At 58.7% G+C, this 461,373-nt stretch carries 371 protein-coding genes and 33 pseudogenes (2 of these 404 only partly in view); 242 read left to right on the top strand and 162 right to left on the bottom strand.

The genetic code is table 11. The annotated features are described in order from the left end of the window. The 6 genes from ACKWRH_RS05875 to ACKWRH_RS05900 all read left to right on the top strand — a co-directional run. On the top strand, positions 1–1,346 hold the 3' portion of the coding sequence (locus ACKWRH_RS05875) for a conjugal transfer protein TraG (protein WP_445219690.1). 661 nt of this gene lie to the left of the window's left edge; the window shows 1,346 of its 2,007 coding nt (coding positions 662–2,007); its start codon lies off the left edge, out of view; the stop codon is at positions 1,344–1,346. 10 nt (positions 1,347–1,356) lie between these two features. Continuing rightward, positions 1,357–1,794: a CopG family transcriptional regulator gene (locus ACKWRH_RS05880; protein ID WP_445219691.1), complete on the top strand. Its 438-nt coding sequence runs from the start codon at positions 1,357–1,359 to the stop codon at positions 1,792–1,794. A gap of 244 nt (positions 1,795–2,038) precedes the next feature. Then, positions 2,039–2,548, top strand: a complete 510-nt coding sequence (locus tag ACKWRH_RS05885; protein WP_445219692.1) for a hypothetical protein — start codon at positions 2,039–2,041, stop codon at positions 2,546–2,548. Between the two features lie 435 nt (positions 2,549–2,983). Continuing rightward, the gene (locus tag ACKWRH_RS05890) at positions 2,984–3,283 is read left to right on the top strand and encodes a hypothetical protein (RefSeq protein WP_445219693.1); all 300 of its coding nucleotides are present in this window, start codon (positions 2,984–2,986) and stop codon (positions 3,281–3,283) included. 722 nt (positions 3,284–4,005) lie between these two features. Beyond that, positions 4,006–12,387, top strand: a complete 8,382-nt coding sequence (locus ACKWRH_RS05895; protein ID WP_445219694.1) for a shikimate kinase — start codon at positions 4,006–4,008, stop codon at positions 12,385–12,387. A gap of 817 nt (positions 12,388–13,204) precedes the next feature. Further along, a complete protein-coding gene (locus ACKWRH_RS05900) occupies positions 13,205–14,002 on the top strand; it encodes a glycosyl hydrolase (RefSeq protein WP_445219695.1) in 798 nt (265 codons plus the stop codon). 310 nt (positions 14,003–14,312) lie between these two features. Here ACKWRH_RS05900 and ACKWRH_RS05905 read toward each other — a convergent pair whose 3' ends face one another. Then, positions 14,313–15,218, bottom strand: a complete 906-nt coding sequence (locus ACKWRH_RS05905) for an SPASM domain-containing protein (RefSeq protein WP_445219696.1) — start codon at positions 15,216–15,218, stop codon at positions 14,313–14,315. Positions 15,219–16,028: 810 nt separating this feature from the next. Here ACKWRH_RS05905 and ACKWRH_RS05910 point away from each other — a divergent pair. Further along, a complete protein-coding gene (locus ACKWRH_RS05910; protein WP_445219697.1) occupies positions 16,029–16,883 on the top strand; it encodes a YopT-type cysteine protease domain-containing protein in 855 nt (284 codons plus the stop codon). A gap of 803 nt (positions 16,884–17,686) precedes the next feature. Here the strand turns inward: ACKWRH_RS05910 and ACKWRH_RS05915 are convergent. Both ACKWRH_RS05915 and ACKWRH_RS05920 read right to left on the bottom strand, forming a co-directional pair. Then, positions 17,687–17,872, bottom strand: a complete 186-nt coding sequence (locus ACKWRH_RS05915; RefSeq protein ID WP_445219698.1) for a hypothetical protein — start codon at positions 17,870–17,872, stop codon at positions 17,687–17,689. A 100-nt stretch (positions 17,873–17,972) separates the two neighbouring features. Further along, on the bottom strand, positions 17,973–19,865 hold the full coding sequence (locus tag ACKWRH_RS05920; RefSeq protein WP_445219699.1) for an HrpF/NolX family T3SS translocon protein: 1,893 nt from the start codon (positions 19,863–19,865) through the stop codon (positions 17,973–17,975). A 643-nt stretch (positions 19,866–20,508) separates the two neighbouring features. Here ACKWRH_RS05920 and ACKWRH_RS05925 point away from each other — a divergent pair. The 10 genes and pseudogenes from ACKWRH_RS05925 (at position 20,509) to ACKWRH_RS05970 (ending at position 37,778) form a co-directional block, all read left to right on the top strand. Beyond that, positions 20,509–20,694 (top strand): hypothetical protein, encoded by a 186-nt coding sequence (locus ACKWRH_RS05925; RefSeq protein WP_445219700.1) that lies wholly within the window; start codon positions 20,509–20,511, stop codon positions 20,692–20,694. Between the two features lie 70 nt (positions 20,695–20,764). Continuing rightward, positions 20,765–21,052 (top strand): hypothetical protein, encoded by a 288-nt coding sequence (locus ACKWRH_RS05930; RefSeq protein ID WP_445219701.1) that lies wholly within the window; start codon positions 20,765–20,767, stop codon positions 21,050–21,052. A gap of 120 nt (positions 21,053–21,172) precedes the next feature. Continuing rightward, positions 21,173–22,063 carry a SctD/MshK family protein gene (locus ACKWRH_RS05935; RefSeq protein ID WP_445219702.1) on the top strand — a complete coding sequence of 297 codons (891 nt, stop codon included), beginning with the start codon at positions 21,173–21,175 and terminating at the stop codon, positions 22,061–22,063. 33 nt (positions 22,064–22,096) lie between these two features. Continuing rightward, a complete protein-coding gene (locus ACKWRH_RS05940; protein WP_445219703.1) occupies positions 22,097–22,636 on the top strand; it encodes a hypothetical protein in 540 nt (179 codons plus the stop codon). Between the two features lie 2 nt (positions 22,637–22,638). Continuing rightward, on the top strand, positions 22,639–23,082 hold the full coding sequence (locus ACKWRH_RS05945; RefSeq protein ID WP_445219704.1) for a tetratricopeptide repeat protein: 444 nt from the start codon (positions 22,639–22,641) through the stop codon (positions 23,080–23,082). Beyond that, a complete protein-coding gene (sctV, locus tag ACKWRH_RS05950; RefSeq protein ID WP_445219705.1) occupies positions 23,063–25,186 on the top strand; it encodes a type III secretion system export apparatus subunit SctV in 2,124 nt (707 codons plus the stop codon). The genes ACKWRH_RS05945 and sctV overlap by 20 nt, the downstream gene beginning before the upstream one ends. Before the next feature lie 1,791 nt (positions 25,187–26,977). Next, a pseudogene (locus ACKWRH_RS05955) lies at positions 26,978–27,571 on the top strand (inner membrane-spanning protein YciB); the annotation flags it as partial. A gap of 283 nt (positions 27,572–27,854) precedes the next feature. Beyond that, a complete protein-coding gene (locus ACKWRH_RS05960) occupies positions 27,855–28,139 on the top strand; it encodes a hypothetical protein (RefSeq protein ID WP_445219706.1) in 285 nt (94 codons plus the stop codon). A 440-nt stretch (positions 28,140–28,579) separates the two neighbouring features. Next, positions 28,580–35,131 (top strand): XopAD/skwp family type III secretion system effector, encoded by a 6,552-nt coding sequence (gene xopAD, locus ACKWRH_RS05965; RefSeq protein WP_445219707.1) that lies wholly within the window; start codon positions 28,580–28,582, stop codon positions 35,129–35,131. A 697-nt stretch (positions 35,132–35,828) separates the two neighbouring features. Further along, a complete protein-coding gene (locus ACKWRH_RS05970; protein WP_445219708.1) occupies positions 35,829–37,778 on the top strand; it encodes an NEL-type E3 ubiquitin ligase domain-containing protein in 1,950 nt (649 codons plus the stop codon). 242 nt (positions 37,779–38,020) lie between these two features. Here ACKWRH_RS05970 and ACKWRH_RS05975 read toward each other — a convergent pair whose 3' ends face one another. The 4 genes from ACKWRH_RS05975 to ACKWRH_RS05990 all read right to left on the bottom strand — a co-directional run bounded on the left by ACKWRH_RS05975 (position 38,021) and on the right by ACKWRH_RS05990 (position 41,551). Further along, the gene (locus tag ACKWRH_RS05975) at positions 38,021–38,188 is read right to left on the bottom strand and encodes a hypothetical protein (RefSeq protein WP_445219709.1); all 168 of its coding nucleotides are present in this window, start codon (positions 38,186–38,188) and stop codon (positions 38,021–38,023) included. Positions 38,189–38,470: 282 nt separating this feature from the next. Then, complete coding sequence (locus ACKWRH_RS05980; RefSeq protein WP_445222645.1) at positions 38,471–38,716, bottom strand: hypothetical protein; 246 nt, start codon at positions 38,714–38,716, stop codon at positions 38,471–38,473. Beyond that, entirely contained in the window at positions 38,676–38,972 is a 297-nt protein-coding gene (locus ACKWRH_RS05985) for a transposase (RefSeq protein ID WP_445219710.1), read from the bottom strand. The genes ACKWRH_RS05980 and ACKWRH_RS05985 overlap by 41 nt, the downstream gene beginning before the upstream one ends. A 128-nt stretch (positions 38,973–39,100) precedes the next feature. Beyond that, positions 39,101–41,551 (bottom strand): NEL-type E3 ubiquitin ligase domain-containing protein, encoded by a 2,451-nt coding sequence (locus ACKWRH_RS05990; protein WP_445219711.1) that lies wholly within the window; start codon positions 41,549–41,551, stop codon positions 39,101–39,103. A gap of 595 nt (positions 41,552–42,146) precedes the next feature. Here ACKWRH_RS05990 and ACKWRH_RS05995 point away from each other — a divergent pair. After that, positions 42,147–42,971, top strand: coding sequence for an Effector protein NopP (locus ACKWRH_RS05995; protein ID WP_445219712.1), 825 nt, complete (start codon positions 42,147–42,149; stop codon positions 42,969–42,971). A 904-nt stretch (positions 42,972–43,875) separates the two neighbouring features. Here the strand turns inward: ACKWRH_RS05995 and ACKWRH_RS06000 are convergent. Further along, positions 43,876–44,568: a secretin N-terminal domain-containing protein gene (locus tag ACKWRH_RS06000; RefSeq protein ID WP_445219713.1), complete on the bottom strand. Its 693-nt coding sequence runs from the start codon at positions 44,566–44,568 to the stop codon at positions 43,876–43,878. A 188-nt stretch (positions 44,569–44,756) separates the two neighbouring features. Here ACKWRH_RS06000 and ACKWRH_RS06005 point away from each other — a divergent pair, with 188 nt between their 5' ends. Genes ACKWRH_RS06005 through ACKWRH_RS06055 form a run of 11 tightly spaced genes read left to right on the top strand, consistent with a single transcriptional unit; the run spans position 44,757 to position 53,159 of the window. Further along, a complete protein-coding gene (locus ACKWRH_RS06005; protein ID WP_445219714.1) occupies positions 44,757–45,239 on the top strand; it encodes a nodulation protein NolB in 483 nt (160 codons plus the stop codon). 9 nt (positions 45,240–45,248) lie between these two features. Next, on the top strand, positions 45,249–46,115 hold the full coding sequence (sctJ, locus tag ACKWRH_RS06010; RefSeq protein WP_445219715.1) for a type III secretion system inner membrane ring lipoprotein SctJ: 867 nt from the start codon (positions 45,249–45,251) through the stop codon (positions 46,113–46,115). Between the two features lie 13 nt (positions 46,116–46,128). Continuing rightward, complete coding sequence (locus tag ACKWRH_RS06015; protein WP_445219716.1) at positions 46,129–46,761, top strand: nodulation protein NolU; 633 nt, start codon at positions 46,129–46,131, stop codon at positions 46,759–46,761. Continuing rightward, positions 46,758–47,381 (top strand): type III secretion system stator protein SctL, encoded by a 624-nt coding sequence (sctL, locus tag ACKWRH_RS06020; RefSeq protein ID WP_445219717.1) that lies wholly within the window; start codon positions 46,758–46,760, stop codon positions 47,379–47,381. The genes ACKWRH_RS06015 and sctL overlap by 4 nt, the downstream gene beginning before the upstream one ends. After that, the gene (sctN, locus tag ACKWRH_RS06025) at positions 47,381–48,736 is read left to right on the top strand and encodes a type III secretion system ATPase SctN (RefSeq protein ID WP_445219718.1); all 1,356 of its coding nucleotides are present in this window, start codon (positions 47,381–47,383) and stop codon (positions 48,734–48,736) included. The genes sctL and sctN overlap by 1 nt, the downstream gene beginning before the upstream one ends. Then, a complete protein-coding gene (locus ACKWRH_RS06030) occupies positions 48,712–49,245 on the top strand; it encodes a hypothetical protein (protein WP_445219719.1) in 534 nt (177 codons plus the stop codon). The genes sctN and ACKWRH_RS06030 overlap by 25 nt, the downstream gene beginning before the upstream one ends. A gap of 26 nt (positions 49,246–49,271) precedes the next feature. Further along, on the top strand, positions 49,272–50,354 hold the full coding sequence (sctQ, locus tag ACKWRH_RS06035) for a type III secretion system cytoplasmic ring protein SctQ (protein ID WP_445222327.1): 1,083 nt from the start codon (positions 49,272–49,274) through the stop codon (positions 50,352–50,354). Beyond that, positions 50,347–51,006: a type III secretion system export apparatus subunit SctR gene (gene sctR / locus ACKWRH_RS06040; protein ID WP_445219720.1), complete on the top strand. Its 660-nt coding sequence runs from the start codon at positions 50,347–50,349 to the stop codon at positions 51,004–51,006. The genes sctQ and sctR overlap by 8 nt, the downstream gene beginning before the upstream one ends. 9 nt (positions 51,007–51,015) lie before the next feature. Next, positions 51,016–51,291, top strand: coding sequence for an EscS/YscS/HrcS family type III secretion system export apparatus protein (locus ACKWRH_RS06045; protein WP_445219721.1), 276 nt, complete (start codon positions 51,016–51,018; stop codon positions 51,289–51,291). Positions 51,292–51,303: 12 nt separating this feature from the next. Further along, complete coding sequence (gene sctT, locus ACKWRH_RS06050; RefSeq protein ID WP_445219722.1) at positions 51,304–52,125, top strand: type III secretion system export apparatus subunit SctT; 822 nt, start codon at positions 51,304–51,306, stop codon at positions 52,123–52,125. Continuing rightward, entirely contained in the window at positions 52,122–53,159 is a 1,038-nt protein-coding gene (locus tag ACKWRH_RS06055) for an EscU/YscU/HrcU family type III secretion system export apparatus switch protein (RefSeq protein ID WP_445219723.1), read from the top strand. The genes sctT and ACKWRH_RS06055 overlap by 4 nt, the downstream gene beginning before the upstream one ends. Before the next feature lie 45 nt (positions 53,160–53,204). Here ACKWRH_RS06055 and ACKWRH_RS06060 read toward each other — a convergent pair whose 3' ends face one another. The 5 genes from ACKWRH_RS06060 to ACKWRH_RS06080 all read right to left on the bottom strand — a co-directional run bounded on the left by ACKWRH_RS06060 (position 53,205) and on the right by ACKWRH_RS06080 (position 60,441). Next, positions 53,205–53,867 carry a CpaD family pilus assembly lipoprotein gene (locus ACKWRH_RS06060; protein ID WP_445219724.1) on the bottom strand — a complete coding sequence of 221 codons (663 nt, stop codon included), beginning with the start codon at positions 53,865–53,867 and terminating at the stop codon, positions 53,205–53,207. A 10-nt stretch (positions 53,868–53,877) separates the two neighbouring features. After that, the gene (locus ACKWRH_RS06065) at positions 53,878–55,392 is read right to left on the bottom strand and encodes a type II and III secretion system protein family protein (protein ID WP_445219725.1); all 1,515 of its coding nucleotides are present in this window, start codon (positions 55,390–55,392) and stop codon (positions 53,878–53,880) included. Then, complete coding sequence (locus ACKWRH_RS06070) at positions 55,371–56,060, bottom strand: response regulator (protein WP_445219726.1); 690 nt, start codon at positions 56,058–56,060, stop codon at positions 55,371–55,373. The genes ACKWRH_RS06065 and ACKWRH_RS06070 overlap by 22 nt, the downstream gene beginning before the upstream one ends. Positions 56,061–57,863: 1,803 nt before the next feature. Next, positions 57,864–58,226 (bottom strand): GNAT family N-acetyltransferase, encoded by a 363-nt coding sequence (locus tag ACKWRH_RS06075; protein ID WP_445219727.1) that lies wholly within the window; start codon positions 58,224–58,226, stop codon positions 57,864–57,866. Positions 58,227–58,836: 610 nt separating this feature from the next. Then, positions 58,837–60,441 (bottom strand): hypothetical protein, encoded by a 1,605-nt coding sequence (locus ACKWRH_RS06080; protein ID WP_445219728.1) that lies wholly within the window; start codon positions 60,439–60,441, stop codon positions 58,837–58,839. Between the two features lie 1,239 nt (positions 60,442–61,680). Between ACKWRH_RS06080 and ACKWRH_RS06085 the strand changes: the two genes are divergently transcribed. Further along, positions 61,681–61,893 (top strand): hypothetical protein, encoded by a 213-nt coding sequence (locus tag ACKWRH_RS06085; protein WP_445222646.1) that lies wholly within the window; start codon positions 61,681–61,683, stop codon positions 61,891–61,893. Here ACKWRH_RS06085 and ACKWRH_RS06090 read toward each other — a convergent pair. Continuing rightward, positions 61,812–62,159 (bottom strand): annotated as a pseudogene (locus ACKWRH_RS06090) (IS5/IS1182 family transposase); the annotation flags it as partial. The gene ACKWRH_RS06085 and the pseudogene ACKWRH_RS06090 sit on opposite strands and share 82 nt — an antisense overlap. A 170-nt stretch (positions 62,160–62,329) precedes the next feature. On the opposite strand from ACKWRH_RS06090, the gene ACKWRH_RS06095 reads away from it, so the two are divergent. After that, entirely contained in the window at positions 62,330–62,536 is a 207-nt protein-coding gene (locus tag ACKWRH_RS06095; RefSeq protein WP_445219729.1) for a tyrosine-type recombinase/integrase, read from the top strand. 368 nt (positions 62,537–62,904) lie between these two features. Here the strand turns inward: ACKWRH_RS06095 and ACKWRH_RS06100 are convergent, their stop codons facing one another. Both ACKWRH_RS06100 and ACKWRH_RS06105 read right to left on the bottom strand, forming a co-directional pair. Further along, positions 62,905–63,093, bottom strand: coding sequence for a hypothetical protein (locus tag ACKWRH_RS06100; RefSeq protein ID WP_445219730.1), 189 nt, complete (start codon positions 63,091–63,093; stop codon positions 62,905–62,907). Positions 63,094–63,476: 383 nt separating this feature from the next. Further along, complete coding sequence (locus ACKWRH_RS06105) at positions 63,477–63,962, bottom strand: hypothetical protein (RefSeq protein WP_445219731.1); 486 nt, start codon at positions 63,960–63,962, stop codon at positions 63,477–63,479. Between the two features lie 113 nt (positions 63,963–64,075). Here ACKWRH_RS06105 and ACKWRH_RS06110 point away from each other — a divergent pair, with 113 nt between their 5' ends. After that, complete coding sequence (locus ACKWRH_RS06110; protein ID WP_445219732.1) at positions 64,076–64,906, top strand: nodulate formation efficiency C protein; 831 nt, start codon at positions 64,076–64,078, stop codon at positions 64,904–64,906. Between the two features lie 1,412 nt (positions 64,907–66,318). On the opposite strand, the gene ACKWRH_RS06115 is transcribed toward ACKWRH_RS06110, so the two are convergent. Beyond that, positions 66,319–66,486, bottom strand: coding sequence for a hypothetical protein (locus ACKWRH_RS06115; protein WP_445219733.1), 168 nt, complete (start codon positions 66,484–66,486; stop codon positions 66,319–66,321). On the opposite strand from ACKWRH_RS06115, the gene ACKWRH_RS06120 reads away from it, so the two are divergent. Then, positions 66,466–66,699, top strand: coding sequence for a hypothetical protein (locus ACKWRH_RS06120; protein ID WP_445222647.1), 234 nt, complete (start codon positions 66,466–66,468; stop codon positions 66,697–66,699). The genes ACKWRH_RS06115 and ACKWRH_RS06120 overlap by 21 nt on opposite strands. A 1,237-nt stretch (positions 66,700–67,936) precedes the next feature. Here the strand turns inward: ACKWRH_RS06120 and ACKWRH_RS06125 are convergent. From ACKWRH_RS06125 to ACKWRH_RS06140, 4 genes are all read right to left on the bottom strand, one after another. Continuing rightward, the gene (locus tag ACKWRH_RS06125; protein ID WP_445219734.1) at positions 67,937–68,197 is read right to left on the bottom strand and encodes a hypothetical protein; all 261 of its coding nucleotides are present in this window, start codon (positions 68,195–68,197) and stop codon (positions 67,937–67,939) included. A 277-nt stretch (positions 68,198–68,474) separates the two neighbouring features. After that, positions 68,475–69,611, bottom strand: a complete 1,137-nt coding sequence (locus ACKWRH_RS06130) for an MFS transporter (RefSeq protein WP_445219735.1) — start codon at positions 69,609–69,611, stop codon at positions 68,475–68,477. 291 nt (positions 69,612–69,902) lie between these two features. After that, positions 69,903–70,400 carry an amino acid permease gene (locus ACKWRH_RS06135; protein ID WP_445219736.1) on the bottom strand — a complete coding sequence of 166 codons (498 nt, stop codon included), beginning with the start codon at positions 70,398–70,400 and terminating at the stop codon, positions 69,903–69,905. Between the two features lie 1,849 nt (positions 70,401–72,249). Next, positions 72,250–73,482, bottom strand: coding sequence for an MFS transporter (locus ACKWRH_RS06140; RefSeq protein ID WP_445219737.1), 1,233 nt, complete (start codon positions 73,480–73,482; stop codon positions 72,250–72,252). Positions 73,483–74,625: 1,143 nt separating this feature from the next. On the opposite strand from ACKWRH_RS06140, the gene ACKWRH_RS06145 reads away from it, so the two are divergent. Beyond that, positions 74,626–74,790: a hypothetical protein gene (locus ACKWRH_RS06145; RefSeq protein WP_445219738.1), complete on the top strand. Its 165-nt coding sequence runs from the start codon at positions 74,626–74,628 to the stop codon at positions 74,788–74,790. Between the two features lie 1,851 nt (positions 74,791–76,641). Then, positions 76,642–78,222, top strand: a complete 1,581-nt coding sequence (locus tag ACKWRH_RS06150; protein ID WP_445219739.1) for a S10 family peptidase — start codon at positions 76,642–76,644, stop codon at positions 78,220–78,222. 561 nt (positions 78,223–78,783) lie between these two features. Here the strand turns inward: ACKWRH_RS06150 and ACKWRH_RS06155 are convergent. The 3 genes from ACKWRH_RS06155 to cysD form a co-directional block, all read right to left on the bottom strand. After that, on the bottom strand, positions 78,784–80,175 hold the full coding sequence (locus tag ACKWRH_RS06155) for an FAD/NAD(P)-binding protein (RefSeq protein ID WP_445219740.1): 1,392 nt from the start codon (positions 80,173–80,175) through the stop codon (positions 78,784–78,786). A gap of 564 nt (positions 80,176–80,739) precedes the next feature. Continuing rightward, a complete protein-coding gene (gene cysN / locus ACKWRH_RS06160; protein WP_445222328.1) occupies positions 80,740–82,623 on the bottom strand; it encodes a sulfate adenylyltransferase subunit CysN in 1,884 nt (627 codons plus the stop codon). A gap of 5 nt (positions 82,624–82,628) precedes the next feature. Beyond that, positions 82,629–83,564, bottom strand: coding sequence for a sulfate adenylyltransferase subunit CysD (gene cysD, locus ACKWRH_RS06165; RefSeq protein ID WP_445219741.1), 936 nt, complete (start codon positions 83,562–83,564; stop codon positions 82,629–82,631). Positions 83,565–85,108: 1,544 nt separating this feature from the next. Here cysD and ACKWRH_RS06170 point away from each other — a divergent pair. Further along, positions 85,109–86,911 carry an ABC transporter ATP-binding protein gene (locus ACKWRH_RS06170; protein ID WP_445219742.1) on the top strand — a complete coding sequence of 601 codons (1,803 nt, stop codon included), beginning with the start codon at positions 85,109–85,111 and terminating at the stop codon, positions 86,909–86,911. Between the two features lie 215 nt (positions 86,912–87,126). Then, a complete protein-coding gene (locus tag ACKWRH_RS06175; RefSeq protein WP_445219743.1) occupies positions 87,127–87,639 on the top strand; it encodes a hypothetical protein in 513 nt (170 codons plus the stop codon). Between the two features lie 138 nt (positions 87,640–87,777). On the opposite strand, the pseudogene ACKWRH_RS06180 reads toward ACKWRH_RS06175, so the two are convergent. Next, positions 87,778–87,903 (bottom strand): annotated as a pseudogene (locus tag ACKWRH_RS06180) (IS3 family transposase); the annotation flags it as partial. Next, positions 87,896–88,333, bottom strand: a pseudogene (locus ACKWRH_RS06185) (recombinase family protein); the annotation flags it as partial. The pseudogenes ACKWRH_RS06185 and ACKWRH_RS06180, both read right to left, overlap by 8 nt. Before the next feature lie 226 nt (positions 88,334–88,559). Between ACKWRH_RS06185 and ACKWRH_RS06190 the strand changes: the two are divergent. The 4 genes from ACKWRH_RS06190 to ACKWRH_RS06205 all read left to right on the top strand — a co-directional run bounded on the left by ACKWRH_RS06190 (position 88,560) and on the right by ACKWRH_RS06205 (position 91,129). Next, the gene (locus tag ACKWRH_RS06190) at positions 88,560–88,862 is read left to right on the top strand and encodes a hypothetical protein (protein WP_445219744.1); all 303 of its coding nucleotides are present in this window, start codon (positions 88,560–88,562) and stop codon (positions 88,860–88,862) included. Then, positions 88,859–89,293: a type II toxin-antitoxin system VapC family toxin gene (locus tag ACKWRH_RS06195; RefSeq protein ID WP_445219745.1), complete on the top strand. Its 435-nt coding sequence runs from the start codon at positions 88,859–88,861 to the stop codon at positions 89,291–89,293. Before ACKWRH_RS06190 ends, ACKWRH_RS06195 begins: the two co-directional genes overlap by 4 nt. A 408-nt stretch (positions 89,294–89,701) precedes the next feature. Beyond that, positions 89,702–90,649: a toll/interleukin-1 receptor domain-containing protein gene (locus tag ACKWRH_RS06200; RefSeq protein ID WP_445219746.1), complete on the top strand. Its 948-nt coding sequence runs from the start codon at positions 89,702–89,704 to the stop codon at positions 90,647–90,649. 3 nt (positions 90,650–90,652) lie between these two features. After that, a complete protein-coding gene (locus ACKWRH_RS06205; protein ID WP_445219747.1) occupies positions 90,653–91,129 on the top strand; it encodes a hypothetical protein in 477 nt (158 codons plus the stop codon). 734 nt (positions 91,130–91,863) lie between these two features. Here ACKWRH_RS06205 and ACKWRH_RS06210 read toward each other — a convergent pair. Further along, complete coding sequence (locus tag ACKWRH_RS06210; RefSeq protein ID WP_445219748.1) at positions 91,864–92,400, bottom strand: Lrp/AsnC family transcriptional regulator; 537 nt, start codon at positions 92,398–92,400, stop codon at positions 91,864–91,866. A gap of 169 nt (positions 92,401–92,569) precedes the next feature. Here ACKWRH_RS06210 and ACKWRH_RS06215 point away from each other — a divergent pair, with 169 nt between their 5' ends. Next, on the top strand, positions 92,570–93,436 hold the full coding sequence (locus tag ACKWRH_RS06215) for a DMT family transporter (RefSeq protein WP_445219749.1): 867 nt from the start codon (positions 92,570–92,572) through the stop codon (positions 93,434–93,436). Between the two features lie 349 nt (positions 93,437–93,785). Here the strand turns inward: ACKWRH_RS06215 and ACKWRH_RS06220 are convergent. From ACKWRH_RS06220 to ACKWRH_RS06245, 6 genes and pseudogenes are all read right to left on the bottom strand, one after another. After that, positions 93,786–94,295 (bottom strand): annotated as a pseudogene (locus ACKWRH_RS06220) (transposase); the annotation flags it as partial. A 204-nt stretch (positions 94,296–94,499) separates the two neighbouring features. Then, positions 94,500–95,075 carry a hypothetical protein gene (locus tag ACKWRH_RS06225; protein ID WP_445219750.1) on the bottom strand — a complete coding sequence of 192 codons (576 nt, stop codon included), beginning with the start codon at positions 95,073–95,075 and terminating at the stop codon, positions 94,500–94,502. A gap of 205 nt (positions 95,076–95,280) precedes the next feature. Next, complete coding sequence (locus tag ACKWRH_RS06230) at positions 95,281–95,646, bottom strand: hypothetical protein (RefSeq protein WP_445219751.1); 366 nt, start codon at positions 95,644–95,646, stop codon at positions 95,281–95,283. Positions 95,647–95,656: 10 nt separating this feature from the next. Continuing rightward, complete coding sequence (locus ACKWRH_RS06235; RefSeq protein WP_445219752.1) at positions 95,657–96,601, bottom strand: hypothetical protein; 945 nt, start codon at positions 96,599–96,601, stop codon at positions 95,657–95,659. 107 nt (positions 96,602–96,708) lie between these two features. Continuing rightward, entirely contained in the window at positions 96,709–97,818 is a 1,110-nt protein-coding gene (locus ACKWRH_RS06240; RefSeq protein WP_445219753.1) for an IS630 family transposase, read from the bottom strand. Positions 97,819–98,407: 589 nt separating this feature from the next. Further along, positions 98,408–99,559, bottom strand: coding sequence for a trans-sulfuration enzyme family protein (locus ACKWRH_RS06245; protein ID WP_445222329.1), 1,152 nt, complete (start codon positions 99,557–99,559; stop codon positions 98,408–98,410). A 280-nt stretch (positions 99,560–99,839) separates the two neighbouring features. On the opposite strand from ACKWRH_RS06245, the gene ACKWRH_RS06250 reads away from it, so the two are divergent. Both ACKWRH_RS06250 and ACKWRH_RS06255 read left to right on the top strand, forming a co-directional pair. Then, positions 99,840–100,199, top strand: coding sequence for a 2Fe-2S iron-sulfur cluster-binding protein (locus ACKWRH_RS06250; protein ID WP_445219754.1), 360 nt, complete (start codon positions 99,840–99,842; stop codon positions 100,197–100,199). 114 nt (positions 100,200–100,313) lie between these two features. Then, a complete protein-coding gene (locus ACKWRH_RS06255; protein WP_445219755.1) occupies positions 100,314–100,847 on the top strand; it encodes a helix-turn-helix domain-containing protein in 534 nt (177 codons plus the stop codon). 5 nt (positions 100,848–100,852) lie between these two features. Here ACKWRH_RS06255 and ACKWRH_RS06260 read toward each other — a convergent pair. From ACKWRH_RS06260 to ACKWRH_RS06310, 11 genes and pseudogenes are all read right to left on the bottom strand, one after another. Then, positions 100,853–101,478: pseudogene (locus ACKWRH_RS06260) on the bottom strand (LysE family translocator). Between the two features lie 84 nt (positions 101,479–101,562). Further along, positions 101,563–102,261, bottom strand: a complete 699-nt coding sequence (locus ACKWRH_RS06265) for a helix-turn-helix transcriptional regulator (RefSeq protein ID WP_445219756.1) — start codon at positions 102,259–102,261, stop codon at positions 101,563–101,565. Between the two features lie 92 nt (positions 102,262–102,353). Beyond that, positions 102,354–103,691: an epoxide hydrolase family protein gene (locus tag ACKWRH_RS06270; protein ID WP_445219757.1), complete on the bottom strand. Its 1,338-nt coding sequence runs from the start codon at positions 103,689–103,691 to the stop codon at positions 102,354–102,356. A 174-nt stretch (positions 103,692–103,865) separates the two neighbouring features. After that, complete coding sequence (locus ACKWRH_RS06275) at positions 103,866–104,405, bottom strand: L-2-amino-thiazoline-4-carboxylic acid hydrolase (RefSeq protein WP_445219758.1); 540 nt, start codon at positions 104,403–104,405, stop codon at positions 103,866–103,868. 42 nt (positions 104,406–104,447) lie between these two features. Beyond that, positions 104,448–105,482 carry a HoxN/HupN/NixA family nickel/cobalt transporter gene (locus ACKWRH_RS06280; protein ID WP_445219759.1) on the bottom strand — a complete coding sequence of 345 codons (1,035 nt, stop codon included), beginning with the start codon at positions 105,480–105,482 and terminating at the stop codon, positions 104,448–104,450. Between the two features lie 43 nt (positions 105,483–105,525). Continuing rightward, entirely contained in the window at positions 105,526–106,590 is a 1,065-nt protein-coding gene (locus ACKWRH_RS06285; RefSeq protein WP_445219760.1) for a GlxA family transcriptional regulator, read from the bottom strand. 307 nt (positions 106,591–106,897) lie between these two features. After that, positions 106,898–107,899 (bottom strand): GlxA family transcriptional regulator, encoded by a 1,002-nt coding sequence (locus tag ACKWRH_RS06290; protein WP_445219761.1) that lies wholly within the window; start codon positions 107,897–107,899, stop codon positions 106,898–106,900. Positions 107,900–108,101: 202 nt separating this feature from the next. Continuing rightward, positions 108,102–108,416 carry a nitrile hydratase accessory protein gene (locus tag ACKWRH_RS06295; RefSeq protein WP_445219762.1) on the bottom strand — a complete coding sequence of 105 codons (315 nt, stop codon included), beginning with the start codon at positions 108,414–108,416 and terminating at the stop codon, positions 108,102–108,104. Between the two features lie 7 nt (positions 108,417–108,423). Beyond that, the gene (gene nthA, locus ACKWRH_RS06300; RefSeq protein WP_445219763.1) at positions 108,424–109,044 is read right to left on the bottom strand and encodes a nitrile hydratase subunit alpha; all 621 of its coding nucleotides are present in this window, start codon (positions 109,042–109,044) and stop codon (positions 108,424–108,426) included. A 9-nt stretch (positions 109,045–109,053) separates the two neighbouring features. Further along, positions 109,054–109,776 carry a nitrile hydratase subunit beta gene (gene nthB / locus ACKWRH_RS06305; RefSeq protein WP_445219764.1) on the bottom strand — a complete coding sequence of 241 codons (723 nt, stop codon included), beginning with the start codon at positions 109,774–109,776 and terminating at the stop codon, positions 109,054–109,056. Between the two features lie 131 nt (positions 109,777–109,907). Continuing rightward, complete coding sequence (locus ACKWRH_RS06310; protein ID WP_445219765.1) at positions 109,908–110,906, bottom strand: CobW family GTP-binding protein; 999 nt, start codon at positions 110,904–110,906, stop codon at positions 109,908–109,910. Positions 110,907–111,107: 201 nt separating this feature from the next. Here ACKWRH_RS06310 and ACKWRH_RS06315 point away from each other — a divergent pair, with 201 nt between their 5' ends. Together ACKWRH_RS06315 and ACKWRH_RS06320 are read left to right on the top strand one after the other, a co-directional pair. Then, positions 111,108–112,790 carry a methyl-accepting chemotaxis protein gene (locus ACKWRH_RS06315; RefSeq protein ID WP_445219766.1) on the top strand — a complete coding sequence of 561 codons (1,683 nt, stop codon included), beginning with the start codon at positions 111,108–111,110 and terminating at the stop codon, positions 112,788–112,790. Positions 112,791–112,821: 31 nt separating this feature from the next. Further along, a complete protein-coding gene (locus ACKWRH_RS06320; protein WP_445219767.1) occupies positions 112,822–113,214 on the top strand; it encodes a hypothetical protein in 393 nt (130 codons plus the stop codon). A gap of 81 nt (positions 113,215–113,295) precedes the next feature. Here ACKWRH_RS06320 and ACKWRH_RS06325 read toward each other — a convergent pair whose 3' ends face one another. Next, positions 113,296–114,645: a sigma-54 interaction domain-containing protein gene (locus tag ACKWRH_RS06325; protein ID WP_445219768.1), complete on the bottom strand. Its 1,350-nt coding sequence runs from the start codon at positions 114,643–114,645 to the stop codon at positions 113,296–113,298. Between the two features lie 282 nt (positions 114,646–114,927). Between ACKWRH_RS06325 and ACKWRH_RS06330 the strand changes: the two genes are divergently transcribed. Both ACKWRH_RS06330 and ACKWRH_RS06335 read left to right on the top strand, forming a co-directional pair. After that, entirely contained in the window at positions 114,928–115,701 is a 774-nt protein-coding gene (locus tag ACKWRH_RS06330) for an alpha/beta fold hydrolase (RefSeq protein WP_445219769.1), read from the top strand. Positions 115,702–115,715: 14 nt separating this feature from the next. Next, positions 115,716–117,338 carry an MFS transporter gene (locus ACKWRH_RS06335; RefSeq protein ID WP_445219770.1) on the top strand — a complete coding sequence of 541 codons (1,623 nt, stop codon included), beginning with the start codon at positions 115,716–115,718 and terminating at the stop codon, positions 117,336–117,338. 614 nt (positions 117,339–117,952) lie between these two features. On the opposite strand, the gene ACKWRH_RS06340 is transcribed toward ACKWRH_RS06335, so the two are convergent. After that, positions 117,953–119,656, bottom strand: a complete 1,704-nt coding sequence (locus tag ACKWRH_RS06340; RefSeq protein WP_445219771.1) for a carbon-nitrogen hydrolase family protein — start codon at positions 119,654–119,656, stop codon at positions 117,953–117,955. Between the two features lie 349 nt (positions 119,657–120,005). On the opposite strand from ACKWRH_RS06340, the gene ACKWRH_RS06345 reads away from it, so the two are divergent. After that, positions 120,006–120,662, top strand: coding sequence for a HEAT repeat domain-containing protein (locus ACKWRH_RS06345; protein ID WP_445219772.1), 657 nt, complete (start codon positions 120,006–120,008; stop codon positions 120,660–120,662). 1 nt (position 120,663) lies between these two features. Here the strand turns inward: ACKWRH_RS06345 and ACKWRH_RS06350 are convergent. Beyond that, positions 120,664–121,020, bottom strand: a pseudogene (locus ACKWRH_RS06350) (Crp/Fnr family transcriptional regulator); the annotation flags it as partial. An 872-nt stretch (positions 121,021–121,892) separates the two neighbouring features. Between ACKWRH_RS06350 and ACKWRH_RS06355 the strand changes: the two are divergent. The 10 genes and pseudogenes from ACKWRH_RS06355 to ACKWRH_RS06400 form a co-directional block, all read left to right on the top strand. Then, on the top strand, positions 121,893–123,095 hold the full coding sequence (locus ACKWRH_RS06355) for a cytochrome P450 (protein ID WP_445219773.1): 1,203 nt from the start codon (positions 121,893–121,895) through the stop codon (positions 123,093–123,095). Between the two features lie 95 nt (positions 123,096–123,190). After that, complete coding sequence (locus ACKWRH_RS06360) at positions 123,191–124,480, top strand: cytochrome P450 (RefSeq protein ID WP_445219774.1); 1,290 nt, start codon at positions 123,191–123,193, stop codon at positions 124,478–124,480. Position 124,481: 1 nt separating this feature from the next. Beyond that, on the top strand, positions 124,482–124,790 hold the full coding sequence (locus tag ACKWRH_RS06365; RefSeq protein ID WP_445219775.1) for a ferredoxin: 309 nt from the start codon (positions 124,482–124,484) through the stop codon (positions 124,788–124,790). Next, positions 124,777–125,622: an SDR family oxidoreductase gene (locus tag ACKWRH_RS06370; protein ID WP_445219776.1), complete on the top strand. Its 846-nt coding sequence runs from the start codon at positions 124,777–124,779 to the stop codon at positions 125,620–125,622. The genes ACKWRH_RS06365 and ACKWRH_RS06370 overlap by 14 nt, the downstream gene beginning before the upstream one ends. After that, positions 125,622–126,965, top strand: a complete 1,344-nt coding sequence (locus ACKWRH_RS06375; RefSeq protein WP_445219777.1) for a cytochrome P450 — start codon at positions 125,622–125,624, stop codon at positions 126,963–126,965. The genes ACKWRH_RS06370 and ACKWRH_RS06375 overlap by 1 nt, the downstream gene beginning before the upstream one ends. Positions 126,966–127,061: 96 nt before the next feature. Next, positions 127,062–128,069 (top strand): polyprenyl synthetase family protein, encoded by a 1,008-nt coding sequence (locus tag ACKWRH_RS06380; RefSeq protein ID WP_445219778.1) that lies wholly within the window; start codon positions 127,062–127,064, stop codon positions 128,067–128,069. A gap of 295 nt (positions 128,070–128,364) precedes the next feature. Beyond that, positions 128,365–129,915, top strand: coding sequence for a hypothetical protein (locus ACKWRH_RS06385; RefSeq protein WP_445219779.1), 1,551 nt, complete (start codon positions 128,365–128,367; stop codon positions 129,913–129,915). After that, positions 129,912–130,814, top strand: coding sequence for a terpene synthase family protein (locus ACKWRH_RS06390; RefSeq protein ID WP_445219780.1), 903 nt, complete (start codon positions 129,912–129,914; stop codon positions 130,812–130,814). Before ACKWRH_RS06385 ends, ACKWRH_RS06390 begins: the two co-directional genes overlap by 4 nt. An 85-nt stretch (positions 130,815–130,899) precedes the next feature. Then, a pseudogene (gene fni, locus ACKWRH_RS06395) lies at positions 130,900–131,939 on the top strand (type 2 isopentenyl-diphosphate Delta-isomerase). Between the two features lies 1 nt (position 131,940). Continuing rightward, a pseudogene (locus tag ACKWRH_RS06400) lies at positions 131,941–132,080 on the top strand (transposase); the annotation flags it as partial. Positions 132,081–132,165: 85 nt separating this feature from the next. Here ACKWRH_RS06400 and ACKWRH_RS06405 read toward each other — a convergent pair. From ACKWRH_RS06405 to ACKWRH_RS06440, 8 genes and pseudogenes are all read right to left on the bottom strand, one after another. Further along, a pseudogene (locus ACKWRH_RS06405) lies at positions 132,166–132,350 on the bottom strand (IS1595 family transposase); the annotation flags it as partial. 2 nt (positions 132,351–132,352) lie between these two features. After that, complete coding sequence (locus tag ACKWRH_RS06410) at positions 132,353–132,514, bottom strand: hypothetical protein (protein ID WP_445219781.1); 162 nt, start codon at positions 132,512–132,514, stop codon at positions 132,353–132,355. A gap of 73 nt (positions 132,515–132,587) precedes the next feature. Beyond that, positions 132,588–132,788 carry a WGR domain-containing protein gene (locus ACKWRH_RS06415; RefSeq protein WP_445219782.1) on the bottom strand — a complete coding sequence of 67 codons (201 nt, stop codon included), beginning with the start codon at positions 132,786–132,788 and terminating at the stop codon, positions 132,588–132,590. Positions 132,789–132,957: 169 nt separating this feature from the next. Further along, positions 132,958–133,164, bottom strand: a pseudogene (locus ACKWRH_RS06420) (ACT domain-containing protein); the annotation flags it as partial. A gap of 45 nt (positions 133,165–133,209) precedes the next feature. Next, on the bottom strand, positions 133,210–133,743 hold the full coding sequence (locus tag ACKWRH_RS06425; protein ID WP_445219783.1) for a sarcosine oxidase subunit gamma family protein: 534 nt from the start codon (positions 133,741–133,743) through the stop codon (positions 133,210–133,212). 4 nt (positions 133,744–133,747) lie between these two features. Next, a complete protein-coding gene (locus ACKWRH_RS06430; protein WP_445219784.1) occupies positions 133,748–136,717 on the bottom strand; it encodes a sarcosine oxidase subunit alpha family protein in 2,970 nt (989 codons plus the stop codon). Continuing rightward, entirely contained in the window at positions 136,714–136,986 is a 273-nt protein-coding gene (locus ACKWRH_RS06435) for a sarcosine oxidase subunit delta (RefSeq protein WP_445219785.1), read from the bottom strand. The genes ACKWRH_RS06430 and ACKWRH_RS06435 overlap by 4 nt, the downstream gene beginning before the upstream one ends. 24 nt (positions 136,987–137,010) lie before the next feature. After that, positions 137,011–138,261 carry a sarcosine oxidase subunit beta family protein gene (locus ACKWRH_RS06440; protein ID WP_445219786.1) on the bottom strand — a complete coding sequence of 417 codons (1,251 nt, stop codon included), beginning with the start codon at positions 138,259–138,261 and terminating at the stop codon, positions 137,011–137,013. Positions 138,262–138,675: 414 nt separating this feature from the next. On the opposite strand from ACKWRH_RS06440, the pseudogene ACKWRH_RS06445 reads away from it, so the two are divergent. Further along, a pseudogene (locus tag ACKWRH_RS06445) lies at positions 138,676–139,009 on the top strand (D-alanine--D-alanine ligase family protein); the annotation flags it as partial. 56 nt (positions 139,010–139,065) lie between these two features. Here the strand turns inward: ACKWRH_RS06445 and ACKWRH_RS06450 are convergent. From ACKWRH_RS06450 to ACKWRH_RS06460, 3 genes and pseudogenes are all read right to left on the bottom strand, one after another. Next, a pseudogene (locus ACKWRH_RS06450) lies at positions 139,066–139,137 on the bottom strand (hypothetical protein); the annotation flags it as partial. A gap of 526 nt (positions 139,138–139,663) precedes the next feature. Next, entirely contained in the window at positions 139,664–139,948 is a 285-nt protein-coding gene (locus ACKWRH_RS06455) for a DUF3892 domain-containing protein (protein WP_445219787.1), read from the bottom strand. 950 nt (positions 139,949–140,898) lie between these two features. Next, positions 140,899–142,044, bottom strand: a pseudogene (locus ACKWRH_RS06460) (ISL3 family transposase); the annotation flags it as partial. 121 nt (positions 142,045–142,165) lie between these two features. Here ACKWRH_RS06460 and ACKWRH_RS06465 point away from each other — a divergent pair. The 5 genes and pseudogenes from ACKWRH_RS06465 to ACKWRH_RS06485 all read left to right on the top strand — a co-directional run. Next, positions 142,166–142,246: pseudogene (locus ACKWRH_RS06465) on the top strand (thiaminase II); the annotation flags it as partial. A 385-nt stretch (positions 142,247–142,631) separates the two neighbouring features. Beyond that, complete coding sequence (locus ACKWRH_RS06470) at positions 142,632–143,048, top strand: DUF6088 family protein (RefSeq protein ID WP_445219788.1); 417 nt, start codon at positions 142,632–142,634, stop codon at positions 143,046–143,048. 133 nt (positions 143,049–143,181) lie between these two features. Continuing rightward, positions 143,182–144,090, top strand: a complete 909-nt coding sequence (locus tag ACKWRH_RS06475; protein ID WP_445219789.1) for a nucleotidyl transferase AbiEii/AbiGii toxin family protein — start codon at positions 143,182–143,184, stop codon at positions 144,088–144,090. 176 nt (positions 144,091–144,266) lie between these two features. Then, a complete protein-coding gene (locus ACKWRH_RS06480) occupies positions 144,267–144,551 on the top strand; it encodes a hypothetical protein (protein ID WP_445219790.1) in 285 nt (94 codons plus the stop codon). A gap of 172 nt (positions 144,552–144,723) precedes the next feature. Further along, positions 144,724–144,927 carry a cold-shock protein gene (locus ACKWRH_RS06485; protein WP_445219791.1) on the top strand — a complete coding sequence of 68 codons (204 nt, stop codon included), beginning with the start codon at positions 144,724–144,726 and terminating at the stop codon, positions 144,925–144,927. A gap of 379 nt (positions 144,928–145,306) precedes the next feature. Here ACKWRH_RS06485 and ACKWRH_RS06490 read toward each other — a convergent pair whose 3' ends face one another. The 5 genes from ACKWRH_RS06490 to ACKWRH_RS06510 all read right to left on the bottom strand — a co-directional run bounded on the left by ACKWRH_RS06490 (position 145,307) and on the right by ACKWRH_RS06510 (position 149,432). Then, the gene (locus tag ACKWRH_RS06490) at positions 145,307–145,693 is read right to left on the bottom strand and encodes a hypothetical protein (RefSeq protein WP_445219792.1); all 387 of its coding nucleotides are present in this window, start codon (positions 145,691–145,693) and stop codon (positions 145,307–145,309) included. 1,001 nt (positions 145,694–146,694) lie between these two features. Then, positions 146,695–147,030, bottom strand: a complete 336-nt coding sequence (locus ACKWRH_RS06495; RefSeq protein ID WP_445219793.1) for a hypothetical protein — start codon at positions 147,028–147,030, stop codon at positions 146,695–146,697. A gap of 269 nt (positions 147,031–147,299) precedes the next feature. After that, on the bottom strand, positions 147,300–148,166 hold the full coding sequence (locus tag ACKWRH_RS06500) for a hypothetical protein (RefSeq protein WP_445219794.1): 867 nt from the start codon (positions 148,164–148,166) through the stop codon (positions 147,300–147,302). A gap of 57 nt (positions 148,167–148,223) precedes the next feature. Continuing rightward, positions 148,224–148,607, bottom strand: a complete 384-nt coding sequence (locus ACKWRH_RS06505) for a hypothetical protein (protein WP_445219795.1) — start codon at positions 148,605–148,607, stop codon at positions 148,224–148,226. A gap of 543 nt (positions 148,608–149,150) precedes the next feature. Then, a complete protein-coding gene (locus ACKWRH_RS06510) occupies positions 149,151–149,432 on the bottom strand; it encodes a LexA family protein (protein WP_445219796.1) in 282 nt (93 codons plus the stop codon). A gap of 38 nt (positions 149,433–149,470) precedes the next feature. Here ACKWRH_RS06510 and ACKWRH_RS06515 point away from each other — a divergent pair. Next, positions 149,471–150,585: pseudogene (locus ACKWRH_RS06515) on the top strand (IS630 family transposase); the annotation flags it as partial. 1,135 nt (positions 150,586–151,720) lie between these two features. On the opposite strand, the gene ACKWRH_RS06520 reads toward ACKWRH_RS06515, so the two are convergent. After that, positions 151,721–152,497: a bestrophin-like domain gene (locus ACKWRH_RS06520; RefSeq protein ID WP_445219797.1), complete on the bottom strand. Its 777-nt coding sequence runs from the start codon at positions 152,495–152,497 to the stop codon at positions 151,721–151,723. Between the two features lie 337 nt (positions 152,498–152,834). Then, positions 152,835–152,960: a hypothetical protein gene (locus ACKWRH_RS06525; protein WP_445219798.1), complete on the bottom strand. Its 126-nt coding sequence runs from the start codon at positions 152,958–152,960 to the stop codon at positions 152,835–152,837. A 57-nt stretch (positions 152,961–153,017) separates the two neighbouring features. On the opposite strand from ACKWRH_RS06525, the pseudogene ACKWRH_RS06530 reads away from it, so the two are divergent. The 13 genes and pseudogenes from ACKWRH_RS06530 to ACKWRH_RS06590 all read left to right on the top strand — a co-directional run. Next, positions 153,018–153,142, top strand: a pseudogene (locus ACKWRH_RS06530) (IS66 family transposase zinc-finger binding domain-containing protein); the annotation flags it as partial. Between the two features lie 299 nt (positions 153,143–153,441). Beyond that, positions 153,442–154,095: a hypothetical protein gene (locus ACKWRH_RS06535; RefSeq protein ID WP_445219799.1), complete on the top strand. Its 654-nt coding sequence runs from the start codon at positions 153,442–153,444 to the stop codon at positions 154,093–154,095. A gap of 103 nt (positions 154,096–154,198) precedes the next feature. Further along, entirely contained in the window at positions 154,199–155,503 is a 1,305-nt protein-coding gene (locus tag ACKWRH_RS06540; protein ID WP_445219800.1) for an MFS transporter, read from the top strand. Between the two features lie 206 nt (positions 155,504–155,709). After that, positions 155,710–156,678, top strand: coding sequence for a P-type conjugative transfer ATPase TrbB (gene trbB, locus ACKWRH_RS06545; protein WP_445219801.1), 969 nt, complete (start codon positions 155,710–155,712; stop codon positions 156,676–156,678). Next, a complete protein-coding gene (locus ACKWRH_RS06550) occupies positions 156,675–157,001 on the top strand; it encodes a TrbC/VirB2 family protein (protein ID WP_445219802.1) in 327 nt (108 codons plus the stop codon). The genes trbB and ACKWRH_RS06550 overlap by 4 nt, the downstream gene beginning before the upstream one ends. After that, entirely contained in the window at positions 157,001–157,261 is a 261-nt protein-coding gene (locus ACKWRH_RS06555; protein WP_283037870.1) for a VirB3 family type IV secretion system protein, read from the top strand. Before ACKWRH_RS06550 ends, ACKWRH_RS06555 begins: the two co-directional genes overlap by 1 nt. An 8-nt stretch (positions 157,262–157,269) precedes the next feature. Then, complete coding sequence (trbE, locus tag ACKWRH_RS06560; RefSeq protein ID WP_445219803.1) at positions 157,270–159,708, top strand: conjugal transfer protein TrbE; 2,439 nt, start codon at positions 157,270–157,272, stop codon at positions 159,706–159,708. Continuing rightward, a complete protein-coding gene (trbJ, locus tag ACKWRH_RS06565) occupies positions 159,708–160,442 on the top strand; it encodes a P-type conjugative transfer protein TrbJ (protein ID WP_445219804.1) in 735 nt (244 codons plus the stop codon). The genes trbE and trbJ overlap by 1 nt, the downstream gene beginning before the upstream one ends. Before the next feature lie 41 nt (positions 160,443–160,483). Then, positions 160,484–160,819, top strand: a complete 336-nt coding sequence (trbK-alt, locus tag ACKWRH_RS06570; protein WP_445219805.1) for a putative entry exclusion protein TrbK-alt — start codon at positions 160,484–160,486, stop codon at positions 160,817–160,819. A gap of 3 nt (positions 160,820–160,822) precedes the next feature. Next, a complete protein-coding gene (gene trbL, locus ACKWRH_RS06575; protein ID WP_445219806.1) occupies positions 160,823–162,064 on the top strand; it encodes a P-type conjugative transfer protein TrbL in 1,242 nt (413 codons plus the stop codon). Positions 162,065–162,144: 80 nt separating this feature from the next. Then, on the top strand, positions 162,145–162,828 hold the full coding sequence (trbF, locus tag ACKWRH_RS06580) for a conjugal transfer protein TrbF (RefSeq protein WP_445219807.1): 684 nt from the start codon (positions 162,145–162,147) through the stop codon (positions 162,826–162,828). Continuing rightward, positions 162,828–163,802 carry a P-type conjugative transfer protein TrbG gene (trbG, locus tag ACKWRH_RS06585; protein ID WP_445219808.1) on the top strand — a complete coding sequence of 325 codons (975 nt, stop codon included), beginning with the start codon at positions 162,828–162,830 and terminating at the stop codon, positions 163,800–163,802. The genes trbF and trbG overlap by 1 nt, the downstream gene beginning before the upstream one ends. Before the next feature lie 59 nt (positions 163,803–163,861). After that, positions 163,862–164,533, top strand: a pseudogene (locus tag ACKWRH_RS06590) (TrbI/VirB10 family protein); the annotation flags it as partial. A 17-nt stretch (positions 164,534–164,550) separates the two neighbouring features. On the opposite strand, the pseudogene ACKWRH_RS06595 reads toward ACKWRH_RS06590, so the two are convergent. Then, positions 164,551–164,748: pseudogene (locus ACKWRH_RS06595) on the bottom strand (isocitrate lyase/phosphoenolpyruvate mutase family protein); the annotation flags it as partial. An 88-nt stretch (positions 164,749–164,836) separates the two neighbouring features. After that, complete coding sequence (locus ACKWRH_RS06600; RefSeq protein WP_445219809.1) at positions 164,837–165,196, bottom strand: isocitrate lyase/phosphoenolpyruvate mutase family protein; 360 nt, start codon at positions 165,194–165,196, stop codon at positions 164,837–164,839. 1,312 nt (positions 165,197–166,508) lie between these two features. Here ACKWRH_RS06600 and ACKWRH_RS06605 point away from each other — a divergent pair. Continuing rightward, a complete protein-coding gene (locus tag ACKWRH_RS06605) occupies positions 166,509–167,258 on the top strand; it encodes an autoinducer binding domain-containing protein (RefSeq protein ID WP_445219810.1) in 750 nt (249 codons plus the stop codon). Positions 167,259–167,655: 397 nt separating this feature from the next. Here ACKWRH_RS06605 and ACKWRH_RS06610 read toward each other — a convergent pair whose 3' ends face one another. Next, complete coding sequence (locus ACKWRH_RS06610) at positions 167,656–168,396, bottom strand: outer membrane protein (protein WP_445219811.1); 741 nt, start codon at positions 168,394–168,396, stop codon at positions 167,656–167,658. Between the two features lie 616 nt (positions 168,397–169,012). Here ACKWRH_RS06610 and ACKWRH_RS06615 point away from each other — a divergent pair. After that, positions 169,013–169,627, top strand: a complete 615-nt coding sequence (locus ACKWRH_RS06615) for a 50S ribosomal protein L11 methyltransferase (protein WP_445219812.1) — start codon at positions 169,013–169,015, stop codon at positions 169,625–169,627. Positions 169,628–169,700: 73 nt separating this feature from the next. On the opposite strand, the gene mddA is transcribed toward ACKWRH_RS06615, so the two are convergent. Continuing rightward, a complete protein-coding gene (gene mddA / locus ACKWRH_RS06620; protein WP_445219813.1) occupies positions 169,701–170,555 on the bottom strand; it encodes a methanethiol S-methyltransferase in 855 nt (284 codons plus the stop codon). Positions 170,556–171,305: 750 nt separating this feature from the next. Between mddA and ACKWRH_RS06625 the strand changes: the two are divergent. Beyond that, positions 171,306–172,060: pseudogene (locus ACKWRH_RS06625) on the top strand (prolyl oligopeptidase family serine peptidase); the annotation flags it as partial. 637 nt (positions 172,061–172,697) lie between these two features. On the opposite strand, the gene ACKWRH_RS06630 reads toward ACKWRH_RS06625, so the two are convergent. From ACKWRH_RS06630 to ACKWRH_RS06680, 11 genes are all read right to left on the bottom strand, one after another. Continuing rightward, the gene (locus tag ACKWRH_RS06630; protein ID WP_445219814.1) at positions 172,698–172,979 is read right to left on the bottom strand and encodes a hypothetical protein; all 282 of its coding nucleotides are present in this window, start codon (positions 172,977–172,979) and stop codon (positions 172,698–172,700) included. A gap of 308 nt (positions 172,980–173,287) precedes the next feature. Then, positions 173,288–174,469, bottom strand: coding sequence for an aminotransferase-like domain-containing protein (locus ACKWRH_RS06635; RefSeq protein WP_445219815.1), 1,182 nt, complete (start codon positions 174,467–174,469; stop codon positions 173,288–173,290). 11 nt (positions 174,470–174,480) lie between these two features. Continuing rightward, a complete protein-coding gene (locus ACKWRH_RS06640; RefSeq protein WP_445219816.1) occupies positions 174,481–176,067 on the bottom strand; it encodes a class I tRNA ligase family protein in 1,587 nt (528 codons plus the stop codon). 1 nt (position 176,068) lies between these two features. Next, on the bottom strand, positions 176,069–176,398 hold the full coding sequence (locus ACKWRH_RS06645) for a cupin domain-containing protein (RefSeq protein ID WP_445219817.1): 330 nt from the start codon (positions 176,396–176,398) through the stop codon (positions 176,069–176,071). A 24-nt stretch (positions 176,399–176,422) separates the two neighbouring features. Then, positions 176,423–177,202 carry a phytanoyl-CoA dioxygenase family protein gene (locus ACKWRH_RS06650; RefSeq protein WP_445219818.1) on the bottom strand — a complete coding sequence of 260 codons (780 nt, stop codon included), beginning with the start codon at positions 177,200–177,202 and terminating at the stop codon, positions 176,423–176,425. Between the two features lie 21 nt (positions 177,203–177,223). Next, positions 177,224–178,321 carry an MFS transporter gene (locus ACKWRH_RS06655; RefSeq protein WP_445219819.1) on the bottom strand — a complete coding sequence of 366 codons (1,098 nt, stop codon included), beginning with the start codon at positions 178,319–178,321 and terminating at the stop codon, positions 177,224–177,226. A 146-nt stretch (positions 178,322–178,467) separates the two neighbouring features. Further along, positions 178,468–179,790 carry a lysine N(6)-hydroxylase/L-ornithine N(5)-oxygenase family protein gene (locus ACKWRH_RS06660; protein ID WP_445219820.1) on the bottom strand — a complete coding sequence of 441 codons (1,323 nt, stop codon included), beginning with the start codon at positions 179,788–179,790 and terminating at the stop codon, positions 178,468–178,470. Positions 179,791–180,194: 404 nt separating this feature from the next. Continuing rightward, complete coding sequence (locus tag ACKWRH_RS06665) at positions 180,195–180,779, bottom strand: anthranilate synthase component II (protein ID WP_445219821.1); 585 nt, start codon at positions 180,777–180,779, stop codon at positions 180,195–180,197. Then, positions 180,776–182,170 carry an aminodeoxychorismate synthase component I gene (gene pabB / locus ACKWRH_RS06670; RefSeq protein WP_445219822.1) on the bottom strand — a complete coding sequence of 465 codons (1,395 nt, stop codon included), beginning with the start codon at positions 182,168–182,170 and terminating at the stop codon, positions 180,776–180,778. Before pabB ends, ACKWRH_RS06665 begins: the two co-directional genes overlap by 4 nt. 106 nt (positions 182,171–182,276) lie before the next feature. Further along, entirely contained in the window at positions 182,277–182,612 is a 336-nt protein-coding gene (locus tag ACKWRH_RS06675; RefSeq protein ID WP_445219823.1) for a Dabb family protein, read from the bottom strand. Between the two features lie 154 nt (positions 182,613–182,766). Continuing rightward, positions 182,767–183,399, bottom strand: coding sequence for a GntR family transcriptional regulator (locus ACKWRH_RS06680; RefSeq protein WP_445219824.1), 633 nt, complete (start codon positions 183,397–183,399; stop codon positions 182,767–182,769). 160 nt (positions 183,400–183,559) lie between these two features. Here ACKWRH_RS06680 and bioB point away from each other — a divergent pair, with 160 nt between their 5' ends. From bioB to ACKWRH_RS06755, 15 genes are all read left to right on the top strand, one after another. After that, on the top strand, positions 183,560–184,510 hold the full coding sequence (gene bioB, locus ACKWRH_RS06685) for a biotin synthase BioB (RefSeq protein WP_445222330.1): 951 nt from the start codon (positions 183,560–183,562) through the stop codon (positions 184,508–184,510). 53 nt (positions 184,511–184,563) lie between these two features. After that, complete coding sequence (gene panD, locus ACKWRH_RS06690; RefSeq protein ID WP_445219825.1) at positions 184,564–184,917, top strand: aspartate 1-decarboxylase; 354 nt, start codon at positions 184,564–184,566, stop codon at positions 184,915–184,917. A gap of 80 nt (positions 184,918–184,997) precedes the next feature. After that, a complete protein-coding gene (locus ACKWRH_RS06695) occupies positions 184,998–186,152 on the top strand; it encodes an 8-amino-7-oxononanoate synthase (protein ID WP_445219826.1) in 1,155 nt (384 codons plus the stop codon). After that, positions 186,149–186,793 (top strand): dethiobiotin synthase, encoded by a 645-nt coding sequence (gene bioD / locus ACKWRH_RS06700; protein WP_445219827.1) that lies wholly within the window; start codon positions 186,149–186,151, stop codon positions 186,791–186,793. The genes ACKWRH_RS06695 and bioD overlap by 4 nt, the downstream gene beginning before the upstream one ends. Beyond that, positions 186,780–188,063 carry an adenosylmethionine--8-amino-7-oxononanoate transaminase gene (locus tag ACKWRH_RS06705; protein ID WP_445219828.1) on the top strand — a complete coding sequence of 428 codons (1,284 nt, stop codon included), beginning with the start codon at positions 186,780–186,782 and terminating at the stop codon, positions 188,061–188,063. Before bioD ends, ACKWRH_RS06705 begins: the two co-directional genes overlap by 14 nt. 1,273 nt (positions 188,064–189,336) lie before the next feature. Beyond that, positions 189,337–189,939, top strand: a complete 603-nt coding sequence (locus ACKWRH_RS06710) for a hypothetical protein (RefSeq protein WP_445219829.1) — start codon at positions 189,337–189,339, stop codon at positions 189,937–189,939. A gap of 50 nt (positions 189,940–189,989) precedes the next feature. After that, a complete protein-coding gene (locus ACKWRH_RS06715) occupies positions 189,990–190,196 on the top strand; it encodes a hypothetical protein (protein WP_445219830.1) in 207 nt (68 codons plus the stop codon). 21 nt (positions 190,197–190,217) lie between these two features. After that, a complete protein-coding gene (locus tag ACKWRH_RS06720; protein WP_445219831.1) occupies positions 190,218–190,874 on the top strand; it encodes a hypothetical protein in 657 nt (218 codons plus the stop codon). A gap of 322 nt (positions 190,875–191,196) precedes the next feature. After that, entirely contained in the window at positions 191,197–193,272 is a 2,076-nt protein-coding gene (locus ACKWRH_RS06725) for a methyl-accepting chemotaxis protein (protein WP_445219832.1), read from the top strand. Positions 193,273–193,984: 712 nt separating this feature from the next. After that, positions 193,985–194,128, top strand: coding sequence for a DUF6527 family protein (locus ACKWRH_RS06730; RefSeq protein WP_445219833.1), 144 nt, complete (start codon positions 193,985–193,987; stop codon positions 194,126–194,128). An 809-nt stretch (positions 194,129–194,937) separates the two neighbouring features. Further along, a complete protein-coding gene (panB, locus tag ACKWRH_RS06735; RefSeq protein ID WP_445219834.1) occupies positions 194,938–195,810 on the top strand; it encodes a 3-methyl-2-oxobutanoate hydroxymethyltransferase in 873 nt (290 codons plus the stop codon). Positions 195,811–195,822: 12 nt separating this feature from the next. Continuing rightward, entirely contained in the window at positions 195,823–196,671 is an 849-nt protein-coding gene (gene panC, locus ACKWRH_RS06740) for a pantoate--beta-alanine ligase (RefSeq protein ID WP_445219835.1), read from the top strand. A gap of 277 nt (positions 196,672–196,948) precedes the next feature. Further along, complete coding sequence (locus ACKWRH_RS06745; protein WP_445219836.1) at positions 196,949–197,293, top strand: hypothetical protein; 345 nt, start codon at positions 196,949–196,951, stop codon at positions 197,291–197,293. A gap of 1,230 nt (positions 197,294–198,523) precedes the next feature. After that, positions 198,524–199,459, top strand: a complete 936-nt coding sequence (locus ACKWRH_RS06750; RefSeq protein ID WP_445219837.1) for a S1/P1 nuclease — start codon at positions 198,524–198,526, stop codon at positions 199,457–199,459. 458 nt (positions 199,460–199,917) lie between these two features. Next, positions 199,918–200,121 (top strand): hypothetical protein, encoded by a 204-nt coding sequence (locus tag ACKWRH_RS06755; protein ID WP_445219838.1) that lies wholly within the window; start codon positions 199,918–199,920, stop codon positions 200,119–200,121. A gap of 486 nt (positions 200,122–200,607) precedes the next feature. Here the strand turns inward: ACKWRH_RS06755 and ACKWRH_RS06760 are convergent, their stop codons facing one another. Then, on the bottom strand, positions 200,608–200,769 hold the full coding sequence (locus ACKWRH_RS06760; RefSeq protein WP_445219839.1) for a hypothetical protein: 162 nt from the start codon (positions 200,767–200,769) through the stop codon (positions 200,608–200,610). A gap of 246 nt (positions 200,770–201,015) precedes the next feature. Continuing rightward, positions 201,016–202,056: a cytochrome-c peroxidase gene (locus ACKWRH_RS06765; protein WP_445219840.1), complete on the bottom strand. Its 1,041-nt coding sequence runs from the start codon at positions 202,054–202,056 to the stop codon at positions 201,016–201,018. A gap of 875 nt (positions 202,057–202,931) precedes the next feature. Between ACKWRH_RS06765 and ACKWRH_RS06770 the strand changes: the two genes are divergently transcribed. Beyond that, the gene (locus ACKWRH_RS06770; RefSeq protein WP_445219841.1) at positions 202,932–203,636 is read left to right on the top strand and encodes a lytic polysaccharide monooxygenase; all 705 of its coding nucleotides are present in this window, start codon (positions 202,932–202,934) and stop codon (positions 203,634–203,636) included. Between the two features lie 282 nt (positions 203,637–203,918). Continuing rightward, positions 203,919–204,126, top strand: a pseudogene (locus ACKWRH_RS06775) (hypothetical protein); the annotation flags it as partial. Positions 204,127–204,621: 495 nt separating this feature from the next. Here the strand turns inward: ACKWRH_RS06775 and ACKWRH_RS06780 are convergent. Beyond that, positions 204,622–205,530 carry a LysR family transcriptional regulator gene (locus tag ACKWRH_RS06780; RefSeq protein WP_445219842.1) on the bottom strand — a complete coding sequence of 303 codons (909 nt, stop codon included), beginning with the start codon at positions 205,528–205,530 and terminating at the stop codon, positions 204,622–204,624. Between the two features lie 1,151 nt (positions 205,531–206,681). On the opposite strand from ACKWRH_RS06780, the gene ACKWRH_RS06785 reads away from it, so the two are divergent. Both ACKWRH_RS06785 and ACKWRH_RS06790 read left to right on the top strand, forming a co-directional pair. Then, complete coding sequence (locus tag ACKWRH_RS06785) at positions 206,682–207,710, top strand: SDH family Clp fold serine proteinase (RefSeq protein ID WP_445219843.1); 1,029 nt, start codon at positions 206,682–206,684, stop codon at positions 207,708–207,710. A 1,240-nt stretch (positions 207,711–208,950) separates the two neighbouring features. After that, a complete protein-coding gene (locus ACKWRH_RS06790) occupies positions 208,951–209,112 on the top strand; it encodes a hypothetical protein (protein WP_445219844.1) in 162 nt (53 codons plus the stop codon). Positions 209,113–209,174: 62 nt separating this feature from the next. Here the strand turns inward: ACKWRH_RS06790 and ACKWRH_RS06795 are convergent, their stop codons facing one another. Next, entirely contained in the window at positions 209,175–210,713 is a 1,539-nt protein-coding gene (locus ACKWRH_RS06795) for an anti-phage dCTP deaminase (protein WP_445219845.1), read from the bottom strand. Between the two features lie 809 nt (positions 210,714–211,522). Here ACKWRH_RS06795 and ACKWRH_RS06800 point away from each other — a divergent pair. From ACKWRH_RS06800 to ACKWRH_RS06810, 3 genes are all read left to right on the top strand, one after another. Then, positions 211,523–211,657: a hypothetical protein gene (locus ACKWRH_RS06800; protein ID WP_445219846.1), complete on the top strand. Its 135-nt coding sequence runs from the start codon at positions 211,523–211,525 to the stop codon at positions 211,655–211,657. A gap of 243 nt (positions 211,658–211,900) precedes the next feature. Beyond that, complete coding sequence (locus ACKWRH_RS06805) at positions 211,901–213,115, top strand: AAA family ATPase (protein ID WP_445219847.1); 1,215 nt, start codon at positions 211,901–211,903, stop codon at positions 213,113–213,115. A 437-nt stretch (positions 213,116–213,552) separates the two neighbouring features. Then, positions 213,553–213,942, top strand: a complete 390-nt coding sequence (locus ACKWRH_RS06810) for a hypothetical protein (protein ID WP_445219848.1) — start codon at positions 213,553–213,555, stop codon at positions 213,940–213,942. A gap of 307 nt (positions 213,943–214,249) precedes the next feature. On the opposite strand, the gene ACKWRH_RS06815 is transcribed toward ACKWRH_RS06810, so the two are convergent. Continuing rightward, positions 214,250–214,588: a hypothetical protein gene (locus ACKWRH_RS06815; RefSeq protein ID WP_445219849.1), complete on the bottom strand. Its 339-nt coding sequence runs from the start codon at positions 214,586–214,588 to the stop codon at positions 214,250–214,252. Positions 214,589–214,629: 41 nt separating this feature from the next. On the opposite strand from ACKWRH_RS06815, the gene ACKWRH_RS06820 reads away from it, so the two are divergent. Beyond that, positions 214,630–215,265, top strand: a complete 636-nt coding sequence (locus tag ACKWRH_RS06820) for a hypothetical protein (protein WP_445219850.1) — start codon at positions 214,630–214,632, stop codon at positions 215,263–215,265. Positions 215,266–216,149: 884 nt separating this feature from the next. On the opposite strand, the gene ACKWRH_RS06825 is transcribed toward ACKWRH_RS06820, so the two are convergent. The 7 genes from ACKWRH_RS06825 to ACKWRH_RS06855 all read right to left on the bottom strand — a co-directional run bounded on the left by ACKWRH_RS06825 (position 216,150) and on the right by ACKWRH_RS06855 (position 222,044). Beyond that, entirely contained in the window at positions 216,150–216,434 is a 285-nt protein-coding gene (locus ACKWRH_RS06825; protein WP_445217588.1) for a DUF3892 domain-containing protein, read from the bottom strand. A 408-nt stretch (positions 216,435–216,842) separates the two neighbouring features. Continuing rightward, the gene (locus tag ACKWRH_RS06830) at positions 216,843–217,205 is read right to left on the bottom strand and encodes a hypothetical protein (protein ID WP_445219851.1); all 363 of its coding nucleotides are present in this window, start codon (positions 217,203–217,205) and stop codon (positions 216,843–216,845) included. Further along, positions 217,162–217,956: a hypothetical protein gene (locus ACKWRH_RS06835; RefSeq protein WP_445219852.1), complete on the bottom strand. Its 795-nt coding sequence runs from the start codon at positions 217,954–217,956 to the stop codon at positions 217,162–217,164. The genes ACKWRH_RS06830 and ACKWRH_RS06835 overlap by 44 nt, the downstream gene beginning before the upstream one ends. A 343-nt stretch (positions 217,957–218,299) precedes the next feature. Next, on the bottom strand, positions 218,300–219,325 hold the full coding sequence (locus ACKWRH_RS06840; RefSeq protein WP_445219853.1) for an IS110 family transposase: 1,026 nt from the start codon (positions 219,323–219,325) through the stop codon (positions 218,300–218,302). A 178-nt stretch (positions 219,326–219,503) separates the two neighbouring features. Next, positions 219,504–219,791, bottom strand: coding sequence for a hypothetical protein (locus ACKWRH_RS06845; protein ID WP_445219854.1), 288 nt, complete (start codon positions 219,789–219,791; stop codon positions 219,504–219,506). 309 nt (positions 219,792–220,100) lie between these two features. After that, positions 220,101–221,123, bottom strand: a complete 1,023-nt coding sequence (locus ACKWRH_RS06850) for a DUF4209 domain-containing protein (RefSeq protein WP_445219855.1) — start codon at positions 221,121–221,123, stop codon at positions 220,101–220,103. Positions 221,124–221,168: 45 nt separating this feature from the next. Beyond that, positions 221,169–222,044, bottom strand: a complete 876-nt coding sequence (locus ACKWRH_RS06855; protein ID WP_445219856.1) for a DUF7380 domain-containing protein — start codon at positions 222,042–222,044, stop codon at positions 221,169–221,171. Here ACKWRH_RS06855 and ACKWRH_RS06860 point away from each other — a divergent pair. From ACKWRH_RS06860 to ACKWRH_RS06870, 3 genes are all read left to right on the top strand, one after another. Next, complete coding sequence (locus tag ACKWRH_RS06860) at positions 222,043–222,360, top strand: LA2681 family HEPN domain-containing protein (RefSeq protein ID WP_445219857.1); 318 nt, start codon at positions 222,043–222,045, stop codon at positions 222,358–222,360. The two genes, ACKWRH_RS06855 and ACKWRH_RS06860, sit on opposite strands and share 2 nt — an antisense overlap. 199 nt (positions 222,361–222,559) lie before the next feature. Next, the gene (locus ACKWRH_RS06865) at positions 222,560–223,378 is read left to right on the top strand and encodes a hypothetical protein (RefSeq protein ID WP_445219858.1); all 819 of its coding nucleotides are present in this window, start codon (positions 222,560–222,562) and stop codon (positions 223,376–223,378) included. After that, complete coding sequence (locus tag ACKWRH_RS06870; protein ID WP_445219859.1) at positions 223,371–224,486, top strand: hypothetical protein; 1,116 nt, start codon at positions 223,371–223,373, stop codon at positions 224,484–224,486. The genes ACKWRH_RS06865 and ACKWRH_RS06870 overlap by 8 nt, the downstream gene beginning before the upstream one ends. On the opposite strand, the gene ACKWRH_RS06875 is transcribed toward ACKWRH_RS06870, so the two are convergent. From ACKWRH_RS06875 to ACKWRH_RS06890, 4 genes are all read right to left on the bottom strand, one after another. After that, positions 224,475–225,065, bottom strand: coding sequence for a UPF0489 family protein (locus ACKWRH_RS06875; RefSeq protein ID WP_445219860.1), 591 nt, complete (start codon positions 225,063–225,065; stop codon positions 224,475–224,477). The genes ACKWRH_RS06870 and ACKWRH_RS06875 overlap by 12 nt on opposite strands. Before the next feature lie 107 nt (positions 225,066–225,172). Continuing rightward, positions 225,173–226,126: a hypothetical protein gene (locus tag ACKWRH_RS06880; protein ID WP_445219861.1), complete on the bottom strand. Its 954-nt coding sequence runs from the start codon at positions 226,124–226,126 to the stop codon at positions 225,173–225,175. A 636-nt stretch (positions 226,127–226,762) separates the two neighbouring features. Next, on the bottom strand, positions 226,763–227,800 hold the full coding sequence (locus ACKWRH_RS06885; protein WP_445216676.1) for an IS110 family transposase: 1,038 nt from the start codon (positions 227,798–227,800) through the stop codon (positions 226,763–226,765). A 182-nt stretch (positions 227,801–227,982) separates the two neighbouring features. Beyond that, positions 227,983–229,110, bottom strand: coding sequence for a hypothetical protein (locus tag ACKWRH_RS06890; protein WP_445219862.1), 1,128 nt, complete (start codon positions 229,108–229,110; stop codon positions 227,983–227,985). A 349-nt stretch (positions 229,111–229,459) separates the two neighbouring features. Between ACKWRH_RS06890 and ACKWRH_RS06895 the strand changes: the two genes are divergently transcribed. Further along, positions 229,460–229,882, top strand: a complete 423-nt coding sequence (locus ACKWRH_RS06895) for a ParB/Srx family N-terminal domain-containing protein (RefSeq protein WP_445219863.1) — start codon at positions 229,460–229,462, stop codon at positions 229,880–229,882. Here ACKWRH_RS06895 and ACKWRH_RS06900 read toward each other — a convergent pair. Further along, positions 229,807–230,538: a metallophosphoesterase gene (locus tag ACKWRH_RS06900; RefSeq protein WP_445219864.1), complete on the bottom strand. Its 732-nt coding sequence runs from the start codon at positions 230,536–230,538 to the stop codon at positions 229,807–229,809. The two genes, ACKWRH_RS06895 and ACKWRH_RS06900, sit on opposite strands and share 76 nt — an antisense overlap. An 86-nt stretch (positions 230,539–230,624) precedes the next feature. Continuing rightward, a complete protein-coding gene (locus ACKWRH_RS06905) occupies positions 230,625–231,170 on the bottom strand; it encodes a hypothetical protein (protein WP_445219865.1) in 546 nt (181 codons plus the stop codon). Positions 231,171–231,363: 193 nt separating this feature from the next. Here ACKWRH_RS06905 and ACKWRH_RS06910 point away from each other — a divergent pair, with 193 nt between their 5' ends. The 11 genes from ACKWRH_RS06910 (at position 231,364) to ACKWRH_RS06960 (ending at position 245,119) form a co-directional block, all read left to right on the top strand. Then, positions 231,364–231,564 (top strand): hypothetical protein, encoded by a 201-nt coding sequence (locus ACKWRH_RS06910; protein WP_445219866.1) that lies wholly within the window; start codon positions 231,364–231,366, stop codon positions 231,562–231,564. 68 nt (positions 231,565–231,632) lie between these two features. Next, positions 231,633–233,048 carry a Wadjet anti-phage system protein JetA family protein gene (locus ACKWRH_RS06915; protein ID WP_445219867.1) on the top strand — a complete coding sequence of 472 codons (1,416 nt, stop codon included), beginning with the start codon at positions 231,633–231,635 and terminating at the stop codon, positions 233,046–233,048. Continuing rightward, positions 233,038–233,238, top strand: a complete 201-nt coding sequence (locus ACKWRH_RS06920; RefSeq protein ID WP_445219868.1) for a hypothetical protein — start codon at positions 233,038–233,040, stop codon at positions 233,236–233,238. The genes ACKWRH_RS06915 and ACKWRH_RS06920 overlap by 11 nt, the downstream gene beginning before the upstream one ends. Next, positions 233,225–233,590 (top strand): DUF4194 domain-containing protein, encoded by a 366-nt coding sequence (locus ACKWRH_RS06925; RefSeq protein ID WP_445219869.1) that lies wholly within the window; start codon positions 233,225–233,227, stop codon positions 233,588–233,590. The genes ACKWRH_RS06920 and ACKWRH_RS06925 overlap by 14 nt, the downstream gene beginning before the upstream one ends. Further along, the gene (locus tag ACKWRH_RS06930) at positions 233,587–237,087 is read left to right on the top strand and encodes an SbcC/MukB-like Walker B domain-containing protein (RefSeq protein ID WP_445219870.1); all 3,501 of its coding nucleotides are present in this window, start codon (positions 233,587–233,589) and stop codon (positions 237,085–237,087) included. Before ACKWRH_RS06925 ends, ACKWRH_RS06930 begins: the two co-directional genes overlap by 4 nt. Beyond that, complete coding sequence (locus tag ACKWRH_RS06935; protein ID WP_445219871.1) at positions 237,084–238,283, top strand: Wadjet anti-phage system protein JetD domain-containing protein; 1,200 nt, start codon at positions 237,084–237,086, stop codon at positions 238,281–238,283. Before ACKWRH_RS06930 ends, ACKWRH_RS06935 begins: the two co-directional genes overlap by 4 nt. 129 nt (positions 238,284–238,412) lie before the next feature. Next, on the top strand, positions 238,413–239,051 hold the full coding sequence (locus tag ACKWRH_RS06940) for a hypothetical protein (protein WP_445219872.1): 639 nt from the start codon (positions 238,413–238,415) through the stop codon (positions 239,049–239,051). Beyond that, a complete protein-coding gene (locus ACKWRH_RS06945) occupies positions 239,044–240,399 on the top strand; it encodes a hypothetical protein (protein WP_445219873.1) in 1,356 nt (451 codons plus the stop codon). Before ACKWRH_RS06940 ends, ACKWRH_RS06945 begins: the two co-directional genes overlap by 8 nt. Beyond that, positions 240,353–240,997 (top strand): hypothetical protein, encoded by a 645-nt coding sequence (locus ACKWRH_RS06950; RefSeq protein WP_445219874.1) that lies wholly within the window; start codon positions 240,353–240,355, stop codon positions 240,995–240,997. Before ACKWRH_RS06945 ends, ACKWRH_RS06950 begins: the two co-directional genes overlap by 47 nt. Before the next feature lie 25 nt (positions 240,998–241,022). After that, complete coding sequence (locus ACKWRH_RS06955; RefSeq protein ID WP_445219875.1) at positions 241,023–243,011, top strand: hypothetical protein; 1,989 nt, start codon at positions 241,023–241,025, stop codon at positions 243,009–243,011. Between the two features lie 809 nt (positions 243,012–243,820). Beyond that, complete coding sequence (locus ACKWRH_RS06960) at positions 243,821–245,119, top strand: DUF5623 domain-containing protein (RefSeq protein ID WP_445219876.1); 1,299 nt, start codon at positions 243,821–243,823, stop codon at positions 245,117–245,119. 155 nt (positions 245,120–245,274) lie between these two features. On the opposite strand, the gene ACKWRH_RS06965 is transcribed toward ACKWRH_RS06960, so the two are convergent. Next, the gene (locus tag ACKWRH_RS06965; protein WP_445219877.1) at positions 245,275–246,462 is read right to left on the bottom strand and encodes a hypothetical protein; all 1,188 of its coding nucleotides are present in this window, start codon (positions 246,460–246,462) and stop codon (positions 245,275–245,277) included. Between the two features lie 4 nt (positions 246,463–246,466). Further along, complete coding sequence (locus ACKWRH_RS06970) at positions 246,467–249,439, bottom strand: TrlF family AAA-like ATPase (RefSeq protein WP_445222331.1); 2,973 nt, start codon at positions 249,437–249,439, stop codon at positions 246,467–246,469. Positions 249,440–249,605: 166 nt separating this feature from the next. On the opposite strand from ACKWRH_RS06970, the gene ACKWRH_RS06975 reads away from it, so the two are divergent. The 3 genes from ACKWRH_RS06975 to ACKWRH_RS06985 are packed head-to-tail and all read left to right on the top strand — an operon-like array spanning position 249,606 to position 252,060. After that, positions 249,606–250,253, top strand: coding sequence for a type IV toxin-antitoxin system AbiEi family antitoxin domain-containing protein (locus ACKWRH_RS06975; protein WP_445219878.1), 648 nt, complete (start codon positions 249,606–249,608; stop codon positions 250,251–250,253). Further along, a complete protein-coding gene (locus ACKWRH_RS06980) occupies positions 250,246–251,112 on the top strand; it encodes a nucleotidyl transferase AbiEii/AbiGii toxin family protein (RefSeq protein ID WP_445219879.1) in 867 nt (288 codons plus the stop codon). The genes ACKWRH_RS06975 and ACKWRH_RS06980 overlap by 8 nt, the downstream gene beginning before the upstream one ends. 33 nt (positions 251,113–251,145) lie before the next feature. Beyond that, positions 251,146–252,060 carry a DUF2726 domain-containing protein gene (locus ACKWRH_RS06985; RefSeq protein WP_445219880.1) on the top strand — a complete coding sequence of 305 codons (915 nt, stop codon included), beginning with the start codon at positions 251,146–251,148 and terminating at the stop codon, positions 252,058–252,060. Between the two features lie 385 nt (positions 252,061–252,445). Here ACKWRH_RS06985 and ACKWRH_RS06990 read toward each other — a convergent pair whose 3' ends face one another. Continuing rightward, positions 252,446–253,492: a hypothetical protein gene (locus tag ACKWRH_RS06990; RefSeq protein ID WP_445219881.1), complete on the bottom strand. Its 1,047-nt coding sequence runs from the start codon at positions 253,490–253,492 to the stop codon at positions 252,446–252,448. 337 nt (positions 253,493–253,829) lie between these two features. Continuing rightward, the gene (locus ACKWRH_RS06995; protein ID WP_445219882.1) at positions 253,830–253,952 is read right to left on the bottom strand and encodes a hypothetical protein; all 123 of its coding nucleotides are present in this window, start codon (positions 253,950–253,952) and stop codon (positions 253,830–253,832) included. A 119-nt stretch (positions 253,953–254,071) separates the two neighbouring features. Here ACKWRH_RS06995 and ACKWRH_RS07000 point away from each other — a divergent pair, with 119 nt between their 5' ends. After that, complete coding sequence (locus ACKWRH_RS07000) at positions 254,072–256,357, top strand: nSTAND3 domain-containing NTPase (RefSeq protein WP_445219883.1); 2,286 nt, start codon at positions 254,072–254,074, stop codon at positions 256,355–256,357. Between the two features lie 87 nt (positions 256,358–256,444). Here ACKWRH_RS07000 and ACKWRH_RS07005 read toward each other — a convergent pair whose 3' ends face one another. Then, a complete protein-coding gene (locus ACKWRH_RS07005) occupies positions 256,445–256,804 on the bottom strand; it encodes a hypothetical protein (RefSeq protein ID WP_445219884.1) in 360 nt (119 codons plus the stop codon). 325 nt (positions 256,805–257,129) lie between these two features. Between ACKWRH_RS07005 and rpmD the strand changes: the two genes are divergently transcribed. The 8 genes from rpmD to ACKWRH_RS07045 all read left to right on the top strand — a co-directional run bounded on the left by rpmD (position 257,130) and on the right by ACKWRH_RS07045 (position 262,890). Then, positions 257,130–257,879 (top strand): 50S ribosomal protein L30, encoded by a 750-nt coding sequence (rpmD, locus tag ACKWRH_RS07010; protein WP_445219885.1) that lies wholly within the window; start codon positions 257,130–257,132, stop codon positions 257,877–257,879. Positions 257,880–258,069: 190 nt separating this feature from the next. After that, positions 258,070–258,594: a hypothetical protein gene (locus ACKWRH_RS07015; RefSeq protein WP_445219886.1), complete on the top strand. Its 525-nt coding sequence runs from the start codon at positions 258,070–258,072 to the stop codon at positions 258,592–258,594. Between the two features lie 82 nt (positions 258,595–258,676). Further along, on the top strand, positions 258,677–259,003 hold the full coding sequence (locus ACKWRH_RS07020) for a DUF4145 domain-containing protein (protein ID WP_445219887.1): 327 nt from the start codon (positions 258,677–258,679) through the stop codon (positions 259,001–259,003). Between the two features lie 43 nt (positions 259,004–259,046). Continuing rightward, positions 259,047–259,715 (top strand): integrase core domain-containing protein, encoded by a 669-nt coding sequence (locus ACKWRH_RS07025; protein WP_445219888.1) that lies wholly within the window; start codon positions 259,047–259,049, stop codon positions 259,713–259,715. 119 nt (positions 259,716–259,834) lie between these two features. Next, positions 259,835–260,056, top strand: a complete 222-nt coding sequence (locus tag ACKWRH_RS07030) for a 3'-5' exonuclease (protein WP_445219889.1) — start codon at positions 259,835–259,837, stop codon at positions 260,054–260,056. 324 nt (positions 260,057–260,380) lie between these two features. Next, positions 260,381–260,722: an XRE family transcriptional regulator gene (locus tag ACKWRH_RS07035; RefSeq protein ID WP_445219890.1), complete on the top strand. Its 342-nt coding sequence runs from the start codon at positions 260,381–260,383 to the stop codon at positions 260,720–260,722. Further along, complete coding sequence (locus ACKWRH_RS07040; RefSeq protein WP_445219891.1) at positions 260,712–262,004, top strand: type II toxin-antitoxin system HipA family toxin; 1,293 nt, start codon at positions 260,712–260,714, stop codon at positions 262,002–262,004. The genes ACKWRH_RS07035 and ACKWRH_RS07040 overlap by 11 nt, the downstream gene beginning before the upstream one ends. A 148-nt stretch (positions 262,005–262,152) precedes the next feature. Further along, on the top strand, positions 262,153–262,890 hold the full coding sequence (locus tag ACKWRH_RS07045; protein WP_445219892.1) for a hypothetical protein: 738 nt from the start codon (positions 262,153–262,155) through the stop codon (positions 262,888–262,890). Positions 262,891–263,910: 1,020 nt separating this feature from the next. Here ACKWRH_RS07045 and ACKWRH_RS07050 read toward each other — a convergent pair. After that, a complete protein-coding gene (locus tag ACKWRH_RS07050; protein ID WP_445219893.1) occupies positions 263,911–264,105 on the bottom strand; it encodes a hypothetical protein in 195 nt (64 codons plus the stop codon). Between the two features lie 746 nt (positions 264,106–264,851). Here ACKWRH_RS07050 and ACKWRH_RS07055 point away from each other — a divergent pair. The 4 genes from ACKWRH_RS07055 (at position 264,852) to ACKWRH_RS07070 (ending at position 275,013) form a co-directional block, all read left to right on the top strand. Continuing rightward, complete coding sequence (locus ACKWRH_RS07055; protein WP_445219894.1) at positions 264,852–267,323, top strand: putative bifunctional diguanylate cyclase/phosphodiesterase; 2,472 nt, start codon at positions 264,852–264,854, stop codon at positions 267,321–267,323. Between the two features lie 680 nt (positions 267,324–268,003). Then, positions 268,004–271,204, top strand: a complete 3,201-nt coding sequence (locus ACKWRH_RS07060; protein ID WP_445219895.1) for a hypothetical protein — start codon at positions 268,004–268,006, stop codon at positions 271,202–271,204. Between the two features lie 40 nt (positions 271,205–271,244). Continuing rightward, positions 271,245–272,684, top strand: coding sequence for a hypothetical protein (locus ACKWRH_RS07065; protein ID WP_445219896.1), 1,440 nt, complete (start codon positions 271,245–271,247; stop codon positions 272,682–272,684). Positions 272,685–272,757: 73 nt separating this feature from the next. Further along, the gene (locus tag ACKWRH_RS07070) at positions 272,758–275,013 is read left to right on the top strand and encodes a di-heme-cytochrome C peroxidase (RefSeq protein WP_445219897.1); all 2,256 of its coding nucleotides are present in this window, start codon (positions 272,758–272,760) and stop codon (positions 275,011–275,013) included. Positions 275,014–275,217: 204 nt separating this feature from the next. On the opposite strand, the gene ACKWRH_RS07075 is transcribed toward ACKWRH_RS07070, so the two are convergent. Continuing rightward, complete coding sequence (locus ACKWRH_RS07075; RefSeq protein ID WP_445222648.1) at positions 275,218–275,703, bottom strand: hypothetical protein; 486 nt, start codon at positions 275,701–275,703, stop codon at positions 275,218–275,220. On the opposite strand from ACKWRH_RS07075, the pseudogene ACKWRH_RS07080 reads away from it, so the two are divergent. Continuing rightward, positions 275,625–276,234: pseudogene (locus ACKWRH_RS07080) on the top strand (transposase); the annotation flags it as partial. The gene ACKWRH_RS07075 and the pseudogene ACKWRH_RS07080 sit on opposite strands and share 79 nt — an antisense overlap. Before the next feature lie 451 nt (positions 276,235–276,685). On the opposite strand, the pseudogene ACKWRH_RS07085 reads toward ACKWRH_RS07080, so the two are convergent. After that, positions 276,686–277,048, bottom strand: a pseudogene (locus ACKWRH_RS07085) (LLM class flavin-dependent oxidoreductase); the annotation flags it as partial. Positions 277,049–278,251: 1,203 nt separating this feature from the next. Here ACKWRH_RS07085 and sfnG point away from each other — a divergent pair. The 3 genes from sfnG to ACKWRH_RS07100 all read left to right on the top strand — a co-directional run bounded on the left by sfnG (position 278,252) and on the right by ACKWRH_RS07100 (position 281,896). Next, positions 278,252–279,358: a dimethylsulfone monooxygenase SfnG gene (gene sfnG / locus ACKWRH_RS07090; protein ID WP_445222332.1), complete on the top strand. Its 1,107-nt coding sequence runs from the start codon at positions 278,252–278,254 to the stop codon at positions 279,356–279,358. A 567-nt stretch (positions 279,359–279,925) separates the two neighbouring features. After that, entirely contained in the window at positions 279,926–280,255 is a 330-nt protein-coding gene (locus ACKWRH_RS07095) for a hypothetical protein (protein WP_445219898.1), read from the top strand. A 342-nt stretch (positions 280,256–280,597) separates the two neighbouring features. Then, positions 280,598–281,896 (top strand): 50S ribosomal protein L11 methyltransferase, encoded by a 1,299-nt coding sequence (locus tag ACKWRH_RS07100; protein ID WP_445219899.1) that lies wholly within the window; start codon positions 280,598–280,600, stop codon positions 281,894–281,896. A gap of 143 nt (positions 281,897–282,039) precedes the next feature. Here ACKWRH_RS07100 and ACKWRH_RS07105 read toward each other — a convergent pair whose 3' ends face one another. From ACKWRH_RS07105 to ACKWRH_RS07115, 3 genes are all read right to left on the bottom strand, one after another. After that, positions 282,040–282,321: a hypothetical protein gene (locus tag ACKWRH_RS07105; RefSeq protein WP_445219900.1), complete on the bottom strand. Its 282-nt coding sequence runs from the start codon at positions 282,319–282,321 to the stop codon at positions 282,040–282,042. 1,066 nt (positions 282,322–283,387) lie between these two features. Beyond that, the gene (locus ACKWRH_RS07110) at positions 283,388–284,254 is read right to left on the bottom strand and encodes a xanthine dehydrogenase (protein ID WP_445219901.1); all 867 of its coding nucleotides are present in this window, start codon (positions 284,252–284,254) and stop codon (positions 283,388–283,390) included. Between the two features lie 154 nt (positions 284,255–284,408). After that, the gene (locus ACKWRH_RS07115; RefSeq protein ID WP_445219902.1) at positions 284,409–284,762 is read right to left on the bottom strand and encodes a hypothetical protein; all 354 of its coding nucleotides are present in this window, start codon (positions 284,760–284,762) and stop codon (positions 284,409–284,411) included. Between the two features lie 703 nt (positions 284,763–285,465). Here ACKWRH_RS07115 and ACKWRH_RS07120 point away from each other — a divergent pair. The 4 genes from ACKWRH_RS07120 (at position 285,466) to ACKWRH_RS07135 (ending at position 289,943) form a co-directional block, all read left to right on the top strand. Then, entirely contained in the window at positions 285,466–285,792 is a 327-nt protein-coding gene (locus ACKWRH_RS07120) for a PilZ domain-containing protein (RefSeq protein WP_445219903.1), read from the top strand. Positions 285,793–286,815: 1,023 nt separating this feature from the next. Continuing rightward, positions 286,816–288,012, top strand: coding sequence for an acyl-CoA dehydrogenase family protein (locus ACKWRH_RS07125; protein ID WP_445219904.1), 1,197 nt, complete (start codon positions 286,816–286,818; stop codon positions 288,010–288,012). 1,072 nt (positions 288,013–289,084) lie between these two features. Beyond that, on the top strand, positions 289,085–289,264 hold the full coding sequence (locus ACKWRH_RS07130) for a hypothetical protein (RefSeq protein ID WP_445219905.1): 180 nt from the start codon (positions 289,085–289,087) through the stop codon (positions 289,262–289,264). A gap of 61 nt (positions 289,265–289,325) precedes the next feature. Continuing rightward, the gene (locus ACKWRH_RS07135; RefSeq protein WP_445219906.1) at positions 289,326–289,943 is read left to right on the top strand and encodes an RICIN domain-containing protein; all 618 of its coding nucleotides are present in this window, start codon (positions 289,326–289,328) and stop codon (positions 289,941–289,943) included. 263 nt (positions 289,944–290,206) lie between these two features. On the opposite strand, the gene ACKWRH_RS07140 is transcribed toward ACKWRH_RS07135, so the two are convergent. Then, complete coding sequence (locus ACKWRH_RS07140) at positions 290,207–290,374, bottom strand: hypothetical protein (protein WP_445219907.1); 168 nt, start codon at positions 290,372–290,374, stop codon at positions 290,207–290,209. 577 nt (positions 290,375–290,951) lie between these two features. Here ACKWRH_RS07140 and ACKWRH_RS07145 point away from each other — a divergent pair. Then, a complete protein-coding gene (locus tag ACKWRH_RS07145) occupies positions 290,952–291,158 on the top strand; it encodes a cold-shock protein (protein WP_445222333.1) in 207 nt (68 codons plus the stop codon). 595 nt (positions 291,159–291,753) lie between these two features. Further along, positions 291,754–292,896: a hypothetical protein gene (locus ACKWRH_RS07150; RefSeq protein WP_445219908.1), complete on the top strand. Its 1,143-nt coding sequence runs from the start codon at positions 291,754–291,756 to the stop codon at positions 292,894–292,896. 401 nt (positions 292,897–293,297) lie between these two features. Here the strand turns inward: ACKWRH_RS07150 and ACKWRH_RS07155 are convergent, their stop codons facing one another. The 8 genes from ACKWRH_RS07155 to ACKWRH_RS07190 all read right to left on the bottom strand — a co-directional run bounded on the left by ACKWRH_RS07155 (position 293,298) and on the right by ACKWRH_RS07190 (position 303,147). Next, positions 293,298–293,780: a MarR family winged helix-turn-helix transcriptional regulator gene (locus ACKWRH_RS07155; protein WP_445219909.1), complete on the bottom strand. Its 483-nt coding sequence runs from the start codon at positions 293,778–293,780 to the stop codon at positions 293,298–293,300. Between the two features lie 1,069 nt (positions 293,781–294,849). After that, positions 294,850–295,842: a GDP-L-fucose synthase gene (fcl, locus tag ACKWRH_RS07160; protein ID WP_445219910.1), complete on the bottom strand. Its 993-nt coding sequence runs from the start codon at positions 295,840–295,842 to the stop codon at positions 294,850–294,852. Further along, on the bottom strand, positions 295,823–296,908 hold the full coding sequence (gmd, locus tag ACKWRH_RS07165; protein ID WP_445219911.1) for a GDP-mannose 4,6-dehydratase: 1,086 nt from the start codon (positions 296,906–296,908) through the stop codon (positions 295,823–295,825). The genes fcl and gmd overlap by 20 nt, the downstream gene beginning before the upstream one ends. 187 nt (positions 296,909–297,095) lie before the next feature. Further along, positions 297,096–297,749 (bottom strand): FkbM family methyltransferase, encoded by a 654-nt coding sequence (locus tag ACKWRH_RS07170; protein ID WP_445219912.1) that lies wholly within the window; start codon positions 297,747–297,749, stop codon positions 297,096–297,098. A 252-nt stretch (positions 297,750–298,001) separates the two neighbouring features. Then, the gene (locus ACKWRH_RS07175) at positions 298,002–298,433 is read right to left on the bottom strand and encodes a response regulator (protein WP_445219913.1); all 432 of its coding nucleotides are present in this window, start codon (positions 298,431–298,433) and stop codon (positions 298,002–298,004) included. 642 nt (positions 298,434–299,075) lie between these two features. Then, positions 299,076–299,492 carry a DUF7694 domain-containing protein gene (locus ACKWRH_RS07180; RefSeq protein ID WP_445219914.1) on the bottom strand — a complete coding sequence of 139 codons (417 nt, stop codon included), beginning with the start codon at positions 299,490–299,492 and terminating at the stop codon, positions 299,076–299,078. Between the two features lie 1,504 nt (positions 299,493–300,996). Further along, complete coding sequence (locus tag ACKWRH_RS07185; protein WP_445219915.1) at positions 300,997–302,244, bottom strand: dicarboxylate/amino acid:cation symporter; 1,248 nt, start codon at positions 302,242–302,244, stop codon at positions 300,997–300,999. Positions 302,245–302,292: 48 nt separating this feature from the next. Then, complete coding sequence (locus tag ACKWRH_RS07190) at positions 302,293–303,147, bottom strand: electron transfer flavoprotein subunit beta/FixA family protein (protein ID WP_445219916.1); 855 nt, start codon at positions 303,145–303,147, stop codon at positions 302,293–302,295. Between the two features lie 1,338 nt (positions 303,148–304,485). Between ACKWRH_RS07190 and ACKWRH_RS07195 the strand changes: the two genes are divergently transcribed. Continuing rightward, positions 304,486–304,683: a hypothetical protein gene (locus ACKWRH_RS07195; protein WP_445219917.1), complete on the top strand. Its 198-nt coding sequence runs from the start codon at positions 304,486–304,488 to the stop codon at positions 304,681–304,683. 373 nt (positions 304,684–305,056) lie between these two features. Here the strand turns inward: ACKWRH_RS07195 and ACKWRH_RS07200 are convergent. The 4 genes and pseudogenes from ACKWRH_RS07200 to ACKWRH_RS07215 all read right to left on the bottom strand — a co-directional run. Further along, positions 305,057–305,353 (bottom strand): annotated as a pseudogene (locus ACKWRH_RS07200) (hypothetical protein); the annotation flags it as partial. Positions 305,354–305,380: 27 nt separating this feature from the next. Further along, positions 305,381–305,581 carry a hypothetical protein gene (locus ACKWRH_RS07205; protein WP_445219918.1) on the bottom strand — a complete coding sequence of 67 codons (201 nt, stop codon included), beginning with the start codon at positions 305,579–305,581 and terminating at the stop codon, positions 305,381–305,383. 1,126 nt (positions 305,582–306,707) lie between these two features. Continuing rightward, a complete protein-coding gene (locus tag ACKWRH_RS07210; protein ID WP_445219919.1) occupies positions 306,708–307,139 on the bottom strand; it encodes an H-NS histone family protein in 432 nt (143 codons plus the stop codon). 340 nt (positions 307,140–307,479) lie between these two features. After that, on the bottom strand, positions 307,480–307,809 hold the full coding sequence (locus ACKWRH_RS07215) for a hypothetical protein (RefSeq protein WP_445219920.1): 330 nt from the start codon (positions 307,807–307,809) through the stop codon (positions 307,480–307,482). Between the two features lie 1,504 nt (positions 307,810–309,313). Here ACKWRH_RS07215 and trpD point away from each other — a divergent pair. From trpD to ACKWRH_RS07235, 4 genes are all read left to right on the top strand, one after another. Then, positions 309,314–310,327, top strand: coding sequence for an anthranilate phosphoribosyltransferase (trpD, locus tag ACKWRH_RS07220; protein ID WP_445219921.1), 1,014 nt, complete (start codon positions 309,314–309,316; stop codon positions 310,325–310,327). A 5-nt stretch (positions 310,328–310,332) separates the two neighbouring features. Further along, complete coding sequence (trpC, locus tag ACKWRH_RS07225) at positions 310,333–311,160, top strand: indole-3-glycerol phosphate synthase TrpC (RefSeq protein WP_445219922.1); 828 nt, start codon at positions 310,333–310,335, stop codon at positions 311,158–311,160. Between the two features lie 805 nt (positions 311,161–311,965). After that, the gene (locus ACKWRH_RS07230) at positions 311,966–312,466 is read left to right on the top strand and encodes a flavin reductase family protein (protein ID WP_445219923.1); all 501 of its coding nucleotides are present in this window, start codon (positions 311,966–311,968) and stop codon (positions 312,464–312,466) included. Positions 312,467–312,534: 68 nt separating this feature from the next. After that, positions 312,535–312,834, top strand: coding sequence for a hypothetical protein (locus ACKWRH_RS07235; RefSeq protein WP_445219924.1), 300 nt, complete (start codon positions 312,535–312,537; stop codon positions 312,832–312,834). Positions 312,835–313,766: 932 nt separating this feature from the next. Here the strand turns inward: ACKWRH_RS07235 and ACKWRH_RS07240 are convergent. Further along, positions 313,767–314,801: an LLM class flavin-dependent oxidoreductase gene (locus tag ACKWRH_RS07240; protein ID WP_445219925.1), complete on the bottom strand. Its 1,035-nt coding sequence runs from the start codon at positions 314,799–314,801 to the stop codon at positions 313,767–313,769. Positions 314,802–314,836: 35 nt separating this feature from the next. Beyond that, positions 314,837–315,928 carry a pyridoxal phosphate-dependent aminotransferase gene (locus ACKWRH_RS07245; RefSeq protein WP_445219926.1) on the bottom strand — a complete coding sequence of 364 codons (1,092 nt, stop codon included), beginning with the start codon at positions 315,926–315,928 and terminating at the stop codon, positions 314,837–314,839. Positions 315,929–316,784: 856 nt separating this feature from the next. Here ACKWRH_RS07245 and metC point away from each other — a divergent pair. Next, complete coding sequence (metC, locus tag ACKWRH_RS07250; protein ID WP_445219927.1) at positions 316,785–318,029, top strand: cystathionine beta-lyase; 1,245 nt, start codon at positions 316,785–316,787, stop codon at positions 318,027–318,029. A 269-nt stretch (positions 318,030–318,298) separates the two neighbouring features. Here metC and ACKWRH_RS07255 read toward each other — a convergent pair. Next, positions 318,299–318,702, bottom strand: a pseudogene (locus ACKWRH_RS07255) (LysR family transcriptional regulator); the annotation flags it as partial. Between the two features lie 932 nt (positions 318,703–319,634). On the opposite strand from ACKWRH_RS07255, the gene ACKWRH_RS07260 reads away from it, so the two are divergent. The 3 genes from ACKWRH_RS07260 to ACKWRH_RS07270 all read left to right on the top strand — a co-directional run bounded on the left by ACKWRH_RS07260 (position 319,635) and on the right by ACKWRH_RS07270 (position 321,782). Further along, positions 319,635–319,853, top strand: a complete 219-nt coding sequence (locus tag ACKWRH_RS07260) for a hypothetical protein (RefSeq protein ID WP_445219928.1) — start codon at positions 319,635–319,637, stop codon at positions 319,851–319,853. A 220-nt stretch (positions 319,854–320,073) separates the two neighbouring features. Continuing rightward, positions 320,074–320,532 (top strand): MerR family transcriptional regulator, encoded by a 459-nt coding sequence (locus ACKWRH_RS07265; RefSeq protein WP_445219929.1) that lies wholly within the window; start codon positions 320,074–320,076, stop codon positions 320,530–320,532. 140 nt (positions 320,533–320,672) lie between these two features. Beyond that, a complete protein-coding gene (locus ACKWRH_RS07270; protein WP_445219930.1) occupies positions 320,673–321,782 on the top strand; it encodes a branched-chain amino acid ABC transporter substrate-binding protein in 1,110 nt (369 codons plus the stop codon). 125 nt (positions 321,783–321,907) lie between these two features. Here ACKWRH_RS07270 and ACKWRH_RS07275 read toward each other — a convergent pair whose 3' ends face one another. Beyond that, complete coding sequence (locus ACKWRH_RS07275) at positions 321,908–322,897, bottom strand: LysR family transcriptional regulator (protein WP_445219931.1); 990 nt, start codon at positions 322,895–322,897, stop codon at positions 321,908–321,910. 966 nt (positions 322,898–323,863) lie between these two features. Here ACKWRH_RS07275 and ACKWRH_RS07280 point away from each other — a divergent pair. The 10 genes from ACKWRH_RS07280 to nifA all read left to right on the top strand — a co-directional run bounded on the left by ACKWRH_RS07280 (position 323,864) and on the right by nifA (position 337,350). Further along, the gene (locus ACKWRH_RS07280) at positions 323,864–324,457 is read left to right on the top strand and encodes a NodA family N-acyltransferase (protein WP_445219932.1); all 594 of its coding nucleotides are present in this window, start codon (positions 323,864–323,866) and stop codon (positions 324,455–324,457) included. 32 nt (positions 324,458–324,489) lie between these two features. Then, positions 324,490–325,113, top strand: coding sequence for a chitooligosaccharide deacetylase NodB (gene nodB, locus ACKWRH_RS07285; RefSeq protein WP_445222334.1), 624 nt, complete (start codon positions 324,490–324,492; stop codon positions 325,111–325,113). 14 nt (positions 325,114–325,127) lie between these two features. Continuing rightward, positions 325,128–326,492, top strand: coding sequence for a chitooligosaccharide synthase NodC (gene nodC / locus ACKWRH_RS07290; protein ID WP_445219933.1), 1,365 nt, complete (start codon positions 325,128–325,130; stop codon positions 326,490–326,492). A 16-nt stretch (positions 326,493–326,508) separates the two neighbouring features. After that, a complete protein-coding gene (gene nodS, locus ACKWRH_RS07295) occupies positions 326,509–327,138 on the top strand; it encodes a nodulation methyltransferase NodS (protein ID WP_445219934.1) in 630 nt (209 codons plus the stop codon). Positions 327,139–327,150: 12 nt separating this feature from the next. Continuing rightward, on the top strand, positions 327,151–328,857 hold the full coding sequence (gene nodU / locus ACKWRH_RS07300) for a nodulation protein NodU (RefSeq protein ID WP_445219935.1): 1,707 nt from the start codon (positions 327,151–327,153) through the stop codon (positions 328,855–328,857). Between the two features lie 9 nt (positions 328,858–328,866). After that, positions 328,867–329,781 carry a nodulation factor ABC transporter ATP-binding protein NodI gene (nodI, locus tag ACKWRH_RS07305; protein ID WP_445219936.1) on the top strand — a complete coding sequence of 305 codons (915 nt, stop codon included), beginning with the start codon at positions 328,867–328,869 and terminating at the stop codon, positions 329,779–329,781. Then, entirely contained in the window at positions 329,781–330,569 is a 789-nt protein-coding gene (locus ACKWRH_RS07310; RefSeq protein ID WP_445222335.1) for an ABC transporter permease, read from the top strand. Before nodI ends, ACKWRH_RS07310 begins: the two co-directional genes overlap by 1 nt. 164 nt (positions 330,570–330,733) lie before the next feature. Then, positions 330,734–332,782, top strand: a complete 2,049-nt coding sequence (locus tag ACKWRH_RS07315) for a carbamoyltransferase family protein (RefSeq protein ID WP_445219937.1) — start codon at positions 330,734–330,736, stop codon at positions 332,780–332,782. A 232-nt stretch (positions 332,783–333,014) separates the two neighbouring features. Then, positions 333,015–334,004: a nodulation protein NodZ gene (locus tag ACKWRH_RS07320; protein ID WP_445219938.1), complete on the top strand. Its 990-nt coding sequence runs from the start codon at positions 333,015–333,017 to the stop codon at positions 334,002–334,004. Positions 334,005–335,667: 1,663 nt separating this feature from the next. Next, the gene (gene nifA / locus ACKWRH_RS07325; RefSeq protein WP_445222336.1) at positions 335,668–337,350 is read left to right on the top strand and encodes a nif-specific transcriptional activator NifA; all 1,683 of its coding nucleotides are present in this window, start codon (positions 335,668–335,670) and stop codon (positions 337,348–337,350) included. Positions 337,351–338,176: 826 nt separating this feature from the next. Here the strand turns inward: nifA and ACKWRH_RS07330 are convergent. The 5 genes from ACKWRH_RS07330 to ACKWRH_RS07350 form a co-directional block, all read right to left on the bottom strand. Beyond that, entirely contained in the window at positions 338,177–338,422 is a 246-nt protein-coding gene (locus tag ACKWRH_RS07330; protein WP_445219939.1) for a hypothetical protein, read from the bottom strand. Between the two features lie 434 nt (positions 338,423–338,856). After that, positions 338,857–339,759 (bottom strand): transglycosylase domain-containing protein, encoded by a 903-nt coding sequence (locus tag ACKWRH_RS07335; protein ID WP_445219940.1) that lies wholly within the window; start codon positions 339,757–339,759, stop codon positions 338,857–338,859. A gap of 1,132 nt (positions 339,760–340,891) precedes the next feature. Continuing rightward, a complete protein-coding gene (locus ACKWRH_RS07340; RefSeq protein WP_445222337.1) occupies positions 340,892–342,430 on the bottom strand; it encodes a class I adenylate-forming enzyme family protein in 1,539 nt (512 codons plus the stop codon). Between the two features lie 372 nt (positions 342,431–342,802). Next, entirely contained in the window at positions 342,803–343,474 is a 672-nt protein-coding gene (locus tag ACKWRH_RS07345; RefSeq protein ID WP_445222338.1) for a hypothetical protein, read from the bottom strand. 33 nt (positions 343,475–343,507) lie between these two features. Continuing rightward, positions 343,508–344,257: a hypothetical protein gene (locus tag ACKWRH_RS07350; protein WP_445219941.1), complete on the bottom strand. Its 750-nt coding sequence runs from the start codon at positions 344,255–344,257 to the stop codon at positions 343,508–343,510. A gap of 415 nt (positions 344,258–344,672) precedes the next feature. Between ACKWRH_RS07350 and ACKWRH_RS07355 the strand changes: the two genes are divergently transcribed. Continuing rightward, positions 344,673–344,966: a hypothetical protein gene (locus ACKWRH_RS07355; RefSeq protein WP_445219942.1), complete on the top strand. Its 294-nt coding sequence runs from the start codon at positions 344,673–344,675 to the stop codon at positions 344,964–344,966. Between the two features lie 246 nt (positions 344,967–345,212). On the opposite strand, the gene ACKWRH_RS07360 is transcribed toward ACKWRH_RS07355, so the two are convergent. The 3 genes from ACKWRH_RS07360 to ACKWRH_RS07370 are packed head-to-tail and all read right to left on the bottom strand — an operon-like array spanning position 345,213 to position 348,802. After that, entirely contained in the window at positions 345,213–346,820 is a 1,608-nt protein-coding gene (locus ACKWRH_RS07360; protein ID WP_445219943.1) for an acyl-CoA carboxylase subunit beta, read from the bottom strand. Position 346,821: 1 nt separating this feature from the next. Then, positions 346,822–347,325, bottom strand: coding sequence for an acetyl-CoA carboxylase biotin carboxyl carrier protein subunit (locus ACKWRH_RS07365; RefSeq protein WP_445219944.1), 504 nt, complete (start codon positions 347,323–347,325; stop codon positions 346,822–346,824). A 1-nt stretch (position 347,326) separates the two neighbouring features. Further along, positions 347,327–348,802, bottom strand: a complete 1,476-nt coding sequence (locus tag ACKWRH_RS07370) for an acetyl-CoA carboxylase biotin carboxylase subunit (protein ID WP_445219945.1) — start codon at positions 348,800–348,802, stop codon at positions 347,327–347,329. Positions 348,803–350,730: 1,928 nt separating this feature from the next. On the opposite strand from ACKWRH_RS07370, the gene ACKWRH_RS07375 reads away from it, so the two are divergent. Beyond that, a protein-coding gene (locus ACKWRH_RS07375; protein ID WP_445219946.1) for an IS630 family transposase occupies positions 350,731–351,670 on the top strand; the annotation gives its coding sequence in 2 pieces (ribosomal slippage) (positions 350,731–351,066 and positions 351,068–351,670; 939 coding nt in all). A gap of 154 nt (positions 351,671–351,824) precedes the next feature. Here ACKWRH_RS07375 and ACKWRH_RS07380 read toward each other — a convergent pair. Both ACKWRH_RS07380 and ACKWRH_RS07385 read right to left on the bottom strand, forming a co-directional pair. Continuing rightward, the gene (locus ACKWRH_RS07380) at positions 351,825–352,466 is read right to left on the bottom strand and encodes a hypothetical protein (protein WP_445219947.1); all 642 of its coding nucleotides are present in this window, start codon (positions 352,464–352,466) and stop codon (positions 351,825–351,827) included. A 788-nt stretch (positions 352,467–353,254) separates the two neighbouring features. Then, a pseudogene (locus ACKWRH_RS07385) lies at positions 353,255–353,755 on the bottom strand (nodulation factor fucose acetyltransferase NolL); the annotation flags it as partial. Between the two features lie 1,105 nt (positions 353,756–354,860). On the opposite strand from ACKWRH_RS07385, the gene ACKWRH_RS07390 reads away from it, so the two are divergent. Next, complete coding sequence (locus ACKWRH_RS07390; RefSeq protein WP_445219948.1) at positions 354,861–357,941, top strand: multidrug efflux RND transporter permease subunit; 3,081 nt, start codon at positions 354,861–354,863, stop codon at positions 357,939–357,941. A gap of 1,009 nt (positions 357,942–358,950) precedes the next feature. On the opposite strand, the pseudogene ACKWRH_RS07395 reads toward ACKWRH_RS07390, so the two are convergent. Then, positions 358,951–359,064: pseudogene (locus ACKWRH_RS07395) on the bottom strand (IS5/IS1182 family transposase); the annotation flags it as partial. Positions 359,065–359,171: 107 nt separating this feature from the next. Between ACKWRH_RS07395 and ACKWRH_RS07400 the strand changes: the two are divergent. The 3 genes and pseudogenes from ACKWRH_RS07400 to ACKWRH_RS07410 all read left to right on the top strand — a co-directional run bounded on the left by ACKWRH_RS07400 (position 359,172) and on the right by ACKWRH_RS07410 (position 364,822). Then, a pseudogene (locus ACKWRH_RS07400) lies at positions 359,172–359,804 on the top strand (FMN-binding negative transcriptional regulator). 1,595 nt (positions 359,805–361,399) lie between these two features. Beyond that, a complete protein-coding gene (gene glmS / locus ACKWRH_RS07405) occupies positions 361,400–363,226 on the top strand; it encodes a glutamine--fructose-6-phosphate transaminase (isomerizing) (protein ID WP_445219949.1) in 1,827 nt (608 codons plus the stop codon). A gap of 282 nt (positions 363,227–363,508) precedes the next feature. Then, a complete protein-coding gene (locus tag ACKWRH_RS07410; protein ID WP_445219950.1) occupies positions 363,509–364,822 on the top strand; it encodes a glycoside hydrolase family 28 protein in 1,314 nt (437 codons plus the stop codon). Positions 364,823–365,060: 238 nt separating this feature from the next. Here ACKWRH_RS07410 and ACKWRH_RS07415 read toward each other — a convergent pair whose 3' ends face one another. Continuing rightward, entirely contained in the window at positions 365,061–366,047 is a 987-nt protein-coding gene (locus ACKWRH_RS07415) for a pectinesterase family protein (RefSeq protein WP_445219951.1), read from the bottom strand. Positions 366,048–366,670: 623 nt separating this feature from the next. Here ACKWRH_RS07415 and ACKWRH_RS07420 point away from each other — a divergent pair. The 5 genes from ACKWRH_RS07420 to ACKWRH_RS07440 all read left to right on the top strand — a co-directional run bounded on the left by ACKWRH_RS07420 (position 366,671) and on the right by ACKWRH_RS07440 (position 371,966). After that, positions 366,671–367,984 (top strand): LLM class flavin-dependent oxidoreductase, encoded by a 1,314-nt coding sequence (locus tag ACKWRH_RS07420; RefSeq protein ID WP_445219952.1) that lies wholly within the window; start codon positions 366,671–366,673, stop codon positions 367,982–367,984. A gap of 96 nt (positions 367,985–368,080) precedes the next feature. After that, positions 368,081–368,437, top strand: a complete 357-nt coding sequence (gene queD / locus ACKWRH_RS07425; RefSeq protein WP_445219953.1) for a 6-carboxytetrahydropterin synthase QueD — start codon at positions 368,081–368,083, stop codon at positions 368,435–368,437. A gap of 574 nt (positions 368,438–369,011) precedes the next feature. After that, positions 369,012–369,206, top strand: a complete 195-nt coding sequence (locus ACKWRH_RS07430) for a hypothetical protein (protein ID WP_445219954.1) — start codon at positions 369,012–369,014, stop codon at positions 369,204–369,206. Between the two features lie 1,204 nt (positions 369,207–370,410). Beyond that, positions 370,411–371,250, top strand: coding sequence for an SDR family NAD(P)-dependent oxidoreductase (locus ACKWRH_RS07435; protein ID WP_445222339.1), 840 nt, complete (start codon positions 370,411–370,413; stop codon positions 371,248–371,250). Between the two features lie 521 nt (positions 371,251–371,771). Then, positions 371,772–371,966 carry a 4Fe-4S binding protein gene (locus tag ACKWRH_RS07440; protein ID WP_445219955.1) on the top strand — a complete coding sequence of 65 codons (195 nt, stop codon included), beginning with the start codon at positions 371,772–371,774 and terminating at the stop codon, positions 371,964–371,966. A 422-nt stretch (positions 371,967–372,388) separates the two neighbouring features. Here the strand turns inward: ACKWRH_RS07440 and ACKWRH_RS07445 are convergent, their stop codons facing one another. Continuing rightward, positions 372,389–372,826 carry a response regulator gene (locus ACKWRH_RS07445; protein WP_445219956.1) on the bottom strand — a complete coding sequence of 146 codons (438 nt, stop codon included), beginning with the start codon at positions 372,824–372,826 and terminating at the stop codon, positions 372,389–372,391. Between the two features lie 379 nt (positions 372,827–373,205). On the opposite strand from ACKWRH_RS07445, the gene nifH (ACKWRH_RS07450) reads away from it, so the two are divergent. The 9 genes from nifH (ACKWRH_RS07450) (at position 373,206) to fdxB (ending at position 381,922) form a co-directional block, all read left to right on the top strand. After that, positions 373,206–374,096, top strand: coding sequence for a nitrogenase iron protein (gene nifH / locus ACKWRH_RS07450; protein WP_445219957.1), 891 nt, complete (start codon positions 373,206–373,208; stop codon positions 374,094–374,096). A 77-nt stretch (positions 374,097–374,173) separates the two neighbouring features. Continuing rightward, complete coding sequence (nifD, locus tag ACKWRH_RS07455; protein WP_445219958.1) at positions 374,174–375,676, top strand: nitrogenase molybdenum-iron protein alpha chain; 1,503 nt, start codon at positions 374,174–374,176, stop codon at positions 375,674–375,676. A 47-nt stretch (positions 375,677–375,723) separates the two neighbouring features. Further along, on the top strand, positions 375,724–377,283 hold the full coding sequence (gene nifK / locus ACKWRH_RS07460) for a nitrogenase molybdenum-iron protein subunit beta (RefSeq protein WP_445222340.1): 1,560 nt from the start codon (positions 375,724–375,726) through the stop codon (positions 377,281–377,283). 118 nt (positions 377,284–377,401) lie between these two features. Next, positions 377,402–379,066, top strand: coding sequence for a nitrogenase iron-molybdenum cofactor biosynthesis protein NifE (gene nifE, locus ACKWRH_RS07465; RefSeq protein ID WP_445219959.1), 1,665 nt, complete (start codon positions 377,402–377,404; stop codon positions 379,064–379,066). A 39-nt stretch (positions 379,067–379,105) separates the two neighbouring features. After that, positions 379,106–380,488, top strand: coding sequence for a nitrogenase iron-molybdenum cofactor biosynthesis protein NifN (nifN, locus tag ACKWRH_RS07470; protein ID WP_445219960.1), 1,383 nt, complete (start codon positions 379,106–379,108; stop codon positions 380,486–380,488). A 21-nt stretch (positions 380,489–380,509) separates the two neighbouring features. Next, complete coding sequence (gene nifX, locus ACKWRH_RS07475; RefSeq protein WP_445219961.1) at positions 380,510–380,905, top strand: nitrogen fixation protein NifX; 396 nt, start codon at positions 380,510–380,512, stop codon at positions 380,903–380,905. 11 nt (positions 380,906–380,916) lie between these two features. After that, positions 380,917–381,387: a NifX-associated nitrogen fixation protein gene (locus ACKWRH_RS07480; protein ID WP_445219962.1), complete on the top strand. Its 471-nt coding sequence runs from the start codon at positions 380,917–380,919 to the stop codon at positions 381,385–381,387. Positions 381,388–381,395: 8 nt separating this feature from the next. Further along, positions 381,396–381,605 (top strand): CCE_0567 family metalloprotein, encoded by a 210-nt coding sequence (locus ACKWRH_RS07485; protein WP_445219963.1) that lies wholly within the window; start codon positions 381,396–381,398, stop codon positions 381,603–381,605. A gap of 2 nt (positions 381,606–381,607) precedes the next feature. Then, entirely contained in the window at positions 381,608–381,922 is a 315-nt protein-coding gene (gene fdxB / locus ACKWRH_RS07490) for a ferredoxin III, nif-specific (protein WP_445219964.1), read from the top strand. 228 nt (positions 381,923–382,150) lie between these two features. On the opposite strand, the gene ACKWRH_RS07495 is transcribed toward fdxB, so the two are convergent. Together ACKWRH_RS07495 and ACKWRH_RS07500 are read right to left on the bottom strand one after the other, a co-directional pair. Continuing rightward, positions 382,151–382,465: a hypothetical protein gene (locus ACKWRH_RS07495; protein WP_445219965.1), complete on the bottom strand. Its 315-nt coding sequence runs from the start codon at positions 382,463–382,465 to the stop codon at positions 382,151–382,153. A 303-nt stretch (positions 382,466–382,768) separates the two neighbouring features. Continuing rightward, entirely contained in the window at positions 382,769–383,359 is a 591-nt protein-coding gene (locus ACKWRH_RS07500; RefSeq protein ID WP_445222341.1) for a hypothetical protein, read from the bottom strand. A gap of 332 nt (positions 383,360–383,691) precedes the next feature. Between ACKWRH_RS07500 and ACKWRH_RS07505 the strand changes: the two genes are divergently transcribed. From ACKWRH_RS07505 to ACKWRH_RS07640, 28 genes and pseudogenes are all read left to right on the top strand, one after another. Next, positions 383,692–384,012 (top strand): HesB/IscA family protein, encoded by a 321-nt coding sequence (locus tag ACKWRH_RS07505; protein ID WP_445219966.1) that lies wholly within the window; start codon positions 383,692–383,694, stop codon positions 384,010–384,012. Positions 384,013–384,053: 41 nt separating this feature from the next. After that, complete coding sequence (locus tag ACKWRH_RS07510) at positions 384,054–384,347, top strand: NifU family protein (RefSeq protein WP_445219967.1); 294 nt, start codon at positions 384,054–384,056, stop codon at positions 384,345–384,347. Positions 384,348–384,359: 12 nt separating this feature from the next. Next, positions 384,360–385,580 carry a cysteine desulfurase NifS gene (nifS, locus tag ACKWRH_RS07515; RefSeq protein WP_445219968.1) on the top strand — a complete coding sequence of 407 codons (1,221 nt, stop codon included), beginning with the start codon at positions 384,360–384,362 and terminating at the stop codon, positions 385,578–385,580. Then, a complete protein-coding gene (nifT, locus tag ACKWRH_RS07520) occupies positions 385,552–385,776 on the top strand; it encodes a putative nitrogen fixation protein NifT (protein ID WP_445219969.1) in 225 nt (74 codons plus the stop codon). Before nifS ends, nifT begins: the two co-directional genes overlap by 29 nt. A 49-nt stretch (positions 385,777–385,825) precedes the next feature. Next, complete coding sequence (locus ACKWRH_RS07525; RefSeq protein WP_445222342.1) at positions 385,826–386,638, top strand: SIR2 family NAD-dependent protein deacylase; 813 nt, start codon at positions 385,826–385,828, stop codon at positions 386,636–386,638. Positions 386,639–386,957: 319 nt separating this feature from the next. Beyond that, a complete protein-coding gene (nifB, locus tag ACKWRH_RS07530; RefSeq protein ID WP_445219970.1) occupies positions 386,958–388,514 on the top strand; it encodes a nitrogenase cofactor biosynthesis protein NifB in 1,557 nt (518 codons plus the stop codon). 15 nt (positions 388,515–388,529) lie between these two features. Continuing rightward, complete coding sequence (locus ACKWRH_RS07535; protein ID WP_445219971.1) at positions 388,530–388,754, top strand: 4Fe-4S binding protein; 225 nt, start codon at positions 388,530–388,532, stop codon at positions 388,752–388,754. Between the two features lie 343 nt (positions 388,755–389,097). Continuing rightward, on the top strand, positions 389,098–389,628 hold the full coding sequence (locus ACKWRH_RS07540) for a tetratricopeptide repeat protein (protein WP_445219972.1): 531 nt from the start codon (positions 389,098–389,100) through the stop codon (positions 389,626–389,628). Then, positions 389,621–390,388 (top strand): 4Fe4S-binding leucine-rich repeat protein, encoded by a 768-nt coding sequence (locus ACKWRH_RS07545; protein ID WP_445219973.1) that lies wholly within the window; start codon positions 389,621–389,623, stop codon positions 390,386–390,388. The genes ACKWRH_RS07540 and ACKWRH_RS07545 overlap by 8 nt, the downstream gene beginning before the upstream one ends. Continuing rightward, a complete protein-coding gene (locus tag ACKWRH_RS07550; RefSeq protein ID WP_445219974.1) occupies positions 390,385–390,705 on the top strand; it encodes a nitrogen fixation protein NifZ in 321 nt (106 codons plus the stop codon). The genes ACKWRH_RS07545 and ACKWRH_RS07550 overlap by 4 nt, the downstream gene beginning before the upstream one ends. Beyond that, positions 390,702–390,896, top strand: a complete 195-nt coding sequence (locus tag ACKWRH_RS07555) for a nitrogen fixation protein NifZ (RefSeq protein WP_445219975.1) — start codon at positions 390,702–390,704, stop codon at positions 390,894–390,896. Before ACKWRH_RS07550 ends, ACKWRH_RS07555 begins: the two co-directional genes overlap by 4 nt. 16 nt (positions 390,897–390,912) lie before the next feature. After that, the gene (locus ACKWRH_RS07560) at positions 390,913–391,266 is read left to right on the top strand and encodes a DUF3024 domain-containing protein (RefSeq protein WP_445219976.1); all 354 of its coding nucleotides are present in this window, start codon (positions 390,913–390,915) and stop codon (positions 391,264–391,266) included. A gap of 11 nt (positions 391,267–391,277) precedes the next feature. Continuing rightward, positions 391,278–391,547 (top strand): hypothetical protein, encoded by a 270-nt coding sequence (locus tag ACKWRH_RS07565; RefSeq protein ID WP_445219977.1) that lies wholly within the window; start codon positions 391,278–391,280, stop codon positions 391,545–391,547. 60 nt (positions 391,548–391,607) lie between these two features. Then, positions 391,608–392,744, top strand: coding sequence for a DegT/DnrJ/EryC1/StrS family aminotransferase (locus ACKWRH_RS07570; protein ID WP_445219978.1), 1,137 nt, complete (start codon positions 391,608–391,610; stop codon positions 392,742–392,744). Positions 392,745–393,367: 623 nt separating this feature from the next. After that, a complete protein-coding gene (locus tag ACKWRH_RS07575; RefSeq protein ID WP_445219979.1) occupies positions 393,368–393,595 on the top strand; it encodes a BolA/IbaG family iron-sulfur metabolism protein in 228 nt (75 codons plus the stop codon). Between the two features lie 226 nt (positions 393,596–393,821). Then, positions 393,822–394,160, top strand: a complete 339-nt coding sequence (locus tag ACKWRH_RS07580) for a (2Fe-2S) ferredoxin domain-containing protein (RefSeq protein ID WP_445219980.1) — start codon at positions 393,822–393,824, stop codon at positions 394,158–394,160. A gap of 333 nt (positions 394,161–394,493) precedes the next feature. Continuing rightward, a complete protein-coding gene (gene nifH, locus ACKWRH_RS07585; RefSeq protein ID WP_445219981.1) occupies positions 394,494–395,384 on the top strand; it encodes a nitrogenase iron protein in 891 nt (296 codons plus the stop codon). A gap of 101 nt (positions 395,385–395,485) precedes the next feature. Then, positions 395,486–396,178, top strand: coding sequence for a nitrogen fixation protein NifQ (locus ACKWRH_RS07590; RefSeq protein ID WP_445222343.1), 693 nt, complete (start codon positions 395,486–395,488; stop codon positions 396,176–396,178). Between the two features lie 12 nt (positions 396,179–396,190). Then, a complete protein-coding gene (gene irrA, locus ACKWRH_RS07595) occupies positions 396,191–396,685 on the top strand; it encodes an iron response transcriptional regulator IrrA (protein ID WP_445219982.1) in 495 nt (164 codons plus the stop codon). Positions 396,686–396,824: 139 nt separating this feature from the next. After that, positions 396,825–398,003 carry a homocitrate synthase gene (nifV, locus tag ACKWRH_RS07600; RefSeq protein ID WP_445222344.1) on the top strand — a complete coding sequence of 393 codons (1,179 nt, stop codon included), beginning with the start codon at positions 396,825–396,827 and terminating at the stop codon, positions 398,001–398,003. Positions 398,004–398,140: 137 nt separating this feature from the next. Further along, positions 398,141–398,470, top strand: a complete 330-nt coding sequence (nifW, locus tag ACKWRH_RS07605) for a nitrogenase stabilizing/protective protein NifW (protein WP_445219983.1) — start codon at positions 398,141–398,143, stop codon at positions 398,468–398,470. Positions 398,471–398,725: 255 nt separating this feature from the next. Beyond that, positions 398,726–398,809, top strand: a pseudogene (locus ACKWRH_RS07610) (nitrogen fixation protein FixA); the annotation flags it as partial. A gap of 232 nt (positions 398,810–399,041) precedes the next feature. Continuing rightward, the gene (locus ACKWRH_RS07615; protein WP_445219984.1) at positions 399,042–400,169 is read left to right on the top strand and encodes an electron transfer flavoprotein subunit alpha/FixB family protein; all 1,128 of its coding nucleotides are present in this window, start codon (positions 399,042–399,044) and stop codon (positions 400,167–400,169) included. Then, positions 400,166–401,473, top strand: a complete 1,308-nt coding sequence (locus ACKWRH_RS07620) for an FAD-dependent monooxygenase (protein WP_445219985.1) — start codon at positions 400,166–400,168, stop codon at positions 401,471–401,473. The genes ACKWRH_RS07615 and ACKWRH_RS07620 overlap by 4 nt, the downstream gene beginning before the upstream one ends. 38 nt (positions 401,474–401,511) lie before the next feature. Then, complete coding sequence (locus ACKWRH_RS07625) at positions 401,512–401,808, top strand: ferredoxin family protein (protein ID WP_445219986.1); 297 nt, start codon at positions 401,512–401,514, stop codon at positions 401,806–401,808. A gap of 180 nt (positions 401,809–401,988) precedes the next feature. Further along, positions 401,989–402,801, top strand: a complete 813-nt coding sequence (locus ACKWRH_RS07630; protein ID WP_445219987.1) for a class I SAM-dependent methyltransferase — start codon at positions 401,989–401,991, stop codon at positions 402,799–402,801. Between the two features lie 196 nt (positions 402,802–402,997). After that, complete coding sequence (locus ACKWRH_RS07635) at positions 402,998–403,195, top strand: hypothetical protein (RefSeq protein ID WP_445219988.1); 198 nt, start codon at positions 402,998–403,000, stop codon at positions 403,193–403,195. Between the two features lie 986 nt (positions 403,196–404,181). Beyond that, positions 404,182–404,667, top strand: a complete 486-nt coding sequence (locus ACKWRH_RS07640) for a hypothetical protein (RefSeq protein WP_445219989.1) — start codon at positions 404,182–404,184, stop codon at positions 404,665–404,667. Between the two features lie 209 nt (positions 404,668–404,876). On the opposite strand, the gene ACKWRH_RS07645 is transcribed toward ACKWRH_RS07640, so the two are convergent. Further along, entirely contained in the window at positions 404,877–405,227 is a 351-nt protein-coding gene (locus ACKWRH_RS07645; protein WP_445219990.1) for a hypothetical protein, read from the bottom strand. Between the two features lie 363 nt (positions 405,228–405,590). Here ACKWRH_RS07645 and ACKWRH_RS07650 point away from each other — a divergent pair, with 363 nt between their 5' ends. From ACKWRH_RS07650 to ACKWRH_RS07735, 18 genes and pseudogenes are all read left to right on the top strand, one after another. Further along, entirely contained in the window at positions 405,591–406,916 is a 1,326-nt protein-coding gene (locus ACKWRH_RS07650; protein ID WP_445219991.1) for a DUF3422 family protein, read from the top strand. Positions 406,917–407,934: 1,018 nt separating this feature from the next. Beyond that, positions 407,935–409,026, top strand: coding sequence for a hydrogenase small subunit (locus tag ACKWRH_RS07655; protein ID WP_445219992.1), 1,092 nt, complete (start codon positions 407,935–407,937; stop codon positions 409,024–409,026). 22 nt (positions 409,027–409,048) lie between these two features. Next, positions 409,049–410,839, top strand: a complete 1,791-nt coding sequence (locus ACKWRH_RS07660; RefSeq protein ID WP_445219993.1) for a nickel-dependent hydrogenase large subunit — start codon at positions 409,049–409,051, stop codon at positions 410,837–410,839. 14 nt (positions 410,840–410,853) lie between these two features. Next, positions 410,854–411,594 (top strand): annotated as a pseudogene (gene cybH, locus ACKWRH_RS07665) (Ni/Fe-hydrogenase, b-type cytochrome subunit); the annotation flags it as partial. A gap of 18 nt (positions 411,595–411,612) precedes the next feature. Next, on the top strand, positions 411,613–412,197 hold the full coding sequence (locus ACKWRH_RS07670; protein ID WP_445222345.1) for a HyaD/HybD family hydrogenase maturation endopeptidase: 585 nt from the start codon (positions 411,613–411,615) through the stop codon (positions 412,195–412,197). Positions 412,198–412,227: 30 nt separating this feature from the next. Then, positions 412,228–412,515 (top strand): annotated as a pseudogene (locus ACKWRH_RS07675) (HypC/HybG/HupF family hydrogenase formation chaperone); the annotation flags it as partial. Between the two features lie 201 nt (positions 412,516–412,716). After that, positions 412,717–413,160, top strand: coding sequence for a hydrogenase accessory protein (locus ACKWRH_RS07680; protein ID WP_445219994.1), 444 nt, complete (start codon positions 412,717–412,719; stop codon positions 413,158–413,160). Beyond that, complete coding sequence (locus ACKWRH_RS07685; protein ID WP_445219995.1) at positions 413,157–414,008, top strand: hydrogenase expression/formation C-terminal domain-containing protein; 852 nt, start codon at positions 413,157–413,159, stop codon at positions 414,006–414,008. The genes ACKWRH_RS07680 and ACKWRH_RS07685 overlap by 4 nt, the downstream gene beginning before the upstream one ends. Next, positions 414,005–414,214 (top strand): rubredoxin, encoded by a 210-nt coding sequence (locus tag ACKWRH_RS07690; protein WP_445219996.1) that lies wholly within the window; start codon positions 414,005–414,007, stop codon positions 414,212–414,214. Before ACKWRH_RS07685 ends, ACKWRH_RS07690 begins: the two co-directional genes overlap by 4 nt. Next, on the top strand, positions 414,211–414,564 hold the full coding sequence (locus ACKWRH_RS07695; protein WP_445219997.1) for a hypothetical protein: 354 nt from the start codon (positions 414,211–414,213) through the stop codon (positions 414,562–414,564). The genes ACKWRH_RS07690 and ACKWRH_RS07695 overlap by 4 nt, the downstream gene beginning before the upstream one ends. After that, the gene (locus tag ACKWRH_RS07700) at positions 414,561–415,637 is read left to right on the top strand and encodes a hypothetical protein (protein ID WP_445219998.1); all 1,077 of its coding nucleotides are present in this window, start codon (positions 414,561–414,563) and stop codon (positions 415,635–415,637) included. Before ACKWRH_RS07695 ends, ACKWRH_RS07700 begins: the two co-directional genes overlap by 4 nt. Next, positions 415,630–415,971: a hydrogenase maturation nickel metallochaperone HypA gene (hypA, locus tag ACKWRH_RS07705; protein ID WP_445219999.1), complete on the top strand. Its 342-nt coding sequence runs from the start codon at positions 415,630–415,632 to the stop codon at positions 415,969–415,971. Before ACKWRH_RS07700 ends, hypA begins: the two co-directional genes overlap by 8 nt. Further along, complete coding sequence (gene hypB, locus ACKWRH_RS07710; RefSeq protein ID WP_445220000.1) at positions 415,971–416,870, top strand: hydrogenase nickel incorporation protein HypB; 900 nt, start codon at positions 415,971–415,973, stop codon at positions 416,868–416,870. Before hypA ends, hypB begins: the two co-directional genes overlap by 1 nt. After that, complete coding sequence (gene hypF, locus ACKWRH_RS07715; protein WP_445220001.1) at positions 416,867–419,125, top strand: carbamoyltransferase HypF; 2,259 nt, start codon at positions 416,867–416,869, stop codon at positions 419,123–419,125. The genes hypB and hypF overlap by 4 nt, the downstream gene beginning before the upstream one ends. Then, positions 419,125–419,361 (top strand): HypC/HybG/HupF family hydrogenase formation chaperone, encoded by a 237-nt coding sequence (locus tag ACKWRH_RS07720; RefSeq protein WP_445220002.1) that lies wholly within the window; start codon positions 419,125–419,127, stop codon positions 419,359–419,361. The genes hypF and ACKWRH_RS07720 overlap by 1 nt, the downstream gene beginning before the upstream one ends. Further along, positions 419,358–420,500, top strand: coding sequence for a hydrogenase formation protein HypD (gene hypD / locus ACKWRH_RS07725; RefSeq protein ID WP_445220003.1), 1,143 nt, complete (start codon positions 419,358–419,360; stop codon positions 420,498–420,500). Before ACKWRH_RS07720 ends, hypD begins: the two co-directional genes overlap by 4 nt. Beyond that, positions 420,497–421,537, top strand: a complete 1,041-nt coding sequence (gene hypE, locus ACKWRH_RS07730) for a hydrogenase expression/formation protein HypE (protein ID WP_445220004.1) — start codon at positions 420,497–420,499, stop codon at positions 421,535–421,537. Before hypD ends, hypE begins: the two co-directional genes overlap by 4 nt. Before the next feature lie 796 nt (positions 421,538–422,333). Beyond that, a pseudogene (locus tag ACKWRH_RS07735) lies at positions 422,334–422,495 on the top strand (DUF3551 domain-containing protein); the annotation flags it as partial. A gap of 343 nt (positions 422,496–422,838) precedes the next feature. On the opposite strand, the gene ACKWRH_RS07740 reads toward ACKWRH_RS07735, so the two are convergent. Together ACKWRH_RS07740 and ACKWRH_RS07745 are read right to left on the bottom strand one after the other, a co-directional pair. Further along, positions 422,839–423,468, bottom strand: a complete 630-nt coding sequence (locus ACKWRH_RS07740) for a GNAT family N-acetyltransferase (protein WP_445220005.1) — start codon at positions 423,466–423,468, stop codon at positions 422,839–422,841. Then, positions 423,462–423,917 carry a hypothetical protein gene (locus ACKWRH_RS07745; protein WP_445220006.1) on the bottom strand — a complete coding sequence of 152 codons (456 nt, stop codon included), beginning with the start codon at positions 423,915–423,917 and terminating at the stop codon, positions 423,462–423,464. Before ACKWRH_RS07745 ends, ACKWRH_RS07740 begins: the two co-directional genes overlap by 7 nt. 642 nt (positions 423,918–424,559) lie before the next feature. Between ACKWRH_RS07745 and ACKWRH_RS07750 the strand changes: the two genes are divergently transcribed. Next, positions 424,560–424,796 carry a hypothetical protein gene (locus ACKWRH_RS07750; protein WP_445220007.1) on the top strand — a complete coding sequence of 79 codons (237 nt, stop codon included), beginning with the start codon at positions 424,560–424,562 and terminating at the stop codon, positions 424,794–424,796. A gap of 625 nt (positions 424,797–425,421) precedes the next feature. Here the strand turns inward: ACKWRH_RS07750 and ACKWRH_RS07755 are convergent. The 11 genes from ACKWRH_RS07755 to ACKWRH_RS07805 form a co-directional block, all read right to left on the bottom strand. Next, positions 425,422–426,075: a hypothetical protein gene (locus tag ACKWRH_RS07755; RefSeq protein ID WP_445220008.1), complete on the bottom strand. Its 654-nt coding sequence runs from the start codon at positions 426,073–426,075 to the stop codon at positions 425,422–425,424. A gap of 366 nt (positions 426,076–426,441) precedes the next feature. Next, positions 426,442–427,638: a hypothetical protein gene (locus ACKWRH_RS07760; protein ID WP_445220009.1), complete on the bottom strand. Its 1,197-nt coding sequence runs from the start codon at positions 427,636–427,638 to the stop codon at positions 426,442–426,444. Positions 427,639–428,013: 375 nt separating this feature from the next. Next, entirely contained in the window at positions 428,014–428,664 is a 651-nt protein-coding gene (locus tag ACKWRH_RS07765; protein ID WP_445222346.1) for a chloramphenicol acetyltransferase, read from the bottom strand. A gap of 139 nt (positions 428,665–428,803) precedes the next feature. Then, complete coding sequence (locus ACKWRH_RS07770; RefSeq protein WP_445220010.1) at positions 428,804–429,493, bottom strand: ABC transporter ATP-binding protein; 690 nt, start codon at positions 429,491–429,493, stop codon at positions 428,804–428,806. Next, positions 429,486–430,226 (bottom strand): ATP-binding cassette domain-containing protein, encoded by a 741-nt coding sequence (locus ACKWRH_RS07775; RefSeq protein ID WP_445220011.1) that lies wholly within the window; start codon positions 430,224–430,226, stop codon positions 429,486–429,488. The genes ACKWRH_RS07770 and ACKWRH_RS07775 overlap by 8 nt, the downstream gene beginning before the upstream one ends. After that, entirely contained in the window at positions 430,223–431,242 is a 1,020-nt protein-coding gene (locus ACKWRH_RS07780) for a branched-chain amino acid ABC transporter permease (protein ID WP_445220012.1), read from the bottom strand. Before ACKWRH_RS07780 ends, ACKWRH_RS07775 begins: the two co-directional genes overlap by 4 nt. Position 431,243: 1 nt before the next feature. Next, complete coding sequence (locus ACKWRH_RS07785; protein WP_445220013.1) at positions 431,244–432,107, bottom strand: branched-chain amino acid ABC transporter permease; 864 nt, start codon at positions 432,105–432,107, stop codon at positions 431,244–431,246. An 88-nt stretch (positions 432,108–432,195) separates the two neighbouring features. Then, on the bottom strand, positions 432,196–433,467 hold the full coding sequence (locus ACKWRH_RS07790; RefSeq protein ID WP_445220014.1) for an urea ABC transporter substrate-binding protein: 1,272 nt from the start codon (positions 433,465–433,467) through the stop codon (positions 432,196–432,198). Between the two features lie 86 nt (positions 433,468–433,553). After that, positions 433,554–434,687: an ABC transporter substrate-binding protein gene (locus ACKWRH_RS07795; RefSeq protein ID WP_445222347.1), complete on the bottom strand. Its 1,134-nt coding sequence runs from the start codon at positions 434,685–434,687 to the stop codon at positions 433,554–433,556. Between the two features lie 226 nt (positions 434,688–434,913). After that, positions 434,914–435,750, bottom strand: coding sequence for a phosphodiesterase (locus ACKWRH_RS07800; RefSeq protein ID WP_445220015.1), 837 nt, complete (start codon positions 435,748–435,750; stop codon positions 434,914–434,916). A gap of 28 nt (positions 435,751–435,778) precedes the next feature. After that, on the bottom strand, positions 435,779–436,951 hold the full coding sequence (locus ACKWRH_RS07805) for a cobalamin-independent methionine synthase II family protein (RefSeq protein ID WP_445220016.1): 1,173 nt from the start codon (positions 436,949–436,951) through the stop codon (positions 435,779–435,781). 896 nt (positions 436,952–437,847) lie between these two features. Between ACKWRH_RS07805 and ACKWRH_RS07810 the strand changes: the two genes are divergently transcribed. Beyond that, complete coding sequence (locus ACKWRH_RS07810; RefSeq protein WP_445220017.1) at positions 437,848–438,813, top strand: LysR family transcriptional regulator; 966 nt, start codon at positions 437,848–437,850, stop codon at positions 438,811–438,813. Between the two features lie 690 nt (positions 438,814–439,503). Beyond that, the gene (locus ACKWRH_RS07815; protein ID WP_445222348.1) at positions 439,504–439,713 is read left to right on the top strand and encodes a hypothetical protein; all 210 of its coding nucleotides are present in this window, start codon (positions 439,504–439,506) and stop codon (positions 439,711–439,713) included. 869 nt (positions 439,714–440,582) lie between these two features. Here the strand turns inward: ACKWRH_RS07815 and phnY are convergent. From phnY to ACKWRH_RS07830, 3 genes are all read right to left on the bottom strand, one after another. Continuing rightward, positions 440,583–442,025 (bottom strand): phosphonoacetaldehyde dehydrogenase, encoded by a 1,443-nt coding sequence (gene phnY / locus ACKWRH_RS07820; RefSeq protein WP_445220018.1) that lies wholly within the window; start codon positions 442,023–442,025, stop codon positions 440,583–440,585. Between the two features lie 172 nt (positions 442,026–442,197). Next, entirely contained in the window at positions 442,198–443,346 is a 1,149-nt protein-coding gene (gene aepY, locus ACKWRH_RS07825; RefSeq protein ID WP_445220019.1) for a phosphonopyruvate decarboxylase, read from the bottom strand. Positions 443,347–443,418: 72 nt separating this feature from the next. After that, positions 443,419–444,495, bottom strand: a complete 1,077-nt coding sequence (locus tag ACKWRH_RS07830; protein ID WP_445220020.1) for a methyltransferase — start codon at positions 444,493–444,495, stop codon at positions 443,419–443,421. Between the two features lie 652 nt (positions 444,496–445,147). Here ACKWRH_RS07830 and ACKWRH_RS07835 point away from each other — a divergent pair. After that, positions 445,148–446,788, top strand: a complete 1,641-nt coding sequence (locus ACKWRH_RS07835) for a flavin-containing monooxygenase (RefSeq protein WP_445220021.1) — start codon at positions 445,148–445,150, stop codon at positions 446,786–446,788. Between the two features lie 84 nt (positions 446,789–446,872). Then, positions 446,873–449,290: a CoA transferase gene (locus ACKWRH_RS07840; RefSeq protein ID WP_445220022.1), complete on the top strand. Its 2,418-nt coding sequence runs from the start codon at positions 446,873–446,875 to the stop codon at positions 449,288–449,290. 754 nt (positions 449,291–450,044) lie between these two features. Here the strand turns inward: ACKWRH_RS07840 and ACKWRH_RS07845 are convergent. Then, on the bottom strand, positions 450,045–450,497 hold the full coding sequence (locus tag ACKWRH_RS07845; protein WP_445220023.1) for a hypothetical protein: 453 nt from the start codon (positions 450,495–450,497) through the stop codon (positions 450,045–450,047). Positions 450,498–451,247: 750 nt separating this feature from the next. Next, complete coding sequence (locus ACKWRH_RS07850; protein WP_445220024.1) at positions 451,248–451,667, bottom strand: hypothetical protein; 420 nt, start codon at positions 451,665–451,667, stop codon at positions 451,248–451,250. A gap of 769 nt (positions 451,668–452,436) precedes the next feature. Between ACKWRH_RS07850 and ACKWRH_RS07855 the strand changes: the two genes are divergently transcribed. From ACKWRH_RS07855 to tnpC, 6 genes and pseudogenes are all read left to right on the top strand, one after another. After that, positions 452,437–453,357: a 3-hydroxyacyl-CoA dehydrogenase gene (locus tag ACKWRH_RS07855; protein WP_445220025.1), complete on the top strand. Its 921-nt coding sequence runs from the start codon at positions 452,437–452,439 to the stop codon at positions 453,355–453,357. Positions 453,358–453,863: 506 nt separating this feature from the next. After that, a complete protein-coding gene (locus ACKWRH_RS07860) occupies positions 453,864–454,757 on the top strand; it encodes a 3-keto-5-aminohexanoate cleavage protein (protein ID WP_445220026.1) in 894 nt (297 codons plus the stop codon). 232 nt (positions 454,758–454,989) lie between these two features. Further along, positions 454,990–456,306 carry an MFS transporter gene (locus tag ACKWRH_RS07865; RefSeq protein WP_445220027.1) on the top strand — a complete coding sequence of 439 codons (1,317 nt, stop codon included), beginning with the start codon at positions 454,990–454,992 and terminating at the stop codon, positions 456,304–456,306. A gap of 816 nt (positions 456,307–457,122) precedes the next feature. After that, positions 457,123–457,458, top strand: a complete 336-nt coding sequence (tnpA, locus tag ACKWRH_RS07870; protein WP_445220028.1) for an IS66-like element accessory protein TnpA — start codon at positions 457,123–457,125, stop codon at positions 457,456–457,458. Then, positions 457,455–457,811, top strand: coding sequence for an IS66 family insertion sequence element accessory protein TnpB (gene tnpB / locus ACKWRH_RS07875; protein ID WP_445220029.1), 357 nt, complete (start codon positions 457,455–457,457; stop codon positions 457,809–457,811). Before tnpA ends, tnpB begins: the two co-directional genes overlap by 4 nt. Before the next feature lie 69 nt (positions 457,812–457,880). Further along, positions 457,881–459,413: pseudogene (tnpC, locus tag ACKWRH_RS07880) on the top strand (IS66 family transposase). Between the two features lie 9 nt (positions 459,414–459,422). Here the strand turns inward: tnpC and ACKWRH_RS07885 are convergent. Continuing rightward, positions 459,423–459,899, bottom strand: coding sequence for an avidin/streptavidin family protein (locus tag ACKWRH_RS07885; RefSeq protein WP_445220030.1), 477 nt, complete (start codon positions 459,897–459,899; stop codon positions 459,423–459,425). A 308-nt stretch (positions 459,900–460,207) separates the two neighbouring features. Further along, a protein-coding gene (gene metE / locus ACKWRH_RS07890; RefSeq protein ID WP_445220031.1) for a 5-methyltetrahydropteroyltriglutamate--homocysteine S-methyltransferase crosses the window boundary here: on the bottom strand, positions 460,208–461,373 show its 3' portion. The gene runs 1,162 nt beyond the window's last position; only the last 1,166 of its 2,328 coding nucleotides appear in the window; its start codon lies off the right edge, out of view — the gene reads right to left on this strand; its stop codon occupies positions 460,208–460,210.

Below are 461,373 nucleotides of genomic sequence, written 5' to 3' on the forward strand. Positions count from 1 at the left end.
GGGAGGTTCGGGATGTCCAGAACATCGCGGACGTCCTGGTGGATCCTGAAGGAGCACTGGAACGACGCAATCACTGGGAAAAGACGAGCCACTCGCTGCTGGTCGGCGGCATCCTGCACGTGCTTTACGCCGAGGCTGACAAAACATTGGCGGGCGTCGCCAACTTCCTTTCGGATCCCAAGCGTCCCATCGAGGCGACGCTCCGCGCGATGATGACAACGCCGCATCTCGGCGATGTCGGTCCGCATCCCGTCATTGCGTCCGCAGCGCGCGAGCTCCTGAACAAGAGCGAAAACGAGCGCTCCGGGGTGCTTTCGACCGCGATGTCCTTCCTCGGGCTCTACCGAGATCCGGTAGTGGCGCGCGTCACGCGCTGCAGTGATTGGCGTATTCGCGATCTCGTGGAGGCGAGGCGACCAACGACCCTCTATCTAGTCGTGCCGCCCTCGGATATCAGCCGGACCAAGCCGTTGGTACGATTGATCCTCAACCAGATCGGACGGCGCCTCACAGAAGATCTCCACGCCAAGGCACGCCGGCATCGTGTGCTGCTGATGCTTGACGAGTTCCCTGCTTTGGGCCGGCTCGACTTTTTCGAGTCGGCGCTCGCTTTCATGGCGGGTTACGGCCTCAAGAGCTTCTTGATCGCCCAATCTCTTAATCAGGTCGAAAAGGCCTACGGGCCGAACAACTCCATTCTCGACAATTGCCATGTTCGGGTCGCGTTCGCAACGAATGACGAGCGAACTGCAAGACGGGTCTCGGAAGCCCTCGGAATGGCGACCGAGCTGCGCGCCATGAAAAATTATGCCGGTCATAGGTTAAGCCCTTGGCTGGGGCATCTGATGGTGTCCAGGCAAGAGACGGCGCGCCCCCTGCTGACGGCCGGTGAGGTCATGCAGTTGTCATCAGACGACGAATTGGTGTTGGTCTCGGGCTCTCCGCCGATCCGAGCCAAGAAGGCACGCTATTACGAAGATCCTCGATTGTGTGAGCGGGTACTCCCGCCAGCTCGGCCCGGTAACAGAGAAGAGGGCATCCAATCGCCTCACGACGATTGGACCAGGCTGCCTTTGCCTGGTGCCTCGGGGACCAAACATGAACTGTCCACAGAGCAGGAGCACAGTGCGTCCAGCGGCGATCCCGCGAATGGTGGCATTCGTCGCGAACCGGCGCTTGGCGAGCATGAAGAGGTAGAAATAGACCGCAGCGAGGAAAGGGCAGAGTTCGAGTTTTCCGATGAAGAAGGTGACGACAAGGTCCAGCGCGCCCTCGTTCTTCGCGGACAGTCGTCAAGTCTTGCGCGCCAGGCCGCAATGGATCCTGGCGACGGTCTCGATCTCTGAGCTGAGGGCCATGCGGACCAAGCACACGTTTCGTCTGCCCCCGGACATAGCCGTTCAGCTTGCTGACTATGCCAGTCGCAAGCGAGTGGCTCAGGCGCTTATTGTGGAGACGGCGCTATCCACGTTCTTGTCGCCAGACAATTCGGAGCGAATGGAGGCCGCGCTCAGCCGGCGTTTGGATCGGCTGACCCGCCAGCTCGAACGGCTCGAACGCCACGTAACGATTTCGAACGAAGCGCTAGCCCTGTTCGTCCGCTTCTGGCTCACGGCGACTCCGCCTTTGCCGGATACGGCGCAGCCAGCAGCCAAGGCGAAAGGACGCGAGCGCTATGATTCGTTTGTCGAAGCATTGGGCCGACGTCTGGCGAAGGGGCAGAGTCTGGCGAAGGAGGTTAGCTCGGATGTAGAGCCGCGCGGCGAAGGACCGGAGAATCCCAACCCGGCCTAAACCCGCCGATACATTCTTTCTACGCCTTCGTTGATCCCCATGGAACAATTTCTTGAGCTGCCCTCCAGCAGCATCAAACTTTCATTCCAGCTAGTACTCGCGTGCCTCTCGGTCGCCTCAAGTCTGAAAGATGCCGATGTCAGTGTGAGGAGCAACCATCCGAACAATGCATCGATGGGCTTGAATCGGTCGTAGCGTCAAGTTGTACATCACTACCAACGGCATATCGGCGAAGCATAGGCAGATGAAACGGCCCTCTCTCACTACCGTATTATGTTCCATTTTCGGTTTGCTCGGGCTGAATGGGATTGCGCTGGCCGACTCAACGCGGCGCTACGATTGCACCATAGATGGAACCGATCGAGAGCCGATAGGCGATCGGAATGGGCACATCGTTGTCAGCCTTCAATACAACTGTCGCGTCGCCGATGGGCCGTTGAAGGACGCGGGAATTACGGGGCTGTCGGTCAGCGAGTGGGACAGTGAGAAAGGAAAGTACTTGGCTTCTCTTGACGTTCATCGCGCGCTCGGCGGATTTGCGGTTGGTCAGCTCATGGAGGGGATCGGCGCCTCTGTCATGGAGAACAACAGGGCTGCTGGCATCGCAGCTTCCGGCAAGACGGTGTTCAAGTTCGCATCCGGCTCGTTGGCGGCTCTCTCAGGAAAGACCGTGAAATTCACGACCAAGCTCGTCGATTCTCGTCGATTCGAGATGGAGTTCACGGATTGGCCTGAAACTGCCCAACCGAAGTGACTCTGGGCCGCTGCATCCATCACCTCATTTTCGTCCTGATCGCTTGGCTCTCTAAAGCCGGTCGAGCCGCGTTGTCAGTCCAGTCATGGCGACTCGAACGTCCAACACTTTGATGACCTCGCGACAGGATTGTCCTATTCAGAAAGCGACCGATGACATCGAGCTGGGCTACCAGGTGCGCTTCTTGGGAACCTTGAGTGTGTTTCTCGAAAGCATCGCTGGTCTTATCGTGCCCAAGGATCATGCAATTGAATCCTTCGCGTGTTCGGCAGTAGCTGATCCGGCGATCCCATTCAGTCAGTTTAGACAGTTTGAGCGGTCGAGCCGGCACGCGGCTATCGCGTTCTGGCCCGCGGCAGTTCCCGCTAGATTGGAGATGGATTATGAGGCGCATTGACGAGCGCGGGAAGCTACCCATATCGGAGTTTGACGCCCATGAAGGTCGAGGCGCTGATGGTTCTCGCGCTGGATCGGCTTGTGCTTCTGGTGAAGAGGGCGGATCATTCGGTTCTATCGTGGAGCGGATGCGCGCTGAATCCCAGGATACAGACGCTTCATCATCCTCTCGCATCCCACACGGCGCCGCCGGCGGGTTTGCCGGTCCTCCCGTCGGCGCGCATCGACTCTTTGGGGCTGCGCTGCAGGGCGCAATTGGTGGGCGCCGTCGTCGTTTCCGCTCCTTGCCGGAATCGGGCTCGCTGCATTCTGATGGGGATCTGCGCCGCGATGGTCTAGATGCTGAAAGCTCGCAAACAGGTTCGCTCCCGTCGCGCAGGGGGGGCGGACCAGAAGGGGGATGCGTCCACGATGCGCCGACGCAGACTGTCCAGAGCTCAGGCTTGCAGCGACCTAATAGACCTTACAGTGGTGGACCAAGTCCGGACGCAGGCTCCTTGCGTTCGGCTGGTGAGGAGCCCTGGCGCGTTGATCGAGCGGCTGAAAGCTCGGACGCGGGCACACTGCCGCTGGATACGCAATCCGCATCGGAGCGGAGTGGCCGACCAGGAAGGTTGCGCGTCTCCGATATACCTGCGCTGCCATTCCAGCGTGAAGTTTCGGAACGACCCTATCGTACTGATGGTGGTGCGGCCAATCGGGAAACGAGCATGTCGCGTCCTGATGGCGGTCGGTGGCGTGCCCACCGAACGGCTGAGAGCTCGCAAAGAGGCGTGCTTCCGCCGAATACGCAATCCGTATCCGATCGGGGTGGCAGGCCAGCAAGGTGGCGCATCGACGATGTCCCCGCTCAGCCAATCGAACCTGAAAGCTCCGAACGAGCCTATCGAGCCTATAGTAAGACTGCCAATCGGGAACTTGACCTGTCGCGTTCGGATAGTGACCGGTGGCGCGCCGATCGAGCAGCCGAACGCTCGCACAGAGGCGGGCTGACACCGTACGGCCAATCCGTCTCTGACCTAAGTGATGGACTTGGAAGGCCACGTATCGACAATGCAGCCGTGCAGAACGTCCAAGGTGCAGTATCGCAAAGGCATTCTAGACGTTCAGATGAACTAAATGCCGCTTTAAGGGAAATCGCCAGCGCTCGCGACATCGGCAATTTCTCCCGTGCTGTGGTGCGGTACAACAAGCAGCTGCGGGGGCATGATCTTTCAGAGTTTCTGCAAGGCGCGGCCGACCGTTTCGATGCTCGATTTGTAGCGCAGTTAGAAGAGCAGTTGGAAGAAAATATCCGGTCGTCATGGGGATACGCCACGACGTGCAACGCGGTGAGCCGGGAAACCGGAGGTGAGGCCGGCACAAAAGCTTGCCGGGCCTTAGCGGTTCGGGTGTCGCAGCTTGACAAGACACGTATGAAGCAAATCCAGCCCGGCGCCCTTTCCCTCTTCGCATCATCGTTTGGTCGGCATTCCGGGGCAGCGGAATGCCGCGATGGAATCATCAGCATCGCCGAAGTTTGTCGCGATGAACGCTGGGCATTACAGGATCCGCAAAATCAAAGTCTGGCGTTGTTGGTCAACGGCTTCAGTAAATGGCCGGCAGAGGAGATCTGCGGCCAAGCCACAGCGGCGATCGCCCGAGAAATTTGCGGCTCCTCCCTGTCTGAACTTATTCCGCAGAACCTCGCAAACTTGGTGAACGGCTTCAGTAAGTGGCCGGAAAAGGAGGACTGCTCCCGAGCCGCAGGTTTGCTTGCTGGCGAACTCCACCGCCGCGCAGCTCGCAGTGACAGACTATTCGATTTTACTTCGCAGGGGCTAGCCAACCTGGTGAACGGGTTCGGTAAGTGGCCGGGAGACCGCTGCGGCCAGGCCATTGTCGCGATCGCCAAGGCGATCGTCGCGCGCGCCGACCAGCTCCGTGATTTTACTCCACAGGGGCTGGCCAACCTTGTGAATGGTTTCAGCAAGTGGCCGAAAGAGGGCTACGCCCGCCGAGCCACAGCCGTGATCGGCGACGAGGTGTTTCGCCGCGCCAAACACGACGGGCTCCGTGGTTCTGTCTCGCAGGACCTGGCGAATCTCGTGAACGGATTCAGCAAGTGGCCAAACGAGGCCGGATGCAGCAAGGCGACTTTCGAAATTGCCGCCGAACTCTGCCGCCGCGTCGCTCGCGACGCCTCGCTCTCTGATTTTTGTCCGCAACACCTGGCGAACCTGGTGAACGGCTTTAGCAAGTGGCCGGAGGAGGCGAATCCTGCTCGTGCTGCAGATTTCATCGGCGCCCTACTCTGTCGTCGCGCCACCCACGACGACGGGCTTGCCGGTTTTACTGCGCAGCACCTAGCGAACCTGGTGAACGGGTTCGTCAAATGGCCGAATGAGACGGGCTGCAACGAAGCTACAGTGGCAATCGCCGGCGAGATCCTTCGCGCCGACGTGAACCGGCTCTCGAGCCTTGCTCCGCAGCTCCTGGCCAACCTGGTCAACGGTTTTGGTAACAGGCCCGAAGAGGCAACCTGTCGTCGAGCCACGATCAAAATCGCGGGTGAGATCCTTTCCCGCGCGGCCCGTGACGGTCAGTTCCCTGCGTTTGCTCCGCAAGGGCTGGCAATCCTGGTAAACGGATTCAGCAAGTGGCCGGAACAGTGTCGCGATATTACAGTCGCGATCGCCAACGAGATTCTCGAGCGCCACGAAGAGCTTCCTGCTTTTGATCCACAGGGACTTTCGAATTTGGTCGACGGTTTCAGCAACTGGCCGAAAGAGGCGGGATGTCGCGACGTCACAGTCGCGATCGCCAACGAGATCACCGCACGCGACGAGGGGCTCTCTCATTTTGACCTGCAGGGACTGGCGAGCCTGGTACACGGATTCAGCAAGTGGCCGGAGGGCTCTGGCTTGGCCACAACCGCGATCGCCAAGGAGGTCATCGCACGCGCCGATCAGCTTCCTCATTTTACGCCACCGGAAGTGACGAGCCTGTTCAATGGGTTCAGCAAGTGGCCGGACGCGGAGGACTGTCTCAAAGCCGCAGACTTGATCGCGACCGAACTCTGCCGCCGCGCCGGCTCCGATGACAAGCTGCCTGATTTTACTCCGCAACATTTGGCACGCCTGACGAATGCTTTCGGCAAATGCCCACAGGAGAGAGAGCTGGGCTACCGCCAAGCCGCGGTCGCAATCGCCGATGCGCTCCTTGGCCGTACGAATGAACTCTCGGTACTTGGTCATTGGCACTTGGCGGCACTGGTGAATGGCTTCGGCAGGTGGCCGGAAGAAGGCACCTGTCTGCAAGCCACTGGTTTGATCGCAGCAGAACTCTGCCGACGCGCCGTCAGCGACGGCGGACTCCCTAGTTTTGCTCCGCAAGCACTGACGAAACTGTTAAATGGGTTCAGCAAGCGGCCACAAGAGGATGCCTGTCTGCAAGCTGCAGGTTTGATCGCCGCGGAACTTTGCCACCGCGCCGTCAGCGACGGCGGGCTTCCTGATTTTACCCCGCAGGACTTAGCGAACCTGGTGAACGGTTTCAGCAAGTGGCCGGAAGAGGCGGGCACGCGCCAAGCCATAGTTGCCACCGCAAGTGAGCTGGTCCGCCGCGGCGCCACCGAACTCCTTCATTTCAATGACCAGCAGTTGGCAATGCTGATGAATGGTTTCAGCAAATGGCCCACAGCGGAGGACTGCCTGCAATCTGCACGCTTGATCGCTGCCGAACTCTCCCGCCGCGCCGCGCGGCTTCCCGAGTTTACCGAGCAGGGGCTGGCGATCCTGGTGAACGGTTTCAGCAAGTGGCCGGAAGACGAGGCCTCTTGCCAGCGCACAATCGCGATCGCGGATGAGATCTGTCGCCGGGCCAACGCCAACCACCTCTCTGTTTTTACTAGTCAGGGATTGGCAAACCTAGTCAACGGCTTCAGCAAGTGGCCGGAGCGGCCGAGCATGCGCCTCGCGACAATCGCGATCGCCGATGAAGTTGATCGCCGCGCCACCGATCAACTCTCTGATTTTACCCAGCAGGAGCTGGCGAACCTGGTGAGCGGTTTCAGCAAGTGGCCGGTGGACACGTGCCGAGCCACAATCGCGATCGCCAGTGAAGTTCTTCGGCGCCAACCGTCTGATTTTGCGCGCCAGGAGCTGGCGAGCTTGGTGAACGGTTTCAGCAAGTGGCCGGAAGAGGAGGCCGTTCTTCGGGGCACCATCGCGATCGCCAGTGAAGTCCTTCGGCGCCAACCGTCTGATTTTGCGCCCCAGGAGCTGGCGAGCTTGGTGAACGGTTTCAGCAAGTGGCCGGAAGTGGCGTCCTGTCGCCAAGGCACAATCGCAATCGCGAATGAGGTCCGTGGTCGGGCTGACCGCCTCTCTGTCTTTACCAGCCAGGGATTGGCAAACCTTGTGAACGGATTCAGCAAGTGGCCGGCGGAGACGCGCCAAGCCACAATCGCGATCGCCGGTGAAATCTTCCGCCGTGGCGATCAGCTCTCTGCCTTTACTCAACAGGAGCTTGCGAATCTGATGAACGGTTTCAGCAAGTGGCCGGAAGAGAAGAGCACTCGTCAAGCTACGTTTGCGATCGCAGGTGAGGTCTGTAACCGCGCCGATCAACTCTCTAATTTTAGTGGCCGGCATCTGGCTAACTTGGCGACAGGGTTTAGCAAGTGGCCGGAGGACGACCATGCGCGACAAGCCACAGTCGCGATCGCCCGCGACGTCCGTGACGGCGACCGGCTCTCTCACTTGAACAGCCAGGAGCTAGCGAGCCTGGTGAACGGCTTCAGCAAGTGGCCGGAAGATGCAGACACGCGCCAAACCATAGACTTGATCGCGGGTGAGGTCTGTCGCCGCCAACTTTCCGATCTCACGCCGCAGCAGTTGGCAAGCCTGGTGAACGGCTTCAGCAAGTGCCTGGAAGAAACGGCGTGCCACCGGGCTGTCGTGGACATCGCGCGCGGACTCGGCCGGGGAAGTCAACGATTCGGTGCTTTCACGACGCCTCAGATCAGCATGGTCGCCAATGCCCTGGGGCGAAGTGTCACGAGGGGGGAGGACGAGGGAGAGATCATAGAGACCGCTCTGCTAAAGGATCGCTTACACCAGTTGGCCCATCACTTAGTCTATGCCAATGATCGGCTGGAGCACAGCGACGTTCCGAGCATCGCCATCATTTTCAAGGCCTTGGCGAAGGCCCAGCTGTTTGAGGACCTTGGTTTACTCGCGCCGACCGGGTTAGATCGGCTCAACCAATTGCAGCGTCTCCCTGGTTTTGTCGACGAGAATAATCTCGAAACCATGGGCAGTCTCTGTGTCGCTCTGTTGCCGTTGGCGCGCAGCCCACACCTGCGCTGGCACCGCAGACAGGCGCTCTACTTGCTGAACGACGTCCAACCCGTCGTGGAGCAAAAGATCGAAGCACATTTCAACGCGAGCAAGGCCAAGCAAACCCGTGGACCATTCTCGAGTCGCGCTCCCGCCCTTTCGATCTATCAGGTGCTCAAGGCTCGCGCGGTCTTGGCGAACCTGTTCAAGCGACCGGATGTCGAGGGCAAGAAGCCCGACTTGCAGATGAGGCAGCAAGAGCTGAAGCGCGGGACCAGGAAGATCCTCGCCAGCGCGCGCGACCTCATCCAAGGCGATCTTTCCAACATGAGCTGGAACCTGATCGCGCAGATCGAGGCGGAGGGACCGGTCGATACGCTGGACGCCTTTATGGCACAGGATGCGGCGAGGATTCAGGCGCAACATCCTGCCTCCGTCTTCGACATGCATGAGGTGTTGCGAGCCATGGACCACGATCCCAGCCCGCCACAGGGTGAGGCTGGCCTGACGAAGCTGCCGGTGGTCGATATGCAGGGGCGGCGAGTGGCTACGGAGCCCGAGACACGCTATTCCATTTTCCATCGCCTGACCTCGGGGAAGGTGCCGGTGGTCGCGGTGCAGCTGCCGGGAAAGCCGAGCGCTTTCATGCTCGCGCGTACGCTCACCGTTGATGGTGTACCTTACCGCATGGATCTGTTCGGCGGCAGCAAGTTAAAGGCACCAAAACGGACCGTGATGGAAACCGCGGCCCGTGCTCCAGGCGAACCGGCAGCAGTGTCTTCGGGTGGGAAGTTGCTGGCCATTCCCTATGCCGAAACCGCTCCGGGCACGTCATTCGAGAAGCTAGCGCGCGCCTGGGCGCCGTTCAAAGAGGCCTATTGGTACACTCAGCGCAGGGGGTTTGCGGCGCCGCCGGCAATCAAGGATCTCGGTCCTCACGACTACGCGCTGGAGGGCGCCTTTAAGCTGTTGCTGGCGCCGGACCGCCCCGCAAACGAGGCGCATCCCTTCAAACTGACTGGGCCAGAAGGCCCGATTGCGCTGCGACCGCATGACGGCTGTGGTTTCATCAAGGCATCGCTGGCCGAGCGTATGCTAGCCGTTCGCCGGGCGGGCCTGCAGGAAGGCCCCGATCGGATGCCGGCCTTTGGTGAGGGAAGAAGATCGTCCGTGCCTGCCTCGGCGCTGCAACATTATCCGCGCAGTCAACGGGTGGCGAACGAGGCGCGCGAGAAGACCAAGACCTGGCTTGAGAGCCGAGGAGGGGAAAGCCTGATAGGCGAGCAACTGTTTCGCACGGTGACGGCGGGCCACATCGATGCTCCCGGTGCGGTTGCGGTCCCGTCCAGTGATGATTGCCTTCATGTGCCGAAGCGCAAGAGCGAGACGCTGACGGGAACGGGGGGCGTGCTGATCGGGCGATCTCCCTATGATAACCCCAACCTGCGCCCGCTCGCCGCCGAACGAGTCAAGTCGGCAGCTGTTGGGGATGCGACTGCGGCATTCCTCGATAGATGCGTGGCCATGCAATACAGTTTCAGTGTCGCCCAGAAGTCGCGGGAGGAACTGGCGGTCGACGATCCGAGCTTTTTTGCCAAAGGCATTCTGATCGTGGTGCCGGATGAGATGTGGCCGGCCAGTTACGCGGACCATGAGCTTGTGATGTCGTCCGAGGACGTTAAGTGTCATTCGAGCTGGACCGAGCGCAAGGACCGCGCAAAAGCTGACACGTCAGTCGACTGCGTCGGCATCTTGCAGGCGACCGAGATGTTCGCTCCGGGGTCGTTGGTTGCCGTCCCGACTGGCGAGCAGAAAAAGCTGGACGGCGACTTCGACGGGGATACCGTCGTCATCATCGGCGACCGGCCGCAGCTTTATGAGCATGTTCGCCAGTTCGATGAAAAGGAGCAGGCTCGCGGAGTTCGCTCGCTCAAGCCGCCAAAGTCGCATACCCCAGCGATCGAGGGCAACAATTACCAATTCAGTCGTGCCAGCCAGATCCTCGCGGCGACGCGGGATGCTTTGGAAATTTTCAGTGGCCTGCAGCGGAGCTTTCTGGCGCAGTCCCATCAAGCACGACGCTGGTTTGCCGAACGCGCCGTGTTTGGAACTTACGAGGGCGTTCACCACGAGCTACGGCGCGACATCCGCCAGCTATTGAACCAGGAACAGGTGGGTGGCCAGGATATCGAGGACACGCTGGACAGAGCGAGGCTCGACATCAAGGTTGCATACCATCCGGTCGCCCAAGAAATTGCCGAATTGCTCGTCACCGACCTCGAGGCGTGGGCAGCAAGCACGGATGAGCAGGTGCTGCCCGAAACAGTCGCAAGCGTGAGCGACACCAAGCTGTCGGTGAGCCCAGCGGTTTCAGAGCTTTTCCCAAATCTGGCGGAGGCCTATCCGGCAGCTACTCACCCACGCGACCGTATCCGGGTCCTGCTCGACAACTATCCTGCGCGCATCGATCCGCGCCCGGATGGGTACATTGCGGACGACCTCGTGCAAAGCGCAAGCAACCTCCTGAGCCTCGGCATCAAGGTCGGAACAGACGCCTTCAAATCCGATACTGGCGTCCAGATTTTCATGAAGAAAAGCCAAGGACTTCAGCGGCTCCTGCAACAGACGCCGGGTCTGAAGTCTGTGCCCTACGTCAAGAGCATGGCAGCGACCCTCAATCATGGAAGGTTCAATGTCGACACGACCGTAGAGGATCTGAAGGACAATCCCACATTGGCGGCTTCGATCATGGAGGCCTCGATCAGCCTCGCTGCAGAGAAGGGGCTTCTGCCTAGCCCCTTTGGCCGGCAGCCTTCCGAGGATTCCGCCGTCACGGTGATGCTGACCCGCGAGCAGGCTTTACAGCACGCCCAAATTGAGGTTGCCCGCGCCGCAGCTGAAGAGAAGCAGATCACTGCGGTGGCACTGCAAATTGCCGAGAACCTCCGGCAAACGGACATCCAGGTGAATATGCCCCATCACCAGAGTCGGCTCAGAACGGAAAGCTCTCTCAGGGACCAGCTCATGGAAATGAATGACGCCTCCCAAGGCGCCTCACAGCTGGTCAACGACGCCGTACGTCATATCTTCGAAATCCCCGACAAGGATTTTGCAAGCGCTTTCCGGAAAGTCATGCTGGCGTTTGAAGAGAAAGGCTACGGCGAAATCAGCACTACCAACTGGTTCAGGACGAACGATCCGACCTTTGTTGGCATCAAGTCTGTGTTCGCCACGCCGGATGGCTACCGCTTCGCGGCGGAGTTCCATACGCCAGGCAGCTACAAGGCGAAAATTGCCAATCACGACAGGTATAAGGAGCTCCAGCGCCGCAAGAGAAGCGATGCACCGGATCTTCGCAGGATCGAGGATGTGACGCAGCGCGTGCGCGATGTCTGCAAAGAAGTTGCGATTCCGGACGGTGTCAAAAACATCCCCCACTGGGGAATTGAAGGGCGGAGGGCAGCTGGCGTCGGCGCGGCTTTTGGGTTGCGATCAGGGGAACAGTCAAGGACGACCGACCGATCTCCGATTGAAAAGGAGGTTGTCGAAGCTCTCGACGTGCGTCCCATCGTGCTCGTCGGCATGCCCGGTTCCGGCAAATCCACCGTCGGCCCATATCTTGCGCGACGACTGGGACTGCCCTTCATCGATTCCGACAAAAAAATCGAGACGATGACAGGCATGTCAATTCCAGATATTTTTGCGACCAAGGGCGAGCAGCATTTCAGGGACCTCGAGGCGAGGTTGATCGCACAGTTTCTTGAGCGAGGGCCGATGGTGTTCGCAACCGGCGGCGGCGCGTTCATGCGTGAAGAGACGCGGCGCTGCATCGGCGAGAAGGCGGTCTCGATGTGGCTCAATACTGACGAAGGCGAGATCAGGAAACGCCTCAGTCGTGACACCACCCGCCCGTTGTTGCAAACCGCGAACCGGGAGGACAGGATCACACAGCTGATCCGCGAGCGCGCGCCATTTTATCAACTTGCCGATCTTACGATCGTCCCCCGCCAAAAGCGTGAGAACAAGAAGGCGGATGAATGTGTTGCCGCGTTGCATGCCCACCTTTGCGGCGAGGGGGAGGCAGGCCGGACGCCGACCAATATCATGGAGGCGACGCTGTGACCTTGCCGACCACGCACAAGCCTTCCATGGTCGTTGATGTCGCGCTGAGCGAGCGTGCCGATGAGTGCGGGGCGACTGAGCGCTTCGCAAACCGAAAAGCATGAGTGTCAGCCGATGCTCTATGTCATGAATGTTCCTCGCCCGTGTGGCTACCGTTGAAATCACCAGGGCGGAATATGATGCAGGTTAAGCCCGCAAGAGCGGTCATCAACGAGCTGATCGCCGTCGACTAAGAACTACGGCGCGGTAATGGAAAGCTATGTCGTACTTGAGGAGACCATCCACAATCCCGGCGTCAGGCCGCTCGCGTTTGAGACACGCGGGTACGAGGAGATGGCCGGCCCCGCCGAGCCTGGTTAGTAGCCGCCGCGCATCTAACCTGCTCTCATCAACTCGTTTCTATCACGATGCGTTGGCGCAACAACGCGACGCGACTGCTCGACGAAAGCCCGCAATCCAGCCGCTCATTGACTTGAAGCGGGACAGTCCACACCATCCGATGCCTTGTCGTCAAACGCAGACGAACGACGCGCAACACATAGCCCCGGCCATTCGTGGTCTCACATTGTGGCATAACGCGACCTCCAAAAGGCTGCGACATCAGAGCCGTGGTGAACCCAAACACAACGGCCGATCTTAGCACGTCCCGGTTGATGATCCCTCGACACCCGTCAGCTTCTCGAAAGCCAATCTTCGTAGCATTCGAACCTCGTCGTTAGGTGTCGATGCCGCTTATGACTGAGCCGGTCACCAATCAGGAGTACCCGCCGGGCGGATCGGCAAGAGGCTTTGTTTTCATAAGAGCACGGAGAGTATTATGGATTCCAATCGGATCAACGGTGCGATCTTGCCAGGGTCCCAAATGGGGTACCTCTGGACACAGGAGGATCATAATCTATTTAGCCAGGCTGTGAATGAAGCCCGGTCATCGTCTGCCGCGTCTGTATCGACAAAGGCTCCGATTTGGAGTTCGAGCGCTCAATACGGGCACTTCTCACGCGATGGTTACTCCTGGAACAACGATGTATGGGGCGCGGGCGCTGGGCCTCAATCGATTTCGGTGCGTGATATCAACCAGTGGGGCGTGTGGTCGAATCAGCCCAATACTCATGGCATCAAGAGCTATCCGCACGAGGCTATCAATATCGGGAAACCGCTCAGTTCAATAGACACTCTTAGCTCGAGTTTCAATCAGAGTGTTCCTACGAGCGGCGCTTGGGACGTCGCCTACGACATCTGGGACAGCTCAAACCAGCAGGAGATAATGCTCTGGACAAACTACACCGGGAATTCGGACGGTAGCGGCAACGTAAAGCCCATTTCGTATCATTATGCCCCTTCCGGGGCGGCGATTCCGGTCTACCGCAATATCGATGCAGGCGGGGCGACTTGGAACGTGTTTGAAGGCTTCAATGGTCACAAGGTCATCTCACTCCTGCGCACTTCGAAGACCAATAGCGGGACCGTGGACATCAAGAATATCCTGCAGTGGATCAAATCGACGGGCTACTTCGGCGACATAAACGTCGGCAGCGTCCAATACGGGGTCGAGATCACCTCGTCTCCAGGGGGAATGAACTTCAATTTCAACGACTGGACCGTCACCTCAAAGTGAGGATTGCAGGCCGCCGGCGGCACGACGGTGCGGAAGATCCAGGGCCACCGGCGGAGCCTGCCCATGCTCAGCGTGCGGAAAGTCCGTGGGCATGCCGAATGCATGCGCCTTCGGCCAGCCTCTGGACCAGTTCGAGGTGCAAGTGCAGGGTCAAAATCTTTCGCAATCGACAAGTCGTGACCAATTGTCTAACGAATTTGAACCACAGCGGCTGACATGCGCGAGCAGGAGGCTAGCCGAGCCGACCCGGCAAGAGATAGCAAGCGACCAGTGCCATTGTTCGGACAGGCCATGATGCACCAGTCGCAGATCAGCACGCCGACGCCATTGGTTTGGCGGATTCACACATCCGGCAAAGCAGAAAACCGTCCCTTCCATTCATGCGATCAACAATTTCGCCAAAGATTGGCCCTTGGAAGAGATCTTCATATCTGTCGCAGAGAAGATTGCCTAAGACGTGGCGTCGCTCAAGATCCATGCAGCAGAGAGTGACGTCGCCATTTGGGAGAAGAAGATTGCGAGACTGCCGTTCGTCTGCACATGACAGTGCTCCGGCAATTGGCGGTTGTGTCTCGGTGTTGTGAGGATCGCCCTTTATATCTCTGTCGCTCATCGGACGCGAGCGAATCAGCGCTTTCTCCGGGATTATCTCGACAAGATCTGGATGAACCTCCCCCACCACTGTGAATAGCATCGATGAAATGTCTGCGTCGATCAGTTGGCGCATCAGATCGACATACTTGCTCCTGACAAGGCGGCTATTCATGTACGTGCCGTCATCAAAAACATGAACTAAGAAAACTCGGAAACGCAGCGCTTGCAGTCGTTGTAGATCCCTTCCGTTCATTCCTGTAAGTGTCGTCGAGATCCGGATGCCATGGCCTAATGCGTAGGCATGCTCAACCATGTCGGTGCAAGCCGGATTTAGCCAGGGCTCGGAGTATCCGGAAAAGCTGATGTCGACAGCTGCCGGTACGCGGGCCAAGCATCTCTTGAAATCTTCGAGACGAAGATGCTTTGCATGAGACACGGCTCGTTGCCGAACGGCGAGCTTGTCCTGCGGACAATAGGTGCATCCGACGACGCAGCCTGTGGTCGTCGTTACTTCCAAGACCCTGCCGTCAAGGGGTACAGAACGCGAGTCATCTAAATTCATCGGGTGTGAATTACTCATTTTCAGGTCTTCCCAGTTCCCCGGAACAAAAGCGCCTTCCAAGGGAGGATCGCCGACTCGCGTCCTCATCATAGCTTACGCAAAGATGATGGCGCGATCGCGTCGGTCGCACGCGCGAGCCCCCACTCTGTCGTGATCACAGCGCTAGACGGCACATCCTGTTCGAGGATACTTAGCTCGCCCGCGTGAGGATGCGACAATGGCGCCGCCGACGTAGCCGCGACCACCAGCGCGATGTTTTCGTATGTCTGGATGACAAAAGTGACACAGCCGTGACCCAAACCGCGGCCGCATGGAGGCTGTTGACGCGCCTGGAGCCAAAGTGACGGCGGGATTGCGTCGATGAGGCATCATCGAGATGATCCAATATCACCGTACGTACGATTCAAGCTGTCTCGAAGAGGAAGCGCTCGATCGAACCGCACCTTGGTCGGCTCGAAAACGATCAACTGACCCGGCGAGCCTCTTCACATCTGCTTGACTGCAGCCTGAGCAGGGTGTGCAGAACGCGACGACCTACAGGTGCCAGATCTCATGAAGCAATCTTTCAGGGCGCCGCAATATACACTCGGTCCTGCAACGTCAGGTACTGCGCCGAATTTTGTGGTTTCCACGAGCTCGCTCGCAAAAAAAAGCAGTTCGGGCGGTCCAAATCGGCAGCACTAGCGCAGTGCTTTGAAGCAACGCGGCGGCGCGATCGCCTGACTGCCTACTGCCGGACGCAAAGCCCGAGGGATCGCCTTCGAGGGGGCGGCCGATCACCGCGGGCTACGCGCCCCCTAGAAAATATCCCGTTCCATCATCAGTGGCTCATCCGCGCGATCCAGCCAAGCCGTCGATCCGAGGCATTCGGTGGACAGCGACGAATTTCTGCAAGTACTTGGAGGTATGTCGTCCGGCTGGGTGCCGCGACCCGATGCGGGTTTATCTCCGGCGCCATCGCGGCCCTGCTCCGTGCTTTCCCAACCTCAGATGCTGGAGCTCGAAAAGCCTTCACTCGCCGGAACCAAGCAAAATCTTCCGCTCCGGAGAAAGCTGCCGCCAGGCGAGTTGCCTCCTAAATTGGGGTGCTGCGCCAGCACGCCGCATGCTTTCGATCCAAACGACCCCAGTACGTCTTCTCCAGCGAGGCCGAGCACCTCCCTGTTTCAATACAGGACGGCCGAATTGCGTGATGCAAATGTGAATGGGATCTGCGTTGGGCTGGTTGCGGAGTGGCTCGCCAATCTCAACCGCAGTCCGTCATCCCGAATGAATGCGCTAACACCCGGATCGCAAATGCACCATTCGGCGGCTGCGCGGCAGCAGCAGTATCAAAATCGCAAAGATCAGCTGCGAAGCGAGGGAGCAGGAGCTTCTGAGGCAGACCTTGATGCACAAAACACGATATTGCGTGAAGCAGGCTTGGCACCCTCCGGACGAGAGAAGGTATACAGGTTCGGCGAGCCTTCGAGCGTCTCGCGCATGCTGGGGAAAATCAGCGAGGACGGATCGACATATTTGCTTAGTTTGTATTTCGTCGAAGGTGGTGCGCACACAGTTGCGACCTCAACGTCGGATGGAAGAATCACGCTCTTCGATCCGAACTTTGGAGAATTTACCGTTCAATCATCGCAAGGGGATGAGTTGTTTCAAAGCCTCTCCAATCGTTACAGGAACCCCAACGGGCAGCATTTGTCGACAGTCACCACGCAAAAGATGTACTGAGCGATACAGATATTTCCAGGACGAACGCGCAAGCTCGCGGGTCCAGCACGGGTGCGTCCCGCTTTCTTGCGCAGCTGACTATGCGCGTCAGATCGGGCTGGCCTGCGAATATGAGCCGAGCAGCATCATCGTTGTGACGCGGCTTCGCGTTGGGACGTATCGGCAAATGCGCGATCGTGTTGTTGGAAATCGGGCGCTACCGGCGAGATGCGTACCGGCCGCCTCCGCTCAGTTGACGGTGAAGCCGTGGCTGAGCTGATGACGAACGCACTCGCTCACCCATAGCCTTTAGAAGCTCGACTGATACTTCTTTGTCGAGAAGCTGAGTGGCGCAGTCAGATATATCTGCTGGCTACGCCGTACAGGCCTTGTCCCGAAACGATTCAGAACCAATGGAGACGGCGCTGGATTGCGGTTGCAGCGACTGAGGCGGCTGAATGGCTCGAGCCCACGGTCTATCCAGCGAGCCGTGGATGCTGCTCGCGCAGTTTCGGTCTGTCCTACATGGCGCGACGAGCTCCGGGGGAGGCCGGCGGGCGCAAAGAGGCAGCTTTTATGCTTGAGTCCGCGGCGGGCGCAGAGTGCGCCGAGGCCAACTAGGGCGAAAGTCCGCGCTTTACTTCCTCGATATCGGCTTTTCTTTCGCCACAGATGCCGCTTTCAGAGGCCTCGAACAGCAGTGGGACTGTCCTCCTGTTCCCCAAACCACAGCTGGCCAATTGCCATCATGTGTGAGCGCGCTCGCATTGCGCTCAGTCCGATTTCATCCGAACCTTACGTGATGGGCGTGATTTTGCATCGATTTACTCGAGCATGCCATTTGTACTGTCGCGCAAGGAGAAGAAGCCAATGGCAAGCTCACCCTCGCGCCTTGGGTGCCGGTACATAGAAGCGTGACACCAGGTGCTTTGGCTGCGCATCGAGTTGCGGCGCGCGTTCCTGTGCCGCGGCTTGCCAAGCGACGACTTCGCGGTGGTGACGTAGCTCATGCGGAGGTTCTCGACGCCGTGCATCGAACGAAGCGGGGGGGGCGCCTCCGTCCCCGAAATGGTAGATGCCAATCCGCATGTTGCCAGCGCAACTGGCGCTTCAGGCAACGTTCTGAAACGACGGGGTCGCAGGTACCTGGCTCGGAACACCTGCGGCTTGCATGGGCCCGGTCTCAAGGCGCGCCTTCAGATCGTCCAAATAGTTCTCGGCATAGGATTGCGCCTCCGAGACCGTCAGGTCGAGCCCCTTCGTCGAAGCCTCTTCCAGAACCTTCTTTGCGAGGCCTTCGCGGAGCGCCAATTTGACCTCGGGCCCACCGACACAGCCAATGGCCTGCGCGGCAAGATTGAGGCCAGCTTCTTCCAGCGCCTGCTTCATATTGCCCCCGCTAATCGCCGTGTGCAGAAGGTTCGCAGCTTGGGACTCAAGCTCGAGCCCCATCGAAATGACGTCGGTCAATTCGCCCAGACCCGGAATGAAGCCAAGCACGCCTACCGCCGTGGCAGTCCAGTCAAGCACCTTCGAGCCTACTTTGGCTACGTCATCGAGCGCATGCATGAGGGCCCCGCCGTTCTTCTTGGCGGACTTGATATCGGGCTGGTCGGCTACACCCATCATCATGTCCGCTACGGCCGACTGCTCGGCAGCGGTTTTCGGAACGTGGGTTTTCGTCTGCTGAACGGTGTGATTCGCAGCCGACATGTTGCTGTAGAAGTGCGTGAAATCGTTGTTACTGATGTTGCCGGAATCGACCGTGTGTCCGCCGCCGAGGTCGAAGAACTTGTTATGGGTCTTGTATCCTGTAATTGAATTGTTGAGCAAACCGAACAACACGGGATCAGAGAGCAACTGCGACGCCGCCTGCCGTATCTTTGGGTCAAGACCCTCATCATAGACCATGCTCGCCAACTTGCCCCGGGTGAGCACGCCTCCCCCAAAGAAAGCGCCTTGATTATCGTTGATCGTGCCGAGCGTACTTATCTCCGCTTTCGTGAGATTCATCGACGACGAGGCGATTTGCAGGAAATCTTCCTTGTGGACCTTGTCGATCGCACCACCGTACAACTGCTTCCAAGCGTCCGGATGGTCGAGGAAGTATTGAGCCGCCGCGACCACCTGGGGCGGACACTTGCCGGTTTTGGCGCCGCCGTCGACGATCCCCTTGAAATCGTCCAGGCTCAAATTCTTGGGCAAGTTGTCGGAATACTTGTAGAGCTCGCGCAATGCATCATTCAAGGTCATGACCGATGGCTGTCCATTCCCGGTGCCGTCGGATGGAATATAGTTCTGCTCGTAGCTGTGCGCCTGCTGCTCCTGGAATTTAGCAACCTGCGAGTGGCTGGCGGAGAACTCTGACAGATCGTTGGCCTTGATCTTGCCGCCGCAGCGGCCGTCGCCTTGTGAGCCAATCGCGTAGAAGAGCTCTGGATCGCGCTGCAGTCCGTCGATCGCCTCCTTCAGATCCGGTGGCGTCGACGGATCGTTGACCTTGTCTGCCAGCGAATCCCAGCTGAGTGGGCATTGGTCCTTGTGCCGGTTCAACACTGCCACAATCTGCAACTCTGCATTGGTCAGCGTGCCGCCGTTCCACGTGATCCTCGAGCTTGGCACCGGAGCGCTCGGAAGATCTGGTGGTGGAGCAGGTGCAGCCGTCGCCGACGCGTCGACGGAAGAGGATTCGACCGGGGAGGAATCGCTCGAGGAAGAAAAAAGCGGATCCTTCTCCATCGCTTCGATCGCCACCTTTACATTCGCTGGCAGCTGGTCCCGCGTATCCTGCGACATCTTTAGCTCTGGCTGCAGCGGATCGGGGGGCGAGGAGGGAGCATCGAATTTCTCATCCCGCGAGCAGACGGACATCATTGCCTCGAACGTCGAAGCGTCGCCTGGCCGAATCTGCGCGGATGGCCCCAACGCTGACGAAGCGCCCCTAACAAGCCCAAACTGAGCTGGATCTGTACCGGCGGGTCGCGAAAAGTTATTGAGCTGCATTGAGTTCATTTCCCTTGCGGTCAATAGGTGGCATCGGCGATCGGAAGATTGTCGCTTGTTAGAGTGGCGAGCTTTCGAAAAGCTGACGAGTTGCAGAAGGGGGCGGTTAGCAAATCGCGGTCGTCTTAATTTGTCCACTGAGGGGCGTCCGCAGCTCATGAATGTCATCTTCGGCTCAGCGCATGCGCAGGCACGACGCTGTCCTGATGGGATTGGAAGAGTAGGCCCTTCATGTCGTCCATCGTGAATGGATATCGTCGAAAAGCAACGAAACAACATCACTATCGATTCCGCGGTGGCATTTCCGGCAGCGCGAGGTTTTGCCTCTGCCTCGCCGTCACACGATCGAGCGTCCGATCCGGGAGGGCGATGAGGTGTGGTGGGCCAGCGCCGTTATCTGGCGCTGTCGGAGATGTTGTAGAGTTTAGTTCGCGGTCGAGAAACTCGCGCGGTGGCAGCCGTCGGCATGTACCGCGTACCCGCCCTCTCAACCCCGGCGGTGACATTGACTGATATTGAGGCTGTCGCCGGAAATCGTCCTCCGACTCGTCAGCTTCTCGACAGCTACTCCCGTTAGCGTAAGCAACGTGGATCGCTCGCGGTGATGCCACCTTTCTGATGGAACTTAACTGAGAGGCACCAGATGGCCGGCGCAATCGAAACCGTGGTTCATACCAATTCTGATAGTGACAGCGCGCAGTCTGCAGCTGATCGTCAAAAGTTAGAAGCGGCTTTTGGCTCGGTTCTTTGCATGGCCGCGATGCAGTCGATGGATCGAAACATCACAAACTTTCGCGAAGCTGCGGCTGAAATAGAAGAGGATACCTGACGCCGGATTCTTCGACGTCAGGGGAGTGTCGCCATTCGTGGCGGCAAATTCAAGCAGAAGGTGAAACGATATGCCGAAAACAGCTGGTCCCAGCTCTTCTGGTGGTAGCCACGACTACGACGATAGCAAGGTTGATAAAAAGCCCGCGGGTTCCGGTGGTGGTACCACGGTGTCTACCACCGCATCAGGGGCTGGGTCTGTGGTTGATCAGGTTGGTGGTGCGGCGACCTTCGAGGCGCTCATCGCGCAGTTGAAAACTGTTAACCAGGAGGCCATGGCGCAGGACATACGGTTGCGCGCGTTGTCGACTGAGCTCTCGTCTGAGAGGAAGGCGGCCAGCGAGCGCGTCAACGGCTAGTGCTGAAAGGCGGGGCGAATCCTCGCTCCACGTTTCCCATCGTGGCGTGAGCAGTGCGGCCAAGGAATGAGTCGTGCTGCAGTCGCCCTGCCTTGCTCCTCTTGGTTTGGGGGATTGTCAGTGAATGAGGCCGCCTCCTTCCATTTCGAGGTGCTATCGGGGCTTTATGCCGGGCTAAGCGGGAAGGCGGCTGTCGGAGCGAGTCTTATCGGGCGTGGCCTCGATGCAGATATGGTCTTCGTCGAACAAGGGCTCGAGCCACATCACCTTCGTGTCACTCCCGTTGGCAATTCAATCGAGATTGAGGCTCTTGCAGCCGTAAGCATCCCAGAGGGCGAAAGGGATATTGCCCCAGGTGAACGGGTTGTTGTTTCTCTTCCCGCCGTCGTTCGCGCGGGCGCGATGTCTATTCGCTGGTCGATGCAAAACGCAGTTGAGGCTCGTTCGATCAGCCTATCGCGTGCTTCGATCTCAGTGCTCTCCGTCGTTCTGCTCAGCTTTCTTGGTGTAGGCAGTCTCTCGGCCTTTTTCTTCAAAGCCGGAGGAAGTGCACCGAGCGCCGTTGCGCGGCCTGCCGCCAAGCTTGCACCCAAGCTGGACATCAACCGGCGTGATGATCGGCGAGCTCAAGCCGCAGCCGAAGTGCTTAAACAGGACATTGATAAGGCCGGCCTGCTCGATATCAGGGTTGGTTCTGGGCCTGGTTTTGTTAGCGCCGAGGGAACGATCGCGCCTGCAACGGTTGCGAAATGGCGAGAGCTCCAGCAACGGTTCGATGGTCATACAAACGGCGTGGTGACGCTGGTGAACGGAGTGGTGGTCAAGGAGGAGAAGCAGCCGACGTCAATCGCCGTCGAAGCTGTTTGGCGCGGATCTCAGCCTTATCTGCTGATCGGTGGGCAGAAGTATTTCGTCGGCGCACTCTTGGCCGACGGATGGACGGTCAGCCAAATCGAGGAGGGGCGCGTGTTGCTAAGCCGCAATGGCCGTTTTGCTGCCATCCCCTATTAGACTTTCCGGCCCGAAGGAAGATAAGGAAGCGTCATGTCAAAGCTGTCCCACTACGATGTCGGGCCTGGCGCTGCTTCGCAGCGACTCAACGAGGACCATCATGCACCGGCCATCGAGCCGGCCATTCGCCAACCCAATAAGGTTGAGGTCGACGGTGCCCGTGAAAGTGGTGAGAGGGAGCGGGCGTCGATCTGGCGCGAGATAAGCGCGTCGCATATGCCGTTGGATGCTGCGATCGAAGCCGCATCGGAGGCCAAAGGCATTAATGCAGTCGGGCGTGTCAGTCTCAACGAGATGCGCGCTCGCATTTATGGGATAGAGCCATCCGCTGTGGTGGCATCGCTCGACGGGCGCGATTTCGCGCACGATCTGCTCTCCTTCGTCACGCCAAAGCTACGCCATCCGGACATGCTGCGGGCAGATCGGTACGGCATTCTTCTCGAACGTCTCGCCCATAAGCTGGCGGCCGCGCCTGCGGATTCGGCGGCGCGCGAAGGTATCGTCGTTCTACAGCAGGGACTGCAGTGGCTAGCGCTGCTCCGGCAGAACCGAAACAGCTTAATCGAAGCCTAGCAATGTCCAACTCCGATGGAGCGCAACGGACGGCAGACGTTTCCAAATCCGATAACGTCTCGCTGAGTTCCGGGCAGGAGCGCGATTTACTCTGTGTACTTTCCTATCTGCATCTCGCGTGTGGGCAGAGCGCACAATGCGTGGCTCTCTTGCGGCTTATCGTCCGCAACAACTCTCAAGATGTCGATCTGCTGCGGATTTTCGCCTACGCCCTCATCTCGGAAGGCCTCGGCGACGAGGCATTGCCAATCCTGGATAGACTGGACACACTTGATGACGGACCTTCTTCGTGCATCTCTTTGATGCTGTTGCGTAGCCATGCCCTGCGGCGGGCCGGCCTCTTAGACGAGGCGCGCGTGGCTTTTAAAAACTACGTTTCGTTGCGCGACCGCACTGGCCCTATCAACCAGCGATCGGAAGGTCCCCATGGCCAACATCCTGCGTAACATCATTGCGCGGGCCTCGGCCAGCTCCGATTTGATGGTTGCGTTAATGCTGCTTCTGACGGTCAGCATGATGATCATGCCGATCCCGATAGTGGCGATCGATACACTTATCGGCTTCAATATGGGCTTCGCCATACTGCTGCTGATGGTTGCCCTCTATATTAGCACTCCGCTTGATTTCTCGTCCTTGCCGGGCGTCATTCTGATTTCGACGGTATTCCGTCTGGCACTCACCATCTCAACGACGCGGCTGATCTTGGCTGAAGGGGATGCCGGCAGCATCATTCACACCTTCGGTGAGTTCGTAATATCGGGAAATATCGTCGTCGGAATTGTCATTTTTTTAGTCGTGACCATGGTGCAGTTCATCGTCGTCGCCAAGGGCGCTGAGCGCGTGGCGGAGGTGGCGGCGCGCTTCACGCTCGATGCTCTGCCAGGCAAGCAGATGGGAATCGATGCGGAGTTGCGCAATGGCCATATCGATCAGAACGAAGCCCGCAGCCGGCGCGCTACACTGGAAAAAGAAAGCCAGCTTTATGGGGCCATGGATGGCGCCATGAAATTCGTGAAGGGCGATGCCATCGCAGGATTGGTGGTTATCTGCATCAACATGCTGGGCGGGATGACGATCGGCCTGCTTTCCAAGGGCATGTCTTTCGAGGCGGCGCTGCAACAATATACTCTGCTGACGATAGGTGATGCGTTAATTTCACAGATTCCCTCGCTGCTGCTCTCAATTACAGCTGGGACGATCATCACTCGTGTAAATGGGGTTGCAAGGCTCAATCTTGGTACCGACATCGTTAACCAACTCACGGCCAATCCGCACGCGTTGCGGCTGTCAGCCTGCGTCTTGGTTGTAATGGGGGCCATTCCGGGATTCCCGCTCCCTGTCTTTCTCGTGTTGGCCGCAGTCTTTGCGGCAGCAAGTTTTGCCGACAGTGTGGTCCAAAGCGGCAAGAAAAGCGCTGATGTTTCTCGCCCCCCTCCCGAACAGTCTAGCAAGCAAACCGTGCCTGCCGGGGCGCTTCCCGTCGCGTTGTTCCTTGCGCCCAGTCTGACACGGGCGCTCGACAAAGAGGAATTGCAACAGCACATTGCACGCGTTTCGGGACTTGTCTCAGCTGATCTGGGCATCACGATTCCGCGCATCCCCATCGAGGTGGACGAGCGCTTGCCAGAGCTGCAATTCAGGGTGGATGTCGAGGGCGTGCCGGTCGATCAGGATCTCATCGATCCAACGCAGCTCGCACTCCACGACGATCCAGCCAACATTGAATTGAGCGGCATCCCGTTTCGGCTTGACCCGGAGACAGACCAAATCTGGATTGAACAGAGCAATGCACCGGCCCTCAAAGCAGCGGGCATCGGGCATCACCGTCCTGTTGAAATTCTGGCCTTGCGCGTCCATTCTGCGTTGGCCCGCTATGCACAGTGCTTGGTTGGCATCCAGGAGACGCGCCAATTGCTGGCGCGGATGGAAACGGAATATTCCGATCTGGTGAAGGAGGTATTACGTACGACGCCGATTCCTAAGGTAGCCGACGTCTTGCGGCGCCTCCTGGAGGAGGGTATTCCGATTCGGAACACGCGACTGGTCTTGGAAGCACTTGCCGAATGGGGAGGACGTGAACAGAACGGCGTCTTGCTCACGGAATATGTTCGCTCCGCTCTGAGACGGCAGATCTGCCACCGGTATGCCAACGCTCACCGTGTCGTGCCGGTCTTTATCATCGAACGTCAAACAGAGGATATCGTGCGTAGCGGGGTGCGCGACACTGCCAAAGGACCCTACCTGGTTTTGACGGACGGGCAAAGCGAAGTGCTGCTGTCAAAAATGCGTCAGATCCAGTCGAACCTGGTTCGGGAGCAGATCCAGCCGGTTATCCTCACTTCGATGGATGTACGACGCTTTGTCCGAGGTTTCCTCACCCGCAATGGGATCGATCTTGCTGTTCTATCCTATCAGGACCTGGCCTCGGATTTCACGGTCCAGCCTGTTGGATCCATCACACTCGCAGCTGCAAAGGGCAAGGCTCCGTCGGAGGAACTTGAAAACGTGCTCGTTGCAGCCGATTCACAAGCGCAGCAGAGGACCGTATGAATTCACGTCAAAAAGCAGTGCGGCGGCGCTTGGTTTCATTTTGCAAGCTCTCGTGCTCGGCTCTCTTTGCCATTCTAGGACTCTGCGGCTGCGCTAACTGGAACACTCCCGCTCTTCAAATGCAGGAGACGCCGTCCCCCAATTTGCTTGGCGCCAAAGATATCGATCCAGCTATGCGCGAACGCATTGAATGCGCGATCGGGCGGAATGCGGACCAGGAGCTTTGTGCGACGCGCTGAGGCAGAAAAGGGCGGAAGATCAATGCAGCAGATCGGGCCTTGCGCGTCGATGCGAGAGCGCCTCGCACTGAGGTGCTCGTCAACGTCGACCCGGACCTACGACCTGTACGCGCTGAAGACAAATGCGTTATCCTCAACAACGTGGCCCGCTTTGTGAGCCGCAACCGCATTGCGAATAATCGCGTTAGCGCGAGGGATCCCAATCTCGCGTGACTAAATCACGGTGTTCGCAGTGCTTGGTGCGAACGACGTATGGCGAATGATATCGTGCAACGACTGTTACCTAAGGCAGGATGCGTTCGCGAAAGCCTTAGGGTGTTGGCCAAGGCCCAGTTGGTTGACGCTACGCGCAGGCAAGCCTCCTCGTGGATCGGAGAAAAGAGCTAGAACCAGGGCCGTAAGGCTCCACGCATGCAAAGGTGTCGAGCAACGCTTATTCGACCAATGGCGTACCCGGGACATGCGCCAATGTTTTTCGATCGTAAGGCTACGAGCCGTTTCACGCTAACGGTGCCGCCCGAGGCAATTTCCTGGACGCGAGCTCTCCCCACGACCAGCGTCGGAAATTCCACCATCTCAAGCGGAAATGCCCGCTTTCAATTGGAAAGCGGCAGCCAAGCATCAATTCACCGAAGATCACCTTCATCTGTTCGATGTGATCAAGGGTATCCGAACCCAAAATCCTCATGTTTGTACGTTGACGCAATTCCGCGCAGTGTGATCACCTCTAATCTTTCCCGATTTCTTTTATCATGCTGAACTGGTCGAAAATCTGTTTGGACTTGATGCTCGAGATATCGATCGGCATCGAAATGCCCGCCAACTGGACTGAGCGTTTTCTTTCCATTCTGATCTCGATGTGGATGGCATTGTCCTCCCCGTGATGCTCGACGGCTCTGTTGTAGACGTAGAGATTGCGATAGGCCCTCTAACTCATTCCGTGCTGCGTGACGCGGACAAGGAGCAGCTCGTGCTCTAACCTGCCGACCTAAGAAAAGAACCGTTTGCCGACAGCAGCGCCGTATGCACAAGGCCGGCTTCTTCCCCTTCCAAATACTGTGCACCGCAGTTCGAAGCACGAGCGCGTGACTGACGAGTTGCGCGACATCCGACCTGGCAAACTGTCTACTGCCGTCCGCAAGCTGCCCCGGCAGCGCTGAAATCCCTCCATCTCGTCCAATAAGCGTCGGACCTTTCAGTCTTGGTTTTCGGTCCGAAGGGTTCGTGCCGCGTGACTCAATCCCAATCAACGCCGAGTTCGTGCCAATCAGTCGAGGCACGGATGCCTGCCGCCGGTCCACGGAGATCGTACGATCGGTTCCAGTACAATCGACGTCGCTGGCCAACCGCAATCCGAGGTGCGTGGCAACGCGGGCAAGCTCGCGAGATCAGTTTTGCCGCCTTGAGCGCAGCAGGCAGCGCGCCGAACCGAGGCGGCGGCTACCGCAAGCATGCCATGAGAGAATCGCCTTCGAAGGGGCTTGAAGCGCACGCTGCGTCAAATTGTACATTCTAGTTAGGGCTTTCCGAGTGAGCAAAAAAGGGTCGAGCGATGGTAATCAGCGCAGGTGATGGACAAGATCAACCGCATACGATGCTTGACGTCGCCACCGAGCTCGGTCCGCTGATCATCTTCCATTGCGTGAACGCGAAATTCCGCCTGTTCGCGGCCACCGCTGCATTCATGCTCACGACCGTCTTGTCAGGGATCACATCCCTCGTGGTGAAGGGCAACATGTCGATCACATCGCTGATCACCAGCGTCAGCGTGTTGGTGTTCGGCACGCTGACGCTGGCGTTGCATGAGGATACGTTCATCAAGGTCGAGGCAAGCATCGTCAGCGGACTGCTTTCGACGTTTCTTGGTGGCGCACTTTTGTTCGGCCGCTTCTTCATCGTGGAGACATTGAATCGCATCTTCAATCTGACCCCGCAGGGCTGGCGTATCCTTACCTGTCGCTGGGCGATGTTCTTCGCAGGTATGACGATCTTGAACGAGGTCATCTGGCGAACCGAGTCCACGGATGCCTGGGTGACCTTTAGGACGTTCGGCGTGACGATGTTGAGCCTGCTCTTCGGTTTCATTCTGATGCCGCTGGCCAAGCGCTACGATGCCGCGGCCGTGTCGCGTTCCGCCCAGTCATCTTTGGTCAATGCCCTCCAGCAACTGCCCGAGCCGGAATTCAAGATAGATGTCGAGGGCAGGCCGATAGAATCTGGGTCGAATGACCGATGCGGTGAACGTTGAAATCGAGCGGCATTCCGTTTCGGCATATCCAGAGACTGATCGGATCCGGATCGAGCAAAGGGATGCGCCGGCCTCTAAAGCCGCAAGCAATCGGCATCACCTTCAGGGCAAGTTCTAGGCTTGCGGGTCAGTTCGGCGTTGTCCCGTCATGAACAGCCCTTCGCAGAAATGAGGCGCGTCAATGCTTGCAATTCGCGACAGCGTTGCTGGCGACTGGACCGGTGCGGCACCGGTGCGGATATCGAGGATCCCGAGATCGAACGAGGTGACGATGACGATGATGACGCACTCGCAGCATCTCCCGGTCGGCTACGCCGAGACAAAGCGCAGGTTGGAAGGCACTGGCGTCATGGAAGACGACTCCCAGACGTCGCCGAGCGCACACCCGGCGGAGAACGAAAGCGATGTCGTCCAAACCGAGCCGATCTTAGCGATCATCGGCGTAGTATGTTCCTTCATGGTCTAGGTCTCGATGGTGAACTTCTAAGTATCACTTAAGTACACCAGCAATAGGCGTGAATTGCGGGTTGCATACCCTGTTCTCGAGCGAGGGAGAAGAGCGTGGAGTCTAATCGAGGTGGCTTTTTTCCGGACCATACAGATTGGAGCAGATGGTACACGGAGCAGCAGGCAACGGAGCGCTCCGCGAACGCGCATGCTGAACAATCGAACTTTGAAGAGCAGCTGAGTGGGTTGCGAGTCAGTTCCTCTGATGCTGCCCCCGCAGACGCAAATTCGCCTGATGCGCGCCCCGCAGGGCGGCATCGAAGTATCCGGCGCACTGACGTCGGCGGCTCGATGCGGATGCCGCCACAGTCCGACCTGCAGGAAAATTGGGGCCAGCGGTCAAGCGTAGATGTTCCTCGCGCTTACCGTGGCTCGGCTGCCAGGCCCTCGCAGCCTGACTTGCGCGGCGGGCTGTTCGGCAGTGCACGCTACACCGCGCCATCAGAAGCGCCCCCTGCGGCGCTGACGAAGGATAGCAAAAGCCGTGGACTGTTTTCGCGTGTTAAGTCAAAGCTCGGCAAAGCTTTCGGGACGAGTCGTCGCGGAAAGTCGTCCGCCGGCTCGGCGCTCGATATTGTCTCTTCGGAATTTCACATCGATTTCGTCAAGCACGACCGTGGCGAGGCGGAAGAGAGCCTTGAAGAACCCAGGAAAACTGCGCGCCGCATGTTCGCGGCGGAACGGGAGGTCACCACGCATGAGCCCGTTCGTCAAGACAGCACCGTGTCCCGCATGTCGTCGGGTACGCGAACAGCCACGGAAGACGACGCGCCAACCACAGAACAGCTGACGGGATGCGAGCGCGGTTTGCGCCGTCACGAGATCGAGCAACTCCGTCAGCTGCGTCGGTATCAACGGGAGCAACTGCGCCTTGCTGCACAACCGGACCTTCCGCAGGACCATCACGTACGGCATCCTCAAGCGTGCATAGAGATGGCCCGCGATAACGTGTTGGCAGACCGCAATGGGTACGGCTGGGCGCTGCCATTTCTCGATGGTGGGGCGACGCCAGAGAAAAACGCGGGTTGGCTTGACAGGTACTTCCAGATGCTGAGCCGCTCCACAACTTCACCACAAAGCGATCAGTATCGACCGGATCTGGAACGTTGCACGGATTTGGCCGCGCACTACTTGGTCAAGACCGACTGGTTCGTAGATGCCCCGCTGCAACACCTCGTGCACCTGGGCAGCCAGCTTAGCAAGCGCCCGCGGAGAGCCGCGTGCATGGAGGCCGTCGCCTGGATCGCCGGCGAGGTGTTGGAACAAGACAGCCTGCCGGAGCTGAGTGGCAAGAACTTGGCATTGCTTGCGAACGCGTTCTCGAAGAACATCCGTAGCGATCGCTGCGAGCAAGCCACGGCTCGCCTGGGGCGCGTGCTGCTGCGTGAGCGGTTGGACCGTGACCTAACGGCACAAGGGGTCAGCCTCGTGCTCAACGCGATGAGCAAGTGGTCTGACAATCCAGATTGCCACCGCGCTGTCGAGCATCTCGCCGAGCGAATCGCACACGATACAGACTTGACCTGGGAGATGCAGAGGCAAGCGGTTGCAAACTCGCTCAACGCACTGAGCAAGTGGCCCGACAGTCTCGCCTGTCAGAGCGCCTGTGAGGGTCTAGCTGAACGCATCGCAAACGATGCGGGCCTGGTGCGCGACATGGACCAACAGAACGTCACCAACTCGCTCAACGCGCTCAGCAAGTGGCCCGACAGCCCTGCTTGCCGAATTGCCGGCGAGCACTTGGGCGAACGGATCGCGAGCGACGATACGTTGTTGCAGGAGATGAACGTCGAAGCGGTTGCCAGCGCGTTCAACGCCCTGAGCAAGTGGCCGGATAGTCCCGTCTTCCAACTGACTTCCAGTTTTATGGGCGAGCGAATCGCCAATGATGCGTCCCTGCTCGAGGACATGGACGAGCGACATCTTGCCAACTTGCTCAACGCCCTGAGCAAGTTGCCCGCGAACCGTTCGTGCAGGAAGGCAGGTAAGCGCCTGGCCGAACGGATCACCCGAGACGGCGCGTTGCTTCAGGAGATGAACGCGCGAGATGTCGCCCAGTCACTCAACGCGTTGAGCAAGTGGCCCGGCAGCCGGATCTGCCGGGACGCAGCCCAATGCCTGGCCAAGCGAATCTCAGGTGAGGCGTCTTTGGTCGATGATATGGACGCACAACATGTCGCCAACATGCTTAACGCGTTGAGCAAGTGGCCCAGCAACGAAGTCTGCCTGGATGCAACCGGACGTTTGGCCGAACGTGTCGTGAGCCAGGACACGTTGGTGCAGGACATGAAGGCGCAAGAGGTTGCCATATCGCTCAACGCACTGAGCGGGTCGCCCGATGCGCCGGATTGGCGCTGGGCGTCGATTGCGCTGGCTGATCGGGCGGGTGGGATTGACCTTCCTTGGCGCGATTTCAGCATGGCCGCGCTTGCGCAGGTCAGCAACGCCTTGTCGCAGCTGTCCCACTCGGCAGTGGATGCGGACGACGGGGCGGAGGTTCAAGCGCTGGTGCGCGCGAAGCTTCAGGGGCTGGCCGCGCACCTCGACCTGCATCGGGATCACTTCGAGACGGCGCAGGCCCAGGACATCGCCATGATCTTCAAGGCGATGGTCATTGAACAACTGCAACGCGACATGCGGCCGCTCGCCGGGCCGGCCTTGAACAGGGTGGCAGACCTGTGCCGCGGTACGCAGTTGCGCGAGACGGACCTCGAATCTCTGGGCAACCTGTGCCTGGGCCTGCTGCCCCTGGCCCGCAGCCAGGAACTCTTGCGCCATCACCGCCAGGCACTGTCCGTTTTCAATGAGATGCAGCCGATCGTCGCGCGCAAGATCGATCACTTTCTGCAGGGACAGCAAGCCGATGACGCAACCACTGTTGCGAGCGCTGCGTCCGCCGACGATCAGCACGCCACACGCCGGCCGGCACTGACGTTCTATCAAGTGCTCAAGGCCTACGCCGCAGTGAGCAGGCAGTGGAAGCCGCGCAATGTCGAGGGGCAGCGCTCGGCCGTGCGAGCTCGCCGTGAGCAACTGACCGCCTGGGTCACGGAGACGCTCGAGCGCACACGCGAGGCCATCGATTCAGACCTCGGGCAGACGAGCTGGAACCTAATCGCGCAGATCGAAGCCGGCGACGAAGTGCTGAATGCGCTTGACCTGCACATGCTTGCGCACTTCGAGCGGCTTACGCAAATTCACGCCCCCTCCGAGTTCAGGGTGCAGGACGTGCACGCAAGCATGCGAACGCGACCCGGCCGCCCCCGACCGCTGGACCCTGGCACCGGCGAGACCAAGCACGTCGTGGTGGACATGCAAGGGAAGATGCTGAAGAGCAACGTGGACGACGAGGGCAAGCAGTACTCCCTGTTCGCGCGTCTGACCGGTTTGCCCCTGGTGGAGGTGCAGCTGCCTGGTTCGCTGTCCGCGTTCATGCTGACGCGCACCTTCAATTTCCTGAACGAGCCGTGGCGCTTCGATCTGTTCGGCGGCGGCCGCTTGAGCCGAGGGGGCCGGCGAGGGGCGGTCGATATCCTGTCTGGAGGCACGGGGGCGCCGTCGATGCTACCGGCGGTTCGCTATGCCGACACGGCCCCCGGCAGCGCTCTGATGCAGCTTGCCGCAAAGCTCGCGCCGCAGCGCGAGGACTGGTCGCGCATGCAGCGCGCGCTGCTGGAGACGGTGCCGGGCGACCACGTGGTCGAGGGCACGCTGCGCATGAGCTTTATCGACGATGTGCCAGGCCCTCAGCACCCGTTCAAGCTGGCCGGACCCGGCGGCCAGTACATCGCCCTGTGCCCCAACGACGGCTGCGGCTTCCTCAAGTTCGAGGTGGCCATGCGCATTCCCGCGGTCCGCGAGCACTACGAGGCATGGGTGGCAATGCGCAAAGGCCATGTCAGCGAAGAGCAACGCAGGCTCGTAGCCGAAGAGAGCGAGCTCAAGAGGCTGGCGCCGCAGGCACTGCAGCACTTCCCCTACGACGAGGAAGCTATCGCGGAAGCACATCAAGCAATGCAACTCCGCCTACACAACCTGGCCCGGCAGCAAGGAACATCCGCCGCCGGACAGCCGGGCCTCGGCATCGCTTCGATGATGCTCTATGACCTGACCGTCAGCGGCGGCTATACAGGGCAGCAGATACGTGCGGTGCCGTCCGCCGACGACAAGGTGCATCTGCCACGCCAGCGCAGCGCCGCCTTCGACCGTGCAGGCGGCCCGATTCTGCTCGGCAAGCCGCCGTACGATAAGGAAAATCTGCTGCCGGTGCCCGAGGGCCGGGTCGCGACCACAGCGACGGGGGATGCAACAGCTGAATTCCTGTCGAGGTGCTTTGCCATCCAGTACAGCTACACCGGCTTCAACGACGACTCGGGGGAAGATGCCGAGATGTTGCACAGCAAGGGCATGCTCATCATCCCACCCAAAGGCTGCTGGTCGACCGTGCACGAGAGCATGGACCTGGTGTGCTCGAAGGAGGACATGAAGACCTTGTCGCGTTGGATCGACAGGCGCGACCGCGCCGCCACCCCGAGCGACATGCTCAGCACCGGCAGCCTGCGCGTCAAGGAGATCGTGCAGCCCGGTCGGCTGGGAGCGTTGCCGATCGATGAACTGCGCAAGCGCAACATGGATTGCGACGGCGATGATGCCTTCGTGTATGCGGGCTACCCGAAGCTGGCTATGCATATCGGGCGCGTGATGGACGAGCGCGCAGCGCGGCGCGGCCAGCCTCGTTCCTTCAAGCCGCCGAAGACGGCCACGCCGGCGTTCGCCCCTGAGAGCGGGAACTACCAGCCGGGGCGCGCGGCCGAAATCCTGGCCGAGCAGCGCGGGCGCAGGCTCATGGGCTCGGCCAGCACCCTGGCAACGCGCTTCCTGTCGCAGCCCGGCGAACTGCGCGAGGCGATGGCGCACAGCATGATGTTCGGCACGTATGACGGCGTCGAACGGTCGCTGCGAAACGGCCTGAGCGCCGCTCTCGAGAGTGCACAGCCCGACCCGCAGGCGCTGTATCAATTGGCGGCGCAGGCGTACCAGGCGATCGGCCGCGCGCACATGCCCGAGGCACGCGAGGCGGCCATGCTGCTGTATGGGGAGGCCTTGCGACATTACCAGGCCTCGGGGCTGCCGATGGCATCGGGGCCTGCCGAGGTTTCCGCAGCGTTGGCCCAGCGATTCCCGGACTTGGCAGAAGCCTACACCCAGGCTCTCGACGCCCCGGCACGCATCCGCGCCATCCTGGACAATTACCCGGTGTGCCGGCTGTCGCACGAGCAGTTCCCCGATGGACAGCCCGGGCTGATCCCGGGTGAGCCGGAGCTGACGATGCGCAACCTCTTCACCATCGCGATCAAGGTCGGCACCGACGCGCTAAAGTCTGACACCGGCACGGCGTTATTCTCCAAGGTGATCGAGGCATGCGAACACCAGGAAACCAGGTTCCCTGATCGTGTACGCAATGTGCCTCACGGCAAGGAGACGGCGCGTTCGATGCGCCTCAACCGCTTCGATCCCGACCAGGTCAAGTCCGTGTTGCAACGCATGCCAACGATGGCTGCAGGCGTCATGCATAACGCCGTGCAATTGCTTGAGCAGGCAGGCATGCTGGCACCGCCGACAGCACCTGCTGAACGGGTTGGCAAAGCACCTCGAGCACAAGTCGCGCAAGCCGCAGAAGCGTTATTCGAACGCGCGCTAAAGATGGATCGCGAGATCACGCCGATGCTGCGACAAGTCGTGTCCACCTTCGGGGCCGATCTCGCCGGCCTGAAACACCGGCAGAAATCAAAGGGCTCGCTGCGCTCAAAACTCAATTCACTGACGGCAGCCAGGAACAAGACCCTCGAAGAGGCAGTAGCCGCTGTCAACGATGCCCTGCGCTACAGCGTGGTGCTTGCGCCGCATGACTTCACCGAAGGGTGCCGCCGTATCCTCGCGACGCTGGACCAGCTGGGGCATGCCAGGACGGCGCTAACCAACCACTTCAACAAGAGGAACGAAGCGTTCAGCGCGGTGAGCGTCACCCTGCGCAGCCCGGCTGGTGAACCGTGGGAGATCCAGTTCCACACGGTCGAGACTTTTGAGCTGAAGGAGCGCTATCACGATGTTTACAAGCGCGCTCAGGAGATGCTCCTGCAGGGCGCACCGCTCGCGCAACGACGCAAGGTCACGCACGAGGCTTGGCTGGCCTTCCGCAACATCTCGATACCGCCTGGATGTGACGAAATCGATGATTGGCAGGAGCACAGCTACGCACGTGGCGCTGAATCGTGGGACGCGCCTGGTTACCAAGCCAGCGACACGCGACCGGCCGGCGCGCAGGGCTGGGGTGGCTCCAGCCATGCCGAAAGCGTGGGACCATCAGAGATGCCCATCGGTTTTGGGGAGAGTCATTTTGACGAAAGCGATCCGTGGCAGCACGCCAGCACTTCCGGCTACGACGGGCAAAGCGCCGTCGGATTCGGCGCACCGTCCGCGGCACATCATCAGGTGCCGGCACAGGCACTCGGGGGTGCGTCGCTGCCTGACTTGCCTGTCGGGCCGTTGAGGTACTCGCTCCAAAGGCTTTTGGGGCAATTCAATGCTGACGTGGGACAAGCCAGTGGCCAAGGACTGAATTGCCTGCTGGACACGGTTCTTCAATTTGCCCACAACACGAGGCGTCAGGACTACGAAACGCCGCAGACGCAGCAACTTCGGCAACAGGCTCGGTCGTTGCGGGACAGCCTGGTTCAAGTCGGCGCGGTCGATCCACATGGCGACATCGACCTTTACAGCGCTGCGGGCGTCGGCGTCTTGCTGGCGAACCATTTTGGCCTGCGCATTCAAGCCATTGAGGCAGCAGAGAATGGCAGGCTGACCGTGCATCCTGTCCTGGGTCAGGAAGGTCGGCTGGTGCACATTCTGCACACGCCGGGGCATTTCCAGCCGCTGTGGCCTCGGCACTAAAAAATGAATTGCCCAAGCGTCGCCGTCGCTTCCTCATAGCAAGGTGTGAGCGACGGGGTGATCTTGGTCCAGAGCAGGATGAGATCAGGTCGAGTGGAGGGCAACCGAGGCTCACCTCTCCCTTGGGAGAGGTCGGCGCGTAGCGCCGGGTGAGGGTTACGGCCTCTCGTGCGCGCGGAGGGTGCCCACCCGATTTGCTGCGCAAATCGACCCTTCCCCACGGGGCCCATGGCGGAGAGGTGAAGCGCGTCCGTGGTCGACCCGATTCGATCCGCGAGTACGATGCGGATTTTCGGCCGACGAACGGCATTGAATGCTGCCAGGTACGTTGCGCAAGTGAATGAATGCGGCCCCATTGGTGGGCCGCCGGGCACAGGGCGTATCGTTCTGCGACTCGTCAGCTTAGCGACAGCTGAGCCTCCTAGCGTGAGACGTCTCTGTCTGGACTGCGAGATCCGGCTTGATCTGCGGAGGAGAATGCGATGGTCCCCTTCAAAAATTGGACAACTCAAATTTCGTGCGGACGATCTGACCGCGAGCGAATGAGGCATCGTGTTCGGCGGCCCTGGGATGGCAATCGCGGTCCTTAAAACCTGCTTTATCATTCCTCGGTAGTCACCACCCGTAGCACCGGCCATCAACATCGAGACCTGCCGGTCCGGCGCCACTTCCTTCATATGTGTCGGCGAAGGACATTATGAATACAGGACAGACCCAGCGAAGCTCTGGTATTACTTCCGAAACTTCCGAACGAGGACACCGGCAAGGCTGCCTGTGCGGTCTCACCCAGGCCGCAGCACAGTGGGTCGAAGCCTTGAGGCAGGCGGCCGCCGGCCCTGCCTCGGCGCAACGCCAGCTGGAGGGCTGGGTCGCCGAAGCGGGACAGGGCGAACAGGAGGATCGGCGAGAGGCAGTAAGCCGAATGAGAGCTTGGCAGGGGGCGGGTGATGTCGACGTGCCGCTCAATCTGGTATCTCTGGCGCTGACCACCTTGCCGAATGGCCTGCCGCCAGGGATGCAGGGGCTTGGTATCAGCCATAATCGGCTGAGCAGCTTGTCTATCGACCTGCTGACCGACCTCCGCTGGCTCGATACCAGCAACAACTTGCTGACGAGCTTGCCCGACGCTCTTCCGGCCGGGCTTCAGAATCTCAATGCCAGCAGCAATCGGCTGACCGGCCTGCCTGCCGGCTTCCCGGCAAGGCTCCGTCGGCTCAACCTCAGAGACAATCGGTTGACCAGTCTGCCCGATACCTTGCCGGCATCGCTTCAGCAGCTCGACGCCAGCGGCAACCAACTGGCCAGCCTGCCCGACACCCTCCCAGCATCGCTTCAGCAGCTCGACGCCAGCGGCAACCAACTGACTAGCCTGCCCAGTACCCTCCCAGCAGCGCTTCTGCAACTCGATGCCAGCGATAACCAATTGACTAACCTGCCCGATACCCTCCCGACCGGCCTCGAGCGGCTCAATGTTGGCAGGAACCGTCTGGCTAGTCTGCCCGAGACCCTCCCGGTAGGAGTGGAGGAGCTCGGCCTTGTCGGCAACCAGCTGACGAGCCTGCCTGAGACTTTGCTGACGCAGCTCGGCTCTGACTGCCGCGTTCATCTGGTAAATAATCCGCTGCCGGAGCGAGTGCGGACGAACTTGGCGTCAATCGTGAATAGCCAAGGCTATGGCGGACCGCAGATCTTCTTCTCGATGAGCGACGGGGAGGCGCAAGATCAAGCGCGGCCTCTGTGCGAGGCGGTCGCGGCTTGGCTCGGCGACGAGCCGGAGACAGTAGCTGCTTGGCGAGCCTTCGCAGAGGAGCCGGGTGCCAAAGAATACGCTCGCTTCCTCGACAGGCTACTGGCCACGGTGAACTATGGCAATCGCGAGTTCCGCCTGGCGGTGGCAGACGATCTGCGGCAGGCGGCGATCAGGCCGGGATTGTGCGCCCAGTACTTCCAGTCGGCCGTTGGAGCAAGCGCGAGCTGCCAGGATCGCATCACTTTGGCTTGGAACGGCATGCAGACCGCACGGTTGAACGCTGATGTCGAGGAAGGAGCCTACGACAATCGGCTTGGTGATCTCGTCGAGCAGGGCCGCGTCCTATTCCGCCTGGACGCGCTCGAGCAGATCGCCCGGGAGAAGGTCAGCTCGCTCCGGTTGGTCGACGAGATCGAGGTCTATCTCGCATATCAAGTCAAACTGCGCGACCGGCTGGACCTGAAGCACATCGCCCCGAACATGCGTTTCTTCTGCGCCTCCTATGTCACGGAACACGACCTTGCCACCGCCGAGACCGCCGTGCGAAACAAGGAAGCTGCGGTGTTCGCCGACTATCTGGCAACGAGCTGGCAACCTTGGGAGACGGTGCTGCGCCGCATCGCACCCGAAGCTCATGCAGAAATGCAGGATCGGCTCGTCAATGCGATGGGTGAGGAGTTCGAGAGCCGCCTGACGGAACGGCTCGCCGATCTTCATCTGAACGGTGACGCCGACGCCGCGCGGCAGCTCGGAGCCGAGATCCGCGACGAGATCGCCCGCGAGATCAAGGGCGCGCTGACGCGCCAAGTGCTCGGGGACCACGGCCTCACGCTCCGGCCGGCCGCGCCAGCGCAGGCCGCGAGGCCGGACGGGCCGGTCGGCGCGGACGGACCGTAGCGGTCGATGTTCGAAAGAACGCACTCGGCTCTCGTTGTGTTGACATCCGCTTGTCGATGAATCTCTGTTGAGCCGTATCGTGACGCCCCGACGAAGCGCCGGCGCGGCTGACGACATGAGTGTTCACCGATGCCAATGTCATTGACGGCGACGAACAGCGGCTCTTGCGCATATTTGGTGCAGATCTCCACTGCGCCCCATTGGGGACGATTGTGCATTTTCTGGTGGTTGCCAGTAGCTGTTTATCCTGAACGGCCGTACATCTGGCGCTTGAGCGTCTTGAGGCGGTTGATCTGTTCTTCGACGGGGACAGTAGGGTTGGGTGATGGCTGCCGAACGGCCGCGATGTCGCGGCCGATGCCATCTTTTACGAACGAGGCTAGTTCGCTGCGCGCAGCATTTCGATCCATTGCTCGAGATTCGTATCATCATGCCCCCGTATCAAGGCAGCGAGACGTCGAGCGAACTCCCGGCGTTGGAAAGCTCGAGCGCAAGCTCATGAAGATGGTGAAGGAAACGCTCGGTCGGCTCATCGAGCGATCAAGGCCTCCTTGCTCAGGAGTCGTGCACAGCTCCGGCACGAGGGCGGTCGCCACCGTACATTTGGTGCAGTCGTCGATGAGCGTTGCATGTGGGCAGCAGTCCATCGGTTGATACTCGTTGGGCTGCCTTCAAAACCACGGAGGTTGATTTCAGTCCACGATCAACGGCCCGCGGCGTTCACCTTCCTCCCAGCGCTGTTGCAGATAATCTCTAAAAAGGATCAACGAGGACGGATTCGTGGGGGTGCCGTCTATGTGCTCAGGCTCACCAGCCGCAGCAAGCCGGCGCTCGGCCGTCCTCACGCTCATGCCGATCCGCGGCGCTCGCGCAGCTGATCCAGCTTTGAGGAAGGTTCTATCGATGCTGCTTGGTTGATCTTCGACAATTTTCGGCAAGCGCGGTCCTTCCAGCGCTGCCGACCGCCTTGCGATGACGGCCAACAGCCAAATGCAGCGCTTCACCCAGATTTTGGAGAAGATGAGAACGGTCGGCGACCTGCGTGGCCTCGGGAGCACCACGACGGGCATCCTCAGAATAACTGCCGGCACGATCGCGCGCGATCACTTCGATGCCTGGATGGCGTTCCAGCCAGGAGGCGGCCGCATTGGCATTTCGATTTGGCAAAAGATCGATAACGCGCTTGCGCTCCAAATCACAAATGATAGTGCCGTAGCGTTCCGGCCGAGCGCGCTACCGACGCGCCGGCGTCCGAAGCTACAATGACGCGGCGAGGACTGAGTGGAAACAGGTTTGACAGCCCTCGCAATTGGGTGGCCGTCTCACACCTCAAGCCCGTGGTCCGCGAGCACCTGACGCGTGAGCGCGCCCGTGATCTCGCGGGCGATCTCGTCGCGGATCTGGGCTCCGAACTGCCGCTCGGCATCGCTGTTTCCGATCAGGTCGTGATCGGCGAGCCGTTGCTGGAGGCGGCTGTCGAACTCCTCGTCCATCGCCTCGACGAGTTGATCCTGCATCTGTGCATAAGCTTCGGGGGCGATCCGGCTTACGACCGTTTCCCAGGGTTGCCACCGGGTTGCCAGATAGTCGGCAAACCCCGTCGCCTCCTCGTGGCGCACCCGTGTCTCGGCCGTGCTGAGGTCGTGGCCTGTAACCCAGGAGACCCCGAAGAAGCGCATGTCCGGGGCGATGTGCCGTAGCTCCAACTGCTCGCGCAGCTTGACCTGATAGGCGAGATAGACCTCGATCTCGTCGACAAAGCGGAGCGAGTTGACCTTCTCCCGGGCGATCTGCTCGAGCGCGTCCAGGCGGAATAGGACGCGGCCCTGCTCGACGAGATCACCAAGCCGATTGTCATAGGCGCCATCCTCGACGTCAGTATTCAGGCGTGCGGTCTGCATGCTGTTCCAAGTCAAAGTGATGCGATCCTCGCAGCTCTCGCTCGCCCCGAAGGCCAGCTGAAAGTACTGCTCGCGCAATTGCGGTCTGATCGCTGCCTGTTGCAGATCCTCGATCACGGCTTGCCGGAACTGGGGATTGCCATAATTCACGGTGTCCCGCAGCCTGTCGAGGAAGCTTGCGTATTCCGGGGCACCCGCCTCGTCGGCGAAGTTCTGCCAGGCGGCCAATGACTCGGGCGCCTCCTCGAGCCAGTCTGCCACCACTTCGGGCAGCGGCCGCGCTTGATTCACCGCCGCTCCCACGCCCATTGAGAAGAAGACCCGAGGGCCGACATAGCTTGGCGCATTCAGGGCTGTCGCCAGATTCGTCAGAACCCTCTCGGGCAGCGGATTATCCTCAAGATAAACCATACACCCAAAACCTAACTGCGTTAGCAAAGTCTCCGGCAGGCTGGCCAGCCGGTTGTCGCGCGCCTCGAGCGCCTGGAGCTCGGCTGGGAGGGCCTCAGGCAAGCTTGTCAGCCTGTTGCGGCTGGCATGAAGCCTCTGGAGCTCAGCCGGGAGTGTTTCGGGCAGGCTAGCCAGCCGGTTGTCGCGGACGAAGAGCAACTGGAGCTCGGCGGGAAGGCTCTCAGGCAGGCTTGTCAGCCGGTTGCCGTCGGCTTCGAGCTCTTGGAGTTCAGGCGGGAGGGTGTTGGGCAAACTAGTCAGGCGGTTGCCGCCGACGGCAAGTAACTGAAGTCCTGCCGGGAGCGTCTCAGGCAGGTTGGTCAGCCGATTGCCGCGGACATCGAGGTCCTGGAGCTCGGCCGGCAGGGTTTCTGGTAGGCTGGTCAGGTGGTTGCCGACGACGGCAAGTGTTTGAAGTCCCTCCGGAAGTGTTACGGGGAGGCCGGTCAGCTGGTTGCCGCCGATGGTAAGTGACTGAAGTGCCGCAGGCAAGGTGTCAGGCAGGCTGGTCAGGCGATTGTTGCCAACCTCGAGCGTCCGGAGTTCGTCCGGAAGGGCGTCGGGCAGGTGCATCAACTCGTTGTCGCTGACGTTGAGCGACCGGAGATCGGGCGGGAAAGCGGCGGGCAAGGTCGTCAGGCGCAAGTATTGCAGCTCCAGACGCGCATAGACGTCGCCGGCCTCTCCCCAGGCTTTGATTCGTCTTACCGCCTCTTGCCGATCCTCGCCTTCTATCTGCTCCTCCTCGCCAGCCCAACTGTTCAGGATCTGGTCAAGCTGCGATCGCCAGAGCACGGCATCTTCAACGTTCGTCGGATTGCTGACAGAGCCGGCGGCGGAGGCCCGCCCGTCGCTCCAGGCTTCGACCCACTGCGCCGTTGCCGGGGTGAGCCGGTGTCCTTCTTGTGAAGGATTGCCATCGCCCGACAGAGGCTGTCGGTCGAGGCTCCATGCCCCGAGATTGTGCTCCCAAGAAGTTGTGGGGGTCTTTGGCCACTCATCATCGTCCTCCGCCCACGAAACCTCCTCCTGATCGACAGTATGCCCCGGCAAGTGGACAGCCGAATCCATGCCGTGCCAATAGTCCGTCAGCCTGAAACTGCCGGCTGGCAATTGGCCACCGCGATTCGCGGCCGCAAAAACCACATGTTGATTACCCGGTTGCTCAGACCCGACGGGCGGATTCGAGGGCAACTGCGAGGTGCCTTCCCCGATGTGGTCTAACCAGCCCGTACCACTGTTCGACACACCATAAGGATCGCCGCGACGATTTGGATTGCGGGGCGGGCGCTCGCGCAGGTGCAACTCGTTCAGGTGCTGCTGAAACCCCGCTTGGTCCACTTGGGGCTGTCGCAGTTCCTCTGGTTCTGTCCTGCCGAAATCCGGGGACTCGAATGCGTTGAGATTGTTCAACGGATTCATCCCATTCTCCTTTGACAGATCCGAACGGCTAACGGCAGACCCCGATCGGCATGCTCTCGCTAAGCGGCGTAGCTTTCGAGAAGCTGACGAATCAGATGTCCTCTGAGTCTCCGCCGGACGGTTATCACCTAACTGCTCGCGCTGCAGCTCGACATACCTGGGCCGAACCGTGGCGCTTCGAGAAACCGATTTCGTAGCCTCAAGGACGTCAGCGCTTGTGCGCGCCGGCAAATTCATGTTGGAAAAGTGCAATGCAGTTGCCTGTGACGTCCACTGACGTAAGGTCGTAAATTCGCCTCTGCCTGCCCATCCTCCGACACGGCTTCCCTAGCGAAATTCTCCGTTCCGGCGCGATCTCGTTGGAGATCGGCCAATGCTCACGGCGCGAGAACCAAGACGGTGCGCACGGCCGAAGGTAGAAATCTCGTCACGCAAGCCGCTTGTGTCGACCTGGTTGAATGTCCGCCACGTAGAGGTTGATGTAGATGCCAACCCGCGCGTCAGCTTAACGTCAGCTGGGGCGACTATGAATGTCCGCCCATCTGAGCAGCCTCAATGGGCTGCTAAGCAACTTCATCGACACGAGGCAAATTGCATGTATGGTCGAATCAGTGGCTCACCCAGCCAATCCAGCAACGCGAGCCAGGCTGACGAGGCGAGATATTCGGCAGATAGCCACAACTTCGCGCAGGCCCTTGAAAACATGCATTTGGGGCAGAACTCACGCGCTGGTTCGTCTTCACCACAAACATATTCCATGGTTGACCGACCTCCTGTCGTGGAGATCTCAAAGCGCTCGTTTGCTGAACAAGCAAAGGCTTACCATGGTGATGAGATCAAGCATATTGCGGCGAACCCACAAGAGTACTCGCCTCGCATATCCGATAAGGCCATGCTCACAAAAAAGGTCGCCAAGAAATACGGCACCACGCAATTCGATACCGAGAACGCGCGTTATTTCAGCTATCAGCTAGGCAACAAAAGTGTCGGACTTCTAAGAACAGAAGGCGGATTTGCGATGCGTGACGTGTTCGAAGGAGACCAGTGGCGGAAATCGTTCCCGGGCCGAACCAAAGTCACATCCACCGTAGATCTTCAGATAACTCATCCCCTTGTCGATAACGCAGGCGATATCCTGCTGGAACATCAACTTCGGCTCGACGGCGATCAAGCGCTGCTCCATTCTCGTCCTGCTAATCCAGAAGCGAGAATCCGCTCGCTCGCGTTGGGCTTTATAGATGTAGATGAGGACAACATGGTGCTTGATCCCACCCAGCATCGCGGCAAATGGGAAAAGAATCGTGATGGTGAATGGCAGCGTGCGGACAAACCGGTACGATATTTATCCCAAGCTGAGGTCAGTGACAGCGAGAGCGAAACAGCGCGCGTCCAGTCCGAGGATGACTATGACTTTATGTAAAATCGTTGAGGATTTCTGGCAGACGAGTCGCGATGGGAGCGGACCGTCAAACTTGTCGGTTGCTCGTTCAAGGCGGCTTGCTCAACCGCCGGTGGACGGTATCGGTGTTATTAGGCGTTCGGTTGCCGTCGCGCAGTTTTTGCCCACATGGCGAGGAGGCATGAGCCTCTTTTCTGCAGACAAGATCAGGTAGCTCTTCCGCTTGAGCAGAATGTGCAGGCGCCGATAGACAAATCGGCGCCTGCGCGATCATCCTTATGTGTTCGCGCGGGCATCATCCGGGCCGAGCGTGCCGCATCTGTCAGTGCAGCAATCGGCCGCCTTTCGTTCGTTCCTCGTCGCCGGGGATTGCCCTTCCGCTATCACGCGGCTTTGGAGGCTTGAGTGTGGTCGGCACAGGGAGATGTTGGTCGGGCCCGCTGTTCCGGTGATGTGTGACGATCCTCATCGGGAATAGCTGATTTGCCGATGAGAAAAATCGCAACTGCATGTCCTGCTTCACCTCTTGGATTGTGAGTGATCGCTCAAGGCCTGTTCATGCGACGCGTAGGGGGCGCCCGTACGCCAACGGCATGATGTGACAGACGATGAGGCGATTGAAGGTCGATCCTAACAATCTCTTGGCTTGGAGCAAATTCGGCTGAAGCAACCCGCGCCGCCGGTGCAACAGCATTTCAGCCCGGACGGATGGTACCGAACGGTGACCTCCATCCCGATTCTGGAATGACAAGGTGACGCAGCAGCAATCCTCGTGCTTCTGGAGCCGATTTACTGAGGCGCACGACTTGCCATGCTTGGCCGGCGTCTGACCGGACGATCGGTCCAGGCTCACTGCACAAGCCCCTTCACTGGCTCATTGAGGAATGCGGCTAGCAGGGTATTCGACAATAAGCTCGTCTCAATATCACCTTGACGACGCCTGCGCGGGCAAGGGGCCGTCCTGGCGTGGACTGTCTGAAGGATAAGGGCCTTCAGTTCGTCCATCCCGAACAATCGTCGCTGACGAACCGCGAAACAACATCAGCACGGTCTCCCGCGACGGCATCTCCACTGAGCGTGGTCGCGCCTGCGCCTCCGCCACAAGACCATTGAGCGTCTGTTCCACGAGCGCGATGAAGCGTGGTGGACCGGACGCAAGGACGAGGCCGTTTCCCGGCGCCGGTCTTATTATATAGCGCTCGTCGGAAATGTTGAGCGTATCGAGGGTCGACTTGAGTGCGTCGAAGCTAATTGAAGTTAGGACAAGCAGACGAGTTTGCGCTTCCTTTGCGGTAGACACGTAAAGCACGAGCCCATCGTAATACCATTGAAGATTGTAGAGCTGAGTGAGATGGTCGAGGAACTCGCGCGGCGGTAGATCCGGCATGTGCCCGCGAATCCGTCCCTTCACCTCTGCGCTAATGGTGACTCTGATACTGAGGTTGTTGCCGAATTCCTGCAGCGCGGCAGAAATCTCCTGATCCAGAACCGTATACCGATAAGGGGGCGAGGGCAGCGACAGGGGAGCGCCCAGCGCCAAGTGGATTCCGCTGCAAACGAGAACGCCGACACACAGAACTCCGTCCAAAACGTGCCGTATTATGGATCGAATGAGCATTCATGGTTCTCTTTGACTTAAACCAACGGAGTAACGTTGCGTAAACGTGAACGCGAAACGTGATCTTTAGATGACGACGCGCGGGCGAACTCGTCAGCTTGTCGTCAGCTGGCCTCGCTAGGCCATTGAGCCGGTAATGGACTCGAACGGCTGGTCGCATCACATCTCGAAGAGAGCGAGGTCTTTCCATGATGATGTTAGGCGCTGCGCCGATCTCTCGCAATCTAACCGAATGCCTGTCCAAGACCTGGTCGGCAACAGCGGTCGACGAGCAGGCCCAGTTTGAGCAGAGTCTTTTGCAAGCGGCTTCGGTTCAAAACGGTGCGCCTCCAGTGACAGAAGTGGCGCCCGTTCCGCCGACATCAGAGGTGTGGCGTGCAACAACGCCGGCGAGCCCGCTGGGTGATCGCATCCTCCAGAATCTTTCCGCGATGTGCCGGGTCAACGCAGTTCCGAAGGGTGCGCAGCCTGCGCCGGCGTCGGAGCCCCTTTTGCTGCAACCGGGCGCAGCGGGAACACGTGAGCCGGCCGCCTCCCATGGCGCAGGTGATTTCGAGGCGATGATGACGAATCTGAAGGATGTTTCTGACGGCGTCATCCAGGTTACGCTGATTTCAAATGGTGTCGGCAGCCTCAGTTCATCTCTGAACAAGCTGATATCGGCAGGCTGAGTGGGGCGAATGATTGGTTCAATCCGCCGCGTAAGCGGCAAGGCGCGTCCGCCCAGCAAGCGGCTCCACGTTGTGGCCCTGCTGCCGCTCCTGCTTCCTCTTATTGGTTGCAAAGCCGATCTCTACACAAAGGTTCAGGAGCGTGAGGCGAACGAGATGCTTGCGGTCCTCCTCAAGAACGGTGTCGATGCGGTCCGCGTTGCTGCTAAGGACGGAACCAGCACGATTCAGGTCGAGCAAAACCAGATTGCCGCCTCGATCGACCTGCTGAATGGCGAAGGTTTGCCGCGCCACGCTTTCAAGAGTCTCGGCGAAGTGTTCAACGCGACAGGTCTGATTGCTTCGCCGACCGAGGAGCGCGCCCGTTATGTCTATGCGCTGAGCGAAGAATTGTCGCGCACGATTAGTGATATCGATGGTGTTCTCTCAGCGCGCGTCCATGTTGTTCTGCCTAAGAACGAGCTGTTGCGGCGCGACACCACGCCATCTTCGGCGTCTGTTTTTATCCGGCACGATGCTAAGGCAGATCTTGCAATCTTGCTGCCGCAGATCAAAATGCTCGTCGCCAACAGCATCGAGGGCCTATCCTACGACAAAGTGGCTGTGGTCTTTGTGTCAGTCGAGCGGCCTGCACTGGAGCAGCGGCCGGCGCCTGCAGCTGGTTTCGCCCAAACCTCTGGTGTCATTTCAACGCCATTGCTTGCGGTCGGCGTGGGTCTCGGCGGATCGGTATTCGGCGTGCTATCCTACGTATTGCTGAGCGCTCGTCTGCGGCAGCGTAAAAAATCATCTCACAAAGTGGCCACGGTTGCGGGGCGTTCGGGCGCTTCCGCTATCGAGGCCGTGCGCAAAGCGCTCAACTCCAATGCGGCGTAGTGTGGTGTCGGACATGGTGAGACCGGATCCCTCCGCCGAGCGGCATCGTCCGCTCAACTTTCCCTCTATCGGTGTTCGTGAGCTTGCTGCCTCGATTCATCCGACCCGCCTTGCCGCACGACTTGATGCTAATCTCTCGGCTGCGACGTTGGTACGACTGCAGAAGAGTCCGAGGCTGCAGATCAGACTGCCAAGCTTGCTGCTTGACCATGAAATGGACTCAAAACGAAATGACTTCGGGCCAGACCTTCTCCACGGACGTGATCCGAAGAGGGCTGCTCTGCTCGCCGGCGGTATCTGGCATGCCCGTTCGCTGACAAGGCTGATTTCAAAGCACGATGTCGCTGTTCTGATCGGGCGCATCGGAATCGAAGTGCAGGCTTTCGGGATCCGACATGCAGCGCACGCGGTTTCAACCAGCGTTATTGCCGACCCACAACAGCTTGCGCAAGAGATTGAAGATCATGGACATGGCTGTCTCGGCGCTTGGCTCGACGAAGCGTCAGCATTTGATCGCCGCCGCGTGCTTCTACGCTTAGCTATCGGAACGGCAGCGGACAATCCTGCGGCTGAACACCGCGATGCCGCGGGCCGATTGTTTTCCCTGGTGTTGCCCCAACTGGCGACGGAGGCCCCAGCGGCATGACGGCCGACGACTCCGCGCCGCCCGTCGCTCCGCATATCCGCCCGGTTGGGCGAATAGTAGCGGCGAAGGATCTCCAGATCTGGCAGACCGCCGTCGAGGCGCGAGACGTGGCCGAGCGGCATCTGCAGCGGGTTCGCGCCTGGGCGCGCAGAGCTTACCAGAAGGAACGAGCGCGCGGCCATGCCGAGGGGGTGAGGGCCGGCGCCGAGGAAATGGCACAACTGGTTGCGCAGACTGCCTCGGAAGTGGCACGACAAAAAGCCGTTCTGGAGCAGGAATTGTCAGCTCTCGTGATGGAGATCGTAACTGATCTATTGGGCGCGTTCGACCCCGGCGAGATGTTGGTGAGGACGGTTCGTCACACGATTTTGCAGAAATATGGTGGGGCGGAACTTTCTCTTCATGTGTCTCCCATGGATGCTGATGAGCTTACGCGCGAACTTGCCGCGTATGACGGACGGCAGGGCCGGCCGGCGGTCCGAATCGTTCCCGATCCGGTGCTGTCGGCACACGAATGCGTGCTTTGGAGCGAATTCGGCAATATCAATCTCGGGCTTGACGCACAGCTCCGCGCCCTGCGTCTTGGCTTTGGGATAGCACCTGAGGCAGGCGAACAGTGATGGCGGGGGGACCAAGCCGTCGCGGTCCTGAGGGAGAGGGAACTCTGCCCGCAGCGTTGGCGCGTCTTCGATCTACAGCAAGGCATGTGGACACGCGTGCCGTACACGGACGGATTACCCGGGCGATCGGCACGCTCATCCATGCGGTCTTGCCGGATGCTCGCATTGGAGAGCTTTGTGTCCTTGAGGATCCGCGCACCGGATGGTCACTTGAGGCCGAGGTGATCGGTCTGTTGCAGGATGGCGTGTTGCTGTCGCCGATCGGTGACCTGCAAGGCATGTCCAGCCGCGCGAAAGTCGTTGCTACCGGACGAATGCATGAAGTGCCGGTCGGACCCGATTTGCTTGGTCGGGTGATCGACAGCTTCGGCCGCCCGCTCGATGGCAAGGGCGTCGTCAAAGCCACGGAAACCCGACCGCTGCGTGGCAAAGCGCCAAACCCGATGACAAGACGCATCATCGAGCGGCCCCTGCCACTCGGCGTTCGCGCCTTGGATGGTCTTCTGACTTGCGGCGAGGGGCAGCGGATCGGCATTTATGGAGAGCCTGGTGGTGGCAAGTCGACGTTACTGTCGCAGATCGTAAAAGGCGCGGTCGCTGACGTGACCGTGGTTGCGCTGATAGGCGAGCGCGGACGCGAAGTGCGTGAATTCATCGAGCGTCACCTTGGACAGACGGCCCTTTGCCGCACGATCGTCGTCGTTGAGACCTCCGATCGCTCAGCGATGGAGCGGGCGCAATGTGCTTATACGGCAACCGCACTCGCCGAATATTTTCGCGAACAAGGCCTGCGCGTCGTTCTGATGATGGATTCACTAACGCGATTTAGCCGCGCGATGCGCGAGATCGGTCTTGCTGCCGGCGAGCCACCGACCCGCCGGGGCTTTCCTCCCTCTGTCTTTGCCATGCTGCCAGGTTTGCTGGAGCGCGCTGGCATGGGCGAGCGCGGCTCAATCACGGCCTTCTATACCGTGCTTGTTGAAGGTGAGGGCACGGGCGATCCGATCGCCGAGGAAACGCGCGGCATTCTCGATGGTCATATCGTTCTTTCACGCTCTCTCGCGGCACGGGGGCATTTCCCCGCCATCGACGTGCTGTCGAGCCGTAGCCGCGTTATGGATGCCGTCGCATCTGCGCCGCATCGCCAGGCAGCATCCTTCTTCCGTGATCTGCTCTCCCGCCATGCAGAGGCGGAATTTTTGATCAAGGTCGGCGAATACAAGCAAGGCAGCGATCCGCTGACGGATCAAGCTATCGCATCGATCGATGATCTGCGCGAGTTCTTGCGCCAGAGTGAAGGCGATGCGTCCACCTTTGAGGAAACCGTTACATGGATTTGCCGTCTGACCGCATGAGCTGCATTCACGCTTCGAGATTGCGACACGTGAAGGATATGCGTGAGCGTAGTGCTCGTCGTGAGTTATCCAATATGGAAGCCAAACGCCGTATCGCGACCTCGGCCGCGGAGCACGCAGGGCGGGAACTTGCAATTGCCGAGCAGCATCACGCACAGGCCGAGGCCGAGGTTTATCAACAGTTGACATCATTCGGTACCTTGTCCGTCGTTGAACTCGATCGTTGCCAGCTCACCCTTGAGAGGCTTGCTAATGAGATCACGTCAAAACGCTTGAGGCTTGAGGACGCGCGCATCGCCCAAAAGCAGGCCGAGACCGCGGCAGCCGAGAGCCGTACGCACTTGGCCAAACGTTCCGCCGCAACCCATAAATGGCGGCAGATCGAGATCGACGTCCGGCGTGCGGCCGATACCCATTCGGAAGTGACGGCTGAGCTAGAGGCCGATGATGAAGTCTTGCTGCGCTATCGGAGGGGGTTGCCCATGATGGTCGCGGACGGCTCAATTTGATGACCGTTAGTCCTGATGCGATGCAAATGCGCTGTCCTGTCCAACCGCCTCCAGCAAGTCATGCGGACGACGCCAGGTACGAGCTGTCTCTCGTTCTGACCCATACTCTCGTCTCGTGGCTCAATAGAATCGCACGGCCCCGCACGTCTGTGCGCATTAATCTTGGTGATAAGCCGCTATCGGTGCGGCTGGAACGACTTGTGTGGCAGGAAGAGCCTTCACCTATCTCGATGCTCGACTGCGTTTGGGGCGTCGAAGATGATGCGATCGTCTTGTCGATACCACATGCGCTTGCCGAGGCGGTGATCTCGACAGTCCAGAGTGGCCTCGCTTTATTTTCCGAGCCAAGTCGTTCGCTGGTACTCGAACTTGCACTCGAGCCGTTGCTCGCTCGTCTGGAGTCTGAGACACAGCAGAGACTGCAACTTCTCCATGTCGGAAAGGCCGAGACGAAGGGGCCCTATATCGAATTCGACATCATCTACGGTCCCGTCAGGGGCAAAGGCCGCCTGTTTCTTTTCTCGCCTCTTGCTGGACCGATGCCGCCGGCGTTCCACGCCTTAGGCGAGCTGCTCGGCCAGTTGCCGCGAGAGATGCGCAAGCTTTCCACAGACCTCCCTGTCATAGTTGCAGGAGAAATCGGCGCGCTCCGCGCTTCAGCCTCGCTACTTCGCAAGACGCGTGCAGGCGACGCTTTGTTGCCGGAGGTCATGCCATTCGCCCGTGGCCAGATCATCCTCACTGCGGGCCGGTTATGGACCGCGGCAGATGTCACCGGCAACCGCCTGACCCTGCGCGGACCGTTTCATTCGCGACCGCGCCCTCTGGAGTTTGCGTATATGACGACACAACCCGGTTCACAGCAGCCGCCCTCGGAAGCCGATCTCAACGACATCGAGATCTCGCTTGTCTTCGAATGCGGCCGCTGGCCGATCACGCTCGGAGCATTGAGAAGCATCGGCGAAGGACATGTGTTCGAACTTGGTCGTCCGATCGACGGCCCAGTCGATATTCTTGCAAACGGCGTCCGTATCGGGCGTGGTGACATTGTACGTATTGGGGACGAGCTCGGCATTAGACTCCGCGGCGGGTTAGCCGGCCATGACTGACATTCAACCAGCGATCCTGGCGCTTCTTGCGATCACGGCCGGGCTCGGCTTGTTGGTCTTCGCGGTCGTCACGACCACGGCCTTCATAAAGGTATCCGTCGTTCTCTTCCTCGTTCGCAACGCACTTGGAACCCAATCGATACCACCGAACATCGTTCTATACGGCGCAGCATTGATCCTCACCGCCTTCACGAGCGCGCCCATCTTCGAGCAGAGCTACAACAAAGTCGCCGATCTGCAGCTCCGCTATCAAACGCTTGAGGATTTTGTAACCGCTGCGAAAGAGGGCAAAGAGCCGCTGCGAGGCTATCTCAAGAAGTTCACCAATGAAGAACAGCGAGGCTTTTTCCTGTCCTCGACTGAACGTGTCTGGCCAGAGGAGATGCGCGGTAGAGCCACAGCCGATGATTTTGTCATTCTCGTCCCATCTTTTCTAATCTCTGAACTCAAGCGTGCGTTCGAAATCGGGTTTCTACTCTATCTTCCCTTTATCACTATCGATCTGATCGTAACGACCATTCTAATGGCCCTCGGCATGTCAATGGTGTCTCCGACAGTGATATCTGTTCCTTTCAAGCTCTTTCTATTCGTAGCCATTGATGGCTGGTCACGTCTCATGCACGGGCTTGTGCTGAGCTATGCAACGCCTTGAGGTTGAAACATGGATGAGACCACTATTCTCACTCATATGGCCCGATCGCTGGTGCTTTTCATGATCTGGGTTCTGCCGCCGCTCATTGCAGCAGCGGTCGCCGAAACCATTGTCGGCATCCTTCAGGCGGTAACGCAGATCCAGGACCAGACATTGCCACTCACTGTGAAGCTGCTTGTCATTGTTGGAATTATCGGTCTGTTTTCTCCGGTCCTGAGCGCCCCGCTCATCGAACAAGCCAAGCAGATTTTCACTGATTTTCCCGCGCTCACGACGGGCTACTAGCCGCTCGTCGCCATGAATGATTTGTCAACCGCCGAAACTCAAGGTCTGATCCAGGCGGCCATCGAACTTGTTGTTGCCGCCGGGCTTGGTGCGGCCCGCCCCGCGGGCATTATGCTGGTGCTTCCGGTATTCACGCGTGCGCAGATCGGCGGCCTCATCCGCGGCTGCCTAGCCGTTGCGTTCGAACTTCCATACTTGACACAAATGGCCGATGGCCTGCAGGCGCTGGATCCGGACACACGTCTGTTCAAAATCGCGCTACTCGGTTTTAAGGAGGTCTGTGTCGGCCTTATGATCGGCGCCCTGCTCAGCATTCCACTCTGGAGCCTTCAGGCCGTCGGCGAGCTTATCGATTCCCAACGGGGCATCAGCAGCGTGGTCACCCCAAGCGACCCCGCGACGCGCAGCCAGGCTTCGGCGACCGGACTGTTTATCGGCATCACCGCGATCACGATCTTCGTCGTATCGGGAGGCCTGCAAACCATGATCAGCGGGCTTTACGGCAGCTATCTGATCTGGCCGGCTTATCAGCTTGGACCCACGCTGAGCATGCAAGGAACAATAGAGTTGTGGGGCGTGCTCGACAGCATCATTCGTACCACGATCCTGGTCTCTGGGCCTGTGGTGGCTTTCCTGTTGCTGGTCGACATATCAGCGCTCTTGCTCGAGCGGTTTGCGCCGCAATTCAGTCCGAAGGATCTGTCCTTAACGATCAAGAATATCGGATTTGCGATCGTTATGGTGACGTATACGGTCTATCTCATCGAATACATGCAATCGGAAATTATGCAGTCGAGCCGCGAGCTGGAGAGGCTCGAAAGGCAACTGAAATGAGCGACACGAGCGAAGAGAAAACGCTTGCCCCCAGTGAGAAGAAGCTAAGCGATGCGCGCAAGAAGGGGGTGGTTCCGCACAGCACCGATCTCGTCAGAGCCGTCAGCGCTTGCGTCGGTCTCGGCTATCTTGGGCTGGAAGTGAGTTCCATCCAGGGCAAGTGCCGCGAAGCACTCATGCTAACTGACAAGCTGCTGGAGCTGCCGTTCAATATTGCGGTCGATCTGGCGCTCGGCATCTTGCCCGAACTTGCTCTTAGAATTGTTGGCCCGCTGCTCGCGAGTATCGTTACCTGCGTCATTCTGACCGCGGTCCTGGCCAATGGTGGATTAGTGTTCTCCACGGAGCCGTTGACGCCGAAATTCGAGAACATCGATCCCATCAAAGGGTTGCAGCGCATTGCTTCCCTACGTTCACTCGTCGAGCTCGGCAAGACCTTGGTCAAGGTCGTCTGCCTCGGCGCGATCTTTCTCCTCGTCGTTGTCGGCACATGGAAGACGCTGGTCTATCTGCCGATTTGCGGCATAGGCTGCTTCGACTTCGTGTTCATCGAGGTGAAACTGTTGATCGGGATTGCAAGTGGCGCGTTTATGATCGGCGGATTGATCGATCTCCTCGTCCAGCGCTGGTTGTTTTTACGCGGCATGCGCATGACTGCAAGCGAGATGAAGCGAGAGCTCAAGGAGCAGCAAGGCAATCCGGAGCTGAAACGTGAACACCGACGTCTTCGTCGGGAGCAGGCGAACGAGGCTCCGCAAGGCGTAGGTCGCGCAACATTGATCTTGACTGGGCGCGAGATGCTGGTCGGAGTACGGTACGTTCGCGGCGAAACCGGCGTGCCGGTCCTGGTTTGTCGCGGCGAGGGTGAAGCGGCTTCACGGCTCTTTGATGAAGCGCGGGGCCTTCGTCTCAGTATCGTCGATGATCACGTCCTGGTCCGCGAACTAATCCGCAATGCCAAGCTTGGTAACCCCATTCCTAATCCGTATTTCGAGTCTGTCGCAAAAGCGCTCCTTGCCACCGGCCAAGTCTAGATCGTGTTGCGAATTGCATCGCATGTTGGGTGAAGAATCCTGTCGCTATCGAGACGACTGTCCGGTCTGGGTGCCAGCTGACGTGGGATCTGATGACACTTTGCTATTAGCTGTGCCCAAATTGCTGTTATTGCCCGTCCCGAAGGTTTTGTATGTGGCAACGGGAATGGCCGCACGATTGCCATCACTCGGCATCACGGCCTGATTGTCCAGCAAGTCGTGAGGATCGTTGACCATGACGGCCAGGTTGTTGCGGATCGAGCAGCCAAGCGTCGGGTCGAAGGAATTGTCGTTCACTGAAGGGCCGACGATCGAAATCGACGGACAGACGGGAGGGTGTGCCTCATACGTCATCGCCTCGATTCGCGCGGCAGAGCCATTGCGCTTATCGATGAATGGGCCGTACAGGCGGATGTTGTGAGGATCGACGCCCATTGCGCGGGCCTCAACTGCTATCTGCGTTCCGAGCCGAGGTGAGCCGGTGATATCAAGATGGAGCGCGTCACGCCGACCGAGACTGGTGCTCGCTATGAAATACCGCAGCCGCTGCCGTTCGGCCCCTCGAAGGCTCTGTAACAGTAAGACGTTCTTCTCCTGTTGAACCAAAGTCGCTTGCGCACTCGGCTCGAGGTAGGTTGGGGCGGCGCTTGTGCAGCCACCTAGACCGACCGTCAGAGCGACCAGGGGGCGCACGATTCGTGATCTCATTGATCGGTCCTTATTCGGTGATGTGGCCGGCACCCTTTGCCGGGCCTGGTGCGCTCGTCGGGGGAGCACCGCGACCAGGCGGGCGAGTTGCCAACGTGTTCGTCAGACTGCGCGCGAGGTCTGAGGGCGGTGCGATGCGGTCAGTCGGTGCACTCATCTGCTTCGTGTTCGATCTTGGCCGCACGACATAAGGCGTGACGATAATCACGAGTTCCGTCTCCTCCTGTTGAAATGAGGATGAGCGAAACAGCGCACCAAGAATCGGCACGTCGCCGAGCCAAGGGAAGGTCTTGATCTCAGTGCTGAAATTACGCCGGATGAGGCCACCGATCGCAAAGCTTTGACCGCTGGCGAGCTCGACGACCGTGTTGGCACGCCGGGTGGAGAGAGCCGGCACGGTGATGCCGTTGATGGTGACAGCACCTTGTGACGATAGTTCGCTGACTTCAGGCTTCACGCGGATATTGATCTGATTGTTACTGAGAACGGTCGGTACGAACTCCAGGCTGACACCGAAGTGGCGGAACTCGACGGAGATCTGCCGATTGTCCTGTAAGACCGGAATGGGAAATTCGCCGCCAGCCAGGAAGCTCGCGGATTCGCCGGACATTGCGGTGAGGTTCGGTTCAGCAAGTACCGAAGCGAGGCGCTCGCGAGCCAGTGCATCGAGTACAGCGCTGACGTTGACATTGCCAGTATTGACCCCGATCGTTGCCGTACCGCCACCCTGCGCCGCGCCGGTTCCACCACCACTGCCACTGACCAAGCCGAGGGTGAACGGGCCGGCCTGACCGGAAGCAGAGAGGTTGACGCCAAGCTCCTTCATGGCGCTCCGAGAGACCTCCGCCACGCGCACGCTCAGATTGACCTGCAATGAACCAGCCACCTGGATCTTGTTGACGACAAGCGCACCAGACCCAAGAAACTGCTCAGTCACTTTCACCGCGCTGTCAACGATCTCCGCATTGGGCGCCGTACCGCTAAGGATGGCGCCGCGCGGGGTATAGCTGACTTGGATCGGATAGTCGCCGATCTGGGCTTTCAGCGTGGCACGCAGATCCTCGATCGGCTGTGTGACGACAACACGCAGTTCAGCGAGAGCCTCCCCGTTGTCGTTCAGTGCGAACAAGCTGGTCCGTCCCGATTTTTTACCGAAAACGAAGATGGTCTTGTTCGACGGCGCCTGATAGTCCGCGATCGCGGGATCGGCGACAAAGATGCTCGCAGCTGGCGCGGGCAGATGAATTGTCTTACCGAGCGAAGAGGAAAGGGTCAGCGTCCCGCTAATGCCAGGAGCCGTACGCGGCGGCCCCCCTCCATCATCCCGCTTGATCTGAGCTACCGCAGTCAGCGGGGACAGCAGAACGACCACGCACAAAAGATGCGAAAGACAAGGAAGAAATGCGGACGAAAGGGCGTTGGCAGCGATCGATCCTCGATTGACGCCAGCATGCTTATCAAGAACGATGTTCAAGACAGTCTTTTCTTTCAAGTTCGATTGACTTACGCGGCCGGCGCTGCGCATTTCAATTCAAGTCCGTAGCCGATCCCGCGCGCGGTCTTGATCCGTAGCGTCGCACCAGCCTGACTCAAATGACCGCGTAAACGATAGATTCCGACCTCAAGAGCATTGGTCGAGACCTCATTGTCAAATGCATAGAGGCCATCCTCCAATGATGCGCGCGCCACCGTGCGGCCTGCGCGGCTGAGCAGATGTTCGAGAATGCACACCTCGCGGCGCGCGATCTTCAGCTGCCGACCGTTAACCGACGCTTGCCGACCGATCGGATCGAATCTTAAATTGCCAAAAGTAACGACCGGGGCCGTCATTTGCGTTGATCGGCGCAGAGTGGCGCGCATCCGCGCGATGAGTTCATCAGTAGACACGGGCTTGGGCAGAAAGTCGTCCGCCCCGCCGTTGAAAACCGCGATCCGCCTACCGAGCTCATTAAAGCTACTCATTGTCACAGCAGGCATCGAATGTCCGTTGCGTCTCAACTGTTTCAGCCAATCCAAGCCGTCTCCATCCGGTAGAACCAACTCAAGCAGTAGAATGTCATAGCTGGCGCAACAAAAAGCGGCGGCCGCTTCATCCAGGTTGCACGCTAAGTCAACGGCGAAACCGCAATCCAAGAGTGCTTCGTGTATAACGCGCGCTGGGTCCGTCTCATGATCAACCAGTAGCGTTCGCATTTCACCACCTCTTATCAAGTCATGCCAAAACACCCAGCGCGTCACGTTCGAACATGACCCCGAGCGAAATTGAACAGGCCGGCCTGGGTGTAAGCGTTGGCAGCCGGAATAGACGAAGAAGAGCGGTATTGGCCAATCGCATATTTGATCCGATCCATTGTCAGCTCGACCCGCATTTTCGACTGCCTCATGTGGCTCGCATGCATCTTGGTGACGTCCAATCTGGTCTTGCCACAGGGGCATAGGCGGCAATCAATCAAATGCATCGACGGGCCTGGCTGTCCCTCGCTCATCACCGCGACAATTTGGGCAGTTGTTACCAATCGAGAGGTCAATATGATTGCGAGAACACATGAATTTCTGAAATCGATTGTTTGGATGAGATGCATTCACATGGCGGATCGGTGACAATGCGGTTCCGTATTCCGGACCTAAATCTCATCATTGCGATCGATGCTCCGATGACGAGCGCAGTCGCACGGCCGCAAGTTTGATGGCTGACCAGCGCTGATAAGCGATTTGCATCGCGGCACCCCCAATTTGCAAAGCCTCACACGGTCGGCAGGCGTTCCGTGCTGGAGCTGCCAACTCCCGCATTCGGCCACTCGAACCCCGTCCGTGAGCGGTTGGCACCTGCTAATCAAAGTCTCGATCGCTAGACGATCTGTCGTCCGTCTGCAGGCCGCTATTTTGCCCAGTCTTTATCGTGCTTCTGCCCAATATCTCTCGCTGCGAAGGACAGAGCCCTCGATAGGTGCCGAACGCCGGCCAGACATTAAGTCACGTCCGATACTCTTCTAACGGTGCATCCGTTGGTTGCGCCGAACCATTGGCAAGCCCATCCCGCATTGGCGTTGTGGCGCATGCGGATTAGTCGGCCTAGTCGCCTGCATTGCAGCGATTCTAACGAACGGCCGCGAAACGATCGGATATCGAACTTCGATTGCGCTGCTTTCCCCCTTGGGAACGACGATGTGAGGAGAGCGGACCCCGGTGCCGAACCACTCCTCCTGTTGCGGCTACAAGTGGGGCGGAACTGACACGCCGTCAGGGGTACAATAGACCACACTAGCAACAGGGGGGCGGGCGGAGCTGTCGAGCAGCGCGACGGAGTCGAGCGAGGGGAGCTTGGGGGATGAGACATTCTGTCTGTCATGAAGTTTTTGACGCGATCGGAGACCGCCGTCGTTTCTGGAAAACGCACAGCACGTGTCTTGAATCGTACAATCTGACGCTATGTACGATTCAAGTCCCTTCGAGCGCTCGTGACTTATAGTTGATTAGCTGGTCTTGGACTGGCCGTGCAGGAGCCCGCGAGAGCATGGCTATTCGAAAAGCCCCTTCAAGCCAAAGGAGCCATCCCTTGCGATGCTCGGCATCACTTTTGCCTCTCATCTCGATCGAAGACAGCCGGTGGTCGTGATGTGGAACCGCTTCACCACGCTGTGGCAAACTCACCAACGGCGTCAATCTCGACGCGCTCGCTCGAGGCTTTTGCAATCGCAAATCCGGTGACCGCCATCCGCGCGGCGCGACGCAATTGGTGAACCTCGTGTGTTGGTAGCGACGCGGGGGCTTCCTTACGCCGTCAGCCTGTGTCAGTTCGCTTGCGTTATTGACGTTTGCCTGACCCGAGCGCTTGGGCGTTTACTTAGGCGCCTACGCAATCGGTGAACTCCTGACAGCGTTCACCCCTGAGGAATGCGCGAACGACCTCGAAAATTCAGGCTATCGAACCTAATGCCATCACCCTTGAGGCTGACGCCAAGCCCGGTTGATGCTCAGATACAGGGTACGGAGATGTCATGTTAATTCAAGAACCATATACCTTGCCCGACGATCGTAGCTTGTGAGCTTCTGGTTCAGATCCGCGTCATCCAGCGCTCGGAAACTGTGCCTCTCCCAAAATTTGATTGAATTGTTGACAGCCACCAGTGAGAGGTTGCGAAACCGGGCTTTCTTCGCGCGTCTGATCAGTTTGAGCACAACCTCGGAAGCCGCACCATTGCTGCGCGCCTCCGGTAGCAACGCAATTTCCTGAATATAGCAGGTTGACGCAGGCTCGGGTACGGCGCCCAATAACACATTCTGCGCGGGAGGCTTCCTGAAGTGCCAAGGATGGCTGACGACGTAGCCGGCCAGGCCGTCCCGCGCGCGCTCAAGCATGATACATCCATCAGCGTACAGCTCCAGCCGTTCCGAGAAGACCGCTTCATCCTCAGGGTAGTTCAGGTGGATGCGATCTGCGATGGCCGTACTCCAGGAAGATCGTCGGGCTCCATTCCTCGCCACGGCATGCAAAAAGTACTTTTAAATGAATTTCCTAGCTATGCAGACAACCTCTAGCACCGAATTCTTATCTAGGACAGAAAGCGGATCCGCCGCTAAGCTGCTCAAACTCTTTGCCTTAGACGATTTGCATCGCAGAGAGTCCCGAGCCAGGCCCCAGCTTTGCCCCATCTGGGGCGGGTCGAAACCGGCGCATTCGCCAGCGCTTGCTTGCAGAGAGCTCAAGCAGGCTCTCCAATCCTTGTTCACACGTGAGAGGTTCGTGAGATCCAAGTGTGAGCCTTGGTGAACACTCATGCACATCCGGCACTCTCGGCTATCCTACTCGGTGGTAGTCAAAGCTCCAGGCAATCTGGCAAGCCAACGCCGAGCAGGCAATCGCGACGAAATGGAGGCTATCGGCTTCCCCTTTCGACAAATTCACGCGGGCTGACCCTGCAAAGGCTTTCAAGGCAGCAGGATATGCCCATAAGTAACTGGACTTCCTCTAGCGTGGGATGTTGGCCTCGCAGTTATAATGCTGTCCGTAAAGGCCCATTTTCGTGCAAGCCTCCTTCAGCACTTCCTTCGGAGTCGCCCAGTTCGGTTTCCATTGATCACGATCGAAGCGGACGTTTTTGTATAAATCCCACATGATGATCCCTGACCGAGAGTGCTTGATTGTCTCATCGATGATCTTCGTCAAATCATCTCTGGTCAGTGGCAGATTCCCGCTTGCTGGTTGTCCGACTTCAAAGCCGATCGTGATCGGTGGCGCGATCAGGAGTTTGCGGGGTTGAATCGACGCTCGAGCGCCGGTTCTCGATCCTGAGACTTTTGCGTGAAAGTTTGCAAACTTCGAATTTGCCGGCAGTCCGCTGCCATTTTTGAGCCAACCAGCGGACTGAGCGTAGTAATAATTTACCTGTCCTACGAGATCACATGGAATGTGACTCTCGGGACGAGTGCGCTCGCAGTCTAGTTCGCCAAGATCGTATGCCATGATGCCGACATGGCTTAACTTGTCGATCTCCGCCTTGTGGAGCAGAGCGGTGTTGTAGATCAGGCCATAAAGATTACCACCCCGCCATACACCTCCGTAAATGCCTGAGTTCGGAGCGATCGTCTCCCAATTGGCCGACATATTGGGGATCCCACCGTTGGCAGGGGCAGCAACGCTGAGCTTCAACGACTGATTTATGCTTTTGATCGCGTTGTCCAGTGATTTCAGAATTGCAGCGAACTTCTCGACCGTCCGCGGCATAGCGCGTGGAAGCTTGTCGCTGTCAGGATTGAGTTTCAAGGTGTCGCCAAATACGTCTGCTCCGATGCCAAGCTCCATCAAGGCCTTGTCATCTAACATCTCCGCTTTCATCGCATCATTGGTTGGTGCGGGGGGCGTGATCTCGTCGGGAGTCAACGTCCAAAGCTTAGCGTTGATGTCGGCGTGCCAGATCTCTTCATAATCGACGTCGATGCCCATAACCCCAAGATCATTTGCGAGCGCAACAATGTTCTTGTACGCGCTGTCCGCGTCGCTTCCTATGATGCTGCTTTCAAAGTCAGGACGAGGTATTTCGGTCGAAGGGTTCGGAAAGGTATCATAAAGTTCATCCTGGGGGCCGCATGAATTTTTCTTTCCTGCCGTCGCATCGTAGATCTTGGGATGACAACTGAAGTTCCATCCGCCGACTGCTATATAGGTTTCCACGCCATGGGCTTTTAGATCGGCAACGACCCTTTTCAGAGTCTGGAAATCGACCTTCGGATCTCTGGTCTCCGTAGAGACAGACTTGGTTGAGCCTTTGTCACTGGTACAGGTATTGCCAAAAAGTCCCGTGCAGGTCAGATCGTTCGACGTGTATTTGGTCAAACTGGGCTGCACGAAGGACAGCACGAGGCTGTTGAAGTTTGTCTGCTCGTGCTCGATCTTCGCGCTGAGCTCCTTGAGATTTTCCAGGCTTGCGTAATAGTCCGGCGTGCCCTTCTCGGCTCCGGGGCCAGTCAGGTAATATGCCGAAATTGCGGGCGCTGCCAGCCCATCCCCTGCAAGGCAAGATGCAAGTGTGGTCGACAACAGAGCCAGGCGCAATGTTGTGCTGCCGCTCATCATTTTGTTCCCTTTTGACAAGATCAGCGCCGTCCTGCTTTCGGGCGTTGAAACTCGTCGTTAATCGCGAGCTTCTGCATTTGTTCAGCTTCGGCAGAGGAATGTTCGACGCAACCGTTGGCGAGGAAAATGCTCACTCGAAAGGCTCGCTTGGCGCTCGTGGTGGTCGAGATGCTGGTCGAGTACGAGTGTGTTGCTTTGGATGCTGCAGTCCGCTGGGATGCTATCACAGTTCGGTCGATAGTGGCGATCCTATAGCGCAATCGCAGGCCGCAACGACCTTGCATCGTGGCTAAGCGCCTGGGCGCGTTCCGATCGCAGAGGCGCTGACGATGATGGAGGATCCCTGACGAGCCGCCCGCGCCAAAAGCCGCTAGGGACTTGAATCGGTCGTTGCGTCAAGTTGTACGCATCAAACGGAGGATATCCCACGAAGGCGTAGGCGGATGAAGACATCCTTTCTCGCGATCCTACTATGTTCTGCTTTGGGTTTGCTCGGGCTGAGCGGGGGAGCGCTCCCGGACACGATCCGGCGCTATGACTGCTCGACAGAGGGGGTTGATCGAGAGCCAATAGGTGATCGAGATGAGCACGTCATTATCAGTGTTCAATATAGCTGTCACGTGGCCAACGGGCCATTGAGAGATGCCGCGATTACGGCCATTTCGGTCAGTGAGTTGGATAGTGAGAAATGGACGTCTTTAGCCTCTCTCGATATTCGATCGTGCGATCGACGGACTTGCGGTTGGACAGCTCCTGGAGGCGGTCGCATTCCTTGTCATGCGGGATGACAGACCTCTTGGCATGGCAGCATCCGGTAAGGTGGTCTTTAAGTTTGCATCCGGCTCATTGGCGGCTCTGTCAGGAAGGACCGTCAACTTTACGACCTAGCCGGCTGGATTTGGTCGGTTCGAGATGGAGTTCACAGATTGGCCTGAAGCCGCTCAACCGAAGTGAGTCGGTCGCGCTGGCCGGTTACTTTCTGGAGTCGTCCAAACGCGTGGATCATGTGGAATCGCGACTCGATCGTCTCTTTTATTGTCGACGGTGGGAATCTGGGCAACGTTTTTGATGACCGTGCGGCAGAATTATCGCGTCCTAGAAAAGGACAACCCATCAAGCTAGGATGCATCGCTAAGCGCGGTAGTCGCGCTGCATGTCCACCCTTCGAGGTGGCGCGGATCGGAGACCGGCCAAATGTCATGGGGGCGGCTCCGTTGCGTCGCCGCTCACAAGGCTACCATGATCGTCGATGTCGCGCTGAGCGGTCGTGCCGAACGGTCGCTTGGCCTCGACGGCGCACACCAGTTATCCATTTCGACGACGCGCCAGCGGCCGGCAAAGGCCTTTGGCAAAGCTGGGCACCTCGGCGATCAGCCCGCCTCCGCTGTCAGCTTGGACAGCCTCACCAGATTGTCGGCGGCGGCAGCGAAGGTAAAAGCTTATGCGACGTGATCACGGCCACGGAAGCTGGTCTTCTTTTGCCCTGTGATCGTCTTGATCCAGCCGAATGCCTCCTCGATGCGCTTGCGGATGCGCTGGCTGACGGCATAGCCGGCCGTGCCGAGTCCGTCGATCACAGAACTGCGGCCACTGCTGTTCTGTGCAACATGCAGCGTCAACGTGGATAAAGTCTTCTGCATCGTAGACTTTGTTGGCGCCAAGTGTGATCGTTGTCGGCCGGCGGCACGAGGCTCAATCATGTGCAGCGCGGCCACCCGTCACTTCAGCGCCTCGAGCCGGCAACTGAGTTTCCGGCAACGCCGATGTTCGGCAACTTCAGGAGCCGATTGACGCCCCACATCTACACCGACAACGAGATCCTAGACTTGCTCGCAGCCGCCAGCGCCCTAAATCCACAGGGTGAGTACGATCAGCCACATTCGAGACCTTGATCGGATTGATCGCTGCGACCGGGCTGCGCATTTCGGAGGCGATTAAGCTGCGCTGCCGCGATGTCGATGTCATGGCTTGCCGTGCAACGGCGCGCATGACCAAATTCTTCAAGTCTCACTACGTTCCGTTTTATGAGTTGCAGCTTGCGCTCGAAGTGACGATCTCGATTGTGGCCAGGAAGTGCTTCACCTTGCAGATGTAGACATTCAGGACAGCGCGGGCGGTGGCATTCTCGGATTCAATTACCGCGGACTGGGAATTCTCCGGCGCGAACGGATCGTCATCCAGCCTTTCTGCTTGACCGGGGGGACATTGGCGGTGTCCTCCCAAAGGTCCAATCCCGCGATTGGGCGAATTGAAGGCGGCATCATCTGCGCGGCAATCAACCTCGAACCTCCGGCGCGGAGACCACGGCGATGCCGAGAGCATTATCAACGCCACCGACCTCGATCAAGTCCCTCGAATGCGCCAGCCAAACTCGGTGACAGCTGATGTTACCGGGGACTAAGTCCTAACGGTCCCATGCACAGCAAAGCTTGGTGGAAACGCCTCACGTTCGAATCACCAATCTCATTTGGTGGCTCCTGCTCCGGTGCGGTCGATGACCCAGGCCACCATATAGCCTTTGGCCTGCTCCGCCTGCACGTGCCGGAGGGCCTCAGAGTAGGTTAGTAAGGGCTCCTGCGCCGGGTAGACGGCGCGGTTGGTCGGGGTGACGAAGTGGTGGCAACACACGCGATAGTCTTTGGCCTCGAACATCGGAACCTCCTCTCGTCTGAAGTTACGCGGCCATACGCTCGCGCTTTCAAGCACTGCCCTACCACAGAGAATGCGACCTTTAGAAGGCCGCGCGCTTCTTCAACACCCTCCATCGTCCGGGGGGCCCAATCCCTGGCTTTATGATCAGGTGGGATCGGCAGCGGGTGCTCGCTTATGCCGAGCGCAAGGGTTGGCAAGCGGCTTAGAAGCAAATCACCGCTCGCGCCCAGTCAGCCAGTCAGCCACCAGCACATTCCCGCGATCCCAGCCACCGCCATCACCGCACGCACCTCGGCATTCGTCGCCGAGCCTGCCAGCAGCCCCACAAACCCCACGATCAGTAGTCCCGCGCGCGCAAGCCGCAACCGACTCGACTGGGAGTTCTAACAGTTTGGACTTCTGGCGGGGGGCATGCGCAGGCAGAGGTCGACATGAAACGTAACGGCCAAGTCCATGCTCAAGAACTGCTCTTGCGAGTACAGATTGGTCAGATTGGTGATCACCCACCAGCGATCGACGTTGGTGCAAACGTCCCAAACGACATGCTGATGGTTCAACACGTTTTCGGCATAGGGCTGTTGCAAGAACTCGACGGTCTGGTCGAGCGCCAGCCAGTTCATGTAGTCGATGATGGCCTGCTTCTCGTCAGGCGTAGACTGCATCATGATGAGCAATCCGGGGTTGATTGTCCCTGCATAGCAAGCGCCGGACGCGGCGATCATGCTAAGGACTTTGTGGGGGCAATCCGGCGCGGGTACGCGGGACAGCCCAGTTCGCGCATATTTCGCGGCGGCGTTTTCGGCCTTTGGTTTCTCACAAAAAGAAGTGGCTTTCCCGAGCCGTAAATGGCCCGCCGAACGGGCCTTCACTCCAGACGCCCGGCGGCATGGTCACCAACCAATTCTGACAGGTGCGTCGCGGGTCTCTTCGGAGATACGATACGACTTGGACCGGCTGCGTGGGGTACGCGAGGTAAGAGAAAATGACTGAAAGGCGCGTACCGTGGTTCGGCATCGCTCTCGGGCTTTGTCTCGGTCTTGGTCTATGGCTGGTTTTGCCCGGTGGGCTCGCCGGTAAGGATGGTGGTGTCCGTACGGACGACGACGCGCTCATCGACAAGGTTAAATCAACTTGGCGAGCGCAGGATGGCGAAACGGCGGAGCAAATCTTCACCAAGGTCTCGATGGTAGCCCACTTCGTTCCCAGGGGATGGGCGCCTGGGCCAAGGACCGACACTGGCGAGCTCGTTGTCTTTTCATGGGCCAAACGCCGATCTGATGAAGGAAAGGACGAGTATACGGTCACATGGGAAGTTGCACCCGATGGCACAGTGAAACTTGTGGCTCCATATGCAAAGCCGATGGAACTAGGCTGGCAGGCGTTCGCACTTTCGCTTGTTGCTGACGAGGCAACAAACAAGGAAAGGGGCGTGAACCGTCGCTTTCTGCATGATCCCGCTAGCTTTAACTTCGTGATGACCGCGCAAGGCAAGCTGGGCGATCTTCTGCGGCTACATCGCTGCACTATCGGTGAGCCGGTCGGAGTGCACTACTCGCCGAAGGTAGACGAGCAGCAAACCGCGAACGGCACCCTGTGGCGCGTGAAGCTCTCGGTCGACTGCAATATTGCCGGACCTGGTTATCTGCACCGTGACGGAGTCATCATTTTCGAGAAGCGCGAAGAGCAGGATTGGGAGCCACGATCCCTCTTTGCCACGCTTATCGCCGCGTATGCACCCGGTTCTTGGTTTGAACTTGCAGACCCGAAAGACCAGGAAACATTCGAGAAGGGCCGAAAAACATTGGCCAAATGAAAGCAGTAAACAAGCGCGAGCCGCGGGCCGTCAATCATGGACGGCGAAGACGAACAGGTTGACGATAGGCTGATACGTGCTATCGCGAGGCTGATACGTGCTATCGCGCGCGCAGAGACCCGGGCGCGAGAGCGTGTCATCCGTTTGCTAGACGTTCGTCAGAAATGCTCCTCCAGGCCCGATACGATCCGCTTCCCGTGTCCGAATGGAGCAGGTGGTGAAAAAATCTTGTAGAGGCCGAGCACTTCCAGCGGCAACAAGGACGTGCCTAACGCCGCGACAACCTAACGCCGCGACAAGAGCCGGCGTCAGTGTCGCTTGCGCCTGTGTTGCGCTGATCATGCCGGGGATCGAAACTGGACACTTGATGTTCTCCGTTGCTTCGTACCCGACGCCCACCCCTGCCACGGCTTCCTTACAATGGGTCGCTGGACCGATGCGGGGCAGCAGATCGCTCTTTCACACGTCAAACTACTGCCCACCACCGAAATCAGCAGCGACGTGACTCGACGCTTTTGTGACGGTCCATGAAGCGCTGTCCCTGCCACGCGCCGCTAACTTCAGTGGCCAGCTTTACCGTTTCAAATAGCAAAAGCTGATCACCGCGTTACCCGATGGGTGCATGTCCACCAGGAAGCCCTCACAGCTGGGAAATCCTGCAGGTACCGACCAGGATTGGTCGGCTAACTAATCCAATGCCGACGTCTAAGATAGTGACCTCAGCCTTCCGCGCAAACACAAGCGGCCGATGGCTCTGCCACCGCGGACGCCGACAAAAGAAAAGGATGCAAATGTCCCATGCTTGAGGCTCGGCGCCGGACCATCCGGCGCAACCCTCGATATGAGCTTGCCGCCCGTCACCTCAGAGGGGAACATAGGATCTACGTCGATAGGCCGTGGAAGCTGGGCTCTGAATAAAGCCGATCCAATTCTGCGTGAGTGAGAGTGCCGATTGTGCCGTAAACCCGCCCGTTCTGATCGGCCACCAACGTCGCACGGTCTGAAACTTCAGCGCAGAACCGAGACGTTGGCCCGCGTCACTCGCTCTGCGATCGTGAGAGTCTGGCCTTTCCAGTTCTTGACAAGCCAACGATCCCTGGCGGGCCTTGGATGGCACTGATCCAAACGCGTCTGTCGTGTTTGCGATAAGAATGTCTGTCCACGTGATCAATGTGCGCGAGCACGCCAAATGCATACGCCTTCGGCCAACCTCTCAGCGGCGCCAGCGTCTCGCAGAGCAAAAATGTTTCGCAGATCACGAATGTCGTGACCGATTGCCTAATGAACCTGTGCTACAGTAGTTGAGCGAACCACCAAGGTCATGCGGATCGGCTCGGCAGGATAGAGCTGAACGGTGCGCGTCCAAGTTTCGACGGTACTCTTGAATTAGCGCCGGGCAGCTTTTCTCAAAATCAGCATGCCGGCGCTATTGGCTGGGCGAATTCACATATCCTGCAAAGCAGAAACCCCTCCTTTCCGTTCATGCGATCGACAACCTCGCAAAAAGTCGACCCTTCGAAGAGATCCTTATATCTGTCGCGGAGAAGGTTGCCTAAAACGTGCCGTCGCTCAAAATCCATGCCGCAGAGAGTAACGTCGCCATTTGGGAGAAGAACATTGCGATGCTGTCGTTCGTCAAGACAGGTCAGCACTCCGGCGATTGGCTGTGGTGCTTCAACGATCTTGGGGTCGACGCTTCCACACCTGCTGCTCAAGAGACGAGAGCGAACCAGCGCTTCGTCGGGGATTATCTCGACAAGTTCGGGGTGGACCTCCCCCAGAATTATGAATAATCAACGATGAGATATCTGCGTCGACCAGTTGACGCATCAAATCGACATACTTGCACCTGACGAGGCGACTATTCATGTACGTGCCGTCGTCAAAAACATGTACCAGGAAAACGCGGAATTCCAGCGCTTGCAGGCGTCGTAGATCCCGCCCGTTCATTCCTGCGAGCGTCGTGAAAATCCGGATGCCATGGCCAGATGCGTAGGCATGCTCAACCATTTCGGTACAATCCGGATTGAGCCAGAGCTCCGAGTACCCGGCAAAGCTGATATCGACAGCCGCTGGTACGCGCGCCAGGCATCTCTTGAAATCTTCGAGACAAAGATGCTTTGCGCGAGATACGGCTCTTTGTCGGGCGGCGAACTTGTCCTGCGGACAATAAGAATACCCGACAAGCGGGTGTGAATTATCCATCTTCACGTTTCTCCCAAACGTCTGGACATGGAGATCCCCGACCGAGGACCGCGAAACTTGCGTCCTTAATGAGGGCTTACTCATGCATGTTGATCGAATGATTGGGCGATAACGGGTGACACGGCAGAGCCGAAACGCAGTCAAATCGAGGCTGTGGCCGCAGTTTCCTCCGCTGCATTCCAACTGAAATCCAAGGGCGGATTTACTGAGGTAAGCGTGCCGGTCCGGGGCCAACTCCTTCTCGAGGTTTTGGCCAGTTGGGCAGCCGCGGCGCAAAATCGACTCCCGAGTACACCGGCATCGGTCATTGTCCTCTCACCGTTGCAATAGACATCGGTCATGGGCAAGTCGACGGTCCATCAACGGGCTGTCAACGCGGGCCCTAAGAAACGTCACGAACAAAGGTTAGGCCAAGTCCATGGGGTCAAGTGTCCATGGGGGCAAGTTCATGCGATTGAGATCGTACAATGTACCGTTGCGTGCGATTCAAGCTCTCTGGAAAAGAAGCGGGTTGGACGAGTAGCTCAATCTATCAAACCCGGCTGCTTTGCCGTTGAGGTAGCGCTCGAGAACGACGAGGGGACCTCCGCTCTCGCAGCGTCACCAGCGGCATGCACTCGGTCCAACCAGTCACGACGTCGACCATCGTCACCGTTTGAACAAACGAGCCAGCTACAGATTCTCGAAGAGGAGTCGATCAATCGTGCTACGCTGGCGCCGAGCACAAGTGCTTGGTCAGCCTCGTCGAGCTTGAGCCGGCCATGCCGCTTCAGCGAAGGCAGCGACGTTTGTCGCAGATCCGATCCGAGGCCTCCCATAGCGCCACTAGCGCATCCCTGATAGAGGCACCATCGGTCGGCCTTCGCGGCCGCCGGGCCTCCGGCGAAATTGCGACATGGCCGGCTTCCGTTCCGCGTGCTTGCGATGCCAGCCCGTTACCGCGCAAAGCTCGTCGCGCATGCCTCCCTTGTCTGCCCACCCCGCCGATCGATAGCGCTCTGCCACCACCGCCGCCGTGAGCTCGCGCCGCGCACCTATGCTGATCCGCATCGGCGACACCGAGCCGATCTCGGTATCGTCGCCCACTCCTGACGGTCAGTTCTCCGGTAACGGGCAATGCGCTCCCTAAGCCGGGGATCGGCCTCCAAGATATTGCAGGCTGAGCGCGAGGCTTACCTCAAGCTAGTGCCCGGGAGGGGTATTCGTGCTGCCGTTCGGGATATCTGAGTGTGAAGCACGCGGATGCGGCAAGCCGCAATTGAAGTGGCCTTAATCTCATAACAGAACTGAGAAACGCGCGAGGCGCCGCTCGGCTGTGCCACCATCTAGCCGAGCTGCTCGTGGGCACGCCGCCCCGTCAACCTCACCGTGCTTCCATGGTCACGCTGCGCGCCGACAGAGTGACCAGACACATGAGTGCCGCTAACATCGCAAACGCGCTTGACAATCCTGCGAGGTTGGCGAGGAAGCCGACGACCCCGGGTCCAACGAGGATTCCGGCATAGCCAACCGTGGTGATCGCCGCAACCGCAAGGCCGGCAGGCATGACCTTCTGGGTGCCGGCCCTCCGGAAGAGAACTGGCACCAGGTTCGATGCACCGAGTCCAATGAGCAGAAAGCCGGCCATGGCGAAGGGTGCCCCTGGCGCGGCCAGCAAAAGCGCGAAACCCGCGACAGCCAGTAGACTGCCGAACACAAGTGTAGCGCGGTCGCCCACACGCGCCACGACGGAATCGCCCCCGAGACGCCCGACGGTCATGGTGATAGAGAATAGCATGTAGCCGAGTCCGCCCTGCGCTTTCGGGACAAGGCCACGGTCCACGAGCAGCAAGGCACTCCAATCAAGCATGGCTCCTTCAATGAGGAAGATGATCGCCGCTAATGCCGCGAGCAGCACCACGACGGTGTGCGGCATGACGAATAGTGCCCTTTGCTGCGCCTGCTCTCTTTGGGGCAATCGCGACCAGGTCAGCATCATGACGCTCACCATGACAGTGGAGCAGATCAGGGTTGATGAAAAGGCACCAACATCCAACCAGAGCAGTACGGTCATCGCGGCGGAGCCGGCAAAACCGCCGATGCTAAACTGCGCGTGAAAGCCGGACATCAACGGACGCTTCGCTGCACGTTCCACTTCGACCGCACAGATATTGGCAGCGACATCGATTGCGCCGAGCGAGGCGCCGAAGGCGACCAGCGCGACCCCGAGCGCCGAAGCCGTACCGGCAATCACGAGCCAAGGCAGGATGAGTGCAAGGCCGAACCCACCGATCAGGATGACCGGCTTACTGCCGTAGCGCGCGCTCAACAAGCCGGTCAAAAGCATCGCGACAACCGAGCCCATACCGAGGCAGAGCAGCAGAAAACCTAGAACGCCGTCATCGACGGCCAGTCGCTCCTTCGCGAACGGCACCAGCGGCCCCCAGGCCGCCATGCCGAAGCCTGCGACAAAGAATGCAAGGCGCGTCGCGAGCCGGGTGGCCGGCCGATCGGCAGACATCGTTTGGAATCTCCGGAGGAAATAGTTCGCGAGCGTAACGCTCTGGTACTTTGCACCGCGTGCCAAGCTGTGCATCTACAATGTACGGCGATCGAAACGAAAGAGTCCACCCGCTAAGAATGAGGAGTTTCCAAGTCACTCCACATCGGCTCTTGGTTTCTCCATTTTTGTTACGCGCAAGGCTCGATCGTGTCCACCGGCCCGTGGCTTCGGCCGTGATCGGCCTTGGATCTGCTTATCAGGCCGTGGCTCTGACCTCGCTGGATGTCACTGCCGGTGCGACCATAGAACCTATAGATCAGCAAGCCGATCACGTTTCAGACTCCGAAGCAAATGAGCGTCGTCTCTGGCCAGGCTGAACAACAGGTAATCGCAGCCAATGATCGTCAGAGTGCGCAGGCAACGAAGGGCTTCGATCATCGGAATAGGCGCGGCAGTTCGGGCAAGGGGGTGCAAGATCATCAGGCAAGCCACGACGGCAATGAACGCGACCAGCGTGTTAGCATTGGCGAGTTCGGCAATCTCCTCGAGGGAGAAAATACCTGCGAGAAGCGCGATGGTCAGCCCGGTCAGCAGGGTTACGCCGGTCAGCGTTTCAGTGCCCGGAGTTATCTTCGCGAGGCTCCGCGGAAGGAGACCATCGCGGGCCATGACGAAGAAGAGGCGGCTCTGGCCGTTACTACCCACGAGAATGCCCGACGGCAGAGCGATCACGGCAGCCAAAGCGATCAGGTGCCCCGCAGTCAAATGGCTGAGCTGGCGCAGCACGAGAGCGACGCGCAAACTCAAGAGTTGCCCCCAGCAAACGTCCGCTCGGGGCGTTGCACTGGCTCCAGGTCAAAGGTCAGTGACTCTGCGCCCGGAAGCGCTTCGTACCATATGCCATGATGGAAATGAGCACCTTACGCAATGGAAGTCTAAGCTCCAGGCAGCATGGTCTTGAGGGGTCTGCGATGTCGCGTGGCCCTCGCGAACCGCGCCCTGTCGTGCGTGCGACCTCATAGAAGCCGTGATTGCGGCGCGCTCTTGCAGCCGCCGAAACCGGGGCCAAAAACGAGGAGTAAGCGTGTGAGCGTCGCCATGCGCCTCGGCGACGCTGAGCCGCGATGGCTTTGTAACGACGGCGATGATCGTTATCGCGGCCCGTTGAGCTGGCCACATCTTATTGCTCTCGGCAGCGACGCGATCGTCGGCACCGGACCTTAAGCTGTGCCAGCATCCCGCCAGGAAACTTGGCCGCGATGTCGACTTGCAGCAGCGAATCTCGGTCTTCGCGGTGGTAGCGTCGGCGCCATCATGAAACCTGGTATGGTGCCATCGATGTTGGAACCAATCAGGCCGACACCTTCTTGCATCGCGTGCACCGTCGGACGAAAGAAGCCATGCGCATACCCTGCAAAAACTGCAGTCGCGGTGGGCTCGTCGGCTTTCAGAGGTGCGCCTCTTCGGCTTCAAGCGTTGCGATGCAGTCGCTCGACGATTCCGGCGAGACAGGAGGGAACACTAATCCGTTGAACACAAATCGTTCCTTGCCGACGAACGAATATCGGATCTAAGCATCATGCCTCGAATTCGCATCGAATTGCGGGTTCCGATGCGCGCAAAAGCCTCCATGGATCGAAGTTGTTGATAGAAGCAAGGACGGCGTTCTCGTGATTCGGCTGAGTGCAGCCCAATTTGAGGCGCTCATTTCGCCCGACCGGCCGTTTTGATCTGCTTCGGCACCAGGCGTGCAGCAAGGGCGGCAACCGAGTTACTTGCGTTAATCTGCAATCAAGCTCGTTCAGGATAGTCCCCATTGGCGCGAGAAGCTGATTTTTTTTGACGAGCGAAGCGACGAAAAAAATTACAAAGTGGGCGAGCGGCCTCCCTGACCGCGGGATGCGTTGGCGCCCATTCTGGCTGCTCCGGAACGGTGATCTCGGCGAGGGGCACCCACGCTCGTTCGAGCGTCACCGGATCGCGCAGCTGGGCGACTGTCTCGGTGCGGATGTCCAGCCACTCGAACGAGCGACCATGGACGGTGACAAGCTGAGCAGGCCGGAGAGTGGCGAAATGATCTTGACGGAAAATCCTTATCACTCGACAGACTCGACTCGGATGTTGTCGAGCGAGTTCAAGATGATTTTGCCAAACTGTTCGACTACAAAAAGTGGGGGCTTGACAGTCACAGGCCGGTGACCGCAAGAGGTCAGTCCTATAGAAACGTTTCCGTGCTAGCAAAGAAATGCTGAGGGACGGAACGTCCCGCCAAACTGACTGTGACGGCTTCTTCGTTTAGTCGGTGTCATTTGGACGGCAATCTTGGCTCTGACGCAGCTTTGTGTGCAGCTCTGATTATCCCGCGGGTACATCTGACGTCTGACGAGCTTGATGGGTGTGATCTGATCTTCAGCCTCTGTCCATTCGCGTGGGGCGAAGTGATTGCTGCGCTTCGCCACCCGGCGGACGTGCTCGACATGCCCACGAGAAAGTGCGCCGCAGCTCGCGACGCGACATGCCGTCCTCAACGGCGGCCACCACCCGCTTGGACCGAATGTGATGTCCGTTATGCCTGCCGGCTTCCTTCGCCGGCAGCAAGCTTGGATCAGGACCGGCCTGATCTGGGAATTCCAACCGCTGCTGATCGGAATCCACTCTACGGCGTGCGCCCGAGCATCAGTCTCTCGCCAGGCGCCGCGGTGTCCGATTGACGGAGCAATGCCGCGGCGAGCAAGGCTGAGAGAGCATAGCCGAGGCCCGGCAATATCAGCGTGACGCCGTAGCCTAACCTCGCCGCAATAAACCCACTCGCCGCAAAGCCCAGCAATGCGAACGCCGACATCGCCGCGGTCAGGAACGTGACGTCTGTTCCCGCGTTGCCCGGCCGGGCGAGCCCGAGAAACCAGTTCGTGAATGTGACATGCTGGACTGCGAGTGCTGCGAACACGATCCCAACGCTCGCGACGGCGCTCACGCGAGCGCCAACATAGCGATCGATAATCGCAAGCGCTCCAAAACCGATCGCCAGGACCGCGCAGCCCAAGATCAGGCCTCGCTGCGGCGCCATTCGCGCGAGAATCGCGCTGGTCAGCGGTGCGACGATCGTATAGGTCAATACGTTCGAGAGCGCTCCAATCCATCCGATGTCTGCCGCGGCAAAGCCGAGATCAACGAGCCGCAACTGCACCGTTGCGAACGCTACAGCGATTCCGAGAACGCCAGGCGCGATCAATGCGGCCGTGGTCCACAGGCTATTGTTGCGTAAGATCGCGAAGATAGACAGGCGCTGCGGCGAGCGCGATCGGTCCTTGCAAAGGAGCGGTTCAGGAATCGCGAACACCCATCCAGCGAAAACGGCTAGCAGCAGGGCTAAGGCCAGCAAAGCCGGACACCAACCGACAATCTCGATCAATTGCAGACAGACCGCGCCGCCGATCACGTGGCCGACGACCCGGCCCCAACCCAGCAGCGCGGCGCCGAGCGGCCGCTCACTGGAATCGAGGGCTTCCGCCATGTAGCCCAACGTTGCGATGCGCTGAGTCGCGGCAATGGTCGCGAGTGCGAGAGAAACAACAAAGATCGCGACGAGATTTGTCTTCGGGTTCAAAAATGCCATCGTTCCCAGCACAGTGGTACTGGCGATTTGGGTCCACAGGATCCATGAACGCCTCAGCCCGAGACGATTGAGGCTCCATCGATCCACGACCGGCGCCCAAAGGAAGTTAATGGTGAAGGCAAAGAGTAACGTGCTATACAAGCCGACAAATTCCAGGCTGGCGCCGTTGCCTCGAAGGATCACCGGAATGGCCGAACAAATGAACGCGATTGCCAGATACTGCTGACTAGCCAACGCAACCATCGCGATATGTGGCAAGTAACGACGTCCCATCAGCCTCTTCCTCCGCAAGAGAAGTTTCGCGTGTGCCTCGAGGGCACCGTTTGCATGCAACAGATCGTTCCGGCGCAGCCGCGCCTCAACGCGGGATATGCAACTTTAGAGAATGTCGAGAAGCGCTGAGGTCCGGAAACAGCTCGTCCGTTTCGATCGTTTGTTCGAGATCACCTCGCAACGTCTTCCGTTTGCGCCCCGATTTGCCGTCGTGCCTCAAAGAAGCAGGCTTGTCCGGTCCCGATTCCTCGCGCGATATCATAGTTGCGCACTCAAATTGAGGAGCGGGCATACGTTCTCCCCTCGGCCGCGTGCAGGCCCTAGCGTTGGACGCTGCGATCACTGAACGAGCCTCCGTGCCGACCGATTGGCCGCAACATCGTTGTTCGTCCCCTGCGCCGCAGGGCTCGATCGGAAATCGATCGTTCCGGGGGTGAGGTCCGGGCGGCAGTTGCTACTTCGGTTCAGGTCGGACTCAAGGGATGCACACTGCGCCTGACCGTCATCTTGTCGAGCAAAGTGACCTGCCGGAAGGTCGCCGCCATATTGGCAAACACAGTTTGCTGAAGGGCGTCCGGCCGTAACCATTGCCGATCCACTCGCCAATATATCTTCTGACCTGCTCCACAGAGTGCACGGCAGTTTTACTGCTGGTCCAAAGCCCGCCGAACTGTTTGCGAAGCTTGCGAGGGGCGCGTTCACTGTGGCTGCGCAAGAACGAACTCCAGATCTCATCAACGCTCCGCTGCGCTTTTCCCGGTTTCCAGCCGAGCACCGTGAAGCTGGCGTCGGCGACGGCGCTACGGATGAAGCAAGCGGCGTGCCGCCTGAAAAATGGGGGTTCTCTAGCTAGCTCGCAATTGGGTGTGCGCGTCGAATAGAGGATCTTCTGTCTCAAACCCGACAATCGTGTTGTTAGCGTTCGACGGTACACGCTACAGCGAACCACAGTTCAGAGGTAGAACGCTGGGAACTGGGGACGCGCACTCAGGGTGCCGCCGCTGATAGGCGCATGTCGCGCAGGCGAATGACCTCATCTGATTGTTCGTGCGTTGCCTTAGCGTGTAGTCATGCATTGCTGATCGATTTGCGAGGTCTGTTGCCTTAGCCGACGTGGTTAGCACTGTCGCCCTTGACCATGAAATGATGAAGGCCTTCTTTCCCGAGCCGACGATTGCAAAAGCTCTGATGGCGGGATTGACGTGGAAGACGCACAGTCCATACCGCCTTGAAGCCGATGTCCCACACCTTGAAGCCAAGCAAGTAGCGATCAGATGGCAGCAATGCTTCGACGCCCTCGACGGTTGAGCACACATGGCTCATCCCGAGCGTGCCGGTAGGAAAGCCCTTTGTCAGTCGCCCGACTTGAACGGCTCGGGCGCGAGCTCGGGGCCTGCAAACACGTCGAGCCGATTGCCGGCGGGACGCTGAATGAGATCAGTGCCCCGACATGGCGTTTGTCAGCGAGCGCAGGTGATCCACGTTGATGGCGGCGTTTTTCGAGGCGACCGGCGAGGGCGGGGATCGCCGCTCTGCGCGATTTCCCAACTCATTACCGCGAGCCCGGCGTCGCTGCTGCCGTCGACAATCGGTCGATCTTCTATGCGGAAGGCGCACACGGCGCCGCGGTGGTGGACCTGCTGCATCGCTCCGTTGCTTCAGCTGCGACGACTTGAGCTTGATATAACGAGCTGGCAAATTCAAGTCCTGATCACCAACCGATCGCCTCTTACAGGTACGGACAGTGTTTGAATCAGCCGGCGACGCTCAAGAGCATGGTGCTTCTCTTACGATTTCGCGTTCACGGGCTGCCTTAAGCTCGCGTTCGCAGAACCATCATGCCTACGTCGAGCATGAACCTACATAACGGGCGAAGCTGGGAGAAATAGCCTCACCTCGCCTACAAATCGCGGAGGTTTCGCCTTTCTTTCCGCAAGTGGAGCCGAACACAAGAAGTGTCGACCGCCTGATCACCTCGTTTACGCAGAATCCAGCACAGCTGGTTGCCGTTGCCGGCAGAAACTTCCCTTTTCCGTCCTGTGCAGAGATTTCCAGAACTGGCTCTATTTCACATGGATTGGAATGGACTACATGGATTCGACCACCCCGGCCAACGGACGAGAGTCTTCTCTGCCTAAGGCGAACAGGAAATTGCCACAAAGCGATTTGGCGTCGGCACTTGATGGGTATGCCTCGCAGAGACCGGCGAAAAAGACTTGCGTGTGCAGTGCGGTCGCGTATTATTGCAGTGCGGTGGCGTCTCGCGCTTCCGCAGCCCTCCTTGGGCGTTTCCTCCCTAGACTTGGGCCGCTTGTCATTCAAGCGGCCCTTTTTTCTTGCCCACCGGTCCGAGCATTTGGCTCGCGTATGCCAGATCGGGTTTCGCGTTTGATACGGAACGATATAGACCGCGATCAAGGATTGAACGCCAAGGATGCCCGAGTTTCGCATGCTCTGAGCGGCCTCCTGTACCTTCTGGGCTGCATTATGTTTTGGGTACGCAGCTTTTTTGGATTCCGTAGGGATCCAATGTGGAGTGACACGCCAATCGTCTGGGACACAGGAATTGCTGCCCGTCAGCAACACGGTAAGCGCAACCGAGCTCCTTACCCCGCTCACTTCGAAGATCATCCGGCGGGAGCGATCCAGGCAGGTTTCCAATCTGCCTCCTGAGCAGGCATCAAGCCGGGATAACAACACAATGCGCGGTCGCGAGTGCGTCGTTCGTCTGAACGCGCGTTCCCGGCGGCTCCTCGTATGCAGCGCAAAGTTCTCAACATGCATCTCGGTCGTGAGCACACCTAGCGCATTGAGTTTGTTCACCTTGCCGCTTGCCGCCGGTCACTCGCTCCAGGTTTGCGCCAGAAGCCAGCGCCCAAGGGGCTATGAGGGCATCCTCGAACCGCGTCAGTGCGGCGAGATTCATGTTGTTTCGATGCAACGCGCGCGCCAGAAGCTCGTAAGCCATCCATTTGGATGTGCTCGTCGGCCTGCAGGCACCGCCCCCTGCGTTGGCGCTACTACCGACAGGCGTGAGGAATACTACCGGACTTAGTAGCTTTGTTGTTCCTCGACTGTCAGTTAAGCGAGTATTGGCAGATAGCCTCGTGCACTCAAAGTGTGGCCGGGACGAAGTGCGGCCGGGACGGGAGAGACTCTATGCAGTTCGATTTAACCGCGCTGCGCCGCATTTCTCTTGCGCTGGCTCTGTTTGCCTGCGGCGTGATGGGGAGCGCCCGCGCCGATGATCCGCCGCAGCGTCCTGAGGCGACGGCGCCGGCCGGCCTGAAGGGCAGCGGGCGGGGCGGCAACGCGCAAGACTCGCAGCAAAATCCTTCGGAGACGGCCGAGCAGCATCGCCTGCCGCCGGACTCCACCACCCGGCAGACGCTCGAGCTGTCCGGGCGGACGCTCGCCTTCGCCGCGACTGCAGGCTCCATCCGCCTGTTCGACGACAAGGGCGAGCCGCAGGCCGAGATCGCCTACACCTCCTATCAGCTCGACGGCACCGACCGCGCCACGCGCCCGGTCACGTTCTTCTTCAACGGAGGGCCGGGCGCATCGTCGGCCTGGCTGCAGCTCGGTAATGCCGGTCCCTGGCGACTGCCGATCAACGCCGACGAGGTCACGCCATCAGCCTCCCCAGAGGTGAAGCCCAACGCGGAGACCTGGCTCGATTTCACCGACCTCGTCTTCATCGATCCGGTGGGGACCGGCTATAGCCGCTTCATCGCGACCGGCGAAGATCTCCGCAGGCGGTTCTATTCCGTGGACGGCGATGTCAGCGCGCTGGCGCTGGTGATCCGCCGCTGGCTCGAGAAGCACGACCGACTGCTGTCGCCAAAATATATCGCGGGCGAAAGCTATGGCGGCATTCGCGGGCCGAAGGTCGTGCGCCAGTTGCAGACGCAGCAGGGTGTCGGCGTCAATGGCCTGATCATGATCTCGCCGCTGTTCGACTTCCGCGAGTCCACCGGCACCAGCCTTCTGCAATACGTCGCAACGCTGCCGAGTTATGTCGCGACCGTGCGCGAAGCCAAGGGTCCGGTGAAGCGGACCGATCTCGCTGACGTCGAAGCTTACGCGCGCGGCGAGTTCTTGACCGACCTCGTCAAAGGCGAGGCGGACAGGGAGGCGGCCATGCGTCTGTCCGACAAGGTCGCCACGCTGACCGGCATCGACCAGGCGGTGAGCCGCAGGCTCGCGGGCCGCTTTGACGTCAACGAATTCCGCCGCGAGCTCGACCGCAAGAACGGGAAGGTGACCGGCCGCTACGATGCCTCCGTGCGCGGCTTCGATCCCTATCCGGATTCCAGCAGCTCTCGCTTCGGCGATCCCTCGGGCGACACACTTCAGGCACCGCTGACCAGTGCCGCTGTCGATCTCCTCACGCGCAAGCTGAACTGGCGGCCGGACGGCTCGTATGAGGTGCTGAGCGGTGCGATCAGGTGGGCCTGGGATTTCGGCCACGGCATCCACCCCCCGCAGTCGGTGTCGGAGCTGCGCCAGATCCTCGCAACGGACGCGAAGATGACGGTGCTGGTCGGGCATGGCCTGTTCGACCTCGCCACGCCCTATTTCGGTTCGCAGATCGTGCTCGACCAGTTGCCTGCCTTCGCCTCGGCGCCGCGGGTCAAACTTGTGGTCTTTCCGGGCGGCCACATGTTCTACTCGCGCAACGCCGCGCGCCAGGCTTTTCGCGCGGAGGTCGAGGCGATGATGAAGTCGGCGTCGAACTAAGTCATAGCAGGCCCGCGAGCGCGTAGTATGTCAGTGTTTCCTAGCGCGAGATCTCAACTGAAATCCCAGCCTCCGCTACGTTTCCGAGCTTTCCGGCTACGACCGATCTTGGTCGAGGCCAGGCTACGCCTACTTTTCGCGCGGCCTACTTGGCCGGCTTCATTGGCGCCGTCACCGACGCGCAAATAGGCGGCTTGGCAGTGGCCCATCCCGGGTGGCCGCGTCAGCGGCCTGGTTCTCGCCCATCTGAGCGCCTCTTCGTAGAAGCGCTGATACTGGGGATCCGATCGAACGCACTGAGCGTCTTGTCGTTCTCGGCGCGGCCAAGCCAACGCGCGCGGCCCATCGATTTCCTCGAGCCAAAGGGGAGGATCGTCCACCTCCGTCACAGTCGGCAGCGTGTGGGCCAGTGCCACGGACATCAAACAGATCATGGATGGCGACCATTCTATTTGACACTATGGACCTGAAAGCAGATGGCAATTTGGGCTGCCATTCTAAGCAGAATGAGTTTTGACTAGCCGCACTATGGATCGATCGGTGCAGAAGCAAGCTTGCCGTTCAGAGGCGTTCATGGTGCAGTTTGGGCTGATGCTCGCTTGCAGTGTCGGCGAGGAGGACCGCGAGTGCCGCACATTGGTTGCGAATATCGGGTATCGCCATGATCTCCCAAAAGGCCGCGCGCGTGAGCGGACCCACGGCGAACAGGCAGCGCGAAGCCGCGCCATCGCGGCTGATGATCGCGCAATTGCGATCTGTCTCAATGCCGATGCAGAGCGGGTCGACGCGGGCGAGACCCCGGTCGAACAAACTAAGCACTGCTGGATTGAGCGTAGCGCGCGGATCTTTGACGATGCCGGTGCAATCGACGACGGCGCCGACTTGTATGTCGAGAGGATTGGCGTCGCCCCGCCGGCGGTACGTGACTCTGGCTCCGGACTTGTTGGGCTCGATGCTGATCACCTTTGCAGCCATCAGGGTGAGCTGACCTCTGTCAAGCGCCTGAGTGATGCGTGCTTCGACTTCCGGAGCCATCCGGTGCCGATGTACATCCCACCAGGCGCGCGCGTGCTCGAGAAAGCGGCGTTTCGATGCCCGGGGAAGCTCATGCCACAGCCGCTGAGTATAGGGTCGAAGGCCATCGATGACACTGCGCCAGTCGCCCCCTTGAGCCGCATTTCGGTCTATACGATCGCGAAGCCAGCGTACCAGCTTGCTAATGCTGGCGCCGAAAGGAACGTCCGTCTCCTCAATTCGCAAAGCATCGATGTGGCGGTGGGGTTTTGCGCGCAGGCCGCGCCGTGACATCGCGATGATCGGCCCGCGATGGCCGTCACGCATCAACGACAGGACGTAGTCGACCATAGTGAGCCCCGTGCCCAGGATCAGTACGGTTGCATCGGTGTCGATGGGAGCAGCCGACGGTGGAGCCCAAGGATTCGCATGAGCCGGGCGGTTAGCTCTCGGATCATGTCCCGTTGCGAGAACGACGGTCTCGGCCACTAGCGATCGGCCATCATCCAGCCTGACCGACACGCAGGCTGGCTTCTCATTGATATCGACGCAGGTACCTTGCAGGATTGAGAGACGACGTGCGTCCGTCGGGGCAGATATCTGCTGCTCAAGCAAGCTCGCGATGTAGTCACCATAGATGCGTCGTGGCACGAAACAATAGGGATCGGGACGCAGCGGTGCATCTGCACCGCGCGAGCTCAGCCAGCGCCAAAAGTGGTCTGGTTGGTCGGGCAGCGCGCTCATATTTGAGGCGCGTACGTTGAGCAAGTGTTCGGGGTTACCTGTATGATATGCGATACCGCGCCCGATTTCGGGACGCTGCTCGATCAGCGTGACGCGTAGATCGCTGGTCGGCCGATGCAGCAATTGATAGGTGAGCATGACACCGCTGGCGCCGCCGCCAATGATGATCACGTGCCGCCTACTGGAACTCGTCATGCTATTACTCTACCGATCAAGAGCCGGCGCCATTGTGCGGCCGAGACGCTGTTTTCCGAAATCCCATCATAACTGGCATCGCTGACGGTGTTGCGAGGCGCGCGGGCGTTGCGCGCTGCTCAAATCGCGTATTTGACTCTTAGCATGGAGAATAGATGCAAGCCACGCCGCCAAATAGGAAATTGTCTTGCAATTGTCATGCTGTCCGTGCTGCAGATGGTTCAGTTACTGAGGTCATTTCCGCATCGTTGAGTCATCCGACCAAGACGCAAAAGCCAAGAAGATTATGGATATGGTCACATTGAACTCCCTTTTGAGGTTCTCCCGAAGAGATAGCAGGTCCTCGGCTTAGTCGAGAAAGAAAGTCGGCGGCTGGCGTAACTTTGAAATGATTGACGCGCAGTGATCCCTTTCGTGGCGAAGTAGTTGTCGAAGCAAGCTCGGGGAGAAAAATTCATTTCGTTTGAAATCATATGGTCTAGGACTTGTTTCGGTTTCTCGAAGGGGTCGCGCGGCCAGTTCTGGACCTTCAGGCCAGCGCATTGCGGAGCCCTTCGGCCTAGACTAGGTCAGCGCGATGATCCCTCGTTCCGCCAGGCAATTTAGCACCGTGTCAGCCAACCGCTCTGGTAGCTGACCTAGGGTCTTCAAGTGGATCTCCGGCGCACTTGGCGCTTCGTACGGCGCATCGATGCCTGTAAAGTTCGTGATTTTGCCGGACGTTGCCTTGGAATAGAGGCTCTTTGGGTCACGCCGAATGCATTCATCTATCGGCGTATCTACGAAGACCTCGACGAACTCTCGATCGCCCGCGAGCTTGCGCACCATGTCTCGGTCGGCCTTGTAGGGTGAGATGAACGAGCAGATGACGATCAGGCCGCTGTCGAGCATTAATTTGGCCACTTCACCAGCACGTCGGATGTTCTCGACGCGATCTGCTTCAGTAAAGCCTAGATCGCAATTGAGGCCGTGACGGAGGTTGTCGCCGTCCAGCAGCGTCGTATGATGCGACATCGCGTACAGCTTTTGATCGACGATATTAGCAATCGTCGACTTGCCGGCGCCGGAAAGCCCGGTGAACCAGATGATGCACGGCTTCTGATGCTTGAGCGCAGAACGCTCCTGCTTGCCAATCGATAGTGGCTGCCAGACGGTGTTGGTCGCCCGCCGGAGCGGAAAATCGATCATTCCCGCTCCAACGGTACGGTTGGTATAGCGGTCAATCACGATAAAGGATCCCGTGCGCCGGTTGACGTGGTACGGATCGAAGCTCGCAGGCGCGACAGTCGCCACGTTGCAACGGCCGATCTCATTGAGACCCAAAGTGGTCGCCGTGAGACGATCGCGTTTGTTGACGTCAATCTTGTACTTGATGCACGTGACTCTGCCGGACGCAATCGTTTGCGTGCCAATCCGAAATGTATAAGAACGGCCCGGCACCATTGGCTCTTCGTCCATCCAGATCAGATGAGCGGCAAACTGGTCCGCGACCTCAGGACGCTGCGTGGGGCTTGCAAGGACGTCGCCGCGACTGACATCGATCTCTTCTTCGAGGGTAACCGTCACCGCGTCGCCCGCTTCGGCAACCGCAAGATCGCCATCGTGGGTCACAATCCGCTTCACGCGCGAGCCGCGCCCCGAATTTGCCACGATGATTTCATCGCCAACCGCGATGCTTCCTGAGGCAATCGTGCCCGCATACCCTCGGAAATCCAGATTGGGCCGGTTCACCCACTGTACCGGAAAGCGGAAGGGCAGCTCAGTCGTTTTGGATTGTATGTCGATAGTCTCGAGGTAATCCAGCAGGGACTGACCGTGATACCAATCAGTATTGCCGGATAGGTAGATGATGTTGTCGCCGTACCTGGCGGAGATTGGGAATGGGACGATTGACTTGAAGCCGAGCCCCGAAGCAAAGGCGACATAGTCGCGAACGATGCCGTCGAAGACATCTTTACGGTAGTCAACGAGGTCAATTTTGTTAACGGCCACGAGGACATGTCGGATCCCCAATAGCGAGCAGATGAACGAGTGGCGTTTGGTTTGCTCTAGAACCCCTTTGCGCGCATCGATCAGGATGATGGCGAGCTGCGCGTTGGAGGCGCCAGTCGCCATATTGCGAGTATATTGTTCATGACCCGGCGTGTCGGCGACCATGAACGACCGGCGCGGCGTGGTGAAGAACCGATAGGCGACGTCGATGGTAATGCCTTGTTCGCGTTCAGCCTCGAGACCGTCGACCAGCAGAGCAAAATCGATGTCCTCGCCCGTCGTGCCGTGCTTGGCGCTGTCGCGCGCGAGCGCCAGTAGCTGGTCCTCATAGATCATCTTGCTGTCGTGCAGGAGCCGCCCAATCAGCGTCGATTTACCGTCGTCGACCGAGCCACAGGTGATGAATCGCAATTGATCTTTGCTGACGGCCTCGCCGAGATAGCGCACGGGGTCCATATCCATCAAAAGTATCCTTCCCGCTTCTTTTTCTCCATCGAAGATGCTTCATCGGTGTCGATGAGGCGCCCTTGGCGTTCCGACACCCTCGCAACCTGCATTTCGGCGACGATATCTTCGATGGTGGTAGCCTCCGACTCAATGGCGCCGCTCAGGGGATAGCATCCGAGGGTGCGAAAGCGGATCGTACGCATCTCGGGGGTCTCGTTTGGCCGCAGTGGAAGCCGCTCGTCGTCCATCATGATCAGGCTGCCGTTCCGATGCACCACAGGTCTCCTCTTCGCAAAGTAGAGAGGAATAACGGAGATTTTCTCGAACATGATGTATTCCCAGATGTCGAGCTCGGTCCAATTCGACATCGCGAACACCCTCATCGTCTCGCCCTGTCGGATGCGGGTATTGAACAGGTTCCAGAGTTCGGGCCGTTGGTTGCGCGGATCCCAGACATGTCTCGCCGAGCGGAACGAGAAAATGCGCTCCTTGGCGCGGCTTTTCTCTTCGTCCCGCCGTGCGCCGCCGAATGCCGCATCGAATCCGTACAGGTCGAGCGCCTGCTTGAGCGCGTCGGTTTTCATGACCTGCGTGTGCAGCGCGGAGCCGGAGTCGATGGGATTAATGCCGCGGGCGATACCTTCCTTGTTAACATGGACGATCAGATCGGCTCCGATGCGCTTGGCCGCCTCGTCGCGAAAGGTGATCATCTCGCGGAATTTCCAAGTCGTATCGATGTGCATCAGCGGGAAGGGCAGCTTCGCCGGATAGAATGCCTTCGCCGCAAGGTGCAGCATGACAGTGGAATCCTTGCCGATTGAATAGAGCATCACCGGCTTTTTGAACTCGGCGACAACCTCGCGCATGATTTCGATCGACTCGGCCTCGAGCCTGCGCAAATGTCGAGGCAGGGTATGCGTTTTGAGTCCGGACATGTCCTGCGTGTTCATTTCGAACGTCCTCGAAAAATGCCCTCGCGACGAAGCTGCTGTTGCGGTATTCACGCGATACCTCAGGGCTGACTATGAGATCAGTGATCGCTCAGCCCCGGTGCGAGAAGGATCGCGTGGCCCGCCGCCGTATTTCATCCATGGATGGTCCCAAGCGGGGATCGACGTCGGCTTTACCGGCGCCACGGGCACTGAATTCTCGGGACGAGCCCGCGGGCTGTAGGTCGGAAGTTGACTGACGGTCAATACATACCTTGGTTGCGGCCTCAACATCTCGCTCGCTCACCATGGCGCAAAAGCCGTTGTAGGCGGGGCTCGTCGCAGCGCAATCGGTCCGTCTTGCTGAAGGGGAGGGCATGATCACCACGCGCTTTTCGAGCTTGCGGGCGTCCTTGCCACCAATATGGAGCTGGTGCAGAGCCGGCAAAGCCGTGCCTACAACCGGATCGTGGCGTTCATGATGACGCACTCCTGTAGCTTTGCCGACGGGAAACCTACCATGTTGCTTAATGGCCGGCACTTTTCCTACCCGGCAGCACGTGAGTTGGTGAAATCGATTTTTTGGATGGAATACATTCACATCCCGGATAGTGACGACGCGCTTTTGAGGTCTGGGTCTCAATCTCCTAGTCGCACTGGATTCTGATGACCGAACGCCGTTTCGCGGCGGCAGCTCTGGCGGCTGGCGAGCGATGATTTACGTGATCGGCACCGCGGCGTCTTCCTACAAAGGCTCACCTGGCCGGCAGACGTCTGGTGCTGGACTGGCAAATCCACGTGATGACTGGCCCCGTTACTGGGACCGGTCGGCTCCTGGAAATCAAAATCTTTCGCCGTGTGAGCGATCTGTTCTCAGCTCTGCCGACCGCTAAGTTGCCCGATCTCCTCGCGCTGGAGTCCGATCTCTATCCCGCGCAACAACGCCCGGTGAGAGTTGAATTTTTATCCCCATCGACGCAGCCTTTGCCCAACCGGCTGCTGTCCCGACTGTGCGTGGCGCCCCTGTCAACTACTAGCCCTAGCAATTGATTGAGATGCCAGACACTGGCACTGCATGAGCGCCCTCGTGTCTTCGAGATCCAACATAAATCTGGCCACGCTGCACCTAATGGGTGCCCTGTCTTAGCGCCGTGTAATCATGAAATGCGATCATTATCTCTTGCTGGAACATCATGATGGACCATCATCGTGCTCGCCGATCGCTCACATGCACGGAAGTCTCATGAAGCAAACGGGACGTAGTTCCTTGCGAGGCCTGCTCTGCGGCAACTGTGATCTTTCGAAGGAGAGTTCTTCCTCGAACAGGATGCTGTGATGAGCGAATTGCTAATGATGAATGAGGGGAGGCGTTCCCCCTCGCAAGAGATTGTCACGCTTCCGCGGAAAGCTATCGAGCCAGGTCCGAGCGGCTTAGAGCGTTGGCATCGAGTGCTTCGCTTGGCCAAGGAATGTCGACCGAATGCCGTCGCTCGATCGCGCCTTTGCGACACGGGGTTCAATTCGGATGGAGCCGATTTCCATCCTGCGCGAGGCCGGGTTGCGGCATGACCGACCTACCTGACAAACGTCCTATCGCAATCCGCGTGGTGCTTCCGTTCGTTTTCCGCCACTGGCTGCTCCAGCCCTACCGCGCTGCCCTTGTGCTGGCGGGCTTCCTCGGCGCAACGGCGGCAGACCTGTTCATGCCGGTCTACTCCGGCCATCTCGTCGACGCATTGACGACAGGCCCTTACAATCAGGCGGCGCGACATGCGGCGCTGGCCGCCTTCGGCGGCATCGTCGCGCTCGGCCTGGTTTCGATGATCCTGCGCCTCATAGGTCTGCAGGCATTCGTTCCGTTCACGCTCAAGACGATGTCGGATGTGGCACGCGAGTCGTTCATGCGCGTCCAGCGGTTCTCAACCGATTGGCACGCCAACTCTTTCGCCGGTTCGAGCGTACGGAAGGTCACGCGCGGCATGTGGGCCCTCGACTTGCTCAACACTACCATCCTGATGTCCCTGTTGCCGTCGCTGACGGTACTGGTCGGTTCCATGATCCTGCTTGGACTGCATTGGTCTGCGCTGGGTGGCGTGATCGCGATTGGTACGGCAATTTATGTCGCGGTGACGATGACATTTTCGATCCGCTATATCGCGCCTGCCGCACGCGTCTCTAACGCCTGGGACACCAAGATCGGCGGCACGCTGGCCGATGCACTAACTTGCAATGCGGTGGTAAAATCTTTCGGCGCGGAAGCGCGCGAGGATGCTCGGCTTGCCCGCACCATCAACCGCTGGCGAAGGCGGCTGCGGCGAACCTGGCTGCGCTACAACTACGCCGCCATGTGCCAGCTCTCGCTCCAGTTGTGCCTACGGGCGTCGGTGATCGGCGGCGCGGTGCTGCTGTGGATGGCGGGGCTCGCCTCGCCGGGCGACGTCACCTATGTGCTGACCAGCTACTACGTTATCCACGCGTATCTGCGCGAGGTCGGCATATATATCAACAACCTCCAGCGCTCGGTCGATGACATGGAGGAGCTGGTCGCAATCCATGACGAGCCGATCGGGATTGCCGACGTGCCAGATGCAAGGCCGATCGCTATTGACGGCGGTGAGATCGTATTTGACGACGTCACTTTCCAGTATGGCGGTGGCGGGGCGCCGCTCTATGACAAGCTATCGGTTGACATAAGCGCCGGCGAGCGGGTTGGTCTGGTGGGCCGCTCCGGTTCCGGCAAAACGACCTTCGTCAAGCTCGTTCAGCGGCTATATGACGTTTCGGGCGGCCGCATTCTGATCGACGGTCAAGACATTGCCCTAGCCGCGCAGCAATCGCTCCGCAGCCAGATAGCGGTCGTGCAGCAGGAGCCGGTCCTGTTCCACCGCTCGCTCGCCGAGAACATCGCCTATGGCAGGCCCGGAGCCGGTATGGGGGCGATCGAGCGAGCGGCGCGGCTTGCCCATGCGCATGAGTTCATCCTGCGGCTGCGTAGGGGGTACGGCACGCTGGTCGGTGAGCGCGGCGTTAAGCTATCAGGCGGTGAGCGTCAGCGCATTGCGCTCGCGCGCGCGTTTCTAGCGGATGCGCCGGTGCTGATCCTGGACGAGGCAACCTCGAGTCTCGACTCGGAATCGGAAGCCCTCATCCAAGAAGCGATGGAGCGGTTGATGAAGGGCCGCACCTCGATTGTGATCGCACATCGGCTGTCGACGGTGCGCAGCCTCGACCGGATCCTGGTGTTTGATGGCGGCGTCATCGCCGAGCAGGGCACGCATGCTGCCCTGACCAAGCGGCCCGGCGGAATCTATCGGCGGCTGCTTGAGAGCCAAGCGACCGACTTCGGCCGGGTCTCTGCGGCAGGCTAGCGAGTAGGGATGGCAGTCGAGACGTTGGTCGTTGAACCGGGGCGCGAATTGAAGGTTCAGCCGAAGGGGAGGCAGAGGCGGGAGAGGCTCAATGCGGCAAAAGCTTAAACAGAGTCAGTCTGCCAAGCAAGGCGAGGGTCTTAGGACGAGGCCCTATCGCCGATCAATCTTAAAACCCTAAGAAGGAGCACAAGGAGTGGAGTGTCATCGCCAACATGAAGTTGGACAGGGATCAAGATCGCGAACTGGTGAGTAACAGCTCACAACCTCACCGTTCCGTCGTCGGGCTCAGAGGCGTGCCGAGGCAGCTTGATGCAGAGGTCGACACCTTGCTTTCAGGAATGCCGGTTAGCGACACAAAGCAGTGGCCGAGGCAACATCTAAAGAGACGGCAACAAGCAGCCGGTTGGCTGCACGTGAGTGGCTTCGATGCCTATCATCAGCGCGCCGGGCGTCCGGCTCTTCTGCGAATTACCACTTGCGTCGCTGAAAGCGCAGATAGAGGTAGTCTGCCAGCGTGGGTGGAAATTGCTCAAAGTGGGCATTCTACGCCGAAATTCAGCGTCGATATCCCAACCATTGCATTAATCAATATCAACAAGTGGCTATTGTGCAGCGGCAAGCGGATGCGTGTTGTTTTCGAGGCAAGCGCGTTTCTAGGCGTAAGCGTGAGAACGGCGCTGTGGCGTCCGAACCCTGAAAGCCGCGGCTGCAATCGGCCCAAGTAGGTTGGGCAAGACGCTGATGCGCCATGTGCTGAATTCGTTCGTCGTATTATTCCTCCCGCGACGAACATTCACTGGCCGCCCCACATCTGGGGCGGCCTTTTTTCTTCCGCGGCTGAAGCCTTCGATCGGCCGGGCCGCGTGGCCGTAGCGAACGCGTGCATGACAGATTTCCTTGATCCGATGTTCGAGGACAGCCTGGCCGGAGCGACGCGCTTTGTAATGGTAGGTCGATCTGTCGAACTCGAGGGCTTCGCAAGCCTTGCGGTCCGGGCACACCTTCGCGGTTTAGCTCAAAAGCAATTGTGCGCGAGGACTTACCGGCAAGGTAGTCTGCGAAGATGCGGCGAACGATAGCCGCTTCGGCCTCGTTGATCGTGCGGTCACCTTGGATCAGCTCGCCATTAGAGGCGAACTGTTTGACGACGTCATAACCGAAGCAGAGCCCGCCGCCGGACTTCCCGTCTTCGATGCGGCCGCGCAAGCCTCGCCGTGTCTTATCGGCCAGGTCCTTCAGGAACAGGGCGTTCATCGTGTCCTTCAGCCCGACGTGGAGATGTGTGATGTCTACTTCCGAGAGGGTGACGATCCGTACCCCGGCGAAATCCATGCGCTTAAAGAGCCCGGCAATATCCTCCTGATCGCGGCTGAGGCGGTCCATCGCCTCGGCAAGCGCCGCCACAAATTTTCCGCGCATAACGCGCTGATCCGAGATGAGAGGCGCAGCAGATCGGGATGTCGCAAAGCCGAGCGCACAGAAAACATTTCCGTGACGGGTGTCCAGACCGCCATTTGCTCGATCGCGACATCGCACACAGCTCCGCCCTATCTTCATCTCTGCCGCTATCGGGGGCACAAGAGCCGCTGCCTTGCAGCGAACTGAAGATTCGGCTATATATCCAGATATACCATGGAGGAGATCAATGAGCAAGAGCGCACAGAAAAGGGCGATTGAAAATTACCGATCCCGGCTGACGAAGCGTGGCATTGTGCGGTTCGAACTCCAAGCCCTCGAGACCGATCGCGACCTCATCAGAGTGCTTGCGCGCAAGCTGAGCGAGGAAGGGCCGGAAGCTGGTGATCTCCGGCGCACGGTTCAACAGGCCGTTTCTGGCGTCCCCCCGAAGCCCGGTGGCATCTTGAACGCATTGCGTCGCTCGCCGCTCGTCGGCGCCGATCTCGACCTGACGCGCCCGCGCGAAGAAGGGCGCAAGGTCGATCTGTGACGCGCTATCTTCTCGACACCAACATCATCAGTAACGTCGTCAAGCCGCAGCCGTCTGAGTCGCTACTGGCTTGGATGGCAGCACGGCGAGATGAGGATCTTTTCATCGCATCACTTACGGTCGCGGCAATCCGGCGCGGCATCCTTGAAAAGCCACGCGGGAAGAAGCGGGATGCTCTCGATGCATGGTTCTCCGGCCCGGAGGGGCCTCAGGCCTTGTTCGCGGGTCGGATTCTGGCATTCGACGAGAAGGCCGGGCTTATCTGGGCGCGCCTGATGGCGGAGGGCAAAGTCGTCGGACAGCCGCGCAGCGGGCTCGACATGATAATCGCAGCCGTTGCCGGAGCTAACGAATGTACTGTCGTAACGGATAACGAGAGGGATTTCGCCGGAGCTCGGATCATAAATCCGATGCGCGGAGGCGCGCCGTGAGCGGCATCCGGTCCATCGACCTGCGCCTCATGACGACCTTGTCCGAGGTCCTGGCTTCGTGCTGGATTTTTCCGACGCCAGCTTCTCTTGCCTCCGAACTGAAGGGTCAACATCGACGATCCCAAATACGCGGCGCACGGCGGCTCCAAGGGCAAACGCCTGCGCTACTTCCTCCAGAGCTGCGATGACGCCACCGCGGTCCGCAAGCGCCGCCGCCACGCCATTCTGCCCCGCCCGGCCCGCGCTGCCGTATCGGCAAAAGCGATTCCAATACTCGGTGACGGCCTAATGCCAGGTCAGCAAAAGGCCATGTGTGAACAAGTGCATTTATCGCGCGACGGCCTTTTATTCAGCTCAAAACTCCTGATATTAGCTGACGACAAGAGGCCGCGGTTGCGGGAGGCTCATTTGGCAAGCGTATTCTTCTCGTACTCCCATGCGGACGAGGTCTTGCGTGACCAGCTCGAGAAGCAGCTTTCGCTGCTCAAGCGTCAAGGCGTTATTCAGGTCTGGCATGATCGCCGCATCGGCGCCGGGCAGGAATTCGCCGCGGTGATTGACCGGCATATCGAAACAGACGATATCATCCTGCTACTTGTGAGCGCCGACTTCCTTGCCTCGGATTATTGCTACGACATCGAAATGACGCGGGCCATGGAGCGTCACGAGGCTGGGGACGCCATCGTCATGCCCGTTATCCTTCGCGCTTGCGATTGGCACGGCGCTCCCTTTGGAAAGCTGAATGCCACACCACCGGACGGCAAGCCGATCACGCAGTATCCCGACCGAGACCAGGCTCTGCTTGAGGTCGCGAAGTCCGTTCGCGCAGCAGCAAATCGCCTCAAGACGGCGGCCGTCCGCCGCGAGGCTGTACAGAGTCTTGCACGGTCGACTTCGCCAGCGACCAGAGCATCGAGCCCCCGGTCCAGCAATCTGCGGCTCGCCAAGGACTTCACCGACCGCGATCGGGACCAGTTCAAGCACGAGAGCTTCGAGTATATAGCTAAATTCTTCAAGAACTCGCTTCAGGAGCTGGAGCGCCGCAATCTGGGCATAGAAACCGACTTCCGCCGCATCGACGCAAGCCGATTCACGGCCGCGGTCTACAAGAGCGGCCGAGCGATCTCCCGCTGCACCGTGTTCATTGGGGGCATCGGCGCAGACGGCATCGCCTATCTCGCGAGCGAGAGCACGGAGAGTAACGCGATGAACGAATCGCTTTCGGTTCGAAACGACGAGCACGATCTCTATCTCAAGAGTCTCGGAATGCAGCGGGGCAGCGGAACCCATCTGTCCCAAGAAGGGGCCGCCGAATACTACTGGTCCATGTTGATTGAACGCTTGCAAGGAAGCTGACCGATGCTTTCACCGAATGAATTCAGCGTTGGGCATATCGGGGCGGCAGCCAGCCTGACTTTGGTCCTTCCGGCCGATCGGTACGATCACCTGCTTCTGGTGACGACGGCACACGACGAGCCCACAGCGATATTCCTGGACGATCGGCATCAATTCGAAGCGTTCGGCTGTCAGGGCAACATACATTACAAGGGCATTCTCGTTCCCAACGTTCGAATCGAGGTCGACGAAACGAGCGTGTTTGATGTGTCACGGAACTGGGCCGAACTCGGTACTGTCGTCCGTAAGGACGATGGACTTTTCATCTCGACGGGAACGGATCGGTTCGGCGGCAATCAACTGATTGCCCTCCAAAGAAACCTTGTTGCCTGCGACGCCAACGCGGCAATCGGGTTCACTCGCTGGCAAATCGTGATCGGAGAGGGACCCTGTAAACGAACGCTGAGAATCATCGATCACGAGAAGAAGACGACGAATTGAATTCCCCGCAGGCCGCCCCATTGTGGCCGGTCGGGTGGAGCAATCACTTCGATCGAATGTGCTCTTCGTTCGCCAGGCCGGGTCGGACTGCAGCGCGCTGTGGAGTTTTCCCGAGATTGTGGACCAGCCAATGGTTTGGTCGAGCAATAGACGCAAGTCCGGTAGATTCATCCCGTTATCAGCTGCTGTGTAGTACCGACTGTACTCCTGCAGAAATTCCGGATCCGTTGAACCAACGGCTCGTCAAATGTCAGGAGGCCGACAGGAATGGGAATAGTTCGAAATCGTGCCGGGCGACATCCTGCCCTTTTTAGCGCTAGCCGGTCGCGGCGAGGTTCGTCGCCAAGTAGGCTGATGCCTTCCAGATCGTCAGTTACGATCGCGGCCCGCTCTCATTGTGTGGGAATGGGCTGATCTTGAGATCGACGAATGCCGTCCCTTCTGCGGATGTCTGTGCAGCATGCATGTTCAGGAAGCCTCGCAGATGTACTACCGCATGCGCTGCGACACGCTGGCCGATTTTTTCAGTGCTCGATCCGCACGACGAATATCCGCAAGATTGAGATATTGAGCTCTTTTGCGATGAACTGACAGGCGGAAACGGCCCAAGGACGGAAATACGCCAATCCTGACATCCTGAAGTCCGGCATTACGCCTTTGAGGGAAAAGCCTTGTATGGGGAATTCCTTGTCAAGGCCGACGAGCGAGCGTGACGTCGCCGTCCTGCCACGCGCTCAGGCGGTATCAATCGGGAGTTCCATCGTAGCCTTGTTGACCGTCAGGACGATCTCGCTCGTGTAGGATCGGATACCGGGAGCGATCCGCAACATACGGCGCGCAAATTCCTGATAGTGGGCAACATCCCGGCTGCGAACCAGCAGGATGTAGTCGATATCGCCGGCCACCAGCATGCACTGCGTCACGCGCGGCGAAGCTGCCATCTGAGCTTCAAACGCTTGCATGACCTCATCGGTCGGGGCGTCGAGCTTGAGGCGCACAACGGTCAGCAGCGGATAACTCATAGCCTCCGGCGACAGGATCGCTGCGGTGCGCTCTATGACGCCCGCCTCCCGAAGGCGGCGCACGCGCTTCAGGCACGCCGGGGGCGACAAGCCGATTTCCTCGGCCAGGATTTGGTTCGCAAGCAGGCCGTCCCGCTGCAAAGCCCGCAGAATGCGCCGGTCTATGGCGTCAAGCGTGTGAGCATCACCCGCAACTGGCTTTCCATTTCGAAAGCTATAATCGGCTTTTATCGTTCCAGATTTCTTCATCTTGTGATCATAGCCCGATTGCCCCTCAAAAACATGCTCTGAAAGAAATTACGCGGAAGCCGAATTGAGCTAGCATAACCCTATGAAAGAAGATGTCCTTCGGTTCGGGCAGCCCCAGCTCGCTCGTCTCTCGCCGCGCGGTGGCGCTTCCGTGCGTAGTCTCACGGCGATGCTGCTCCTGGCCGTCATGTGGGGCCTGTCGATCCCGGTGACGAAGCTCGGCCTTGAGACGCTGCCCCCGCTGACGCTGACCGCGATGCGGTTCGCCGTTGCCGTGCCGCTGCTGTTCCTCTTCGCGGTGGGCAAGCAGCGGCTCTCTTGGCGGGCGTTCCCGCGCGCCGCCGCGCTTGGCATCTTGGGCATTGGCGTGGGTCAGGTCGCCCAGGCGTTCGGGATTCAAGGTACGGCGGCCTCGGTCGGCACCATCATCTCGGCGACCATTCCGGTATTTGTCGTGGTCTTTGCAGCGCTCCGCCTCAAGCAGCCGGTCACAGGCCGGCAGCAACTCGGGTTGCTCGCGGCGTTTGCTGGCATCGCGCTAGTTGCCTTCGGACACGGACAGGGCGAAGTGCTCCGATCCAGTGTGAGCGGCGTAGCTTGGATGCTGCTCTCCGCGGTCGCCATTGCTTTCTACTACGTCTGGAGCGTCGAACTCACCCGCGACTACGGCACTGCCGCTGTGGCGGCGTGGAGCACGCTGTTCGGCTTCGTCGCGCTATTGCCGTGGGCAGGATGGGAGGCATGGCACAATCCCGTCCACGTCACCGCTCAAGGAACGGGCGTCGCAGCCTACCTTGGGGTCATGGTCAGCGTCGCGGGTCTGTTCCTGTGGCTGCATATCCTTCGTACTGTTCCGGCTCCGGTCGCCGCGAGTGTCCAGTACCTTCAACCGGTCTTCGGCATCGCGGCCGCGTCTGCGATGTTCGGCGATCAGTTGGGAGCGCTTTTCGCTGCCGGTGTCGTTCTGATCCTGGGCGGTCTCGCCTTGGCCGTGGCCACCCGGCGGAAAGCCGAGGAAGCCGTGCCGCATGAATAAGTGCAAGCGTCCAAGGCGGATCGACTCCTTACTCTCTTTAAGGCCCACTCAAAGCGAACCGCTGGGCGCCGGCTGAACATCGACAATAGATCCTGATCCGAGGAGAGCCCGCAGTCGGGCGCGAGAAATCGCACCGCAACCTTGTATTCGGCTAGGTCCGCAGGGGACCTGGACCATGAAGCAGCCATTCGCTTCGAGTGCGAGGCTCCGAGGCGGCGGGCACATTCTTCCCTCGGCGTTGAAGCCATGGCGTTCCGCGTGTCACCGCCATCTCGGATCGTGATCGGCAACCGCCGCACTTGCGGCGGTTGCCTAAGCTCTTCGATCTACGCTGCTGAACCCTCCTTCCTGCGGTCCGCAGGATCACACCCTCCGGGACGGAGCCGATGGTCACCAGCCGCCAACAGTCGATCAGCAGCTTGCGAGCAAGGGCGGCGATCATCGTCTTTCGCCGTGCTGGAACCGCCGCCTCGGTCCGGCAGCGGTACCATCGCGCAAGCGCGCTTCCCTTCTGAAACATCAGAAACCGCCAGGCCAATTGGATCAATCCACGGCGGACCCGGGCATTGCCAGACTTGGCCAGCCCCTTCTCTCGTCGCCTGGCGCCACTCTGATCCGGTGAGCCCGTTAGCCGGGCATAGCGTGCCACAGCGCGCCGATCCCGGAGCGGGCGCGACAGGATCTCCTGAACGAGCATATCCGCGGTCTCCAGGCCCACGCCGACGACGCGCGCCAGCAGCAAAACCATGGCGTTCGCGCGAGATTGCGGTGCCTGCTCCAGACCGGTTCGTCTGTCCCGCTCGATGGCTTCAATCTGTTCTCGCACGACGGCAAGGCGACGTTGACGACGTTCTTCAGCGGACCCATGATTTCTTTAAGTTTGGGGCTCTTCATCTCGTTCTCGGACAGACGCGCAACGACGAGATGATGATCGCCAATGAGTTCAGGGATCGGGGCGGCTTCTCGCTCGACGGCTTCGGTCCGGTCCTCGGCTTCCCGCTGCCTTCGGCGGCCTTCCTCCTCCTTGAGCTGGAGCCGTAACGCGGCCTTGGCCGCGGTGATGCTATGCTCGGCCATGCGGTGCCCGACCAGGGAGGCGTTTTGTTGCAGCAGAGAACTTCTTCGGCAGAAAATGCGTGCAGGCCGGCAGCGCGGCCCAGCCATAGGTGAACCGTTCGAGATCGCAGCGAACCTTCTGTTCGACACGCAGCGAATTCACCTGAAAGGCCTTGGCCAGCTCCTTGGCGACCCTGCGATGCTGCTGGAAGTGTTCGTCATCACGCGGCGTCGGCAAGCTTACGAGCCGGACGCTATCAGCAAGGCTCCTGAAAGCCGGCTCATTCTGAGCGGCAGCGCTGTTATTGAGCTCAGCGGCGAGCGCGAATGCCGCCTCCAACGACCTGCTGGTGGCCCATGCGACATTGTGGGGCAGTCCCGGGCAAAGCTCGTTGATTTCCGCGATAAGCCGTTCCTCAACGTGATCGGCGCCGTCGACGGCGAGCAGGGCATAGCGCAGAAGCCTGGGCAGACCCTTGAGGCGGTCGTCCCAATCGGCCGAATCTGAAGCCGCGCCGGTCGAGACCGCATCCTCGGCTGTCGGCAGGTCGAGGTCGTCGCTGTCGTCGCTGGTTGCGCTCATGCTCCGGCCTCCGCGCTGTGGTTGGCTGAGCCCACCACCACGCTCTCTTGCGGGCCGGAGTTTTGGCGGGCGCGGCCCGCGTCCTCGCAAGAATAGCTGGCGACGCGCATGCACCACGAAGTCGACAACTTGGTTGCGAATGGATGGTCAAGTTCTACGCGGCGAAGGAGGTTCGCGACGACCATGGTGGCTGTCGCGTCGCCCGTCACCGCAGCAGCGCGGTCATGACGATGTCGACGGTCAGCGTCATCTCGTCGATGGGCAGCAGCGAGAGTGCCACGCCGACCGCCGCGGCCGCATCACCGCTGAGTGCAGCGGCAAACTGGTCGTGGCGGTCCATCACGCGGATGGTATCGAGCGTGTCGATAATCAGCAGGTGCTCCGCATCGCGGATGAGATTGGAGGGCAGGGTCCGCCACCACGCTAGAGGCGGGAAATCCTGAGGAGTGAAAGGCCACGCTAATGTGGCCGCCCTGGAGATATTCTGGGCCGCATCTGCCACATCGCCGGTCTGGACGGCGAGGCCGTGATGTCGGCGCTTGCATGCCGGCATTTCCGTCTTCTTCGACATAATTGATCCCTCAGCCAGCGATCAAAATCGGTTCGGGGTAGCGGGGATTGATCCACTTACCGCTGCTGACGTGCGCCCCCGTTACGACCTTCGCCGCGATGGCGGCCGAGGGGAACAAGACGGCCACGCGGAGGCGCAGACGGTCCTGGATACCGGGGATGTCGGCCAGCGCGTCGGCAGCGGCGAGTTCGGCACGACGGGTGCGGAGGATCGGGTTGACGCTCGCGTTCACGACGCTACGTACCTCCGACCCGGCCGCAACGACGAAGCCCTCGCGCACTGTGTAGCCTCGGGCCCAGAGGTCGCAATAGTCGAGCTCGAGTTCATTGCCCAGCCGGGGCAAGTCCGTCACGTCGATCTTCATCGGCCCGGTGTCCTCAGGCCCGATCGCCATGTCGGTGTCAGTCGTTTCCACCCTGCGGCGCTGGCTTGCGAAGTTGCTGCGGAGCACGCGGCACCCGGCGTCGAACAGCAGTCGCTCGCCATGCTCGACAAATTGATCGAGCGACGCACGCTTGTGACTGGGGAGCTCCAGCACCTGCGGGTTCGTGCCCTTCATGATGTCGACCAGGCCGGCCTGCTCGGCGATTTGCGTCAGACGGTGCTGCAGGTAGATGGCCGCCGTCTTGTCGAACCAGGCGCGCTGATAGCCGGAGATGACGTAAACTTCGCGGGCGAAGGCCTTCGAATGATCTCCGAAATGCTCGGAGAGCCTGCGGCCAGCGTTGCCGGTCTCCCCGACATAGGCCATCGCATGATCCGCAAGGATGTAGCAGGCCGGCACAGTGGCGAGCGCGAATGAGATGTCTTTCACCATCGCGAACGGGAACGCCGAGACGGTGAGGCGACCGACGTCGTCGTGGACCTCCCGAAAGCCGGCGATGCCGCCCATCGGGCGGTGAATGTTGCTGGTGCAGGCGGGCTGCACGGACGGGTTGTTGTTGAAGAAGGACATGGTCTCTCTCTAGTTGAGAGATCACGAGGCCAACGTCATTGGACTAGATCGGGCCTTCGGGGCGTCGCGCCCTCATGGCGGGTCATCGCAATGCTAGTCACGTGAATCTAAAGTTCGCCACATAAAGTCTGCTGGGCTTTGTGGCAGAAGCGTTTGACGGAAGCCAAAATCTGGTCTGCCGACTTAGTCCATTTGAAGGGCTTCGGGTTTTTGTTGTGCAGGTCGATGAAGGTACGGATGTCGGCCTCGAGCTGCCCGACGGAGGTGTGAACACCTCGCTGGATCTGCTTTCTGGTGAGTTCAGCAAACCAGCGCTCGACCTGATTGATCCATGACGCGGAAGTCGGCGTGAAGTGGACATGATAATGCGGGCGACGGGCGAGCCACGCTTTGATCCTGGGTGTTTTGTGGGTGGCGTAATTGTCCATGACGATATGGATATCTAGGCCTTCAGGAACTTGAGCATCGATCTCTTTTAAAAACTTCAAGAACTCGACGGCTCGGTGGCGCTTGTAGCATTTGCCGATGACGAACCCCGAGGCGACATCGAGCGCGGCAAACAGCGTGGACGTACCATGGCGCACATAGCTGTGCGTGCGCCGTTCCGGCACGCCGGGCATCATCGGCAAGACCGGCTGCTCGCGATCGAGCGCCTGAATCTGGCTTTTCTCATCGATGCTGAGGACGAGCGCACGGTTCGGTGGGGATAGATAAAGGCCGACGATATCGCGCACCTTGTCGACGAACAGCGGATCGCTCGACAGCTTGAATGTCTGGCTACGGTGCGGCTGCAGGCCGAATGCCGCCCACATTCGGCGGATCGTGGTGTGGGAAAAGCCAGTTTCCGCAGCCATCGAACGGATCGACCAGTGCGTCGCATCGGTGGGCGTCGTACGCAATGTCCGCTCGATTACCTCGGCAACCTGATCGTCGTTGATGGTTCGAGGACGGCCAGAGCGGGCCTCGTCAAGCAGGCCATCACAGCGATCGTTCAAAAACCGGCGACGCCACTTGCCAACGGTATGTTCGAGGAGGCCGAGTTCAGCAGCCACAGACTTGCTTGGCAATCCATCTGCGCATCGCAGGATCGCGCGGCATCGCTCAGATAGCGACCGGGCAACACGATGACGACGAACTTGCCTCTCCAAGTACGTCCGCTCTTGCGCACTCAGCACTAACGGCGCGATCGGCCGGCCTCGCTCACCTGCATTCGCCACTCGTACTCTCCTCTGTAGAGATTCGAGCTATCAACTAATGTGACGAACTTGCGTTCCAGATGACTAGGTGTTCGGCATCATCGGCTTTTCGATATGCTAGCTCCGGCCGAGGTAGGTGTACTGCCTCAGTTGACACGGTAGGAACTGGTGACGAGAGCGATCGGTCCATGTGGCGCAACTGCGTCACACGACGTCAGGACTCGCGATCAGGTCTAGCCGATGAAAAACAGGGTGAGGGGGCAGGTCGTGTCAGTCTCGCCCACCGGATTGACGGTGGGCATACAGCTGACGTCGGTCACGTGCGACCGGGCCTGAAACGCCAGAGAGGGCGGGGGCAGAGACGCCGGCGCTATAGTCGAGGTTAGCCATGATCGATTCCTTACAATCGGTTGTGGTCAGGCTGTCGTTTGGTGTTCCACCACCGGGCGGCAGCCGCTTCGCTTCCTAAATATGCTCATGTGTGCGCCGAGATACCAGTCTCGCCGCGATTGAATGGTTAATGCAGTATCGGTATAGCGCATCGCGCGCCTATAGGCGCTAGGGCCCCTGCTCAAGCGCGCGATCAGGTCACAAATGGCGTCGCGCGCAACTACAGCCGATTGAGCGATTGAGACAGGTCGTGAAGCAGATCCGCTTCGTCTTCGAGCCCGACCGAAAGCCGGATCAAGTCCTCACCGACACCCATCACCAGATGGGCGTCCGGACGGATAGCCTTGCGCGCGCGGGTGATGCTCGCTGGATGCATGATTGGCGATTCCGCATCGCCAAGGCTGACGCCGAGGCTGATCAGGCGCAGATTGTCGAGCAGGCGGCGCGCGGCCTGGAAGCCTCCTCGCAATCCGAATGACAGCATGCCCGACCCGTTCGACATCTGCCGTCTCGCGACCGGGTATCGGGGATGTGAGGGAAGGAACGGATAGTTCACCCACGCGACCGCCGGATGGGTCTCAAGCATGCGAGCGATCGCGATGGCGTTGGAGCCATGCCGCATCATGCGCAGATGTAGCGTCTTCAGCCCTCTCAGGATCAGCGCGGATGCCATCGGCGACAGGACGGCGCCCGTGACGAAGCGCACGCCCTGGGAGTGGATTGTCGCGATCAACTCAGCCGGTCCGACCAGAGCGCCGCCGAGCACGTCGCCATGACCGTTGATGTACTTCGTGAGTGAATGCAGAACGATATCGGCTCCGTGCTCCAGCGGGCGCTGTAGCGCCGGTGATGCAAACGAGCTGTCGACGACGACCAGCAGGCCCGCCGCGCGGGCGCGCGCGCCAATGGCGGCGATATCCAGCACGTCGCCTGTTGGGTTGATCGGCGTCTCGAAATAGACCGCGCGGCTGCGCGAGGTGATTGCCGCATCGAGATTTACCGGGTCGCTCAGGTCGACCGGGACGACCTTGATGCCGAAGCGGGGCAAGCCGCCTTCCATCATCGCGACTGTGTTGGAGTACAGGGCCTGATGCACGATCAACTCGTCGCCCTGCGACAGCAGCGACAAGGTCAGCGCGCCGACGGCGGCCATTCCCGAGGCGACCACCAAGCCAGCGTCGCCGCCTTCGAGATTGGCAAGCCGCTCTTGCAGGATCTCCGTGGTCGGATTGTGCTCTCGGCCGTATAGCTTCCCGCCCTGCGCCGCGGTCTCGTCCTGAGCCGCCACGCTTTCGAAGGCATAGGTCGAGGTGAAGTAGACGGGGGGCGCCACCGCGCCGTGGTGATCCGCTGGGTCGTAGGCGTGATGGATTGCCCGGGTCGAGAAGCCGGGACGTCGATGCTATTCGCGAGTGAAGGGCCTGCGGCCACTGATGAAGGACGCATTCAACGGCTCCAAATCGTGAGGGGGCATGCCAACTGGCGGGACCCCAATCAATCCTCCTCGACGAAGGCATCCTCGCGGGACTTGCGGAAAGAGGGCAGGAGCACGAGGAGCAGGGCGAGCAGAGCGATGGTCAAAGCCGGTCATTGCCGAGATCGTGAGAGATCATTCCGAGTCCGGCTTCGCGGCGTGCTGCGGGCCGGTACCGATGATCGACGCTTTCGAGGCGGCCGTTGCGTCCTGGCTGGACGATCGCAAACATGTCGAGCTGTTCACGCCGCCGAAGCGGGTCGTCCAACATGACGTGCCGCCCTATGAGCTGGTGCTGAAGGCCAGCAAGACGTCGGCGATCGTCACGCCGGAGGTCGGCCTGCTTGGGACGTTGGAGGCGATGGGCGTCGACGTGCCCGTTTCCTGCGGTGGCGGCATCTGCGGCGCCTGCAGGACGCGATGGATCGAGGGACCGCCGATCCACAGGGACCGTGTGCTCTCTCCGGCAGAACGGCAGAACGAACTCATCGTCTGCGTTGGCGATTGCGCTGGTCCGAAACTGGTGCTGGATCTCTGATTCGGACGGCGGTCAACGGGATCGCGAGCCGTTCTCACTGTTGATCGGCCTTGGAATTTTACACAGACTGGCGTCCGAGCATATAAGCATGCCCAATTAGGCGACCAGATCGAAATGACATTGAATCTGAAATTCCTGCGTGTCCAGAGCGGGATGACCCTCGAGCAATTGGCATCCGATTCCTGCCTGACCAGAAGCTATCTCTCCAAGCTCGAGCGAGGTCTGCCCTCGCCGTCGATCGGGTCGGCGCTCAAGATCGCCGAGGCGCTCGGCACCACGCTGGACCGCCTGTACGGGCAGAACAACGACAAGGATCTAGTCGCGGTCGTACGGGCCAGAAACGGAAAGCCGGGCGAGCCGGATACCTATCTGTCACTGGTGGCGGGGCTCGCTCCTGAAAGGCTGATGCGAGCATTCATTGTCCGGCCGGGTCGGACCGCCCAGCGCGGTCGCATCATGAGCCATCACGAAGGCGAGGAAATCCTGTTCATCCTGACCGGAAAGATCGAGTTACACATCGGAAAGCGCAAGGAAGTCCTCAGTCCCGGCGATTGCGTGCAGTTCGAATCCACCATACCGCACAAGCTCACCGCGATGACGTCAGAGCCGGCGTCAGCACTGGTCGTGATTGCTGCCAAAGGCGATTGATGGCATCAGCCTGTGCGGCGTGCAAAGAGCAGGGTCACGCCGAGCCCGCACATGACAGCGCCTGATGCTTGCCGTGTCCTTCTAATGAATGACGGTCGCTTGGCAAAACCATCCTTCGCCCGCGCGGCCCAGTAGGTCACAATCAGGTCCACGCTCGTATTGAGCGCAACCGAGATGAGGCCGAGCGCGATGAACTGCACGGCGACATTCGCGGATGGGTCGACGAACTGCGGAATGAACGCGAGAAAGAACGCGGCCGTCTTCGGATTGAGCGCCTCGACGACGATGCCTTCGCGAAAGCCCGGCGCGCGCCGGTCGTCTGCACCTCGGCAGGTTCGACTATGCGCGCTTCACGCCATGTCTTGATTCCGAGCCAAATGAGGTAAAAGGCGCCAGCTATCTTCAATGCCGTGAATGCCTCGGCGCTGGCCATGATAAGTGCTGATATTCCGACGGCGCCCCCGATAACGTGTACGAGGCCGCCGAGACCAAGACCGACGCTTGACGCCAGGCCTTCCGCTCTTCCACCTGCAAGCGTTCGCGCTACGATGTAGAAAATGCCGGGCCCCGGCGTGATTGCCACGACTATCGCTGCCGCAAGGAATACAAGGAACGTTTGAAGGCTGAGCATCATTTACCGAAGGGCGTACATTGTCTGGGTTCGAACCTTGGGCGGGATCGAGCACAACCGCCTCCGCTCTCCGATTCTATCGGCTCAAGAACGATTGTCCACATCTTTGCTTGCGACCTGCGCGCGCCACCGTTTGACTAAGTCCCGCCGGCGACCCGGATAGCGATCGGCCTGGAGCTCTACCCGCTCCATTCGATCAACACGGAATACTCGAAAATCCTGACGTAGCTCGCACCAAGCCGCGGCAAATCGCTGAGATTCTATGAATCCGAGCGAGATCGGCCAAATTACGCGTTCCGTCGCAGCGCCGTGAAAGTCGCGATAAGCTAGAAGGACTTTGCACTGCTGGCGCATACTCCGCCGCAGCACAGCTGGATCGACCGACGTGGGCGGCGTTGGTTTTGGGGAGACATGAAAGGGGCCATCGTGAAGATGACGGCGTAAGTCGGGCGGCAGTACCGCGTCAATTTTGGCGAGCGCGTTCTGGGCAGCGCCAGCGAGGCTATCGTCTGTTTGTCCGCGAACCCATTGAGCGCCGAGGGCTAAGGCATGAATCTCTTCTTCCGAGAACATCAAAGGGGGCAGCAAAAAGCCGGGCTTCAAAACATAACCGACGCTTGACTCTCCATCGATGTCCGCGCCTATGGAGCGTAGCGTGGAAATATCCCGACGAATGGTCCGCAGAGACACTCCGGCTTCACGAGCAAGTTCTACCCCCGCGACCGGTTGCCGGTGACTGCGCAGAATCTGCATAAGGTCGAACAGGCGATGGCTCTTGGACATGCAAGCCCATATCGTGACTAATGCCAGTTGTGGAAACCAAGTCTCAGTGAGATCGACGGGGGGCTGTTGAGGAGGCTCGCCGCTCATCCAATCTACGGATCTGACGGCAACCCAGTTCCACCAAGCACTCGATCGGCAAATGTGCGAATGTCATGGACGAACTGTTCGGGTTCTTCCCAAGCACCAAAGTGGCCGCCACTGGCCGCTTCACTCCAGTGAACAATGTTGAACCAGCGCTCACCCCACGAACGCGGCGCGGGTAGAATATCCTTAGGGAATACAGTGACGCCAACCGGCACTGTTCCTCTCGCGGGTGGGATACGCCCCTCAGGATCGGAGAAGCTTTCGGTATAAAGTCTCATCGAAGACCCAATCGTACCGGTCGCCCAATACAGGGTTAGGTTCGCGCAAAGGGCGTCGAGCCCATAGCGCTGCTCAACGTCGCCGTCGCTCCAGCTTCGATATTTCTCGATGATCCATGCGGCGAGGCCAGCCGGACTGTCATTGAGCCCGTAGCTCAGCGTCTGCGGCTTGGTGCCTTGAATCAGGGCATATGCTCCTTCGGCGAACTGCCAGCCTTGCGCTTCACCGAAGTAGGCCTGCTCTTCGGGCGTCGGATACTTCGGATGCGGGTAGTTCCAATAGACATTGCTCAAGTGCATGCCCAGGAGCCGATCGGGATGATGGCGCCTAATCCGGTCAACAACCAGGGAGCCCCAGTCGCTACCGTGCGCCACGAAACGCTCATAGCCGAGATCGCTCATAAGCGTGACGAACAGCGCTGAGATACGAGTACCGTTCATGCCGGGCTTGGTTGGCCGATCGGAGAAGCCGTAGCCCGGCAGCGCGGGCGCGACCACGTGGAAGCCGGCTGAGGTCAGGCGCGGAATAACGTGGAGATACTCGAAAATGGAGCTCGGCCAGCCGTTGACGAGGAGCAGTGGCACCGCGTCAGGTTTCTCCGAACGAACATGCACTAGATGGAGACCGGCGCCGTCGACCACTGCCCGAAACTGTGGCAAGGCGTTGAGTTGGAGCTCGGCCTCCCGCCAGTTGAAGCGCTCCGCCCAGTACTCGCAAAAGCGCTGAAGGAAGCTGAGCTCGGTGCCCTGGCGCCAATCCTGCCCCTCGAGCTGGTCGGGCCACCGCGTGCGTCTGAGACGCGAGCGCAGATCGTCTATAACCCCGTCAGCAATGTTCGCATGAAATGATTGCATGAGTAGCCTCTTGTCGTCTCGATTCGTCGTGGTCATAGTCATGCCAGTCATCATGTTTTCGCGTGATCGACGAAGATGATGAGGGTATAGCCCAGCGCCGGGACAGATCTTGTCACCATGCTGAAGCTCCGATATGCGCAGCGAAACGACCATATGCACGAATTTGATCAGTTGCCAGAAGATGACGGTTGCGGCGATACAGGTGGCAGACATGTATGTGTGGTCGCATTGGTCGTAGCGAGTATGGACGCGGCACCAGTCCTCGAGCCTACCGAGTATGTTTTCGATCTTGGGGCGCTGGCGAAAGGAGGAGCAAATTGCTCATGGCAGTGTTTACGCGCCGCCAATGGATCAACCCCGAATGGCCATCACAGCGCCTAAAGGAGTCTAGCTCTCCCTTGAGGGATCGCTCTTCTCCTCCAGGCGATAGCGGAAATCGCAATGATCGGCGCCTCCCATGATCGTCTGCGTGCGCGTCAGTTTGAGCCGGGAATCGTAGCCCTCGCAGAAGGCGCCGTCCCGGTTGCGCGACAGAAGATGGCCGATAGCGCCGAGGCCCATTTCACGATAGGTCTCGGCGTAGCGGCAGCGACGAACGTTGAAATCGAATTGATCGTCAGTAGCCGTCAAGACCTCGACCGTCAGCGCGTCGTCCTTGGTCCATAGTGCTTGGATGTCCTGAAACGTCCGCATGCTGGTGCCGTCCGGCGCTTGCGCGGCGAAATGCTCGCCGCTCTCGATGGCCGCGCGCCGGATCGCCGTCTCGATCACGGCTTTTGCCTGTTCCTCGCCGAAGCGTTCGCGCATTTCGGCAAAGATCGGGGCGATAATTCCGGCCTCGATACGCCGCCGCTCCAGAATTCCGATCTCGCTCTCCAGCGGAGAACCGGACGGCTTGGTGTCGATCGCTTCGATGTGATTGGCCAAAATAGTCTCCATTTCAGTCGCTGGCCGCCACCAAACGGATCGTCATGATGACGTCTGATCGACGGGCAGCTCGTCGTAGCGTCCGAAGTGATACAGCAGCGCAGAGCAAATCCAACTTGCGATGAAGATGGTCACAATGATGTATCCGAGGTCGTCCATATGGGCGTTCAGGCTGCGGATGGCGCTCCATACACCCTCGTCCAGCCCAAGCTTCTCGCTCAACAGTCCGAGCACCTCGAGTCCGCCGATGAAGATTGCGATAATGACAGATACGAACGTCAATGTCAGGTTGTACCAGAGCTTGCGGATCGGCTTGACGAAGGCCCAGCCATAAGCACCCGTCATCAACATGCTGTCCGCGGTGTCCATCAGGGTCATTCCTGCTGCGAAGAGCAGTGGAAACAGCAAGATCGTCCAGAACGATGTCCCCTGCGCCGCCTGGGTGGCAGATATCCCAAACAGGCCGATCTCGGTAGCAGTATCAAAGCCGAGGCCGAACATGAACCCGACCGGGAACATGTGCCACGATCTCGTAACAATGTTGAACAGAGGCCGAAACAGCCGGCTCAGTGGCCCCTGTATCGACAGCAGCGGGTCGATCTGCTCGCTCGTGACGGCCTCGCCGCGGTAGACGCGCAGGAATGCCGCCCACACCGATTTTAGAATGAAGTAGTTGGCCAGCCCGATCGCCAACAGGAAGAAGGCCGACACCAGGGTACGGATCAAGTTGAAGTTCCCGAAGGCGCTGATGTCGATCGACAACGCGGTCCCGGAAATCGCGATCGACGCCAGCATGACGATGCTCGAATGACCGAGAGCGAAGTAAAAGCCTACCAGGGACGCGGGCTTCTGCTCCTGCATCAGTTTTCGAACGACATTGTCGATGGCGGCAATGTGGTCCGGATCGAACGCGTGGCGCAGGCCGAAGACATAGGCGAGGAGTGCCGTTCCGAGCAGCTCGGGCCGTCCAGAAAGTGCCTGCAATGTCCATGTCCAGATGGCGACGTTTGCAGCGAGGATGAGGGTGAGCGTAATCAGGTTGTTCGTCGTCTGCCGAGGCCTTGGATGGCTCACCATAGATGCTGCACCGAGTCTTCCATGCTCCATAGCGTTTACTGGATCAGTCGGCTTCCTGCAAATTCGTGTACTCGGAGCGGGTCGTCGGATGTTCTGCGTTATGTCTGTATTCCGCCGGCGGCGCCTGGAACGCACGAACGAATGCGCGGCGCATGTTTGCCGGGCTGCCGAATCCGACTCGGTGGGAAATTTGCTGAATCGAGAGCGCCGTTGTCTCCAGAAGGATGCGGGCGGCTTCGACCCTGATACTTTCGATGAAACGGGCCGGAGTCGTCATCATCTCGTACATGAACGCACGGCTGAAGTTACGAGAGCTCATCGCGGCGCGTTTGGCGAGCGCATCGACCGAAAGGTCTGCGTCGAGATTCGTCAGCGCCCAATCCATGACGTGACTGATCTGGCTATTTCGGATCGATTGCGCCTTGAGAAATTCGCTGATCTGCGGCTGGTTGCCCGGCCGCCGCAGAAAGATGACCAGCATCCTGGCGACATCGAGAAATGTCGCCCGGCCACAGTCGTTCTCGATGAGATAGAGGCACAAGTCGATGCCGGCCATTCCGCCGACCGCGGTGTAATAAGAGCCGTCACGAACAAAAAGCCGGTCCGGCTCGACGTGAACTTTCGGAAACATCGCCAAGAACCGCCCGGTGTCGTCGCGATGCGTCGCGACGCGTCGCCGGTCGAGCAAGCCGGCGGACGCGAGGACGAACGTTCCTGTGCAGGTCGCGCAAATCCGGCGCGCCGACGGCGCACTTCGGACAACCCAATCGATCAGTGGCTCATTATCCTCAGTCGTCTGAAGTTCGTGACTGCCGGCGACCAGGATCGTGTCGTAGGAGTTATCAAGCTCGGGTCCGATGACCTTGTCGGGAAGCATGCGCACACCGGAGGAGCCCACGATGGGCCCCGATCTCGTGGCGATCAGATCGACCTTGTAGCAAACTGGCGTCGTCGATGATCGGCTCGCTTCGTTGAACGCGTCGATCGGCCCCATGAAGTCGATCGCGTTGGCGCCGTTGACGACAACGATTCCGACCCGAATGATTTGCGCGGGTGCCCCGTGATCATCTGTGGATGGCCCGAGGGCTGGAGGTCCAAAGTGCGTCATCGATTCTGCCGCGGATAGTCGGTGATCGAGGCGTGTCGCGGACAAACTCCGTCACCCCCAGCTCGGCCTCCGCCGGATTGCGGGCTCGCCAGCTCTCGACCAGGCAAGTTGCAGGGTTACAAATGTAATGGAATTGGCCTCGCGGGGGCGGCCAATCTCACGTCGACATCGGCCATTTGCGCCCGAAAGACCGCCGTCTGCAGGGCGATGTCGCGTAAGAGCCCGTAGGTTTGCGGAGGGCAAGTGTCATTACTGCCGGAGGAGGCTGCGGGGCCCTTCTGACGATCAGCAGAAATGCATCTGTTCGCTACGAGCGGCCGCCGGCGGGATAGGGCGCGGTGATGTGGCTCGTGCCCGCCCACGCACTGCGAAATCTCAGGCGGTACTCGCCCGGGCCGATGCCGAGGTTGCGGATGAACGCCCGTCTCATGCCGTCGGCATTGCCGAAGCCGCATCGTATCGCGATTTGTTGCAACGACTTTGCGCTATCTTCGAGAAGCAAGCGCGCTGCGTCCAACCTGGCCGCGTCCACGAATTCGGTGGGCGTCATGTTCATCTCCTGGCGGAACACGCGCGTAAAATTCCGGACGCTCATTCCGGCTTGCTCGGCCAGATTGTCGACCGAGAGCGGGGCGGTGAGATTGTCGAGAACGTATTGCTGAACCTGCTGAATCCTGCTCTTGCCCGACATTTGCGCGGCGAGGTGCGCGCTGAACTGCGACTGCCCGCCGGGGCGCTTCAGGAACATGACCATATAGCGCGCGACGATCAGCGCCAGCTCGCGTCCGTAATCTTCCTCGACGAGGGCGAGCGCGAGGTCCATCCCGGCTGTGACACCGGCCGTCGTGCAAAGATTGCCGTCCCTGATGAATATCTGATCGGAATCCACGTCGAGGTCAGGATACTCATTCCGCAAGCGCGTGGCGCATTCCCAATGCGTCGTCACGCGTTTGCCTTCGAGCAGGCCCGCCGCCGCGAGCAGGAAGACGCCGGTGCAGACAGAGCCGAGGCGCCGCACCGTGCCGGCCCTGCGCCGCAGCCATTGAACCATGGCGGGATCGACCGCCGCAAATGACGGGTCGCCGCCGACCAGGAGCGTGTCGATCGGTTCGTCGGGATCGAAGATATGACGATCAGCCACGAACCGCAGTCCGCCCGTTCCTCGCACCGGATCAGCCGACCCGGCGATCACCTGCACGGTGTAAGCGTTCGGATCTCCAAGCCGCTTGGCCGCCTCCCAGAACACCTCGGCCGGGCCCACAATGTCGAGAGACTGAACCCCTGGTGGAGCAAGCAAGGCGATGCGCATCAACAATCCTCAATCGAGATCAATTGTTATGCAACTTTCATTCCCGTTGTTCGCCGCGAATGCGTCAGTTTCGGCCAAACTTGCGCGATATTCGGACAACCATGCTGCAGCAATTAAGACTTGAGCCGTTCGGCACTTATAGCACACGGGGGAGGCGCCGAACCTGAGCGTCGCGATGTGCACTGCGACACGTGCTCGCTTATCAGGATGCCGCGGCGCCTTGGTTGCCGAGTCCGGACCTTTCGACCATTGTCTCAAGCACTGTGAGCCAGATCTCGTAATAGTCCCAGCTCGGATCGGACTTGTCGTGAGTGGCTTCCCACGCGGCGATCGTGGCTATCAGTTCCGAACGGAAGTCGTCCCATTCGAACACCCCCTGCTTGGAGAGGGCCAATGCCATGCCAAAAGCCTGACGCTGCCAAGGCGCGCCGAAGCAGAGGCTTCCGTTGTCCTTGGGCGGCATGTCGGATTGCCCCAACATGCTGCCCAAGGCGAAATGCTCGAAATTCGTCTGCATGGACGGCTCAAGTTCCGGGCGGTTTGACGACGGCGACGCCCATCATCGATTCCGGAGTGACGAGTGATGCCAGCTGCTCTTCGCTGAAGCCGTCAGTGCCCGCGGGCCGCTCAGGAACGACGAACCAGCGAATCTGGGCGCTGCTGTCCCAGGTTTTGATTTCTTTGCTCGGGTCGATATCAAGGCCGAACTCGCTGAGTACCTTGCGTGGCTCTCTCGCCGCGCGCGCGCGGAAGGATGGATCCTTGTACCAATAGGGGGGCAGACCAAGTATCGGCCAAGGGTAGCACGAACAAAGCGTGCAGATGATGAGATTATGCACCTCGGGCGTGTTGATCGCCGCTTTCATGTGCTCGCCTTCAGCACCGGCGCCCTTGGTAACGAAATTCATCTTCTCGACAGCGGCCATGGTGTCTTCGGCGAGAAGCGTCTTGAAGTCCGGATCGATCCACGCTTTGGCAACGAGTTTGGCGCCGTTGAACGGCCCCATCTCGGTGGCGAAGATCGCCATGATCTTGTCGACGGTCTCGTTGGTGATGACGCCCTTCTCAATGAGGAGGGCCTCCAGCGCGCGTGCACGCGCCGCATTCGCCGCTTCACGGTCCTTCGAATGCTCGAATCGCTCCATCTCGGTTCCTCAGGATGCAGTCGTGGGCTCGAGATAGGCCTCGAACAAGTCCGCGTAGAAAGTAAAGTTCGTCTCGGTATTGCCGGGCCAAAGATCCTCGGGATCGAACTTGACGCAGTACACCGTCATTGCCTGCCCGATTCCGTCGGGTCCGGTGTCGCAAAGGTAGGTGTAAGCGTCGGGGTAGACGCTATCGACGATGCCGACTTTGTTTCGGAGATGACCGGGTAAGCGGGTATGTTCGACCGATTTCGGATCGGCGACCTTGACCGTGTCTCCGGCGGCGAAACGGGGCGAGGCTGTGCGATCGCGTTTCGGATCGTCTCCGATTAGCAGATACTTCCGTACGCGAGCATCGACCTTGGCGTCGCCACCTTCAGGCATCGCGGGAGACGACGACAGGAAGGCTTTGGTGCGCGCGTCGAGCTCTGCCTGGGTGATGTACCCCTTGGCGACGAAGTATCCGGAGATGCCGCCGAGCCACTTTTCATAATAGCGGAACTTGAAGTAGTCGAACGGGTTCATCGACTCTGCGCCTTTGCGCAGGTCTGCCCATGTCCACACGGTATTGAACGTACTGGGCGTCGCTTCGAGGTCGAGTTGCGGGCTCAGCGCCATCATCGCCGTGTGGATCCCGAAGATGCGCTCCTCCCAGGCCTCGACGAACACACGTGTTTCGAGAGTGAGCGGATCGAGGCCTTCCAGGCCTCCGAGATAGTGTTGTAGCTTCATGCTGGAAACCGCTTTTCCTCAGGGTGAGCATGCCGCCGCCGGAGGCGGCCAGTAACGACGGATTTTTCGAATCCGGCCACGCCTCCGGTCAGCATGGAAGCGCACTTGGCGAGCCGGACTACCGATCCGTGTCAGGCAACGAGACTTGCGTCCTTCTCGGTCAGTTCGGCAATCTCGCCGCGAATTTGAGCCGCATCGAGACCTCTTCCAATAAAGACGATCGCGCTGACGCGAGGCTCGTTGGCGGTCCATGCGCGCCCTGGCCGTCCGTCGAGCGTCATGTGGACGCCGTGAAAGACCCAACGGCGCGCTTCGCTTGCCAGGGACAGAATGCCTTTACAGCGCAGGAGGCCTTCACCGTTCTTTTGGACGAAAGCGTTCAGCCAGCGAAAGAAACGAGGTCCGTCCAGGGGCCGATCCTCGCGGACTTCCACGCTGATTACGGATTGATCGTGCTCGTGCTCGAGGTCGGAGAGCAGTAGCGGCTCGATGGCCAGACAGTTCTTCAGATCGAAAGCCCGGACGTCGATGATCGAGGTGACGTTCACCCGGCCCTCGATCGGGGTCACCACGCGAACCATTGGATTGATGGACCGGATGACCGCTTCCGTCTTGGCGAGGGCGCCATCTTCAGCCAGATCCAGCTTGCTGATGACCGCGATGTCGGCAAAGGCGATCTGCTCGGCCGCGACGTTCTCGCCGGAGCTCTGGTCGGCAAGCCATCGATCGATGTGGGTGGCGTCCACCACCGTCACGACCGCATCGAGCGTGGTCGTAGCCGATAGGGCCTCGTCAACAATGAAGCTCTGAATGACGGGGGCGGGGTCGGCCAGGCCCGTGGTCTCGATGAGAATCCGGCGAATGCGCCTTGGCCCGGATAGAAGCCTGGTGATCGTTGTAACCAGATCCGTGCGGACCGTGCAGCAGATGCAGCCATTGTTGATCTGGAGAATTTCCTCGTCAACGCCAACGACCAGTTCGGCATCAATGCTGATGGCCCCAAACTCGTTGACGATGACAGCGGAGTCAGCCATCAGCCCGCTCTCGAGGAGCTGATTTAGCAGCGTCGTCTTGCCCGATCCCAGAAAGCCGGTCAGTACAGTAACTGGAATTTTTTGCGATGCCGTCATCGACCCCTGCGCTTCTTTGCACGACTACTCCGCCGGGGAGGCTAGTTTTGCGATGCGGGACGCCGCAACTTCCGTGAGCGTGCAAATCCTGCCAAACAGCATCAACATCGTGCACGGGCTGCGCAAATGCCTCGATACTTAAGCATCTAGTAAGACGGTGGATCCAAGGCTGTCGATCATATTTCTGGTCGTGAGAGCCCCATGTCCTTTCGTGGTTTGAAAGCCAAGTTTCTTCTCATCATTGCTGTCGCGCTCGCAGGCATGATCGCTCTGGTACCAATCGCGCTGTACAATATCCGCGCCCAGATGATGACGGATCGACAAGCCAAGATACAGCAGATGGTCGATGTCGGGCACGGGATCCTGGCGCACTATTACAAGCTCGAAACTGACGGAAAGCTCGGTCGGGAGCAAGCCCAGGCGGCGGCGCTCGTTGAGATCAAGGGGCTGCGCTACGACAAGGTCGAGTTCTTCTGGATCAACGACATGGTCCCGCACATGATCATGAGTCCAGCCAAGCCGGAGCTCGATGGCAAACCGGTAGGGGATTTCAAGGATCCGTCCGGCAAATACCTGTTTCGGAGCTTTGTCGACATCGTCCAGAAGCAGGGAGGCGGATTCTACGGATACCTCTGGCCGAAAATGGGCTCCGATCAACCGGTCTCAAAATTGTCTTTCGTCAAAGGATTTGCGCCTTGGGGCTGGATTATCGGGACTGGTATCTATCTCGACGATGTCGACGTGATCTTTCGACAGACGGCCTGGACTTTCGCGTGGATTTGCCTTGGTGTCGTCGTTCTGGTGCTCGCCATTTCCTTGACGATTAGTAGCGCCGTGACGCGGTCGCTTATCACGATCACCTCTCTTACCGAGAAACTTGCTTCGGGCGAAGACGATTTCGAAGTACCGTACACGACCCGTCGCGACGAGGTCGGAAGTCTCGCCCGGGCCTTACGTGTCTTCAAGGAAAATGCGACCGCCGTGCGCAAGATGCACAGCGACCAACAGGAGCTTAAGCAGAGGGCCGATGAGGATAAGCGCAAGACGATGATCGAGCTCGCCGGCAAGTTCCAGGCGAGCGTCGAAACCGTCGTGCGTGAGGTTTTCGACGAAGCGAATGAAATGCAGAAGGCCGCCGAGAGCATGTCGGCGAGCGCCGATCAGGCCAACGGACGGGCAAACTCGGTTGCGGAGGCGTGTCGCGAGGCCTCCGGGAACGTGCAAATGGTCGCCTCGGCGGCCAGCCAATTGTCAGCTTCGATCAACGAGATCAGCCATCGCGTGACCCAGGCGGCTCAGGTTGCCGACAAGGCGGCGAGCGACGGACAGCGTGCGAATGCGACCGTTCAAGGGCTCGCAACAGCGGCTTCAAAAATCGGCGAAGTCGTTGGCCTCATCAACCAGGTTGCCGCGCAGACGAATCTGCTTGCGCTGAACGCCACGATCGAGGCGGCGCGTGCCGGCGAGGCGGGGAGAGGCTTTACCGTCGTCGCTGCAGAGGTAAAGTCGCTCGCGACGCAGACCGCCAAGGCGACCGACGAGATTGGTGCGCAGATTTCGTCGATCCAGGCCGAGACGGCCTCCGTGGTCGGTAATATTCAAAGCATTCTGGCGACCATAACCGAAGTCAACGAGATATCGTCTTCAATCGCCTCAGCAGTCGAGGAGCAGGGCGTCGCAACGCAAGCCATCGCACAAAGCGTGCGAGACGCCGCATCCGGCACGAACCGGGTTTCGCAGAACATCTCCGACGTGAGTACCGCCACGTCAGAAACGGGCGAGGTGGCCGGCACCGTGCTGGGGTCGAGCGCGCGCCTGACCGGTAAGCTGCGGCTGCTGCAAGACGAAGTCAGCAGCTTCGTTGCAAGTGTCAGGGCGGCATAGGTCTGCATAGAGCAGAGAAGGTGCGGCGCCAGTGGATAAAAGTTCAGAGTCTATTTCGTTGTGCGTGCAGATGCCTTCTGACAGCGCGCTCTCGCCGGATGATTTTAGGACCCATTTTGGACCAGCGATCATCGAGTTGCTGCTGACGACGGAGCGGGCTGCACATCTCATCGCCGCTATTTGCAAGGAGATGCCCGACACGACCGAAAAGAAAAAGCTTGTCAATCAGCGGTGTAAGCTTGTTCCTCAGGCGATATATTTGCGACGGCTACTCAGAGACGCGGGGGTGATTGCAAGCCAGCCAACGCAGTTGACTGTTGTCGACATGTTGCAGAGCGATGCACCGACCTTCAACCGATATCCAGCGCCTTGGATAGCTCGCAAACGAGGCACAGGGGACATGGCTATTATCACGTCGCGCTGACGGATTTGTGGGGCACGGCCGAGGCGCGTTCAGGCGAAGGCCGGCTTTGGGCTTGGCAGGCGCGCAGATCTGGGCTCGCGGCTACTGGCTTTGTTCTCCCAAGAGTCGGTAGAGATGTGCGCGGCTGATGCCCAGTAGCTCGGCTGCGCGGCGTTTGTTGCCTCCGGATCGCTGCAGGGCAGCTCGAATTTCCGTGGCGGTCTGCGACTGGATGCGCTGCTTGAGTGGTTGCGGCACGAGGTCCACATCCGGCGCTTTTATTGGACTAGCGGTGAGTGTCATCAGCCGGCCCGTTACGAGGAACCGGGTGAGCACGTTCTCCAGTTCTCGGACGTTGCCTGGCCATCTGTGCGCAACAAGCGACGTCATCTCTTTTCGGCTCAGATCTCTCGGTACTGCGTCCAGCCGGGCTGCGATCCGCAGCAGCAATTGTCGGGCGAGAAATTCGATGTCATCGCGATCGCGAAGGGAAGGGACGTCAACAGGCAGTACGCTGAGGCGGTAATAGAGGTCCTGTCTGAAGCGGCCTGTGCGAGCCAGTTCCGGAAGTGAGTGGTTGGTCGCGCAAACCACGCGGGCCTTGACGGCGATCGGGGTCGTGCCGCCGACGCGCACGATCTCGTTTGTTTGGAGAACGCGCAGCAGGCTCCCCTGCAGGTGCAGCGGCATATCTCCGATCTCGTCGAGGAATAGGGTGCCGCCGGAAGCCAGCTCGAATTTCCCGAGCTTTCCACGACTACGCGCGCCGGTGAACGCGCCGCCTTCGTAACCGAACAACTCAGCTTCGATCAGTTCGCCTGGAATCGAAGCGCAATTGATCCAAACGAACGGCCCTTCGGATCTGCTAGAACTCGCGTGGATGGCATGAGCGGCCAATTCCTTGCCGGAACCGGTCTCGCCCGAGATCAGCACGGGGAGATCGTGTCCGGCGACTACCTCGAGCGAGTCGCGGTAAACATCCATGAACTCGCCTTGGCCAACGATGTCGCTCATGCTGAATCGGGAGCGCCAAGGCTTGTTGCCCTGGGGCATCTCCAACTCGGCTTGTGTAGCCCGTCGGAAGGTCCTCTTCAGGGCGCCGAGATCCGAGAACAGGGCCAGGCCGACCGCGCCGATGATCTGGCCGTCCTGGAGCACGGGAACCTGTCGCGTGATGAGCTGGTGGCCACGCACCTTCAACGGATACCCAACATGGCTTCCTTGCCCGCGGGCGACGAGATGAAGCTTGGTCTGTGGCCCCACCACGTCGGTGATGTGTCGCCCGACGAAGTCGTCCGCTGGACCTCCGAGGAGCCTGCAGTATGGCTGGTTGATCAAGACAATCGTGCCGGACGTATCAACCGCGACGAGGCAGTCCGAGACGTGATCGAGAACAAGCCTCAGGAAGCCTGCCTCTTCCGACGATCCAGCAATCCACTGCGAAAGGACCATGGCGCAGTTCCAACTCTTGAGGTGTCACTGTAATGCGACAAGTGTGTCACGTAACTGATACACTAACTCCACCATCCATCGGCGTCAAACCACGGGGTCTTTCCCGACCACCGGGATTTGGGTCGCTCTGTCATTGGGTTAGGCGGCGTCGCGCGGCGAGAAACTGAAGTGGCACGCCGCTTGCGAACCTCTCGTTAGGAAACCAAAATCGGGAGGAGCGGAATGACACCCATTAGAACCATCACAATCGGGGACACGGTCGTTCAGGTGTCGGGAGAGGGGATGCCGCTGGTGTTCGTGCACGGCTTCACGACCACGGCGGAGTTCTGGCGCGAGCAGGTCGAGGCGTTCTCTGCCCGTCACCAGATGGTCCGCATCAATCTGCCCGGTCACGGCCGCTCACCACGTCCCGAAGATCGGAGCTATACGATCGAGGCCTTCGTCGAAGACGTGCTTAAAGTTTATCGCGCGTTGGCAATCGACTCGGCAGTCCTCGTAGGACTTTCGATGGGCGGCACCGTGGCGCAGAGCTTCACGCTGTCCTACCCCGAGCGTGTAAAGGCGCTGGTGCTCGTCGGAGCCACGCCGCACGGACTGGGCGCCGACGTCAACGTCGACAACGTGCTCAAAGCCATCGATGATCTGGGCGTGGTCGCGGCAAGCCAGAAAGTCATCGAGCGATCCTTCGGTTCTGCTGCACGCCCTGCGCTCATCGACTTCGCCAAGAACGAGGTCGCGCAGACGCCAGCCTTCGTGGCCCGTCAGGCGATCGCCTCGCTCAATGCGTCGGATAGCCGCGCAAGGCTTGGCGAGATCCGCGTGCCGACGCTGGTCGTCGTCGGTGAAGAGGACATCATCACTCCGCCAAGCGAGTCGGTAGCTTTGGCCAGCAACATTCCCAACAGCGCGCTTTTTTACGTGTCAACAGCAGGGCATTTTCCAATGCTCGAGCGGCCGGATACGTTCAATCGCTTGTTGGGGGATTTCCTGGCGCGGCAGGGCCTGTCGCCGCCACGCCTTGCGGAAGCAACGTCTCAATTGAATCAAAACGTTTGACGCGGGAGCACAAGATGTCAGTTCACGCCATTGAATCGGAAACCCGTCTCGCTTCCCAACATCTGGATCGCGACACCAAACGCATCATCTTCGCGGCTGCCCTCGGCACCGTGTTCGAATGGTACGACTTCTTCATCTACGGCTCATTGGCCGCATTCTTCAGTACGCTCTTTTTCCCAAAGGGAAATGAAACAGCGGCATTGCTCGCCGCCTTGGCGACATTCGGAGCGGGCTTCGTCCTTCGCCCGTTTGGCGCTGTCGTCTTCGGGCGGCTCGGTGATCTCGTCGGGCGCAAGAAAACGTTTCTCGTTACCATGCTGGTGATGGGCCTCGCCACCGCGGCGGTCGGGCTGCTGCCGACCTTCGAGATGTTTGGCTGGTGGGCACCGACCATCCTGGTCGGCCTGCGCCTGCTGCAAGGTCTCGCGGTTGGCGGCGAGTTCGGAGGCGCCGTGACATATGTTGCGGAGCACTCCGAAGCAGATCGGAGAGGTTTCACGACAAGCTGGATCCAGATCACGGCGACGCTGGGACTGTTCCTCTCGCTTGTCGTGATCCTTTTGTGTCGTTCTTCGATGTCAGCGGAGAGTTTCGCGAGCTGGGGGTGGCGCGTACCGTTCATCGGATCGATCGCCCTTCTGGTCCTCTCCCTTTACATCCGCCTCAAGCTGCACGAATCGCCGGTGTTCCAGCAGATGAAGGCTGAAGGAAAGGGCTCGAAGAATCCGGTCGCCGATACGTTCGGTGACCGCCGCAATCTGCGTCTGGTGCTCGTTGCAATCTTCGGCGTCGTGGCTGGTCAGGCCGTGATCTGGTACACGGGGCATTTCTACAGCCTGTATTTCATGACGACCGTGCTGAAGATGAGCCTCGAACAGGCGAACTTCTATCTGCTCGTCGCACTGGCTCTTGGTACGCCGTTCTTTCTGTTGTTCGGCTGGCTATCCGACAAGATTGGTCGCAAGCCGATCGTCGTTGCGGGATGCGCCTTGTCGGCGCTGTTGATCAACCCTCTCTTTCAGGGGCTGGCAACTTACGGCAATCCGGCGCTCGCGGAGTTCCGCTCGAAAACAGCTGTGGTGATACACGCAAACGATTGTACCGAAGACCAGTCGATGTTCGGTCAACTCTTCAGCCCCCAAGCGACGAAAGAGTGCACCCGCGTGAAGTCGTTCCTGACCGCGCGCGCCGTTCCTTACATCGTGAAGGCCGATGCGGCAGCTCTCACCGTCCAGATCGACGATGAGGCGGCCGTACCCTTCGATGAGGCCAAGGTCCTCAAGATGCTCACCGAGAGGGGCCTGCCGGCATTGAAGGCGCTGGCGGAGCCCAACGGTCCCATGGTCATCGCAGTGCTCTTCGCCCTCGTGTTTCTGGCGACGATGGTTTATGGCCCGCTCGGAGCTCTTCTGGTCGAACTGTTCCCGGTGCGCATCAGATACAGCGGCGTCTCTGTGGCGCTGCAACTCGGCAACGGCTGGATCGGTGGATTTGCACCGTTCGTCGCAACCGCAGTCGTCATCGCAACTGGCAACATCTTCGGTGGGCTCTGGTACACCATCGCGTTCGCAGCTTCGACGGCGATCATCGGAGCTCTGCTGCTGCCGGAAACCCGCGGTCGCGACATCAATAGCTGATCGCGCGAGCCTTTTGGGAGCCGGCGAGATCGACATATCGCGCTCGTCGGTTCTCAAGCCTTGGGTTGGTGGCGCTGGGCTTCCGACACGGGCCGGGCCGCAGATCAGCTGGCAGACCGGCTCGTCTGCTCAATCTCGTTAGACTGGGATGGCCGCTGCTGGCTTCTGCCGTTGGATTGTGGAAGGCGCAATCGCGCCTTCGCGGTGACGAAAAATGCAATCACTCAGGCCAAGCATGCGGCTTCTTAACGCTGGAAGGCGGCGAGCTGATTTGTTACGTCGATCAGAAACGAGCTCCAAGCTGACATGATCGGGGCTATGTCCGGATCGGACAACGGAGACCCGTTATGGATGTGCCTCCCGCCTTCAGGAATGATGAAATCGCAAATATCCGATCGACCATCCGCTCGATTGCCAAGCCTCGTCACGGCCACGACCGAAGGACTATTCGCCACACCACTGCCGCTCTTCCTCGATGAGACCGCAGGGGAGTAAGGGGTGCTGTACGCTCTCCGTTCGATTGAATGGTTGATGGAGGATGGCCCGCCATGGGCTCAACGTTGCGAACGTAGCGCCGCGGCCGGGTGACCCGCCGCCATCGTCGCTGCGTTCGGCTAATCCGCGGCGATGTTCTTAATGCCATGTGGCTCGACGAGCGCGCCGTAGGTCAAGGGCTGACGCTTGGCGAACATATGAACGTTCGCCATCATATGCTTCTGACGCGCATGGGCGATCTCGATGACCTCCAGGACGACCTTGTGCATATCCGGATAGCACGGAACCGCGACATCAACGTCCCATACCGGAAACTGGGCGGGCAATGCCACCATGCTGCCGCCGCCGAATGGCGCATCGACGCGGTTGGCGAGGACGACAGCGCATCGATTATCCACTGCGCGGGGCACGGCCAGCAACGTCCGCTCTTTGCGATCTTGCAAGCGAGATGGCCACAGGATCACATCGGCGCCGTTGGTTCCGAGGCAACGGGCCGTTTCGGGAAACATCCCGTCATATCCCATCATGATGCCGATGCGCCCGAACTGCGTTTCAATGACGGGGTAGTCCGAACCAGGAGTCGCCCAGGCACGTTCATCCGCAAAAAGGTGGACCTTTCGGTAGGACATCAGCACGTTGCCGTGCGGTCCGATCAGGCAGGACGTCGAATAGAGCTTTCCACTCTCCTCTTCGACGTTCGGCACGAGGATTGCGCATTCTTCCGACTTGCAGAGTTCGCCGAACGTCTCCAGAAGCTGGCCGTTTATCGCGGCCAGCCGCTTCGCCTCGGCCGGGTCGATCCTCCAATTCGGCGATGCGAAATATTCTGGCAGCACCATCAGTTGGACACCGAACCTTGCAGCATGCCCGACTTGCTCCACTACGCGATCGAGGGTCGTGGGCTGAGATTCCGATACATGGCTCTGGATCGCAGCCATGTTGAACGTCATTTCGCCCGGAACAATAGGCCGCTTGCTGACTTCGGCGACTTTGGTGTCTGTGTACGCAGCCGTCAGAATCTTATAGGTTTCGGGCCGGCGGTCTGCGAACTTGTCCGCACCGAGAGTCATGACTTTGTTGTCAGCGAGCGTCGGGTCGATATCGCCGATGGCCATGCCGTGTGTGTCCCAGGCGACCTTAGCGCGCAGATTGCCGCTGGGGTCGACAATCATGCTTCCGCCCGGATAGTAGATCGACCGCTCCTGTCCTGCCTTCGTAGCGGCACATATCCAGACGCCATTCTCGAAAGCGCGAGCAGGACGCCACATTTCAGCCTGATCGATCAGGAAGAAGTTGGCCATGTCGATGATCACCTGTGCCCCACTTAGGGCCGTGCAGCGCGGGATTTCTGGGATACGGCCATCGAAGCAGATCATGAGCCCGACGCGGCCGAGCTCAGTCTCGACGACCGGGAAACCGCGCTCGCCAAACGCGAACCAGTTCTGGTCGTGCGTCGTCAGGAATTGCTTGTGATAGTGGAGCACAAGCTCTCCTTGTCTGTCGAGCAGAATCCCGGTGTTGAACACCTTTTCCGCTTTCGGATCCCATTCCGTGATGCCGCTGGCGACGAACATATCGTTCTCGCGCGCGAGTTTCGCAAGGCCGCTGACAAAGCGCCCGCTGATTGGCTCCGCGACCTTTCGAGCGTGCGAGATTGAATCGTAAAGATATCCGGCGTTCATGCATTCGGGAAAGACGATGAGACGTACGCCCTGAAGGGCAGCCTGTTTCACATAGTGCTCGCAGATTTTAAGATTCGCCTCGACGTTTCCGACTTCGGCGAGCGTCTGCACGGAGGCAGCGCGATATAAATAGGACTTCATGGGATGCTCCGTTAGCCGCGAGAGCGACTTTTGATGAGACGGCGTATGCGATTGCTGACTGGACGCCGCTGCTTCTCAGAGCAGTTTGCGTGCCGAAGTTCGCCTCGTGTCCCCTCGCGGACTCATTTTGGCAGGATTTGAAGTAGCGATGGGCGGATCAGTCGATCCGGTCCTTTAAGGACACATCGAGAGGCAGCGGAATCGATCCAAGGTCGGCAGCGTACAAATTCGGCAAATAGGCGGTCGCCACCCGCCTCGATGTCGGAGGTACCGCTCAACGACCTGCTCATCGAGATCGACCAGCTTATGGCGACGGCCCGCGATCCAATTCAGGAGCCCGCCAACTACGTTGAGGCAACGCCAGGCGCTGCTGCCGCTCGTGGGACATCGCTCGGCGTTCGTGCGGGCTGCGATCTTCCGGGCCCTTAAGGCTCTGCAGGTCGGTGCAGCGCTTGGGCCGGCGGTCGCCGCGCTCGGCGACAATGAGGCGGCGGTGCGCGTTCAGGCGGTCAGCGTGATCGGCCATCTCAAGCTGATCGAGACATTGCCGTCACTGATAGGCGCCACCAGGGACGAGAGTGCGGATGTCAGGCTCGCCGCGGTCAACGCGTTGTCGTTCGCGAGGAACGAAACGGCGTGCCAGGCCGGGGCCGACGCCCTGCGGGATCCGGATTGGCGGGTGAGGGAAGCCGCGAGCGAAGCGATGGGGTGGATCGGTCAGATCGCGGCGGCAAAAGCGCTGGTTGGTGCGCTCGATGATGGCTATTGGCAGGTTCGGCAAAAGGCGCTGCAAAGCCTGGGAAAACTGAGGATCCGTGATGCGGTCGGCTCGATCATCCCCTTTCTCGATGACGCGCTTCCCTCGCTGCGCAAGGACGCTGCTGCGGCGCTCGGCGAGATCGCCGATCCTTGCGCCCGGGACGCGCTCGCTGCGCTGGCGCGCGACGAGGATCCTGACGTTCGCAAGACAGTCAACTGGGCGCTCGAACGGCTCGGGGCCGGCTGAATCAATCCCTGAATAAGATCTGCTCGAGCAGATCGACTCGCCTGATGCGGATGATACTGCCGTCGATCGCGATAATGCGCTTGGCCTCGAAGCGCTTCAGCATCATCGTGACCCATTGCCGCGTGGAGCCGACCATCGCTGCGATCTGATCGTGGGTGACCTTGCGGTTGATGATGACCGTATCGCCGTCGGGAATGCCGTAAAGCTGCGACAGATTCAGGAGATACTGCGCCAGCCGTTCGATCACCGAGCGGGTTCCCAGCATCTGGGCCATGGACGAATAGCATTTGCCCTTGGCGATTAGCCCATCGATCAGTGCAAGCGCGAAGGCCGGCATTTCGACCCGAAGCTTTTGCAATGTTCAAACGCGCGCGCGTGGCGCTTGATGTCGGCATATGATAGCTACCGCCGACATCGGAGTGGTTTCCGGCGAACCACACCTGCTGCAGCCAATCCGGATGCTTGAAATATCGCGCAAGGGCTGCCCCGCACATTCAGCGCGACGGCAGGCCTTTGTCGGGCACTTGCTGCGCCGGTTGTCGGCATTGAGACTCAATGCCAGAAACCTGACAACTACGCGCCGCTACGAAGTGCCTGCTGAGCCTGCGAATTCACTTCGGCACGCGATTTGCTCTGTTCACGGCATCATCACCAATCGCGGTGCGACGGTCTTCGGGACGGACAGGGCGCGCGTCGCTGTTCGCGTCTGGTCCGTTCCGACGGTTTGCTGTGGCAATGACTTGCCGCTCGGTTGTGGACCGAGAAAATGCAGGGAAGTGTTGGATGCGATCTAGAGTTCTTCTTTTGGGAGCCACCACAATTGCGCTCGTCGCGAGCGGTGCAACCAAAGCGGCAGAACTTGCCCGGAGTGAAACTGCCACCGGCGGTGTGGGACTAGTCCGGAGGCTATGTTGGCGGACACGTCGGCGGCGGGCACGGTCGAACCTCCTTCACCAATCCCTACGGTCAGTCGATCTAGGGCGATGCCGACAGGTTCGATGTCACCCGGCGGCACAACCCGCACCTGTCGTTCGGCCAGGGGCCGCATTTCTGCCTGGGCGCTGCGCTGGCGCGCCGGGAGTTGCGATGCGCCTTCCCCGCGCTGTTCGTGCGGCTGGAGGATCTCGCGCTGACCATCGCCGCGGAGGACGTCGTCTACCTGCCGTCTTACGTCATTCGCTGCCCGCAGCGCCTGCCGGTCACCTTCCGCTTAGAGAGTGAAGTGCCACCATGTCCGAACAACCCTTGCCGACGCTGCCGATGTGGCGCGTCGATCACATCGAGCCCTCGCCTGAGATGTTGGCGCTACGCGCCAACGGTCCGATCCACCGCGTGCGCTTCCCGTCCGGGCACGAAGGCTGGTGGGTGACAGGCTACGATGAGGCCAAGGCGGTGCTGTCCGACGCGGCTTTCCGGCCCGCGGGAATGCCGCCGGTGGCATTCACCCCGGATTCGGTGATTCTCGGTTCGCCGGGATGGCTGGTCTCGCACGAGGGGGGCGAGCATTCCCGGTTACGCGCGATCGTGGCGCCGGCCTTCAGCAACGCCAGGGTGAAGCTGCTTGCGCAGCAGGTCGAGGCGATCGCCGCGCAGTTGTTCGACACGCTGGCGGCCCAGCCGCAGCCCGCCGACCTGCGGCGCCACCTCTCCTTTCCGCTTCCGGCCATGGTCATCAGCGCGCTGATGGGCGTGCTCTACGAGGATCACGCGTTTTTCGCCGGGCTGTCCGACGAGGTGATGACGCACCAGCATGAAGGCGGCCCGCGCAGCGCGTCGCGCCTGGCCTGGGGAGAACTGCGCGCCTACATTCGCGGCAAAATGCGGGACAAGCGCCAGGATCCGGGCGACAACCTGCTGACGGATCTGCTCGCGGCGGTCGACCAGGGCAAGGCGACCGAGGAAGAGGCGATCGGCCTGGCGGCGGGCATGCTGGTGGCGGGGCACGAGAGCACCGTCGCGCAGATCGAATTCGGCCTGCTGGCCATGTTCCGCCATCCGCAACAGCGCGAGCGCCTGGTCGGCGATCCATCGCTGGTGGACAAGGCGGTGGATGAAATCCTGCGCATGTACCCGCCGGGCGCGGGCTGGGACGGCATCATGCGCTACCCGAGGACCGAGGTGACCGTCTCGGGCGTCCATATTCCCGCGGAGAGCAAGGTGCTGGTCGGCCTGCCGGCGACGTCGTTCGATCCGCGCCATTTCGACGACCCGGAGATCTTCGACATCGGACGCGACGAAAACCCGCACCTGGCGTTCTCCTACGGGCCGCACTACTGCATCGGCTTGGCGCTGGCCAGGCTGGAGCTCAAGGTGGTGTTCGGTTCGATCTTCCAGCGTTTTCCCGCGCTGCGCCTGGCCGTGGCGCCGGATGAACTGAAGTTGCGCAAGGAGATCATCACTGGTGGGTTCGAGGAGCTCCCGGTGCTCTGGTGATGCGCGGACGCCGCCGGGGATTCCGATCTTCTCCGCAGTTTTGCCGGCGGGCCTGGCGCGCGCCAATCAGATCAGCCAGCCAACAGGTAACCAAGATGGACGTGCAAGAAACCACGCCAGCATACCGGGACGCCTTCGCCGAACTGGCGTCGCCATCGTGCATCCACGATCCGTACCCGTTCATGCGGTGGTTGCGCGAGCACGATCCGGTGCATCGCGCGGCGTCGGGCCTCTTTCTGTTGAGCCGCCACGCCGACATCTACTGGGCGCTCCAGGCCACGGGCGATGCGTTTCGAGGGCCGGCGCCGGGCGAACTGGCGCGATATTTCCCGCGTGCGGCGACCAGCCTGTCGCTCAATCTGCTGGCGTCTACGCTAGCGATGAAGGACCCACCGACGCATACGCGCCTGCGCCGGCTGATCTCGCGCGATTTCACCATACGCCAGATCGACAACCTGCGGCCGAGCATCGCGCGCATCGTCGCAGCGCGCCTGGACGGCATGGCGCCCGCGCTGGAGAGCGGGGAGGCGGTGGACCTGCATCGGGAATTCGCGCTGGCCTTGCCCATGCTGGTCTTCGCCGAACTGTTCGGCATGCCCCAGGACGACATGTTCGAGCTCGCCGCCGGCATCGGCGCCATTCTGGAAGGCCTGAGCCGGCACGCCAGCGATCCCCAGCTCGCCGCGGCGGACGCGGCCAGCGCCAGGGTGCAGGCCTACTTCGGCGACCTCATACAGCGCAAGCGCACCGATCCCCGCCACGACATCGTGTCGATGCTAGTCGGCGCACATGACGACGATGCCGACACGCTGTCGGATGCGGAGTTGATCAGCATGCTGTGGGGCATGCTGCTCGGCGGCTTCGCCACCACTGCTGCGACCATCGACCATGCGGTCCTGGCGATGCTGGCGTATCCCGATCAGCGGCACTGGCTGCAGGGAGACGCTATGGGGGTAAAAGCATTCGTCGAAGAAGTCCTGCGCTGCGACGCGCCCGCCATGTTCAGCTCTATTCCGCGAATCGCGCAGCGCGACATCGAACTGGGCGGCGTGGTGATCCCGAAGAATGCAGACGTGCGCGTGCTGATCGCGGCCGGCAATCGCGACCCCGACGCCTTCGCCGATCCAGACCGCTTCGATCCCGCACGGTTCTACGGCACCAGTCCTGGCATGTCGACGGACGGGAAGATCATGCTGAGCTTCGGGCACGGCATCCACTTCTGCCTCGGTGCGCAACTGGCCCGGGTGCAGTTGGCCGAGAGCCTGCCGCGGATCGAGACGCGCTTCCCCACGCTTGCGTTGGCCGAGCAGCCGACCCGGGAGCCCTCGGCGTTCCTTAGGACATTCCGCGCGCTGCCGGTGCAGCTGCATGGGCAAGGGGGCTGAGATGCGCGTCGTGGTCGACCCGGATCTGTGCGGAACCACCGGGCAGTGCGTGCTGACGCTGCCGGGCACCTTTCGCCAGCGCGAGCCGGACGGCGTGGCCGAAGTGTGCGTGGCGACGCTCCCGCAAGGGCTGCACGCCGCCGTGCGGCGCGCGGCCAGTCAGTGCCCTGTCGCCGCCATTCGGGTCATTGAGAGCGACGCCGGCGATGACGAGCGCGCCAGCGCCGACCCTGCGCCTTCTCCGGCAGAAACCGAACGGCATGCCGGGAAAGGCCAGCGCAACCCAGGAGGACACGATGGGAAGGTTTGAAGGCAAGGTGGCTGTGGTGACCGGCGCCGGCGCCGGCATCGGCAAGGCATGCGCCCTCGCCATCGCGCGCGGGGGCGGCAAAGTGGTGGTGGCCGACATTGACGGCCCAGCGGCAACCGCCTGCACCGCTCAGATCGCGGCCGAAGCGGGCCACGCGCTGGCGCTGACCATGGACATCGCCGATGCGCAGGCGGTGGCAGCGCTGTTCGAGGCGGCGGAGCGGCACTTCGGCGGGGTCGACCTGCTGGTGAACAACGCGAGCGCCATGCATCTGACCCCGCGCGACCGCGCGATCCTCGACCTCGACCTGGCGGTCTGGGATCAGACCATGGCGACCAATCTGCGCGGCACGTTGCTCTGCTGCCGGCAGGCCATCCCACGGATCATCGCCCGCGGCGGTGGCGCGATCGTCAACATGTCCTCGTGCCAGGGGCTCAGCGGTGACACCGGGCTGACGTCCTACGCCGCGTCGAAGGCCGCGATGAACATGCTGTCGGCCTCGCTCGCCACCCAGTACGGTCACGCGCAGATCCGCTGCAACGCGGTTGCGCCGGGTCTTATCATGACCGAACGTCTCCTCGCCAAGCTGGACCAGCGCATGCAACGGCATCTGCGCCGGCACCAGCTCCTGCCGCACGTCGGCCGCCCCGAGGACGTGGCCGCGCTGGTGGCTTTCCTGCTCTCCGACGATGCTGCGTTCATCACCGGCCAGGTCGTTTGCATCGACGGCGGAATGCTGGCGCATGTGCCGACGTACGCCGAGGGTGGCAACAGCCGCGCCGCGCGGAATGCCGGTGACAACGCCGAAGCGGCCGCGGCGCCGCGCTGCTGATGGACATGCTGCTCAACCCGCTGAACCGTCGGCACCGACTGCGGTACGACATCCCGATCATGCCCGGCGCCTTTCCCCTGGTCGGGCATCTTCCCGCCATCGTCTACGACCTGCCGCGCCTGCTGAGGCGCGCGGAACGGACGCTGGGCAGCCATTTCTGGCTGGACTTCGGCCGTGCGGGACACCTGATGACCTGCCTGGATCCGGATGCGCTCGCATTGCTCCGGCACAAGGACGTGTCCTCGACAGTGATCAAAGAGATCGCGCCCGAAATCCTTGGCGGAACCTTGGTCACTTTGGACGGTAACGCGCACCGGCAGGCGCGCGATGGGATAAAGGCGGCGTTCCTGCCCAGGGGGCTAACCGAGGCCGGCATTGGCGAGCTGTTCGAGCCCGTCATCCGCGCTCGGGTGCAGGCGTGGCGCGACCGCGGAAACGTGACCATCCTGCCCGAAACTGGCGACCTGATGCTCAAGCTCACCTTCAGTCTCATGGGCATCCCAGCCCAAGACCTGCCCGAGTGGCATCGCAAGTACCGGCAACTGCTGCAGCTGATCGTCGCGCCCCCGGTCGACCTGCCCGGAACGCCCTTGCGGCGCGGCCGCGCCGCTCGCGACTGGATCGACGCGCAGTCGCGCCAGTTCATCCGCGACGCGCGCGCGCATGCCGCGCGCACCGGGTTGATCAACGACATGGTGAGCGCCTTCGATCGCAGCGAAGACGCGCTCTCCGATGACGTCCTGGTTGCCAACGTCCGCTTGTTGCTGCTTGCCGGTCACGAGACCACCGCCTCGACGATGGCCTGGATGGTGATCGAGCTGGCGCGGCAGCCTGAGCTGTGGGAGGCCCTCGTCGAGGAGGCGCGACGCGTGGGCGCGGTGCCGACCCGGCACGCGGACTTGGCGCAGTGTCCGGTCGCCGAGGCGCTGTTCCGCGAGACGCTGCGTATGCATCCGGCGTCCTCGCTCTTACCGCGTCGAGCGACGCAGGAATTACAACTCGGCCAGCGGCGCATTCCCGCGGGCACCAGACTGGGCATCCCGCTGCTGCATTTCTCGACCTCGGCGCTGCTGCACGAGGCGCCTGATCAGTTCCGCCTGGCGCGGTGGCTGCAACGCAAGGGGCCGATCCGGCCGGTGGACATGCTGCAGTTCGGCAGCGGCCCACACGTCTGCATCGGCTACCACTTGGTATGGCTGGAATTGGTGCAGTTCAGCATCGCCTTGGCGCTGACCATGCACAAGGCCGGGGTGCGGCCGCGGTTGCTGAGCGGCGTCGAAAAAGGCCGCCGCTATTACCCGACAGCACAGCCCTCCATGAAAATCCGCATCGGATTCTCATGAGCTAGCATCGCATACGCCTGCTGGCGTGACAGCAACGCCGGCAACATTGCGGCGGCCCACCGTTAGCCGCGGCCATCTCCTGTCACGTACAAGGACATGAACAACATGCAGGCTGTTTCCACGCTACACGACGATCAAACTGGCCTTTCCCCGCTTGGCGGATCGGGCGCGCAGGCGGGCGGCGCATCCGGGAGGCTGTTGCCGGAGATCTGGATGCAGGATGGCGCGAAGCGGGTCGAACAGGCGCTGGCGCGTCTTCTGTGGGCCGAAGACGATGGTGAGACCGAGCTCATGGCGGCGATGCGCTACGCCACCTTGCATGGCGGGAAGCGCACCCGCGCCTTGCTCTGTCTGGCTGCCGGCGCGCTGGCCGACACGCCGGCGCACATGCTCGACGGCGTCGGCGCCGCCATCGAGATGATGCACGCCTGTACCCTGGTCCATGACGATCTCCCCGCGATGGACAACGACGTGCTTCGCCGCGGCCTTCCGACCGTGCACGTCAAGTTCGGCGAAGCCACAGCGATCTTGGTCGGCGATGCGCTGCAGGCGCACGCCTTCCTGACCCTGGCGAGCCTGGATGCGCGGGGCGACAATCGTATCGCGCTCGTGCGCGAACTGGCGCAGGCGGTGTCCACCGAGGGTGCCGCAGGCGGGCAGGCCATGGATTTGTCGCTGGTTGGAAAGCACGTCGAGCTGGACAGGATCTTGGCGGTGCACCGGATGAAGAGCGGAGCGCTAGTCCGCGCGTCCGTTCGCATGGGCGCGTTATGCGCCATCGCGGAGGATGGTGCGCACGCTGAGCTGTACTCTGCGCTCGATCGCTACAGCGCCTGTTTCGGCCTGGCCTTGCAGGTGGTCGACGACATTTTAGACGTGACAGCGGATAAAGCGACGTTGGGCAAGACCCCCGGCAAGGACGCGGCGGCGCAGAAGCTGACCTGCGCTTCGATCATGGGGCTGCAGGGAGCGCGCCAGTTCGTGCTGGATCTGTTGCGCGACGCCGGGGAGGCCATCGCCCCGCTGGGGCCGCGAGCGGAACGGTTGGCGCAGATCCTGCAGCGGGCCAAGGCCTATCTGTTCAAGCACGCGCCATGCGCATGAGCGCGCCCGTCTTTGATGGAGTCGCCCCTGTTTCGCTGCGATCGGCCGGCGGCAGCGGTGCGTGCTGCGCTGTGTCCAAGTCCGCGGCGAAGATTGCAGCGGTTGCCTGGCACGGCCGCGGTGCGCTGCGCGCAAGTCTATGCGCCGGAGCGACGACAGCATCGGCGCGCGTCACCGCGCCGGAGCAAGGCGGCCGTCCGGCGCTACCCACGCGGCTAGCCGCAACCAGCCTGCGGCGAGGCGCGCGGCGTCCGCGCGATCCTGCTTCGTCACCTCTGCAAAAGGAACATCCCGCGTGAACGCGCTGTCCGAACAGATCCTTTCCGAATTGCGCCGCATGCTGGGCGAGATGGGCGATGGCGGCAGCGTCGGTCCGTCTGTCTACGACACGGCGCGCGCTCTGCAGTTCCACGGCAACGTCACCGGTCGGCAGGACGCATACGCCTGGCTCATCGCGCAGCAACAGGCCGATGGCGGATGGGGAAGCGCAGACTTCCCGCTGTTCCGCCATGCGCCCACGTGGGCAGCGTTGCTGGCATTGCAGCGTGCCGGTCCTTTTCCCGGCGCTGCCGACGCAGTGCAGGCTGCAACCCGGTTCCTCCAATGCCAGCCCGATCCCTACGCCCATGCGGTTCCGGAAGACGCGCCGATCGGCGCGGAGCTGATCCTGCCCCAGCTTTGCGGCGAGGCTGCATCCTTGCTGGGCGGTGTGGCGTTTCCGCGACACCCGGCGCTGTTGCCGTTACGGCAAGCGTGCATGGTCAAGCTGGGGGCGGTGGCGACGTTGCCGAGCGGCCATCCGTTACTGCACTCCTGGGAAGCTTGGGGAACGTCGCCGACCACCGCATGCCCGGATGACGACGGCAGCATTGGCATCAGTCCGGCGGCCACCGCCGCGTGGCGTGCGCAGGCCGTGACACAGGGGAGTACGCCGCAGGTCGGGCGCGCCGAGGCGTATCTGCAGGCGGCTTCGCGGGCGACGCGCAGCGGCATCGAAGGTGTCGTTCCCAACGTCTGGCCGATCAATGTGTTCGAGCCATGCTGGTCGTTGTACACCCTGCATCTGGCCGGGCTGTTCGCGCATCCCGCGCTCGCCGAGGCGGTGCGCGTGATCGTCGCGCAGCTCGATGCCCGCCTGAGCGTGCGCGGTTTGGGTCCGGCCGTGCAGTTTGCGGCTGATGCGGACGACACCGCCGTAGCGTTGTGCGTCCTGTGCCTTGCAGGCCGCGCCCCGACGGTCAATGCGTTGCGCCATTTCGAAATCGGCGAGTTGTTCGTCACCTTCCCCGGCGAGCGCAATGCCTCGGTGTCGACCAACATCCATGCTCTGCATGCGTTGCGACTGTTGGGAAAGCCCGCCGCCAGCACCAGCGCCTACGTCGAGGCCAATCGCAACCCCCACGGTCTATGGGGCAACGAAAAATGGCACGTTTCGTGGCTGTATCCCACCGCGCATGCGGTCGCTGCGCTGGCGCAAGGCAAGCCCCAATGGCGCGACGAGCGCGCGCTGGCGGCGCTGCTGCAGGCGCAGCGCGACGACGGCGGCTGGGGCGCCGGTCGCGCGTCCACATTCGAGGAAACCACCTACGCGCTGTTCGCGTTGCACGTGATGGACGGGAGCGAAGAGCAGTCAGGGCGCCGGCGCATCGCGCAGGCGGTGGCGCGTGCGCTGGAGTGGATGCTCGCCCGCCATGCGGCGCATGCATTGCCGCAGACGCCGCTGTGGATCGGCAAGGAACTATATTGCCCCACCCGGGTCGTGCGCGTGGCCGAACTCGCCGGGTTGTGGCTGGCGCTTCGTTGGGGGCGGCGCGTCCTGGTCGAGGGAGCAGGAGCGGCGCCATGATCCAGACCGAACGCGCGCTGCAGCAGGTGCTGGAGTGGGGGCGTTCCCTGACCGGGTTCGCCGACGAACATGCCGTCGAAGCCGTCAGGGGCGGCCAGTACATCCTGCAGCGCATCTACCGGAGCCTGCGCGACACCAGCGCCCGCACCGGCCGCGATCCGCAGGACGAAACGCTGATCGTGGCGTTCTATCGCGAACTGGCGCTGCTGTTCTGGCTCGATGATTGCAACGACCTTGGCCTGATCGCGCCGGAGCAGCTCGCCGCGGTGGAGCGGGCGCTGGGGCAGGGCGTGCCGTGCGCGCTCCCCGGATTCGAGGGCTGCGCTGTGCTGCGCGCTTCGCTGGCCGCGCTCGCCTACGATCGTCGCGACTATGCTCAGCTTCTCGACGATACCCGGTGCTACTGCGCGGCGCTGCGCGCCGGACACGCGCAGGCTGCAGGGGCAGAACGCTGGTCCTACGCCGAGTACCTGCACAACGGCATCGATTCGATCGCCTACGCGAACGTGTTCTGTTGCCTGTCGTTGCTGTGGGGGCTGGACATGGCGACCTTGCGCGCGCGTCCGGCGTTTCGCCAGGTCCTGCGGCTCATCTCCACGATAGGGCGCCTGCAGAACGATCTGCATGGACGCGACAAGGACAGGTCGGCCGGCGAGGCCGACAACGCGGCGATCCTGCTGCTGCAGCGCTATCCGGCTATGCCTGTGGTGGAGTTCCTCAACGACGAGCTGGCCGGCCATACGCGCATGCTGCACCGGGTGATGGCGGAAGAACGCTTTCCCGCGCCGTGGGGACCGTTGATCGAGGCCATGGCGGCCATCCTCGCGCAGTACTACCAGACCTCGACCAGCCGCTACCGCAGCGACGCTGCGGTAGGAGGCCAGCGTGCGCCGGCCTGAACGCGCGGGAGGCGGCGGCGTGCGCGCGCTGCCGTCGGTCCGATCCGACGCAACGCCGTCGCCCGATGCGACGGATGGAGCGAGCATGAGCGACACCGCCCTGAGCCGGCGCAAGGACGACCATCTGATTGGATCGGCGAATGGCGCCGGCCACGGTCGCCGTCGGCTGGGAGTACATCCGGTTCGAACACTGCGCATTGCCCGAGTTGGACCTGACGCAGATCGACCTGCGCGCCTCGCTGATCGGCAGGACCATGCGCGCGCCGCTGCTCTGATCAGCTCCATGACCGGCGGCATGCCACGCGCCGAGGGCCATCAACCGGCATCTGAGCGAGGCAGCGCAAGCCTTGGGGATCGCCATGTGCGTCGGTTCGCAGCGCGTGAGCCTGCAATCCCGCAACTCTCAGGGGCTGACGCGCGCGCTGCGCCGCCTGGCCCCAGACAATTCCCTTGCTGGCCAATATCGGCGCCGCGCAACTGCGCGAGGCCGACGGCCTGGACCTGGCGCGCCGGGCGGTGGATGCGCTGGAGGCCGATGGACTCATCGTCCATCTCAATCCGCTGCAGGAAGCGGTACAGCCGGAGGGCGATCGCGACTGGCGCGGCGTCCTGGCGCAGATCGCTCGCGCCGCGCGCAGCGTGGGCGTGGCGATCGTGGAAGTGGGGTCGGGCCTGTCCCCCTCGGTGGCCTGTGCGCTCGTCGAGGCGGGCGTGGCGGTGATCGATGTCGCCGGCGCCGGCGGCACCAGTTGGGCCGCGGTGGAGGGCGAGAGCGCCCGCGATGTCGCCAACCGTGCAGTGGCGATGGCGTTGGCCGATTGGGGGATCCCGACCCCGGCCAGCGTGCAGGCGGTACGTCGGGCGCTGCCAACGGTGAAGTTGATCGCATCGGGCGGGATCCGCGACGGCGTCGACGTGGGCAAGGCCATCCGCCTGGGCGCGGACATCGCCGGGCAGGCTGCCGGCGTGCTACGCGCGGCGACGGTGTCCACCGAGGCGGTTGTCGCGCATTTCGAGATCGTCATCCGCCAGTTGGCCGTCGCCTGCTTCTGCACCGGCTCGGCTGATCTGGCGGCGTTGCGTCAGGCGCGCTTGTTGCCCTCGGCGCATCTGCCCGCCGGTTGATGTGCGGCTGGCGGGAATGGAGGAGAAGATTCTGGCGCTGTATGGCGGGGCATGACCACGCGCGACATCGAGTCGGCACTGGTGGATCTGTACGGGGTGGAGATCTCGCACACGCTGATCGCGCAGGTTCCCGGGGCGCTTCATTGCACAGCAGGCAGCCCACGTCGACAAGACCGGTGCCTAGGCCCAGCGAGCAAAGCGCGGCGCTAGCCGTGATAGATCTCGCTCAGTTAGTTTGACGGTACGTCAGACGCTTGCCAGCTGCGCCTCTGATGGCAAGGTCCGCACGTTCCCCGTCCTCGATGCCGAGCGCAACGCGGTTTCCGTAGCGGAAGTCAATTCTGAAAGGTAACGGTGAAAGCGCTTCTCAGCGCAGTGCTGATAGACGCCCTTCATGCCGCTCTGTAGTAGCCTTACACCGTGTTGGTGGTGATCGTGGTCATCTCGACAACGGGCTTGCCGCGGACGTGCAGGAGATCGCGGTGGTAGAGCGTCTGCAGACCGAGGAACTGGAACTGGAGCTCGCGTTCGGGGTTCTGGGCCGCGGCGATCCGGTCCAGATCGAACCGGACCAACTCCGAATCGAGCAGTTCGGTCGCGATGCCGGTCTTGAGGTAGGCCGGAAATCCCCGGAAAACTGACGAAACCTCAGACTTTCTCCTCAGCTGAGGCGTATCCGCGCCTGCACTTGGCGCTCTCCAGCCGTCCGAATGCTTCGCCAGCTTCGGCGCTGTCGTCGAAGGTTTGGATCATCACCTGGTCGCTCGTGCCAATTCGGCCCCAGTTGCGGATCAGCGAGATCCCGCCGAATAAAGTCGGCTGGATCGAAAGCAGGTAAAATCGCCGCATGTTGCGGGTGGCGTCGATGCGGCGAAGGCAAAGCGGCCTTTTGCTTGGGGTTCAGCATGCGTGGATTCTCGCTTCCTGCGGAAGTGAGGTCCAATGCTTTCTTTGAATCGATCAGGGCTGAACGATTCATTCTCTTCGTACATCGGCTGCACCACGGATGCCGCGATCCGGCATGCTTAACGCCTTCTTCAGAGATGAAGCTGACCCGCATGAAAAACATATCGGTGTCGCAATCGTCGAACTGCGAGCTAGCAACGATGTTGCAACCATTCTCCGCCAAGTAAGTCGAAATCGCGGCTACAATTCCGCGTGTCGACTTGCATTTCACAGTCAAGACAAGGTTGCTCTTCGTATCTACTCCTGCAAAAGACTTCAGCAAGCTGGTTGTGAAAGCGGCCAGCGTTTGTCCTTCGATTTGAACTCAGCGAAATTCCGCGCTCAGGTCGGCGAGCTCATCCCAAAGGCTTTCCGCAAATCCTCGCAGCACCACCAGCTCGAATCCGTCTTCCGAGACACGGGTGATGTGCGCCGCGATGTGGCCGATCAGCGTCGTCGTCGCATGGGCGACCGGGAAGGCGTTCAAAGCAAGATCTACGGCGGTCCCCTTGGCCAAGACCGACGTTGCTTTTGCGCCGGCGATGGCTATTCGAATGCGGCCGTGGCTCTGGTCGACGACATCAGCATACGGCTTCAGCTTTTGCACGATGTCGGCAAGAGCGGCTGGCGACAACTGCTCGTCGCCGACGACGAACCATTGGCCGGGTGACACACGCCTTTTTGCAAGCGCGTCGCATCTGAACACAGCAGAGATGATACGCGAAACATCACCATCTGCACTTGGAGAAAGCAGATGCAGCACATGGCCTTCGGGAAGAGCACTGACGGTTACGCCAGTCGAGATCAGGGGGGCTTTGCCGGCGAGCGCAGCGCGGTGTTCGATCGCGAATGCGGACATCGGGTCAGCCCTTCAGCTTTTCGTTGACGGGATCGACGAACGTCGGATGGCAGAGGTGTGCGGTGGTGTATTCGTTGCCCAAACCGTTCCATACCATCACTTCCTCGCCATGGCGTGAGGAGCCGCGCCTGACGAGCGCCAGGCCAATGATTGATCCGACATGCGGTGAATAGCAGCTGGAGCTTACATAGCCCTGGTCGTTCTCGAGCGTTGCCGCCGCACCCTTTTCCAGAATGTGCGCGCCGCTGCGGAACGACGTGCTGGGGTCGAGCGGCACAATGCCGACGAGTTGATGTCGGTTCGGATCGTTGAGTCCCTCGCGTTCGAGCAACCGCTTGCCAATGAAGTTCGCCTTCGTGACCGAAGCCATCTTTCCGAAGCCGAGATCGACCGGCACAACCGTGCCGTTGATCTCGTTATGGGTGACGTGGCCCTTCTCAATGCGTAGCACCGACTGGGTCTCGACCCCGTATGCGCAGATTCCATGCGCCTTGCCGGCTTCCATCAGCGCATCAGCCACTGCCTCGCCGTAGCCAGCGGGAACGGCCAGTTCGTAGGCGAGCTCGCCGGAGAAGGAAATGCGCAAAAGCCGGCCCGAAAGCTTGCCGCCAAACAGCGAGACTTCCTTAGCGGCCAGGAAGGGGAACGCTTCGTTGGAAAGATCCTCATCGACTATCTTTTGCAGGATCAGGCGCGATTTCGGCCCAGCGATTGCCATCTGCGCCCACTGATCGGTCACCGAGGCAAGTCGCACATCAAGCTCCGGCCACAGGGCCTGAGAGCAGAATTCCAGGTGGTTGATGACCCCTGCCGCGTAAGCGGTGGTAGTCGTCATGAAGAAGCGGTCGTCCTCGAGGCGGCTGGCGGTGCCGTCGTCGTAGATGATGCCGTCTTCGCGCAGCATCAAACCGTAGCGGGCCTTGCCGACGGGCAGTTTCTTGAAGGCGTTGCAATAAACGCGATCAAGGAATTCCGCGGCGCCCTTTCCGGTAATCTCGATCTTGCCAAGCATCGAGACATCGCAAAGGCCGGCATTGATCCGGACGTTCTTCACCTCGCGGTCGACGCTTTCGCGCCAGTTCTTTTCGTCGGCGAGTGGAAACCAGGCAGAACGATACCATAGGCCCGTCTCCACAAAGGTCGCGCCGTTCTTCACCGCCCAGTCGTGCAGCGGGGACTTGCGCACTGGCTGGAAGTGCTTGCCGTGCGAGGTGCCGGCGAGTGCGCCGAAGGAAACCGGGGTGTAGAAGGGGCGGAAGGTCGTGGTGCCGACCTCGCCGGGCGAAACGCCGCGTGCCTCGGCCAGAAGTCCGATGGCGTTGACGTTGGACAATTTGCCCTGGTCCGTCGCCATACCGTTGGTAGTATAGCGCTTGGCGAGTTCGACGTGGCCATAGCCTTCACGAACCACAAGACCAATGTCCTTGCGGTGAACGTCGTTCTGGAAATCGACGAAGGCCCTGCCCTTGACGCCGGGAATGGTCCAGAGCGGCGTGGTCGGGGGCGCGACGATATCGCCCTCGACGAGGCCGAAGGCGCTTTCCTCTGCCTTTATCTCCAGCTTGCGCAACAGTGCCGCCGCCTTTGCTGCACCGGCCTTCAGGCAGGCGGCGAGGCCGCTCGCCGTCGCGGCCGCTCCGGCCAGCGAAAGTCCCTTGTGATCCTCCGCTGCCACGAAGGCGGCATCGGGATCTGACCATTGCGGCCTGCCGCCACGGTGGTAGGCGAGCTGGATGACCGGGCCGAAACCGCCGGACATCGCGAGGGCATCAACCGAAAGCTTTTCTGTCCGTCCATCCTTGAAGACAGTGATCGCGGAAAGCGCCTTGCCGCCTTCGGCATCGGATACGACGCCACCACGTATCATGCGGGCTGAACCCTGATACACGCCTGCTGCTGCGCCTGTCGGTCGGCTGTCGATGATAGCAGCAAGCCGCACGCCCGCCTTTTCGAGGTCGCGAGCCAGCGCATAGCCGCTGTCATTGGTGGTGAAGATCGCTACCGACCTGCCGGGTGCAACACCGTAGCGGTTGAGATAGGCGCGCATGGCGCCCGCCATCATCACGCCAGGAATGTCATTGCCGCCGAAGACGAGTGGTCGCTCCTCCGCGCCGGTGGCGAGAATGGCTTGCTTTGCCACAACGCGCCAGAGCCGCTCGACCGGCACCGCGGCGCGCGGATCGGAAACGTGCTTCTGGACTCGCTCGACGGCGCCAAAGACGTTGCTGTCATACCAGCCAAAGGCCGTGGTGCGCGAGAGGAGCTGTACATTGGGAAGGCTTCCGAGCTCCGCAACCGCTCGGCCGGCAAATTCGACTGCGGACGCGCCGCCGATCGTCGCGGTTTCGGAAAGAAGTCCACCGCCGAGCATCGCATTCTCGTCGACGAGGATGACGCGAGCGCCCGCACGGCCGGCAGTCAGTGCAGCGGCAACGCCCGTGGCGCCGCCGCCTACAATCAGCAGGTCGCAGTGAGCCCAGCACTTTTCATAGCGGTCAGGATCGGATTCGTAGGTGGCCTTACCGAGACCGGCTGCCCGGCGGATGAAGGGCTCATAGAGCTTTTCCCAAAGGCCGGCCGGCCACATAAAAGTCTTGTAGTAGAAGCCGGCGGAAAGGAAGGGTGACAACAGACCGTTCAGCGAGCCGATATCGAAATCCAGCGAGGGCCAGCGGTTCTGACTCTCCGCCACGAGACCCTCATAGAGCTCCTGCATCGTGGCCCGGGTATTCGGTTCCGTTCGTCCGCCGTGGCCAATCGTCATCAGCGCGTTCGGCTCGGAGGCGCCGGCTGATAGCACGCCGCGCGGCCGGTGATACTTGAAGGAACGGCCCATCAGCATCTGGCCATTGGCGAGCAGGGCCGAAGCAAGGCTGTCGCCTTCAAAACCGGTCATACGCTTGCCGTCGAAAGCGAAAGACAAGGGCTTCGAGCGATCGATCAGACCGCCCTTGTCAAGCCGATAGGACGTCATTGCGCCGTCTCCTTACGAGCAGCGGTGTCGCGCGCGCCTTCAATCTCATGCGTCGCGGTGTCGCGCGTCACCACCAGCCAGCGGCGGCAACCGGAAGTGTGGTGCCAATGTTCGTCGTACCGGCCCCGCGGATTGTCACGTAGATAAACATAGTCGAACCAAACTTCCCGACCGGCGTCTGCAGCGGGACGAGCGAGTGCCGCGCCCTTCACAGTGAATTCTTCCTTGGGTCTCAGACCGCAATGTGGGCAGGGGATGAGGCTCGCCATTTCGGTGTCCTTGCTTTCCCGAAATCAGTGCAAATTCGGTTGGGCGCCCTGGCCATTCTCGTCGACGAGATAACCGCGCTCGAACCGGTCGAGACGCATTTCGCGCGTCACGGCATGCGGTTCGTTTCTGGCGATGAGGTGGGCGAAGCAGAAGCCGGAGCCGGGTGTCGCTTTGAAACCGCCGTAGCACCAGCCGGCATTGAGGTAGAGATTGTCGATATGGGTACGGTCGATGATCGGCGTACCGTCCATGCTCATGTCCATGATGCCGCCCCACGAACGCAGCACGCGGACTCGCGAGAGAGAGGGGATCATCGCTTTGCCGGCTTCGATGACGTGTTCGACGCTGGCGAGATTGCCGCGCTGGGCATACGAGTTGTAACCGTCGATGTCGCCACCGAAGACGAGGCCGCCCTTATCGGACTGAGAGACGTAGAAATGGCCGGCGCCGAAGGTGACGACGCAATCGATGAAGGGCTTCAGGCCTTCCGACACGAAGGCCTGGAGCACGTGGCTTTCGATCGGCAGTTTCATGTCCGCCATCGCGGCCACTTGGGAGGAATTGCCGGCCACGGCAACGGCGAGTTTGCCGCAGCCGATAAGTCCCTTGGAAGTCTCGACGCCGGTCACCCTGCCATTTTCGCGGCGGATGCCGGTCACCTCGCATTCCTGAATAATGTCGACACCCATTGCGTCGGCGCCGCGGGCATAGCCCCACGCGACGCCGTCATGGCGCACCGTGCCGCCACGTCGCTGAATAAGGCCGCCCTGAACCGGGAAACGAGCGTTGTCGAAGTCGAGGAAGGGAAGCATCTTCCTTACCTGCGTCCGGTCCAGCAGGTCTGCATCGACGCCGTTCAGCCGCATGGCATTGCCACGCCGCGTGCAGGCGTCGCGCTGGGCATCGGAATGGAAGAGGTTCAACACGCCGCGCTGCGAGACCATGGCGTTGAAGTTGAAGTCCTGCTCCAGCCCTTCCCACAGTTGCATGGAAAGCTCGTAGAACGGGTTATTGCCGGGCAGCAGGTAATTCGAGCGAATGATCGTCGTGTTGCGGCCGACATTGCCCGAACCGACGTAACTCTTTTCCAGGACCGCGACGTCGCGGATTCCGAATTCCTTGGCGAGATAGTAGGCGGTCGCGAGACCGTGCCCGCCACCTCCGACGATGATCACGTCATAGTGCGGTTTGGGTTTCGGCTCGCGCCATGCAGGCCTCCATGCCGTGTTGCCGCGAAGGCCATTCAGGAAAATGGAGAAGGCTGAGTAGCGCATGGTGTATTTTCCACCTCGTTCCGAGAGACATAGTCATCCGACGAAGGGACGCAAGCCAGCATGACCTCATGCTCTATTAAGGGCAAATAATCCGGCCCTCGCGAGTCCCGGAGCATCGTCTGTTCTCAGTCGTCCAGCTTCCCTGCTCGTGCGCCCGGCCGAGAATGCCGAGAACGGCGGCGGGCGCGGCTCGTCTTGGTTATGACCATGGCGGCTCTGCACGTCGGGCCTCAGTGCTGCCGCGACCGCTAAGTTGACGTTGGCTGCGCAGCAAGACCAGACTCACGAGCACTGCGCACGACAACAGCAACGCAAGTTCCAACAGCGCACCGCTACCGAACCAGCAACTCGGCCAAAACAGGAGGCAAGGCGGCGGAGATCAAATCGCGTGGCAGCGCGATTTGCGGCAATAGGATAGTAACTGCACTACAGGACGGCGGTCACGAAACGCTGCTATGCGAAGGCAATAAGGGACTGCTCGCCACGCTCGAGCGGTTTATGCCACCGGATCCGCAAGGCCGCCCCTCCGGATTTGTCTTCAATTTGGCGAACGGGATTCAGGGCGAGTGCCGGTTGTCTCATGTTCCGTCCATGCTCGAGTCGGCTGGAGTGCCCTACACCGGTGCGGGACCGCTCGGGAATGGGCTTGCGTCGGACAAGGTGATCACCAAAACGCTGATGCGCGATCGAGGCGTGCCGACACCGAACTTTCGCGTGATGCGTTGCGGCAATGAGAGTGGGGGCGACTCTGAGTACATTCATGAGCTGCGGCAGTTCGTCGATCGAGCAGTTGCGCAGCCATTTGCCGAGGCTCGTGACGCGGGGATCATTCTCCCGGGCCTGTACGATTACGGGGCCATCATCGGCTGCTCGCATGCTAATCGCCGTTGTCCCTCGTCTTGTGTCCCTTCAAAGCCTCTGCTGACCACGTGGTTTTTAGCGAGCTCGCGCGAATACGTCGGAGCGTGGCGGTCGCCGCTGCTGCGCCGCTGTGCCGAGGGGGCCTCGGCCATCGCCTGCTTGCGGGGGTCTTACAAAACCCGACGCAGCAGCCTACTGCGGGTCCTCCGAGGACGCGTTCGACGCATGGGTCAGGAAGGGTATAATCATCCCCGTGAGGGCGCACTACAGATTCCGGTCCAACGGGAACGTCAGCGGCCTTAACGTTGCAGCGGCTTTGTCGAAGGAAATAAGCACCCCTATCGTCCTTCACCACCGTGCAGCCTATCACTTGCATGACCGCATCCGCAGCGAGCGCGGGCCGCGTCGAACAGAATATAAAGGCTGCGCCACAGAGCGACGTAAGCCGCTTCCGCTTTAAGAAGGCTTGCCTGTACTTCAAGGAAGCCAGCTTTCTTTTGAACGACTGCTCCCGGGCACGATTAGCTGAGCTGACGCGATTTCACGGACAGTTAGCGAGCAGAAGAAGATTGTTGGGTTGAATGTCGTCCGCCGCCGTCTTGATGTACTTGTGCCCCTCGTGCGTGGCCCACACCACATCAACCCTGCGGCCGTTTTCTTCGACATAGAACTCCCATTCGTCGCTCTCGATATCTTTGATAGCCTGATCGATGGATCGCTTCCACGGCGTCCCGTCGGGGTTGGCTCCCCCAACATGGGTGATTCTTTCGTGAGGGTTCTTGATGTCCGTCTTGTTGACGCAGCGAATGCGTGCGCGTTTAGCCATTCTAGTCTCTCCGAAATCTGCAAGTCCTGAAGGACCAGCATAGACCAATGGTTGGATTAAGCGGCCACCAATCCAGGTAGGTGCCTTGCAGTCTTTCTCCGCTATACAACTTGGCGCGCCCCGCGGATTGCGCACCACCCCAAGCACCGGAGAGCCGAGGTGGTCAGCCTTGCTAATCCAAGGGCGAAGGCTGGCCACCGAATTTTTGCGGCGCGTGGTGGGACAGCGCTTTCAAGCGGGCCACTAAGCGAGCGCCGAGTCATCGCCGCTGACTTCGCTGGCAGCGCGGGCGTGGTAGGGACAGCGTCGGGTTCTCACTACCAATGGCGCCGAGTCACCTCCGCGCTGCCTCCTGTCTGCGCGTGCCACAGAGCGGAGCAACTACTAAGCCGAATTTTGTCGTCTCGTACGATCTGACGGAGACCAGACCGAAGCCTCGACCACAAGAGCTGTCTCACGCACGATGAGCGAAAAGCATTCGGTCCACCCCGTTGCGACATCTACCATTGCTACCGTCTGAATGAACGCACCGGACACGGACGTGCCGCCATGCGCAGCCAGATCCGCTTCGCAGTAACCCGACGGAGGTGGTTCCAGTCATTGAACGTGCACACCGGGACCTGCCGCGTACGGCACTGAAAAAGCCGGCCCGTCGTCGGCGCGCTCCGACTACCACGATCGTTACGTCGGTCCGAAGGCGATCGATCGTCGCTGCGCTCACCTCAAACCAGCAGCCGCTCCTTCTCGAGCCGACCGCCCGTTCGATTACGCGCGGCCAGCTCTGATGTGACCTCGCGCTTTGCGCGCATCCTGATCTTCCCTGCCATAGCTGCCACCGAACTGATTCGGCGGTTCCGCCCCAGACACGACAGGGATGTCGTACGGTAAGATTTTTAGTGAGGCAATGCGGGTCAAATTTGGGCTCTGACGCAGTTTTGGTGCAACTGGGTTTATTCTGCGCCGATTAGTCTGGCTTGAAGCAGATCGATTTTGCCACGGCCGTACATTTGGCGTCTGACGAGCTTGAGGCGCGTGATCTGACCCTCAGTCTGTCCGTTGGACCAGGGCGAGGTGATCGCCGCCCGAACCGCCCCTTCATCGTTCGTTACGCCGCGGGCGAACGATGCAACAAGACTGGCGCGAGCGCGCTCGATCCATGGGACGAGGCCCGCCTCGGTCTTGCGTCGGATCATCAGGTGGAATTCGGCGATGATCTCGCGTGCCTCGACCAGGGGTGGCACGCCAGCTTCTACCGCAGCGACGGTCACCGTCTCTGCCTTCGATAGCGTATCCCGTCCGACGGTCATGAGACGAGCGATCGTTCTGGCCGATGGAATCCGATGAAGGGTTTCGACATCAGTCTTTTCGGCCCGCCGTCTACGAGTCGTCCATTCGCCGACAACACGAAGGGAGCCTCGGAAGCCGCGCGCCCGTAGGCGGCGCCAAAGTTCAGCGCCGTTTCGGCAACCGGCTGCCCATTGGTCGTCGAGCCATGGCAGGTGCTCATCGAGAGAGCTCTCCCGGGTCCGGAAGACATCATGGCGTTCGCCGCGGATCACCTGTCGCACCAGCTTCCTGCTGTGACCGGTCTGGCGCACGATCTGCTTGATCGGCGTTCCGCCTTTCGACAGGCCCAAGATGGTCGCGTTGGCCTCCTCGCGGCGGAGATAGCCCTCATATTGGAGACGCTCCGCCGCTGTTAGCAGCTTGGGATCGATCGTCGTCGCTCCGATTGCGCTGCGGATCTGGCGCATCGATTTTCGGACGGCATCGAGGAAGGCCCGACTGGCGTTCTCCATCAGATGCCAACGATCTGCGACCTGTACCGCGTGCGGCAGGGCCCTTGCTGCGGCTTCGCCATATCCTCCACCGCGGTCACGGGCGACGATCGCGATCGTGGGATGAGCAGCGAGCCAGGCTTGGGCGGTCGCGGGCTCACGGTCCGGCAGCAGGGTGACCACCCGGCGCCTTTCCAGGTTGCAGATGATGCTGGCGTATCGGTGATTGCGCCGCCAGGCCCCATCATCAATGCCGATAACCCTGAGCGGGTCAGCTGGCGGACGGCTACGGCGGCGAACCACGCGAAGGAGCGTATCTCAGTCGCGTCGCACTTGGCCGCCGTAATGGCAGCACACGAGTTCTTTAGCGGCGGCGCTTAGGCGGACAGGCGGTCATGGAGAAGAACCGGTCCGGCCTCGAAGCGGCGATAGACCGACTTATGCACGTGCTTACGCGCTCTCGGTCTACAGGTCGCCCAAGCTTGCCGACATGCGTGAAGCTGCGGCCGGCCTCTCGGCCAAGCGAAGGGCTTTGCGCTTCGCACGAGATGAAACCAGTACTGGTTTCACATCTCGCTACCCTGCTGGTTCACGATTTTAAAGATAAGCAAGTGCGCGATGAATTGCAGGCGTGATGGGCATGAGCAAGAAGCCGCGGACTTACGCGGTGAAGAGCGCAGCAACCCGGAATCTGGACCAAGATCGGCATTGGGCAGTCCGCCTAGGGCGCTTTCCGCGGCAGGACGAGTCAGCCCGGCCGGGAACCCGAACAGGAGGCAAGACGATACCTTGCCAACTAGTGTATTGATATTACATAAATTTATGATTTCATTGTTATTTTCATTGATAATTGTCGGGTTTATGCGTATATTGAATGTCGGGTTTTTGCGGGAACGGAGGCCGCGATGCCAAAGCACCAGACTTTGATTGAAAAGATCGAGCGTAAGATCGACCGTAAGAAGCAAGATACCGCCTTTTTGCCGCGCGAGTTCATGACGCTTGGCGGCGAAGATCAGGTCTTGCGCGCGCTGCGTACCCTTGTCGACAAGGGGCGCTTGGTGCGGCTTGGCTACGGTGTCTATGGTCGCGCCGTGCCGTCGCGGCTCACAGGCCGACCAGTGCTGATGAGCCCTGACGGTTTTGTGGGGGTTGCGCGCGAAGCGCTCGACAAGCTCGGCGTGAAATGGGAGCCAACCGAAGCCGAAAGGGCCTATAATGAGGGCCGCTCGACCCAGATCCCCGTCAATCCTGTCGTCAGGGTGAAGGGTCGCTTTTCACGGCATCTGCGCTACGGCAATACGGAGCTGGTTCTTGAAAAATAAGCCAACCCTTGAAGAGCTGCTTGAAGTGCAGGAGTACTTCAAGCTGCCGAGTCCCGGGTTGGTCGAAAAGGACTGGTACGTCGCCCGGGCGCTGGCCGCGATTGCGGGCATCGACACGGGCGAGTTTCGCCTCGTGTTCGGTGGCGGCACGGCGCTCAGCCGCGCCTACAAGCTCACCAAGCGCATGTCGGAAGATGTCGATCTGAAGATCGTTCATCCCGGTCATCCCTCGCGCGGGGCCTTGCGCAAGCTGCGCGGCACGATTACCGACGCGCTGCTTGCGGCGGGCTTCGTGTTCGATCCTGAAAACGAAGAGCATCGCAAGTCGATGTATGATGGGACGTACACCCGATACATGCTGCCCTATACGCCGTTGGCGCAAGGCAAGGGGTTGCGTCCCGGCGTGATGATTGAGACCGCGGTCAACCCGCTGCGGCGCGACACGGTTGACAAGCCGATCAGTTCCTTCGTGGCCGAGGCCTATGGCCGCGCGCCCGAGGTCGCCAGTTTTCCTTGCTCCTCGGTGCTTGAAACGGCGGCTGAAAAACTCGTTGCCTTGACGTGGCGTGCGGGCTCGGAGCTTGCGGGCGTGCGCAAGGAGCGCGATCCGACCTTGGTGCGGCACATCGACGACCTGCATCAAATCCGTAGTGCGTATGATCCGGCGGAGGTCGCCGCCTTGGCGCTCGATGTGATGAAAGCTGATGCCGCCGAGCGCGGTGACCGCTTTCCGGCGTGGGGCAAAGACCCGCTCGGGGAAACCTTGCGCGCGATCGATGGCATTCCCAAGGACAAGGTCTTCGTGGACGGTTTCGCGGACTTCCAGCGCGACATGGTCTATGGCGACAAGCCGGATTTCGACACGGCGATGGGTTCGGTCAACGTCTTGCGCGACCATCTCAAGAAGCTGCCGACGCGACATCCCAAGCCGTGCCCTTCACACGACCGACGATCCTTGCTGCCGTGGAATTTCTTGGCACAAAATCGGGTCAAGCCCATTTCAACAACGTGGTGCTCAGGCTCGGCCTTGAAAACGACATAGCCGCTGATCTCGGTCTTGCTGTCGCGAAGAAGGCGAACGCGCTGGGCCGCATCGTGGCGCAACCGCGTTGATGTTTCCGGTTTTTCGACAGACACAACGGCGTCTACACGACCGCTACGGGCGGACGCCAAGCGAACGGGAGCGCAGAAAACCAATGCAGTTGGATCGTTGGATTGGTGGAAGATGGATTTTCCGCGAATTACACGGGGCGGGCCATAACGCCTGCGTCGGCCGGTGGTATTGTCGGTTTGGGCATTGGAATTAATGCAGTTTCGCTTACGGTTTCGGTGCCTATGGCTACTTCCGCCGCGATTGCGATAACCTACGGCATGGTGCCGAGTTATCACGGCCAGCCGAATCTCGGTTTGAATTTTGTGGCTGCTATGGAGTTCACCGGGGGAGTCACGAGCACGTTTAACAGTGCAGGCAACAACACCGTGTCGATAAAGACGCGAATGTGAGCCGCTTTAGTTGGTCGCGTAGATGTTGTGACCACAAATCAACACGTTCGGTTGGATCGATCGCCGTGGCAGTGATACCTAAGCCGGCACGTGCATCACGCGCGCTGCGATCAGCCTTTCTTTTGTCGAGATTCAAGGTCTAGTTTTGGTGTTCAAAGAATGGAGAAGTTAAGTGGCTATGGGGACAGTGAAATGGTTCAACCCGACGAAGGGGTATGGGTTCATTCAACCGGATTCGGGCGGGAAGGACATCTTTGTTCACATCTCGGCAGTTGAGAAAGCTGGCTTCACCTCGCTCGCAGAGGGAGCCAAAGTCAGCTTCGACGTCGTGAACAATCGCGGGAAAGACTCGGCGGAAAATCTACGAATCGGTTGATACAGCGCCCTAGCCAAAGCCTACGCGCCCTTAGCGCAAGGGAGACCTGAGAGAATGCGGGGGTGCAAAACCCCCGTCGATCTAGCCGTGAAACCCCACTAGAAATCGAATAGCGAAAAAGGCGCCCGCCGCCACAATCACGGTAGCGCTAATCGCATACAATACCCTCAGGCTATTGTTCATGGTGTCTCTGCCACGTCCAGCGTAGTCATCGCTCGGCCTCTTGGTGGCTTCCTCGCTCAGGCTGAAGCACTTTTAGGCGGTGACAACTGCGGGTGGCAACCTACCTGGGCTTGTAGGCCGATGGGTGAGGGCCGCAGCTATGCGACGTTACTACTTCCCGATCTTCCACAGCGGAAAGACGCAGGCAGCTCGTTCTCTACGGGTCCTCGATTGAGCCGTATGTTTTTATGATGTGCGTCGACGTAAGCGAGTAATCTTGCGTTCTAGCTTCGGCTATGTCGGCAAGTCGACTATCGGAAGGAAGCGTAAAGCGAGATCTGATGTTGAAGTGAGGGTAGTACCCACGAATTCGGTGGTGCAGTTCAGCAGCGACTTCAACGTCGGCTGATGCAATGCGCCTGCCGCCCCATACTGTAATGAAGCGCGCTAAAGGATGTGTTCGCTTCAACTTGCTTTTGGTCGTTATTTGCGCGTCAAGCCATTGATAGGCGATCCGGACGCAATCATCATGTTCGTGAACAACGTTTGCGTCTTGATATCTGACGCGCCTTTTGGCGTCCGCAATTTCGTTGGCGGTGAGCATGGTTGAAAGCTCCTCCAACATGTTTAGCCGCGAGTGCCATTGCTGGTAATCAGCTTGTGATATTAGGCCAGTCAGAGGTGATCTGATCCACTAGGAGATCTAGTAGTTGCGGTGTCAAAAATGGAAATACAAATGCGGTGCAATGGACTCTGCAAGATACTGACGCCGTAATGAGTTCCCGCTAACGTTGAATGCCCCCAAAAGATCGGCACGCGGTGGCCCCTGGAACTAGGCACCGCGTGCCGCTGAGGCTCGCTCTGTGCGCCGGCAACCCCCACCGCCGGATAAGAGGTTGCCTTTTTACGAGCTTCAGTTTTTCCCGTATGCCGTGTCGACCTGACGAGAAACTGACGACTCCAATGGAGGGCGATATCATTTGTCAATCCGCGCAGGCGCGGCCGGAGAGGGTGAGCCGGTCAGCGATTGGACGGCGTGGCGGCGAGCGGTGAGGGGCAAGCGGGGTGGTGGAGGTGAGGGGATAGTGGGATGTCGTCTGCATCAATGAAAGCTAACCAAGAACCGGATAGCAAAGAACGCCCCTGCGACTACGGCCACAGTGACGACTAGCGCAAAAGCGATCTTGAGGCTTTCGTTCAAAAAATTAACTCCTAATCGGCCGCACGATCGGCGCAGCGCCAGCCTAGTCCACGACGGTTGGATTCGGCGCCCACCAATCTATGTAGGTGCGGTGCAGTCCTTTTCCCTGATACAACTTCGCGGCTCCCGGGGCCTACCGTCACCGCGGGAGCGCGGTGGTCAGCCTTTGCTGTCAGGGCGGTCAAGGCTGGCCACTGAAGTTAGCGGCGCGTGATAGGGACAGCGCCTCTCCGGTGTGGGGGCGTCGAGTCACGTTGTTGCTAATTTCAATAGCAGCGCGGACGCGGTAGGGACAGCGTCGGCTCTCGTATCTCCGACTGGCGCCGAGTCACGTCCGCGCTGTTTTCTTACCTGATTGTCACCGTGTAACGGACTAGCGTCGGTGCGTGCGCTACGTCGAGCCGTCAACTTTGTGGCGTGGCGCCTTTGTCCAGCGCGTCCGCTAGCATCCTCAGAAACGGTTGATGCCAATCATATTCATCCGACAGCAGCCAGGCCGGTAGGCCAGCGACGTAGCGACTCAGAGCGATGACGCCCGCAAGCGTTGTGGGTTTGGAGTGGATGAGCACGTCTGCGTACTCCTCGAGAGCCAGCCTCGTTCTCTCGCTGATTGCGTCGGCGGCATCAAATTCAGGTCCTTCGACAAGTTTTGCGGATATGGATACAGCGGCATCGTGTTGCGCGGAAAGCCCGCGGTGATGCTCAATCACCTCAAAGATCGAATCTAATTCAGTCGCCATGGGGCGCATTTGCACCAGGCCACATGAGATCGACACTTGCCGATCCTGGTAGGTGCGGTGGAGACCATTGGTCGATACAGCTTGAGGGGCATGCTCGTAGACTTGCACTCCGCGCGGCATGTGCTTGGCAGTGCGAGCGCGACAGGGACAGCGTTCGGCTACGCGGATTCCGTCGACGCCGAGTCGCGCTCGCGCTGCTTCCGCCGTGCCCTTCCGCACGATCAACGCAGCTTCCAATTATCTCAATCGCTCTATAGTTCGATTGTTGTTTAGAACCGATAGCCGACAGCGAGGTTTGCAGCTGGATTATAATAGATTTGGCCGAATGGCACTGAAGCGTTCGGTATGTGTACAACTAGCTCAACCTCCGCGCGCAGGAAAACAGCACCGAAGTTTCGCTCAACGCCAGTTGCTACCGTTGCGATCGGATTGAAGCCACCGATCACGGTAGTCGTGATAGCCCCCTTGTTTTGAATGCTCCCGCAGGAGGTGAGGTAGCTATCTAATCCTCCGCCATTCGGTACCGAGGTGACGACGGGATTCACGCAAGTTGAGTTCTTATCGTAAACGGTGGTCCTCTTGCTGTATTCAACACCAGCGCCCACCCGACCATAAACAAGCCAATCATCAAAGGTCAGGCCGCCCCTAAACGACAGGTCGGCCGAAAACGGTCGGGCCACACGTTCTGTGTACTTGGTTTCTTGAGAAAGCAGCGTGTCTCCTACGATTGAATACCCGCTGGTGCAGCCCCAACAACTCCCGATCCATCTTGGCAGGGCGCTGCTATACACCGATGTGTACCCACCCTTGTCGTCGCCGAAATTGTATTGACCTCGCGCCTCGACGCCAAACAGAATGCCGTTGGCAACGGCGTTGTACCCGACAACTCCGCCAGCCTTACCGCCCCTGATTGCGTCCGGTGCGGTGAACGGTGTCTTTGAGGGATACCAGGGGGCGTACGGGGGCGGATCCGCGTATTGAGTCTGACCATTCGAAAAATCATAACCGGCCGTCAGTGCAGCGTAGACACCCGCAAACTTTAACGGCGCGGAAGATTCTGTTCCAGCGTTCGCAGATACAACGGCACTCGCAGCCGCGAGCAAAACCGCGGCGCCTAGCGCAAATGCGTTCTTCATGAAATGGCTCCTCAGACCCAAGGCGCTACCATAGGGCGAGTTGACGTGAGCATGCAACTAGTCTTTGGTTTGGCCCAACATGGCGAGCCAGGCCGCTTCGCCCTCGGGCGTGATTTTCCAGACTGCGAAATAGTCCGATTTCGATTCTCCAACTTGCTTTAAGAACCCGCGTGCCTTCAGCCTTCTCGGAGCCTCGTGGCCAGCGCCATTGATGCAAGACGGCAAGGGGGCGTCCTTAGCTAGATAAAACAAGGCCAGATATTTTCGTTCGCTTGGCCACACGCGCTCGGTCCGTATTTCTGCGTCCCTCTCCTCCATCGTTTGGCGCTTGAGCGGCGGCGTTTCCACCTCCTCGTCATCAAACTGCGTATTGGATGGCACAACCCGAATGCGTGGATTCCGCATAACGTGGTTGCTATGATCAACGCGGGAGTTGTCCATGGAAATGCTGTGCCAACCATAGAAGAATGTAACTACAGCCGGCCAAAAACGACCGCCCATTAGGTGTATGATCGGCGGGAATTTATACTTGGCTTCCCCGATTTGAACCTATCGATCGATGGCCTCGTAGTCGCAGTTGCCCCCTAAAGTCAGAGTAGCGCGTGTTCAGATATCAGGCAGCGCAACGACTATGATCGTGCGACGAATGCCCATTTTCGGTCGGATAAGCCCCGTGGTGCGACCAGTCAGTCATTGATTGTTCTTAACCCGTAGCTGACTCTTAATCCGTGGGTCCCAGGTTCGAGCCCTGGTGCGCCCACCAAAGGAAAATCTTTGGTTTCCAATCGCTTCGCCAGATGTCTGTTGAGAACAAAACGAGTCTCGTGCGACGCTTTTAGGATCGGACGTCGCACGGCTGGATTACCGGGCGACTTTCCTTTGTTTCTGCATCCTCATGTATCTTCACCCCATTCGATACAGCGCGCAGATCCGATGGTAAAGGTCGATGACGTCTTCGTCGTAGAATAGGATGCTAGTGGTTCATCACAGTGATTTTGACGTTTTGATACCGAGCCATTCGAGGATCGGCAAGCTTTCCGGCGGCACGAGGATTTCGATGCTTCTGGGGACGCGGGGTTGACGTCGGATGAAGCCGTTTCGTTCGAGGGTGACGATCATCTGGTGGACCGAAGGCGGGCTGACGCGGAAGTGGCGCTGGATGTCGGCTTCGGCGGGTGGACGTCCGAACATGTGGGCGTAGGTGTGGATGAAGGCCAGGTAATAACCCTGCTTCTCGGTGAGGCGCGCGCCTGATTTTTGACTCATCGTTGGATTCGTCCCGGCCTCCGACAAGGAGGCAAAGCATGAATGTACGTTATCGGGTCGAATTGAGCCAAGCCGAGCGCGACGAACTGACGGCGATGCTTGGCGGCGGCAAGCACGCCGCCCGCAAGCTTAAGCGGGCGCAGATTTTGCTGGCGGCCGATGGAGGCTGCCGCGACGAGTAGATTGCCCGGACCGTGAGTGTCAGCCCCTCCACCGTCGGCCGGAGCAGGCGCCGCTTCGTGGAAGGCAATCTGGAGCGGGGTTGAGCGAGGAGCCGCGTCCGGGCGCTGAGCGCAAGCTGACCGGCAAGGAGGAAGCCCTGCTGGTGGCGACCGCATGCGCCAAGCCGCCCGATGGCTGCAAACGCTGGACGCTGACGCTGCTGGCCGACACGATGGTCAAGCTCACCGATCACAACAGCCTGTCGGGCGAGACCGTGCGTCGCCGGCTGGCCGAGAACGACCTCAAGCCGTGGCGCAGGGACATGTGGTGCATTCCCCATGTCGACGGCGAATACGTTGCCCGCATGGAGGACGTGCTCGACCTCTACGCCGAGACGCAGAATCCCGCCCGGCCGCTGGTCTGCTTCGACGAGACCCCCATCCAGCTGATCGGCGAGGTGCGTCAGCCGGTCCCGGCCCAACCGGGACAGCGCGAGCGCTACGATTACGAGTATCGCCGCAACGGCACCGCCAATCTCTTCGTCACCTTCGATCCACATCGGGGTTGGCGCAACATCAAGGTCACCGACCGCCGCGCCGCCGTGGACTACGCCCACTGCATGCGTGATCTCGTCGACGTCCATTATTCCGACGCCGCCTGCATCCGTGTCGTGCAGGACAATTTGTCGATCCACAAGCCTGGGGCGCTCTATGAGGCCTTCGCGCCCGCCGAGGCCCGGCGCATCCTGCGCCGCCTCGAATTCCACTTCACCCCGAAGCACGCTAGTTGGCTCAATATGGTCGAGTGCGAGATCAGCGTGCTACAGCGCCAGTGTCTCGGCAGCCGCATCGACGATCCCAAAAGGCTCCGAAACGAGATCGCAGCATGGCAAAAGAGGCGGAATAAAACCCGAGCCCGCATCAAATGGATCTTCACAACAGACACCGCACCAAACTCGGCCGCGCCTATCCAACCACCACCAAAGAGTCAAAAACACTGTGATGAACCACTAGTCGCCGTCGTCCAATCGTCCTTGTATCCAATTGTCCAGCGCCTATCAATTCGTAAAGCTTGGTGCGACCTAGTCCGGTTGCTTTGCATGCATCGTCGATCGTACAGGTCAACCGCTCAGCAAACGGAATTTTTGCTCGGCGTGATTGGTTTGAAAGGGGGGACCCTTCTCGGTTTGTTCAACCTGGTCCGAATCTCGATGCATAGACTTCACCTCTCAAGCTCAACCGGATGAGAGTTGCTTATGCAGGTGAAAACCGTCAATGCGAACACCTGAGCGCTGCCGCGTATTGTAGCGCATACTAACGAGGACTAGAAAGCCGCCGGCGTTCTGTTTCGGCGCGAACTTTCTTTGACCCTCGCTGATGCGATCGCGAGCCTAGCTTGCGTCTCAGAGGAGGCTAATTATGTAGAACACCAGCTTAGTTCTGGCTTTCGCTTTTGGAAGCAAAAATGCTCCTCGCGTGCTGCTCTTTTCTGGAGATGTGCAGGTCAGAAACTGGGAATCTCTTGGCAACGATATGTTTGGCCGAGTGGCTCCTACCATACGCGATTGTGCGAGGACCAGTTCGTAATGGAGCATGCACCGATGACTTATCCAGCGGCAGATTACACTGTTTGAATATGATGACGGGTTTAATAACATCGTGTTCACGTCTTCCATTATTGAAGGCATCAAGCGCAAAACTCTAGTTTTGGATAGTCCAAATCTCGCTGCAAAAAAACTCCGAGACTCTAAATGAAAACTCAGTGGCAGGTCAGTGCGTCAGACGCACGATCGAGCATGAATTACCGCTTGAGATCGACTATTTGCCCCGGCATGACGAAGCGCGCCACAAGATCAATGGGAATTGTCGAGATGCAGGACCGCCTCGCCGATGGTCGTCTGCTGTTCATCCGCCAGAACAAGGGAGCGCTCTCCAAAAGCGCAGGGAGCGTGAATTCGAGGCCTTAAGGACGACGAAGTCGAAGCCATTGAGGCCATCGTGCGCGAGATATTCGATGGCTTTGAGGAAACCGCCGTTGACGACGATCGTCGGCAGCAATAGTGACCGTTCAATCGCTTAGAGCCTTGTTCACAAGCGAAGCGTAAACCGCAAGAAACTGATGCATCCTCATTCCGCTGCGATTTTGGCGACTTCTGCCAGCGGTCCCGGTTCCACTCGGATATCACCGGAAAAAGGACGCTCTTGCAGACCAATGAGTCCCAGCGCCATCACGACGGCGATTGAGAACACGCTTAGCGCCGCAATTTGCGCACCGGCCTTCTTCAGGTGCACCAACCCGATTGATATCTGTGTCACCACGCCAAGGATCAGGACGAGAATCCATTTGGCATCGATCGTGCGGTCCGAGGCCAACGCGAGCCGTTCGGAGCGCGCGCTGCCCGCTCCGACTGCGGCATTTAGCAAGGCCGTCTGCACCGCAGCGCCCGCTGCTTGACCGATCCGAGGATGGCTCACTTCCCGCAGCAAGGCGTCATAGGCGGACTCAACCGAATGGGCCTTCTGGTCCTGCGCCATCGCCGGCCACTCGTCATCCACGAGGGCGGCGACGTATTTCGCAAGCACCAGGCGGAGGCTGCCCATATCCGAGACGGACGCGTTACTAACAGCATAGATGTTACGCAGTTCCGCCGCCTCTGACTGCACCGCGCGGGCCGCTTGACGGTTGCGATCGGTTATATCATTGGCCAAGAATCCGGTCAGGAACGCAAACAACACTCCGACTGTCCCGAAAAACGGAGCGACCACGCCTTCTACGCGACGCACCGGCACAACCGTTGCAGGGCTGAAACTCGCGATCACAATGGCGGCGCCAGTCGTTGCGTAAAGGGCGATGAGGACCGCGAACAATTCAAATGCAGGAAAGTCCAACCAAGCTTTGATCAATTGGGTAGGCGATCCTCTATTGCTTGGCGGCGAATCCGATCAGAAACATATGAGCATTGAGCCGCCGAATAATATATTGCGAGCGAAGGCACAACCAAGAGGCCGCGACAGAATGGCTCAGGGATTGGGGTCACTCGCTTTAGGATCATTATTCTCTCAGAATTGTTCCATGGCTTTTGCATGGCCAACTCTGGGCAGGCCAGATCACCTCGCTAAGGCACCTAGCTAGTGGTGCGGGACGTCAGCAATTCTTGACGCCGTTGCACAGGATTTCAACAGACGGACGCCCCACGAAATCGCTGTGAAAACCTGGCCAGGCTCAGCACAAACGCGAGGATTAGTCAGGTTCGATCTCGAGGTGAAACCAGTCGGTTGGCGCAGGCGTGGCACCAGCAAAGTGACCGAACCTCGCCGGCGTCGTCACGACACGCAGGAGCGCGAACGGCTTGGTATGGATCAGCATGAAAGCCATCCAAAAGCTGCGGTCCGGCGGACATCGAGCACAAGACCTGTCCCTTGTGAGGAAAGAATCGAGCGGCTGGACCTGGTCCCGGCGCGTTCCGGATCCTTGTTACCCGGCGTCCCAAATACGCCTGCCGATCCTGCGATGGTGGCATCATGCAAGCCGAAAGCACGCGAGCGTTGCGATGCATTCGTCAAACCTTCGGTCGGCAGCTCGCGTACAGCAGACTTTGAGAGGACGTTAACCTAAACGCGGCGGCGGAGCGAAGAGCCGGGCGACTCATCCTACCCCACGAACTCGCCGTTCCTTTCTTTGGCCACGCCAGACTACGCTTTCGATTCTCCGGCGATTGAAAGCAGCAGCCTTCCTGCCTTTTGTGTCGTCCCATCATCGGTGGGGCAATCACTGTCATTTCGAACCGATTTCGCTGCGCTCATCCATGGGCGCGCTAGACCTTTTCGGTATCCGGGAGGAGCCGGGCATGAGCTTCGACACAGCGCTCGACGAGACGAACGAGCCAAATTTAGAACAAGCCGATGCGATTTCGGGGACGGGGCAGCAAAACCCTGCCGTAACGAGAAAGGTCAGCGTCCAGCTTTCCGAACAGATTTTCCGCCGTCTCGAAGTTGCAACAGGGCGGCCCGGAGTTGGCAAGAGCAGGGTCGTGGAGGCCGCTCTTGAACGCTTCCTTGATCCAGCGCCGCCGATTGAAGGTCTGATTCATGAGGCGCTTGATCGGATCACCAGGCAACTTGAACGTCTGGACAGCGACGTCCGCATGATCGCCGAGACGGTTGCGCTGCAGGCCCGTTATCACCTCACCGTCACACCTCTGATGCCGCAATCACAGCAGCGTGAAGCGTGTGCGCTCGGCCAAGAGCGATTCAAGGCGCTGGCCGAACAGGTCGACCGTCGCGTGCGCGCGAACCGGCCCTTACTGCGAGAGACGATCGACCAAATCAATGCTTCGAATGCCGACGGTTATGCGGCTGACGATGTTTCGCGGGTTTCTGCGGAATCTGCCCAGAAAAGCGCTGCGGCCACCATTCTAGACGCAACTACCGACATGAGCGCTGCCGCCGAGGAGGGCGGCAGCAACCGCAACTTTCACAATCTGCCAAACGCGTTCTGCTAAATCGGCCGGTGACTGCGCGATTGGCGCGCAAAAAGCAGCGAAGGGCCTATCCAATCTCAATCCTTCGCAATCGTACGATAGGCGCCGAATCTCAACTTGGCGCTTGATCGGCTGTGTCTTTCTTCCGTTCGTCGCCGGCTATTACCTTTCCTATCTGTTTCGGACCATCAACACGTTAATCTCGGGACAGCTCGCAGGTGAGCTGGGTCTCGATGCTGCCAACCTTGGCCTGCTGACGTCGGTCTATTTCCTCGTGTTCGCAGGCGTCCAGATTCCGATCGGAGCACTACTGGATCGTTTCGGGCCACGTCGGGTCCAGAGCGTGCTCCTAATGATTGCCGGCGGCGGGGCGGCTCTATTTGGAGCGTCCACAGGATTTCTGGAGCTTCTGGTCGCGCGTGCGATGATCGGCATCGGTGTCTCGGCTGCAGCCATGGCCGGGCTGAAGGCCATTGTCACCTGGTTTCCAAGAGAACGTATTGCCCTGGTCAATGGCTACATGATGATGCTCGGCGCACTAGGTGCGGTGGCTGCAACAACGCCAGCCCAATGGCTGTTGGAATATACGGGCTGGCGCGGGCTGTTTGAGCTCTTGGCCCTTGCGACCTTTGCGTCGGCTCTCCTGATCTTTTGGGCGGTTCCTGAGGCCGCGCGACCAAAGGTGACCCAGCCGACCGTCCTAAAGCTAAGTGTGATCTACACAGATCGACGGTTCTGGCGACTCGCGCCGCTTTCGGCAAGCTGTATTGGGGCGGCTTGGTCCCTGCAGGCCTTGTGGGCAGCACCTTGGATGATGGAGGTAGAAGGGCTCAACCGCGAATCCTCGATCACGCATCTCTTCATCATGGCACTCGGGATCAGCGGCGGCGCGTTGCTACTTGGTACGTTGGCTGATCGGCTACGCCGACGTGGGATAGGGCCGGAAGTTCTGTTCGCGGCAGTGACAGCGCTGTTTGTAGGGGCCGAGCTTGCATTGATCCTGCGAACGCCATTGCCATCGCTATTGCCATGGCTCGTTATCTCCATTGTCGGTGCAGCGACGGTCCTCAGCTATGCGATCGTAGCGGAATATTTCCCGAGCGAGCTCACCGGGAGAGCAAATGCCGGTTTGAACGTTCTTCATTTCGGGTGGTGTTTCGTCGTCCAATACGGGACCGGACTCATCCTTGACCAATGGTCCGTTCAGGATGGTCACTATCCGACCATTGCCTACCAGGTTGCGTTCGCATCCGCCGTTGGGGTGCAGATTCTGGCGCTAGGCTGGTTTACGATCCCATGGCTTGGTATTTTGGGCAGACGGCTCGCCAAATTCTTTCTCCGCGATCCCGAAACAAGTGGAAGCGCCGTTGAAGTATCCGTGACGTCAGCAGAAGCTGACGTACTCGAGCCTGAAGACGAGGAATGGTAGCGCAAGCCGTGTTGGGCAATTCCACTCCCTGGCCTGATCCGGGAGAGCATCAACAACTCGGCGCGTCCCAAGTATTCTGGTTCGATCTTTCTTTTCCTACGCCAGCCTACGATTGCAGCACTGCGCTCGTTGCGCCAATGAAGGCCCTGCTTTTCTAATCATACCCATCTGAGGCCGCGTGGAGTGCCTCAGCTCTTGGGACATCAATGACAATCCAGTCGTTTCAGCCGGAGGTGATCTCGCGCGGAGCACGGATGCTGCGCACTGCGCTCGGCCCCGCGATCACGTGCTTTCTGGAAGATCCCTCGATTGTTGAGGTGATGCTCAACCCGGACGGTCGGCTGTGGATCGATCGGCTGTCGAGTGGCCTGACCGAGACCGGTGAAAGCCTATCCGCCTCTGACGGAGAACGGATCATTCGCCTGGTCGCCCACCATGTCGGTGCCGAGGTTCATGCGGGCGCGCCACGTGTTTCGGCCGAGCTACCGGAGACCGGGGAGCGATTCGAAGGTCTGCTACCGCCCGTCGTTGCTGCCCCGGCATTCGCGATCCGCAAGCCGGCCGTAGCTGTATTCTCTCTGGACGACTATGTCGCCGCCGGAACCATGACCATGGAGCAGGCCGGGGCTCTTCGAACGGCCGTCGCCGCTCGCCATAACATCCTGGTTGCGGGCGGCACCTCGACCGGAAAAACCACTCTGACAAATGCGCTTCTTGCTGAGGTCGCCAAGACGTCCGACCGTGTAGTTCTCATTGAAGATACAAGAGAACTTCAATGCAAGGCGCCAAATCTCGTTGCCTTGCGCACCCGGGACGGCGTGGTCTCGCTGTCCGATCTAGTTCGCTCCTCGCTGCGCCTTCGGCCCGATCGTATTCCGATCGGCGAGGTGCGTGGGGCCGAAGCTCTTGATCTCCTCAAGGCCTGGGGGACAGGCCACCCCGGCGGCATCGGGACCATTCATGCCGGCACCGCTCTTGGTGCGTTGCGCCGGCTTGAGCAGCTCATCCAGGAGGCTGTGGTCACGGTTCCGCGCGCACTTATTGCCGAAACGATCAACGTCATTGCTGTGCTTGTTGGCCGCGGCGCCGATCGCCGCCTTGCCGAGCTTGCGCGCGTCTCGGGGCTCGGTCCCTCCGGCGACTACTGCCTTTCAGCAATAGGAGATCAACCATGAGTTCTCGAGTGCCTCGCAACGCGAGGGTCATTGCGATCGCGGCCTTTGCCCTCGCGTCAACCAGCGCGCTTCCTGCCTGGGCTGCTGGCTCGAACATGCCGTGGGAGCAGCCGCTCAACCAGATCCTGCAATCGGTTGAGGGACCCGTCGCCAAGATCCTCGCGGTCATCATCATCATCGTGACCGGATTGTCGCTGGCATTTGGAGATACCTCGGGCGGATTTCGGCGGCTGGTTCAGATCGTGTTCGGTCTGTCGATCGCCTTTGCCGCCTCTAGCTTCTTCCTGTCGTTCTTCTCCTTTGGCGGCGGAGTGGTGATTTGATGGATGAAGTTCCAGGGTTTGTCGCGCCGGTCCATCGGGCCTTGACGGAGCCGATTTTAATGGGTGGTGCGCCGCGTTCAGTTGCAATCCTGAACGGCACCCTGGCGGCGGCGCTTGGACTGGGCTTGCGGCTCTGGATCGCAGGTCTCCTGCTCTGGTTCATCGGCCATATGGCCGCCGTCTGGGCCGCCAAGCGCGATCCCGATTTCGTCGAAGTCGTACGCCGTCACGTTCGCATTCCCGGCCACCTCAATACGTGAATTGTCCCATGATGAATCTCGCTGAATATCAGGCCTCAAACACGCGACTTGCCGATTTCTTGCCCTGGGCCGCGCTCGTTGACGAGGGGGTGGTCCTCAACAAGGATGGCTCTTTCCAACGGACGGCGAGGTTTCGGGGGCCTGATCTCGATAGCGCAGTGCCGGCCGAACTTGTCGCAGTTGCCAGCCGGATAAACAATGCGCTGCGCCGTCTCGGATCCGGCTGGGCCATCTTCGTCGAGGCGCAGCGCCATGCCGCAGGCGCCTATCCTCCAAATACTTTTCCCGACGTGGCATCCGCCCTGGTCGACGCCGAGCGAAAGGCCCAATTCGAAGAGGAGGGCGCTCACTACGAGTCGAGCTACTATCTGACTTTCCTCTATCTGCCGCCAGCTGAGGGCGCAGCGGTCGCAGAACGGCTGCTCTATGAAGGCGGCCAGCGGACGGTTGGCGAAGATTCGCGCCAAATGCTGAACGGCTTTCTCGATCGCACAAATCGCGTCCTCCAGCTCGTAGAAGCGTTCATGCCGGAATGCGGCTGGCTCGACGACGAGGCGACCCTCACTTACCTGCATTCCACCATCTCGACCAAGCGGCATCGGGTCCGGGTGCCTGAGATTCCCATGTATCTTGATGCCTTGCTCGCCGATCAGTCGCTGAGCGGCGGGCTCGAGCCGACGCTGGGTCCAGCCCACATCCGCGTTCTGACCGTGGTTGGGTTTCCAACCGCGACCACGCCCGGAATCCTCGATGATCTCAACCGATTGGCATTTCCGTATCGCTGGTCAACCCGGGCCATCATGCTCGACAAGGCCGACGCGACAAAGCTTCTCACGAGGATCCGGCGTCAGTGGTTTGCCAAGCGCAAGTCGATCGCGGCGATCCTAAAAGAGGTGATGACCAACGAGGCCTCGGCGCTTCTTGATACCGACGCGAACAATAAGGCCGTCGATGCCGATGCGGCCCTCCAGGAATTGGGCTCGGATCAGATCGGAGAAGCCTTTGTCACCGCGACCGTCACGGTCTGGGACAGCAATCCGCGCGTTGCGGACGAAAAGCTGCGTTTGGTGGAAAAGGTCATCCAAGGCCGCGACTTCACCTGCATGATCGAAACCGTCAATGCAGTTGAGGCATGGCTCGGCAGCCTGCCCGGGCACGTCTATGCCAACGTCCGCCAGCCGCCGATCTCGACCCTGAATCTGGCTCATATGATCCCGCTATCGGCCGTATGGGCCGGGGAGGTGAGGGACCCTCACTTCAAGGCGCCACCTCTATTCTTTGGCAAGACAGAGGGGGCGACGCCCTTCCGGTTCTCCCTGCATGTCGGCGATGTCGGGCACACTCTTATTATAGGGCCGACCGGCGCCGGAAAGTCCGTTCTCCTGGCCCTGATGGCCTTGCAGTTCCGCCGCTACCCCGGCGCACAGATCTTTGCCTTTGACTTTGGCGCCTCGATCCGAGCCGCGGCCATCGCAATGGGCGGCGACTGGCATGATCTTGGCGGAGCGGTCGCCGGAGAATCATCCGACTTTGTTGCACTGCAGCCGCTCGCCAAGATCGACGAAGTCTCCGAACGGGGCTGGGCGGCCGAATGGATTGCCTCGATTCTGTCCCGCGAGCGGCTCGAGGTCACGCCTGAGGTCAGAGAGCACATTTGGTCGGCGCTCACTTCGCTAGCTTCGGCGCCCGCCATTGAGCGAACCCTTACAGGGCTATCGGTGCTTCTTCAGTCCAATAACCTGAAGCGCGCGCTGCAGCCTTATTGCTTGGGGGGGCCATACGACCGCTTGCTCGATGCAGAAAGCGAGCACCTCGGCGGCTCTTCCGTCCAGGTGTTTGAGACCGACGGGTTGATCGGGACCGCGGCCGCTCCGGCCGTCCTTTCCTACTTGTTCCACAGGATCGAAGGGCGCTTTGATGGCCGACCGACGCTCCTCATCATTGATGAGGGCTGGCTCGCGCTCGATGATGCCCATTTTGCTGGGCAACTCCGGGAATGGCTGAAAACGCTTCGCAAGAAGAACGCCTCAGTCGTGTTTGCAACCCAGTCGCTTGCGGATATCGACGGTTCGGCCATTGCGCCGGCGATCATCGAAAGCTGCCCGACCCGGATCCTGTTGCCCAACGACCGCGCCATCGAGCCGCAGATCACGGCGATTTACCGGCGCTTTGGGCTCAACGATCGACAGATCGAAATCCTGGCACGCGCAACACCGAAGCGTGACTATTACTGCCAGTCCCGTCGCGGCAATCGCCTGTTCGAGCTCGGCCTCGGCGAAGTCGCGCTCGCTTTTACAGCCAGCTCATCGAAAGCCGACCAGGCCTTGATTGACCGGGTCCTGGCCGAGCACGGCCGTGAGAATTTCGTGACGGGTTGGCTCAAGGCGCGCGAGCTCGCTTGGGCGTGCGAACTTGTTCCGCAACTTGCAAAGGCAGGGAGCCTCTAATGCGACGTTTAACTCAGCTCGTAGCAGCGGGCTTGATTGCTGCTGCCGTTCTCCAGGTGCCACGACAGGCCACGGCACAGTGGATCGTGTTCGATCCCAACAACTACGCGCAGAACGTGCTGACTGCAGCCCGCGAATTGCAGCAGATCAATAATCAGATCACATCATTACAAAACCAGGCGCTGATGCTGATCAACCAGGCCAAAAATCTGGCCAGCCTGCCGTATTCGTCGCTACAGCAGCTCGAGCAGTCGATCCAGCGCACCCAGCAGTTGCTCGGCCAGGCGCAGCGCATCGCCTATGACGTCCAGCAGATTGATCGTGCGTTCTCATCGACCTACGCACCGGCTTCTGCGAGCCAGCCGGCCCAGGCGCTGATCGCGAATGCGCAAACACGCTGGCAGAATGCTGTTGCTGGCTTTCAGGACGCCATGCGGGTGCAGGCGACTGTGGTCGGCAATCTCGACACCAACCGCGCCCAAATGTCAGCCCTCGTCAGTGCGAGCCAGGGCGCTACCGGTGCGCTGCAGGCGAGCCAAGCCGGCAATCAGCTGCTTGCGCTTCAAAACCAGCAGCTCGCGGATCTCACGGCGGCAATTGCTGCGCAGGGGCGTGCTCAGACTTTGGAGCAGGCGGAGCGCGCGGCCGCCCAGGATCAGGGCAGGGAGCAGCTGAGGCGTTTCCTCAGCCAGGGTCAGGGCTACCAGTCCACAACAGTGCAGATGTTCCACTAATGTCGAAGAACAGACTCGAACGCCTCCCGATGGTGTTGGCCGTGACGCTTGCGGTCCTGGTCGTTGCGGCTTGCGCGATCCGGCTGCGCGGCGATCAGGATCAGGCGCAGTCCGCAGCGTCGATTGCACAATCATCGTCCGACCCGACTGCCGCAAAGCTCGAGCAATGCCGGACCGTCCAATACGAGCAGAAAGATGCTCTGCTTGCCTGCCGAAAGCTCTGGGCCGAGAAGCGCCGTGAGTTCTTAGGCTTTAGCCGCGGATCCTCGGAGGCTCGTATTAGCGAAACTAATCCAGACGCATCATCGCCTTTGCGCGGCAAGGATGAGAGCCGTCTGCCGTCCGGCTATCCCTCCCTTCCCAACAATGACGAGTGAACGATGGGCGGTACTGGCGTCATCGACCAATTCCTGGAGACCTTTACCCGTTACATCGACTCCGGATTCGGGCTGGTCGGGGGCGAAGTCGGATATGTCGCGACCACGTTAGCTGCGATCGACATTACGCTCGCCGGCCTGTTCTGGTCCTGGGGTGCAGACGAGGAGATCATCGTCCGACTTGTCAAAAAAACGATGTTTGTCGGTGTCTTCGCGTACCTCATCGGCAATTGGAATAGCTTGGCTCGGATCGTGTTCGAGAGCTTCGCAGGCCTCGGACTGAAGGCGTCCGGGACCGGCCTTTCCTCGGCGGAGTTTTTCAGGCCAGGAAAGATCGCTCAGGTTGGTCTTGATGCCGGGCGGCCGATCCTTGAATCGATCTCGGGCCTGATGGGCTATGTCAGCTTCTTCGAAAACTTCGTTCAAATCACGGTCCTGCTGTTCGCCTGGATCGTGGTGCTGCTCGCCTTCTTCATCCTGGCGATTCAGCTGTTCGTCACCCTCATCGAGTTCAAGCTGACAACGCTTGCCGGCTTTGTGCTGATCCCCTTTGGGCTGTTTGGGAAAACGGCGTTTGCCGCCGAGCGGGTGCTCGGCAACGTCATCTCTTCCGGAGTCAAGGTCCTGGTGCTCGCGGTCATCGTCGGCATCGGATCGACGCTATTTGCGCAGTTCACAGCCGGCTTCGGCGGCAATCAGCCAACGGTCGAGGACGCGATGGCGCTGGTCCTTGCAGCATTGTCGCTGCTTGGTCTCGGAATCTTTGGACCCGGTATCGCCAATGGCATCGTTTCCGGCGGTCCACAGCTTGGCGCTGGTGCTGCGGCAGGCACCGGCCTTGCCGCAGGAGGAGTGATTGCTGCCAGTGCCGGACTTGCGGCAGCCGGCGTTGGCCTAGCCAGCGGCGCGATCGGCACTGCGGCAAGAGGCGCGACGGCTGTCGCGAGCGGAACTTCTAATGCGTTTCGGGCAGGAGGAATGTCCGGTGTTGCGGAAGCCGGCGCCTCTGCTGCGGCAAGTCCTTTGCGCTCCCTCGCTGCTCGCCTTGGCGGTGGCGGAGCCGCGGCTCGCGATGCGAGTACGGGAGGTGCTTCAGCCACGGGATCTGAGAGTGTGCCTGCCTGGGCGCGCCGCGCAAAGCGCGCACAAGCGATCCACCAGGGCGCAACAGCCGCGACAAATGCGGTTCGTGCCGGCGATCACGGAAGCGGTGGCGCATCGGTTGATCTCAAGGAGGAAGACTAAAGGCGACGAAAGCCTTTTCCATCCTTACCGGCCGGCAGCACCCCACGCGACAGACGCTACGCTTTAAGGAGACGACGACCATGTTCAAACGATCGGCCGTCCACTATGGCCGCACGTCCGAGCCGGTCACACCGTATCAGAGGGCAGCCCAGGTCTGGGACGACCGGATCGGCTCGGCGCGTGTGCAGGCCAAGAATTGGCGCCTGATGGCATTTGGATGTCTGTTCTTGTGCGCGGGATTTGCGGGTGCTCTCGTTTGGCAGTCGGCGCAGGGAACGGTCACACCCTGGGTCGTCGAAGTTGATCATCTGGGCGAGGCAAGAACCACAGCTCCAGCAAATGCCGCGTACGAGGCGAGCGATCCGCAAATTGCCTTCCATCTCGCGCGCTTTATCGAGCATGTGCGCGGCCTTCCGCTGGACGCCATCGTCCTGCGCCAGGATTGGCTGCGTGCATATGACTTCACCACCGACCGGGGTGCTACCGCGCTTAACGACTATGCCCGCAACAACGATCCCTTCGCCAAGATCGGAAAAACGCAAGTCGCCGTCGAGGTCTCGAGCGTCATTCGGGCCTCCGTGGACAGCTTCCGTTTGACCTGGACCGAGCGTCATTACGAGAACGGGCAGCTCGCAGCCACCGAGCGGTGGAGCGCGATCCTCACGATCGTCCTTGAACCGCCCCGCGATATCGAACGGCTGCGCAAGAACCCTCTTGGCATTTACGTCAACGCCATTAACTGGTCGAAGGAGTTCGGATCGTGATGCCCCAGATTCTCGAGCCGACCTTCCAAATATTCCGACAAGGCGCGGCGTCCGCACTCCTGATCGGTGTATGTATTCTTGGTGGATGCACCACATTCAAGCCGCCGCAGATCAGCTACGATGACGAGATTCCGCCATCTCCCGATCTGCCGGCGTCGGCCGAAGACCGTCCAAAACCGCTTCACGTTCCACCCGCCTGGACGGCGGCGCGCGGCGGCAAGAAGCTTGAGGCCAAGGAGCCGGTCGAGCGGATCGAAAATGCCAATGACGCTGCGCGCGTCGAGCCTCGCAAGGCCGGGTATTTCAATGCGGTGCAGGTATTTCCCTATAGCCCCGGCGCGCTTTACCAGATCTACGCGGCGCCCGGACAGATCACCGATATCGCCCTCGAGCCTGGGGAGCAACTGATCGGCTCGGGACCCGTCGCCGCAGGCGACACCGTGCGCTGGGTCGTAGCCGATACCGAGAGCGGCAGCAGTGATGCGCGACGCGTCCACATCATGGTCAAGCCGACGCGCGCGGCGATCACGACCAATCTCGTCGTCAACACCGACCGCCGCACCTATCTGATTGAGCTCCGCTCCCGAGAAAAGCCCTACATGCCTTCGGTTGCCTGGTTTTATCCCAAACCTCGAACCGCTCCTGGTCAAACGGCGCCTGCCACGCCGTACATTCCGGATCCGGCCGAGCGCCGTTATCGTTATAAGATTGGGGGAGATAGTCCACCCTGGCGCCCGGTCAACGCCTATGACGACGGGCGTAAGGTCTACATCGAATTCTCGGCAGGGATCACACAGGGCGAGATGCCGCCATTGTTCGTCAGCGGACCCGACGGCAAGGCCGAGATCGTCAACTACCGCGTCTACGGCAATGTCCTCATCGTCGATCGGCTGTTTGCGGCGGCCGAATTGCGGCTCGGCGGTGAAGGCCAGCAGAAAGTCCGTGTCGTAAGAAGCGACGGGAGGCCGCTGTGAGCAATACGAGCGGAGATCCCGGCGGGCGTGACCCGGCCCGAGCAGATGCACCCGCGGACATTGCGCAATCCTTGCGGCTGCGACCAGAACGGCCGCGCGTGATGCGTCTCTCCCGTAAGGCCTTGGCTGCCGCCACCGGTGTGGCTCTGGCCATTGTCTCCGCTGCAGTCTTGTGGGCGCTGCAGAGACCTGAAAAGCGCACCCCCGCGGCAGAGGAGCTCTATTCGACTGACCACCACACCATTGCGGATGAACTTTCGACCCTGCCCAAAGATTATGCCGGAATACCCCGTGATGTACCAAGGCTCGGACCGCCGTTGCCCGGCGATCTGGGGCGACCGATCCTCGCAGCCCAAGCCCAAACGCAATCCGGCTCGCTGGTAGCCGACGCTGAACAGCAGCGCGTCAATCAGGAAACAGAGGCGGCGCGGACCAGTAAGGTATTCGCCTCGACCAATGTTCGCCAATTGGCGGCAACAACACCAACCAGTGAGACGTCTGCGAACGCGACGACGACTTCCGATGAAGCATTTGCGCAGAATGGGCAGGATCGCAAGCTTGCGTTCGTCAACGCGGCGGTAGATCGGCGGACCACGAGCCCTGATCGCCTGGTTAGGCCAGTATCGCCGTTCGTAGTCCAGGCAGGAACGATCATTCCGGCTGCTCTCATTACCGGAATCCGGTCTGATTTGCCCGGCCAGATCACTGTGGAGATGCGTGTATCACGATACGCAGAAACGGTGTTCTTGTACTTCGTTGGAACGATCACGACGGGCAGTCGATTCTGCCATGCACTCGCAAACGTAAGGATCTCGTCGGCGGTGCTCTTTCGCGAGTGAATGAGAATCGCGTCCGTTCCCGCCTCGGCGCAAGCATGAGTGCGCGAGACTGCTTCGTCCATGCTATGTCTAGCGATTAGCGCCTCGATCCGGGCCACCCGGATCATGTCTTGTGCAATGGTATCCTTCCCGCCCGAAGCCGGCCGGAGAATTCATTGACCTCGGCGAGGAGATGCCGTTCGCCTACAAACGAGTTCATCTTCGAAAAACAACTGTCTTGCAACACCAAGCCAGCAGCTCCACGCTAACGGAACTTGCGCGCAAGCAGGCGCGCGGCAGTTTGCTCGAATCCACGGTGCGCTCGACTACGTCGACGAGTTGGGTGCATGAAGCCTCATTGGCATCGCGGTAGACCAGAGCGGAGGCAATTGACAGGCTAGAGGCCCACAGACCTTTGAAACCCGCGCGCTCGGCGATCGCTTCCGAAAGCCCATCATGAGCTTCCATGAGAAAAGAAAGGTCGTCGTTGGAGCAAACCTGGGCGCGTAGCATTTCCGCAGGCGGCGAGCTTGCCAATCGATCGCGACCGGTTCCGCGAACAGATCTATCTTGCATGCGGATTTCCCTGATCCGCGCGACAGTGGTTGAAGAATGGTTGCCTTGTCTCCGCCATCTCCACCAATGGCTATGCTTGGTAGTTGACTGGAGGGCACAGCGTTGAATGTCGACAAACGAAAATGGGTTAACAAATTGCTGCTCATCGCTGATCGCGAAGGAATACACCCGCAGAAGTAAATTGGCGTGCGTACATCGTCCGGAACAAATCAGTAAAGATTTTCGATCGGCGCAGCAGCCGTCCCGCCTCACACGACCAGCCCTTGCATGGAATGCGGCGACGGAGGCCTGCTTCTCTATTGCTTCCGGTTCAACGAATGTCGTGGCTGGTGCAATCGCTGTCACGTGTCCGACTTATGTCGTAAGTCATTGGATCCCGATGGTACTCGGCGATGATCCGTAGTTTCTCCAAGTCATTGTCTTCACAGGCTAATTGTTGTGAGCTCGGCGAATGGTACGCCACTTGCTGTGCTCAACGCAGGACACTCGGAAAGTTCTTGGAGAAGTGCATGTACAGTGTCATCTGCAACAAGCGGGTTCCCGAGTCCGCGCAAGTGTGCGTGCAACCGCCCAATGCCAGCGAGCGCCGGAACATCGGCGATCACCAACCGCTGCGGCGGGGGCGTTCTGAAAGGGGCGGCTGTGGATCTGCGAGAGAAATTCCACCGCGAGATCGCAGGCCCTATATACGCTGCAGACGCCTGCTCGCCGACGGCGCTGACGGTCGAATCCGAGCCCGTTGTGCTCTTCAGCGATCGCGTTTTCGCCGACGTCCGCTCACTGCCGACCAGCTGTGCGCTGGCGATCGCGAGCCGCAGGAAGCAGCTGGCGATAAAGCTTGGCCGCCGATCATGCCCAAGCTGACGTTACGCAGATGGAGCCCGGCATCACCAAGCCGATCGGAGCGCTGCGGGTCACATGCCTACTTCAGATCGAGGCTCTGGAGTCCGACGCACGCGCGATCGACCGACCGGCTGACATTTGACAGGCGGACTGGGCCGACCGGCGAGCCGAATCAGTTAAGACTATTGAACGCGCGGGCACTTTCCGCGCGCTCCATCGGGGCGACCTTGTGAGCGCCGATGTGGAGCCCGGCATTGATACTGGCAAAATTCGCGCCGACCTTACGGCTTCGCCTATATCGCAATTGTCTGCAGCTCTTAGCTGCGCTGATGGCCGTCTTTGGTCCGCTGCTACCGCCGCATTCGTGCGATCGTATTGGGAGGTCGGGAGTGCAGCCAGCCTCCGTCTGAAGCAAGCTCAATCGAAGGCGCATTACCGGCCTTGTGGGCCGGATCGCGTGGAGCGTCAAATGAATCTATTCAGCTTCATCGAATGTGCCAATCAAACGCAGTCTCTCAAAGCGTTGTTTGATCTGCTTGTGACCTGTGCGAGCGAAGAGGGCTTCACTGAGGTCACTTACGGAGCACTCACCTTCGTGGAGCCGCTTCGTCTACCGGGGTGCCCACCGCCTCTGGTAGCCATGAAGGCTCCGCCCGACTGGTGCCAGCGCTATTTGGAACGCAGGTACTACGCGGTCGATCCGGTGGTCCGCCGAACGCCGATGTATGCGGAGCCGTTTCTATGGGACCAGCTCGCCAAAGAATATCAGCTCCAGGAGTGTGAGCAACGCGTACTCGAGGAGGCCAGACAGGCAGGCCTGAAGCATGGCATCAGCGTGCCCTTGTTTGGACCGGCAGGGCGGCTATCCGTGATATCATTCGCGTCCTGTTTTGATGATGCCGATCCTGAAGGTCATGTGATGCGTCTCAACTCGCTGGCTTGGCACTTCCATGTTGCATTCGCGGAGATCGCGAAGCCCTCGAACAGTGCCTGCGATAGCAAAGTGACCCTATCAGAGCGCGAAAAGGATTGCCTGCGCTGGGTGGCGGAGGGAAAATCGTCCTGGGAAATTGGGAAGATATTGAATGTCAGCGAGAATACGGTGAACTTTCATCTTAAAAATGCAATACGAAAACTTGGCACGGCGAACCGGACCCATGGCATCGCCAAGGCGATTCGTCTTTGTCTTATTTCGGCGCCAATGCCGATGGTCGCCTAGCCGGTCGCGTCCGTTCGCAGGACTTCGCCACGCGCCTGGTGATCTAATAATACTAGGGAAGGAGCGAACGCGCCGAAATAGCCGCAAATGGCTGCACTCCTGCCACGTATCGCTGCGTACATCTACTTGGGGTGACGACTGTTACTCAGTGGCGCTGCTAGTCAATCGGTCGTTACCAGCTGCCGGTAGGACACCCAACGCGTTCGCCAAGATCAACTAGCGTAAGACGTATTTTGAACGGCCTTCTGCGCATTTTTACGCAAAGTATCGACTGCGGCCATGTGAAGAATGGTCTTTGCAGATGGCACGTTGTGTGACGTTGCGCCCAATTGATTAGCGCAGGAAAGAGCCCCGGCCAGGGCCGGGACTCTCGATCGCCGCTTGAAGGGGGAGATCGTTATTTGAAAACTACGGGCCAGCCAAACTTGTAATTGAGCCGCGCGGTCACGAGGTCAAAATCCTGGCGGATGCGATCGTTCCCAAACGTGCCACCACCGGCGCCGGTGAAGTTCACATCGCTAGTCGGCATGAACACATGGTCGTACTCCAGGCCAGCTGACCAGTTCGGCGTCAAGTTCACCTCAAATCCGGCACCAACGACGCCGCCCCAACGTGTCGTGTCCGCGCTTCCAAGCTGCGTGCCTGAAGCAACGGAGTTGACCTGATAGCTGCTGCCCACGATCGCGGTGCCTCCTTTGGCGTAAAGCAGTACGTTGCTGACGGCATACCCGATCTGGCCAGTGACTAGGCCGAACGCGTCTATCCTCGAGTGATTGCTGTTGGTAGGAAAGGCAATGCTGACATTCGAGCCGTTGAAATCGGCCCAGTTGCCCTGGCCTTCGACGCCAAGCACCGTCTGGCCGATCTGCCAGCGATAGCCGATCTGCCCACCGACCGTGCCGCCGCTTGCGTCGTGGGAGCCCTCAGGGTTTGTGCCTGCGAAATCCCAGGAGTTGTGGCTCGAACCCCATCCCCCATTGACGCCTGCATAGAAGCCGCTCCAGTCGTAGAACGCGACCGCGACTGGTGGGGGAGGCGCCTTGGTGTAGACGGGCTGTGCAGCGAGATCCGCGGCGAATGCGGGCGCCGCAGCGCTGAGTGCGAAAATGCTCGCAGTCGTAAGCAACAAGTTCTTCATTTCGAGCTTCATTTCCTTTAGTGGCCCCCGGCCGCGCGGGTCATAGCAGCGCCAACGCGAATTGCTGTAACTGTTGCGCAACATTCACTTCGAAAGAATCTGCTTGAATCTGACGTTGCGTAAAGTTGTACGTTTGAATGTCAGCAAAAGCTCTCGCATCGAGACCGAAGAGAGGCGCGCGCGTCTATGTCGCAATAGAGTAGGTGGCTCTAGATCAAAGCTCGCTGATAAAGGAAGGCGACTTTTTTGCATCCTGTTGTCGATCGCGTTAGCAACGTGGAGCGGTGGACTGAATGCATTGCATTTGGACGCGCAAGGAGAATAGACGCAGGTTACAAGCTGTCGTGCCTATCCGCGAGCGAACTAGCGCGCGAGCATAGCCAGGCGATGATGGCAATTGTCCGCGGAGAGCGGGACGCCATCTTTCGGGCTTCTAGCGCGCCGAGACTGCCGGAGCGCTGAAGCTATTCGCAATGCCTTGGTCTGCTACGCGGGCGGTCCCGATGGTCTGCGGTGTCGGTATTCAAAGATGGAGGTACAAGATGATTGCGTCGGCGAGCGCATCGGAACGATGCCAAATGACGGATGTAGACGCGATGCTAGCCGAGCTGCGACTATGCGGACTCCCGCACGATGTGGAGGTAATCGGCATGCCCCTACATGTCCTGCCTGGATTGTTGTCACCGCGCTTAAGTCACGGTTCAGACGCCTTGATGTCGAAGTGGCACATCAAACTGGCGCGACAATCGTTGATCTCGGATGCGGATCAGGTGTGCTAGGGCTTGCTGCGCTCCGAGCCGGCGCGGGACGCCTGGTGGCTCTCGACATAAATCCGCAAGCCGTTCTCACGACGCAGATAAACATCGAGCGGCTAGGTTACTCGGACAAGGCCGACGTGCGCCATAGCGACACTTATTCTGCGTTGCGATCCGGAGAGAAATTCGATGTCATTCTCTTTGCTGCCCCCTATTGGAATCGCGAAGCAAGGGACGACCTGGAGCGCTCCTGCTTCGATCAAGGTCATCAAGTCATGGCAGCAGCTGTGGCGGGCGCGCACCTCCGGTTAAACGACAAGGGCGTAATGTATGTGCGTTTTTCTGACCAGGGAGATGTTGGGCGCGTTCTCAACTTGATTGCTGAGAGTAAGCTGCGAATTAAAGATATGCATATTTTCCGACCAATGAGCCCAGCGGGCCACGTCCGGATCGTTTGGGAACTCACGGTGCGATGACGGCCTTGCCGAGGAGCGCTGCGCCTTCGGAGAGTTCGGATACGGCGCAGCCCGCGATGGACGTTGCGCCGTTTCACAGGTCCCTCCGGGGCCATGAGCCTGGCCGTGCGCCTTTCCGGCAGCGACTTCTCATTTTCGACCCTGATTCTGTTATCCTCGATTCGGGCCAAGGGATGAGCATGCAGGCTTGTCTCTTGTATTGGCCGTACTGGTCCCCGAACAGCTGGAGGAGGTCCCGCTCTTCGAAGAAGATCCCGACAAAGATGTAGGTGGTGGTCACGGCTGCAAACAACAAATGCCCCATCGTCATGAGGGGCGTGGCCCAAAACGCGATGATGAAGCCGAGATAGAGGGGATGTCGCACAAACTTGTAGTACAGGGGAGTCCGGAATTGCGGCTTCGGCAGGCCGCGGCCCGTGAGATTGGCGGTGACTTGCCGCAGTCCGAACAATTCGAAATGATCGATCAAAAACGTACTGGTGAACACCAGCGCCCAGCCAGTGAATGCTAACGTCCCAATCATAACTGACACATCGGGGTCCGTGACTTGCCAAGCGATTGCCGGTATGGGACGCCACTGCCAGAACAGCAATACCAGGCAAATGCTCGCCGTTAGCACATAGGTACTCCGTTCTACGCAGTTCGGCACATATCGCGCCCACCAATTCTTGAAGCGTTTGCGCGCTATACCGCTATGTTGGATGGCAAACAGAGCCATTAAAATTGTGTTTACGGCGAGCGCTTCGGCAACCGATGTGCCCGGGCCCGTGTCAATCGTTTTCGGCACGAGGAGGCCGCTTACGAAGCCGACAGCATAAAGGATTGTGAACAGGAAAGCCATGTAGGCGAGCAATCCGTAGAGAAACGCGACCAATCGCAAAAATCGAATGTGTGAGGCTGTTTTGCTCGTGGAGTTTATCTGGAACATGGATCGACTCCGCTTGAGGCAAGGGTTTGCCCACCAGTGGGGCGTTGAAGAACCCACAAAATCACGCGATCAAAGTCCCGCGGCCGTCCACATATGCCGAGGTGCAGCCGGTAGCCCGCTGCACCGAAAACGCTCGCTGATACTATTCCTAGAAACGAGTTGCCGACCGTGAACACAAAGCTGAACACAGCGGACAATGGGGGAGCCTGGCCCGACTAGGCGCAGAGCGAGGTAACAATCGAGCGGATCTCATTGAGACTCCTGCGCAGTCCGGGCAGCGAGCAGCCTTGGCTGCGGGCCTTCGGTCCTCTTCCCAGCAAAGAACGTACCGATCGCGGTGCGTCCTTGCTTGACGAAAGAGCGCGCTACTGGCGCGACATTGGCCACCATGCTGACGATTGTGGGATTTCTGACGTCGCCGTAGTCACCAGACACTGTTGGCACAACGGGCATTCTCGCTGCATTTCACCGCATCGATGGGCGAGAGTGTATGAAGCGCGTATTTCTGCGCCTGCAGCCAAACGTTACGCCGGATGCACGTAGAAGCTTCAACTCGCGTGAAGGGTGAATGGGCGCCAACGGTACTTGGCGACGCGACGATGCTGCTTAACAGCCGCCAGATAATCGCAGTCGCGATGAGCGTTGTGGTCGGCGCCAATAGCGGCGCCCTACGCAAAGTTGTCGTCCCTGGATACTGATCTTTCGGAAGCCGATAAGCTCTGGATGATGTTCACACGGAGGCTCCCCGGCGGCGTGAGCATTGCTTATGTGCAGGCCGGCCCGAAATTGGAGACCGGCGAGGCCCCCATCCATATGGGCGGCTATGGCGGATTCGGCATCTCGGTGAAGCCGTACTACAATTCCGCGCTCGGCAAGTTGCGGCTCGAGCGCGGCGGCACCACAATGCGGGTGCATTTGCGCGGCTGGGGCGAATTCGGCTCGCGCTGGCATGATGCCGGGCGGCTGGGCGGCAAGCGGCTTTCGCATGATGATTTTGCGGCGGTGGCCGCCGACATCGTCCGTCGCGGGATGACCCAAGCCAAACATCGCGGCGCAGGGCGGATCGAACGGCGGCATTCTCGTCAGCAATATGCCGACGCGGTACCCTGAGCGTTCGGCGTGCTGTTCTGCACCATCCCGCTGATTGACATGCGTCGATACACTAAGCTGCTGGCGGGCGCGAGCTGGACTGCGGAATTTGGCGATCCTGACAAGCCCGCAGAATGGGAATGGCTCAAGACCTATTCGGTATATCATATTGCCAGACCCGGGCAAAGCTACCGCCGATCCTGATCGGCACGATGCGCCGGGACGATCGCGTCCATCTCGGACACGCCCGCAAGATAGTCTGCTAAGCTCGAGGGGTTGGGCTATGAAGCTTACCTCTACGAGCCGGCCGCCGCCGGCCGCGGCTATGGCAGGGATCGCAGGGAGCATGCCAGCTTTCAGGTGCTGGGCTTCCATTTCCTGAAAGTAAGATCGGCTGGCCGGACGAGACGGCTTAAGCGAGCGAGCGTCGCCCCTATGATCTCGCAAACATCAGCCTGAAATTGCTGACTGGGAGTCCAAGGCGACCTGGTCAGCGCGAGGTCGGAACCGAGCGCCAGCTTCTTGAGATCCGTACTTTGCGAACGCTCGTTCGGCCCTTGCACGCTCGTTCTGGCTTGCGTTCGCCCAGAACCGATGTGGAAAGCCCCAAATTTCTGCTTAGCAGAGGTCATTCGTGTGGCCCAACCACCTCATTACCTTCTCTTCAATTAACGGTGTCGTCCATGAGTTTGGAAGGGACATCTTATGGCCTCAGACGCCTTTGCGCATGCAACCCACGCATGCTTGGCAATTTCACTTTATCCCTGCTAGATGTGGGCACAGAATGGCAACGGAGTTGTTATGGCTAAGTCGGTGACCAAGAGGACTGCACGTCGCGAGTACACGAAGACAGACGTGAAGGAACTGCGCGCACACTCGAAGGCGAAGACGCCCGTTACAAGAATCGCAAAGCTTACAAAGCGAACTATCGGATCGCTACGTCAGAAGGCGCGAAAGTTGGGCCTTCCGCTCGGACACCGACGCTAGTCAGCGCGCCGCGATGTAAGCGGCGCGTGAAAGCACCCGAGATCGAGTACATCAGCAAGCAGAAGCTCATCTGACTTCGGCTTCTGCACTCATCGCCACCATCCAGCCGTCGAGCCAGTGGGTCAGTTCGTGCTGCACGCAAGGCAGCGCGATCTGGATGACGGCTGCACACTCGGCGGCATCACCGATAGCCGTGACCTGCCGGCCGCATGATCGAGCGCGCCCGTGTCGACGAGAGCTATTCATCGGACGCGCCACTTGATCTTCCGAAGCGCTGGTCTTCGGCGTGTCAAACCTCAGTCGCCACAATCGGGGCTGTAGATTGGTCGCATGAAAGCCGATTTCCATCTGGTCGCGGCAATCTCGAGCGCCACGGGCCTGGTTCGGCCAATGTGATTTTCACTGCGATCGGACACGGGCCCGACCTCGTCCTCGCTCAGCTGGAGTTGCTGTTGCCACCTGGCGCTGAACGCTTTGCTCGGTAGGTCGCTGCCGCGCTCATAATGGAGACGATCGTTGCCAGACGTTTGGAGTCATCCCTACCGCGAGGGAGGCAATTTTAGACCCATTGGCTACGCATATTGATAGACACTACGTCTCGAACTCGCATATCTATTGAACGAGCGCATCACGGCGAGACAGAAAATGGGGGTATCTCACAGTTCGAATCGGCCATGTTCAGCGAGCCTTCGTATCGATGCCGCGTACAGCTTGGCATGCAGCTTATCCAGTCTCGCTAGTCCCTCCTCAATTACATTCATCGGGAGATAGCTAAAGCACAGGCGTACATGCTGGCCACTTCGTGGGCCATAATGACGGCCGTGCACAAGGTGCACGTCGTGCTCGCAGCGCGCAGCCTCAATGAAAGTTTCAGCCTCAATTCCAGGGGCGAGCCGTATCCAAAACGAGAAGCCACCGCTTGGAAGGAGATACTCTGGTTCGCAAAATCGGCTACCCTGCAGGAGCCTGTGCATGGTGTCCCGCTTGGCACGATAGTGCCAGCGTAAACGCGCAATGTGCGTATCAAGTGCGTCCGACTGCAGCAACGATAACACGATATTGCTGACAACAGGGCTGACGCCGCCGTCGCATTTGAGGTGCGCCAGTTGGTTGATGACATCCGAATCTGCAAGCACCCAGCCTACCCGTAACCCCGGTCCGGCGACCTTGGAGATGCTGTGGATGTTAATGACGTTGCCGCCCGGCGGGAGCCAGTCAACGACCCTGTCGTAAGGCAGCTCCGCATAGACGAGATCCTGGATCAACATCACGCCATACTGGGCCAGCATTGCTGCGACCCGGGCCATATGGGAGCGCGACATCCGGCGTCCGGTCGGGTTATGAAATGCTGGCGTCGTGTAGAAAAATTTCACGCGGGCATTACTGCGCAAGGTCGACTCGAGCTCGTTCAGATCGACGCCATCGACGCTCATTCCAAGCTGGAGGATAGTTGCCCCCGTGATCGCACAGATGCGCAGTGCACCCAAGTAGGACGGGTCCTCGGTCAGGACGACATCGCCCGGATCGAGACAGGCATCGGCAATCAATTGCAGAGCCTGTGAAGCACCTCCGGTAAGGATAATCTGGTCATGCTGCACATTATAGCGTTGTGCGAGCTTTGTTCGCAGCTTGGGCAAACCCACCGCATCCGTATATTGAAGCAGATCGGCGGTGGCGACGCCGGTATTTTGACTTAATGCGTCCGGCCAGGCCAGCTCTGAGAACATCGCCGGATCGGGGAGCCCATACCCAAAATTAATGGCGTGCTTCGCACTTGAATAGTTGAAGGGCGCAAAGCTCTCGGCCAGAGAGCTGCGCGTCGAGACGGGCGGCTTCATGTTTTTTCCGTTCACATCCCGCTATTTTGCTGAGCTGATTGCGAGCGAAAACGCTCGTTGTACGCTGCGATGAAATCCGTGGGTACCGCAGCACTGAGGGGTGCAAAGTCTATCTTTGGTGGCAGGCCAGCTTTTGCAGCAGGTTTGCCGAAAGATGGCTGCCATGCTGCACCGAAGAAATGACGGCCATATCGGATCGCTAGCTCGGGTATCACAGGATACAGCAGGCTCAGGAACAGCGAAATCTCCATGGCGTTCCACATGCCGCTGTTGTCACGCGCAAAATCGGCTACCTCGAAGTACCTATCGACAACATCAAGCCCATCCCAAAACCGGAGTTCCTCGATGGCATCCGCGTAACGCTGAGCGAGGATGCGCAGACGAGATCGGAGACGCCTGCTGTCCAATATACGTGCGTTGTTGGCAAGCTGGCGCAAAGCATCTTCCCAGAGCCGAAGGTGTGATGCCGCCGTGATCAGCTTGTCAACATCGAACTCGTTTTCGTCTTTGCCGAATGGCTGTGCAATTCGAGCGAGCGCGTAACGAAGTATATTGGGGTCTACCTCGCGCGCCACTTCGTCGGTCCAAAGCGCATGGTCGCGACTGGTCGAAAACTTTTCGCCCTCGAGCTTGTAGAAGTCCTGGATCGAGTGGTTCGTGGGAATTGGATAGCCACGCGCGAACAAGGCCCCGGTTACACCTACCGTGTAGTAGAAGCGGTTGTCCTGGCCCATGAAAAACATAAGCCGGGTGCTGGGGTCTTGCATGGTTGATTCTGCGTCCCGAAAATCATTGGCGCATTGTTCACGAATTCCAGTGTCGAAGCACCACAAGCCTTCAAACCACGTGAGCAGGGTCTGGCCGAACAAACGTTCGGGCTCTAGTAGCTCGACACCATGACTGAAGTGGCGCGACATAGGCAAACCCTGCATATCGCTGGCCAGCCAAGCTCGCGCCTTGTCCCCAATGGGCTCGGGCCAGGCGCTTTGTCCAATAGCTGTATCCAGCGCCTGGGCAAGGCGAGGGGTATCGAACACGGCCTGCTCAATGGGCCTCAGTACAAGATCGTGGCCACACGTGGTATGTCGGGCGTTGCATAATGTGTCGTGCCGAATTGCCAGGCCACAGTTCTCACACAAGTTACTGTCGGTAGGTGAATTGCATGCCGGACAATTGCCGGCTGCCAGCGAGTCCGCGACAAATTGATCGCAATGCTCGCAATAGAGTTGAACACCGCTGCGGACTTCGACGTAACCGGCCTCCTGCAGCTCGCCGAAAATCGCCAGCGCGTTATCTTTGTGTATCTCACTGGACGTGCGAACGAAAACATCAGGCGTGATGTGCATCGCACGCAGGCACTGCAGGATTTCGTCAATGTGTTCTTGCGCGACCTCGCTAACGGGTTGACCGAGTTTTCGCGCTTTTACAAGCGTATACGTGCCATGCTCATCTGCGCCCGTAATGTAGTGCGCGCGATGACCGGCCATGCGCTGAAAGCGAACGAAGATGTCAGCGAGCAAGTATACGCCGCCGACGTGACCGAGATGTAATTTGCCGTTAGGGCAGGGTGGGGCTGGACATACGAAATAGGTTCGCATGTCAATCCCACCAGATAGAGAGGAATTTCAGAGTGTTCTCCTGGCTGAGATTGCGGATAGCATGCGTCTGGTGCGGGTGCATGTAGAATAAAGTCATGTCCTTCACTGACCGTGTCTGACCGCCAGCTTCGAATTCTCCCTCACCGGAGATCAGCACCCACAATTCGTGCTCGTGGTGCGCGTGCAGATCGACCGCGCCACCGGGCGTCACCTCAACGACCGAGGCGCCGAATTCGGGGCTGAGATCATCCGGCAAATGCTCCAGCAAGCGACAAACCAGCGCGCCATATTCGGTTCGCATGAGGGAGCGATCGATCTGCTTCGTGTACACGTCGTCTTTCCTTAAGAGCTGCGATCACTCGCGATAAAAGATGCCGTTGGGCGTTTTTAGATCTTGGAGATCAGCTAGCTTGCCCTCTGGCGGGTTGTAGGCGCGCTTCATACGGTTATATTCGGCACGATCAGGACCGCCGGTGGATGCCCGCTGGAACACCAAATAAAGCGTGCGGCGAGAGCGATCGCTCTTGTTCGGCAGTGAGTAGTGGGGCGCGTAGTCGTCGAAAATAAAGACGTCGCCAGCCTTCCACGGCACTGGCTCCCACTCAAAGCTCTCGGCCACTTCCGGGTTGATGACGCCGCCGGCATCCAGGGGAAAAACTCCCTCCTTATGGCGCCCCGGCGTGAAGAACAGGCCTCCATTGTCGGGAGCTGCATCGTCGACAGCAATCGCTGCTATGGCATGCACCATTCGCTCCGGGAGCTTGTGGGGGATATGATATATGTCCTGATGGGGACGGTACCCGCCGCTATCAGGATACTTGAAGATCAGCAGCTCCTTCAGCATCCGCGTGTCTTCATCGAGTAACTTCTCAACCGCAGTTCTAATGCGACCGTCGGCCAGGAGTGTCTGACGTAGAGCGTCATGGTAGTCCAAGAAGTTCTCGACCTTTGAGATAATCTTGCGATCATCGGTGGTCTTCTCAAACCACATCATCCATTTGTCGATGCTTATCTCCCAGCGCGCGACGTCCTCCACGAAATCAGAGATCCTGTCGCGCGTAGGTGCATCAAAGAAGCCTTCAATCCGAAGGTATCCATCCTGATGCCATTTCGCCTTTTGTGCGTCGGTCAGCATTTTGCGAGCTCCTTTCTCATGTTACAGAGGGCCAGTTGATGCCTTTGGTCGGAGTGCGGTGGCGAGCACCCCGTTAAAGGCGGTCGCACCCAATAGCGTGAGCAACATCGCTTCAAGGCCAAATTCGCGGATCAACTGCCCTCCGACGAATGGAAAAGCGAACAATCCGAGAAAGTAGGCTAGGGTGAAGATCTGTGAGGTAACTGGTACGGAGACTCCGCGCTCGCCAGCGAGATTGACGGCCATCCCGTTAAGGGTGGAATAGCTGAGCCCGTAGCCTGTGGCGAAGATTGCGGCGGTCAGCATATAGAGCAGAGTGTCGCCAGGATTGACAATGAACAACGCCAATGAGGCGCCGGTCGCGATAAAGAGCGTCAGCGCAAGCCGGTGTACGGGCAGGCGGTCCAGCATATGGGCGACAGAGAAGCGAAGCGCCACGCTGGTAACGGTGAATACCAGGAAGAAGAGGTCGGGATTGAGGTGACGTGCCTCTGCATAGGCGCTCTGATACGTCGATAGCCCCGAGAAAATGCAGGCCGCAACCGCGATCATGACGATCGGTGCGGCCGTCGCGTGTCGAAGCAGGGCGAGGGTCGTTGCCAACGTGATCTCGATGTGAGGCATAGGCACCGAGGGGATGTTTAGCATGGCTCGTCGTGCCACCCCGACGCAGATGGCCGCGATTAAACAGGCCATCGCGAACAGTGCGTACATGATCGCCATTGAGCCTGTGTAGTCTGTCAGAAAGTGGCCGAGCGGAGCTGCCAAGCCGAGCCCGGCCATCTGTGCGCCAGACAAGATCGTCAGATGTTGGATACGGGCCATGGGCCGTAGATGGCGGATGATCTGCAGCGGCGACAGGATGAACAGTACTGACCACCCCACACCGACGAGCATGCCGCCTGCATAGGCTATTCGCGGGTCGAACACTGCGGCGGCAAAGGCTGCCATGGCCAGTGCCATCACGACCGAGGCGGCAGCCATCGTCGGCATGATGCCAATACGCTGAGCTAGGCGACCTGCCAGGCAGCAACACACGATGGTCGCAACCATTCCACTGGAGATAATGGAGCCCGCGACGTCACGCTCCATACCGAGAATTTCCATATATTCCGGCAATGTGAAGCTCGTGCCATAGGCTGCAGCAATGACACTAGATGCGAGCAAAAATGGCCCGGAGGCGCGGTAGGGTAGTCTGCATGAGAGGCGGTCTGCAGCTCCAGGGGGCACATCCACGATACGCAAGATGGAGGATCGTGCCCCGCTCATGTGATCGCGCTCATGTTTTCTGCCGGTGTCATTGCATCCGATGCAGTATTCAGCTCTGCAGCGTCTGGACTCTCGAGACCGTCGAGGAGTTGCCCAGAATGATCCAGATAGAACGCCCGCCCGAGGAGGCTGTTGATAATGAGGCTGTTGCGGTACGCCACGAGTGATAGGTTTGCGCTCTGTAATCCGTGCTGCAAACGGCTTTGATTCTGCAAATAGACCGGCCCTGGCATTTGCTGGGTGAAGCTGACCGCGTAGTCAGGGCCGAGCACGGGCAGGTCATCCTCCATGTGCGCGCTGCTTAGGAGCGAGCGCAGAAAGGGGGGAGTTCGCGGCTGAAAGCCCGTGGCAAGCACGATGCGATCAACGATGATGCTGTGATGCTGCCGCCCGGTGAGACCGGTCAGATCTACGTGCCAGCACTTGTTGTGAGGCGTGATGTGCTTCACGACGACACTGGAGAGCAAATGGAAGCTGTCAGATGGTGCACCTTCCACGCCTCGTTCATACAAGATGTCGTAGAGGCGATTGCATAATTCCGTAGAAATGCCATCGCTTGTCAGTTTTTCGCGTTCGATGATGGCCCGGCGGTGCTGAAGCGGCAGCGCATGAAAGCGCCGGCTATAGCCGGGCATGTAGGCCTCGTTGACGAAGCTGGTATCGTCCATCGCAAAGAGGTTTGAGCGCGAAGTGACCCAGGTAATCCGGGGGGCATCGGGGCGATTGAGCATGTGCTCGACAATCTCCGCGCCGCTCTGACCGCCCCCCACGACGAGCACATGCTCCTCTGTCCGGGGAGAAGCCCGGTCAAGATAGTCGGCCGCATGGTAGAGTGTGTCGCAAATGAGGGGCTTGGCGCACCGGGGCATTTTTGGCTCAACGCCAACTGCTATCACCACGGCCCGCGCCAGGTACGTGGTTGTGCTTGTACTGACGCGATAGGCGTCCCTGAAGGGGGCGATATCGACCACTTCTTCATTGAAGCGGAGTGTTCCGAGTTGTCGTGCGACCCACTCGTAATAGTCGGTGAACTCCCGCCGCGACGTCGAGGCGTTGCGTTTGTTGATGAAACTGTAGAGCCGCCCGTTCTGCGCGAGGTAATTCAGGAAGGAATAGGGACTGGTGGGGTTGACCAAGGTCACGCAATCCTTGAATGGCGAGACTTGCAGGCGGCTGTTCGGTAGCGCCAGCCCCGGATGCCAGCAAAATACCCCGCGCTTCTCCAGGAATAGTGCGCGTAGGGGGGTAGGTTCAATCAGCGCTGCCAGGCTGAGATTGAACGGACCGATCCCGACGCCAATGACATCCAGCGTATCCACGAAGCTCTCTCTCAGCCTTGTGTAAGCTCGTCCTCGCTTGAGGAAGGCGATCAGTTGCTCCGTGTGAAAGCCTACAATCTGACACCGCGTCAGATACAAGATGTTTTATCGCTCACTGAACCGGATGCTTTGAGCAGGGTGCGTCTCCTCGGCACCCGTACAACGCGCTTCTCTCGCGGAGCAGATTTCATGGACGGCGAAGAGATCGGGGCAGCGTAAAGCGCTGCCCGACATCGGTTTTCTTGGTCGTGTCCTTCAGCGGACGTAAACGACCGCCGCGTCTGTTGAAAGCGTGCTCTATGGGCTGCTGGCGGAAACAGATGGCCGAGAATGCGATACGTCTTGAAGTGTTCGGGATGCCGCCGCCTGATTGCAGCGAAGGCGTCCGGTATGAAAGCCTATCCTCACGCTCGAAAACTTTTTGCGAGCCGCAAAAAATTTCTGAGCAGAGCGTCTCCCTGCTGGGTTAGTATCGATTCGGGATGGAACTGCACGCCAAACGTGGGTTGATCGCGATGCGCAAGGGCCATGATCTCACCCTCGTCCGAACGCGCCGTTACCATAAGATGCGGCGCGTGTGACTGATTGATCTCAACAACAAGAGAATGGTAGCGCCCCACGCAAAGAGGAGAAGGGAGACCTTCGAATAGCCCTATCCCGTCATGCGTAACGTATGAGGACCGCCCGTGCATGGGACGATGCGCCCGTGCCACGCGTCCGCCAAAAACACTCCCGACGCACTGGTGTCCAAGGCAAATGCCTAAAATCGGGACACGACCTGAAAGTTCGCAAATGATCGAAGTAGATATTCCGGCCTCTGTTGGGGAGCAGGGACCGGGGGAGATGACCACGGCGCGCGGTTTGAGGCGTACAATATCACTGACGCTGATCTCATCATTCCGGATCACTTCCGTTGCTTCACTGAGCCGGCGGAAGTAGCGGGCAATGTTGAAGACGAAGGAGTCGTAGTTGTCGATGATGACAATCAAGCGTCACCGCAAGAATTGGCGCGAAATGCGTCAAACATTCGCTGTGCTTTGGCCAGAGTCTCTTCGTATTCGGCCGCTGGATCCGACATCGCGGTTATGCCGCCACCTGCGTGAAACATAGCCAAGCCGTCGTCGATTGTGACAGTGCGGATCGCAATATTGGTATCCATGTGCCCGTTGAAGGCGATGAAGCCGATCGCCCCGCAATAGACCTCTCGTGCTACCCGCTCGATTTCCGTAATAATTTCCATCGATTTCACCTTCGGCGCCCCGGTAATGGAGCCGCCTGGAAAGCAGGCGCGAAGAAGGGTGACGGCGTCTTGGCCCCTTTCAAGTTCACCGGTTACGACCGACACCAGGTGGTGCACCGAGGCGTAGGATTCCAGATTGCACAGCGCAGGGACGTCGACTGAATGGGGAGTGCAAACACGTGACAGATCACTCCTCAGGAGGTCGACAATCATGATGTTCTCGGCACGATCTTTGTCAGATGTGACTAGGACTTGCGCGCGACGCTGATCTTCCCCGGAATCAGCCGAGCGCGCGATCGTACCTTTGATGGGGCGCGTTTCGACCCGTCGTCCGTCTAGCTTGAGGAAGCGCTCCGGCGAGCTGGATGCAATGGCGAGATTGCCGTAACTCAAGAGCGCCGCAAACGGTGCGGGGTTCATTGACCGCAGTTGGCAGTAGAAGGCAAGTGGATCAAATGAGGTCGGTAGCTGGGCGCTAAAGCGCTGCGCAATGTTGGTTTGAAAGACGTCTCCAGCCAGAATCAGCTCGATGACGCGCTGTACCGCCGCAATGTAGCCCGCGCGGTTGAAGTTCGAATGCCATGGTCCGACTGCGCTGTAGGCGTCATTCCGCGGCGAATTTGGACTGGCAAGAAGTGCTGCAAACTCATCGGCTCGATGGCGTGCACGAGTGGCTCGGCGCGCGGGATCCTGTTCCGGCCAGCCTGTTGAGACGATCCAGCATCTCTCGCTGTGGTGATCGAAGCTGACGACCACGTCATAGAAATGCAGGATGGATTGAGGCAGGCGGTGTCCGAAGGCTGCCGGAACTGGCAATCGCTCCAATGTCCTGTTCAGGTCGTAACCAAAGAATCCGGCCGCTCCGCCCTGAAATGGCGGGAGATCGGGGCGATGCTCTTGCGGATAGTTAGCGAGCAGGGTGCGAAGGACGTCCCATGGATCGCCGTCAAGACCCCGTCCGTTCCAACTCGCCCGTCCATCGGCGACTATATAGGTGCTGAACGGTTCGCAGGTCAGATATGAGTAGCGCCCAAGTGGCTCGCGGTTTGCTGCGCTGTCAAGAAATGTGAGATGGGGGCGGCGGGCGAGGCGCCGCATTGCCGTGACAGGGGCAATCCATTGCAGTTCGTGGGCGTGCATTTGCTACCAGTCACCGGCAAGTGGTGTTGGCGCGCTGCGATTGCAGCCTGCCAAACGAGAGCGACCTTCGATCGTAACTCGCAAACTCGTGAGGCCTGCGTTCAACTTAGCCATCGCCCATATTCGCAGTGCGGCGGGTGAGGAATCGTACATCCGTCGATACATTGTAGTCTGCTGCGAACCTCAGCTCGCGCAGTGGACGTACCCGCTTGATCGATTCCTGGTAAAGATCATGCGCTTTGTAAGCTGCAAGTTCCGCCTCGTTCTCGAACTCACCATAGACAACGACGTCGATCTCGTTGCCAAGCTGGTCACTCTTGCGGTTGCGAGCAACCTCGAGCCTGCGTGCATGCGGGATTGTCGTGAGAACGGATAGGCCCTCGATTATGCGGTCGATGTGAGCCTGATCTTTGGCAGTGAATAGGACAATGTGGCGAATCATGGATGGCCCTAGGAGTGTTATCAGAGACGGGGCGCATAAGTAATTTGGGATCGAGCGCTGTGCAACGCTTGCCTGCTGCATCTCTGATTGATGTTCGATGTTTGAGCTGTTGCGCCTTGCCGTCTGCAACTGACTTGCCAGAGCCTTTTTTTCGTCAGGGCGTCGGAAGGGCCAGGCGCTCGATGGTTTGAATGTGACGCGCGAGGAGATTACAGGCTTGGTCAAGGTTGCGCGCTCGTAGCGCCTGCAAAATCAGGCGGTGATCCTGGTTGGATCGTGGACGCCATCCGGCCGTCCGTGCCATCGCGAACACCAGCCGAGAGTTTGCAAGCTGTAGTTCGTCGAGGCTGGCAAGCAAACGCGGCATCGCACAGGGGGAAACCAGGGCATAGTGGAAGGCCCGGTTGGCCATCTCGAAATCCTCGATGGTCTGGGCATTGTCTCCTTCAATGAGGGCAAGTTCGATGCGTGCGAGGTGGACGGATGAGAGCTTTGGAGCTGCATTGCGCAGCGCGACCACTTCGAGCGCTGCGCGCATCTCAGCGATCTCCTTCACCGAATTCGTGTCAAGCGGGGCGACCCGCACGCCGCGACGCGGCGCACTCACGACAAGATGCTGAGCCTCCAATTGTCGAAAAGCCTCGCGCACCGGGACGTGACTTGATCTGAACTCCCGCGCGACGTGATCCTGCCGGAGTGGCCAGTCTGGCTGCAGTGCGCCGTTGATAATGCGCTCACCAATCGATTCGGCGATTCGTCCAGCAGTCGTTCTGTTCTCGCTCATCATAGATTATCTATCGGAATAGTGGGTGCGCCGCGATAACGCATCGATTAGCATCGATCCGATGTCGATGACGATAGATAATTCGCGCGATTATCTATGATTTGCGGATTTGAGGCCTATGGATGCTGTTGTGAAAGGTGATCGAAGCGGAAGTTGCGAGATCATGCAGGACGGCGGGAAATGGAAACGTGCCGAGGCCGAAGCGCTCTATGGTCTGCCGTTTGCGGAGCTGATGTTTCGAGCGCAAAGCGTTCACCGCGACAACTTCGATCCAAACCACGTCGAAACAGCTAGCCTGCTCAGCGTCAAGACGGGTGGCTGCCCGGAAGACTGCGGCTACTGCGCGCAGAGCGCGCACTATGAGACGGGGGTGAAAGCAACCCGCCTGATGGATTGCACCGATGTGGTCGCCACTGCGCAGCGGGCCAAGGAAGCAGGCGCGACCCGTTTCTGCATGGCCGCGGCCTGGCGCAGTCCGAAAGACCGCGACCTCGATCGGGTCTGCGAGATGGTCAGCGCCGTCAAGAATCTTGGCTTGGAAACCTGCGTCACGCTCGGCATGCTGACGCCAAAACAGGCGGCGTTGCTTTCCGAGGCGGGGCTCGACTTCTACAATCACAACATTGACACTTCACCTGATTTCTACGGCAGGATCATCACTACACGGACGTTGCAGGATCGCATGGATACCCTTGAACACGTGCGCGAAGCCGGTATCAAGATCTGCTGCGGGGGCATTGTCGGCATGGGCGAGCGCGTTGAGGATCGGCTTGACATGCTCATCCTGCTCGCCAATCTCCCAAAGCCTCCGGAAAGCGTGCCGATCAATCTTTGGAACGAGGTCGAGGGGGTTCCTGTCATTGACACCGCTGAGGCTCCCGATCCAATCGCGCTGGTGCGTCTGATCGCTACCGCCCGGATCATGATGCCGAAGAGCGTGGTGCGGTTGTCCGCCGGACGCCATGATATGACCGACGAATTGCACGCGCTGTGCTTTTTGGCCGGTGCGAACTCGATTTTCATCGGGGACGTGTTGCTCACGACCAAAAATCCGAAAACCGAGCGCGACGCCAAGTTGCTGACCAAGCTCGGCATCACATCCGCCCTTGCCTAAACCAACGGGGCGGCGAGCGCGCTTTGTGCAGACCTCTAGGAATTAGGTGAGAAATGCAAATTACCTTGCTGAAAGGCAAAATCCACCGCGCCACAGTGACTGAAGCCGATCTGCACTATGAAGGCTCGATTTCAATCGATCGTGCACTACTGGACGCGGCAGGGTTCCTGGTCAACGAACGGGTCGAAATTCACAACGTCGAAACCGGCGCGCGCTTCGCCACGTTTGTTACCGAAGCGCCCCGCGGCTCGGGAACCATAGACTTGAATGGTGCGGCTGCGCGACTGGCTTTACCCGGAGACAAAATTTGCATCCTTGCCTACGCCTTACTTGATGAGGCGGAAGCCAAAACGTTCAGGCCCCGTATTGTGTTAGTCGATCGCGAAAATCGCGTTTTGCCGGTTTGATAGTCAAGAGGCCGAGCCGAAGCCGTTTTTCTTCGCGCACGTCAGAATTTTGCGCAATTTCAATGTCCTCAGGGTGCAGAATGAATTCAATCCATACGGGAAAAGTCGCAAGATATACCTCCGCGTTGAACGTCCTGAAAGAAGGCCATCGGTTGCGCAGCCTCAATTCGCGTGCAGGAATCGATTTCACGTCGAACGACTATCTGGCGCTCGCGAGCGCGCCGCGCATGAAGAAGGCTGTCTTGGCAGCGATAGAGGCCGGCACACCGATCGGGGCCGGCGGGTCGCGGCTCCTGCGCGGCAATTGCGAGGAACACGAAAGGCTGGAAGCTGAAGCTGCCAGGTTCTTTGGGGCCGAGACAGCGCTCTTCTTTGGCGGCGGTTATGTCGCAAATTTTGCGGTCCTGACGACGGTGCCGCAGAAAGGCGATCTGCTCGTTCTCGATAATCTGGTGCACGCGAGCATCCATGAAGGCGCGCGAGCAGGCCGCGCTGACTTTCGGATGAGCGCGCATAACGATCCGGGGGCGGTCGAAAGTACGATTCGTGAGTGGCGCGCAAATGGCGGAGTGGGTCGCATCTGGATCGTGGCCGAAAGTCTCTACAGCATGGACGGCGATTTTGCGCCGCTCGAAGAGCTGGTTGCGCTCGCCGACCGGTATGATGCGTTCCTGATGGTGGATGAGGCGCATGCTACGGGCGTCTACGGTGAGCAGGGACGGGGGCTGACCGCTCCTTATGAGGGGAGAGAAAATCTCCTGGTCCTTCATACTTGCGGCAAGGCGCTGGGTGCCGCGGGTGGGCTCGTCACTGCGTCCGGCGTGCTGCGAGACTTCATGGTCAATCGTTGCCGTCCGTTCATCTTCGCCACCGCACCGTCGCCGTTGCTGGCTGTCGCCGTGCGGGAGGCGATTCTGATCCTGCAGCAGGAACCCGAACGTCAGCAAAATCTGGCCAAGCTGGTCGCGTTCGCGCATCGGCAGATGAGAGAGCGTGGTTGGAAAAGTCCATCGGCTTCACAGATCGTGCCATACATCGTGGGTGACAATGCGCGTGCGATGCGGCTCGCCTCTGCACTTCAGGCTCGCGGCTTCGACATTCGCGCAATCCGCCCCCCAACTGTGCCGGCGGGCACGGCCCGTTTGCGGGTTTCACTGACGCTCAACGTCGTCGAAGATGACGTGCGCGCAATGCTCGATGCCTTGGTCGAGGAGACGGAAGGTGTACCTCGATGAGTTCAGGGATCGTGGTGACGGGCACAGATACCGGAATCGGGAAGACGGTGTTTGCCGCGGGGCTTTCGAACCTCCTCGGCGCGATTTATTGGAAGCCAATTCAGGCCGGCCTCGATGGAGAGACTGATACCGAGACCGTCGCTCGTCTTGGCCATCTCTCACCCGATCGGATCGTGCCGGAGTGCTACCGCCTTCGGACGCCAGCCTCGCCTCACTATTCTGCCGAGCTTGACGGAGTTCGCCTCGAAGCAGCTTCGCTCGATGTGCCAGATACCGGTCGGCAGCCATTGGTTATCGAGGGCGCCGGCGGAGTAATGGTGCCGCTGAGTAGCGACACGCTATACATTGATGTGTTCGAGCGCTGGCGGCTTCCAGTCGTGCTTTGCGCGAGCACAGCGCTTGGTACCATCAATCACTCACTGCTGTCGATAGAGGCTCTCCGAAAGCGTGACATCCCCATTCTCGGGATGGCCTTCATTGGCGAAAGTAATGCCGAGACACAGACGGTCATTCGCGAAATGGGGCGGGTGCGTTGGCTGGGGCGATTGCCCTGGCTCTCTCCCCTCACGGCGGAGACGCTGCAGGCCGCGTTCAAGACCTCATTTCGTGCAGATAGTTTCCAGTTGTATGCCAAAGAATAACTCTCCGATCTGGCATCCCTTCACGCAACACGCTCTTCAAGACGAGATGACGAGGGTTGTTCGGGGCAATGGGGCCTATCTCCACACCGCGGATGGTCGCCGTATCATCGATGCAATATCATCCTGGTGGGTGGTGACGCATGGTCATTGTCATCCACATATTGTGCGCGCGATTCAGCAGCAGGCAGGCAAGCTCAACCAGATCATCTTTGCTGGCCAGACCCACGATCCGGCTGAGGAAGTTGCGGCGCAGCTCCTGAAATTTGCGCCCCGCGGGCTCGAGCATGTTTTCTTCTCCGACAGCGGCTCAGCCAGCGTGGAAGTTGCGCTAAAAATGGCGCTCGGCTATTGGCATAATATCGGCAGGCAGCGAATACGCATTGTCGTGATGCAGCATTCCTATCATGGCGACACGGTAGGCGCGATGTCGGTTGGTGCTAGGAGCGTGTTCAACGCAGCGTACGAGCCCTTATTATTCGACGTGACCTCTGTCCCTTTCCCCGCAACAGGTCGAGAGCAGGACACGCTTGACGCCCTCGAATCTGCATGTCGAAACGAAATGCCGGCAGCCTTCATTGTGGAGCCTCTAATATTGGGGGCCGGCGGAATGCTGATGTATCCAGCCTGGGTGCTCACAGAGATGAAGCGGATTTGCGAAGCGTCGGATGTCCTGTTCATTGCCGACGAGGTCATGACAGGCTGGGGCCGCACGGGAACACTCTTCGCGTGCGAGCAGGCCAACGTCACACCCGATATCGTCTGTTATTCCAAGGGAATTACAGGAGGAGCGCTTCCCCTCGCGGTAACGCTCTGTCGCGCGGATATTTTCGATGCCCACTATTCAAAAGATCGGACGCGCACGCTCTTTCATTCAAGTTCATATACCGCAAATCCCGTGGCCTGTGCGGCTGCAAGGGCCAATCTGGATCTCTGGCAAGATCCCGAAACTCACGAACGCATGGCGGCGATTGCCGCGATGCAAGAACAGGCCATTGAGCCGTTCCGGGCCGATGCGCGCTTCACAAACGTTCGTCAAACTGGCACGATTACAGCACTCGATCTGAAGACGAGCGATGCGGGTTATCTGGCAGACATAGGTCCGAAGCTTCACGCCTTCTTCAGGAATCGCAATCTTCTGCTGCGGCCGCTCGGCAATACGATCTACGTGATGCCGCCGTATTGTGCGACAGCGGCAGACTTTGATGAAATCTATGCCGGCATCTGGGATGCCGCCGATGCGCTGGCAGGAAGGGACGCTTTGCGTGCATAGATGCCGCGAGCGCAAGTTTATTAACTGTTCCGATGATAGGGCGAGTATCGCGATCGCCCGCCGCGGTGAGCTGTGACCATCGCCATGCCCAGCTTCCGGTACGACACGCTGCTGCGATCGACGTTAAGCTGAAACGCTTCCTGCAACTCGTCCGTCCGGATGCTCTCGGATGGCCGTGATGTCGCCGCGCGCCAGCGCTGCTGTCGAAGTAGCGAGCAGATATTCCAGCGTCTCAGCGCGCTTAGTGACCTACCGGCCCGACAGAGCCGCCTGCCCCCACAGCGAACGGCGTCTGGACTTGGAGGCCCGCTTCTCTGATCTGTTGTGCGACGCTCTGAACCACAGGCTCCGAACCTGTGCCCTCGCGGCGCACTTCCTCATCTTCAGCCAGTAGCGGGCGTAGTGGCTCTCGGCCATGCGCTTGATCTGGGCGTCGGTGAGTGCCGGGAGGACGGGGCGTGCCGAAAGCAGGGGCTCGGCCGCCGCGATGGTCCGGTCGAAGTCGGCAAGAACGTGCGTTGCTACTATATTGGCCGCCCTGGCGTTCTTTGTGCCTAACGATCGCTTGAGGAATGCCTGCCTCTCGCGGTCTGAGTTTAGCACGCGGGCAACGGCCCCCTTGCAGGCGCTCGGGCACCTTCTGCTGAGCGTAGTACGTCCCGTGCCTATCCTTGATCAAATCAGCCCCATCAGCGCGCATCAAATACTGCGTCCAAGTGCTACCACCCGAGCGCAGCCAAAGCCATGGTTTGCGTAAAGTTTTTGATCTATCAGCGCTTCTAGAGCCGCTGGCGAGTGCAGCCGCAGCGCATTGAAAAAGCGGAAGTGTTTGCCGCCCGATTGAGCCGCTGTGTAGAGCATCACGGCGGGGAGCGCCCTGATGCACGGAGAACGCAGTGGGTTTCTTTGGGAGACCTCACAACTAAGGCTTGAAACTGCACCGGCACTTCAGCATACGGAGAGCATTCATGAGAAGGGGCGGGGGCCACCATGGCGAAGAAGGCTAAGAAAGCCGCGAAGGTTAAGAAGGCAAAGAAAGCGCTCCGTGTTCCTGCAAGGTCCACCGACTGGATGAAGCCACCGCGTAGAAAGGTTGCAAAGAAGAGATGACAAAGGAACGCAGTTCCGATCAGGGACAGTCTCGGCCAACACCACGACCTCAAGAAGACCGTCCGCGTCCGGCACAAGACGGCTGGACCCGAAAGGACTCAGGCCCGGGCAACAACACCCGAACCACGGACTGGAATAAGCCTCCCCGTAAGGACGACAATGAGTGAGCGACTGGTCGGAAGACGGGTACTATGACGTTTGCTTCGCGGTTGAGCGTTGCCGCCGCTATCACGCGAAGATGCAGTCTTTCTACGATTGGTGTTACAATCTCACGAGGGCTGCCACTGCGCTGACGGGGACCGCGAGCTTCTTTGTGCTCTTGGCGCAAGGTACGGAGATCGCGAAATACCTTACCGCCATCGTTGCCACGGCAGCCGCCTTGGACTCGGTCTTCCGGTTCAACAGGAAGGCACGGGCACATGAGGCGTTGACGCGCAGGTTCACCGACCTGAGTTCAAAGATTGCAGGCTGGGAACCGAATCCGAACAACCTCAAGAAGGCCCGAACGGAACGCCTTCGGATTGAGAAGGATGAGCCCCCAGTCCGAAGACTTGTCGACCTCCAAGCCCAAAACGAAGAGGCGAGAAGTCGAGATGTACCGAGTGAGCACATGGTGCCTTTGACTTGGTCGCAGCGCACCTTCGGGTATGTCTGCACGTTCGGCATGAAGAGGCTTGAAGAGTGGCAGGCTCAGAGGACCGCCACTATGCAAGTTGAGGTGCAGGCCGTGGTGGTGAGTGAGTCTGTTTCAGGAATATCAGAGTAGGTTTGCAGGCGCACACTGCGGACTGATTCCGCGATGAGGAGGGCGGTCGCATGGGACTTAGGGATGCATTCGTAAACGTGCTCGCGATGAAGGAGAGAGGCGCCCCACTCGTCGAAATCTACGACTACGTGCGCATCACGTCGGAAGAGTTTGGTGGTGGAACGTGGGAAGGCGACGAGAACGGCTTCGAGGTCCGCCTCATCGCCACAGGTGCTGCGATCAGCTTCAACGGTACCGACTATTCCTATCGGGTGTGAGCTGGCTAGGGAGCCATGGGGATGGCCGCTGATGGTACAGGCACGATTACGGCATGGGCGGTATTTAGTGCGATAGGTGGCTCGCTCACTGGGGCGGTGGTCGGTGGCACGATTAATTATTTTCTGCAACGTGCATCAAGAGCAGAAGCGAAAAAGCAAAGAGATGATGACCGATTGGAGGTCAGGCGTGTGCTGGCCTATTCGCTTCTCTTCAAGCTGATACGCGTAATTTCTGACTTGGAGACACTGCGCAAGGTGGCAGCAGAGTCCATAAGCGAGGCCAAAGCTTCTGGCCTAAACGGGGCACTTTGGCAGATGGTGCTTCCTGTTGCTAATCTGCCGGAGGCCGTCAACTTCACAGCCGAAGAGATGGGGTTAGTTCTTTCCTTGGATGACCAGACATTCAATCAGATTGCGGCGCTCGACAAACTCCACGAAAGTACGATTGCACTGTTTGATTCATATCGGCAGCAGCGTGAGGCGGTGACGGCGAAGTTCGGTGCGTCTATGCAAGGCAATATCGGCACAACGTACATGACTAGGGAAGATGCCGAATGGCTCGCACCTCGTACCACTGTACTCAACGGTCTGGTCACGGCAATCGGCGCGCGTGAACACGTGGACTACCCTTGCGGGCTACAGGCGCAGGGCGGTCCCTCTAAGCCTATGAAAGCTTAGAGTTTTCAGCTCTTCAATGGGTTGGTTTGCCGCTGGCGCTCCTAGCGACGGAGTGAATCCTGCGCAACTGCGTCAAAGATCGCTCAATTTATGCGCTAGCTGCCACCTGCGGCGCGAATCTGCAGCTAGACGACGTGATATGCCGATCTGCTAATCGTTCTTTGGACAGTCGACGATCGGTCAAATTGGCGAAGCGAACACGCTGAGCCTGACGATGCGAAAGACAAAGAACGAAGAGCAACTGCCCGGCCGCTTTCGTCACGGGACGACGTCGATTCGGTCTCTTCGTTAGCCTTGTTTAACAAACCCAACAGAGGTGCGAATGGTCGGCATCTCCCCGAGCTTACGTTTCGAGCGTGCTGATCAGCAACTCACCGAGAATGATCACGGATTGATTGGCAATTTGATGCCCGCCTCAATGACTGCAATACGGCTCGTATTGCCAATTCTTCGTCGACTTCGGCCAAGCCTACGAACCAAGATTGCCATGCTTGGAATCGTGGGCGTGCTCGTCACAGGGGCGACTTGCATCGTGGGGCTCAACTATGTTGCGCAGGTGCAGCGTGAGGCAGACCAGAGTATCCATCTTCGCGCTCACCTGGCGGCACTTTCTGAAGCGTTTCTTGAATCGCAGCAGATTGCGCTGGAGTTTCTCCGCAAGCACGACGAAGCGTTGATCGCGCGGCACGCCCAAGGCATCAGGAAGAAGCTGGCCGACCTCGATCAGATCGAGAAGTACGTTGCCTCCTTGCCGGAGGGCGATCCCCTGAAAGACATATCGTTCCTGCGCGCCGGAATCGGCCTTTATTCGACTCGTTTCAACAACATCGTGTCAGCCCAGCGCGTGCTCGGCTTCGCCGAGAATGATGGCCTCCAAGGCAGGCTGCGCGACGCGGTGCATCAGGCCGAATTCCGGCTTGCGCAGTTCAATCAGCCGCCGCTAACCGTGTTGATGCTGATGATGCGACGGCACGAAAAGGATTTCATCCTGTGGCGCGAGGAGAAGTATGGCGATGAGCTGGACAAGCGGGTCGCCGAGTTCGAGACCACGCTTGCTGCCTCTGAGTTGGCGCCGGCCGTCAGGACGGAACTGAAGTCACTTATTCAGTCCTACCGGTCGAGCTTCGTGGCCTTTCTGGTTGCGCAACAGGCATTGGATGACCAGGTTGATGATCTCGGGCAGATCTACGGCCGGAATCGTCCTCTCCTGTTGCAAGCGATCGCGGCAGCTGATGCCAGCGCTGCCGCTGCGCAAGAGCGCGCATCCCGCATTCGACAGATGCTGGGCTGGGGAATTGGGCTTGCTACTCTCGTAATCGGCATCGTTGCCGTCTTTGTCGGGCAGGGCATGGCCCGGCTGACCACCCGAATGACAGCAGCGATGCGCCAACTCGCGGCTGGGCAATTCGAGGTGACCCTGCCCGGACTTGGCCGTTCGGACGAGATCGGTGAAATGGCGCAGGCCATGGAATCGTTCAAGCTTAAATCAAGAGAGAAGGCGCAAGCCGAGCTTGCAGCGAATCTGGAACAGGATCGCCTGGCGGGGATACGACGGAAAGCGGAGCTGGAGCAGCTCGCTAGGACGTTTGAGGATGCGGTGAGCGGCGTCATCGACACACTGTCATCCGCCTCTACTGAGCTGGAGGCTTCCGCTCGCAGCCTGACGGACACGGCGCACAATACACAGGAAGTCTCTGACAAGGTCGCCTGCGCCTCAGAGGCAGCGTCAGGCAATGTTCAGGTTGTCTCTGCACGTACCGCGGAAATGATGGCCTCTGCTATGGAGGTCGGACGCCAGGCCGAGCAATCTGTAGAAATCGCTAAGGGCGCCGTGCGTCAGGCGGAAGAAACCGACCAAAGGATAAAGCACCTGTCGGCAGCTGCACTAAAGGTTGGTGGCGTGGTTGAGCTGATCGCCACAATTGCCAGGCAAACAAACCTTTTGGCTCTTAACGCAACAATCGAGGCTGCGCGCGCGGGCAAGGCCGGCAGCGGCTTTGCCGTCGTGGCGCACGAGGTAAAGTCGCTGGCAACACAAACAGCCAAGGCGACCTCGGAAATTGCAGAGCAAGTCGCAGATATCCAAGCAGCCACGGAGGAGTCGGTCGGTGCCATCACGGAGATCGGCAGCAGTATCGGCAGGATCTCGCAAATCGCATCGACGATTGCTGCTGCGATCGAAGCGCAGTGTACGGCAACCAATGATATCGCGCAGAATATCCAACATGCTGCAGAAATGTCGACGCAGGTCGCCAGCAACATCCGACAGGTCGCAGGGAGCGCCTCGAGCACGGGGGCGTCATCTTCGCAGGTGCTGACCTCTGCAAATGCACCGGCCAAAAGCAGCCATCGTCTCAAACTGGAGGTCGATGGCTTTCTCGTTGGGGTCAGGTCGTGATCATTTGAAACTCCTGCAGAGCTATTTGACGGTATGATTATTTTCTCTCACAGGGGATTTCAGAATGCCCCGATCCCCATCCCACTTTTCTGAAGCAAGCAGCGGCGCAGGGCTGGAAACTGTGGATCCTTGGCTCGAACAACGTGCGGTATCGGCTGCCGAACACAACGTTGGTCGGCATATTTGACAGTTTGGCCGTTGCCGAGGCTAGGCTCGAAGCGGCCCGGTTGGCAACAGAGAACGAAATGGGCGGCACCGTCACGACGAGCAAATGGATTGTTGCGGAATACGGACCCACTCGGTTCAATTCTGACGAGCGGCAGAGCGCGTAAGACTCTCGCTCGCCTGTATGGGACACGAAATCAACCGACCAGTGCCTACGAGATGACGCGCATGAATCTCTCCGAGGACGAAATGGAGGTTGTTGCCGAGGGCGATTCCTGCCCGGTGATGGCAAGCTTCTCGGTTCGGGCGATGCCTCCCCTCTCTTGGGCTTGCCAGAGCTCAGCGAATTACCATCTGGCCAAAATGTGGGGTTTCTGGCTTTGGCTGCTCACGTGGATCGGCTTGCGAACCCGAACATTTCGCACGATGCGCGTCGCCGACATTCCGGAAACGCTTGAGGGCGGAAAAAGTCTATGTCGCCGGCGAAGATGGTTATGCCTGGTCAGCCGCTATGCTTTGTCCTGGCGGCTGCGGCAAGATCTTGGAGATGAACCTGCTGCCGGACGCACTGCCCTGCTGGAAGAACAGCGAGTCACCTGCTGGTCTGGCGACTCTTCATCACTCTTTGTGGTTGAAGGCCGGCTGCGGGTGCCACTTCCTTTTGCAGAATGGCAAGGTGCGGTGGGTCTAAGGCTGCTTTCACGAAACACTATCCGCGAGGGCTCGATAACCGCATGCGGGACCAGAACGGTGATATCCGCAAAAAACGGTCCGACACCCTCGTGCGGACCTTGCGCGACGAATACGGCGACGGGGTTGCACAGGGCTAGCCTCGCTCCTTGAAGTCGTCGAAGGATCAAAAGTCATTCGTACCTGGCGCGTAGATAGTCGCCGTGCAGACGTGCAGCTTCCTGGCTTGAGATATAGCCCGCCCGTCGCAACGCGAGCAAAAGTAATGCCGGCTCATCGAGCGTAACGTCATCGCCAATAAGACGCGTGTAGCGCGACGATCTGGGAGAGAGGTCGCATTGCCTCGCCGGGAGCAAGATTAATGAGGCAACCGATCACACTCGGGAGCATCGATATGTGAGGCAATACGCACTCTCACTTTGATTGCCGCGCCGCAGACGCGTGACGTGACTTCCAAACACGTCAGACGCGGTCTGATGTTGCGTCACGCGGTAGCGTTCGGCTAATTCACGAATTTCCAAGGCAGCGGTGTTTTTAGAGACCTGACTCATTCCCTCAATGTAATAGTTTGATCGTAAAGAATAAACATATGCTGAGATAAAATATTTAGAATCAATGGGTTGGCTGATGGAGGTCTATGAGAGACGGTCAGCCCCGATCCGGTGAGAGAAGAAACACACCAGCGCCGCGGCCGCGGGCGGCGTAGGCGGAGACGTAGTTGTCTTTTTTATCACCATTGACAATTTTCTATCGCCTTCCCTACGAAGCGACTTTAGGGATGCGGGTCAGTTGACGGATCGGAGACTTAAGATGAGCCACATTTCGGAACCGCCTGTTGAACGCGTGACCATTCCAGTGCTGCAGCGGTGGAAAGGGGAGAGGCGGCGTGCCGTAATGACCACTGCTTACGATGCAGTGACGGCACGCATCGCCGACCCCATCGTCGACATCATCCTTGTCGGGGATAGCGTTGGCAATGTCTGCCTCGGATTTGATAACACGTTGCCGGTCAGCATGGCGATGCTCAACCATCACCTTGAAGCTGTGGCGCGCACAAAGCCTCATGCCTTGCTTGTAGCCGATATGCCCTTTCTTAGCTTTCACCTCAGTCCCGAGGAGACGATCCGCAACGCCGGAGGATTCCTGCAGCGTGGCGCCGACGCCGTGAAACTCGAGGGTGGAGCCAAGCGCGCCGAAATCGTGCGCGCCCTCGTCGATTGCGAGATTCCAGTGATGGGCCACCTCGGCCTGACGCCGCAGAGCGTCAACGTTATGGGCGGTTTCAAAGTGCAGGGTCGGAACGCCGATGATGCCTTACGTCTGCTCGACGACGCCCAATGTCTGCAAGAGGCCGGATGTTTCGCTCTCGTCCTGGAAGGTATCCCGGCAGAGCTCGCCACCCGAGTGACTGAGACCCTGACAATACCGACGATTGGAATCGGGGCTGGCCCCAGTTGTTCGGGCCAGGTACTTGTGTTCCACGACGTGCTTGGCCTGACTGAAAGCCATCGGCCAAAATTCGTCCGCACCTATGTCGAGGGTTTTCGCCTGTTGCAGGAGGCGCTGTCACGTTGGGCCGCAGATGTCCGCGATGGAGCATTCCCGACAGCACAAGAATCCTATCGGCTTCCCCAGGCCTTGAGCGATGCAATCGCAAACTGGGCGCCTTCCAATCCAACCTGAGATAAGCTCAATATGCAAACAATTACGACGGTCGCCGAGCTTCGTGCCACTCTCGCAAAAGCTCGTGACAAGCGTGTCGGCTTTGTCCCGACGATGGGTTACCTGCACGACGGCCATATGGCATTGGTCGAGGGGAGCCGTGCGCAATGTGACGTCACGGTCTTAAGTATATTCGTCAACCCCACTCAGTTCGGGCCAAACGAAGATCTCAGCACCTATCCGCGTGCCTTTCTGCGGGACCAGAAGCTGTGCCGTGATCCCGGCGTAACCATTGTTTTTGCTCCGGATGCACAAGAGGTCTATCCCGCTCAATTCGAGACCTTCATCGAACCTGGCGAATTCGCAAAACCCTTGTGCGGGGCTTTCAGACCTGGACACTTTCGTGGTGTCGCCACCGTCGTCTGCAAGCTGTTCAACATTGTGCAGCCGGATATCGCATTTTTCGGTCAGAAGGATTTCCAGCAATGCGCGGTCGTGCGGCGCATGGCCATTGATCTCAATCTTCCTGTCGAGATCGCTACAGTGCCCACGGTGCGGGAGCCGGACATGCTTGCCATGAGCAGCCGCAATCGCTATCTCAATACAGAAGAACGTCGGCGGGCTCTTGCGATCAGTCGCGGTCTGCTCGCGGCAGAGGCCGAATTTCGCTCAGGCGAGCGCGAATGCGAGAAGCTTATCGCGATCGCCAGGCGGCATTTGAATGAAGTCGACCGGCTGCAGTACCTCGAACTCGTCGATGTCGACACGCTTGAGCCGGCATCAAATCCCTTGAGCCATCCTGCTGCTCTGTGCGCCGCGGCCTACGTCGGCTCGACGCGGCTGATCGATAACGTCATCCTTAAGCCGCAAGTGAGTGCGTAGTACGAGCGATCGGGCTCGACTGACGATATCGGAGCTCAAGCGCTCTGGGCGGCAAAAAGGCGCGACCACGACGCGCGCAATGCCCTCTGCTGAGCATGAGGGCGAGTGCCCACAACATCAAGCAAAGGTGAAACAGGCGGCCAAATTGAGGCGCGGCCATACTGTTTTCTGCCCGTTCGATGGTGTGGGCCAACTTTGCAAGCAGACGATGAACGGCTGAAGGTCCTCCACCTCACGCTTTCCAATCGGGCCGGTCCCGTCGTGCGTAGGTCTTGCGATGATCCTTTTGCCGTCGGCAATGTCGCTTTTTCGTACCCTGTTTTCGGTCGGACCACATTTGATCCGCCGTGTTGTCCGCATTCCTGAGGAACGCAACGCGCCTCAGCTTCGCCAAGGCAGCCACGAAGGCGACGTCTCAGCCGGCCCGCGATGGACCATGCTGATCGAACCGTTCGAGAAGGGAATCGATCGCCGCCCTTTGACAGGCGAAGGCGGCGCTAACTCCACGCCACTGCTGCTGGATGCATCCTCTCGATCGATTTTGTTAAAATCCGTCGAAAATTGGAGATTGAGCGCAGGATTTGGGCTCGTGTGCGCTATCAATTGCACTAATCGAGATTGAATTACACGTATAGTCAGTAATCTCGGCGAGGCCCTCCAAAGGGTGGTTGCTTCGTCAAATCGGTGCACATCAAACGCCTACACGCCCGGTGTCCGTAAAGGCCGGAGGCTTGGCGCTGGCCGAAGTCGCGCGTGCCGCGGCTGCTGTGCCGAGGAAAATGCCGGGGAGGGACAATCCACCTAACGCCGACAGGAGGCGAGAATGCGTAATGGCTTCCATAATTCGGAGCATGGTTCAGCAAGGTGCTGTGCGATCTGCGGCGGAAGGTTCGGTCTGATTCGCTACTACTGCTGGCGAACGGCTCTTTGTTCCAAGAAATGCGTCGATCGTTTTAGGGGGCGGCGAGAGGCCGATCAAAAATGGCTTAGCTGGTTGCGAGCGGCCTAGCTCCGGGCATCGAGTGCCACATGGACGGTGCGAGGCGGCGTTCTTTTATCCGGACGCCTCCCGAGTTGTGAGGCCGGGCCATAGGCATGTTATCGCGAGACGATCCTTAAATTCCCTTCGAGATTGGCCCGGACTCAGCAAGCGATCTGCGGTTGGCTCGAGATCGGCGCCACCTCGAATCCAGGGATCGCTGATAAGATCTCAGGCCGGATGGAGAACGGGCCACGCTATGAAATTCATCCTCGTGAATCACAGGACCCCGCACGGCGTCGGAAGCTGCACCGCATGTTCGCGGTCGTTGGGTCCTGGTTACGTGCGCGATGTGGTAACGCGGAGAGGATATTGCGACTACAATTGCTATCGATGCGGTCACTTAACAGACATCGCCTTCCATTACCGTACAACGTGCGCCTTCCTTAGGCACGATACAAAGGATCTCATTCCTGTTGGGTTCGCGGCCTTGACGACGGCCGCTTCATTCTGGCTCCACGTCGGAGTGGCCACCATTTCATGGATCAATATGGTGGCGTGTCCTGCCAACCCGTCTAAGTCTGAAAGACCTCCGTCCGCTTAAACTCGGAAGAGTCGTGTCGACCGCTTCACTGCGGTGGTGAGTGCACAGTTGAACTGGTTGGGAGCTTGCGTGATGGCAAGGACGGCGACCAGGCGGCAAGTCGTCGATGGCGATGCGTTCCTTGGCTGATTTGAGCTTGCTTCGCATCGCAGGTGACGTCTTGCGGCGCTCGCATCTTCTTCTTTTCGAAGACGCAAGATGCGTGTATAAGACATAAGTCACAATGTACGCGAGTTCTTTTCTATTTTCCGTTTCAGTAAGGATTTTTCATGAGGACACGTTTGTGGATCGCGCTGGGCTGTACCGTGCTCTTTGGGGCGCCCGCCAAGGCGTGGAACAACTTCGGACATATGGAGGCAGCTGCGCTAGCCTGGAGCCAGCTGACACCCGCCGCCAAGCAGGAAGCCACGCGCCTTCTCAAGCTCAATCCTCAATACGATGGCTGGATCCAAGGCGTGCCGGCGAGCCGGCGTGACCAAGTCGCGTTCGTCAAGGCGGCGACGTGGCCGGACCAGATCAAATCGCTCAGCGACTACCACAGCGATGGCGAGAAAAACGGCGATGTTGCGCCGCAGACGCCGGAAGTGTCGCAGAACATTGGCTATGCCGATCACTTTCGCCACAAGTACTGGCACTTCATTGACGAACCGTTCTCGACAGATGGCACCTCATTGCAACGACCGCAATCGCCCAACGCGCAGACTCAAGTCGCCGTTTTCAAGAAGACGCTTGCGGACAAGACGGCATCGGACGACGTGCGCTCATACGATCTTTCCTGGCTGCTGCATCGCATCGGTGACCTGCACCAACCGCTGCACGCGACCTCTCGCTTTACGCACGCCGAGCAGGATGGCGACGCGGGCGGGAACGACGTGAAGATCAGTTGCACCAAATGTGGAAGCGCCAGAGAGCTCCACGCGTTCTGGGATGGGTTGTTAGGGCCGACCGGCGCGCCACCGCAGGATGCGATCGACGCCGCGGCGGATCTTCGTACGGTGGACAGCGGTTCGACTGATGAGAGCGACTGGATCCAGGAGAACTTCGAGATCGCCAAGAAGTCAGTGTATGCACCGCCGATCCGCGGCGGCAACGGCCCCTACAAACTCACCCAGGCTTATCAGTCGAGGGCCCACAGGATCGCCAACCAGCGGATTGCGCTCGCCGGCGCCAGGATCGCGGCAATCCTCAACGACGCATTCAAATGAGCGTCCGTCTGGGTGCTCATCATAGCTCGTTGTGTAATGGTCCGGCATGAACATTGCAGCTATTCGTTTTCACGGCAGCTTGCCGGATCTTTTGAGCGGGAACGTGCATGCCAGGACGATCGCGTCTTTCCATTGAGGCGTATGACAGCGCCTTCGAAAAAAGTCGCGAATGATACGGTGGCGCGTTTCCTGCCATTTGGTAGCGGCTCTCGCATTGGTTGCTCGCGCTGTGCGGGGCCGCCGCTTCTGGAGGCGGCAGCCCTTTGCCGCGAAGGCTCCGCCTACGCGAAACATCGGCATTCCCGCGACCGCGGCCAGAATGGGCGCGGTTAATATACGGCGACAAGAAGCTTTGCTCGTTAGTCTTACCGATCAAGGTTTTTGCTATCCGATGCTGCACGCTGTGGTGTGATCCGATATATCTACCAATTCAGGGCAATTATTCATTTGAGAGATCGATGTCGCATTCAGTTGAGTTGATCGTCAATGGCTATGTCAGACTAAACGATCGTGACGCGCTGCAGGCCCTTCTTGCGCATCGGCGGGAGCTGCTGAGGCAACTAAAGAGCGTCACCGGCGTCGACCCAAGGCAAGCCGTTGCGCAAGTAAGCCAAGAAATCGCAGTCATCGAAGCTGGACTTGCAACGATCGCGCCAGAGTGACGCGGGCCGGCCGTTCAGTGGAGGCGAGCAACTTGGTATTGTCTGCGCCGCACCATGGCCCCCACGCCCATGCGAGCTACAGCGACGACTAGCGCGAGCAAGGTGATCAAGAGGCAGGCGTAGAAAAACGGCGGAAAGTAGCTTGCGCAATCAACGTTCAAAACGAAGCGCCGCGCGGAGTATATTGGCGCGACGACTTCGCCTTGGATGGACCCGGACGGGGCAATTTCCGGTACGTGGAGTGTAGCCGCCCTGCAGCACGGCCGCAATCATGCCCTTGCATTAAGCTTGATGTCGTCGCTGCAAGTTAATTCTGGAGCCGCCCATGGCGGTCGACGTGGGTTGAGCGCGATGTCAGCGAGGATGAAGAACATATCGCCGGTTGGATAAGGCGCTTGCGATGATGAGACGCGGCGGAGACGAGCCAGACTTTGCTGAAAGGCAGAAGTTCCATATTCAAGATCGCGCTGGGCTTTGGTCGCGTTCTCACTCGCTCGTCCGATTAGGTCGATCGAGAAAGTCAAGCGCAGTGTTTATCTGCTCGAGCTGATGCTCGATCTTCTCGCGCTGCTCAACGTCTATGGTCAAATCAAGTTGCTCGATGAGCTTTTGCTTTCGAGCGAGAAGATTTCTGATGACCGTCGTCATCTGACCTCCGTTGCAGGTCCCAATTAATCGCGGGATGCGGCCGGTTCTTCACCTTAATGCATGCCTCTGCCAGCCGTGATAGGACGGCTCCGATGCTTAGAGACAACCACTTCGATGGCCCACACGGCACTCGGGCGCGCGGCCGCGGCAACACGCAGAAGCAGCGCCGCATCTAGACTGCAAAGAGGATCGGCCTGATGCATAGTTAGTTTGATTGTGCGTGGCCCCGTTTGGGAAAGAATGACATTATCTGCCTGAAGAGGGTGGTGGCGTCTGATTTGTGCGCGTTGGCAGTATCGGATATTCGATCCTGGGTAGACGCCCGTTCAGTGATTTAAGAAATGCAACAATATCGTCGTTCTCCTTCTCGCTGAGCTTGGTGCCGAGCTGGACTTCGCTCATAATTCCTACGGCTTCCTTGAGAGTCCAAACCTGACCCGAATGGAAGTAGGGAGCCCGCAAGGCAACGTTGCGCAAGGGGGCGACGCGGAACACGTATTCGTCGCTGGGGGCCTTGGTGACTGCGAATCGTCCCTTGTCGGCCGCAGGAAGCAGTTTGATGTCGGGCTTTCCTATCACACCAAACGGGAAATAGTCCTGTCCGCCAATATTGAGGCCGTTATGACAGGAGGCGCATCCTTTGTTCATGAACAGCTTCAATCCCGCCTTTTGCTGATCATCCAGAGCGTTGGCATCACCATTCAGGTACTGGTCGAACGGAGCCGCCGGTGTAGTGAGAGTGGCTTCAAACGCCTCGATCGCTTTCGCAAAATTGTCGAAGGTGACCGGCGGTGTATCATGCGGGAACGCTTGCTTGAACTTTCCGATATAATCTTCCATCGAGTTCAACGTGCTCGTCACGCGATCCGGGGTCGCATTCATTTCGGCGCTCGCCTGAACGGGTCCCTTGGCTTGGGCCTTGAGGTCCGGCGCGCGTCCGTCCCAGAACTGCGCGACATTAAACACTGAATTGTAGACGGTTGGCGCCCGACGAGCCCCCTTTTGCCAGGCGTGACCAATGGAGGTTGGACCGGCGTCGACGCCGCCGGTGCCAAGATTGTGGCACGTATTGCAGCTAATGACCCCACTCGCCGACAGGCGTGGGTCGAAAAACAGCATCTTGCCGAGCTCGGCTTTCTCGACGGTGACAGGATTGTCCTTAACCGCAGGGATAGCAAAGGGAATTGGTTTGAAAATTTTTCCAGCGGCCATCATCAATTCGTCATTCGCAATAGCATGGGATGAGACGAGCACTAGTACGGTAGCAATGGACACCTTGCGCATCATATGAGACTTCCAGTTCGTTCGACGCCACCACCGAACAACGTTGCGTCGGAGGGCGCTCACTAGATGGTCGCCTGCAGCCATGCAGAAACTGAGCCAACCCTCGCGACTGAATCGCTGCAGTGTTTCCCTTTCGATGTCGGCTTGGCGACACATTGGCAGCAAGCCGACACTGGTACGCTCAGCATGGCGCGAAGCCTGTCGTTTTGCCTATCTTCGAGAAGGCTTCAGGCGCTTCTCTAAGCGGCACGTCGATTGCAAGAGTAGTGGACATCGCAGGCACTTGCCGCGCGTGTTCAGATGCAGCTTGCTCCATTGGATCCCAATCGATGTAACGGACGCCGTACCATTGATGTGGTCCCGCCAATTGAAACGCCACCGAGTCCGTCGCCGGCGCTGTCGCTCCCAACAAGTAGCTTTGGTCTACCGCGTTTGGTTTGGAGAACGGCGGATACGTCTGTGACATCGAGATGGTGGCGCGCTCTTGAGCGCCGCGCACCATGACATGCAGGTGACTTTCTACATCCGATGGCACGCCTACCCGCAAGCTGAACCTTGAGGCAAGCGTGAAGGAGAGCAGAGGTTCTCGTGTCTCAAGCGAAGTTACTTGAAGTAATCAACCCATCACCGCCGTCGAACGCAATTGGCCAGCCTGCGCGTCGTCACCCGAAAAACCTCAAGGTACCGGAGCGCTGCGTGCGGCTCACCAGACGCTCCCGCAATCGCGATGTGGACGCCGAAGGAGCAGCAGGGGCGGCGAGCGCCGCCGGCGCCCCGCTGTTCCGCAACCCTGCGCGGCTGAGTTGCCTAACGGCGTACACCTGCCTCGATTTCGCAGCCTTTCGTCAACTGGCTATTCGATCATTGCGAGGAGAACCATGAGGTATGTATTTCGACACCGGTCCAGCGCGCTTATCAGCGCCGCGGCATCGCTGTTCGCTGTTGCGAGCGCGCACGCGCAAGGTCGTCTTACCGAGCCAGCCTCGCGCGTCGTGCTGTGTGTCGAGCACAGGAACAAAGACTGTACAATTGATTTGTGGAGGGCAAACTCGATGGAGAGCGGCAAGTTCTTCCCCGCCATGAAGGGAGGGTTGTTAGACCCGATCGCGCCGACCGATGTGCAGAACGCGGCGCCACCAGAGGACGGCCGCATCGCCGGCAGCAGCGTGCGCGGGAACGTTCCTTTGCTCGATGAGCAGACGCCGACGCGCTGGGAAAAGGTTCGATTACGCTCCGGCGCGAAGCAGAAGTTCAGGTGGGAACACAGTTTGGCTCGCATGACACGGCGTTGGAACTATTTCATCACGCGGATAAACTGGAATCCGTCTTCTCCGCTCACGCGCGCGCAGTTCGAAGTAAAGCCATTCTGCACGATTCAGAATCCCGGCCAGCCGTTTTGGGATCCGAATGCCAACCTTATGCCCCAAGAGCCTATCGTCCACATGTGTGAGCTGCCAAGGCGCACCGGCTACCACGTTATTTTGGCGGTGTGGGAAGTCGCCAATAGCCCGATGGCGTTCTATCAAATCGTTGACGCGACGTTCGAGGAAAGGAGATCGTCGAGCGCAAGTGGCTCCGAGTAAAGGGCGCCAGACGGCACTTGGCCGACCTGCACAGATCCACTACAGCTAATTAGCCGATTTTTGCGAAGGAAACGCCGAAAGAAGCTAATTGATTTCGACTTCGACGGCGCTGGTTATAGCCGGGCCTTGATGTGGAATGTCAGCGCCTTGTCCTTGTTCGTTTTTGTGCGCCTCTCCCATCACATCAGGACTGCCTCGCGCCAATTGGATGGTCGATCGTATTCAACCTAACTAGAGATTTGCCGCGCGACGAGGAAAGGTCGCCGCGCGGCGCGCTTCACGCAGGCGCTAAACCATTTTCAGCAGGTCAGCGCCGCAACAATTGCTGGCGCGGCGATGCCGGGCGTCGCAAAGGGCGATGCGCTCGCGAGGTTCGTCACCATGTTCTGTTCGCGTTGATCATCATCAATCTTTCGCTATCAGCGCTGTTCGACAGCTTTCTTGATCCCGTCGTCAGTCTGTATCGGTACCGATGTCGCTCGCCGGCGCACCGACATCACCATCCGGCGCCCAAGGGCGACACCGAGCCCGTGCTCTATCCGACCCCACATGATCCAGCCCGGTCGGGAATACGCTGCAGGCGCAGGCTGCGATCCTAAGCGGCCGGCGCGTGTCCATTTCATTTTCAGCGGCCAGATTCGAACAATGCGTGACACATGCGTTCATCGCAGGCGGCAGGTACCTCGATTCGTGGGTGCTGTTGCCGTCAAGGACAGCCTGGTTCCGCGAATTCGTCCGCGAGCCGCCCGGTCGAGCGAGCGATGGTCGCACGATGGAGGAGGCGTACTTCCATTTGAGTTACGATTTCGGCTTCAAATTGCGAAAAATCGCTTAGGGTGCTTGATGTGACAAATCAAAGGGGAGCGCAGAAGGTTGACATTTTTGAGTAACTCTCTCGGGTAGATGATTGGCGAAGAGCGGGCGCCAAACGCTTCGCCTCTCTGGGCAAAGTGTAGCTGTGCGCGCGACGTCCTGTCCTGTGATCTTACGCCAAGCGGGACGCCTCCTGTAACATGATCTCCCGCATCCAGATGCTTGCCGGATCATTGTTGCGAAGAGCCGGCCACTGCACAGCCATCGTAAAGGCCGGTAGCGGCATTGGAAGATCAACGATCTGAAGCCGCATCACGGTTGCGAAGTGTCGTGCCAGCCGTGAATGCATCGTCGCGATCCGCTCGGTGCCCAGCAGCAGGGGCGGGATCAAGCTGAAGCTCGGCACCACAACCTCGATACGCCGCTTGTGACCGTGCTCGAGCAGGAGCCATGCCTCGATCGAAGGCCTGCCCGCTCGTCCGAACTGCGCCACAACGTGCCCCATCGACATGTACCGCTCGAAAGTGAGCTTGCGTGAAAGCTGCTTGTTCATGCCACAACCCACGCAGACCAGAGTCTCGTCAAACAGCTTTGCCTTGGGGTGCGCGTCTGACATGTACATTTCCGGAAAGATCAGGAAATCCACCTCGCCGCGCTGCAGCGGCTCGTCCGGTTCGTCGTCAAACGGAAGCAGCTCGAACCTGATGCCGGGAGCCTCGCGAGCAACACGCGCGATCACCTTCCCGAAGAACACCAACGCCATAAAGTCAGACAGCACGACCCGGAAGCGGCAGTCCGATGTGGCCGGGTCGAACGTGTCACGCGCGGCAATCGAGAGTTGGATGCGCAGCAGCGCTTCGCGGGCCGGGGCGGCCAGCGCTTCGGCAAGCGGCGTCGGAACCAGTTCGCGACCGCGCATCGTGAAGAGATCGTCGTGGAAATAGGCACGCAGTCTGGTGACGGCCGCGCTCATGGCCGGCTGGCTCAAACGGATGCTGCGCGCTGCCGCTGTCAGGCTGCGCTCGGTCATCAGCGCGTCGAGCGCGACGAGAAGATTCAGATCGAGGCCCTTGAAACGCATGTCGCATCAACACCACGGATATGCTTCATAAAAACACTCGAATTTACCTATGTCTCGGGTTTCCACAAGCCGGAAAAATCTGGAAAGGACACTCTGGCGCAGACCGATTTCGATGCGCCGGTCATCGGCGGCGGGCAGAAGGGCCTCACGGAGGCCGCGTCGTTGGGGCAAGTCGGGCACCGCGTCCGGGTCGTCGAGCGGCGGCCGTCTCTCTGTTGTTGTTGACGCACATCGACGGTGAGAGTGCAATGCTGCTCAACTTACCATGCGACATCGAGGAGGCGCTCAGGAATTCCTCGTGGATCGGATCCTACATTTCTACAAGTGAAGGTCGCCACTCGTCGGCGCAGATCATGACCTGACGTGCCCGCGCGAAGAACGGCGCAAGGACGTTCTGTGATGCGCTATCATCTCGACACCAACATCATCGGTATCGTCGGCAAGCCGCGGCCGCCAGAGTTTGCCGCAAATTGCGAGGGCGGATATCGTAGGCGGGGGCAGGAGACGATCCGCAAAAGGCGCCGGCACAATATCCAAAGGCGCCAAAAGATATTCGGGACCTGGGGGCCATCGATGTCGCCGATTGCACGTCTCTTTTGCTCGGCCGCCGCATCGCCGTCCGGCGTCAACCGGACACTGTTGCTCTCGAAAGCAGGCAACCTCGCCGGTATCGGCGCAGTATCAGCGCCATGAAGACGGACGCGTCGGACGCGGCCGGGGGGATGGCTAAATCCGCCGGCTGTAATGTTTTTAGTTTCGATGCGGCGATCGATCGCCACCGTGATAGACGAGTACTACCAAAGCGCCGACTTAGACCGAGAAGTTTGGTGCTTGAGGCCCCCGAGGCAGCGATAGAGCAAGCTACCGACGACGAAGAGTTACGGGCGGAGACTCGCGCTTTGCTACAGGATATTCTCGGTGCCAAGCGGGCCAAATGAAAGCGCCGTCGATGACGCTGGCGTGGCCGTGCTTGACCGCTGCGCGCTGGAAATCAGCGGCGGGCGGCTCCAGAACGATCAGAAACTGCATTGCACCCGTGATAGGTTTCGCCCGTTTTTGGGCTGAGGAAAAATGTGCAGTCGTGCGTACGTTTTGTGCGCGAGCACCCAAGCGCTTGCAGCATTGTGGCACGGCACCTGGGGGTTTATGTAATGTATGATGTTGCTGCGGCGGAGGCGGCCGCCACAAAATTGTCGGCGGTCATGGGCGCCGACGTGCTACTTTATAACGGTGAGATCACGTTTAAGAGCAGTGGCCGCTTTATCGATCTGATTTGCGCCCGAAGGCGAAAAAAGAAACTCGTTCTGATCCTCGTCACCCCTGGCGGGGATCCTGATGCGGCCTTCAAGATCGGGCGTGCGATGCAGGCGAAGTATGATGAAATTGCCCTCTTTGTGCCGGGATGGTGCAAGAGCGCGGGAACCCTCATCACTTTGGCTGCCAATGAGATTTATATCGGCGACCGTGGTGAGTTAGGCCCCCTCGACATTCAGATCGCCAAATCCGACGAGATCTTAGAAATGGGGTCGGGGTTGACGGTCGATTCGGCGATGAAATCGCTGGAAACCACAGCGGCGAAAATGTTCCTTAACCTGCTAGTAACCATACGCCGCGACACTGGCGGCTCCATTACGACGCGGACTGCTGCTGAATTGGCATCCACGATGGTGGTCAAGCTGCTCGACCCGATTTACCGCCAGATTGACCCGATGAAGATCGGCGAAAACAGCCGCGCCATGAACATCACAAAGAATTATGGAGCACGACTCAGTTTCAGGTCTGGCATTCTGAAGGCACAGCAGGGCCTCGACTTCCTTGTATCTTCGTATCCAAATCATGGCTTTGTGATCGATCGCACGGAGGCAGCGCTCCTATTTACTAAGGTGTTGGAACCAACGACAGAAATGCTGGGCTTGACCGAGGTGCTCAAGGAAGCCGCTTTGACGGTCCGTACTTCATCTGACGGTTCGCCAACCATCAAGTTTCTTTCTTCAGAAAACCCAATAAAAGAGCCTGCAAAGCCAAAAGAGCCTGTTAAGATATCGAGACCTAAACCAGTTAGGACCAACGCCAATGCGCTCAGCCGACCTGCTCCCCCCGCCAAGTCAAAGGGAACCGTCGCTCCGAGGACAGGGGCCAACGGAAAACTTAATGGCTCTGCTGCAAGCAGAACTGGCTGATCGACTGCTTGTCCCGCCCAAAGTGTCTTTGCCACCTCATGGCAAAGAGACGAACGCCTCGGTGATTCCGAGGCGCCGCCAGCGAAAATAAGAGCGGCTCGAATTTTGTAAGCCCGGCCTCCATCCGGGTTTTTCTTATGTCGCACAGTGCCGTTGCTAATAACCAGGTCCACTGAGATTGCCGTTCGGTTTGCCCCCTCTGAGGGTGTGGGCGGTAGCTACATCGCGCGGTTAGCAAGCGCTTGACGTGGCTGTTGCCTTGGCTTCCTGCCTCGCTCATGGGCTCGGTGATGGCTTGTTTGGGAAGGCTGCATTCGATCTAATTATTTTGCTCGCGATGAAGCGGACATCTCAGGGCTGTTGCAGAGCCGGGGATATACAGTGGTTGAAAACTCGGCTCTGCTCATTGCTGCGGCCCCTCAGAACGGGAGCTTACAGAGCCCATCGGAACGCGTCACGGTAGAGACACAAAACCCGGGAATGGTCCGACGGATGCAACCCGTGATCGCAGGGATATCCATGCCGCCTCTCAACAATCCAGTCGTCGCCAATCTGGCGCCCGCCGGTCCCGACCTTTTTACGATGAAGAGCACGTCATCACCTATCTCCGCATGCTTGATGCCGATGCGGAAGGCGCCGATTGGCGCGAGGTATCGCGGATCGTCTTGAGCATCGATCCGGAGCGCGGGCCTGAACGGGCTCAGCAGGCGTTTTGAAAGCCATCTTGCGCGCGAAATGGGTAGCCAACAGCGGATATAGTCAACTGCTGCGGCGAGGAAGGCCTTCGCAGTCTCACGGACCCTTGGAGAACGCGGAAAGCCGCCAGTCCAAGCAAAATGGCCGGCGGACGTCGCGTCACGCCCGCTCCAGGCGCGGCACGAACCGCGGCTCGATGCGGACCGCCGCATACCGTCGGGCCAGTAATCGGGGCTGAGCGCGACGGAGCGGCTGCCATGGTAGTCGGAGCAGTAGAACCTGGAGGCCGCGCACGCACAACTCGCGGATCGCCGAAGGTGATCTTTTGGGCCCCGCATGCCGCCATCAAACCGGCGCCGGCATTGTCTGGCAAATTATCAACGCCTTGTGTGCCCGCCCGCCGGCGAGCAACTGCGGGTCGTGCGTGGGTAAATGTCTCGCCAGGAGACCTAATCAGCGCCTTGGGCTTAGAGCCGATTGAAGATGCGCCCATCGCTTTGTTGCGGAAAATCCGGCCCCCTGGCGCTGAAAGGCATCCGAAGGGATGCTGTTCAACGACAGGGCGTTTTCAGGCTTTGCGTTTGAGGTGATCGGCGAATTTGATGATTTCGGAGAAGTGCCGAGCGCGTTCCTCGTCCTCTCTGCGTTCGCGATGGGCGCAAAGCGAGAGGATGCAGCTCGTGCTAAGTTCGTCGAGCTCGTTTGAGACGGAGGCCGAAGGGGTTAGGTCGAAGCTGAGCTGTCCGTCCATTTTGCTGGCCATTGGACTTATCCCGCCTGAATTAAGTTCTTCTCTCTTAGCCTCGTTACAACTACTGCCTCAAGCGTCGGTAGCGCTTCCAAGGTCTTATCGAAACGCGGCTGAGAATGCCGGGGATCTATTGCCGAGAGGGCGCCTTTGGACTTGCGGCTGTCTCGGGGGACCCTGAACAACTTCAAAAACCGGGCGGGCGCCACACCATCATACGGAAGCACGCGAACCTTATTTGTGTCCGACTCGTCTTCGGTGATTGCATCATCATGAAGTTTGGTTGCCAAACTCTTTCGATAGGGTTCAATGAAATAAACTTCCGAGATGCCTGCAGCAACGATATGCCTAGCGCAGCTGTGGCACGGATACGTCGTCACGAAAAGCTTGCTTTTCGCCAACGCCGCCCCGTTCCTCCCGGCATTGATGATGGCATGCATTTCGGCATGAACTGAGCGGGAAAATTCGATGAGGTTTTTCAGCTTTCCATTTGCAAGAAGTGCGTTTTTTGCTTTTTCCTTGTCCGAGTCCCCGATTGCCTTCGCTCCGACGAGTTCGTCGACGAGCAAATCGGCGATCAGGTGCTTCTCGTCGTCGTTGTAACATTTGCCGCCCTTGTTCCAGCAGCGAAGGTCATGGTCGGCCTTCGGGTCGCCGTTGGGGTCGGCTGCGTAGAGGCCGCCGCCGAACTTAGGGACATCGTTCCAGCCGGTCGCGATCACGTCCCCCTGCGCGTCGGTGATCGCGGCACCGACCTGACGGGATAGGCAGGCCGAGTTACCCGCAGCTGAGGCGGCAGCGTACATTGCCGTTTCGGAGTACGTAGGCGTCATTACCTTGACCCCCAAGATGAGGTTCAGAAAGCGTTCGACCCGCGCCCCCACTTGGCTGCCGGAATTCGAATCGATCCGGAGGAAGAAGTCGGCGTTTGGGAGGGTATCCCTGACAGTCTGACCGTGGGCAAACTCTTCGCCCGAGTCGCGGTCGATGAGCGTGTAGATCTGCTGTAGGGTCATGCCTTTCTGCTCGAGTGCCTTGGTCCTGCGCGATTGAGGTGCGTACACTCCCACCACGTAGACCATGTCTCGATAGACCAACCGCAGCAAATCGAGTTCCTGCTGATTCTTGATCGAATCGATGATGTGGCACACCCGCCGCGGCTCGAATGTTTCGGATCCGTCCTTCTTTTGGTGTTTCTGCCGATCGAGGGCGATTTCGCTGACCGCGAGTTCGGCTAATACGCCGGCGCCGTGCCTTTCCCGGAGTTCGTCGCCTTTATCGATCAGGTATTTGACGCGCTTGAATTCGTTCCCGGACGGTGCCGATCCGCTAAGTTTTTCGATCTGACGGCTGAGTTTCAGGATCTCGGCATAGTCATACCCGAAGCTCTTCTCCAGGCACTCCTTAAACGCCTTGGCGACCTCGTTGATAGGCGATCCGATTGGACCGCAGAGGGCGATAACGAGTTCACTCGTATGGGTGTCTTTGATCTCCGCGACGTTGTCAGTGTTGCTCGCGACTGTGATTTTGGCCGCGCCAGCGCCCTTTGCTCTAGCCATCGAATATACACCCTGAAATTTCGTCAAACCTTCGGCAAAGCTTTAGACGCCTCCAAAGACTCCTGAGTTTTGCAAGTAATTCGTACGCCTCAATCGGGGAGGGACCTTTTGCACTGCAACCAGGACGATCAGCAGCGTTGATGGGGCGTGGGACGCCGCCTTTCTGCTAGATCAGCTTGGGTTCGGCCGCGTTATCGCGCGCGGTGGGTCTCCCCGCCGTCTGGCGCAGCTTCGTCGACCAGCATCATCCCTCACGTCAAACCAGAAGCCCGTTTGTTGCCCACCAGAACAAGGGTTCTCAAAAGTGGGTAACTAAGGGCAGTTTTCTTGAGCAGAATCAAAGCCCAGTTTTATCGTTGGCGATCCCGGCAGGACTGACAGAATATCGGTAAATCAATCGGTTGTGGCTCAGGTTAGTCAATTTCAGTGCAATTGAACCGCTTAGAGATTTTTGGCGATTGCCTAACCTATTTCGCTCGCCGGGGCGGTCGATCTCGACCGCAGCACAACCGCACAACCAGATAAATCGCTTTTAGATTGTCAACGGAACAAACGAAGGCCGCCTTAGTCGGCGACGCCTTCTTGGCGCGCCAACCGTCTTGTCCGACCCTCATTTTTCTGAAGCGACGCCCTGCGTATGCGCGCTGCCAATCGTATTTGTGTTGCCAACCAGATTCGGCGGCACACCCGGCAACAATAGCGCCGACTGGCTCAGGCCGGGGCGCGATCTTTCCCTCCATCGGAGGCTGTTCGTGACTATTCGGGCAAAACGTCATGCTTGGGCAAGGCGTATCCTGTCGGATACGAGCTTGACCGGCTTCGACAGGCATCTCGCGCTGGCGGTCGCCGGAACAGACCGGCGTGGAATCGTAATCTGCCAGGCGGATGGCGAGTTTTTCTTCGAGGCAAGACCGCAATATGCGGCCAGCCTCGCCGCTTCCTAACAACCATAAGGATTGAGATGAGAATTATTGGACTACGCCCTGCGCGAGCGGGTGCGGGAGCTATTGCCCACGTCGATGTCGAGACGGCCGAAGGCATCAAGATTTACGGCGTGCGTGTTTCGCGAGCGCCGGACGGTTCGTACCGCGCGTTTGGTCCTGACAATGAGCGTGGCCGCACCTGTGCATTCAACCACGACATCGCCAACAAGATTGCCCACCTTACCGTCGTAGGACTGTCGCAGAATGAACGTCTCGCAAGCTAAATCTACCAATACCGACCCAATCCCGACTGACGAAACCCGCGACCTTACCTTCGGCATCTATGACGTCCTGACCGACCAAGGCCACTGCCTCGCTGACGTTGTCCTTGCACCGGCCGGGGAAGATGGCGAGCCGGATTGGGCAACGGCCGACCCGGCCAACGTTCGGAAGCTCCCTGTCGTCAAGGGTATGCGTGGCGCTGGCGAGTTCACGATGATTAGTGGCCTGCCAGGGTCAGGAAAGTCCGTCATCGTGACCGACCTTGCATGTCACATTGCGGCCGGCCTGCCATGGATGGGCAGGAAGGTGAAGCAAGGCTTAGTTGTCTACGTGGCGGCCGAGCGCAAGAAATTGACCGAGCGGCGCATGCTGGCCTTCCGCAAGAAGCACGGCGTCAAAGACCTTCCGCTGCTCGTGCTTGGTGGCCTGATAGATATGACCACCGGCACCCTTCACGCGATGGCGATTGCCATGGCAGTGAAGAAAGCGGCTGAGATAACCGGCCTGCCTTGTGTTTGGATTATCGTTGACACGTTGACTCGCACCTTCGGGCCGGGAGACCAGCATCAATCGAAAGACATGGCGAAGTATGTCCGGTCCTGCGACACGATTATTGCTGAGACCGGATCGCACCTGACTGTGGTGCATCACACCAGTTGGGCAGGCGAACGTGGCAAAGGCGCCATTGACCTGGACGGCGCGGTTGATGCGTCCTTCATGGTCAAGAAGAACGCGGCCGGCCATGTGCTGGAGTGCGACGGCACCGACGACGGCGAGGAAGGCGTTATCTGCAATTTCCGCATGGAGTCCGTCGGCCTCGGCACGGATGAGGACGGCGAGCCGATTACCGCGCCCGTCGCGGTCAAGGCGGCGGACGTCGCAGGATTTGCCAAGACCGCGAGCCAAACGGTGCAGGCCAAGGCAGAGACCGAACTTATGGACATCCTGACCGAGCTTTCAGGAGGCGGGCGTCCTGTCGGCGGCGGCATGTGGCAAGCGAGGTATCACCAGATGCATCCCGACGTGAAGGGGAACACCATCGCGTCAAGGTGGAAGAGGGCCGTCAAGGCACTTGAAGAGGCAGGCCACGTCACATCGTCCGGAACCCCGAAGATCTACGTTCCGGCCTTGGTGCAAAATGAGGTGCATGCACCTGATGCACTTGCACCTGCACCAAGCGACCATTTAAGCGGCTAGGTGCAAAGGTGCAGGTGCACCCCCCCTTTAGGGGTTGCACCGATGCACCTGCACCTGCCGATGGTGAACTTGAAGATGAACTGTCGAGACAAGGAGAGGCGGGGGCCTTCTCACGCTCTCCAACCGGGCGCACTTAGCTACCCACAATCGCAGACGTCATCCCGCAAGTTTTCAAAAAGTGTGCAGCCGGAAACCGGCCACGCCAAGAGCCGACAACAGCCAGGTACGTCACGTCACGAGAGATATTCCCCCTGTGAACCGCTCCCAGCTAATTCCAGACCTCCACAAGGCCGGCGATACCATTACGCTGCGCAACATCAACGCGTGGTCAGAACTCACCGGTAAGGCCCTCATCGCCGATAACGACAACCATGCCGCACCAGCGCGGCCTGTCAATAAACCCGCTACGCCCGAGGGGCACCATCGTCGAAACCCTGATGGAGACGACGAGCGCCGAAGACCTGATGGCGATGTACGAGGAGGATGAGAAGGCGAAGAAAGGTCCAACCTTCGAAAAGAAGCTCCCCCCGTACAGCGCGGCCGTGCACGTCGAGCGTTTCCGCCGCCCGCGTAAGGCCAAGGCTTCGCCAGCCCAAGTTAATACCCAGACGGTCGAGGACGTCATGGTGCGAGGTATCGACGAGAGCCGCCTCAGGGCCAAAATGGGGAAGCACGCAGACGTGTTGGATGCGGTTCTCGATGACAATACAGCCGCTGAGATCGGCGAGCTGGTTGCCGGTCCAGGTAGCAGTAAACGCTTGGAGGGAATCGGCAAACAGGCGGTAGTTCGCGCCGCGCGAAAGCTAGCTGAACTTATGGCTACCTAGCGGTTTGCGCCAATCAACGGTCTCGTTGCAAGAGATATGAGGCCACAATTTGTGGTCCACGTGACGTGCAAGACTTTGACGCCGGTTTCGGCCGGCGTTGCTTTGCCGGCCCCGAGCCGTGAAGCCGCATGCGGCTTATTTTTCCCACACCGTAATCGACATTTTTCATTGAGGAGAAGAAAACGTAGCGAAACTCGCCGACGTCCTCGCCGCGGTCGACTCCCTTGGATTCGATCCCGCACGAGTCAAACATGTTGCCCGGCGCCTCTCTGAGGCCGGGAAGATCCCTTCGGGAGGTCCCGCGAGGTCACCAGACCTGAGCGAGGATGATGTCCTCCGCTTGATTATGGCTGTGGCAACCTCGCCCAAACTTCGCCAGGCAGAAACGTCTGTCGAGACCTACGGAGCGCTGGCACCTGCTGGCGCTCATATTGCCGGCGATGCGCCAAACTGCATTCCGCGAAATGCGGCCGATGCCATCGCGGTCGAGGTCGAGATGGCCCGTAGAGGCGACATAGCGGCGCGGCATTCCTTCCTGACTTTTGTCCGGTCGTGGCCGGAAATCGTGATTGAGCGCCGTGGCGATTCCGTTGTGCGCTTCCGTCAATCGGGGGCGAATGCTGCGCACTGGGCTCACGATGGGCATAGGACCGCAACCACAATTCCGGTCGCTGCAACGCGGCATTCTTGCTGACGGACGGGCTTTCATATCTTGAAGGCATTCCACGGGATGTGAATCTCATTAAGGCTCATCGCCTGCATCGGTTGAATGCCGTGCTGACTGCGACTGGTCCGGCACGGTTCGGCGAATGGATGGCGGGGCGGCTCGCTTATAAGTCATTTGATGATTTGATCGAAACCGCTGAATTGGAGGTCACTCTTCATTTCCAGCGCTGCGCGCGCGAGTATTGCAATGGAGATGCGGTATCTTGCGTCGTGCTGGCTGGTTGGCACGAAAAGGAAGATCGGCCAGCGATTTACTCTATTGAGCTGGAGACGGCAGGCAGCCCGCAAGCATTGTTGGTCAGACAGAACGCCGACTTTGAGGAAAAGCACGTTGCGACCAGTTTGACAGAATTATCTATCATTGCGATGCCGCCGACATCGCGCGAGGAATTTCAAGAGGCAGGCTATGACCTGATTGCCGACGTGGAGAAGGTCGACCCAGACTCTTATCTGCTGCACTGCATGGAGATCCAGCGTCGCAAACGCTTCGATGGGCGCCACGTTGTCGGCGGCCATGTCATATTGACAACGATCACGGCAAGCGACGTGACGAAGCGCGTCGTGCCAACGACGAACGGGGTGCCTAGCGGGCGCTAACGTTGAATGCCCCCAAAATGATCGGCACGCGGTGCGCTTCCGGGCGGAAACATCACCGCGTGCCTCCAAAGCTCAGTCTGTGCGCCGGCAACCCCCACCGCCGGATGAGGGGTTGCCTTTTTTACGAGCTTCAGTTTTTCCCGTATGCCGTGTCGACCTGACGAGAAGCTGACGGCCGCGGCGAACCTTCGAGGCTCAATGTGCGAACAAGAGCGCGGCGACGGCGGCCACGGTGAAGAGCCCCGCCGCAATAGCTACCGCGCGTACCACAATTTCATTATCCATGAGTGAAGGTTAGCCGACGTTTAGACCTCGCGCCTGTGCAATTCGTGCCAGGATCGGCGAGCACATATGCGACCGGCCCCTGGGATTCTTATCTGATTTTAGTTTCGGACGAACTTCGTCCGAAACTACTTCTCGGAATGTAGCGGTCAAGCCGATGGCTCGTTCTCGTTCAGCACATCCACAAAACGCGCGTGTAGTGTTATCTCGTGCTTTGATCCGTCAAGCAGAACACGAACGCGGTAGCGTGTTCCGCCAGATCCGAGAACAACGCCATGTCGGCCGGCCATTCTGGGACCCGCCGCTGCGTTCACGATGATCCGTTGCCCCTTCACCATCTCGTTTTTGACGAGTGTGAGGTCCAGTGGGTTCGGCAGGCTGCGTCTGTTTGGCGGAGGCATGGTGGAAACTTAGCGCCGCCGGACGCAATTCAAGGCGTCTCCTCGTCGTACCAGGTGGTTTGCGATCAGTAGCCTGACAGCCAAGACGGCGAAGGCGATAGTAACAATCTCGCGGATCATTTGGACCTCGAAACGTTCATTTACCTCGCAAGACCATCAAATCGTCAAGCCATGTTGGCTGAGCTGCTGTCAGTCGCGGTGTCACGGACACTCAGCGAGCAATAGAAGATTGTTTGGATGAATGTCATCCGCCGCCGTCTTGATGTACTTGTACCCCTCGTGCGTGGCCCACACGACATCAACTCTGCGGCCGTTTTCTTCGACATAGAACTCCCACTCGTTGCTCTCGATGTCTCGGATAGCCTGATCGATGGATCGCTTCCACGGCGTACCGTCGGGGTTTGCCCCGCCAACATGTGAGATTCTTTCGTGAGGGTTCTTTCTGTCCGTCTTGTTGACGTAGCGAATGCGTGCGCGTTTGGTCATTCACGTCTCCTGAATCTGGCAAAAGGCTGAGGACCAGCCTAGTCCACGACGGTTGGATTCGGCGGCCACCAGTCCTGGTAGGTGCGGTGCAGTCCTTTTCCCTGATACAACTTCGCGGCTCCCGGGACCCTACCGTCACCGCGGGAGCGCGGTGGTCCGCCTTGCCATTCAAGGTGGCCGGGCCGGCCACTGAAGTTAGCGGCGCGTGATAGGGACAGCGCTTGCGTGCTTGCGACGCCCCAAAGCGCCGAGTCACGTTGTTGCTAATTTCAATGGCAGTGCGGGCGCGATAGGGACAGCGTCGGGCTACGCAATACACCGACGCCGAGTCGCGTCCGCGCTGTTTTTACTAATTGTCACCGTGTAACGGGCTAGCGTCGGTGCAGGCGCTACGTCGAGCCGTCAACTTTATGGCGTGGCGCCCTTGTCCAGCGCGTCCGCCAGCGTCGTTAGAAACGGATGATGCCAATCATATTCATCCGACAGCAGCCAAGCCGGTAGGCTGGCGACGTAGCGGCTCAGTGCGATGGCGCCAGCAAGCGTTGTCGGTTTGGAGTGGATGAGCACGTCTCCGTACTGGTCGAGAGCCAACAACCGCTCCTCGCTGATTGCCTCGGCGGCGTCAAATTCGGGTCCTTCGACGAGTTTTGCGGATATGGATGCAGCGGCATCGTGTTGCGCGGAAAGCCCGCGGTGATGCTCAATCACCTCAAAGATCGAATCTAATTCAGTCGCATGGCGCATTTGCCCCAGACCAAATGAGATCGACACCTGCCGATCCTGGTAGGTGCAATGGAGACCATTGGTCGATACAGCTTGAGGGGCATGCCCGTAGACTCGCACTCCGCGCGGCATGTGCTTGGCAGCGCGAGCGCGGTAGGGACAGCGTTCGGCTATAGCCCGCGACGATCATGCCGAACCGATTGCAGGCCGTTACAGGGCAGTCGCCCATTTCAGCATTCTGTGTTTTCAGGTCCTCGGTAAGATTTTTGATGCTCGCGTAGCGAAAGTCGCCGTGCAGCTTACAGTAGATCGGGAAGGCCTCGTTGTTCAGCGCCTGCTTCGCGGCGTAGCTGCCTTCCAGATGAAAGGGAGCAAGGCTCTTGCCCGTAACCTCGGCCACGGCGCGTTCGACGACGACGGTATCGAAATTGGTCGTGAACACGACCTTGATTGCCCCCATGCTGAACAGCCCGCCGAAGATCCTGTGACCGACGGTGAGCGACGATACTTTCTCGGAGAGCTTGGCTTGGAGATAACGGCTTTGCCGTTCGAGGTCGGCGCCGAAGATCAGTTCGAAACTTCGGCTATAGGCCGTGGGATCGCTCGACGCGGGAAAGCCGCGTGACATCAGATAGGATTCGATCTTCTCGCGAACCGCTGCGTTTTGCAGATCGTTCGACGAAACTTCCTGATGCTCTTCGGAGCAGTAGTAGCGTCGCTTCAGGTCCCAAATGATGTCCCAGGCTGTCCGGAGACCTGCACTTTGGGACGTGCCAGCACCTAGCATCCAGGCAAACATGCCTGGCGCTTCCGTTACAATGCGGATGAACTCTGCTTGCTCCATAGGTTCAGGCTAGCTTCGCTTGGCGCGTACAACCAACGATAAATAGTCGCCCGTTCTTTAATCGCGGGCAGGGTGTCAACCCCGATCGACAAAAATGATCCCCTGCCGGGTTCATGGTTCTTTCCGCGGTCGTCTCTATGCAGTGAGCGCCGCATGATGGCGTTCAAGAAGTGTGGCATCTCGATGTTAAGAGCGCGGTGCGTTACCGCCCGCAGGGGCGACTTCGAGATTGCCAACACCTTCGTCCCGGCAGGGACGCATTTTCCGCCGAGGCGGATCTCGGTTGGTTAAGGCTGGTTCAAGCGGCGCGCATCTCTGCCTGGAACTCGGTGCCATCGGTCCAGATGGCATGGAGGATGACAGCCATTTTGCGAGCGAGAGCAACCTTGGCCTTTTTTGTGCCGATGCGTTTGGCCAGCTTGCTGCCCCAGCGCTTGAGCGCAGAATCTCGCCGGACGACGGTCAGTAGGACGTTCGCGGCCTCGAACAAATAAGTTCGAACCTGGTGGTTGCCACGCTTGGAGATGCGGCCAGTGTGATCGATCTCACCGGATTGATAACGTCTTGGTGTCAGGCCTAAATAGGCGCCCACGTCGGCGGAATGTCTGAAGCGAGTGGGGTCGTCGATGGTAACGACGAAGGACAGGGCAGTCAGGGGACCGATACCGGGAACGGTCATCATTCGCCGAACCGTTTGGTCGCTTTTTGCCATGGCCAGGAGTTGTCGATCGAACTTCTCAATTTGCTCGGTCAAACAGGACTGGGCAAGGAGCAGCGGTGCGAAAATCTCTTGTAGATCCGGCGCATCAGCAAGCACGGCGTCGACTTTGCGAGCCAGGTTGGTCGAGCCGGCCTTGCCGAGCACTATTCCCACCCCCTTGCACAGACCTCGCATTTGGTTGTCAATATCTCGCCGCAGATTCACCAGCTTGGTTCGAGCCGCCAGCATTGAGCGGGTTTTCCAGCTCTCTGCCCCCTTCACGGCAGCTTCTCGGTACCACCCCATGCGCGCCATTTCGGCTAGCCCCTTGGCATCGTTCTGGTCCGACTTGTTGATGCGCATCGATAACGCTGCGTTGGCATGACGTGCATCAAGGCAAATCACCGGAAAGCCCAGCGCTCTGAGTTGGTGCCAGAGCCAATTGGATAGCGCGCCCGTTTCGAAAACGATCCGCTCAGCATTGCCGGCATCCCGCCGCAAGAGTTGAGCGATCGCCTCCGGATCGGTGGACACGCAACCTTCGAATGACACGTCGCCGCTCTTGTCCAAAACGCAAATGCTGGTCTCTTCCATAGAGATGTCCAAACCAACGTACTGCTTCATGGAGCTGCTCCCTTTCGATAATCTGCTGAGGCCGATCCTACCGCCCCTCGTGTCCTCAAGAAGTCGTCAGCCGCGATTACGCCATGTGAAGAATTCGGAAGCGATTGATCCGTCGCTGTGATTTGGGAGGGCATCGAACTGCGCCAGAGCTATCTGCGCGTGGCCAAGCGCGCCGCCATCATGGTGGGGCGAGCTGGCGTATGGTTTCAGTTAATGCAGCAATCTGCGCCCGAAGGTGAAGCAATCTGATCGGCTGCCTTTCTTGACCTTTGATGAAGCCGGCGAGCACTGATTTGCGCGCACAGAGAACAGACCCCAACCGGAAGACGGGCAGCTTCGACGTCTCGGCCAGATAATATACTTTGCGCCGAAGCTCGCGTGATCCGAACAGATATTCGGCGATTGCGGCAGCACCCTCTAGTATGTCGTCAGCACGTAAGTTTAAGCTGGCGGCGTTCGGCTCCATGTGTCCTCCCAAGTTGTGTTGGTTAGTCCTCGGCGGCTGCAAAGGACATTCCCGAGCAATAGATGGGAGTGTTCGCTTGAACCTCGCTGGCGCAGCCTTAAACTCGACCTGCCAATATCAGGTAACCCCACTATCCTGGCACGCCTTGAGCTTCGATAAGCGGGCCGAAGGAACGCGCTCATTGTCTTTTTTTGGTAGGTCTGAAGTCAAAGGTAAAATGCTGCATTGCGGAAGGTTTCCAACCATTCCGAAGAAGTCGCCTTCCAGACACACGCTCGTATGGCGAGCGGCCGTTCTGCTCGCGCCTTGCTACGCAGCGGTTTCCGCTGCGTCGGCGGAATCATTCTGATCTTCCGGTGCGCAGTCGAAGGGGAGTGTCAATTGGGAACGAAACCCAAATAGCGGCAACATGCACAGGTGAAAGATGAGCCAGCATGCATAGATCGCATCATCTCCGTACGGGTCACCATCGCTGAGCAAGCCATGCGAAAGTCGGTTGCGCAGATTGGGGCCGATCTTCGTCAAAAACACATTCTCGATGTCCGCGACAATTGCGTTGCCGAACACAGCGAGTAGCTCGGAGCGCATCGGATCGAAGAGCGATGAGATTGTACGATCTTCCTGTGTCTTTGTCGCGTCATCGAGTTTCGAGACATCATGTCCGGAACTCTTAAGCACATGCCTAAGCGATTGTTCGACAAGAGGCGTTAGAATGTAAATTGCGCCGACAAAATCGCCCCGGAAGAACCGAGTGAAGCCGCGGGAGTAAGTCATAACAAGATTGAGCGGTACGAAGGCGCTATGCACCAGCAACTGCTCGAACACCTCATCGGCGACATAGTGATTTCGGGTAATCGTCTGGCGTGCGATCTCGGCGGCAGATGCCGCGATGTGTCGACGAATAGTTTCGCCTTGAGCTATCTGGCGTTCGACGGCGGAGGCGTCTGCACCATCGCCAAACCCAGCACCTTCGCTCCGGTGCACAACCTTACCCTCACGGTCGTGGTGCGAACTGCCAAAGAGCGATGACAACGGGTGTTCCCGGATGGTATCTCGGGCTTCCTGCTCAAGCGTTGCCGGATCTGGAGATCTGCTGAGTGCTGCGAAAGAGAACAGCTTGTCACGCAACGAAGCGTGCTGCATCTGCTCTTCGACCTGCCTCGCCAATCCCTCGAAGTCTGTGGGAAGAGCGAAGCCCGACATTTCGTCGGCAATACCAGCCTGAACATCGATCAACCCGTGCCTCAGCTCCTTTGACCGCTCCTTCGTGCCCGGGACGCCGTGGAGCTCGGCAATCGCTTCGGTAAGGGTCTGGGAGGCCAAAAGAGCCATTGGCTGGCTGGCTGCGATGGCGACGAGTTGGTCGGCGGCAGCTATTTAGGTACGATGCTGATCGTCGGCTCGCTTGGCGATACGATAGGCACGCGAGGCCATGCGCCAAAGCTTGACGATAGTGTGGGGATCAGAACTCGCGGGAAGCCTGGCAATCAGTGCCTCAATCTGGCTACCAATCTCGCCGGCATCGCCGACGCCGAAATCGAGAGCAAGATGGCCAAACCAGAGGGACGGCACCATCAATCCTTGCTCAAAAGCCCTAACCCTCAATGCCGTTACAGTATCTCGCGCTGCTGGGCCTGGCTTGACCGCTCCAATGGCACGGCCGATCAGGAGTGCGCGACGCAGCAAGTCGCGGGCGTCGTACGTAAGGACGCCGCGATCATCCTCGCCGCGAAAGCGGAGCTCATCCACATCGACCTTCGCGACGATGTTGGCATAGGATTCGGCGGCTACGGCCGCGAGCTGGGCCTTGGGATCGACGACCCAACAGATGTCCGCAAGCCGCGCGCGGAGGACCGGGTGCGTAGCGCGTCTTGCCATCTCTGCCAGTACCTCAGCAGGCGGACCGCGAAAATCGACCGGAAGTGCCGTGCGACGACCATCGGCCGTAACCATCAGCGCGCCGAAGGGCTCGTTCGGCTCTTTCGATCGAAACATCATCCCGGTGGCGGCCGTCAGCATGTGGAAGACGCGCGCCGCCGCTGTGTCGGGCAATTCACCATTTGAACCTATGGGCCCGCCAGCGGCGCTAAAGAGGTCCGACAACGTCGAGCTGTCCGCGCTTTTCGATCCGGCCACCGGAGCTTCGAAGTGGAAATCAATGAGGTCAGACAGGGTCGCTCTAGCCCAAGGCGGAGGCAACGGGTTCGGTGCGCTCGCGTCTTCCGATGTATTGTCGGCAGATAGATCCTCCATGGTCCTCTCGTTATCAGCTAGGGAGCCCGATGCAAAGGAGCTATATACAATCCGCAATCACCTCGAGCACAGCTATCTCCGGGTACACGAAATCCTGATGCGCAAACAAGCTAGCGCACCGCCCGATCCCTGGGCGGACCGGTTAGCCTATTCGGTCGCGCGCAGCGAGTTGAATGCCAAGACCATTCAACTCTATCGTCTTGCCCGCGCCGGTCTGATCTATCTGGCGCTCGGCATGCATCAGGAAGAGGCCATGCGCGACCGAGCGGCACCGAAGGGCCTCAAGATGCCCGATGATCCTGGATCGTTGGTCTGACAAGTGGAAGGTCTGAGGTCAGCCCGAGCACTGGCTTCGGAGCGCCGGTCGGCATCCCGCGATCCGCCGGGCTTGTTCATGCAATCTTGGCGGGTTAGCATTCGGAAAATTCAAGATACGGCGAGGGAGGGCGTGAGCGTGCCGGAATTGTGGACGGCGCTACCAGTTGACCCGCCCCCGGTAATGCCACGGAATACCCATGACGAGAAAGCTGCCTCTTACAGATTTCCGCGCCATTAGACATCAACTTGAACCAGATGATTTTGCCATCAGTGATGGAGACGATATTGCGCCGACCGACTTGATTGATGAACAAACATGGGCCGGCATCACTCATCTTACCGACGACGTGGCCATTCGCACATCAGACCACAATGGCATCCGGCTAAGTCTCCTTCACAGCCTGTGGAGCGACTGGATTGTTGCCATCGGAGATCCCGATCATCCCGACGAGCTCTATAGCTGCATGCTAGATGCCGCTGATGCCTTTCAGTGCGTCAATTTTCTTCTGTTGCACGGCTACTACCGAGCCGCCATGGCAGAACTTCGCGTGGCGCTCGAACTGGTTATGATAGGTTCATATGGCAATCTAAAGCCGGCCGATGCCGACTACGTCACATGGAAAACCAGCGGCTCAGAACTGGGCTTCACGCGCGTGAGAAAACGGCTGCACGGGATACTGACTGAGGAGCAATGCAACTGGCTGCTGGCTGACGGCGAGATTCTCAGCATGACGTTTCGTCAGTTATGCAATTTTACTCATTCGCGTCCCGATTCAAGCGATGGCGCTCTCTGGGAGAGCAACGGTCCAGTGTACGTGCATGATGTATTGATGCGCTCGTTCTTTACGGTTCTGAGTGTTTATACAGTTTGCTACTTGCTCGTCCGGATCGCTCGCCCGGGCTTTATCCTACCCAAAGATAGCCGAATTCTTTTCGAAGAGAATTGGCTGCAGAGCCGCGAAGCTATCGCCAAGGCTTTCGAGCAGCTTTTCAAGGAACGAGCGAGTTATGGCTGATCTGCCGGGACTAGTCAATCAATTGGGCAATCTAACGGTGCTCGAAGCGGCGGAGCTTTCGAAGATGCTTCGCGAGCGACTTGAAGGTCCGCCCAAGAGAAAGCATCTAAGCTTCAATGAGGGTAAGGTATGTGATGCGATTGTGCGCCGCCTCGAAGAGCGCGAACAGCAAGTACGTGCAAACCTCCGTTGGCCTGAGCAAGAAAATCACCAGCACCCTGTCGAGGTGGTCTTTGATCTGGGCAGTCAGCTTTATGCGCTCGAGCATACCGGCATCGAGCCGTTCGATGGCCACATACGCATGGAGGCACAGACCGAGAAGCTCTTCGCACCTATCACGACCGCGCTTAAAGATGCGCTCGGAACGGACGCTCTGTTCGAACTCTACCTGCCGATCAATTCGCTGAATGGTCGCAAGCCAGCGCAGCTCTCGGCGATTCAGCAGGCAATCATCGGCTGGGTAAAAGAGGCCGCGCCGACGATCCCGCAGCGTCCCTTCCCGGACTACAAAGGAAACGGTGTCGGCCCTTCGAGACCGCCGAATGTGCCATTCGGTGTGGCCCTTTGCCGCTTCGAGCCGCCAATCGTTCCGGGCACGCACTTCCAGATCAGGCATACGATAGACGATATCGAGAAGCTGCGCGCGGACCGGATGCAGGCTGCGATCGACAAGAAGTTTCCGAAACTTGCCGCGTGGAAAGCGAACGAGGGGGCCAAATCGATTTTAGTGCTGGAGCAGAACGACATCCAGCTTACCAATCCCTCCATTGTGGCTGACGTCTATCTACCGTTGGCCAAGGCGCGCGAAGACCGGCCGGATGAAACCTATCTGGTCGCATCATGCATGAGCCCTAATTGGTGGATGTGGCCAATCTTGATCGGCGATCGTTCATACTACGATTGTGCCAAGAGCGATGATCCGAGCTTCTGGGAATTTGAGCCATCCAAGCTTGCTACGCTGACGGAGCGGAGTCAGCGGAGAAGTACGAATTCGATTCCCAGAGGCTTCAAGACGATATCCAGGACCCCTTCGCTGTGTTCCCAGCCACCACAATATTCGGGTGACAGCGCTATCGTCAGAACGCTGATTTTGCCGCTACCCAAATGAGCGCCGACTGTCTTCATCGTATTCGATATGTATGCCTCGGACATCATGCACCGGGCAGGTTCGTCGTCGCCTCCGTGCCAGAAGAAGTAACCAGTAGTCGAGGTTAGATGGCACATGCCAGAGATCGCAATTCATATGGGTGCATTTTGGCGTCGTGCCCTTACCATGGGTCGCGAAGTAGGCGGTGTCCATCGCGCTTTCGAACACGGCCAAGAAAATGGATAGATAATTATCCCAGCCGAACAGAGGGAGCGGCTGTGGAATGTCCTGGTGTTTGACCTTGCGCGCCAGATACTCATCGATGCGAAGGCCCCAATCGGGCGGCAGGTTGTCCAGCCATGTCGTCATCCGGCTGGCAAGCGTGTCGTAGTGCTGATCCATATGAAAGAGCGAATACGGCTGTTTCGGATTGATATGTTGCAGCCAGCACCACAGCGCCGCGCGATGGTTGTCCATCACGTACACATTCTGACGCTTCCACAAGAAGTTTTGGGTGAAGGCCCCGGAAGGGCCGCGAAACGGGACCAGCCATTCGCCTTCGGATGCTTCATCAACGTACCTCAAGTTCGAAGGAGCCATGGAGCGGGGCAATTCAGGTGCAATGCTCCGATCGCGCGTCCAGACCCTTCGGCTTCGCAGGCATGATGTGGGGGCCGGAAACGACGACGAAGGACATGGCGGGCGGGCTAGCTCTTGTCTTCGAATTCCTCGACTGCGGAAACATATCCCTGGACATAGATCTCCGTCTCGCATGCGCCCGTGCTTGACATGAAATCCATGCATATCTGATCCGGTGTATTAATGGCCAACTGAAACTTCCCTCGGTCGCTATTCCGTTGGAGATCGACCACATTGCCGGAGCCGGGAACAAGCTTTCCCCCGTGTTGCGGAAGCACGCATCCTCGGACAGCTCGCGGCTGGCAGAATGGACTGTGACCATCAGAAGTGCCTCCCGATGTTATTCGGAAAAGCTGAGAGCTTTGCACGCGGGCCTGTATTGTCTTTTTTGGCTTCGGCACCACGATGAGGGTCAGAACGGCGTCATCCGGAATTGGATAAGCGGATTTCGGCTCCTTGAATACGAAGGACTTCGAGTCGAGACTGACGCCGATAGGCGTCTTTCGAAAGCGGAATGGGATGATCTGAATTTCTCCGACCGCATCACCATTTAGTTTGACGGGCTGAGTGAGTGGACCGAGGTCAATCAAGAGCGACGAGTTTACGATGGCATCTTTGCCAAACTTGCCCTCCATGGTCTGCTGGTCATCTGCGCGCAGCTTGATCGTCAATGGGAAATCGGTCTGCTTTCCCTTGAATAGAAGGCCGCCTGCAAGAATGACAAACACGAACATCGCCGCCGGTCCGCCAAATTCGAACACTGTGCCGTAGAGTTGTCCCTTTACCGAACCGATCGAACGCAATACGCCGAAAAGGACAACGGCACAGACGAGTGCCAGAAAGAGCAGCAGCAGGTAGTAGGCCTGGTCTCCGAAGGCGTTCGCCGCCAGCGTGTCCAGGTGGCTGACCAGATAATTCCCCACGACAAGTGCTAACAGCGCCGCAACCAGTGCGACCACCGCATAAAATGCAGGGGAGGCCGGTTGCCGTGGAACGGGCGGCTTTGGATGCGCAGACATCATCGCTCCCCTCCGGGATGGGCACAGGCATTTTGCCTCTTGCTTGGCTGATCGCAAGACCTATGAGTGGCTTCAACCCAAAATTGTTCCTGCCGCCGATACCTCGTGCTCGGGAAAACCCGGTGGGGAGCCGCGATTTGGAAGCTGCGAACCAGCAGCCCGATGGCGCGTCCGCTGCGCGGACCGGGCTCTATGGGTTGCGCCCACCGAGTCTTCGCCTCGGCCTTCGGTCACGATCCCATCGCGCAAGATCTGATGTGCGTCTCGCCGGGGGCACTCGGGAAAGCGGCTCGCCTGCGGCGATCGCTATCACTGCCGCGTTCCCGGGTGCCGCTTTAACCGGTCTTCTCTAACCGGGGTTGAGACGTCAAGTACGAAATCTGATCCAATTACCGCATTGTGGTTGTGCCTTCCGAACCTACCGTGGTGTCAAAGCTATCCGGCGATCGCGCTTCTCTTCGAGGTCGGGATCCCCGCCTCATGATGATGTTCGTGAAGAAGTGGCGGGACCATCTCGGGGACGCAGTCGCGGAGCGATTTGCTCGCGCTGCAGACCGGTTATCACCCTCGCCATTCCTCGTCCTACCGGACTCCTTGACAGCCTTTCGGCCGTGTTCTGCTGATCAGTGCATTCGGATGTTAGGCTGCCGCTGCGACCTCCGATCTTTCCCACCGGAAGTCGCTGCCGTCGCACCACATACGGTGCAGGATGACGGATATCTTGCGAGCCACGGCTACCAGCGCATTTTTCATTGAACTACGCTTAGCGATGCGGATGCCCCACGCCTTCAACGAGCACCACCGTTTAGTGTTGACCATTAATGAGTGCGCGGCTTCAAAGAGGTGTTCTCGAGCAAAGGCATCGCCGCACCGGGTGATGCGCCCGTTGTAATCGACCTCTCCCGACGCGTATTTGCCTGGGGTCAGTCCAAGATGGACACCAACATGCCGTGATTTACGGAAGCGGCCTGGATTATCGATAGTCGTCTTGAATGCCAAAGCTGTCAGGGGACCAACGCCAGGAACCGTCATGAACCGACGGCAAGTAGCATCGCTCCGAACCAGGCGCCCAATCAGGCGCGTCAACACGCGTGCTTGTTCGCCGAGCATGCGCCGGGCTTCGAGCAATGGAACGACGAGGGCCTGTAAATCTCCATCAGCCACGATCAGCCCGCGGACACGTTCTTCAAAGCGGCTTTGGCCGATAAGCCCCACTTTGAATCCGAAGGTTCGAAGTGCCGCCCGAATATGATTGTTGAGGTCGCGTTGCTTGTCGAGCAGGCACCGGCGACTGCCCATCAACGCGCGCAGCTTTTGGCTGTCTTCAGATTTGATGTGAACCGCCTTAAACCACCCTGTTCGCATCATTTGCGCAAGCGCACGAGCATCGTTGCGGTCCGTCTTGACAGTTTGGGCTTGCATCACGCTCTTTGCGTGCCGGGTCTCAACACAAATGACGGGTAATCCGCCTTCCGAAAGCCCCTTGTGCAGCCAGGAGGAACATTGGCCGGCTTCTAGCCCAATGCGCTGCAAAGCGAAGCGGGTATTTCTCAGCCAGGAAATTAGCGCCTCGGGTTCGGTATCCGTCACTCCTTCCCGGACGATATTTCCATCTCGATCAACGATGCAGATCGCGGTGCGCTTCAGAGACACGTCGAGTCCAGCGAAGTAATTCATCAGGATCTCCAGCTCATCTTGTTGGGCGAATCGATCGACGTATTATGCGCCCGAGAGGTCGGTGCCCGGTTACTTCATCTCGTCGCTGCACTCGTCCCGCATGCCCCTTCGGGTCGCTATGCTCACGCGGCCCGGGTGCCATTTCAGGTGGGCGATGCGCCTTTGGCGCACGCCGAGCACCTTCATGGTGCGTTACCATCGCAAGAGGCTGACGGTACATCGTCCACGGTTGGTGAGCGCGCGAACAGTTCGTAGGCCTGATTGCGCAAGTCGTCATCGATAGCGTTCTCCCTATCGACATACTTGATCACCAAATCGACTTGCTCTTTCGAATTGCGCGGCAATCTGTACACTTCTTCGAGCTGCGTTGGCGTCAGATAGCGGGCAAGATGCTTGTGCGGATCTGGCGGCGTCTTCCAGTTGCGAAGCCAGTTTCCCATCATGGCTTTCCAGAACATGAGCTTGTCGGCATTGATCTTGCGCCGAATAAGCGCGTCGTAGTCCCGTAGTGCCACGAGCGCATCTGACCCGAGTTCATTGCTCATCCAGCCATGAAACCGCATCGCCCGCGCGCGATAGTCGAGAAAAACGTTACGAAGGTCAATTTGCTCGGGCGACGCGTCGATGTAGGTCTGCATAGCTTTGCGCCCACTACCGAAACGGTCTGCATAGGCGTCAAGTACCCGCAGCAGTAGAGCCTTGCAAATAACGAAGGTGGCGGTGCTGGTGCCCTCGGAAAAGCTCCGGACGATGTTCCAGCCGGCTGTCACCGCATGGAGGTGGTGCAAGGCCACACGAAGGCCGATCACGAACTCATGCAATCCGTCCGCTCCGAAACATGCGATGCGCGTCGTTTCGTAGTCCAGCATCGGATGCAGCTTATGGACCCTGCGCGCATGATCAACCAACGAGGCCGCGGCATTCGCGGTAGCGAACAGCTCTTTTTGAATCCGGCGCTCGGTTCTGCCCGAGTCGTTCTCCCCGCCTGGGCTGAAATATCCTGAGTCGTCCGAGAGCGCGGCTGTCTCAAAGCAATCGATCGCAACCAGCAGATCCTGGATGCATTGTTCCAGAATTGAGAGGCTCGTGCGGTAGGAGTCGCGACGTTCCGCAAGTGCAAATCCCTTGTGCTCGCGAAGGATGGCACGAGTGTGCGTATCGTTCAACCGGATCACTACCTCCGCCAGTTCTTCCGGCAGTGGAGCCGCGCTCTCGGCCACGGCGACACGAATTCTCTCGCGACGCTCGGCCTCGCGCTGTTGCTGCCGTCGCCAAATTTCGTCGATCTGCTCGAGTGCAAATTTCTGCAAGTCTATTTCCGCTCAAGAGTGCGGCGATTGGGACACAACAGCCGCTCCACGAAGCCGTACTTTACCGCCCTCCGATCAGAGCTGGAAAGCCCTCCTTGAGGCGACCGGGGCTTTATGCCATGAGGCATTTCGTGCCGCTGCCGCGGCGTGAGGCTTGGGGCGCCGCCCTCGCGCGGCGCAGGGGCAGGCCCTCCGGGTTTTGGCTCCCCCACGCTTCGCGCGGTCCCCCCAAAAATCTTGCTGCGCAAGATCCCTAACCCTTGCGCCTTGCGCACCCGCTGCTCGCCGCGAGGCAGGGGTTATGGCGGCTTTTTGCCGCGCACAACCCCTGCCAACTAGGAGAACAACCATGAGCAACAGAAAGAACATCCCCGCCGAAGCCCGCAACATCGTGATGGTGCCGCTCGGCAAGTTGAAGAAGTCGCCGAAGAATGTACGAAAGACGCCGCACACGCCTGCGGAGATCGAAGCGCTCGCCGCCAGCATCGCCGCACTCGGCATGCTGCAATTTCCCATCATCGAGCCCGAACTCGGCCCCAAAGACAAACCGACCGGCAATTTTCTGGTCAAGGCAGGCGAAGGCCGCCGCCTTGCGCAATTGCTTCGCGTGACGCGCAAGGAGATCAAGAAGGACGAGCCGATCCCGTGCATTCTGGATGTCGAGCACAACGCGACCGAGATCATGGTCGGCCCCTTTCAGATCTCGATGATGAGCTTCTCGTTGAAATCTGGATTGTCCCAGGTGCGCTCGCGCGGCAGCCACGGGCCGTAGCCTTTCGCGTTGCTCACGACGCGGGTCTCGCCGATCACGGCGTCGAAGGATTCGTGGGTGTGCCCGTAGAGCCAGAGGTCTGCGGGCCGCAGGGCGCCGCGACCGTCGTCTGGCGCCGGCACCATCAGGTCCATGAGGTCGCTATAAAATGCCGCGGTCAGGAGCTCGTCCGGCTTTGGCGGGTCCGACAGGCGCACCTCTGGGCGCCGGCAGGCATGGTGGGTCACGATCACAAGGGGACCGGGCCGATCCTTGCGGAGCTCGGCCTCAAGAAAGACCCGGGACTGCCGGTGCCGGGTCAGTGCGTGTGAGGGTCGGAAGCGCTGAGCGTAGCGGCGGGTCCGGATCTTCTTGAAGTCGTTCATGCGGTCCCCCGCGATCGCCATCTCCCGGGGCTGATCTCCGAACAGCGCGAAGTCGGTCCAGAGCGCGCAGACCACGAAGGTCACGTTGCCGAAGCGGACGGTCTCGTTCTCCAGCGCGTGCACGTTCGTGCCGGCCGCGGCCGCCTTGGCCTTCTCGAACGTGCGGTCGATGTCGGTGCCGTAAGCTTCGTGGTTGCCGCTGCAGTAGATCACCGGCCTGTCTGGTACTCGATCCTGCAACCACTTCACTCCGCGCTCCATACGCGGGATCAGGTCGCCGGCGACGATCATGACGTCGAATCCTGGCCGCGCGTCTCCGGACGGCAGGTCCCAGCCGCGGGTGAGTTCGATGTGGAGGTCGGACATGGGCCAAAGCCTCACGGCGCTACTCCTCGACCGAGGGAGGCCGGATCGACCTCCGTGAAGGTGTCAGTGTCGCGGTCGTAGCGGCGGCACGTGACCTGGCTCCGGTCGCCGGCGACGTAGCTGACGATGTAGATGTTCTCGAGCCCCGGCTTGACCTCGACGGGAGGCCGACCTTCGGCGTGCACCGCGCACCGGGTGGTCAGCCAGTCGCTGCCGTGTAGCCGGCCAGGCTCGCCGCACAACTCGCAGCAGGTCGCGCTGCGGGCTTCCGCCAGCGCGATGGCTTCTTCGACGCGAATGGTTGCATCCTGAGTCAGTCTGCCATCCCAATAGACCCGCAGGGTGCCGTACTTCTCCTTGATCTGGCTGAACTTGAACGTGCCGCCCTTCCGGATCGCGGTCCGGATGCGGGCGCACAGCCGGCCAAGCAGATCATGCCAACCGGGGCCGCACTCCGGGGCGCCTTGGGCCGAAAACACGTGATCGCAGGAAGGGGCGAAGAGGTCGCGGTGAACCTCGATGAGCTCGACCTTCCAGTTTCCGACGCTGCCCGACATGAACGACCTGAACACTACCGTGAACGAAATAGGAACATTCAAAGCAGCAAGGTCAGCTGGAGTCAAGGGCTTAGCACCTTCTTCTTATATAAGAAACGACGCCAATCTTATATAAGACGGCCGGCCGTCGTTGGTGGCGCTGGAGCCGCCTAGGCCCTATGGTCTGGGAGGCTCTCGCGCAGCGGATGGACGAATGGTTGGGAAGAAGAAGGCGCCGAAGCGGGGAAAGCGAACTCCGATCGGAGACAGAGTTCAGGTCCTGATGATGATGCATCCGGACGTGATCGCCGACATTAAGCAGGTAGGTATCGACGAGCACCGAGCCGCGTGGGACGTGATGGAGCAGGCCGCAAGGGAATTTCTGAAGCGAAGGAAAGCGAAGAGAATATCCTGAAAATCCATTGTTTTTCCTTGCGGTTGCGCAGTCGCCGCGGTTCAATCCGCGAGCCGAGGGCTGCTTAGATGAAGCTGTTTGGTTATCTTCCGGAGACCCTTTTCAAGCCCTTGTCCGGGCCGAAGAAGCACGTCTATTCGCGCCTACTGATGCGCCTTTATGAGCGGGTCTATTCCGCGCGCATTCTCGAGACGCCGCTTAGGGAAGAGATCGTTAAGCAGATCGAGATCGGGCTCTCCGAGTTCGGCATCGGATCGATGGGCGATCTCTCGGAAGGCGATCCTGAAGAGGATCAGACCACAAGCCAGGCCCATTACCTGGCCTATTATCGATTGCGCGATACCGGTTGGCTCACGGAAGAAACCGAAAAATGGCGAACCTACGTGGACATGAACCCGGACGCTTTCATGGTCCTCGGGGCGATCACCGACTTCGGCAACAGCCGCGTGCGCGTCGCAGGCGCCGTGGTCGACGTCAAGAACAACCTAGAGGCCGCGCACCGTGAACCGGAAACGATGGCCCAAGGCTTGGCCAACGCACACGACACCGCATTGCGGTTCGCCCGCAGCATGCGCCGCATCCTGGCCGGAATGCGCGAGATCGAGGACCGCATTCTGGGCAATCCGAACGCGGCGGCCATCCTTCGCACGTTCTTCCAGGACTTCGTCGACGGGCTCCTGATAGCCGACTACAAGCAGCTCAAGACGTCCAATAATCCGTACCGTCATCGCCGCACGATCGCGACGCTCGCCGGCGACATGCTCGCGGACGCCAATCAGCTTGGCAAAATCGCGCGCGCTTACATCGAGCAGGGCGTCATGGCCGCAGGCGCCACGGTTGCCGCAGCCGAGGAACGCGTCATCGCCGAGATCGAGAAGATCAAGAGCGTATTCGAGGACGTCGGGCCGTTCATGGACAAGATCGAGGACTTCCGCGATCGGCTCGAACGCCGCATCCGTACGACCGTCCACTACATGGACGTCATGGGAGAAGGCTCCGCCGAGCGGATCGTTCGGCTGATCGAGCAGCTCTCTAAGATCGGCAGCGACGAGGTCGAGGTCCGTCTGAGGTCGCCGGATGTCGGTCTGCCCATCACGTCCCTCGCACTGTACACCCCGCCTCCGCCGAAGGCTCCGCCCGAGCGGACGCGCTTCAAGGTGCCGAAGCAGGATCCCTATCTCCGCGCCTACGTCGAGGCCACGACCGAATTCGACCGGATGGTGCGCGTCTCCGACCAGAGGCTGCTCGAGTTCGCCCGGCGGCAGATGCAGGGCCGCGACGCCGTGTCGTCCGCGGAGATCGAGATCGAGAGCATTCCGGACCTCTTCGCCTACCGGGCCCTCCCGAATCTGGCTGCGGTCGGCCGCTCTGTGCGACTTGGCGAATTCACGATCAGGCTCGACGAGGGGCGCACCGCCAACGACTGGATCGACGTGACCGCCTTCCGGATCGAAAGAACGAGGACCACAGCCGATGCTGCGTGATCTCTCCAAACTCGTCGACGACGCGGACTCCGAAGGGCAAGACGGCGACGTATTGCAGGAGGAATTGCGGCTGGCGGCACAGGCGCTTTGGCGCGCCCAGTTCATCTATGAGAACGACTGGGGGATGAAGCCCCCCTATGAAGTGCTCCGCCGCCACACTGCCGCCTCGTCAGAGCATGAAGCTCGATGAGAGTCTCCTCCTTCTGGTGCTGCGGCTTCACTATGAAGAGGCGTTTACGCGGTTCGAGGCCAGGGAATTCGGCGAGGTGGAAGTCGAGAGCGAGCAGATTCTGCAGATCTACGAAGATCGCACGCATCGCGAACGCCCAAATTTCGGAAGGGTGAAGGAAATCCTGGCAGGCTTCCGACAGCGAGGCCTCGTCCGAATTGACGATCGGGACGACAGGAACTTCACCCTGTTTCTGCGGCCCGCCTTACCGATCGTGGTCTCAAAGGACACGCTCGGGTCCCTCGAAGAGTTCGTGTCGCGCTCCACCCCGGCGACGGCAAAGACCGACGCCGCGAGCGAGGTGCAGGCGTGATCGAACTTCGTCGCATTATCCTGGTCGATTGGTATTTGTTTCGGGCGCAACAGGTCGACCTGCGTGGCATGACCGCGATCATCGGCCCGAACGGTGCGGGGAAGTCGGCGATCATCGACGCCGTGCAGACTGTGCTCTCGGGCGCAAGTATGGCCAGCATCCGCTTCAATCCGAGCGCCCAAAGCAACGTCAGGAGCAAGCGGACGCTACGCGACTACTGCCTCGGCGTTGTCTCGCTCGACGAGAAGGGCGAGCGGTCGGAGCCGACGCGCCAGCATGCCTACACCTACATCATCCTGGTCTTCGAGGATCTGGACGACGGCTCGGCGGTGAGCCTGGGCGTGGCTTTTTCGGCTTCGGCCTCGAGAAGCGACGAATCCTGTGAAGCGCGCTTCATCGCAAAGGGCGCGATGACAATGGACGACATCCTCGCGGCGGTCGGCGACGACGAGGTCGAGACGCTGCAGTGGCACGCCGTCCGCACCGCGTTGCGCACCCGGCATATCGAGGTCGACGACGCGTTCTCCAGCGCGACCGACTTCGTGGCGGAATCGCTCAGAGCCTTATCGCCGGCAGGGTTCCCACTCGACCCGCGGCGTTTCCAGAAGGCATTCCGGAACGCGCTGCTACTGAAGCCGGTGGACAATCCGACGGATTTCGTCCGGAACTACGTCCTCGACGTTCAGCCTCTCCAGGTCGACAGGCTTCGGCGCGGTATTGAACATTGGCGGTCATTGACCCGCCGCATCGAGGAATTGAGGGCGCAGAGCGCCAGCCTCGCCGGAATCCTGCGCATCGTCGGCCGCGCCGTCGAAAACGAGAGAGTTATCGCGACCAATAGCTGGCAGATAGCGCGCCTGGAATGGGAGAGGTTTCGCCGGGAGGCCAGACGCCAGGAAAAAGCTATCGCGCAGTTCCGGAGCGCCGCAGGAAAGGCCGAAGTCGAGGCGACCGCGGCCGCGACCCGACATGCGACGCTCGAGGCAGAGCATAAGACCGTCGAGCTGTCGATCAGAACCAGCGACGCCGAACAGCTTGCCCAGATGTACGAGTCGGACAAGACCGCAACCATGAGCCAGCGCGCCAACGCCATGGCGCCGATCAAGGACATCGATGGTCTTATCGCTTCGATCAAGAAGGCCGTCGAACTCAATCTACTGGTTCGTCGCGACGACCTGCTGCATGCGCTGTTAAGCGCGGTCGTCGTCGCCCGAGGAAGGGCGCCACTTTTAGAATGGGATAAGCCATTACCGGGCGACTGGAAGGATAGCGCCTCTCACCTCGATGCGGCGCTTCTCTCGGTCGACCAGGAGAGGCTTGCCGCGGTCCGCAAGTCGTTCTCGGATGCGCATTTTACCGCCCGAGTTGCGACCAAGGACCTTCAGGATCGCATCGACCAGATCGACAGCAATCTGAAGCGGCTGGACCAAGGGCTCAGCCCTATCGAGCGCGGCACCCGGGATCTGATCGATCAGCTTCGATCGCACGGCATCGAAGCCGAACCGTTGTGCGATCTGGTGGAAATCCGCGACGACAAATGGCGAATGGCGGCGGAGGCCGTCCTGGGTCGTTCCCGCGAGGCGCTGATCGTCGAACCCGGCCGGGCCGTCCGCGCCCTGGAGATCTACCGCGAAGGCGGCGAATATTCGTTCCAACACGCCGAGGTCATCAACACGACCAAGACCGACAGTACGCGACCCGCTGAGAAGGGCTCGTTGGCGCAGATTATCAGCACGGAAAACCGGCATGCGCGGGCCTTCCTCAACTACAGGCTTGGCCGGCTGATGATGGTGGAGACGATGGACAGGATGGTCGCCGCCGAGAACGCCATCACTCCCGACCGGATGATGCAAGGCGGGCGGACGGTCCGACGGCTTCCCAAACCCGAGCACCTCAAGCTTGGGCGTGCCACACAGGGGCAAATGCGTCAGCAGCTCGAGATCGAGCGAAATGACCTTACGCTGCAGCTCGCTGAGCGGGCGCGCGAAGTTGGCCGGCTGGAAGAAGAGGCACGGCTGTTCGAGGAAATGTTCGCGCGCTTCAAAAAGACGATCGAAGCCGATCTGACTTGCTCCGGATGCGGCGCCGACCTGGCTGCCTTCGACCGCAAGCTCGCCGAGATCGGGAAAAACATCGAGGATGCCAAACGCAATCGCGATCCCAAGCTCGTCGCCGATCTGAAGCGCCTTACGGGTGAAGTCGAGGGGGCAGGCCGCAAGAGGACAGAGACGCAAAAGGCTTTTGATGCTGTGAAAAGTGCGCGAGATAAGGCCGAAGGTGCGTACGATGACTACATGCAAAAGAACCGCGTCACTGCGCGCGCAGCCCGACGCGACCGTGCGCGTCAGATGCGTCAAGACTTCCCGCAATCCACAGCTATGCGCGACTACCGTCCGGAGGTCGCAGGAATTGCGACGGAAGCGATACCGAACCGCATTGACGGACTGACCGCGGACAGGGAGACTCGTTCTACGACAAGGCGATCCAGCCTGATGCGCGAAATGACCAACGCGATGAACAAGCACGGTCAGGATTTCCATGTAGTGCCGTCGTTCACCGCGGAAGAAGCGACGCCGACGGCAGTCGAGCAGTGGGCGGCGACCGAAAAGGAGCGGCTCGATGGGCACGAGCTGGTCCAGTATGAGGAGCAGTGCCGAAACGCCGCGACTGAGATGACCTCGGCATTCCGAGACGATCTCCTTCATCGGTTGGATGACGCCTTCATGGGCATTCGAAACACCCTGAAGGAGCTGAATCGTCATCTGGAGGATCGCCAGTTCCACGGGCGAGATTACTATTCGTTCAAAGCGCTCGATGCGCCGACTCATGTCGACATGATCGAGCTCGTCGAAGAATCTCGAAAGCCTGAATTCAACCTGCCGCTCTTCGGGGACCGGTGCGGGGACGCGAATTCCCCGATGATGCGTGCGGTCCGTCAGATCGAGGAGATCCTGTCGAATCCGGAGGCGCGGACGGAGGATATCGAGGACCCGCGCAAGTATTTCAATTTCGAGCTCTATATCAAGGATGCCCAGGGCACGATCCGGTCGTCGTTGACGAGCCGTGCGGGCACGGGATCCGGCGGCGAAGGTCAGTTGCCGTTCTACATCGCTATCGGTGCCTCATTGGCCGCCACATACCAGAACCGGCGCACCGGGGAGAGCGGACTGTCTCTCGCGATCTTCGACGAGGCGTTCAATCGGTTGGATACGAAGGCGATCGGCCAGTGTTCGGAGTTCATGCGGGCTCTGGGGCTTCAAGTCATGTTGGCCACACCAGACGAAAAGCGCCACGTGTTCATGGAAGTGGTCGACACCGTCGTAAACGTGAATCGGCTGGGCAACCAGGTGATGATCGACACCGAATTCTTGACCGACAAGGCCCGCGACGCGATCGTTGCGATCGACCCTTACCGCAAGGGCTTCGACGTATTCAAATCCGAGCAGATCGCGGCCGAGAAGGCTGAGGCTATCCCGCGGGACCAGGCCGCTGAATGACCGACGTTCGCACAACGGATGCTGGGATCGAGTTCCTCGAACGGCTGCTGGAGCGGAGCGAACGCAATCCTGATCGCTTAAGGCCGGCATCCGCGGCTCCGGAGTACGACGGGCTGTCGACCGCGCAGCAGGTGAGCCGGTTTCACGATTTGATGGCGGCGGCGGAGAGGTTCAGCGCTGTCGAGGTGCAGTGGGGCAAGAGGGATCGGAGTCACCTGATCGAGCGGGTCCGCGTTCGCGACGCTGAATTGCTGGCAAGACACCTTGGACGTCCGACAGCGCCAGCGACCGCGCAACGCGTTAGGGACGAACTGCTCCAGGTCGCGGCGACCGGAGAGCCATGGGTCGCCACCCTGTTGGACGAGATGACGGCTAGATGGGCCCGCAGCGAGGCGGCCTATCGCCTGACGGCCGGCCAAGCCGATGCAGCCAAGGAGTTCTTCAGGCTGCTGGCGTCCATCTCGCGGGAGGAGGCCAGAGGACTGGACGCACGAACCTTCTCTAAAAAGGCGACGAACGACACGAAGGCCTTCGATAGGCACGCTTCGCGGCTTGCCGCCGTTCTCGGCGTCCGGATCGGGCAGCCGGGCGCGGCTGCCGATGTGATCTGGACGCACATCGGGCTCGAACGCTTCAGTCATCCCGTTCATCTGAGGGGGCCCGTCGCCGTTGAGGCGGCTGACGGTCGCTTGGTCGATGGTCGTGCAAAGCCGTTCGCGTCCATTCATCCAGAGATGCTGCAGCAGCTATCGGTCATGGAGCGTCCGACGACGATCCTGACGATCGAGAACTATGCGAGCTTCAATCGGCAAGTCCGGGAGATCGAGGACGGCAGCATGGTCGTTTACACCGGCGGCTTTCCAGCGGCGGGGGTCGTCGAGCTTCTTTCGAAGGTGCTGACGAGCCTGCCGGCCGACGTGCCCTTCCTTCACTGGGGGGATGTCGACGTCGGCGGGGTGCGCATTTTCCGGTACCTTGAGGAAAACTTACCCCGCGGGCCGAGACCGCACCTGATGACCAAGCCGCTGGCTGAGAAATCGGGTCAGCCGGCAGATGCCGATCCGAGCCTGGCTTCGATCGCGAAGTCTGACAGTGCGATCCGAGACTTGGCCGGGTGGTTGTCGTTCGGGTCGAATGTGCATCACCTAGAGCAGGAGGCTCTGGATCCGGCGCCGCCGGCGCGCGGAGTGTCTTAAGCCGTTTGTTTTTAGGATCCTCGATACGACGCATGGAGGGCTTGCGTTGCGATTCAACCCATGAGATCCGTGGATTGAAAGCTCACGTAAACGGCGCGTCAACCCTGTCCATGGCCGAACTCACCCTCGATGGCGAAGGCAGACTACTATCGCAATGCACTTAGGCTCCTCTTCATCTTGGTCAGAGGGGGCGATTCCTTTTCGGATGAAAATTTCCCGAACGACGTCGGCGTGTTTGACGGGGAAGTGAAGCTTCAGGCGCTCGATTTCTGGATTCGTTATCCCGACTACCTAGCCGACGAGCTCCTCACCAAATATGAAGCGACTGGGGCGAGACGATATCTCGATACGGCTCGCCGGATCTTCGACGATGAAGAGCCGGATCTCCGCCGCGTCCCGATGTTGCGGAACTATTTCGGAGCGTATGAGCCGATCGATACGGCAATTGCTCATCTGAAGGCGCGCGGATTGGTGACCCCCAGGACGAAGCCGCTGGGAAAGGTCGCCAATCACCGCGATTTCCTTGTGAGCAGAGCGGCCTTCGAGCTCGTCGAGCGGATCGTTGCCGAGCTGCCGGAATTCGGCTGGTACGAATCCCGGGTGTGGCTGGTGCTCGAAATGGCCGACGGCAGGGCCGGCGGAGCCCTGAAGCAGCGGCAGCATGAGCAGAAGGAATATCATGAAACCAGGCGCGGAGATCTGATCCCCACGATCGCGGAACGCGTTCGCAAGCGTCTTGCCGATGCATTGGAGGCTGCGAATGGCTGAGCGGCGGAAGGCCAAGGAGACGAGCGGAGACTGGGTCGATAGCATCGCGTCGAAGTCGAAGCGGACCTCCGACGACGTCAAGAAAGTCCTGGAGCGCTACAACATCAAGCCGAGGGCTGAAATCGCGATCCCGCGAAGGTTGGCCATTCGGTCGGTCCTCTTCAAGGGGCGGAAATCGGTGGGCGCGCAGACGCCCATTGATTTCGAGTGGACGGATCTCGGGCCCGGACTGCATGCCATCTTGTCGGGTCGGAACCTGCGCGGCAAGACGACGCTCCTTTCCATCATAAGATGGTGTCTAACTGGACGGCGGTCTCTCCCGTCCGAGATGAAGGAGTGGTTCGCCACCGTAAGCCTCAAGTTCACCCTCGACGAGCGGTCATATGAGATTCGCCTCACGGATGCCGTGAAGTCCGAGGGCAAGTTGATCCGGTTCGACGAGGAGCGGGAAATCCCGGTTCGCGTGTTCGCGTCGGAGGACGAATTCGAAGAGGTGATGTCCGCGTTCTTCATGAGTGAACTCGGATTAGAACGGCTCACAAACCACACCGTGCGCGATGGGAAATCGGTCGACCAGGATCACGATTGGCCTTGGCTGTCGACCGCCATGACGATCGAGCCTGATCCCGGTGCGTTGTTTGGATCTATGCCACTGGCCGCGATGCCGCTGCGGATGATGCAGATGTTCGTCGGCATGCCCTTGGTGGGAACGCGGAATGATCTGACCGCGGTGGTCGGTCGGCTAAACCATGAGACACGACAGGCTGACGAGATGCAGAAGCGTGTCCGCACGCAGGCCGAAGCGCGGATCGCCGAGCTGGAGAAAAGCCTGGAGGAAGCTAGGAAGCGGATCCAGTCGAAGCCGGGCGCGCGGGAATTGCGCCAAGCGGTTCAGGCCGCAAACGTCAGATATGCCGCGTGTGAAGAGCAGTTGCGCCGCTTGAAGATTGTGAAAACGGCGGTCGATGCGGACACATCGGCGGCAAAGGAAAGCTACGATCGCGCCCGGCGCGAATTCCGCGAGTTCAAGGAATCGAGAGACGCAGGTCATCTTTCGAGCGCTGAAACCGGAGTGCTGTCCGAGTTGCGACGAGGTGATCACGGAACAGCATCGGAAGAAAACCGAGGAGCAGCATCTATGTGCGGTTTGCGGCACGCCGGACAGGCCGCAGGCCGAGGGTCTCGTCGCCGCCGAAGAGGAGCGGCTCGCTGGCGCGGTTGCGGAGGCGAAGTCCGAGTGGGAAGCGCAAGACGATCGCGCGCAGTCTGCCGATCGGGACGTTGTCGATCAGGAGACGCGTTTGCTTGCGGCGGAGCGCGCATGCCGAGAGGCAGAGCAGGCGGTTGAAGATCCGCAACCGCACCTGGAAGCCGAACGTGACTGCATCAGGCTGGAGGCTCAGATTGAGGAGCTCCGCCGTCCGGTGGCCATGGCTCGCGAAATCGAAGGCGGCGATCGTGACATCCTCTCGGCGGCGGAGACCGTCGCCAAGGATCTGATGAAACCAAATCAAGAGGCGATACTGGCGCGGGTTTCCGAACTAACGACCGACTATGCCAGGCGGTTTGGTATCGAGAACCTCGAAAGGCTCTCTATCGATGGCGCCACGCGCATGAAGCTTGTTAAGGGAGGACAGCAATCCTGCTTTTTGGCCCAAACGGCCGGTGAGAAGGTGCGTCTCAAGGTAGCGGCCACGCTTGCGATCCTCAAGATCGCCGAGACCGAAGGCGTTGGTCGTCATCCCGGTCTGCTTCTCGTCGACTCTCCCGGCGCCAACGAGATGGTGGCGCCGGACTATGAGAAGTTGATCGCAGGCTTGGCGGAACTCGCGACCGAGCTGCCTCATCTGCAGATTTTCATTACCGGTATCGACAAGCCGGCCATCCGAGAGCGTGTCCCTTGCAGCAACTTGCGCTACGCTGAGGGCGACGAGTATCTCTGGTGACGCGATGGAACCCCTAGAGCGGACCATGACGACCCTGCTTGAGCGGGGGCATTCGCCGACGCTGGCTGACTTCGGCGGACTTTCCGTCGTTGCCGCGGCGGTCGATGAGATTTCTGCCAGCAGATTTTCTGCCGAGTTCGTCGAGATCGCCTTAGAGGAGGCAGGTGACGAGCCGTCAGCTCAGCAGTTCTCGGCGCAGGTGATAGCGCGTGTTGAAGACGACTTCAGGCTCAACTCAATTGTCGAAGTGATTCAGGCAAACCGGCTGTCAGATGATCTGGAGGAAGGAATTTTCGACCACTGGCTGAAGATGTCTCAAGACGGCAGCGCCACCGTCACCGTGCGCACGGCTTCGCTTATGGGCGCCCTCATACTGAAACGCAACAAGGCTCGCCGGGCGCTAAGGCTTGCATCGGCAATTGCGAGCGCGCGTCTGGACGACGACCCATTCTACCTGGCGCACGCGACCAGGGTCGGTGGGTTTCTTCATTCCGAAGAGCCTCACGAAGGAATTCTCGAATTTCTGAGGGACGTCGTTAAGGTCGAGGAAGCGGCGGACGATGCGAACTTCGAATTAGGTCTGTACAACGTCGGCGAGGCGCTGAAGGAGGAAGACCCGGCGAGAGCCAAAGAGCTGATGGGCGTCGCGCGCGTCTCGTTCGACTCGGCTGCTGCGGCCAGGGAGGCTAGGTCCGATGCGAAGGCCTTCTCGATAGCCATCGGTCTGCTCGAAGGTTTCTACCAGCGCCGTCCAGCCTCTGAGATGCGCGAATGGGTAGCCGCGCTGAAGCGAGAAGCGTTCGCCCACTCCGCCTACGTGTACGGATCCGACGACAATCCTCTGCTGGGATCGCGCGGTGCTCAAATCGCCGCGTGGGCTTCGCTTGGTATGCGCTTGGCGCGCCTCGCGGACGAGATCGACCAAGCCGTCTGGCTCGACGGCATCAAGATCATCGAAGAAGAGTTGCTCACCGTGTACACGGCGAGCCGGACGATCCTGGGAGGGCAGCGGGCCGGCGGAGTCGAGGCAATCGTATCCCCCCGCATCCACTCCAGCCTCTTGCACAACCAGGCGCAGGCGTTGGCGCTGCGGCGGTGGCTGTCTGAGAACGCGACGTCCGAAAAGGCGGCGGCAGCAGCCGAGCTGGTAGGTCTCGTCGACGACTATATCGCAGGAAAGCAGCCGCCAAACCCTCTTGATGCGACGAGCGGAAGCCCGCTGCTCGCCGCACTACAAGGAAGGGCCAAGGAGTTCGGCGCGTTCGATGCGGCCGCTGTAGCCGTAGCTCGAATCCATGAGATCGAGAGCAGCAAGATCTCTCACGCGATCATGGAATGCCTCGAGTCCGTGAGGATCGAGTTCGCGGAAGTGGAGACGTTCGCGCAGTATGAGGAGGTCAGAGCGGATTTCCTGGCGCTCGCCCTGAAGACCCTGCTCTTTCTTGAATTCCGCCTCGACGCGACGGCGGCCCAGGATCCCACTGGCGCTTACTTGTTCGAGAACGCGGATGGTAGCGCGCCCCTCGAGAAGGAGTTGCAGCAGGATTATTTGCGATTCCTTCATAGCTCGAAGCTGGGCACGCATGACGAGGTAAGGGGGGTGGCTGCGGGGCGCGCGGATGTCTTTCATGATCTGGGTCGCGTCCGGATCATCACGGAGATCAAGCGGGAGTCGGACGATTGCTCCTTCGATGCTCTGCTCGAGAACTACGGAGAGCAGACCGCGGCGTACCAGAACACGAATGTCCCCTTGGGAATGCTGATGGCGCTGGATCTGACGAGGAGCCAAAGCGTTGGACAGCACATCAGCGCGTTATGCACGGCGGTAGTAGGCGACTTCCTCGATGACGGCGTTCGTCGCGGCGTGATGGTGGTGAAGGTTCCCGGTAACCGGATCTCGCCTGCAGTCGCTACGCAGAGAGGGCGGAAGCGCAATCAAGGCGGCAATTCGAAACCAGGGAAGCCTAGTCGACGTAAATCGCCGGCGAAGAAGCCCGCGAAGGGCGCGACCTAGCTGGATTTGCGGTCGCGACCTGATGGCCGAGCAGCAAATCGAGTCACTCTTAAATCTCAAAGCTGGGGATCGAGTCACTCTTATCGGGGGCGGCGAGCGCATTTGACATCGCGCCAAGTCGAAAAAATCGACTCCTGCGCGCTCGCGCCGGGGCGTCAGAAAAAATCAGGCGGAATAGCTGAGCGACATCAGTGATATAAAATCGAGTCACTTCTAAAGGGGGAAATCGAGTCACTCTTAGAGAGGAAACGAGTCACTCCTTTCGGTGTCCGCACACTTTCGCCAACCGTTTAATATTATTGCAGAAATAGGCGGCGACCCGTCCGACAATGACGGCGGCGGCGGCCCGAATCCAGACCCGCATTCTGGTTGGTGGGCCTTCTTGGATACATATCGAACGTTATGCGTCGTACCAACCCCGGAAGTTCGGGAAACTTTCGAACAGATTAGGAGAGGTGGTGTGCTCGAGCCGAGCTAGGCCACCAATTGGCCGCCCTCTGAAGTAAATGGCTCAATGTATCCCGGGTCGCAGACAAGCGCGCCGACACCATCGCAAGCACCCAGGCGAAAGCGTCCTTGCTCTCAACGGTTCGGGCGGCAGTCATGCCACCGATCGTGGTATGTAGCCAGTCCCGCCCTTTCAAAACATTCGATATTCTGCTATGGTGTGATTTGGCTCCCGGCAGGAGCCTGCCGCCCGTCGTAGCGAAGCCGTTGAGGCACTGCTTTGATCCATCGTTCCCACATGTCATGTCGGGTCCGAGAGGTGGTTGACGGGCGACGCTTCGCTAAGGGCCGGGAGACTTGACGTGTCGAACAATCAAATTCGCCCATCCTCTATCGAGGGAATTAAGCAACTCGCCAAGCGCCTCAAGAAGGCAAATGGCCTGAAGCACGGTGCCGCGCTGGATATGGCGTCCAGGGCGGCTGGCTGCGAAAACTTCAAGCATGCGCTTCGCAGCCTGGGTGCTAATGCGAAGCGTCCGCGAGCGGCACATGAAATCTATATCTCAGTGCCGTGGCGCGACCGGGCAACCAATTTGACCGGCCGCGAAATCCTCAGGATGTTCGCCAGCAAGCGCTTGGATGCGCTGGCAAGCCCGGCGCAGTACAAGGCGGCGCGCGGGTTGATCGCCATGCGGCGCGAAGGCCCCGACCATATCGCCGACACCTACACCGCTTCGTCCAAGGAGGCAGCGCAGGCCGCGGCCTGTGCCGCGGCGCGCACCCTCCAGTTCATCGACGCGACGGGTCTGGTCCCATCAATGGCCAAGCGCTCCTTCCCGCGGGGGCAGTTCCAGAACCGAATGCCCGGATCCGACCACGATAGCGCATGGTTCGATCCCGCCGCGAAGACCTATATTCGGGCGAACGAGCCTTATAGCCGTGGCGATGTGACGGCTGAGCAGCTGCAGTGGGCCACGCGGCATGGCTGGACGGTGGCTGCCGCGCCCTGGAAAGGCATGTATAGCCCCGACGGCGGATCATCCCTCTTCCTCACGGCCGATACCTCGAAAGGCTATTCGCTGCAGCCGATCATGTCGAAGCTCGCCGAAGCCCCTGCCCCCATCGTGGTTGCGGACTGGAATGGCGAGTCCAGGGCTTTCCTGCCGAAATTCATCAGTCCGGGCGGCTTGGCCGAGACCAAGGCAAAAGCGGCTACGCCGAAAGCCGAGCGACCTCGCGGCGCGAACAGCTCCGTTGGATACGCCATATTCCCGTCCGGCCCGAGCCGCCGGCCTAAGGCACGGATGCCAATTGAGGGGCACCAGGCTATTGGACGGCTTTTGAAATCCGTACTGGTCGATACACGCCAGCGCGCGGGTGTTTATCGGCGGGTCGACGCCATTCGCTGCGAACTCGATAACTGGGTCCAGTGCGAGTACAAGCGCAACGAGTTATCGGACGAGGTCTTTTTCGGCCTCTATTATCAGGAACTGCCGAAGGATGATCCGCTCGCAGCACCACCCGCAGGCCGCGACCGGCACATCGCCAGCCTCGCTGAGGTGGCGGCGACGCTTGCCCGGTACTATCCCGAATGTTCGCCATTGCGCGCACTCTTGAAGAAGGCGGATCTCGCGACCGTTTCTCTTCGTGCATGGAGATAAATAAGTGCGCGCCTGACCAAATCTGGTCAGGCGCGTTCGCTTCAGTAGATGGCGCGATGCTCCCGACACGATCATCGCGGATGTCGCCATCATAGTAGTCCGCAGGAATGTCCCGGCTTTGTCACGATGGGCGCGTATTAACTATGAGCTAAAAATCACCATTCGACATCGAGCTGGTCATCATAGCGCATTCCCGGGAAACCGCTCCAAACGTAGTGATCGGGAAACAGCCGTGTAGGGCGTCGTATATCGACCCGGAACCCGGGATAGGCATCGCTGATCACCTGTTCGAAAAAGCGCTTGCTGCGCGGGACAAGACAATCAGTCATCGCTACCAGAAAGCCATGCAGTTGCTCATACTCCGCCAATAGAGCGCTCGGATCGGCTTGGGCTTCCATGTAGTCAAAGAGCAGGTCGATACTATTCCCAGGTTGGACGAACAGTGGTCGCCGCTCTTCGAAATAAACGACCTCGATAGGCTCTCGGACAGGATCAACATTGCCATGCAATGCGAAATTCCTACGATTGATAATCGTCATGAATTCCGCATAGCCTGGAACACTCTTGTCAACAGTCCTGGCAAATCCATCGCAATTTACGCTGAGCAATTCCAAACGCTCTGGAACATTGGTTCTCAGAAAAGTGTCGTATGCGCGTCTGTCGTCACGAATGGCGCTCCTGCAGAATGTGAGAATGAGCATGTTGATGTAGGCTTCTGCCATGACGGGCATCAGTAGCCGCAGCTTCAGGCAATCGCCAAAGAGCTTTTCGATGCGCCGAGAGTTTTCATCGAATGACTTTCGAGATGCGTCCAGGCTTTCCTTTGAATCGTCAGGATAGACCGTCTCAATAGGGTCCGGAGAATCTACGATGCTTGCATGCAGATCGGCGCATAGGTTCGCTATTGCGGCGTACTTGTTTTGAAAAAGAATGTACTTCTCAAAACTCTTTAGAATCCCAGACTTTTCTTTGGCGACCCGGCGGAAATCGGATTTAATTGCGTTGATGAGCTCTTTCCATTCCTCATCGGATAATTTCTCAGAGACGAGTATGTGAACCTCGCGAAGGTGTCCGCAAATGTAAACGTCTTCGTTGCCGGCCTTAAGCTGGAAATCCCAGTGAACAATATTGTCGCTATCGTCTTTGCGCAGCAAGTTTTGAAAGCCGTTCGGCTTCCCAAAGCGGGCTCTCAGGTAAGCGTAAACATCGACCGGCTTCAATTTTGCGCGTACGGCTAGTATTTCTCTCGTGCGCTTGTCGGGCGACTTGCTTGCCTTCAGGAATTCGGCCACCTCGGATGAGGTGCTGGCACGCCACGTTTCCACATTTGTACAAGCAGGCACGACTCTAATCCCGACGTGCGAGTGCAATCCGCAAGCGTCTGGCGCGATCTTGAAAGGCTCTTTCGCCGCCCTCAAGGATATCGCAAACGAGCTTGCGAATGGGTTTTTCGTCCAACCCGCCGCTCCGATAGGTGATCGGCGGTAGTCCATCGGCGGTATGCGGACCTACCTCGGCGACGATGATCTGATCGGCATCGGTGTTGATCACAAGGTTAGCATTGTGTGTCACCATGATTACTTGGCGCTTGCGCTTCGCAGCCTGAAACAGAGGGACAAGCTCCGCGTAGATCGATTGGGGATCTAAGTTTTCTTCCGGTTGATCAATGATCAGCGGCCTATCGTCTCCATCGTCCAGAGCGAGATAGAGCAAGACAAGCACGATACCACGCGTGCCGGGGGACAGTTTTTGGATGTCGATTCCATCATACTTGATCCCATATTCGATCGAGATGTGGTCGGTGCCATAAAGCCATTGTGCAAATCGGCGGCTCCATGGGCGGTAGTTCGCGGCATCCGTTCGCGGATAGGGAGCGTTCTCAAGCAAGGCTGAGGCATGCTTTGCGCGAAATGCGTTCATCGCTTCGGCGATGGTCTTCGAGTCTCCCGTTTCCCATGCTTCGGCAAGCATGTCGTGAGCCTCGCGGGTAAGAGAACCGACGCCCTTAAAAGGACCGCCGCGTTTATCGAAAAGCTCCTCTCCCTTTGCTGCCCACGCGTCAACGTCGACTACTCTCGTGACGTTGAAGGACAGTTTTGCCAAGGTTCCGCCAGCGAGGGCGAGCCGTGCCATGAGGGGCGCATAGAGTTCGCGGAGCACCGTTTCCTCACCCACGATGGCGTCGAACACACGCATATAGCCCTGCTCGCGAGCCTTCACGAGCTCTTCAGCTCGCGCTTTCGCTCCTTCGCAATTTGCGAGCCTCTCCTGCAATTTGGTCAGCGCGACGGTTTCTTCGTTGATGCGCTTCGTAACCGCAGTTAACCGATCGGCCGTAGCTTTGTCGGCGGCAACGAGTTTGCTCAACCGGTCTATCTCGGCCTCCAGTACGGCCAATGATGTATTCTTAAGGTCGGCATTGTCCGCGAGAAAAGCGCCATCGGGCTGAACCGCAGTCTGAGGCGCTTTCCCTTTCCATGAAGCAGCGTTGTCGATCGCCGCCTTTGCCTTCGCCTCCAGAATTGTATCAACGTCGCCTTGAAAGCGGAGTAGGAAATTTTGCCAATCGGCGGCAGTCATGGCCTGGAGCGGGTGTCGCTCTTGCATGGCGCGCAACGTTGCGGGCGCGCGGTTCTGGCGCAAATCCTTTACTTCAGTTGTGATGGCTGTGACGATATTTTGCGCCATCGAGAAGTAGCGAATATTGCTTCGTACCTTTTCCGCCGCCTCGATGAGCTGTTGAAGGCGTTCGCCGGCCTTGTTCTCCTTTTTGGGCAGCAATTTTTTTCGGTCTGACTGGTATTGGGCGATTATTTTCTTTTTGTCGTCGATTTGTTTGGTCAAGGCCGCGACTTGCCGAGTTTTCTCCATTTCTTGACCGATCCGGTCCGAAATCTCGGCAAGCGCGGCCGTCTCGAGGTCACGGGTGTCACGATGATTTCCGGCCCGCATGTCGAGAAGCTCTTCAAAATCAGCGGCCCCGTCGCGTTCGAGGCTGGGATGAGCCTCGAAGATGACGCGCTCAATTTCCCTGATTAGCTCGGGCATTCCTTCGTTCGAGCAGAGATCCTCGACAAATTGCTGCGACAGGTATCGTGCGCGTGGATAGGAATCGGACGACGGGTCCTCGGGCTCGTCGAGCGAGCGTTCAATCAGCACAGCATCGCCCTTCCATTTTAGGAGAACGCTCTCGAAGCGTAGATGCTCACGTGCCCTCGCAAGGAAGGATGGTCTGACTTCCGATTCCGTGTAAGCATCAGCGCCGGCTGCGATGATATCGACCAGGGCCGTTTTTCCTGAGCCGCGGGGACCGATTACGGCAATCAGGCCTGGGTTGAGCGGTATCTTTGGCGTCGTGATCCATGAGGCGTTCTCAACGACGACCTCGCTAATGACTTGCGACTCAAGGGCCGGCGATGGCGGTTCGGCTCCTACGAAGGCCCTCTCGGGGTCAATGCAGGCCTGGCGTAGAGCATCAAATGTCGGCGCGCCTTTGATCCAACAAAAGCGATCTTCCTCGGGCTTTCCAATGCGCGCCAGTTCGTGCGCATCGCAACCCCATAAACAGGGTTTGAGACCGTCATATCGATCTCTGAGTTGGTCTTCGGTCAGTGCACCGCGGCCGAGCCAAAAATCGCGCTGTTTGGCGCTGCCCGCAAATATCGCGTGGGCAGCTTTTTCTATTTCCTGCCGCAGGGTGGCATCGGCTCCTTCGCGCACACCGGATGTGCCATCCGCGTTGCCGGCAACTGCGATGAGGATATTCTCTTTTGCCCAAGGCATTCCATTGTAGGCGCGGATCAGATTTTCTCTCGATACCTTGAATTGAGTGCAGCCGTGCGCAAGCGCCGCTTCATCATTAGTCAGGTTCGGTTTTGCTTTGCGCCCAAGACGCATAAGTTCGGTCGGCGTGCATGCAAACTCATCATCGAACGCCTGGAAAATAAGACGGGAAAGAAACCGATTCAGTTCGGCGAGGTGATCCGGTGCCTCTGGGCTTACCAACAGATGGATGTTGACGAAATTTCCCTTCACGGTGCCCGTGTTCAGCCGAAGCTCGATGTTGGGAAATAACAATTCGCAATTCTTCAGACGGCCCTTTTCTTTCTCCGCCCGGATGCGCTCGTAGGATCGGGTAACGCAGTAATCGGTTATGCCAATGGCGCGCAAAGCCGGTGAAACTGCTTCAAGCGCGTCCAGGTATTGTGACCACCCGCCGGGGGGATATTGATCGGCCAGAACCGTACCCGGCGCATGAATATGTGGCTCCCAACGGTGCCATTCCGATCCGCGGTTCAAAGTGCCTCCCCTAAATTCGATAAATTTCAGCCGTAAGTTGTAGCTTGGCAAGAGGGACTAGGGTCCAGATTGAACGTGTCCTTGAGTTGTTGAAAGTATAATAAATATCAATTGGTTATAGAAAATTGAGATACATTTCCTTGCGCAATATCTTGACAATCGCAAGGTTTTGTATCATATATGTTCCATGAGGAAGGAACCGCAACGCCAAGAGGATAGGGCGATCTCGCTTCTCCAAAAGCGGGGCATGATGCGCCTTTCTGAATTCATCGAAGAAGGAATTACGTCGGCGACCATTTCGCGGATGGAGCAAAAGGGCGCTCTCAATCAACTCAGCCGCGGCCTTTACCGGCTACCTGACGCGCCACTGGACGGTAATCATTCGCTCGCCGTTGCTGCCAAGCTCGTCCCAAACGGCGTCATCTGTTACGACTCCGCGCTCGCCTTTCATGAGCTGACAGACCGTATCCCTCCCTATGTATGGATGGCGATCGGTCCGCGCGACTGGCGGCCCAAGATTACGCGACCGCGCATTCAGATCATGCGTTTCGGCCCGAAGGAATTCGACAAAGGTGTTCAACATCACAGCATCGAAGGCGTCGACGTCAAAATCTATTCGCCGGCAAAAACGATCGTCGATCTTTTCAAGAGCGGTAAGCACCAAAAGGCATTTTACGATTCGAATACCGGCTTTGCTCATGCGACGCAGGCAATGAAAGACGTGCTCAAGCTACGCAGGGCGACCCCCTCCGAAATTGCGAAGTACGCCGTCGAGGCCGGCATCTGGGAAAAAATCGTTCAGCCGCGCCTTGAGACGCTGACCATCAATGCGTAAGCCGCCGAAGAATGTCGGCGCCTCCGTCCGGGCCGGCTTGCTCAATCTCTCGAAGGAGCGCAACGAGCCGTTTGACCTCCTGCTCACGCAATATGCACTCGAACGGTTGCTCTACCGGCTGAGCATCAGCAAATATAAGGACAAGTTTGTACTCAAGGGAGCGATGCTCCTGCGTCATTGGCTCGATGATCCACATCGGCCGACACGCGATCTTGACCTGCTTGGCTTTGGCGACAGTGATCCGCAGCTCACGCTTGGCTATTTCAAGGAAATTGGTTCGATTCAAGCCGACGACGGCGTGACCTTCACCGACACACTTGAGGTCGACACGGTCCGCGACGACTCTGGTTACAGCGGACTACGCCTCAAATGCTATTCGACGATTGACGGCGCACGGATGCGGATTGTCATCGATATCGGCTATGGCGATGCGACCGAACCTGGACTCAATGAAATTGAACTGTTGCCGTTGCTCGATCAACCGGCCCCCAAGCTTCGCGCCTATCCGCCGGAGACGGTCATCGCCGAGAAATTCCAGGCGATGGTCCATCTTGGTCTCGCCAATACGCGTTTGAAGGACTTCTACGATATCTGGGTGCTCTCCCGGACATATGAATTCAAGGATGACCGGCTCGCGCGCGCAATCCGCGCGACATTCGACCGCCGGAAGACAGAGATTCCGACGGAGCGGCCAGATGCTCTCAGCGAGGCATTCGCGAACGATCCAACCAAAATCCAACAATGGACCGCGTTCATCCAGGACGTCGCGGTCGATCCCGGTCCTCTTGCCGGCGTCGTCGAAGCGCTCGCCACATTCCTGATGCCCCACGCAGAAAAGGCGCGTAACCTGAAAGGCTAGGAACAACAACGGAGCCATGATGGGTGTCTCTCCATGAAAATCGTTGATTCACTCCTCAACCGCTCGGAAAAAACCGTGCTGCGCGAACTTGAAAAGATCGCGTCGGACAATGCAATGCGGATATTCGCCAAGCCACGGCTATCTGACGTAATCCAAAAAGACAGTACGCATCTTACCAACCGCGAATTCGATTTCTACACCCGGAGCCATTGCGATTTCGTCGTCGCGGACGCCGACGCCCGACCGATCATGATCGTCGAATATGATGGGCCGCTGCACCAGTCGAGCGCCAAGCAGCAAGAGCGCGACGAGATAAAAAACGAGCTCTGCAGGCGTGCCGGGCTGGGACTACTTCGGATCAATGACAACTATGTCACGAAACTCTATCGCGGCATGACCGTCCTTCGCTGGATTGTCGAGGTCGCCGAATTAGAAAAGACTTTCTACGCGGCACAGGAAGATGGTCAAATTCCATGGGACGAACCATTCGACCCGACGTTTCTCGAGCCAGCCGGGTCAGGCGGCCGCTTTCCCTACTGGCTCGGAGCAGCCGCGAACCAATCCTTTCATAGATTCTTCAAAACACTTGACCGCACCATCCCTAAGGGCCGGAACGGCGTTATCGGCAGTGATGAGAATGGCGGCTCTCGCCGTCTTTCATGTCTTTATTTCGGCGATCAGATACTCTGGACGACGACCGGCATTCGAAAACAAGACCTGGAGTTTCCCGATTACGACCTGTTGGATGAAATCGACACCTGCGAGCTTGGTATTCTCCTGAAAAAATTCCGCAAGGGTGAAGCCGCCGCGTGCTCGCCCCAAGAATTCCGGCCCGTATTCGAACGCTTCTGCGACCGTTATAAGGCGCATCCATCCTATTCCATGGGGGCTTTCCCGTTCGATATCCATTGGGATTTTGCCGATGGATGGAAAGCACGGAAGCCTTAGGAGAGGCCTCCTCATTGCGGTGGGATCGCCGCTGTTGGCGGAGCGAGCGGCGCGTACCTATCGGCAATTGTGACAAACATGACGCAATGCTTCGTCGCTCGAGCCGGGTACTGGCCGTCGGAACGAGGCCAGCCCGACGACACACGCCAGAATTTGGCTGCTCGTCCCCTGCTGTCCCATATTCTTCGAGCGCGCGGATCTCCTACGGGTACATCGCTGAAAAGTTCGAGGCGCTGGACGGCTTTGGCCCCACTTGCGTGCGTCATTTTGTCGAAGATACCCGGATCATGGGCGATCGTACTCCCGAGCAGTGGCAGCAGGACGCATTCGGACAAGTCGATGCGTGGCTGCGTGCCATGGGCTTGCGCAACTGAGAGGCGTTCTGCTAACCGGCCTTGAGCTTGCTGATCGCCGGGTCGGCAAGACCGAAGTTGATCTCCAGCAGATCGTCGTCAGCGTCGGCGTTTTTCGTCAGATTTATCGATTCGATCGTCAGTCCTTGTCGCAGTGCCGCTTCAAACGGATTTCGAAATGGCCTGTCAGGCGTGTCGAATTGCGCGAACAGCTCCTGCGCCGTTGTTCGTCCAGCCAACACTTCCTGGATTTGCCGCGCCGATAGTTTCACCGATCCTGTCATCAGTCCTCCTGAGTAGTGAATGGTGTTGTAGGTTTGGCCTTCATGCGCGCGAGCCCGGCCGATCCAATAGAGCGCATCCTGAGGCGTTGCTGCGGGCTGAGGTAGCTGCGCAAGGCCGCGGTTGATCAGTTCGAGCAGCTCTTTCTCGGGCAATGCGTTCGCTGCCCGCGGATTGATATAGAGCCGGCCTGTTATTCGTCGTTCTTTGACAACTCCCACAAATGCTTCGGCGCGGCTCGGCGGAAAGGTCAATACCACAACAAAGGTGACCGAAGAGCGCTGGCGGAAAAACTCGGCGATGACTTCATCCAAGCCGACTTCGTGAGATTGCCTACCCGATTTCGACAGCAGATTGCATCCTCCATCGCAGAGAAAGATTCCGCAAGGACCGGTAGTGCCCGATTTCTTTAGCTGATCCGCTTTCGACTTCAACGCCGAATATACCGGATTGAGCGTGCGCGACTGCGCTACCCTATATGCAGGATAGCCGCCGCTGCCATAGCGCCTGCTTTCATCGTACGTGAGCGAAAATTCGACACCTGCTTCGCAGATGTTGATGGTTGCGCGCGTTTCGTTCCGGTCGGCGATGCCTTGAAACGCCGGGCCAACGTGAGTTGCCAGAAATGCATCTAGGTCTGATGCCTTCGGTAGCTTTAGTCGGGTCTTTCGCTTTTGTGCCGTCGGCCCATCCGTCGTTCCCGCAATGCGGTAGTCGAGGCTGCCCTGCAAACCGTAGCGACGCTTCAGCCGATGCAAGCTTGCCGAAAAACCGCATTGCCGGGTTCTCTTTCTCAAGTCCGGCGTCTGACACCGTCGTCACATCTGCGACAAACCGGATTGATCCGTGGTCTGCAACGAACGTCACGTCGGGACGGCGCGAGCCAGGATGTGTTTCGGCTTCGTAGGTAATGGTTCCGACCTGGCCAAGTGCGAAAAGCAATGCCAGTTCCCATTCATAACCAAGTGCTGTTGCTTCCAGCCGGTCAAGCTCCCGCGCGAGCTTTACGCAAGCCGCGGGTGACAGTTTGGTCGTCAGATCATTCAAAAGGCGCTGCAAAGAGCGCCGGGCAAACATAGCCATTGCAAGATCTCGGAGATGTCCGACACGAATCACGGTCGGACCGTGACCATTCTAGCGCGAAAGCCCGGTAGCAGTATCCACTGCCCGGGCCGTCTTGGCTTGAGCGGCCGCGCCCCGATAGCCTGCTTCAGGATTTTGGAAGTTGCCATAGCGGTCGCGCTGCACCTTCTTCACCGGCCATTCCCCGTTCCAACGAAGCCGGGAGAAGTCTCATCGACCGAAGTCTAAGAACTCTGCACGCTTGTTGGTTGGGCTGGCCGGCGTTAATCTCGCTCGAATTGATTTGGATTTTGATGGCATACGATTTTCGTAACCTTTCCTATCTGGATTTTGAAGAGCTGGCACGCGACCTGATCGGGCGCGAGCTGGGGCTTCGCTTTGAAGCTTTCTGCGCGGGACCAGACGGCGGCATTGATGGCCGGAATGCCAAACCCAAGTCAGGCACCGTCATCTTGCAAGCAAAGCATTATGCAGGATCGGCATTGTCCGACCTTAAGGCTGCAATCAACCGCGCACGGCCGGGCATCGACAAGCTCCATCCGGGACGCTACGTGCTTGCGACCTCTTGCCGCTTAACGCCTGCCAACAAGGCTCAACTTGCAGCCTTGATCGGGCCATCTCTCGCCAACGAATCCGATATTTTTGGCCCTGAAGACCTGAATGCCCTGCTTCGCAAATTCGGCGACGTCGAGCAGGCCAACATCAAGCTGTGGCTTTCGAGTGCGGCCGTCCTTGAAAGGGTCCTGAATGCCGCAAGGCACGCGGTAACAGCTATCTCGCGCGAGGAGATTGAAGCGAAGGTCCGCGTTTACGCTCCTAATCCCAGTTTTCAGGAAGCGAAGAACAAGCTGGAATCCCGCCACATCGTCATCATTTCCGGACCGCCAGGCGTAGGTAAGACGACGTTAGCCGAGATGTTGTCCTTTGCCTACACTGCGGAAGGGTGGGAATATATAGCGGTCAGAAGCCTCGATGACGGTTTCGCCAAGCTTCATAATGACCAGAAGCAGATTTTCTTTTTCGACGACTTTCTCGGCACCGCCGCATTGGATGTCCGGGCTCTAGCTGCAAAAGATTCCGACCTTGCCAGGTTTATAAAAAGGGTTCGCTCGTCAAAAAATGCCAGATTTGTCCTAACGACACGTGCTCCCATCTTCGAAGAAGCCAGGCGGGTTTCTGAACGATTGGCCGACAAAAGCCTTGATGTCGCAAAGTACGTTCTGGATGTCGGTATCTACACGCGGCGAATAAGAGCGCGCATCCTTTACAATCACTTGTTAGTCTCAGGGATCTCGCTCGAACATATCCAGGCACTTTGGGCCACCGGGACGGTTGCAGAAATCATCGATCATAAGAATTATAATCCGCGCGTCGTCGAGGCGATGACCGATGGCGTGCAAATCCAGCATGTCGAAGCTAAAGACTACCCTTCCGAATTCATTCAGGCTCTGAATAATCCGAAGCGGATATGGGACGTGTCATTTCGCACGTACATCCCGGTAAAGTGCCGCGATCTGCTCTACTGTCTGTTTTTCTCTTCGGATTATGGTGTGGCTGTCGATGAGCTAAATGTAGCCTTCAACGCGCTCCACCAGTTTGTATCGAGCAAGTACGCTATTCCGCACGATCCCAGTGATTTTGAAGAAGCGTTGCGGATCTTAGAGGGTGGATACATCGACATCAGCAATCGCGGAATCTCCTTCATCAATCCGTCCTTGCGCGACTATCTTGCCGATTACATCAATGATGTCGCGCAGGTTTGTGATTTTGCCGCCGCGGCTCAGAAAGCAGACTGGGCCGAGAGGGTGTGGGATCACGTTTGCCTGACAAAGGAATGGAGCACCGAACGGCAAGCCCTGGTCGCACGTTCCTTTCTGCCGATTGCAGAACGATTCCATGCGCTGCCGGAAACGAAGCGGACATCGAACGGCTGGTCTTACTACGATTTGCCTTACCCGGAGCGCATTGCCCTGCTTTTAAGCTGGTACGCGATATCCAAGGACGACCGCTTGGCCGAACTCGCCGCACAGGTGGCAGCACAGCGGACGACCCATTATGATGAAGGGCGTGACGGGTGTCAGTTGGTCAAGCTGTTGGTTGACATTCACAATGGCGATTGTGGCGAACTCCACAATGGTCAAACGCTGGCCGACCTGATGGAGGATAGTCTAGTAGATCTGCTTTCGTGGAACGTGCTGCCGGACGACCTCGAAAGCATCTATCAGGAAATCGACAAGAACAAAGACTTGCTGGGCCCCAGGATTCTTGAAGCCCTCAATCAGGCGATGATAGATCAGATCGAGCAAGCCGGATCGATAGCCGAGGGATACGGGGATGAGTCGGATGTCGAGGACCAGATCAAGTCGATACATCGCTTTGCTGAGCGCCTCGGTATTGCAAAGAGTAAACTAGCAAGGGCCGTAAGCGCCGTTGAGGATCAGATTGCGAAGATACAGGAAGGGGAGGCCGAGCCTGCCAGCCGGCCCGCTTATTCGTCAGTCCCTACGCCAGAGCCCGACAAGTTCAGCGATGCTGATCTAGCCAACCTTTTTGCGCCGTTGGTCAGCGGGTACAAATAGCTGCGCTGCCGGGAGCAAATTCGGGCAACCTGTCGATATCTCGATCCACCAACGAACAGCTCGCGCTGTCCTGCCGGCGCACCCGGCTTAACGGCGTGACATGCCCTTCAGCTCCGAGCGACGCTTGGCAACGAGATCTCGCGTTTCTGAGGTGTCGAACCCCGCCTGGTCTAGCTGGCGTATGGTTCCAGTCAGGGCAGCAATCTGCGCCCGAACATGAAGCAATCTGATCGGCTGCCTTTCTTGACCTTTGATGAAGCCAGCGAGCACTGATTTGCGCGCACAGAGAACTGACCCCAACCGGAAGACGGGCAGTTTCGATGTCTCGGCTAGATAATATACTTTGCGCCGAAGCTCGCGTGATCCGAACAGGTATTCGGCGATTGCGGCAGCACCTTCTAGTATGTCGTCAGCACGTAAGTGTAAGCTGGCGGCCTTCGGCTCCATGTGTCCTCCCAAGTTGTGTTGGTTAGTCCTCGGCGGCTGCAAAGGACATTCCCTGGGCAATAGATGGGGGGTGTTCGCTTGAACCTCGCTGGCGCAGCCTTAAATTCGACCTGCCAAAATCAGGTAACCCCACTATCCTGGCACGCTCTGAGCTTCGACAAACGGGCCGAGGGAATAGGCGCATTGTCTTTTTTTGGTAGGTCCGAAGTCAAATCCAAAATGCTGCATCGCAAAAGGTTTACAACCATTACGATACCAACGCATACGGGCATTTGCCCCGCGCTTCATTTCAATTCAAAACCATCTGCTTCGTCAGGAGCCAGTTATGCCACCAGCGACGATTACCGTAGAACAGACCGGCAGCCCCATTCGCCGACCCGGCTATCAGCGCCAAATTCTTAAGGGCCTTAACCTCAATCGGATCGGCCGGATCGCCGAACTTTCTGACACACCGGCAACGCGCGGACAGCTTATAAAGGTCAAGCACCTCGTCCGTGTGCTCTACGCGACCTGTGATCTCGACGCCTTCGTCGAAGAGGCCACCGCTGAATATAAGGCTATACTGGTTGGGGCCGGCGCCAAGGTTCTGCGCGGCGCCGTTCTCTGGAGCCAATTCGAAAGCGCGGTAAAAATCTATCATGCAAGTCACGGCAAGGACGATAGCCGCCTGATCGAAGTCGTCAACGAAATGGCGATGGCAAAAATCCTCGCCAATGATCCCGCGCTTCCGAATGCGCGCATTGAATACGAGCCAGACATGTTGCCTGACGGCCGAAAGATTGATTTCGTGGTCGATCGCGGGAAAGACAATCTCTATGTCGAGGTAAAAACTGTACGGCCCCAGACGAAGGCCACGCGCGAGGCGTATCAAAAGTTCGAGCAACGCAAAAAGCATCATCCCAGTAACGTTGAATTTGTCGTTAACCCGCAGAAGCAGGGCGGGGCGATCTATGGGGACGTCTTCGCATCACGTTCTCACTTTCTCGACTATACGATGTCGTTTGAAGAGCGACTTGCCGCGGCCAAGGCAATCCGGCCAGGGCCGGGCATTCTCGTCTTTTGCGGAAGCGGATAGCCACAGTATTCTTTTTAGAGGTGACAGAATTGGCGCTTTTTCGCGCTGCCACTCCGACTCGGCCTGTCGAAGCGGTTTCATATTACCTCTGTTCGGTCGCCCGTGGCGTTGCGGCGGCGTCCCAAAGTGGCTTGTGCCGATCTATTTCGTCACCACGTCGATAGGTGGGGCGGTTGGGTAGGGATTGCAGATGGACAAGCGAGACTTGACTTCATTCGTTAGCCTGCTCGTCATTCCCGGTGCGAGCATGGAGCTCTACGAGTCCGCCATTAAGCTGGCTACCGAGCGCCACTTCGAAACGGGTTGGGATTACGCCAAGTTCTTCTTCCTGGGCGCCGCTCTGCTGGCCGCCATCCCAGAGCTATTTCACCGTCTGAGGCATGTCCTCGATGCGGCCTCCGCCGCGCTCATAGCGGCCGGCTCGTTTTTCTACTCGTTCATCGTGACCTTCATCGTGGTCGCTCGATGGCTGTTCGGATACGGCTGGAACGTCTTCGGGCTGCAGCTCGTCGGTGGCCTGCTGGCGGTATTTTGTCTCGCCTTGGTAATTTTTGTCCTCGCGCAGGATGAGGATGAAAGGGAGCGCGCCGAACGGGACAAGAAGTTGGCAGAAGTCGGAGGCCCTGAGGCCGTTCGAAAGCAACACCTCGAGGACGCTCTGGATGCCGCTGAAGCGCGTGCATTCGCGAAGACGATCATGAGTGCGCGAGCCTGAGCCCTCACCCGAGTTGGTCGCACACGAGCTGCAAACTTCGTTTCAGCACTACTGGAGCGACCTGGGAAGCTGCGCGTCCCGTATGCGCACCAGCGTCGAAAGGCTGATGGACCATTTCGGCGTTCCGAAGACCACCCTCGTCAAGAAGAAAGGCGGCGGCCGTCGGCGCAAGCGAATTGACCTGTACGTGAGGATCGAGAGGTTCTGTGCCGCCGCAAAGAATTTGGTCCATCAAGACAGCCTGCACGCAATTAGGACGGTCGGAAATCTCGGCACTCACGGCGATGATATGTCGGCTGAGTTGGTCCTGGATGCCTACGAGGTGTACGAACACGCGCTGAACGAACTCATTGGGCGACGATCCGCTCAAATCAAAGCATTGGCGAATAAGCTGAAGAAGGCCAAGTAGTTCTTTCTTGTCACAGATCTGGATGCTGTGCGCATAATGGGGCGTGCCCAAGCGTGGACGACCCTCCGATTATCTCCCTGAGTATGCAGACCAGGCGGCGAAGCTTTGCCGGCTGGGCGCCACTGATGCGGAGATCGCCGACTTCTTCGGGAAAGACGAGCGGACAATCAACCGCTGGAAGATCGATCATCCGGATTTCTGTCAGGCCCTAAAAGACGGGAAGCTTGTTTCCGACATGGAGGTGGCCGATCGGCTGCACCAACGAGCGCTTGGCTGCGAATATGAAGAGTTCAGGCTCACAACAAGTGCATCAGGGAGACAGAGCGGCTGGAAAATTATTCCGGCGAAACGGGTGGTACCGCCCGATACCATTGCCCGTATCTTCTGGCTGAAGAACCCGCCGCAAGGTCGATTGGCGCGGACGGCAAGAGGATTGGGAGGGAAGCCTGTTGCACCGGGCTCACCTTGGCAGAATGGCTTTGTCGAACGGCTGGTCGGATCGATCCGGCGTGAATGTGTGGACCACATCATTGTCCTGGGCGAGGCACATCTGCGCCGGATTCTGAAATCTTACGCTCGCTACTACAATGCGACGCGGACGCACTTGGCCTTGGATAAGGATGCGCCCGTTTCTCGCCCAGTTCTGCGAACCGGTGTGGTCAGGTCACTCGCGATCCTGGGCGGACTTCATCACCGCTACCTCAGGATTTAGGTTTTCGGTATACACAGGACCTCGATCTGGCAAGCCTCGGCGGGTGTGATGGCTCGCCGCTCCACCTGAACTTGCTTACGCTGCACTCCGCGAAGGGGTGCGAATATGATGTCGTAATCATGGTTGGGCTCGATCTCGGGAGCCTGCCTTGGCGCAACGAGCAGCCGGCGGCCCGGCGCGAGAGCCGGCGACTGTTCTATGTCGGGCTGACGCGCGCTCGCGACGAGGTCCATATGCTCTATTCCGGTTTTGTCGATACTCCTCGCGGACCGATGAATTGGGGGCGCTCGCCATTCCTGGACGAGCTTGAAGCGCGGATGGAGGCGGCTGAGGGCGAGTAATCGATGCCGTCATTTCGCGAAGCCCGGACGCTCGAAGTGGGCCTGCACAGATTGGCATGGGTTGGCGCGGCGGCCTTGGCGCGGGATCGACGCGGACGGAAAGTACTAGCCGTGGCGTTGGGCTTCATCGGCTCGATTTGCTCTCGCGCGCGATTGGAGGGACCGGTATCCCGCGAGGGTGGTCGAACGTTGAATTAAGTGCTCTTAAGAGCACTGGATTGAGCTTTTCGTGCTCTTAAGAGCATAAGACACTTGTTGTTAACCGGTCAGGCCTTATATGCTCTTAAGAGCACGAAAACTGGGATTAGGAGCCCTTAAGAGCCCATGACTGCCAAGAATAATCTCGTCCAGGCACCCCCCTTCGAGGTCGATCGAGCCTTGAAGAAGCTGGGTGCCGATCTGCGGACCGCTCGCCTGCGCCGCAACCTGACCGTCGACGCCACTGCCGCCAAGATCGGGACCGGCCGACGTGCCATCCTGGACGCCGAGAAGGGCAAGGTCTCGACGCAGATCGGTGTCTATGCGGGCTTGCTGTGGGCCTACGGCCTGATCGACCGCCTCGGTGATTCAGCCGATCCGCGCTTCGATGAAGAGGGCCAGCGTCTCGCCTTGATTCAGGATCGCGTCCACGCCCGCAGCCCAAAGGGATTGGACAATGATTTCTAAGGTCACTCCGACGGAATGCTTCGTCTACATCACCTTGCCTGGTCAGACCGCGCCGGTCACCGCGGCGCGGTTTGAGCTCGCCAAAGACAGGCGCGACGTTGCGATCGGGAGATTGGTCTACGGCCGCAGCTATCTCGCCCGCGCCGAAGCCGTCCCCATTGATCCGATCGAACTCAGGCTTGCCGGCCAGACCTACGAAACTGTTGGCATGAAAGGCCTGTTCGGCGCGCTGCGCGATGCGGGACCGGACTATTGGGGTCGTCGCGTGATCGAGCGACATGTCGGTGCCGCCCAGCTCAACGAGATGGATTACCTGCTGCACTCACCCGACGACCGCGCGGGCGCGCTCGGCGTCGGATTGAATCAGCAGCCTCCGGCGCCGAAGCGCGATTTCAACAAGACCCTGAGCCTTCCGCGCCTGCAGAAGATCGCCGACGCCATCGTCGATGAAGAAGATCGCCCAGACGACGCCGAAGCCGCTCAGGTCGAGGAACTGCTGCTCGTCGGCACGTCGATGGGCGGCGCGCGGCCGAAGGCCGTCATCGAGGACACCGACGGCCTATGGATCGCCAAGTTCAACAGGAAGGACGACAAATGGAACAGCGCTCGCGCTGAACACGCCATGCTCGTGCTCGCACGGGCATGCGGTGTCACAACGGCGGAAAGCAAGGTGATCGTCGTCGGCGGCCGGGACGTTCTCATGGTCAAGCGCTTCGATCGCGAGCGGACAGACGCCGGCTATCTCCGCGCCCGCATGCTCAGCGGCTTGACACTCCTGCGTGCCGAAGAGGGACACGACACACGCGACCGATGGTCCTACGTTCTGCTGGTCGAAGAGCTGCGGCGAATTTCGGCCAACCCGCGCGCCGACGCTGCCGAATTGTTCCGCAGGATGTGCTTCAACGCATTGATCTCTAACACTGATGATCATCCGCGCAATCATGCCGCTGTGGCAATGACGCCGGATTGGAAGCTCTCGCCTGCCTACGATCTCACTCCGACGCCGCTGATCAGTGAGGAGCGACGCGATCTCGCGATGATGTGCGGCGACGCGGGCCGCTATGCCAACGCCGAGAATATCGTCTCGCAAAGCATGCGATTCCTGCTTGAAAAAGACCAAGCCGAAAAAATCGTGTCGGGCATGGAGGAGCAGGTTCGAAACAAGTGGTACGAGGTCGCGCGACGGGAGGGACTCTCGGAAGCGGACTGCAACACGATCAGCCGGTCGTTCGTCTATCCTGGCTTTCGCCTTCCGATGTCGCGCGCCGCGCCACCGGCCTGATCTTCCATTTCGACTGCCTGGACAGAGAACCAAGATGGCGCACCATCCGCAACGCGGGCGCAGTCGAAGCCGGTGCCTGCCTCTGCTTAGCGATTGATCCGCTCTTCTTCGTGAAAATGCCCCCCGCTGTGAGTTGAAGATACCCCGCATGGACCTTGATCCGATCCGAAACAAAGTCCGGACAGCAACTTTTCCGCTCAAGCCGGCGGGGTCGGGATCTGCTACGCCCGACAACTTCCTGTTCGACGCCAAACGTACGGAGGCAGGTCGTCAGCTCCCTGCCTACTACCTGGTCTATTTTCTGCTGGTCGATCTCCTCGATTTCAAGAATTTGGGACAGTTCGAAAAAGTCGCGTGCTCCGTCCCGGTCGACCTTCGGGGCCAAGCATTTCTCATCGAGCACCGAAAGTTCGGCTTAGGTGTTTTCGCGCCCGAGTCCGCCGAAAGCGAGAGTGCTGCCGCCGAGATCGTCCGATTGATCCAGAATGCCGTCAAAATTGCCGAACCGTATTTCGACTGGCGCGCAGAACAGGCCGTTCGCGCCTCCAAGCTCAACGTCGTCAACAAAGCAACGGATCTCTTCGCGCGATTTACCTTCTTTTCCGATCAGTACGCTGCCAAACGAGCCGAAGCCGAACAGCGTGCTCACGAACGGATCGAGACGCGTCGCGAGAACGGATACGACGTTCATTTTCCCGCGTTCGGATTGCGAAGAGAAGCCAAATGGTTTGCGCTTTCCGCGATCGAGAGCTTTTTCAGTTGGACCGAGCACGTGTTTATTCTTCTTGCAATTCTGGCGGCACCAGTTGTGACTGGTGATGCGGTGGCGAAGCTTGCTGTTGCAAAATTGGGACGTCAAGTTCAAGGCCGCGCTCGACGTGTATGACCCGGAAACCAAGCGTTACTACGATGATCTCATCATCGTGCGCCGACAGCTTCGCAACTTCGTTGCCCATGGATCGTTCGGCAAGTAAAGGGAGGCATTCCTCTTTCATTCTAGCGCCGGTGCGGTCCTCGTCAGGCTGCCTCATCATGAGCGCGCGTCATTTCGCTTTGGAAGCGGTACTGACTTTGTCGACCACGAAGCGATCACACTTCTCCACGCTTTCGTCAGTCACTTCTGGTCCGGATCGCGGGCACCCGCCCGCATCTATCTTCAGGAGTACGGTCTTCCGCTGATCCTGTCCATGGCTCAAACGGGTGAATACGCGCATGCCATGGCCTCCCAAGACGACATGACGGCGTTCGCACATCATCTTGCTGGCGTCATGGATCGCCATGCTGACATGGATTTCTAGGAACGGGTCTTTGTTGCGGTCTGGACGCTATTCTGCAGAGCGGTCGATTTACGCCGCTGGATGTCGCGGGCCACATTCTTTGTCAGTTGCCGTGGACGGCGGACAAGAATATTCACGTGACCGTTCCGTCCCAGGCGATTGGCGTCGATGTCACCCTGGCGCGCTCGCCCGGTGCGCTCAGATCCGCCCTCGACTGAAAGAACTGGCCATCGGCGGAATCGTCGGCGTCGGACTGTTCTCCTACCTGCTCCTCGGCGGCGCCTACCAAAGCCTCGCCATCGAGGTCGGATTCATCCGTTTGTAGCGCTGCATCTCGCTGCGGCGTCGTGCTGGATAGGTTTTTCCGTGCGGAATGTGACCTGGTCCTGTCGGGCTTGTCGCTGCGTGCCCTCTCGCCGCCTGGGAAAGTGCCTCAGCGCGGTGGAGATGAATGGCGAGCCAATGATGCCCGATCGCATATTGAGCTGATCAACTATCCGATGCTTTTCAAGCTCAAGGCCACCGCCGCCGAATAAGGCCGGCCTCCATCTCACCATCGCGGATAGCTCGAGCTGGGTCGGGCGCCCAATGTCCGGATATTGAAGACAGAGGCCGCCAACCGAGGTGACTCACTGCTCGCGCAGCGCCTTAATTGATGGCTCTATCGTCAACCGGTAAGCAACGAGATGAGCCGCTCCGAAAGCCTCGATCAGATTGCCGCAAGCAGGGCAGTGGTACTTGCCCTCGGTGCCGCGCTCAGAGGTGAGCTCAAGACGGCGGAAACCAGCACCGCACTCGGAACATGTTACATCACTCTTTCTCACGCTCCGCCTCCTCACGCTGCATACCGTCACAATTCTTTAACATGTGTTTAGTTGCGGCACATCTCCTTTGTCCAGATCCTCGGTCGCCATCACCATTGGGTCGCTGATGCTCGCCCTTTGGCCGTGTGCCGACGAAGTTCACATGGATGTACGTGATGGAGGTCGATGTCCCCGCCAAATCGGCAGAAAAAGTCTCCATTCTCGACGCGGCTCGCGCAGCAGCTGGCCGCGCAGATTCCTTGTCATCATGGCGTGTCTTGGCGAGGCATCGTGTCATTCCCGACACGCTAGCTCGACGCACACAAAGTTCGCAGCAATTCGGTCCATCCGGCAGATCATAGTTGGTACGAATCGGACAAACATGAGCCCGTGCAGACGCGTGTAACGGACGAAAACTCTGCCAGTAAAATGGCGACGCTCAAAACGTTCGTTCGAAGTTCATCGTCATGATACTGGCGTCGCCAGTATATTTGCGTCGAATTCTTCCGCTGTGCCGAGGATTTCCTGCATAGAGGCGATCACGGGTGGCTGCCTTGCAGCAGGCTGTTGTGAGCACTAGAGTCGCGCGAAATTCTCGCTTGCGTGTAACTCCTTCGCGCATCCGTCATCCGCGCGCTAACCATCAGCTGATTTGGGATTGTCGAGATCGGCTACTCGCTGCAATCCACGTCCATCGTTTACAGCGAATTAAGCCAAGCTTGATTTGATCCCGCGCGGACAGGAAGCTTGGATCTCGGGGATGTGTAGTGGGTGCTGCCAGGAAGCAATCCGTGAAATTAGATACGGGGATGTTCGAGGACGTGCCGGTCCTGCGGCGCAAGTGGCAGGCTGCGCTCAAGCCCGGCGAAACTCTTCCCCGCTACGAAGATGTTCTGCTGGGCAGCCTCGGGCGACTCGCCGATCACCTGATGCTGCTCAAGTGTGAGAACGACGCATTCGCCGTTTCGCGGACGGGCCGCTATGCGCGGGAGTGGCTGGACGATGAGCGGTGGGACATTCCGATGGACGCGCTGCGTCCGGATTGCGCAACCGTCCTTAGCGAGACCGCCTCGAACGCGATTGCAAACAACGGCCCCTATCTCGCCGCCGGTCATTGCGTGCGCAACGGCATGGTGCGTACGTATGACGTGCTCGCGCTGCCGACCTCGGCGCGTTGGGGCGGCACGCTGGTCGGCGCCTACGTCAACGAGCGCGGCGCGGAATACAATCTACTCGATGCGATCTTTTCCACGACCGATGACGGCGTAATCGCGTTATCGACCGTTCGCGATGCGACGGGCCGGCCATTTGATTTTCAGGTCGTGCACCACAATCAAGCAGCAGTGAGACTCCTCAATGTCACAGAACGAAGCCTTCTGTGGCAGCGTCTGAGCACTGGAGCCCATCTGCTCTGTTCGCAATCGGTCATAGGGCGGTTACGCGCTGCCGTTAAGGACGACCGGGGTGACCAGTTTGAGATCGACAGCGATGAACGCACCCTGCGGATGGCAATTACCGCGTTCGGCGGTATCCTCTCCCTGGTTATTTCCGACGTCACGCCTCTGAAGCGCCGAGACGCTTCGTTCAAGCTGCTGTTCGACAGCAATCCAATGCCGATGTGGGCGTTGGACGCCGAGACGATGGCCTTTGTGAAAGTTAACGACGCAGCGGTGCAACATTACGGTTACGCTCGCGAGACCTTCCTGCGGATGAAGGTTCAGGAGATTTGGCCAAAGGGCGAGTGGCTCAGCTATACGCAGGCGCTGCGGGACGTCGGCGATACTTACCAGTCCGAACATCACTCGCGTCACGTGAAAGCCGATGGCAGCGAGATTTGTGTGCTTACCTTCGGGCGACGCCTCATGCTCGAGGAGCGCGAGGGCTTCCTGGTCGCGGTGGTCGACATCACCGAACGGCGTAAGGCCGAGGCCCGCATTGCCCATATGGCGCTCCACGATGGATTGACTAACCTCCCCAACCGCGCACTCCACCAGGAGCGGCTAGGCGAGGCGCTCGAAGGCAGCAATGCCGCCGGCAAACGCGTCGCGGTGCTGTGCATCGACCTTGACCTCTTCAAGAATGTCAATGACTCCTTTGGCCATCCTATGGGAGATCGTCTGCTCACGGAGGTCGCCGACCGGCTGCGCTTGCAAGTAGCCGGCAAGAATCTGGCGGCACGGCTTGGTGGCGACGAGTTTGCGGTTATCCTGGCTGATGACACCTCACCGAAGCAGGCGAGCGATTTCGCCGCCGGGCTGATCGAGATATTGAGTGCGCCTTATGAGATCGACGGCAACGAGCTGGTGATCGGCGCCTCGATCGGAATTGCGCTCTCACCTGGCGACGGCATCAGTAGCGAGGAACTGATGCGCAACGCCGACATGGCGCTCTATCGCGCCAAAGAAGATGGACGCGGCACCCAACGTTTCTTCGAGCGCGAGATGGATCACCAGGTGCAGCGGCGCCGCGAACTGGAGCTCGACCTGCGGCGCGCTTTTGCCAATGGAGAATTCGAGCTGCACTACCAGCCGCTGGTCGACGTCGCGCGCGAGAAGATCTCAGGTTTTGAGGCGCTCCTGCGCTGGCGCCATCCGGAGAAGGGCATGATCTCGCCGGCGGAGTTCATTCCGGTGGCGGAAGATATCGGACTGATCACCTCGCTCGGCGATTGGGTGTTGCGTGAAGCCTGCAACGAGGCGGTGAAGTGGCCGTCCGAAATCAAGGTCGCGGTCAACCTGTCGCCGGCACAATTCCGTAGCCGCAGTCTGGTCCAGGTGGTGATCTCGGCCCTGGCCAATTCGGGCTTGCCCCCCAAGCGGCTCGAACTCGAAATCACCGAGTCGGTGTTCCTGGCGGAGACCGACGCCAATCTGGCGATCCTGCACCAGCTGCGCGAGCTCGGGGTCTCCATCGCCATGGACGATTTTGGAACAGGTTATTCCAGCCTGAGCTACTTGCGCAGCTTTCCGTTCGACAAGATCAAGATCGATCGCTCCTTTGTGAAGGATCTTGCGAAACGTTCCGACTGCGTCGCCATCGTGCGCGCGATCTCGGGCCTCGGGCGTAGCCTCAAGATCACCACGACCGCGGAAGGTGTGGAGACCACCGAGCAGCTCGATTGGCTTCGCGCCGAGGGCTGCAACGAGGTGCAAGGATTCTTATTCAGTTGCGCCAAGCCGGCCGCTGAGGTGGAGCAGCTCTTGCGTCGTTTTGGCGCGAGGGCCTCGAGAGCGGCGTAAATTTAGGGCCCGACAGCACCAGGCTCGCAATGACTAGCGCACAGATCCTGATCGCGGCGCGATACCGCCCGAGACCGTCTCTCGTGCCCCACTGGGCGGCATCTGGGAGCGCATCTTTGCTGCGGTAAGGTCGTTTCTGTCTCAGCTCACTCTCGTGCATTGCCAGCGTAGACAAGGATCAGCGCGTGAGCGCGCGAAAAAGCTGCGCAGTCAGCCAATCAGGCGCATAAATTCAAACGTTGATCGGGCTAAATTGAGAAACTTCGACTTCGAGGCACGGTTCGTTGAACGCGCCTGCAACTGTCCTACGGCGAGTTGGATGAAGACGATCTATCGAGTGGAGACCGAGAAATTTGTACGTGACGTACAAAGGCGTGTGGTTGCCGGGCGGATCGGCAACTCGCTGTTGCAGCCGACGAGTTGGTCACAGTCCCGGGCGCATCGAAAAACTCTTGACGAATCGTGCGAGCTTATCGACAAAGCCGGACTTACTACTGTAGGTTAAGTACTCAATTTTCGACGCTCTACTCGCGAGTAGCACCATAATTATTCTGTTGCAGGTCGCGTGTATATCCACGGGCTCGATCCTGTTCGGTACAAGCTGGCATGAATGTCTGGAATCCGAGCCTACTTCACTAGCTCAGTGACTATCTCCGCAAACCTGTGAGGGAAATGACGCGATGACTGTGCGCGAGCAGCTCTTTACCCTGTTGCGCAACCTCCGGTGGATGATTGTTCTGTCGGTGGCCATCTCAATATTGCTGTACTTGCCAGACCAGATCCAAGAGCTTTACCGGATAGCTGCTGATGATATCGGCTGGGTGACTGTCAGGGAGTTTGTCGCCCTGGGCGTGATTGCGATAACGATTTGGGTGGGGGCTTTTCAGCTTACCACTGCGTCGCTGCCGCAAATCCCCCACGCTTCCGGCCGTTTGGCCTTCTATATACGATTTGCGCCCGTAGTGCTCGGAGCGCTGCCGATAATCGCCGCGACGGCAGGTCAATTCGCCTCGCGGCCGGCGCGAAAGGTCGGTGAGGTCGAGGAAGTCGGGAGCATTTTCCGCATTCAGGACCAGGCGCTCACATTCGAGCGGAACATGCTGCTCATCCTCGCAATCGCCATGCTGATCATGCTCCTCTGCTTCGTGATATTTGCTTGGCGGATGGGATCAAGAGATCGCTCTATTGATCTCGCGAGTCGGGCCAACAACGCATATTTCATCCGTTATAGATTTCTCGCGCTTACGATCGGCGGCATCGTCCTGTTGACAACAGGATTCATTCTGCTCCCGGATAGGCTTGCTCAGTTTTTCGGATCGTTCGGCGTGATCGCTCTCTTTGCGCTTTGCGTCGTTGGTCTCACCGTCCACTTTGCCCTACTGACGATCAAGTTTGCGTTTCCATTTATACCAGTTGTCTTTGGCGGCTTGTTTCTGCTTGCCTCCTTGTTAGGAGGCGACGACCATGAGCTGCGCACCGCGGCTGAGACAAGCAGCCTACCGGAAGATACACGCACGTCCGCCGTCGGGGCATTTCGTGAGTGGCTTACACAGAAGCCGCGGGTGGAGGAAGCCAAGAGGCTCGGCGAATATCCCGTCTTCATCGTGGCGGCTCAAGGAGGAGGTATCTATGCCGCCAATAATGCGGCTCGTTTTCTTGCGAGGATGCAGGATCTCTGTCCAGCATTTAGGCAACATCTGTTTGCGATAAGCGCTGTCTCCGGGGGCAGCGTCGGTTCGGCGATCTTCGCCGCCGCGCTCCACGCCGAGAATGCGTCCCTTGGTTCGACTGCTGCCGACGGAAAGACCTGCCCGAAAATCGCGGATTTTCTGGCCGGTGTCGGACGAGTCGAAGATATTGATGCTCCTGGGCCGGTAGAACAGCGTGTTGCAAGCGTCTTGGCGACCGATTTTCTCTCGCCTTTGATTGCCGGCTTTCTGTTCACCGATTTCACTCAAATGTTTTCTCCGGTCGCGATCCCCGCCTTCGATCGCGCGCGTTTTCTGGAATACACTTTGGAGAACGCTGGCGACAGAATGCTCGATCGCAACAAGGGTACCGGCGATCAATCCAATCTGCTAAGGGCCGACTTTCAGTCCCATTGGGCACCCGGCAACAACATGCCGGCGCTGTTGTTCAACACGACAGATGCCGGCAGTGGCAAACGGGCTGTCATTTCTCCCTTCGACATCGATCTGTTACACCCGAAAGACAAGGACCTGTGTGTTCTTGCGACGCTTGATCGTGCGGGAACTGGGGTTGACCAAACTGTTAAGAGCCACTCACTTCGTATTCCGCTCAGCTCTGCCGCTTTCACGAGCGCGCGATTTCCGTGGGTGACGCCGGCGGCGACCGTCTCATTGAAAAATGACTGCATAACAAACAATCCGCAGGCGCGCCTTGTGGATGGGGGATATGTGGAGAATTCGGGGATCGAGACCGCGCTCGATCTGATTGAGAAGCTTAACAGTATCAAGGGCACCTCCGACGCGCCAAAATTCCGGATTTACCTCTTGTCCCTGGTGAGCGGACAGTTCGGAGATCATGGTTCATTCATGTTCGGTGAGCTCATGGAGCCGGTACGCGCGCTTTTGAGCACGCGAACCTCCCGAACCTATGTCGCGCTCAATCATGCAACCAGCATCGATCGTCGACCCGACACCGAGGTCACCACCAGCGTGCAGCGCTTTCCAACGTTCGGCCGAACGGACATAACAGGCTTGTTTTACAGCCTTCCGCTCGGCTGGACGTTGTCCCAGAAGACTGAGGATATCATCTCGCTCAGCAGTGGCCGCTTTTGGGACTGCGTGCCGAAGGACGATTTCGATCAGTCCCGCGAGAGGCAGAGCAACGCTGATTGCCTGCAAGTGAAGTTGTTTCATCTTCTGAATGGATCAGTCGCGTCAGCGTTTGAAACGCTCAAAGACGCCAAACTCGCACAGGCTGCCTACGCCGATGAGTTAGACAAGGAATATCGACCAACTCCAAAAGTCAGGCCGCAGCCATTACTTGCTTGTTATGAGAGCAATTGGTTGCAAGAGCGCGGTTATCAAAAATACCGGGATAAGGTTGCCGCTTACGAACACCAGTTGACTGAATCGATCAAGGACCATTCGCCGGCTCCTCCACCCGTTCCGCCGTATCGCAAGAGCTATATGGCGTATTTTCAGGCCGAGCAGGTCAAAGCCTTGTTGCAGGAATGGGATCGCGTCGAGGAAACGGACCCTCGTATCCTGGCCTATATTCTGGGATCAGTCTCCTACGACAGCGCCGATTTTACACGCAGTAGCGAGAATTTCTCGTACAGCGCCGTTCCGCAACTCCCGCGCAAATGGCGCGATCGCATCGAAAAAAATAACGCAAAGCTTGTGACCGCAAACAGGCCGGCGGTCGACGTGAACTCATTGCTCAACCATCCCAAGGAATTGGCCAACTTTGTTCTTGGCTACGATGGCAACCCCTTTGGAAACCAGCCCGGAACAGATGACGGTTGGCTGTTTCGTCCGCGAGGAATGTATCAATTGGTCGGACGCGAACAATATCAGGAAGCGCAGACTCAAACGCAGCAGCTTGGCGAGCTGGAAGGACTTGATCTGCTAACGCTTCCCGACGCGTTACGGGATGCGAAGATTTCAGCCAAGGCGACCTTCGCTCACTTCCGGCTCCATCCTTACGAAAACAATCGGACACTATTCGAGTTGCTGAAGGATCGTGCGAAGGATTGGACAGCCGTGCGCGCATTGCAGACGGACATGGAGCATGCCCCAGCTGATGGCGCGCGTGTCAATGCAAGGAGTGAGATGTTCCTTGGGTGTATCGAGGAGGTGTTGCATCCGACGAAACTCAGGACCCTGCAAAGCCAGTTTTACGGCGAGGAATGAGAAGGTTGGTCCGCCGGTCCACTTTGCGGTGGAGAGAACGTTGCGCCGAGGTCTCGGCTTTCTACAGCTGATGTTTGAACTCTTAGCTTCGCAAGGGGGATTGCCAATGATGGCAAGGGGTGAAGTGTACGGATCGAGGTTTCGTCAACGGCTTGCAGGACTATTTGCGGCGGGGACGGTCTTCGCCGCAGCTTTGGGCGTGGGAACCGCTCCGGCGCAAACGGCGTCAAAGCCGCTTTCGGCCAACGATGTGTCCATCCTCTTTCCTCCACCGAAATCGGCGAGTGACCTGGCTAATCTGATCGCGGTATCCGATCTCGCCGGCCCCACAGGATCTCCGCAGCGACTGTTTTCCGACGCAGACTTCGCGCGCTTTATCGCCAACGCGGAAAATCCCGAGCGTCCGGGAGTGCCGGACTCAGGTGTGCGCCACATCCAGCTGCCCGATGCCGTGAAAAAGATCGATGCCTGGTTTGTTGCCGGCATTAGGATCGATCCGGGCGCGCCGGGATTGTCGCCGGACGTCATCGCCCAGTTTGGCCGGCAACCGCAAGTCCGCCTCATCATTCAGCCGGTGACCACTGGACCTGACGGAGTCAAGGTTCATGACACGGCCGGCCACCTTATCTTTAGCTTTAACCTTGACCCGGATCCGCCGCTCGATGGCTGTATGCCATTCCCGCGATTCAAGCCGGACGACGAAGCCTTCAAGGCGATCGTTCGTGACATCGCGACCTTGCGGGATCAACTCGCAACCGGACATTTTGGCAATGTCAAGGTCTCGACTGCCGGCGATCTGAACGTGCATCCGGGCCTTGTGGGTGCATCGGCAAAGGCATTTCGTGATGCGCTCAGGGCCTTGCTGGAGAAGCAGCTCTCGCCGCAGCGCCTCAACACCATGGCGGTCATGGGCATTTCACCGCCCGAGCCCTGGATTTTCGTCTCGATGTTAAGGGTCCCGCAAGCCGGCTTGATACCTGTGCCCGGCCCGACGCTTGACGGCCTGCACGCAGCACAGATGTTCAGCGTCATCGGCGGAAAACACGTCGTCCCGCAGCCGGTTACCAACAATCAGAATCCGATCACCTGTCGCCATGCGGCGTTGCAAAATCCGCCTTTGGCAGCCGCCGATCGCAAGGGTGTTTCGACCTCCGAGTTCATTGATGGCAAGGCGCCCAACAGTCGCATACTCGAAATCGTCAATATCATTGCCGATCCGAAGAAAAGCCACTTCTTCAATACCGATTGCGTCAGCTGTCACACCGAGACGGCCCAGCCGCTCGCCAGAAAAATTCCAGACTTCGCAGTGCCGGGCGTGAACCGAGCGGTCTTGCCGAAGGAAAACTGGAATGTTCGCAATTTCGGTTGGTTCCCATCGTTCTTGAACGGCGGCCCGGCGGCGGCGACGATAACGCGCCGCGCGGCAGCGGAGACAGCTGACGTGGTAGCCTTCATCAATAGCCAATTGCTGAACAAGTAACAGACGCCGTCACCGTTACCGGCTGCCTGCCGGCCCGGCTGAAGGCACGAAAGAAATGAATGGAGTGGTTGCTATGGGGGGACGTTCTTTCGGCTCTCGACTTAATTCCTGGGTAAGGCGCTGGCCGCATGTCGCCGGTCTATTGTTCGCAATCGTCGTCGTCGCGATCGTGTCGGCCGGCTGGGTGTATTTCGCGCCGGAGAAGGTTCGCGATGCAGCTCTTGAAATCAAGAACGACGCAAATCTGGTCGCTCAACTGCTGCCTGCGACGCTGCCGGAGCCATCGAAAATCGAAAGCGCCTATTGGCTGCCGCAGAATTGGACCTCGCGCCAGCGTTACTGGTTTCACCACACATCGCAGGGGACGGCGACCATTCCCGTCCCCTATCAATGGTTTTTGGCACTGGAACGGCCGGAGCTGTCCATCTCTTACACGAGCCTGACGGACGAGGACTACCTGCGCCGCCTTGGCTTCATCCCGAGTCCTGGCTCAAAGGACTTCGCCGGTAACGCGCCCTCATACGGTTATCACGAAGATGCGTCGAATAGGGATGCTGCAAGCTCCGGTTGGACTCCAAACGTGCCCGACAATCCAAATGGCTTGCCTGTCGGCTTCGCCATCCTTAAGGGTGGTGTCGACCCGACGACGGGAGCCTCATATGAAGATCAGATCGGATTAACCTGCGCAGCTTGTCATACGGGGCATCTGGAATACAAAAATGTCAGCCTTCGGTTCGACGGTGGGCCAGCGATGGTCAATCTCGGCGAGGTTGAAAGGGTCATCGGGCTGTCTATCGGCTACACGCTGATTTTGCCGTGGCGATTCGAGCGTTTCGCTAGCAGGCTGGAGCAGATCAAGGGGCAAAGTGTCGATCGAAAGCAGCTTCGAAGCGATCTGGAGCTTGCGCTTCAAAAGATCAAGAAACAAAAGGCACAGGGCGATAGCCTTTTGACGGGACAGGGAGTTGCGGATCTCGATGAAGGTTTCGGTCGACTTGACGCGCTGAACCGGATCGGGAACCAGGTTTTCTATAGCAACCTTCTCGATCCCGTGACCGGTGAACTCCCGGATCCCCTCCTCAAGGGCAACTTCGCGCGCCACGATGCGCCCGTGAGCTTTCCGCCCATCTGGGACACGCCGTATTTCCTCTGGGCGCAGTATGACGCCTCCGTTCTCAACGAACTTGTTCGCAATTCAGGCGAGGCGCTCGGTGTCAGCGCGAAAATCAATATGACCGCGCCCGCGCCCGGACGGCCACTTTTTGCCTCATCGGTACATCTATCCGACATCGCGCGGTTCGAAGAGCTTCTGCGCGGCGCCGAACCCTTTTCGGCGGTCGATGCAAGTGGCAGAAAATTTACCGGGCTCGTAGCGCCCAGGTGGAAGGACGCGCAGGAAAAATTTCTGGGCGACCAGGCATGGGCCATCGACGAAAAACTCGTCGAAAAAGGCCGCGATCTCTATCGCGCGCATTGCTTTGAATGCCACCGAGGCCCGGTCAACGATCCTGCCTTCGACAAAAGATGGCCGGAGGATTCGTTCTGGAAACCGGAGAATCCCGATCGCTCCACCAAGAACGAGAAGAATTGGGTGGAGATAGGGGGCCGGCATTATTTTAATGTGGTTCAGATGCCGGTCACGGCGATCGGCACCGATCGTCAACAATCCGATGTCCTCACGAGGCGCCGCGTTCACTTACCTAAATCGCTCGGCTTAAATCCTATCGATGATTTGGACAAAGCGTGGGGTTGCGGTCTTCCCGCTGATCGGGCGGAAGATCCTCTATTCGTCGTCGCGCTCATGGACGTAGTCGGCAAGACCATCGATCAATGGTACATTGCGAACGGCACCTCCGAAGAAACCAAGCAGCAGATGTGGGGGCCGAGGAAAAATTGTCAAAACCAACGAGTCTACGTTGGGGCTCGGGCGAACCGTAACGGAAAGGACGAAGATGTTCTTGCCCTTGAACCTCAATATCGGGCGCGACCGTTGGATGGTGTTTGGGCGACAGCTCCGTATCTGCACAACGGGGCCGTGCCGACGCTGCGAGACATGTTGTTGCCGCAGAAGGAGCGGCCGACGTCTTTCTGCGTAGGCAGCCGCCAGTTCGATCCAGTCAATGTCGGGCTTGTTACGAAGACGAAAGCGGGCGATGCCTGTGCGGCCGGCCTGACGGACTTCAATGTATCGCTGCTTGGAAATAGCAATCGTGGACATTCGTTTGAGGGCAAGGAGACCGACGTGACGAAGCTCCCGCCTGGCGTCATCGGACCAGAATTGACCGATGCCGAGCGACGGGCCCTTGTCGAGTATCTCAAGACGCTGTGAGAGATGCGTTGATTGGCGGTGGTTGCCCCGATCGACCTACCGATCCGTTTATGGTGCTGCATACAGAATTGGCTGCGGCGCCTACGGGATAGCTTTTCGTGGGGAATGTGATGTAGCCCTGGCGAATTTGCTCCTCGAAGCGAGCCGGTCGACGCCGCACTTCCTGCACAGGTAGGCGGCATCTCGGATGCGCGAAAAGAGTGTTCAAACCGTCGTGCAATCGGCTGAAAGCGACATTATTCCATCCGCGAACCGGTCGAACAACCAAAAGACGCCGTGCATATCGATCTGTTCGGCGACCGCGAGCTCGCGCAACGTCCCATCGCCGGTAAGCAGTGTCCATTGGCGAGACTGAGCAATCGCAAAGGCGAATGTATCCGGGACGGAGAGACGGGCGTTCTGCCGCCGAACTGTCGTGGCGAGGCCCAACTCGGCTGGGGTCAGGACTTCAACGCGAAGTCCCAACTCCACCAACTGGTTGCCAAGTTCGCCTGCCAGTTTCCGGTCATACAGGAGGTTGGACACAGAGAGCTCGAAGGGCAGACGGAACAGATCCTCCAGGAGCCGCGCCCGCTCAAGGTCAATCAGGACCGAGGTATCGGAGACGAGGAGGCTGGGAGAAGCGCGGTCCGCAATGGCGCGGCTTTGCCAGCGGCGGTGGTAAGGTGCTGTTCCGTTTCGAGCCGGCAAATGCGAGCCGGCTCCGCATCACCAAGGCTGCGATCGACGCATTTCGGAAGCAGGTCAAAGACTTGTTGGGTGATAATCACCACCTGCGTTCCGTGATTGATCCTCTCTTGCTGGTCCATGATCAGGTCTGCTAGCAGCAAAGCAAATTAGACGATGAGATTCGCCGGCTCGCAAAAGCGGATGAAACGACGCGGCGCCTGATGACGGTACAGGGCGTGGGCGTCGTAACCGCCCTGACGTTCAGGCACACGGTCGACGATCCGTCACGCTTTCGATCTGCGTCGGCCGTTGGGGCTTATCTGGGACTTACGCCTCGACGCAACCAGTCCGGCGAGATCGATCAGAACGGCAGAATCTCACGCTGGGGCGATCGACTGCTGCGAACCTATCTCTACGAAGCCGCAACTGTCCTGCTCTACCGTACGAAGAAATGGTCTTCCGTTCGAGCTTGGGGTGAAACTCGCCAAGCGTATCGGAATGAAGGAGGCTAAGGTCGCTATCGCACGGAAGATTGCGATCATCCTCCATTGAATCTGGGTCGACGGCACCTCATTCGAATGGGGCAGACGAAGACAGCTTGAGCACACCAAAAAGGCTTACCGACCTGGTTTACGGGCCGGCGATGTCCCGCTGGGACCGTGATCGCGACGACCTCGTTCAATCGGCTGGCGGCGGCTTGTCCGCACTCCGCTGCAAACGTTGAGGCGTCGGATCCGGACATCAACGAGAGGCGCGCGCGACCTCGTAAAGGATCATGACCCCAGTTGCGACATCAACGCGATCAAGTTGACCCGTTAAAGAGACCGGCCTTAGCCAACACCGGTTGGCAATTCTCTCGTCACCCGCGATCACCCCGTCTCCGCAACCCCGACCAGCTCCGACGAAATGATCGCGGCCATCGTGCCACTGGAGACAAAGAATGGAAGCTTGACAACACCTCGCAATTATAGGGCCATCTTGAAAAGATGGTGGGACGCGACTACAGGCCCGCCGGGCGCAGCGCATAGTTACACACGTTGAAAAGCTCTCCCGCGTACGTGAGCCGCTCGCCCTCCATCAGCCGCGACACAACCGATATCCATTCCCGGCCGTAAGCATAGCGCTCGTCATGCTCGGCGAATCCGATGCCGGCCTTCTCCAGTTCCGGACGATTCCAGGCGTTAACGAGATTGATCGCAAACCGGCCGCGGCTGATGTTCTCGATTCCGAGCGCCATCTTGGCCAGAATCACGGGATGGTACAGATACGGCTTGATCGCGGCGATGATCTCGATCCGTTTCGTAAGCGCTGCAATTGCGGCTGCCGCAGTCCAGGCTTCGAGCTGATCGAGGTCTTCCTGGTGCGGTGCGAGGTCGGGTTTGGAACCCACGATCCATTAATGGACCTCACAGGCCCAACTGGACCATTTATAGACCAAATTCGAGGGTGCGACTTCCCAGGGATGTTTTGGACCAAGTGGTAGCGATCGAAGTGCCAAAAATGATCGCTTTCAGTGGAATCAAAATCCAATGCGCGGAGGCGCGCTGTAAGCCGCATCCAGTCCATTGCCCTGCCTTTCGTTCCCAATGCGCGGCGCACGGCGGCCCAAAGGCAAACGCGCTGGACGTCCCCGCGGTCCGTAGGCGCGCGATCCGATCGCCGTCGGCGGCGGACATCGTTCGTCCGCTCTCCTCCATGATTGTTTCCGATAAACGATTACCCATGAACAAGTGCTCCATGAGCGCTTAAGGTGCGACGTCGCGAGTGTCTGCCTGTCATGGGAGGACGTCTAGTCACGAAGGCATCGCACCTCTCGTCGCACGCTCCAGATGTCTGTATTGTTGGCAACAGCTAGTCATGCACTTCTTGCGAGTTTAGTGTTTGAGCTGTTGAGCAGCATGCGGACCTCGGCAGCCAGTCAAAAGGCCGCTCCAGCATGCAGATGAAATACCGAGGACCAGTGATCGCCGCGGGTGAGTCCGTTGCCTCGAAAGGGGGCATGGCGAGGATTTTAGAAAAGCTTATGGGACGATGAGAAAGGCGTGAGCCTGACAGTTAGAAAAAACAGCCGAAGTCCTTTCGAGGAGCAAGAGACACGTTGGGTGATGATCGTGAGCTTTGCGACACGGTTGTAAACATTCATTCAGCGAGAGTTCTCATTCGTGCAATAAACATCGCGTCTGATGAAGAATTACAAAAATTCATTATCTCCACCTTAGGAAAAATGGTTCGTCTTCGACTCGCGCATTCGAGCGTTCTTTGAGACGATAATGACGCATGATGCCAACCAGAGACGCTCATAATGCGCAACAACATCGTCGACCAAGTGAGTAATTTGACCAGGCCCACAGCTTGTCGATGCTGTTGTGCGTACGCGCGCTGATGAGGCAGAAATGCGCAAGCTTGGATACGTCCGAGACGACTGTAGCGCTTCTGAATCAATAGCTTAAACGACGCCATGAATAGCAGTGAGCCGCGCCCGTCTCGATGGGCGTGACGGCACGACGCTGCCTGCGTCAGGTCGTCGCTCTTCTCCATGCAGGCGCAATTTCTTGAGGGGACAAACAGGATGACTGCGAGCAACAATAGGATCAAATTCGCTTACTGGGTGCCGAACGTATCCGGCGGCCTGGTGATTTCTTCGATCGAGCAGCGCACCAGCTGGGATATCGATTACAATCGCAAACTTGCCCAGATCGCCGAGAAGGCTGGTTTCGACTATGCCTTGAGCCAGATCAGATTCACCGCAGGTTATGGCGCCGACAAGCAGCACGAGTCCGTCAGCTTCTCCCACGCGTTGCTTGCCGCGACCGAAAAGCTCAAAGTTATCGCCGCTCTCCTTCCCGGGCCTTGGAATCCGGCGCTGGCCGCAAAGCAGATTGCGACGATCAACCAGCTCACCAATGCACGCGTTGCGGTCAATGTCGTCTCGGGCTGGTTCCGTGGCGAATTCCATGCGATCGGGGAACCTTGGCTGGACCATGACGAGCGTTACCGCCGCTCGGAGGAATTTATCACTGCCCTGCGCGGGATCTGGACCGAGGAAACGTTCACCCTGAAGGGCGACTTCTATCGGTTCAACGACTATTCGCTCAAGCCAAAGCCGCTCGATCCTCTGCCGGAGATTTTTCAGGGCGGCTCCTCGCGAGCAGCCCGCGACATGGCTGCCCGTGTGTCAGACTGGTATTTCACCAACGGCAATACACCGGACGGCTTGAAAGCCCAGGTCGAGGACATCAGGACCAAGGAAAAGGCTTTTGGCAAAAGCTGGCGCACCAAGATTGGAATCAATGCCTTCGGTATCGTCCGGAAAACGGAAGGCGAGGCGAAGGAGGTCCTGCAAGAAATCGTCGACAAGGCGATCCCAGATGCGGTACGCGGATTCCACCACGAGGTCCAGAATGCCGGCAATGCCAGCCCCGAGCGTGAGGGCAATTGGGCCAAATCCACCTTCCGGGACCTTGTTCAATACAATGATGGCTTCCGCTCGAACCTGATCGGAACTCCGCAACAGGTCGCCGAACGCATCATCGAGCTTAAGGGCGCTGGTGCCGATCTGATCCTGCTCGGTTTCCTCCATTTCCAGGAAGAGGTCGAATATTTTGGCAGGCATGTGATCCCGCTCGTTCGAAAGCTTGAGGCGAGCGCGACCGGGCGCGCGCAGGCTGCCGAATAGTCCGTTAGGGAAGGGGGCGAAATGGCGGGGACTACAACAGAAGCGGCTGCGCTTCGTCTAAAGGACGATTCTCCCGACGAACGTCTACGTCAGCGGATTCTATCGACCCGATCAAGGCCAAGTGAGGTTCGGCGAGCATTCGTCCCGTAAAGTGCCGACGTCGAAGCTCGCCGTCCATGGCATCGTGCGGAGAATCTCGCCCTGTTCCAAGGGGCTATCGGTTTTCGACAATGTGGTGGTCGGCCTCGCACGTACGCGCAGGCTTCCCGCTGCAGATCGTCGGCTCGCCGCTGGCGCGGCGGATCGAGGCGGAGAACCGTTCAGCGGCGAAAGAGCTCATCGGCCTCCTGCTTTTTGACCACCTTCAGGACAATCGGGACGCTGCCTTATGGCGTGCAGAGGGGCATCAGCTTGCGCGGGCGCTGGTTGGCCGGAAAGCTCTTGCTCCTGGGCGAGCGATTCGCCGGTGTCCTGCAGAGCGAAAGCAGGAATTATCGCAGCTCGAGCGAACGCCCGTGACAGCTTCGGCGACGCTACGGTTGTCCTATCGAGCGTGACATCGGCATCGTGATGGGGCTGTTTAACCGCGTCGCCGTGCTCGACGACCGACGGACGATCGTCGATGGCACGCCCGAGGAAGTTCAAGCCAATCCAGCTCTCGGCGTCGCGCACTACGGAGCTTGCGATTTGATGTTCGACTATCGGCTCTTGATTGAGGTGCCGATCAAACAGGCGCGCACGAAGCCAATCCCCTCGTCCGCAGGCAACTGGAGAAGACTGCCCATGCCGAGCGGTGGTGGCGGAACTCTTTTCCCGTGCGACGAACCGTTGTCGGCAGCGAGCGCCGGGACAACAGCCACCGGATGCAGGCGCTGTCGCGGAACTGCGCCGCTTTGAAGCAACATGGTCGGTTGAATTGTCGGACGTTGCATCGATAAGGTCAGGCTCCGTCCTGGTCATGCAAAGCTCTTGCCTCGTCACGACGTGGCGCTCATGCCTCTTGGCCGTAGGGTGCCGAGGCGATGCCGCAAGCCGGGCTTGTATGATCGGGCGTGAACACGTCCGCCCAGACGGCATAAACTCTTGGCAGAGAAGCCTTTGGGGGATCGAAGCCGTACTTAAAGGCCGCCTGCAGCAAAGCCCTGCGCTAAAGCAAAAAAAGCTGGCAAAATGCAATCCGGATCAACTATGAAGGCCGCGGGCGCCTACTTTTAATTGCATATTTGATCGGTACATTTCATGGATTTTGCCTCTTCATCCACCGCGGGAATGCTCTTCTACGCCTCTAGAGCCGCGTTCATCCTAAGCAGGTTCGCATTCCTTTTGGTCGGAAGGCGCCGGCACACGCGCCTGTATGAAGGGCACTATTGCGGGATGATTTATCATGGCCGTAAAGGCGATCTTCATATCGCCGATGTCGTCAGGATCAAGGCGGGTTGGAACAAGATATCCGCCGAGCCCCTGTGGAAGCATGACCGGCAAAATGACTACTCGATGTACATCACGATACACGACAGTTTGCCGGATTTCATTTACGGATACTGGCAGCACAACAGGGTGATGCAGCGCTTCGGAGCGTTCGTATTCCGCCGACACAACGACCGCGGCAGAACAAGATTTTTGGGTACGTACATTGGAGTGAGCTCGCAGAGGACTATCCAAAACAGCACTTGGATACTCGACAGAGTGGACGACTCTAAGCCTTTTACGTACTTTGATGCTCGGAATCTATTGAAACGGAGAAGGGCGCTATTGAAGAATAAGGACTTGCTCAAGTCGATTATCGAGAAGCATCGAGGGTACTTCGCTGACAGTAAGCGAGAGCCATTCGAATATCGGGGCAAATCCAAGCGTCTTTCCTTCATTATCCCTTCCAACGGCTTCAATCCCGACTTCGGCAAGATAAGCATTCCCCTTCTCCAGCGGACAATCGAGGACGTGCCCTCATTAGAGTCAATGTCCGTTCTCGACGTCGGATGCGGTTCTGGATTCTACGCCATCGCTCTCGCAGAAAGAGGCGCCAAGAAATGCGTCGGTCTTGATATCGAACAAAGCACGATCAATGTCGCGAGGGACAATGCGCGCAGAAACGGAGTTCAAGCCCTCTGCGATTTCCGGCAATCATATCGCAACAACATATTTTCTCAGTTACCGATCAAGGAAAAGTACGACCTCATCATAGCGAATCTGCCGTTCACCAATCACTGGATCGGGAAGCGGTACAAGAAGGAAGCCTTGGCGGTTAATTTCGTTTCTTCAGACAAGATGCTTTTCGATTTCTTCATGGGCGTGCGTATGCATCTGGCGAAGAACGGTAAGCTCTATATGAGTTATGGCGACTCGGGATATCCGAATGCGTTGGTGGAATTCTGCGAATTGTGCGGGCTGGATGCCGAGCAGATCGATTCGAAGAAGGAACGTGACGAGACCTTCTACATTTACAAGATCTCGCACGAGACCAGCAAATTCATCCCGCTGAGGCATGAAGACCTGAGCATTGCTCCCGCTTTTGCGAGGACTATCGAGGGGGTCGGTTGAAACCCTCGCGCTAACGGCTCGTCCCGACCAATTTCCGTCGCTTCCTTCTTGCGGAGTGCATGGCGCGCTAGTCCTGGAGATGGAAGCAGACACGCAAGGCCAAGAATTAGCCACCTGCATGCGGCGTCAGAGTCGACGCTGCGTTACCATTTCCACGTATCGGGGCTCGTGTCGGTAGCAAGCACCCGGATTCCGTAGTCGCTGATAGTGACAATAGCATATTTGTAGCCATCGTCACAGTTCAGCTGGTACCCGCCGTCTCGCTCTGACCAGCGGCAATAGTTCCGGTTGCCACTGGAGGGGTAAAACTGTTTTCGCAGCGAGCGCTTGCCAGGCTCAAGGCCATTGACGTCGAGCTTGATCTCGTTGCCGCTGCTTTCCCACAAAATATGCCCCTTCAGCTTTTCTTTGGTCAGATTCACCACGAAGAATTCGTGCTTTCCTGGGCCCGATTGCTCCCTTTTCGTCCTCTCTCTTCTTCTCATCACCGACCCTCATGCCTCTCCATCGCAAGAGAGACGGAGTCTGCGGAGAATGCTAGGGCAACGCCGTCGCCTCAACTACCTGATCTGGCGGGCCGGCATTCATATGCAGTCCGCACTTCGTCGATAGTTTTTGAGCATTTAACAAGCTGCTGGCTTATGCGGGGAACCAAACCCCTCCTGACACCGCTCGCGACGTGTTGACCGACACCGTTCGCCAGACGCGCGAGCGAGCTGCTGATCGGATGGCATTTAGCGAGGCGTTCTCAGGTTCCGAGCCAGGCCAGGAGCTCTTGAGCTTGTGCCGGAGAGCGCACTCGCGCTGCGGCTCGGCATACCTTAGCCGGCCACGAGCGTGTCGTGCGGGTTGCGACGGAAGGATGGTCCGATCAAAAACTGGCTGGCTTGGAGCGAGCCGGCCCTGGCCGTCGCGATGCCCGCCTTTACATGAGCGGCGAGAATCCTATAACCGGCGTCGTTGAGATGCACGCCATCGACGGTGTAGGTCCGATCGATCAGTCCATTCCGGCCGATTTCGGGGTGACGTCGATCAGGTGGCATTTCGATGAGGCGCAGACCTTCTTCTCGAGCTCATGCGTCCCAAGGGCGCGGCGCTCGATGTCCGGGACAGCGATGGCGAAACCGCGCTGCTCCACGCGACCTACGAGGGACGCACCGCGATCGTCCTAACCTGGCTCTGCAAGGGCGCCCGGGGTCGCCCTCCAGGAAAGCGATGGCATCACAGCGCGGATCTGGGCGGCCCCCAACGGCCACACCGAGATCGTCGAGGCCATGCTCGCGCTGGGCGCGACCCAGGAAGTCCAGAACAGGGAGGGCAGGACCGCGTGATTGCCAGAGGCAAGGAGATAGTATCTGCGAGCACTTCGAGGCCGAAAACCGTCCAGTGCACTCAGTCGGGCCCTCAGGTCTGGGTAATTGCTCCACGATGGAAATTCTCGACTCCACACTGAACGGCATGCGCGCAAGATCGTCAGCGGTCTCTGTCCCTTCAACTATCGGCGAAACGTGGGCGATCGCTCAATCTAGGCAAGATGAATTTCTCAATCGCCGCGACGGCGCTGCATGCGATATCTCGCCCTCGTTCATCCATGCCGGTCCAGCAGGACTGGCGTCCGCGCGGATCGATCTCCAGCAGTTTTACGCCCTCCGGCACCCGTGCGCCGTCTCGCGCAATACCGCGGAGCACTCCTCCGATGGGCGCCAGCACCGGTGTGCCGCTGAGCCAACCCAGCTGCCTGTTCTTGGATACGGGCGTGCCGATATCGACCGCCGTGCGCCAGATGCCATGGCGGTGTGAGTACACGAAACGTTTGCGTCCTGCGCCGCCGAGGTCACGGCATTGGCCGTCTGCCGGCTTCGTGGTCCCGCACGAGAGAATCGCACCGGTCTGAGCAGGATGGGTCTCGATGGCGGTATGACAGTTGACGTTCACCTCGAATCCGGGCCCGATGCCAACCGCAACCCGTGCAAAGCCGCGGAGGTCGGGAGGTGTCCGATGCTTCCGCATGCGTGCATCCACGATCACGGACAATGGACGTAAGCCGATGATGTCGGAGAGATTCATTTCGGTCACGGCGACGCTGTTCTGTTTGGCGTGAATCCGCACGACTTCCAGGAGCGTATCGGCCCGTTTGCCGACGACGCCTTCTACTTGGCTCAGCTCGCCGAAGAGCGCGTCATGAAATGACATGCGGCGGCGGATCACCAGCGGAAATGGCGCGTGACTCATCACGACGGCAAAGCTCGCGTCGGTGAGCTTCGTTGCGATGGCGGAGGCAATTTCGTTCGTGCCAAGCACCAAGGCCAGGAGCCTTGGCCCGCGCAGATCCCGGCTCCGAAGGGTGGCGACTTTCAAGGGCGACACTCTCGCGTTACTCTTTGATGCCTAGCAAAGCGCGCGCCAGCCGCGAAACCGATCCACAAGTGTAAACAAAAACGGCTCGTATCGTGTTCAAGACACCTACGGCCACCATGCGGGAATGGCGTCGAGCATAACGCTTTATTCCCGGTCAGACGCTGTATGCATAGTACGTGTCTTCCTTGTCGTCGAACATGTGGGCTTCACTGCCCGTGACCTTCACTAGAAAGTGAGACGTCGAATCGTGATCGAAGCCGCCGTAGATTCCGAATCCCTTTGGGGCGAGTATCAGGTGTGATTTTTCACCGTGGTGGTACAGGTTCGGCAAGGCGCCGGTGACGTAGCAATGCCTGGTGTGATCATAGCCGCTGACGATCCGCCCTCGTACGGCCAAGGTAATCCGGCAGGATGCGGAGGTTTCGTGTCCGTATACGCGGACGATAGGGCGCCCAAGGCTGTGGGCCAGAGCGACCGCGGCCGCGGCCGCCCGAACGTGCGGCTTCATGCGTCCTCCTGCCGATTGCCGGAAGCTGAGCTGAGCGGGGCGGCGCGACGTCGTTCGATGTGACGCACGAAGTCGGTACCTAAACCACGCATTTGGATCTGACTGACTTCATGTGAGCTCCAGGCGGAATTGCGAGGCCTCTATCGAGGCAGGAATGTGATCCGTGCGCTCATCTGGGCAAGCGGCGTGCCACCAAATATGTCGAGCAAACCTAGTTGAGGAGAACCGAAAACATGCGCTTAACACTGCGCTGCCGAACTCGTGCGCCGCCGCGTCGGACTCGGGACATGAAAGTGGTAGACCGGACACGACTGTGTACGAGAAGGGCGAATCGCGGATGCCAGCCTCATGCGGAATGCGGCCCTGCGCTTAAGGATGGATCCGTAAGGAGGTGACCGGATGCAGTCGCTATATCTATTGCAAGCCATAGGGGCTCCCCGCTCCCAATCGAGGGCAGAGGCTCCTCTGCGAGCGCTGCTTGGCCCGTGAATGCAGTTTCTCTTCGCTATTGTCAAAAGCACGCGCTTTCCCGGCGTGATCCGCCTTCAATCAAGCTTCCGTCACACCCGGAAGCGCGCTAAGAAAAATCCGCCGAGCCTCTGAACGCGCGGTGTCGCGCAGACGGTGACGCGGCGGAGCGGATCTCCGAGTTGGCCAATTGTCAGGCAAGCATTCAGGGCACGACCGACGTGCAGTGGGCTTCATGAATTGGGACAAGCGAAAAGCGAAACGCATTCAGCTTGGGCATCATTATCGAGCGACCCTGGTCGCCGTTGACGGCACGTGGCGACGCAATTGCGTTCTCATTGATATTTCAGAGACGGGAGCGCGCCTGCGGATTGATGGCTCGCTCGAGGTCCTCAAAGCGCGTCAATTTTTCTTGCTGCTTTCAACGATGGGCCTGGTCTTCCGCCGATGCGAATTGGTCCGGTTGGACGGAGAGGAAGCCGGCGTTGAGTTTATAACGTCGCAGACACTTCGCGAACGCTCCGCGCGGTCCGATAAGCCGCCTGCCGCTGCCTTGGATTGATCTGATGAAATTGATTTCCGCCCGCTGCATGTTAGTGAGCGCTAGGTGTACGTGTGCTGCCTTGAGTTGGGCGACGGATGAGCGAAAGGCCGCCGGTCGGCGGCTGATCCATTCGCGACCGCCCCCGGCGCGCTTGAGGTGATTGTCGAGAGCGGTTTGTCACCGAATGACGGGGTGAGATGCTTGCGGACATGCCGTTCGTGACCGGCAATGTAGGTTGGACTCCGTTGCCCCGCCGTCAAAAAAGGGAGGCTCGCGGAGGGGCTGTTCAGCGGCGTCCATGAAGGACGTCGCCACGTTGACGGGATAAGTTTGCCGGATTCGCTCCGGATGTGTTTGCCGCGAAGCTCTAGGTACACTCCGCGAATTGCTTCGCGGCTGAGAAACCTTCGAGTCTGGTTCTGGCGCGATGATTGCGGTTCGAAACGAACGCTACGACCTGCCAATATTTGCTGTCGGTACTTCGCTGTAGAATGTTAGCACTTGCCGCTCATTGTTTTGTTTGACGAAGTTTAATTCTAGAGGGCCTAAACCTATAGAGTCTCAGGTCTCGTGGGTGACCCGCACTGATCTGGAAGAAATCTACGAGCGTTACCCGGCGACTGAAGCAGTATTGCATATCTATCTCCGGGCTGATTTCGGACGTCGAGCGGCAGTTGACTGTAATCAGCCGTACTGATGTCGCGGCTGCGGCTGTTGGTGCTCGACGAACCGTCTATGGGGCTCTCCCCGCTTGTCGTTGAGAGCATTTTTCGAACACTCAAGCAGCCCAACAGAGCAGGACCTCTCGATCCTGGTAGCTGAACAGAATTCGACGGTAGCGCTACGCTCGGCGCGGTTGTCCTCGAGAACCGGCCTCCTCGAGAACCGGCCGTGGCGTTTCGTCCGGCGCCGTCACTCGCCTTGCGCAAGGCCGACAACATCAAGGCGCTTTACCTCGGCGGCCCATCACTAACTGACGCCGGAAGAAGAGTGCTGATACACGCCGTTGCTTAGAATTCGCGGGAAACGGGGGGAGTGACAATGGGGACAGCCAAATTGGCACGCAATTTCGACCAAGACCCCTATTCGCGGCTGGATGCTTCCATCGATGCGACCGTAAGGGTCAACGCCGATCGCAATGATCTCGAAAGCCGCTTTCCCAAGGAGAGTCTGCAGGCGTTGGCGGAGGCGGGCTGGACCGGCGTTCTGAACGAAACCCGGATTGGCGGCCTTGGACTTGGCCATGTCGATTTTGCTGAAGCTGCCTATCGTATTGGCCAGGTTGATGCATCGACAGGCCTCATCTACGTCATGCATGTCAGCGCGGCTCAGACCATCAATCTATATGGCAACGGTGATCAGAAGGAGCGCTGGCTCAAGGCGAAGAACGGTGCGTTGCTGGGTACATATTCGACAAGCGAACGTGCGACAGGCGGACACTGGTGGTATAATCTGTCGGAGGCCTCGCGCGATCGCGACGATTATCTGCTCGATGCCAAGAAATCATTCACAACGAGCTCCGGTCAAGCCGACTTCTATGTGGTGCAGACACGCACGCCGGGCGCCAAGGACCAAGCCGACATTGTCTTCTTCATCGTGGACGGCAAGTCTCCCGGGATCGAATCGAAACCTTGGAACGCCCTCGGCGTGCGAGCCAGTCACTCGGGTCCCATCCAGTACACCAGCGTGCGGATACCGCAGCGGGACCGGCTCGGTACGGAAGGGCAGGGGAAGGAAATCATCTACAATGGCGTTTCGCCAGTCTATCTGATTGGGCTCGGCGCCGTTTGGGAAGGCCTGGCTCGGGGCGTGTTGAATGCGGCTGTCAAACACACAGCAAGTTTCGTGCACAAGGATCGAAATAAGAGACTTGCGGACTATCAGGCGATCCGACAGGAGCTTGGCGCGGCCAAGGTGCTCGTCGAATCGCTACGGCCGTGGCGCCTCGAACTGGCAGCAAGGCTGGACGAGTTCTGGCGCGCCGACAAGCCGCAAAGCGAAATCCTGATCCCGCTGACCGAGTTCAAGGTGCACGCCGCCGAGGTCGCGAATCGGGTCGCCGCCGCGGCATTGACGGTGACGGGAGGCTACGGCTATCACCGAGGGCCGATCGAGCGTTCCTTCCGCGACGCCCGTGCCGCCATCGCAATGGGGCCGTCCAACATCATCGCTCGGGACTGGATTGGCAAATCGCTGGTTGGCCTGCCGCTTGAGCTGTTCTACGAAGGGGGAGAATAGTTCGAACTCCGCAGGTCACAGTTCGCCGTTTCCCTGAAGCACTGCTGGCGACTTCCGTCCTCGTCTGCGAAGGGCGCAACCGAGGTAAACTTCATGCGCGGGATCGACCAGTACCGTGTCGAGAAAGGCGAAACGGCACTTGCGTCGCATGGCGTCGCAGTTGTCGATGGCGGTGGAACAAATACATATCGTCGCGCCAATGCCTTTCGCCTCCTTAGCTATCGATCGGCCGTACTTGCGAATGACCCTCCTCTAACCCCGGAACTGCGGGCGCTCTACGAAGGGGGCAGCGGCAGGACCTTTGCGCAGCGGGCTGGTTCTGTCGATAGGATGAGCTGTTCACGAGCCCATTGCGTGAGCGGGCTGGCCTGACGCTGCCCGAAACAGCGGACTTGTTGAAGGTGGAGCTGCGGACACTGTATCGCTATGAGCATGTCGCTATGAGCGCGGCGAGACCCGAACCAAAAAACTGGCTCTCGTCCAGTTGCGCCACACCGTCGACAATCGCTTCGCCCAAGAGCCTCCGGCCGCTCCCGGTATCTGCTTTATTGACCTGTTCGCCGGCATTGGTGGCCCGAGATTAGGTTTCCGGTCCATCGCCTAGGAAATGCACAAGACGGTAAATAGCGCGAGCGCGGCAAGGACACTGACGATCATTGTCCTATGGATCACTGCACGTCTTTCGATTTTGTCGGCCGTATATCTGCAATCTCGAGCGATCATGAGTAAGTTGTCTCGTTCAAGATCTCTCGTCGATCGCTCGGCTTCCGCCAAATAGATTTGTTCCAGCCGCCGAAGTTCTTTCGCATCTAGCATTCCGCGCCCACGCACAGCCATACACACTGTCCCAATCACAACGCGGCCCACATCAGAACGAAGTTGAAGTCGCCAGCATGAGATGCTCGAAAGCTATCGGCGAAGTGCGGACTCTATGTGAATGCGAGCTTACCAGATCAGGTAGTTGAGACGACAGCGCTACCTTAGCAAATTCCGCGGAAACTATTTTTCACGCGTAGGCAAAGGCCCGAACGGCGTAGACGAGAAGGAAAGAGAAGGCGCACTAAGGCGCAAAATGCACGAATTTTTCGTGGTGAATCTGACCGAAAAGGCCCAAGGGGCATGTTTGGTGGAAAGCAGCGGCAACGAGATCAAGCTCGATTTGAGTGGCGCGGCAATGCACAACAATCCGCAATCGCCTTCGGTAGTCAGAGCAGGAGTCGGCCGTAACGTCCTGCAGTCGAGGCAACTGTAGCGTGACCGCGGCCGCTTCGGCCACTCGTGCAATTCAACCAAACCACCAAATGAGAGTCTTGATGAGCAAAGAAATCGTAATCATCCAGTTCAGCGTGCAGCCGGACCTGGTCGTCTCCGCCGATCCCTCGGGCAATGGCCTCGTTAGCTTGCAATGGCTGAATAGCGGTGACCCGAAGCAGCATTGGACGAGGGAGCCCGCCACCGATGGGTTCTATCTTCGCAACACCGCGACGGGCACATATCTGACGGCCATTAGTAACAACAGCCCGGTCGTCCTCGAGCCCCACGGCAGCATCTGGCAGAAGACCGGACCTGACGAGCAGTTCACCACCATCCGCCTGACCATCAACACCGAGCAGATTTTGAACGCTCTGGATGTCTACGCGGTCGTCGGCACGGCGATTGGCACCTGGGCCTGGGCTGGCTCGAACGGCAACAATATTTGGAACATTGCCAATGTCGCTGCGGTCTGGCCTTCGCTGGCCGAAGAAACAATCTCTTTGTTACGCTCTCGCGGCCTATCTCCAGCTCTCGATCAACCCGGCCAACCTGCCGGGCCGCTGGTGGTCGACGATAACTTCTCGTCGGGCGCGCCCGCGGCCTACTTCGTCTTCAACATCACCCAGTGGTTCTCCGGCTTCTCGATCGTGAAAGAGGCAAGCGGCCTGCTGGCCTAGGCCGTTTGCCTCCGCGCCCCGTTGGCATGAAGCGACGGAGACCGCATCCGTTTTGAACCTGTTTGCGAACGGCGGCGCAATGTGTCGCGAAGAGCCAGATACTGACATTCAACGAATGAAAGAGGCCGTGAGCCCCCTCGGCCTGCTCCCAGCGTCTGGTGGTCTAGGCCGAAGATAGGCGGAGAGCCGCGACGGGGCGACCGTCGCAGGATTAGTTCTAAAAACTCACATGACGGACAAGTGAATCTGTCCGGCGTTGGCAACTAGTGGACGTTGATCCCGTCCAAAGGAAGGTGAAGCTCTGCGGCGCGCTCCTCGCGCTCTTTCCTGCGGAATTCGCTTTCTTTTCGCTCGAACTTGGAGAACTCCCGTTGAACCTCCTCCAACATGCGGCTACGCCGAGCCGCATCGCTAAGAATGTTGTCCGCCATTGTCCAGCTCCCAATCTCGCGGCCCATCCTAGACAGGGCTGGTGATTACGGAAAGGTGCCGCGCCGTAAGATTACGAAATTTTGTCGGCGCCTCACCAGGCCCCACGAGCTGCGCAAAACAGGGCGGGCCAAACTAGATCAATGCTTCTGCGACGGCCGTGTTCGTAAGGATGGTGCTGTCACCATGTGCAGGCGATCATCGTGGCGATTGACCAGTACGCCGAAGCCGTAACGGGCAATCGCGAATAATTCCTCAACAAGCCGAAAGGCATCGGCCCGCTGAGAAACAGCAATAACCCGGAACTTCAAGGTGCCTTTTGGTCCGCCCGTTTGCAACCCTTCGAGGTTTCATCGACGATCAGATGCGCTCTATCTCGGCACGTGGGGCGACTCTGGTCAGCGGACGGCTGCCGTCGGCGTGTGGGCCACAACGCAGATCAAAACGTTGTGGCGCCCCCATGGTACGCGGCTGAGGATCCATGAACATCCGCTCGGCCTTACAATACGCCTGCGAATGGCCTTGATGCCAGTAGGCACTCTGGCTAAAATCGCGCGGGGTCAAATTGGAGTTACGGTGGTGGCGTTAGGTACTGTGAAATGGTTCAACCCGACTAAGGGCTACGGCTTTATCAAGCCAAATGATGGCGGCCCTGATATCTTTGTGCACATTCGTGCCGTTGAAAAGGCCGGCTATACCGAGCTGGTAGAGGGTGCAAAGATCAGCTACGAGATGATAGCCGGGCGTTCTGGCAAAATGTCCGCAGAAAATCTCCGACTTGGATAGTCCTGCTCGCGAAAAGCAGCACGACCTTTCGTCGCTCCGGCTCAGCCTTGTCCGCGAGGAGTAGGTTCGGCCTCAGCATGTTTGCCCGGAGCGGCTGAGGCCGTTTCCTTGTCTGGCGCTGTAATTTCCCCTGCCTGAATAGGGCGGCCAGTTGTCTGAATAGCGTCAACAGGCGACTACGCTGAAGCATTCTAAATGCTGCTTTTAGCCTGAATGTCGGCCTGCCATGAACAGGAGCAAGGCGCTTCGATGGGCGGCTCGCTTGAAACTCCGAACGCATTCAGAATTGGCTCTTGAGGCACGCGGCTCGTTTTGCCAAGTCGCGCACCAGAGCCGCTTTCATCACGGTTCTGGGGGCTAGTCAGCGCCGAGGTTTCACAGGATGGAGGCTATCTTAGGGGCGGCTCCTGGCGGGAGGCAGCTTGTCGGCTCTTTTTCGAAGGCGTGGGTCGCTGCGGTTCGCTCGGTTTTGCCCGACCTCAAATCTCGTGCAGCGGAACGCCTGATACTTGGTCGGATGAAAAGCTGCGCGCTCCCGTGACTAAAGGCACAATTTCGGCGGTACATGGCTTAATACCGCGAAGTTTCTCCTGCGTTGCCAGTTATTATCTACGCAACACGTGGAGCTACGCTGGCGCTGCAGAACCGGCTATCTCTTGAAATCCGCACCAAGGGGCGAATGGGGATGGACGGCGCTGCGTGGCCTCAGGTTAGGGGCGATCTTTCATCCACCCGATGGGGCGCCGCAGCGTTCCTCAACAATCTCGAAGCTGCCTGCACAACCATAAGCCGAACTGAATGGGTCATAAGGTGGATAAACATCGGGGATGCCCACCGCCTTCTTGGTGATACCAACATAGAGAAGGGATATTTTGATGAGGCGGCAGAAGATTGGCTATGCGCGCTAACCGCCTTTGAAGTTGCCAGGCGACTAGCTTATGAAGACGCTTCAGAAATTGAAGACGTTCCGGCCAAGATCAATGCCGTCATTCAAAAATTCGGTGCGGTGAAACAGAACATCGAGCGAGTGCAAATCGAGTGCTGCGATCAGGTCGAGATTGCAGCTCACTACTTGCCCGCAGACGGTCGTATTTCAAGTGCCCCAGCAATTATTTGCATCAGCACGGAAGAGGAAACAGCAACGACGCTGCTCGGAAGACTCTTACCCGTTGTGATCGATCGGGGTATGTCCGTGCTTGTGGTTGCTCACGAAGACGTCTCAAACTCCCGACGCGGTCAATCGGACGTGTTCTTGTCCTGCTGTGTGGATTACTTATTGACCCGGTCCGACATCGATGCAGCTCATATTGGTGTATATGGAGACGGGCTGTCCGCGACCCTGGCAACCGATTTTGCTGCATCTGATAGCCGCGTTGCGGCAGCGGTCTGTGACGGCGGCCTCTGGAATTTGGCTCGGATGCTGGCGTCGGTCGACTGGCTTGCCAGAACTGCAGACGTGCGGGACGAGGACATGGTCTCAGCCCGTCGCTTGCAATTGTTACGACGGTTGAGATGCCCAGTTCTCGTGGTGGCCGGTGGACGCGGCATCGTCAGCGCATCGGAAGCGATGAAGCTACTACGTGACGGCCCAGCCGCACCCATTGATCTGCAGTTGGCTATACCGCGGATGATCACGACCGACGCGGGGGAGGTCGAAAATTTCGTGACCTCTGACGATCGAATCTTCGGATGGCTAGAGCATCAGCTTGTGCTGAGTTCGCTCTCTAACCATTGTTGAGCTGGATAGCATCGGAAGCCTTGTCGCCGGCGCTCCTGTATGCCAGCATGCTGTCGGCCAGTCCTCTGTACCTTTTCCCTGATCTCAGGCCGATACCGGGAGACGCCATAAACCCTGCTCATGAGGTTTCTCGCATCCGAACGTACGGTGGATGACCAAGCAAGGCGCGACGTTTGGTCGCCGATAACGCCAGAACAACCCCAGGCCGGTTGTTCTGTGGAAGCGCAATCTGACTAACTTGGTAGCTCAAGCTTCTGCAAGTCCGTTCGCACTGCCATGCTCGCGGAACATCTCGCGCGGTTGCAAGGTCGCGCGCGGCGGCAGCCGAAACGGGCTTCGTGGTCCAGCTGGTGCCAAGCGAGCAGGCTCTGATGCTTAGCTCAGCATTGTCTCATTTCGATCTACAAGAGACCGATACTCAACTTTTGAGGTGCCAATCGACTGTTCTTGGCAAGCAACATTAGCCGTTTGTTGACATAGTGAAGAGATTCCTCGTCGAGGCCGTCCAGCATCGTGGAGTTAAGGGCTTGTCTCTTGATTGACAGCTTCCTGATTTCAGCCTGCGCCTTTTGAGTCAGCGATATTCGCAGGTATCTCGCATCATCAGGCGAGGTCACGCGGGCGAGAAACTCCAGTTTTTCGAGTCTCTTTGTTTGGTTGGTGACGAAGGCGGGATGGATACGCAGCTTGTTCGCAACCGCTATTCCCGAGACCCCTCGACCTTCATCGAGTTCCTCGATGGCCATCAAGATCAACCACTGCGGTTCGGTTATGCCTAATAGCTGAGCCCAACTCTTGTGTATTTCCTCGAGTTGGCAATGGACCTCGACGACATTCCAGATGAAGTCACTAACTGCTCTATCGAGTTTTTCTTCAACTTGCATGTTGTTGCTCCCCGTAGTTCTCAATATCGCGCGATACGCGCACAATCGATGTTCACTTCGGCGAATACGTACCTAGCCTTCTTGTGCGACCGAAAAAAGGGCTCGGACGACACAGTTTATCAAAAACAATTGAGATCTACAATTGATCTAGCCGCGCGTTGACGTTCAATGTCAAACAGCTGTCACTTTTGCGTCTACGCGCAATACAAGCAGCGCTCGTCTTCGTTCCGATGCTTATCCGCGCAATTGATTCCGTCCACAAAATCGTCTTGCGATAGAATGACGTTGCCTTATCGAACACGAGGGCATGGTTAGGATCCGGGCGTCTTATCGAAGGGGAAATGCCACTCGGCAGCGGGAGTACGTAACGCCTTCCTCCACGGGTTGGTGATCGAGCAACAGTTCAATAGAAGCTGTATTCGTTAGATTTGCTTCAATTCTCCGAGGAGGCACCATTCAGACATGACACGCATTTAGAGGTGGAGGTGAGCGGCACAGGCCGTGCTAAGGGGCATAAATCGTCCCGCGGCCGGCGAATTTGTTTGCGTTTTGGACCTGAAACACCCAGCAAAGACAAAATCTTGAATGTCGCGTTGGAATTGTCCGCCCGGCTCTTGCGTTGTCGATGGCGATGGTCAGAAGCGAGTCCAAGCACTGGAGGGCGCTCGGAGACAGAAACGTCTCTCTATCGGTACTTCATGCGAGAAGGTGACCGAGCAAGCATGTGCGCAATGCCGAGGCGTTAGTCGGCAGCGAGGAGGAGGGCAGCGAAGCGAATCGTGCTCATCGTGACATCGAACAGCATGGTATCGAGTTCTCTGGCTGACAATAGGTCAAAGTGCCATTTTTCAATTGATTCCACTTACGTCACGATCGCACTCCACATTATTAGTGATTGAGCACAGAGTGCGGGCGCCAAATGCTCGGCCCGCAGTATTGGCCGCCTTGGCGCGTTCGTCCGCGCTCCGAGCAACGTTATGCGAGGTGACGTCAGACTGCCGGTCAGAATCGCAAGGACTTGACCGCAACGAGCAGGTTGCTTCTCGAGGTTCGCGGTCGTCCTAGAATCTTAGCGGTGCGAGCGCCGAGGGCGAGCGCTAGCCGTAGATCTTCTCCAGTCCTTGCTTGATGTCAGAAAGGCTTGGTAAGCCTGCTGGATGCCGTCTTTCAGGGAGGTTGTCGCGCGCCAGCCGAGCTTTGCGAGTCGATTGACGTCGAGCAACTTACGCGGCGTCCCGTCGGGCCGAGAGGTGTCAAAAGTAATCTCACCCCGATAGCCGACGATGTTGGCGACCACGCGGGCGAACGCGCCGATGGTGATGTCCTCACCGGTCCCGATGTTGACGAGCTCAGCGCCCGAATAGGCCTTCATCAAGTGCACGCAAGCATCCGCCATGTCGTCGACATAGAGGAATTCACGGCGTGGCGCGCCCGTGCCCCACACCACGACGCTTTTCGTGCCAGCGACCTTGGCCTCGTGAAAGCGACGGATCAGCGCTGCGACCACATGGCTATATTCGGGGTGGTAGTTGTCACCAGGGCCATACAGGTTGCTCGGCATCACGCTGATGAAGTCGCGTCCGTACTGACTGCGATAGGCTTCCACCATCTTGATGCCGGCGATCTTGGCGATCGCGTAGGACTCATTGGTTGGCTCGAGCGGGCCAGTCAGCATCATGTCTTCGCGCAACGGCTGGGACGCAAGTTTTGGGTAGATGCACGAGGAGCCCAGAAACATCAGCTTCTCGACCTCATTGAGGTGAGCCGCGTGGATCACATTCGCGGCGATCGCGATGTTGTCGTAAATAAATTCGGCGCGCAGTGTATCATTTGCGACGATGCCGCCGACCTTGGCGGCAGCCAAGAACACGACCTGTGGCTGCGTCTTAGCGAACCAACGGAACACCCCTGCCTGGTCGCGCAGATCGACCTCGCTTCGTTCCACCGTGACGAGCCGCGCGTCTTCCTGCGTAAGCCGGCGCATCAACGCGGTCCCGACCATGCCGCGATGGCCCGCGACAAAGACCGTCTTGCCCTTCAGCTCAAACGGTGTTGCCGTCACCGTCGGCCTCGCGCTTCGCCTCATCGAGATCGCTTGCCACCATCTCCTGCACGAGCTGCGCAAAGCTGCGCTTCGGCTTCCAGCCGAGCTTTTGCCGCGCCTTGCCGGCATCGCCAACGAGAAGGTCGACCTCGGTCGGCCTGAAATAGGTCGGATCGATCCGGACCACGGTCTTACCGCTCTTCACATCGACGCCAGTCTCATCGACGCCCTTGCCGCGCCACTCGATCTTGCGGCCGACCTCGGCAAAGGCAGTATCGACCATCTCGCGCACCGACCGCGTCTCGCCGGTCGCGAGCACGAAATCATCGGGCTTATCGGCCTGCAGAATCATGTGCATCCCTTCGACGTAGTCGCGGGCATGCCCCCAGTCGCGCTTGGCTTCGAGGTTGCCGAGATAGAGCGAATCCTCGAGACCGACCTCAATGCGGGCGACCGCGCGGGTGATCTTACGGGTGACAAAAGTCTCGCCGCGGACCGGGCTCTCGTGATTGAACAGGATGCCGTTACTTGCGAACATGCCATAGGCTTCGCGGTAGTTCACCGTGATCCAGTAGCCGTAGAGCTTGGCCACACCATAGGGCGAACGCGGATAAAACGGCGTGGTCTCTTTCTGGGGGACTTCCTGGACCAGGCCGTAAAGCTCGGACGTAGAAGCCTGGTAGAAGCGTGTCTCTTTCTCCAAGCCAAGAATCCGGATCGCCTCGAGAAGGCGCAGCACACCGATCGCGTCGGCATTTGCCGTATATTCCGGACTTTCAAAGCTAACGCCGACATGGCTCTGGGCGGCAAGATTGTAGATCTCGGTCGGTCTGATCTGCTGGACCAAGCGGATCAGATTGGTCGAGTCGGTCATGTCGCCGTAGTGCATGAGAAATGGGACACTCCCGACATGCCGGTCCTGATAGAGATGGTCGACGCGCGCGGTGTTGAAGGAAGAGGACCGCCGCTTGATGCCATGCACGACATAGCCAAGCGACAGTAGATGTTCGGAGAGATAGGCGCCATCCTGCCCGGTCACGCCGGTGATCAAAGCGACACGCCGCTGAGAGTCTTGATTAGTCAAAGTTTCATCCTGGTGCAAACGGACCGATCGGTTTGCGCGTCCCTCAGTCCCCTTCCGGCCGTAAGTACTTGGCGGGGAGCTGTGTCGAGTCGCGTCAAAACCGTTGACCAACAAGGCCTGCCGACGTCTTGCGTATCTGTTTGCGTTCGATTGGCACCTCGGGCAGCAAAGATTAGCACAGACCCGGCTAACAGCTAGTATTCCTAAGCAATACGTCACCTTCCACTGCGCGCGGATAGAGCCTTACCACTTCGAATGATGGTAAGAGCTCAAGGATGGCTTGCAGGGAGAGCTGGCCTTCGTAAAGCTCGCGGTCGCTATATTCCGTGTAGATGAAGCGCGTATTGCTCAAGGTCCGGCTGCCGCCAGCGATGACATCGGATTCCGCTCCCTGAACATCCATCCAGATCAAATCAATCTTGTTCAGGTTAGCTTCGCTGCTCCAGTCATCCAGCCTTCGAGTTTCAACGGTGATTGGTTGATCGAATCGCACCCAATCATACTCAGCAAGATGGTTCTTTGGTCGGCGTATTGAGCCCGATAGGTCCCATCCCTCCGCCTCTCCATCCCCATTGCTTGGGTGGAATTCAATTTCTCCATTTCGATCACTGATCGCGAACTCAAACAGCTTCACACTGCTGAGGTCCTGCATGTTCTTCTTAAACCGAACCAACGCTCGAGGGTCAGGCTCAAAGCAGTAGAAATGCGCGTCCGGGCGCAGCTGGAGAAAACGTCGCGCATCGGTTCCATCATAAGAGCCGATGTCCAAGATAACGGGGCTTGGATTTTCCAGAAGTGAAACGATCTGGTGGTGCACTTCCAACGGGTTAGGGTCTAGCATGCGCGTTAGGCCTTTCGCAGGGATCTCTTTTTGGTAGACTTTCTAAGAATTGCGGCAGTAATTCCATTGAACGTCTGAACTCCTTAGGGCACGTGCGTCTCCTACGATGCGATAGTATCGACCGAGCTCTGGTGCCTTGACTTGATTGCCTTTTAATGCGCTGGAAAGGTGGGGTCGTTACTCCGAAACGAACTGAGTTCGACGTGATTGGAATTCGCAAACAGTTCGCGGGCCAGGAGCCTATTCCACGGGTTACGCACGAAGGGGCGCTAAGCTGGGCATGATCCTATTCAAGGGTGCCTCCGAAGCTTCGTTCGGTCTTAGAATAGCTTTGATGCACGCGAGCAACTCGCCATTGCTGAATGGCTTGCGCAAGACATGCGACACGCCTGCCTTCAGCGCGCGCTCTCGGTTGTCGTCGTCGGGATCAGCGAGAAGCAGAATGGTGGGAATTGCGTTTCCGGATGCGACGAGTATCTCATGTATGTCTAGCCCACTTGCGTTCGGCAACTGCATGTCCGCGATCAAACAAGACGTGCTGATGTAACGCTTTGAATGCAGGAATTCATCTGAACTCTGGAAGAGATCTGGGACGCAGCCTGCTGAAATGAGCATGTTCAATAATGGCTCACACACCGTCCGATCATCGCAAACGACCGAGATGATATCGAGCGTGTGGGCCATTCGGACTAGATCTAGGAGGGACGCCTTCGGCAGCTGCGGCGAGACTTGACTCGCAACTTGACCGCGCTGCACACGATCCTTTTGAAGAAGCATTAGACATCCGCCATCGACCGCTCTTGCCTTCGTCGCGAGGCTAGGATGGCATCGAGGGGTGGCGCAATCGTACGGAGGTAGGTCACCGACATCGAAGAGGTTGGAAGACCTATACGAAGGTTTGCCGACAGCCGTAGACCACGGGCTTCTGGCAAGACTTTGTGCGAGTCGGCGAAAACACGCGCAGTAATTGGCATCGACCCTCGATGCTCGACGTAGACCTGAGAAATCGTCTCGGTGCCAATCATCCTAATACGCCTTGAATTCCGTCGCTTCGGACCGGCGCTTATTATCCATCGCTTTAGGTGGTTCGTAAAATCGATTCTATCGATAGAATATATCCGAACGGTAGATGGGTTCGCATCACGGGAATACAGGCGAATGACCAAGAGAGCGAGAACCGTCCTGTGCGACAGACTATGGATCCCTGCGCAGTTTCCGAGACCCACAAATGGATCGATGGACGGTCCATTGCATTTTGCCGGCGGATCGGCATGCAGCGCGCTAACCGTCGCGAGCTCCCCGCCAGACCGTTCCAAGCGGGCAGGGTCACCTGACCCGTATTTGAGCGGCCAGCGTAGCCGCCTCAGATGGGCCAATCCCGACGATGCCCACGAATCCCGAGGGTGGCATCGGAATTTCCTGATTGGTTGGCCTCCAGAGATGTAAACAGTATCGGCTGTTGTTCACGTATTCAGACTGGGGCGGATGAAGCTGCATCACGCACTCTTCCTCATCCCAAAACAGGTCCTTGACCAAGCACATCTCCTGCCAATTCGGACAGCGCCGCAGTGTCGAGACGGAGACGTGCTCCCAGCGCGGGCGGAGCAATCCAATGATCTCAAGTTTACAGCCGCAGGGCCCCTGCACAATGAAGAGGCCACAAGGACCTGATCCCGGTGCGCTGGCGAATTGTCCGTATCGTACGCGACCAGCTTCGAGCTGGTCTGCAATCTGCGCTCTCATGTTACCTCCTTTTGCCCCGCAGAAAGATTGGATCTGACGTAGATCACGTCTGCTCGGGCCTTCTTCGCTTCAGACGGGCACCGCCGAGCAATCCCCGTACGCCCCTATATTGTCACGGCCTGCAGGCACATGTCGCAAGATGCCTTGCCCTCGATGAAGCAGCACCGCCCTGACGATGACCTTGCTCCCCCATTCGCTCGCCTCCCGCATCGCCGAGCTGTCCGCGCGGAACAACCGCGGAATAACAAGGCATCTGATCGCTGGGGCGGCCCGTCTCGAGTTGGCTCGAGACGCGATCGCCCCGGGACGGTGGAGCACCCAAACAAAAACGCTTGGAACGCTACTCACGCCGCGATCCTCGCGGCTTGGTCGTATGCTCCACTTTCAACACCACAATCTTAATTCGACTTTCCAGGCGAGAATTAAGAAGAGCTTTGGCTGCTCATAACTGGCCATGGGCAGCCTTAACGTCGAGCTCAACTATCGCTTTCTGACGCTCGGCACATGCGTTGGCCTCGCGAGCAGCCAACTTTCCCGGGGGAGTCGACTACGTCGGCACCGTGTCGCCGTCAGGTTGCTCACGATTGTCCTTAATCCTACAACCTGACGTAACGTTAGATTCAAGTCGTTCAGCAGCCTGGCTACGCCTTATTTTGTCAACTGGTCAGCAATGCACTTTGTTGACGGCGACGTTTGTTGATAAAACCTGACGGATACAAGAGCGGGTTCGATGCGACGTCACATCGTCAGGCGATCGAGGAGAACTCCCAATTCCGGCCACGACGAACATTCCTAAGATGTTAGCGCGAGCTAAAGAAGGGACGAATCATGCAAGCACGGCGAAGCTGGACCATCAAATCTCCAACACGCCGAGACGCGGACATCGAACGACTTCAGATTCAGCTAGGAGAACTGAACCAACGCCTGAAAGAGCTTGAATGTCGCGCTCCAGAGCTTCCGAATATAGCTGCTGTTAAGGCGAGAGCGATCACGTTATCTCACGAAATCGACGATATTCGTTGCTCGGCGAGCGCGATTGACGCGTTAGCAGAACTTCTCCGGAGATAATTTTGGCTCGTTGAGGCCGCCGTAACAAAGCAGTTCTGCCGCAGCATGAAGCGTCACTCATTTTCTGGACCTAGATGCGACCGTTCGGATTCTTCGCGAGCCGGCGGCCGACGTTCACGAGCTCTCAAGATCCTGGTGAAACCAGCTGCGCTCCGAGCTCAACCGCGGCTTTGAAATCCCATTTGCGCTCTGGCGGACAGAACTGGAGCGGCCGGTCCCCTCCCTCATGCCTAGTTCGGCATGGCCGCACCATATGCTACTCGCACGGTAAGCTTCGACCTGCTGCTGTTGCTCCTTCTTCCCGGGCCACAGAGATAGGCGCCGCGTGCTGAGCCAACTGTCAAGCCCCCCGTACGGACTGGTCGCGAGCGCGCTTATCCTCAGCGTCCAGTGCGTGGCGCCTGCCCGTCCAATCTCATGATCTCGTTCGATGAATTTACCAGCAGACGCGCCCGCTGAGCTTCTTTCGGTCGAGCTCGCCTTCCCACCAGGCGACGATCACGCAGGCAACGCCGTTGCCGCAGAGATTGGTCAGCGCGCGGCATTCGCTCATGAACTTGTCGATGCCGAGCACGATCGCCATGCCCGGCACCAGCCGCGGATCGACCACTGCCAGCGTCGCAGCGAGCGTGATGAAGCCGGCTCCGGTGATGCCGGAAGCGCCCTTCGAGGTCAGCATGGCTACGACCAGGATCGTCATCTGCTGGCCAAGGGTGAGATCGAAGCCGAGTGCCTGCGCGATGAAGAGCGTTGCCAGCGTCATGTAGATGTTGGTGCCGTCGAGATTGAACGAATAACCCGTGGGCACCACGAGGCCGACCACCGACTTGGAGCAACCGAGCCGTTCCAGCTTCTCCATCAAGGACGGCAATGCGCTTTCTGAGGAGGAGGTGCCGAGCACGATCAGGAGCTCGTCCTTGATGTAGGCGAGGAATCTGAAGATCGAGAAGCCGGCGAGCCGGGCGATGATGCCGAGCACGACGAATACGAACAGCGCGGCAGTGATGTAGAAAGTCGCGATCAAGCCGATCAAATTGAGGATCGCGCCGGTGCCGAACTTTCCGATGGTATAGGCCATCGCGCCGAACGCGCCGATCGGTGCGGCATGCATCACGATCGAGATCACGCCGAAAATGGCATGGGCGGCATCATCAATGAAGTTGCGGATCGCGTGGCCGCGCTCGCCGAGGCCCATGATGGCGAAGCCGAACAAGACCGAGAACAGCAGCACCTGAAGGATCTCGCCTTGCGCGAAGGCGCCGACGACGGTGTCAGGGATGATGTGGAGGATGAAGTCGACGCCCTTCTGTCCCTCAGCCTGCTTGGCGTAGTTGGCGACCGCCTGGGCGTTGGCTGCGCCACTGCCGAAGCCCGCGCCCGGCTTGACGAGATTGCCGACGATCAGGCCGATCAGCAGCGCAAAGGTGGAGACGATCTCGAAATAGACTAGGGCCTTGACGCCGATGCGGCCGACCTTCTTGGCGTCTTGGATGTGGGCGATGCCCGAGACCACGGTGCAGAAGATGATCGGGGCGATCACCATCTTTATCAGCTTGATGAAGCCGTCGCCCATCGCCTTGATCCAGTCGTTGGTGGCGAGCGCGGGCCACAGCCAGCCGACGATGGTGCCCAGGACAATGGCGATCAGCACCTGGGCGTAAAGAATCTTGTACCAAGGCCTCATAGGCAGCACCACGGCGCGATAATAGCAATAGATTTCAATGGCTCATCGCTACGGCGTCAGATCAGAAGCGCGCGCCAGGGCTGCAAGTTCAGTTTCAAGCTTCGGTCGGTGCTTAAAGATCGCGTCGATCAACGCTGGTACAGGTTGCTCGGCGCCCTCCACCAGCATTGCTCTCTCGGCACGCTTTGAGGGGGCGAAGACACGCTTAACGATAGTCGGCGAGCCTTTAAGACCGCATTTCGAGATATCTGCGACACCTGCATCGTGTGCATTCCATTTTACGATGGGAGTGCGTGCCGCACGCAAGGCATCCATCATGCTACCTCGCCGGATCTCATTTGTCGCCTCTAGCATGGTAATGAGACATGGCAACTTTGTGCGCAGCACCTGTACACCGCCCTCCGCGCGCCGTTCAACCTCGATCGCGCGTGCCGCGAGATCGAGGTTCGTGATCTCCGCGACATAAGTGAGCTGCACCACTCCGAGCCGCTTGGCAATACCAGGCCCAACCTGAGCGGTGTCACCATCGATCGTCTGCTTGCCCGCAAAGATGAGGTCGGGCGGGCCGTACTCCTCTCCAATTTTACGAATGGCCGTTGCCAGGGCGTAAGTGGTCGCAAGCGTATCGGCGCCTGCGAAAATACGATCGGTGAGCAACACCGCGCGATCTGCACCGAAGGTCAGTGCCTTTCGCAGCGAGTCTTCCGCGGCTGGAGGTCCCATGGTCAGAACAGTGATCTCGCCGCCAATCTTGTCGCGCAGCTCCAGCGCGGCCTCGAGCGCGAACAAGTCGTAAGGATTAACGATTGTCGGTACGCCCTGGCGCATGATGGTGTTCGTCACGGGATGTACGCGAATCTGCGCCGAGTCCGGAACTTGCTTTATGCAGACGACGTTGTGCATCGACCCTCTCTCCAAAATCTGCAAGGAATTGAATTGAAACACCAAGTCTCATACCAGTGGACGGGCTTCAACAATTAGACGCTGATGCAGTGGGTTGCCGCGGACGCATCTAGGGCGACGGTTGGTGGCACCAGCTCAACAATTCCGACGGCACGTCGCAGATACGACAATCTCTTCCGCAGGTTCAGGCCGCATGCCACCAAGCGACGCTGCGGCTGTGGTCCGCGCCGACGTTCCATACGAGTATCCCTTTGTGTGGCCTTGAACCTAAGGCCGTGTCAAGTTTACGAATTTCCGTCAAGCCGATGCGCTTCTAGCTCAGAGATCAGAACAGGGCGGGCCTGACGCACAAGCGGGGGCGCGCCGGGCCCGCCCCTGCATCACCAGGCTGGATGGCAATGCTACGTTGAACAAAGCAAGCAGCGTGCCGCTCACGGATAACGCTGATTTCACAAGCGCACGAATAGCAAGGAATGGCTGCTGAACATCAACTCAATTCGAATTGTCAGCAACAAAACAATTGGTTTGCTTCGTGGCCTCTTATGGTGGGTTTGGCAATAGTCGGCGATCGTGCCGATCCGCAGCTTGTTGCATTTCATCAAAGGCGTTTGTGGCTTTTGGACTTAACTGGGGGTGATTTCAGTCAGCGAACAGCAGTTCGTGCGAGGTAAAACCCCGCGTTTCGCAGATGGCGGGCCCGGACTGCCCCGCAATCCGAGCCCATAGCCTCAGCAACCCGATAAGTTGGTTGTTCGGCTACAACTGCAACGTAGATGGAGATGCTCGCGAACCGCATTGATGTCGCTCAAGATCTCCGTGTCGGCAAGTGGGGTGCGCAACTCACATCCGTGCACGGCGGTTGCCCTTAGACCGTACAACATGATGACACGTACGACTCAAGTGTGCCCCTGAGCTCGAACCGAGGCTTTACGGACCATTTGTTACGAATCTGCTTCGGGGTTGAATCATACGTAGCGTCAGGTTGTAGGACTTGGTCTTGAATGAGGTCTGCGACCGTCGGCTGTCTGCCAAGCTAACACCGCACTTTCGCAGGTGTCGGGAAACAAATGACGGTTGGCAGATTGAACGGATCTTGGCTTTCTCGACCGGACACAGTTGTTTGCATAGTTGCACCTTCAATAGCCGTGTCGGGTGGACGCTCGCATGACAGCCGTATCCTGTTCGCCCCGGTGTAAGCGGCTGACCTCCTCGGCGTCACGCGAGCTGCGATGACCTTCGAACTCAGCGAGCTTGTTCGGGACCAGACACAGAGCAGTTCAAAACAAACCAACAGGAATACGATGGCAGCATTTGCACGCCCGGTAGAACGGAGCGCCTATGGAAGGCATTGATTTGCTTTCAATCGTCATGGCAGGAATGACCTTGGGCGGCTTGGCTGCGGCCATCGCGCGTGAGACGTACGAGCGCCAGTTGTGTTGGTGGGAACACGTGGCGCTGTGGGCCGCCTCAATCGCTCTGCTGTGCTTTATAGCCTACAACATGAGCGGGGTCGGCGTGACCGTGGAGTCGAATTAGGCGTAATCGCATCACGAGAGAGGCAAGCTGCTGGGGCCCTTGCGGGGTGCTCTACGGCCTGCATCATCACAGGCGTTGTCTGGTTCTCGGTGGGAGGTGCGCGTAGACTCTCGCGCAGAACCGCCGAGTCCGTCGGGAGTGCGTCCGGCGATCGTTACATCAAGCGGTATATGCGGCCCAGTGCGGGACAATACGGATCCCCCATGGGGTGGGCTATTCGATGGCTTCGATCGATTTCCTGATTATCCGCATGCGGGGTGCGTCCGATCGCCCTATGCAGGGCACAAAACCGGTCGAGTGGAAGGGATCACAGGGCGACCTCGCGGTCGTATCACCGGCACTAATCGATCGACCCATCATCGGCTTCGGGGGGCTCGGAGGCTGATGCGCTCATCTCGCGCGGCGCCTCCGCAGCGACCGGACGCGCTTCCATCAGATCGAGCAGGGCACGGCCCTTTTCGGTGATGCGCCAGCCACCATTGACCCGCTCGACGAGCTTCTGCGAAAAAATGTCGAGGCTCGGGACACGTGCGGCCATTCTCTTGGTGCGCTCGGCCCAGTCTCGACCGCTCGTCGCCAAAATGGCCATGTCGTGTTTAAGCTCCGCCATCGGCGCGAAACCGTCCGGGTAGCTCACAAGGATCTTTAGAACGGTAACCTGGAAATTCACCTGAGTAGGAGATCATATTGTTCGCGCTTACCGCCACATGGTCGGTGCATCGCGGAGCGCTTCGAGGCCAATCTGTTTCAAGCGGTCGGGTATCGTTTCACCTCTAATGGCGGCTTCCAGAAGCTTAGCGGCAACATGCGCGCGCACGCCTGTCTCGTAGCGCGAAATGCTCGCGCAGACTTCTTCGAGGACAGGGCGCAGAAGCTCGGCGGTAGCCGTATCCAACATTTGGAGATATCCCCCGTGCTCTTATGATGAAGATAATACGGATCGCGCGTTCCTGAATTCAAGTGGGATAAATCACGCAGCTCATGCTGTTTCTTCCGCGCCTGTCTCTAAGAGACCCTGGGCGTTCATTCAACTCGTTATTCGATTGCGGCGCGTTCGGCTTCGATCGCACTTGCCGTTTGCATCCTACTCTGGTTTGAGTTTCGGGCTGCCGCTTAAGCCACTGAGTGATGCCCGCTTGCAGCCCTCGAACTCCTTTATCCTGGCGACGAGTTCTTTCCAGCAGGGGCTCACGCTGGCCCTGCGCAGTCTCGAACGCCAGCACGGTCTTGCAAGGAGGCCCGTTTTCGCTTGGAACCAAGCATAAGGCGGCGATAGAGAGGGCTAGCCCTGGCCTGATCCGCTGCACGATCGTGCGTGAAAAAGGGTTGAAGTCGACAGTGCACGCTAGGCGGATTTCGATTTCAAATTGATGCAAGGAGTTATGCATCGGCGCACAAAGTCCTCGCCTGATTGCATTTTTCGACGGATTTCACTTTCTTGCGCTCATGGCGCGCCTCGCGCTTTACAACTCTCTTTTGACAACCCCGAGATTGCGGCACCCGAATAAACATCTCGACCAGCCTGCGGCTGCCGATACCGGTTCGAGACTGCGTTCAAAGGAGTTAGCGACGCATCGGGACTGTCTCAGCGCAGCTGTTCTGAACGCCCTCCCGGCATGGTAAAACCCAGGAATAGGCAAAAACCGCTGCAGAATCATTGCTATAGATGTTTATAGTCCTTCAGCACGCATTTCTCTTTATCACCGAGGAATGAAAGATCCGTGGCACGTACCCTTGCTTCGCTGTCTATTACCCCTCCACGGAGGGGCGTTCGGGTCCCGGCGCGACACCGAACTCTTTTCGTGGGGGAAGTTCGTTCAAGAGCGCAGAAGTTCCGAGCTCTCGGCTGCGCGCGGTTGTTTTCTCAAGTTGTACTATCGGTAACCGGGAAAGCGCGCGCAAGGCGAGAGCCGAGGCCTGGCGAGGCCCGAGCATTTACAACACAGTCAGGAAGAACGCCTTAGTCGTTCGGAGCTAATGGCCACATAGTCTCGTCGATCGAAGCGGCATTGCTGACCGGCATGTCAGACCTTGTGGCGACGCTTACGAGCAGATCGGTCGATGAGGAAATCTTCGAGCTTCCGGCCGGCACGAAGTTGTGGGCTGAGCCATCGGGGTAATTTCCCACGCCCCGACCAGGTTTGCGCCGGGTTCTTTGGATTTCGATACTTTGGCCGCACAGGCGGGTAGGGCCGACGCTCACGGCCGGACCGGGCGAGCTTGTCGACGGCTCCGATGGTTTGCAGGCGCTCTTCTAGCCTGAGCTTTTCCGCCGTAATTCGTCGAGTTAGAGCCGCGGACACCTTCTCGTGGAGACTCCATAACTCGTCGACACTCATTGACCTCAGGTCATTCATATTCATTACGATCTGCCATGCTGGAAATTCGATCGGATTAGATAGCCGGGCGTCAAATAATAGACAAGGCGCGAGGAGTAGCGAAACGAATACCTTCATCGAGAAGGCGAGACGCGCCGCAACGTTGTTGGAGAGTGACGAAAGAAATCGACGGCCTCAAGCTGAGGATCATCGACGCCAACCGCTTCTTGAAATCTATTGGATGGTTAGTACAGGCCCACATTTTGGACCGAGCAACCTCACTCCACGAGCTATATAGCTACCGCGGGGCGGCTCAACATAGTCGACCCCATCAATCCAAAATGACATATCTTCGATGGTAAGCTGTGGATTATAAGTCCATCCAGTCTGGACAGCTTTCACCACTGCGAAAGCCTCGCGCGGCGAGGACGAGTCCGGAATGATGACATCAGCATCCGGCTCACATCCTGATAGAAGCTCAATAAGCTCTTTGACCTTCATTCGGCAGCCTTCGGATCTCAGTTGAGTTGTGTCGGTCTATGAGTATTGAACGATCGGTGAATCCTGCGTCAAGCTGCGGACACCCGATCGAACAAGCGCCGCCCTCTACTTCTGAGTGCGGTTGCTGCATCATCTCCGCCTGCCGCGTGAAAATTTCAAGGCAGCGCGGCGTTTCAGGCGCCTGTGGTGACAAATTCGTGGCGAACTGATCTGTCAAAAGAATGAATGTTTCCCACTCGCTCCCGTTTTTCACAGGCGCAGCTTGGCGAAAGGCGGGTGTCCCGCTCGACTCTTCCGCCACGTTCATTCGCCGCACAACTGATTCGCTTTTAGCCGGCGAGAAAGTACGACTAAGATGCTTAGTTGAATTTGCGGGAACTGTTGGCTGCGGATTCCGCTGCAGGATATTGTTCGGAGCGAGAACCTCACAGGGCTTGAATCAGACCTAGCGTCAAGTTGTATGCTCGCGAAATGGTTTCAACTCGAATAGGGAGCACGAAGGACCGCACCATGATGTCCTCGCTGCTCATCCGGAAAACGCAACCGCTCTGCAAGCTGAGGCTTCCCAATGATGCCATTTCTAGGCCTGTTTTCGATTTTTCTTGTTGGTTTCGGAGCTGGTTACGCCGTGCGCGCATGGCGTTCTCGCAAGCGGCGTGAGCGCTATCGTTTGCGCGAGGCTTACCTTCGGCCAACTTCCCAGGTTGCAGTACATCCTATTGAGTTGCGCAAGCGGAGAGCGTTCTGATGCGTGGTCAAAACAAAAAGACAGAGGACTGAGGCAGATTTTGTGAAAGTGTGCAGGCTAGGCGGTACCGTGGATGCCGCGCATGGAACGATTTGCGGCCATCAACGCAAAGTCTCCCGATGATGCGCGACTCTGGACGCAGAGTGACGGACGGACGGACATCGAAGTCCGAGCTCGCCGGTGACTACGGGCGTTCAATGAGTGTGGGTCCTTGATGCGACACCTCGTTTGCGAGCCTCGCGTCATCCACCTGCAGAGCCTCCGCCGAGTGCACCGGCGCGGGCGTCTTCCAAGGCCGCGACCTCAAAAGAGGTGCAGAACGAGATCGGTGCCATATACGAAGCATGCCTTGATCGCAGGTGCTGTCAGGGAACGCGCTGTCCGGCGGCACGACTCCGGAGAGTTCAAGCGACATCTGGGCTGCAGTCGACGCCGTAACGACGCGTATCAAAGGAGGCGGGCTGCGAAGAAGGGTCTCATGAGGGGTGTGGCAAATGTTGGTCAGTCTCACCGACGCCCGTCTCGGCGCGGGTCCTCCTACGTTTGCGAGTGTGTGGCCTCACTCGCGTTGGCTCAAATGCTTGAAACTGTCGCAGCGTCAGGTTGTAGGCTTCAAAAATAGATCATGACCGAAGCGACTGGCGCCCCCGACGGCGCAAGCGAGGCTTGTGGTGCGCATGAATGCCAATGTGAGGGTGGCGGGTGTGGTGGAATCGAGATCTGGAGCATCTTACAATCGTTGCGCGCTCCGTTGGACCGCGCCAACGGCAATTGCCGCGAGTTTTGGGGCGGCCAGAAATGGCGTCGGACAGGCGGAAAGCGGCAACGACACCGAGCCTCAGGTCGTCCTGATCGCTGAACTCGTCCTGCTTAAGACAAAGTGCCGAGCGGACCAAAAGCAAAAAGGAGGCCGTCCAACGCACCTTGAGCGAAGAACCGCCCGCGGCGTCTTTCGACAGAGCGCCAGGCCGCAATGGGAAATCGGCGCGTCGACCGACGGGGCGGCGGCCTTCGCTCGGGCCGAGAGTGCTAGCAACCATTCGGCCCGGTCCGAGAGCGCGTAATGGATCTCAAATTGATCATGGACAAAGTTGCTAGCGGCGTCCCGTTGGACCATCAGGAAATCGCCCTGGTGTTCGATAGTATGCTGTCGGGCAACGCAACGCCCTCGCAGATGGGCGGGTTGTTGCTGGCGTTGAGGGTGCGCGGCGAGACAGTGGAAGAAGTGGCCGGCGCGGTTTCCGCGATGCGCAGCAGAATGCGACCGGTCGATGCACCGCCTGATTCGGTCGACATCGCGGGCACGGGCGGTGATGGTTCCGGCTCAATCAACGTCTCGACATGCGCCGCTTTTATTATCGCGGGCGCCGGCACCCCTGTAGCCAAGCACGGCAACCGCGCGCTCTCCTCACGCTCAGGCTCCGCCGATGTACTGGCGTCGCTCGGCGTGAAGATCGATTTGGAGCCAGAGGATGTCGCACGCTGTATCCAGGATGCTGGGATAGGGTTCATGTTTGCGCCGACCCATCATCCGGCGATGAAAAACGTGGGTACAACCCGGGTCGAACTTGCGACCCGCACCATCTTTAATCTCGTCGGGCCTTTCTGCAATCCCGCGGGCGTCAAGCGGCAGATGGTCGGGGTGTTTTCACGCCGATGGGTGCAGCCCCTAGCCGAGGTCTCTAAGAGGCTTGGCGCGGAATCAGTCTGGGTGGTGCACGGCTGCGATGGGCTTGACGAGATCACACTCGCCGGCCCCACCTTTGTTGCCGCACTTGAGAAAGGCGAGATTCGCAGCTTCGAGATAAGGCCGGAAGAAGCCGGGCTCCCTCGTTGCGAACAAGAGGAGCTGAAGGGCGGGAGCGCCGATGTGAACGCGATTGTACTGCGGAGCGTGCTCGAGGGCATGCGAGGCCCATATCGCGATGTCGCTGTCTTGAACGCGGCAGCGACCTTTATAGTGGCCGGTCGGGCCACAACTTTGAAGGAAGGCGCGGCCATCGCGCAGGCATCACTTGACAGTGGCGCCGCCGCCGCGCGCTTGAAGCAGCTGATCGCAGTCTCCAACGCGAAATAGACGACATGATCCGTTCAGACATGCTGAAGCAGATCGAGACATATAAGCGCGACGAGATCGCAGCTGCCAGGCGCGCGCTACCGCCTGCCGAGCTCGACGAGCGCGCGCGCCGTGCGCCTTCGCCGCGCGGCTTTCTCAGCTCAATTAAGAAAAAACGCGCGTCGGATAGCTATGCTCTCATCGCAGAGATCAAGAGAGCGTCGCCGTCGAAGGGGCTCATTCGCACCGACTTCCATCCGCCGTCGCTTGCCAGATCGTATGAAGCAGGAGGCGCCGCCTGCCTCTCGGTCTTGACGGACAAACCGTCCTTCATGGGTGACCTTGACTTTATTGACGCGGCACGCGCGGCCACAAACCTACCAGTGTTGCGCAAAGACTTCATTTTCGACACTTATCAGGTGATCGAGGCTCGCGCCCGCGGCGCCGACTGCATTCTGCTCATTATGGCAGCGCTGGACGACGGGGCTGCCCACGACCTCGAGGCTGCGGCTCTAGCATACAGTATGGACGTGTTGATCGAGATCCATGACCGCTTAGAGCTCGATCGTGCTCTCAAGCTTCGCTCGCAGATGATTGGCATCAATAATCGCAACCTGCGCACCTTTGTGACAAACCTTAAGACAAGTGAAGCGCTGGCGCCACTCGTCCCAAAGGATCGTCTGATTGTCAGCGAAAGCGGCATCTGTGCGTTCACTGATATCGCGCGGCTCTCGCGAGCCGGCATCTCGACCTTCCTTGTGGGCGAAAGTCTAATGCGTCAATCCGACCTGACGGCGGCAACTCGCGCTTTGCTTTCGCCAAACCAAGCTGCGGCGACCGGGCTACCTCAATGAAACGCAGAGTCACTCATCAGCTGATGCCGCACCCTCATGTCCACCCTGAAAACGGCACCTATCGCATGGTATGTAGATCGGGAGTACACTTTAGCGCGCGGGCCGCCGCAGCGAAAAAACCTGCTGCGACGAGTGCGAAACCGACCGCAGGACGATGGCGGGATTTCCGAGTATTGATCGCGCGCCCGCATGTCATGGATCACTCGAAAATAGCATCGGCGCACCAAAAGCCCGGCTTGCGCACTTTTAGATCTATTCCAGCGGCATGTCGGCGCCTGCATCTGGAAGACGACAGGGCTCGTGTCAGCCAATGTCGAGCCCGCAGCGGTCTCGCGGACAAAACGTCCGGCCGTATTTATGACCAGGAGCTGGCTAGTCACAAGCTCGAGCGAGGCGCGACATTCCTCCAACTGAGAAGCCTGCCCAATGTGTTCAGCGGAGCTGAAAGGGCGCGTATCGATCGAGGGGAGTGCCATCTCGGACGACCTGACGATGGAAACGACGTGCAAGCGCGCACGCCTCGCCCGAAACATCGAGATAGTCGACCACTTGCTAACCGCGGCCCACGTTACCAAACGATCGCAGGTTGCGGTATCGATGAAACTCGGCGACGCATGGCGAGTCCCGGAGTCTCGCCCAATCGATCTGCTGCCAGGAGAACTAAACCGAGCGACAAAGCACAAACTGGTCGGACGCCGGCCTGGAGAGGCGAGGGGCGCGAGCGAGACAATGTCTTCATAGCGCGAGCGCTGGAACTTGGGCGTGGCCCCGCCGGCGGACGGTTGATGCTTGGTTGCGTTGCCATATGAACGACATTCAATCAGTCGAGGCGATCGAGTTTCGCCAGGCGATGCGAAATCTGGCCAGCGGCGTTGCAATTGTGGCAACAGGCGCGGCACTTGAACCGCGTGGGCTAACGGTGAGTTCTATCACCTCGGTTTGCATAGAGCCCCCCTGTTTGCTGGTCGGCATCAATATCAATTCCGGGACTCACGACGCAATACGTGCGCACGGCAGATTCGGTGTGAGCCTTCTTGCTATCGATCAGCAGGACATCGCTTTGCGGTTCGCCGGCCGAGACGGCTCCAAAGGTCCCGAACGGTTCAATACTGCTCGTTGGGATCAGGGGATTCTCGACGTGCCTCTATTGCAGGGCGCAATCTGCGCTCTCGAATGCGTTCTACACCACTACCAGGTCATTGGCACGCACGGGCTATTTATCGGCCGAACCGTTGCGGTGCGCCCAGGCACCGGCAATCCGCTTATCAACTGTCGCGGCGAACTTCGAACATTACCACACGATTGAACGCAGTGTTTTCAGTGGCGTTTCAACACTAGACGCGTGGTCGGAAAAAGATGTGATGGAGCCGAGTTATGATCGTAGAATACACCCCCGAGAGCGGCGTCCGTCTAACGGAGCCTCTCGACTTTTGCGGGTTTAAGCTCGTGTTGAAAGGTCCGCTCAGCGTCCCACCGAGGCTGGAGGGAATCACGATCGTTGACGAGGACACTGCATTGGTGCCTATCGATCTCGTGCCTAACCTGCCTGGTCGCCCGAAGGACGATCGGGCATGGGACGTAGCCTACATCCAGATGATCGCCGGCGCCCGCGAATGCGGCTGGATCGATCTCAAAACAAATGCGATCCGCGTACACATCGAAAGAGGGGACTGACCAGAGAGCCCTCCGCCTCCTCCGAGCCATCGCGCAAGACGCTCACGCACGCATGGGAACTCAAACCTCTCATCTCGCTCGATTGCCAGAGGTGTCACAGGTCACGACTTTTCGACCGAACGAGCCAAGTCTTGTGACCTTGCGCCAACGGAACTACGGAACGCGCTGCCAATCGCTGAAGTTTCCGGGGGCCCTATGTTGGATGGATCACCGGTCGAGGGCCGGGAACTTGTCCTTCCCGGTGCCTCCGCCGCCCGTGAATTGTGAGTTCCCGGCGTCTGACCTGCAAAATACCATCGCAAATCCTTTTGCATATGTGAGCTTCTCTTACGTACGTTCTAACGACCCATTTCGTCATTGCAGCTCCCTGAATTTCGAGCTTCAAACCGTTGAGGCAGGCCGGGCGTTAAGACGAGTGAGAAACTTGCGTCATGGCCTCCCACTGCCCAAACTCGGGTGGCAAGCATCAAGGTGCGACGGCTTCACTGTCGGCGATTAGATCGTGCGGCGGGCTTCGACGATAGCCTATGCTTTGTCTGCTGCTCCCGAATACGGACTCCCCGGCTGCGGACCGTAGCCTCAGACGAGGGGAACTCGAAAGCTGCCGATGCCATATGCTCGCTTGGCGGGCCCCTGGGAGATCTGACCTGGTGAACAGCACTATTCAAGCGTTCATAGTGCGGCCTGCTTAGCCGCATGTCCGTTTGTTTAGGTCTATGCGCGTAGGGTCGAAAGGTGGCTCTGCTTGTAATTGTTGATCCAAGCGCCGTGGGCCGCGGTGTTGGATACGCGAGCAGAGTAAAGGCGGGTGACACGAGCATTATGAGGGCAAGCCAAGGTGTGAGCGCAGCCGCGCAAGGAATGAGGTGGCTGCCATTGCGCTATCAGGCTCAAAAGACATCGCCTGCAATTCGGACGCTGGATGGCGAGCCTCATGTTGGGCCAACCCCCGCGACGACTTCAGACCGTATGATGGTGGCTGTGTTCACTGAAGCATCTAGAGGGAGGTCCCCAAATGCGAGCTGACAAAGAAGATAGTTAGCGCCCGCCTCTTCCAGATGATTAAGAAGAGTTTGGCGGATCGAAGCGGCCGTCCCGGCAACGCACAACTCACTTTCGATTGCAGCATCGAAGGTCAAGGGCAGGTTTGATGGGGTGGGGATGTTGTTGCGGTCATAAAGGAACTTGAAGCTGTCGAGCCATCGATCGTAAGCAGGCGCAGCGAGTGAATAAGCATCCGCTTCAGTCCTTCCAGCCACGACCATGCGAAGCAGGCCAAGAAACGGGGACTGACCATCTGTCTCTGGGCGCTGCTCTCGATGCGAGCGGTATGCGTCAGTGACCCTTCGAACCGACGATGAAGGTCCAAGGCTCGCAATGTTTGCACCGATTTCAGCAGCCCAGCGTGCCGAGTCAGGTTGATTTACGGCGATCCATGTCGGGGGGTGCGGCCGCTGATGAGGCGTTAGCGTCAATGGAACGTCATCTAATCTGTAATGATTACCCTCGTAGGAGAGCGTGCCGCCTCGCATGGCTTTAACAAGGATCTCGCTGGCTTCCGTGTAGCGTCCTGGTGCCGCGTCTGCACTGACCCCGAAATATCCCAATTCAACCGGAAGGGAGCCGCGTCCGATGCCAAGCTCAAGCCGGCCGCCGCTCAAGTGGTCCAGCATACAGGCCTCTTCAAAGGCTCGCAGCGGATGATGAAGGCTAAGCAGCATAACCATCGGGCCGATGCGAAGATGTGCGGTGCGTTGTGCAACGCTAGACAAGAACAGATTCGGTGAGGGGCTTCTGCCATGTGGAGTACAATGGTGCTCTGCTAGATGATAAGCGTAGAACCCCAGCCGATCGCATGCCTCGGCGAGCATGAGGCGATCGTCATATTGTTTGGCGACCTCACGGCCGTCCGCGTCCAGGTGATCAAAGATGCCGAACGTCAGCGTTGGAGAAAGGGTATTTTTCACTTAACTACCTCGAGAATTGCAGTTATCGGCTTGGTTCAGAGTGACGATCTGGAAATGTCACTGACGGCCGAAAGAAACGTATCCATTTGCGCTTCTGTGCCGATTGCAATACGTATGAAAGTTTCGAGACCGGCTTCCGGAAAGAATGCAACAAGCACGTTTCGCCCCTGCAATGCGGCTTGCCACCAGGCGCCATCGTGTTCGCCGGGCACGCGAGCAAGCAAGAAATTGGCGTGGGAAGGCAATACAGTGAATCCCAGTTTCGACAGCTCAATTGTCGTTCGCTCTCTTTCAAGCATGATACGTCGATGGTTTTCCTCGAATGCGACTCGATGCGCAATGATGCTCGCGCCGACCGCATGACCAATCACATTCATGTTGAAGAGGTTCTGCATGGTACGAAGCCTGCCAATAAGCTCGGGGTGACCGAAGCCGAAGCCGATGCGAAGACCCGCGGTGGCATAACTTTTCGAGAAAGTTCTCAGCAGCAGAAGATTTGAATAGCGGTTGACGAGCCGCAGTCCGTTATCAGGCGCAAAATCAACATACGCTTCGTCAAGGACGATCAGTCGGTCCGATTGTGCTACGAGCCTTTCGACATCGGTGATCGGAACAAACGTTCCGGTCGGATTGTTCGGATTGGCTAGCAGGATGAACTTGGCGTCGCTGGCGGGTCCGAAAAGCAACTGATGCGTTGGCAAGGAATGGGTCTGACCCCACCCGATCTCCAGAAATTGAGCTTCGTGCAACATGGCGAGCTTACGGTTGAACGAAAATCCGGGCGATACCATCGCTACAGTATCGCCTGGAGCGAGGAACGCTTTGTAGATGAGACCGAGAAGTTCAGACGACCCGTTCCCGGCAATCACCTGGTCGGCGGAGAGGCCGTAGGCACAGGCGGCCGCCTCTCTTAAGCCGACGTTGTCATCTTCGGGGTACAGATAGTGCCTCTCAAGAGCGGAAATCGCGCTTTGTCGGACGATTGCTGGCAACGGGAATGGGTTCTCGTTCATGTTGAGTTTGACGCAGTTTGCATCAGGTGCGAGAGGAGCGGGCGGCGGAACATCTAACTGTTTTGCCACGTGTGAAAGGGACGAGAGTGCGCTTAGCAGCCTTGCGTCTGACATGTGGTCGCTCCGTCGAAAAGCATGGGTTCTGAGCATGGCGATGGTCCGATCTCGGTGAACTACTTGGCGCATGAGCTCCCGCACCTGTAGGCCGACCTATCTCTTCACAGTCGGAAGGCGCGGAGCTTCACCCATCTAAATGTCAATCCTAACAGTTGTATGAAGCGTGAAAAGAAACCGAAACTTGTATCGGTCGCGGCGCGAGGGGCGAGCAGTCGGACGTGTGCTCCCTCATGATCAACAAGCGGGAAATGCCCGGATTGGGTGTTGTTCAACGCGAGTGAAGGTCCATTGTTGGACCGAAGAACTTCGTCGATGTCGCGATAAAGACTGCTGGCTGCGGCTTCGGAAAGAACGGTGTCTGCTGTTCGACAGCGGTGGATCTGACGTATGTGCGTCGGACGGCGGCTGGTCATGCTTTCACTGGAGCGACAAACTGGTTGTTCTCCAGCAGACACACCCAGATGCTTCCGGGCGCATCCTCTATCGAGGAGCGTGACGGATTGACGCGGCGCAAACATTTGCGTTTGAGACATTCACAATCCTCGTTCGACAGTCGTCGAAGGCGCCCATGCCCCCATTTCTGGTAGTGTACAACTTGACCTTACGTTCGTTTCAAGGGGGGTCGGTAGTCATTGGGAAATGTGTCCCACTCGCGATAACGGAGCCGATCGCGATAAGAGCGCACTGATTCGCCATATCGTCTGACGAACAGGAGTGCAGCGGAGAATCCGGGCGACAAAATTGCGCTAACGACCATCGCTTAAGACTGGCATTGTTGTTGCACCCGCCGTGCAGTACGGCCAGGTGGAGTGGCGACTTAGCGGGAAGGGAATGCGATGGAAGAGAACGTTTCATGAAGGGTCTGAACGACGACAAGGGAGCACGAGACACGGAAACCCTACTTTGCCATCTAGGTCGAGCGCCGGCAGAACATGCTGGGATGGTGAATGTGCCGATCTACCGCGGCTCCACCATTGTTTCGGAGACCTTGGAGGATTGGGACATCCGGAACAAAGACAATCCTAGCTACGGTCGCTTTGGATCACCTCTGTCGCACGCGCTTGAAGCCGCCGTTTGTAAGTTAGAGGGCGGCTTCCGTTCGATTCTCTTCCCATCGGGGCAATCTGCTTGCACTCACTCGCTGCTTGCGTGTCTGAAGGCGGGCGATTCTGTTTTGATCACCGACGGCGTTTATGCGCCTGTGAGAGCCTTTGCGGACGACGTTCTCGCGAGCCTGCAGATTGAAGTACAGTATTTCTGTCCAACCCGGCCGTCAGAATTGGCGGCGAAGATCAACGCAAATACACGGGCCATCTATCTGGAATCGCCGTCGTCCATGACCTTCGAGGTTCAAGACGTACCGGCACTCGTGGCGATTGCACGTCAGTCGGACGCGCTTGTAATCATGGACAATACGTGGGCTACGCCTCTGTATTTCAGGCCTTTTGAGCATGGGGTCGATATCTCGATCCAGGCGGCGACGAAGTATATCGTTGGCCATTCCGATGCGTTTCTTGGCGTTGCCACTGCGAATGAAGCGGCATGGACCGCGCTGAAATCCACCGCACACCACTTCGGCGAAATCGGCGGACCAGATGACATTTATCTGGCCCTCCGGGGACTGCGTACTCTAGCTTTGCGCATGAAGCAGCATTGGGAAAATGGTCTCATTCTGGCGCAAAGCCTGCTGACGCATCCAGCTGTCGACAGGGTATTGCACCCAGCCCTCCCTGACGATCCCGGCCATATCATTTGGAAGAGGGATTTTCTGGGCGCCAGCGGGCTCTTTGCGATTGTTCTAAAGCCAATGTCGCGGGAACAACTTTCGGTTCTCTTCAGTAGTCTGCGCCTCTTCGGGATCGGTCTATCCTGGGGCGGGTACGAAAGCCTCGCGTTGCTTGTCGAACCACCAAAGCGAACGCAAGCCTCGCTTGCGTTCGCAGGACCGCTGATTCGCATACATGCGGGCATGGAGAGCTCCAACGAGTTGATCGCGGACATGCACAACGCGCTGAACGCCGCCTGCGGCGCTACAGTTGACGGGATTGTGCGCCCGGAAATGAGCGAACTCGTCAGTCAATGCCAAATAGTCAGTTAGGCTTGGTATTCTGAACTTAAGCCGTGTCGCAACGGGGCCTTGAGACTGCGGCACTTGAGGCTCGTTCGGTGTACCACGAACGTCTCCTCGCACGCATGATGCGCAAGCGGCAATGCGCGACCGCGCGGTTTTCCATTAGCTCGGCGCCAAAAGCGTGTCCTGGCAAGATCAGTAAGCGGTTCGGCCATTCATAATTTCTTTGAGCAACTAGAGGGAGACGCCCTTGGTCATCTCCATCGCACGGAAGGCGGCCCGGCGAGCGCGGTCTCCTCTGCGAGCCGCTCGCTTCCGTGCTCCACAAACCGGATGTAGACGCCTGGATAACGTCTGCGGTAATTAGCAAATAGCTTGGCGAAGAGCGTGCCACTGCCCACCGGCAGCAAGCCGAGCTTGAGAATGCCGCATTTTAGGCCGCGCAGCTGGTCTAATTCGGAAATCAGATCGTCCCGTTCCATCAGAATCATGACCGCGCGGCGGTAAACAATTTCGCCGGCGGCGGGCAAGCTTGCTGCGATGGCCGATCCGATCAAGTAACGGCACACCAATCTCCTCCTCAAGCTGCCTGACCGCCTTGCTGATTGTTGATTGGGTCGCGAAATACGACCTTGCTGGCCTCGGACAACCCGCCTTGTCGTACGACCTCCACGAAAGCGCGTGATGTCCGAAGTTCCATGTGAAATGCCAGAATCAAACAGACTCTAGTCGATCAATTCACTCGGTAGAGTCCATGAGTCCGCACCGGACCGCAATCTCGGCAACCAGTCGGTCACGACAGCGCAACCACACAAGCTGAAAAATGTCATTCTCGTTCCTGGCTCGTTTAGAGCCGTTCTCTCTTCCGAACGAGTAGTTATACAGACTGGTCATGCTGTTGAGGTTCGCGGCGAGGCCGTGGGCCGCTCGACTCGCTGCATGATCCGGAGTGTCGTAGCGTGGTGTTATGTTGGTCCCAACCCGACACTACAGGCGATTCATTTTCCGCTAGTAGCGGAGTTCTGTTTGAATGCAATCGGGAAGCCGGATCGGGCAAGGGCGGCTGAACTTCCTCGGATCGCCTCTTTGCACGTCGTCTCTTTCTAAAGACGAGCAATGGACGGGGGGGGGCCGAACGCAGCTCGTTGCGCGCCGTTGAGGCGGTGCGGAAAATGGCGGTTGGGCTTTCTCGAGGATCGCTCGAGCGGCATGGCCGTCCCGGTGTATACCGCCTTGTGTTTCAGGCAGCGTAAATAGGGGGCCTGCCTTAGAGCGTCAGGTGCTCGAAAACCGCTCACTCTTTCGGGACGTTCATCAAATCTGGGCGATTCGGGGCGAGCAACACCCGCGAGAGAATGCGGAAAAGCACGAGTCCGAGCGATAAATGATCGCGCTGATCTTCGCACCTAAATGCCGCTGACGGTCTGGGTTACACCAGAGATGGAATGCCTCCGCCGTGCGCATTGAGCAGTAAAAGTCATTCGCGCGTCTCAACCAGGTCGGTGTGTATTCATGTTGCATCGAACGACCAATCAACATGCGCAGGCCGCGCGCGCCGCAGGTCGGTCTTCTTTTTGCCAAACGCCCTTGCAAGGAGCCGAGCCGCCGGCGCGTTGTTTGACGGGAGAGACGATGCAAGTTTTGCAAATACAATGTGGTGTTTTTGATCCGGAAGAGCTTTCAATGTTGGGGGCGATCTTTGATGAGGCGGTGGCGGCGTTACCGGCAAGTATGCGAACTCCCGTCAATAGAACGGAGGTCGCAAAGCTTGTCCTTGGACGTACAGCCGCCAGTGAGGCCCAATTGATCCTCCTAAAAAAGCTGATGATGGCCATCGCGTCCGTCGTTTAGCCCCGGCAGCGGTTCTGTGGATGTGCCCATGATGACGTCATCCGACGCCAGTCTGGCGGGGCGGTTGCTTGCATCTTGCATGTCACGTCCGCCTGCTGATGCGTTTTCTTGCGGTCGGGGTTTGATGTCGCGGGCAGAAAGTTGGCAACACGATCTGCAGGTTGTCAAAATCGCTTGAATCGCACGTGACGTCAGGTTGTAGGTTTGAAAACTGAGAAACATGACCAGACCTACAGTACTCAGGCGTCGATGGCGACGCATCGGTGAACTTGCGGATGCGACCGGCGTGACGGTGCGCACTCTGCGTCACTATGAACACACGGGATTGCTCGCAGCCTCGCAACGCACGTGCGGTGGTCACCGGATCTATGACTGCGAAAGCGCCAGGCGAGTTTATCATATACTGGCGCTTCGTGAGCTCGGATTCTCCCTTAGAGAGATCCGCAAAGCGATGGAGGGCAGAACTTCGCTGCCTGATCTATTGAGCGAGCAATTGGAGCGGGCGGAGATTCAAGTCGCACGTGCAACCAAGTTGCGCGATCGTTTGCGCAAAATCACGAAGAATACGGAATCGGATGTCAGTGTAGACGAGCTACCTGCTCACCTTGATGCGATGTCGCGAGAAAGCTGTGGCCAGCCGCGACGGCGTGCGCGTGCACCGGATGACGGTGATCGATAGTAGTGGTGGCAGGAACAAGATCTAATTGCGCGGGCATCCGGTCAGACGGCGATGACGTTCCGTGCGACCAGCGAGAACCGCAACTCAGGTGATGAAAAGCCAGGGGCAAGCCTAAGAAAATCGACGCCGGGGTCCTCAAGATGGTGTGCTTTAGTATCAGTTCAATTGCTGGTGCAGCGGTTCTTGCTTCCGTGTTGATCTCGGTCGCGTCGGCTGACGATGTCTATATTGCAGTCGCCGGCCCCATGACAGGTAGCAATGCGGCGGTCGGTGCGCAGATGCGTTATGGCGCCGGTACGGCCGTGAATGATTTGAATTCTTCCGGGCTGATTCGCGATACCAAGATCAGACTGAGCGTTGCCGACGACGCTTGCGATCAGAAGCAGGCCGTCGCCGTGGCGAATCGTTTGGCGGGCGACCAGGTTAGGTTGATCGTTGGTCACTATTGCTCCTCTTCCTCGATTCCTGCCTCCGACGTTTACGCTGAAGCGGGAATTATTCAGATTTCACCCGGATCAACCAATCCTCAGCTGACCGAGCGAGGTCTCAAGACGGTTTTTCGGATCTGCGGCCGTGACGACCAGCAAGGCGTAGTGGCGGCCAACTATATCTTGCGACACTATCCCAAGAGCAAGATTGCGATCCTTGACGACAAGAGCACCGCTGGCAAAGGCATTTCAGATATCGTTGCGTCTCGTCTTCAAGACGCGGGCCTGCAGAACATCATGCGGCAAAGCTATATAGCCGGCGGAAAGGATTACACGGCCCTGGTATCCAGGATGAAGAGGGAAGGAATCGAAATCGCCTATATCGGTGGCTACCACGCGGAGATCGGCTTGATCGTACGGCAAGCCGCAGACGCACAGGCTCGTCTCACGGTCATGGCTAACGATCCCTTGATGACAGGCGAATTCCGGGCGATTGCAAGCAGCGCCGCAAACGGCACTCTTTTCACATTCATGCAAGACCCCACCAAAAACGCGCAGGCGGCCGACGTGGTGGCCAGATTGAAAACATCAAACCTATCTGCGGAAGGTTACACGCTTTACGCCTATGCCGCCGTACAAGTATGGGCCGAGGCGGTGAAGCGGGCAGGCTCCTTCAACGCAGTGCGCGTGGCGAAAGAACTTCGTTCACAAGAGGTTGAGACCGTGGTTGGACAAGTACGGTTTGATGCTAAAGGCGACAATGCGTCTGCCGGCTTCGTAGTTAATCGCTGGCGGGACGACGCGATCGAGATGGTGGAGTAACCCGATATCGGGTGACCGTAAATAACCCGCATATCGACAAAAGCGCCACCTGATCTGACCAATGCGTCGCCCAGTAGCTTCCTGTAGAGGCCGAGCAGCGGGAAATGGCTCACGAGCCGCAATTGTTATTCCGAAGCATCTGCAGCCGTGTCTCCGGCTAGCGAAGACGGGTTCGCGAGATGCCCTAAGCGAGTCTCGGCGCGCGGATGAGCCAGGCGCGCTGCCTCCTGCAACAAAACTTCGCGCATCCATATGCTTGCTGGATCAGAGTTATGAAGGGTGGGCCATTGGAGGGCTTCGGTGAACCCTGGAAGTGGTACGGGAAGTCTGGTGATCCGCAGCGGCATCGATTTCGCGAAATACTTCACCAGTGTTGCGGGCATGGTCGCTATTCGATTGGTGCCCAATAGCATAGGAGGGATCATGCTAAAGCTCTGCACGACGACCTCAATGCGTTTCCTGACGCCGTGCTGTTGCAAATACCATTCGTCTAAGGAGGGTACTCGAGAGCGTCCGAACTTGACCACAACATGCCCCATTGCCATGTACCTCTCGAATGTAAGGGGCCCCGATAGCTGCTTGTTCGAGCGGCAGCCGACGCACACGAGTGTCTCGTCAAAGAGTGTGGCTTTGGGATGCGCGTCCGACGTGTATATCTCGGGCACGATAAGAAAGTCGACTTCTGCGCGTTGGAGGGGGTGATCGAACGGATCGCCGTGAGGCATCAATTCGAATCTGATGCCTGGAGCCTCTCGCGCGACACGCTCCACGACGTTTCGGAACAAAACGATCGTAGCAAAATCCGACAGGCAGATCCTAAAGAGCCGATCAGAGCCGCTCGGCTTGAACGCATCCCTGGAAGTAATGGAGAACTGGATGTGAAGCAGGGCCTCGCGAGTTGGGGCCGCAAGAGATTCGGCGCGTGGAGTCGGGACAAGTTCGCGCCCTCTCATCGTGAAGAGCTCGTCTTTGAAATACGCGCGTAGGCGGGCAACCGCCGCGCTCATGGCCGGTTGGCTCAAGTTGATGCTACGTGCTGCTGCCGTGAGGTTGCGCTCGGTCATTAGTGCGTCGAGCGCGACCAGGAGATTCAGATCAAGCCCTCGGAAACGCATTGCCACCTATCCGCAGTGTAGATGTTTCTCATCCAAACAATCGATTTACCAGTTCGCGCAGCACCGGTTAGGAAATCTCCAGTCCCTGAGCAATAGGGTAGATTCGGAGAAGCAGAACTTGGCGCCGCAGGTCGCAAAATTTGGTGATGAAGTTGCGTCCGCGTTTGCGCGCAACGAGCTAGCCCGACGTTCGTCATTGTATTGTCACATCCGAAAACATTGCATGGAGTCCAGTCTTAACCGCTCGTGCGAACAGTCATCGAGCGCACGCGCGGCGAACGATCATGCCCCCTTCGAGAAAGCAAATAAGCGGCACAAAAGTCGTCGCGCGCATCAAGCTGAGTGCCCGATATTGGTCTCAGCAAATGAAGCCGCGACCAACATTATCGTGTGCCACTATCGATACGCCCGATCAGCATATTTGCTGCATAGCCAGAGGAGCGTGACGTCGTGTGCAGCAGAGTTGCGGTACCTTCGTTCGTGCGAGACAAGTTCTACAATGGCGTCGTCTCCCATGGCAACGGCACGCCGCTCGATAATGTCGCCAGGATCACGGTTTAAACCATCGTATAGCGGCTACAAACCTTTCAATGGAAAACGTCTACCGCGATATTATTGGGTAAATGCGCGGTCATTCGATAGCTTGCGTGTTGCGCAGTGCCGGCACGGGAAATGGACGTTAACGGGCAATGAACGAAAACGGGGATGCAGGACAGTACACAGAGCGCCAACTGTAACAGAACCAACAGCTACTGGTCTGGACACGACGACAGCTAGCTGTAGTGCACCTGCAATCGGGGGTATTCAAAAAGTTGTGCTTCCTACGCGGCGTAACCTAAGCAGCGCCCTCAACAAAGCAACATCATCCTCATTCGCTGACGACACCATCGAACGAGCACCGTCACTGGGCTCGTTGCTCACCTGATGCGTGCCTCAGAAACGCAGCAAGAAGCAGGAGAGTCTTTCATGCGCCCTCAACTCCAGTGGAGGACGTGCTGGGAAAATGACTTACAACTCGCCGACCACGTCGAGATCTCCGAGTTCTTTCGAAGCGCCTACGGACCGACCGGGGCGTTTAACGCAAAGCCCTTTGAAGGCAATCGAAGCTGGGCCGGCGCGAGACCTGAGCTCCGTGTAGTTGGATACGACGATCGCGGCGTGGCGGCTCATATCGGCGCGCTGCGCCGGTTCATCAAGGTCGGCGAGATCGATCTGTTGGTGGCTGAACTTGGATTGTACGCGGTACGTCCGGATCTCGAGGGCCTCGGAATCAGTCATTCGATGCGCGTGATGTATCCGGTGCTGCGGGAGCTTGGAGTTCCCTTCGGGTTCGGCACGGTTCGACACGAACTCAAAGAGCATATCCTCAGGTTGCTCGGCCGGCCGGGCTTAGCGACAGTTGTTCCGGGCATTCGTGTGCGATCCACTCTTCCGGATATCTATGACAACTTGCCGCCAACTCGCGTCGATGACGCGCTGCTCGTAGTTTTTCCCGTAGCGCGGTCGATGAGCGAGTGGCCGACCGGCACGATCATCGAGCGTAACGGGCCAGAGCTGTGAAAAACGCCAGTTTCTCCTTCGAAGCGCACAGGATGTGCTCCAGCGACACCGTCCGCCGCAGCGTCTATTTGACGTTTGATGATGGACCTAATCCATTCTGCACGCCGGATATTCTCGATGTGCTGGCAGAATACCGCGCGCCGGCGACGTTCTGCGTCCTAGGCACGTACGCGGCGGATGAGCCGAAGCTGATCCGACGGATAGTCGCGGAGGGGCATGAGGTCGCAAACCACACGATGACGCATCCGGACCTGTCCAAATGCGAGCCGACCGAAGTGCAATATGAAATACTGGCGGCGAGTAGGGTCATCATGAGCGCGTGCCCCGAGGCCGCGGTGCGACGCGTGCGTGCGCCATATGGCATCTGGACCGAAGAAGTGCTGGCCAAGTCAGCAATGGCCGGACTGGCGGCTCTCCACTGGTCAGTGGATCCGCGCGACTGGTCCTGCCCCGGCGTCGAGGCGATCGTCAACGCAGTGCTGGCATCTGTCCGTCCTGGTGCGATTGTGCTCCTGCATGACGGATGTCCGCCCGACGAGTTGGGGCGGGGCATTGATGGTGGTCTGCGCAACCAGACGCTGAAGGCGCTCTCCCAACTTATCCCAGCCCTGCGAGATCGCGGATTCGCGATCTGCCCGCTCCCCCAACTTCACTGAACAACGGGCATCCTATGAATCTGCTTGCCACAACTAGCACTGTCGTCGTCTCGTCTTATGCGTTGCTCTCCGCGGTCTACAAGACCGTGCAGGCGTTCCATGCCTCGCCGACACAAGGGTCGTCGGTGTCTTCGGATGCGGTCACCTCTGAATCCATGCCGAGCGTGGATGTGATCGTACCATGCTTCAACGAGGACCCGCGCACGCTGTCGGCCTGCCTAGAATCCATTGCAAGCCAAGACTACGTCGGGCAGCTCCGCGTCTATGTGGTCGACGACGGTTCTGGAAATCGCGAGGATGTGGCGCATGTCCATCAGGACTTTGCGCGCGACGCGCGGTTCAGTTTCATTCTCCTGCAGAAGAACGTTGGAAAACGGAAGGCGCAGATTGCCGCGATCCGCCGCTCATCTGGAGCGCTGGTGCTCAACGTCGATTCGGACACGATACTCGCATCCGATGTGGTCAGGAAGCTTGCACTGAGAATGCAAGATGCTGAGATCGGCGCCGCCATGGGGCAGCTGACAGCGAGCAACCGGAGCGCCAGCTGGTTAACTTGGTTGATCGACATGGAGTATTGGCTGGCTTGCAACGAAGAGCGCGCAGCTCAAGCTCGTTTCGGCGCGGTCATGTGCTGCTGCGGCCCATGTGCCATGTACCGACGATCGGCTCTGGATTTGCTGCTGGATCAGTACGAAGCGCAATTTTTTCGAGGAAAGCCGAGCGATTTTGGTGAGGATCGTCATCTCACGATTCTTATGCTGAAAGCAGGATTTCGAACAGAGTACGTTCCGGACGCCTACGCCGCAACAGTCGTTCCGGATAGGTTAGGGCCCTATCTGCGCCAACAGCTCCGCTGGGCCCGAAGCACTTTCCGGGACACGCTGCTTGCATTGCGCCTTTTGCCCGGTCTCGATCGATACCTGACATTGGATGTTGTCGGGCAAAACCTCGGCCCACTTCTTCTGGCTCTTTCGGTTGTCACCGGCATCGCGCAGCTCGCACTCACGGCGACGGTGCCATGGTGGACAGTTTTGATGATCGCATCAATGACCATAGTGCGATGTGGGGTAGCAGCCTTGCGTGCTCGTCAACTGCGATTTATCGCCTTTTCTCTACACACGCCCATCAATATCTTTCTGCTACTTCCGGTAAAAGCATATGCTTTGTGTACGCTGAGCAACAGCGATTGGCTGTCACGCAAGTCAGTAAAGGCTCTCGGTTCTGGCGAAGACCAGGCGATAAAGCAGAGCCAGGAGCCTCTACCAGGCCCCACCCAACCTTCGGGGCTCGCAGTGCCGAGTCGGAAGCGCGATGGTTCGCGCCGTCCCAACGGCGGTGACGCGACTGCGCTTGCGGCGGCGAGTGACCGCGCGGATTGAGGAGCACCGATAGATCATGAACGCAGATGACAGTTACCTCTCGTTAGAGCGGGAATTGGCGGCCGATGATCCGTGGCAGCTGGACGGCAATCCGTTCGAGCGCGAGCGTCACACGCAAATGCTCCGGCTTTCGCTTTCCAACGGCTTTATCACAAATGCGCTCGAGGTCGGGTGCGCCGCTGGCGCATTCACGGAAAAACTGGCGCCCCACTGCGAACGACTTGCGGTTGTCGACGTCATGCCGCGAGCGATCGGTCGGGCGAGCCAGCGGACGAAGCGATGGTCGCACATCACGTGGATCGTCTCTGACATTCAACGGTTCTCGAGAGCGGAGCGGTTCGATCTGATCGTGGTGGCGGAAGTGCTCTACTACCTCCGCGACGTCGCGGAGATGCGCACAGCGATCGCCAATCTGGCTCGAATGCTCGCGCCGGACGGTCATCTGGTTTTCGGATCAGCACGTGATGTCACCTGCCGGGGCTGGGGACATGCTGCCGGTGCGGAGACGATCATCGCAATGTTGAACGAAACATTGCTCGAGGTCGAGCGAGTGCAATGTCAAGGTGAGTCGGCCAATGAAGATTGCCTGCTCGCTTGCTTTCGGAATTCGAACCGGTCTTCGTTTCCATTCAAAAACCTACCTTAGCACTGAGGCACTATGCGCATCTGTGGCATCAAGCTGACGCATGACGGGTCCATCGCTCTTGTGGAGGATGGACGTCTGATCTTTTGCATCGAGCAGGAGAAGCGCGACAACAATCGGCGGTACTCAACCATCGAGAATCTAGACGCGGTTGTTCTCATTTTGGCGGAGCACGGCCTGGATCCCCGCGATATTGATCAGTTCGTCATCGACGGCTGGGACGGGGAAGTCGAATCCCAATTCCAGGTCTCGAGTGGGGCGGAACATCTCACTCTCAAAGGTGCGCCGTATGTTGAACGTCCGGAGGGACTCCTCTCTTCACATGAGGGGGGGGGCCTTGTGCTCGACGGCAAGAGTTTCTCTTACAGGAGCTATGCACACGTCACAGGCCATGTTGCCTCCGCGTACTGCACGAGCCCGTTTGCGAAAGCGGGAGAACCCGCTTTCTGCCTCGTGTGGGACGGCTGCATCTTTCCGCGACTCTATTATGTAGAACCCGGCGGCGGCCGCTTCCTCGAATGCCTATTCCCGATAATAGGCCATGCCTATGCTGTCGCGGGCCACCACTTCGGGCCCTACCGGCAGCCGAACCGGACCAACTGGGACCTTGGCGTTGCGGGCAAACTAATGGCCTATATCGGTCTGGGGGCGCCTGATGAAGATATTGTGACAGTGTTTAGGGAGGTCTATGAGAGGTGCCTTGCGGCGGACACAGAGCCCGCTCGGCGTTATCGCGCGAACATAAATAACGCCGAAGCTTCACTTGCGGCTACGCACGACTTCTTCGAGGAAAGCGCACTTCGATTAGGCGCCAAGCGACCCGAAGATATACTTGCATCATTTCATGTTTTCCTTGAGCGTCTGCTGGTGCGGGAGATGGGCCTTGCTTTGCTTCGCCATTCGTACTTTCCAGGACCGCGCAATCTATGCATAGCCGGTGGTTGCGGTCTTAACATCAAATGGAACAGCGCGCTACGTGCGACCGGCCTGTTCGATGCTGTATGGGTACCACCGTTTCCGAATGACAGTGGCTCAGCAATCGGAGCCGCGTGCTCGGCTATGGTCGCGGACAGAGGCTTCGTGCCACTCGAGTGGTCGGTCTATGGTGGCCCAACCCTGACATCCAGTGAGGCATCGGCGGAATGGGACGCCTCGCCGTGCAGCATAAGTGAGCTTGCCGCGCTCCTCGCAAGTAATAAGCCCGTGGTTTTCCTCGCTGGTCGAGCTGAGCTTGGGCCACGCGCCTTGGGTGGTAGGAGCATTCTTGCCGCAGCGACATTGCCAGGAATGAAAGACCATCTCAACGACATCAAATTGCGCGAACACTTCCGCCCCGTTGCGCCGATATGCCTGGAGGACCGAGCGTCGGACATTTTCGATCCAGGATCGCCTGACCCCTACATGCTTTTCGATCATCAGACGCGGCCAGAGTGGCGAGACAGAATCCCGGCCGTTGTGCACCTTGACGGATCTGCACGATTACAGACGATTAGCAGAACATCCGAGCATAAAGTGGCTGAACTGCTCATTGAATATGAAAAACTCACCGGCATTCCGCTGCTTTGTAATACCAGCGCCAACCACCATGGACGTGGCTTCTTCCCCGACGTCGCCGCTGCGTGCAAATGGGGGCGGGTCGAACACATCTGGTGCGACGGTCTGCTCTGGACCAAAACGCTCGAGGCCAAGGTGCCATCGTCCGAACTGGTTCTGACAAGCTGAGATGACCCCATGTCGAGCGTAGCGATCGACCTTGCCGCTGTAACCAAATCATACCGCGGCAAAGGCGTTGTCAACGGGCTGACCTTCACTGTTGCGGCGGGGGAGTGCTTCGGACTGCTCGGACCGAATGGCGCGGGCAAGAGCACCATTGTGCGTATGATACTCGGCATGGCGCCGCCGGACTCTGGCAAGATCACGGTGCTCGGCAAGCAAGTACCGGCACACGCTCGCTTGGCGCGCGCAGGCGTGGGCGTAGTCCCACAGTTCGACAACCTTGAGAACGGGTTCACAGTACGCGAGAACTTGCTGGTGTTCGGGCGTTATTTCAGCATGAGCGCGCGTGAAGTCGAGGCGGTCATTCCATCACTGCTCGAGTTCGCCCGCCTCGAGAGCAAGGCGGACGCGCGCGTTGCTGAGTTATCCGGTGGCATGAAGCGGCGGCTGGTGCTGGCTCGTGCGCTTATCAACGACCCGCATCTGCTGGTTTTGGACGAGCCAACGACCGGTCTCGATCCGCACGCGCGCCATCTGATCTGGGAACGACTGCGCTCGCTACTTGCGCGCGGCAAGACGATCCTGCTGACGACCCACTTTATGGAAGAGGCGGAACGGCTGTGCGATAGGCTGTGCGTCCTCGAAGAAGGGCGCAAGATCGCCGAAGGAGATCCTCACACGCTCATCAAAGAGCAGATTGGCTGTGACGTTATGGAGATTTATGGCGGCGATCCGCGCGAAACGATTGAGCTGATCAGGCCTTACGCACAGCGCATTGAACTAAGCGGCGAGACCATCTTTTGCTATGCGCCGAATCTGGAGCAGGTGCGGAAGCAATTGCGAGGGGAGGAGGGCTTGCGTCTTCTCGAGCGTCCGCCGAATCTGGAAGATGTGTTCTTGCGACTTACAGGACGCGAGATAGAGATATGATGAGAATGACTTATGGCGCGGCCATGCCCGCCAACGCGCTTAATTGGGTCGCAGTATGGCGTCGCAACTATTTGGCCTGGAGAAAGGTTGCGCTTGCGTCGCTTATCGGAAATCTCGCCGATCCGATGACGAATTTACTTGGTCTTGGCTTTGGCCTCGGATTAATCGTCGGTCGCGTGAACGGGACCTCATATATCGATTTTCTGGTGGGGGGCATGGTCGCGACCAGCGCGATGACTTCCGCGAGCTTCGAAACGATTTACGCGACATTCGCCCGCATGCACACTCAGCGGACCTGGGAGGCAATGCTGTGCACACAACTCACGCTCGGCGACATCCTGCTCGGTGAAGTGGCATGGGCAGCCAGCAAGGCCCTGCTGGCCGGCACAGGCATTACGATCGTTGCTGCAGGACTTGGTTATGCGGCGTGGCCATCCATGCTCTACGCGCTACCCGCAATCGTTCTCACGGGGTTCGTCTTCGCGAGCTTGGCATTGGTCGTCGTATCGCTAGCGCCAAGCTACGACTATTTCGTGTTTTACCAGACGCTGGTCCTTACACCCATGGTGTTCCTCTGCGGCGCAGTCTTTCCGACTACCGAGTTGCCCGCCGCCTTTCAGCTCGTAGCAGGCCTGTTACCCTTGGAGCATTCGATTGCGCTCATTCGCCCGGCGATGCTTGGCCGACCAGTGGGCGGCGTTGGCATACATATTGTTGCACTCTGCATTTATGCGGTCGTGCCGTTCATGTTGTCGGTTGCGCTGCTTCTTCGACGCCTCATGCGCTGAGAGACCGTAGTGGAAAATATGATGAACGTAGGGCTACGAGTTTGGAGACCTGGTGAAGCTCGCAAGGCCATTTGGATCGGTAATGCAGGGCCGATGCATGCAGCGGCGAGAGGCCGTGCGGCGGTTAGTCCCAACAAAGCTGCTTACAATGAATGGAGAGTAAGATGCTGTGTCTCGGAGTGAGCGGTGGACTGGACAAGGTTTATGAATGTCGCCCCGAGCTGCCAAGCACATTTCTTCACGACGGCGCTGCAGTGCTCGTACGCGATGGACGTGTGATTGCGGCCGTCGAAGAAGAGCGCCTCAATCGGGTCAAGCATTCTAATAAGTTCCCGAGCCAGTCGATCCAATACTGCCTTGATGCTGCAGGTGTTCGACTGAGCGACGTGGATCGCATCGCGTTCTATGCAACCGAAGCGTACTGCAATGCTATGCTCGAGCGGCTGTTTGTTTCGCAGCCGTCAGACTCTATTCCAATGGATGCCAGGCTTTTGCTGCGGACCATGCTGGCGCAGGAGTTCAGCACCGAAGTTGATCCGTCTCGCGTCTCATTCGTCAGTCATCACCAGGCGCATGCGGTAAGTTCATTCGCAATGTCCGGTTTTGAGGAGAGTCTGGTCCTTGCAATCGATGGTGGGGGTGAGTTTCTCTCTGGCCTCGTTGCCATCGGTTCTGGAGCCGAAGTTAATCAACTCGAGAGCTTCCCGGAGAGCGACTCTTTGGGGCTGTTCTATCTCGAGACGATCCGGTATCTGGGGTACAGCTTGTTCGATGAGTACAAGGTCATGGGCCTTGCCCCTTACGGTGATCCCGCTCCTTATCGCAAGCTGTTTGAGCAGTTCTACGAACTCTCTGAGAACGGGGGATACCGGCTGTACCTGGATCGCATCGGTCCGGCATTGATCCGCAATATTCAGGTCCGACGAAAAGGAGCGCCGTTCACTCAGCAGCATCGAGATGTCAGTGCTTCATTGCAGGAAGCGCTTGAGCGAATCGTATTTCATATAGTGCGGCATTATCGCGAAGCCACCGGTATGAAGCGGCTGTGCTTGGCTGGTGGAGTAGCCCACAATTGCACGGTGAATGGTAAGCTGCTGTATTCAGAGCTCTTCGAAGAAATCTTCGTGCAGCCTGCGGCGCATGACGCTGGCTGCGCCCTAGGCGCTGCACTGATGGCATCCCATGAGGTCGGTCGGCCCGCGCCACGCGAGCGGCTCCAGGAGGTCTATTGGGGCCCCGACCTCGGGACCGACCGTGCCGTGGAGCAGGAGCTGAATGCATGGGCTGGGCACCTCGACATTGAACGCAGTGATGACGCAGCAAGCAGGGCGGCCGATTGGATGGCAAACGGCGCCGTAATCGGGTGGGTGCAGGGTCGATCGGAGTTCGGACCACGTGCGCTGGGTAACCGCAGTATTCTCGCCGATCCCCGACCTGCAGCGAACAAAGATCGCATAAACGCGATGGTCAAGAAGCGCGAAGGCTATCGACCGTTCGCGCCCTCCGTGTTGGAGGAAGATGCACCCGAATATTTTGATCTCCCAGCCAGGACAAGAGAATTTCCATTCATGAATTTCGTAGTTCGCGTGCGTGACTCCAAGCGCGGCTTGCTGGGTGCCATTACGCATGTTGACGGCACCGCACGGCTGCAGACTGTGTCCCGCAGGTCAAATCCAACCTACTGGGGTCTTATCGATGAGTTCAAGAAACGAACCGGCATTCCAGTTCTGCTCAATACCTCCTTTAACAATAATGCCGAACCCATCGTAGATTCGGTTGCAGACGCCATTGCGACATTTCTGACGACCAGGCTCGATGCTCTCGTAGTCGGACCGTTTCTAGTCAAAAAGCGGCCTGTAACGCTTGACGATTGGACTTCGCTTGCGGTTTCACTGCCTCCTTATGCATCCCTGTATCGCGTCCGCGCTCACACAGCGCGAGATCGGCAGGAGACGGTATGCGAGATCCGCACGACGTTCTCCGGTGGTGGTGGTGTGCGTATTTCAGATGACGTGTTCGATCTGCTGATGCGGGTCAGAGGCGAAGCCGTCCTCCGCGACCTATTCAACTCGATGGCATTAGATCGGGCCGCGCGCGAAGCTCTCGTCGACGAGCTGCTAAGTCTGTGGGAGCAGCGCCGTGTTCGTCTGCATCCTTGCTCACGCGCTACTTGCGTGCAGAATGACTGCGATCAGCTGGCAGAGCCAGCATAATGGTCGATCAATATGGCTACTCAAATATCTCAAAATGAGCTCGGGGAGCCGTAAGGAGGACGTACGCCGGTGATCGAGCATGTTGAATCGCAGTCGAGCGGATCGCCCCCCTGCCTGAGACTGCCCTAAGACGGCGTTCGCTGGCGCTGCGAACGGCGACGACGGCGTCGTGCGAGACCCTACGTCGAGCTACGCGACCCCCTGACCCTTCCGGTGTGTCGAGGAAAGTGAAATGCTTGTTAATCAGCCTATGAAGGAAAGGTTCGTTGTTTCTCGACGACGTACTGGATTCGGTGATTGCTTGTGGTCGCTCGCTGCTGCCTGGCAGTACGCCAAGCGGACAGGGCGTACACTAGTCATCGATTGGCGCGGATCTTGTTATCTCGATGAACCCTTCACCAACGCCTTCGGGGTGTTCTTCGAACCAATTCAAGACATCGCCGGCGTACGCGTGATTTGCGATGATCAGATCAATCAACTCTCATTTCCGGGGCCGTTTTTTCCAACTTGGTGGAATCGGCCATCTATCGACTGCGTTTATCGACCAGATGAACAGATTTTCCGGGAACGCGACGAGCTGCGGAGGCTCTTAGAAGATCAAGATGATACTCACGCGAATACTGTAGTGTGTGATGCTTGCCTGATGTGGGGGTGTGATCAGGACGCAGAGCGACAGATATTTCGGGCCATCAAACTGCGCTCTGAAATTCAAGCGCGGATTGATGCGATCTATCAGGAGCATTTTGAGGGCCGCAGCGTAATAGGTGTTCATGTTCGACACGGCAACGGCGAAGATATCATGGGGCACACGCCGTACTGGGCAGATCCGCAGCGAGCCTTGCGGCAGGTATGCGCTGCCATTGAAAAGGCCAAGGCGTCGCCGCACGCAAAGCCAGTAACAGTATTGTTGTGTACGGACAGCCCGAAGGTGCTGAGTCAGGTATCCGCCTCGTTTCCCGACCTCTTTACAATCTCAAAGCGCTTCCAGGCAGATCAGGCAGGGCCATTACACAGCGCAGAACTGGGAGCGGAGGGTGGGTTTTCCGCTCTCATCGAGATGTACCTCCTTGGTCGATGCGATACCGTGATCCGCTTTCCGCCGACCAGCGCCTTTACGCGCTATGCGCGCCTTGTCGTACCACGCGTTATTGAATTCGACTTGAATGATCCGAGTCGTTTGATCGTAATCGATGGGCCGGCCGAGCATCACTTGGTCTTGTAACCTGCAGCGCCACCCGCATGCGGGGATACCGCCAGTTTGCATTTGCTGTGTTGCTTCGCCGCCGGCCGCATTGGCAGGGGGCCTTCGAGAACCACCGCACCGAGTGAGGGAGACAATCGTTTGGGTTTGAGATGAGCCTCGCCAGACCCACGTCTTCGCGTACAGGCATGTCGGTGATTGGCGTCGCCCTGAAAGTGGAGGACGTTGCTCTAGATCGCGCCACTGCGCCGAAACATCCATCACCGTCGGACAAGCCCAGCTTAGATCCTTTGTATTGTGGAACCACCAAGTCGACGAACCTGACGTATGAGGCTAGCCACGTCCGATTAGGAGACATGGCGCGCCGTTGCGGCAATGAGAGCACGCCTCGGGAGCAGGCTGTCGCGCTTGTTGTTTATGTGCTCGCTCAGCATCGATGGGTCATCAAACTTAAAAAGCGCGCCAGCGGCTCTGATCTTTGTCGGTCTGGCTGACAGATGACAAAATGCCTGCTTCGGGACGTATTGAAGCGTTTCCGACACTGAGGGGCTAGCATTGTTCTAGCTGAATTTGGAGAAAAGAGACGAATTGACAAAAACGCATATCTCCTGACGCCTGCGGGAGCTCGAACGCACGCGAAGGACACGTCGTGCATGTGGCTGTCAGAGGGCGATGCGCTAGTCGTTGAACCCGCTAAGCTGTTTGTGACTACACTGCGTCGCAATCGCGTCGGCTTCATTCGCAGTTCACTGGCCCAAATCCTGCATCATCTACGCGTGGGCAGATGCGCAACGGCAATGGAAGGAAAGATGCTTTTGGGTTCTCGACATGTCAGCCGACGATGCGCTCCGGTGTTGCATGGACCTCGATACCTTCTTCGCGCCGCTGTGACCTGCTTGCAGAATGAGAACGGAACATGCCGGTGCCGACTGGCAGTCATGGCATCAGCCCGACGTATCTGAGGGACGACCGACAACGATGTCGAGGTTGAGCTGCTAACCGGTGGATGCTGCCGCCCGCATGACCGAACTCAAAGAGTCTGGCCGCATGTGGTCGCTGGCATCGTCCAACGGCGAGCCACTGATATTATCGACAACTCGAGTGGAATGCGAAGAGCCCGTCCAACCTCAGTTCTTCCGGGCTGCGTTTATTGGCCTTGCGGCAGCGTTAGATCTTCTGACCCACAAAGTTGTCGCGCCTCTATGCAGCGCGAAGTATTTGTTCCCACGCAATCGCTCGCAGGGTGGCATACTCGCTCCAAAAGCCTGGAACACGATGGTGGGAAAGCGACGACTAACCTTGTGCTCGAGAGATTCCACGTCAGTGAGTAATCTCGACCCATGTGACATAGAACATATGTGACGTGATGTGGTTACAACAAGAATTCGATACTCATTTTCGCTGGATCTAAGGCGATCCGTTCCCAATGCAAGTTCTGCGCGACTTTGTGAAGGAGCATGAGCCGAATGAAGAGGTCTTGGTTACCGTCGTGCCATGAAAAGGTGTTATCTCCTAGCGACATCAGAATAGGCACGAGATCGAGAGTGAGATGCAGGACGATGTTTCGAAGTTCGAACTAAGTGCAAGCAAGGAGAGGAGGGGGGACGTCGACGTTGTCACGGTTCATATTGCTCCCGAATGCGAATGGCCTGGCTCGGAAGGCGGGGCGAACCATCCCGTGATTATGTCATTGAACGAAATCGCACTCAGAGGAGTGTTCGAAATATCGAACATGCTCGCCAGTCCTTCGCGGCTCGAAGTCGCGCTGGCAAGCGTCGTCGATCTGCTGCAGTCCTCTCTGCAGATGCGGCATGGTGTCGTCTCTCTCCTGGCCGACGATGACGTGCCGGAGATTACGGTCGGCGCCGGCTGGAGCGAAGGAAGCGATGAACGCTACCGAATGCGCCTGCCGCAAAAGGCGATTGAGCAGATTGTGGCGACGGGAACGCCGTTCGTGGCTGAAGACGTTGCCACCAATCCAGCGTTTAGCGCGGCTGACCTGGATGTGCTCGGCGCGTCCGATCACATAGGGCTATCGTTCATCGGAGTTCCCGTCAGCGTCGATGGACAAGTAGTCGGCACCCTCTCCATCGAGCGTGTGCCAGACATCGACTCGACGTTCCCGCTCGAGTCCGATGTCCGGCTACTCACGATGATCGCCAACCTGGTTGGTCAGGCGGTGAAGCTCCATCGGCTGGTGGCGCGCGACCGCAAGCGCCTCATGGCGGAGAGCTATCGATGGCAGAAGGAACTCATTGAGTTTAAGCAGCCAGCGCGAGAACGGAAGAGAGTTCATGTCGATGGCATTATCGGTACCAGTCCAGCGCTGCGCGGACTGCTCGACAAGATCGCGGTGGTAGCCAAGTCGAACGCCACGGTTCTGCTACGTGGTGAATCGGGCACCGGCAAGGAGCTGGTGGCCAAAGCTATTCACGAGCTATCCCCGCGCGCCAAGCGGCCGTTCATCAAAATGAACTGCGCGGCGCTGCCGGAGACAGTGCTAGAATCGGAATTGTTCGGTCATGAAAAGGGAGCCTTTACCGGCGCTCTTAATTCACGCAAAGGGCGCTTCGAGCTCGCCGACAAGGGCACGCTGTTTCTGGACGAGATTGGCGAGATCTCGGGCTCGTTTCAGGCAAAGCTGTTGCGGGTTCTTCAGGAGCAAGAGTTCGAGCGGGTCGGTAGCGGCCACACCATGAAAGTCGATGTCCGCGTGATTGCTGCAACCAACAAGGACCTGGAAGGGGCGGTTGCCAAGAACGAGTTTCGCGCGGATCTCTATTATCGCATTAGCGTAGTTCCTTTGCTGCTGCCGCCGTTGCGCGAAAGGCGCAGCGACATTCCGCTGCTTGCCACTGAGTTTCTCAAAAGCTTTAACAGCGAGAACAGTCGCACGTTAACTTTCGATCCGAGTGCCATGGACGTGCTGATGAATTGCGGGTTTCCGGGCAATGTGCGTGAACTTGAAAATTGCGTGCAGCGGACTGCGACACTTGCGCCAGGACCGTTCATTGTCAGGAGCGATTTTGCTTGCTGTCACGGTCAGTGCCTTTCCGCCCTGCTTTGGAAGAGCGGATTAGGTGAAGCGAAGCCGCGGGCCGCGCTGGCTGGTGAGCTATCGGCGAAGCCAGCTATGCCATCGCCTGCCGCAGCCTCGTCGGTTGCCGTTCTGGCTCCGCCTGTCGAAGCCGCGCCGGTCGATAGTACGATCCTGAGTGGTGCGAAATTGACGGATCGCGAGCGCCTCGTTGCTGCAATGGAAAAGACTGGCTGGGTGCAGGCAAAAGCGGCGCGCCTCCTCGGACTAACGCCGCGCCAAATCGGTTACGCGCTGAGGAAATATGGCATTGAAATTAAGCGCCTGTGAGCAGCTGCCGGTCTTGGTCCATCCTGTCAAGACCGTGAGTTTGACAGCGTCTGCGCGATTTATTTTGCGGACGCACTTCTGGCCGAAGGTGGCCGTTAGATGGCACTTAGACCACGAGCCGAATCGCTCAAGGGGGGCATGAGAGCTCTGCTCGTTCGGATTGACAAGCGCGCAGTTCGCCCCTTTTTCTGTCGGAACGCTGCTTCACCATCCTGGCTTCCCGAGTACGCGTTCGCAACGGTCGCACCAGTGCCATTTCATCATTTGCGAGCGGATCGCGCCAGACGTGAAGTTCAATCATGTTAGCCAGGCCGAAACGCCGGAGCGGCTGCATCTACTCAACATTCCGAACGGAGTCTGCTCGAAGAACATGCTAGGGAGGTACTCGGCCAGAAAGGCTGCACACGCTTTCTGCCGCGGTTGGTGGATGCTGTGCTATCTCGGCAGTCGGATTCGCCATGAATCCTCCCCGCCGGCATGGAGCCTGGAGCTCGATGAAGAGCCTCCTCTCGGAGGGCCCAACTGCTGGCGAAATTGTTGAAGTGTTGTACCGGTAAGTTGCTCTTCGTTGATCCTGTAGCGGAGGATCTCAAGACTACCCGGGAGCTCGGGCGCGGACAAATGACCACCTCTGGCCCTGTATGCCTGCCGACGATGGTTCCAAAGCGGACAGTACAGTTTGGAGGAAAGACCAAATATCGAGGAGCTGGAAGCACGAGGGCTTCGGCCAATGCAAGGCGCCTGATCGCCGCTCCGTGGAAGCGGGCCGAAAATGTGACAGCAATCGGACTTGCGGCCGAGTTCGCAGCCTCCACTGAGCGCGACACTATAGTTCGGGACGCCGTCCTAGTTCGGTACGCAGATTCCAAATAGCTTTGTTGGCCATATGAAGTACATTCTTCTCACCTGCTCTCAATGAACGTTCCAGGTGGGCTCGCAGCCGAGTGCGCAGCAACGCCTCCGCATTATGGATCAGGAATGGATCTTTCTCTATGAAACGCCATGACTTCTCAAACGCTACACTTACCAGAGTTTCAAATGTTTGCTCCTGTTTGAGTGAAGCGTGATCCATGGATAAAAACTCCAACAAAGTAGCCTATCCAGCGACGACTCGCCGCTGGTCAGAATGGTGGGTCGAAAGCTGTCGCTCCAACAGGGCGGAGCACCTGTCATTCAGCTCGTGGGACGCGATTGCTGATAGAGGCTATACAGCTGCTTGTTGAAGCGATGATGACCGCTGTTGTGCAATGCTCCGTCGTACGTCGATAAATGCGGTATTCTAGTAAACTTTGGAGAAGATTGTTGCTTCACGTGGCGGGATCCTTCCCACCACGGGACGGCCAGCGGCATCGTCCATCAGCAGGACCTCCGTTAGCACTGTACCGGCTAGGACCCCGCGTTGGAGATTCACGCGAGAGACCAATCATCCAATCGCGCTTGTTGCTTTCATTCGCTCCGGATGCACCGTGATCGTTTGGAAAATGTCTGGGGAATGGGGAGGCACCGCTAATTCGGAGAAGTCATCTTGCCTCGTATGACCACTCGTGCAGCAGCGGAGCGTGCTATGAGAACTTGATCTTCAGTCATGAATCCGGTTGCGACAAGATTGTCCAGCACCACGTTGGCGCGAGTACGCGCGGCGGTGAGGTCGATGTGAGGGGCATATCTTGTCGGCGCCTCGATCAGGCCGACCAGCATCGCAGCTTCAGCGAGATTTACCTCGCGGACCGTCTTATTGAAGTAAAAGCGCGCGGCGCCGTCGAAGCCCAGGGCGTCGCCGCCCAAATTGATGCAGTTCAGATAAAGTCTCAGGACTTCATCTTTGGTTAGGTGCCATTCTAGCCACACCGCGTGCAGTATGCCTTTGACCGTGTTGTCGATACCGCGCTCGCCGTTCAAAAACAGGGACCGCGCGAGTTGCTGAGTGATCGAGGAGCCGTCCTGGTGAAGGCGATCGTTCTGCGTTCTCATCAGCAAAGCGTGGAGAGCACCTGGGAGGTCGATGTCGAAATGGTCATAGAAGTGGCGGTCCTCGGTTGCGAGCGTGGCCTTGATCAGCACGTCGGGAAATTCCTCAAAAGGGACCGAAACGCCACGGTCAACCGGCTCGCTACCAATCGGATGGCCGAACCGGTCAAACAGACACGCTGTCACACTCGAAGCCTTCAGCCAATCCTCTTGCAGAGGAGCGCGAATAGTGGAAACCCCGAACGCCAACAACAGGATCAGTCCGCCAAGGACGAGGGTCAGAGCTTCGGAAATGGGCTCGAGCAGCAGCCAGCGCTGCCACTGGCCGGGAGAGATGCGGCTTATAATCCTCAGGTAACCGCGATACAATGTTCGCAACTCTCTCGCGAAAAATACGAAAAATACCAGGGCGCAATCGAAAAACGGCTCGCGAACCGACAAGCAGTGCCGGATCGTGGTCCTCCAGTTCGGCGGTATAATCTGACTCACGTCGATCTTTCAGTGTTTACTTTCTGCAGGGGCTTTGGCGAGCAGGCCAAGTGACTTCTCTGGAGTGCTTCGGCAAATCAAAAGGCGGGCGTTGCGTATCTTAGAAGGCCGCTGTCATTTGATGCCCGGCGGAGAGGCCAATGCGAACTGAGATCTGCAGCACGTGACCTGATGCGTCCAAGGGCGCGTGCGGCCAAGTGCGTGCTGGTCGATAAGGCTCAAATTTCGATGAATATAGGGCCAGCCATTCGGTTGTGCAGCTCTCTGATCCGGCGACGAAGAATCTAAAGACAGCGAGGGAAGGTGGGCACGAATCTTGCGCGCCGTTGAACCCCTGTTCTTCGATCGCCGTTTCTTGTGAGTCGTATCGAAACAAATACCAGGCATCGATGGTCCCGTTGTCTGATGTGAATTCTGCTCTCGAAATCGGCGAGCAAGTGCGGCCGCCCACATAGGCGGCAAGTGTGGCGCCTTCGCGCGGTTGTTGAAGCGACAAATCGGCAAAACCTGACACCCGTCGCAAGTGCGTCAACTCTGGTCCGGAAAAGTTGGCGAGGACGCGATACCGATAGTGCCGTCGGTCTGGTCCGTGGACCCAATGGTGTTTCGTTGGCGAATCGGAAGTCGCTACGAGGAAAAGCCAACTGGCTCTGTGCGCTATGACCGGTAGCGTGATGGCCCGTCCGCTCAAGCGAATTTCTCGAACTTTGTGGCGTTCCTAAAGGCGCGAGCCGAAACAAACGGCTTCTCGGGATGCCTGGGCGCGAGCTGGGACAACCTGGCTAGTCAGCGCAATACACGGCAGCGCCGATGTGCCGGATCAATTGCACAAACGGCACTCCTGCACGATGCGCTTTCATTTGAAACATCCGAAGGATGGCTAGCAGCAGGCAAACAATGGATCGGAACCGACGTTCTATCGAAAACGGGCAAGACGATCCGTCGTCCGAGGTCCGGCTGTGGCACTTGGTCTGCATTTCCTATCCGCAATCGCGTGAGAGCGCATGGCGCGGCAGCGCGCGCGGGTGAGGCGCATCAACTGGGGTGATGCCGGAACCGTCGCAAGCAAGCTTGGTTCCTATCGTCAATCGCTGAAGTCTTGCTCGGTTGATCGAGTCTCGAGTTGTTTGAGGAGATTATGCTGAATCTTGCCCAATGCAGTTCGCGGTAAGTCTTCTGTGAAAATGATTTCGCGTGGCACTTTGAAACGCGCGAGATGCGATTGCGCATGCGTTACGAGTGCCTCCGAGTTAATTCGCGCTCCAGATCGCTTGATCACATAGGCGACCGGTACCTCATCCCATTGCGGATCAGGCCGGCCGATGACAGCGCACTCCGCAACATCAGGATGCTCTAAAAGTACACGTTCGACCTCCGCCGGATAGACGTTTTCCCCGCCGGAAATGATCAGGTTCTTCTTGCGGTCATGAACCCAAAAATAGCCGTCGGCGTCGCGACGAGCGATGTCGCCAGTACGATACCAGTCGTCATGCATCGCCTCGCGCGTGGCCGGTCGATTGCCCCAATATTCGTGCAAAACGTTGGGCCCGCGCACTGCGATCTCACCCGGCGTCCCCGCGGGCAACTCGCTACCGCCATCATCCATGACGATCGCTTCGCAGCATAGTCCGGGTAGGCCGGTCGACCCCTCTCGCGAAAGGTCACCCCCGAGCCTCGTATAGATCGCAATGGGACTGGTTTCCGTGGAGCCGTAAACCTGGAGTACGGTCACCCGGTATGCAACCAAGCGATCAATCAGGTGCTGTGGCACAATCGTTGAACCCACCGATACGGCTTTCAGTGACCATAGATCGGCCGTCGGCCACCTAAGGTCGTCGGTCAAGCCCTGAATGATCGCAGGCACCAGGACGGTCAATGTCGGCCGATCATGCTTGAGTGCGGCAAACGTGGCGTCAGTCGTAAACCGAGAGTGGATGGTGACAGTCGCGCCAAGATGTAGGGCTGGCGTCGTCTGGATGTTGAGCCCGCCGACGTGGAAAAGCGGTAATACTGTCAGCACGTGGTCGTCGGATGTGAGGGCGTGCATATGCTGACTCATCACGCCGTTCCACAACAAGGCGTCCTGGCGGAGCACTGCTCCCTTCGGCCGACCTGTGGTCCCTGAAGTGTAGACGATGAGAAGCGGGTCGGCCAGGTCCGCGCAGAGGTTGTTGCTGCTGTCGCACTGTATCTGATCCAACAGGCCGTCCCACGTGCATGCGCCGGAAGACGCAAAGTCGAAGCCCACAGTCGTGACCTCGGGCAGTGTCTCTTCTAGAATCGGCAGAAGTGCCCCAAAAGCACGCTCAATAACCAGAACCTTAGCACCGACGTCGGACAAGATGAAAAGCTGTTCAGTAACCGCCAACCGCCAATTCAAAGGCACCAATATCGCCCCGAGCCGGGCGCAAGCGTACAGGAGAACGAGATAATCAGGGCGGTTGAGGCTGAGGAGAGCGACGCGATCGCCTCTGTTGACACCGAGCGCAATTTTCAGGGCCCGCGCCGCCCGGTTGATGCGTCTACTAAGGTCGGCGTAACTTAAGGTGTCGCCCTCGAAGTGGATCGCGGGCTTGTTAGGAGCGAACGCCGCGTTGCGCTCAATCAGTGTGCAGAGATCCACCATGCTACATCCTTTATAGTGAGGCTTCTTAACTTCTGATACCCGACTGGCCTGAACCCGCGGTTGTCTGCGTTCATTTGAAGATCGTGATTGTGTATTGCGTCTCTGAGGCCGACATGGCTAAGCGAGGAAGTCGCTAAACGGGCAGGGCGTCGACGTCATTTGAACATTGGCTGCACAGCGAAGACGTTCGAGCTACGGACGCTAATCGTCCGAGTGAAGTCGTTTGGATCGTGACCGTCCAGAGTCCGCTTAGCTCGGGCTATGGCAGGGTGGCGGGTCTGGAATCAGATTATGCTCGGCATGAATGGCGACCTTACCTAGTCGTGAAAGCTGATCGACGCGATTTTCCGTGCAGCCGCAGGGCACGGCTCAAAACGAACATTGTGGCATCACACTCAACTCGAGATCACGAAAGATGGTGTAGCTCCGCCGAATCCACTGATGCAGTTCGGTCGAGGAATCCTTCTCGTGGCGTAGATAGCCGGTGAAAGACAAGCCTAATCGACTGATGTAGGTGTTCAGAAACATCGGCAGCGACGCGAACCGGAGCACGCGGCCCCGATTCATGACGTCGAATAATTCGCCGCGGACAACGAACTCGTTGTGAACGGTAATCAGAATCTGCGGCGGAACCTGCCACCGTAGCATCTGGTAGGAACGCGCTGAGACGCGGTCGACGTCAGCTACGAACAGGATGATCGGCACCACGTTGTGCAGTATCGCCTCGCTCAAGAAGCCGATCTCCCCGCACATCTTGAAGAACTCGTCGAAGGCGTGGAAGCCAAGGTCGATAACCTTGGCCATCCCATCGTTGAGAATCAGTCGATCAACTAGCTGCATTTTGCCATAAGTGTCCATGATATCTGCCGTCTCAGTGATGGTCGGTAGGTAGTCGAGCAAAGACGGCTCTCTCAGGTTGATGTCGAAGGAGAGAACTGTACCGTTCTTCAACAGCAGAAACTCGCTCAAGAGCCGCGCGATCAGCGTCTTGCCGACCTGCGGGCTCGCAGAGCAGATGATGTAGACCGGGGTTACCAAGATTGCGATTTCAGCGCGGCATAAGTCCTCAACGGACTATCTTTCGCCCTCGCGGGTCATTGACTTGGCGCCAGCGAGGTCTGTCAGGTTGATGCGATCATACTCGCGCCAGACATTGGCGAGCCAATGCCGGACGTAACCGCGCAGCACAAAGGAGTAGGTCTCTGTATCGTCGTGCGGTCCCTTGTTCGCGACGAAATTGACGAACGGGACGGAGGCGACCTCAACCTGTTCATAGGCCATTTCGTTGAGCTTCGGGATCGTCAGGTCGGTGGCGTCTTTGATGCGGTGGAAATAGGAATTGTACGTCGACTGATCCCACTGAAAGAACTGAGTGTCGTTAATGAAGTTCTTGACGAGGAAATATTTCGCGCCGGCCATGAAGTTGCTCGTCTCGGCGATCTCATCCAGTGAGGCGATAGACGATCCCAAGACATGGAATACGGCAAAGGTGATTTGGCCTGATCGCGCGGCGTCCAAAAAGCCGATATCGCGCAGCGACGCCAGCGATGGAGACATCAGTCCTGCGCGCACGTCGATCACGGTGACGGATAGGCCCGAGTTCAGTGTGTCGAAGATCTTCATCTGGTCCGCGGTCTTCGTCATATCCACGATGTCGGTGATCGCGGGGTGGAAGCGCTTCAGCGTTCCGCGAGGCGACTCGGTGTCAAACGCGCGGGTTTGAACGTTGTTGGCGCTGAAATAATCCAGCAGCGTCCGAGATACGGTCGTTTTTCCGACGCCACCCTTATCCGCACCGACCACAATCACAACTGGCTTTGCCATGGAGCTTCCTTCAAGATATTGTTTAACCCGTTACACCGCGCTACGCGCGATCAGCATTTCTCTGATCCCGCCTTCGCAACTATGGCGGGAGATGGTTCGATTTGTGTGAGGACGGCCGCTATTGTTGAGTATGCCGCCGCGGACCACCCCGCCGGAACCGCTCGGATCTCGGTTCGTGTCTGCGTTTGCGTTGCTTCGTGACCATCAGCACATTCTCTCCGTTTGGGTATGTATGCGGCAGCAATAGTTATCGTGGTGTGACCTGAAATCGGACGTCGTCATCCGAATCTCTTGAAGAACTGCATCGACCGAGCGGGACGGGGAGGACGATTGCGACCGCAGCGACAAAGGGCGCTTGTCACGATCCGTCGCTTCTCGGACCTCTGGATGCGCCAGCTATGGTCACACAGATGCGATGCGAGAAATCATCGACACCCGCTTTGCGGCCGAGGTGCTGGAAAGCTGTGTCGCCCATCGGCTCGCTCGTACAGCTTTAAGCGCGACGGATCGTCAAGCCCCCTTTCTCAAGCGCTGCGACGATCTCCCTTGCAACGCGCAGAGCGCCACCGTTGCGCTCGCCGATCAAGCTGGATGCCACGACGTTCGCGACGAGGGCGTATGCTCTCTCGCGCTCTGCGAACTCGCACTCAACAAAGTTTCCGCGGGCCTTGCAGGCGATCACCGGACGACCGCTCCAGGGATCATGTGATGCGGTTTGATCATTGGCATGACATTTCGGGCACTGCATGGGTCAGGCTTTCGGCGTATGTTGGTCTGTGAGCATTTTCTAGCCGGGAAACGAGTTCGTTCCGGTCGAAGAGAGGTTAGCGCGTCGGATAGATTGAAGACGTCCGTCCAAGGTGAATTCGAATCCCCCTCTTTTGTGACGCAGCATTCGTCGGCCCGACGGAAGGTGATGTTGTGTTGCCCCCTGCATGGCGCGCCAATCTTGGCGCTACATTCTGAAAACGCCATAATGTGGGGCATCGATTCGGGTATTGAGCGAAGCGCTCAAGGCGATCGAGAGCGCGTTTCTGGTATCTACGGGATCAAGAATGCCGTCATCCCAAAGCTCGGAAGTTGCATAATAGGCACTCGATCGCTCCCGATATTGTTCCAGAATCGGCTCTCGAATGGCTGCCAATTCTTGGTCGGACAGACGCCCTCCTTCGCGGGCCAATTGCCTTGCTTTGACATGGGTGAGCACGCCAGCCGCTTGCTCTGCCCCCATGGCCGAAATCTGAGATTGTGGCCAGGAAAACATGAAGCGTGGATCGAAGGCTCGGCCAGCCATGGCGTATGTTCCCGCTCCATGGGAGCCGTTGCAGATCACTGTGAGTTTGGGCACCGACGCTCCAGAGACGGCCATGATGAGCTTGGCGCCGTCCTTGGTAATGCCTCGCTGTTCGTATTCCCGTCCAACCATGAAGCCGGTGGTATTCTGCAGGAAGAGCAAAGGCGTCCGGTTCTTATCGCAGAGTTGGATGAAGTGAGCGCCCTTTAGGACGCTCTCGTTCTGCAGCACGCCGTTGTTTGCGATAACGCCGATCTGATATCCATGGAGGCGCGCGAAACCGCATACCAGGGATTGGCCATAGTGCGGCTGGTACTCATGGAATCGGCTGCCGTCAACGAGCCGCGCGATGATCTCCCGCATGTCGAACTGAACGCGAGGATCCTTTGGAATGATGCCGTACAGCTCGGAGGTATCGTAGGCGGGGGGCTCCGAAGCGGATTGATCAATCGCTTCTTTCGTCGGACGACTCATGCGAGCGACCAGGTCCCGCGCAATGGCAATCGCGTGCATCTCGGATGTCGCGAAGTAGTCACTCGTTCCCGAGACGCTCGTATGCATGCGCGCACCACCAAGCTCCTCGGCAGATACGACCTCTCCGGTAGCGGCTTTTACGACTGGAGGCCCGCCGAGAAAGATGGCTCCGGTGCCCTGCACAATAATGTTGTAGTCGCTCAGCGCCGGTACGTAGGCCCCTCCCGCGGTGCAGTGCCCCATGACAATCGCGACCTGCGGCACGCCCATCTTGGAGAGGATCGCTTGGTTGCGCAGGATCCGACCAGCGTGGTAGCGGTCGGCGAAAAACTCTGCCTGCAGAGGCAAGAACCCGCCAGCGCAGTCGCACAGATGGACCACGATCAGGCGGTTCTCAATCGCAATATCCAATGCCCGCACGATCTTCTTCACGGATAGCGGATACCACGCGCCACCCTTCACACTGGCGTCATCTGCATGCACAATGACCTCACGACCTGCTACGATGCCGATGCCGACGACCTGCGCTGCGCCCGGCACCTCTCCATCATAGGCGTTGTTGGCAGCTAGAGTCGAAAGCTCGAGAAACGGAGTTTCGGGATCAAGAAGCGCCTCGATCCGATCACGAACGAATAGTTTGTTTTGCTGTCGCAGACGCTGAAGGTCTCGTGCTGGTCGGTCGAAACGAGCGGAACGCTGGTGCTCTTTCAATTCGGTCGCAAGCTGTCGGTTATGGAGCATGTTGATGCGAAAATCTTGCGAGCCGGTATCCGCCCGAGAAACAATCCGCTGCATGTCAGCGTCCTTCCTCCGAAAACGTAACCAGCGCGGAGTCGCGCTCGAAGCTTTCGCCAACCTTAAAATGAATGCGCTCAACCACACCGCTCCGAGGGGCGCGTACGACGAATTCCAGCTTCATGCTCTCGACTAGCATGAGTGTCGCGCCCGCGGAAACAACATCGCCACGCGAAACCCTGGTCGCAATGACGACGCCAGGCATCGGTGCGCGCGCCACAAGATGATTCGACTCTTCGTCGGAGCAAGCGAGCGTTCGCAATTGATCACGGTATCTCAATATGTGCGTCCTGCCACGGATATGCAGGTGAAGCATATCGCCGTGGATTGCGAATTTGACCGGGACGGTATCGCCTGCAATGGCGAGAATACCGCTGCCGTCGAGCTGATGTGAAAATGCCACCGGTGCAATTACCTCGTCGTTCAAGTGAAGGCGATAGCCGTGCTGCCCAGGCGAAAGCCATAGTTCATAGGTCTCGACATCAAGCGCAAAGGAGTGCTTCATGTCAGTTTCTCCACTTGCCGAGCTCTGCGTGGAGCATGGGCACGGCGTCTGCTGAGTCGCGAACGGACCTAGTCAGCAGCGCGGCGGCTGCGAGGACGGCGGGGAGGTCGATCGCAGATTGGCCGACGGCCAGGTGCGGATTTTCGTCGAGATAACCGGTATGGATCTGTCCGCTCAAGAACGTCTCGTCTGCGAGCACACGCGCAAGAAAATCTGCGTTTGTCTCGCAGCCAAGAAGCACCAACTCGCGCATTACGCGCTCCAACTTCAATGCAGCATCTCGGCGCGTGGTCGAATGCACGACGACCTTTGCGAGCATGGGATCGAATGCCGTCGTGATCGGCTGACCTTGGACGATGCCGCTGTCAATTCGTAGGCCCTCGCTCTGTGGGTACTCCAGCATGAGTATCTTGCCGGTCGTTGGAGCGTAGTCGCGATTAGGAGCTTCGGCATATAGCCTGGACTCAATCGCGTGGCCTTTGGAGACGATATCGGATTGTGAAAAGCTAAGTGCGCGACCGGCAGCGATTTTGAGTTGTTCGGCTACGAGATCGATACCCGTGACCATCTCCGTCACGGGATGCTCAACTTGAAGTCGGGCGTTCATCTCAAGAAAATAGAATTCATTTCCATCCAAGATGAATTCGACAGTTCCAGCGTTTCGATAGTTGGCGCTACGAGCGATGCCGACCCCCGTTTCGCAGATCCGTTTCCGTAACTGTGGCAACAAGGCAGGCGAGGGCGTCTCCTCAATGATCTTCTGGAATCGACGTTGCACCGAACACTCTCGTTCGAAAAGATGGACCATATTTCCGAAGCAATCGCCTAGCACCTGCACTTCGATGTGGCGTGGCCTTTCAACATATCGCTCGACGTAAAGGCGGCCATCACCGAAGTACCGCAACCCCTCACGACGTGCTTGAGCGATCGCATCCTCAAGGGTGTCGAGATTGCGCACAATCTGCATGCCCTTGCCGCCGCCCCCCGCTGAAGGTTTCACCAGCAAAGGTGAGCCAAGGGCTCGCGCTCTGGAAGGGAAGGTCTCTGGATCGTCTTCTTCAATCGCCGAAGGTGCGACCGGAAATCCATTCCGCTGAACAAATCTGCGTGCGTGGATTTTATCGCCCATTAGTTCGATGCTTTCGGAGGTTGGTCCGATGAATGCAATGCCTGCCCTCGAAACGGCCCTCGCGAATTGCGAGCTCTCCGACAAGAATCCATATCCAGGATGCAAGGCGCCGGCATTTGCTCTGCCGGCTGCAGCGATGATTTTCTCGAAATCAAGATAGGCTGCGATAGGGGAGCAACCATCTATGGCGATTGCGGTGTCTGCCATAGAAACGGCAGGCGTCCCCGCATCGACATCGTGGTAGACGATTGCTGATCGCAACCCTAACCTGCGCAACGTCTTGATGATGCGCACAGCAATCTCGCCTCTATTGGCGATCAAAACTGTATCAAAGGGTAGTGTCTGCATTCGCCTATTCATCCAAACAAGGTCGGAGTTCCGACGTTCAAGAGCTGGGGATCTAAAAGCAACTGTCCGCGCTAGGCAGATAAGGCGAAATACCAGGGACCACTCTTCATCAGGCGGGGGGAGGTCAGCGCGACCGATCGAAGCTGCGCGATGCGGTCATTTCGAGCCGGCTTTTACTTTTGCGCCATCCTGCCCTGACATTACGTAGCGACACTGGTCGCTCAAGGTGGTGACGTTGGTTCGGAGACAAGCAGTGATCGCCTCGACATTCGGTATGACACTGCTACACAGCCGGAACACGTCCGCGGTGCAAGCGCTCCGCTCCTGCTCGGTCCCCGTTCGATCTCGGGCGACGGAGCGTTCGGGCGTCAGAGCGTTCAAAGTCGCAAGAACGATGACAGCTGCTGCATGGCAGCCTGCTCTATAGGTCCAACGAGGGAGGGGACGGTGCCTTCGATTCACGATATCCTCTTTGATAGGTAGTTGGCGCCGGATTGAATGTCGTGCAGGACACTTAACGGCTTCTGTAAAGCAGGCCAAAGGCTCAGGTTGACGACGCTCGTGGCAGTGGTGTGCATCTCGAGCGTACCGGGCGAGGCGTCGGTTCCGAGCCATGGTGAGGTCAGTGCAAGTTGAGCTCGGATGCATCCGAAAGGAACAGAGGAGAGACAATCGCTACACGCTTCTCGGTATGCACTGCACGTCCATTATTGTCAGCACAATGTACTGTGTCGGACGTCCCCGAGGCGCCTAGGAGCGGTGCCGTATCGGAGGAGCCAAACACGGTGGGAAATTCAACGTATAGAGGAGGTCGGCAATCAGACCTTCGGGCGAGGGCTTTCGGATCCTGATAGTATCGTACGGCGCAAACCTGAACGGGCTGAGACATTGGTGATCCTTGAACTTACTTGGAGACGTCGGCCTCGCCAGAGACCGCCGCCACTTGTTCGAGACCGTACAATCTGACGCTGCGTACGATTCAAGTCCTTCGAGAGGCTCGCCTGACGAAATTATGTGAATTCGTATGGCAGCCGCTTCATTCGCAACAATGTTCTAGAGTGCAAGGAGACAAAGAAGAAGAAAGACGATCTCGCGGCTCACCCCGCCAAATCGCGGTGCACCGTGGTCGAGATCCTGAGAGATTGCGAGACAGAAGCTGGCGTCGCAGCTCTGTCGCCAGGCAGCCGCAACGTGCGGACCAAAGGCAAAAACGTTCGGTTCTCCGTCCGTCCGCACCAGTTTGATGAGGACGACGAGATAGGCAGAGACGATGGCATGAGAAGTGGCGGCGCTTGCGAGGCGAGCCGAACACCCGCTGTCGGCCTAACGTCGCCGTTCGCGATTGCTACGTAACCAATTGGAAGCCGATGTCCTCAGGCTGACTAATGAGAGCAGCGGGGAGGCGGGGCCCACTAGATTTGGTGAGTGTCCCGGGAATGAGCTTGAATCTCACGTAACGTCACACTGTAGGTTTGGAGCGAGGAATATGAAAGGTACGCACCGTGCTTCAATGGCGCTTTCTCCAATTGCACACGCTCCCTACTTGCGCTCTCGGCATGGAGCATAACATCGTGAATCTGGCGGCCGATTACCCGCTAGTTGATAAATGCGGCCGGCTTAAGGACGGCGATCAAGAGAAGGCTCAAAAGATATGGGCCTACTGCTTCTCACCTCAGGATCGGATCAGGTACATCCGCAAGCATCGCGCACAGTTTGAGTTTCACGACTACAGTCAGATGATCGACGTTGTGCGGGGACGCCGCTTCACGGGTTGCGCGTCGGAGCTAGTCAACTGGCGCGATCGAGTCAGGGCAAAGACATGGCGGGTCGTCTTGTCGTTCTGCGTCGCCACGTGGCTAGCCGTTGTTCTCGCCGTGATTCGAGCAGTCAGTTGAACGTTCGCAAGCTGAGTCGCTACGAGCAAGCGGATGGGCAAGCCTTATTCTCTAGATCTTCGCAAGCGAGTCGTGTCTTCGATCGAGGGCGGGATGTCCCGCAATCAGGCCGCCAAGCAGTTTGGGGTGGCGATTAGCACCGCCATTGGCTGGATGAAGCGGGTCGATGAGACCGGCAGCGTTGAGCCTGGCCAGATGGGTGGTCATAAGCCGAAGGCGGTTTCGGGCGAGCACGCGGTCTGGCTATCACAGCGGATCAAGGACGGCGATTTCACCATACGCGGGCTCGTTGCCGAGCTTGCGGGCCGCGGTCTGAAGGTCGACTACCACTCGGTGTGGGACTTCGTACATGCCGAGAAGCTCAGCTTCAAAAAAAAGCGTGGCGGCTGGCGAACGCGATAGTCCCGAGGTGGCACGGCGGCGAAGCCAGTGGGCAAAATATCAAAATCGCGTTGAAGCTGAGCGGCTGGTCTTCATCGACGAGACCTGGACGCGGACCGATATGGCCCCTTTGCGGGGATGGGCGCCGCGCGGGCACAGACTTCACGCCAAGGTTCCCCACGGGCGCTGGAAGACCATGACCTTCCTGGCTGCCCTGCGTCATGACCGGATCGATGCGCCATGGTTCATCGAGGGGCCGATCGACGGTGTGAGCTTTCGGACCTATGTTGACAAGGTTCTGCTGCCCGTCCGTCGACCCGGCGATATCATCGTCTTGGACAACCTCGGCAGCCACAAGAGCAAAGCAGTTCGCCAACTCATCCGTTCGGTCGGCGCCAAGCTCTTCTTCCTGCCAAAATATTCGCCCGACCTAAACCCGATCGAGCAAGTCTTTGCCAAGCTCAAGCACTTGCTTCGTAAAGCGGCCGCGCGAACCGTCGATGCGGTCTGCGCCGCAATCGGACACGCGCTCGATGCCTTCATCCCCGAGGAATGTGCCAACTACCTCAAAAATTCAGGCTATCGAACTTAATGCCATCACGCTTTAGAAGTCCGCGATCTGCTGAAGGTCACCTCGGAAGTCTCGAGCCGTCTACATTGATGTGAAGGCAGCTCGACGTCTGTTGAGTAGCGCCAGCGCTTGACTCTGTTGCGAGATGGCGCCGCGCAGCAGGCTATTCATTATATCAAGCGACAGCGACAAGGGCGATTATCAACTTAATAAGAAGACCCAGTTCGACTTGGGTAATAGATACACGTCCAAAAATGAGTTTGGCAATCTCTGCGCGGTTGGAAGGGGTTCGCATGCTTGCGGGTAGCGCCAAGACTGCTTCGTCAAAAAGCCGTCCCAGCGTCGAAAGCTGTTCGGGCTCGTACAGTTTGCCGTGCTCCTGTTGGAGACGGTTCGCGCTCCTTGCTATGACTGCACTGTCGGCTTGTTCGTTGAGTTCCGGACAAATACCGAGTTTCGCCGCTACCAGCTCGCTTGTGAGTGCATTGAGGAGCCGGGTCGCTTCAAGCGCGCTCTCGTCATCGCAGATAAGTCTAGCAATCTCTTCGACTTGTAGCTCTATGCTCTGCTTAAGGTATTGAATACGCGAACTGCAGCGACGAACGTGGCGAGCATGTTCTCCAGGCGGTGGTGCAGGCGGGGTATGTGGATCAGCATCAGCTTTCAGTTGAATGGGAGATGAGTTGGCCAAAGCGCGTAGAGGAAGAGCGAAATATCGAAGGAGTTGCGTAAGAAAACAAAATGCCATCACTCGATAGGCTTGGTTCAGGCGCTCCACTGCCCTCGATTTTCTGGACCCGTACACTGTCATAGTCATGGTTGCCTCATGCATCGTTCTGGCACATGGAATTGTCTGTTGCGTCGCGCTGGCGTCCAGCGCGCGGGTGGTTGCCGGCTGGTCGCTGACAACCGTTCGAAAGGCCATTTTGGAGCTAAAGTTGAGCGGCAGACAAACTGGTCCATCTGCAGCAACTGCCTCAACAGTCGACGATTAATCCACACGACCCACACCAACCCCGAGCTCAACCGCTGCTTTGACTAGCAGCGTTCAATAAGATCGGTAAAATAGATTGTTATGATGGAGCGCATTCACCTCTTGGATGAATGGAGCGACGATGACGTTATCCTGGGTCCGTCGGCGGCAGTTCCAACGGCGTGAGTCCGCTGATGTGGGGGCAACGCGCAGTTCGATCGCGATCTGGTCGAGCTTGGCGCCGGGAGCGAGAAGATGCCGGATGGTCGGCTCAGAATCGAGTGTTCTCGTGCAAGGCCCAGCCCAGGTTGAGCAAGAGAAAATGATCGCCCGTGCAGGAGACGGACTTCAGGGACGGGAGTCGCGCAGTGGATTGAGACGGAATGGCGACAGCAAACGCCTTGATCACTAGATAAAGAGATGATTGCTAACCAGCGTCAGCGATAAGAGCTTGGTCAGGGACGATGCAATGCCAGGTAGTCGCCGGTCCATTCGGTGCTCGGACTGATCGCCGCTCGTCGGTGCGGCAGCATAACGCCTTTTGCGCTTGTGTCAGCGACGCTAGATGCAGAGTATGGCTTTGCCAAGCGTTTCCGTCGCAAGTCTCAATTGGCGAACTTTGGTTCACTGGCCTAAGTAGGGACAGATTGTGCCTTTAGCAGACCCGAGAGTGGCGGCGCTCCGACAACAATTCGCGACATTAATCCAAAGTAGTCCACAATCCGGCAAACGCCCGTCGCAGTAACAACAATCGTCACACCAAGCGCAATCGCGGCGGCGAGTCTGGTCGAGACATCTCAGAGTTCTCCAAACTGGACCAGGTCCCTGAGACGGAAGCGGCTTGCTTGAAGGAGGTCGAGCAGCAGAGTGCTCTGACCCAGGTCCACCGCGACAAAGCGAGCTAACCGACTTGAGCGGCCAAATTTCCAGCATTGCAGCACCACCTCCACTGCGACCGCTGGCAGAGCCAGCGAACATCAGCAACACTTGTTTGGCCGACCGTGCATCGTGAATTAGAACAAATTGTTGCAGGCGTAAGTCTCCCTGTCCCAAGCAAGGAAGCACACGCAAGCCAGGCCAAGGAGTAAGAGAAGTAAAAGCGACCGATGGCGTAATAGGATGCTCGTTCGCCATTAGCGAACTCAAAACGCAGTTCTCTCTTGGCAGAGCGCGAGGTGCGTTCTGTCGACGCTGTTGCTATTTGATCAGTCATCAAACTGGAATCGTTTGTTCCGTGCATACGCCGTCGCAGATTGTGCGCTTTCGGCCTGCCCTATTGTCTTCTCAATGGAAGATAACCGCGAGTCTTCAGAGCGGCGAAGATGCGATGCATGAGACTCCTTTGGATTCAAGGCTTTCGGATACGGCCTGATCGCCCGTCATAGCAGTGGATCCTGTGCGAATCCAAAACGATCCTCGTGCGCTGATACGCTGATATCTGCTCCGGTTCCTTAGAAAGCGCTCGTGAGGTCGCGCGGACCGAATTTGCCGATCGCTAGTGTTCGGTAATTCGCGATCGTGCTCGTTGGCGCTTTGAGTAGGATGAGGCGCTCGTCGAGCGGCTCACATTTAGATTGTGGGACGGCGGCCATGATCGGCATATCTGGCCGCTAGAACGCCTGTGGGGCCGATCGATCTCGGCGCCGGGATCTCGTCGCAAGTCTCGCGCGGCGCAGGCGGTCGTCGCGTGTCGACAAACCTTCGTATAGGTTTAGCAACCTATTCTATATCGCCCTCTTACCTTTGTAGAGTTGAGCCGCCCGTCGAGTTGTTTGTACTCTTGATTCGAAGCGGGATCATTCGACGCAATCGGCGTGCGGCACAAAGCCTGAACCCGACTTGATATGTTTGCTGGAGGTTGTTACGTGCCATTGAGGCGTAAGGACGAAGTTGACGGAAATGCGCGAACGCACTTCCGCGTTGGAGGTCCATCAACGCGCCGCTTCGTTCCTGCAGAAGCCAGATCCCAATGAGCTTGGATATTGGCTGCTGCGCCGGGACTGGTTGCGGGCGTTTTCTTCGGGGTTGCCTAAATGCTCTGCTCCAGTGTGTCGAGCCGGACCACCGGGCGATTGACCCTGTAGAGGGTTGATGTGTTGCCTAAGAACACATGCGTTTAGAGCAACCGACCCTGCTTTCTCTTGCTGAGGGAATAGTCGCAGTCGCCGCATCTATGACCGTAGCGGTGGCCTGATTTGCTCGCAAATTGACATCAGTCTGTTGAATTTGAGCGTCGCGATGGCTTTTACCGAACTTTTCATCAAACGTCCGGTATTATCGATCGTGGTCAGTCTTCTGATCCTGCTGATCGGCCTTCGCGCGGCCACCGTTCTGCCGATCCGGCAGTATCCCAAGCTGTCGAACACAGTTGTCAATATCACAACCTCCTATCCGGGCGCCTCCGCGGACATGATCCAGGGGTTCATCACGACCCCGTTGGAGCAGGCGGTCGCTTCGGCCGAGGGCGTCGACTACACAACGTCCTCCTCGGTGCTCGGTACCTCGACGATCCAGGTCTACATCAAACTCAATTTCGATCCGAACGAAGCGCTCACCGAAGTGCTCTCGAAGGTCAACTCGGTCAGATATTTGATCCCGAAGGAAGCGAACGATCCGGTCGTCACCAAATCTACCGGCCAGACGACAGCCGTTATGTATATCGGCTTCTCCAGCGAGGAACTGACGGCCAGCGCTATCTCCGACTATCTCTCGCGCGTGGTCCAACCGGTTCTGTCAACCGTAGACGGCGTGGCAGCGGCAGACATCCTGGGCGGTCAAAGTCTTGCGATGCGGCTATGGCTCGATCCGGCGAGAATGGCGGGGCACGGCGTGTCACCGGCTGATGTTTCGGCTGCAATCGCCGCCAATAACTTCCCGGCCGCAGCCGGTCAGGCTAAGGGCTATTTCATAGTCTCTGACGTGACGGCCAATACTGATCTGCGGAGTGTCGATGACTTCAAGAGCATGGTCGTCAAAGCCAATGACGGCGGCTTTGTTCGAATAGAGGACATTGCGACAGTCGAGCTTGCCGCACAGACCACCGACGTCAGCGTTGCCATGAACGGCGAGCACGCAATCTTTATCGGCGTGCAGGCGAGCCCGCAAGGAAATCCGCTGAATATAGTGCGAGGCGTTCGGGCATTGCTTCCAGAGATGGAGCGCAACTTGCCACCATCGGTGAAAATGAAAGTGGCCTACGACTCCACAAGATTCATACAATCGTCGATCGATGAGGTGGAGAAGACGCTCATTGAGTCCGTTGCAATCGTTGTGGTGGTGATCTTCCTGTTCCTCGCCTCGCTGCGGTCGGTCATCATTCCCGTAGTCACCATTCCGCTGTCACTCGTCGGAGCCTGCAGCATGATGCTGGCGCTGGGGTTTTCATTCAATCTCCTGACCCTCCTCGCGATGGTGCTTGCGATCGGCCTGGTGGTCGATGACGCGATCGTCGTGGTAGAGAACATTCATCGCCATCTGGAAGCAGGCGCGACGCCCGCGCAGGCCGCTAAGGAAGGGGCGCGCGAGATCGTCGGCCCCGTTGTATCAATGACGATTTCGCTGGCCGCTGTGTACGCGCCCATCGGCTTTCTCGGCGGTCTCACAGGTGCGCTGTTTCGCGAATTCGCGTTTACGCTGGCGGGGTCGGTGATCGTGTCGGGCGTGATCGCGTTGACGCTGTCGCCGATGATGTGCTCAGTTTTGCTGAAAAGTGCTGAGGAGGGGCGATTTGCGAAAGTTGTAAACCGCCTGTTCGGTGCCATGACACGCTGGTACGGCCGCAAGCTCGACCGCTCGCTCGACTATCGCCCGGTTACCGGGCTGGTTGCGCTGACCATGCTAGGCCTCGTCGGCTTTCTTTACATGCATACTTCCAAGGAACTCGCACCCGAGGAGGATCAGGGCATCGTATTTGCACTGACTAAGGCGCCGAAATACGCCAATATCGACTATCTCGACTATTACGGCGCCAAGCTCGACAAAGCGTTTCAGAAGTTTGCCGAGACCGACTTGCGCTTCGTGCTCAACGGCACCAGCGGTCCGCAGGGTGGCATGGCCGGCATGTTGCTCAAGCCTTGGGACGAGCGCAAGCGATCGTCGATCGCGCTGAAGTCGTTAGTGCAGGCGGAGCTGTCCAAAGTCGAAGGCATCAATGCATTTGCCTTTAGTCTGCCGCCGCTTCCGGGCGGTCCGGGCGGCTTGCCAGTGCAGATGGTGATCAACTCGACGCTGGGTTTCCAGCCCATCTATGAGCAGATGTCGAAGTTGAAGGATGCCGCGCGCAAGAGCGGTCTGTTCATGGTCAGCGACTCTGATCTTGAATTCAACCAGCCGGCGGTGCGAATCAAGGTAGATCGTTCTAAGGCCAATGATCTAGGCATCACAATGCAGAACATCGGTAGCGCGCTCGCGACCCTATTTGGCGGAAACAACGTCAACCGCTTCAATCTACAAGGCCGCTCCTACCAGGTGATCCCGCAGGTGCCGCGCGAGAGTCGCCTAACGCCGGAATCACTCGGGAAATTTTATGTAAAGGCTGCGACGGGCGCGATGCTGCCGCTGTCAACTGTGGTCTCCATTGAGACTGCGACCGATCCTAATGCGCTCACCCACTACAACCAACTCAACTCCGCAACCTTCCAGGCGGTACCGATGCCCGGCGTCACGATCGGTCAAGCTGTGGACTTCTTGGACGGGCAGGCAAAGGGTCTGCCCGCAGCCTTCAACCACGACTTCCTCGCCGATGCCCGCCAATATGTGCGGGAAGGTAACCAACTTGCCGTTACGTTTGCGTTTGCACTCATCATCATTTTCTTGGTGCTTGCGGCGCAGTTCGAAAGCCTGCGCGATCCTCTCATCATCATGGTCAGCGTGCCGATGGCAATCGTCGGCGCTTTGATCCCGCTATTTTTTGGCGCGGCGACGATGAACATCTACACTCAGGTCGGACTGCTGACACTGATCGGCCTGATTTCCAAGCATGGTATCCTGATGGTCGAGTTTGCAAATGAGCTACAGCTCAAGAAGAGACTTGATCGTCGCTCGGCCATCGAGGTGGCGGCGCGCGTCCGACTCCGTCCAATCTTGATGACCACTGCGGCGATGGTCACGGGCCTTTTACCCTTGCTGACCGCAACGGGTGCTGGCGCCGCGAGCCGCTTCTCGATAGGGCTTGTGGTCGTAGCGGGCATGACAATCGGCACGCTGTTCACGCTCTTCGTGCTGCCGGCTGTTTATGTCGCGATCGCGTCCGATCACCGCCCCGACGCGAGTGCGCACCATGCCAAGAACGCCGCCGAGCTCGACCTCATAGACAGCTGATCCACCTCGCCGAGCGATGACGCTGATGATCAACCTGGGTTCGCTCGATTGCTGCTCTAGGTAGGGCGCTGGTCACCGATCGCGGGGACTTGACCGCACTGGGTGGCTTCAGTTCGTAGCGCGGACGGACACGAACGATCATCCGCGGCTGCTGCGCTTCGCCTCTATCTATCGCTGGCTCGACGAGAACGACTAGGTATGGCGGGCGCGGCTCGAGCGCGAAGCGTATGAGCAATAGCTTCGGAAGTGACAGCGTGAACGAATGGCGCGCGTGCAGGAAGGATGCCGCCGCTCGCCTTCAATCAACATGGCGATGACAAAGATGACGACAAACCTGTCCCTGCGGGAGCCACGGCCCGCAGCTTACGTCCGCGGCCTTCACCGATGCGCTGGCGGTGGCCGGCGTTGCGATTTCGGTGGACGGCCGCGGGCGTTGGATGGACGGACAACGTGTTCATCGAGCGGCCGTGGCGTTTCTCAAAGAGGACCCTCTAGCTTAAAGCCTATGCCGAAGGGCGCGAGTCGTCGCGGGCATCGCGGAATGGATGGACTTCCACAATGAGCGGCGCCTTCATCAGGCCCTAGGCGATCGCGCGCCAATGGCGGTCTTGGCGCCAGCGAATCGCGCGGACGCGGGCTGCGGACATGATGAACACCACTGAGAAGAAGCAACCTTGGATGGCATATGAACGAAGGCGGAGCGACCGAGTTTCCAATTAGGAATGAGGTTCAAGTGCTCGCGCTTTGGATGGATGTGGGCGAGCGCGACAGAGACCCGAGGCGCGGTCTTTCAGTTCACTCTGCCTATAGAACCTGACGATACCAATCCCGCTGTACAAACGGGTGGAAAGCTAGTGGTCTGAGATATGAGTTGGGAGAAGAGTCTCGGCAAGGCGTGATCGTTAGTGATTAGGGCGTGGACTACGCGCGGCCGGCCATGGTCATTTAGGAAGCGAGTTGGATGAAGGCAGGGTTGGCTGCAAGTTAGCGTAGCGCGTCACCACCCGAGGAAAAGCCGTTCGACTTGATTGCGGGCACGATAGAGATACGGGCTGAAGCAAATCGGATCGCTGCGGTTGCTCTTTGACGGGACGCTGGCACATGCGCCTTCCTTCATGTCAAGCCAAACGGCGTTGTAGTCACCGTAGCTGGACCGGAAAATTACCAAAATTGGTCGTTTCGCGCAGGTCAGACTGGGGCTAGCTCCGGGCTCGGAAACGGAGATACACTATGTACATACCGCCGGCCTGCAAGGACGATAACATCGAGAGCATCCGGGCGATCATCGGGGCGCCGGCTTGGGCAACCTGGTGACAGCGACTGCCGACGGGCCGTTCGCGACGCCCATGCCGCTCTTTCCCGACGAGAGTGAAGGCGAGCGTGGTGTGCTGTACGGGCACTGGCGAAGACAACCCTCACTGGCGCCTACCGCCGATCGGAGAGGCGCTTGCGATCCTCATGGGCCCCGAGGCCTACGTGACGCCGTCTTGGTACTCCACCAAGCACGAAACTGGAAAGGTCGTGCCGACCTGGAATTACGCGGTGGTGCACCTCTACGGCCCAGTCGAATTCTTCCAGCGGGCGGAACGCCTGCTTGACGCGGTAACGCGGCTAACGGACAAGCACGAAGAATCGCGCGCGAAGCCGTGGGCAGTCTCCGACGCTCCGGCTGACTTCATCGCATCCGAGTTGCGCGGGTTCGTGGGCGTGCGCATTCCGGTCTCGCGATTCGAAGGCAAACGCAAGATGAGCCAGAATCGACCAGAGGCCGACCGCGTCGGCGTCGGCGTCGCGGCGGGGCTTGCGGCGAGCGAGAACCTACAGGATCGGGAGGTCGCCTCGGTCATTCCGCTGCCCACCTGAAGACGGTCCTGCAGGCAAACCCGGCTCAGTAGTTCGAGAACTTCAGATGTTGAAATTGGCTTTTCCGATGATCCTGGCTGTAACCAGGCGGGTATAGGGGGTGCCGTGCGGCTTGCGCGGCCGTCATTTGCAATCCGACCCGTCGAGCGACGCTAAGGAGGTTCAACCGCACCGCCGTCCATTCGGCTTATTTGCACGAACTGCCGCCTCTCAGTGGACATTCCGCGCCCAGCTCGGCCGAACAACGCGCGCCGCTAGGGTTAGAGCCTCGACCTCACAAGAATCCTGTGAGCGCCAGCGCCGCATCCGTGCTCTTCCTGTTCGTTGCGCGCGAATCATCTCACTGCGCATCGTTTAGCTCAACGTCGGCGGCGTCAGCATTTGGCGGGGGCCCACTCATGTGCCGGGACGCATGGTTGCGCTCAGCTCCAGGACATTCGCATCCCGAAACACAAAAATCGCCAACGACCCCTGAAATGATCCAAAGTGTAGATGCGGCCCATCAACACAATCGATTTTACCAATCTTGTAGGATGTCGCATAACAAAAACATCGGTTTGGAGAAAAGCGCCTTCGGTCTTCTCAGGATGGTTATCGATCTTTGCCTAGGCCGGGAAAAGCATCTTCGGTGTACGTCGGGCGTCAAGCCATGCGCTCGTGCGGTCCGGTTGTGCTTTTCGGTGGTCTCTCACCTAACGCTGCGGGTTCAAAGCGACCGGCGGCAGTCAAAGGGCTGTGCGTTGATCGCCAAATCGTCGCACCGGGCGAGTATCAGGCCGAGTTCTTTGAGCCCTGGTTCAATCGAACGGAAAAAAGCAACGCCAGATTTCGTTCGGAATGGATTTCGGCCTTCAATGGCTAAGGCTAGCGGCGAATGCCCTCGCCGCAAATGGACCGTCGGCAGGACCCCTCCCTCTGCCGTCGGAAGCTGGCGCGATGTGTAGCTGCGTCGCTCCTCCGAGGCTGACTTATGCTCGGCCACCAAAGGTGGTCGAGCGTCTTTTGTGCGCGCCGAGTACGTACGACAGCCTGGAGCTGGAAGTCCTCGATCCAGCGATGCGCTTTATTCCTGCAGTCGCAACGGATCCCTTGAGCATCTGGCAAGTGCATCATGAATGACTCTCAACAACTGAATGATCATGAAGTTCATAGTGGTGAATCACAGGAGGCCGAGCAGCTCATCGAATTGCGCCGAGTGTCATCGATCCCTAGGGGTCGGCTACCTGCGAGAGATGTCCACGCGGCAGCCCTATTGCGACTACAATTGTTATCGTCGTTGTCGAGAGAGGCTGTGCATGCCATGGCTCGCGATTAGATACGGCATCCGTCGGCTCGCACATGACTATTGTACTCACCTGGAGACTGTCGCTTTCTTTGCTGCCGTTACGTGTTGGTATTCGATTGTGCTCACCGAAGCCGCGAAGCAACTCTGGCGAAATGAGAGTGCTGAGGCGCCCTCACACGTAAGCATGCATAAGACTAACTGACGCGCCAGCGAGTCGTGGGACCGAAACTAGCAAACCAATCGAATGTCGCAAAAAGGGTGAGGAGACTATGAAAAGTCGCTTTAATGAGGTCGGAGGATATTGATCCGCATGTGCGGGATTGTCGGCATTCTCGGGCGCGAACCGGTCGCGGAGCAATTGGTGGAGTCGCTCAAACGTCTTGAATATCGCGGCTACGACTCCGCGGGCGTCGCCACGCTCGAAGGCAAGCATCTCGCGCGCCGCCGCGCGGAGGGCAAGCTGAAGAACCTGGAGAAGCATCTCGAGGCCGAGCCGCTCAAAGGCACGACCGGCATCGGTCACACCCGCTGGGCCACCCACGGCAAGCCGACCGTCAACAATGCCCATCCGCACGCGACCGAACGCGTTGCCGTGGTCCACAACGGCATCATCGAGAATTTCCGCGAGCTGCGCGAGAAGCTCGAGAAAAAGGGCACGGTATTCTACACCGAGACCGACACCGAGATCGTGCTGCATCTCGTGGACGATCTGCTCACGCGCGGCAACAAGCCGGTGGAAGCGGTGAAGCTGACACTGGCGCGGCTGCGCGGCGCCTTCGCCCTCGGCTTCATCTTCGCCGGCGAGGACGACCTGATGATCGGCGCCCGCAACGGGCCGCCGCTCGCGATCGGCTATGGCGACGGCGAGATGTATCTCGGCTCCGACGCCATCGCGCTCGGTCCGTTCACCGACACGATCAGCTATCTCGAGGACGGCGACCGGGTCGTGCTGACCCGCAAGAGCGCCGCGATCTTCGACAAGGATGGCCACGCCATTCACCGCGACAAGATTAAGCACGCCGCCTCGACCTCGCTGGTCGACAAGGCCAACTACCGCCACTTCATGGCGAAGGAGATCCACGAGCAGCCGGAGGTGGTCGGTCACACCCTGGCGCGCTATGTCGACATGGCAACCGAGCGCGTCTCGCTGCCGGTCAAGGTTCCGTTCGACTTCAAGACCATCCAACGCATCAACATCACGGCTTGCGGCACCGCGAGCTACGCCGGCTTCGTCGCGAAATACTGGTTCGAACGCTTTGCGCGCGTGCCGGTCGAGGTCGACGTCGCCTCCGAATTCCGCTACCGCGAAGCGCCGTTGCGCAAGGGCGATCTCGCCATCTTCATCTCGCAGTCGGGCGAGACCGCCGACACGCTGGCTGCGCTGCGTTATGCCAAGGCCGAGGGCGTGCACACGGTGGCCGTCGTCAACGTGCCGACCTCGACGATCGCGCGCGAGAGCGAGACGGTGCTGCAGACGCTGGCCGGTCCCGAGATCGGCGTCGCCTCGACCAAAGCCTTCACCTGCCAGCTCATGGTGCTGGCAAACCTAGCGATTGCGGCCGGCAAGGCCCGCGGCGAATTGTCCGACGAGGACGAGACCAAGCTCGTTCATGGCCTCGTCGAGATCCCGCGCCTGATGTCGGACGCGCTCACCACCGAGCTCCAGATCGAGAAACTCGCGCACAGGATCGCCAAATCGAAGGACGTGCTCTATCTCGGCCGCGGCACCAGTTTTCCGCTCGCGCTCGAAGGCGCGCTGAAGCTGAAGGAGATCTCCTATATCCACGCCGAGGGGTATGCCGCCGGCGAGCTCAAGCACGGGCCGATCGCGCTGATCGACGAATGCATGCCGGTCGTCGTCATCGCACCCCACGACCAGGTGTTTGAAAAGACCGTCTCGAACATGCAGGAGGTCGCCGCCCGCGGCGGCAACATCATCCTAGTGACGGACGCCAAGGGCGCGGCTCAGAGGATGGTCGATTCGCACGTTACCATCGTCATGCCGGACATGCCGGCTGCCTTCACACCGATGGTCTATGCCATCCCCGTGCAACTGCTCGCCTACCACACGGCCGTTGTGATGGGCACCGATGTCGACCAGCCGCGTAATCTCGCGAAATCCGTCACCGTGGAATAAGCACGACGGCGCCGGTCGATGGCTTCCGTTCTTCAAACTCGGGCGAAACATTGACCGTTTCCCGGACTGATCAGGAGCGCCAGCAGTTCAGGTTTGCTGCCGCCTCGCCGGTGATCAGAAGCAGGCGAGCGAGATTGCTTCTGTGTCGCGTAGACGTACCACAGATTCGCTACTTTATTTCGTCAGGCCACTGCACCCCTCCAGGTGGTAAAGCAACTTGGCCCTCGGCGTTCGGAGTAGATCGGCCGGCGTAGGTAGCGCCGAAAAATCGAGAGGGTTTTGATGTTAGTCCGTTTGCGCTATCGGGCAATGCTGTCCATGCTTGCCGCCATGTGCCTGCCCGCACAGGCGCAAGATCGCCGCACGGTCGCCGAACCTATCGCGCCTAGTTACGTCTGCGCGCGCCTAGCGCCGTCGGGAGAAAACGATACAGTTACGCTGCAAGACGCCATTGCTCACTGCGCTCCTAGCTCAGCGGTTTATTTGGCAGGCGGGATCTTCCTGTCCGGCCCCCTCGAGATGAAATCGGGAGTAACGCTGTGGATCGAGCGCGACGCCACGCTTTTGGCTCTTGCCCAGCCGAATGTCTATGACAAAGGCCTCGGAACTTGTGGTCGCATCGAAGGCAAGGGCGACGGCTGCCGGCCGCTCATCAGCTTCTCCAAAACACACGGAGGCGGCATCTATGGCGAGGGCATCATCGACGGCCAGGGCGGCGCGCTCATGGTCGGTACCACCGAGAGTTGGTGGCAACTGGCCCGGCGAGCGCAAGCCGAGGGCGGCAACCAGAACGTCCCGCGCTTGATACAGATCGACCATGCCCATGACATTACCTTCCACGGCATCACACTGCGCAATGCGCCCAATTTCCACGTGGCGATGAACCGGGTCGAAGGTGCCACCTTTTGGGGCGTTACAATCGATACACCGGCCGATGCCCGCAATACAGATGGCATCGATCCCGGCGCCAGCCAGGATGTGACGATTACTCACTGTCAGATTCGCACTGGAGACGACAATGTGGCTATCAAAGCCGGCAACAATGGTCCCACCCGGCATATTTCAATTATCGACAACTACTTCGGGTGGGGGCACGGCATGTCGATCGGCAGTGAGGTTGGCTCAGGTATCAGCTACATACTGGTGCACGGCCTGACCCTGGACGGCACGACGTCTGGCTTGCGCATTAAGAGCGATGTCAACCGGGGCGGTCTGGTGGAGAGGGTGACCTATGAGAATGTGTGTCTGCGCGGCAACCGATGGCCTATCAATTTCGATACACGCTATGATGCCCAGGCGCACGGCAACAAAATTCCGGTCTACCGGCGGATCGCTCTGCGCCACGTGCGCGGCAGTGATGGTGCGCTCCTGATGCACGGGCGTGATCGAGACCATGCCCTTGAGATTGCGCTGGACGATGTGCGATTCTCCGATAGCGCGACCTGGCAAGTGGAGAATGCGGATGTCGTGGTTTCCGGCGTGTGGCCGCCGTTGCAGGGCGGACGAGGCCCGCTATCGTCGAGTGCATGGGAAGGCTGCGCAGGGGCATTCCGTCAACCACCAAGCAAAGCTCTGAACGGCCTTGCGCCGCGATAGTGCGCTTCGCTTCGTTGTAGCATCCGCACTTGACTGAACACGAATTGCAAGCGTACGGAACGTCGCTGGCTCATTTGGGACCGGTCCGGGCCCAATCGCCTAGCGGGATGTGACGAAGGTCGCGAGGCGGCTCGCAAACCTTATTGGGTCAGATGACAGGGCGGAGCCAGTTAGCGCGAGAGATCCGGAACGGTGCGACCGTAGACGGATCAAAAAGTCCGCGACCGCCCCTTAGCTGTTATCTTGACGATGAGCTCGGCAGCCAGTTCGTGTCATCAGCAAAGAAAGCTTTGAGCGACCATTGCTTGGCTTCGCTGTCGGTCAGCCGATGGGAGTAAGGTTCACGTCCTCTGAGATTGGCGCCGATTCCGGTGGATTGGTATTCGGCATAGTAAGCTGTCTTCAGTCTGTTGGTCTTGCCAAGATCCCACTCGCTCCAGCCATCCGCTATCACCGGCGCATTCATCTCGGTGGATAAGAAGATCACCGTAGCGTAACGGCGCCAAGGGCGACCGAGGGCGATGGCACGCGCGGCGCGATCGGCGGTCAGAGTGCAATGATCAAAAACATAGGCGCTGTCCTCGTCCGGCGAATCTTTGCTTTGTGCGGTATATACCACAGCTTGATTGGCGATGCCGTGCAGTTCACAACGCTGGAAGTAAGCCTTCGCGTTGCCAAATATATAATCGACATGTCCCTCGATGTAACAGTCGGAAAAGTATTGGCGTGCTGTTCGGGCATTCGGCCTCTTATTGGCGAATAGTGTGTCCTGTGCGCCGAGTAGGCGGACGCGGGTGACAACGTCTTTGTCTCCAGTAATAGCCAGCGCCACCCCCTGTGACGGCGGGTTAGCTGGATTCAGGGAATAGTCGTTTTGTATCGTTAGATTGTCGAGCCGAAAGTCGTCGCCCGACGCGTCCATGGTCGCGGAATGAACGGTTCCGCCCACTTTGATCGCACCGTCGCCGTAGACGACCACCGTGTCCTCTGGCTTCTTGCCGGTGCCCTTGATGTGAACGCCAGGTCTGACGACCTTGACCTTCTCACGATAGATGCCCGGCGCGATCAGAATGTCGCCGCCTCGGGCCGGCAATGCGTCTATGGCCTCCTGGACGGAGCGATAGGCCATGTCGCCGGATTGCGAGACCAAAAGCTCTTCTGCATTTGCTTCCGAAAGCAGAAAGCATTTGGTCAGAATGGCAGTGGAAATCAGAAAGTCTCGCATAATGTTCCCCACTCTTTGTTGGTCCAGCTGCACGCTTGATACAGTGGTGCGCTTAGAACCCACCCTGCGCGATGCTCGCCAGCCCTTGGTCTAGCTGCGCCCAACGTGTGCTTCTAGCTTCCTTCCATCCCACATCTGGAAAGCAGGCGGGCAATTCCAATCGTGGATGACGTTCGCGCCGCTTCTGCGTCGACGTAAGGGCGACATGACTTGTCGGAACTCGCCCCTTGGTTTCTCATGTCTGGTCGTGTCTTGCTTGGAGATTCCTATGTCCGAAACACGACAATAGGGTGAGAATGTTCCGCAGGAGCGACGCAAATCGTTGTCTTTTCTTTCTTTGGTCGTGGTTCGCAGACTGTGGCACGCCGATTGCTCATGGCGGCAAAGGGCCGTCACGACCACATTAAAGTGGGCGGCGACGGAGTTCAATGAGCCCGGTTGATGCCTCGCGCAACCTCGGCGTTGCGAGCGGCAGCGCGGACGGGCGCCTTGAAATGAAGCTTGTGCCGATCAGTGCGAAGCGAGAAATGCGGATTGCATGGTGCCCCTGGTCAGCGCGACGATGCGTGTCGCATCCGAGCATATGAGCCGCTCTACGACCGTTCCGCCATAGAGGAAAACAGATGAAGTTTGGAGTGTTCTACGAGCACCAATTGCCGCAGCCCTGGGAAAACGGCGGCGAACAAATATTGTTCGACAACGCACTGGAACAGATCGAGCTCGCTGACCGGCTTGGGTTCGATTACATGTGGCAAGTCGAGCATCACTTCCTGGAGGAATACTCCCACTCGTCCGCACCAGAAGTTTTTCTGGGGGCCGTTTCGCAGCGCACAAAGAATATTCGTATTGGCCACGGCATTTGTCTTTCCCCGCCGCACTACAATCATCCCGCGCGGGTAGCTGAGCGCCTCGCGACGCTCGATCTGATCTCTGGAGGACGCGTTGAGTGGGGGACCGGAGAATCCGCGTCGCTAATTGAAATGCATGGATTTGGGATAGAGCCCGAGCAGAAGAATGCCATGTGGCGGGAAGGCGTCGAACAAGCCGCCAATATGATGATGATGCGCCCGTATCCGGGATACGAGGGGCAATTCTTCACAATGCCGCCCCGCAACATCGTGCCAAAACCGATACAGAAACCGCACCCACCGCTTTGGATGGCGTGTTCGCGGCGCGAGAGCATTTTGCGCGCCGCGCGTCACGGGGTAGGAGCGCTGGTCTTTGGATTTGTCGAAGCGTCTCAAGCAAAAATATGGCGCGACGAATACTATGAGACGATCAAGTCCGACGGATGCGTGCCAATCGGCCATTCGGTGAACGCCAATATTGCAACGCTCAACGGTATGATGGTTCATGAGAGTGCCGAAGAGGCAATGCGTCGCGGAATCGACGGTTTCAAGTTTTTCGGATACTCGATCGCACATTATGCGGTATATGGCGAACATCGTCCTGGACGCACGAATTTGTGGCGGCGCTTCCAAGCTATCAAGGACGATATGAAGGAGACACCAGGTTCGGGTAGCATCGGTCGACCGCAGACCGTTCGTGACCATCTGATGAGCTATGCAGATGTCGGTATCGACCAGATGATCTTCATCCAACAATGTGGTGTAAATAGACACGAACATATCTGCGAAGCACTCGAGCTGTTTGCCAAGGAGGTCATGCCCGCACTGAAAGAGCGGGAAAGCGAGCGCGTTCGACGTAAAGAAGAGGAACTGGCACCCTACGTAGAGGCGGCCCTAGCCCGCAAACCGTCGATGCCAGAGCTGCGCGAAGCGGACATCCCCAACATCGAGGCTATGGGCGTCGTACTCGAGCGTCGCTCTGGTAAGGACTACGCTTCAGCGGGCGGCACCTTCGCGGATCCGACCCGCGGAGGTGCGATTCCGATGGTTTCACGCGAAACCTATGCCAAGGCAGCTAGGGTCGATTGATGGCGAACATCACCGCGTAACTTGCCTGAGCTCATGTTCCATGCCGCTCGCATCGGCGACGGCGGAGCCACAAACCTGGGAAGCATCCGAGCAGCAATGAAGATATCACAAGCGTTCAGGTTCGAGGCGGCCCACCGCCTCCCCAACGTGCCGGCCACACACAGGTGCAGCCGCATGCATGGGCATTCCTATCGAATCGAAGTGCAGGTCGCTGGACCGATGGATCCGGTCACAGGATTTGTCGTAGATTTTTCTGACCTTGAGGAGTCCTTTGTCGAAATCCTGAATGCACTTGATCATCAATGTCTGAATGAAGTTGAGGGATTGGAGAATCCTACAGCAGAAAACATTGCTATTTGGATCTGGGAAAGGTTGCATCGCAAATTTCAGCAAATGTCGAGCGTTCGAGTCTATGAAACATCTGACGCTTGGGCTGAATATGACGGACGATGACAAGAAGGTCAGCCGGTATGATCGGTCGCTTGCAATGAGTTGGCGCGGCTCCAACATTGAAGTCGGGGCTGCAATCCAAATTCGTGAATGGAAATCGCGCTTGAAAGAGCTCGAGCGAGCGGAGACCTTCTGCAGCAGGAGACATCGCTGAGCGGTTCCCTCAACGACTGCTCGGGTGGCGGGCGATAAACGAATGATGGCACCGCACGGCCCCGAAACCTTCAGCTAGCTGGCCGTGTTAACCTGTCGATCATGTCCAGTCGATACGGAGCCAGCACTACGCCGTAAGCTCTGACGCCTTGGGACGCGAGAGGGCGCCGCAAGAGAAATAGCTGAAGCGACCCGGCGCATTTCGCCGGGAAAAAGTGCGCCGGGTCCGCCAAACATCATCAGTGCGTTCTGACAATGTTCCTCCAACCAAGCAGAGTGGCAAATCGGAGGTCGCTCCAGTCGGTCAAGGCGCCGCCTCTGCAATATTCCACACAAGGAGGCCGACGGAGCTTGAATCGCACGTAACGTCAAGTTGTAGACCGCATCGTAGGTGTTTCCGATCCGGCCAAAGGTGGCTCGATACATGGCGTTCTCACAGTGCATGTGGGGAGAGGAAAGTGTTGCTCTCCTTTTTATTTTTGTCTCCATCTTCTTTGCTGGCTTCGGGTTCGCATATGCCGCGCTGGAAGCGCGCTTTCGGCATCCTGACCGCTACGTGCTTGATGTGACCCCCAGCGTCCGTTCTCCTGACGCTTGCGACCGGGATGCTGACGGCTGATAAGCCGAAGGATAGATCTTGGAGCAACAAAAGTTCCCCTTATCGTTCCACAGTTCGCATCAGAGTATATCGGGTGCGTACATCGAATCCGCAGCAGAAATTGCTGGCGAGATAGGGAGCAGCAAACCACGTGTACGTGTTCGTTCATGCGCTGTTGCCCTTCGGACCAGAGTGCCGCAAATGCGCGGTTCAGCCTACCTCTACATCATCCGTACAACGCGATGGCGCTACGTTTCGATCTAGTCCACATGCTGAACCGAATCAGCGTCTTCCACGGAGCATTGAGTGACAACAAAATGCACGAACAACAGGCCGCGCCAAGTTAGGCCACTATTCTTCAAGCTATGACCAATCGGCGATTGGCGCATTCGAGAGAGAATCTCGCGAACATTTTGTGCTTCAGAATGCGTAACTAGATGTGACTATTCAAGTGGGCTTCGAACGTCCTAAGCGGGCATTCAGTTGCAATGGATCTATCGTTCGTTAAGCGGACGCCGAGGAATCGTGCCTGCAGCATCGAAGGCGTCAGGCTCCCTACGTCTTCGTAGAAACCAGAGCGCGCTTGTCTCAAAGGATAGAATGAAAAAGCTCTCTACTTGCCGGAGCTGGCGATTATCGAAAGCGTGGATGGCGTTTGCATCATTGCTAATAGGTAGTCGTGAAGACGAGAGGATACAAGCTGACATTACGTGCGATTCAAGGTCTTTCGAAGTGCTCGCATAATTATGCTTCGCTGCTGCAGAGCCGGGCCACGCGCCTCAGTTTTGCCACGCTAGTCGCTTCAATCAGGATAGCATCATCACGGACGTACTGATGGTGCAGAGGCGGGACCCGGCGCATTTTACGGACGGCAAGACGGCAAAGTGCGCCGGGCGCCTCGGTTGATCGCGAACCTCAATGCGCGAAAGCTTGTCGACTGCGCAGAGTTGCATTGTCTGAGGGTGGTTTGCGAACGTTGACGTGGGCCTCAAGCAGAAAGCCGACGTTGAAAGGTGCAAACGTGGCCTTGTCAGTCCCGCTCGCCACGCGCGCCGATCTCAGCACCGCACTTAGTGTTGATAGGCGACAATCTTTTGCAGGCGAACCGACGAAGATGTCGAAAGCCGACATTCGGCAGGGAAAGCCCTATCGTGCAGTTGCCGGCCTGGGCCCAGTTATTGCAAGAAATCTTGCCGAAGTTGCTGGATGTCTTAAAGGAGCTCACGTGTCCCTTCATGGATTAGATGGAGACAGCGCAGTTGATTCAGCCTCTGCGCCGGATCTTGCACTCTGTCCGTTTCACGACGATAGGTCGCGCGCGCGGCCAGCCGGAAGGAAGACGCTTGTACTGACCGGTGCCTCGCGCGGCATTGGCCACGCTACGGGCAAACTGTTCTCGGAAGCCGGTTGGCGAATTATCTCCTGTTCTCGACAGCCTTTCGATAGCCGCCGATGTCCCTGGGAGTCGGGAGTCAATAACCACGTGCAGGTGGAGTTGAGCGACCATCGCGCATTGCCGCGTGCGATTACCGAGATCAAGGAACGGCTAAACGGAGAGCCGCTTCACGCGCTGATCAACAATGCTGGCATTTCTCCAAAGGCGCCGGACGGCAGTCGGCTGAATTCGCTGACAACATCCATCGGAACTTGGATGAGCGTGTTTCACGTCAATTTGGTCGCGCCGATTCTACTTGCTCAAGGCTTGTTCGAAGAACTGAAAGCGGCATCCGGCTCGATCGTCAATGTCACCTCAATTGTTGGCACTCGGGTGCATCCATTCGCCGGTACTGCCTATGCGACCTCCAAGGCAGCGCTCGCCTGCCTCACACGTGAGATGGCGCATGACTACGCTCCGTTCGGAATTCGGGTCAACGCGATCGCGCCGGGCGAGATCAAGACCGACATCCTCTCGCCGGAAACCGAAGCGAAGCTGGCACCAATTATTCCGCTACATCGTGTCGGGACGCCGGACGAGGTCGCGAAGGTCATTTTCTTCCTCTGCTCAAGCGCTGCGAGCTATGTCACGGGTGCGGAGGTGCCAATCAATGGCGGACAGCACGTGTGATATTGGCGGAGAGATCAGTCGCTAGCTGGGTCCATGAGTCGCGCTGGCATAGGGCGAGAGTCAGTTGGTCTTTCGTGCAACGTCAATTCCAATGTCGCAAACTGGGCGAACCGTCCGGTGAAGGCGACAAAAAAGTCTGTCGGTAAGCCGACAGGCTGAGTATGACTTTCCACCCGCCTCGCAATGGACGAGATGCGAAGTCGAGGAAGTTAAGGTTAGCGCATGAGCCGGTCCGGGGCGACGGCGCTAGCTCCGGGCAAAGTGTGGCGTAACCGAACGCGTGAAGGCCGCACGTCTCCTCGTCTTGGAGTCGGGGCCGCACGGCTACACGCTCAAGACATTCGCCTCTTTAGGCCAAACAGGTTTTATGGGACTGTCACGGATGTGACGTACCGTCTAGTTCGCGACGACATACGTCTCACAGACAGTGTCGTAATTGTCTATCTCTCGTCTGTGGCACGAGGCTTGAAGAGGAGCTGTCGAAGTCGAACGACATCGTTTACTCCTGGGAGTCTCAATTCATGGCTTACAAGATCGTCGCCTCGCAATGCTCGGTTTGCGGTGCATGTGAGTTCGAGTGTCCGAACGGCGCGATCAGTCTGAAACGCGACACTTATGTGATAGACCCGAAAAAGTGCACAGAGTGCGACGGGCATTGCGATACGCCGCAGTGCGCGGTGGTCTGTCCAGTCGAAGACACATGTGTCCCGGCCTGAGGATGTGGAACAAGATCGTCGCCGCTGACAAGTTCAATCGAGCGATTGTCGGCCATGCACGCCGAATCGTCGAGCGGACGTGCGCCAGCTTGCGGTAGCCTCGAAACTGCGTGTCAATGTCGTCGGCGGCGGCGGCCCATAAGACACTACAGCGACGAGGGCAGTCCGCGCCGATACATCGGCGCGCAAGCGCAGTAGGCACGACCCGGAAGACGAAGGAGAAGCTCGACATTCCCTGTCCGAGGTCCGCGATGCTGGAAATCTTCGGCACGAAAAATTGGTGTCGAATTGGCCTTCAACCGAATGTCCACAGCCAGGACCTTCAAGATGCAGCTGAAAAGGGGCGGCATGAGCCTCATGCTGATCGCGGGGCGTCCTCGAGCTGGTGCAGGTGGGGCCATCCAAAGTCGCGTAAGAAGCGCCTAACCGAACGCGACAGGAGTAAGACGGGACGGCTCGCCGGGAAAGACCGGTGCGCCCACGGCAACCCCGACGGCATCGCAAACGGAATTAAAGGAGATTGGATTGCTGATGACCCCGTGTGCGCCTTGTTTAAGTCCAGCCTGCGCCACCGGATCGGAATTCCGTTCCGCTACGAGCAAAATCTTGGTCGTCGCGAACACCTTGCTGAGTTCTGCTAGGACTTCTTCGCCTCGGTCCCGCAAGATGGCAATGCCGATCAGCACCGCGGCGGGAGCTTTCATGGGCGAGGCCATGGCCTCATCCATAGAGGCAAAAGCATGGGTCTGATAGCGCTCGCGCAGGATGTAGTCGAGTGCGGAACGTACCACCTGCTCAGGTTCGATCACGAAAATGGCCGGACGGTCTGCTCTCGCAGAAATCTCGGTTTCGAACTGCATGATATCCTCGATGCATTGATTGATACGCCTCAAGCAAGCTCCGGACCGTAAGTGACTAGCCGTCTGAGCAGGGAAAACTGCCGATTTCGCTAATCGGGTAGCAAGATTTGCCCAGTTCCGGACAGGCGAGGGCGACGCACACGCCTCGAGACCTGCCGATGTAGGACTTGCAACAATGCCCATCTGCACCGGTATCTATCTCCACTTACACCGTTTTTCGTCCTGAGTAGGCACTGGCACGCTCGTTGCAAAAGTCATTACACGAGGGCGCGGCTGTCGACCTTTTGTATCTCCACTTAGCTGCGAATGCGGCGAGCCGGGCGATGGGATCACGACAGAGCGCAGTTCGCTTATCGGCAATCGGTTGATGGAGAGCAACATGTCTTCACTGAGACAAATCGCGTTTTACGGCAAGGGCGGTATCGGCAAATCGACGACGTCGCAGAATACGCTCGCAGCCCTCGCCGAGATGGGTCACAAGATCCTGATCGTCGGCTGCGACCCGAAGGCGGACTCGACCCGCCTGATCCTGCACGCCAAGGCGCAGGACACGATCTTGAGTCTGGCAGCGAGCGCCGGCAGCGTCGAGGACCTCGAGCTCGAGGACGTTTTGAAGGTCGGTTACAAGGACATTCGCTGCGTCGAATCCGGTGGTCCTGAGCCGGGCGTCGGGTGCGCCGGCCGGGGCGTCATCACCTCGATCAACTTTCTGGAAGAGAACGGCGCCTACGAGGGCATCGATTACGTGTCCTACGACGTGCTCGGCGACGTCGTCTGCGGTGGCTTTGCGATGCCGATACGTGAAAATAAGGCGCAAGAGATCTACATCGTCATGTCCGGCGAGATGATGGCGATGTACGCCGCCAACAACATCTCCAAGGGCATTTTGAAGTACGCCAATTCCGGCGGCGTGCGGCTCGGCGGCCTGGTCTGCAACGAGCGGCAGACCGACAAGGAGCTAGAGCTGGCAGAAGCGCTCGCCAAGAAGCTAGGCACCCAGCTGATCCACTTCGTGCCTCGTGACAACGTCGTCCAGCACGCCGAGCTACGCCGTATGACGGTGCTGGAATATGCACCGGACTCCAAGCAGGCGGACCACTATCGCAATCTCGCGACCAAAATCCACAACAATGGCGGCAATGGCATCATCCCGACCCCGATCAGCATGGACGAGCTTGAAGACATGCTGATGGAGCACGGCATCATGAAGCAGATCGATGAAAGCCAGGTCGGCAAGACGGCTTCAGAGCTCGCCGCCCTTTCGGCTTGAATTCGGACCTCACATTCGGCGTGTTTCGAGAAAGCGTCGGTCCTTAAAGTGCACAGGACAATCAGAAGGATACTCGTATGAGCCTGGCATCCACCCAGAGCGTTGCAGAGATCAAGGCCCGAAACAAGGAGCTGATCAATGAAGTTTTGAAGGTCTACCCGGAGAAGACCTCTAAGCGACGAGCCAAGCACCTCAACGTGCACGAGGCGGGCAAGTCGGACTGTGGTGTCAAATCGAATCTCAAATCGATCCCCGGCGTGATGACCATTCGAGGATGCGCCTATGCAGGCTCGAAAGGGGTGGTGTGGGGTCCGATCAAGGACATGATCCACATCAGTCACGGTCCGGTCGGTTGCGGCCAGTATTCCTGGGGATCGCGGCGCAACTATTATGTCGGGACCACCGGCATTGATGCCTTCGGAACCATGCAGTTCACCTCCGATTTTCAAGAAAAGGACATCGTCTTTGGCGGTGACAAGAAGCTCGCCAAGGTCATCGATGAGATTCAGGACCTGTTTCCGCTAAACCGCGGAATTACGGTCCAATCGGAGTGCCCGATCGGCCTGATCGGCGATGATATAGAGGCGGTGTCGAGGGCTAAGTCGAAGGAGCATGATGGCAAGACAATCGTGCCGGTGCGCTGCGAAGGATTCCGCGGCGTATCGCAGTCGCTTGGCCACCACATCGCCAACGACGCCGTACGCGACTGGATATTTGACAAGATCTCCCCTGAGGCAGAGCTTCGATTCGGACCAACGCCCTATGACGTCGCCATCATCGGCGACTACAACATCGGCGGCGACGCATGGTCGTCTCGCATCCTCCTGGAGGAGATGGGCCTGCGCGTGATTGCGCAGTGGTCCGGCGACGGCAGTCTCGCCGAACTTGAGGCGACGCCAAGGGCCAAGCTTAACATCCTGCACTGCTATCGTTCAATGAACTACATCTCTCGTCACATGGAGGAGAAGTTCGGCATTCCGTGGTGCGAGTACAACTTCTTCGGTCCATCAAAAATCGCGGAGTCACTGCGCAAGATCGCAAGCTTCTTCGACGACAAGATTAAGGAAGGGGCCGAGCGCGTCATCGTGAAATACCAGCCCCTGATGGATGCCGTCATCGCCAAGTACCGGCCGCGCCTAGAAGGGAAGTCCGTGATGCTCTTCGTTGGTGGCCTGCGCCCTCGGCACGTGATCGGTGCCTACGAAGACCTCGGTATGGAGGTCATCGGGACCGGCTACGAGTTCGGTCACAACGACGATTATCAGCGCACTGCCCAGCATTACGTCAAGGACGGTACACTGATTTATGACGACGTCACCGGCTACGAATTCGAGCGCTTCGTCGAGAAGATGCAGCCCGACCTCGTTGGATCCGGCATCAAGGAGAAGTACGTGTTCCAGAAGATGGGCGTGCCGTTCCGGCAAATGCACTCCTGGGACTATTCGGGTCCTTACCATGGATACGATGGATTCGCGATCTTCGCCCGGGACATGGACATGGCAATCAACTCCCCGATCTGGAAGAAGACCAGGGCGCCGTGGAAGGACGCCCCGCGTCCGAGCCTGATGGCGGCGGAATAAATGAGCCGGGCCAGACGATCGAACACGAATCCAACAAGGACGCCACGATGACACAGAACGCCGAAAACGTGCTCGATCATTTCGAGCTGTTCCGAGGTCCAGAATACCAGCAGATGCTGGCTAACAAAAGAGCGCTTTTCGAGAATGCGCATGATCCCGCGGAAATCGAGCGTATCCGCGAATGGGCCAAGACACCCGAATATCGCGAAAAGAACTTCGCACGCGAGGAGCTCACCATTAATCCCGCCAAGGCGTGCCAGCCGCTAGGTGCGGTGTTTGCCTCGGTCGGATTCGAGTGCACGTTGCCTTTCGTGCACGGCTCACAGGGCTGCGTCGCCTACTACCGAAGCCACCTGTCGCGGCACTTCAAGGAGCCTACCTCCTGTGTGTCCTCGTCGATGACCGAAGACGCGGCCGTATTCGGCGGTCTCAATAACATGATCGACGGACTCGCCAACAGCTACAACATGTACAAACCGAAGATGATCGCGGTCTCGACCACCTGCATGGCGGAAGTGATCGGCGACGATCTCAACGCCTTCATCAAAACGTCGAAGGAGAAGGGATCGGTGCCGGCCGAGTTCGACGTTCCCTTCGCTCATACGCCCGCCTTCGTCGGTAGCCATGTCACAGGCTATGACAACGCCCTGAAAGGTATCATAGAGCACTTCTGGGACGGCAAGGCCGGAGCTGAGCCAAAGCTTGAGCGCGAGCCAAACGAGAAAATCAACTTCATCGGCGGCTTCGACGGCTACACCGTAGGTAACATCCGCGAGATAAAGCGCATCTTCGAGCTAATGGGGATTGGGTACACGATCCTGGCGGATAATAGTGACGTGTTCGACACGCCCACCGACGGTGAGTTCCGAATGTATGATGGCGGTACGACGCTGGAAGACGCCGCGAATGCCATCCACGCCAAGGCGACCATCTCCATGCAGCAATATTCTACGGAGAAAACGCTGCCGTTCATCGAGAGCCATGGCCAGCAAGTCGTTGCGTTCAACCATCCGGTCGGCGTCAGCGCGACCGACGACTTCCTGATGACGCTGTCGCGCATTACGGGAAAAGCCATCCCGAAGGTCTTGGAACAGGAGCGCGGTCGTCTTGTCGACGCCATGGCGGATTCCAGCGCACACATTCACGGTAAGAAGTTCGCGATCTATGGTGATCCCGACCTTTGCTATGGCTTGGCAGCCTTCCTGCTCGAGCTCGGTGCCGAACCGACCCACGTCCTCTCAACCAATGGCAACAAGGCCTGGGAAGGAAAGATGCAGGCGCTTTTCGCCAGTTCGCAGTTCGGCAAAGACTGTCATGCCTATCCGGGTAAGGACCTCTGGCACATGCGTTCGCTGCTGTTCACCGAGCCGGTCGATTTTCTGATCGGCAACACCTACGGCAAGTACCTGGAGCGCGACACCGGGACGCCGCTGATCCGCATCGGCTTTCCCGTGTTCGATCGGCACCATCATCACCGCTATCCGGTGTGGGGTTATCAAGGTGGTATGAATGTGTTGGTGAAGATACTCGATAGAATCTTTGAGGAGATCGACAGGAACACCAACATTGTGGGTAAAACCGATTACAGCTTCGACATCATCCGCTGATGTGACCGTGTCTCCGCCTCATCTCATGCAGCTTGTCGCGGTCGTGAGGTGGGGATGCAGTCATCAGCCGGCCTATCGACCGTGGTCGGACCAGAAGCGTCCTCGGAAGGAGACAATCTTGACTTCGCTATCGGTTACCATCCAAGACGTCTTCAACCAGGCGGACTGCGCCAGGAACGCCAACAAATCGGAGGCTGTGCGCAAGAAAGGCTGTACCCAGCAGCTGCAGCCGGGCGGGGCGGCCGGAGGTTGCGCCTTTGACGGCGCTAAGATCGCGTTGCAACCGTTTACTGATGTCGCTCATCTCGTTCATGGTCCGATCGCGTGCGAGGGCAACTCGTGGGATAATCGCGGATCTGCCTCCTCAGGCCCGGACCTCTGGCGCAGGAGCTTCACGACCGACATGCACGAGATTGATGTCGTGTTCGGCGGCGAGAAGCGGCTGTACAAAGCCATAAAGGAAATCATCGCGAAGTACGATCCCGCGGCGATTTTCGTCTACCAGACCTGCGTTCCGGCCATGATCGGTGACGATATCAACGCGGTCTGCAAGGTGGCCGCGACGAAGTTCGGCAAGCCTGTCATTCCTGTCAATTCGCCGGGTTTTCTTGGTTCGAAGAACCTTGGCAACAAGCTCGCCGGCGAAGCGCTGCTGGGATACGTGATCGGTACGCGGGAGCCAGATTTCGTCACGCCCTACGACATCAATCTCATCGGCGAGTACAATCTATCCGGCGAGTTCTGGCAGATCAAGCCGCTGCTGGACGAACTCGGCATTCGCATCCTGTCGTGCATCTCCGGCGATGGGAGGTATCGTGAGGTGGCCTGCTCGCACCGGGCGCGCGCCGCAATGATGGTGTGCTCCAAGTCTATGATCAATGTCGCGAGCAAGATGAGGGAGCGCTACGGCATCCCATTCTTCGAAGGCTCATTCTACGGGATCCAGGATTCTAGTGAATCGCTGCGCGAGATCGCGCGCATGCTGATCGAGCGCGGCGCGCCGACCGAGTTGATGGAGCGAACTGAGGCCGCAGTCGCTCGCGAGGAAGCAAAGGCCAGGGCTGCGATTGAGTGCCTCAAGCCGCGCCTTGCCGGCAAGAAAGTGTTGCTCGTCACCGGCGGCGTGAAATCGTGGTCTGTCGTTGCAGCCTTGCAGGAGGCCGGGCTCGAGATCGTCGGTACTTCTGTAAAAAAATCAACCAGCGGGGACAAGGAGCGCATTCAAAAAATGATGGGCCATGATGCTCACATGATTGAGGATTTGACGCCGCGTGAAATGTACAAGATGCTCAAAGAAGCAAAAGCCGACATCATGCTCTCAGGCGGGAAGTCACAGTTTGTCGCCCTGAAGACTACGACGCCATGGCTCGATATCAATCAGGAGCGCTGCTACGCCTATATGGGATATCTCGGCATCGTGAAGCTGATCGAAGAGATCGATAAAGCACTCTACAATCCGGTATGGGATCAGCTCCGTAAGCCTGCGCCGTGGGATGATGCCGCCCTCAATTGGAATGCCAAGGCGTTTGCGCAGATGGATGCCAGGTCCGCGGAGATCGCCCCGTACCCGCTCCGTGCCGAAATGGCCCGCCGCGTCAAGGGATCCTGCTCCTGCGAGACCGTGGATCTCAGCGTCATCAAAAATGCCGGTGCCGCTCACCGTTTGACAACGGTCGATGGCATCGCGCCGCCCACGGGGACCTCCGGCATCTGCTGCGCCAGTAAGCGAGCCATCGAGGACGTTACCGCTCACTCGGCGTCCGTGCCGCAGGCGGCGGAGTAGGGCGGCAAAGCCGAATCAAAGCAAAGCCGAGTCCAAGCTATGGCTATCGTTACCAGTTCCAACAAGGCCTGCTCGATCAATCCGCTGAAGATGAGCCAGTCGATCGGTGGCTCTTTTGCTTTCTTGGGGCTTCGGGGCGCCATGCCACTCCTACACGGCTCTCAGGGCTGCACATCCTTCGGAATGACCCTGTTTGTCCGGCATTTCAAGGAGGCGGTGCCGCTGCAAACTACCGCGATGAGCGAGGTTGCGACCGTGCTCGGTGGTTACGAGAATGTCGAGCAGGCGATTCTCAACATCTACAACCGCACCAAGCCCGAAATTATCGGCATCAATTCGACCGGCGTCACCGAGACCAAGGGCGACGACGTCGAGGCGTTCATTCGCCTCATTCGGCAAAAGCATCCGCATCTTGAGAAATTCCCGCTCGTCTACGTTTCGACGCCGGATTTCAAGGAGGCGTTTCAGGATGGCTGGGACAAGACCGTGGCGCGAATGGTCGAGGTGCTTGTCGAACCTGTCGATGGGGCCGCACCGCGCGATCGCTCGCGGATTAACGTCCTGCCCGGCTGCCATCTCACCCCCGGCGACCTTGACGAGCTACGGACGATTTTTGAGGACTTCGGGCTAAAACCGTCATTCCTGCCGGATATCGCCGGTTCGCTCGACGGTCACATCCCCGACGAATTCACGCCGACCACGATCGGTGGGATCGGGGTCGACGAGATCGCAACCATGGGGCAGGCGGCCTGGACCATCGCGATCGGAGCCCAGATGAGGCGCGCAGCCGAGACGATGCAGGCGAAGACGGGCGTGCCGTTCCGCCTGTTCGAGCGGCTCTGTGGCCTCGTCCCCAACGATGAATTCATCACGTTCGTGAGCAAGATCAGCAGCAAATCGGTACCCTCCAAATATCGCCGGCAGCGTGGCCAACTCGCGGACGCCATGCTGGATGCGCATTTCCATATCGGTGGTCGAAAGCTCGCCATTGGCGCCGAACCTGACCTCTTATTCGACATCTCCAGCATGCTCTGTGAGATGGGCGCGCAGGTAACGGCCGCGGTGACGACAACGGCGTCTCCGGTGCTCGAACGCGTCGCGATCCGAGAGGTCATCATCGGGGATCTTGAAGATCTGGAGGACCTTGCCAAGGCGCGGGACTGCGATCTCCTAATCTCCCATTCGCATGGTCGCCAGGCGGCGGCGCGGCTGAACATTCCATTTTTCCGTGCCGGCTTTCCGATGTTCGATCGCCTTGGCGCAGCTTACCAGATGACGGTCGGCTATCGCGGCACGCGCGAGCTAATCTTTGACCTCGCTAATCTCATCATTACCGACCGCGAGGACAACCGCCAGCCGACGCCAGACACCTGGCGCACGACCGACAACGGCCTGCATGTCGTTCCGCCGCGGCTGAACTGACGGACGAGAGGAGCTACGCCGATGAAAGTCGCATTCGCCACCCAGGATCTGAAGCGCGTCGATGCACATTTTGGCTGGGCCAGAAACATCGCCATCTATGACGTCGGGCCCGAAGGCCACCGCTTTGTCGAGGCTATTCAGTTCGATGGCGACCTTAACGAGGATGGCAATGAGGACAAACTCGCGCCGAAGATCGAAGCCATCAAAGACTGCGCCATCCTCTACGTTGCTGCGATCGGCGGCTCCGGTGCCGCCCGCGTCGTCGCAAATAACATCCATCCGATGAAGGTGAGCCAGCCTGAGGCGATCGACGATCTCTGCATAAAACTCGAATGTGTATTGAAAGGCTCGCCGCCACCTTGGTTGCGCAAAGTGCTCGCTAAGGGCCACGAGCGCTCGTTTGATTTCGAGGACTGAGGAAAATAACTATGACTGAAGCGGCTGACTTGATCCAACCCAGCCTTGCGGCGGAGGCGCCCTTTGTGAAGGAGCTTGTCAAGATCTGGCGCGCCGAAGACGGCCATGGCGCTTGGGAAGGCAAGAAGGATCTCGAGCTGCTCGAGCCCTATATTCTCGACAAGGAGAAGCGCCGTGCCTTACCCATCGTCGGTGATCCCGATCCGGACACAATCTGGCGGCTCGAATTGTTCTTCAACGCCGTTGCAGTGTCTATTGAGAGGGCGACCGGCGTGATGATCTCGCCGATGCTGAAAATGCACCATGAAGGCTTTGGCCGCATAGTGCTGATCGGTGGACGGCTCATTGTCATAAACAAGCAGCTGCGCGACGTGCATCGTTTCGGTTTTGACAATCTCTCAAAGCTGGTCAAGGAAGGTGACGTGTATGTCGACAGCGGAATCGAGATGATCCGCAGATTCCCGGAAGTTGCGAACTACTGAGGCGACGAATGAGCGATCTTGAAGAACTGAAGGCCGAGATCAAGAAGCTCTCGGCCAAAGCGACTCAGGCAAAGATGGATCTCCACGACTTCGCCGAGGAACTGCCCGTCAACTGGACCTCGATCCTGAGCGTTGCCCAAAAAGTCCACGACGTCTTCGACGAGCTCGAGCGCAGGCGCGAGGATCTCAAGGCGCAGGAAAGAGCCCACGGATCGTGACCATGTCATTTGCAACGCGCGACGGCCGCGTCTGGAAGCCGGAGTATCTGGTTTCCATCGATCCCAAGAAATGCATCGGCTGCGGTCGGTGTTACAAGGTGTGTGGCCGCGAGGTCATGGTACTCAAGGGCCTGAGCGAGGACGGAGAGATGATCGATCTCGAAGACGATGATGACGAGGTCGAGAAGAAGGTCATGGTGCTGAACGATGACGGAGCCTGCATCGGTTGCGGCGCCTGCGCCCGGGTGTGCCCGACCAGCTGCCAGACCCACACTTCAGCTGCTTCAGTAGAAGCATCGGGAACAGAGAAGCGTTAAATATCCTTAGGAATGCGCCGGGGAACATTAACAAGAGCGCGAGTGATTGGTCCGTCGGTGCCGCTGCAGTCATTAAACGCGGGTAGTTGATCCTAGCGCTTCTCGCCGTCATCGCCGCGCTTGTCTGCGAGAATTCGCGATGTCGCGGGGGGACGCTGCACCTGGAGCGCTTGGTGCAGTTTCACGGAGATATAACAGTCAAGTCGCGGCTAGAGGGCTCAACGCTTGCTACTCGATCCCCTGTTCACGTGCCTTCATCATCGCGGCAAGCCGAAACCGCTCGTGGATGGCGACGGGATTGGCGAGCGTAGCGGCTTCGGTCTTGTTGAAGGTGGCCAGAACGATCTCCGCTTCCTTGCGCGTCAGCGGGACGCGGCCGGCCATGTGGGTAGCGTCAGGTACTGCGGCCAGGATCGCTCGGCGGTACGGATGATCCTTGACTTCGATGAGCTCATTGGCTTCGAGCTTGCCCCCCAGCAAGATTGCCAGCCCTAGCACCTCAAGCTTGCGGCCGTCCTGGGTGGTCTTGACAAGTGTTGCCATTGCTATTCTGCCTCCTGTGCGGAAAACCACTTATAGCAATCGTGATCCCAGAGTTGGGCCAAGGTTTGCCGGTCTTCCAAGTTCGATAGCTTTGCCAGATCACGCGATCATCCGCATCGAAGGAAGATGCCTTCGTTCCGAACATCCGCCACGAGGAATTTGCCGTGGGCAGTACAAGGTCGGATGGCTCTGCTAGGGCTCGGAAATGTTTGTTCTTACGATTGTCCGGCCCCGAAGACAAGTCCACCACCCCGCCAACGGCCTTGGCAGTATGGGAGAAGCGGCGCGATCTGACGCGAAACGTCAGACAGGGCGGTTCTCGTTGCGATTCTTCACGGGGTGCATCTTGGCGAGGCCGTCCTCGTAGGAAAGTTCGGCATAAGAGGCATCGACGTTCTCGGCAGCATCGAGCAGATAATCGAGCTTGCCGGCAGCATCGAGCTTCTTGATGTCGTTCTTATCGACGCCGGTGAGATCCATCATCTCCTTCCACACCGTCGACTCGTCACATGGCAGCACGCGGAATGTGATGTCGCCGATCTTGATGCGGTATTTCGCCAGAAGATCGATGTTGTTGCAGAACATGAAGTAGGTGCCCTTCGGGCTCAAAGCGGCGTCCAGTACCTTGGCGACATCGGCAAGATAGGCAAAAGAATGAAGGTAGCCAGCCAATACCGGGATCGTAGTCTCTCCCTCGTCTGCGACTGTCAATACTTGCTCGATCGAATAGTCGGGCGGACGCTTCTCGTCGGCGAGCTGAGCCTGGAATCTTAGCGCAATATCGCCGCGGAAGCCAAAGCGGCTAGGCTTCGTGGTGTCACCCTTCAGCACCGCATTTAGCAGCCGACCTTCCTTATCAAGTCGGCCAAAAACGGTGTTGTCGATCGACGTCATGAAATGCTCCTCGTTGTTTGATGTGGCCGGGCAAATGTCGCACCGCGTGGTCTCACCGTGCCATCTATGCAAATTGTTTGCCGGCCGCCCACATATGCGAAGAAAGTCAAAGGTGAAGTTCGTCTTCGACTTCGGCAGACGTGCGTTGTCGGCAGCGAGGCGGTGTCGCGCCTGAGTTTTCCCAAGCTGCAAAGCTGCGTGTCGCAATCCCGACACTCCTCGTAACGCTAACAGGCGGGATTTAGCAAAAGCCCGGCATTTTCAGCAGCGTGATCACTGGCATGAGACTTGCCAACCTCATCCCGAACCGGTGCAGATGGTGAGGGAAAGCGATGATCGAACTGACAGAGCGTGCCCAGGACGCGGTGAAGAGCGCGATCTCTGCGGCAGCGCAGCCGGTGAGGGGCTTGCGGCTAATGATCGAAGCTGGCGGCTGCTCCGGGTTCAAATACACGATGGGACTTGCCGATGAGCCGAAGCCCGATGAGACCGTGATCGAGCGAGGCGGCATCAAGGTGTTTGTCGACAACAACAGTCAAGAGCATCTTGCCGGTACTACGATCGACTTTGTGGTGGCGCTGGAGGGGTCCGGTTTCACCTTTAACAATCCTAACGCAAAGTCGAGCTGCTCATGCGGCAAGTCCTTTAGCTAGTGCCGCGTTCGGAACAAGTCGGCACAGAAAGACCTCAAACGATGCTTGTCGAGACTGAACAAATGAGGCCGTCGGCGGCCGCTAAACCTACCGAATGCGAGCGGATCGTCCGCACCGTGCTTGATGAAGTCAGGCCAAATCTGCAGCGTGACGGCGGAGATTGTGAGTTTGTCGAGATCGATGGCAACAAGATCATGATCAAGCTCACGGGCGCCTGCGTGTTCTGTAAACTTGCGAGTGCGACACTAGAAGGCATCCAGGCGCGCCTCGTTGAACGGCTTGGCAAGTTCGTTCGCCTGATCCCTGTCGCGGGATCCACCAAAGCCAGACACTAAAAAAGGCGTACGGTGCAGCCGATCTACCTCGACAACAACGCGACGACTCGCACGGATCCATCCGTCGTCGCGGCGATGCTGCCATTTTTCTCAGAACGATTCGGCAACGCCTCTTCCGCGCATGCGGTAGGCAGGGAAGTCGCTGAAAGCATAAGACAGGCTCGCAGGAGCGTGCAAGCACTGATCGGTGCTGCCTTTGATCACGAGGTCGTCTTTACCTCGGGCGGTACTGAATCGGACAATACGGCGCTCCTCTCGGCAATTGCCGTGCAGGAGCGACGCAACGAGCTCGTCACCACGACTGTCGAGCATCCAGCCGTGCTATCGCTCGCAGACGAGCTCAGCCGTCGCGGCAACAATTGTCATCTCGTTCCTGTCGACTGTTCCGGCCGGCTGGACATCGATGCTTATCGCCGTGCGTTGTCCCCGCGTACCGCGGTCGTCTCCATCATGTGGGCCAATAATGAGACCGGAACGATTTTTCCCGTGGAGGTCCTCGCCAGAATGGCGCGGTCCATTGGCGCGCTCTTCCACACTGATGCGGTGCAGGCTGTGGGACGAACTCCTATCGACGTGAAGACCACCGAGATCGACATGCTGTCGCTTTCCGGCCACAAGCTGCACGGTCCAAAAGGCATTGGGGCGCTCTATGTGCGCAATGACACCAAGTTCAGGCGGCTGATCTTCGGCGGACCGCAAGAGCGCCGCCGACGTTCCGGCACCGAGAACGTCCCCGGTATCATTGGGCTGGGTAAGGCTGCAGAGCTTGCTGCCGTGGAGCTCAGAGGGGAGGGCATGAAAATAGCCGCGCTACGCGACCGGCTGGAGCATGGCGTTCTTGAGTTTGGCAATTGCGTGGTGCTCGGCGACAACGAGCGCCGCCTGCCAAATACGTCAAATATCGCCTTCGCGCACCTCGAAGGTGAAGCAATTGTCCATCATTTGAATCGCGCCGGCGTTGCCGCCTCCGTCGGATCAGCCTGCGCGTCAGGCTCCATGGAGCCGTCGCATGTGCTTCGAGCGATGAGCGTACCGTCGGCTCTGTTGCGTGGCGCGATCCGCTTCTCGCTGTCCCGCGAGACCACCAGCGAGGAGATCGATCGTGTCCTTGTTGTGCTACGAGATATCATCACGAAACTGAGGGGGCGCCACCTGCGTGGCCAGAGGGTGCGGGATCGACCTCTCGATGCAATGAGTCCGTCCGATGAAAATCATCATTCGTCGTTCACCTGAAACCGGCCTCTCGATTTACGTCCCCAAGAAAGATCTTGAAGAGCCGATCGTTGAATCCGAGCATGAAGCACTGTGGGGCGGCTGGATCAGAATCGCCAATGGCTGGGTGCTCGACCTGCCGCCGATGGCGAGCGACACCAGTTTGCCGATTACGATCAACGCCAAGAGGCGTGACGGCGACAGGGAAGAGAGTTGACGTGCCGGCTCCGCGGATCGAGTTCGTCAATGGGCTGGTGGCCGAAGCTATGCTCCGCAAAGTTGCGCAGGAGCTTCGTGGCGGCAATGTCGTTCCTTATCTCGGGCCCGGCTTAGTGGAACTGTCCAGCGCGCGTGTGCCGATAAATCCGGACGACTTGGCGGCATTCTTCGGCACCAAGTTGACGTTGCCAAAACGAGTAAGAGGGAACGCCTGGGCCTGCGCACAGCACATCGAGACCACGAGGCACCGCACCACCTTGACAGCGATGATGACGGACGCCTTTAGCGCGACAGTCAAGCCTACGCAGCTACAGCGGCATCTTGTAACGCTGCCGCTGCCGCTGATCGTTGATACCTGGTTCGATGGCGCGATGCGAAATGCGTTGGCCGGACGCAGCAATTGGGGCGAGATCCAAGGAATCACGCGCGCCGGTCTCAGTGAGGATCGTTGGTACCGCTTCTACGATGCCGCAGGCACCGAAATCGATTGCTCTCTGGTCACAAGTTGGGCAACGGTTCTCTACAAGCCGCACGGCAGCGTCGCCCCGGCGAAGAATTTCCTCGTCTCCGATGCCGATTATGTTGAGGTGCTGACGGAAATCGACATACAGACGCCGATTCCCGACGAGGTGAAGGCTCGCCGCACCGGCCGCAGCTTCCTGTTTCTGGGGTGCCGCTTCAACGACCAGCTCCTGCGCACCTATGCGCGACAGGTGTCAAAGCGCTCGTCCAACGTCCACTATGCCGTGGTTGAGCCCGACACACTCTCCAAGAATGAGCGCCGCTTTCTGGCCGCCCAAGGCCTGACGCCACTCGCAATTCCGCTTACACGTGCCGTCGAGATCGTTCTGGCGGGTTAGCCGACGCTTCTTGCATTGTCATTTGACCACCAGTTCGCCAAGGCAGCCTATCACACCGTCTCGCCGCCACCTGACAAGCCAACTTTCCAGCGAAAGAAAAGAGAGGAGAATAGCGGCGATCCCTCCGTCCACATTTCTTCCCACCCCGCTGCGTGCCAGTTCGATCATAGCGCATGTCAGCTTTCCAACACGGAGGAACATCGGATGTTTTTTCTAACTCGTTGAAAAAGGCCATGGAATTCGTAAGCCGGAGCCATGGCACGCCGGTTGCTAAGACCCAGATACGGGAAAGTTCAGGCCTGAAGGGAGAGCTGGGTAAATGGGGGCGCCAACGCATCGGGAATCATCGAGCGACGCAATTGCGAACCGCGAGATCACGCTGTCGATTGCCGAGAAAAAGGGCTGCGGCACGACTGGCCGCAGCGGCAGGGCTAGATGCGGCTCGCCGGCCGGCCGCGGTGATCTGCCAGCTGAGACCTGGCAGAAGGTAAAGAACCATCCCTGCTACAGCGAGGAAGCGCATCATCACTATGCGCGCATGCATGTCGCGGTGGCACCGGCCTGCAACATCCAGTGCAACTACTGCAACCGCAAATATGACTGCGCCAATGAATCGCGTCCGGGCGTGGTCAGCGAGAGGCTCACGCCTGAGCAGGCCGTTAGGAAAGTGATGGCGGTCGCCTCTAAAATTCCGCAGATGACCGTGCTTGGCATCGCCGGTCCTGGCGACCCACTCGCCAACCCGGAAAGGACCTTCAAGACGTTCGAGCTCGTTCATAAGGCTGCACCCGATCTGAAGCTGTGCCTCTCAACCAACGGCCTCGCGCTACCCGATCACATCGATAGCATCGCCAAATTCAACGTCGACCACGTCACGATCACGATCAATATGATCAACCCCGAAATCGGCGCAAAGATCTATCCCTGGATCTTCTACAAACACAAACGCTACACCGGCATCGAAGCTGCAAAGATCCTCACTGATCGCCAGCTCCAGGGCCTGGAGATGCTCACGGGGCGCGGCATCCTCTGTAAGATCAACTCGGTCATGATCCCTGGCATCAACGACCAGCACCTCATCAAGGTCAATAAAAGCGTAAAGCAGCGCGGCGCCTTCCTGCATAACATCATGCCGCTGATCTCCTCGCCCGAGCACGGGACCGCGTTCGGCCTGAACGGCCAGCGCGGCCCGACGGCGCGGGAATTGAAGGCGCTGCAGGATAGCTGCGAGGGAGACATGCACATGATGCGGCACTGCCGCCAGTGCCGCGCCGACGCCGTCGGTCTACTCGGAGAGGACCGCCGTGCCGAGTTCACTACCGAAAGGATTGAGCAGATGGACGTCAAATACGATGCTGAAGGCCGCAAGGCTTATCAGGCTAAGGTAGAGGAAGAGCGCGCCGCCAAAGCCGCAGCCGAGTGCGCGGTGCTTACGGAACGCGCAGATAGCTTCGGCGGCATAAAGGTGCTGGCGGCGGTCGCGACGAAGGGCTCGGGCCTGATCAACGAGCACTTTGGTCACGCCAAGGAGTTCCAAGTCTATGAGCTCTCGAGCGGTGGCGTCAAGTTCATTGGCCATCGCCGCGTCGATCTCTACTGCCAGGGCGGCTATGCGGAGGAAGGAAGCCTCGCGACTATCATTCACGCTATCAGCGATTGTCATGTGGTGTTCATCGCCAGGATCGGCGGCTGCCCCAGGGATGCGTTGATCAAGGCCGGCGTCGAGCCGGTCGATCAATACGCTCATGAGCCTATCGATAAGTCGACGATCGCCTGGTTCAAGGCTTATCTCGACAGAGTCAACAGCGGCGCGATCAAGCATATCGAACATGGCGATGCTGCGATCCGCCGGGGCACGTTGAATTCCGCGGCATGAGATTTGGATCAAACGATGCCGCTCAAGATCATCGCCTCTCAGTGCACGGGCTGCTCGGCCTGCGAGCCGGAATGCCCGAACGTCGCGATCGCGGAGAAGAACGGGACCTTCGTGATCGATCCTAAGAAATGCAGCGAATGCATCGGCCATTTTGACGAGCCGCAATGCGTTGCCGTCTGCCCAGTCGACAACACCTGTGTCGTCGACACCTCGCTACCGCGCTATCAGGCGCCCGCTTGAGGGAGAGACAGGACATGAACTCTTGGAAAATACGGGCGGTGCGACGAGCCATCCGCATGATGCTCCAAGCTGGCGGCCGCGTCGGCCGCGACCTCTGCCTTGCGGTTAGCCCGAGCGGATGTTCCGGGCTCGCCTGTGAAAGCAGCTTGCTCGAAAGGTCGCGGATCCCTGATGCGCTTTCCGAGCGCGATTACGTCAGGCCGTTTGTTCGCCGGGAAAGACCGCTATCGAACGACGCTGTGACGACCGATTTCGTCGATAAGCCGAAGCCGACGGGGCTCATATTGCAGGATCACAAGCTAGTCTTTTGCGGGCACCATTGATTGTAAGAGGCAACCCAGCGATGCCAGCTGCTCTGTTCAGCCCGCAATCCGAGATCAACGAGGCGCTCCTCACCAGCAGCTTGCTTGGACATGGGCTGCCCAGCGAGGCCGAGCATCACCTATGGCAAGCGAGCCTCTCCTATCATCTTGATGATATCGCCGAAAGCCACCTGCTCGAGGCCGAGGCACTCGCACCGGAGCACGCGTCAGTGTTGATCGGCCTCTTTCGCTTTTATTTCTACAAAGCGCGCCTCACCGAGGCGCTTGAGGTTGCCGAGCGCTGTATAAGCAAGGCGGCCGAGGTCAACAGTCTCCCCTCCGACTGGCGTCTGGTACGAGCCGATCATGCGCAGTTCGGCCACTATGAAAAAATTTTGCCCCGCTTCTTCCTGTTTTCGCTGAAAGGGTACGCTTACCTGCAGATTCGCCTCGGTCGAACCGAGGAAGGGCGACTAGCCGTCCAAAAACTCCTGGAGCTCGACCCCACCGACAAGATTGGCGCCAAGGTTCTTCTGCGCGTGCTCGAACGGATGGGGCAGGAGGATGAGTGACGACTTCGACATGACCCGAAATTGGAAGGGCGACCAGGTCAATTGCGCCTGCTGCGCGCATATCGCCTTGAATCGCGCCGGCCGCTGTCAACTCAAGCACGCTTGCGTCAACGATCGCTATGCCAGACGTGTCGATCGCTTCTTCAAGTGGAATGCAGGACTCGCCGACGCGTACCTCGCTCACCCGCATTTTGAGATGCGCGCCATCGCGGCGAGATTCGCCAACATCTTTCTGCTGTCGTCGTTGCTCAGCGACAACGACGAAACCGTGCGTTGGAGCGCCGTCCGCCGTCTGCCCAAGCGCTACGCCCTGCGGCTTCGCAACGACCCTCACCACGAAATTAGGATGTTGATCGCAACGCTGCTTGAAGGCGACGAACTGCTGCCGATGGCCTCGGATGAATATTACGATGTTCGCCTTGTGGTTGCGGGGCGGATTACGCCCTTGCTGCTCCGCGGAATGACCCGCGACGTGGAGGCTGAGGTTCGTCGCGTCGTAGCGCGACGCGTCCCACAGGAATGGTTGCTCAGTATGGTCGATGACCATGACGCGTCGGTGCGGTTGGAGGTCGCCCGACGCCTGTCGGCGTCGCTATTGCCTCCTTTGCGCCATGACCCGGATTGGCGTATCCGGCACGAGGTCGCGAGCCGGATCGCGCCCTCCGAACTTATAAGCCTTGTCGATGACCCAAACAGCTTGGTGCGCGAGCTCGCGCGCTCGCGACTTGCCCTGCAGCCAGAACGAGGGACTCCAGCGTGAGCAACATTGTTCCCGACAGTGACATCGTCGAGCTGACGGCACCACCTTTCTTCGACTTTGGCGAGAAGGTGCGTGCCAACCGCACCATCCGCAATGACGGCACCTATGCCGGCAAAGAGATCGGCGACATCCTGGCGAAGAAGGGCGAGGTCGGCTACGTCGTATCGATCGGCACTTTCTTGCAGCAGTTTTACATCTATGGCGTTGAATTCATTGAAAGCGGCAACCGAGTCGGCATGAAGCGCAAGGAACTCGATCCGGTCGTTCCACCCGACGAGGTCAAAGACCTGCTGTTGCCGGGAGCCGAATCACGATGACAGAAGCCAAGCTGCCAAAATATCAGCGGGGCCGGCGCGTCAAGGTGATGTTCGACCTGATCAATGACGTGTCCTTCCCCAATGCTCCAGCAAAAGTAATCCTCGTCAGTCTCGGCGAGATCGTCCAAGTTGGCCGGCATACTCGAGCGAACCTGCCGTCGTCGGCTGCCTCGAAAGAGAAATCGGACTGATCTAGAAGGCAGACGCATGAACCCCATCATAGGCATAAATCCAGGGCTATCCGCGCACCCCAACGACATCGATCGCAGGCGAATCGAGCGCGCGCTGAAGTCGAGAGAACGTTACCGTTATGTCTCAGCGAATATCACCGGAGTTGCCGGTGGCTACTTGATCGAAAGTCCGTGTTGCTCGCGCAACATCGACGTCGAAGGTGGCGTCATCGACGTGGCGATGCTGCACCACGACCGGACAAGCGCCATCTGGCATGTGTTCCGAAAGGATCACAAGCAGGGCATCTGGAAGCTGCACTCGACGCACCGGCGCCTGGCAGCCGTTACCGATCTTCTAAACGCGGATCCGGAACGCGTGTTCTGGCAATAAGGACCCGCGGGATGGCATTGGGAGCAGGCGAAATTGCGGATATCGAGCAGGCGCTCGCGTCATTCGACGATGGGTCTCAAGCGTATGCGACGTTGCGAATGAAATACCCACATCTCGCCTGGATCCGCTGCGACTCCTCCGATCTCACCGAAACACCGTTTCGCAGCGCCGGGCAATTCGACCTACACTTGCTTGATAGCGCAGATCATTGTGCGCGGATCACGGGCGATCCGGCGCGGGCGACCGGTATTGTGCTGGCCAAGCGGACGAGAGCGCCGTGACCGAAGCAGTCTTAGCCTAGGGAGACTGACGATGGCCCGAGTCCAACGGGACATGAATCCGTGATTCCGCTGTCGGATCCCGATATTACCCCTGCCGAAATCGCGGCAGTCGATCGCGTGTTACGCTCGCCGCGGCTCTCTAACGGCCCGCTCACCGAACAGTTTGAGGCGGAATTTGCTGCCTATCTGGGGCGGAAGTATGCCATTGCGGTTCCGGGCGGCACCATCGGCCTTCTGCTTTGCCTGAAAGCGTGCGGCATTGCTGCGGGCGACGAAGTGATCGCTTCGTCCTATTCATATCGTGAAACTGCACACGCCATCAGCCTCGCGGGTGCGCGGCCGGTATTTGCGGATATCGACTATTGGTCCGGGACGCTCGCGCCGCAGAAAGTCGAGGAGCGCATCACGTCAAAGACCCGTGCCATCCTCGCCAGCAACATTAATGGCCATCCTGCAGCCTGGTTGGCACTGCGCGATATCGCCAGCGGGCATAATCTGCTGCTGCTGGAAGATTTTACTGAGGCCGTTGCCTCACGTTATAAGGGCCAACTGGTCGGCACCTTCGGCGATGTCGCCGTGTTCGACTTCGCGCAACCCTCGCTTCTGACCTGTGGTGAAGGCGGCATAGTGGTGACCGATGATATCGACCTTGCCGTGGCGCTGCGTCGTCATCGCTCGCATCGGCCTGACGAGCGTGCTTCCGTTACCGTCGGTTCGGCTGCCCCATATCAGGCGGGGATAAGCGATCTCTCCGCTGCGCTCGGGCTTACGCAGCTCAGGCGTATCGACGAAATCCTAGAGCGGCGGCGGCTGATCGAACTACATTACGCGATGCATATGCAGTCGTTCGAAGGCATCAAGCCGCCCTATGTCGAGCCCGACGTTACCGAAGTGAACTGGTTCCTTTATGTTGTCCATCTAGGGACGCGTTTCTCGTGCTCCAGCCGCGACGCGGTCGTCGAGGATCTCCGCGTCGAGCAGGTAGAGGCTGCGGCCTACAGCCGTCCCCTGCACTTGCAGCGGCACTATTTCGATCTCGACTATCGCCGCGGCGAGTTGCCAGTAACGAAAAAGATCTCCGATCGCGCCGTCGCGCTGCCATTTCATACCCATCTCACTGATAGCCACGTCAAATTCATCATCGAGACCATGAAAGATGCCTCAATCAATGTAGGCGCAGGCGCGGCGATATACTGAAGACAGCGAAATGACTGTGCTGGCAATCCTATGTGAAGGCGATACCATCTGGATATCGTCCCTCCACTGGTGCCGAGATCGCGATCCCTGCGAACGCCGGACGGAAGGAGCCTTCCAGTCATAACCAGAGCGGAAATCTCGATACCATCGTCAACCTGGGCTCGAGGCCCTGCTCGTTACCAGGTCACCGTACTCGTTACTGAAAATATCAAGGGGCAGCCTCAGCGAGCTCATAGGGAACGTCGCGGCTCTTCGCCGAGCCAGTTGCACCATTTCTGGACCAAAAACGCCGACCGGCCGTTCACGGACTAGCACAAAACGGTTGGCACGAAGTACGCCTCAGGGCCTTACTCGGCGCATACGTCGTCGCCTCCCTCTCATCGACCCGACAAAAAGCTGAAGAGCCTCGAATTCATGGCAGACCAGAGCTCATCTCCGCAATGCGGCGATGATGTAGGTGATCAAAATAGTTTTGTTATCTTCGCGACAGTTCGCCCGCGGGATTGTCGACGCACGGACGTCAGATTGGCATCCGCGTCGGCAAAACTGTTTTCAAACGATTCTCCCTACAGTTGGTTTGGAGCTTGCATGAAGCAGCGAGGAGCGGAGTAAGTGACATGGTTATGGTCGGGCCGGCAATCGAGGCCTTGATCCGCGAGGCGCTTCCGGAGGCGGATGTGATCGTGACCGATCTGATGGGGGCCGGACAACACTGTGGGGTACGAATCGTCTCGCGGGCTTTTGCGGGTCAGAGCCGCATTCAACAGCACCGGATGATCTATGCCGCGTTGGGAACAAAACTGATCGACACATTCGACGCGCTCGTGCTCCAAACCGCCGTGCCGAAGTGAGCCACTTGTAAGGAAAGAAACAATGAGCGATCTAACCGAACAATGCATTAAGAACGTCCGTTCTGGACGTAACATCAAGCCCCTTTTCGAGGTGGCCGATCACACTGCAGCTCCATGTCAAAGTTAGATTTCGGCGATCGCGACATCGCTCCCCAGAGTTCTTGGGCGGGTGAGTTCGCCACACTTGACCACAAGGCATTGCAGCAACAAAAGCATGAGCAGCAGCATGAACGAATTTGAACTTCCGCAGATCTACCGGCATCACGTTTTTGCCTGCCACACTCAGCGCCCACCCGACCATCCCCACGGGAGCTGCGGGGCGACGGGCGGCGGACCGTTGTGGGAACGGCTCGGCAAAGCGATCGAGGCGAAAGGTTTGAATGATATCGGCTTCACCGCTGCCGGCTGTCTCGGCTTTTGCGGCTCCGGTCCTCTGATGGTCGTCTATCCCGACGGCGTCTGGTATCGTCCGAGTACCCCGGAAGACATTGACGAGATTGTCGAGTCCCATCTGAAGAATGGCCACCGCGTCGACCGCCTCGTCATCGTGCTCACGCGGAGTTAGCGGCACCTTGCTTTCCGCTTGCGGGAGAAGGTGCCATAGGCGGTCTCCCGCCACTGTAAGAGGGCGCCGACGCATCGCATCGGCGATGGCCTGCGCGTCGGTCGGGTCTGTCGACTTCTTTCGAGCATGATCAGGCGCTTAACGCGCGTGCGGCGAGTGGCACGATAGTTGCTGCTTGGATGCTGCAAACTACGGGTTTGGGCTGAGGCCACGCCGGCGCTTATGGCGAGCGATGTTCTCCTCCCCGAATCCCGCGTGCCAGCGCTTCGGTGAGAGAAACAATCACGCCCAAGTCGAGCGCGAAATCATGACAATCGGTTGATGGAGAGCAACATGTCTTCACTGAGACAAATCGCGTTTTACGGCAAGGGCGGTATCGGCAAATCGACGACGTCGCAGAATACGCTCGCAGCCCTCGCCGAGATGGGTCACAAGATCCTGATCGTCGGCTGCGACCCGAAGGCGGACTCGACCCGCCTGATCCTGCACGCCAAGGCGCAGGACACGATTTTGAGTCTGGCAGCGAGCGCCGGCAGCGTCGAGGACCTCGAGCTCGAGGACGTTTTGAAGGTTGGTTACAAGGACATTCGCTGCGTCGAATCCGGGGGTCCTGAGCCGGGCGTCGGGTGCGCCGGCCGGGGCGTCATCACCTCGATCAACTTTCTGGAAGAGAACGGCGCCTACGAGGGCATCGATTACGTGTCCTACGACGTGCTCGGCGATGTTGTCTGCGGTGGCTTTGCGATGCCGATACGTGAAAATAAGGCGCAAGAGATCTACATCGTCATGTCCGGCGAGATGATGGCTATGTATGCCGCCAACAACATCTCCAAGGGCATTTTGAAGTATGCCAATTCCGGCGGCGTGCGGCTCGGCGGCCTGGTCTGCAACGAGCGGCAGACCGACAAGGAGCTGGAGCTGGCAGAAGCGCTCGCCAAGAAGCTAGGCACCCAGCTGATCCACTTCGTGCCTCGTGACAACGTCGTCCAGCACGCCGAGCTACGCCGTATGACGGTGCTGGAATATGCACCGGACTCCAAGCAGGCGGACCACTATCGCAATCTCGCGACCAAAATCCACAACAATGGCGGCAAGGGCATCATCCCGACCCCGATCAGCATGGACGAGCTTGAAGACATGCTGATGGAGCACGGCATCATGAAGCCGATCGATGAAAGCCAGATCGGCAAGACGGCTTCAGAGCTCGCCGCCCTTTCGGCGTAACTATTGTGTCGACCTACAAAAAGAATGTCGGCACCAAAACTGACAGGATCCAGCCGATGAAGTTGTCCATGATTGCAACGCAAGCAGGTCTCATCGCTGCGATGTCAAGTCAGTCCGGCGGAACCCTTTCTGACAGACGGCATGCCGGAATTGAACTCTACCATCTTCTATCCGGCTGCGAGCCAGCGGACGCCGACGTAAGGGATAACGGCAATTTTGATCGGCATGTGCTCGCCTCAGTTCTTTGTGCGGCTGTAATGGATGGGGGGCCGCTTCCCGAGCGTGCGGGCCTGACCGTGGACGAGCTTAATGAACTTCTGGCGAAATACTTCCCGTTCGCGCCCGTGTGGGTCACCATCTCGGTAAAAAGCTCAGGTTCTACCAGCGACGAGGAGATCATGGTGCGCGACCTGCTGCTGGCACAGCGATCGACCAAGGGCGAGATCAGCCGCTGGCTAGCAGCCATGATCGCGCGGCGTGCGATGGAGCCGAACCATTTGTGGGAAGATCTCGGATTGCGCGAGCGGACTGAGTTGTCGCGTCTGTTGGCAAGACATTTCGCGCCGCTGGCTGCGCAAAATTCCAAAAATATGCGCTGGAAGCGCTTCTTCTATCGCAGACTATGCGAGGACGAAGGTTGGGCGATGTGCACGACGCCGGTGTGTACGCAATGCAAAGACTTCAATCACTGCTTCGGTGAGGAGAACGGCGAGAGCCGGATGGCGGAGCGCCGCCGCGACCATTTGCGTGAATTCGAAGGTCATGTCGAAGCCTCAGGCAGTCCGCAAGCGTGAGCTGTATCGACCATGGACGCGTTCTCCGCCAACAGTCCCGTCGGTATCCCCGAAGCTCGGCTGCTCCAACTCTCGCGCGACGGCCTTACCGGAAAATCCGCGAAAGCGTGCATGCGGCGGTTGCGCGACGCGGGCCTGCGTCCGACACGCCAGCGTGTGCTGCTGGCTCAGTTGCTCTTCGCACGGGGCGACCGCCACGTCACTGCCAAGATACTCTTCAATGAGGCGATCGAAGCCAACATCAAACTCTCGATGGCGACCGTATACAACACGCTGAACCAGCTCACGCAAGCTGGCTTGTTGCGCCGGATCGTGCCCGACAGCTCAAGGTCGTTCTTTGACATCGATACCAGCATACACCCGCATTTCTATCTCGTCGGCGAAGACATTTTGACCAACATCCCCGAAAAGTCCCTGCTCGCGCAGATGCCTGAGGCCTTGCCGGGCTACGAAATTTACCAACTCGACTTCATCGTCCACATTCGCCGTATGCCAACGGACATCTAAGGCGCCCGGCCCCCGACATTGTCGCGTTTACGACAAATTCAGCCGCCGCCCACAGGCGCTTTGATTTCATGAGTCATCATCATCCATCGCGTTGGCACAGCTGTTGCTCACGATTCGGCGGAAAAGACGGAATGTGCACATGGTCTTAGGTGGAACGACCCTGTCCGGCAAGTCGCAGGCAGGACAGATAGTCCTGAACGACACCACGCTACGCGACGGGGAGCAGGCTCCGGGCGTAGCCTTTACAACAGCGGAAAAAATATCGATCGCACGTGCGCTAGCAAAGGCTGGAATCACCGAGATTGAGGCCGGTACGCCGGCGATGGGCCACGAAGAAGTCAGCGCGATCCGCGCTATTGTCGAAGCGGGCCTGGCGGCGACAATCATTGGCTGGTGCCGAATGAAACCTGCGGATGTCGATGCTGCAATCGAATCCGGTGTCTCAATGGTCAATGTCTCGATCCCGTCCTCCGATGTGCAGATCGCTGCCAAGCTCGGTAGCGGCCGGGTTGCGGCGCTCGAGCAGGTAAGGCAGGTTGTCGGCTACGCTCGCGACAGGGGGCTCGAGGTCGCGGTCGGAGGCGAAGACTCCTCGCGCGCCGATGTCAACTTCCTGGTCGAGCTGATCAACGCGGCAAAAGACGCCGGCGCTCGGCGCTTTCGTGTTGCCGATACGCTCAGCGTGCTCGATCCCGATGCAGCCTTTGCGCTGGTGGCGGCGCTGCGTGCCACCACCAATATCGAGATCGAATTCCACGGCCATGACGATCTGGGTCTGGCGACCGCTAACACGCTCGCCGCAATCAAGGCCGGCGCAACGCATGCCTCAGTCACCGTGATCGGCCTCGGCGAGCGTGCGGGCAACGCGCCGCTGGAAGAGGTCGCCGTCGCGCTTCATCAGCTCTATGGACGCGATACGGGCGTCGTACTCTCGGAACTCAACAATGTTGCGGCCGTCGTCGCCGCCGCCGCCGTCCGCATCGTTCCGCTCAACAAGGCGATCGTCGGCGAGCATGTCTTTACCCACGAATCCGGCATCCATGTTGATGGCCTCCTGAAGGACCAGCGCAGCTATCAGGCGCTCGATCCGCGGTTGCTTGGTCGCTCTAACCGTCTTGTTGTCGGCAAACATTCAGGGCTCGCCGCTATCACCGCGCTGCTGGCCGAATTGCAGCTTTCCGCGAGCGCCGACGAAAGTAAGGCGATCCTTGCGTGCGTCCGCAAGCATGCTGTCGAGCACAAGGGAGCGGTCGCGCGCGAGACCGTGATGGCGATCTGGCGCGAGGTCCGCGAGCGCTCCCTGCTGAACGGAATGTGAGGGCCGCCATGTCCCGAATAGCAGCCTCATCGGGCAGATCGTTAAGTCGTCGCGCCAGCGTGTCGGCACCGCGATGACGAGCAAGCGGGCCATTACCCAGCATTGCACCACACTAGAAAGGCGGATGGAGGCGACGAATGGCTGACGGTATCCTTTCGAAATTGAGCAAGGCCGCTGCGGCGGAGGAGTTTTTCGACCTGCTCGGCGTTATGTACGAGCCCAAAATCCTCAATGTGGCCCGGCTCCACATCCTGCAGCGCATGGGGCAGTATCTCGCAGGTGAAGACTTGACCGCTGCAAGCGATGCAGTGGTCGCGGAACGGTGTAAGGCCGTTCTGGAACGGGCATACGCGGATTTCGTCGCCTCCTCTCCAATCGATCAACGTGTTTTCAAGGTCCTCAAGGAAGCCACCGCACCACAGGCAAAGAAACCGCCAAACTTCGTGCAACTAGACACGCTGAAGTGACAGCACTTCATCTTATCCCGCCTCTAAACGTTCGCTCCCTCTTCCTGCTCGTTCCACAAGGGCGATGAACCAGTGCCTGTGTTCGATCTCCGACGCGTGTCGCCGCATCCTTGTCGATTCTCGTGCCTCCTTCAGACGAAGGTCAGGTCATGCCACTGTCGTCGTAAGCAATTGTATTAAGACGAAAAGTCGGTCGCGCGCGCGGTTGGTACGACACTTGCTGTGTGCATTCGCAGCAAAGTCTTGGAGAAGCGCATGCACATCGTCGTCTGCATCAAGCAAGTCCCGGTTTCTGCGCAGATTCGAGTACCCCCTGTGAGCAACACCATCATGCGTCAGAGGTGAAGGCCCAACTCCCAAGTCCTGTTTGCACTCCCGGAATGTGGCCTTCGCTGCGAGCCGTCTGCGTCAACGCTACTTTGGGTCGGGGCCACGCAGCAAAGGCAGCTCCAACCGAGGTCCGACGAGGAACCGGCCGCGGTGCCGAGGGCCATCCCTCAAGTACCGAACGAACCTGGAAGTCGATATCGCGACGCTGGCGTATGGCTAGTAAAGTAAGGAAACCAATACCATGAGCTCTACATCCAAAAGTCGTGCTCCGGCCGCTGCCTCCGGGCGCGCTGCGACCAAGAAGGAGTTGCCCGAGCACTTCAAGGCCTACAAGCACGTCTGGGTCTTCGTCGAGCAGGAACGCGGAGTTGTGCACCCGGTATCATGGGAACTCATGGGTGCCGGCCGAAAGCTCGCCGATAAGCTCGAAGTCGAGCTCGCCGCGGTCATCATCGGTCCGGAAAACGAGGCGACGCAGCAGGCGGCTGCCCAATCCTTCTGCTACGGCGCCAATCTTGTGTACATGGTTGCCCACAATCTTTTGGCCGACTATCGCAACGAGTCCTACACCAAGGCCCTGACCGACGTCGTCAACACCTATAAGCCAGAGATCCTGCTATTGGGCGCCACGACGCTCGGCCGCGATCTCGCAGGCTCGGTCGCCACTACGCTGCTTACGGGACTTACTGCGGATTGCACAGAGCTTGATGTCGATGCTGACGGATCGCTCGCTGCGACGCGCCCGACCTTCGGCGGCTCTTTGCTCTGCACGATCTACACGCTGAACTATCGCCCGCAAATGGCAACCGTCCGCCCCCGTGTGATGCCGATGCCAAAGCGCGTCGCGCGCCCTGTCGGCCGCATCATCACCCACCCACTCGGTCTCGTCGAACACGACATCGTCACAAAAGTTCTTTCCTTCCTGCCCGACCGCAACTCAGCAAAATCCAACCTCGCTTATGCCGACGCGGTCGTTGCGGGCGGCCTTGGGCTTGGATCGCCGGAGAACTTCCAGCTGGTACACCAGCTCGCGACCGTGCTTGGGGCCGAATACGGCAGTTCGCGACCGCTCGTACAGAAGGGCTGGGTCACCTCCGATCGCCAGATCGGCCAGACCGGCAAGACGATCCGACCAAAACTCTATATCGCGGCCGGCATTTCGGGTGCGATCCAGCACCGTGTCGGCGTCGAGGGGGCCGATCTTATCGTTGCTATCAACACCGATAAGAACGCGCCGATTTTCGACTTCGCTCATGTAGGCATCGTTACCGATGCCATTCCGCTGTTGCCGCCCCTTATCGCCGCGTTCCGCGCACGGCTGTCGCCGCATGCCCGCGACCGGAAGCAGCTTGAAGGAGTACGATCATGATCGAGGAAAAATTCGATGCCATCGTTGTTGGCGCTGGCATGGCCGGCAATGCCGCGGCGCTCACCATGGCCGAGCATGGCATGAAGGTGCTGCAGCTCGAACGCGGCGAGTATTCGGGCTCAAAGAACGTGCAGGGCGCGATCCTCTATGCCGACATGCTGGAGAAGCTGGTTCCCGATTTCCGTGACGACGCACCGCTTGAGCGACACTTGGTCGAGCAGCGCTTCTGGATGATGGACGACCGGTCGCACACCGGCTTGCACTACCGCTCCGAGGACTTTAACGAGGAGAAGCCGAACCGCTACACCATCATCCGCGCTCAATTCGACAAATGGTTCTCGCAAAAGGTTCGCGAAGCCGGCGCCACGGTATTGTGTGAAACCACCGTCACGGAACTCGCCCGAGACGCCTGTGGCAAAGTCATCGGCGTGCGGACCGATCGCCGCGACGGGGAGATCCATGCTGACGTCGTTGTCTTGGCGGAGGGCGTCAACGGCATGCTCGGTACGCGTGCTGGCCTGCGCGAGCGGCCAAAGCCCGAGAAGGTTGCACTCGCAGTCAAGGAAATGCACTTCCTGCCACGCGAAACCATTGAAGCGCGCTTCAACCTCAAGGGTGACGAGGGCGTAGTGATCGAAGCGGTAGGTACGATTTCTCGTGGCATGACGGGTATGGGCTTTGTCTACGCCAACAAGGAATGTATCTCGCTGGGTATCGGCTGCTTGGTCGCCGACTTCCAGCGCACTGGCGAGACGCCTTACGGCTTGCTCGATCGTTTCAAGCGCCATCCTTCAGTCTCGCCGCTGATAGACGGCTCCGAGGTGAAGGAATATTCCGCCCATCTGATCCCCGAGGGTGGATTCAAGGCGATCCCTCAACTTTACGGCAATGGCTGGGTGGTGGTCGGCGATGCTGCACAGCTTAACAACACGATTCATCGCGAAGGATCGAACCTCGCGATGACCTCGGGCCGGATTGCGGCGGAAACGATCCTTCAGATCAAGTCGCGAAATCAACCGATGATCCCGCAGAACCTGGCGCTATACAAGAAGAAGCTCGATGACTCCTTCGTGGTCAAGGACCTAAGAAAGTACAAGGATATGCCAGCGCTGATGCACACCCGGTCTCAAAACTTTTTCCTGACCTATCCGCAGCTCGTCTCCAAGGCCATGCAGAACCTTCTGCGTGTCGACGGTACGCCTAAGGTCGAAAAGGAGAAGCTCACACTGAAATTGTTCACCAAGGCGCGCTCGCGGAGCGGTCTGTTCGGCGACGCCTTTGGCCTCATGCGCGCATGGCGGTGAACGGAGAAACACGAAGTACCAACGACGGAGAGCGAACTATGTCGATCGAACTATCCATGCGCGTCGAGGACAAGCTATTCTACAACCGCTATCTCGTCGATACCGGCCGCCCTCACATCAAGGTGCGGCCGCACGCCAAGCCATCGCCGCAGCTCTTGTCAATGCTCAAAGCTTGCCCAGCGCGCTGCTATGAGCTCAACGAACAGGGTCAAGTTGAGGCCACCGTCGATGGCTGTGTCGAATGCGGCACTTGCCGGATAATTTGCGAGGAGAGCGGCGACATTGAATGGAGCTATCCCCGAGGCGGCTACGGCGTGCTGTTCAAATTCGGCTAAGTCAAAATGGATGGGTTTTGCGAAGATTTGCCGATCAACAACCTGCAAGCTTCGAGCCGCCACCATGGGTCTGGCGGCGGGCTTTGCTAGAGTGATCGGCTATCGGGCAAATGGCAAGCCCTCCTAAGGAATTTGCGCATGATCGGAGCAGATCTATTTCAACCATCGCAGAGGTCCTTGATGAAGACGGAACCGCTACCCTCCTACGTCCTGAGGGGTGGAGAAAAGGGACGGGCGCGTCTTGCAGTGATCGCCCGTGTGCTGGCGGAACCGACACGCTTGCTGCTTGATCGATCTGAACCGCTTGAGGGCTGCATAGCTGTCGATGCAGGTTGCGGCGGCGGCGATCTAACGTTCGAATTGGCAAAGAGGGTTGGCCGAGCTGGCCGAGTCATTGGTCTTGACCTCGACAAAGATAAGATCGTACTCGCGCGGGCGGAGGCGAGGCGGCGTGGTATCAATAATGTCGAATTTTGCTGCGAAAACGTAGCACTTCAATGGCCGCTGCGCGGGGCGTCGCTGGTGAACGTGCGGTTCGTGCTTACCCATCTCGTCGATCCTGGCGAGGCGCTCAAACACGCGTACGAGGCGCTCCGTCCCGGGGGCATGATCTTGGTGCAGGATATTGATTGTGATGGCGAGTTCTGTGATCCGGCGTCGGCCGCATTTCGGCGCAAAGGCGAACTCTTCGTTGAGGCGGTGCGGCGGCGTGGCGGCGATCCCTTGATCGGCCGCAGGCTTGTCCGTCTCCTCGAAGTCGCAGGCTTCTCTGACGTTCAGTCCTCAATGGTCCAGCCAAACGGGCGCAATGGTGACGTCAAGCGAGTTCCATTGCTGACCTTCGCGGCAATGCACGACGCGCTGATTGAACTAGGTCTCACCAGCATGCAGGAGATCGGCGGCATAACGGCCGAACTCGAAGCGTTCCTCGATCGGCCCGACACGAGCGTCGGACTGCCTCGCATCTTCCATGCCTGGGGACGTAAGCAGTGAAGCTTGGGTCGGCCGCTTCGTATCAATTCATGCGGACTCCACAATCGATCGGCAGAGGGTGTGGGTGGCGCCCCTGGGCCGTCCTTGCCTGCGCCGCCGGCGCGAACAGTGTCACCAGTGAAAACAGCGGTGCAAGATGTCCTCAGCGTTTTCTCACCATCTCATTTCAGCAAACGAAGCAGATCAGGACAAAAGTGTGACCACGACGATCAACGAGGATCTTGCTGCCATGCGCGATCATCGTAATCGCATCCACCGCTATCGCCGTTTACTTGAAGCTCAGCCGACTGGGCTTGAGCGCCAATATCTCGAGCAACGCTTGTCCGAAGATCGCTGCGCTTTCGATGCGTTAATGGCAGATAGCTTTCCTTTAGTTTTCAGAATCCTCGCGTAAGGGTCGCCCGGAGTTCGGGAATCAAAGTTCGCTGCGTCAATCACTGGAGTTGCCGCAAGCCAAGTCGTCGTGAGGTTCGTTGGACTATTCGCTCAATATCGAGCGATCTTACGACACTGAGATCATACCCGAACGTGTGATTTTCGGCCCGTCGCTCGCCAAAAATCAGAGGAACCTCTGCAACATCATCAAACGCTATATGCGAAGTAAGAGTCCTCCTTGTAGTCGAACATATGGGCTTCACGATGCGTGACTTTCACTGAGAAAAAGGATGACGTGTCGTGATCAAGCCGCGGTAGGCCATCGATTCGTTCGGCATGAGCATGAAATGCGACTGCTCACCCTGGTGGTATAGGTTCGGTAACTCGCCACTGACGCAACAATGGCTGATGTAGTCATAACCGCTAACTTGATCGTCCCGAACGGACACACTAATTCTGTGGTAGGCGTGAGTCTCGTAGTCGTACACCCTGATGACAAGTCGTTCGAGACTGTGAGCCAACGCGACCGCAGCCGCGGCGGCCCGAATACGCGGGTTCACGTTGCCTCCTTGCTGTTTGACCGTCGAACTATGGCTACGGCAGCCGACGCCTAGCCCCGAGCCCGTACATCGCCTAGCGATCTGGCGCCTCAAGAAGCAAGCAGTGTGCCGAGCCGCGGCTGGGGTGATTGCCGGAGTTCGGTGTCCGATCGTAAGCGGCGTCACGTTTTGCGACCACCGGCGTTAGTAGCTGAAAAGAAGGTGGAGAACGACGACGCTCGTATATTTCGGATTGTGTCGCTCCTACTCTCTTTTCCAAACGCCAGTTAGCCTCCGGGCCATCCGGCGCAGAAACCTTCGATGCGGCCGCGACAATCCCATATGCGAGCCGCCGGCGGTCAACGCGCGAAGGCAAGGAGATGCTTCTCTCCGAAGAGGGCTTGAATCGGTCGTTACGTCAGGTTGTACGTAGCGGCGAAAATCGATTCCAGAAGAGATAGCCAAAATGACACAGCCCCTGCTTGTTACTGTACTATGTTCCGCATTCAGCTTGATTGGAATGAGCGGAACTGCGCTAGCGGATACCATCGGCCGCTATGACTGCACCACAATGGCGACAGCGCGAGAGCCGGTGGGTGATCGTAATGAGCACGACATCATCAGCTTCCAATATACGTGCCGCGGCGTGGATGGGCTGTTCAAGGATGCTATAGTTACAGCAATATCTGTCGCTGAGCGTGATAATGAGGAGGGAACATATCTGGCATCATTCGGTCTTCATCGCTTGCCCGACGGATTTGCAGCTGAGCAGCTGTTGGAGGGCATCGGCTACATCGTCATAGAAGACGACAAAGCTGTTGGCGTCGAAGCGTACGGTAAGACATCCTTCAAATTCGCATCCGGTACCTTGGAGAGTCTTGCAGAAAGGACCGTCAAGTTCGCGGCTACGCCCACCGGTACTGGTCGGTTCAAGTTGGAGTTTACTGACTAAATTGGTCGTCAACTGAAGCCGTCGTCAACCACTTGCAAATGGTGCTGTAGGAAGCAAGACGATCGCGGATCTTGTTGTCATTAGCTAAGCTCGTCGGGAACGGCAATTGCGCCTCGACTTACAGCGTGAGGCACAGCGCGTTTAGGGTGTGTGGACTAACCTATGAGTCTGGCCTTGACTGCTGCCAGGCTACAGAAGTTTATGCGTCTCTACTGGTGGCGTTGATGCGCTTGCCGACGTCGTTCGACGAGGTTGCTCACTTGCAGCGGGCTAGAAAGCTGTTCTATTCGCACTCCATTCTCCGGATCATATAGGAAGAGGTGATGCGCCGCGCTGATATTGTATGGCAGCTCTGAAGCGTTTAACCAGCATGTCGAATTGCAGCGGGAATTGCGCGCGCCTTGGCTGCCCCAGGCGAGGGCCTTCCCCGGACCGGTCAGGCCCAATTCGACAAAACGACCACGAATTTGAACATAGCCTGCGGCGCTTGTTTCGATCGCTGTGCAGCAATGGTCGATCCCGCGCATCGAACGAGCGGAGATCGAAGCAAAAGAAAGCAACTCGAAAATCCGGTAATGAGCTGACGCTGGGTCGCATTGAGTATCGCAGCCGTGCCATTGCTTGGAGCAGGAGCCTCGTTCAAACGTAGGTGCTGGTGTTTAGCGACTTGCGGAACCGTACGGATCTGTTTGCTGGACATAGCGCGTGTGGCTGTCCGACCGTGAGCATGCTGATGACAAGAATTCACAAAGTTGTCGCCCGACGCGGCATTGGGTCGGAAAGGCCACGCGCGTGTTCGTCTGTATGTCACTGGCCCAAATCCTGCACCGCACAAATGCGAGGTGGTGATCGCTTGCTTTCGGGTACACCCGTTTGCCGGCGCTGATCATGCCGCTTGCGGTGATGTGGACTCGAGAGAACTCATGGTCGATCAATTGGATTTGGCATCATTCAAGCTGCACCCCGAGCGCGACTCTGTGCTCGGCGAAGTGCATGCGCGCCCTTTTACCGGCCTCGTTTCGTCGCTCGGCATGGTCCGCTTCGTGTTTCTTGCGAAGGGCGACGATGCCGCAGGCGATCGCCGCCGGTTTATCGATTTCTGTCGGCAGCACAAGGTGCCGCCGCCTGACCCGACCACGAAACACCATCAGATCGGATTCGGACCGGTGATGCTACGCTGGGAGCAACATTCGGAATTCGCAACTTTCACATGGACCTGGAGCACCACGAACAGTCCAGCCACTCGTCAATTCGGTGATGTCAGTGATGCCGTTCAATCACTAGTCCGCGCACTGTCGCAGACTGGAGAATTGCTCGCCGCGATCAAGTTAGAGGTAGAGCGGGGTGGTTGTCCAACCGAGCGCACCGAGCAGATTTTTGACAAAAGTAGCTTAGCGATGGTCAACGTCAAGGGCGGAGCAGGGGTTGTGGCCTCGGACTTTCGTGCTGACGGCAAGGGTTTCACGAGAATTCTGGTCAACGATCTTGGACTGACGCCGCACGATCTCGGCGCGCTGGTGCAACGTCTCTTGGAAATCGAGACCTACCGCTCGCTGGCGCTGCTTGGTCTGTCGACCGCGCTGGAGCTTGCGCCGTCGGTCGATCGAATCGATCGCCGTCTCGTCGAGGTGCTTGAGGAGATGCAGGGCGCCGAAGGGCTGAAGGTCAACAACCATCTGCTTGAGGAATTGACGGCGTTGGCCGTCTCCTTCGAAAGGGACGTGGCCGGCAGTCTGTTCCGTTTTGGGGCCAGCAGAGCATACAACGAGCTCGTGCAATCGCGGCTGTCAATCGTAGAAGGCGAGGGCGTCCCGGATTATCCGACTTGGTCTTCCTTCCTGGCACGCCGTATGGCGCCTGCGATACGAACCTGCGCAACAATGGAGGAGCGTCAGGCAAATCTATCGGACAAGCTGGCACGTGCCGCCGATTTGTTGCGAACTCGTGTCGACGTTGAGATCGAACAACAGAATCGCGACCTGTTGCGCTCGATCAACGAGCGCACGAGACAGCAGCTTCGGCTGCAGTCGACGGTCGAGGGATTGTCGGTCGGGGCCATCGGATATTATGTGGTCAGCCTGTTTGCCTATCTCGCCAAAGGCGCTCAGGATGTCGGACTGCATGTAGAGCCCTCGTCCGTAACCGCCGCCTTCGTGCCGATTGCCGTCGGCGTGATCTGGGTGGTCAGTTACAATGTTCGGAAACGGCACCTTAAGCAAGACGACGCATCGTCCAGGGCCGGCGAATAAGTGTCGTAGTAGCGACACGTCTACCGCGATGTCCTCGCTGCGCAGGCAAGGTCCGCAAAAGCATATAGTCAATTTCTTGCGATGGCGCCCCTGCATTTCTGTCAATGTCCGAACATCCGCGTGATCGATCTACACTACGCGAATGCCAAACGTTCACAGGCTTATGCGCGTAGTCGCATCTTGAGGTCAGAAAGCTGCCGGCCGCGGAAGATGAGCGTCAGCCGTTCGCCAAAGGGCTGCGCAGACAGAGCAACGTATGTCGTGAACGGAACGGATGTCTGGTCATGTCATGAACACAACGGGCAGACCCACAAGCGCGTAAGCGTTGATCCGCATGGCTGCTCCTAGGGGCCGATATGACTGAACATAGAAGGCGTGACCGACGCGATCCTGGTCGTACTGGCGATCATGGAGGTCTCGTCGTGAGCACTGGTAGTCAGAGCATGCAGATTTCCCGCAATGTGCAAATTAGGGCTCTCGAGCGTGATCCTCTTATGCGCACGCGGTGTTCAGCCCGCTGCTTGCTTTATCAACCGCAACATCACCGGCCCTCACGGTGATGTAGGGTCGGACTCGGCGCGTCCAAGTTCCAGGCGTCGAGGCCGTTCCGCTTCGCATTTGTCCGGCCGTGACTGATACTCGTTCAGACAATCGGTTGATTTACGCGGAGACGCGGCTGCATCTTGGTCTCCCATGCGAGTATGTGCCGTTTTATCCATTTCAGACGCGCCACTTGTCGACCTTGACATCCGTGATGCCAACGCCATTCAGTCGCGATCTCAAACATCGTTCGCTCGTTCGCCCCCTTCAGGGGGGCACCGCATAGTAAGAGTTTTCGGAATGGGTCGCTTTCCGCCCCCAGAGTTGTCGCGTTTCCGACGTGGTCGCGTACCGTCTTTGAGCGATTCAGTTTCTATAAAGTGTACGATCTCTCCTGTTTGCATGCGGACAGAGCCATTGGCCTGCTTCTTGCTGTCGTCATCGATGACTCATCAATCGGCACAATCGGATGGGGCTCATGGGCGCAGCGACGGAAACGTTCTACAGCGTGATCAGGCGGCAGGGCATCACGCGTCGAAGCTTTCATAAATTCTGCAGCCTGACGGCGGCGAGCCTCGGGCTTGGGCCGCTGGGAGTGGGCCGCATTGCAAATGCGCTTGAAACAGAGCCACGCATGCCGGTGATTTGGATGCACGGGCTCGAATGCACCTGCTGTTCGGAGAGTTTCATCCGCTCCGCGCATCCCTTGGTGAAGGACGTCGTGCTGTCGATGATCTCGCTCGACTATGACGACACCATTATGGCCGCGGCCGGCCATCAGGCGGAAGCGGTTCTCGAAGAAACCCGCAGCAAGTACAAGGGCCGGTACGTGCTTGCTGTCGAAGGCAATCCGCCGCTGAACGAGGCCGGCATGTTCTGCATTGACGGCGGCAGGCCTTTCGTCGAAAAACTGAAGATGATGGCCGGGGATGCGATGGCAATCATCGCCTGGGGCGCTTGCGCCTCCTGGGGCTGCGTTCAGGCGGCAAGGCCCAATCCGACGCGGGCAACGCCCATCGACAAGGTCATCACCAACAAGCCCATCATCAAGGTGCCGGGTTGCCCGCCGATCGCGGAGGTGATGACAGGCTTAATCACCTTCATCACCACTTTCGGCAAGCTGCCTGAGCTCGATCGGCACGGCCGGCCAAAGATGTTCTATTCGCAGCGCATCCACGACAAGTGCTACCGGCGTCCGCATTTCGATGCCGGCCAATTCGTTGAGAAATGGGACGACGATGCGGCGCGCAAGGGCTACTGCCTCTACAAGATGGGCTGCAAGGGGCCGACCACCTACAACGCCTGCTCGACGGTGCGCTGGAACGATGGTGTCTCGTTCCCGATCCAGTCGGGCCATGGTTGCATTGGCTGCTCGGAAGACGGCTTCTGGGACAAGGGCTCGTTCTACCACCACCTTACCAACATCAAGCAGTTCGGTATCGAGAAGAGCGCCGACGAGATCGGTATGGCGGCGGCAGGAGCCGTCGGCGCTGCTGTGGCTGCGCATGCGGCGGTGACGGCGGTGAAGCGCCTCGCCAGCAAGCGTGAGGACGCTGGTCGAGATCATTAATCGAGTTTTCGGAAAGGGAACGATGGGCGTCCAGACACCCAACGAGTTCAAACCTGACAATTCCGGCAAGCGCATCGTCATCGATCCGCTGACCCGGATTGAAGGCCATATGCGGATCGAGGTCAATGTCGATTCTGACAACGTGATCCGCAACGCGGTCTCCACCGGCACGATGTGGCGCGGCATCGAGATCATCCTGAAGGGCCGCGATCCGCGGGACGCCTGGGCCTTCACCGAGCGGATCTGCGGCGTCTGCACCGGCACGCACGCGCTCACCTCGGTGCGCGCGGTCGAGAACGCGCTCGGCATCACGATTCCCGACAACGCGAACTCGATCCGTAACATCATGCAGCTTTGCCTGCAGGTGCACGACCATCTCGTGCACTTCTATCACCTGCATGCGCTCGATTGGGTCGACGTCCTCTCCGCGCTCAAGGCCGATCCCAAGGCCACCTCGGCGCTGGCTCAATCGGTCTCGTCTTGGCCGTTGTCCTCGCCCGGCTATTTCAAAGACCTCCAGATCCGGCTGACGAAGTTCGTCGAGTCCGGTCAGCTCGGCCCGTTCAAGAACGGCTATTGGGGTCATGCCGCCTACAGGCTGCCGGGCGAAGCGAACCTGATGGCGGTTGCCCATTATCTGGAAGCGCTCGACTTTCAGAAGGAAATCGTCAAGATCCACGCGATATATGGCGGCAAGAACCCGCATCCGAACTGGCTGGTCGGCGGCGTGCCCTGCGCCATCAATGTCGATGGCACCGGCGCGGTCGGCGCCATCAACATAGAGCGGCTCAACCTCGTCTCTTCCATCATCGACCGCTGCATCGAGTTCACTGAAAAGGTATACCTGCCCGACATCGTCGCGATCGGCTCTTTCTATAAGGATTGGCTCTATGGCGGCGGCCTCTCCGGCAAGAGTGTGATGGCCTATGGCGATATCCCAGAGAACGCCAATGACTATTCGGCCAAGAACCTGAAGCTGCCGCGCGGCGTGATCATCAACGGCAATCTCAACGAGGTGCTGCCGATCGACCACGCCGATCCCGAGCAGATCCAGGAGTTTGTCACCCACTCGTGGTACAGATATGCCGACGAGTCCAAGGGCCTACACCCCTGGGATGGCGTCACCGAGCCGAACTACGTGCTCGGTCCCAATGCCAAGGGCACCAAGACCGACATCAAGGAGCTCGACGAGGGCGGCAAATATTCCTGGATTAAGGCGCCGCGCTGGCGCGGCAATGCCGTTGAGGTCGGGCCACTTGCTCGTTACATCGTCGGCTGTGCGCAGAACAAGCCCGAGTTCAAAGAGCCGACCGAAAAGCTGCTCAAGACGCTCGGTCTTCCCGTCACTGCGCTGTTCTCCACGCTCGGCCGCACGGCGGCGCGCGCGCTTGAATGCGAATGGGCGGCGAACCAGATGCGCTACTTCCAGGATAAGCTGGTCGCGCGCATCAAGGCCGGTGACACCTCGACTGCAAATGTCGACAAGTGGGAGCCGGAGAGCTGGCCGAAGGAAGCCAAAGGTTACGGCTTCTCCGAGGCGCCGCGTGGTGCCCTCGGGCACTGGATTAAGATCAAGGAAAACAGGATTGACAACTACCAGTGCGTGGTGCCGACCACCTGGAACGGCTCGCCGCGGGATCCCAAAGGCAATATCGGCGCCTTCGAAGCGTCGCTGATGGATACGCCGATGGCGAATCCGGAACAGCCGCTCGAGATTCTGCGCACCATCCACTCCTTCGATCCGTGCCTGGCCTGTTCGACCCACGTGATGTCTCCGGACGGTCAGGACATGGCAACCGTCAAGGTCAGGTAGGAAAGGGGAGCGCCATGATTAACGTAGTTGCAAGCCCGCAAGAGCCCGAGCCCAACCTTGCGGCGACCGCCGCGGATGCGTCGGGCAAACACGCGGTCGGACGCACGACTGTCTATGTTTACGAAGCGCCCGTGCGCGTCTGTCACTGGGTAAACGCGCTCGCAATTTTAGTCCTGATGGTGACAGGCTATTCGATCGGAACGCCGTTGCCGGCTGTGGAGGGCGAGGCCTCGGCAACCTACGTAATGGGCTATATCCGCTTTGCCCATTTCGCGGCGGGGCAGGTACTCGCGGTGTTCTTTCTCGTCCGCATCCTGTGGGCCTTCGTCGGCAACCACCACGCCCGGCAGATCTTCTTCATTCCGGTGCATCGCAAACAGTTTTGGAAGGACGTGCTGCACGAGATCCGTTGGTATGCCTTCCTGAAACGTGAACCGAAGATGTATGTCGGCCATAATCCCCTGGCGCAGACCGCGATGTTCACCGGCTTCACGCTGTGCGTGGCCTTCATGATTGTCACGGGCTTTGCCCTCTATTCGGAAGGCGCCGGGATCGATAGCTGGCAGCACAAGATGTTCGGTTGGCTATTCGCGATCTGGCCTAACAGCCAGGACGTACGCACGTGGCACCATCTGGGCATGTGGGCATTGATCATATTCTTGATGGTCCACATCTATGCCGTCGTTCGCGAAGACATTATATCGCGCCAGGGCATCATGTCCTCGATGATATCGGGTGTACGTCAGTGCCGCGACAAGCCGTCGAGCAGGCCGGTGCCGTCATCTTTACAGCCAAGGCGGCGCGTCCTGGTGCTCGGTATTGGCAACATTCTTTGGGCAGATGAAGGGTTTGGGGTGCGAGCGGTGGAAGAATTCCATCGCCGTTACACCGTGCCCGATGGCGTCACCATCTTGGACGGCGGTACGCAGGGGCTCCAGCTCGTCAACTATCTTCAGGAATCCGATTGCCTGATCGTATTCGACGCAATCGATTATGGCCTGGAGCCCGGACAGTTGAAGCTCGTGCGCAACGAAGAAGTGCCGCGCTTCATTGGCGTTAGGAAGATGAGCCTGCATCATACCGCTTTTCAGGAAGTTATCAGTGCAACTGATCTGCTCGGTCATTGCCCGAAACAACTCGTTCTGATCGGCTGTCAGCCGCTCGATCTCGAGGACTGGGGTGGGCCCCTGACGCCGGCGGTGCGCAATCAGATCTCCCCTGCGGTCGAACTTGCCAGCTCAATCCTAGCCGAGTGGGGCGTGGAGGTGACGCCGCGCATCGCACCGTTACGGGAGTCCGAGTGGTTGCTCGCCAATGGTATCGATCACCTGCACTACGAGATGAGAGTGCGCAGCTGAACGGCCAGCGACCTGTCGGAGACATCGCAGATGTGTCTTGGTTTGCCAATGACGATTATCGAAAGCGACGGCATCTCCGCGCTTTGCGAGTTTAGTGGCGTACGGCGGCGCGTCTCGGTGCTCTTGCTCTCCAATCCGCCTGCCTGTGCCAAGGTGTTGGTCCATGTCGATACTGCTATTCGGCTCCTGGATGACGACGAAGCGCGGCTGATTGCGGATGCAATCGAAGGCATCGGCGCAGCGCTCAATGGCGAGGACTGCGACGGCTTCTTCGCCGACCTGCTCGACCGCGAGCCGCCGCTGCCCGAGCATCTCCGGCTCGACCTGGCTAGTAGCCATCTTCGACATTCCAGGATGAACCATGCGACGAGCACCTACGGAGACGGTGGCGAAGCTGGAAGACAAGCCTCTCGTCCAGAAAGATAACCATCATCCGTTCGTGACAACGAGCTGTTCATCTGAAAACTCATCGTCGTGGGCCATCGTAAAGAATCTGATCGGATCAGAACTGGAGCGCGGATGAAATTCCAGCAGGGGATGCCTGTTCTGGCGCGGCGCGGCCCGTCCGAGGTCGATGTTAGTCTCCTCGATCGTTCTCCAGCTGCGTCCGATGAGCCGGGTGCGATGCCAGTGTTGTCGTCGGCGGGCAATCCCCCACGCCTTCCGGAGACGACCGGCGTTGCCGTCGTTCTGCTCAAGTTGATCGGCGAGTTTCGTGGGCGGCTGCCTGGCTCGGTCATCGCGAGCAACGCCGAGATTAAACTCGGTCAGCACTTTGTATTGCGTGTGCAGCCGATGGTGGTTTTGCTCGCCAAGGAGATGCTTGGGCTGATCGTAAGAACCTGGGATTTGTCAATCCATTTCGATCGCATCTCCACCCCGATCAGCCGACCTTGCGGAAGCGGGGCGGCAGTCGTTGGAACCGTCCCCCCTTACCAGAGCTCACAGGGTGTCGGATTGTGAAGGCGCGTTTTGGCACAGTGCCTGAAGATGGGGAGCGGCCGATCTACCGCGAGGAGAGCCTCGACGCGGCGGGCAGCCGCGTGAGCGCAGCGGGCGCCTTAGCGAAGCTTGCGTCGCTCGATAGTGTGGAGCTCGCCTGGAGTTGCCCGAACGCGGTGGAGCTGTTGTCGCGGATCGCCGCCACCATTGCCATCCAAAAGGCCGATGCGCCGACACGACTGTTTCGGCTCGGCAATCTCAATGATCTCGAACGGAAGGTGATTGCCGATGTGTTCGGCGAAGGCGAGGTGGCCGGCGTCGTCGCGCTGCCGGACGGATCGCTGGTGCAAATCCAGGAATCGGTGCTGGCCGGGATCTGGCGCGTACGGCTCAAGACAGACGAGGCATCCGAATATCTCGAGGTCGGCGCCATCCCCGAGATCGTCAGGCGTGCAGCTACCGATCTCACGACCGTGGATTTCGAGATCGTGGAGACCCCGGAGGGCACCATGAACGTGCTGCCGGTGCTTGCCGAAATTCGCGGCTGTGCGCTGGCCTGGCGCCCGGGCATTCGCTCGAGGATCATCAATTTCACGCTGCTGCCGATGAGCCCGGCCGACTGGAGCTTCCTCAAGGAAACGATCAAGAATGGGCCGATCGAGCTCGTCTCGCGCGGCTATGGCAGCTGTCGCGTGCTTGCGAGCGGTATCCGAAATGTCTGGTCGGTGCAGTTCTTCAATGCCACGGACAGTATCATCCTCGACACGCTCGAGGTCGGCGGCGTGCCGGCAGTCGCGACCGCTGCCGACGAGGATTTTAGGGATTCCGCCGAGCGCTTGCAGGAAATCATTGAGGCCTATTTCAAATGAACGGGTTCGAGAATTTTGGCGTGCGCCTGGATGTTGCCGATGGCACGCGGCTGGAATGCGGTGTCTGCTGGACGGTCTATGACCCGGTCGACGGCGACAACTTGGCGCAAGTCGCGCCCGGCACACCGTTCGCGGCGTTGCCGGGGGACTGGCATTGTCCGAACTGCGACGCCCCGAAATCCAAATTTATGGCGATTGAGTCATGATGTGTGACGCTCCCGACGCCACCGGTGAAGTCGACGCATTGGCGTGCGGTAAGGAGTTGGAGAAAAACTCTATCGTGAGATCGGCGAGCGCGCGGTGCGAGATCTACCGATCTATAACGGCGCACTTAGCGTTGCGCCGATCGGTGTTACGTCTGTTCCATGGCACGATCCTCGGCATCATCGTCAGGCCGTGGTTCATGAATGTAGTGATACCCGCGGCGGAAGCTGCTCTGGCCGAACTGTTGCTACCAGCCGACGGTGAGGAGGCGGTCCGCCGCCACGACGCCGCAACAAGCGCGGTCGATTGGCGAAACTTTCTGCATGGCGTTCTGGCGGAGCGGCACACATGAGCCGGGCCCTCCGTAACGAGATCGACATCACGGTCTGGCTTACCGGCTGCACCATCGAGGACATTACGATCCTGCCGCGGAGCCGGCCGCCCTTGACACGCCTGTTTGCCGGAAAGCCGGTTGCGTCGTTGTCGGGCGTGCTGCCGCGACTGTTCTCGCTGTGCTCGACGGCCCATCAGGTGGCATTCCTGTCGGCGATCGAGGCCGCGCATGGCGAAGAACCATCCGCTGAGACGCTCCGGCGCCGTGTCATAGCCGTGGTTTCCGAGCGCCTGACCGAACTGTTGCGGGGCCTCTTCGTCGGCCGCCTCGCGCTAGATCGCGCGAGTGCCGCCGTCGTTCGTGCCATGATGCTGGCTACGATCGCGCTTGGCGGCAGCGAGGAGTCGCCGCGCGGCGAGGCCGTGTCGCAGATCAGGGCGTCGCTCCTGACACTGGGGATCACCGCCGAGGAGCCGGCGCCGAGGTCCGGCAGCGCGCTGGCCACGCATCTTGGGAGCCTCAATGGCGATGCGCTGTCGCTTTCGGTGATCGAGCAGTCGTTCCTCTCGGCGTCCGAGGATCTTGACGTCGTCATGCGGATGCTGTCGGACAGCACGACTTTCTGCGATGCGCCCAATCTTCACGGCCGCATTCCGGAGACCGGCGTCTGGGCGCGCCGGGTTGGGCGTCAGTCGATTTCGCCGCCGGACGCCGGCCCGGTCGCGCGTCTGAAGGCGCGGATGGCCGAGATAGCCCGGCTTTGCGCTTGGCTCGAAGGCGAGCAGGTTCTGGAAGAGGGCATCACAGGGAGCTATCGACTCGGTGCCGGTCGAGGCGCGGCCGCTGTCGAGTGCGCGCGCGGCCGGCTCTACCATGCCATTGAGCTCGATGACGACGATTGTATCGTCCGCTTCGAGTTCCTGGCTCCGACCGAGTGGAATTTCCATGCCCGTGGGCCGCTGGTTCAGAGCCTCAAAGGTTCGCTGATGTCGGCCGGCAGGCAGGGACAGGACGCGGTTCGCGCCCTCGTCGGCTTGTTCGATCCGTGCGTCGATGTCGAGCTCGGCTTCCTCAAGGTCGGCCATGCATGAGATGGCGCTGTGCGAAGGCATCATTTGCATCGTCGAGGAGGAAGCGCGCAAGCGCCGGTTCTCCAGGGTGAAGGTGATATGCCTCGAGATAGGCGCGCTTAGCCATGTCGCGCCGGAGGCGATGATGTTCTGCTTCGAGGCCGTGGCCGCACGGACCATTGCGCGAGGAGCGCGGCTCGAGATCATCGAGAGGCGCGGAATAGCCTGGTGTTTGGCCTGCTCGCAGAGCGTCGAGATTGCGCAGCGCTGCAAGCCGTGCCCTTTCTGCGGCAGCTATCAATTGCAGGTAACCGGTGGCAAAGAAATGCGCCTCAAGGAATTGGAGGTCGACTGATGTGTACGGTATGCGGCTGTAGCGACGGAAAGTCGACGATCTCTCATGCGCATGGTCATCACCACGATCACGGCGGACACCATCATCACCATCATGGGCTAAGCCATGATCACCATCACCATCACCGTGGTGCGGCCCGCAATCATGAGCATGGCGCTGTCGGGCTTCTCGATTGTGGCGCCAATCCGGCCGGCCAGCAGATTGTCGGCATGAGCGGCGACCGGATCATCCAGGTCGAGCGCGATATTCTCGGCAAGAATGATCGGCTCGCCGCCGACAACCGCGCGCGCTTTCGTGCCGACGACGTGCTTGCCTTCAACCTGGTCTCCAGTCCCGGCGCCGGCAAGACCTCGCTCCTGGTCCGTGCCGTCTCCGAGTTGAAGGCCAGTTTCCCGATCGGCGTGATCGAAGGCGACCAGCAGACCTCCAACGACGCCGAGCGCATTCGCGCGGCCAGCGTTCCGGCCATCCAGGTCAACACCGGCAAGGGCTGCCATCTCAACGCTGCGATGGTCGGGCAGGCCTATGACCGGCTGCCCTGGCTGAACGGCGGCATACTGTTCATTGAAAATGTCGGCAACCTCGTCTGCCCCGCCGCGTTCGATCTCGGCGAAGCCTGCAAGATCGTGGTATTCTCGACCACCGAGGGTGAGGACAAGCCGCTCAAGTACCCGGATATGTTCGCGGCATCGTCCCTCATGATGATCAACAAGATTGATCTCGTCCCGATGCTCGACTTCGATCTCGCCAGGACCATCGAATATGCGCGGCGGGTCAACCCCAGAATTGAGGTGCTGACGGTGTCGGCGCGCACCGGCGAAGGGTTTTCGACATTCTATGCCTGGATCCGCAAGCGCGCGGCGAAGGCGAAGCCGCCCGAGATCGCTGTGGGAGGATGACCATGCGCGTCGAGACCACAGCGCAAGTCGGACGGCGGCTGCGCCTGCATGTGCGCGGCGCCGTGCAGGGCGTCGGCTTTCGTCCATATGTCTACGGCCTCGCCGCGCACTATCGCCTCGGCGGCTTCGTCGCCAACGATCCGCACGGGGTGGTCATCGAGGTCGAGGGCGAGCGCACGTCTGACTTCGTTACCGCACTGCCGCTGGAAAAGCCGCCGCTCGCGCGGATCGACGCGATCTCTATCCAGAGCATCGGCGCCGTCGCGAGCGATCAGTTCTGCATCCGTGCCAGTGAGCATGGCAAAGTGTCGACGCGGATCGTCGCGGACGCGGCGACCTGTCCGCAATGCCTGAGCGAGCTGTTTGATCCGGGCAGTCGCTTCCATCTCTATCCCTTCATCAACTGCACCCATTGCGGCCCGCGCTATACCATCGCTGAGCGGCTGCCCTATGACCGCCGCACCACCGCGATGAAGCGCTTTCCGTTGTGCGCGGCGTGCGCGAGCGATTATGCCGATCCCAACAGCCGTCGCTTCCACGCCGAGGCCATTGCCTGCCCGCAATGCGGCCCGAGGCTCAGCCACAGCGTCGAGGCGGTCGCGGCCGCGATCGCCGCGGGGAAGATCGTGGCGATCAAGGGGCTCGGCGGCTATCAGCTCGTCTGCGACGCCCGCGCCGATGACGTCGTGCAGCGCTTGAGGCTGCGGAAGCAGCGGGACCAGAAGCCATTTGCGGTGATGGTCGGCACCGTGGATGCGGTTTCGGAGATTGCCGATGCCAACACGGCCGAGCTTGCCCTGCTGGCATCCTCGCCCCGACCGATCGTGCTGCTGACGTCACGCCATTGCCTTGCGGGCGCGATCGCGCCGGAGCTGTCGCGGGTCGGCGTCATACTGCCGGTCGCGCCCTTGCATCATCTGCTGTTCCAGGCACTGCACTCGGCGCATCCGCGGCGCGGCGAAAGCTGGGTGATTGTTGCAACAAGCGCCAATCCCAGCGGCGAGCCGCTCTTGGCCGATAATCGGGAGGCTGAGCGGCGCCTCGATGCCATTGCGGACCTGATTGTCACCCACGATCGCGACATCGTCATCCGCGCCGACGATTCGGTTGCCGCGATCGTGGCAGGACGGATGCAGTTCATCCGCCGGGCCCGAGGCTATGTTCCCGAGCCGATCCGGCTTGCGCGGCCAGTGCCACCCGTGCTCGCCGTCGGTGGCGCCTTGAAGGTGACCGTCACGGCCACGCGTGGAAACGAGGCCTTCGTGTCCCAGCACATCGGCGATCTCGACACTGCGCAAGGAATCCGCTTCTTCCAGGAGACGGTGCAGCACCTGACCTCGACGCTGGATGTCGAGCCGATCGTCATCGCGCATGACCTTCATCCCAACATGGCGTCGACCCGTCTCGCCGAAGCGAGCGGGCGCCGCTTGATCCCGGTTCAGCATCATCATGCCCATGCCGCGTCCGCGATGGCGGAGCATGGTATCGAAGGGCCGGCGCTCGCGCTTGTGCTCGACGGTTTCGGCTATGGCAGCGACGGCGGCAATTGGGGCGGCGAGCTTTTCCGGTGTGACGGGGCGCGATTCCAGCGGCTCGGACATCTCGCGCCGCTAAAGATGCCGGGCGGCGACCGCGCCGCGCGGGAGCCCTGGCGAATGGCGGCGAGCGTGCTGCATTCTCTCGGGCGTGGCGATGCGATCCCGCGCCGCTTTGCGGTGCAGCCGCAGGCAGCTCGCCTATCAACCTTGCTCGACCAGCCGGACGTGCTGGTCACGACCAGTGCTGGCCGGATGTTTGACGCGGCGGCGGGTCTGCTGGGCCTGTGCTCCGTTCAGAGCTATGAGGGCGAAGCCGCGATGAAGCTGGAAGCTCGCTCGCGCAGCCCGCGCATCGCACCCGGGGGGTGGATGATCAAGGATGGTGTGCTGTCCATCCATCCACTGCTCGACCGCCTCAGTGCCGATGCTGTCGATCCAGGCGAGGGCGCCGAGCTGTTTCACGGCACGTTTGCTGCGGCTTGCGTCGACTGGATCGCGCGTGCAGCGCGGGAGAGCGGCCTCACCATCGTCACCTTGAGCGGCGGATGCTTCCTCAATGCCATCCTTGCGGACAATATCGAGCGCGGCTGCGTCGCTGCCGGTCTCAAGCCATTGCTGCCGCGCCAGGTGCCGCCCAATGACGGCGGCCTGAGCCTCGGGCAAGCCTGGATCGCCGCTCTGCAAATCGTCGAACACCGCCGGGAAGGAAACGCCTGATGTGTCTCGCAATACCTGCCGAGGTGACGAAGCTCCTTGCCGACGACATGGCCGTCGTCTCGATCGACGGCGTCAGCAAGGAGATCTCGGTGGCGCTGATCGAGAATCCTACCATTGGCGAATATGTGATTATCCATGTCGGCTATGCCCTGACCAAGATCGACCCGGAGGAGGCAAGCAGGACGCTCGAGCTCTTGCGCGAGCTTAGCATGGAAGGTCAGGCAGCCGCGCCATGAAATATTCCGACGAATTTCGCGACAGGGAGATCGCGCAGGGACTTGCGAAAGCAATCCGCGCCGAGGCCGATCGGCGGCGGCCGTACCGCTTCATGGAATTCTGCGGCGGCCATACGCACGCAATCTCGCGCTATGGCCTCGAGGACATGCTGCCGAGCAACGTGCGGATGATCCACGGTCCCGGCTGCCCAGTCTGCGTGCTGCCGGCCGGGCGAATCGACATGGCGATCCGTCTCGCCGTGAGCCCCAAGGTCATCCTGTGCGTCTATGGCGACCTGATGCGTGTGCCGGGCTCGCAAGGGGCGTCGCTCTTGAAGGTGAAGGCGCGCGGCGCCGATATCCGCATGGTCTATTCCACCGTCGATGCCATCCGCATTGCCGAGGACAATCCCGGGCGCGAAGTCGTGTTCTTCGCCATCGGCTTTGAGACCACGACGCCGCCGACGGCCGTCATGATACGTCAGGCCGAAAAAAAGCGGCTTTCGAATTTTAGCCTGTTCTGCAACCACGTGCTGACGCCGCCGGCGATGCAAAACATTCTGGAGAGCCCTGACGTTCGCAACATCGGCCACGTGGAGATCGACGGTTTTGTCGGGCCGGCCCATGTCTCGACCATCATCGGCACGGCGCCTTTCGAGCTTTGCGCGGAGGAGTTCCGCAAGCCGATCGTGATCTCCGGTTTCGAGCCGCTTGACATGATGCAGACCATCCTGATGCTGGTCCGGCAAGTCAACGAGCATCGCCACCAAGGGGAAAACCAGTATCGCCGCGCGGTGACCCGCGACGGCAATCTGCGCGCCAAGGAGGAGATTGCTGACATTTTCGAGCTGCGAGACCGGTTCGAATGGCGCGGGCTCGGCCAAGTTCCATACAGCGGGCTCAAGCTGAAGCGCGCATACGCCATATACGACGCGGAGGTGCGCTTCGACATGCGCGAGCTGTGCGTTGCCGACAATCGGGCATGTGAATGCGGCCCCATCCTGCGCGGAGTAAAGAAGCCGGCGGATTGCAAGCTGTTCGGGACGGTCTGCACGCCGGAAACGCCGATGGGATCCTGCATGGTGTCCACCGAAGGCGCCTGCGCCGCGCATTGGACCTATGGCCGCTTCCGCAATCATCAGCAGAGACGGGCGTCATGAGAGGCAATCAGCGCAAGCTCGACATCAGGAATGGCTGCATCGACCTGTCTCACGGCTCCGGCGGCCGCGCGATGGCGCAGCTGATTTCGGGGCTGTTCCATGAGGCCTTCGGCAATGAATGGCTGGCGCTCGGCAATGATCAGTCGGCCTTCGACGTCGGCGCCGGGCGCATGGTAATGACGACCGATGGCTACGTCATCTCGCCACTGTTCTTCCCGGGCGGTAATATCGGTTCGCTGGCCGTGCATGGCACAGTCAACGACATCGCAATGGCCGGGGCGCGGCCGCTTTATCTGTCCGCGAGCTTCATCATCGAGGAGGGGTTTCGTTTCTCCGACCTCAAGACGATCGCCGAGTCCATGGGAGAAGCGGCGCGATCGGCCGGCGTCCACATCATCACGGGCGACACGAAGGTGGTCGAACACGGCAAAGCCGACGGCCTGTTTATCTCGACAGCCGGCGTCGGTGTGGTGCCTGACGGGCTCGAACTCTCCGCGGAGAACGCGCGCGTCGGAGACCGCGTGCTCATCTCGGGCACGCTCGGCGATCATGGCATCGCCATCATGTCCAAGCGGCAGAACCTCGCTTTTGAAACGGAGATCGTGTCGGATTCGGCGGCGCTGCACGACCTCGTCTTGAAGATGGTTGAGGCCGGAGGCCAGGGCATTCGCCTGATGCGCGACCCCACCCGCGGTGGGCTTGCCGCGACCCTGAACGAGATCGCCCGGCGATCCGACCTCGGCTTTCGATTGCAGGAAGAGGCAATCCCGGTGAAGCCCGGCGTGGCGGCGGCCTGTGAGCTCTTGGGGCTCGATCCACTCCATGTCGCCAATGAAGGCAAGCTGGTTGCGATCGTGTCGCCCCAGGTCGTCAATGCCGTGCTCGCTGCGATGCGGGCGCATCCGCTCGGCAGCGATGCCGCCGACGTCGGCGAGGCAATCGCCGATGACCATCATTTCGTGCAGATGGCGACCAGCTTTGGCGGCGACTGCATCGTCGACTGGCTATCGGGCGATCAACTTCCGCGTATCTGCTGAGGCCCAGGCATGCAAAGATCGGAACGCCGCTGTCACTCAGAATCGACTAGGGCACGTTGACCGGCGGCATGGATTCGGTCACGCGGGGCACGAAAGCATCCTGGTGGCGGCCCCGTGCCGCCAACATGCATTGCAAATGCCACAATGAGAAGTAGGAGCCTACGCATTCGAAGAAGTCATTCCCGAAGCTATATCGCAAGTGTGACGCTCATAACATCTTGCTCAGGAAGGGGGCCTGAATGATTTGGGGCACGCAAAGGCCCAAAGTCTCATTGGATGGCTCTTGCAAAGTTCTCAAACTCGATTTTCTTTGCTCGCGCCGCAAGACGGCAGACCGTCCGCAGATTGCGCCGGAAAAATGCACTTCTTCCCGACAACGGCAGGATTATTGCGCCAGATTCGAATAATCTTTTATGTATCAGGCGGTCAACCGGGCAAACTAGGACTGTCGCTTTCCCTCTGCAATCGAGGGCTGTATAATGAACAATCATGACTTTATTTCCAGTAGCCTGCTGGCGCTGACCGCGACGGGTCTTGCGCTGCTTTGCTCGAGCCTGCTCGCCTTTGCCTTCATTTGACGTCGACGTAGCGCTCGCACCTTGCGGATTCAGTTGGAACCTCGCTAACTCGCGATTGGCTAAGATCAGCAAACGCAAAGTCGAACCCATTAGCTTAGAGAAGTTAAGTCAGACAAGAGGGGTGCATGCGCTATTTTCTCTTGTTTGTTGTCGTGCTCGCAACCCATCTTGGTTGATTCTGGGTCACGTTCGATCGCCGCTCCGCGGGATCGTTCGGGATACATGCCGACGGCTCGACTAGACGTTTATGCTTGCAAGGGCGTATCTAGGGATATCCTGGCAACTGCCAGTTCGCAAGCTATAGCCAATGTATGGCCAGCGCATCCGGTACAGACGCTTATTGCGGTATCAATCCGGTCTACGCTGTCGAGCGGCGCAGATCACAATCACGCTGGCGGCTGATAGGCCATTCTATTGGCTGTCCTACGAGACCAGTCGACCGGCGGGAGGCGAAAAGCGCTTGATGATGCCATGTCCTTTGGAAAGGGAGTGCCACCTTTGAACTCGTTGATTCGAGGATATTTTCGCCGCACAGGATGGTTCCATGTGTGGTCGCGCGCTACGCCAGTATCGGTTCGAACCGAACTCCTCGAGCGTCGATCAAAAGACAACCCTATGGTCGACAAATCTTCGAAGGCCACGTCACTTCCGCTCGATTGGACATCGACCTCGAGCGGTGGGACGCGCGCTTCAACAAGATGTGCGGCCTCGGCCTAGATCAGCTCATCTCCCGCGGCATGGACGAGGGTCCGTTCCTCCGAAAGACTGCTCTGCGGATTCCAATGCAAATCTCATGGTCATTGAATCCGAGCTAGAGCGGGATAGTGCGCGTTGCCGCCGAGAGCCCAATCGCGATCGTCCCTTAGGAATACCTTGCGCACGTGGGCTAGCTAGGCATTGCAGTGGCGACTTCAGGCGTGGGCCGATCTCTGCAAAACCAGCCTTGAAGTACAATGCCAAGCTGGAGTTGCGCGTCCACATCGGCGGCCTGGGTGCGGCCAATTCAAGCTGGCTCCATCCTTTTACTGTCCCCAGGTCTACGGCAGCCTCAATGAGACGCATTGCGACCCCAGACGAACGCTGATCCGGCACCACGTAGAGTTCGGTGATGGTGGCGTAGGTTCCGCGCGCGAAAAGGGCTGCGCTTTCCGACAACATGATGACGCCGACCGGGCGGTCCCCGGCGAAAGCTAGAAACCCATAGACACGCTCTTTCATGGCAAGGAGTTCGGCTACAAGTTGGGGATCTGGTCCCGCCTGTACCTGGCCGGCCCCAAGTTCGGCCAGTAGGGCAGCAACCATGTGGGTCACCGTTGGGGCGTCATCGACAGACACTTCACGCGTGGTCACCATATGTGGTCCTCCTCCAAACTCAAGCAAAATAGCAGCCGGTCCAGCAGCATCGCGACCAGCGCGAACGCAAACGACGCTCCACGCCCGACCAGACTGGCGAAGGTCAGCGCCACGAACAGCAGCATCGCGCGACGAGCGAAGTGCAGGACAGCGGAGGTTTTGTAAATCAGCACAAACCACATGGCGACCAGCGAATGCTTCACCCCGAGAGCAGCGCGAGAATCCTTAGCCGGCATCGGAGTCCAATGGCTAAATCCTCTCAGACAATCTTCGTATGCGCGAGTCCAAAACAAACTTTCTTTGGCCGGGTGGAGATAATCAGCCTTTTGTATTTTCCGAGTAGACGCGTTGATTATTGCGCGCAGTGAAAACCTGCGCGCACGCATCAGTTGATGACGCAACCGTGCAGTGGCTGCGCGCGCACTGGCTTTTGGCGCCCTCTGGCTCATGCGGGCGCCGCCCCGCTCAACCCTTCGTAAGTTCGCTAATGATCTGACGAGGAGGCCTGCCTCATTCATCGTTGAGTTCGGCAGCGATGTCTTAGTTGAACCCGATAGGCAAAACGGACTGTCGAACGGTGTACGCAGATATCGCGTCTTGAAAGCCGAGCGATCGGAGTTTGCTGACAATTTTCAGCATCGACACGTTTAGAAGGACCATCCATCTCTCATTTCTCGATCCAGGCTCGAAACAATTTGACGATTGATCAATGGTTGGCAGCCTGCCGACCCGGCATTCAACTCAAATTGACGGCCAAACATGAGATCCTGGCGAGGCAACAGCCGACGATTTTCGGCGCGCTGAAGCCGCTTGAGGGTGAAATACGTCGCTGTTCTCCAATAAGTTGCCCTATCTCGACTTCAACTGGCGGTACGCGCCACGGATTTGGTCGAGGTGTATCAACAAAGGATCGGAACGGCAGTGCTGGCGAGATCTCTTCAAATTGGTGGAGGCTGAAATGCTTTTTTGTACAGTATCAATTTTCGCCGTGGCCATTCTTGACTCGATACCGATCTCTGTGGAAGCCGCTTCAAAGTGTCCGGTCCCTGGTGTCCAGTCGAGTTGAGGTGTGAACTCAAGCGGTTACTTCGATGTCGCGGCCGGTGGTGCATCTACTATTACCGCTCAAAATGGACGGGTTGATTGCCGCTTCAAAGATTTCGCAAAAGCCTGCACATGCGGCTCTAAAGAAACTGAATGTATCTACTTACACTTACACCGCCAAGGCAGGCTACAAGAGCAGCGATGCGTTTGCCGTCAGCTTTACGGGAAAGGGCCCTTCGGGTTCGGGAACGTCGGTCATTACAATGAACGCGACAGTTCAGTGAGACGCGCCGGAAGCCGGTTTAGTCCAGTACCGGACATGCTGGCCAACACTAACGTCCGGAGTGACCTTGCTTCGGGTGTCCCGTTCAAAAGGCTACGGATGGGTCAAGAGCGCGGCCGTCTGCAACGGGTGTCGCGTCTAAGCGGATCGATACCGCCTGAAAAAAACACCTAACGGCCCCTACCTTCGGCATATGCTATTTGCGGATATCTCTGTGCCGAGCGTGAAAAGCTGATAAGAGCCGTACTTTCATCGGACATTCTAAGCCCGGGCAAAAGTCGGCCGAGAGGAAGAAATATCTCTCCCAAATCGCATCGTCCACTCGCGGCCAGGGCCGAGGCCCGCGCCAGGCGTTCCGCGACGAGGTTGCCCCTTCAGTAATATCTAGGGCAGAGAAGCATGCTTCCATGAGCGCCGGGATCGAAGCCGCGCGAACTGGCGCCTAACGTCCCCGTGAGCGCCCTGTCGCTTGGTCAAACGTGCAGCGAGGCCTGACACGAGGCAAACGACATCAACCACGATACCGAGGTCACTGTCGCTAGTCGTGAGTTTAACTTTTCAATGGTTCTCTCACTTCCGGCAAACTTGCGTGCGCCGAAATAGATCATGACGCCGTTGCCGAAGATCTAGGGCGTCGCGCCCTTACCTCTGTATTCCCGGACCCATCTGGCCGTCTGCCGAAGTTCGCCGAACCCGAAGAAGTGCGCTCGCAACGATCGCAATTCAGCTTTGGTTTCCATTTGGTGCAAGAGTCGGTCAATTAGCTCCTGCGGCTCATAACCGACAACGAGACGGCCGAATCTCTGACCTTGAGAGCGCAATGCAAAAGCAGAATTTGTTACGCCACATATGAGCGCCAGACGCATGACGCTCTTTAGCGTGGCAGGTCCAGCCAAACCGACCCGAACATCTTCCGCTATTCCTCGCACCTGCAAACGTATGATATGTGCTGTTATGGCGTCCGGCTCGAAACAAAACTGGCTGACCACCCACGGCTTCATCCCTTGCCGAACGGTCAACGAGACCTTTTGATTGAGTTCGCCATCTAGCACGTCCGTTGGGATGTGCGGATGGCCTTGCGGATAGGTCGCAAAGCCAAGCCGTTTAAACCCATAGCGAGCGAATAGGCCCGTCTCAAGCACCGCTCGGCTAGAAGGAAATGGTCCGATGACACGCGCAACGTCGCCCCCCAGCAACAATGCTCGATCGACGCCAGCCTCTTGCAGTCGGGCCAGTGTCGTCTCGAGCTGATGATGGCTTTCGCATCTGCGTGCAACCAAGTGAGGCACTGGGATGAAACCCGACGTCCGCAGTTCTAGCGCTCTCGTAATCAGCGTCTCTAGGGCCTCTCCTGATACACTCGCAAGATATATCTCTGTCCCGGGCGTAAGGAAACGCCTCGCCATCTCAACCGCGCGGGTATCGCGCGGTACGATTTCGACGGAGTGCTGACCAAGGAATTTCTGGCAAGCGTCCCCCTTGTTGCAAGCTTGGGTCCTTGACGCGGTCATGAATGAGTCCGTTTTTGGTGGCAACACGAGCGACAGCAATCTTCGACCAGGGGCTCGACGTCACCAGCCTATTTTTGATTGAGGTTAGAGGCAGGCGGAACGGTCCCGTGCCTTAGCCGGGGGGAGCGAACGACGTCATGGCTTGTGGTTTCGGGAGATGATGTAAGACTCGTCCCAGAACCAAAGCCCATTATGCTTGCGCAAAATTGCCTTAGTGCATGCCAAGTACCGATCGTCCGTCATCGCTCGGGCCAGTCGCTCGTCCTCAATCTGTGCCACGTAGTTTGCGTTATTCCAGGCTGCAAACAGTGTTGACGTCCCGATGGATGTGGCGTCCGCTTCAATCTCATTGGGTAACGTATACATCACGTACTTGAATCTCGACTGCTCATCCGTCAACGCATCGAAATTGTAATGACGCGCCTCATTCCCCATCGCGACCTTCGTCTCGCGCAATATATCTCGTCGCTCGTTTGCGAAGGGCTGTTCCCCGGGCCACACGCTCTGAATTATCTCCAGACCGGGATCGTCGCCGCACGAATGAATGCCGACCAATCGACCTCCCGGAGCAAGCGCGAGCGCTAATGGCGCAACGACCTTCCTTGCCTTGAACTCCGCCGACGCCCGTGCCCGATAAGGTTGCGAAGCGATGACAAGATCGTAGTTCGCCATGATCGCGCCCTGCCTGGGGATGACCTGGTCCAGTAGGAATCGGCAACTCTGCAGATACAGCACCAGAACGACCGGGCGCTCATAGATCGGATTGCCGGATTTTTTGCTTACACTGGCCTTCCAATGTTGAGCTAGAAACGGCTCAAGATCATTGATCTGGCGCTCGTACTCGGCCGCCGTCCGCCCGCTCAGGGCGACTTCATGCCAGACGAGCCTGGATGCCGATGATGCGGAGTTTGCCGAAAGATATGGGGCTTCATGATAGTAAAGGTTGGTCAGGACGATGACCGTGGCCGGGTGCTCGTGAAACCGATCGGGGATCTTCTCAAGGGTCAACCGAATGTCTTCAAGGCTGATCTCTTTCCCAACGACGTAGAATGGCAAATGCTCGTAGCGTCGATGCATTGAACGCAACACGCGGGCCAGCACCGTCCCATCGCCAACTCCCGCATCAAAGAGCCGAACGGCAGGCGGACGCGGACGTATCTGATCGAGTTCAAGCGCTATTCGTTCTGATACGACGCGCTTCTCGCTGCACGTATTGACGAACATCAGGTACTTTTGTCGATTGTCATAAAATCGAAAGTTTTTCTCGGGTTCGGCTTCGTTGATCGCTTGAACCTCAGCGTGCGCAAACTCAGTTCGTGCAACGGACGACACGTTAGCCTCCTGCTTCATGATGGGAGCATTTCTTTTGCGACGTCACCGATCCGTCCACAATGCACGGCTCAGCGGAGAACCGCCGCACAAGGCTGTTAAGCGCGCGATCGGCGATCTCGAACGCGCTCGACGCTGTCCTCGTGGGCCGACCTGTAAATCTCGCATTTCTGACAAGCGCCCCCCAAAGGCTTCGCTGGGCTTCCCAAATCAGCGACTTGAGAAGTGTGCACATCGCTCGCGCCAACAAGGAGCTGCCGATGCTCCAGAGGTTGCTGACGCAATTGGAACTGAAGTGCGAGCGCCGCCTCGGTGAGCAATTGCGCAGCGGCAATGAGCGCGAGCCTCGGACAATGAGAAACAGTCCCCTCGAAGAGCTCAACGTGAAGGTTCCGGCCGGGCAAGATCGCTCGCTTCGTACTTGCTCAAAAAGTCTTCGATCGTCAGCTGGCGAAAATCTGGCAGCGCCGCGTGTAGGCTTCCGTGATCCCAGTCCCACCACGCAAGCCTGGTGAGCCTACCGGCAATATCGTCGGAAAATCGTCGCCTGACCGGGCGAGCCGGATTGCCCGCGACGATCGTGTAGGCCGGCACGTCCTTGGTGACGATTGCACCGCCTGCAACCACAGCACCGGTGCCGATATTGCGGCCGGGAAGTACGATTGCGCCGTGACCGATCCAGACATCGTGACCGAGATGGACCTGATGTTGCCTTCGCCAATCGAAGAATTCTGCCTCATCGCTCTCGCAGGGAAAATAGGCGCTCGCCCGATAGGTGAAATGCGACTGGCTCGCGCGGTGCATCGGATGGTTGCCCGGGTTGATACGGGTCATTGCCGCAATCGAGCAGAATTTTCCGATCGTCGCGTAGGTGATCTGGGAATCGTTCTCGACGTAGGAATAATCGCCCATCGTCACTTCTCGCAGGATCGTGCGCGCACCGACCTCGCAGTATGCGCCGAGTTGGGTATTGTGCAGCTGGGCGGCGGAATGGACGGTCGGTTGGACTGAGAGGGGGCTGGCGGCCATAGTTGCTCTGTAATTTGAACGGTGGGCACTCGTCTTGAACGGATTGATCACCATTTGGGGACAGATCGAGACTGTTTGCTGATATCTGGAGCCGCTGCACGCTGGCGTCGCCGGACGCAAGGCCCGCCGCCGGCATGACTCAGCCCGTCTCGAAGACACTATCGGCGAGGAGTTCAGTCGGACTCCGCTCCGCCACGATCTGTCCCCTCTGGACGAGCAGCGCACGGCCGACCAGCGAGGCGACGAAACTGAGATCCTGATCCGCAATGATCATGGCGGTTTTTTCCAGGCGGTGAATCGACAACAGACATTCGGCGATTTCGTCGGTCACCGAAGGCTGAATGCCCTCTGTCAGTTCATCCAGTAAGAGAAGCCGCGGCGAGCGAACCATGGCGCGCGCCAGGGCCAGCAATTGCCGCTCTCCTCCACTCAACGCACCGCTGGGTCGAGCGAGAAGCTTTTCGAGCCTCGGAAAGAGACACAATATCTCGGCGATCGCTTTTGCGTTGCCGGCACCGGGCATCATGCCCGCGAGCAGCAGGTTCTCCTTGACGGTGAGGCCGGGAAAACCCGCTCCGCCTTGCGGCGTGTAACTGAAGCCGAGACGACTGCGTCGATGGGCCGGCAGAGCTTCGATGGCGACACCGTCCAGAACGATCCGACCACCTTCGACCGGCAATAGCCCCATGACAGTCTTGAGCAAGGTGGTCTTGCCCATGCCATTGAGACCGATGATCCCCAGGATTTCATGATCGCCCAGATCGAAGCTTAAGCCTCGTAGAACCTGTGTCTTGCCGTAGCCGGCGACTAAGCCTTCACCTTTAAGCATGAATGGCCTCTTTCCTGCGGCCGAGATAGATGTCTCGAACGGTCTCGTTCGCCTCGATCTTGTCCATGGTGTCCTCAAGGAGCACTTTCCCCCTGTGCAAGACAGTAACTCTTTGTGCGAGACGGGCGATGAACTCCAGGTCGTGCTCGACCACGATCACCGTGGCACGGGCATTGAGACGTTTGATGATATCAACGGTCTTCAACATCTCATCGCGCGTCATGCCAGCGGTTGGCTCGTCGAGCAGCGCGAGACGAGGATCGCTCGCGAGCAGCATGCCGAGTTCGCACCATTGGCGATGCGCATGCGAAAGGGTGACGGCCAGCTGCTTTGCGCGCCCGTCATCAAAGCCGATCTCCTCCAGAGCCAACTCGACGACCCTGTCCAGCTCGCGCTTTGGCAGTTTCCTCCGCAGGGCAGCGAGGCGGATATTTTCGCGGACGTCAAGATTTGCGTAGATGCTGGGGATCTGGTTCTTGATGGCGATTCCCAGGCGTGCAATCCGATTGGGGGCCAGTCCTTGCAGATCACGGCCCTCGAAAAGAACGTGGCCGCTGGTCGGCTGGTGCTGATGTGTGAGGCATTTGAACAACGTGCTCTTGCCGGCGCCGTTTGGACCGATGAGGCAGCGGATTTCGCCGGCGGTTATGACGAGGTCGACGCCATCAACTGCGGTAACACCGCCGAACCGCTTTACGAGACCGCGCGTTGCGAGAATCGGTGAGTCGCTCATGCCGGTTTCACCTTCCGCCGCAAGATGCCGAAACGATTCCGGAACTTCAGGTTCGACAGACTAAGAATCATTGGCAACAGGCCTTGCGGGGCCAGCAGGACGAACAGGATGATCGTCACTCCGAAGATAAGCTCCGTGTTGAAAACCGTGTTGGCGCCGAGCTGGCTGCTCAGAAGCTGGAAGCCGAAGCTTGCGATCACCGGTCCGACAAAGGTCCCAAGTCCGCCCGCGATCACCCACAGAACGAATTGCGACGCTTGCGGAAGATCGAAGACGTTCGGGCTGACGAAGCCCATAACCGCCGTGTAAAGCGCCCCGCCAAGCCCGGCAATGGCAGCACTGACGGCAAAACCGACGAGCTTGTAGAAGCGGACGTCGTAGCCAAGAAGCTCGCTCCGCAACTCGCTTTCGCGGACAGCCGTCATAATCCGCCCTGCATCGCTGGCGCGCAGGAACGAAAGGAGAGTGTAAATGCCGGCCAGCGCCACCAGGCAGATCGAGAACGTTGCCTCCGTAGACAGGAATCCCTGCGGATCACCCGGCATATTGAGTGAGGGTACTGCCGTGATGCCATTAAAGCCGCCCAGCGGCACCGGACCTATGTGAAACCAGGGATCGGCAGTCGACGTCATGAAGGAATAGAAGATTAGCGTCACGCAGAGCGTGATGACGCCGAGATAGACGTCACCCAGGCGGCTGAAGAATAGGAAATAGCCAAGGACAAGCGAGAATACGACCGGCAATACCGTTCCGATCAACACGGCAAACGTGCTGTCGCCGAGATTGGAGACCGCGATTGCATAGGCATAGGCGCCGAGACCGAAAAAGACCGAATGTCCGAGGTTCAAAATCCCAAGCGTCCCCCAGACGAAGGCGAGACCGAGCGCTCCGATCGCCATGGCCGAAAACGCGGACAGATTGACGAGGTCGAATGGCTCCAGGACGAATGGCCCGAGCGCCGCAAAGAGCAGGAGAGCGACCGGAAAAAAGGCATGTTTGAGTTGGCACAGCATCATTCTATCGGCCTCCCGTCCACAGGCTGGAGACGCCCGTCGGAAACAGGCGCAGGATGATCACGGCCAAGATCAACAGCGAGGCCTGACCGACGACCGGCGTTGCGAAATAAGAAAGCAATGCCTCAACCGGTCCGAGAATCGTTGCGGCCGACAGGAAGCCCGTAATCAGGGCTCCACCACCGCTGATCACCGTGACGAAGGCGCGGGCGACATAGGCGGCCCCCATGTGAGGAAGCACGCCGGATATCGGCGCAAGCAACGCACCGGCGAGGCCACTGATTGCCGCGCCGATGATGAAAGTGACCGCATAGACGCGATCACAATCGACCCCAAGGGTAGCTGCCATCTCCGAATTCTGCATCGCTGCTCGCGCGATCAACCCGTATTTCGTCCGGTGCAACGCCAGGAGAGAACCCGCGATGAGCAGCGCTGTGATCGCAATCAAGAGCAGCTGGTAAGCGCCGATGGAATAGGCACCGATCGGAATATTGCTGAGCGGTGCGCTTACGCCCATTGTGGTATTGCCGAAGATGGCGGTCACCGCGCCGATCAAGAACAGGCTAAGCCCCCAGGTCGCCAGCATCGTCGTGACCAGATGCCCGTAGAGCCGGCGAATGATGAGGCGCTCCACCACAGCGCCGATCAGGCCGACGACGAACGGCGCGACAACCAGCATGGAGAGCCAAAAATTGAGGCCGGCATGATTGGCAATCACGGTGGCGTAGCCGCCAAGCATGATGAATTCGCCATGAGCGAAGTTGATGACGCGCATCATGCCGAAAATGATGGCAAGCCCCAAGCTGATCAGGGCGAGAAGCGCGATGGAATTGACCACCGCGAAGCACAATATGACGAACTGGTCCATGGTCTATCTCGACCTTACGAAAACGCAAACTGGCGACGAGGGGTGGGTGGGGCACCGCAATAGCCGCGGCGCCCGCGCGTCCAGCCGCCTAGATCTGCTGCATCAGGAAATCGGTCTGGTTCGGATTGGTGAAGACGTTGCACTTGCCACCATAGGTATCGGGGGGAATCTGCTCCTTCTTCTCGATCAGGCTCCAGACGCGGTTCTTGACCTTGACGATGTGAACATCTTGCGTCGTGTTGTGGGTGGGACCGTCCGTGGTCATGACGCCGGCCGGACCTTCCCATCGGATGCCGCTTTCAAGGGCCGCCAGAACCGCTTCCCGCGCGAAGCTGCCGGCGCGTTTGAGGGCTTCAGCCCAGAGCATGACACCGCTATAGCCGCCGAAAACCTCGCCGTTGATATAGGGGCGATTCTTGCCGGCCACGGCTTCCACCTTGCCCAGAAATTCCTTGTTCTTCGGCGTATCGAGCTCCTGGAAATAGTTATAGGCAACGATCACGCCGTCGGTTTCCTCTGGAGCAAGGACCTCATGCTCATTGCCCGCGGCAAACACGATTGAGATGATCGGAATCTTCTTCAGCATGCCGGCCGCCGCCCATTGCCGATAGAAGGACATGGCCGGACCGCCAACGAGGCAGGAATGCACGATATCGGGCTTGGCGGCCTGGATTTTTGCAATGGCCGCGGTGAAATCCGTCACATCCAGCGGGTAGTAGTCATCGGCTAGCACTTGACCGCCTTCGCGCTTGGCCATCACGTGGTTCCAGATGCCAAAGTTGCGCGGGGCATTATAGTCCGACGCAATATAGTAGAGCTTCTTGCCGAGATTCTTGAACGACCATTCGAGCAGCGGAACAACCTGCTGGTTGCCGCCCGTGTTGACGCAGAAGGTGTTTTTCTCGCAAAGCCCGCCTTCGTAGAACGAGCCGTAGATGAAAGGTATCTTGTACTTGCGCAGAACGGGACGCGTAGCTTCGCGCGCAGCGCCGCTGAGTGCTCCCTGCACCATGACGACCCGATCATTCAGCGCCGCCTTCTGCGCATATTGCGGGTACTTGTTGATGTCGGATTGGCCGTCATAGACCTTGAGCTCGACCTTTCTGCCGAGCAACCCGCCGGCGGCATTGATCTCCTCGACGGCGACCTTCATGCACAGATTCGACGGCACTCCGTAAATATCGAGAGGCCCCGATAAATCGTGCAGCGAGGCGATAGTAACGGTGTCTGATGCAGCCCAAGCGCGGGCGGCAAATGAATTAGAGATGGATGCAGCCGAGAACGCTGCCGAAGTGCCGAGAAACGTGCGACGGGACAATTTCACGAGAATTCTCCTTCGACTGCTCGAAAGAAGAGCCATGCTCTCTCCTTCCGAGGATGAAAACGAAAAGCAGGCAAATGAGACCGCGGCGCCAACTTAGAGATGCGGCGCCGCGAGCGCGGTCGCTAAATCTGCGGCATCAGGAATTCCGTCTGGTTCGGATGGGCGAACACGTCGCACCTTCCGCCATAGCTGTCCGGCTGGATCTGCTCTTTGGTTGCAACCAGACTCCAGACGCGGTTCTCGACCCTGATGATGCGCACGTCCTGGGTCGTATGGTGCGTCTTGGCGTCAGTCACCATCTTTCCGCCGGGGCCTTCCCAGGTGATGCCGCTTTCCCAAGCCTTCATGACCGCATCGCGCTCAAAGCTGTTCGCGCGCTTGACGGCTTCGGCCCACAACATGACCGTGTTGTAGCCGCCAATCGCCTCGCCATTGATGTAGGAGTGGTTCCGCCCCATCGCCTCGGCAAAACGCGCCAGGAATGCTTTATTCTGCGGCGTATCGAGCTCCTGGAAATAGTTATAGGCAGCGTAGATGCCGTTCGTCTCTTCAGGTGCCAGGATCTCATGTTCCTGCCCGCCCCCGAAAATGATCGAGACGATCGGAATCTTCTTCAGCATGCCCGCCGCAGCCCATTGCCGGTAGAACGACATCGAGGGGCCACCGACCAGACAAGAATGAATGAAATCCGGCTTTGCCGCCTGGATCTTGGCGATTGCCGCCGTGAAGTCCGTCACGTCGAGCGGATAATAATCGTCGGCCAGCACCTCACCGCCTTCGCGCTTGGCCATCACATGATTCCAGGCTCCGAAGGTGCGCGGCGCGTTGTAGTCTGAGGCGATGTAATAGAGCTTCTTGCCGAGATTTTTGAACGACCACTCGAGCAGTGGCACGACCTGCTGGTTTCCTTCGGTGTTGCAGCAAAAGATGTTCTGCTCGCAGGCGCCACCTTCATAGATCGAACCATAGAAGTAAGGCACCTTGTATTTGCGCAGAACAGGCCGCGTTGCCTCTCGGGCAGCTCCCGTCAAGGCGCCCACTGCCATCACAGCTCTGTCGCGGAGCGCCACCTGCTGCGCGTATTGCGGACCTTTGTTGATGTCCGACTGGCAGTCGTACGCCTTCAGAACGACTTGCTTTCCGAGTAGCCCTCCTGCCTTGTTCAACTCCTTGACAGCGAATTCTGTGCACATATTCGACGGAGCGCCGTAAACGTCGAATGGTCCAGACAGATCATAGACGGAGGCGATGGTCACAGTGTCCGATGCCGCGGAAGCGGACCCGGCAAGTGAGCCGACGACGGACGCGGCGGATACCGCGGCAGACGTTTGGAGAAACGTACGACGTGACAAATTCATGAGAATGCTCCTTGGAGTCCTGAAAGGAAGCCCAATGGGTGCGAACCACCACTCCGCCGGGGCTAGACGACGGACGGGTAGGGGTGATGGATCGTCTGCGGGGAAATGAAACCCCGCCGCGCAATCAGAGTTGAGATCGTCGTGCTATTGGAACGACTTGGCGCTCGACGGGTAGGTCCGGCTCGTACAGATACTTTGCGCTTGCATCGAGAAAATCGTGAGTGTGGATGACCACGGCATCGGCGTTTAGGAAAGCGATCGCATAGGCCGGCGGCTCCATGCTGCAGGGAATTCCTCGCTCGTGACTAAAATCGAGCCACAATTGATGATTGAGCCCCCGCAAGGTGGAAAAGGGAATGTTTTGCCAGCTTCCGGTGATTGGGCGATGCACATGCCCGAAAAACAGATGGCGGACGGAATGACCGTCGAGGATACGTCCGAACGCTGCTCCATCGTCGAGCATGATGTCGTCGGCAGGCCGGAAATGAACCGACAGCGGCGGGTGATGCATGAAAAGATAAATCGGTCCGCCATGAGCCTCTTGCAGGCGTGCGCGCAACCACGCCTGGCGTTGCTCACAGTAGAGGCCCGCGTGGCTGTCGGATCGCTTAGTGTCGAGGAACAGAAAGCGCCCCGCCGGCGTGTCGAGCAGCGACTGGAGGAAGCCGAATTCATCAACAGGAGCCTCTGTAAATACGCTGCGGAAATTGGCGCGATCATCATGGTTACCCATGAGAAGCCGTACCGGCATAGGCAAGGCCTCAAGCGCCTCGCGTAGGCGAATATAGGCACTCTTCTCGCCATGATGAGCGAGATCGCCCGTAATAACGCAAAGCTCGGCGTCTGCGTGATGCTCAGCGATATCAGCCAAGCAGGCTCTCAGGCGCTCGCCGGGATCGTTGTCGAAGAGACGATCACCTGTCGGAACCAAGTGGAGGTCGGTGATTTGAATGATTTTCATGGGCGTTGATTGCGGGCGGGCTGCGCTTTCAGGAGGCAATGGCTTGACCGGAGCGTCTAAAGTTTGCGTTCCACAGCCGGCGAGATGCAATATCGGCGCCTTGGGTCAGCGACTCGAGTTTGCGCCAGGCAATGTCCGGGTCGACAGTGTGAAATGTCGCAAAGCTGGCGAAGCCACAATCCGTGCCCGCAATCACTCGCTCCCGTCCTACCAGATTGGCGTATTGCTCGATGCGCTGAGCGACGACCTCGGGATGTTCAATGTAGTTCGTGCAGGTATCGATGACGCCGGGTACGAGGATCTTGTCGTCGGGAAGCCGCGTCTCCTTGAAAAGGCTCCATTCATGCGAGTGACGTGGATTTGCCGCCTCCAGCAGAAGAGCCATTGGCCGCGCCTTGATGATGATATCGAAGATCTCGTGGAGATCGATGTCGTGATGGTGGGGCGACTCGTAATTGCCCCAACATAGATGCAGTCGCATCCGATCGGCGGGAATGTCGCGCAGGGCATGATTAAGGACTTCGACGTGAAGAGCAATTTCCTTGCGGAATTCGGCCACATCCATCGGTTTCGCGCGGAAATGACGTCCAAGCGCAAGATCGGGGCAGTCGATCTGCAGAAGGAGGCCCGATGCAGCAATGGCGTCATATTCCTTTTTCATCGCGTCAGCCAAAGCATAGAGGTAGGCTTCCTGCGATGGATAATAGTTGTTCGGCATGTAGTGGGCCATGATCCCCGGAGAGGATGCGTTCATAAACGCCTCCTCGACAGAAGCCGTGTCGAGCGCTGCTTTGAGATTGGCGATGTCTGTCGCCACCGCCGCTTCTCCCTGGTACTCTAGAGGTCCAACGCAGGCGGGAGTCTTGATGTCCAGATTGACCCGCTTTGCGAAGTTCGAGAACTCCGCCAGCTCGGACAACGCAAGCGGCTGATCAATGCCTGTCAAACCTGTCATGCGCTCTCGCGCATAGGTCGAGTAGGCGTACTTGCTCATCTCGCCATCATCAACAACCGTCAGGTTAATGCTCGCTTGCTTTTTTACGATATCGACGACCGCTGAACTGATGCTGGCCGCCAGCAACGGGCCGCGGTCGGCTTCCAGTCCGCCCTTCTCTTTCGCCAGAAGCATCTCCTCCAATACGGGCGGCCGCGGTAAACTGCCGACGTGTGTCGTGAGGATTCGATCGGTGCTTATTTTCATTGGTCTCTCCTGTTAATTTTGTAGCGAAGTCGGCTGGCCCCCATCCGCGTTTCCGCGGAGAGAGGATCACCTTCTTCAATCGTGATTTCATTGGGCGTGAGCGGTGCGCTCTCTCTCGACGAGCCTAGAGCGCACAGCGGTTCGCAGCCTGCTTCCGGAGAGAGGCGTAGCAAGCGTTGTTGACGCGGAGATGTCTTGATATTAGTCCAACTAATAGAAGAAGGATCGCTTCTATTTAAATGAGCTGGCGTTCAAATCGGCTCATTGTTGTCGCTGCTCGCTTTTATCCTGCGCGACGAGCTTGCTACTCGCAGTCGATTATCTTGGATCGTACCTGTCTCGCTGAGAAACGCATCCAACGAACAACTTCAATTGTCGATACGCTCCGTGCCAAAGTTGGTGCGCAACTGGCAATATCGGAATTTACGGATGTTTCGTTCGCGCAAGGAGAACCACACTGCTAAGCAGAGGTCTCTGGTTTCTAGAAATTGGTGAAGCCGCAGAAGTTTGACATTTTATATACCATGTGATGTTCATTCCTAAGTACGACAGGAAGACTATACGGTGACCTGAGGCAACATCTCGGAAAGGTGTTTCGTCGACTCGTGATGCAAAAGGATAGCTCGGTTGAGGAAGGGCGATATGGGGCGACCCTTCTGCGTCCCGGGAATACGTTGTTTTGACTGTCAGCCGAGGCAAATCGGTGATCAGGGAATGCATCAGGAAGCAAGAGACCGAAAATGCTCACCTCTATCAACTGCACTTGTCGCGCCGAGTCCGCCTTTAGGTGTCCCGATTAATTGGGGGCGCACTAGCGACACCAATTGCGGGCCTGAGCGGCGCAGTACCTACGTTTTTGGCTTTGCCAGAGGCAAGGGACGGTACGCGAAAAGGACGTGAACCCGCTTAAGCGCTTAAGAATGCGAATCACCGCAATAGGAGGAGCAGGTTTCGACGGCATGAAAATCAGTTCTCACCAGATTGTGGCCTTTACAGAGGTCTTCAGGCGGAGAAGCGTTTCAGAAGCTGCAGCCGTCCTCGGCGTCACCCAATCAGCCGTCACCCAACACCTTGCTAAGCTTGAGCAACATATGGGGACGACACTTTTCATTCGCCATCGCAGCGGGCTCGTGCCGACAAAACCGGCTCAGGAACTGTTTGCGCTAACTGATCGCGTTCGGGTTCTGGAGCAGCTCGTCGCGGAGAAGATCAATGCCTACACTGACCTGTCAGCCGGGCATCTTACCGTGATCGCGAACGCGCCGCGTCCGGCGATGCCCATTATTTCCGAGTTCAACCGGCGTTTTCCCGCAGTGAGGATCACGTTTTCACTAGTACCCTGGGAGCTCGCTAAGCAACGACTTGAAGCGCGTGATGTCGATATTGCGATCATCACTGAGCCCGATGACATTGCCAATTTATTCCACGTCGAGCTAAGCAAAACGCGGCTTATGGCGCTCGTGCAGCGGGAGCATCGACTCGCCTGCAGACCAACACTCAGTCTGGCTGAACTTGCACAAGAAAGGATCATTCTAACCGAGGATGGTTCTCTGACGCTACGGGAGGTGGAAAAGGCGTGTCTTGAGAACAGTATAAATATGCCAAACGTTATTAAAATGGCGACCTATCCTGTTCTAAAGGAAGCCGTGCTGCACGGAATCGGGATAGGGATTCTCCTTCAAGATAGCGTTTTTCCATCGGAGGAGCTTGTATACAAGCCTGTCGATGAATTCTGCATTGATTTCAAAACGTATATAGTTACGACGTCGGATAAACGACGCCTACGATCCGTAAAATCGTTCTTCGAAACCGTTCAAATCTCAATTGAGAATCAACTGAGTACTCCGCGCCAGACGGATTAGAAATCAATTCGCAGTCGCCTCCTTACTTAAGGGGCATCGTCCGAGGTACCTGCTGGCTCCACGAGATGGGTGTGTGGCTCAAGCAAGTCCGGTGATCTTCGCCATGCTTCCTAAGCAGGAGATGAGAACGTGTGCCGTAGGTCCACATATCCACTCAGATCTTGACCCAAACATCATGCTCCTCACCAGGGGTGCGCGATCCGCTGCGAGGATCCTGACCTCTTGCGAACGTGTACGCGTTGGCGTGACGCGATGAAAGCTGCGTCCGCGTTTGCCCGGTTAGTGACTAAGCTCGCGCGGCGGTGCAATATGTCGCGTAAGGCTAAGAGCCGACCTAATGAAGGCGGGCACAGACGTTTTCCTACTGCTTTGCGAAGGTCAAATGAGCAGGGCAGCCGCTGACCTTTGATACTTGCACCGCCAGATTGTACAATATCTCAACGTTTCCAGCATTAGCGTTTAAGATCATGAAGGTCGTGTCCGTGAACATGATACCCGAGCACTTCTGGCGGATTAGGTTTGATCAAAAGCACGATCCGAATACCCCAACTCTGCCGGCGCTTTCCGAGAGCCCGAACTGCCAAAACTTCGTTTAGGCGCTGCTCAAGCATTTCGGATTTGAAAATTTATCCATTTCGGTCCAGCAATCTGTGGGAGGACACCAACGAGACCTCCTTAGTCTCAGATGGATTGAGGCCGCTCGACCTCGTGCTCTTCAATCGTACCAAGAGCTCTTGGGGAGCACATGTCGCGCTCTACCTCGGTGATGACCAAGCGATTCATCTGAGCAAGAATCAGTTAGCGCCGGTGATCCGGCCATTGGCCCAATTCCCGGAACTTCCCGAGTATCGAACCTTCGTTGGTGCAAAGCGGCTCCGCCAACGTGTGGGCGGTCTATAATCGAATGTGCTCTTCGCCAGGTCCGCTTCGAGGTCATTTTCGACCGATTCCGCGGTGTGATATCCGCCTCGTCAAAAGCGCCGAAGCCGACTAGGAGCTTTGCGTACGGCCGGATGCCCGTAATCCAAACTCCCTAACTGGGCTCGAATCACCGCCGATTATGAATCGGTTGCTCGTCAAGCCGATGCTGGCCCAGAAGCCGCGTGGCGCTGCTCGGAGAAATGATCGGGTCCTCAATTGCATCTCCTGGCTGTTGCGACTCGGGGTCTGGCGCGATCTACGAGAAAGCGTTTGATCCCTACACGACTTGATGCGACCGCTTTGTTCGCTGGCGGCGGGCCGGCGTCTGGAGCCGCAGATGCACGTGGCGGCCGCCTATGTTATGGCTGTCCAGATGATCGACGCCTCCATTGTCCCGGGTGCACGCGTCAAGGCGAAAATAACCGAGATCGAAGCTGGCGGCTGTCGAAGCGCGGTCCGCTTTGCCCGATAACCAATCGTGAAAGGGGGGCTGAAATCGGACGTCGCGGAAGGCCATCGACTGGTGCGATCACACTCCCTTTCGAAGTCTACCCGATGACCGCCGGCGATTGCTTTCATTTCCATGAGAGCCGCCTACAGTCCGGATTCTCGCGTTCGCCGGCAGCTCTGTACCGGCGGCTACGAGCTGGCTGCAATTTCCGCTTTATGATGCGTCTACATCCTGCTGCTTGTTAAGAAGCCCTTGCACCTCTCCTAGCTCGGGCTCCCGTGCGATCCATTCTGACGTTCCAGTTTGTCCTCATCTGTAGCAGACCGGCAATCTCTACGACAAAGATGCAAGACGACGACTACCTCTCCAACTTTGGCGGCAGCAGCAAAGCCGCAGGCTAGACCGGCCACGGAAGCGAGTAGGTCTTCAACTGCGTGAAGCTCCGCATTGCCTCCAGCACGCCCTCCTTGTGCCCGAGCCCGGACTGCTTAATTCCCCCGAATGGGGTCAATTCCGTGCGATATCCGGGAACTTCCCACACGTTGACGCAGCCGACCGCGAGACCATCGATGAGCTTCGTCACATGATCTAGCCGGTTGGAGCAGACTGCGGCAGAAAGTCCGAATTTGGTCGCGTTCGCGATTGATATTATCTGGTCAACATCGTTCGGGCAACGGATGATCGGCAGCACAGGCCCAAATGTTTCTTCAATAACCAGTTCGGACGTTGGTGAGACATGGTCCAATAGGGTAGGCGGATAAAGTGCACCCTTAGGCAAGTTGCCGAGCAATAGCGTAGCACCAGCATCTACGGCATCGGCAACACGTCGAGCGATCAATTGGGCAGCTTCTCGATCGATGACGGTCCCGAGGTCAACCGATGGATCGCTGGGATCGCCGGTCGACAGCTTCTGCATGTGATGGAGCGCTCGTTCGGCAAATTCGTCAGCAACGGAGTCAACCACCAACGCCCGCTTGACGGCTGTACATCGCTGACCCGAGTTCTTGATCGCCCCTTGAACCGCCAGATGCGCCGCTCGATCGACATCGGCATCCTCAAGCACGATAATTGGGTCGTTCCCACCGAGCTCCAAGATGAGCTTCCGGTAACCGGCCCGTGCCGCAATATGGTGCCCAACACTAACAGAGCCAGTAAACGTTACCAGCTCCGCATCTGGATCGGTGAACATGGAGTCTCCCAAATCGTGAGGGGCCCCTGTCACGATCGAAAGCATTCCCTCCGGCAGGCCTTGCTCGTAGAGAATCCTGCCAAGCGCCAGGGCAGTCAATGGCGCTCGCTCAGACGGTTTCAGGACCACGCGGTTGTTTGTCGCAATCGCGGGGGCGAGTTTATGGCTGACGAGATTGAGAGGATGGTTAAACGGCGTGATAGCGGAGATCGCTCCAGCAAGGGGCGTGCGCATGGAAAAAATGCGCCGATCATGAGGGGTCGTGCCAATGTCAGATGGATAGATCTCGCCCTCGCTCTGAATCAACATATGGGCAGCAAATGACCAAACGTCGCATGCACGCCTGGTTTCATGCAAAGAGTCCTTTAGGCAGAGACCGGTTTCCGCCGTGATAAGCCGAGCAAGGCGGTCTTGATCTCTTCTAACAGCGCTTGCCGTCCCCAGGAGGATATCCGTTCGTTCGCGGCGCGTGAGCCGAGCATGAGTACGCGCGGCGGCCTCGAATGCTTGGCGTGCATGCCCCGGCCTGGCCTGAGGGACCCTGCCAAGAAACATTCCTGTGTATGGATTCCTGACTTCGATCGTCACGTCCGAGTGGGCAGGCGCGCCTGCGATGAGCATTGGGTAATAGTCTTGATCGTTATCGTACATGCCATAAACTCGGGTTGGGGGTGTCTGTTTGAGATCCACGACAGGTCTAGCGTTCGTTCGATTCGGATGGGTTAGTTCGAAAACGGGCAAGCGGTCGGAGCACTTCTTTGACGGCGACCGGTTCATACCCCAAACCAGAGCGATGAAGATCCGGCAGAGGGCGACCATAGCACTATGACATTAGTCCCCTCCTTCCGGCGGGCTCGTTGCCCCGGATGGCGACGCTGCGCTGAAATATGGTCTTGTTCTGAAGCGGAGAATAGCGACTCGTGATGCGAGGAAGCTGAGAGGGATGGAGGCGGTTGACTTTGCATACCACGAAGTGAGGGCCACTAAACTGGGAGCATAGCCGCATGACGGTCGTAATATGCTCGCCCCGCTCGCAGCGAGTAGCCGTTCGATACCCGCAGGCGGATGCGACAACTTCGAGGGATGTCGTACGTGACGTCGAGGGCTGACCGCCTGTCGAAACGTACCCTTCGTTGTCCAGCACCACATGGATGAGATTCTGGGGATTGGCATAGCCAATAGTCGACAGGATCCCCATGTGCATCAGCACGCCGCCATCTCCATCCAATGCCAGGACAGGTCGATTAGGTGAGGCCAGAGCGAGCCCTGCCGCAACCGCGCTGCAATGTCCAAGGGAGCCCTGCATGTAGAAGTTCAGAGGACGATCTCGGACACGGAACAGCTCACGAGAGATGAACCCCGTCGTAGAGACAATGAGGGTGTCCATTTCGAGCTGCTCGCAAATCAACTCAATGGCTTGCCCGACACTGAGCAGATAGTTGATTGCTCCAGCCTGTCTTTCGGTCACGCCGGATAGCTGACCTTTCCGAAAAAGCAGTGCAAATGGTGCTGCGCGATGAAATGCATCGTTGCCGCGCGCAAGGGCGTGATCCAAACCCGCCTCGGTCCCATCAAAGTCACACCATTCAATGCAGAGCTCGTTCAAGAGACCTTTTGTCTTGGCACCCATGATCGTGTGTTGCGGCTCGTCCGAGGGTTCATCGGGGTGGCCGCGAACGGAGATGAGGAGCAGGAGCGGAATTTTGTTGACCATCAATAGAGATGTCAGCGGGTTGATGATATTGCCGAGCCCAGAATTTTGAAGTGCAGCGACTCCTCGGTGACCTGAGAGGGCCGCGCCAGCAGCTAGCGCAACTGCGCTGCCTTCATTGGCGGCAGGCACGGTCAGGAATTCAGGAGCTTCAGCCGCTCGGTCAAATAGATCGCCAAAAATGGAACACGGCACCCCAGAAAAAGCTGTGTATCCAGCGGTGCGGAGCTTCGACAACAGAACACGGGTTGGAAATGGCATATCGTGCTCATGCGATTCATCGAGAGGAGCGACGGAATAAGGCGATCCTCCAAAGCGGTAAAGTCATGCGCGTCAGGCGATCTTTCTCGCGACGATGAGGCTGCGATTGCAGATCGATTTGTGGTAATCGATCTCCTGGAAGCCGGTGCTCTCAAGCATGGTCCGCATGTCATCGACGCTGTAACAGCAGCCCTCGTACCCTGTGGTAAGTAGCACGGAGTACTCTGCTTCGGCAGCCGGGGCCGGCTGCCCTCCCCGGTCGTTAGGGTGGCAGCTGTAAATTGCTATGCGACCACCGGACGCAATGCTGTCAAAAGACTTGCTCAGGAGCAGGTGGACCTTGTCTGGTCCCCAGTTGTGAAGGACGTGCGAATAGAGGTGAAGGCTAGCATCCCGGGGCAGGGGATCAACGAACATGTCGCCCGCTATGACATGGGCACGACCCGGGTATAAATTCCGGTCGGTCAGACACGTCCTCGCAAGCTGATCAACGGGCGGGCGCTCAAAGATCGTTGCCGAGAGTGAAGAATAGTGCATCAACAAATGCGCGGAATAGACGCCCGATCCACCACCTACATCGAGAACGGAAGTATCATTCGTGCAGTCAAGCAGCTTCGCGAGGTGCGGCGCAAAGATCCGTCCACGCTCCTCCATTCCTCGTGTGTTCAGATCAGCGAACTCATCCGTCTGCATCAGGGCGTCCCAGGACTTGGTTACGCCGCGCTCAACGTGCCAGGTATTCGGGCCACCCTGTCGCAGGATCTCATATAGTTCCCGAACAGAAGGCTTATATTTCATCGTTGCAATATACGAGGCAATACTGTCTGCGGAGTTGCCGCTTAGATATCGAACGGCTGAGGCAGTTGCGTGCAGCCAGCCAGATTCGTTGGAGATGAGGCCCCACGATTGGAAGAGTCGAAGCATGGTCCGCGTTGGCCGCTCCCGAAGAGAGAAATGAAGTCGTAGCTCCTCCTCAGTTACCAGGCGACCATCCAGGTAAGTAAAGAGATCAAGCCATGAGACTGCGGCGATATAGAGATCAGCGGCATAGGAGCTGTCGCGCCACTTGATGATTTGCTCAATATCGGGAGAGAAGACAGGGGCAGCTTCAGAGAGATGGGCGTGTGACGTCAGTGCAGGTGATTGCATTGCCGCAAGTCCTTCTCAGAACGATTTGTATCTGTGGATTAGCTATTGCTGAATCTCGGCAAGCCCCAGTCCGACGTTCAGCAAGCAATCAGTGACACACGTCTGTCATCTAGATCAATTGCTAGCGTTGGTAGTTGACCTTTCGTAAACTCTTGCATTCCGCAATGGAGGAGTAGCGGCCAAGCTCCGATAATTACAAGCTGTTCGATTGTTGGTGAGGTAAAGTCAGAGAATCATGAGTGTAAGGCTTTACAATCCCCGTCAGCGCCGCACTTCTTCACATGCACAGCGTCAAAGTACGATCGGGCGGACTTGCTCTAGCCCGACGAAGGGCGGTCAGCAAGAATCTGCCTGGAGGCTATCATTGTGTGCATGCGATCACTCACACCGGTCCGTGCCGGACTGCGGCCCGCAAACGGCAAGCGAGCGCAGCCCACTTTAGCCGCGGTCTTCTTGAGGCGTATCAATACTGCGAGCTAGTGGCGGTGTCGCGCTTCGGACGTATGTCGCAATTGCTTCAATGAGCGTAAGCGCCGCCATCGATCGCTCGTGTCCTAGCCATGGTCTTTGCGCTTTACGATTGCGACCGCGACTTCTGGTACGATATTTGCTGTTCTCCTCGCTGGGTCCTCAAAAGCACAGAGGAGGAGAAATGACCGCGACCATGATCGGAGCCTATGGTGACAATGGTGCACGTGCGACAGCGAAATTCGACGCCGTAGTCATCGGAGCCGGCATCGCCGGCCTCTATCAGCTGTACCGCCTCCGAGAGCTCGGGCTGAACGTCAGGGCGATCGACGCGGCCTCCGGCGTCGGAGGCACCTGGTATTGGAACCGCTATCCCGGTGCGCGCGTCGACTCAGAAGGCCACATCTATCAATACCTCTTCTCCGAAGATCTCTACAATGGTTGGAGCTGGAGTGAAAAGTTTCCGAGCCAGCCGGAAATCGAACGCTGGCTGAATTACGTAGCGGACGAGCTTGATCTACGCAAAGACATTCAGTTGAGCACGACCGTCCAGAGCGCTCATTTCAACGAAGCGGCGGAGCGATGGGTGGTCGCGACCGACGAGGGGGATGTGATCGACACCCAGTTTCTCGTCACCTGTTGTGGCATGCTCTCCGCTCCACATGTGTCCTTCCCGGGACAGGAGACGTTCAAGGGGCGGGTATTTCACACTGCGCGATGGCCGCAGCGGCCGATCGAGTTTGCTGGCAAGCGCGTCGGCGTGGTCGGCAACGGAGCGACGGGCATCCAGGTGATCCAGACGATCGCGGAAGAAGTCGGACATCTCAAGGTGTTCGTCCGTACGCCGCAATATGCGATCCCTATGAAGAATCGTAAGTATACCGCCGCGGACGTCGAAGCTTACAAGTCAAAATTCACGGCCCTGGCGGAACGGCTGCCGCATACGTTCACGGGCTTCGAATATGACGTGGAGCACGTCTGGGCAGATCTGTCACCGCAACAGCGGCGCGATGTAATCGAAAACTGCTGGAACGATGGTTCTGTGAAGTTGTGGATATCGTCTTTCGCTGAGCTGTTCTCCGATGAGGCGATCAACGCAGAGATCTCCGAATTTGTGCGCGCGAAAATGCGCGAGCGACTTAGGGATCCAAAGCTGTGCGACCTGCTGATCCCGAGCGATTACGGATTCGGTACCCATCGGGTACCCTTGGAGCAGAAGTTTCTCGAGGCGTTCCATCGACCCAATGTGGAAATTGTCAGCGTCAAGACCAACGCAATCGAGCGCATCACGGCCGAAGGCATCCGGACGGCGGACGGCACCGTTCATCCGCTGGACGTCATTATTCTGGCGACCGGATTCGACGCAGGAACAGGCGCTTTGACCCGCATCGACTTCCGCGGTCGCGATGGACGGTCACTGAAGGAGGATTGGAGCAAAGACATCAGGACCACCATGGGGTTGCAGGTGCACGGCTATCCCAATCTCTTCACGACCGCGGTGCCGCTTGCCCCTTCGGCAGCGCTTTGCAACATGACCACCTGCTTGCAGCAACAGGTCGAGTGGATAAGCGGATGCATCAGCTATCTCCGTGGTAAGAACTTGAACGTGATCGAAGCTACGAAGGAGTTGGAAGATCAATGGGTGGCGCATCACGATGAGATCGCCAACGAGACACTCATCGCCAAGTCCCATTCCTGGTACTTGGGATCGAACGTCGAAGGTAAACCGCGCCGGGTCCTTTCCTACACCGGGGGAGCAGGCAGCTATCGGCAAAAGTGCGACGAAGTAGCCGCAAGCGGCTATCAGGGCTTTGCCATGCACTAGCTCCATACCCGAATCCGGCGCTGGCAATTGCGAGATTCAAAAGTTCTCAGTCGATATCCTTTCGATCGCGAAAATGGAGCCGTGATGGGAGTGTTATTGGATCTGCGGGTCGTCGAGATTGGCAGCTCGGCGGCAACCAGCTATTGCGCGCGATTGTTTGCCGACTTCGGCGCGGATGTGCAGAAGATCGAGCCGCCGGCTGGCGATCCGCTCCGTTACTGCGCGCCGCTCAGTCCGTTAGGCCAGAGCGCTTGGTTCGCCTTCCTGAACTTTAATAAATCAAGCACGATCATCGATCCCGCTGCCGCGAATGCGACCGCACGGCTGACTGCAATGCTCGAGAATTGCGATATTCTGCTTGACGGCAGGGACGTTGATCCGGCGGATTGTCCGTCCATTGATGTCGCTGCGATCCGCGCGCGGCGATCCTGCTTGATCTACCTCCAAGCGAGCTGGTTCGGCCGCGAAGGTCCTTATGCAGGATTCGCCGCAACCGATACGACCATCCGCGCGCTCGCCGGCCTGATCAAGCTGGTTGGACCGGCCGAGGGCCCACCGTTGCACGCACCGGATTTCCAGACGGGTATCCTCGGCGGTCTGTGGGGGTTCATCGCCGCGGCTTCTTCGGTGGTTGCGCAAACGGAGGGTGAAGCAGGACCGTCCTGGTCGGTCAGTATTCTCGAATCGAGCCTCGCTATCAGCGAATATCTCATGTTCGAGGCGTCGGCCCGCGGCGAGGATATGCGACGGCTTGGTATTAACCGCTTCTGGCCGGTTTTTCCGGGCGGCATTTACGAAACCAAGAAAGGCTGGCTCGGCGTGACGACGTTCACGCCGGCACAATGGCGCGCATTCTGCGATATGCTTGGCCTTTCCGAACTACGCGATAATCCGGCTCTGGTCCTCGGCGGAGAGCGTCTGAAGCACATCGAGAGGATCGAGCAACAGTTCGTGCCGAGACTGAAAGCGCGGACAGCGCAGGAGTGGTTTATGGAGGGGATGAAGCGGAAGATCCCGATCGTACCAGTACCCGACATATCCGACCTGCTCCTCGATACCGAGAAAAAGTCGCGCGGCGCAATCGTGCCCGTCGCGCTTGGCCAAGAAGAGGGCATGACCGCCGGGTCGATGCAGCGGCTGACATTGACGCCGCCGCGTCGAGGCGGCAAGGTTCCGGCTCTCGGCGAGCAACAAACTTTCGCGGACATCCGAAAGCAGCTGCCCTCGGCTCCGTCGCGGTCGTCCAGCTGCATCGATGCTCGACAGCAGCCGTTGCGTGAATTTCGTGTCATTGACTTCACGATGGGCTGGGCAGGCCCGTTGTGCACGCGCACTCTGGCCGACCTTGGTGCGGACGTCATCAAGATCGAGTCCACCAAGTACCCGGATTGGTGGCGCGGTGTTGACCGGCGGCCCGCTTACGTCGACGCTCAGATGTACGAGAAGACGCAAGCCTTCTGCGTCATGAACCGCAACAAGCGAGGCATCACGCTCGATCTCACGCAGCCCCAAGGCCTCGCTCTTGCCAAGCGGCTTTTGGCGGAAGCCGATGTCGTCGTAGACAATTATTCGGTTGATGTGCTGCCGAAACTCGGGCTTGGCTATGATGTGCTCCGAACGCTCAATCCGCGGCTTGTCATGTTATCGATGTCAGCTTTTGGCGCGAACAGCCACTACCGCGATTGTCGGGCCTACGGCTCGACCCTCGAGCAGGGTTCGGGGCTGCCGATCGTAGTCGGAAGTCCGGACGGGCCACCCGTGATGAGCCACGTCGCCTTTGGGGATGCCGTCGGTGGGTTGAACGGCTGCGCAGCAGTTCTGGTCGCGCTGATTCACGCCCGTGATACCGGGGTAGGGCAGTTTATTGACCTTGCGCAAATCGAATGCATGATGCCGTTTGCGGCGCCGTGGATCACCATTCAATCGATCGGCGGTATGCCGCCGCCTAGGTATGGTACTCGACATCCGCAGTTCGTGCCGCATGGCTGCTTCCGGTGCTCGGGTGAGGACAACTGGGTCATGGTAGCCGCGAGCGACGAGAAAATGTGGCAGAGGCTTGCCACCCTCATTGGAAGGACAAACTGGGCGATAGACGCATCGCTGCAATCTGCGGAAGCTCGCCGCGGCATCGAGGACGAGATAGAGAGGGCCATCGAAGCTTGGACGCTCACCCAAGATGCCGAGCAGGTGATGTCGAAGTTGCAGGCAGAAAGAATTGCGGCTGGCGTAGCCCGGCAGCCAAGTGAGCTGCTTACGGACCCGCATCTCAAGTCGCGTGCATTCCTGCAGGAAGTGGAGCGCGCGTTCATTGGCTTGCATCCACAACCGTCAATGCCGATCCGCGACGGTTCGGGGCCATTTGCGATCCGCACAGCGGCACCAACGCTCGGAGAGCATAACAGCGAGATCCTATCAGGACTTCTCGGACTTTCCGACACGGAGATCGCGCAATTGAAGTCGCAGGGCGTCATCGGGACGTCGATGGTCTGCGAGAGGAGCTAGCAAAAAGGCAAACAATGTGTCGTCACATGACCGTCGACCCCGACGCACGCTCATGTGTCAACGACCGCATGGCTTAATTTCTAAAGCGAGTGAAACCAGGTGGGAAGACAGAAGTGAGAATTTCGTATGGGGCAGATCCGTAGGCACCTGATCATTTGGTTGGCGGCTCGAATCCAAATGGAGTCGTGTCGGTGGAGGAGGGCACCTCAGCCAGCGTCATCCGATTGATCGAGACAAACCCGCATCGCTTTGCACGCAAGAGGGAAATGCAAGCGCCTGGGTCGGCCTTTGTGTCAATGCCACGGGTAACAAATTCCTCCAGACCTACGCCGGATGGATATGGAAAGACAACCTGCTCGCGCTGGGTAAATGCCCGCGTTAGCGGTCATCATGAGGCAAGACCCCACCGAGTGCGGTCCGACGTTAGATTTCTCAGGCATTCGCCTGGTTGCATGTACTGCAAGCGGAACGACTGGCCAGCAGACAAAAACGGTCTGATGCCGGTCGTTGTCGGCATGCAGTTGGTCAGCGCAGGGCGCGCCCGTAACAAGACCATGAGGTTTGGCTCACCCAATGTAATGCGCGCTCGACACAGTTTGTCGGACAGTTATATCCGAGCCGAATGGATGTTGATGGCGTCGCTTGCGTCGGAGGCAGTGAACATCGGTGCGAATACACTCGCCAGTGTCATGTGCCAGCGGCAGGCTACTTTAAGAGAAATCCGTCATCACAGTGGGACTGAGAATCCCAATCTTCATCGTTCCGGCCCACCTCCTTCAATCCGCAAGGTTGGCAGCTGCCAAGAACCGTAATGAAAGTTGATGCCAGCCCCGGCTGGCAAGTTGAGTGTCCCCAAGGGAGGGAAGAGGACTGTAGGCTTGAACAGCTCCGAGCTGGCGAGCAATGGAAAGAGAGATTTTGCGGTTTCGTTCGAATAGACCACATCCTGCGCGACCCGCTGCGTGGCGCCTTTCATCCAGACCTGAAGTAAGCCGATCTGATCGGTTGCGGAGCTCGTGGAGGTGACTTTCCCGAAGAGCTCCATCGCCTGCGTGGATTCGGTTTGAATTCGCTCCTGCCAATGACAATAGATATCGAAGACCCTTTTCGAGAATTCCGTCTGCGTTCCGATGGCTCGCTTGGCAAAGCCCTGAAAAGCGCCTGTTGCGACGCCAATGTCATCGTTAAATCCGGCTTCCTTCGTCATCACCATCTCCTTGGTCCTTGTTATGATTTCTAGCGTCGGGCTGGTGCGCTCGAATGGTCCAGCAAGGCATCGACAGGATGCACCTCGTCGAAACACACCAGCAATCCGCCGTGGCTCTCAGAACCCGCGACAACCTGACGGGAGGACTGTACAATGCCAGCTTGCTCAGGTCGGAGCGCGGCCAAGGGCCGCTCCGGCTTTGACGGTCGCCAGCATCAGCGTGGCCTTCATTGATCAATTGGGCAGGCCTCATCTGAGCCCCTGGGCCGGAGACTGTAAGAGCGCATCGTCGATGTCGGCGTGCTCCAATCTATCCCAGCAATAGCCGTGCCATTAACGAGGTTGTGCGATTCCCTTTTGAAGATAAGCACATACTTTGCGGCAGCGCCGCTGGAATGCGTCGGCCTTCGCGTAGAGGTGGGGACATCCATGTCTCCAACCGGACAGAGCTGAAGATCCTCCGCCTTTTCGGTTCTGCCAACGCTCTAGCGTGGATCAGGACAGAGCCGTACCCAGGCTCATCGACCTCCTCATGAAGCATTGGGAGACTGCCAATGTTACCGTGCGGCAGACGGACAGGCTCATCGAGCGATCAAGTGCCTGCCCCTGATCTATCCTCAGGTATCGAGGCCGCCGACACGAGAGCTGAACTTCCGACAGCATGGAAGGATGGAAACGCGGGGCCAAGGCAGGAGGTTCATGGTTGCCCCGGATTTGGTTGATCAGCCGTTCACCCGACCGGCATCTTCCCTAGAGCCGCCTCTCGTACTCACGAATGAATTCGCTATATCGCGCAGGGTCAACGGTCTTCAAGTCGTTCAGCGCGCGCTTAGCTTCCAGATCGGCGTCTTGGCGGTGACGGTCTTTGATCTTGTTCACCGTATCTATCATGGTCTTTAGCCGCCGCATTGGTGTCGTCTGCCCGGATTTCTGCCCGAAGGTCTCGTGTAAAGGTGTCTGCCCGAGTGCTTTCGCGAGCGTCCCGAGCTTTTCATCAAGTTCTTTAACGGCGTCGGATAGCGTGTCGAACCGTTCGGTTACGCTCATCTTTTTGGCCACGTCCTGGTCGAGCCGCGCGCCAACGTTCGTCTCAATATCCTGAGTCACTGCGCCGCTGAGCGGCGCAAAGAATGGAAAGGAGTACCATGAGAACCAATTCGGGTTTGACATCGATATCCTCTCGACCATCGAGATGGTGGCATTCTTTCTCGGTCATGTGTGAGCAATTGGCGTGCCAATTGACCGGATTTGATGGCTACCGAAGGACCAGCCCGACATTGACCTCTGTCCATCGATCGCGTGCCCAGGCAAGGCCTGCGACGCAGTCAACTACCAACCTTGTCAATTGATGGAGAAGATGGACACATGGCTATCGTGGTCGATAGACCATCAAGGAAAGCGATTAGGAGCGGAGCCAAAAAAAGATGAAACAGTCCTGCGAGGCACAGTAGCCATTATCGCGCCGGCTGCTTAGATCTCGGCCGGATCTAGCGGCGCGGCGTTAGACCAAAGCGCTCCCAATGGTCACTCTGATCTACGACAGGAGCGGCTTCTACATCGGCATTGATGCGGGTAGTCGCTCCGCGCATCAGCGCTGTGACGTCGTCAATGCCGGGGGCTTGTCGTTGCTCCGACACTCGTCATTGGGCCCTGCCGGTAAGGGCTGTGCGCCGCAAAACAAATCTAAGGCCAGCTAAATAGCTCAGTCGACGATATATGAGCTGAATGGTTCGGAAACTGGCCTGGCTCTTGCTCCACTGCTTACCGATACCGCGCAGCTCTGCCGCCCGGATTGTCCGTCGTGCAACACGGGTATGCTGAGATGCTTCAGTGCATCACAACTGATTATGGAGCGCGCGTCCCACCCATCGCGGGGCACAAACGAGATTCGGACCGGCAATCACTGTGCAGTGGGAGCACATCAGCCGTGAGGGAGAACATGACGGACGCAAATGCGGTCAAATCAAAACTATCGTCCGATCGGAAGATCGCAGTTCGTCGGGTATTCTTTCTCGAAGTAAGCACCAATCGTATTCAAGCGATGAATCCGGATGGTTCCGATCGAAAAGTTATTGTTACCGATTGTCAACTTCCTGACGGAATCGCCATCGATGTCGGCGCTGGCCACATCTATTGGACCAACATGGGCTCCGGCATTGCCGTCAACGACGGCTCGATCGAGCGCGCCGATATCGATGGAAGGGCTCGCAAAGTCGTCGTTCCGCGCGGTGCCACGTTCACACCGAAGCAGATTCAGCTCGATCAGAAAGGCGGCAAGCTCTACTGGTCTGACCGCGAAGGAATGCGGGTTATGCGGTGCAATCTCGACGGCTCCGAGATAGAGACACTCATCGAGGCAGGCCGCGGTGACGAGGACCGGTGCGACCCGACTAGGTGGTGCATTGGCGTCACCATCGATACCGAGCGCCGCCAGATTTATTGGACTCAAAAGGGTCCGGACAATGCCGGCCTGGGCCGAATCTTCCGCGCCGACATCGACATCCGGGACGGTGAGAGCCCAGCAAACCGCTCCGACATCGAGGTGCTGTTTGATGGCTTGCCGGAGCCAATCCACCTTGAGTTCGATCTCGCGAACCGCGTCCTCTATTGGACGGACCGCGGCGATCCTCCGCGTGGCAACACAGTCAATCGCGCACCCGTCGACACAAAGACGGAGCCGGAAATTCTGATCACTCACCTGATGGAGGGAATTGGCATCGCACTCGATGTTCCAGGCGACCAGATGTTCATCACCGACCTCGCCGGCTCGATCTATGCCGCCGATCTTGATGGAAGGAACAAACGCAATCTCCTCTGGTCCAAGGGTAATTTCACCGGCATCGCGTATGCCGAAATCTAACGCTTAGAGGTAATGAAATGACTGGAACCATCCTGATTTCAACGAAACGCCGCGGTCGGTCCCCACCTGTCGGCGCGAGCTGGACGGCATTATTTGCCGCCAGGAGAGCGCAGATCGTCGCAAGCGACGTAGCATCGAACGCAGAAAGTACGCTGCGGCAGTTCGCGGCGGGGCCCGGCGCTCGAACGGTTGGGTTTCACGTTCAAGGCGCCACACTCCACCCGCAAACTCCGCGATCTCCCTCGCATAAGCTGCCGACGGCTACGTTCTCCTCCAGCAGCCCGAACGACCCAGTTCAGGGGTATCGAGCTGCTGTTCCCTGACACGAGCATCGAAGTCTTGCGTTCTCGGCGAGCGAAATCTGCTCCGGAGGATGAACGCCGCGTCTTGGAGACTTGAGCGCAGACGTCACTTCCAACCTCGGGCCTTGCGTCAAAGCGTTCCCAAAGCGAGTTCGTCAGATCCGCCCATAGATGACTTAAGCCTTCGATGACAGGAGATGCAGTATGAAGTTTGAGAGCAAAGTCATTGTCACGATTGCTCCAACAGGAGGTGTGGTGAAAAAATCGCAAAATCCACACCTGCCGACCCAGCCCAGCGAGATCGCGGAAGATGTGTACCGGTGCTACGATGCGGGTGCATCAATCGTGGCGCTGCATGCGCGCAGGCCGGACGATGGCGCGACCTGTAATCCGGAAATCTACCGGGATATCAACTCCCGGATCTTCACAAAGTGCGGAATCATCATCAACAACAGCACGGGAGGAGGCATTGATGGGGACATGGTGCGATCCATAGAGCCCGGTCTCGATGAGGTTATATTCGAAGAGCGTCTAAAAGGTCTCGACGCCGGCGCAGACATGGCAACATTTGATGCTCACACGGTTCTAGCCAGCTTTGGCGGCCGTGAGATTGTCGTTAATACCTCGCCTACCCGCTGCGACATCATGGCTAAACGACTCCAAAAGACGGGCATCAAACCCGAATGGGAATGTTTCTCACTTTCCCATCTTCTCCAAGATCCTATACGCCTTATCAATAAAGGGTTCGACAAGCCTCCCTATTGGATCAATTTCGTTCTTGGCGCCGAGCGCGGAATTCAGGGCGGATTGCCGTACACTCCGCAGATCCTGGATACGCTGATCGGAAATCTTCCAAAAGGAGCCATGTTTTGCGTTAGCGGGATCGGACGAGCTCAGCTACCGGCAACAACTCACGCCGTGCTCGCCGGCGGTCACGTTCGCGTCGGGCTAGAGGACAATCTGTACCTCGAACCCGGCATGCTTGCCACTAACGTGCGGCTCGTCGAGAGGACAGTAAGGATTATCCGGGAACTTGGGTACGAGCCTGCCACCGTAGTGGAAGCTCGCACGATGCTTGGGCTTGCGCCATGCAAATAGTCCGGATAGCCGATCCGCGGCCCCCAATCGGAAGCGGCCTACGATGACCCGTTGACCCGATGACAGACGCGAGATAGGTCCTGAGCATGAAATCGTAGCTATAGATCTTTGAAGAAGAGCGATCAGACTCTTTTGGCAAAGATTCCCAAATCTTCAGCTATCGCCGCGCAGCTCCGGCACTTGAGCAGAAAATGGGCGTGTGGTCAGCGACGAGTTGTAGGAGCAGAACGAATTGTTGGACGTCGTTGCTGCCCAGTGTTCCGACGAGGTGAGGTCTGGCTTGGTCGCGAGCGCTGTCGCCAAGAATACGCGTCGGCTCGTGCCACTTTTAGGTCTCGCTTATTTCTTCAACAACCTCGACCGCAGCAGCGTCGGCATCGCTGCGCTGCAGATGAACGAAGCCATTGGCTTAAGCGCCGCACAATTCGGCTGGGGCGCAGGGATTCTCTTCTTTAGTTACTGCCTGCTGGAAGTCCCCAGCAATATGATGATGCTTCGCTTCGGTGCTCGCCGCTGGCTCGCCCGCATTATGATGACCTGGGGACTTGCAGCCGCGGCGACGGCGTTCGCCGTTGGACCATACAGTTTCTACGCGATCCGTTTCCTTCTGGGAGTGTTCGAATCAGGCTTCTTCCCCGGCGTCATCTGGTACATCTCCATCTGGTTTCCGGCGCGATCAAGAACGGGCGTCCTCGCCTGGTTTATGGCTGCAACACCGCTGTCCACGTTAGTCGGCAATCCGCTCTCGGCTTCGCTACTGGGAATGGACGGAGTGTGGAGACTGGCCGGCTGGCAGTGGATGTTCCTGATCGAAGGGCTTCCGGCCTGCCTGCTCGGGGTCCTATGCCTCGCTCTGCTTGCCGACACGCCGGACAAGGCCTCGTGGCTGACGCCGGTGGAACGCAATGCGTTGTTGAATGAACTCGCAAGGGAGAAGCACGAAAGGCTCAAGAAGGATCTCTGGGCCGCGATGAAGGACGTCCGCGTGTTGATGTTGACGGCGATCACCTTCGCTTTCACGATCGGCTCCTACGGGATCGGCATCTGGCTCCCGCTGATCCTAAAGAGCCACAACTTGAACAACATGCAGATCGGGTGGCTCTCGGCCGTGCCCTATCTTTTTGTGACGTTAGGCATGTTACTCTGGGCGCGCCTTGTCGATCGCAAGGGGTATAAGATCTACAATCTGATCGCCGCATTGATGCTGGGCGCGACCGGACTTGTCTTTTCGGTAGTGCTCACGTCGCTCATACCGGCGCTCATATGCATGACGCTTGCTCTGATCGGCACGATCTCCGCGCGGACAGTCCTCTACACGATTCCGCAGGGTTTCCTTGCTGGCGCCGCTGCCGCCGGAGGTATCGCGTTCATCAATTCCGTTGGTGCCTTTGGCGCCTTCGTCGGCCCGTACATGATGGGCTTCCTTAAGGATAGGACTGGATCATTTGACATTGGCATGATCGCAATGGCAATCACCCTAATTGTTGCAACGGGCGTCGCCAGCAGTCTTAGATTGGTGCTTCCGCGTGATGATGACATTCCTGTCTGAGCAGAACGCCCAAGTAGAGGCTCTCCCGGGGAAATGTGTGACAACGCGGCGTCTCCTGTGAAGGAACATGCTGAATGAGAGCGCACGGGAATCTCGGATCTTCTACGTCAATTGGCCAACTGATCGAGTAGCTATCGATGGCAAGAGGTTAGTGCGCCGGCAACCAGCCGATATCGCGGCGCCAGGTACAAGAAAAGCGTTCTATTTGGTGGAACATTCTCGCCATGGCCGTCTTTGCGTGACCTTTTTTGGCTGGGCATCCTCTATCACGGAATTAATCCTGGCGATGTGCGCAAGCGCACCCAATCTCGACGTCCGCTCGCGATGCGAGCGAACGTGCTGCGATCGGTGGGCCGTTAGGATCCCGCGAGCGTCTCGCTAGTTGGCGGCGGTTTGAGCTGCAACAGGCGATCCATTTCGGACACTGGGTCGAGGATACGCTGAGCCTTCGTCCCTCAAGCAAATAAAACCGCGCCTGAATGATTCAGGCGCGGCAAGACCTCATCTCGAAATCGCTACCAAATTTGAGCCGGATGAAATGTCAGCGCGATACGTTCCTTCCCGTGCCGTGGCAGATGATCATGTCATTTGCGGTTCTTTGTATTCGACAGCTTCTCGCCTGCGCCGTAAGCGGTGTTTTGATCCCACCTTTTCCTGAAGTTTACGATCGGCGAGTGTGACGATCTCTGAATCGGAGATCGTGTTGTGTCTATGCTTGACCATACGCTTAAGCCGGAGGCCACGACAGCGCGCCGGCTTGAGATTATCGCGGGAACGGGCCGTCGCCGATGGTTCTCGGCAGACGACAAGGCCCGAATGATTGAAGAGACGCTTGTTCCGGGCGCGGTGGTTTCGGAAGTTGCACGCCGACATGGGCTTGCGCCGCAGCAATTGTTCACATGGCGCCGCCAAGCGCGGCAGCCTGCCGGAGCGGACGCCGCCGCCGAGATGCCGCAGTTCGTGCCTGCGGTCGTGGAATCGGCATTGCCGGAAGCCGCCTCTGGCCGGCGCCAGCGCCAGAGGGCACGCCCGGTGGATCGGGCCTCGGGAATCATCGAGGTGGAGATCGAAGGCGTCAGCGTCCGGGTCGGCCGTGGCGCTGACGCCGAGACGGTCACGATGGTCATCCGGGCGCTGAAGGCCTGCACGTGATAGGTCCGACCGGTACGGTGCGGGTGATGATGGCGACAAAGCCGGTGGACTTCCGCAAGGGCGCCGAGGGTCTGGCGGCACTGGTGCGCGAGACGATGAGGTCCGATCCGTTCTCGGGCGCCGTCTATGTGTTCCGGGCGAAGCGGGCTGACCGCGTGAAGCTGATCTACTGGGACGGCACGGGAGTGTGCCTGTTTGCCAAGCGGCTCGAGGATGGCAAGTTCCGCTGGCCAAACGTGCAGGATGGCGTGATGCGGCTGTCGGCTGCGGAGTTCTCGGCATTGTTAGAAGGACTCGATTGGCGACGCGTTCACGCTGCGGGCGAGACGCCGGCGCCTGTACAGTCGGGTTGATCTGCGACAGAGTGAATCAGTCGGATCGAAATGCTCGCAGGGCGCTGCGGCGCATGATGTACTCGCATCATGACGGCGACGATGGACGCGCTTCCCGACGACCCCGGCACGCTCAAGGCGATGCTGCTGGCGGAACGTGCGCGCACCGAACGGCTGGAGCAAATCATCAAGGAGTTGCAGCGTCACCGCTTTGGCCGACGGGCCGAGACGCTGCCGGAAGATCAATTGCTGTTCGGCCTCGAAGAAGTCGAGCAGACTGTGGCGAGCGGCGAAGCCGAGAACGAAGCGGCGGCACCAGCCGAGCGCGCAAGCCATGCCGCCAAGCGTCGCATCAATCGTGGATCGCTGCCGGAGCATCTGCCGCGCATCGAGATGATGGTCGACATCGACGATCATGTCTGCCCATGCTGCCGCAACGCACTGCATAGGATTGGCGAAGATGTCAGCGAACGACTCGACATCGTCCCGGCCCAGTTCCGCGTGCTTGTTGTGCGTCGACCCAAATATGCCTGTCGAGCCTGCGAGAGCGGAGTTGTGCAAGCGGCAGCGCTGGCGCGGCTGATTGAGGGTGGGTTGCCGACTGAGGCGACGGTGGCGCAGGTTCTCGTCGCCAAATACGCCGATCATCTGCCGCTGTATCGGCAGGCTCAGATCTATGCGCGGCAGGGCATCACGCTTGATCGCTCGACCTTGGCCGACTGGGTCGGCCACGCCGCCTTCCTGCTGCGGCCGGTACACGAACGTCTGCTCGCCAGGCTCAAGGCCTCGGCCAAGCTGTTCGCTGACGAGACGACGGCGCCCGTGCTCGATCCAGGACGCGGGAAGACCAAGACCGGCCAGCTGTGGGCCTATGCGCGCGACGATCGCCCTTGGGGTGGCACCGACCCGCCCGGCGTGGCGTATGTCTACGCCCCCGATCGCAAGGCGGAGCGACCGATCGCCCATCTCACAGGCTTTGCGGGCACCCTTCAGGTCGATGGCTACGCCGGCTATCGCGTGCTCGCCGAGCGCGGCGACGTGCGACTCGCATTCTGTTGGGCCCATGTGCGCCGACGCTTCTACGAACTCGCCGCGGCCGGCCCGGCGCCGATCGCCAGCGAAGCGCTCGAACGCATCGCCGGCCTCTATGCCATCGAGAGTGATATCCGTGGCCGCAGCGCAGAGGAAAGGCGCGAGGCCAGGCTGCTGAGGAGCCGGCCGGTCATCGATGAGCTTGAGCCCTGGCTGCACGCCAAGCTCACTCTGATCAGTCAGAAAACAAAACTCGCTGAAGCAATCCGCTATGCGCTCTCGCGCTGGGAGGGCCTGACCCGCTTCCTCAACGACGGCCGTATCGAGATCGACTCTAACGTCGTCGAACGCGCGATCCGGCCGATCGCACTAAACCGCAAAAATGCACTCTTCGCAGGCTCCGACGGCGGCGGCGAGCACTGAGCCGTCATCGCCTCGCTGATCGAGACCTGCAAGCTCACGGGCATCGAACCGCACGTCTACCTCGCCGACGTCATCACAAAGATCGTCAACGGTCACCCGAATAGTCAAATCGACGAGCTGCTGCCATGGGCCTATCTCGTTACCCCGGTGCTCCAGGACGTGGCCTGAAAACAACGCTTACCCTGCGCCGCTCTTGGCCGCCTCTCCGACAGCAAACGGTAATTTCGATTTGTCGCCGCTTGCGAAGGTGAAAGTGTCCGCACCGGCGCTGATGCCATTCCATGCCACCGGTTCGGCGAGTGAAAGTAGCCAAAGCCCCTGAAATCCAGATGCAGCGTTCAGCTGTCCCGTCCACACGGTAGTCGAGCCGCAACCTATAAAATTCACCGAAAAGCTGATCGCCGTGCCGCTATTGGTCTGTGCGAGCCAGCCCGTCATCGACTGAGGGGCGCCTTCATCGCAGCTATTGCTCGCATTGTTCGTGTAAGTGCCGGAAATCGCGCCTGTGTTTGGATTATAATTGTCGACCGCCAAGGTTGAGCCGTATTGGTTGGTCCGGGTCCAGATCGGTTGCGCCGCTGCAGGCGCCGCTAGGAGTAGACCTAGGCAGGCCGCGCCGATCCAGTTCGTCAATTTCCACTTTGCTTGAGACATTTCCGACTCCATATCGCTCCGGTAGCGGAGCGACTTGGTTATAAAACTCTGTCTAGGCAATTTAAACGGGTAATCGAACGTGGTATCTCTTACAGATTGAAATGTGAACGACGTTCCAATTCTGTCCGGCAAAAATGGTACGGATACGGGGGTATCGGCGTGGCCACTTGCCTCCGATAAACCCCGTCTTCGTCGATCCCGCTGGCGAAGCTGCTGCGGGCGATGCCGTTGCGCGACGTTCTATTTGATCCGCTCGGAGCTCAAGCTCCGTCGAACGAACCCGACTCTATCGTAGTGTCACGCTGGCATCAGGAAGCCTTGCGCAGCTCACGGGCCGCCGCGACCATGTTGACGAGCGCCGGACGGACTTCGTCCCATTTGCGAGTCTTTAAGCCGCAATCCGGATTGATCCAGAGCTGTGAGTCCGACAACCGTCGGCGAGCCAGCGCGATGAGATCTCCCATCTCACCGGCTTCGGGAACGCGCGGAGAGTGGATGTCATAGACGCCGGGGCCGATGTCGTTCGGGTATTTGAAGGCCGTGAATGCATCGAGCAGCTCCATTTTAGAACGGGACGTTTCGATCGAGATGACATCTGCGTCCATCGCGGCAATTGCATCGATGATGGCGTTGAACTCCGAATAGCACATGTGGGTATGGATCTGCGTTGCATCGGCGACGCCGGACGAGCAGATGCGGAAGCTGTCCACTGCCCAGTCGAGATAAGGTTTCCAGTCGGATCGGCGGAGCGGCAAACCTTCGCGAAGCGCAGCCTCATCGATTTGGATCATGGTTGCGCCGGCCTTTTCGAGGTCGGCGACCTCGTCACGGATCGCGAGCGCGATCTGACGGCAGGCCTCGCTGCGCGGAACGTCGTCGCGGACGAACGACCAAGTCAGGACCGTCACTGGCCCCGTAAGCATTGCCTTCATAGGCTTTTTGGTCAGCGATTGCGCGTAGCTCCACCAGTCGACGGTCATCGGCTTCGGTCGGGAGACGTCGCCGAACAGGATCGGAGGACGAACGTAACGAGAGCCGTAAGACTGCACCCAAGCGTGCTTGGTGAAAACGAATCCGGAGAGCTGCTCAGAGAAATACTGAACCATGTCGTTGCGCTCGAACTCGCCGTGGACGAGCACGTCGAGCCCGATGTCTTCCTGCCAGCGGACGGCTTGAGCCATTTCCTTCTTCAGAAATTGTTCATACTGCATGTCTGTCAACTTTCCCTTGGCATGCGCGGCGCGGGTGTTGCGAACGTCAGCCGTCTGCGGGAACGACCCGATTGTCGTCGTGGGGAAAAGCGGAAGGCCGAATCGCTTGCGCTGAACCTCGGCCCGGCTCGCAAAAGCGCTGTTGCGGTAGCGCTTATCATCGCCAATATCAGCCGTCCGCTGCGCGACGGCCGTGTCATGGATCTTTGACGATACTCGGCGAGCCATGGCCGCAAGGTCTGATTCGGCAAGCGCGGCGACAT

This window comes from Bradyrhizobium sp. Pa8, assembly GCF_052588265.1.

Bases quoted from the DNA above. Each gene is read 5' to 3' on its own strand.
- ACKWRH_RS05880 (WP_445219691.1), top strand. From the start codon at position 1,357: ATGCGGACCAAGCACACGTTTCGTCTGCCCCCGGACATAGCCGTTCAG.
- ACKWRH_RS05885 (WP_445219692.1), top strand. From the start codon at position 2,039: ATGAAACGGCCCTCTCTCACTACCGTATTATGTTCCATTTTCGGTTTG.
- ACKWRH_RS05890 (WP_445219693.1), top strand. From the start codon at position 2,984: ATGAAGGTCGAGGCGCTGATGGTTCTCGCGCTGGATCGGCTTGTGCTT.
- ACKWRH_RS05900 (WP_445219695.1), top strand. From the start codon at position 13,205: ATGGATTCCAATCGGATCAACGGTGCGATCTTGCCAGGGTCCCAAATG.
- ACKWRH_RS05915 (WP_445219698.1), bottom strand. From the start codon at position 17,872: ATGAGCTACGTCACCACCGCGAAGTCGTCGCTTGGCAAGCCGCGGCAC.
- ACKWRH_RS05920 (WP_445219699.1), bottom strand. From the start codon at position 19,865: ATGCAGCTCAATAACTTTTCGCGACCCGCCGGTACAGATCCAGCTCAG.
- ACKWRH_RS05925 (WP_445219700.1), top strand. From the start codon at position 20,509: ATGGCCGGCGCAATCGAAACCGTGGTTCATACCAATTCTGATAGTGAC.
- ACKWRH_RS05930 (WP_445219701.1), top strand. From the start codon at position 20,765: ATGCCGAAAACAGCTGGTCCCAGCTCTTCTGGTGGTAGCCACGACTAC.
- ACKWRH_RS05940 (WP_445219703.1), top strand. From the start codon at position 22,097: ATGTCAAAGCTGTCCCACTACGATGTCGGGCCTGGCGCTGCTTCGCAG.
- ACKWRH_RS05945 (WP_445219704.1), top strand. From the start codon at position 22,639: ATGTCCAACTCCGATGGAGCGCAACGGACGGCAGACGTTTCCAAATCC.
- sctV (WP_445219705.1), top strand. From the start codon at position 23,063: ATGGCCAACATCCTGCGTAACATCATTGCGCGGGCCTCGGCCAGCTCC.
- ACKWRH_RS05960 (WP_445219706.1), top strand. From the start codon at position 27,855: ATGCTTGCAATTCGCGACAGCGTTGCTGGCGACTGGACCGGTGCGGCA.
- ACKWRH_RS05970 (WP_445219708.1), top strand. From the start codon at position 35,829: ATGAATACAGGACAGACCCAGCGAAGCTCTGGTATTACTTCCGAAACT.
- ACKWRH_RS05975 (WP_445219709.1), bottom strand. From the start codon at position 38,188: ATGGATCGAAATGCTGCGCGCAGCGAACTAGCCTCGTTCGTAAAAGAT.
- ACKWRH_RS05990 (WP_445219711.1), bottom strand. From the start codon at position 41,551: ATGAATCCGTTGAACAATCTCAACGCATTCGAGTCCCCGGATTTCGGC.
- ACKWRH_RS05995 (WP_445219712.1), top strand. From the start codon at position 42,147: ATGTATGGTCGAATCAGTGGCTCACCCAGCCAATCCAGCAACGCGAGC.
- ACKWRH_RS06000 (WP_445219713.1), bottom strand. From the start codon at position 44,568: ATGCTCATTCGATCCATAATACGGCACGTTTTGGACGGAGTTCTGTGT.
- ACKWRH_RS06005 (WP_445219714.1), top strand. From the start codon at position 44,757: ATGATGATGTTAGGCGCTGCGCCGATCTCTCGCAATCTAACCGAATGC.
- sctJ (WP_445219715.1), top strand. From the start codon at position 45,249: ATGATTGGTTCAATCCGCCGCGTAAGCGGCAAGGCGCGTCCGCCCAGC.
- ACKWRH_RS06015 (WP_445219716.1), top strand. From the start codon at position 46,129: ATGGTGAGACCGGATCCCTCCGCCGAGCGGCATCGTCCGCTCAACTTT.
- sctL (WP_445219717.1), top strand. From the start codon at position 46,758: ATGACGGCCGACGACTCCGCGCCGCCCGTCGCTCCGCATATCCGCCCG.
- sctN (WP_445219718.1), top strand. From the start codon at position 47,381: ATGGCGGGGGGACCAAGCCGTCGCGGTCCTGAGGGAGAGGGAACTCTG.
- ACKWRH_RS06030 (WP_445219719.1), top strand. From the start codon at position 48,712: ATGGATTTGCCGTCTGACCGCATGAGCTGCATTCACGCTTCGAGATTG.
- sctQ (WP_445222327.1), top strand. From the start codon at position 49,272: ATGCGCTGTCCTGTCCAACCGCCTCCAGCAAGTCATGCGGACGACGCC.
- sctR (WP_445219720.1), top strand. From the start codon at position 50,347: ATGACTGACATTCAACCAGCGATCCTGGCGCTTCTTGCGATCACGGCC.
- ACKWRH_RS06045 (WP_445219721.1), top strand. From the start codon at position 51,016: ATGGATGAGACCACTATTCTCACTCATATGGCCCGATCGCTGGTGCTT.
- sctT (WP_445219722.1), top strand. From the start codon at position 51,304: ATGAATGATTTGTCAACCGCCGAAACTCAAGGTCTGATCCAGGCGGCC.
- ACKWRH_RS06055 (WP_445219723.1), top strand. From the start codon at position 52,122: ATGAGCGACACGAGCGAAGAGAAAACGCTTGCCCCCAGTGAGAAGAAG.
- ACKWRH_RS06060 (WP_445219724.1), bottom strand. From the start codon at position 53,867: ATGAGATCACGAATCGTGCGCCCCCTGGTCGCTCTGACGGTCGGTCTA.
- ACKWRH_RS06065 (WP_445219725.1), bottom strand. From the start codon at position 55,392: ATGCGCAGCGCCGGCCGCGTAAGTCAATCGAACTTGAAAGAAAAGACT.
- ACKWRH_RS06070 (WP_445219726.1), bottom strand. From the start codon at position 56,060: ATGCGAACGCTACTGGTTGATCATGAGACGGACCCAGCGCGCGTTATA.
- ACKWRH_RS06075 (WP_445219727.1), bottom strand. From the start codon at position 58,226: ATGCTTGAGCGCGCGCGGGACGGCCTGGCCGGCTACGTCGTCAGCCAT.
- ACKWRH_RS06080 (WP_445219728.1), bottom strand. From the start codon at position 60,441: ATGATGAGCGGCAGCACAACATTGCGCCTGGCTCTGTTGTCGACCACA.
- ACKWRH_RS06085 (WP_445222646.1), top strand. From the start codon at position 61,681: ATGATCGTCGATGTCGCGCTGAGCGGTCGTGCCGAACGGTCGCTTGGC.
- ACKWRH_RS06100 (WP_445219730.1), bottom strand. From the start codon at position 63,093: ATGTTCGAGGCCAAAGACTATCGCGTGTGTTGCCACCACTTCGTCACC.
- ACKWRH_RS06110 (WP_445219732.1), top strand. From the start codon at position 64,076: ATGACTGAAAGGCGCGTACCGTGGTTCGGCATCGCTCTCGGGCTTTGT.
- ACKWRH_RS06115 (WP_445219733.1), bottom strand. From the start codon at position 66,486: ATGGATTTTGAGCGACGGCACGTTTTAGGCAACCTTCTCCGCGACAGA.
- ACKWRH_RS06130 (WP_445219735.1), bottom strand. From the start codon at position 69,611: ATGTCTGCCGATCGGCCGGCCACCCGGCTCGCGACGCGCCTTGCATTC.
- ACKWRH_RS06140 (WP_445219737.1), bottom strand. From the start codon at position 73,482: ATGGGACGTCGTTACTTGCCACATATCGCGATGGTTGCGTTGGCTAGT.
- ACKWRH_RS06145 (WP_445219738.1), top strand. From the start codon at position 74,626: ATGATGAAGGCCTTCTTTCCCGAGCCGACGATTGCAAAAGCTCTGATG.
- ACKWRH_RS06150 (WP_445219739.1), top strand. From the start codon at position 76,642: ATGCAGTTCGATTTAACCGCGCTGCGCCGCATTTCTCTTGCGCTGGCT.
- ACKWRH_RS06155 (WP_445219740.1), bottom strand. From the start codon at position 80,175: ATGACGAGTTCCAGTAGGCGGCACGTGATCATCATTGGCGGCGGCGCC.
- cysN (WP_445222328.1), bottom strand. From the start codon at position 82,623: ATGGACCCCGTGCGCTATCTCGGCGAGGCCGTCAGCAAAGATCAATTG.
- cysD (WP_445219741.1), bottom strand. From the start codon at position 83,564: ATGAACACGCAGGACATGTCCGGACTCAAAACGCATACCCTGCCTCGA.
- ACKWRH_RS06170 (WP_445219742.1), top strand. From the start codon at position 85,109: ATGACCGACCTACCTGACAAACGTCCTATCGCAATCCGCGTGGTGCTT.
- ACKWRH_RS06175 (WP_445219743.1), top strand. From the start codon at position 87,127: ATGAAGTTGGACAGGGATCAAGATCGCGAACTGGTGAGTAACAGCTCA.
- ACKWRH_RS06190 (WP_445219744.1), top strand. From the start codon at position 88,560: ATGAGCAAGAGCGCACAGAAAAGGGCGATTGAAAATTACCGATCCCGG.
- ACKWRH_RS06205 (WP_445219747.1), top strand. From the start codon at position 90,653: ATGCTTTCACCGAATGAATTCAGCGTTGGGCATATCGGGGCGGCAGCC.
- ACKWRH_RS06210 (WP_445219748.1), bottom strand. From the start codon at position 92,400: ATGAAGAAATCTGGAACGATAAAAGCCGATTATAGCTTTCGAAATGGA.
- ACKWRH_RS06215 (WP_445219749.1), top strand. From the start codon at position 92,570: ATGCTGCTCCTGGCCGTCATGTGGGGCCTGTCGATCCCGGTGACGAAG.
- ACKWRH_RS06225 (WP_445219750.1), bottom strand. From the start codon at position 95,075: ATGAGCGCAACCAGCGACGACAGCGACGACCTCGACCTGCCGACAGCC.
- ACKWRH_RS06230 (WP_445219751.1), bottom strand. From the start codon at position 95,646: ATGTCGAAGAAGACGGAAATGCCGGCATGCAAGCGCCGACATCACGGC.
- ACKWRH_RS06235 (WP_445219752.1), bottom strand. From the start codon at position 96,601: ATGTCCTTCTTCAACAACAACCCGTCCGTGCAGCCCGCCTGCACCAGC.
- ACKWRH_RS06250 (WP_445219754.1), top strand. From the start codon at position 99,840: ATGATCGACGCTTTCGAGGCGGCCGTTGCGTCCTGGCTGGACGATCGC.
- ACKWRH_RS06255 (WP_445219755.1), top strand. From the start codon at position 100,314: ATGACATTGAATCTGAAATTCCTGCGTGTCCAGAGCGGGATGACCCTC.
- ACKWRH_RS06265 (WP_445219756.1), bottom strand. From the start codon at position 102,261: ATGTCCAAGAGCCATCGCCTGTTCGACCTTATGCAGATTCTGCGCAGT.
- ACKWRH_RS06270 (WP_445219757.1), bottom strand. From the start codon at position 103,691: ATGTCTGCCACCTGTATCGCCGCAACCGTCATCTTCTGGCAACTGATC.
- ACKWRH_RS06280 (WP_445219759.1), bottom strand. From the start codon at position 105,482: ATGGTGAGCCATCCAAGGCCTCGGCAGACGACGAACAACCTGATTACG.
- ACKWRH_RS06285 (WP_445219760.1), bottom strand. From the start codon at position 106,590: ATGACGCACTTTGGACCTCCAGCCCTCGGGCCATCCACAGATGATCAC.
- ACKWRH_RS06290 (WP_445219761.1), bottom strand. From the start codon at position 107,899: ATGCGCATCGCCTTGCTTGCTCCACCAGGGGTTCAGTCTCTCGACATT.
- ACKWRH_RS06295 (WP_445219762.1), bottom strand. From the start codon at position 108,416: ATGCAGACGAATTTCGAGCATTTCGCCTTGGGCAGCATGTTGGGGCAA.
- nthA (WP_445219763.1), bottom strand. From the start codon at position 109,044: ATGGAGCGATTCGAGCATTCGAAGGACCGTGAAGCGGCGAATGCGGCG.
- nthB (WP_445219764.1), bottom strand. From the start codon at position 109,776: ATGAAGCTACAACACTATCTCGGAGGCCTGGAAGGCCTCGATCCGCTC.
- ACKWRH_RS06310 (WP_445219765.1), bottom strand. From the start codon at position 110,906: ATGACGGCATCGCAAAAAATTCCAGTTACTGTACTGACCGGCTTTCTG.
- ACKWRH_RS06315 (WP_445219766.1), top strand. From the start codon at position 111,108: ATGTCCTTTCGTGGTTTGAAAGCCAAGTTTCTTCTCATCATTGCTGTC.
- ACKWRH_RS06325 (WP_445219768.1), bottom strand. From the start codon at position 114,645: ATGGTCCTTTCGCAGTGGATTGCTGGATCGTCGGAAGAGGCAGGCTTC.
- ACKWRH_RS06330 (WP_445219769.1), top strand. From the start codon at position 114,928: ATGCCGCTGGTGTTCGTGCACGGCTTCACGACCACGGCGGAGTTCTGG.
- ACKWRH_RS06335 (WP_445219770.1), top strand. From the start codon at position 115,716: ATGTCAGTTCACGCCATTGAATCGGAAACCCGTCTCGCTTCCCAACAT.
- ACKWRH_RS06340 (WP_445219771.1), bottom strand. From the start codon at position 119,656: ATGAAGTCCTATTTATATCGCGCTGCCTCCGTGCAGACGCTCGCCGAA.
- ACKWRH_RS06355 (WP_445219773.1), top strand. From the start codon at position 121,893: ATGTCCGAACAACCCTTGCCGACGCTGCCGATGTGGCGCGTCGATCAC.
- ACKWRH_RS06360 (WP_445219774.1), top strand. From the start codon at position 123,191: ATGGACGTGCAAGAAACCACGCCAGCATACCGGGACGCCTTCGCCGAA.
- ACKWRH_RS06365 (WP_445219775.1), top strand. From the start codon at position 124,482: ATGCGCGTCGTGGTCGACCCGGATCTGTGCGGAACCACCGGGCAGTGC.
- ACKWRH_RS06370 (WP_445219776.1), top strand. From the start codon at position 124,777: ATGGGAAGGTTTGAAGGCAAGGTGGCTGTGGTGACCGGCGCCGGCGCC.
- ACKWRH_RS06375 (WP_445219777.1), top strand. From the start codon at position 125,622: ATGGACATGCTGCTCAACCCGCTGAACCGTCGGCACCGACTGCGGTAC.
- ACKWRH_RS06380 (WP_445219778.1), top strand. From the start codon at position 127,062: ATGAACAACATGCAGGCTGTTTCCACGCTACACGACGATCAAACTGGC.
- ACKWRH_RS06390 (WP_445219780.1), top strand. From the start codon at position 129,912: ATGATCCAGACCGAACGCGCGCTGCAGCAGGTGCTGGAGTGGGGGCGT.
- ACKWRH_RS06415 (WP_445219782.1), bottom strand. From the start codon at position 132,788: ATGCGGCGATTTTACCTGCTTTCGATCCAGCCGACTTTATTCGGCGGG.
- ACKWRH_RS06425 (WP_445219783.1), bottom strand. From the start codon at position 133,743: ATGTCCGCATTCGCGATCGAACACCGCGCTGCGCTCGCCGGCAAAGCC.
- ACKWRH_RS06430 (WP_445219784.1), bottom strand. From the start codon at position 136,717: ATGACGTCCTATCGGCTTGACAAGGGCGGTCTGATCGATCGCTCGAAG.
- ACKWRH_RS06435 (WP_445219785.1), bottom strand. From the start codon at position 136,986: ATGGCGAGCCTCATCCCCTGCCCACATTGCGGTCTGAGACCCAAGGAA.
- ACKWRH_RS06440 (WP_445219786.1), bottom strand. From the start codon at position 138,261: ATGCGCTACTCAGCCTTCTCCATTTTCCTGAATGGCCTTCGCGGCAAC.
- ACKWRH_RS06455 (WP_445219787.1), bottom strand. From the start codon at position 139,948: ATGGCTAAACGCGCACGCATTCGCTGCGTCAACAAGACGGACATCAAG.
- ACKWRH_RS06470 (WP_445219788.1), top strand. From the start codon at position 142,632: ATGCCAAAGCACCAGACTTTGATTGAAAAGATCGAGCGTAAGATCGAC.
- ACKWRH_RS06490 (WP_445219792.1), bottom strand. From the start codon at position 145,693: ATGCTCACCGCCAACGAAATTGCGGACGCCAAAAGGCGCGTCAGATAT.
- ACKWRH_RS06495 (WP_445219793.1), bottom strand. From the start codon at position 147,030: ATGGCGACTGAATTAGATTCGATCTTTGAGGTGATTGAGCATCACCGC.
- ACKWRH_RS06500 (WP_445219794.1), bottom strand. From the start codon at position 148,166: ATGAAGAACGCATTTGCGCTAGGCGCCGCGGTTTTGCTCGCGGCTGCG.
- ACKWRH_RS06505 (WP_445219795.1), bottom strand. From the start codon at position 148,607: ATGGACAACTCCCGCGTTGATCATAGCAACCACGTTATGCGGAATCCA.
- ACKWRH_RS06510 (WP_445219796.1), bottom strand. From the start codon at position 149,432: ATGAGTCAAAAATCAGGCGCGCGCCTCACCGAGAAGCAGGGTTATTAC.
- ACKWRH_RS06525 (WP_445219798.1), bottom strand. From the start codon at position 152,960: ATGCTGATCCATACCAAGCCGTTCGCGCTCCTGCGTGTCGTGACGACG.
- ACKWRH_RS06535 (WP_445219799.1), top strand. From the start codon at position 153,442: ATGAGCTTCGACACAGCGCTCGACGAGACGAACGAGCCAAATTTAGAA.
- trbB (WP_445219801.1), top strand. From the start codon at position 155,710: ATGACAATCCAGTCGTTTCAGCCGGAGGTGATCTCGCGCGGAGCACGG.
- ACKWRH_RS06550 (WP_445219802.1), top strand. From the start codon at position 156,675: ATGAGTTCTCGAGTGCCTCGCAACGCGAGGGTCATTGCGATCGCGGCC.
- ACKWRH_RS06555 (WP_283037870.1), top strand. From the start codon at position 157,001: ATGGATGAAGTTCCAGGGTTTGTCGCGCCGGTCCATCGGGCCTTGACG.
- trbE (WP_445219803.1), top strand. From the start codon at position 157,270: ATGATGAATCTCGCTGAATATCAGGCCTCAAACACGCGACTTGCCGAT.
- trbJ (WP_445219804.1), top strand. From the start codon at position 159,708: ATGCGACGTTTAACTCAGCTCGTAGCAGCGGGCTTGATTGCTGCTGCC.
- trbL (WP_445219806.1), top strand. From the start codon at position 160,823: ATGGGCGGTACTGGCGTCATCGACCAATTCCTGGAGACCTTTACCCGT.
- trbF (WP_445219807.1), top strand. From the start codon at position 162,145: ATGTTCAAACGATCGGCCGTCCACTATGGCCGCACGTCCGAGCCGGTC.
- trbG (WP_445219808.1), top strand. From the start codon at position 162,828: ATGCCCCAGATTCTCGAGCCGACCTTCCAAATATTCCGACAAGGCGCG.
- ACKWRH_RS06600 (WP_445219809.1), bottom strand. From the start codon at position 165,196: ATGCAAGATAGATCTGTTCGCGGAACCGGTCGCGATCGATTGGCAAGC.
- ACKWRH_RS06605 (WP_445219810.1), top strand. From the start codon at position 166,509: ATGAATCTATTCAGCTTCATCGAATGTGCCAATCAAACGCAGTCTCTC.
- ACKWRH_RS06610 (WP_445219811.1), bottom strand. From the start codon at position 168,396: ATGAAGAACTTGTTGCTTACGACTGCGAGCATTTTCGCACTCAGCGCT.
- ACKWRH_RS06615 (WP_445219812.1), top strand. From the start codon at position 169,013: ATGCGGACTCCCGCACGATGTGGAGGTAATCGGCATGCCCCTACATGT.
- mddA (WP_445219813.1), bottom strand. From the start codon at position 170,555: ATGTTCCAGATAAACTCCACGAGCAAAACAGCCTCACACATTCGATTT.
- ACKWRH_RS06630 (WP_445219814.1), bottom strand. From the start codon at position 172,979: ATGGAAATCGGCTTTCATGCGACCAATCTACAGCCCCGATTGTGGCGA.
- ACKWRH_RS06635 (WP_445219815.1), bottom strand. From the start codon at position 174,469: ATGAAGCCGCCCGTCTCGACGCGCAGCTCTCTGGCCGAGAGCTTTGCG.
- ACKWRH_RS06640 (WP_445219816.1), bottom strand. From the start codon at position 176,067: ATGCGAACCTATTTCGTATGTCCAGCCCCACCCTGCCCTAACGGCAAA.
- ACKWRH_RS06650 (WP_445219818.1), bottom strand. From the start codon at position 177,202: ATGCTGACCGACGCACAAAAGGCGAAATGGCATCAGGATGGATACCTT.
- pabB (WP_445219822.1), bottom strand. From the start codon at position 182,170: ATGCACGCCCACGAACTGCAATGGATTGCCCCTGTCACGGCAATGCGG.
- ACKWRH_RS06675 (WP_445219823.1), bottom strand. From the start codon at position 182,612: ATGATTCGCCACATTGTCCTATTCACTGCCAAAGATCAGGCTCACATC.
- ACKWRH_RS06680 (WP_445219824.1), bottom strand. From the start codon at position 183,399: ATGATGAGCGAGAACAGAACGACTGCTGGACGAATCGCCGAATCGATT.
- bioB (WP_445222330.1), top strand. From the start codon at position 183,560: ATGCAGGACGGCGGGAAATGGAAACGTGCCGAGGCCGAAGCGCTCTAT.
- panD (WP_445219825.1), top strand. From the start codon at position 184,564: ATGCAAATTACCTTGCTGAAAGGCAAAATCCACCGCGCCACAGTGACT.
- ACKWRH_RS06695 (WP_445219826.1), top strand. From the start codon at position 184,998: ATGAATTCAATCCATACGGGAAAAGTCGCAAGATATACCTCCGCGTTG.
- bioD (WP_445219827.1), top strand. From the start codon at position 186,149: ATGAGTTCAGGGATCGTGGTGACGGGCACAGATACCGGAATCGGGAAG.
- ACKWRH_RS06705 (WP_445219828.1), top strand. From the start codon at position 186,780: ATGCCAAAGAATAACTCTCCGATCTGGCATCCCTTCACGCAACACGCT.
- ACKWRH_RS06715 (WP_445219830.1), top strand. From the start codon at position 189,990: ATGGGACTTAGGGATGCATTCGTAAACGTGCTCGCGATGAAGGAGAGA.
- ACKWRH_RS06720 (WP_445219831.1), top strand. From the start codon at position 190,218: ATGGCCGCTGATGGTACAGGCACGATTACGGCATGGGCGGTATTTAGT.
- ACKWRH_RS06725 (WP_445219832.1), top strand. From the start codon at position 191,197: ATGGTCGGCATCTCCCCGAGCTTACGTTTCGAGCGTGCTGATCAGCAA.
- ACKWRH_RS06730 (WP_445219833.1), top strand. From the start codon at position 193,985: ATGAACCTGCTGCCGGACGCACTGCCCTGCTGGAAGAACAGCGAGTCA.
- panB (WP_445219834.1), top strand. From the start codon at position 194,938: ATGAGCCACATTTCGGAACCGCCTGTTGAACGCGTGACCATTCCAGTG.
- panC (WP_445219835.1), top strand. From the start codon at position 195,823: ATGCAAACAATTACGACGGTCGCCGAGCTTCGTGCCACTCTCGCAAAA.
- ACKWRH_RS06745 (WP_445219836.1), top strand. From the start codon at position 196,949: ATGATCCTTTTGCCGTCGGCAATGTCGCTTTTTCGTACCCTGTTTTCG.
- ACKWRH_RS06750 (WP_445219837.1), top strand. From the start codon at position 198,524: ATGAGGACACGTTTGTGGATCGCGCTGGGCTGTACCGTGCTCTTTGGG.
- ACKWRH_RS06755 (WP_445219838.1), top strand. From the start codon at position 199,918: ATGTCGCATTCAGTTGAGTTGATCGTCAATGGCTATGTCAGACTAAAC.
- ACKWRH_RS06760 (WP_445219839.1), bottom strand. From the start codon at position 200,769: ATGACGACGGTCATCAGAAATCTTCTCGCTCGAAAGCAAAAGCTCATC.
- ACKWRH_RS06765 (WP_445219840.1), bottom strand. From the start codon at position 202,056: ATGATGCGCAAGGTGTCCATTGCTACCGTACTAGTGCTCGTCTCATCC.
- ACKWRH_RS06770 (WP_445219841.1), top strand. From the start codon at position 202,932: ATGAGGTATGTATTTCGACACCGGTCCAGCGCGCTTATCAGCGCCGCG.
- ACKWRH_RS06780 (WP_445219842.1), bottom strand. From the start codon at position 205,530: ATGCGTTTCAAGGGCCTCGATCTGAATCTTCTCGTCGCGCTCGACGCG.
- ACKWRH_RS06785 (WP_445219843.1), top strand. From the start codon at position 206,682: ATGTATGATGTTGCTGCGGCGGAGGCGGCCGCCACAAAATTGTCGGCG.
- ACKWRH_RS06790 (WP_445219844.1), top strand. From the start codon at position 208,951: ATGCTGTTCAACGACAGGGCGTTTTCAGGCTTTGCGTTTGAGGTGATC.
- ACKWRH_RS06795 (WP_445219845.1), bottom strand. From the start codon at position 210,713: ATGGCTAGAGCAAAGGGCGCTGGCGCGGCCAAAATCACAGTCGCGAGC.
- ACKWRH_RS06805 (WP_445219847.1), top strand. From the start codon at position 211,901: ATGAACGTCTCGCAAGCTAAATCTACCAATACCGACCCAATCCCGACT.
- ACKWRH_RS06810 (WP_445219848.1), top strand. From the start codon at position 213,553: ATGGAGACGACGAGCGCCGAAGACCTGATGGCGATGTACGAGGAGGAT.
- ACKWRH_RS06815 (WP_445219849.1), bottom strand. From the start codon at position 214,588: ATGCCCATCGTGAGCCCAGTGCGCAGCATTCGCCCCCGATTGACGGAA.
- ACKWRH_RS06825 (WP_445217588.1), bottom strand. From the start codon at position 216,434: ATGACCAAACGCGCACGCATTCGCTACGTCAACAAGACGGACAGAAAG.
- ACKWRH_RS06835 (WP_445219852.1), bottom strand. From the start codon at position 217,956: ATGTTTGCCTGGATGCTAGGTGCTGGCACGTCCCAAAGTGCAGGTCTC.
- ACKWRH_RS06840 (WP_445219853.1), bottom strand. From the start codon at position 219,325: ATGAAGCAGTACGTTGGTTTGGACATCTCTATGGAAGAGACCAGCATT.
- ACKWRH_RS06845 (WP_445219854.1), bottom strand. From the start codon at position 219,791: ATGGAGCCGAACGCCGCCAGCTTAAACTTACGTGCTGACGACATACTA.
- ACKWRH_RS06850 (WP_445219855.1), bottom strand. From the start codon at position 221,123: ATGGCTCTTTTGGCCTCCCAGACCCTTACCGAAGCGATTGCCGAGCTC.
- ACKWRH_RS06860 (WP_445219857.1), top strand. From the start codon at position 222,043: ATGGTCCTCTCGTTATCAGCTAGGGAGCCCGATGCAAAGGAGCTATAT.
- ACKWRH_RS06855 (WP_445219856.1), bottom strand. From the start codon at position 222,044: ATGGAGGATCTATCTGCCGACAATACATCGGAAGACGCGAGCGCACCG.
- ACKWRH_RS06865 (WP_445219858.1), top strand. From the start codon at position 222,560: ATGACGAGAAAGCTGCCTCTTACAGATTTCCGCGCCATTAGACATCAA.
- ACKWRH_RS06870 (WP_445219859.1), top strand. From the start codon at position 223,371: ATGGCTGATCTGCCGGGACTAGTCAATCAATTGGGCAATCTAACGGTG.
- ACKWRH_RS06875 (WP_445219860.1), bottom strand. From the start codon at position 225,065: ATGGCTCCTTCGAACTTGAGGTACGTTGATGAAGCATCCGAAGGCGAA.
- ACKWRH_RS06880 (WP_445219861.1), bottom strand. From the start codon at position 226,126: ATGATGTCTGCGCATCCAAAGCCGCCCGTTCCACGGCAACCGGCCTCC.
- ACKWRH_RS06885 (WP_445216676.1), bottom strand. From the start codon at position 227,800: ATGAATTACTTCGCTGGACTCGACGTGTCTCTGAAGCGCACCGCGATC.
- ACKWRH_RS06895 (WP_445219863.1), top strand. From the start codon at position 229,460: ATGAGCAACAGAAAGAACATCCCCGCCGAAGCCCGCAACATCGTGATG.
- ACKWRH_RS06900 (WP_445219864.1), bottom strand. From the start codon at position 230,538: ATGATCGTCGCCGGCGACCTGATCCCGCGTATGGAGCGCGGAGTGAAG.
- ACKWRH_RS06905 (WP_445219865.1), bottom strand. From the start codon at position 231,170: ATGTCGGGCAGCGTCGGAAACTGGAAGGTCGAGCTCATCGAGGTTCAC.
- ACKWRH_RS06910 (WP_445219866.1), top strand. From the start codon at position 231,364: ATGGTTGGGAAGAAGAAGGCGCCGAAGCGGGGAAAGCGAACTCCGATC.
- ACKWRH_RS06915 (WP_445219867.1), top strand. From the start codon at position 231,633: ATGAAGCTGTTTGGTTATCTTCCGGAGACCCTTTTCAAGCCCTTGTCC.
- ACKWRH_RS06920 (WP_445219868.1), top strand. From the start codon at position 233,038: ATGCTGCGTGATCTCTCCAAACTCGTCGACGACGCGGACTCCGAAGGG.
- ACKWRH_RS06925 (WP_445219869.1), top strand. From the start codon at position 233,225: ATGAAGCTCGATGAGAGTCTCCTCCTTCTGGTGCTGCGGCTTCACTAT.
- ACKWRH_RS06935 (WP_445219871.1), top strand. From the start codon at position 237,084: ATGACCGACGTTCGCACAACGGATGCTGGGATCGAGTTCCTCGAACGG.
- ACKWRH_RS06940 (WP_445219872.1), top strand. From the start codon at position 238,413: ATGGCGAAGGCAGACTACTATCGCAATGCACTTAGGCTCCTCTTCATC.
- ACKWRH_RS06945 (WP_445219873.1), top strand. From the start codon at position 239,044: ATGGCTGAGCGGCGGAAGGCCAAGGAGACGAGCGGAGACTGGGTCGAT.
- ACKWRH_RS06955 (WP_445219875.1), top strand. From the start codon at position 241,023: ATGACGACCCTGCTTGAGCGGGGGCATTCGCCGACGCTGGCTGACTTC.
- ACKWRH_RS06975 (WP_445219878.1), top strand. From the start codon at position 249,606: ATGAGGAAGGAACCGCAACGCCAAGAGGATAGGGCGATCTCGCTTCTC.
- ACKWRH_RS06980 (WP_445219879.1), top strand. From the start codon at position 250,246: ATGCGTAAGCCGCCGAAGAATGTCGGCGCCTCCGTCCGGGCCGGCTTG.
- ACKWRH_RS06985 (WP_445219880.1), top strand. From the start codon at position 251,146: ATGAAAATCGTTGATTCACTCCTCAACCGCTCGGAAAAAACCGTGCTG.
- ACKWRH_RS07000 (WP_445219883.1), top strand. From the start codon at position 254,072: ATGGCATACGATTTTCGTAACCTTTCCTATCTGGATTTTGAAGAGCTG.
- ACKWRH_RS07005 (WP_445219884.1), bottom strand. From the start codon at position 256,804: ATGGAGCCGAAGGCCGCCAGCTTACACTTACGTGCTGACGACATACTA.
- rpmD (WP_445219885.1), top strand. From the start codon at position 257,130: ATGCCACCAGCGACGATTACCGTAGAACAGACCGGCAGCCCCATTCGC.
- ACKWRH_RS07015 (WP_445219886.1), top strand. From the start codon at position 258,070: ATGGACAAGCGAGACTTGACTTCATTCGTTAGCCTGCTCGTCATTCCC.
- ACKWRH_RS07020 (WP_445219887.1), top strand. From the start codon at position 258,677: ATGCGCACCAGCGTCGAAAGGCTGATGGACCATTTCGGCGTTCCGAAG.
- ACKWRH_RS07030 (WP_445219889.1), top strand. From the start codon at position 259,835: ATGGTTGGGCTCGATCTCGGGAGCCTGCCTTGGCGCAACGAGCAGCCG.
- ACKWRH_RS07035 (WP_445219890.1), top strand. From the start codon at position 260,381: ATGACTGCCAAGAATAATCTCGTCCAGGCACCCCCCTTCGAGGTCGAT.
- ACKWRH_RS07040 (WP_445219891.1), top strand. From the start codon at position 260,712: ATGATTTCTAAGGTCACTCCGACGGAATGCTTCGTCTACATCACCTTG.
- ACKWRH_RS07045 (WP_445219892.1), top strand. From the start codon at position 262,153: ATGGACCTTGATCCGATCCGAAACAAAGTCCGGACAGCAACTTTTCCG.
- ACKWRH_RS07060 (WP_445219895.1), top strand. From the start codon at position 268,004: ATGACTGTGCGCGAGCAGCTCTTTACCCTGTTGCGCAACCTCCGGTGG.
- ACKWRH_RS07070 (WP_445219897.1), top strand. From the start codon at position 272,758: ATGGGGGGACGTTCTTTCGGCTCTCGACTTAATTCCTGGGTAAGGCGC.
- sfnG (WP_445222332.1), top strand. From the start codon at position 278,252: ATGACTGCGAGCAACAATAGGATCAAATTCGCTTACTGGGTGCCGAAC.
- ACKWRH_RS07100 (WP_445219899.1), top strand. From the start codon at position 280,598: ATGGATTTTGCCTCTTCATCCACCGCGGGAATGCTCTTCTACGCCTCT.
- ACKWRH_RS07115 (WP_445219902.1), bottom strand. From the start codon at position 284,762: ATGAAGCCGCACGTTCGGGCGGCCGCGGCCGCGGTCGCTCTGGCCCAC.
- ACKWRH_RS07120 (WP_445219903.1), top strand. From the start codon at position 285,466: ATGAATTGGGACAAGCGAAAAGCGAAACGCATTCAGCTTGGGCATCAT.
- ACKWRH_RS07125 (WP_445219904.1), top strand. From the start codon at position 286,816: ATGGGGACAGCCAAATTGGCACGCAATTTCGACCAAGACCCCTATTCG.
- ACKWRH_RS07130 (WP_445219905.1), top strand. From the start codon at position 289,085: ATGCACGAATTTTTCGTGGTGAATCTGACCGAAAAGGCCCAAGGGGCA.
- ACKWRH_RS07135 (WP_445219906.1), top strand. From the start codon at position 289,326: ATGAGCAAAGAAATCGTAATCATCCAGTTCAGCGTGCAGCCGGACCTG.
- ACKWRH_RS07140 (WP_445219907.1), bottom strand. From the start codon at position 290,374: ATGGCGGACAACATTCTTAGCGATGCGGCTCGGCGTAGCCGCATGTTG.
- ACKWRH_RS07155 (WP_445219909.1), bottom strand. From the start codon at position 293,780: ATGCAAGTTGAAGAAAAACTCGATAGAGCAGTTAGTGACTTCATCTGG.
- ACKWRH_RS07170 (WP_445219912.1), bottom strand. From the start codon at position 297,749: ATGCTAGACCCTAACCCGTTGGAAGTGCACCACCAGATCGTTTCACTT.
- ACKWRH_RS07175 (WP_445219913.1), bottom strand. From the start codon at position 298,433: ATGGCCCACACGCTCGATATCATCTCGGTCGTTTGCGATGATCGGACG.
- ACKWRH_RS07180 (WP_445219914.1), bottom strand. From the start codon at position 299,492: ATGAGAGCGCAGATTGCAGACCAGCTCGAAGCTGGTCGCGTACGATAC.
- ACKWRH_RS07185 (WP_445219915.1), bottom strand. From the start codon at position 302,244: ATGAGGCCTTGGTACAAGATTCTTTACGCCCAGGTGCTGATCGCCATT.
- ACKWRH_RS07190 (WP_445219916.1), bottom strand. From the start codon at position 303,147: ATGCACAACGTCGTCTGCATAAAGCAAGTTCCGGACTCGGCGCAGATT.
- ACKWRH_RS07195 (WP_445219917.1), top strand. From the start codon at position 304,486: ATGGAAGGCATTGATTTGCTTTCAATCGTCATGGCAGGAATGACCTTG.
- ACKWRH_RS07205 (WP_445219918.1), bottom strand. From the start codon at position 305,581: ATGTTGGATACGGCTACCGCCGAGCTTCTGCGCCCTGTCCTCGAAGAA.
- ACKWRH_RS07210 (WP_445219919.1), bottom strand. From the start codon at position 307,139: ATGAAGGTATTCGTTTCGCTACTCCTCGCGCCTTGTCTATTATTTGAC.
- ACKWRH_RS07215 (WP_445219920.1), bottom strand. From the start codon at position 307,809: ATGAACGTGGCGGAAGAGTCGAGCGGGACACCCGCCTTTCGCCAAGCT.
- trpD (WP_445219921.1), top strand. From the start codon at position 309,314: ATGGATCTCAAATTGATCATGGACAAAGTTGCTAGCGGCGTCCCGTTG.
- trpC (WP_445219922.1), top strand. From the start codon at position 310,333: ATGATCCGTTCAGACATGCTGAAGCAGATCGAGACATATAAGCGCGAC.
- ACKWRH_RS07230 (WP_445219923.1), top strand. From the start codon at position 311,966: ATGAACGACATTCAATCAGTCGAGGCGATCGAGTTTCGCCAGGCGATG.
- ACKWRH_RS07235 (WP_445219924.1), top strand. From the start codon at position 312,535: ATGATCGTAGAATACACCCCCGAGAGCGGCGTCCGTCTAACGGAGCCT.
- ACKWRH_RS07245 (WP_445219926.1), bottom strand. From the start codon at position 315,928: ATGTCAGACGCAAGGCTGCTAAGCGCACTCTCGTCCCTTTCACACGTG.
- metC (WP_445219927.1), top strand. From the start codon at position 316,785: ATGAAGGGTCTGAACGACGACAAGGGAGCACGAGACACGGAAACCCTA.
- ACKWRH_RS07260 (WP_445219928.1), top strand. From the start codon at position 319,635: ATGCAAGTTTTGCAAATACAATGTGGTGTTTTTGATCCGGAAGAGCTT.
- ACKWRH_RS07265 (WP_445219929.1), top strand. From the start codon at position 320,074: ATGACCAGACCTACAGTACTCAGGCGTCGATGGCGACGCATCGGTGAA.
- ACKWRH_RS07270 (WP_445219930.1), top strand. From the start codon at position 320,673: ATGGTGTGCTTTAGTATCAGTTCAATTGCTGGTGCAGCGGTTCTTGCT.
- ACKWRH_RS07275 (WP_445219931.1), bottom strand. From the start codon at position 322,897: ATGCGTTTCCGAGGGCTTGATCTGAATCTCCTGGTCGCGCTCGACGCA.
- ACKWRH_RS07280 (WP_445219932.1), top strand. From the start codon at position 323,864: ATGCGCCCTCAACTCCAGTGGAGGACGTGCTGGGAAAATGACTTACAA.
- nodB (WP_445222334.1), top strand. From the start codon at position 324,490: ATGTGCTCCAGCGACACCGTCCGCCGCAGCGTCTATTTGACGTTTGAT.
- nodC (WP_445219933.1), top strand. From the start codon at position 325,128: ATGAATCTGCTTGCCACAACTAGCACTGTCGTCGTCTCGTCTTATGCG.
- nodS (WP_445219934.1), top strand. From the start codon at position 326,509: ATGAACGCAGATGACAGTTACCTCTCGTTAGAGCGGGAATTGGCGGCC.
- nodU (WP_445219935.1), top strand. From the start codon at position 327,151: ATGCGCATCTGTGGCATCAAGCTGACGCATGACGGGTCCATCGCTCTT.
- nodI (WP_445219936.1), top strand. From the start codon at position 328,867: ATGTCGAGCGTAGCGATCGACCTTGCCGCTGTAACCAAATCATACCGC.
- ACKWRH_RS07310 (WP_445222335.1), top strand. From the start codon at position 329,781: ATGAGAATGACTTATGGCGCGGCCATGCCCGCCAACGCGCTTAATTGG.
- ACKWRH_RS07315 (WP_445219937.1), top strand. From the start codon at position 330,734: ATGCTGTGTCTCGGAGTGAGCGGTGGACTGGACAAGGTTTATGAATGT.
- ACKWRH_RS07320 (WP_445219938.1), top strand. From the start codon at position 333,015: ATGCTTGTTAATCAGCCTATGAAGGAAAGGTTCGTTGTTTCTCGACGA.
- nifA (WP_445222336.1), top strand. From the start codon at position 335,668: ATGTCATTGAACGAAATCGCACTCAGAGGAGTGTTCGAAATATCGAAC.
- ACKWRH_RS07330 (WP_445219939.1), bottom strand. From the start codon at position 338,422: ATGGATCACGCTTCACTCAAACAGGAGCAAACATTTGAAACTCTGGTA.
- ACKWRH_RS07350 (WP_445219941.1), bottom strand. From the start codon at position 344,257: ATGGCAAAGCCAGTTGTGATTGTGGTCGGTGCGGATAAGGGTGGCGTC.
- ACKWRH_RS07355 (WP_445219942.1), top strand. From the start codon at position 344,673: ATGCGAGAAATCATCGACACCCGCTTTGCGGCCGAGGTGCTGGAAAGC.
- ACKWRH_RS07360 (WP_445219943.1), bottom strand. From the start codon at position 346,820: ATGCAGCGGATTGTTTCTCGGGCGGATACCGGCTCGCAAGATTTTCGC.
- ACKWRH_RS07365 (WP_445219944.1), bottom strand. From the start codon at position 347,325: ATGAAGCACTCCTTTGCGCTTGATGTCGAGACCTATGAACTATGGCTT.
- ACKWRH_RS07370 (WP_445219945.1), bottom strand. From the start codon at position 348,802: ATGCAGACACTACCCTTTGATACAGTTTTGATCGCCAATAGAGGCGAG.
- ACKWRH_RS07380 (WP_445219947.1), bottom strand. From the start codon at position 352,466: ATGACTATGACAGTGTACGGGTCCAGAAAATCGAGGGCAGTGGAGCGC.
- ACKWRH_RS07390 (WP_445219948.1), top strand. From the start codon at position 354,861: ATGGCTTTTACCGAACTTTTCATCAAACGTCCGGTATTATCGATCGTG.
- glmS (WP_445219949.1), top strand. From the start codon at position 361,400: ATGTGCGGGATTGTCGGCATTCTCGGGCGCGAACCGGTCGCGGAGCAA.
- ACKWRH_RS07410 (WP_445219950.1), top strand. From the start codon at position 363,509: ATGTTAGTCCGTTTGCGCTATCGGGCAATGCTGTCCATGCTTGCCGCC.
- ACKWRH_RS07415 (WP_445219951.1), bottom strand. From the start codon at position 366,047: ATGCGAGACTTTCTGATTTCCACTGCCATTCTGACCAAATGCTTTCTG.
- ACKWRH_RS07420 (WP_445219952.1), top strand. From the start codon at position 366,671: ATGAAGTTTGGAGTGTTCTACGAGCACCAATTGCCGCAGCCCTGGGAA.
- queD (WP_445219953.1), top strand. From the start codon at position 368,081: ATGAAGATATCACAAGCGTTCAGGTTCGAGGCGGCCCACCGCCTCCCC.
- ACKWRH_RS07430 (WP_445219954.1), top strand. From the start codon at position 369,012: ATGGCGTTCTCACAGTGCATGTGGGGAGAGGAAAGTGTTGCTCTCCTT.
- ACKWRH_RS07440 (WP_445219955.1), top strand. From the start codon at position 371,772: ATGGCTTACAAGATCGTCGCCTCGCAATGCTCGGTTTGCGGTGCATGT.
- ACKWRH_RS07445 (WP_445219956.1), bottom strand. From the start codon at position 372,826: ATGCAGTTCGAAACCGAGATTTCTGCGAGAGCAGACCGTCCGGCCATT.
- nifH (WP_445219957.1), top strand. From the start codon at position 373,206: ATGTCTTCACTGAGACAAATCGCGTTTTACGGCAAGGGCGGTATCGGC.
- nifD (WP_445219958.1), top strand. From the start codon at position 374,174: ATGAGCCTGGCATCCACCCAGAGCGTTGCAGAGATCAAGGCCCGAAAC.
- nifK (WP_445222340.1), top strand. From the start codon at position 375,724: ATGACACAGAACGCCGAAAACGTGCTCGATCATTTCGAGCTGTTCCGA.
- nifN (WP_445219960.1), top strand. From the start codon at position 379,106: ATGGCTATCGTTACCAGTTCCAACAAGGCCTGCTCGATCAATCCGCTG.
- nifX (WP_445219961.1), top strand. From the start codon at position 380,510: ATGAAAGTCGCATTCGCCACCCAGGATCTGAAGCGCGTCGATGCACAT.
- ACKWRH_RS07480 (WP_445219962.1), top strand. From the start codon at position 380,917: ATGACTGAAGCGGCTGACTTGATCCAACCCAGCCTTGCGGCGGAGGCG.
- ACKWRH_RS07485 (WP_445219963.1), top strand. From the start codon at position 381,396: ATGAGCGATCTTGAAGAACTGAAGGCCGAGATCAAGAAGCTCTCGGCC.
- fdxB (WP_445219964.1), top strand. From the start codon at position 381,608: ATGTCATTTGCAACGCGCGACGGCCGCGTCTGGAAGCCGGAGTATCTG.
- ACKWRH_RS07495 (WP_445219965.1), bottom strand. From the start codon at position 382,465: ATGGCAACACTTGTCAAGACCACCCAGGACGGCCGCAAGCTTGAGGTG.
- ACKWRH_RS07500 (WP_445222341.1), bottom strand. From the start codon at position 383,359: ATGACGTCGATCGACAACACCGTTTTTGGCCGACTTGATAAGGAAGGT.
- ACKWRH_RS07505 (WP_445219966.1), top strand. From the start codon at position 383,692: ATGATCGAACTGACAGAGCGTGCCCAGGACGCGGTGAAGAGCGCGATC.
- ACKWRH_RS07510 (WP_445219967.1), top strand. From the start codon at position 384,054: ATGCTTGTCGAGACTGAACAAATGAGGCCGTCGGCGGCCGCTAAACCT.
- nifT (WP_445219969.1), top strand. From the start codon at position 385,552: ATGAAAATCATCATTCGTCGTTCACCTGAAACCGGCCTCTCGATTTAC.
- ACKWRH_RS07525 (WP_445222342.1), top strand. From the start codon at position 385,826: ATGCTCCGCAAAGTTGCGCAGGAGCTTCGTGGCGGCAATGTCGTTCCT.
- nifB (WP_445219970.1), top strand. From the start codon at position 386,958: ATGGGGGCGCCAACGCATCGGGAATCATCGAGCGACGCAATTGCGAAC.
- ACKWRH_RS07535 (WP_445219971.1), top strand. From the start codon at position 388,530: ATGCCGCTCAAGATCATCGCCTCTCAGTGCACGGGCTGCTCGGCCTGC.
- ACKWRH_RS07540 (WP_445219972.1), top strand. From the start codon at position 389,098: ATGCCAGCTGCTCTGTTCAGCCCGCAATCCGAGATCAACGAGGCGCTC.
- ACKWRH_RS07545 (WP_445219973.1), top strand. From the start codon at position 389,621: ATGAGTGACGACTTCGACATGACCCGAAATTGGAAGGGCGACCAGGTC.
- ACKWRH_RS07555 (WP_445219975.1), top strand. From the start codon at position 390,702: ATGACAGAAGCCAAGCTGCCAAAATATCAGCGGGGCCGGCGCGTCAAG.
- ACKWRH_RS07560 (WP_445219976.1), top strand. From the start codon at position 390,913: ATGAACCCCATCATAGGCATAAATCCAGGGCTATCCGCGCACCCCAAC.
- ACKWRH_RS07565 (WP_445219977.1), top strand. From the start codon at position 391,278: ATGGCATTGGGAGCAGGCGAAATTGCGGATATCGAGCAGGCGCTCGCG.
- ACKWRH_RS07575 (WP_445219979.1), top strand. From the start codon at position 393,368: ATGGTCGGGCCGGCAATCGAGGCCTTGATCCGCGAGGCGCTTCCGGAG.
- ACKWRH_RS07580 (WP_445219980.1), top strand. From the start codon at position 393,822: ATGAACGAATTTGAACTTCCGCAGATCTACCGGCATCACGTTTTTGCC.
- nifH (WP_445219981.1), top strand. From the start codon at position 394,494: ATGTCTTCACTGAGACAAATCGCGTTTTACGGCAAGGGCGGTATCGGC.
- ACKWRH_RS07590 (WP_445222343.1), top strand. From the start codon at position 395,486: ATGTCAAGTCAGTCCGGCGGAACCCTTTCTGACAGACGGCATGCCGGA.
- irrA (WP_445219982.1), top strand. From the start codon at position 396,191: ATGGACGCGTTCTCCGCCAACAGTCCCGTCGGTATCCCCGAAGCTCGG.
- nifV (WP_445222344.1), top strand. From the start codon at position 396,825: ATGGTCTTAGGTGGAACGACCCTGTCCGGCAAGTCGCAGGCAGGACAG.
- nifW (WP_445219983.1), top strand. From the start codon at position 398,141: ATGGCTGACGGTATCCTTTCGAAATTGAGCAAGGCCGCTGCGGCGGAG.
- ACKWRH_RS07615 (WP_445219984.1), top strand. From the start codon at position 399,042: ATGAGCTCTACATCCAAAAGTCGTGCTCCGGCCGCTGCCTCCGGGCGC.
- ACKWRH_RS07620 (WP_445219985.1), top strand. From the start codon at position 400,166: ATGATCGAGGAAAAATTCGATGCCATCGTTGTTGGCGCTGGCATGGCC.
- ACKWRH_RS07625 (WP_445219986.1), top strand. From the start codon at position 401,512: ATGTCGATCGAACTATCCATGCGCGTCGAGGACAAGCTATTCTACAAC.
- ACKWRH_RS07630 (WP_445219987.1), top strand. From the start codon at position 401,989: ATGAAGACGGAACCGCTACCCTCCTACGTCCTGAGGGGTGGAGAAAAG.
- ACKWRH_RS07640 (WP_445219989.1), top strand. From the start codon at position 404,182: ATGACACAGCCCCTGCTTGTTACTGTACTATGTTCCGCATTCAGCTTG.
- ACKWRH_RS07650 (WP_445219991.1), top strand. From the start codon at position 405,591: ATGGTCGATCAATTGGATTTGGCATCATTCAAGCTGCACCCCGAGCGC.
- ACKWRH_RS07655 (WP_445219992.1), top strand. From the start codon at position 407,935: ATGGGCGCAGCGACGGAAACGTTCTACAGCGTGATCAGGCGGCAGGGC.
- ACKWRH_RS07660 (WP_445219993.1), top strand. From the start codon at position 409,049: ATGGGCGTCCAGACACCCAACGAGTTCAAACCTGACAATTCCGGCAAG.
- ACKWRH_RS07680 (WP_445219994.1), top strand. From the start codon at position 412,717: ATGAAATTCCAGCAGGGGATGCCTGTTCTGGCGCGGCGCGGCCCGTCC.
- ACKWRH_RS07690 (WP_445219996.1), top strand. From the start codon at position 414,005: ATGAACGGGTTCGAGAATTTTGGCGTGCGCCTGGATGTTGCCGATGGC.
- ACKWRH_RS07695 (WP_445219997.1), top strand. From the start codon at position 414,211: ATGATGTGTGACGCTCCCGACGCCACCGGTGAAGTCGACGCATTGGCG.
- ACKWRH_RS07700 (WP_445219998.1), top strand. From the start codon at position 414,561: ATGAGCCGGGCCCTCCGTAACGAGATCGACATCACGGTCTGGCTTACC.
- hypA (WP_445219999.1), top strand. From the start codon at position 415,630: ATGCATGAGATGGCGCTGTGCGAAGGCATCATTTGCATCGTCGAGGAG.
- hypB (WP_445220000.1), top strand. From the start codon at position 415,971: ATGTGTACGGTATGCGGCTGTAGCGACGGAAAGTCGACGATCTCTCAT.
- hypF (WP_445220001.1), top strand. From the start codon at position 416,867: ATGACCATGCGCGTCGAGACCACAGCGCAAGTCGGACGGCGGCTGCGC.
- ACKWRH_RS07720 (WP_445220002.1), top strand. From the start codon at position 419,125: ATGTGTCTCGCAATACCTGCCGAGGTGACGAAGCTCCTTGCCGACGAC.
- hypD (WP_445220003.1), top strand. From the start codon at position 419,358: ATGAAATATTCCGACGAATTTCGCGACAGGGAGATCGCGCAGGGACTT.
- hypE (WP_445220004.1), top strand. From the start codon at position 420,497: ATGAGAGGCAATCAGCGCAAGCTCGACATCAGGAATGGCTGCATCGAC.
- ACKWRH_RS07740 (WP_445220005.1), bottom strand. From the start codon at position 423,468: ATGGTGACCACGCGTGAAGTGTCTGTCGATGACGCCCCAACGGTGACC.
- ACKWRH_RS07745 (WP_445220006.1), bottom strand. From the start codon at position 423,917: ATGAGCCAGAGGGCGCCAAAAGCCAGTGCGCGCGCAGCCACTGCACGG.
- ACKWRH_RS07750 (WP_445220007.1), top strand. From the start codon at position 424,560: ATGTCGCGGCCGGTGGTGCATCTACTATTACCGCTCAAAATGGACGGG.
- ACKWRH_RS07765 (WP_445222346.1), bottom strand. From the start codon at position 428,664: ATGGCCGCCAGCCCCCTCTCAGTCCAACCGACCGTCCATTCCGCCGCC.
- ACKWRH_RS07770 (WP_445220010.1), bottom strand. From the start codon at position 429,493: ATGCTTAAAGGTGAAGGCTTAGTCGCCGGCTACGGCAAGACACAGGTT.
- ACKWRH_RS07775 (WP_445220011.1), bottom strand. From the start codon at position 430,226: ATGAGCGACTCACCGATTCTCGCAACGCGCGGTCTCGTAAAGCGGTTC.
- ACKWRH_RS07780 (WP_445220012.1), bottom strand. From the start codon at position 431,242: ATGATGCTGTGCCAACTCAAACATGCCTTTTTTCCGGTCGCTCTCCTG.
- ACKWRH_RS07785 (WP_445220013.1), bottom strand. From the start codon at position 432,107: ATGGACCAGTTCGTCATATTGTGCTTCGCGGTGGTCAATTCCATCGCG.
- ACKWRH_RS07790 (WP_445220014.1), bottom strand. From the start codon at position 433,467: ATGGCTCTTCTTTCGAGCAGTCGAAGGAGAATTCTCGTGAAATTGTCC.
- ACKWRH_RS07800 (WP_445220015.1), bottom strand. From the start codon at position 435,750: ATGAAAATCATTCAAATCACCGACCTCCACTTGGTTCCGACAGGTGAT.
- ACKWRH_RS07805 (WP_445220016.1), bottom strand. From the start codon at position 436,951: ATGAAAATAAGCACCGATCGAATCCTCACGACACACGTCGGCAGTTTA.
- phnY (WP_445220018.1), bottom strand. From the start codon at position 442,025: ATGTACGATAACGATCAAGACTATTACCCAATGCTCATCGCAGGCGCG.
- aepY (WP_445220019.1), bottom strand. From the start codon at position 443,346: ATGCCATTTCCAACCCGTGTTCTGTTGTCGAAGCTCCGCACCGCTGGA.
- ACKWRH_RS07830 (WP_445220020.1), bottom strand. From the start codon at position 444,495: ATGCAATCACCTGCACTGACGTCACACGCCCATCTCTCTGAAGCTGCC.
- ACKWRH_RS07835 (WP_445220021.1), top strand. From the start codon at position 445,148: ATGACCGCGACCATGATCGGAGCCTATGGTGACAATGGTGCACGTGCG.
- ACKWRH_RS07840 (WP_445220022.1), top strand. From the start codon at position 446,873: ATGGGAGTGTTATTGGATCTGCGGGTCGTCGAGATTGGCAGCTCGGCG.
- ACKWRH_RS07845 (WP_445220023.1), bottom strand. From the start codon at position 450,497: ATGACGAAGGAAGCCGGATTTAACGATGACATTGGCGTCGCAACAGGC.
- ACKWRH_RS07850 (WP_445220024.1), bottom strand. From the start codon at position 451,667: ATGTCAAACCCGAATTGGTTCTCATGGTACTCCTTTCCATTCTTTGCG.
- ACKWRH_RS07855 (WP_445220025.1), top strand. From the start codon at position 452,437: ATGACGGACGCAAATGCGGTCAAATCAAAACTATCGTCCGATCGGAAG.
- ACKWRH_RS07860 (WP_445220026.1), top strand. From the start codon at position 453,864: ATGAAGTTTGAGAGCAAAGTCATTGTCACGATTGCTCCAACAGGAGGT.
- tnpA (WP_445220028.1), top strand. From the start codon at position 457,123: ATGATTGAAGAGACGCTTGTTCCGGGCGCGGTGGTTTCGGAAGTTGCA.
- ACKWRH_RS07885 (WP_445220030.1), bottom strand. From the start codon at position 459,899: ATGTCTCAAGCAAAGTGGAAATTGACGAACTGGATCGGCGCGGCCTGC.